The organism is Mucilaginibacter glaciei (assembly GCF_014773245.1).
In the GTDB taxonomy this organism is placed as follows: domain Bacteria; phylum Bacteroidota; class Bacteroidia; order Sphingobacteriales; family Sphingobacteriaceae; genus Mucilaginibacter; species Mucilaginibacter glaciei.
In genome coordinates this window covers 288,358-660,886 of the sequence record NZ_JACWMX010000002.1, presented here as the reverse complement: position 1 = coordinate 660,886, position 372,529 = coordinate 288,358, and the positions used below count along the sequence as shown (strand labels likewise).

The 372,529-nt window shown below is 43.3% G+C and carries 309 protein-coding genes, 2 tRNA genes and 1 riboswitch (1 of these 312 cut by a window edge); of the genes, 170 read left to right on the top strand and 141 right to left on the bottom strand.

The features are described from left to right. Positions 1–448 precede the first annotated feature (448 nt). The 4 genes from IDJ76_RS07570 to IDJ76_RS07555 all read left to right on the top strand — a co-directional run bounded on the left by IDJ76_RS07570 (position 449) and on the right by IDJ76_RS07555 (position 16,084). A complete protein-coding gene (locus tag IDJ76_RS07570; protein WP_191162342.1) occupies positions 449–13,552 on the top strand; it encodes an NHL domain-containing protein in 13,104 nt (4,367 codons plus the stop codon). Then, entirely contained in the window at positions 13,549–14,247 is a 699-nt protein-coding gene (locus IDJ76_RS07565; RefSeq protein WP_191162340.1) for a hypothetical protein, read from the top strand. The genes IDJ76_RS07570 and IDJ76_RS07565 overlap by 4 nt, the downstream gene beginning before the upstream one ends. A 463-nt stretch (positions 14,248–14,710) precedes the next feature. Further along, positions 14,711–14,923, top strand: a complete 213-nt coding sequence (locus tag IDJ76_RS07560) for a hypothetical protein (RefSeq protein WP_191162338.1) — start codon at positions 14,711–14,713, stop codon at positions 14,921–14,923. A 60-nt stretch (positions 14,924–14,983) separates the two neighbouring features. Beyond that, positions 14,984–16,084 (top strand): sensor histidine kinase, encoded by a 1,101-nt coding sequence (locus tag IDJ76_RS07555; RefSeq protein ID WP_191162336.1) that lies wholly within the window; start codon positions 14,984–14,986, stop codon positions 16,082–16,084. Positions 16,085–16,166: 82 nt separating this feature from the next. Here IDJ76_RS07555 and IDJ76_RS07550 read toward each other — a convergent pair whose 3' ends face one another. The 5 genes from IDJ76_RS07550 to IDJ76_RS07530 form a co-directional block, all read right to left on the bottom strand. After that, complete coding sequence (locus tag IDJ76_RS07550) at positions 16,167–16,526, bottom strand: response regulator (protein WP_191162334.1); 360 nt, start codon at positions 16,524–16,526, stop codon at positions 16,167–16,169. Position 16,527: 1 nt separating this feature from the next. Then, complete coding sequence (locus IDJ76_RS07545) at positions 16,528–18,060, bottom strand: PAS domain-containing sensor histidine kinase (protein ID WP_191162332.1); 1,533 nt, start codon at positions 18,058–18,060, stop codon at positions 16,528–16,530. A 529-nt stretch (positions 18,061–18,589) separates the two neighbouring features. After that, positions 18,590–19,519, bottom strand: a complete 930-nt coding sequence (locus IDJ76_RS07540) for an alpha/beta fold hydrolase (RefSeq protein WP_191162330.1) — start codon at positions 19,517–19,519, stop codon at positions 18,590–18,592. Between the two features lie 10 nt (positions 19,520–19,529). Beyond that, a complete protein-coding gene (locus IDJ76_RS07535; RefSeq protein WP_191162328.1) occupies positions 19,530–20,411 on the bottom strand; it encodes an NmrA family NAD(P)-binding protein in 882 nt (293 codons plus the stop codon). 75 nt (positions 20,412–20,486) lie between these two features. After that, positions 20,487–21,050, bottom strand: coding sequence for a Crp/Fnr family transcriptional regulator (locus IDJ76_RS07530; RefSeq protein ID WP_191162326.1), 564 nt, complete (start codon positions 21,048–21,050; stop codon positions 20,487–20,489). Positions 21,051–21,851: 801 nt separating this feature from the next. On the opposite strand from IDJ76_RS07530, the gene mnmH reads away from it, so the two are divergent. The 8 genes from mnmH to IDJ76_RS07490 all read left to right on the top strand — a co-directional run bounded on the left by mnmH (position 21,852) and on the right by IDJ76_RS07490 (position 28,279). Then, on the top strand, positions 21,852–22,886 hold the full coding sequence (gene mnmH / locus IDJ76_RS07525; protein ID WP_191162324.1) for a tRNA 2-selenouridine(34) synthase MnmH: 1,035 nt from the start codon (positions 21,852–21,854) through the stop codon (positions 22,884–22,886). After that, the gene (gene selD, locus IDJ76_RS07520; RefSeq protein WP_191162323.1) at positions 22,886–23,926 is read left to right on the top strand and encodes a selenide, water dikinase SelD; all 1,041 of its coding nucleotides are present in this window, start codon (positions 22,886–22,888) and stop codon (positions 23,924–23,926) included. The genes mnmH and selD overlap by 1 nt, the downstream gene beginning before the upstream one ends. Before the next feature lie 72 nt (positions 23,927–23,998). Further along, positions 23,999–24,475 carry a rhodanese-like domain-containing protein gene (locus IDJ76_RS07515; RefSeq protein WP_191162321.1) on the top strand — a complete coding sequence of 159 codons (477 nt, stop codon included), beginning with the start codon at positions 23,999–24,001 and terminating at the stop codon, positions 24,473–24,475. Between the two features lie 395 nt (positions 24,476–24,870). After that, entirely contained in the window at positions 24,871–25,614 is a 744-nt protein-coding gene (locus IDJ76_RS07510) for a DUF547 domain-containing protein (RefSeq protein ID WP_191162319.1), read from the top strand. After that, positions 25,607–25,942 (top strand): arsenosugar biosynthesis-associated peroxidase-like protein, encoded by a 336-nt coding sequence (locus IDJ76_RS07505; RefSeq protein ID WP_191162317.1) that lies wholly within the window; start codon positions 25,607–25,609, stop codon positions 25,940–25,942. Before IDJ76_RS07510 ends, IDJ76_RS07505 begins: the two co-directional genes overlap by 8 nt. Further along, on the top strand, positions 25,942–26,991 hold the full coding sequence (gene arsS / locus IDJ76_RS07500) for an arsenosugar biosynthesis radical SAM (seleno)protein ArsS (RefSeq protein ID WP_224746231.1): 1,050 nt from the start codon (positions 25,942–25,944) through the stop codon (positions 26,989–26,991). The genes IDJ76_RS07505 and arsS overlap by 1 nt, the downstream gene beginning before the upstream one ends. A gap of 11 nt (positions 26,992–27,002) precedes the next feature. Further along, a complete protein-coding gene (locus IDJ76_RS07495) occupies positions 27,003–27,665 on the top strand; it encodes an MIP/aquaporin family protein (RefSeq protein WP_191162315.1) in 663 nt (220 codons plus the stop codon). Beyond that, positions 27,662–28,279 (top strand): TIGR04282 family arsenosugar biosynthesis glycosyltransferase, encoded by a 618-nt coding sequence (locus IDJ76_RS07490; RefSeq protein WP_224746230.1) that lies wholly within the window; start codon positions 27,662–27,664, stop codon positions 28,277–28,279. The genes IDJ76_RS07495 and IDJ76_RS07490 overlap by 4 nt, the downstream gene beginning before the upstream one ends. Here IDJ76_RS07490 and IDJ76_RS07485 read toward each other — a convergent pair. Next, positions 28,276–28,968, bottom strand: a complete 693-nt coding sequence (locus tag IDJ76_RS07485; RefSeq protein WP_191162313.1) for a TIGR04283 family arsenosugar biosynthesis glycosyltransferase — start codon at positions 28,966–28,968, stop codon at positions 28,276–28,278. The two genes, IDJ76_RS07490 and IDJ76_RS07485, sit on opposite strands and share 4 nt — an antisense overlap. A gap of 72 nt (positions 28,969–29,040) precedes the next feature. Between IDJ76_RS07485 and IDJ76_RS07480 the strand changes: the two genes are divergently transcribed. Then, positions 29,041–29,517, top strand: a complete 477-nt coding sequence (locus tag IDJ76_RS07480) for a TlpA disulfide reductase family protein (RefSeq protein ID WP_191162311.1) — start codon at positions 29,041–29,043, stop codon at positions 29,515–29,517. Here the strand turns inward: IDJ76_RS07480 and IDJ76_RS07475 are convergent. Both IDJ76_RS07475 and arsM read right to left on the bottom strand, forming a co-directional pair. Further along, positions 29,501–30,490, bottom strand: a complete 990-nt coding sequence (locus IDJ76_RS07475) for an NAD-dependent epimerase/dehydratase family protein (protein WP_191162309.1) — start codon at positions 30,488–30,490, stop codon at positions 29,501–29,503. The two genes, IDJ76_RS07480 and IDJ76_RS07475, sit on opposite strands and share 17 nt — an antisense overlap. Before the next feature lie 12 nt (positions 30,491–30,502). After that, positions 30,503–31,474, bottom strand: coding sequence for an arsenosugar biosynthesis arsenite methyltransferase ArsM (gene arsM, locus IDJ76_RS07470; protein ID WP_191162307.1), 972 nt, complete (start codon positions 31,472–31,474; stop codon positions 30,503–30,505). Between the two features lie 245 nt (positions 31,475–31,719). Here arsM and IDJ76_RS07465 point away from each other — a divergent pair, with 245 nt between their 5' ends. Beyond that, positions 31,720–32,385, top strand: a complete 666-nt coding sequence (locus IDJ76_RS07465; protein ID WP_191162305.1) for a sterol desaturase family protein — start codon at positions 31,720–31,722, stop codon at positions 32,383–32,385. Positions 32,386–33,140: 755 nt separating this feature from the next. Here the strand turns inward: IDJ76_RS07465 and IDJ76_RS07460 are convergent. From IDJ76_RS07460 to IDJ76_RS07435, 6 genes are all read right to left on the bottom strand, one after another. Beyond that, the gene (locus tag IDJ76_RS07460; protein WP_191162303.1) at positions 33,141–33,761 is read right to left on the bottom strand and encodes a c-type cytochrome; all 621 of its coding nucleotides are present in this window, start codon (positions 33,759–33,761) and stop codon (positions 33,141–33,143) included. After that, positions 33,758–34,432 carry an SCO family protein gene (locus tag IDJ76_RS07455; protein ID WP_191162301.1) on the bottom strand — a complete coding sequence of 225 codons (675 nt, stop codon included), beginning with the start codon at positions 34,430–34,432 and terminating at the stop codon, positions 33,758–33,760. The genes IDJ76_RS07460 and IDJ76_RS07455 overlap by 4 nt, the downstream gene beginning before the upstream one ends. Positions 34,433–34,468: 36 nt before the next feature. Beyond that, entirely contained in the window at positions 34,469–36,142 is a 1,674-nt protein-coding gene (locus IDJ76_RS07450) for a cbb3-type cytochrome c oxidase subunit I (protein ID WP_191162299.1), read from the bottom strand. Next, on the bottom strand, positions 36,143–36,595 hold the full coding sequence (locus tag IDJ76_RS07445; RefSeq protein WP_191162297.1) for a cupredoxin domain-containing protein: 453 nt from the start codon (positions 36,593–36,595) through the stop codon (positions 36,143–36,145). Between the two features lie 9 nt (positions 36,596–36,604). Further along, positions 36,605–36,757: a hypothetical protein gene (locus tag IDJ76_RS07440; protein WP_191162295.1), complete on the bottom strand. Its 153-nt coding sequence runs from the start codon at positions 36,755–36,757 to the stop codon at positions 36,605–36,607. A gap of 673 nt (positions 36,758–37,430) precedes the next feature. Beyond that, the gene (locus tag IDJ76_RS07435; RefSeq protein WP_191162293.1) at positions 37,431–38,822 is read right to left on the bottom strand and encodes a DASH family cryptochrome; all 1,392 of its coding nucleotides are present in this window, start codon (positions 38,820–38,822) and stop codon (positions 37,431–37,433) included. Positions 38,823–39,122: 300 nt separating this feature from the next. Between IDJ76_RS07435 and IDJ76_RS07430 the strand changes: the two genes are divergently transcribed. After that, positions 39,123–39,701 (top strand): YdeI/OmpD-associated family protein, encoded by a 579-nt coding sequence (locus tag IDJ76_RS07430; protein WP_191162291.1) that lies wholly within the window; start codon positions 39,123–39,125, stop codon positions 39,699–39,701. A gap of 55 nt (positions 39,702–39,756) precedes the next feature. On the opposite strand, the gene IDJ76_RS07425 is transcribed toward IDJ76_RS07430, so the two are convergent. Beyond that, positions 39,757–41,871, bottom strand: a complete 2,115-nt coding sequence (locus IDJ76_RS07425; RefSeq protein ID WP_191162289.1) for a prolyl oligopeptidase family serine peptidase — start codon at positions 41,869–41,871, stop codon at positions 39,757–39,759. Positions 41,872–42,177: 306 nt separating this feature from the next. Here IDJ76_RS07425 and IDJ76_RS07420 point away from each other — a divergent pair, with 306 nt between their 5' ends. The 5 genes from IDJ76_RS07420 to IDJ76_RS07400 all read left to right on the top strand — a co-directional run bounded on the left by IDJ76_RS07420 (position 42,178) and on the right by IDJ76_RS07400 (position 50,774). Beyond that, on the top strand, positions 42,178–45,372 hold the full coding sequence (locus tag IDJ76_RS07420) for a TonB-dependent receptor (protein ID WP_191162287.1): 3,195 nt from the start codon (positions 42,178–42,180) through the stop codon (positions 45,370–45,372). Between the two features lie 18 nt (positions 45,373–45,390). Continuing rightward, positions 45,391–46,530, top strand: coding sequence for an alpha/beta hydrolase-fold protein (locus tag IDJ76_RS07415; protein WP_191162285.1), 1,140 nt, complete (start codon positions 45,391–45,393; stop codon positions 46,528–46,530). 8 nt (positions 46,531–46,538) lie between these two features. Then, on the top strand, positions 46,539–47,432 hold the full coding sequence (locus IDJ76_RS07410; protein ID WP_191162283.1) for a glycerophosphodiester phosphodiesterase family protein: 894 nt from the start codon (positions 46,539–46,541) through the stop codon (positions 47,430–47,432). Positions 47,433–47,500: 68 nt separating this feature from the next. Beyond that, on the top strand, positions 47,501–49,957 hold the full coding sequence (locus IDJ76_RS07405; RefSeq protein ID WP_191162281.1) for a bifunctional YncE family protein/alkaline phosphatase family protein: 2,457 nt from the start codon (positions 47,501–47,503) through the stop codon (positions 49,955–49,957). Between the two features lie 43 nt (positions 49,958–50,000). Continuing rightward, positions 50,001–50,774 (top strand): SDR family NAD(P)-dependent oxidoreductase, encoded by a 774-nt coding sequence (locus tag IDJ76_RS07400; RefSeq protein ID WP_191162279.1) that lies wholly within the window; start codon positions 50,001–50,003, stop codon positions 50,772–50,774. A gap of 51 nt (positions 50,775–50,825) precedes the next feature. On the opposite strand, the gene IDJ76_RS07395 is transcribed toward IDJ76_RS07400, so the two are convergent. The 11 genes from IDJ76_RS07395 to IDJ76_RS07345 form a co-directional block, all read right to left on the bottom strand. Then, positions 50,826–52,385 carry a hypothetical protein gene (locus tag IDJ76_RS07395; protein WP_224746229.1) on the bottom strand — a complete coding sequence of 520 codons (1,560 nt, stop codon included), beginning with the start codon at positions 52,383–52,385 and terminating at the stop codon, positions 50,826–50,828. A 27-nt stretch (positions 52,386–52,412) separates the two neighbouring features. Then, the gene (locus IDJ76_RS07390; protein WP_191162275.1) at positions 52,413–52,964 is read right to left on the bottom strand and encodes a WcaF family extracellular polysaccharide biosynthesis acetyltransferase; all 552 of its coding nucleotides are present in this window, start codon (positions 52,962–52,964) and stop codon (positions 52,413–52,415) included. Then, complete coding sequence (gene xrtY / locus IDJ76_RS07385; protein WP_191162273.1) at positions 52,951–53,538, bottom strand: exosortase Y; 588 nt, start codon at positions 53,536–53,538, stop codon at positions 52,951–52,953. The genes IDJ76_RS07390 and xrtY overlap by 14 nt, the downstream gene beginning before the upstream one ends. Beyond that, a complete protein-coding gene (locus IDJ76_RS07380; RefSeq protein ID WP_224746228.1) occupies positions 53,501–54,370 on the bottom strand; it encodes a glycosyltransferase family 2 protein in 870 nt (289 codons plus the stop codon). The genes xrtY and IDJ76_RS07380 overlap by 38 nt, the downstream gene beginning before the upstream one ends. Beyond that, positions 54,367–54,987: a class I SAM-dependent methyltransferase gene (locus IDJ76_RS07375; RefSeq protein WP_191162269.1), complete on the bottom strand. Its 621-nt coding sequence runs from the start codon at positions 54,985–54,987 to the stop codon at positions 54,367–54,369. The genes IDJ76_RS07380 and IDJ76_RS07375 overlap by 4 nt, the downstream gene beginning before the upstream one ends. Further along, positions 54,980–56,122, bottom strand: coding sequence for an XrtY-associated glycosyltransferase XYAG1 (locus tag IDJ76_RS07370; protein ID WP_191162267.1), 1,143 nt, complete (start codon positions 56,120–56,122; stop codon positions 54,980–54,982). The genes IDJ76_RS07375 and IDJ76_RS07370 overlap by 8 nt, the downstream gene beginning before the upstream one ends. Before the next feature lie 13 nt (positions 56,123–56,135). After that, on the bottom strand, positions 56,136–57,254 hold the full coding sequence (locus tag IDJ76_RS07365; protein ID WP_191162265.1) for a glycosyltransferase family 4 protein: 1,119 nt from the start codon (positions 57,252–57,254) through the stop codon (positions 56,136–56,138). After that, a complete protein-coding gene (gene asnB / locus IDJ76_RS07360; protein WP_191162263.1) occupies positions 57,247–59,031 on the bottom strand; it encodes an asparagine synthase (glutamine-hydrolyzing) in 1,785 nt (594 codons plus the stop codon). Before asnB ends, IDJ76_RS07365 begins: the two co-directional genes overlap by 8 nt. A gap of 95 nt (positions 59,032–59,126) precedes the next feature. Next, entirely contained in the window at positions 59,127–59,642 is a 516-nt protein-coding gene (locus tag IDJ76_RS07355) for a UpxY family transcription antiterminator (protein ID WP_191162261.1), read from the bottom strand. Between the two features lie 15 nt (positions 59,643–59,657). Next, positions 59,658–62,084: a GumC family protein gene (locus IDJ76_RS07350; protein ID WP_224746227.1), complete on the bottom strand. Its 2,427-nt coding sequence runs from the start codon at positions 62,082–62,084 to the stop codon at positions 59,658–59,660. After that, positions 62,084–62,953, bottom strand: a complete 870-nt coding sequence (locus IDJ76_RS07345) for a polysaccharide biosynthesis/export family protein (RefSeq protein WP_191162259.1) — start codon at positions 62,951–62,953, stop codon at positions 62,084–62,086. The genes IDJ76_RS07350 and IDJ76_RS07345 overlap by 1 nt, the downstream gene beginning before the upstream one ends. A gap of 1 nt (position 62,954) precedes the next feature. Between IDJ76_RS07345 and IDJ76_RS07340 the strand changes: the two genes are divergently transcribed. Both IDJ76_RS07340 and IDJ76_RS07335 read left to right on the top strand, forming a co-directional pair. Next, complete coding sequence (locus IDJ76_RS07340; protein WP_317173951.1) at positions 62,955–63,701, top strand: glycosyltransferase family 2 protein; 747 nt, start codon at positions 62,955–62,957, stop codon at positions 63,699–63,701. A gap of 112 nt (positions 63,702–63,813) precedes the next feature. After that, positions 63,814–64,866 (top strand): MraY family glycosyltransferase, encoded by a 1,053-nt coding sequence (locus IDJ76_RS07335; protein ID WP_224746226.1) that lies wholly within the window; start codon positions 63,814–63,816, stop codon positions 64,864–64,866. 34 nt (positions 64,867–64,900) lie between these two features. Here IDJ76_RS07335 and IDJ76_RS07330 read toward each other — a convergent pair whose 3' ends face one another. Continuing rightward, on the bottom strand, positions 64,901–66,106 hold the full coding sequence (locus IDJ76_RS07330; protein ID WP_191162255.1) for a glycosyltransferase family 87 protein: 1,206 nt from the start codon (positions 66,104–66,106) through the stop codon (positions 64,901–64,903). Positions 66,107–66,273: 167 nt separating this feature from the next. On the opposite strand from IDJ76_RS07330, the gene IDJ76_RS07325 reads away from it, so the two are divergent. From IDJ76_RS07325 to IDJ76_RS07295, 7 genes are all read left to right on the top strand, one after another. Beyond that, positions 66,274–66,984, top strand: a complete 711-nt coding sequence (locus IDJ76_RS07325; protein WP_191162253.1) for a basic secretory protein-like protein — start codon at positions 66,274–66,276, stop codon at positions 66,982–66,984. Between the two features lie 307 nt (positions 66,985–67,291). After that, positions 67,292–70,351: a SusC/RagA family TonB-linked outer membrane protein gene (locus IDJ76_RS07320; protein WP_224746225.1), complete on the top strand. Its 3,060-nt coding sequence runs from the start codon at positions 67,292–67,294 to the stop codon at positions 70,349–70,351. An 11-nt stretch (positions 70,352–70,362) separates the two neighbouring features. Next, positions 70,363–71,943 carry a SusD/RagB family nutrient-binding outer membrane lipoprotein gene (locus IDJ76_RS07315; RefSeq protein WP_191162251.1) on the top strand — a complete coding sequence of 527 codons (1,581 nt, stop codon included), beginning with the start codon at positions 70,363–70,365 and terminating at the stop codon, positions 71,941–71,943. A 16-nt stretch (positions 71,944–71,959) separates the two neighbouring features. After that, positions 71,960–72,877 (top strand): DUF4397 domain-containing protein, encoded by a 918-nt coding sequence (locus IDJ76_RS07310; RefSeq protein WP_191162249.1) that lies wholly within the window; start codon positions 71,960–71,962, stop codon positions 72,875–72,877. A gap of 152 nt (positions 72,878–73,029) precedes the next feature. Next, positions 73,030–73,656, top strand: a complete 627-nt coding sequence (locus IDJ76_RS07305; RefSeq protein ID WP_191162247.1) for a hypothetical protein — start codon at positions 73,030–73,032, stop codon at positions 73,654–73,656. Between the two features lie 96 nt (positions 73,657–73,752). Then, a complete protein-coding gene (locus tag IDJ76_RS07300; RefSeq protein WP_191162246.1) occupies positions 73,753–74,814 on the top strand; it encodes a sensor histidine kinase in 1,062 nt (353 codons plus the stop codon). A 201-nt stretch (positions 74,815–75,015) separates the two neighbouring features. Next, positions 75,016–75,882 (top strand): PfkB family carbohydrate kinase, encoded by an 867-nt coding sequence (locus IDJ76_RS07295; RefSeq protein WP_191162244.1) that lies wholly within the window; start codon positions 75,016–75,018, stop codon positions 75,880–75,882. A gap of 848 nt (positions 75,883–76,730) precedes the next feature. On the opposite strand, the gene IDJ76_RS07290 is transcribed toward IDJ76_RS07295, so the two are convergent. From IDJ76_RS07290 to IDJ76_RS07260, 7 genes are all read right to left on the bottom strand, one after another. Further along, positions 76,731–78,404, bottom strand: coding sequence for a tetratricopeptide repeat protein (locus IDJ76_RS07290; protein ID WP_191162242.1), 1,674 nt, complete (start codon positions 78,402–78,404; stop codon positions 76,731–76,733). Between the two features lie 248 nt (positions 78,405–78,652). Then, a complete protein-coding gene (locus IDJ76_RS07285; RefSeq protein WP_191162240.1) occupies positions 78,653–79,942 on the bottom strand; it encodes an MFS transporter in 1,290 nt (429 codons plus the stop codon). A gap of 127 nt (positions 79,943–80,069) precedes the next feature. Further along, positions 80,070–81,449, bottom strand: a complete 1,380-nt coding sequence (locus IDJ76_RS07280) for a M20/M25/M40 family metallo-hydrolase (protein WP_191162238.1) — start codon at positions 81,447–81,449, stop codon at positions 80,070–80,072. Between the two features lie 137 nt (positions 81,450–81,586). Continuing rightward, positions 81,587–83,695, bottom strand: coding sequence for an ATP-dependent DNA helicase RecG (recG, locus tag IDJ76_RS07275; protein WP_191162236.1), 2,109 nt, complete (start codon positions 83,693–83,695; stop codon positions 81,587–81,589). Positions 83,696–83,709: 14 nt separating this feature from the next. Then, positions 83,710–84,090 carry a RidA family protein gene (locus IDJ76_RS07270; RefSeq protein WP_191162234.1) on the bottom strand — a complete coding sequence of 127 codons (381 nt, stop codon included), beginning with the start codon at positions 84,088–84,090 and terminating at the stop codon, positions 83,710–83,712. Between the two features lie 29 nt (positions 84,091–84,119). Continuing rightward, positions 84,120–84,263, bottom strand: a complete 144-nt coding sequence (locus IDJ76_RS07265) for a DUF6728 family protein (protein ID WP_191162232.1) — start codon at positions 84,261–84,263, stop codon at positions 84,120–84,122. A gap of 70 nt (positions 84,264–84,333) precedes the next feature. Continuing rightward, the gene (locus IDJ76_RS07260) at positions 84,334–85,707 is read right to left on the bottom strand and encodes an OmpA family protein (RefSeq protein ID WP_191162230.1); all 1,374 of its coding nucleotides are present in this window, start codon (positions 85,705–85,707) and stop codon (positions 84,334–84,336) included. 148 nt (positions 85,708–85,855) lie between these two features. Here IDJ76_RS07260 and IDJ76_RS07255 point away from each other — a divergent pair, with 148 nt between their 5' ends. Further along, a complete protein-coding gene (locus IDJ76_RS07255; protein ID WP_191162228.1) occupies positions 85,856–87,145 on the top strand; it encodes an aminopeptidase P family protein in 1,290 nt (429 codons plus the stop codon). Between the two features lie 32 nt (positions 87,146–87,177). Here IDJ76_RS07255 and meaB read toward each other — a convergent pair whose 3' ends face one another. Further along, complete coding sequence (meaB, locus tag IDJ76_RS07250) at positions 87,178–88,071, bottom strand: methylmalonyl Co-A mutase-associated GTPase MeaB (RefSeq protein WP_191162226.1); 894 nt, start codon at positions 88,069–88,071, stop codon at positions 87,178–87,180. Between the two features lie 101 nt (positions 88,072–88,172). Here meaB and IDJ76_RS07245 point away from each other — a divergent pair, with 101 nt between their 5' ends. From IDJ76_RS07245 to IDJ76_RS07230, 4 genes are all read left to right on the top strand, one after another. Beyond that, entirely contained in the window at positions 88,173–89,159 is a 987-nt protein-coding gene (locus IDJ76_RS07245; RefSeq protein ID WP_191162224.1) for a glycosyltransferase family 9 protein, read from the top strand. After that, positions 89,156–90,217, top strand: coding sequence for a glycosyltransferase family 4 protein (locus IDJ76_RS07240; RefSeq protein ID WP_191162222.1), 1,062 nt, complete (start codon positions 89,156–89,158; stop codon positions 90,215–90,217). Before IDJ76_RS07245 ends, IDJ76_RS07240 begins: the two co-directional genes overlap by 4 nt. Positions 90,218–90,303: 86 nt before the next feature. Further along, positions 90,304–92,133: an ABC transporter ATP-binding protein gene (locus IDJ76_RS07235; RefSeq protein WP_191162221.1), complete on the top strand. Its 1,830-nt coding sequence runs from the start codon at positions 90,304–90,306 to the stop codon at positions 92,131–92,133. An 11-nt stretch (positions 92,134–92,144) separates the two neighbouring features. Beyond that, the gene (locus IDJ76_RS07230) at positions 92,145–92,951 is read left to right on the top strand and encodes a DUF5672 family protein (protein WP_191162219.1); all 807 of its coding nucleotides are present in this window, start codon (positions 92,145–92,147) and stop codon (positions 92,949–92,951) included. Here IDJ76_RS07230 and IDJ76_RS07225 read toward each other — a convergent pair. Continuing rightward, positions 92,948–93,844, bottom strand: coding sequence for a glycosyltransferase (locus tag IDJ76_RS07225; protein ID WP_191162217.1), 897 nt, complete (start codon positions 93,842–93,844; stop codon positions 92,948–92,950). The two genes, IDJ76_RS07230 and IDJ76_RS07225, sit on opposite strands and share 4 nt — an antisense overlap. Before the next feature lie 153 nt (positions 93,845–93,997). After that, positions 93,998–94,696 carry a porin family protein gene (locus IDJ76_RS07220; RefSeq protein WP_224746224.1) on the bottom strand — a complete coding sequence of 233 codons (699 nt, stop codon included), beginning with the start codon at positions 94,694–94,696 and terminating at the stop codon, positions 93,998–94,000. A gap of 129 nt (positions 94,697–94,825) precedes the next feature. Here IDJ76_RS07220 and IDJ76_RS07215 point away from each other — a divergent pair, with 129 nt between their 5' ends. Beyond that, the gene (locus IDJ76_RS07215) at positions 94,826–96,547 is read left to right on the top strand and encodes a glycoside hydrolase family 3 protein (RefSeq protein WP_191162215.1); all 1,722 of its coding nucleotides are present in this window, start codon (positions 94,826–94,828) and stop codon (positions 96,545–96,547) included. On the opposite strand, the gene IDJ76_RS07210 is transcribed toward IDJ76_RS07215, so the two are convergent. Continuing rightward, positions 96,548–98,134, bottom strand: a complete 1,587-nt coding sequence (locus IDJ76_RS07210; RefSeq protein WP_191162213.1) for a S41 family peptidase — start codon at positions 98,132–98,134, stop codon at positions 96,548–96,550. Between the two features lie 109 nt (positions 98,135–98,243). On the opposite strand from IDJ76_RS07210, the gene IDJ76_RS07205 reads away from it, so the two are divergent. The 8 genes from IDJ76_RS07205 to IDJ76_RS07170 all read left to right on the top strand — a co-directional run bounded on the left by IDJ76_RS07205 (position 98,244) and on the right by IDJ76_RS07170 (position 107,182). Further along, positions 98,244–99,053, top strand: a complete 810-nt coding sequence (locus IDJ76_RS07205) for an N-acetylmuramic acid 6-phosphate etherase (RefSeq protein ID WP_191162211.1) — start codon at positions 98,244–98,246, stop codon at positions 99,051–99,053. A 44-nt stretch (positions 99,054–99,097) separates the two neighbouring features. Next, the gene (locus tag IDJ76_RS07200) at positions 99,098–99,664 is read left to right on the top strand and encodes a hypothetical protein (protein WP_191162209.1); all 567 of its coding nucleotides are present in this window, start codon (positions 99,098–99,100) and stop codon (positions 99,662–99,664) included. 116 nt (positions 99,665–99,780) lie between these two features. Next, positions 99,781–100,521: a Bax inhibitor-1/YccA family protein gene (locus IDJ76_RS07195; RefSeq protein WP_191162208.1), complete on the top strand. Its 741-nt coding sequence runs from the start codon at positions 99,781–99,783 to the stop codon at positions 100,519–100,521. A gap of 117 nt (positions 100,522–100,638) precedes the next feature. Then, a riboswitch (SAM riboswitch) is annotated at positions 100,639–100,749 on the top strand. A gap of 142 nt (positions 100,750–100,891) precedes the next feature. Further along, entirely contained in the window at positions 100,892–104,578 is a 3,687-nt protein-coding gene (gene metH, locus IDJ76_RS07190) for a methionine synthase (RefSeq protein ID WP_191162206.1), read from the top strand. Positions 104,579–104,632: 54 nt separating this feature from the next. Then, entirely contained in the window at positions 104,633–104,995 is a 363-nt protein-coding gene (locus tag IDJ76_RS07185) for a four helix bundle protein (protein ID WP_191162204.1), read from the top strand. Positions 104,996–105,032: 37 nt separating this feature from the next. Continuing rightward, the gene (gene metF / locus IDJ76_RS07180; RefSeq protein WP_191162202.1) at positions 105,033–105,989 is read left to right on the top strand and encodes a methylenetetrahydrofolate reductase [NAD(P)H]; all 957 of its coding nucleotides are present in this window, start codon (positions 105,033–105,035) and stop codon (positions 105,987–105,989) included. 84 nt (positions 105,990–106,073) lie between these two features. Further along, entirely contained in the window at positions 106,074–106,847 is a 774-nt protein-coding gene (locus IDJ76_RS07175; protein ID WP_191162200.1) for a TylF/MycF/NovP-related O-methyltransferase, read from the top strand. 119 nt (positions 106,848–106,966) lie between these two features. Continuing rightward, complete coding sequence (locus tag IDJ76_RS07170; protein WP_224746223.1) at positions 106,967–107,182, top strand: methylenetetrahydrofolate reductase; 216 nt, start codon at positions 106,967–106,969, stop codon at positions 107,180–107,182. 11 nt (positions 107,183–107,193) lie between these two features. Here IDJ76_RS07170 and IDJ76_RS07165 read toward each other — a convergent pair whose 3' ends face one another. The 3 genes from IDJ76_RS07165 to amaB all read right to left on the bottom strand — a co-directional run bounded on the left by IDJ76_RS07165 (position 107,194) and on the right by amaB (position 112,876). Continuing rightward, positions 107,194–109,554 (bottom strand): hypothetical protein, encoded by a 2,361-nt coding sequence (locus IDJ76_RS07165; protein WP_191162196.1) that lies wholly within the window; start codon positions 109,552–109,554, stop codon positions 107,194–107,196. Positions 109,555–109,668: 114 nt separating this feature from the next. Then, entirely contained in the window at positions 109,669–111,306 is a 1,638-nt protein-coding gene (locus IDJ76_RS07160) for a S8 family serine peptidase (RefSeq protein ID WP_191162194.1), read from the bottom strand. 28 nt (positions 111,307–111,334) lie between these two features. Further along, on the bottom strand, positions 111,335–112,876 hold the full coding sequence (gene amaB / locus IDJ76_RS07155; protein ID WP_191162192.1) for an L-piperidine-6-carboxylate dehydrogenase: 1,542 nt from the start codon (positions 112,874–112,876) through the stop codon (positions 111,335–111,337). A 241-nt stretch (positions 112,877–113,117) separates the two neighbouring features. Here amaB and IDJ76_RS07150 point away from each other — a divergent pair, with 241 nt between their 5' ends. The 3 genes from IDJ76_RS07150 to IDJ76_RS07140 all read left to right on the top strand — a co-directional run bounded on the left by IDJ76_RS07150 (position 113,118) and on the right by IDJ76_RS07140 (position 115,965). Beyond that, on the top strand, positions 113,118–114,521 hold the full coding sequence (locus IDJ76_RS07150) for a tetratricopeptide repeat protein (protein ID WP_191162190.1): 1,404 nt from the start codon (positions 113,118–113,120) through the stop codon (positions 114,519–114,521). A gap of 198 nt (positions 114,522–114,719) precedes the next feature. Then, positions 114,720–115,481: a phosphosulfolactate synthase gene (locus IDJ76_RS07145; protein ID WP_191162188.1), complete on the top strand. Its 762-nt coding sequence runs from the start codon at positions 114,720–114,722 to the stop codon at positions 115,479–115,481. Between the two features lie 196 nt (positions 115,482–115,677). Continuing rightward, positions 115,678–115,965 (top strand): hypothetical protein, encoded by a 288-nt coding sequence (locus IDJ76_RS07140; RefSeq protein ID WP_191162187.1) that lies wholly within the window; start codon positions 115,678–115,680, stop codon positions 115,963–115,965. 64 nt (positions 115,966–116,029) lie between these two features. Here the strand turns inward: IDJ76_RS07140 and IDJ76_RS07135 are convergent, their stop codons facing one another. From IDJ76_RS07135 to IDJ76_RS07105, 7 genes are all read right to left on the bottom strand, one after another. Further along, positions 116,030–116,827, bottom strand: coding sequence for a carboxylesterase family protein (locus IDJ76_RS07135; RefSeq protein ID WP_224746222.1), 798 nt, complete (start codon positions 116,825–116,827; stop codon positions 116,030–116,032). Between the two features lie 61 nt (positions 116,828–116,888). Next, the gene (locus IDJ76_RS07130; protein ID WP_224746221.1) at positions 116,889–118,253 is read right to left on the bottom strand and encodes a glucoamylase family protein; all 1,365 of its coding nucleotides are present in this window, start codon (positions 118,251–118,253) and stop codon (positions 116,889–116,891) included. A gap of 91 nt (positions 118,254–118,344) precedes the next feature. After that, a complete protein-coding gene (locus tag IDJ76_RS07125) occupies positions 118,345–119,880 on the bottom strand; it encodes a RagB/SusD family nutrient uptake outer membrane protein (RefSeq protein ID WP_191162185.1) in 1,536 nt (511 codons plus the stop codon). A gap of 12 nt (positions 119,881–119,892) precedes the next feature. Continuing rightward, positions 119,893–122,889, bottom strand: coding sequence for a SusC/RagA family TonB-linked outer membrane protein (locus tag IDJ76_RS07120; RefSeq protein ID WP_191162183.1), 2,997 nt, complete (start codon positions 122,887–122,889; stop codon positions 119,893–119,895). 254 nt (positions 122,890–123,143) lie between these two features. Then, the gene (locus tag IDJ76_RS07115) at positions 123,144–126,032 is read right to left on the bottom strand and encodes a triple tyrosine motif-containing protein (RefSeq protein ID WP_191162181.1); all 2,889 of its coding nucleotides are present in this window, start codon (positions 126,030–126,032) and stop codon (positions 123,144–123,146) included. Positions 126,033–126,109: 77 nt separating this feature from the next. Beyond that, entirely contained in the window at positions 126,110–127,075 is a 966-nt protein-coding gene (trhO, locus tag IDJ76_RS07110) for an oxygen-dependent tRNA uridine(34) hydroxylase TrhO (RefSeq protein WP_191162179.1), read from the bottom strand. A 134-nt stretch (positions 127,076–127,209) separates the two neighbouring features. Then, entirely contained in the window at positions 127,210–129,693 is a 2,484-nt protein-coding gene (locus tag IDJ76_RS07105) for a DUF5686 family protein (RefSeq protein WP_191162177.1), read from the bottom strand. 129 nt (positions 129,694–129,822) lie between these two features. Here IDJ76_RS07105 and kbl point away from each other — a divergent pair, with 129 nt between their 5' ends. The 9 genes from kbl to IDJ76_RS07060 all read left to right on the top strand — a co-directional run bounded on the left by kbl (position 129,823) and on the right by IDJ76_RS07060 (position 139,650). Beyond that, on the top strand, positions 129,823–131,013 hold the full coding sequence (gene kbl, locus IDJ76_RS07100; RefSeq protein ID WP_191162175.1) for a glycine C-acetyltransferase: 1,191 nt from the start codon (positions 129,823–129,825) through the stop codon (positions 131,011–131,013). 45 nt (positions 131,014–131,058) lie between these two features. After that, on the top strand, positions 131,059–132,096 hold the full coding sequence (gene pheS / locus IDJ76_RS07095) for a phenylalanine--tRNA ligase subunit alpha (protein ID WP_191162173.1): 1,038 nt from the start codon (positions 131,059–131,061) through the stop codon (positions 132,094–132,096). Continuing rightward, positions 132,093–132,503, top strand: coding sequence for a Rieske (2Fe-2S) protein (locus IDJ76_RS07090; protein WP_191162172.1), 411 nt, complete (start codon positions 132,093–132,095; stop codon positions 132,501–132,503). The genes pheS and IDJ76_RS07090 overlap by 4 nt, the downstream gene beginning before the upstream one ends. A gap of 3 nt (positions 132,504–132,506) precedes the next feature. Then, a complete protein-coding gene (locus tag IDJ76_RS07085; protein WP_191162170.1) occupies positions 132,507–133,088 on the top strand; it encodes a TetR/AcrR family transcriptional regulator in 582 nt (193 codons plus the stop codon). Positions 133,089–133,156: 68 nt separating this feature from the next. Then, on the top strand, positions 133,157–133,768 hold the full coding sequence (locus IDJ76_RS07080) for a hypothetical protein (RefSeq protein ID WP_191162169.1): 612 nt from the start codon (positions 133,157–133,159) through the stop codon (positions 133,766–133,768). After that, on the top strand, positions 133,765–134,073 hold the full coding sequence (locus IDJ76_RS07075) for a winged helix-turn-helix domain-containing protein (protein ID WP_317173950.1): 309 nt from the start codon (positions 133,765–133,767) through the stop codon (positions 134,071–134,073). The genes IDJ76_RS07080 and IDJ76_RS07075 overlap by 4 nt, the downstream gene beginning before the upstream one ends. Positions 134,074–134,125: 52 nt before the next feature. Next, positions 134,126–135,457: a cell envelope integrity protein CreD gene (gene creD, locus IDJ76_RS07070; protein ID WP_191162166.1), complete on the top strand. Its 1,332-nt coding sequence runs from the start codon at positions 134,126–134,128 to the stop codon at positions 135,455–135,457. A gap of 849 nt (positions 135,458–136,306) precedes the next feature. After that, positions 136,307–137,731, top strand: a complete 1,425-nt coding sequence (gene rlmD / locus IDJ76_RS07065; RefSeq protein ID WP_191162164.1) for a 23S rRNA (uracil(1939)-C(5))-methyltransferase RlmD — start codon at positions 136,307–136,309, stop codon at positions 137,729–137,731. A gap of 89 nt (positions 137,732–137,820) precedes the next feature. Further along, positions 137,821–139,650: an ATP-binding protein gene (locus IDJ76_RS07060; RefSeq protein WP_191162162.1), complete on the top strand. Its 1,830-nt coding sequence runs from the start codon at positions 137,821–137,823 to the stop codon at positions 139,648–139,650. Here the strand turns inward: IDJ76_RS07060 and IDJ76_RS07055 are convergent, their stop codons facing one another. Next, a complete protein-coding gene (locus tag IDJ76_RS07055) occupies positions 139,651–140,619 on the bottom strand; it encodes an NAD-dependent epimerase/dehydratase family protein (protein WP_191162160.1) in 969 nt (322 codons plus the stop codon). A 150-nt stretch (positions 140,620–140,769) separates the two neighbouring features. Here IDJ76_RS07055 and IDJ76_RS07050 point away from each other — a divergent pair, with 150 nt between their 5' ends. The 3 genes from IDJ76_RS07050 (at position 140,770) to IDJ76_RS07040 (ending at position 144,418) form a co-directional block, all read left to right on the top strand. Further along, positions 140,770–141,951: a formimidoylglutamase gene (locus tag IDJ76_RS07050; protein ID WP_191162158.1), complete on the top strand. Its 1,182-nt coding sequence runs from the start codon at positions 140,770–140,772 to the stop codon at positions 141,949–141,951. 51 nt (positions 141,952–142,002) lie between these two features. Continuing rightward, positions 142,003–143,181, top strand: coding sequence for a TlpA disulfide reductase family protein (locus tag IDJ76_RS07045; protein ID WP_191162157.1), 1,179 nt, complete (start codon positions 142,003–142,005; stop codon positions 143,179–143,181). A gap of 106 nt (positions 143,182–143,287) precedes the next feature. Next, positions 143,288–144,418, top strand: coding sequence for a TlpA disulfide reductase family protein (locus IDJ76_RS07040; RefSeq protein ID WP_191162155.1), 1,131 nt, complete (start codon positions 143,288–143,290; stop codon positions 144,416–144,418). Positions 144,419–144,542: 124 nt separating this feature from the next. Here the strand turns inward: IDJ76_RS07040 and purD are convergent, their stop codons facing one another. Then, on the bottom strand, positions 144,543–145,817 hold the full coding sequence (gene purD, locus IDJ76_RS07035; protein WP_191162153.1) for a phosphoribosylamine--glycine ligase: 1,275 nt from the start codon (positions 145,815–145,817) through the stop codon (positions 144,543–144,545). 217 nt (positions 145,818–146,034) lie between these two features. Between purD and secA the strand changes: the two genes are divergently transcribed. The 4 genes from secA to IDJ76_RS07015 all read left to right on the top strand — a co-directional run bounded on the left by secA (position 146,035) and on the right by IDJ76_RS07015 (position 152,189). After that, complete coding sequence (gene secA, locus IDJ76_RS07030; RefSeq protein WP_191162151.1) at positions 146,035–149,343, top strand: preprotein translocase subunit SecA; 3,309 nt, start codon at positions 146,035–146,037, stop codon at positions 149,341–149,343. Between the two features lie 160 nt (positions 149,344–149,503). Next, positions 149,504–149,968 (top strand): SPOR domain-containing protein, encoded by a 465-nt coding sequence (locus IDJ76_RS07025; RefSeq protein ID WP_191162149.1) that lies wholly within the window; start codon positions 149,504–149,506, stop codon positions 149,966–149,968. Continuing rightward, a complete protein-coding gene (locus IDJ76_RS07020; protein ID WP_191162147.1) occupies positions 149,961–151,145 on the top strand; it encodes a M20 metallopeptidase family protein in 1,185 nt (394 codons plus the stop codon). Before IDJ76_RS07025 ends, IDJ76_RS07020 begins: the two co-directional genes overlap by 8 nt. 111 nt (positions 151,146–151,256) lie before the next feature. Further along, positions 151,257–152,189: a hypothetical protein gene (locus tag IDJ76_RS07015; protein WP_191162145.1), complete on the top strand. Its 933-nt coding sequence runs from the start codon at positions 151,257–151,259 to the stop codon at positions 152,187–152,189. A gap of 126 nt (positions 152,190–152,315) precedes the next feature. Here the strand turns inward: IDJ76_RS07015 and IDJ76_RS07010 are convergent, their stop codons facing one another. From IDJ76_RS07010 to IDJ76_RS06995, 4 genes are all read right to left on the bottom strand, one after another. Continuing rightward, complete coding sequence (locus IDJ76_RS07010; protein ID WP_191162143.1) at positions 152,316–152,783, bottom strand: SRPBCC family protein; 468 nt, start codon at positions 152,781–152,783, stop codon at positions 152,316–152,318. An 80-nt stretch (positions 152,784–152,863) separates the two neighbouring features. Then, positions 152,864–154,300, bottom strand: a complete 1,437-nt coding sequence (asnS, locus tag IDJ76_RS07005; RefSeq protein WP_191162141.1) for an asparagine--tRNA ligase — start codon at positions 154,298–154,300, stop codon at positions 152,864–152,866. 79 nt (positions 154,301–154,379) lie between these two features. Further along, positions 154,380–154,862: a DUF6252 family protein gene (locus IDJ76_RS07000; RefSeq protein WP_191162139.1), complete on the bottom strand. Its 483-nt coding sequence runs from the start codon at positions 154,860–154,862 to the stop codon at positions 154,380–154,382. 108 nt (positions 154,863–154,970) lie between these two features. After that, on the bottom strand, positions 154,971–155,453 hold the full coding sequence (locus tag IDJ76_RS06995) for a DUF6252 family protein (protein ID WP_191162137.1): 483 nt from the start codon (positions 155,451–155,453) through the stop codon (positions 154,971–154,973). Between the two features lie 139 nt (positions 155,454–155,592). Here IDJ76_RS06995 and IDJ76_RS06990 point away from each other — a divergent pair, with 139 nt between their 5' ends. Then, a complete protein-coding gene (locus tag IDJ76_RS06990; RefSeq protein ID WP_191162135.1) occupies positions 155,593–156,495 on the top strand; it encodes a DMT family transporter in 903 nt (300 codons plus the stop codon). Here IDJ76_RS06990 and IDJ76_RS06985 read toward each other — a convergent pair. Then, complete coding sequence (locus tag IDJ76_RS06985) at positions 156,492–157,064, bottom strand: dihydrofolate reductase family protein (RefSeq protein ID WP_191162133.1); 573 nt, start codon at positions 157,062–157,064, stop codon at positions 156,492–156,494. The genes IDJ76_RS06990 and IDJ76_RS06985 overlap by 4 nt on opposite strands. A 9-nt stretch (positions 157,065–157,073) precedes the next feature. Continuing rightward, positions 157,074–157,637, bottom strand: coding sequence for a dihydrofolate reductase family protein (locus IDJ76_RS06980; protein WP_191162131.1), 564 nt, complete (start codon positions 157,635–157,637; stop codon positions 157,074–157,076). A gap of 134 nt (positions 157,638–157,771) precedes the next feature. Between IDJ76_RS06980 and IDJ76_RS06975 the strand changes: the two genes are divergently transcribed. Beyond that, the gene (locus tag IDJ76_RS06975; protein WP_191162129.1) at positions 157,772–158,743 is read left to right on the top strand and encodes a GlxA family transcriptional regulator; all 972 of its coding nucleotides are present in this window, start codon (positions 157,772–157,774) and stop codon (positions 158,741–158,743) included. A 111-nt stretch (positions 158,744–158,854) separates the two neighbouring features. On the opposite strand, the gene IDJ76_RS06970 is transcribed toward IDJ76_RS06975, so the two are convergent. From IDJ76_RS06970 to pgi, 4 genes are all read right to left on the bottom strand, one after another. Beyond that, positions 158,855–159,928 carry a glutaminyl-peptide cyclotransferase gene (locus IDJ76_RS06970; RefSeq protein ID WP_191162127.1) on the bottom strand — a complete coding sequence of 358 codons (1,074 nt, stop codon included), beginning with the start codon at positions 159,926–159,928 and terminating at the stop codon, positions 158,855–158,857. A gap of 3 nt (positions 159,929–159,931) precedes the next feature. After that, the gene (locus IDJ76_RS06965; protein WP_191162125.1) at positions 159,932–160,300 is read right to left on the bottom strand and encodes a YraN family protein; all 369 of its coding nucleotides are present in this window, start codon (positions 160,298–160,300) and stop codon (positions 159,932–159,934) included. Continuing rightward, entirely contained in the window at positions 160,300–162,246 is a 1,947-nt protein-coding gene (gene dnaG / locus IDJ76_RS06960) for a DNA primase (RefSeq protein WP_191162123.1), read from the bottom strand. The genes IDJ76_RS06965 and dnaG overlap by 1 nt, the downstream gene beginning before the upstream one ends. A 200-nt stretch (positions 162,247–162,446) precedes the next feature. Further along, complete coding sequence (gene pgi / locus IDJ76_RS06955) at positions 162,447–164,093, bottom strand: glucose-6-phosphate isomerase (RefSeq protein WP_191162122.1); 1,647 nt, start codon at positions 164,091–164,093, stop codon at positions 162,447–162,449. A gap of 249 nt (positions 164,094–164,342) precedes the next feature. Between pgi and IDJ76_RS06950 the strand changes: the two genes are divergently transcribed. Continuing rightward, positions 164,343–164,780 carry a hypothetical protein gene (locus tag IDJ76_RS06950; protein ID WP_191162120.1) on the top strand — a complete coding sequence of 146 codons (438 nt, stop codon included), beginning with the start codon at positions 164,343–164,345 and terminating at the stop codon, positions 164,778–164,780. Positions 164,781–164,847: 67 nt separating this feature from the next. Here the strand turns inward: IDJ76_RS06950 and IDJ76_RS06945 are convergent, their stop codons facing one another. Then, a complete protein-coding gene (locus IDJ76_RS06945; RefSeq protein WP_191162118.1) occupies positions 164,848–165,432 on the bottom strand; it encodes a DUF6992 family protein in 585 nt (194 codons plus the stop codon). Positions 165,433–165,535: 103 nt separating this feature from the next. Here IDJ76_RS06945 and prfB point away from each other — a divergent pair. Both prfB and IDJ76_RS06935 read left to right on the top strand, forming a co-directional pair. Next, positions 165,536–166,628, top strand: a protein-coding gene (prfB, locus tag IDJ76_RS06940; RefSeq protein WP_191162116.1) for a peptide chain release factor 2 whose coding sequence is annotated in 2 segments (ribosomal slippage) — positions 165,536–165,595 and positions 165,597–166,628 — 1,092 coding nt in all. Because the reading frame shifts where the segments join, the coding sequence is not laid out codon by codon here. A 161-nt stretch (positions 166,629–166,789) separates the two neighbouring features. Next, a complete protein-coding gene (locus IDJ76_RS06935; protein WP_191162114.1) occupies positions 166,790–167,701 on the top strand; it encodes an alpha/beta hydrolase in 912 nt (303 codons plus the stop codon). Positions 167,702–167,719: 18 nt separating this feature from the next. On the opposite strand, the gene IDJ76_RS06930 is transcribed toward IDJ76_RS06935, so the two are convergent. Next, the gene (locus IDJ76_RS06930; RefSeq protein WP_191162112.1) at positions 167,720–168,583 is read right to left on the bottom strand and encodes a transglutaminase-like domain-containing protein; all 864 of its coding nucleotides are present in this window, start codon (positions 168,581–168,583) and stop codon (positions 167,720–167,722) included. Between the two features lie 45 nt (positions 168,584–168,628). On the opposite strand from IDJ76_RS06930, the gene IDJ76_RS06925 reads away from it, so the two are divergent. Next, positions 168,629–169,414, top strand: coding sequence for an O-methyltransferase (locus IDJ76_RS06925; protein WP_191162110.1), 786 nt, complete (start codon positions 168,629–168,631; stop codon positions 169,412–169,414). A 644-nt stretch (positions 169,415–170,058) separates the two neighbouring features. Here IDJ76_RS06925 and IDJ76_RS06920 read toward each other — a convergent pair. Further along, the gene (locus tag IDJ76_RS06920) at positions 170,059–171,195 is read right to left on the bottom strand and encodes a BamA/TamA family outer membrane protein (protein ID WP_191162108.1); all 1,137 of its coding nucleotides are present in this window, start codon (positions 171,193–171,195) and stop codon (positions 170,059–170,061) included. Positions 171,196–171,305: 110 nt separating this feature from the next. On the opposite strand from IDJ76_RS06920, the gene IDJ76_RS06915 reads away from it, so the two are divergent. The 22 genes from IDJ76_RS06915 (at position 171,306) to IDJ76_RS06810 (ending at position 194,530) form a co-directional block, all read left to right on the top strand. Then, positions 171,306–172,286 carry a deoxyhypusine synthase family protein gene (locus IDJ76_RS06915; RefSeq protein ID WP_191162105.1) on the top strand — a complete coding sequence of 327 codons (981 nt, stop codon included), beginning with the start codon at positions 171,306–171,308 and terminating at the stop codon, positions 172,284–172,286. A 252-nt stretch (positions 172,287–172,538) separates the two neighbouring features. Further along, positions 172,539–173,825 (top strand): cytochrome c3 family protein, encoded by a 1,287-nt coding sequence (locus IDJ76_RS06910; protein ID WP_191162103.1) that lies wholly within the window; start codon positions 172,539–172,541, stop codon positions 173,823–173,825. 41 nt (positions 173,826–173,866) lie between these two features. Then, on the top strand, positions 173,867–176,929 hold the full coding sequence (locus IDJ76_RS06905) for a TAT-variant-translocated molybdopterin oxidoreductase (protein WP_191162101.1): 3,063 nt from the start codon (positions 173,867–173,869) through the stop codon (positions 176,927–176,929). Positions 176,930–176,954: 25 nt separating this feature from the next. Then, entirely contained in the window at positions 176,955–178,421 is a 1,467-nt protein-coding gene (gene nrfD, locus IDJ76_RS06900; RefSeq protein WP_191162099.1) for an NrfD/PsrC family molybdoenzyme membrane anchor subunit, read from the top strand. Positions 178,422–178,423: 2 nt separating this feature from the next. Then, the gene (locus tag IDJ76_RS06895) at positions 178,424–178,960 is read left to right on the top strand and encodes a DUF3341 domain-containing protein (protein ID WP_191162097.1); all 537 of its coding nucleotides are present in this window, start codon (positions 178,424–178,426) and stop codon (positions 178,958–178,960) included. Further along, positions 178,944–179,528 carry a c-type cytochrome gene (locus IDJ76_RS06890; RefSeq protein WP_191162095.1) on the top strand — a complete coding sequence of 195 codons (585 nt, stop codon included), beginning with the start codon at positions 178,944–178,946 and terminating at the stop codon, positions 179,526–179,528. Before IDJ76_RS06895 ends, IDJ76_RS06890 begins: the two co-directional genes overlap by 17 nt. A gap of 11 nt (positions 179,529–179,539) precedes the next feature. Beyond that, positions 179,540–180,802, top strand: coding sequence for a quinol:cytochrome C oxidoreductase (locus IDJ76_RS06885; RefSeq protein WP_191162093.1), 1,263 nt, complete (start codon positions 179,540–179,542; stop codon positions 180,800–180,802). 47 nt (positions 180,803–180,849) lie between these two features. Further along, positions 180,850–182,043 (top strand): cytochrome c oxidase subunit II, encoded by a 1,194-nt coding sequence (locus tag IDJ76_RS06880; RefSeq protein ID WP_191162091.1) that lies wholly within the window; start codon positions 180,850–180,852, stop codon positions 182,041–182,043. Positions 182,044–182,062: 19 nt separating this feature from the next. After that, complete coding sequence (locus tag IDJ76_RS06875) at positions 182,063–183,949, top strand: cytochrome c oxidase subunit I (RefSeq protein WP_191162089.1); 1,887 nt, start codon at positions 182,063–182,065, stop codon at positions 183,947–183,949. A gap of 84 nt (positions 183,950–184,033) precedes the next feature. Next, the gene (locus tag IDJ76_RS06870; RefSeq protein WP_191162087.1) at positions 184,034–185,095 is read left to right on the top strand and encodes a COX15/CtaA family protein; all 1,062 of its coding nucleotides are present in this window, start codon (positions 184,034–184,036) and stop codon (positions 185,093–185,095) included. After that, complete coding sequence (gene cyoE, locus IDJ76_RS06865; protein WP_191162085.1) at positions 185,092–185,988, top strand: heme o synthase; 897 nt, start codon at positions 185,092–185,094, stop codon at positions 185,986–185,988. Before IDJ76_RS06870 ends, cyoE begins: the two co-directional genes overlap by 4 nt. Beyond that, positions 185,985–186,566 carry a cytochrome c oxidase subunit 3 gene (locus IDJ76_RS06860; RefSeq protein WP_317173948.1) on the top strand — a complete coding sequence of 194 codons (582 nt, stop codon included), beginning with the start codon at positions 185,985–185,987 and terminating at the stop codon, positions 186,564–186,566. Before cyoE ends, IDJ76_RS06860 begins: the two co-directional genes overlap by 4 nt. Before the next feature lie 7 nt (positions 186,567–186,573). Continuing rightward, the gene (locus IDJ76_RS06855; RefSeq protein WP_191162083.1) at positions 186,574–187,302 is read left to right on the top strand and encodes a cytochrome c oxidase subunit 3; all 729 of its coding nucleotides are present in this window, start codon (positions 186,574–186,576) and stop codon (positions 187,300–187,302) included. A gap of 17 nt (positions 187,303–187,319) precedes the next feature. Next, positions 187,320–187,661 (top strand): cytochrome C oxidase subunit IV family protein, encoded by a 342-nt coding sequence (locus IDJ76_RS06850; protein ID WP_191162081.1) that lies wholly within the window; start codon positions 187,320–187,322, stop codon positions 187,659–187,661. A gap of 41 nt (positions 187,662–187,702) precedes the next feature. After that, positions 187,703–188,359 (top strand): SCO family protein, encoded by a 657-nt coding sequence (locus IDJ76_RS06845; RefSeq protein ID WP_224746220.1) that lies wholly within the window; start codon positions 187,703–187,705, stop codon positions 188,357–188,359. 103 nt (positions 188,360–188,462) lie between these two features. Beyond that, complete coding sequence (locus IDJ76_RS06840) at positions 188,463–189,038, top strand: DUF420 domain-containing protein (protein ID WP_191162078.1); 576 nt, start codon at positions 188,463–188,465, stop codon at positions 189,036–189,038. Positions 189,039–189,051: 13 nt separating this feature from the next. Continuing rightward, positions 189,052–189,327, top strand: a complete 276-nt coding sequence (locus IDJ76_RS06835; RefSeq protein WP_191162076.1) for a hypothetical protein — start codon at positions 189,052–189,054, stop codon at positions 189,325–189,327. A 52-nt stretch (positions 189,328–189,379) separates the two neighbouring features. After that, entirely contained in the window at positions 189,380–190,042 is a 663-nt protein-coding gene (locus IDJ76_RS06830) for a DUF2461 domain-containing protein (RefSeq protein ID WP_191162074.1), read from the top strand. Between the two features lie 16 nt (positions 190,043–190,058). Beyond that, entirely contained in the window at positions 190,059–190,886 is an 828-nt protein-coding gene (locus IDJ76_RS06825) for an OmpA family protein (protein ID WP_191162072.1), read from the top strand. A gap of 293 nt (positions 190,887–191,179) precedes the next feature. Further along, complete coding sequence (locus IDJ76_RS06820; protein WP_191162070.1) at positions 191,180–192,847, top strand: UxaA family hydrolase; 1,668 nt, start codon at positions 191,180–191,182, stop codon at positions 192,845–192,847. 8 nt (positions 192,848–192,855) lie between these two features. Then, complete coding sequence (locus IDJ76_RS06815; RefSeq protein WP_191162068.1) at positions 192,856–193,713, top strand: fumarylacetoacetate hydrolase family protein; 858 nt, start codon at positions 192,856–192,858, stop codon at positions 193,711–193,713. Further along, positions 193,700–194,530, top strand: a complete 831-nt coding sequence (locus IDJ76_RS06810; protein WP_191162066.1) for an amidohydrolase family protein — start codon at positions 193,700–193,702, stop codon at positions 194,528–194,530. Before IDJ76_RS06815 ends, IDJ76_RS06810 begins: the two co-directional genes overlap by 14 nt. Here IDJ76_RS06810 and IDJ76_RS06805 read toward each other — a convergent pair. Then, a complete protein-coding gene (locus IDJ76_RS06805; RefSeq protein WP_191162064.1) occupies positions 194,508–195,872 on the bottom strand; it encodes an APC family permease in 1,365 nt (454 codons plus the stop codon). The genes IDJ76_RS06810 and IDJ76_RS06805 overlap by 23 nt on opposite strands. Positions 195,873–196,060: 188 nt before the next feature. After that, complete coding sequence (locus tag IDJ76_RS06800) at positions 196,061–196,945, bottom strand: glycosyltransferase family protein (RefSeq protein WP_191162062.1); 885 nt, start codon at positions 196,943–196,945, stop codon at positions 196,061–196,063. A gap of 95 nt (positions 196,946–197,040) precedes the next feature. Here IDJ76_RS06800 and IDJ76_RS06795 point away from each other — a divergent pair, with 95 nt between their 5' ends. Further along, on the top strand, positions 197,041–199,236 hold the full coding sequence (locus IDJ76_RS06795; protein WP_191162060.1) for an outer membrane protein assembly factor BamB family protein: 2,196 nt from the start codon (positions 197,041–197,043) through the stop codon (positions 199,234–199,236). A gap of 83 nt (positions 199,237–199,319) precedes the next feature. Here the strand turns inward: IDJ76_RS06795 and truA (IDJ76_RS06790) are convergent, their stop codons facing one another. From truA (IDJ76_RS06790) to IDJ76_RS06775, 4 genes are all read right to left on the bottom strand, one after another. Next, entirely contained in the window at positions 199,320–200,126 is an 807-nt protein-coding gene (gene truA / locus IDJ76_RS06790) for a tRNA pseudouridine(38-40) synthase TruA (RefSeq protein ID WP_191162058.1), read from the bottom strand. Positions 200,127–200,159: 33 nt separating this feature from the next. Beyond that, the gene (locus IDJ76_RS06785; protein ID WP_191162056.1) at positions 200,160–200,393 is read right to left on the bottom strand and encodes a hypothetical protein; all 234 of its coding nucleotides are present in this window, start codon (positions 200,391–200,393) and stop codon (positions 200,160–200,162) included. 98 nt (positions 200,394–200,491) lie between these two features. Continuing rightward, complete coding sequence (locus IDJ76_RS06780; RefSeq protein ID WP_191162054.1) at positions 200,492–200,875, bottom strand: DoxX family protein; 384 nt, start codon at positions 200,873–200,875, stop codon at positions 200,492–200,494. A 105-nt stretch (positions 200,876–200,980) separates the two neighbouring features. Continuing rightward, complete coding sequence (locus IDJ76_RS06775; protein ID WP_191162052.1) at positions 200,981–201,760, bottom strand: dienelactone hydrolase family protein; 780 nt, start codon at positions 201,758–201,760, stop codon at positions 200,981–200,983. A gap of 200 nt (positions 201,761–201,960) precedes the next feature. On the opposite strand from IDJ76_RS06775, the gene IDJ76_RS06770 reads away from it, so the two are divergent. From IDJ76_RS06770 to IDJ76_RS06750, 5 genes are all read left to right on the top strand, one after another. After that, complete coding sequence (locus IDJ76_RS06770; protein ID WP_191162050.1) at positions 201,961–202,965, top strand: ABC transporter ATP-binding protein; 1,005 nt, start codon at positions 201,961–201,963, stop codon at positions 202,963–202,965. After that, positions 202,958–204,316: an HlyD family secretion protein gene (locus IDJ76_RS06765; RefSeq protein WP_191162049.1), complete on the top strand. Its 1,359-nt coding sequence runs from the start codon at positions 202,958–202,960 to the stop codon at positions 204,314–204,316. The genes IDJ76_RS06770 and IDJ76_RS06765 overlap by 8 nt, the downstream gene beginning before the upstream one ends. A 24-nt stretch (positions 204,317–204,340) precedes the next feature. Next, the gene (locus IDJ76_RS06760) at positions 204,341–205,813 is read left to right on the top strand and encodes a TolC family protein (protein WP_191162047.1); all 1,473 of its coding nucleotides are present in this window, start codon (positions 204,341–204,343) and stop codon (positions 205,811–205,813) included. A gap of 365 nt (positions 205,814–206,178) precedes the next feature. Then, positions 206,179–207,474, top strand: a complete 1,296-nt coding sequence (locus IDJ76_RS06755) for a cation:proton antiporter (protein WP_191162045.1) — start codon at positions 206,179–206,181, stop codon at positions 207,472–207,474. A 6-nt stretch (positions 207,475–207,480) separates the two neighbouring features. Then, on the top strand, positions 207,481–208,227 hold the full coding sequence (locus IDJ76_RS06750) for an HAD-IIB family hydrolase (protein WP_191162043.1): 747 nt from the start codon (positions 207,481–207,483) through the stop codon (positions 208,225–208,227). 161 nt (positions 208,228–208,388) lie between these two features. On the opposite strand, the gene IDJ76_RS06745 is transcribed toward IDJ76_RS06750, so the two are convergent. Beyond that, positions 208,389–208,462 (bottom strand) — tRNA-Met (locus tag IDJ76_RS06745). A 113-nt stretch (positions 208,463–208,575) separates the two neighbouring features. On the opposite strand from IDJ76_RS06745, the gene IDJ76_RS06740 reads away from it, so the two are divergent. From IDJ76_RS06740 to IDJ76_RS06730, 3 genes are all read left to right on the top strand, one after another. Next, entirely contained in the window at positions 208,576–208,956 is a 381-nt protein-coding gene (locus IDJ76_RS06740; RefSeq protein WP_191162041.1) for an START-like domain-containing protein, read from the top strand. Positions 208,957–209,052: 96 nt separating this feature from the next. Then, the gene (locus tag IDJ76_RS06735; protein WP_191162039.1) at positions 209,053–210,477 is read left to right on the top strand and encodes an LptF/LptG family permease; all 1,425 of its coding nucleotides are present in this window, start codon (positions 209,053–209,055) and stop codon (positions 210,475–210,477) included. Positions 210,478–210,585: 108 nt separating this feature from the next. Beyond that, on the top strand, positions 210,586–211,791 hold the full coding sequence (locus tag IDJ76_RS06730) for a bifunctional 3,4-dihydroxy-2-butanone-4-phosphate synthase/GTP cyclohydrolase II (RefSeq protein ID WP_191162037.1): 1,206 nt from the start codon (positions 210,586–210,588) through the stop codon (positions 211,789–211,791). A gap of 9 nt (positions 211,792–211,800) precedes the next feature. Here IDJ76_RS06730 and IDJ76_RS21120 read toward each other — a convergent pair whose 3' ends face one another. Beyond that, positions 211,801–216,267, bottom strand: coding sequence for a translocation/assembly module TamB domain-containing protein (locus tag IDJ76_RS21120; RefSeq protein ID WP_191162035.1), 4,467 nt, complete (start codon positions 216,265–216,267; stop codon positions 211,801–211,803). A gap of 195 nt (positions 216,268–216,462) precedes the next feature. Between IDJ76_RS21120 and tsaD the strand changes: the two genes are divergently transcribed. Next, positions 216,463–217,464: a tRNA (adenosine(37)-N6)-threonylcarbamoyltransferase complex transferase subunit TsaD gene (tsaD, locus tag IDJ76_RS06720; protein ID WP_191162033.1), complete on the top strand. Its 1,002-nt coding sequence runs from the start codon at positions 216,463–216,465 to the stop codon at positions 217,462–217,464. A 69-nt stretch (positions 217,465–217,533) separates the two neighbouring features. After that, positions 217,534–217,704 carry a hypothetical protein gene (locus tag IDJ76_RS06715; RefSeq protein ID WP_191162031.1) on the top strand — a complete coding sequence of 57 codons (171 nt, stop codon included), beginning with the start codon at positions 217,534–217,536 and terminating at the stop codon, positions 217,702–217,704. A gap of 28 nt (positions 217,705–217,732) precedes the next feature. Here IDJ76_RS06715 and IDJ76_RS06710 read toward each other — a convergent pair whose 3' ends face one another. The 6 genes from IDJ76_RS06710 to IDJ76_RS06685 form a co-directional block, all read right to left on the bottom strand. After that, positions 217,733–218,716 carry an XcyI family restriction endonuclease gene (locus IDJ76_RS06710; RefSeq protein WP_224746219.1) on the bottom strand — a complete coding sequence of 328 codons (984 nt, stop codon included), beginning with the start codon at positions 218,714–218,716 and terminating at the stop codon, positions 217,733–217,735. Further along, positions 218,688–219,548, bottom strand: a complete 861-nt coding sequence (locus IDJ76_RS06705) for a DNA-methyltransferase (RefSeq protein ID WP_191162027.1) — start codon at positions 219,546–219,548, stop codon at positions 218,688–218,690. Before IDJ76_RS06705 ends, IDJ76_RS06710 begins: the two co-directional genes overlap by 29 nt. 117 nt (positions 219,549–219,665) lie before the next feature. Further along, entirely contained in the window at positions 219,666–220,673 is a 1,008-nt protein-coding gene (gene recA, locus IDJ76_RS06700) for a recombinase RecA (protein WP_191162025.1), read from the bottom strand. A 113-nt stretch (positions 220,674–220,786) separates the two neighbouring features. Then, on the bottom strand, positions 220,787–221,545 hold the full coding sequence (nth, locus tag IDJ76_RS06695) for an endonuclease III (RefSeq protein WP_191162022.1): 759 nt from the start codon (positions 221,543–221,545) through the stop codon (positions 220,787–220,789). 214 nt (positions 221,546–221,759) lie between these two features. Then, positions 221,760–221,957 (bottom strand): hypothetical protein, encoded by a 198-nt coding sequence (locus tag IDJ76_RS06690; RefSeq protein ID WP_191162021.1) that lies wholly within the window; start codon positions 221,955–221,957, stop codon positions 221,760–221,762. 276 nt (positions 221,958–222,233) lie between these two features. Next, positions 222,234–222,818, bottom strand: a complete 585-nt coding sequence (locus IDJ76_RS06685; protein WP_191162019.1) for an RNA polymerase sigma factor — start codon at positions 222,816–222,818, stop codon at positions 222,234–222,236. A gap of 420 nt (positions 222,819–223,238) precedes the next feature. Here IDJ76_RS06685 and uvrA point away from each other — a divergent pair, with 420 nt between their 5' ends. Continuing rightward, entirely contained in the window at positions 223,239–226,169 is a 2,931-nt protein-coding gene (gene uvrA / locus IDJ76_RS06675) for an excinuclease ABC subunit UvrA (protein ID WP_224746218.1), read from the top strand. A 240-nt stretch (positions 226,170–226,409) separates the two neighbouring features. Here the strand turns inward: uvrA and IDJ76_RS06670 are convergent, their stop codons facing one another. The 6 genes from IDJ76_RS06670 to IDJ76_RS06645 all read right to left on the bottom strand — a co-directional run bounded on the left by IDJ76_RS06670 (position 226,410) and on the right by IDJ76_RS06645 (position 231,662). Next, complete coding sequence (locus IDJ76_RS06670; protein WP_191162017.1) at positions 226,410–228,677, bottom strand: aconitate hydratase; 2,268 nt, start codon at positions 228,675–228,677, stop codon at positions 226,410–226,412. 146 nt (positions 228,678–228,823) lie between these two features. Next, entirely contained in the window at positions 228,824–229,216 is a 393-nt protein-coding gene (locus IDJ76_RS06665; protein WP_224746217.1) for a type II toxin-antitoxin system VapC family toxin, read from the bottom strand. Then, positions 229,213–229,419 carry a hypothetical protein gene (locus IDJ76_RS06660; RefSeq protein WP_191162014.1) on the bottom strand — a complete coding sequence of 69 codons (207 nt, stop codon included), beginning with the start codon at positions 229,417–229,419 and terminating at the stop codon, positions 229,213–229,215. The genes IDJ76_RS06665 and IDJ76_RS06660 overlap by 4 nt, the downstream gene beginning before the upstream one ends. A 50-nt stretch (positions 229,420–229,469) precedes the next feature. After that, positions 229,470–230,573 (bottom strand): PQQ-dependent sugar dehydrogenase, encoded by a 1,104-nt coding sequence (locus IDJ76_RS06655; RefSeq protein ID WP_191162012.1) that lies wholly within the window; start codon positions 230,571–230,573, stop codon positions 229,470–229,472. Positions 230,574–230,655: 82 nt separating this feature from the next. Next, entirely contained in the window at positions 230,656–230,859 is a 204-nt protein-coding gene (locus tag IDJ76_RS06650; RefSeq protein WP_191162010.1) for a hypothetical protein, read from the bottom strand. Positions 230,860–231,041: 182 nt separating this feature from the next. Next, positions 231,042–231,662, bottom strand: a complete 621-nt coding sequence (locus IDJ76_RS06645) for a polysaccharide deacetylase family protein (RefSeq protein WP_191162008.1) — start codon at positions 231,660–231,662, stop codon at positions 231,042–231,044. 91 nt (positions 231,663–231,753) lie between these two features. Between IDJ76_RS06645 and IDJ76_RS06640 the strand changes: the two genes are divergently transcribed. From IDJ76_RS06640 to IDJ76_RS06620, 5 genes are all read left to right on the top strand, one after another. Next, positions 231,754–233,196 carry a TolC family protein gene (locus tag IDJ76_RS06640; protein ID WP_191162006.1) on the top strand — a complete coding sequence of 481 codons (1,443 nt, stop codon included), beginning with the start codon at positions 231,754–231,756 and terminating at the stop codon, positions 233,194–233,196. Positions 233,197–233,223: 27 nt separating this feature from the next. Then, complete coding sequence (locus IDJ76_RS06635) at positions 233,224–234,567, top strand: efflux RND transporter periplasmic adaptor subunit (RefSeq protein ID WP_191162004.1); 1,344 nt, start codon at positions 233,224–233,226, stop codon at positions 234,565–234,567. Positions 234,568–234,712: 145 nt separating this feature from the next. Continuing rightward, entirely contained in the window at positions 234,713–235,720 is a 1,008-nt protein-coding gene (locus tag IDJ76_RS06630) for an NAD(P)H-dependent glycerol-3-phosphate dehydrogenase (protein WP_191162002.1), read from the top strand. A 30-nt stretch (positions 235,721–235,750) separates the two neighbouring features. Next, entirely contained in the window at positions 235,751–236,092 is a 342-nt protein-coding gene (locus IDJ76_RS06625) for a hypothetical protein (RefSeq protein WP_191162000.1), read from the top strand. 56 nt (positions 236,093–236,148) lie between these two features. Continuing rightward, positions 236,149–236,481, top strand: coding sequence for a hypothetical protein (locus tag IDJ76_RS06620; RefSeq protein ID WP_191161998.1), 333 nt, complete (start codon positions 236,149–236,151; stop codon positions 236,479–236,481). Between the two features lie 118 nt (positions 236,482–236,599). Here the strand turns inward: IDJ76_RS06620 and IDJ76_RS06615 are convergent, their stop codons facing one another. After that, entirely contained in the window at positions 236,600–238,465 is a 1,866-nt protein-coding gene (locus IDJ76_RS06615) for a DEAD/DEAH box helicase (protein ID WP_191161996.1), read from the bottom strand. A gap of 277 nt (positions 238,466–238,742) precedes the next feature. Here IDJ76_RS06615 and IDJ76_RS06610 point away from each other — a divergent pair, with 277 nt between their 5' ends. After that, positions 238,743–239,612 (top strand): alpha/beta fold hydrolase, encoded by an 870-nt coding sequence (locus tag IDJ76_RS06610; protein ID WP_191161994.1) that lies wholly within the window; start codon positions 238,743–238,745, stop codon positions 239,610–239,612. Here IDJ76_RS06610 and IDJ76_RS06605 read toward each other — a convergent pair. Next, positions 239,609–240,076, bottom strand: a complete 468-nt coding sequence (locus tag IDJ76_RS06605; RefSeq protein WP_191161992.1) for a DUF4293 domain-containing protein — start codon at positions 240,074–240,076, stop codon at positions 239,609–239,611. The two genes, IDJ76_RS06610 and IDJ76_RS06605, sit on opposite strands and share 4 nt — an antisense overlap. 110 nt (positions 240,077–240,186) lie before the next feature. Here IDJ76_RS06605 and truA (IDJ76_RS06600) point away from each other — a divergent pair, with 110 nt between their 5' ends. Both truA (IDJ76_RS06600) and IDJ76_RS06595 read left to right on the top strand, forming a co-directional pair. Beyond that, entirely contained in the window at positions 240,187–240,939 is a 753-nt protein-coding gene (gene truA / locus IDJ76_RS06600) for a tRNA pseudouridine(38-40) synthase TruA (protein ID WP_191161990.1), read from the top strand. 98 nt (positions 240,940–241,037) lie between these two features. Beyond that, positions 241,038–242,840: an ABC transporter ATP-binding protein gene (locus IDJ76_RS06595; protein ID WP_191161988.1), complete on the top strand. Its 1,803-nt coding sequence runs from the start codon at positions 241,038–241,040 to the stop codon at positions 242,838–242,840. Positions 242,841–242,846: 6 nt separating this feature from the next. Here the strand turns inward: IDJ76_RS06595 and IDJ76_RS06590 are convergent, their stop codons facing one another. After that, the gene (locus IDJ76_RS06590) at positions 242,847–243,098 is read right to left on the bottom strand and encodes a hypothetical protein (protein WP_191161986.1); all 252 of its coding nucleotides are present in this window, start codon (positions 243,096–243,098) and stop codon (positions 242,847–242,849) included. Positions 243,099–243,344: 246 nt separating this feature from the next. Here IDJ76_RS06590 and IDJ76_RS06585 point away from each other — a divergent pair, with 246 nt between their 5' ends. From IDJ76_RS06585 to IDJ76_RS06560, 6 genes are all read left to right on the top strand, one after another. Further along, positions 243,345–244,223 carry a cell division protein FtsX gene (locus IDJ76_RS06585; RefSeq protein WP_191161984.1) on the top strand — a complete coding sequence of 293 codons (879 nt, stop codon included), beginning with the start codon at positions 243,345–243,347 and terminating at the stop codon, positions 244,221–244,223. 74 nt (positions 244,224–244,297) lie between these two features. Continuing rightward, positions 244,298–244,552 carry a DUF3098 domain-containing protein gene (locus tag IDJ76_RS06580; protein ID WP_191161983.1) on the top strand — a complete coding sequence of 85 codons (255 nt, stop codon included), beginning with the start codon at positions 244,298–244,300 and terminating at the stop codon, positions 244,550–244,552. Next, the gene (locus IDJ76_RS06575) at positions 244,552–245,346 is read left to right on the top strand and encodes an undecaprenyl-diphosphate phosphatase (RefSeq protein ID WP_191161981.1); all 795 of its coding nucleotides are present in this window, start codon (positions 244,552–244,554) and stop codon (positions 245,344–245,346) included. Before IDJ76_RS06580 ends, IDJ76_RS06575 begins: the two co-directional genes overlap by 1 nt. 94 nt (positions 245,347–245,440) lie before the next feature. Continuing rightward, complete coding sequence (gene truB, locus IDJ76_RS06570; RefSeq protein ID WP_191161979.1) at positions 245,441–246,157, top strand: tRNA pseudouridine(55) synthase TruB; 717 nt, start codon at positions 245,441–245,443, stop codon at positions 246,155–246,157. A 69-nt stretch (positions 246,158–246,226) separates the two neighbouring features. Next, the gene (locus IDJ76_RS06565) at positions 246,227–247,177 is read left to right on the top strand and encodes a bifunctional riboflavin kinase/FAD synthetase (protein WP_191161977.1); all 951 of its coding nucleotides are present in this window, start codon (positions 246,227–246,229) and stop codon (positions 247,175–247,177) included. A 144-nt stretch (positions 247,178–247,321) separates the two neighbouring features. Next, positions 247,322–248,389 (top strand): DUF2157 domain-containing protein, encoded by a 1,068-nt coding sequence (locus IDJ76_RS06560; protein WP_191161975.1) that lies wholly within the window; start codon positions 247,322–247,324, stop codon positions 248,387–248,389. A gap of 28 nt (positions 248,390–248,417) precedes the next feature. Here the strand turns inward: IDJ76_RS06560 and IDJ76_RS06555 are convergent, their stop codons facing one another. Beyond that, a complete protein-coding gene (locus IDJ76_RS06555) occupies positions 248,418–250,973 on the bottom strand; it encodes a family 20 glycosylhydrolase (protein WP_224746216.1) in 2,556 nt (851 codons plus the stop codon). A 79-nt stretch (positions 250,974–251,052) separates the two neighbouring features. Then, on the bottom strand, positions 251,053–251,979 hold the full coding sequence (locus IDJ76_RS06550) for a cobalamin-binding protein (protein ID WP_191161973.1): 927 nt from the start codon (positions 251,977–251,979) through the stop codon (positions 251,053–251,055). Positions 251,980–252,120: 141 nt separating this feature from the next. Between IDJ76_RS06550 and IDJ76_RS06545 the strand changes: the two genes are divergently transcribed. Further along, complete coding sequence (locus IDJ76_RS06545; protein WP_191161971.1) at positions 252,121–252,747, top strand: LysE family translocator; 627 nt, start codon at positions 252,121–252,123, stop codon at positions 252,745–252,747. A 91-nt stretch (positions 252,748–252,838) separates the two neighbouring features. On the opposite strand, the gene IDJ76_RS06540 is transcribed toward IDJ76_RS06545, so the two are convergent. From IDJ76_RS06540 to IDJ76_RS06515, 6 genes are all read right to left on the bottom strand, one after another. Further along, entirely contained in the window at positions 252,839–255,511 is a 2,673-nt protein-coding gene (locus tag IDJ76_RS06540; RefSeq protein ID WP_191161969.1) for a TonB-dependent receptor, read from the bottom strand. Next, the gene (locus IDJ76_RS06535) at positions 255,508–256,473 is read right to left on the bottom strand and encodes a GLPGLI family protein (protein ID WP_191161967.1); all 966 of its coding nucleotides are present in this window, start codon (positions 256,471–256,473) and stop codon (positions 255,508–255,510) included. The genes IDJ76_RS06540 and IDJ76_RS06535 overlap by 4 nt, the downstream gene beginning before the upstream one ends. Before the next feature lie 123 nt (positions 256,474–256,596). After that, positions 256,597–257,241, bottom strand: a complete 645-nt coding sequence (locus IDJ76_RS06530; protein ID WP_191161965.1) for an RDD family protein — start codon at positions 257,239–257,241, stop codon at positions 256,597–256,599. A gap of 47 nt (positions 257,242–257,288) precedes the next feature. After that, positions 257,289–258,281: a LiaI-LiaF-like domain-containing protein gene (locus IDJ76_RS06525; protein WP_191161963.1), complete on the bottom strand. Its 993-nt coding sequence runs from the start codon at positions 258,279–258,281 to the stop codon at positions 257,289–257,291. Between the two features lie 46 nt (positions 258,282–258,327). Next, on the bottom strand, positions 258,328–258,945 hold the full coding sequence (locus IDJ76_RS06520; RefSeq protein ID WP_191161961.1) for a PspC domain-containing protein: 618 nt from the start codon (positions 258,943–258,945) through the stop codon (positions 258,328–258,330). Positions 258,946–258,973: 28 nt separating this feature from the next. Beyond that, on the bottom strand, positions 258,974–259,678 hold the full coding sequence (locus tag IDJ76_RS06515; RefSeq protein ID WP_191161959.1) for an SDR family oxidoreductase: 705 nt from the start codon (positions 259,676–259,678) through the stop codon (positions 258,974–258,976). 164 nt (positions 259,679–259,842) lie between these two features. Here IDJ76_RS06515 and IDJ76_RS06510 point away from each other — a divergent pair, with 164 nt between their 5' ends. The 5 genes from IDJ76_RS06510 (at position 259,843) to IDJ76_RS06490 (ending at position 264,582) form a co-directional block, all read left to right on the top strand. Then, positions 259,843–260,574, top strand: coding sequence for an MlaE family ABC transporter permease (locus IDJ76_RS06510; RefSeq protein ID WP_191161957.1), 732 nt, complete (start codon positions 259,843–259,845; stop codon positions 260,572–260,574). Beyond that, entirely contained in the window at positions 260,571–261,323 is a 753-nt protein-coding gene (locus tag IDJ76_RS06505; protein WP_191161955.1) for an ABC transporter ATP-binding protein, read from the top strand. Before IDJ76_RS06510 ends, IDJ76_RS06505 begins: the two co-directional genes overlap by 4 nt. 111 nt (positions 261,324–261,434) lie before the next feature. Further along, entirely contained in the window at positions 261,435–262,322 is an 888-nt protein-coding gene (locus tag IDJ76_RS06500) for a class I SAM-dependent methyltransferase (protein WP_191161953.1), read from the top strand. A gap of 98 nt (positions 262,323–262,420) precedes the next feature. Further along, positions 262,421–263,488 carry a hypothetical protein gene (locus tag IDJ76_RS06495; RefSeq protein ID WP_191161951.1) on the top strand — a complete coding sequence of 356 codons (1,068 nt, stop codon included), beginning with the start codon at positions 262,421–262,423 and terminating at the stop codon, positions 263,486–263,488. A gap of 131 nt (positions 263,489–263,619) precedes the next feature. Beyond that, entirely contained in the window at positions 263,620–264,582 is a 963-nt protein-coding gene (locus IDJ76_RS06490) for a Gfo/Idh/MocA family protein (protein ID WP_191161949.1), read from the top strand. A 353-nt stretch (positions 264,583–264,935) separates the two neighbouring features. Here the strand turns inward: IDJ76_RS06490 and lepB are convergent, their stop codons facing one another. Genes lepB through IDJ76_RS06465 form a run of 5 tightly spaced genes read right to left on the bottom strand, consistent with a single transcriptional unit; the run spans position 264,936 to position 269,319 of the window. After that, complete coding sequence (gene lepB, locus IDJ76_RS06485) at positions 264,936–266,072, bottom strand: signal peptidase I (RefSeq protein ID WP_191161947.1); 1,137 nt, start codon at positions 266,070–266,072, stop codon at positions 264,936–264,938. 23 nt (positions 266,073–266,095) lie between these two features. Next, a complete protein-coding gene (gene dapB / locus IDJ76_RS06480; RefSeq protein ID WP_191161945.1) occupies positions 266,096–266,845 on the bottom strand; it encodes a 4-hydroxy-tetrahydrodipicolinate reductase in 750 nt (249 codons plus the stop codon). Between the two features lie 22 nt (positions 266,846–266,867). Next, a complete protein-coding gene (locus IDJ76_RS06475) occupies positions 266,868–267,581 on the bottom strand; it encodes a DUF5683 domain-containing protein (RefSeq protein WP_191161943.1) in 714 nt (237 codons plus the stop codon). Position 267,582: 1 nt separating this feature from the next. Next, complete coding sequence (locus tag IDJ76_RS06470; RefSeq protein WP_191161941.1) at positions 267,583–268,509, bottom strand: ParB/RepB/Spo0J family partition protein; 927 nt, start codon at positions 268,507–268,509, stop codon at positions 267,583–267,585. A 6-nt stretch (positions 268,510–268,515) separates the two neighbouring features. Continuing rightward, a complete protein-coding gene (locus IDJ76_RS06465; protein WP_191161939.1) occupies positions 268,516–269,319 on the bottom strand; it encodes a ParA family protein in 804 nt (267 codons plus the stop codon). A gap of 271 nt (positions 269,320–269,590) precedes the next feature. Here IDJ76_RS06465 and IDJ76_RS06460 point away from each other — a divergent pair, with 271 nt between their 5' ends. Next, positions 269,591–270,112 carry an NADPH-dependent FMN reductase gene (locus IDJ76_RS06460; protein WP_191161937.1) on the top strand — a complete coding sequence of 174 codons (522 nt, stop codon included), beginning with the start codon at positions 269,591–269,593 and terminating at the stop codon, positions 270,110–270,112. A 4-nt stretch (positions 270,113–270,116) separates the two neighbouring features. Here the strand turns inward: IDJ76_RS06460 and IDJ76_RS06455 are convergent, their stop codons facing one another. Continuing rightward, positions 270,117–272,066, bottom strand: a complete 1,950-nt coding sequence (locus IDJ76_RS06455) for a gliding motility-associated C-terminal domain-containing protein (protein ID WP_191161935.1) — start codon at positions 272,064–272,066, stop codon at positions 270,117–270,119. A gap of 144 nt (positions 272,067–272,210) precedes the next feature. Here IDJ76_RS06455 and IDJ76_RS06450 point away from each other — a divergent pair, with 144 nt between their 5' ends. Continuing rightward, complete coding sequence (locus tag IDJ76_RS06450; RefSeq protein ID WP_191161933.1) at positions 272,211–273,524, top strand: PQQ-dependent sugar dehydrogenase; 1,314 nt, start codon at positions 272,211–272,213, stop codon at positions 273,522–273,524. Positions 273,525–273,597: 73 nt separating this feature from the next. Next, entirely contained in the window at positions 273,598–275,679 is a 2,082-nt protein-coding gene (locus tag IDJ76_RS06445) for a TonB-dependent receptor (RefSeq protein WP_191161931.1), read from the top strand. 16 nt (positions 275,680–275,695) lie between these two features. Here the strand turns inward: IDJ76_RS06445 and IDJ76_RS06440 are convergent, their stop codons facing one another. Beyond that, positions 275,696–277,033, bottom strand: coding sequence for a TldD/PmbA family protein (locus IDJ76_RS06440; protein ID WP_191161929.1), 1,338 nt, complete (start codon positions 277,031–277,033; stop codon positions 275,696–275,698). 4 nt (positions 277,034–277,037) lie between these two features. Beyond that, complete coding sequence (locus IDJ76_RS06435) at positions 277,038–278,672, bottom strand: TldD/PmbA family protein (RefSeq protein WP_191161928.1); 1,635 nt, start codon at positions 278,670–278,672, stop codon at positions 277,038–277,040. 114 nt (positions 278,673–278,786) lie between these two features. Between IDJ76_RS06435 and IDJ76_RS06430 the strand changes: the two genes are divergently transcribed. Further along, positions 278,787–280,223 (top strand): TlpA family protein disulfide reductase, encoded by a 1,437-nt coding sequence (locus IDJ76_RS06430; RefSeq protein ID WP_191161926.1) that lies wholly within the window; start codon positions 278,787–278,789, stop codon positions 280,221–280,223. Positions 280,224–280,280: 57 nt separating this feature from the next. Here IDJ76_RS06430 and IDJ76_RS06425 read toward each other — a convergent pair whose 3' ends face one another. Continuing rightward, entirely contained in the window at positions 280,281–280,910 is a 630-nt protein-coding gene (locus IDJ76_RS06425; RefSeq protein WP_191161924.1) for an RDD family protein, read from the bottom strand. A 39-nt stretch (positions 280,911–280,949) separates the two neighbouring features. Continuing rightward, positions 280,950–281,576, bottom strand: a complete 627-nt coding sequence (locus IDJ76_RS06420) for a DUF4159 domain-containing protein (RefSeq protein ID WP_191161922.1) — start codon at positions 281,574–281,576, stop codon at positions 280,950–280,952. Between the two features lie 214 nt (positions 281,577–281,790). Between IDJ76_RS06420 and IDJ76_RS06415 the strand changes: the two genes are divergently transcribed. The 9 genes from IDJ76_RS06415 (at position 281,791) to IDJ76_RS06375 (ending at position 293,381) form a co-directional block, all read left to right on the top strand. Then, complete coding sequence (locus IDJ76_RS06415) at positions 281,791–282,789, top strand: AAA family ATPase (protein ID WP_191161920.1); 999 nt, start codon at positions 281,791–281,793, stop codon at positions 282,787–282,789. A gap of 115 nt (positions 282,790–282,904) precedes the next feature. Next, the gene (locus tag IDJ76_RS06410; RefSeq protein ID WP_191161918.1) at positions 282,905–283,762 is read left to right on the top strand and encodes a DUF58 domain-containing protein; all 858 of its coding nucleotides are present in this window, start codon (positions 282,905–282,907) and stop codon (positions 283,760–283,762) included. Positions 283,763–283,818: 56 nt separating this feature from the next. Continuing rightward, complete coding sequence (locus tag IDJ76_RS06405) at positions 283,819–285,321, top strand: BatA domain-containing protein (RefSeq protein WP_191161916.1); 1,503 nt, start codon at positions 283,819–283,821, stop codon at positions 285,319–285,321. Next, positions 285,314–287,434, top strand: a complete 2,121-nt coding sequence (locus IDJ76_RS06400; protein ID WP_191161914.1) for a DUF4175 family protein — start codon at positions 285,314–285,316, stop codon at positions 287,432–287,434. Before IDJ76_RS06405 ends, IDJ76_RS06400 begins: the two co-directional genes overlap by 8 nt. A gap of 26 nt (positions 287,435–287,460) precedes the next feature. Then, on the top strand, positions 287,461–289,185 hold the full coding sequence (locus tag IDJ76_RS06395; RefSeq protein WP_191161912.1) for a hypothetical protein: 1,725 nt from the start codon (positions 287,461–287,463) through the stop codon (positions 289,183–289,185). Between the two features lie 87 nt (positions 289,186–289,272). Next, entirely contained in the window at positions 289,273–290,910 is a 1,638-nt protein-coding gene (locus IDJ76_RS06390; RefSeq protein WP_191161910.1) for a TldD/PmbA family protein, read from the top strand. A gap of 3 nt (positions 290,911–290,913) precedes the next feature. Beyond that, a complete protein-coding gene (locus IDJ76_RS06385; RefSeq protein WP_191161908.1) occupies positions 290,914–292,245 on the top strand; it encodes a TldD/PmbA family protein in 1,332 nt (443 codons plus the stop codon). A gap of 67 nt (positions 292,246–292,312) precedes the next feature. Next, on the top strand, positions 292,313–292,456 hold the full coding sequence (locus IDJ76_RS06380) for a DUF2683 family protein (RefSeq protein WP_191161906.1): 144 nt from the start codon (positions 292,313–292,315) through the stop codon (positions 292,454–292,456). Positions 292,457–292,526: 70 nt separating this feature from the next. Beyond that, positions 292,527–293,381, top strand: coding sequence for an NAD(P)-dependent oxidoreductase (locus tag IDJ76_RS06375; RefSeq protein ID WP_191161904.1), 855 nt, complete (start codon positions 292,527–292,529; stop codon positions 293,379–293,381). A gap of 2 nt (positions 293,382–293,383) precedes the next feature. On the opposite strand, the gene IDJ76_RS06370 is transcribed toward IDJ76_RS06375, so the two are convergent. Next, on the bottom strand, positions 293,384–294,067 hold the full coding sequence (locus IDJ76_RS06370; protein ID WP_191161902.1) for a hypothetical protein: 684 nt from the start codon (positions 294,065–294,067) through the stop codon (positions 293,384–293,386). Between the two features lie 240 nt (positions 294,068–294,307). Here IDJ76_RS06370 and ispG point away from each other — a divergent pair, with 240 nt between their 5' ends. Then, positions 294,308–296,353 (top strand): (E)-4-hydroxy-3-methylbut-2-enyl-diphosphate synthase, encoded by a 2,046-nt coding sequence (gene ispG / locus IDJ76_RS06365; RefSeq protein ID WP_191161900.1) that lies wholly within the window; start codon positions 294,308–294,310, stop codon positions 296,351–296,353. A 212-nt stretch (positions 296,354–296,565) separates the two neighbouring features. Then, positions 296,566–298,467, top strand: a complete 1,902-nt coding sequence (gene dnaK / locus IDJ76_RS06360; protein WP_191161898.1) for a molecular chaperone DnaK — start codon at positions 296,566–296,568, stop codon at positions 298,465–298,467. Between the two features lie 221 nt (positions 298,468–298,688). Here dnaK and IDJ76_RS06355 read toward each other — a convergent pair whose 3' ends face one another. After that, positions 298,689–299,048 (bottom strand): response regulator, encoded by a 360-nt coding sequence (locus IDJ76_RS06355; protein ID WP_191161896.1) that lies wholly within the window; start codon positions 299,046–299,048, stop codon positions 298,689–298,691. 204 nt (positions 299,049–299,252) lie between these two features. On the opposite strand from IDJ76_RS06355, the gene IDJ76_RS06350 reads away from it, so the two are divergent. Further along, positions 299,253–301,106, top strand: coding sequence for a PAS domain-containing sensor histidine kinase (locus IDJ76_RS06350; protein WP_191161894.1), 1,854 nt, complete (start codon positions 299,253–299,255; stop codon positions 301,104–301,106). Positions 301,107–301,185: 79 nt separating this feature from the next. On the opposite strand, the gene IDJ76_RS06345 is transcribed toward IDJ76_RS06350, so the two are convergent. From IDJ76_RS06345 to IDJ76_RS06335, 3 genes are all read right to left on the bottom strand, one after another. Further along, positions 301,186–301,506, bottom strand: a complete 321-nt coding sequence (locus tag IDJ76_RS06345; protein ID WP_191161892.1) for a glycine zipper domain-containing protein — start codon at positions 301,504–301,506, stop codon at positions 301,186–301,188. Positions 301,507–301,601: 95 nt separating this feature from the next. Continuing rightward, entirely contained in the window at positions 301,602–302,408 is an 807-nt protein-coding gene (locus IDJ76_RS06340) for an alpha/beta fold hydrolase (RefSeq protein ID WP_191161891.1), read from the bottom strand. 9 nt (positions 302,409–302,417) lie between these two features. Further along, on the bottom strand, positions 302,418–303,728 hold the full coding sequence (locus IDJ76_RS06335; RefSeq protein ID WP_191161889.1) for a gluconate:H+ symporter: 1,311 nt from the start codon (positions 303,726–303,728) through the stop codon (positions 302,418–302,420). Between the two features lie 110 nt (positions 303,729–303,838). Here IDJ76_RS06335 and IDJ76_RS06330 point away from each other — a divergent pair, with 110 nt between their 5' ends. From IDJ76_RS06330 to IDJ76_RS06320, 3 genes are all read left to right on the top strand, one after another. Further along, entirely contained in the window at positions 303,839–305,062 is a 1,224-nt protein-coding gene (locus tag IDJ76_RS06330; RefSeq protein ID WP_191161888.1) for a multidrug effflux MFS transporter, read from the top strand. A gap of 172 nt (positions 305,063–305,234) precedes the next feature. Then, the gene (locus IDJ76_RS06325; protein WP_191161884.1) at positions 305,235–307,436 is read left to right on the top strand and encodes an ATP-binding protein; all 2,202 of its coding nucleotides are present in this window, start codon (positions 305,235–305,237) and stop codon (positions 307,434–307,436) included. Between the two features lie 77 nt (positions 307,437–307,513). Beyond that, on the top strand, positions 307,514–309,049 hold the full coding sequence (locus tag IDJ76_RS06320) for an alpha-N-arabinofuranosidase (protein WP_191161881.1): 1,536 nt from the start codon (positions 307,514–307,516) through the stop codon (positions 309,047–309,049). Here IDJ76_RS06320 and IDJ76_RS06315 read toward each other — a convergent pair. The 3 genes from IDJ76_RS06315 to IDJ76_RS06305 all read right to left on the bottom strand — a co-directional run bounded on the left by IDJ76_RS06315 (position 309,046) and on the right by IDJ76_RS06305 (position 310,271). Continuing rightward, positions 309,046–309,213, bottom strand: a complete 168-nt coding sequence (locus IDJ76_RS06315) for a hypothetical protein (RefSeq protein WP_191161877.1) — start codon at positions 309,211–309,213, stop codon at positions 309,046–309,048. The two genes, IDJ76_RS06320 and IDJ76_RS06315, sit on opposite strands and share 4 nt — an antisense overlap. A gap of 90 nt (positions 309,214–309,303) precedes the next feature. Beyond that, positions 309,304–309,804: a hypothetical protein gene (locus tag IDJ76_RS06310; protein WP_191161874.1), complete on the bottom strand. Its 501-nt coding sequence runs from the start codon at positions 309,802–309,804 to the stop codon at positions 309,304–309,306. Continuing rightward, complete coding sequence (locus tag IDJ76_RS06305) at positions 309,804–310,271, bottom strand: RNA polymerase sigma factor (RefSeq protein WP_191161870.1); 468 nt, start codon at positions 310,269–310,271, stop codon at positions 309,804–309,806. The genes IDJ76_RS06310 and IDJ76_RS06305 overlap by 1 nt, the downstream gene beginning before the upstream one ends. Positions 310,272–310,488: 217 nt before the next feature. Between IDJ76_RS06305 and IDJ76_RS06300 the strand changes: the two genes are divergently transcribed. Further along, positions 310,489–311,205: a hypothetical protein gene (locus IDJ76_RS06300; RefSeq protein ID WP_191161867.1), complete on the top strand. Its 717-nt coding sequence runs from the start codon at positions 310,489–310,491 to the stop codon at positions 311,203–311,205. Here IDJ76_RS06300 and IDJ76_RS06295 read toward each other — a convergent pair. From IDJ76_RS06295 to IDJ76_RS06280, 4 genes are all read right to left on the bottom strand, one after another. Continuing rightward, on the bottom strand, positions 311,202–311,678 hold the full coding sequence (locus IDJ76_RS06295) for a DUF4126 family protein (protein ID WP_191161863.1): 477 nt from the start codon (positions 311,676–311,678) through the stop codon (positions 311,202–311,204). The genes IDJ76_RS06300 and IDJ76_RS06295 overlap by 4 nt on opposite strands. Before the next feature lie 289 nt (positions 311,679–311,967). Next, entirely contained in the window at positions 311,968–312,957 is a 990-nt protein-coding gene (locus tag IDJ76_RS06290) for an MlaD family protein (RefSeq protein ID WP_191161860.1), read from the bottom strand. Between the two features lie 17 nt (positions 312,958–312,974). Beyond that, positions 312,975–313,748 (bottom strand): ABC transporter ATP-binding protein, encoded by a 774-nt coding sequence (locus IDJ76_RS06285; RefSeq protein ID WP_191161849.1) that lies wholly within the window; start codon positions 313,746–313,748, stop codon positions 312,975–312,977. Between the two features lie 6 nt (positions 313,749–313,754). Then, the gene (locus tag IDJ76_RS06280) at positions 313,755–314,483 is read right to left on the bottom strand and encodes an MlaE family ABC transporter permease (protein WP_224746237.1); all 729 of its coding nucleotides are present in this window, start codon (positions 314,481–314,483) and stop codon (positions 313,755–313,757) included. Positions 314,484–314,867: 384 nt separating this feature from the next. Between IDJ76_RS06280 and IDJ76_RS06275 the strand changes: the two genes are divergently transcribed. Further along, the gene (locus IDJ76_RS06275; RefSeq protein ID WP_224746215.1) at positions 314,868–316,010 is read left to right on the top strand and encodes a glycoside hydrolase family 26 protein; all 1,143 of its coding nucleotides are present in this window, start codon (positions 314,868–314,870) and stop codon (positions 316,008–316,010) included. Between the two features lie 62 nt (positions 316,011–316,072). Then, positions 316,073–316,354, top strand: coding sequence for a hypothetical protein (locus tag IDJ76_RS06270; protein ID WP_191161843.1), 282 nt, complete (start codon positions 316,073–316,075; stop codon positions 316,352–316,354). Here IDJ76_RS06270 and IDJ76_RS06265 read toward each other — a convergent pair. Both IDJ76_RS06265 and IDJ76_RS06260 read right to left on the bottom strand, forming a co-directional pair. Continuing rightward, a complete protein-coding gene (locus IDJ76_RS06265) occupies positions 316,351–317,499 on the bottom strand; it encodes an MFS transporter (protein ID WP_224746214.1) in 1,149 nt (382 codons plus the stop codon). The genes IDJ76_RS06270 and IDJ76_RS06265 overlap by 4 nt on opposite strands. Positions 317,500–317,769: 270 nt before the next feature. Continuing rightward, on the bottom strand, positions 317,770–318,459 hold the full coding sequence (locus IDJ76_RS06260; RefSeq protein WP_191161840.1) for a DsbA family oxidoreductase: 690 nt from the start codon (positions 318,457–318,459) through the stop codon (positions 317,770–317,772). Positions 318,460–318,642: 183 nt separating this feature from the next. On the opposite strand from IDJ76_RS06260, the gene IDJ76_RS06255 reads away from it, so the two are divergent. Continuing rightward, a complete protein-coding gene (locus IDJ76_RS06255; protein ID WP_191161838.1) occupies positions 318,643–319,839 on the top strand; it encodes a DUF3179 domain-containing (seleno)protein in 1,197 nt (398 codons plus the stop codon). Here the strand turns inward: IDJ76_RS06255 and IDJ76_RS06250 are convergent, their stop codons facing one another. The 5 genes from IDJ76_RS06250 to IDJ76_RS06230 all read right to left on the bottom strand — a co-directional run bounded on the left by IDJ76_RS06250 (position 319,840) and on the right by IDJ76_RS06230 (position 324,816). Then, the gene (locus tag IDJ76_RS06250) at positions 319,840–320,049 is read right to left on the bottom strand and encodes a heavy metal-binding domain-containing protein (protein ID WP_191161836.1); all 210 of its coding nucleotides are present in this window, start codon (positions 320,047–320,049) and stop codon (positions 319,840–319,842) included. A 4-nt stretch (positions 320,050–320,053) separates the two neighbouring features. After that, positions 320,054–321,505 (bottom strand): PepSY-associated TM helix domain-containing protein, encoded by a 1,452-nt coding sequence (locus IDJ76_RS06245; protein ID WP_191161835.1) that lies wholly within the window; start codon positions 321,503–321,505, stop codon positions 320,054–320,056. A gap of 1 nt (position 321,506) precedes the next feature. Further along, positions 321,507–323,852, bottom strand: a complete 2,346-nt coding sequence (locus IDJ76_RS06240; protein WP_191161832.1) for a TonB-dependent receptor — start codon at positions 323,850–323,852, stop codon at positions 321,507–321,509. A 142-nt stretch (positions 323,853–323,994) separates the two neighbouring features. Continuing rightward, positions 323,995–324,363, bottom strand: a complete 369-nt coding sequence (locus tag IDJ76_RS06235) for a hypothetical protein (RefSeq protein WP_191161830.1) — start codon at positions 324,361–324,363, stop codon at positions 323,995–323,997. A 90-nt stretch (positions 324,364–324,453) separates the two neighbouring features. Then, complete coding sequence (locus tag IDJ76_RS06230; RefSeq protein ID WP_191161828.1) at positions 324,454–324,816, bottom strand: glycoside hydrolase; 363 nt, start codon at positions 324,814–324,816, stop codon at positions 324,454–324,456. Between the two features lie 164 nt (positions 324,817–324,980). On the opposite strand from IDJ76_RS06230, the gene IDJ76_RS06225 reads away from it, so the two are divergent. After that, positions 324,981–326,990: a glycoside hydrolase family 127 protein gene (locus IDJ76_RS06225; protein WP_191161826.1), complete on the top strand. Its 2,010-nt coding sequence runs from the start codon at positions 324,981–324,983 to the stop codon at positions 326,988–326,990. On the opposite strand, the gene IDJ76_RS06220 is transcribed toward IDJ76_RS06225, so the two are convergent. Beyond that, positions 326,987–327,901, bottom strand: coding sequence for a hypothetical protein (locus tag IDJ76_RS06220; RefSeq protein ID WP_191161824.1), 915 nt, complete (start codon positions 327,899–327,901; stop codon positions 326,987–326,989). The two genes, IDJ76_RS06225 and IDJ76_RS06220, sit on opposite strands and share 4 nt — an antisense overlap. A 170-nt stretch (positions 327,902–328,071) precedes the next feature. Beyond that, positions 328,072–329,103: a fatty acid desaturase gene (locus tag IDJ76_RS06215; RefSeq protein ID WP_191161822.1), complete on the bottom strand. Its 1,032-nt coding sequence runs from the start codon at positions 329,101–329,103 to the stop codon at positions 328,072–328,074. 184 nt (positions 329,104–329,287) lie between these two features. Between IDJ76_RS06215 and IDJ76_RS06210 the strand changes: the two genes are divergently transcribed. The 3 genes from IDJ76_RS06210 (at position 329,288) to IDJ76_RS06200 (ending at position 332,565) form a co-directional block, all read left to right on the top strand. Further along, the gene (locus IDJ76_RS06210; protein WP_191161819.1) at positions 329,288–329,701 is read left to right on the top strand and encodes an EamA family transporter; all 414 of its coding nucleotides are present in this window, start codon (positions 329,288–329,290) and stop codon (positions 329,699–329,701) included. A 114-nt stretch (positions 329,702–329,815) separates the two neighbouring features. Beyond that, complete coding sequence (locus tag IDJ76_RS06205; RefSeq protein WP_191161817.1) at positions 329,816–332,299, top strand: outer membrane beta-barrel family protein; 2,484 nt, start codon at positions 329,816–329,818, stop codon at positions 332,297–332,299. 71 nt (positions 332,300–332,370) lie between these two features. Then, positions 332,371–332,565, top strand: a complete 195-nt coding sequence (locus IDJ76_RS06200; protein ID WP_191161815.1) for a hypothetical protein — start codon at positions 332,371–332,373, stop codon at positions 332,563–332,565. A 47-nt stretch (positions 332,566–332,612) separates the two neighbouring features. Here IDJ76_RS06200 and IDJ76_RS06195 read toward each other — a convergent pair whose 3' ends face one another. Next, positions 332,613–334,265, bottom strand: a complete 1,653-nt coding sequence (locus IDJ76_RS06195) for an ArnT family glycosyltransferase (protein WP_191161813.1) — start codon at positions 334,263–334,265, stop codon at positions 332,613–332,615. A 302-nt stretch (positions 334,266–334,567) separates the two neighbouring features. Between IDJ76_RS06195 and IDJ76_RS06190 the strand changes: the two genes are divergently transcribed. From IDJ76_RS06190 to IDJ76_RS06175, 4 genes are all read left to right on the top strand, one after another. Then, positions 334,568–335,083 carry a DUF2911 domain-containing protein gene (locus IDJ76_RS06190; RefSeq protein WP_191161812.1) on the top strand — a complete coding sequence of 172 codons (516 nt, stop codon included), beginning with the start codon at positions 334,568–334,570 and terminating at the stop codon, positions 335,081–335,083. A 109-nt stretch (positions 335,084–335,192) separates the two neighbouring features. Beyond that, complete coding sequence (locus IDJ76_RS06185; protein WP_191161810.1) at positions 335,193–336,287, top strand: DUF3810 domain-containing protein; 1,095 nt, start codon at positions 335,193–335,195, stop codon at positions 336,285–336,287. 664 nt (positions 336,288–336,951) lie between these two features. Beyond that, complete coding sequence (locus IDJ76_RS06180; RefSeq protein WP_191161808.1) at positions 336,952–339,156, top strand: penicillin acylase family protein; 2,205 nt, start codon at positions 336,952–336,954, stop codon at positions 339,154–339,156. Positions 339,157–339,196: 40 nt separating this feature from the next. Continuing rightward, positions 339,197–339,682 (top strand): hypothetical protein, encoded by a 486-nt coding sequence (locus IDJ76_RS06175; protein ID WP_191161806.1) that lies wholly within the window; start codon positions 339,197–339,199, stop codon positions 339,680–339,682. 59 nt (positions 339,683–339,741) lie between these two features. On the opposite strand, the gene IDJ76_RS06170 is transcribed toward IDJ76_RS06175, so the two are convergent. Further along, positions 339,742–340,641 (bottom strand): MBL fold metallo-hydrolase, encoded by a 900-nt coding sequence (locus IDJ76_RS06170; RefSeq protein ID WP_191161805.1) that lies wholly within the window; start codon positions 340,639–340,641, stop codon positions 339,742–339,744. A 107-nt stretch (positions 340,642–340,748) separates the two neighbouring features. Then, positions 340,749–341,606, bottom strand: coding sequence for an alpha/beta hydrolase (locus tag IDJ76_RS06165; protein WP_191161804.1), 858 nt, complete (start codon positions 341,604–341,606; stop codon positions 340,749–340,751). A gap of 101 nt (positions 341,607–341,707) precedes the next feature. On the opposite strand from IDJ76_RS06165, the gene IDJ76_RS06160 reads away from it, so the two are divergent. Continuing rightward, positions 341,708–343,375: an ArnT family glycosyltransferase gene (locus IDJ76_RS06160; protein WP_191161803.1), complete on the top strand. Its 1,668-nt coding sequence runs from the start codon at positions 341,708–341,710 to the stop codon at positions 343,373–343,375. 3 nt (positions 343,376–343,378) lie between these two features. On the opposite strand, the gene IDJ76_RS06155 is transcribed toward IDJ76_RS06160, so the two are convergent. Both IDJ76_RS06155 and IDJ76_RS06150 read right to left on the bottom strand, forming a co-directional pair. Next, positions 343,379–345,940, bottom strand: a complete 2,562-nt coding sequence (locus IDJ76_RS06155) for a phosphocholine-specific phospholipase C (RefSeq protein WP_191161802.1) — start codon at positions 345,938–345,940, stop codon at positions 343,379–343,381. Positions 345,941–346,003: 63 nt separating this feature from the next. Continuing rightward, entirely contained in the window at positions 346,004–346,519 is a 516-nt protein-coding gene (locus tag IDJ76_RS06150) for a GNAT family N-acetyltransferase (protein ID WP_191161801.1), read from the bottom strand. A gap of 124 nt (positions 346,520–346,643) precedes the next feature. On the opposite strand from IDJ76_RS06150, the gene IDJ76_RS06145 reads away from it, so the two are divergent. Then, positions 346,644–346,973 (top strand): L-rhamnose mutarotase, encoded by a 330-nt coding sequence (locus IDJ76_RS06145; protein ID WP_191161800.1) that lies wholly within the window; start codon positions 346,644–346,646, stop codon positions 346,971–346,973. Between the two features lie 10 nt (positions 346,974–346,983). Next, entirely contained in the window at positions 346,984–348,291 is a 1,308-nt protein-coding gene (locus tag IDJ76_RS06140; protein WP_191161799.1) for an alpha-L-fucosidase, read from the top strand. Positions 348,292–348,342: 51 nt separating this feature from the next. Here the strand turns inward: IDJ76_RS06140 and IDJ76_RS06135 are convergent, their stop codons facing one another. The 3 genes from IDJ76_RS06135 to IDJ76_RS06125 form a co-directional block, all read right to left on the bottom strand. After that, the gene (locus tag IDJ76_RS06135; protein ID WP_191161798.1) at positions 348,343–348,864 is read right to left on the bottom strand and encodes a DinB family protein; all 522 of its coding nucleotides are present in this window, start codon (positions 348,862–348,864) and stop codon (positions 348,343–348,345) included. A 268-nt stretch (positions 348,865–349,132) separates the two neighbouring features. Further along, entirely contained in the window at positions 349,133–350,785 is a 1,653-nt protein-coding gene (locus IDJ76_RS06130) for a RagB/SusD family nutrient uptake outer membrane protein (protein ID WP_191161797.1), read from the bottom strand. Positions 350,786–350,802: 17 nt separating this feature from the next. Then, on the bottom strand, positions 350,803–353,994 hold the full coding sequence (locus IDJ76_RS06125; RefSeq protein ID WP_191161796.1) for a SusC/RagA family TonB-linked outer membrane protein: 3,192 nt from the start codon (positions 353,992–353,994) through the stop codon (positions 350,803–350,805). A 626-nt stretch (positions 353,995–354,620) separates the two neighbouring features. On the opposite strand from IDJ76_RS06125, the gene IDJ76_RS06120 reads away from it, so the two are divergent. Next, a complete protein-coding gene (locus IDJ76_RS06120; protein WP_191161793.1) occupies positions 354,621–355,793 on the top strand; it encodes an acyl-CoA dehydrogenase family protein in 1,173 nt (390 codons plus the stop codon). Positions 355,794–355,956: 163 nt separating this feature from the next. Here IDJ76_RS06120 and IDJ76_RS06115 read toward each other — a convergent pair whose 3' ends face one another. Next, positions 355,957–356,154, bottom strand: coding sequence for a hypothetical protein (locus IDJ76_RS06115; RefSeq protein ID WP_191161791.1), 198 nt, complete (start codon positions 356,152–356,154; stop codon positions 355,957–355,959). A gap of 90 nt (positions 356,155–356,244) precedes the next feature. Continuing rightward, positions 356,245–356,320: transfer RNA gene (locus IDJ76_RS06110), tRNA-Gly, on the bottom strand. 1,134 nt (positions 356,321–357,454) lie between these two features. On the opposite strand from IDJ76_RS06110, the gene rpsL reads away from it, so the two are divergent. From rpsL to IDJ76_RS06085, 5 genes are all read left to right on the top strand, one after another. Continuing rightward, positions 357,455–357,874 (top strand): 30S ribosomal protein S12, encoded by a 420-nt coding sequence (gene rpsL, locus IDJ76_RS06105; protein WP_191161789.1) that lies wholly within the window; start codon positions 357,455–357,457, stop codon positions 357,872–357,874. A gap of 19 nt (positions 357,875–357,893) precedes the next feature. After that, positions 357,894–358,361, top strand: a complete 468-nt coding sequence (gene rpsG, locus IDJ76_RS06100; protein WP_121245903.1) for a 30S ribosomal protein S7 — start codon at positions 357,894–357,896, stop codon at positions 358,359–358,361. Between the two features lie 103 nt (positions 358,362–358,464). After that, positions 358,465–360,576, top strand: coding sequence for an elongation factor G (fusA, locus tag IDJ76_RS06095; protein WP_191161787.1), 2,112 nt, complete (start codon positions 358,465–358,467; stop codon positions 360,574–360,576). Positions 360,577–360,689: 113 nt separating this feature from the next. Continuing rightward, a complete protein-coding gene (gene rpsJ / locus IDJ76_RS06090) occupies positions 360,690–360,995 on the top strand; it encodes a 30S ribosomal protein S10 (RefSeq protein ID WP_022830652.1) in 306 nt (101 codons plus the stop codon). Positions 360,996–361,298: 303 nt separating this feature from the next. Continuing rightward, positions 361,299–362,438, top strand: a complete 1,140-nt coding sequence (locus IDJ76_RS06085) for an acyltransferase family protein (protein ID WP_191161785.1) — start codon at positions 361,299–361,301, stop codon at positions 362,436–362,438. Positions 362,439–362,513: 75 nt separating this feature from the next. Here IDJ76_RS06085 and IDJ76_RS06080 read toward each other — a convergent pair whose 3' ends face one another. From IDJ76_RS06080 to IDJ76_RS06070, 3 genes are read right to left on the bottom strand one after another with little or no spacing between them, the layout of a single operon-like run. Further along, positions 362,514–362,969 carry a hypothetical protein gene (locus IDJ76_RS06080; RefSeq protein WP_191161783.1) on the bottom strand — a complete coding sequence of 152 codons (456 nt, stop codon included), beginning with the start codon at positions 362,967–362,969 and terminating at the stop codon, positions 362,514–362,516. A gap of 15 nt (positions 362,970–362,984) precedes the next feature. Further along, a complete protein-coding gene (locus IDJ76_RS06075) occupies positions 362,985–363,362 on the bottom strand; it encodes a hypothetical protein (protein WP_191161781.1) in 378 nt (125 codons plus the stop codon). 12 nt (positions 363,363–363,374) lie between these two features. Then, on the bottom strand, positions 363,375–364,148 hold the full coding sequence (locus IDJ76_RS06070; RefSeq protein ID WP_191161779.1) for a hypothetical protein: 774 nt from the start codon (positions 364,146–364,148) through the stop codon (positions 363,375–363,377). A gap of 204 nt (positions 364,149–364,352) precedes the next feature. On the opposite strand from IDJ76_RS06070, the gene IDJ76_RS06065 reads away from it, so the two are divergent. After that, positions 364,353–365,618, top strand: a complete 1,266-nt coding sequence (locus IDJ76_RS06065; RefSeq protein WP_317173947.1) for a prephenate dehydrogenase — start codon at positions 364,353–364,355, stop codon at positions 365,616–365,618. Between the two features lie 74 nt (positions 365,619–365,692). Here IDJ76_RS06065 and IDJ76_RS06060 read toward each other — a convergent pair whose 3' ends face one another. The 3 genes from IDJ76_RS06060 to IDJ76_RS06050 form a co-directional block, all read right to left on the bottom strand. Further along, positions 365,693–366,220 (bottom strand): hypothetical protein, encoded by a 528-nt coding sequence (locus IDJ76_RS06060; protein ID WP_191161777.1) that lies wholly within the window; start codon positions 366,218–366,220, stop codon positions 365,693–365,695. A gap of 558 nt (positions 366,221–366,778) precedes the next feature. Further along, a complete protein-coding gene (locus IDJ76_RS06055; protein WP_191161775.1) occupies positions 366,779–367,870 on the bottom strand; it encodes a serine hydrolase domain-containing protein in 1,092 nt (363 codons plus the stop codon). Between the two features lie 311 nt (positions 367,871–368,181). Next, positions 368,182–368,577: an acyl-CoA thioesterase gene (locus IDJ76_RS06050; protein WP_191161773.1), complete on the bottom strand. Its 396-nt coding sequence runs from the start codon at positions 368,575–368,577 to the stop codon at positions 368,182–368,184. Positions 368,578–368,991: 414 nt separating this feature from the next. Here IDJ76_RS06050 and rplC point away from each other — a divergent pair, with 414 nt between their 5' ends. The 7 genes in view from rplC to rpsC are tightly spaced (at most 7 nt apart) and all read left to right on the top strand, a layout consistent with a single transcriptional unit that may run on beyond the window. Then, positions 368,992–369,609 (top strand): 50S ribosomal protein L3, encoded by a 618-nt coding sequence (gene rplC / locus IDJ76_RS06045; RefSeq protein WP_191162371.1) that lies wholly within the window; start codon positions 368,992–368,994, stop codon positions 369,607–369,609. A 1-nt stretch (position 369,610) separates the two neighbouring features. Then, positions 369,611–370,243 carry a 50S ribosomal protein L4 gene (gene rplD, locus IDJ76_RS06040; protein WP_191161771.1) on the top strand — a complete coding sequence of 211 codons (633 nt, stop codon included), beginning with the start codon at positions 369,611–369,613 and terminating at the stop codon, positions 370,241–370,243. Positions 370,244–370,245: 2 nt separating this feature from the next. Next, positions 370,246–370,536 carry a 50S ribosomal protein L23 gene (gene rplW, locus IDJ76_RS06035; protein ID WP_191161769.1) on the top strand — a complete coding sequence of 97 codons (291 nt, stop codon included), beginning with the start codon at positions 370,246–370,248 and terminating at the stop codon, positions 370,534–370,536. A 7-nt stretch (positions 370,537–370,543) separates the two neighbouring features. After that, positions 370,544–371,371 (top strand): 50S ribosomal protein L2, encoded by an 828-nt coding sequence (gene rplB / locus IDJ76_RS06030; RefSeq protein WP_191161767.1) that lies wholly within the window; start codon positions 370,544–370,546, stop codon positions 371,369–371,371. A 2-nt stretch (positions 371,372–371,373) separates the two neighbouring features. Next, positions 371,374–371,640, top strand: a complete 267-nt coding sequence (gene rpsS, locus IDJ76_RS06025) for a 30S ribosomal protein S19 (RefSeq protein ID WP_067059750.1) — start codon at positions 371,374–371,376, stop codon at positions 371,638–371,640. Between the two features lie 3 nt (positions 371,641–371,643). After that, a complete protein-coding gene (gene rplV, locus IDJ76_RS06020; RefSeq protein ID WP_067059749.1) occupies positions 371,644–372,072 on the top strand; it encodes a 50S ribosomal protein L22 in 429 nt (142 codons plus the stop codon). A 6-nt stretch (positions 372,073–372,078) separates the two neighbouring features. Beyond that, positions 372,079–372,529 carry the 5' portion of a 30S ribosomal protein S3 gene (gene rpsC / locus IDJ76_RS06015; protein WP_191161765.1) on the top strand. 443 nt of this gene lie beyond the right edge of the window, so only the first 451 of its 894 coding nucleotides appear in the window; the start codon lies at positions 372,079–372,081; the stop codon falls past the right edge of the window.

The window sequence follows — 372,529 nt, the reverse complement described above, 5'->3', positions numbered from 1 at the left end:
TACCGTTTAAAATAAAGGGTGCCGACTAATTTTAAATCACCAGAAATATTTGATTTAACCTGCTAATCGCTTTAAATCTTTGATAAATTGGTTCGAGATTATTCCCCTACGGGCTACATTAAACCCTCCAGTAACATTGGAGGGTTTTTTTTTGCCTGATTTTCGGGCAGTTATTATAAATAGTTTTGATGCCGCCAAATATTCTTCGATTTGTCTAAACTTAAAAAGTGCTTTAATGCTTCCCCAATGCCTTTTTTGGAGTCTGATTACCCACGAACTTAATCAAAAAACTATATCTTCTATTTGATTTTTATGACTATGAATAGTTGGCGCACAATCGGTTAAAACCGAATTTCATTTAATTTGATTAATTGCTGTAAATAAATGTCATTTAAGGTTTTTTGTTTATATTGGTGCTACTTTCGCCTAAATTATCAAAACCTTATACATGATTAAACTTTTACTCAGTTTTTTTTCTTTAATAGTAATTAACACCTTCGTACAGGCGCAGGCTCCAAATATTAGCTACTCAACGCCGCAACCCTTCACCTATGGTATCGGAATACCACTATTGTCGCCGACTAATACTGGTGGTACTGTTCCGGGGAATGAATATGGTATTTCTACGTTAGTTGCAGGCGGCCGGTATGGTAATGACAATGGCGCGGGGGCTTCTGCCAGTTTCAATAATCCCTTCGGCATCGCAGTAGACAAATATGGGAACATATTTGTTGCCGACCAGGGCAATAATGTTATTCGGAAAATAACTCCAGGGGGTGTAGTATCTACATTTGCCGGTAGTGGTATTAATGGGTATACAGATGGCGAAGGGGTTAATGCAAGTTTTAGCGGGCCAATGGGGCTTGCTTTTGATGCGGAAGGGAACCTTTTTGTTGCAGACCGATATAATAACAGTATCAGGAAAATTACGCCCAACGGCATGGTAAGTAAATTTGCCGGTGGGGGTGATAATGGCAGAAAAGATGGCTTTGGCACCAACGCGTCTTTCGCATACCCCTGCGGTATTGCAATAGATGCCTCAGGAAATATTTTTGTTGCTGATCAGGTAAACAGTTTGATTCGCAAAATAACTCCAGCGGGTTTGGTTTCTACCTTTGCAGGTGTGGGTGACTGGGGGCGAAAAGATGGTACAGCAGAAACGGCCAGCTTTTATTATCCAACCGGTCTTACATTTGACCCCAGCGGTAATCTATATGTTGCTGATAACCTCAATAGCCTTGTTCGGAAAATTACGCCAGATGGAATAGTTAGTACGTATGCAGGTTCTTCAACAACTAATTACCTGGGTACTTCAACATCTGGCTATGCAGACGGATTGACTACCGACGCCTTATTTAACCAAACAACGGGCGTAGCATCCGATCCTGTAGGCAATATTTACGTAGCGGATCAACTTAACAATTATATAAGAAAAATTACACCTAATGGTATGGTTTCCACTATGCCATCGGGATCTACTCCCCAGTTATCGAGACCAAGTGCATTAGTGTTTTCAAAAGGAAAGTTATTCATATCAAACCCCGGTAACAACAGTATACTTTCACTCAACCTACAGGGTTATATTATAGATAAGCCACTTCCGGATGGTTTAATATTTACTGCCTCATCCGGTGCTATCGATGGTACGCCTAACGCATTGTTATCCCCTACAGATTATAGAGTTACGGCCATTAACGAAGCGGGTTTTTCCACTACTACAGTAAACTTAAGTGTAGTTGTTACCGTTTTACCACCCGTAATTTCTTCGTTTTCTCCTGCAGCATCAATTGCCGGTAATACAATTAGTGTAATCGGAACAAATTTTCTTGGTGCAACATCAGTAAATATAGGCGGGAAAGCTGCGCCAAACTTTACAGTTTTGTCTGATACACAAATCGCGATACAGATCCCTAATGGAGCGATAGATGGTGGTATAAGTGTTTCCAACCCATATGGTACGGCCACTTTAAGTGGCTTTAGTATTGTTAAACCACCTGGCATTAGTTATAGCAGCCCTAAAGTTTTCACTGCAGGTGAGGCCGCAACGCCTCTTAACGTTGTTCATAATGGCGGGGAGGTACCTGTAACACTTTATGGCAAAACAATAATCTTTGCCGGAAACGGTGTTGGTGGATATAAAAACGGTTTAGGTACGGCAGCATCCTTTGCCAACCCACACGCAATTATTAGCGATGGCTTTGGGAATTTTTATGTGTCGGATTATATAAACAACGTTATCAGAAAAATTACAGCAGACGGAATGGTAACAACGTATGCTGGTATACCCGATTACTATAGCGCCGAAATAGTTAATGGACCCGCAACCACGGCTAAATTTAGTAGCCCCCTGGGGCTTGCCATGGATGCAGCAAAAAATTTATATGTAGCTGATAACAGTAACTATGCTATAAGAAAGATTGATTTTACCGGGAAGGTAACAACTTTTGCAAAGCTTAATTTTGCTCCATATGATATTGCTGTTGATAACATCGGTAACGTTTTTGTATCAGATAGATATAAAAATGTTATAAGAAAGATATCCCCCGGAGGGATTACTAAAGTTTTTGCAGGGAGTGGTACACGGGGTAACACAGACGGCACCGGGACGGACGCTACCTTTAATGAACCTTCTGGCATTACTATTGACAACGCTGGGAATTTATATGTTGCAGAGCCAATTAACAGGCTTGTAAGAAAAATAACGTCGGCGGGTGTTGTAACTACACTGGCACAATTTACTGCAGAAGAAGCCCCAAACCTTAGTTTAATTACATCAGATAAAACAGGGAATGTAATCGCAGCAAACCAAAGTTACCCTACGGCTTGGATAATCACCCCTAATGGAGTAAAAAGCAAACTACTCTTTGAAAATTTGTTAGCGATTGCGATAACTGCTGACAACTATGGCGATTTATATATATCGGATTTAACAAGTAACAGTATTTATAAAAAATCTTTAACAGGTTATGCGATAACGCCTGAATTACCCAAAGGCTTAAACTTTGATAATAAAGGTACAATAAGTGGTACGCCTGAGGTTTTAAGTGCACAAACCGATTACAGTATCACGGCTACAAATATTGCAGGCAGTAGTACCACTGTGTTAAATTTAGGTACTCAATTACCGGCATTACCACCTACTATTGACGCTAATACGGCAACAGAAACGGCGTTTGGAAAAAAAATCGTTATTAAAGGAACAAATTTTTTGGGTGTTACTTCGGTTAAAATAGGTAATACAGCGCTAAGCTTCAGCATACTTTCGCCAACCACTATTGCCGCTCTTTCGTCGGCATCCACCGCCGGCGATTTAACCGTTACCAATCCATTTGGTACGGCCACGTTAAAAGGATTGGTTATAGTACAGCCCCCCTCAATTAGTTATGCAACCCCGCAAACGTTTATTGTTGGCGAACAAATTACTGACCTGGTTCCGGTAAATAACGGAAGCGCTATACCGAAAACACCTTTTGGGCTAACTACTACATTAGCAGGTAATAAAAATGTTTCTGGAAGTACTGATGGTGTTAATAACGCGGCATCATTTGCAGCTTTAAGAAACGGAACAATTGATGTTTTGGGCAATATATACGTTTCAGACAATAGTTCTATCCGCAAGATTACGTCGGCAGGGGTTGTTACCACCTTTGCCGGGAGTTCGAATATCGGTTCGCGGGACGGGCCGGCTGCAACTGCAACCTTTAATTATCTGATTGGATTAGCTACAGACCTTGCCGGCAATATATTTGTTGCAGATTATTATAATAACAAGATCCGTAAAATCACGCCCGATGGTGTTGTTAGCACCTATGCAAATCTTGGTAACGGGCAAAATTCTCCCGTTATCTATCCAACCGGCGTGGCCGTCGATTCGCACGGCGTTGTTTTCTTCAGCAGCCAAAATATAATTAAAAAAATCTCTGCAGAGGGAGTAGTAACTACATTTGCAGGCGGCACTTATGGCTCGGCAGATGGTACCGGCACCAGCGCAAGTTTTAACTATACCGCCGGGATGGCATTTGATGCGGTCGACAATTTATACGTTGCTGATCAAAATAATAACAAGATCAGAAAAATTACCCCAGATGGTGTGGTTACAACTTTTGCAGGGTCTGGTACGGCAGACAAGTTTGACGGGCTTGGTGTAAGCGCAGCTTTTCGATCGCCTGCCAGTGTTAGTGTTGATGGTTTTGGAAATGTATTCGTAGCTGATCAGGGCAATAACCTTATAAGAATGATCTCGCCCGGGGGTAATGTTAAAACGCTTGCAGGTGGCTATGACAGATCTGCAGATGGCGTTGGTAATTACGCAGGGTTTAACGGGCCAAGTGGTATCGTTGCTGATAACTCGGGCAATGTAATTGTTATGGACAGCGATAATAGGCTAATCCGTAAAGTATCTGCAACCGGTTATTGGACGTCATTAAATGTTGGATTGGCTTTTGATAGTGGAACAGGTGTTATAAGCGGGACAGCCTATGACCTTCATGACAGGCAAGATTACGTTGTAAAGGGCTACAACGCATTTGGTAGTAGCGAAACACAAATATCTGTCGAGGTCAAAATCCCCACGTCACCACCAATAGTAAGCTCTATTAACCCAACAACGGCTGGTGCTAACCAGGTTATAAACATCAGCGGGAAATATTTTACAGCCGCTTCTGCCGTAGAAATTGGTGGTTTGCCAGCTAAAGAGTTTAAGGTGACTTCGCCAACAACCATATCAGCAATAGTTAGCGCCGGCGCAACCGGTAGCGAAGTCAAGATTACCAATAATTATGGCATAGGTTTATTTTCTGGGTTTTCGTTTATTCCGCCACCAGCACTTGCATACAACGGTGCTAAAACCTATATAACCGGGATAGCAATTACCCCGTTAACTTTAACAAAAAATGGGGGCGATATACCGAATAACCTATTTGCGCAAACTACAACGCTGGCGAGTAATGTTGCCGGTACAAATAATTATGGTAGCCCGGGTGGTGTTGTGAAAGATGCTGCAGGAAATGTTTTTTTGGCTGACAGCTATAACAACCTGATAAAGAAAATAAATGCATCGGGCGTGGTTACAACCTTCGCAGGCAACGGTGTGTATGCAACTACTGACGGCACCGGTACAGCCGCCAGCTTTAGCGGTCCGCTTGCTCTTACAATTGATAATAATGATAATATTTATGTAGCAGAAGGCAATAGCTACATTAGAAAAATAACGCCTGCCGGCGTAGTGACGGTCTATGCTTACATTGGTGTTAATTTTAACATAAAAGGTATAGCTGTCGATGCGTCCGGCAATATTTACATTGCAGATTCAGAAAATTATAGAATATTAAAGTTAACGCCGCAGAAAAACGTATTCACAATAGCTGGCGACGGAGTTTTTGGACATACAGATGGCCCATCATATAAAGCCCGGTTTGCGCAAATGTCAGGCATTGCTGTTGATGGATTAGGCAATATCTATGTAACGGAAGCTTCAAACCGCATCAGGAAAATGGGGTTAGATAGCGTTGTTACAACGTTTGCCGGCACAGGTGATTTAGGGAAAGCGAACGGAGCGGGAAACACGGCAACCTTTAATAATCCAACGGGAATTACCGTTGATGCAAATGGAAATGTATATGTAGCTGATTATGGGAACAGGCTTATTCGCAAAATAACCCCGTTAGGTGTCGTAAGTACCTTAGCCGGTACAGGTTTAGGTGCAATAACAGATGCTATTGGTACTGCGGCAAGTTTTAAAACACCGTATGGTATTGTTGCAGACAAAGAGGGGAGCCTGCTTGTATCAGAAGAGAATAGCGGCATTATAAGAAAAATTGCCATCACTGGCTACAGTTTAAATAAAGCGTTGCCCGATGGGTTGACTTTACAGCCTAATGGCACAATTTCTGGTACGCCTCTTAGTTTATCACCAGCTACTGAATATGTTGTTACAGGGTATAGTTATAACGGTACAAGCACAGCTACAGTTAACATAAGCGTAAACCTGTCCGAACTTGGCCCAGTAATAACCTCATTTGCGCCCACTACAGCAAAATCAGGAACAACAGTTATAATTACCGGTACAAACTTTATAGGTACATCATCAGTTAAAATTGGCAGTCTTGCTACAGATAACTTTAGGGTTTTATCACCTACAGCTATCGCGGTTGTGGTTGGTTCAGATAATCTTTCCGGCGATATTAGCGTTACCACACCGTACGGAACCTCAAAGACAACTGGTTTATCAATCACTCAAAAGCCACTATTTAGTTACCCTGATGATCTTACTTTTAATAATGGTTCCGCAATAACACCTGTTGTGCCTGTAACCACCGGCAGTGCTATCCCGGCATATAATTACCAGGAAGTAAGTACGTTGGCGGCAACTCAAGTTTCTGATTCATACTACAGTGCGTTAAGCGGGCTAACAAAAGATGTTAATGGCAATATTTACGTTGTAAATTCTAATAGTCATAAAATCATAAAGATAAATGAGTTATTAGTTTCTAGCTTACTTGCTGGAAATGGCAGCTATGGATCGGCAGACGGTCAGGGTAGTTCGGCTTCTTTTAATAGCCCGTCAGATATTGCTACCGATATTCAAGGCAATATGTATGTTGTTGATGCCGGTAATAATGTGATCAGAAAAATTACACCTGGCGGCTTGGTAAGCACCTTTGCCGGCAATGGTGTTGCAGCAACATTAGACGGTGTGGGGCTGGCGTCGGCATTTAATCACCCCAAAAGTATCACGATTGACTTTGCAGGCAACATTTATGTGTCGGAGACAATTAATATTATCAGAAAAATAACACCGGGCGGGGTGGTTACAACCCTTGCGGGCCAACCTTTTGTTTATGGCAATGATAACGGCCCGGGTAGTTTTGCAAGCTTTACAGTTTTAAATGGCCTGACTACTGACCACGCAGGAAATATATTTGTTGCAGATGGTAATATGATAAGAAAGATAACGCCGGCTGGCGTAGTTTCAACTTATGCGGGTACGGTAGCACAGGGTCATGCTGATGGCAACGCTCTTACAGCAAGTTTTACAAGCCCAAGCCATTTAGCTATTGATGCCGATGATAATATTTATATAACCGAAGCATTTAAGATCCGGAAAGTTACTAAAGAAGGAATGGTATCTACAGTAGCCGGCTCTGCCGATTTAGGCTCAGTAAACGGGGTGGGCACCAAGGCTTCATTTGGCTTTGCCGGGGGTATAACTTTAGACAAAGAAGGCAATCTGCTGGTAACTGATGGTTCGGCTATCCGGAAAATTGTTGTTACAGGCTATTCAATTAATAAACCATTGCCTGATGGCCTGAATTTTAATAGCGCTACCGGTACAATATCCGGTTTGCCACTTAAAACAATATCATCAACGCCATTGGTTTATAATGTAACAGGGCGAAATGAAACAGGATCATACACCACACAACTAAGTTTTAAAATAAATGCTCCACAAGCACCTGTTATAAGTTACAGCAGTTCCCAAACTTTTACAGCTGGTACAAAAATAACGCCGTTGGTACCGGCAAGTACAGGTGGCGGTATCCCTGCATTGGGTTATGGCCAAACAACAACTTTTGCCGGAAATGGAAGTTATGCTCTCAAAGACGGCCTGGGAACAGCCGCATCTTTTGCTTCTCCGGCAGGGCTTACTATTGATAAAGAAGGTAGCTTGGTAGTAACCCAACAGGGCGACCCTGCTATCCGGAAGGTAAAACCTGATGGGACGGTTACGACAATTGCCGGAACTGGTGATTTCAATTACCAGGACGGCCCCGCTGCATCTGCTACCTTTAATGAGCCTATTTCGTCAGTTATCGATTCGAAGGGAAACATTTTCATAGCAGAAGCCGGAAGTGACTTGATCAGAAAAATAACTAACGGGGTAGTTTCTACGTTTGCAGGGGGAACAAATACACCAGGATTTACTAACGGCACGGGTACAGCTGCAAGATTTAATGCTCCGTTTGGAATTACTGTAGATGCCGCAGATAATTTATATGTTACAGACAGAGAAAATCACGTAATACGCAAGATAACATCGGATGGTGTAGTAAGCACATTTGCAGGTACAGGGCAACCCGGTTTTGTAAATGGGACCGGCACCGCTGCCAGTTTTAACCACCCCGATTTACTGATGACCGGAAAGGACGGGAATATTTATGTTGCAGATACCCGTAACCATGCTATCAGAAAAATTACACTTAGCGGCGTTGTCACTACTGTTACGGGTACAGGGGTAGCCGGGTTTGAAAATGGGACAAAGGCAGTAGCAACTTTCCATTCCCCAACCGATATCACACAGGATGCAGCGGGTAATTTTTACGTAGTTGATTTCGACAATAGCGCTATCAGAAAAATTGATATAAATGGCATAGTAACTACGCTGGCCGGTAACGGCAAAGCACTAACCGTTGACGGGGCTGGTATTTCAGCAGGCCTTAATACCCCTATAGCTATTGCTTATTCAGAAGCCGAATCTGTTTTGTATGTATCTGAGCGTACAACGAATAAGATACGAAAGATAGAACTTTATGGATACAGTATTGATAAGGCATTACCGGAAGGTTTGTACTTTGATGCCAAAACAGGCATTATTTCCGGTATACCAACAAAGTCGTCAGCCGAAACTACTTATACGGTCACCGCTAATAATGCCGGCGGCTTTTCATCATCGTCATTTAAAATTAAGATAGATGGGGTTGCACCTCCTCAGATATCTTATGCTGCCGATACGCGTTTTGTTGTAAATGCCTTGGCATCGCCTTTAATACTTGCTAACAATGGTGGTGCAGTACCAAAAGTCGGATATGGCAATAGTACTTTATTTGCAGGAGCAGCAGGCTTACCCGGTTCACTTGATGGTGATAAAAATGACAGTCAAACTTCAACAAGATTTAATGGCCCTCAAGGCATGGTATTTGACAAGGCAGGCAACCTGTATGTTGCAGACCAGTTAAATAATAAGATCCGCAAGATCTCTCCGGAAGGTATAGTAAGCACCTTTGCAGGCAGTGGTGTAGCAGGGCCAACTAACGGCAAAAGCACCGAGGCAAATTTTAATTCGCCAACCTCAATTGCAATTGACGGCACCGGGTACCTTTATGTTGCCGACAGGAACAACAGCGCCATCAGGGTAATCTCGCCTAAGGGCGAGGTGACTACCTATAATGGTATTTACATGGCACCTAACACACCAAATAACGCAAGGCCGTATCTTGGCCTACCATATGGTTTGGCTCTTGACGAAACTGTTAACCATTGCCTATATATTTCTGACCAGGCCAGTAATGTGATCAGAAAAATTGATATTAATGGCATTATATCAATTTTTGCCGGCAATGGGAATAACGGAAATGCAGATGGAGTTGCTGCAAATGCAAGTTTTAGTAACCCAACGGGTTTGGCAATAGATGCGGCGGGTAATTTATATGTAGCAGAAAGCTCAAATAACAAGATCAGAAAGATAACGCCGGGCGGTATTGTAAGTACTTACGCTGGTACAGGTGTTATTGGTGCAAAAAACGGCTCATCGGCCGAAGCTACTTTTAATCAGCCCTCCGGATTAACGGTAGATGGCTTAGGTAACTTATATGTAGCAGACCAAGGTAATAACCTTGTACGAAAAATCACTCCGGATGGTAAAGTAACTACTTTATTAGAAAGCTCTTTTATTGAAGAATCAAATAGCACATCCGTAATTACCCGGATTAAGCAACCGGCAGGTTTAACCATAGATGCTACAGGAATGTTATATGTGGCTGAATACGGCACTCATATTATCCGGACTGTAAATACACAAGGGTACAGCATTGATAAGCCTTTACCGCAGGGATTGGTATTTGACAATACAACCGGCGCGATAACAGGGGTACCCACCTCTGTAAGCGCCGGTACTGACTATGTTGTAACAGCTTATAACTATGTAGGAAGCAATAGTGCCAAGCTAAAAATTTCGGTAGACGATGGCTCAGCTCCAAGCATTAGCTATAACAGTCCCCAAAAACTCTATTTGAATAGCGCAATGAATCCACTTTTACCGGTAAATAGTGGTGGTGCAATCCCCGACGCTACTTACAAATCTGTATCTACATTAGCTGGTAATGGATTGTCTGGTGCGTCCGACGGTATTGGCGCGATGGCAACTTTTGACTCACCTATAGGTATAGTAAGCGACAAAAAAGGAAATGTTTACGTGGCGGATTCTAATAATGGCCGTATTCGAAAAGTAACAATTGATGGTACCGTAACTACATTAGCAGGTAGCGTTTTAGGATTTGCTGATGGTACCGCATTAAGTGCCAAATTTACGCCTTCAGGAATTGCGTTAGATGCAGCAGGTAATTTATATGTTGCAGATAAAGGTAACAACAGGATAAGAAAGATCACTCCTGCGGGATTAGTAACAACATTAGTTGGTAATGGTAACCCCTCATCACTGGATGGCTTTGGTATAACGGCTGGTTTACGATACCCGTCATCGGTTACTATAGATGCCGCAGGTAATTTGTTTGTAGTTGAGGCCGAGACCCTTAAAATAAGAAAAGTAACACCAGATGGCCGGGTAACAACGATAGTAAACTCCGGATTGCAAAATAGTAGTTACACATCTGGCAGTGTTTTCGAAACAATAGGGATCGTAACAGACAAGAGCGGGAATATTTACGTTACAAACCAGCGCGAAATAAAAAAGATTACTGCAGCCGGTATTATTTCAACATTTGCGGGCAGTAGCACATTAGGGCATGGCGATGGCTTGGGTACGGCGGCAACTTTTTATGCTCCATCTGGATTGGCGATCGATGCGGACGATAATATTTTTGTTAGCGACGTAAATTCTATCAGGATGATAACTCCCGACGGAAATGTAAAAACTATTGCCGGGAGCATGGATCTGGGCAAAAAAGATGGCTTAGCCACCGAAGCAAATTTTGCAAACCCATTCGGTTTATGTGTTGACAATGATGGCAATCTTATCATATCAGATACAAATAATGAGCTTATAAGAAAGATATTTAAAACAGGATACACTATCGCCCCCCAGTTACCTGATGGACTGCTAATGGATATTGCCACCGGAGCTATAACCGGCACACCAACAAAGCTCACCGCCGCTGCGGATTATACAGTTACAGGTACAAACGCGACCGGTAAAAGTATTACTAAAGTAAACATTGGAGTGTTTGAGGCTATAGCACCGATCTTAACCCTTAGTACTGTCCCAAAATTAACTTACGGTACTGCCGATGTTGAATTAGCCGCAACAAGCACGAATAAAAATATGCCGGTAACTTACAAAAGCGACAACACCAACATAGCAACAATTGTGAATGGAAAACTGCATGTTTTAGCAGCGGGATCGTTTAATTTAACCGTATCGCAAACTGCCGAGGGGAGTGGTTCACCTGCTTCAGATGTTAAACAGCAAATTGTGATATTGCCAAGAGCTATAACTATCACAGCAACCCCTAAAACTGCAGTATATGGAGATGCGGACCCAATATTGACATACACTATTAGTAATGGAAGCTTGGTCAATGCTGATGTTATAACAGGAGCCCTTGCGCGGGTTGTAGGAAATGCTGTTGGCAGTTATGCTATTAACCAGGAAACGTTAGCCGTCAACCCAAATTATCAGATAACTTACCTGCCGGCTAACCTGACTATTACACCACGTGCTGTTACTGTAACGGCCATTGCTAAAACAAAAACTTATGGTGATTCCGAGCCGGCATTAACTTATACCCTTTCATCTGGTACTTTGAAAGGAAATGACGCATTTACAGGCAACCTTTCAAGGGATGCGGGCGAAAGTGCGGGCAGCTACCCCATTAACAAAGGGTCGTTAGCTATTAACCCAAATTATCAGGTAACCTACGTACCGGCTAACCTGACTATTACTACACGGGCGGTTACCGTAACGGCAGATGCAAAAACGAAGGTTTACGGCGATGCCGATCCTAAGTTAAGTTATACGCTGTCGTCAGGTAATTTGATTGGTGCAGATGTGTTTACAGGTGCATTAACCCGAGCCACGGGCGAAAGTGCAGGCAGCTACAGCATTGCCAAGGGGACGTTAGCCGTCAATGCCAATTATCAGATAGATTATATATTGGCTAACCTGACCATAACACCAAGGGCAATTAGTGTAACGGCCGTTGCAAAAACAAAGGTTTACGGCGACACTGAGCCGGTATTGAGTTATAAAATTACAGAGGGTGCTTTAGTGGCCCCTGATAATTTCACAGGTAGTGTAACCAGGGCTCCGGGCGAAAACGTGGCTGCCTATGTTATTGAAAAAGGTACATTAAGCATAAATAGTAATTACATTTTAAATTATATAGCAGATAAGTTTACTATCACAACCCAAAAGCTTATTGTTACAGCCAATGATCAAACCCGTATCTATGGAGCTGCTAATAAACCATTGGCACTCGCTTACAGCGGCTTTGTAAACGGCGAAGATTCAAACAGTCTGACAACGTCGCCAACCCTTAGTACTGTGGCTACCGCAAAATCTGCAGCAGGCGTTTACGATATAATAGTAAATGGTGCCGTGGCAAAAAATTACACATTTGTTTATATCAACGGAAAGCTTAAAGTTGACAAAGCCGCGTTAACTATTACTGCTAATGATGCATACAGGGTATATGGACGAGAAAATCCGGTATTTACAACAGTCTACGCTGGTTTTGTAAATGGGGATAATATCGCCGCGCTATCCGTACCCGCCACCGTAACCACTACAGCAAACACGGTTACTAATGCAGGTGTTTACGAGTTAATACCGGCCGGCGCGGTTTCAGAGAACTATAACTTTGGCTATGTTAAAGGTAAACTTACTATTACTGTACCAGTAACCAATATAAAGATAGCCGCTGTAAGTGCAACCTGCAAAAGTCAAAGTGATGGATCCATAAACATTACAGCTGCGCAAAATATGAGTTATACAGCCACATTAGCTGGCAAAGCATATCCTTTTACAGATAAATTAACGATTGGAGGTTTGGCAGCGGGTTCCTATACTGCTTGCGTCACTGCCGCCGGCCTGCCGGATTATACTCAATGTTTTACTGTGGTAATAAGTGAGCCTGCAGACTTGTCTGTTTACTCCGTTGTAAATAAGCAGGTAAATACGTTAAGTTTAAAATTAGGCGGAAGCGAAACTTATACTATAATTTTGAACGGGAAAACCTACCAAACTAAAAATAGTTCTATTACCCTTCCGTTAAATGGCCGGATCAATAGGCTAATTGTTACCGGCGATAAGTTATGCCAGGGTTTGATTGAGCGGGACATCACGGGGGCCGATAATATGGTCCCTTATCCTAATCCGTTCCAGGATGTTGTATATGTTAATTTGGGTGAAACTGTTCAGTCGGCTTGTGTAGTAAAAATCGTAAATATGACGGATGGAAAAGTAAAGCTGCTGCAAAAATTTACTAATCAAAGTGGCATTATTCAGTTAGATGTAAGCAAACTTAACCTTGGTGTTTATGCTTTGCAGCTTACATTGGATAACAATAAAGAAGTGGTTTATAAGATCATTAAAAAATGAGAAAAATATTATACGTTTTAGTTTTTATAACTACACTGTTATCAGCGTGTACCGGGGGTGGAGAACCTACCCCCACGCCAAACCCTCTTCCAGAAAAGGCGGTGCTTTCCTTCCCGGAGCAGAACTCCTTGTGTACACAAGGTAAAGTATTATCGGCCACGCAAAGTTCATTGATTTTTAAATGGAATAGCGCTGCCAATACGGATAGTTATGAATTTAACTTAAAAAATCTGCTTACAGGAGTAATAGCTACAAGCACTGTAACCGCAAGCCAATTAGAAGTTAATTTGTTAGTAACTACTCCATACTCCTGGTGGGTTGTTTCTAAATCAACAAAGTCAACTATTGGTACGCAGAGCGATACGTGGAAATTTTACAATTCAGGACCCGGCATATTGTCGTACGCACCCTATCCTGCCGAAATCACTTATCCATCTATGATGCAAAATGTAGAAGCTGCCGACGGGTCAGTAACATTAAACTGGCTTGCCAGTGATGTTGACAACGACATAATAAGCTACGATGTTTATTTGGGCACTTTCGTAACACCTGGCTTATATAAAAGCGCTATAACCACTACAAATTTAACCGGCGTAGCGGTTTTGTCTGGCAATGTTTATTACTGGAAGGTTATAACTAAGGATAGTAAAGGTAACACTTCAGATTCTGGCCTGTTTCAATTTAAAGTGAATTGATACGCCGATTCAATTTGCAACGTTTTAATCTAAATCTGTTTGGATCAAGAACTGCCTCATTAATGATTTGTATTTGCTCACAAGCTTTTTTAATTGAGCGTGATTAATTTCAAAAAAAAGGCCTTTGGTATTTCTACAAAGTCCCCAAAAAGGTAGACATTGTTTGGGGGCACCAACGATATGGAGGACCTCCAAAATATCCTCATCATCGTCAATCACGAGTATTCTTTTAGATGTAGGGTTTTTTATAACACCGTGTCAAAGTCCGTTCCATTTTTGTTTTTAAGCAGCTGGTTTTGCCTATGAAATAGACTCTGATAACTACTGATGAATGATAGTGGCCTGAAAGCCGTGATGCTTGCCGATTCACCAAACCTTTCAATAAAATGACGTAGCCGAGGTCGCCGTTGAATCTGAAGGCAACTGGAAGACGGCTCGTTACCATCTTTTAAATATTAACAATATGAAAACCAACTTTCAAACTTCACTGCACATTAAAACGCCGTCTGGATTTGAAATTTACGGCAACTTTGATCTTGGGTCTGACCGTGAGCGAGCGATGGCTATTGTAGAACAGTTTAAACTTGTCAAGTTGCCTATTTACGTATCTTTTGAAGATTTACCTAACAATTTAATACCGTCCATTCGTTATCAAGATACGCTGCTTGATAAATAAGCTACCTGTCAATAAAATACAGTATTTTTACACGACGATGTATTGTATGATCTGATCAGAATGAGTGATATAGCCGAAAGTAAGTTTCCTGCAGATAATAGCTCTAACCAACCCTTTCTTGCTTTAAATATAGCAGATGTTGCCCTCGAATCAGCTCAAGTTGGCATTTGGATTATCGATAGGGTAACCAAAGATTTTTTACCTTCAAGCCGAACCAAAGAATTGTTTGGTTTCCTACCTGATGAAGATATGTCGTTTGCCGATAGTATTTCTCAAGTTGCAGATAAACATAAAGAAACGGTTATAAAAGCTTTTGAAAACGCTTTTAAAGGCAACCACAATTTATACTTAGAATTTCCTGTAATAGACCGTACTCAACATAAAAACAGGTGGTTAAGTGTAACCGGAGGGTTCAGTAATCAGGATGCCATTAGTAACTATTTTTCGGGAATTGTGATGGACATTACCGAACAAAAGCAAAATGATCTTCGGAGAAGTAAATTCATAGGTATGGTTAGCCATGAACTAAAAACTCCTCTTACGGCGTTAAAGGCCTATGTCCAGATGCTAAACAATTGGGCTAAAAAGCAGAAAGATAGTTTCACTATTGGGGCATTGTCAAAAGTAGATAAGCAGGTTCGGAAAATGCTTAATATGATCAATAGCCTGCTTAATTTATCGGGAGCAGAGGCCGGAAAAATACATTTAAATAAAACAGAATTCATTTTAGATCAACTGATTAACGAAGTGGTCGAAGAAACGTTGTTTATCACGTCTTCGCATAATATCGTGGTAGTTCCCTGTGATATGATTACAATCAACGCTGACCGTGATAAAATAGAACAAGTGCTTGTAAACCTGTTAAGTAATGCCGCTAAGTATTCAGATAAAGCCTCTCCAATCGAAATTGGATGCGCATTAAAGGGGGAAGCCGTGGAGATAAGCATCACAGATGATGGTCTTGGTATAGCACCCGAAGACATTGCAAAGTTATTCCTCCCTCACTACCGGGTAGAAAGCAAAGAGACAGAGAAAATAGCGGGTTTCGGAATAGGACTTTATTTATGCTCTGAGATCGTCCAAAAGCATGGCGGTAAAATCTGGGTTGAAAGTGAACTTGGAAAAGGCAGTACGTTTAAGTTTACAGTACCACTTAATTGAACTATACTGCTAATGAGTTAATTAACGATTAGATAAATGATGTACGATTATGTATGTTACAAGTAATCAGAGCTACCGGTGCCTAATGCATTAAATGTTTTTCGACAATGTCGAGTAATGCATCTATATCATAAGGCTTTTCCAGGAAGCCATCTGCACCTGAAGCGTAAGCTATTTCCTTAACGTCTTTACTGGCCGAAATGACAATAACCGGCAGATGTGTGATATTAGGGTTTTTTCTTACTTCTTTTATCACTTGGTCGCCTGACAGGTTTGGCATCCACAGATCAATCAGCAGCATGTCCGGCATTTCTTTTTCGATCAAGTTTTCTACCATAAGGCTATCAGTGACTGCTAAAACATGATGACCTGAATCTTCTAAAATTAGTTTGGTAATGTCCAGGATTTCCTGCTCATCGTCGCAGATTAATATTTTCGCCATATTATGAACGATTAACAGGAATAGTAAAACTAAATACAGAGCCTTTGCCTTCTGCGCTTTCAACCCATAAAGTACCTTTGTGTTCTTTTATGATCTCGTTACATACGTATAATCCGATCCCCACTCCCGGAAACTTCTCCGCGATTTGGTCGGCACGGTAAAATCTCTCAAAAATACGCTTATGATCCCTTTCGTGAATACCAACGCCGGTATCAGTTATGGAGACTTTTAAATAACCTGGCAATATGCTAATGTGCACTTTCACAGAGTTACCATCTGGTGAATACTTTATGGCATTGCCTAATAAATTCAACAAAACCTGTTCTAACCTGCCGTAGTCTGCAGTTATTTCTATTTGTGACGAACCACCAGTAACTATAATATTATGGGTTTGTGTCGTCGCCAGGATACCCTCGACAGCCTCATTTATTAAATGTGTAAAATTGAAGGTGGTAAAACTAAAGCCAACTTTTCCTGACTGTATCTTAGAAACATCAAGTAAGTCATAGATCAGCTTTTCCAGCCTTAAAATTGACTTGGAAGCGGTTGCGAAGCCTTCCGAATATTGGGTGTCATTATTTCGCTGCGCTTTCCTTTGTAATAGTTGCAGGTTGCCTTTAATACTTGTTAAAGGCGTTTTCATCTCGTGACTGGCAATACTGATGAAATCTTCTTTTCGCTGTTCTATTTCCCTTCGCTCTGTAATATCTTCGATAGCCAGTAATATCCTGTTCTGGTACTTTCCCTTTAAAGTAACTTGCCTTGCATTTAAGACTAATAGTTTCCTGCCAATTTTTGGAAATTCACTTTCAATTTCAAATCCTTCAAAAGGGTTGTTATGTGGTAAGACATTGATCAGAAGGTTTTTCAGTTCCGGTAGGTTCCATCTTCCGTCATTATGCTCGAACAGAACTTTACCTTTAATGTCATCTTGGGCTATCTTGAAGAAACGGCAGAAATGATCATTTACACTTAGTACCTGCATGTGCTCATTCAATACAACAAGGCTTTCCCTGATTGTTTCAATAATGCTTGATAAATAAGCTTCGCTGTACTGAAGATCCTGAGTGCGTTCTAATACGCGCTCTTCGAGATAGGATTTCTCTGCAGCAAGGGCTTTTTCAGCTTCTTTCCGCCGGGTGATGTCGTTTTGTATGCCGATGAAATTGGTAATGTTACCGTCCTGATCTTTGACAGGCGATATCATCAGTTCATTCCAAATCAACCGCCCGTCTTTTTTGTAATTTCTGATCTCTACCTGGCAATGTTCACCTTTTGCAATCGCTTCCCGCAGCAAATTCCGGGCTTCCTGGTCCCGGTCGCCGTCCTGTAAAAAGCGGCAATTATGCCCAATTATTTCTTTGTTAGTATAACCCGTAAGGTATTCAAATGCTTTGTTACAGTATATGATGGGTTCGTCAGGCTGGCTATTATCTGTAATTACTACCCCGTTACTGGATGCACTTACGGCTGCCGCGAATAACCTTATATCAGTTTGATCTACGTGCGGTAATTGTCTTAAAAAATCATCCATAAATGAATATTGTACAGAAAGAGCATTGGTTCTATTTCGGTAACAGTTTTTAAGGGTAATAGTTTGATGAATCGTCTTTCGCAAGCAATATCTTATTGAGAATGGAACAGGGTTTTTAACCGATTTTTAAAGTCTTTTATTATGGAAAACTCTTCTCAAATTTCACTGCAGATTCAAACGTGTAAGGATTTGACACTTAGGGCAGATTTGATCTCCTCTTTGACAATGAGCAGACCACGTAGAGCGTAAAACAGTTTAAAGGCAGAGATGATATAGCAGAAAACTCCATTCTCTATATGGATTTTACTGAAGTGAAAACGGCATCACTCTTCCGGTAAAGATACTGCATTGTACATCGGATTAACTATCACAACACATCCGCATCATTACCCGCGACATCTTTAAAAATTTGAGGCTCTTAAAAAATGACATTGTTACTGATTTTTTTTCTGTTTAGCAGCTTTAGTATGTTATTTAAATGCGGAATTTGCATTTTAAATAACATACAAGCATTTACGGGTATATCGCTTTATACAATTAAAAAAGACGAAACAATCTCAATAATTTTTTCAGGCTTTTCCTCATTCATATAGTGGCCGCTATCCAATAATCCTACTACCTCGCAATTTTTTGCTACGTAAGGCAAACCCATTTTCATATAGTTATAACTAACGTCGCTGCCAATACCTAAAACAGGCATCGTCAATGGTTGATACGTTTTGCCATCTTCGATGTCTTGAGTAAAAGTTTGATACCAGGCGTTTGATGCGCGGATGTTTTCAGGATTGTTATAAACTGATGCATAGATTTCCCGGTCAAAGGCAGGCATTTTTGTCTCGTCAATCATCACATATGCGAACAGCCAGTCCAATAAATGCTGAAACCTTCCTTCCAGTAATTTCTCGGGCAATTCTTTAACTTGATTAAAGCCCATCCACCATACATATTGCGCGTTTCCAGTCATTTTTTTATTAAATGTACCTAAAGGGGGGACTAAAGGCATTTGTAACATCCCTTCGCTTGGATGAGCGCCGTCCATTATCACCATTTTACCAATACATTCAGGATAATTGAAAGCCATGCTCATGGCTACCATGCCGCCTATATCATGTCCAAGCAAATGTATTTTCTCCAAGCCAAGCTGCTGAGTAAGTTCGTAAATGTCTTTCGCCATCGTTTTTTTGTCATAACCGGATTTCGGTTTGCCTGAAGTACCCATGCCGCGGATGTCTATTACGATAACCCGGTATTGCTGGGCAAGTGCCGGTGCGATGTTATGAAACGAATACCAGGTTTGCGGCCATCCTGGTAGGCAAATTAGCGGTTTGCCGGTACCACCTTCCACATAGTGCAACACCACATTGTTAACCGTTAGGTATTTATTCTCAAATCCCGGCCATTTTTTGATCAGTTCTTCGTCAGAATATTGTTCCGTCATTTTTTGTTCTTCGCTATTCATAATTTATCTATTAAATATTTACATCTACGGGCGACCAGCTCAAACCTGTATACCGGTCATTGTCTAACTCAGCATGATGAGCTAAAAACATACTATAGAGGTATTGCGCCTGCTGCCATTTTGGATAAAGTTCATTTTCTCCTTCAGGATAAGCCGCACGTTGCGTTTTAATGTAAGCTGAAAAGCCCGCCATTGATCCCATATCGCTCAACTGAAATTTTGCCCCTTTATAATGTTCACTTAAATCAACCAGATCATTGGGACTTACCCTAAAGCTGGCTATCCTTAAATATCTCGGTGCAAAGTGGTCTAGCGCTGTCATTGCCGTAAAGGCTGCTGTATCATCCATGGTAGTGAAATCAATTTTCCAGTCTGCCTTATCGTCGTAATAAGCGATAGTTTTTTCCTTTACATTAAACAGCGGTGTGTTATACCGCAGGACATCTGCAAAAGCGCCGTTGAATATTGAGGTTGCCTGAATGGAACTTTTATCAAGTATTTCCTGAAACTCTTTGCGCAGATCGAAATTTCGATTTTCACCCATTGGGATGCCTTTAAAATCTGTAGAAAAATCCGATGGTATAAAACGGGGTACACCAGCAGCGACCGCTGCATTTAGGATTTTGGTTTGCATATCCACAATCACATCGTGCAACCCTGCAAGGGCAGAAACGATACAAGAAACACCTTGACAGGCACCGATCAATTCCTTTTCATTGTGAGAGTCAACTATAAAAACGTCAATACCCATTTTTTCGAGGGTAAGTATTTTTTCCTGTTTACTTTCTTTACGAACGACTGCCCTAACCCGCACATTTTGTTTGGTTAACGCCCGGCATATTTTTTCACCTAGATGACCTGTAGCTCCTACTACTAATATTAACTTTTCCATTTGCATTTGTTTTGACTTATGCAAAGCTAACTACGGAGAAAAGTTCAAAAACTACCATTTGGTAGTTAATGAAGGTTACTTGATGTTTTTTCGGATGCGACTTAGGGCGTTGGGGGTAATGCCAAGATAGGAAGCGATCTGTTTGACCGGAACTCTTTTGATTAGTTCAGATTTCTTCATGAATTCCAAATAGCGCTCTTCTGCTGACAATGTTTGGAAACTGATGATCTGATCGATCATTCTGACAGCCATTGCCTCCCATGTAATTCGGCCAAACTCCTGCCAGGCAGGAAACTGCTTATACAGCTTTTCCATTTCGGGCATATCGATGTAGATCAACTCAGTATCTTCTATAGCTTCAATGTTAAACCTCGTCGGTTTTTGTGGGTTAAGGCTGGAAATCTCTGTAAAAAACTCGTCATGGAAAACCACCCAGGCTGTAAGCTGCTCGTCAAATTCGCCAAAAAAGAAACGGAGCGCACCAGAGTTGATGTAGAAATATTGATAAGCAATCTGACCTCTTTTTAAGATGAGTTGATTTTTTTTTACTTGTTTTGTTTTAAAACTTGCAAGAATGGTTTCAAGGTCTGAGTCTCTAATAGCAATTTTTGATCTTATGAAGTTAGAAAGATTTTTCATCAATTGGATGGCTAAATTTATGATCGCTGAATTAATACAAAAATGTCTTATTGTAAGTTAATCAATACAGTTTCATTATGATTTATTTAGAGGCTTTAAACAGTAAAATAGCTATCTTTTCAATCCGGAAATACACGTTACTTTATGAACGTTTAATTTTTCTAAAGCCCGTTCAAAGGCATCTCATTGTTTTAAATATAGTTTTTTATTTTTTAGCAGCCGATTAAGTCTCGTTTCAAAAAGTGAGCAAAATATCTTTATGACTATTAAAATCTCAGTTAGTTGAGTTTGAAAGCTTACAAAATTCCACATCGGAACATTAAATACGATCAAATAGGCCTAGTAAAACAGCAGCGAAGAGATGCAGCAAAGCAAATGGATAACCCGGATGGGCGGACATGGGCTAATGCAGCAGGGATAGCGGAGCCTTAGTAATATGATACAGCAGGTCAGCCCGGCCACTTCAACAACCGAAAAAAGATATTCCTGCTTTCCACAGCAGGAATACTTAATTCAAATTCCCTGACTATCGTAATATTTAAAATCATTGCATTAATGGCTGAATAATCTTCCTTTTGCTCCAGGCTTAAGCCGCCATTAAAGCCAGAGCATTAAACAGAACCTAGTATCAGTTTAGGGATAGTCGCTGTATCGATCCTTCTAAAAATACTTGGAATTTTCGCATATAGGGTAGGGGTTGTCGGGCGTAAAGGTTCAACGCTGGTAGTTGTTTTTAACGGGTTGCGTTTGTTGATTTATCTGAACGGGCGGAAGTAAATAGTAACGTATATTTACAGCCTAATGTTCAAACCGATAACGATCAATAATTTCCTACTGCTTAAAGACTCTGTTGCTTTAGTAGACGTACGGACACCTGCGGAATACGCACATGGCCATGTACCGGGCTCGTTTAATCTCCCTTTGTTCAGTAACGAAGAAAGGATTAAGGTTGGTACAACCTATAAGCAGGTTGGCCGGGAGGAAGCGATTTTGTTAGGGTTTGACCTTGCCGGCCCTAAATGGTCGGGCTTTATTAAGGATGCTTTGATCATCGCACCAAAAAAAAAAATTGGTGTTCATTGCTGGCGTGGGGGGATGCGCAGCGGGGCGATGGCATGGGCACTCGACCTTTACGGCTTTGAGGTTTATGTCATACAGGGTGGCTATAAAAAATACCGAGGCTGGGTGCATCAACAGTTTGATCGGCCTTACAATATTCAGATGCTTGGCGGAATGACCGGTTCTGGCAAAACGCGTATCTTACAGCAACTTCAAGTAATGGGTGAACAGGTCATTGATTTGGAATACCTGGCCCAGCACCAGGGTTCATCTTACGGCAGTATGAATAAAATGGTGCAGCCTACTCAGGAACAGTTTGAAAACAACCTCGCTGAACAGTTAAAAAATACACATCCGCAGAAAAAGGTATGGGTGGAAGATGAAAGCCTGACCATCGGCAAACGTTCCATACCTAACCCCTTTTGGCAACAGATGCGCGATGCCGCCATGATTGACATTAAGGTGGATTTGCAGCAAAGGGTTAACGCGCTCGCCGATGAATACGGTTCTTTAGATAAGGATTTCCTAATTGAATCTACGGAACGTATCCGCAAACGTCTCGGGCCGGAACAAACCAAATACGCGATAGAGGCCATCATGGAAGGCCGCATGAGGGATTTTGTAAAGATCGTATTGGTCTATTATGATAAAACCTACCGTACTGGTTTGAGTAAAAGGGATGTTTCCAAAGTGCTTTCGCTTGAACTTGATGATACAGATATAGCCACTCAGGCCAATAATATATTAAATTTTACAATCAACGCGGCAGCTAACTAATGGTTACGACATCAATAAAACTCACGCAATATTCTCACGGTGCAGGTTGTGGCTGTAAGATCAGCCCTGCCATTTTAGATAAGATACTGCATAGTCCCATTGTGACAACACCTGATGCGAGGCTTTTAGTCGGCAATGATAAACGAGATGACGCGGCTGTTTTAGACCTCGGTAACGGTACCGGGCTGATCTCTACTACGGATTTTTTTATGCCGATTGTTGATGATGCTTATGATTTTGGCCGTATCGCATCGGCCAATGCCATCAGCGATGTTTATGCGATGGGCGGGAAACCGGTTTTAGCCATTGCTATTTTAGGATGGCCGATTGATAAACTTCCACCTGAAGTAGCTCAAAAAGTTTTGCAAGGTTCTCGTGCCACTTGCGCGGAGGCCGGTATCACATTAGCAGGTGGCCATAGCATTGATTGCCCTGAGCCGGTCTTTGGCCTGGCGGTAAGTGGCATAGTTGATCTCCCAAACCTAAAACAAAATTCGACCGCAACTGCAGGGTGCCGTTTATACCTGACCAAAGCTTTGGGTGTAGGGATCTTATCTACCGCGCAAAAACGTGGCGTATTATTGGCCGAAGATGCCGCTATCGCTTTAAAGAGTATGACCACCCTGAACCAATTAGGGGAAGTTTTTGGAAAGATGGACTATGTGAAAGCCATGACCGATGTAACCGGATTTGGTTTACTGGGGCACTTATCTGAAATGTGTGAAGGCAGCGGCTTATCTGCAGTAATCGAGTTCGCTAAAGTGCCTGTTATACCCTCTCTGAAATACTATCTCGATCAAAATTGCTTTCCGGGTGGTACCCAGCGTAACTGGAATAGCTACGGACATAAGATTGGGCCGGTTACCGAGGAACAAAAATATATTTTAGCTGACCCGCAAACCAGCGGTGGTTTATTGGTAGCCGTGGCCGAAGAAAGCATACTTGAATTTGAAACGCAATTGGATAAATTGGGACATGACGCCCTTTCTATCGGCTTCTTAAAAAATGCAGGCGAAGGCCCTTTAGTTAGTGTATTTTAGTCTTCCTTTTGACTATCTTACCATAGATAAATTTCATATTACCTTATGAAGGTACTTTTAATTCTTTTTTATATGAAAAGCAAAATACGGTTAATCATTTGCAGCCTGCTGATTGCAGCGTTATGGTCTTGCAAAGTAGTGGCGCAAACATCCCCAGTTGCTGTGCCATCTGTACTGAATAATTATCCCTGGACGGATACTGAATTGATGGAACCTGCGGATTTGGCAGCCAGTCTAAAGGAAGCGCCGGCCAAATGGCCGGCCATATTAAATATTGGGGCGGTAGAAGATGTCAAAGGGGCAAAACATATTGGCGCGGTAGGTAAAGAGGAAAATATGAAAGCGCTAAAAAGCGCGGTCGCTGCGCTGAAAAAAAACACGGTGATCATTATTTATTGCGGTTGCTGCCCGTTTGCTAAATGCCCTAACATACGGCCCGCTTTCATGGAGTTGAAGAAGATGGGTTTTACCCACGTTAAATTGTTAAACCTTCCGGTAAACCTGCAAACCAATTGGGTAGCTAAAGGTTATCCTTTGGCAGGAAGCTGATCAGCAGTTGAGGAGGCTGGATCGCCAGCTTATCTTAATCAAACACTCTGTAAATCAATAAGGCTAGTATCTTTCTTTAACGCTTCAAAAGATTTTTTCAGGTTTTAAAGATGATAAGATGAACATTCAGTTTTTATCAAAATAGATAAACGCGGTAACAAATTTATGCAGTTTTTTCTTATTCAATAGGTGTATCACTTAGCGCTGACGGCAGTGACAAAGTATTGAGATAGTGATTCCAATTAGACCTTTCGAATTAATAAAACTTTAAAAACTTCTTCCAAATTAATTCTTATTTCCTTTTCATAAAGCCATAAGAAATTTTATTACGTAATTTATGTATGCTTTTGAAACGCTCCATCAGATCAGCTTGTACTTTGTTTTTTGTGTTGATAATGGCATTAGCCGATGCCCAGCATAAAACAATCAATGCTCCTGACTATATCAAATTATCGGAAAACTTTCTGTATGCCGCTAAAACAAGCGATAGTACGGCGTCCTTTATTGATACATTAAAGAATGCAGATCAAAACTTTTTAGCGGAACAGTTGAATACCGATCATAAAAAACTGGCATTTTGGTTAAACCTGTATAACGGTTTTACACAGGTGATATTAAAGAAAGATCCGGATCAGTACAAAACGCGCGGTTCCTTTTTTTCCAGTAAACAAATCCACGTTGCGGGGCAGGTATTAAGCCTTGACCTGATTGAGCACGGTATCTTACGGCATAGTAAGGTGAAATGGGCCGAGGGTTACTTAGGTAAGCTTTTTCCTTCGGCCTTCGAAAAGAAATTCCGTGTTGAAAAATTGGATTACCGTATTCATTTTGCCTTGAACTGCGGGGCAAAAAGCTGCCCGCCAATCGCTTTTTATGAGCCCGAACAATTGGATCAGCAGTTAAATGTGGCAGTTAAAACCTATCTAAAGGGTGAAGTAACTTTCGATAAAGTGCAAAATATAGTGGAAGTGCCGGCCTTGATGGGCTGGTTCCGCCATGATTTCGGAGGAAAAAACGGCATGTTGGAAATTCTAATAAAAAACAAGATCATCCCCGAAGGGACTAAACCAACTATCCATTTTAAAAATTACGACTGGAGTTTATATTTGAATAATTATAAATCTGAAAACAATGGCTGATCATTATTATAATGCCGAAGACCTCGGTAAGTTTGGCAACATCGGTGAATACCAAAAAGAAATGGCCGATAAGTTCTTTTCCTATTATGGCGAAGTATTTAAGGATGGCGCATTAACAGCGAAGGAGAAATCATTGATCGCTTTGGCTGTGGCACATGCAGTACAATGTCCTTATTGTATAGATGCTTACAGCAGCGACGCCTATGAAAAAGGCTTTAGCGAAGCACAGATGATGGAAGCGGTGCACGTAGCCTCTGCCATTAAAGGCGGCGCGGTATTGGTACATGGTGTACAGATGATGAACAAGGTGAAAGAAATTAGCATGTAATGATCAAATCCCTAAAAGTTCTGCAAAATCCTTTAGCTAACAGTTCCTATCAACTGGATATATTAGAGCATAACCCTACCCACAAACATGCATCGTTCAAAGAGAAAGTTGCGGGCATAGGTATGCTTCCACTATTGGCTGTTGGTGTAGAAATTTTTCAGGTAAACATGGGTAAAATGTGTAACCAGGTTTGCAAACATTGCCATGTAGATGCCGGGCCTGATCGTAAGGAGGTCATGACGCGGGATACCATGCAGCTTTGCCTGAACGTGTTAGCTAACTCTCCAATTAAAATAGTTGACCTGACGGGCGGCGCCCCTGAACTGAATCCTGACTTTAGGTGGTTTGTGGAACAGATCAAAGCTTTAGGGAAGCACATCATCGTGCGTTGTAACCTGACGATTATCTTAGCTAATAAGCGTTTCCATGATCTGCCGGAATTTTTTAAACTGCACCGGATAGAAGTAGTTTCCTCTTTACCAAGTTTCACGCAGGACAGGACGGATAAGCAACGCGGTGACGGCGTTTTTGAAGATTCCATTAAAGCACTCCAAATGCTGAATGCGGTTGGGTACGGGATAGCGGACACCGGGCTAACTCTAAACCTGGTTTATAATCCGGCAGGTGCCTTTTTACCGCCATCGCAGGATGCACTGGAAAAAGAGTATAGGTTTGAATTGATGAAAAAATATAACATCAGTTTCAATAAGCTTTTTGCAATTACCAATATGCCCATCAGCCGGTATCTTGATTATCTGTTGACGACCGGCAATTACGATAAGTATATGGAAAAACTGATCGGCGCATTTAACCCGGCCGCAGTTAAAAATGTGATGTGTCGCAATACGATCTCTGTAGGATGGGATGGTTACCTGTACGATTGTGATTTTAACCAAATGCTTGACTTGAAAGTTACCCCTGCAACTTCACAGCATTTAGCAGATTTTGATTTGAGTGCATTGCAAAACCGCGAGATCATTTTAAAACAACATTGCTACGGTTGTACAGCGGGCGCCGGATCCAGTTGCGGCGGTGCAGTTGCAGACTAAATATTGACCGAATGAAAAAATACCTGGCAGAGTTCATAGGTACCTATATTATGGTTTTTTGCGGCACAGGTGCGGTCGTTATAGATGAACAGGTACATACCGTTACCCATTTAGGTGTAGCGGTTACCTTCGGTTTGGTGGTGATGAGCATGATCTATGCATTAGGTAGTGTTTCAGGTGCGCATATGAACCCTGCCGTAAGTATCGCGTTTACCCTGGCCAAACGCTTTCCGGCAAAATGTCTCATCCCCTATATTATTAGTCAGCTTACAGGTGCAGCATTCGCCAGTTTAACCTTAAAATATCTTTTTCCTCAAAACACAGACTTGGGCTGGACAGTACCTTCGGGCTCAAATGCGCAGTCATTTATTTTGGAACTCATACTCACCTTTATTTTAATGCTGGTAATCATCAACGTAGCCACGGGTAGTAAAGAGCAGGGTATGTTTGCCGGGCTTGCCATAGGAGGTGTAGTTTTATTCGAGGCGCTTTTTGCAGGCCCTATTTGTGGGGCTTCTATGAACCCGGCGCGGTCTTTTGGCCCTGCGCTAATCACTGGCAATTTAAATGCCTTATGGATTTATATATTAGCGCCTGTTGCTGGAGCCGCACTCGCTGTACTATGCTGGAGCTATTTTTTCAAACAACCGCCCGAACTTAAAATAACAGCATGATTACCGATTTTAACAAGGAAATGAGGACAGCACTCATTATTTTTGTACGGCACCCTGAGTTAGGGAAAGTTAAAACCCGCCTGGCAAAAGTTATCGGTGATAACAAGGCTTTGTACGTTTACAATTTATTATTAGACCATACACGGCAAATCACTATTCCTTTAAACTGCCGGAAATTTATTTATTATACCGATCAGGTCATAGAACACGATATCTGGACTTTACCCGGCTATACCAAAAGGCAGCAATTTGGCGAGGACCTGGGCGCAAGGATGTCAAATGCATTCAAAGAATTATTTGACCAGGGTTTTGAACGGGTGATGATCATCGGCAGCGATTGTTATCAATTACAAACGGATATACTTGAAAAGGCTATAGCTGCTTTGACCGGGAATGACATAGTTATAGGACCCACATTTGACGGTGGGTATTATCTGTTAGGCGCAAATCGCTATGTGCCTGAGTTATTTACGGATAAAGCATGGAGTACCGATCAGGTAACAAACCAAACGATAGCAACCGTGAATCGGCTGGAATTAACGTACAACTTACTCCTAAAATTACACGATGTAGATGAAGCGGCGGATTTGAACTTAAACGGAATCCAAATTTAGCGGTAATTAAGCATCGCCTTATATTTCAAAGCCATGCTTTCCTGGCTTGCCCCTTTCAGATACATCCTAACAATGGTGTAGTTAGCCTTTTGAACAGTAAACCAGCCATTGGTATCGTATTTCCTGGCAGATATAAGTACAGGTTTATTGATGATCTTATATTTTCCTAGCTTCCTTGCCCGTGTGCAAAATTCAAACTCCTCCATGATCCTCATCGTCCCGTCAAAACCGCCGGTTTGTTGAAATAGATTTTTGGTAATGAAGAGTGTCTGATCGCCACCCATACCACTGAAGGTATCCAACCTGCTTAACACAGCGTTAAGTTTAAGCAACCAACTATTACTATCATAAGTAGAAAGATACCGGCCCATATCATACCCGGTTTCAACAGCATCTACAATATCCGTTATATAGGTTTGAGGAGGTAAAGTATCAGCATGAACAAAATAAAGCAAGTCCCCCTTAGCCAGTGAAGCGCCAAAATTCATTTGTGCTGCACGGCCTTTTTGAGGGCTAATAACGCCCTTTGCGCCGAAATTATTTGCCGCTAACAAAGTATGATCACTGCTGCCGCCATCTACAACTATGATCTCTGCTAAACTACCTTTACCAAAGCGCATTAGGTAATCCACCAGTTTGCCGATATGTTCAGCTTCATTAAAAACAGGAATGATAATGCTTATCTTCATCGTTTAATTCACGCATCTAATTGGTTAAAATGTACGTATATCAATCAGTGCCCGTTAAAGTTAATTAAAGTCATGACAAATAAAATCATATATACCATCGCTTTTTGCTTGTTGTTATCATTCAATTTACAAGCACAGCAAGTTAAACTCATTACAGTTTCACAAATGGAAAGCCGAATTAAACAAGGTAAAGACACTACTTACGTCATTAACTTTTGGGCCACCTGGTGCAAACCCTGTGTAAAGGAATTGCCTGAATTTGAAAGGTTCAAAATGGCAGTGAAAGGTAAACCTGTTAAAGTGATCCTGATCAGTACCGATCTGAAATCCAAGTTGGAAAGCGGTGTGCAGCCTTTCGTAAAATCTCATCGGTTAACCGGCGAAGTTTATTTACTGAACGAAGCGCCAAATTCCTATAATGAAAAGATAAGTGCCGATTGGTCAGGTGCACTGCCCGGAACACTCATCATGAAAAATGGTAAAAAGAAGTTTCACGAGGCGGCTTATACTTACGATGAATTAGTGGCGGCTGTTAAACAGGTTGATTAAGCCAATTTAGCGTTTTACTTACCCCTTCTCTTAAAGGAAGGATGGTATAACCTATCTCCTCTTCAGCCTTTTTGGAGCTGACGATCCAGTGTTTATTGTACTTCCTCACAAAAGGCGGGGTTATCGTGGGTTGTTTTCCAAATAAACGCGCCATCAATAACTGTATCCGGGATAGGAGCAGCATAACAGGCAGTGAGACATTATACATTTTTCTTTTTACACCGGTAAGTTCATCCACCAAGGTAAAAAACTCGTTGTAGGTGGCATTCACACCACCCAATAAATAACGTTCACCTGGTTTAGCTTTTTCCATAGCGGCTATCAACCCGTTTATCGTGTCGTCAATATAAACGTAGTTACCTATACTTTTTCCGTTACAGGGTTTGATCTTCCAATGCCCACTTATGTACATTTTCATCAAACGGGTAAATCCATTACTTTCAGTAAGTAACCCCGGTCCATAAACGCGGCTGGGGTTGACGATGATCCCACGGATACCTTTAGGAATATAAGCTTTTAGCAATTTTTCAGCCTCCACTTTGCTTTGCTCGTAAAGCGTTTCCAGTTTGGGGTTAGGGTTGGTCAATTCGCACACGGGTTTACCATCTACTGAATCTCCCACAACCCCCGCAGTAGATGTGAATAGGACGTTTGTAATACCCAATTGCAAACAGGCATCTAAAACGTTTTGAAGGCCTTTTACATTGATGATATGAAAGCTTTGGGGATCCCGATGCCACACCGAGGCCAATGCAGCCAGGTGGTAAACTTGCTCACAACCAGCCATAGAATTTAGCAGGGAATCGGGATCTAAAATATCTCCGGTAAATAAGAGGATATTGTGATGATCCAATAACGATTTACCTTTTTGTTGATTACGGACAAGCGCATGTATAGTATGCCCGTCACCCGCCAGCTGTAAGGCCAGTTTTTGCCCGATGTAACCGGTAACGCCCGTGATAAATATCTTCATCGGATGGATTAATTAGCAGCAGCCACCGCCGTCATAAAACCACGTGGAGTTTGATATAAAAATATCATCACGATTCAATGCTGCTAAGTTCCCGGCTGTTTTATCACAAACAGCTAAAGGCTGGTTAGGCATCAAAACATGGCCTTTTTTATCGTCAAAATATTCCTTTTCACCATAATAAATGGCGGCTTTACCTGTAAACACACAAGGCCCGTCAGCAGGCATAGGGTCTTTAATGGCACAAACTTCCACACTCTCAATATAAAGCAGTTCATCTGTAGGATATTGTCCGGGAGCCAAAATGCGGTATGGCCTTTTAGCCCTTATTTCTATTGTGCCAAAGCCTATGTCAGTTATACTTTTTATATAATCACTTAACGTCAATGAGCCCGTAAGGCATAAAGCACGTAACCTGTCGTCGTTACGTAATTCTTCGTTCATAGGCTGGTCGCAAACCGGATCAGACATCACTAATCTGCCACCTGGTTTTAATACCCGGTATATTTCGGTTAATGCTTGTTTGAGGTCACTCTCCTTAAAAATATTAAACAGGCAATTTTGCCCGGCTACGTCTATAGAATTATCCGCTACAGGTAACGCCAAAGCAGAACCCTTACGCAGATCAATAAATTCCTTTTTGAACCACGGATTTAACTTTTCCGCTTCCAATAGATTATCGGAACAGCTTTGCAGCATTTCGTCCACAATATCGACGCCTATAACACCCTGATTATGTCGGTTAAAATAGGAAAATTGCAAAAGCTCCATACCACCGCCTACACCAACATAAAGTATTGTTGGATCATTAGCGAGATCGTTGGCACTTACGATGGAGCCGCATCCATAATTCATTTCCTGCATGATATTAGGTATCTCCAAGCCAGGAAAGGCGTTCATAGGAGTTGTGGTACAGCAGAGGCCAACATCAGGTTTTAATGCGGCATTGCGATATACGTTGACCGTTTCATCAAGATAACTATCCATGGTTCGTTTAATTATAAAAGATATACGTTGTTTATTAGAGGGCGGCTTTTTAAATTATAAAATACAGTCCTATTTTTAAGCTAATAAAACCCTTTAATAGTATTTCATCGTAAATTTAAGAATTGAAGATATACCTTAAAAATGGATTTATGAAGTTTAAAATAATTCCATGAACCATTTGATTTTATGAGACAAAACATTTATTCTGCATGAATAGTACGTTCCAGGGTTTGGCGGTCGGGCTTTTGTTTTTACTCACTTATGTTGCGGAACATCTTTTCCCGCAACGCAAAGAGTTATTGAAAACCAATCATGATTTAAAAAACATCATGGTGGGCGTGGTTAATCTGGTGTTTTCCTTTGTAACCGGATATTATTTACAAAAACTGATGCAATACGCTTTGGTGAAGCATATTGGATTGATTCATTTTGCCAAAATCCCTAACTTGCTATCCGTAGTCCTACAAATCCTTTGTATTGATCTTTTCGTTTATTGGTGGCATCGAACCAATCACAAGTTACCCCTATTCTGGAGATTCCATAAATTCCATCACGAGGATGAAAGCATGAATACAACCACGGCAGTCCGATTTCATACCGTAGAGCTTTTTTTCGCCGTTATCGCTAAAGCAGTGTTTCTGACCTTTATGGGTATTACTGTTTCCGGGCTGATCGCCTACGGTATTTTGTTTTTTCCAGTAGTGTTGCTGGTTCACTCCAATATCAGGATAAATCAAAAAGCTGATTTTTTGTTAAGGAAAATAATCATCAGTCCGTTGATGCACCGGATACATCATTCAAAAGTTGTAGTTGAAACTAACTCTAATTATGGATCGGTCTTCCCATTTTGGGATCGTATTTTTAAAAGTTATCGAAAAAAACCAATTGGCATGATCAAGTTTGGGCTATAGTACCAACTTAGAATCATAAGATATCAGCTAAATTTGAACCATCAGAAATATTAAATTTAACCCACTAATCTCTTCAAATCTTTAAGAAAATGATTCGATATTATTCCCCTACGGGCTACCAATATTATCATATTACCCTTGTAAGTTATTTACTTACAAGGGTTTTGTTTTTACTCTCAGTGCTACTGTCAACTACAAACCTTATAAATCAGCATTTTTTGAAGTTTTTTGAGCTTAAAAGAATTTCTTAACTAACAATGTAATATACTCTTGGTTATCGTTAGTTTAAATATCCTCCTGAATTGCGGAGCAGCCAATTTACGAAATAGGCCGATCCCATTCAATAGCATTAAATCTATAATCGGGATCCAAAGTCTATGTAGCATTATTTCTAAATTACCATCATTAAAGTAGGGCTTAATAAGAGTTAATAGCTGAGTAAGAAGAAAATAGAATAGGGATAATAGCGGCATCCGTCGGCAGAAGATACAGCGGATCAGCCCAGCCCCTTCAGTATCACAGGAACAATTAAGAAGGTTTACTGTATATTCTCAAATTAAAAGCGCATGGAATTAAAGGCCATTCATTGCTCCGTCTTATGAACATAAAAACGTTTTAGGGATCTAATCAGGGGAATGGAGCGTTATCTCGGGATCAACATGCTAAAGGATAAAAATGATTTTGTGCGGCTTACTTAGTTTGTAATTAGTCCGTCACTTCAAAATTAAGCCTTTCCTGTAAAGGTTTTGATAGATTTAAGACAAATTGTCCCCAGTAATGGTCTTTTGCCCATGTTTCTCTTTCAGGTTAACAATTAAAGTTTTTGCTTTAATAACAGTAAACAACGTAAGCAGTGATAAAAAAATCAAAACAGCAATAAAAAACCAGGTACGATAGTCATTAGGTAAAATAGGTACATGTGTGCCCGGCAGGTCAATATACACCACTTGCCTTACAAAACCCGATTCACCCTTATACGGGTCATTATCTTCTGGAGCCATCGTTATGGGTAATTTCGCTATAGCATTATTACTTTCGCTCCTGATATAACTGATTATGTTTTTAATATCCTGATCACCCAGACTTGGATGGTCGGGCATTACCGTTTGGTTAAACTGGTTAAATAGCCTTAACGCCGAGGTATCCCCGCTTTTGATCACCGATTGTGAAGAATGAATAAATTTGATGAGCCAGGCTTCGCTATGCCGGTGAGACACATTGCGCAGGGCAGGGCCAACGATACGTGTTTGAACCGCATGACAGGAGGTGCAATTTTTCTGAAATAGCGCTTTTCCCTGTAAAGTATCAGGCTCTGCGGCGCTGGCGTTACAGCCAATCGGAAGCAGGATAATTACACTTAATAGGATCGTTTTCATAACGGTGTATTTGATTTGTTTTTGGGCATCAACTTTAACCGGCTTATATCCTTTATCAGACGGTTGATTTCATCGTTGTCCGTACCGGTGTAATAACCCCGGATATGTTTTTCACGGTCAATGAGCACAATTTTATCGCTATGTATAAAATCATTGTCCCCGCCATCACCATCTGTTGCCGTGATGAATAAGCCATTGCGGGCAAACAGATAAAGACCTGATTTGCTTCCGGTAGCCAATTGCCATTGCTGCAGGTTAATATTTTTCTTTTTCGCATAGCTTTTGAGTTTCGCAGGACTATCGTGATACGGGTCTACGGTTAACGAAACCAAGCGCACCTGATCGTCATTTGGAAAAGCCTCTTGAACGAACCTCATACCCGCCATCATTTTAGGACAAATGGATGGGCAGGAAGTGAAAAAGTAATTGACTACCCAAACTTTTCCGCTAACGAAATCACTCTTTACCAGGTTGCTGTCTGCGTTCAGAAATGCAAAATCCGGAACCGTGAAGTGTTTCGAATCAGGATCTTCTATGGATGTACCTTTTTTATAATAGGGTAACGCTTCAACGTTATTCTCGTACCATCGCATTAGGGTGAATGCCAGTAGTGGCACTGTAACTATCACCAAAAAGAACAAAACAATTGCTTTCCCTTTGATCGGTTTCATTGCCATTTATTTAATATCCGATTGAACATAGCTACCTTATTTCTGTAAGTTTTGGGGACTGTCCGGCTGGAATTTATTAGGCACCGCTTTTGAATACTTAAAGATACTTATGAGCGCCGGCACATAGGTGGTCATTACTAAAACGATCATTAAAATAAGCCATGGTTTCATGGTCAGTAATAGCGGTATGTCCTTTTCTTCATGCAACTCTTCCGATTCGGGCAAAATAAGCTGTGGTTCATTTACGCGTTTTCCCATCGCAGTGGCAAAGAATACGATAAAATAAAGTATAGCGGCAATACCCATTATGATACCTCCAACCAGCGTTGTGGTTGTTGTCGGCACGAAATGATGATTAAACAACGGGCTGTCCGGATTAGTGTAGGATAAACCAAGGTTTGTTCTCCGGGGCTCGCCCATCAAGCCTCCGGACATTAAACCATGAGATAAAAATGCGATACCCACCATCCAAACGTAGGGTACCATCACGGCGAAAGTTTTAAACTTGAGCGCCTTGCCTGATACCGTACTGTACATGTAAAGGCTCATGCCGAGGATCACCAGGATAACTGGTCCGGCGACGGTCATGTGGAAGTGTCCGGGTACCCAGTCGGTATTATGAACCAGTTGATTCAAAGTGTAAGAAGCATTAACAATACCTGATAACCCGCCAAAAATGAACAGGATCAAACCACAGATGAAATACCCGAAAAGATATCTATCAACCTCAAAATACGGTAATTTCCACATCCAGCTGAAAACACCTTTTGCACCTCTTTTCCTTGCGGCATATTCTAAAGACGCCGCCACGGTAAAAGCGGTCATAAAACTCGGGATCGATACCGCATAAGTTAAAAGGCTCGCCCACAATTTAGTACCGGGTGTAAATACCGGTTCGCTGAATTGATGGTGTACACCTACCGGCATCGATAGTATCAGGAATAATAAAAAAGCGAGCCGCCCTGCATTACCCGAGTAAAGTTTACCCCCTGCTACTTTAGGCAAGATCGTATAGTAAGCGACATAAGCCGGTAACAGCCAAAAGTAAACCAGCGGGTGCCCAAACATCCAGAACAGCATGCGGGTCAACGGAACATTGATACTGTCTGTCCAACCTAACGACCAGGGAGTTAATATTACCAGCGTTTCATAGGCTACAGGAAGTGTGGCGACAAGCCAAATTGAAAAATTAACAAAAGTGCCCAAAATGGCCAGGGGCATTCTCTTTCCGGGGTTTTCTTTTTTCCAGCTGTACCATATTTTGATCCATCCGAAAAAAGCTATCCAACTGCCGACGATCAGTAAAGCGGTACCAACATAAAAAAATGGAGAAGCTTTTAAAGGGGCGTAAAAAGTATATAGTGCCTGCGCCTTACCCGTCAGCATAGCCACTAGGTCCATCAGCGTACCAACCACCATTAGCAGCATAGAGATCTGATAAGTTAATTTAGGCGGTTCTCTCTTTAAATAATAGGAAACGGTTACATGTCCAAAAACCACGGCAAAAAATGTAGTGAGCACAATAGCATTTATCACGCCATGCATCGTTAGACCCTGGTAATAATTAATGCCGGCTACCGATGATTGGTGAATAATGCCTGCACGATAAATGGTTTGCATAACACCGTTATAACAGCCCAGTATAAAGAGCGTCATGGGCATTAGTAAGCCGGTAAGTATTACCGTCCGGTATGGTTTGCTAATGTTCATTTAATAATATTTTTTAGGAGTGATGGTGATTTTGCCCATCATGTACTGATGGCCGCTTCCGCAGTATTCATGACAAAGGATTCTATACACACCGGCTGTTTCAAAAGTGACAGTGGTTTTTGTTGTCGCACCGGGTACAGCCATGAGGTTAACGCCTTTTTTTACGATGTTAAAACCGTGCACAACATCATCCGAAGTGAGATAAAGGTCGATGGTGCTCCCTTCCGGAAATGTGAGGTCTTCAGGCGTAAAAGCCCACATTTTGGCTACCCCGTAAACTTCATACGTCGACCTGTCAAGTTTTTTTACATGCGGCACTTTAAAAGTGCCGGAATAAGTCACGCAGGCAGGCACATCAATGTTCCGGCTGAAATCATTATAAAGAATAGCAAAGAAAAAAGCAGATAGTAAAAGTCCTGCAAGCACAATTACCCTGATCTCATATTTATTCATATCGATAGCTTAAGAGTGCCTTTCTAATTGAAGGTTGTAAAGACTGAACCAGATCAGCGCGGTAAGTGCTAACAGTAAGGTAATAAAAACGATGGTGCCTATAGGCGCAAAATGTTCTTCTTCCGTTTTAGGGGGCCTTTCGACCGTGTTATCTGTTTTCATGTAAATATGAGTTAGCGCGTACTTGCTTGGCAAATCGGTGCCAGTCAAATCTATTCAATACGAGAAAGATAGCCGGTGACACACGTCATTAATAAATGTGATCTTCGTCATAGGCTGAATAGATGTCGGCCAAAAAAATCACTTAACTACCGGAGTACAAAAGGGGGTGAAAAACTGATATTCAATAAGTTGTGTTTGTTACACCATACCCGTTAAAAGTTACATAATCCACACTTTGACAAATGAGTTTTTGGTAGTGTGATCCAGCATAATGATTAATTATTGATGCCTATGTTTAAAAGGCTTCACTTGACATGCGGAAACATTGTGTTTGCTGCGCACACAAAGAGGAAAAACGAATAAAGTGATAGAAATAGAATCAGAACCTTCCTATGAAGCGATTTTACAATACCTTTCTTTATATTGAACAATACTTAGTTGATAAGGTTATCACATGTAGAGATATGGGTAGTTCCAAGCCTTCCTGAGAAATCATCTGTAAACCCACGTGAGCCTCCATTCCAACAAAGCGCTTTAATAATGAGTAGTTTTAGTGTTACCGTACGTTTTGGCTAAATAACGCCGTACTTACTATTTCAAGGGTTAAGGTCCCGTTGTCGACGTATTTACACCCATTGTGTTTGTTCTTGTTAAAATTATTTATATCTCCAGATTATGGCTTGATTTTTTTGATCAGATTAATAGCCCGGCTCCACTTGCTATGCACCTCTATTGGTTTGGGATAATCGGATAATTCGTATTCCCACGGAATCAAAACCTCGACATTATTATTAGACGAAAGCTCGGGAACCCATTGGCGTATAAAATCTTGTGCTTTGTATTTGTTGGATTGATGAACTGGATTTGTGTACCATATTTCGAAGGCCTGCATATGCCAGTTCATCCAATTTGAACTTACATCATAGTCTATCAATTTTGATTCGAAATAGGAGGCACCCCAGGTCCAGTCCAATTTAAGATCATGAACGAAATAGCTTGCACAGTTTACCCTTCCTCTGTTGCTCATAAATCCGGTTTGGTTTAATTGGCGCATATGTGCATCTATAAAAGGAACGCCGGTAGTTCCTAAGCACCATCGCTCAAACTTTACAGGATCATTCTCCCAAACAATTTTTTTGCTTTTATAACCCGCCGTATTAAAAATCTGGTTTCCAAAACGCATTCCTTTAAAAGTAAAATAGTCCCTCCATACCAATTCAAAAATTAGCCACCAGGTACTTTGATTCTTTTTAACGTTCTTTTCGTAAGCTTTGACCGTTTTATAAATCTCCCTTGGAGAAATACAACCCAATGCCAGGTATGGAGAGAATTTTGAACTGTAGTCCAGTCCGTCAGAGCGGTTTCTGCTCCACCTGTATCCTGTTAAAAGTTCGGATTTGAAGGTATAATATTCAAGCCTCTCTAAAGCCGCAGTTTCGCCGCCCAGTAAAAACGGAGTTGCGCGCTTATATTCTTCTTCATCAAATCCATATTCGGTGTAGGAGGGAAAGACATTGCTTTTAATTTTTTTTACCTGATTGATGCTTGCAGGTACTGCAAAAGTTTCACGTGGATCTGCTTCCTGTGCCGCAGGTATGCGGTAGGCTTTGCTTGTAAGTGGAATTTTGTCAATTTTAAATGGGATGTCGTCTTTGTGATAAAGTGTCTTGCCCCAAAAAAGGTGGAAACTGGTTTCAGGCAATGCAGCCATTACTTTCTCAGCCAGATCCAATTCGTAGCTGGCATACTGCTCTTCCGCATAAATGTCCGTGATGCCATATTTACTAACAAGTTCAGGTAATGTAACGAGCGCGGACTCTTCACTGATAACCAGATGACCACTTAACAATTCTAAACTACGTTGCAAGTCGATTACAGATTGCTCCAAAAACTTGAATCTGTTTATGTCCATCTTTCGAAAGCCAAGGTCCAGCATGTCAAAGTCTGTCCTTTCTAGGCAATAGCAACACACCAGTTCACTGCATTCCTCAAGCGCCCTCGTCAAGGTCTCGTTATCATGGAGCCTCAGATCATTTTTGAACCAGACTAAGCCGCGTTTAATCATAATAGTTTATAGCTTAATTATAAAATCATGTTCACTAACCAAAGGTATTAACCATGACAGCTTATAAGATAAACCGGCCGTTATTAAACATGTGTTAACTTTATACTTAACAAATGGTTTGTGAATAAGTTGGATGTCGTATTCTTGCTGTTTTGTGTTAAACACTATTCGCAAAGAGTTCGATATCTATCCCCTAGCCGATACGAAACGATCTACGAATGTTGAGCGGTTTTTTTATAATTACTTTTTAAAGAATTACGGCCATATGCGGTGCGCAAACCAATTAAGCTAAATATCAAAATGAATTCTAACGTTGGTTTTTATTTTAATAAAGCCAAAAAGTGGCAGCAAGAGATTGAGAAGTTAAGAGTGATTATGCTTGATTGTGACCTTACCGAAGAATTGAAATGGGGTGTACCTTGTTACACTTACCAGAAAAGCAACGTTGTTTTAATCCACGTGTTTAAAGAATACTGTGCCTTGCTATTTTTTAAAGGAGCCTTACTAAATGATGCCAATCGGCTATTGGTTCAGCAGACTGAAAATGTGCAAGCGGCAAGGCAACTGCGATTTACCAGTGTTGATGAGATAATAGAATTGGAGCCTACCATTAAAGCTTACGTATTTGAGGCTGTTGAAATAGAGAAAGCCGGGTTAAAGGTTGAGTTCAAAACGGCTGCCGAGTTTAAAGTTGCCGGAGAGTTTCAAAGTAAATTAGATGAAATGCCTGCTCTGAAAGCAGCTTTTGAGGCGCTTACACCTGGGCGGCAAAAGGGGTACCATCTTTATTTCATAGCCGCCAAGCAGGCCAAAACCCGCCAGGCGAGGGTCGAAAAGTTTATCCCTAAAATTCTTGAAGGAAAAGGGTTAGATGATTAGTTATAAAAACAAGTAAACAAACAGCTTGCAGGCCGTTTGTTTACTGTGCGTTTATTTAAAATTTAATGCCCATGTTCCAGAACATGAAAGCCCATTTATCGGCTTGCTCATTAATTACCTGAGCGGTAGATTTACCCGCACCGTGACCTGCTTTGGTCTCGATGCGGATCAATATTGGTGCTGCACCTTTTTGCATTTCCTGTAGGCGGGATCCAAATTTGAAGGAGTGTGCAGGCACTACGCGGTCGTCATGATCGGCAGTGGTAACCATTGTTGCCGGATAGTCTGCCGGTTTGATAGCATGGTATGGCGAATACTTGTACAGGTATTCAAACATTTCCTTTGAATCTTCGGCTGTACCATAATCATAAGCCCAGCCTGCGCCCGCTGTGAATTTATTGTAGCGTAGCATATCCATAACGCCAACTGCGGGGAAGGCTACTTTACAAAGATCGGGGCGTTGGGTAATTGTTGCGCCTATTAATAAGCCGCCGTTAGACCCACCTGACACCGCCAGGTAGTCTTTTGACGTGTATTTATTATCGATCAAATATTGGGCGGCAGCTATGAAATCGTCAAAAACATTTTGCTTTTTCATTTTGGTTCCTGCCAGGTGCCATTTTTCGCCGTATTCGCCACCTCCTCGTAAGTTTGGAACTGCGTAAATGCCGCCATGCTCCAGCAGGATAATGTTTGATGTGCTAAAACCCGGTGTCAGGTTTACGTTGAAACCACCATAAGCATATAAAAGCGTCGGGTTTTTACCGTTGAGTACCGTGCCTTTTTTGTAAGTGATGATCATCGGTACTTTCGTGCCATCTTTCGACGTATAGAACACCTGTTTCGATTCGTAAAGCTCGGGATTGAATTTTACCCCCGATTTTTTATAAACGGTTGATTTGCCTGTTGCAATATCATATTTAAAAATTGTGTTGGGGTATATGTATGAGGTAAAGCTGTAGTAGGTTTCTTTTTCATGTTGTTTAGCACCAAAACCACTTGCCGATCCAACCGATGGCAAAGCGATGTCGTGCTCAAATTTGCCATTCATATCATATTGTTTTACAAGCGATGTGGCGTCCTTTAGATATTCGGCAAATAATTTACCGCCCCCGGTTGAAATACTCAACACGTTTTTAGTCTCCGGTACAAGGTCTTTCCAGTTGGCCTGTTTGGGATTAGCGGCATCTACTGTAACTAAACGATAGTTTGGTGCGTTAAGGTTGGTAAAAATGTAAAGTTTACTACCAACATTATTAATAATGTTATGGTCGTTATTAAAGTTATCTACAATGTTAACTATAGGGCTGTTAGGCACGGTCATATCTTTAATGTATAATTCGTTACCGGTAGTTGATGTTGATGCGCTGATGATCAGATAGTGCTCATCCTCCGTTAGGCCCGCGCCAATATACCTGCGGGGCGTTGCTTCGCCACCAAATATCATTTTATCTTCGGTTTGCGGGGTGCTTAATTTGTGGTAATATAGCTTGTGATACTGTGTTAAACCGGCTAACTGGCTGCCTTCTTTCGGCTTATCGTAACTGCTATAATAAAAGCCATCATTTTTGTACCAGGCAACCCCACTAAATTTTACGTTCATTAAGGTGTCGCCAACAATGCTTTTATCGGCTGTTTTTAAAACGATAACCTTACGCCAGTCAGAACCGCCTTCAGAGATCTGGTAGGCTGCCAGGCTACCGTCTTTAGAAAAGGCGATCCCGGCTAAAGAGGTAGTGCCATCTTTGGAGAATTTTGTGGGGTCGAGAAAAACCTCGGGCATGCCTTCGCCAATTTGGCGGTATAAAACTGATTGGCTTTGCAAACCATCATTCTTGTAAAAATAAGTGTACTTACCCTCTTTAAAAGGTGCGCTGTATTTTTCGTAATTCCATAGTACTTCCAACCGTTTGCGGATATCCTCGCGGAAGGGGATCTGCCCTAAATAGTTTTGGGTAACATTGTTTTCGGCCGTCACCCAAGCTTTAGTATCATCAGACCGGTCATCTTCCAGCCATCTGTACGGATCGGGTACTGCGGTTCCAAAATAAGTATCTGTTACATCGCCTTTTTTAGTTTGCGGGTATGGTAGCGTCTTTATATTCATTTGTGCTTGTGTATGGCTGCTTATCGCCATAGCGATAGCTATTGGAAGTATGAGTTTTTTCATGAAAAGTACGATAAGAGTTTATGCTAAGATAAGCGGAAAAATATTGAAATGAAATTTAGGACAGATCGTTTCGAAACTCTTTTTCTAAACATGGCCTTAACAGCTTAATAACAAGGGTTTATGAGCAATAATCAATGTTTATTTAAACAAATAATTGTGTGATTGTTAAGTAATCACCAAAAAAATAGGGTGTTTGCCGATCAAATTATAACAATTCTATCCGAACGTTATTAATATGGTAATATGGCCTGATATTTTGGTTAACAGTTGAGGAGTACTTTCGTGCTAACGTTAAACCACACCCATATGTTAAAAAAATTACAAAATTTTGTCGCAATTGCGCTCCTCCTGACGCTTTGCTTTACCCGAACGGCAACCTTTGCACAAACCTCCCAGGCCGGCATTACTGGTACCGTAACCGACGAAAAAAAGGAAACAATCCCCGGTGCCACCGTACAAGTGCGTAACGAATCGACAGGCTTTACCACTAATACCGTAACCAACCCTAAAGGTGAATATGTATTTAAACAGTTACCTTTAGGTGGCCCTTACACCGTTACCATATCATTTGTAGGCTTCGGTACGCAAAAGCGTAGTGGTTATACATTAAACTTAAGTGATATATTAAAATTGGATGTTACAATGCAGTCTGCGACCAACGATTTGAAGGTTGTAGAGATTAACGCATCCAGCATGCAAAATAATATTCCCAATCTTGGCGCATCTACCTCAGTTAGCTCCCGCAACATTAGCAAACTGCCGGTTAACGGACGTAATTTTACGTCGCTTATCGATCTTTCTCCATTAAGCAGAGGAAGCAGTATTTCAGGCCAGTTAGGTACGTCTACCAACTATACCATTGATGGTATGACTGCTAAGAACGCAACATTTGGTGGTACAGCCGGTACAGGCGCTCCATACTCGATATCGATAGAGGCCGTGCGCGAGTTTAAGGTAGTAACCAACCAGTATGATGTTACTTACGGCCGCAGCGGTGGTGGTACTATCAATACTGCTACCAAATCGGGTACCAATACATTATCGGGTAGTGCATTTACGTTCGTAAGAGCAGATGAGTTGTCATCACCCTACGATACCCGCGGTAATAAACGTAACGTACCGTTCTCTACTTATCAATACGGTTTCTCCTTAGGCGGCCCGATAATTAAAGATAAACTGCATTTCTTTGTAGCTTATGACAATCAGCGCGATGCAAGGCCATTGCAAATTGCAGATATACAGGGCCCCGCAGATGAGACCCGTTACAACATCACCCAGGCTAACCTCAATGCCTTTCTGGATATTGGCCGTGCCAAATACGGCTTAGCCAGCACCCCGCAAACAGGTTCGTTCGACAAAAAGGAAAAAACAACAGCTTTATACGCCCGTTTAGATTTCCAGCTGAATAAAAACAACCTGTTAACGGTTAGTAATAACTACATCTACGATCTGAACAATCAAAACATTGGCGACAATACGGCTATTACCCTATATGAAACTTACGGTACAAGCCGTAATAAAAGTAACAGTACATTGGCTACATTGCGGTCGACCCTTTCGCCACGTTTAACCAACGAGTTGAAGGTGCAGCAATTGTCAGCATCGGTAGAGAGTATCCAGGGCAGCCAGCTACCTGCCGGTAACGCCACTATCCCGCGCGCTATAGTCGATAGGATCCAGTCGACTGTTGATGGTAAAAGCGTTTTTACCTCTATCCAGTTAGGCGGCCAGCGTTACGCCCCAGAATATTTCTTCAGTGATGTATCGCAGGTTACCAATAATCTGTACTACAATACCGATAAGATCAACTTCACCTTCGGTACCGACCTTATGTATACACACATGAACTCGCGTTACGGTAGTGAAGTTAACGGTCGTTTCTTTTACACCGGTATAGATGCCTTTAACAACCTGGCGCCTTACCGTTACGCCCGCGAAATTCCGTTGGTTGCAGATCCAAGCGTTAAACAAAACTTTATCAACACCGGCCTTTACGCGCAAATGCAAACCAAGCTGGCGCCTGGTTTAGATATGATGGCCGGCGTACGTGCTGATTATACTAATTATCTTGATAAGCCCACTTTTAACCAGACGGTATATAATGACCTGGGCTTACGTACAGATCATTCCTTAAATACCTTCCAGATCCAGCCACGCGTGCAGTTTACTTGGGATATCGGCGAACGCCAGAAAGATATTATCCGTTTAGGTGGTGGTATTTTTGGTTCGGACATTCTGAACTATACCATGATCAACAACATGATCTTTGATGGTACCAAGCTGGCTGCGGTAGATATTACCCGTTCGGCAACCGGCCCTAATTTGGTGCCAACTCCAAATTTCCCGGGTTACCGTGCCAACCCGTCAACTTCGCCGGGTGCCGAATTATTTAATGTTCCGGGTGTATCAAGGTTATCAACCATCAACTTGAACCGCGAAAATGTGCGCATCCCGGTAGTCTATAAAGCTAACTTCTCTTACAATCGTTTTATTACCGAGCGTTTAAGGTTAGGCGTAAGTGCCTACATGAGTTTAGCGCGCAACAACTACATGTACACCGATGCTAATATGGTCGATCAGCCTTATTTCCGTTTGGCGAACGAAGATAACCGCGGTGTGTATGTACCGGCAAGCAGTATCCCTACAGCTAATGGCGCGGCAGACTGGACAAAGGGCCGCAAAACGCTAAACGTTGGCCGTGTGCTTGCTTTGAACAGCGACGGCAAGGTTAACCAATACGCGTTTGTATTTGACGGAACATACAGATATTTTAAAGATGGCGAAATCTCTTTTAGTTATACTTATAACGATACCAAAGATAATACCTCTTACAACGGCAACGTAGCCAACACAGCTACGCTTTCATTACCTGTAAGAGATAATCCGCGCGATTTGAGCCAGGTAACTGCTTCAGATAATCAGTTCAGGAATAAAGTAGTAGTTTATGGTACACTGCCAACTTTCTACGGCTTTAGCTTAGGCTTCAGATACTCCGGTATCGGCGGCTCGCGCTATTCGCTAATTGTTGCAGGTAACGTTAACGGCGACTTTGTAGCATCAAATGACCTGGCTTATATATTTAATCCGGCAGACCCTACAGTGCCAGCTGCTATCCGTACAGGTATCCAGGCAATTTTAGATAACCCTAACGCCAGCCAAAGCCTTAAAGACTATGTGCGCAAAAGCATTGGCAAAGTTGCCGAGCGTAACGGCGGTGTTAACGGCTTTTACGGCCAGGTTGATATCCGTTTAGCTAAGCGAATCAGAACTTTCACCAAGAAACAATATATAGAATTCTCGGGCGATCTGTTCAACGTGGTTAACTTACTAAACAAAAACAAAGGCCTTACCAAAAACTTGGGTGCACAAAGCATTTACTCTATAGCCAGTTTTAACGCAGCCACATCTACTTACAATTATAACGTTAATCCTAATACGGGTGTAGTGGTACCGGGCGGTAACCCTTACCAGTTTCAATTAGGTTTACGTTACGGATTTTAATTTATTACTAAAAGAGATATGATCAGATCAATCATAACGATCATGCTGTGCCTTGCCCTTGACGGGGTTAAGGCACAGTCTGTTCAGGCCCCTGCGCCAAAAAATATCCATTCTCCGCAGGTAGCAACGGATGGTACGGTAACTTTCAGGTTCCTGGCACCAACCGCCCAAAAGGTAATGCTGATAATGGACGATGGCAAGCCCCGCCCAATGGTAAAAGACACAGGCGGGGTTTGGAATTTCAGTGCGAATTTTGCCCCTGATATTTACCGCTACACATTTTCAGTAGACGGCAACGTACTGCCCGATCCAAACAACCCCGATATTAAACCACTGTTTAAACGCGCGCTCGGCCAAAGCCTGGTGCAGGTACATGGCCCCGCTAATTTAAGCTGGGAGTTGAAAGATGTGCCGCATGGCGTATTAAGTCAGCATTTTTTTAAGTCGAAAATTGTGGGTGATGACCGGGATATGAGGGTATATACGCCACCGGGTTATGACCCTAAACGGAAAGAGCCTTATCCGGTATTTTACCTTTTCCATGGGTTGACGGATGAGACCAGCGCCTGGACTACTGCCGGCCGTGAGAATATCATTATGGATAACCTGATAGCCGAAGGCAAAGCCAAACCAATGATCATTATCAACACTTTAGGATACGGTGCGCCCGAAATGTTTGAACCCGGTACAGGCCAACGCACCCCCGCAGCTTATAAAAAGAATGAGGAGCTGTTTATGGCCGAAGTGTTTGAGGAGGCTATCCCGATGGTAGAAAAATTGTATAACGTGGGCAAAACAAAAGAATATCGCGCGGTTTGTGGTTTATCAATGGGTGGCGGCCAGTCGTTAGATGCGGGCTTAAATCATCCGGATGTGTTTGACTATGTAGGCTCGTTTAGCCCGGCGGTAATTTTGCTCGATCCGGATTATACCAAAGCCTTCCCCAAACTGGATGAAAGTTTAAACACGAAGCTGAAATTGGTTTGGATAGCTATAGGTAAAGATGATTACCTTACACCATCGGTACGTAAATATATCGACTGGCTGCACACCAAAAACATTAAATTTGAATATAAGGAAACTGAAGGCGTACATAGTTACCAGGTGTGGCGCAGGTATTTAACCGAATTTGCCCCTTTACTTTTTAAAAACAAATAACAATTAAAATGAGAAAGATCTTTTTGATAGCCTTGTGCTGTTTGGCCCTTACGGCATCGGCACAACAGAAAATTGATGTACAGGGCCATAGGGGTGGCCGGGCCTTAATGCCCGAGAATTCTATCCCGGCTATGATCCACGCGATTGACCTGGGCGTGAAGACACTGGAATTGGATTGTGTGATCTCTAAAGATGGCAAGGTAGTGGTATCGCACGATACCTACATGTCGGCAGATTTTATGCGTAAACCCGATGGTAGCGATATCACCAAGGCCGAAGAAAAGGCATTACTGCTTTACATTATGCCTTATGATAGCATTCGCAGATATGATGGCGGTACCAAACCGCACCCGCAATTCCCTGAGCAGAAGAAACTGAAAACTTATAAGCCGCTGCTATCTGAAATGATTGACAGCGTAGAGCGCTACATCAAACTAAAGCGTTTGAAACCGGTGTTCTACAACCTGGAGATCAAGAGTGCCCCGACAAGGGATGGTGTGGAACACCCCGACCCGCAGCAGTTTGTAAAACTGGTGATGGATGTGCTGAACGAGAAGAAAATAACCAAACGTGTTACCATTCAATCCTTTGATATACGGCCGTTACAGGTTTTACATAAAGATTACCCAAAACAGGTATTGTCTTACCTGATCGCTAATAAGGAGAGCTTTGAAAGCAATATGACGAAACTGGGGTTTACACCCCAGGTGATCAGCCCGTATTACACATTGATCGATCAGAACTTTGTAGACCAGGCGCACAATGCAAAGGTGCAGGTACTGCCCTGGACGGTTAACGACGAAGCATCAATGAAGAAGATGGAAGAGTTAAAAGTTGATGGGATGATCTCCGATTATCCGGATAAATTGGTGACTTTATTTGGCAACTATCAGAAGAAGTAAATCTTTGTTTATAATGTTATTGGCTAACTTTACGTCAATAAATTTACCCGTTATATCAACATCCTGATATGAATAATTTAAAAGAACTTTTTTTAGCGGCAACAGTGTTATGCCTAATATTTTCTCAAAAATATAGTTTTGCACAAGCACCCGGAAAAACCAAAACACCAGGGCAAATATTGTTGCCCAACGGCTGGACGTTAAGCCCAGCGGGTAATTCCATCCCACTTGGCGATCTGCCGCTAAATATGCAGTTGAGTGCTTCGGGTAAACTGTTGGCGGTAACCAATAACGGCCAAAGCACGCAGTCTGTACAATTAATAGACCCTAAGAACGAGCGGTTGTTAGATGAAAAAGAGTTGAAAAAATCGTGGTACGGTTTAGTATTTAGCCCTAACGAAAAAGACCTTTATGTATCGGGCGGTAACGATAATATTATCCTTGACTTTCATGTTCGCGACGGTAAACTCGGCACACCCGACACTATTAGGTTAGGTAAAGGATGGCCTGCCAATAAAATTTGCCCAACAGGTATGGCTATTAGTAAAGATAACGCTGTTTTGTATGCCGTTACCAAAGAGGATAGCAGCCTGTATGTAATAGATCCTGCGCAGCGCAGCATAAGCAAAAGAATACAGTTGCCGGGCATTGCCTACAGTTGCATCCTAACGCCCGATCAAAGCAAGCTATACATATCCATGTTTGGCGGCGATAGGGTGGTGGTGTATAACACGGTTTCGCAAAACATCACCGGGGAGATTTTAACGGGTAGCCACCCTAACGAACTATTGTTAAATAAAAAGGGTAGCATCCTTTTTGTAGCTAACGCCAACGACAATACGGTATCTGTTATCAATACATTAAGTGGAAAGGTGATCGAAACCATCGGCACAACGCTTTACCCAACAAAACTAACCGGATCAACCACCAATGGGCTGGCACTTAGCGCCAACGAAAAAACGCTTTATATAGCTAATGCCGACAATAATTGCCTGGCCGTATTTGATGTTTCAAAGCCGGGCAGCAGTTTAAGTCAGGGGTTTATCCCGGTAGGTTGGTACCCAACCAATGTAAAGGTTTTGGGGAGTAAGATTTTAGTGACCAACGGCAAAGGCAATACATCAATGGCCAACCCTAAAGGGCCGCAGCCAATCTCTAAGTTAGATAACAGCGGTGTACATACGGGCAGTTCTGCTAACGACAGGCTGCAATACATCGCGGGTTTGTTCAAGGGCTCTTTATCTTTTATAAACACGCCAACCCCAGAGCAATTAAAAGTTTATACTAAACAGGTTTACGCCAATACGCCGTTTACCAGTAAAAGGACAACAACAGCCGATGGCGAGGCCGGCAACCCTATCCCGCGTAAACAGGGCGAAAAATCGCCGATTAAGTATGTCTTTTACATCATCAAAGAGAACCGTACATATGACCAGGTGTTGGGCGATATGCCGCAGGGAAATGGCGATACATCATTAACCCTTTTTGGGCAAAAGGTAACGCCTAATCACCATGCTTTGGCAACAGATTTTGTATTACTTGATAACTTTTATGTAGATGCCGAAGTGAGTGCCGACGGGCATAACTGGAGTATGGCCGCCTACGCTACAGATGTGGTTGAAAAAACCTGGCCCACCAGCTATGGTAACCGCGGTGGTACAACCAATTATGAGGGCGGCAGGCCGGTAACCTATCCGCGCGACGGTTTTATATGGGATTATTGCAAACGGGCCGGGGTTACGTATCGGAGTTACGGGGAGTTTGGAGAGTACAGTAAGGCTAACATTAAATCGCTGCAGGGTCATATGGGGCCACATTCGCCGGGCTTTAACATGGATATTACTGATCAGGTAAGAGCTGATGCCTGGCAGGCCGATTTTGATTCGCTTTTAACAAAAAATGCAGTGCCACAATTTAATACGCTTCGGATCTCAAACGATCATACCAGCGGTCAGCGAAAGGGTAAGGTTGCACCAATGGCCGCTGTTGCAGATAACGACCTGGCAGTAGGCCGCATTATTGAACACCTGTCGCACAGCCCGATATGGAAGGAATCCGTCGTGTTCATTTTAGAAGATGACGCGCAAAACGGTCCCGACCATGTTGATGCGCACCGCTCCCCGGCGTTTGTGGTGGGCCCTTATGTGAAACGTAATGCGGTTATCCATAATATGTATTCCACATCTGGCTTTTTACGCACAATGGAGTTGATATTGGGGTTGCCGCCTATGAGCCAGTATGATGCTGCCGCAATGCCACTTTACGAATGCTTTACCAGCAAGCCTGATGTTACACCTTATAAATTAATACCTGCTAACATTGATATTAAACAGGTTAACGTAGCCGTAAACGAAAGCAGTAAACGGTCAGAAACATTTAATTTTGCTAAAGAGGATGCCGCTCCTGATCTGGAATTGAACCAGATCGTTTGGAAATCTGTAAAAGGCGAACACTCCGTGATGCCTGCACCCAAGCGCAGCGCATTTGTGATACTCGAGAAAAAGAAGAAAGACGACGATGATTAATTTTGGATAGTTTTAGCTATTATTGAAAAAATCTAAAAATAATATGTTTAGTTTAAAAGATAGGGTAACCATTGTAACCGGTGGCGGCAGCGGCATAGGCAGGGCTGTAGCTATATTGTTTGCCAAACAGGGGGCCCTAGTTTGCATCCTGGATATGGATGAGAAAGGCGGTAATGCTGTTGTTGCCGAAATTGAAGAAATGGGTAACCAGGCCGCTTTTTTTAAATGCAATGTAGCCAACCAGGCAATTGTTAAAATGGCCGTACGCGATGTACAGGATAGGTTTGGTAAAATTGATATCCTGATTAATAATGCCGGTATTGCCCATATTGGTAAAGCAGATAACACCAGCGAAGAAGACTTTGACAGGGTGATGGCTGTGAACGTAAAAGGTGTTTATAATTGCCTGCATGCCGTATTGCCAATCATGAAAGAGGCAGGCGGCGTCATTTGCAACCTGGCTTCAATTGCCTCTTCTGTTGGATTGTCAGACCGGTTTGCTTATTCAACTTCTAAGGGCGCCATTGTAGGTATGACCCTATCTGTAGCAAAAGATTATTTGACCGATGGCATAAGGTGTAACTGTATATCGCCGGCAAGGGTGCATACGCCTTTTGTAGATGGTTTCCTGGCAAAGAATTACCCGGGTAAAGAGCAGGAGATGTTCGAAAAGCTATCTAAAACACAACCTATTGGTCGTATGGGTAACCCTGAAGAAATTGCGGCTTTAATGCTGTATTTATGCTCGGATGAGGCGTCGTTTATCACTGGGAACGATTACCCGATAGATGGCGGCTTTATAACGCTGAATACCTAAAAAGCAAAAGCCAGGCTGAAAAACCTGGCTTTTGCTTTTTACGGAAAATAATTATCTATAGGTATTGGAAGAGTAAACCACATACTCGTCGCTTACCTCTTTAAGGGTAAACGCCTTATACCCAGGGAAGCACTTTAAAAATACTGATGCTCTCACCCCAATATATTTAGAGGGCAGCAAAATATACAGAGGCCCGGAATGGCCCTTATGTACATATTCATCAAAGTTGATGCTGATGTCCCCGTTTAAGGGTTGCAGCGTGATAAAACGGTTATGCATGATTTCCAAACCGAGATCGGGGCTGGTGAATACAAACAACGCATTTGAATGGGTTTGATCTAACCGTGTGATATAATCCAAAGCTTCTTTATCTATAAATTGCTGGGCTATGCCCGATGGCCCGTGAGGGTTCTCATGATGAAGCCGCTGGTAACCTTCGATATAAAAGCTTACACTGAAAAAGGCGATCAATAAGGCAACAGCGCCAAGTGTTATTTGATAAACCCTACCTGCGTGCCAAAAAAGGTGAACCAAACCCGGTGTTACGAGTAATCCTATCAGCCTAAAGTGCCTGGCTTCATAAGAGATAGCCATTTGCCTCAAATAAGCAACTCCAAAAAACACTACAGATACTGCATAAACTACAAGCAGCATCAACCGGTAATTTTGGTATGGAACTTTTGTTAAAATGTATCGTACCAGTATAACGCTTAAAATGGCCAATAGCAGCACGATGATAACCGCCCATTGGTGACTGAACAACACAGCATCGTTGTGATATATCAGCCCGTTAAAAAGGTCATCTGCCGAAAAACCCGAAAGTAATGGTGACGCCAGCGGAAAGCTGAATGTTTCCCATGCTAATTTTAAGCCACCTGATTCTGACGAGGGATTACTACCTTTTGATAAATAGAAGAGGTAAATACACGCAACCGATATAACCGCAGGTACACCCGGCCATAAACCTTTCAGCACCCAGCTCTTAACCGTTCTTTGTCCTTCGGACATGCGGATCCACATAAAAAGCAATCCGGCGGCATACATCCATATAAATGATGATTTGCATATGAAACCTAACCAGCCTGCCAATAAAACAAATATCGCCAGCTTAAGGCCCGGTTTGTCAAACGCCATACAGCCATATAAAAACCATCCAAAAAATGCGAATAGCAACACTTCGCCACCATTGTAAAAAATGTACGGGCTAAAAAACGCTTGTTGACAAATAATAAACAGTAAGCTTAAAGCACTGATCATGGGTGTAAAGCCTGCCTTTTTAAAGAAGGCGTATAACCCCAACAGCCCTGTTACGGTACACAAGGTGGTAACAACCGCCATAGCTTTCCCGGTATTTAAACCGAATACTATCTTAAAAAGATAGGGTAATAAATATTGCCCCGGCGACCACCAGGTTAAAAAATCGGCGGTGTTTTTACTGATATCAGCAGCATCTGGTTTCACCAGCATGTTAAAGCCGCCGCCAAACTCCATCGAGCGCATTACCTGGAACCCCCAGCTTGGGTCAGGAAACAGGGCAGCCGGCGTTATATATACGGCCACACCCAAAGCAATTGCTATCAATGATATAGCGGCAAGAAAAACTTTATGCAAATGTGTTAGTTTGGAGATCATAAATGATTAAAGTATTTCGCGGTCGCGGACTTTTACCGCGGGGTTACCCTGGTAAATGCTGTATGGCAACAGATTTTTGGTAGCAACCGAGCCTGCCGACAATACTGAATGCGTGGCTGCAATTACCCCCGCTGTAACGATGGCACCACAGCCTATCCAAACGCCATCTTCAATAATAATTGGCCCGGTAATCAAATCGAAAGTAACTTTTTTATAGTTGTGGTTGCCGGTTTGTAAAATTGCCGCCTGGGATATGCACACGTTGCTGCCTATAGTTACCGGCACCAGGTTATCTATCCACACAGCGTCGCCCAACCAGCTATTGTTGCCCACTTTTAACAGCCACGGGTATTTGATATTTACCCGGTGCCTGATAACTACCTTTCGCCCGATCGATGAGCCAAAGCTGCGTAAAATAGCAACCTTGATGCCACTAATCGGAAATAGGCTGTTTTTAAAAATCAGGGCGTTTATATAAAACCATAAGGCACGTTTAAGCTTACTGCCACCGGGGTTGTAAGGATAATTATTGTAAATACCCAGGTCAGTTTTTTGCATTCGCTTCCAATTTACTTTGATGTTGCGTGTAAAAATAAATGCTTACACCAACTAATAAGTAGGTAATGAGATTATAAATAGTGTGGTGATCTGATATGTACACCGTGGTATGCTTCCAATAAAGGGCCAGCAAGATATAGCGGGCGAGGTTGAGTACCTGTATGCTTATTAAACCTACACCGTAAAAATAGAGTTTGGGATTTAATTGGCCCGGATAGGCAATCACAAAGGCTGTAAAAAAGCTCATTACCCCAAAACCGAGGCAATCATACCCAACATTAATAATGTTATGACCAACCACCAGCATTTGCGTAATACTGGTTTTAGTTTGGTAGCCAAGCACGTTCAGGATGGCCGCACTGCTTTCAATCAGTATATACCTTAACCAGGCAATAAAGTTAAGATGCGTATCTAAAAAATGACTGTAGAATTTACCACCGGGTGCTGTTAAACTAAGGTAGAAGATGTAAAACCCATAAAATAAGCCAAACAGAAAAAGAAACGTAATTACAAAACGTATTGGCGATAACGGAGCGTTACTTTTGCCCATCCTCATTTTGTTTCCTGAGTTCATCAATTTTAATATCAACTACTAACCTAAACCAAAAGCCTTGCATAAAATGGAAAATGATACCGGTGCGGCCATCTAATATGCCGAGCCTGAAAATTATACGGTAGAGAAAGTATAGCGTCGGCCGCATATACCGCGGCAGGCGCCACCATAATTGTTTTAACCACGCCGTACGTTCATCGGGCGAACCCCAAAAGCGGGGCTTTACGGTTTGCTGCCTCAGATTTAAGATCCGTTCGGTTTCTTCAACTGCCAGCAGGTCGCTGTATCGGTTGTGCTTATCAATCCAAAAACTAATCTTATTTTCCTTTAAATTCTCTTCAATCAGGTGGCCTTCTTTCCATTTAATGGTGTTGCCGGGCACTACCATGCGGTGGTCCATATTCTCATTGATGTCAGAAAACCCAATGCCGTACCGAAACATTTTAAGCAGGTAAAAAGGATAGTACCCACCAAACCTGATCCACTTCCCTTTAAAGTAGTTTTTGCGGTTAAAATAAATGCCGTTGATATTTTCATACTGCTCGTGATCGGTAAAGTCTAATAACATTTGGTGCAGTTGTGGCGTGATTATCTGGTCGGCATCCAGGCATATCACCCACGGTGTAGTTATATTAAAAGTATTAAGTGCGTGATGCCATTGTTTGGGGTGGTTTATGAATGAGTTGTAACCAGTTATGGCCCCTTCTGATGCTGCGATGTTTAAGGTGTTATCTGTACTGCCCGAATCTAAAATAAATAGTGGGGCATTCAAACCCTTCATAGATTGCAAAAGCCGGGGCAGGTGCATTTCTTCGTTATAGGTAAGTATAATAAAGGAGTAGTGAGGGTTCAATTTAAACGGGCTTTGATTACCATCGACATCCATAGATAGGGAAGGCGCCCGCAGCCTTTAAAGGCTACAACCTTAAAGCCTGCCAGCGTTAAAACTTTGGTTAGCGTTGTAGCCGACCACATTTTAATATGCCCACCTAACCACAACGGGCTCATGTGCTCATCCCATTTGTTAAATAAGCTAAGTAGAAGGTTTTTTAAGTAGCCATGATAGGGTGTAGAAATGATGATCTCTCCTACATTGTTCAGGGCATTTTTACAAAAACTGATGAACTCCTCGGGATCATAGAGATGTTCAATCACCTCGGTAGATATTATGGTATCAAACTTAACCGCGCGTAATTCGTAGGGCAAGTTATCTATGCTTAAATCCTGTAAAAAAAATCTATCAGGATTAAGCCGGCGGGCAATTTCGATTCCTTTTTCAGATGCATCAGTGCCGTAAATGTTGTATCCCAACGATATTAAGTGATTAACCAAAAAGCCATTGCCACAGCCCAGATCTAAAATACAGGTGTTTTTATTTTTATCAAGCAAGCCTATAATTGCATCAAGCGTGTATTTGAAATTATGGGTCATTTGGCTGCTATGGTACCCGTAATCCTGATAATCACTCATTACTGATAATTTTTTGGTAAAGATTAAGGTATTGCTGCAGTAGGTTTTCGCCGGTAAAGTCCTTGCGTACTAATTCGGGTGCCACTTGGGCTATCCTGTCAAGATCTTTAAGGTGGTTGCCCCAAATATCGGCGATAGCTTCGCTTATAGCTTTTGGTGTACGCTCGCAAACCCAACCTAAATTAGTGCTTTGAATGTAATTTGCCAAGCCTACATTTTTGCTAACTAATACTGCGGTACCAACACTCAGGCTTTCTATCACTACATTACCAAAGTTTTCATCGTGCGACGGCAGGATCATCAGATCGTGCTCTTGCAACAGCATGAATTTATTATCACCGTAAAAACCTACCCACGTTATTTTGTCAGCAAGGTTATTGACAGTGGCCAACGATTTTAATTGATTGATATATGCGCTTTTTCCGTCGCCACCTATAGTTAAATGGTAGGGGATAGAAAGGGTTTTAAGCGCGGTTAGCAAAATGTCCAATCCCTTTTTTTCATCTATTCTTGAAAAGAAAAGCAATTTAAATGTTGATGACCTGCTTTTTGCCGGATAGGCGTTTTTACCTTGCAACTGAACAAAGTTGGGAATGGTGGCAATGCTTTTAAAAGTGCCGAGCTTTTTTACCGCGGTGTTCTCGTTAAAAGATGTCGCGTGGATGTTAGTGCGCTTTAGTAAACTTTTACCAATTAACCGATGAATGAGCGCTTTAACAGAAGTATTTTTTTTGCCGAAAGAGTAATTGCTCAGCATTCCCCTGGGTGATAAGACAACCGGTACTTTTTTTTGCAACGATATGAAGCAGGCCAGTAACGAAACCAAGTTCCACCAAGCGTGTATGTGAATAGCGTCAAACTCAGTGGCCCTTTTACGAAGTGCGTTTAATAATGAGGGCGAAAAATGAGTGTGATCTTTTGTGATCCGCTTAAAGTAGGTGACCTTTACCCCGTCAACAATTATCTGTAGGTTTGGTGTTACTGGTAACTCCTCCCTGCCGTTTGCAGTGGTTGTAAACACCTCTACCTGATTGCCGTTTAACTGTAGGTGTTCGCATAAGGAAGCTACCGACATAGTAGGTCCCCCGTATATAAAGGCAGGTTTATAAGCGGCAGTTACGTGCAGTATCTTCAAACTTTTTTAAGAATTACGATGTTAAGAGCTGTTCTAATTTGTCTATATAAGCATTTTCATTAAATTGCTTTAAACAATTACTTTGTAACGCTCTTCGCTTTTCAATAGTGAGGGGCTCTGATAACAACTTTTTAATACATGCTGCTAATTCATCGCTATCGTCGGCGTTTACAGCGGTGCCCAGCTCGCCGTTCAGTATGGCGTCTAAGCTACCGTCGGCATCGCCGCAAATTACGGGTAAACCGCAAGCTAAAGCTTCGATAAATACTATCCCAAACCCTTCTTTTTTACTCGGTAAAACAAACGCATCTGCAAGCAAAAAATGGTCAGCCAGTTCCCCTTCGTCTATAAAACCGGTTAAAGTCACATGATCTGCCAGGTTGAGTTCAGCTATCATCTTTTTTACCCTGATGCCTTCTTTGGTGTCATATTTCCCTGATAGAATGTACCGGATGTTTGGAAAATCGACTTTTAGCTTAGATAATGCAAGGAGTACGGTATCATGCCCTTTATATTGCTCTGTCGAAGCGAGCCTCGTTAATGTAAATAGAATAGGTTGGTCATTTTTTATAGAATATCTATCCTGTAAATAAACAGGTTTTAAAAATTCTTCTGGTAAGGCAATAAATGGATCAACGGCGTTATTGAGCACGTGGCATTTTGTTAACGGAACTTTATGCCAATTGTACATTTGTTGTTTGGTAAAACTGCTTACACAAACAATTTTATCGGCATAGCTCAGTATCAATTTTTTATACAGGCCAAGCGGCCGCCAAACTTCAATGCCATGTGCAAATAAAAGTATCTGGCACTTAGGGTTAAACCAACGGGTAAGCACCCCGATAACAGCAAGGTTAATGTGGGTTAATATTAAAATATCGGGTTTGTTTTTAAAAAAAACGGTTTTTAAAATAAACCTTATCACATGCTCATTATAGCCTTCAAATTTTTCTGAAGGCAGATACTGCGTCATTAGGTCGGCTTTGTCATCATAAAGTGAGGATAACTTAAAAGCCCAGCCCCTTTTTTTGCTTAATGTATCAAGGGCATGTGCAAGCGTGCGTACCATCTTTTGTATACCGCCGGTAGTATTAAATATTTGTAGCGACAACAAACTGATGTTTTTAGACATATTTTTGTATTTGGTACAACGCAAATGCCCTTGACCAGTGCACCTTACCTGCTTTAAACTTGTTTATCAGCTTTTGTGCAGCTGTACCTTTATATTGTGAACTGTCTCCTATACTATTATTGCCCCGCATCCAATCCTCTAACGGAAAGCTAAACCCCATTTTGGGCCTGTTCCATATAGTTTCCGGTAATAAAGAGTTAAAAGTGTCGATTAATATCTTTTTTGGCCGGGTGGAGTCAAACCTTATTTCGGGGGATATTTGTGCGGTAAAACTTTGGAAATCTTCATCTAAAAAAGGTACCCTCACTTCCAGACCATGGCTCATGCTCATTACATCGGTATCTCGTAAAAGCTGGTTTTGCATGTACAAATTTGTTTCGAACCAGGCTGCTTGTAATTTGTCATATGGCCCGAGTTGAGGGAAATTGTTCTCGCCAAAAAGCACATTATTCACCTCTTGCTCAGTCGTGTCTAACAGGTTTGCGATATCTACAGGCGTGTTCAGGCCCCTTATAAATAAATAATCCGCAGCGGGATGGGCGTATTTTAAGTACGTTAACCGCTTGTAAATAGTGGTGTTTAAAAAGCCAGCACTATCAAAAACGAAAGCCGGTAGTGCCCTTAAATATCGTAGGTAGCTAATTCTATTAAAAGAGGGGTAGCCCCCAAACAGCTCGTCGGCACCAATGCCGGATAGCACTGCTTTTAAGCCGGCGTCATGTGCGTATTTGCTAATAAACCAGCTATTTATACCATCGGTGGTAGGCATATCCATAGCAGACATTATTTGCGGAAAGCATTCTTCAAAATCGTGCTTTTTAACCAAATGGCTGTAGTTATCGCTTTCGGTTTTGTTTAATATAGCTAATTGATAAGATCTTTCGTCGTATTTTTTCTCATCGAAAAAGATAGATATGGTTTTTAAACGTTGTTGGGTTTGCGCATTAGCCAGCAAAGTTAGCAGGCTGGAATCAACACCTCCGCTTAAAAAAACGCCGATGGGCGCATCGGCAATAAGCTGCCTTTTTACTGCATTTTGCAAGTGGAAATGCAAGCCGTCATGCGCTTCGGTAATACTGGTAATTGTGTGTTTAGGCGTTTGTTGAATATAGCTTTTAATGAAGTAGCCCCCATCTTTATCCCAGCACATATAGCTACCTTTAGGCAGGCTAAATGTATCTTTTAATGTTGTATAAGGTTCGGGTATGTTGCCAAACGCCAGTAACCAAATGGGCCATCGCTTGTTTTTTGCAGTAGTCAAACCGGCTGCTTCGAAAGCTTTAATCTCTGATGCAAAGGCTAATTGCCCATCTCGTATAAAATAATATAAAGGTTTAATGCCATTGCTGTCACGCACCAGGTAAACAGCGTGATGAGCGCTATCGTACAATGCAAAGGCAAACATTCCGCGCAGCTTTTCGAAACAAGCTGTACCCCAATGTAAATAACCTTGAATAATAACTTCGGTATCGGTTTCAGAGTGAAATTTTGCACCAAGTGCAGTTAGTTCAGTCCTAAGCTCACGATAATTATATATTTCCCCGTTAAATGTTATCCAGGTTTTTTGGGCGACATCTGCCATGGGCTGGTGGCCATTTTTGCTTAAATCTATTATTGACAGTCTGCGATGTCCTAAAGCCATCCGGTCATTAACAAACTCTTGAACGCCTTCGTCGTCGGGCCCGCCGTGTTGCAGGGCATTGCACATGGCTTTTACCTGGCTTTTTATTTGATCGATATTTAGCTGGTTAGATACCAGTCCTGCTATCCTGCACATTGTCGTTTTTATACAGCTTCGCCTGCTAAGTCACAGTCGTAAAATGTAACCCCTTGATTGTTTGGTTTTAGTGCGAGTTCATATCCAGGCAATAACTAAAACCTGTTTATTAGTGATGCTGCAATACTTACTATGATTGAGCACCCTAAGTTGTCCAATCTTACTAATAATTGGGTTTTTGATTTGTAGGTTATCAATTCGCCGGTGAGGCTTTTTAACGGGCCTGCCTTTATTTCTATTTTTTCGCCGGGCTGCATATTTTCTTCGGTTACCTCAAGTTCTAATGAGCTGGCCATTAATAGCTTCAAGTCTTCTATTTGTTTGGACGGCATAGCAGTAACCCGCCCCGAAAAATAGATGAACCGCGCTATGCCCTTTGTCATTAATACCTGTGTTTTGGCATTTTCTTCTATTTTAACAAATATGTAAGATTTTATAAGCGGCTCTTCTACCCATTTCTTCCTGTCGCTCCATTGTTTTAGTGTACGTTGTAAAGGTAAATAAACCTCTATGCCTTTATCAATCAACGCCTCGTAAGCCTTTTTTTCTGCGCGGGAGTGGGTATAAACCGGATACCATTTAGTTTTATCTGTATCTGTATTTAATGCCATATCTGAAAGAAATCGTTATTTGAACCAACGTTTAAAATTCCACCACTTTTCCTTCTCCTCATCTGTATAATACCCTGAAGCCTCATAACCGCTGTAATCAGAATAATAGTAATAACTACTGCCATAATTGCTTCCTGTAAACTTAGTGGTATAATATCTGGAGTGTAAAATATCTTCGGCATAGGCATTTAATACGATAACGGTATTGTCAAGATTGTATTCATGAGCAATCCTTTGCGGTATGGTGGCTGCATTGAACTTTGATTTGCCGGAGCGGATCACAAAAATATTAATATCACTTAACCGAATAACGGGGATAGCGTCAGATACTAAGCCAATTGGAGCGGTATCTAACATAACGATATCGTACCTGGTGCACAATTCGTCAATCAAATCCTTCATTCTCTGGGTATGCAGTAATTCTGACGGATTGGGTGGCACCGGCCCCGACACAATAAAGTCAAAGTTAGTTTGGCTGGAGTTTAGTATCACATCGTCAAGCTCATTCTGATGTGACAAATAATTACTTAGCCCAATGTCATTAGGTACTTTAAAAGTACGGTGGAGTTTGGAACGCCTTAGATCGGCCGCTATAAGAATTACTTTTTTATCAATAAGTGATAAGGTACTGGCCAGGTTGTATGATACAAAAGACTTTCCTTCGCCTGCAACCTCAGACGTTACACAAATGATTTTCCGTTTTTTATCAGAGGCTAAAAAATTGAGGTTGGTTCTTACAGATCTAACTGATTCTGCAAAGATTGATTTGGGCTTACTAATTGCAAGGGCCTGTGCATTATCCTCGTCAATTAAGTTGGGGAATTTTCTTATCACACCTAATATTGGTACGGTAGTTAAACTTTCAATCGTTTCTTTATCATAGATATATGGGTTAAGTATACGTATCAATATAATTAACCCTAATCCGGTAACGAGCCCGAAAATAATTGCAGATCGTTGAATGTCGCGTTCATTTGGTGCTACGGGCCAATAGTTTGGCGATGCTTGTTCAATAATTGTTGCTCCAGGCAAAATGCCCGAGCGGCTGATTTGCGCCTCTAATTTTTTTTCTGATAAAAACGAATAAACTTTTTCATTGATATCAAAATCGCGTTTCAAGCTGATCAAGTCACGTTCGGCTCCTGGCAAAACTGAAATCTCCTGGTTTAGCAGTGCTAATTGTGAATTGATATAACTAATGCTTCGGCTTAAACTATTGCTATTGCCATTCAGTGCTATTAACGCGTTATTTTTTATTTGCAGTATAGCGCGGTTTATTTCTTGAATTTGTGTTGAATTACCCGTATAAGTTTTAGATAGCTCGGCCCTTTGGCTTAATAAAATATCCAGCTTTTCAACAGCGGCAGTTAAAGCCTGGTCTAAGGTCCCGCCGCCAATATTTAAGTTTAAGTTTACATTGTTTTTGTCTTTGTTTATTTGTTGTTTAAGATCTTCAATTGCTACCAATTGCAATTTTAGCAGTGACTGCTGCGATTCCAGATCTTTAGCTTTAGTCAAAACGCCGTCGGCTTTGCTACTCACTTCCATCAACTTGTTTTTTTGCTTAAACTGTTCTATAGATTTTTCGGCCCCTTTAACTTCAGTCGACAAGAATTTCAGCTGCCCGTCAATGAAATTTATCATTTGTGATGCTGATTGTGTTTTACGACTGCGATCATAAATCAGATATTCTTTCATTATAGCATTCAATGCATCGGCAGCAAATTGTGGGTTGGCATCAGTTAGCTGTAACGATAAAATATTTGAGTATTTGACAGTTTCGGCGGTTCGCAAGTTTGATTGCACGCGCCCCACAAGGTCTTCGGGAACATTGAACCTGAAAAGAAATACAGAGTTCTTATTTAGGTAACCAGGTTTTTTGATAACAAACGCCGTAGGGCCAATAGTTACAGGGTTGTTATAAATATAGTTTTTAGAAACCTCATTCCCGGCAATTTTGTACGTTAGGTTAAACGTTGATTTATTAACGGGTTTAAAAGTGATCAGATCGCGATAAAAGTTAACACTGTCAAATGTTAGTTTTTCTATCTCAAGTGGCCGCAAAGGGTAAAGTTCACTGGTTCTAACCCTTCCCTCAACATAAAAGCTAATTTGATAATCCAAGTCCCTCACTGCATTTAATATAACGGTACGGCTTTGAATTACTGATGTTTCACTTTGAATTTTTGATGTTCCTCTTTCACTGCCGGCGGTTATGATATTAGACAGATCGGCTATTTCTGATTTCTTTTCCTCCAATTTCATTATGCCCGAAGTAGCAAATGTTTTGGGAGTGTACCATAAATATAAGTTAGATGCAAGTATGAAAACAGCAAGCGAACCAACTATCCAATACCATCGGCTTATCAGTATCCGGGCTATTTTAAAATAATCTATCTCCTGAATAGGTAATTTCTTCTGGTTGTTATCTAATTCTTCCATTATAGCCTCGATAACGTTAATAGCACTAATGCGGTATTCACCAGCAGTAGCACAGGCTGAACCAACGTGGTAATGTTTTGCAAATTGTCGCTACGGATACCCCGTTTATTCTGAGAAACATAAATTACGTCGCCGTTTTGCAGGATTGCACGCGGATCTGATATCGAACTTAACTTACTCAAATCTATTTCGGTCACGGTTTTGTTAGCATCGCCCCTAATGATCTTTATACTTTTTTCGTTAGCAGATTGGGTGAGTCCACCGGCCTCTCCCAATAATTCAACAAGCGTAGTATTATCTTTAACCAGAGGATAATTGCCTTGCGATTTAACCTCGCCAAATAAGGTCACCTTCAAATTAATTACCTTTATCTCAAAAACAGGATTGACCAATACGTTCTTTTTATACTGATCTTCAATTAGTTTTGTTGCTTCAACCCTGGTAAGCCCCTCAACCCTTACGTGGCCAATTTCGGGCAAGGCAACGGTGCCGTCTTCTTCAACCTGAAAAATTTGCCCCTGCGCAGCGCTGCCGCCTGATATGTTACTATTAGGCGCCGGAGATTGATCAACAAGAGACTTTATGCTTTGCAGGTTGCGTATTTGTAATTGGTCCAGCGGATGAATACGATAGGGGCTGCCTGATATGGTTTGGGAGGTGTGGGCTGCCGTGCTATCGGGCTTTGTACCGCTAGCCTGAAAAAGTAGCTGGCTTTGCTTATAGGAGCATGAACTTGTTATGGCCAAAATGCTTATAATGCAAAGGGAATATAAAACACGCATATCTAAGGTTGCTGTTAAAGTATGCTGTAGATTATGCAGCAAAACCAAAATTACATATTTTGCCGCTAAAAAAATGTATTTTTCCACCGTGAGCGATTTAAAAATATCTGTGATTACCGTTTGTTACAATGCTAAAGCATCTATTGCGGCTTGTATACAATCTGTTATTGGGCAGGCTCATGCCAATATCGAGTACATTATAATAGATGGGGCATCCACCGACGGTACCCTGGAGGCCATAAAACCTTTTGAGCAGCATATTCACACCTTAAGGTCGGAGCCAGACTCCGGTATATATGATGCGATAAACAAAGGTATTGCTCTTGCTACCGGCGATATTATAGGTATTTTAAATGCCGACGACGTATTTGCATCGGCAGATATTCTAAAGAATATCGCTGAGGCTTTTGAGATTAACAGTAGAGTGGCTGTCTATGGCGACCTTGACTACGTAAATTTGAATGGCCAGGTAGTTCGCCGTTGGCGATCGGGCATTTACCGGCAGGGTATGTTTAATTGGGGCTGGATGCCGCCGCACCCTACATTTTATTGCAGGCGGGAGTTATACCAGCAGTTAGGTAACTACAGTTTGTTGTATGGTACCGCTGCAGATTATGAATTGATGTTAAGATACATCCATTTGCAGAAAGTGCCCGTATATTACCTGCAAAAAGTGATGATAAAAATGGCGATAGGTGGGGTAAGTAACAGTACTTACAAAAATCGCCTAAGCGCTTTACTATTTGACTTGGAGGCGATGAATAATAATAAGATATTTATTCCGCTATTGGCTATATTGTTTAAGCCGTTGCGCAAGATAAAACAGTTTCTATAGTATCGTGGGAATTGTTATATTTGCTTAAACAGCACCTATAACTGCCCCTACAATTATAATGATGCAGGATTATTTAAATACATATTATTTTATATACTATATATTTATAGTAATGTTTTCAGTTCTGATCACATTGCTTTCTATTCCGTCAATTTTACACGTTGCGCGTACCCGTCACCTTTACGATGATGTTGGCCATTTTCGTAAACAGCATGATCATGGTATTCCCCGTTTAGGCGGTGTGGCTATTTTTGTAAGTTTTACAATCACAATGCTATTGTTTAGCATGATTGATAAGACGCTGCCCATTAGTTACCTGTTAACGGCAACTATTATTTTGTTTATAATGGGTATGAAAGATGATCTTTCGGGAGTGCACTCCAGCACTAAATTTTTCATTCAATTTATTGTTGCCACCATTTTAGTTACACTGGGCAACATTCGTTTTACAAGTATGTATGGCGTATTAGGCGTATATGAATTAACTTATATCGCTAGTGCTATTCTGTCTATATTGTTTATAATGTTAATTATTAACGCGTTTAATTTAATCGATGGCATAGACGGGCTTGCGGGCACAACTTGTATTGTGGTGAACGGTACATTTACTGCGCTTTTTATTTACATGAAGCACTACGAGCTTGCAGCTATATCATTAAGTCTTATAGGTGCGGTATTGGGCTTTTTAAGGTACAACTTAACCCCCGCCAAGATATTTATGGGCGATGCCGGTTCTCTGCTTATTGGGCTTATATCGGCAATTATGGCCGTAAAATTTATTGAACTGAATAAGTTCAGCACGGTTCACGAGCCTGACATATACTCGGCACCTGCGTTAGCATTTGCTATACTTATAGGCCCAATCTTTGACACTTTAAGAGTATTCACGCTCCGTATTCTTAAAGGCGTTTCGCCTTTTACTGCAGATCGTAACCACGTACATCACCGTATGCTTAAACTGGGCTACACACACATGCAGGCTACAATTATTTTGGCTGTAGTTAATATGATATCCATAGGAGTTGCTCTGTCATTAGCGCATTTAGGTAACTTAAACGTCATCATTATCATCGTTGCATGTTCGCTCTTATTCAACTGGGCTGTTACCGTAGCCATCCGTACAAAAGAGCGCTCACAATTCGCTTTGCGTAATTTGTTCGTTTGATCTGCCTTTCGCCAATATACGATCAGAGTAATATTTATAAAGAAACCAACGCTGTATCCGCGCCTATTTTGTCATTTAATAAATCCTGTTCCTCTACCGTGAAATTACGGGTGAGTGATTCATAAATTATCCTTAACCAAATTAAAAAGCAAGGTAACGACTTTAATTTATAAGGCACCACGTAATCCATCCGCACAGAACGTGGGAAAAGATCTGACGGTGAAAAGCTGGTGAGAATAATAGCAAATACCAATAAAAAGATCTCGAATTTAGTAACAGGCCTGTTCAAATTCATAAACCAGATGGCTACCCCGGCAAATGCAATGATGTAGGTGGACGACTCGGCCGAACTGCTGAAGATAACCGCAAAGATCAATACCGACGACAGGATCAATAGCTGGTAGGATAATATTTTGTACGATTTAATGCGTAAATACGATAACCCGAAAAGCAAAAGAGCGGGGGCAATCACCTGGATGTTTTTTAAAGATTCGTAGCGTAAAACCTTTCTTATAAAACCCGATACACTAATCTCTTGTAAAAAGGACCCCTGATTTTCGTTGTTTTTGGCTACAAGGTCGTGGTACCAATCCCGGTAGGTTTGTATAATAAATGAAGGTGAGGATATGGCCATGGGCAGTAAAAACATTACTATCGACCAGAATATTAAACCTGTTATCAGCTTTAATTTATTATCAGAAAAAAAGAAGAATGCCAGGCCGACCACTCCGTAAAGTTTAATGAATGTGCCTAATACAATAAAAAGCGCTGCCCAAAAATCCTTCTTGCGGTTAATAAAGTTAAAGCTGAGAATAATGAGCCCGGCCATCATACCGTTGCTTTGCACGTTAGTTGATGTAGTCATCAGTTCATGAGCGCATATCAGAAGGATAATGGTCTTGCCGCCATCCCTAATCGGTAGCAGGCGTATAGCGGTAAACAGCACTGCTACATTAAATAGCACCCACATGATCACCCCTATGCTTGGCGGTAAAACGGCAAATGGCGCGATAATTATTGAAAATGCGGGGCCGTAATGGTTAAGATCGTTGTATACTTCGGGATAATAGTTGTAAAGGTTTTGCTGATGAATGGTGTGGATGAAGTTATACCTGAAAATAGTAAAATTGTTAAACGTTTGATGGGTAGCAACGCCTTTGACTACCACGAAAAGGCTTAGGCCAAAAAATAAAAAATATATAAAACGTTTTTTTTGTATAATACTGTATAAATGTTGCATCAATTAGGAGGAGTATTGTAACGGTAAAGTTACATTAATCTGTCGGGTTGGCAAATGCCTTCCTCATCTCTCTGTTAAAAATAATTGTACCATTGGTAACAAATCTATCTCATACTTGCAGTGAAAGATAATTTGCGGCACATTTGAAGCTTTATAACTAATAGTAAATGAAAAAAATAATCGTAATATTTTGCCTTTTTATCGCAGTTGGGGCAAGAGCGCAGGAGCGCGATTGGAAAACGGTAGGTAAATATATCTCAAGAGATTCGATTACTAAAAACGGCTATACTTTAATATTTGTAAACCTCGATACTACATTTGCTGCACAGGGTGCTTCCGTTAAAAAACGAATGGTTGACGCCTTTTTTAAAGTTTACCCCGAAGAGGCAATGGCATTTAATAAGAAGACACTTAAAAAAGTTGTTTTTATTATCGACCCGGAATATAAGGGTGTTGCTGCTACTGCAGATGGTACGGTGCGTTACAGCCCAAAATGGATGCTGAAACAGCCGCTTGATTTAGATGTAGTGACCCACGAAGTGATGCATATTGTGCAGGATTATGGCGATGGTGCCGGCCCGGGCTGGTTAACAGAAGGTATTGCCGATTACGTACGCTATGCATATGGTATTGATAATGCCACCGCCAAATGGAGCCTGCCTGCCTTAAAACCTACCCATCATTATGACAACGCTTACCGCATTACAGCCCGCTTTTTAGCCTGGATAGAAAAGGACATAAAAAAGGGAACCGTGCAAAAACTGGATAGCCGGTTACGCGCCCATACTTATACCTCCGATAGCTGGAAAAAACTTACCGGTAAAACTGTGGATGAGTTGTGGGAAGCATATGTAGCGGCCGAACCAAAGCAAGGTTGAAATTTTTATTTGAAATAGGCAATGCCGCATTAATTTATTTAATGCGGCATTTTTGTTTAAAGCAAATACGTGTTTGCACGTATATCTGAAATTTATACTTAACGCTTCTATATTGCGACTATTGCAAGATTTAATTGGGCAAACTGCACATTGTAACAAATTAGCATTGGTAAATTAAAAATTTGCCAATTAACCATACTTTGCTGTATATTACGTTTTATTTCATTTTTATTACACTAAAGCAATTTGTATGAAGAAAACTCTACTCTTATTTCTTCTTCTGGTTAATTGTTGTGCCATGCAGCTGATGGCACAAACTAAAACAATTACCGGAACAGTGATCTCCAGCGACGACAACCTGGCTCTTCCGGGTGTTACCGTAAAAGTAAAAGGAGGCACAGCAGCTGTAAGTACCGATGTTAAGGGTAAGTATTCCATTAACGCAACAGCTGGGCAAACGCTGGTATTTTCATTTATCGGTACCATTACCCAGGAGCGGTTGGTAGGTGCCGATGATGTTATTAACGTAACCCTGCAGTCTGACGTACGCAACCTGAAAGAGGCAGTGGTGACGGGATTCGGTGTTAAACAAAGCCGTCGCGACCTAACTTCATCCGTACAAACGGTAAAGGGATCAGATATCCAGGCTACCCGTCGCGAAAACTTTGTGACAGCCCTGCAGGGGCGTGTTGCAGGTGCAAATGTAACCAGCACCAGCGGTTTACCGGGTGCATCGGCATCTATCGTACTGCGTGGAATCACCTCAATTGGCGGCAGTAACCAGCCACTGTTTGTTATTGATGGTATCCGCGTACAAAATGAGCCATTAAGCCAAAGTGCCCTTGCATCAAATGGCGACAACCGTCGGTCGGACTTTACCAACCGTATAGCGGATTTAAACCCGGATGATATCGAAAGCCTGTCGGTACTAAAAGGTGCAGATGCGGCAGCCGTTTACGGGTCCGACGCTGCGGGCGGTGCCATTGTTATCACTACAAAAAAAGGTAAAAGCGGCTCGGGTGCGTTGAGTTACGATAATGCATTCAGTTATTCTAATGCCTACCGTTTCCCGCAAATTCAAAACGTATATGGTACAGGGACCAACGGTTTTAGTAATCCACTGGTACGTACGGCGTTTGGCCCCGCTTATGCGGCGGGTACCCAAACCTATAAAAACCTTCAGAATGTTTTTCAGCAGGGTTTTAGCCAGCAGCACAACCTGGCATTAGAGGGTGGTAACGAAACCGCAACCTACCGGGTCTCAACCCAGTACCGCCACACCAGCGGGATTTTACCGGTGGCTTACAATGATAAGTTCTCTTTAAGGTTATCTGGATCAGCAAAGCTTGCACCAAAGCTAACCAGCAGTGCCAGCTTTAACTATTTCAGTATCGATAACCGTAAATTGAATAAAGGTAACTCGGGTACCTACATCTCGGCACTAACCTGGCCAACAAATGATGACGTAAGAAATTACCTCAACCCGGATGGCAGCCGGAGGACTATCATCCCGGCAACAACGTCACTGGCAGATGCCAGCATTGATTTTGATAACCCTATTTGGAGCGCAGTAAATAACGTGAGCAGGGATAAAACCAACCGTGGCGCGGGTAACGTTGACCTATCTTACGACCCTGCCGAGTGGATCAATTTGAGGGGATTGTTTGGTATCGATTTTTATGATACCAATGGTAACAACTTTTTAAGTCAATACAGTTCATCTTATCAAAATTCGCCTGTAAATGGTTTTGCCGGTACCAGCGGTGTTGGTGCAAACGGTATTATCGATAACTATACCGATGTTAACCTGATCACCAACGGATCGTTGTTTGCGACCATTAAAAAGCAATTTGGCGATTTCAGGACAACACTTGCTGTAGGTGCCGAGATCTTCGAGAACCGCGACCAGGTAAATGGATATTACGGTCAGAATTTTTTGCAGCCTAATTTTAACAGTATTAATAATACTACGCCAACCTCACAGCGTGCAACCAGCAACCTGTTTGTAACCCGCCGTATTGGCCAGATAGTCCGTTTAGGGGTGGTTTGGAAAGAGCTATTTACCTTGAACGCTACCGGCAGGTATGATTACTCATCGCGCCTTGGCGGTACAAACGATTATGCTTATTTCTACCCATCGGTTGGCGGTGGTTTTAATTTTACCGAGTTGCCAGGCTTAAAGGATGGTAAAGTATTAACATTTGGTAAGATACGCTTCTCATACGCAGGGGTAGGTAAAGACCCTTACGCGCCATACAAGATCAACACCAGTTTGTTGCAACAAACTACCACAGGTGGTGGTTTTGCGGTTGATGTTACCGGTGCCAACCCTAACTTAAAACCTGAGAAGGATTACCAGATAGAATTAGGTACCGAGTTGCAATTTTTTAACGGCCGTATTGGTGCCGAGATCAACTTGTACAAATACCGCGCAACAGATCAGATCTTTGACCCTCGCTTAAGTTACGGCTCGGGATACATCCTGGCGCTGGTTAACGGAGGCGAGATCCAGAACAAAGGTATCGAGATCCAGTTGACAGGTTCGCCGGTTAAGAACAGCAATTTTAGCTGGAACACTACGGTAAACTTTACGCTTAACCGCAGCAAAGTAATTAACCTGGGCAGCCTGCCGGAGTATTATAACTCCGATACGTTTTTATACGCTAACGCGCGGGCCAGTATTTTCCCGGGCAGCAGTGTAAGTAGCATCGCATCTTTCTCATACGCGCGTAACAATGCCGGGCAGATACTGGTAGACCCAACATCCGGTTTGCCTATATCAAACTCAACGTTTGTAACAGTGGGCGATAGGCAACCAAAATTCACCATTGGCTTTATCAACAGCTTTAACTACAAAGGGCTTAACCTTTCATTTCTGTTAGATATCCGTAAAGGTGGTGATGTGTTTAACGGTAATGAGTTGTTTCTTACCCGGTACGGCTTAAGCGCACGTACCGTTAACCGCGAAAAACCGGTTGTAGTACCGGGTGTATTGAGGGATGGTAACGAAAATTCGGCAACGCCTACGGTAAATACCATACAGGTAACGCCATTTTATCAAAACACCTATTACACCAACACTATCGAGTCGGATTTTGTGGAGCATAATATTAACTGGATCCGTTTAAGGGACGTTACTTTAAGCTACAACTTGCCTGCATCATTATTGAAGAAGCAAAATGTGTTTAAGGCGGCCAGCGTATTTGCTACCGGTACAGATCTGTTCCTGATCACCAATTATACCGGTGCCGATCCGGATGTTAATGCTAATAATGCATCAACAAGGGGCTCGGGCTCGGGTGGTTTTGATTATGGTACTGTACCAACGCCGCGCACAATTTCTTTTGGTTTGAGAGTGAAATTATAAGGATATAAGAAATGAAAAAACTGATATACACCATAGCTGCATTGCTCACTATAGGCATTGCCAGCAGTTGTAAAAAATATATAGATATCAATACCAACCCCAACGTACCAACTTCGGCAGATGCCAGTACCTTATTGCCGCCTATACAGGCCGGTATGGCCCGTGGCGTTTGGTTTGATAGTCGTTACGTTGGCCAGTACTCGCAAACATGGGGTGCTGCAACAGCTAATAACGTTTGGGACCAGGAAGGCTATGCACCGGGTAGCGATGCTGCCGGCGAAATGTGGCGTACTGTTTATTTTAGCATTGGCCAGAATGCTGTGCTGATGCTGAATGATGCTTTAGCAACTAAAAAATACGACTATGCAGGTGTTACCTGGGCTATCCGCGCATGGGGATGGCAAAATGGCGGCGACCTGTACGATTATATGATCGTTAAACAAGCCTATGAAGTTGGCCGCCTGAGCTTTGACTACGATGACCCATCGTACGTTTACGACGAAGTGGTACGCAATTGCCAAACGGCGTTGAACTATCTTAACCTGGCTATCAAAACCGACGGTATTGCAGGGGTTTCTCCTACCCTGGCTAAAGGCGATTACATGTATTATGGAGACCGCTCCAAATGGATCAAATTCATTTATGGGATATTGGCGCAAAATGCTTTACATCGCAGCAATAAATCAACATTTAATGCTGATAATGTAAAAAAATATGTTGACAGCTCTTTTACAAGCAATGCAGATAATGCCAGCGTTGAAGCGGCAGGCACACAATCCGGCGATGCTAACTTCTGGGGGCCAACACGCGCCAACCTGCCTTCGTACCGCCAGTCGGATTTTATTGTGCGTTTGCTTGACGGAAGAATTTTTACTAATTCGTTAACCCCGAGTAACACGATTGACCCGCGTTTACCCTTGTTACTTGCTGTAAGTAAGGATGGCGTTTACCGGGGTGTTATACCGCCACTGGGCGACCCTAATTCAGCTGATGCCAATACGCTAATACCTCCAATGGCAGGTGCGCCAACGAATAATATTAATGCAATACCGTTAAAATACATTTTTAATGATAATTCGCGCGGTGTACTCATGACGTATTCAGAATTGCAGTTTATGAAGGCTGAAGCCATGTTTAAAAAGGGAGATAAGGCTGGTGCATTGACAGCCTATCAAAATGGAGTTAAACAAAGCTTAGAATTTGTAAGTAACCCGCCTATTGGTAAGGCTTTATCGGGTACCACTAAGTATATTTCCGACGCGGCCAGAGACGCCTACATGGCAGGCCCGTGTGTAAAACAAACAGCAGCAGCTTTGCAGTTGAGCGATATTATGCAGCAAAAATTCATTTCGTTATATGTTTGGGGTGCTTTTGAGGCCTGGGCCGATGAACGCCGTTACCAGTATGATCAGAACGTTTTCCAGGGCTTTACTAAACCAGCCAACTACTATCCGGATAACTCGGGCAAGCCGGTTTACATCATTAGGCCGCGCTATAATTCAGAGTACATATGGAACGTGCCTGCTTTAAAATTAATTGGTGCCCTTAACCCCGATTATCATACCAAACAACCTTGGTTTATTTTACCATAAGTTTAAAAACAGAAAGATGAAAAAGACAATATACATCGCTTTCGGCCTGCTTTTAGCTACTGTGGCGGGCTGTAAAAAGAATTCCATAAACCAGATAAGTGATATGGTATCCGGCGCGCAAATTAAATTTATACATGTTGCACCCGGTGTACCCGCTTTAAACGGCTTTGCAAATAATACCAAATTATCGCTAACGCAATCGGTATCAGTTACCGACAACGGAATTCCCATTTCTATCGCTACAGGTTATACCTATCTGGGGGTGTTCCCGGCAAGTAATTACTCGTCGGTAGCATCGGGCAGCACGGCTATCCGGGTAGACGCTGCAACTCCGATACCTGCCTTAAAAAGTGCGCAAATAGTAGCCCCGGCCGCTTCTTTGGGCTCTGTTACGCAGGCAACGGTTGATGGTGGCGCATATTCGGTATTTACTATCGGTTTGCCGGGCAGCACAACCGCCCCGTTAACTAACAAAGTGGTTGAGGATAAATTTCCTGCCGCGGCGAAGGGTAAAGCTTATATACGTTTTGCCAATATGGTTCCCAATGGTGGGGCTTACGATTTGGTTGGTACTTACACGCCAACAGGCGGTACGGCTGTTACAGCAACAATATCTACCGGTACGACCTATACCAACCTGACAGATTTTATTGCTGTGGATGTAAACGCGATAAGCACCACGGGTTACATCTTCCAAATGAAATTGGGTGGTACCGCTACTAATTTCGGTACGGCGTTAGGAACATCGACCACGCCTACACAGTTAACCCCTGGCAGGTACTACACGGTTATAGGCCGCGGCCTTGCAGCCGATTATCCTGTACCGGGTACCAGTATCATACTGCGGTCTACGGCGCGGCCAACCGTGCCTGCATCAACACTGCCCGAGATTTATTTTAACGCGGCAGGGCTAACCTTGTACACCAACAAATAAGCTTTACTGTTAATTATTCAAAAATCCCCGTGAACCATGTTCACGGGGATTTTTTTATTGCCTAAATTAGCCTTGTGAATAAGCCGCAGCAAGCCTTAGCTAACCTTTTAGCATTTTATACGTTATAAAGTCCATCATTTAATGAATAAGATATGAATTGCTTTGTAGTTATTTTTGGTGAGCGAATCAAAAAATTTTGGGATGAAAAACTTGGTCCCGACGATACCCGGTGGTTGTTGGATGATATTTTGTTATACGCCAATGCTAACGTTGCTACCTTCAAAGAAGAAATTGCCGAGATCCAGTATGATAAAAAACTACAGCCACTACCACTTATTTTTGAAGCGCTGGCAGCAGACACAGATAATTGGGGACACTTTTTTGTAAGCATGTTGGATGCAATACTTGACAGGGCCAAAAAATCTGACAAACCCCAGGAAATAGCCGACCACCTTATTGAGTTTGCTTTTATCGAGAACCAACCCAAACCTTTTGTGCAGCAGATTGCGGCACGGCTATACAAGGAATTGTATTCAGACAACGTGGTTACTAAGTGCGCGGCTATTTCAATGTTGCCAAACTATCTGCATAATCCTATTGTTAAAGATAAAAATTTAATCATCAGGGAATTGCAAACCAAGCTTATTAACCCCCATTGGCGCGTAAGGTATACCGCGTATATGATGTTAAAAAGGCTTAAACTGCTGCCTAATGGTTTTAAGCTACCAGTAGTAGATGCTGCCTTACGTATTTATTACGGCCGGCCGTATACCATGTAAGTGACATATTATTCGCTTTTTTGGGGAGCGACATTTTTGCAACCTATAGCTATCTTACGCCGTATAGCATATACAGAGATTGACATCTAATAAAAATTGGTAACATATAACCTGGACCGTTTTTTTGACCTGACACCCGACTTGTTTTGTATAGCCGGATATGATGGCTATTTCAAAAAGATAAACCCGGCCGTTTCAGAGTTGTTAGGTTACACCAATCAGGAATTGTTTGCTAAACCGATAAGCGAATTTATTTATTTTGAGGATAGGGATATAACAGCAAAACACCGCGATGATTTAAAAAAGGACATCCCTTTACTTAATTACGAAAATCGCTACGTCAAAAAGAACGGCGATATTGTATGGCTGTCATGGACATCTATGCCGGTAGAAGCTGAGCAAACAGTTTACGCTATAGCCAAAAACATTACCTACAAGAAAAAGATAGAGGACGACCGGAACAGATTAATTGAAAATCTTACCCGTATCAATAATGATCAAAAGCAGTTAAGTTACGTCACCTCGCATGATCTGCGGTCGCCGGTTAATAATTTGCTGTCGGTATTTAAAATGATGAACACCTCTAAAATTCAGGATACCGAAACCCTTGAGTTTATAGACGTATTACGAGCTGCTACTGAGAGTTTGAAAGACACACTCAATACTTATGTTGATGCTTTTAGCGCCAACGGTAGCTTGGAGGTTACGGTTGGTGAATTAACATTAGAGGCCTGCCTTAAAGTTGTACTGCATTCTTTAAATGCGCTGATCAAAGAATCTAACGCTACCATTAATTTTGAGTTTACGGCATTTAGCACCATTAATTTTAATAAAGCTTACCTGGAGAGTATCTTCTTAAATTTAATTACCAACTCCATTAAATATGCGCGGCTCAATGTTGCGCCGGTTATCAGTATCCAGACCAAAATAGTCAAAGGCATTCGCCAATTGGTATTTACAGATAACGGTGTAGGTTTTGATATGAAGAAAGTGAAAGGAAAGTTATTCGGCTTTAATCAAAAGTTTAACGATAGCCCGGATAGTAAGGGTATCGGTTTATATTTGGTTTACAATCATGTTACGAGCCTTGGGGGGCATATCGCATTGTACAGCATCCCAAACGAAGGGGCTACATTTACCATTTCGTTTAAAAACTGATAACAGGGGTATTCTCTTTATCCTAATTTAACCTTAAATCATCTTACCATTTAGCATATTTCTGTTTATAAGGCCTTTGAATGGCTTAACAGGCAACAGTTGGATGTATGCAATCACCTAATATTTTATCTGCTAACAATTAATTGACACACGGTTTATATTACATTTGCAATCCTTAAGTTTAAAAAACCATTTTTATTAATGTACGATATTTGTTGCGTTGGGCATATCACCTTAGATAAAGTAGTTACCTCCGGTTCGGTTAAGCACATGGCGGGTGGCACGGCATTTTACTTTAGTAATGCCATTAGCAATATGCCGGTAAAATATAAGCTGGTAACTGCCCTTGCGCAAAGCGAAATGCCCGAGGTGGCTAAACTGCAGCAGGCCGGTATTGATGTAAAGGCTTTGCCGAGTACACACTCGGTTTATTTTGAAAACATTTATGCCGAAAACCAGGATCATCGTACACAGCGCGTGTTACAAAAGGCAGATGCTTTTACCGTTGATGATTTAGCTGATGTAGAAGCCACGATATATCACTTGGGTGCCTTACTGGCCGACGACATGTCTACCGAATTGATCAAAGTACTTTTTAACAAGGGGAATGTTTCTGTAGACGCCCAGGGCTATCTGCGTGAAGTTGTGGATAATGATGTGCATGCCATTGACTGGGCCGATAAAAGGGAAGCACTAAAATACATCGATATTTTAAAGGTTAACGAGCACGAACTGGAAGTAATAACGGGTTACACCGATATACATGATGGTGCAAAAATATTAGCTGAATGGGGCGTGAAAGAAGTTGTGGCAACTATGGGTAGCCTGGGCTCGGTAATTTATGCCGATGATATTTTTTATGATATCCCCGCCTACAAGCCCAAAACAATTGTTGATGCTACCGGTTGCGGCGATACCTATATGGCGGGCTACCTTTATAAGCGGGCTACGGGGTTCGGTATCCAGGCATCGGGCGAGTTTGCCGCTGCGATGGCGGGCTTAAAAATAGAAACCTCTGGCCCGTTCACCGGTACCGAAGAGGAAGTACAATTGATGTTAAAAAGGTAATACCTATTCTTAATAACGAAGGTGTGATTTTTACTTGTTGGGAGCTTAAACAGCCTACAGCGGCCAGCAATGGGCTTTAGTTATCGAGATAATAACTACGTTTACAAGCTACTTCAAAGCTAAAAGTAACCCGGTATTACCGGGTTACTAAGCCATTATGTTAAAGGAGGGGAATTTAATTTTAAGTCGTGCAAGAACACCTTATTGTAGTAGTTTTGGCATCGAGTTGAATACACTAAGCAGACACTGAGCAATTTAATTTGTGTCGCTATCCATTTCGGATTAACTATTGTTATCAGCGTTGTTGGAATCTTCAAAAACGGATCCATACACATATGTTTTTTTATAGCAAAAGCTGCATTCATACCGTTTTATAGGTAACCAAAACAACGTAGCCTTTACTAACAGCGGCCGCTTGGCTCGGTTTCTTAGAAGTCCTTTATTGCAATGAGGGCATTTTTTTAGCTGTTTTTTGGGTTCCATAGTGGGGTATGTAACTATCGATTCTTTATTTTTTATTGCGCTTACCATTGATATGGTTTGGATTTAGGTACATTCATAATACCTTGTACATTTATTTTTTGAGTTACAAAAGCCGGCCTAAGTTTAAATGAATCAGAAACATTCCCTTCATTTAATTTACCGTTACGAAGTATCCCTTGGTTAACGAGTATAATAGCCTGTATTAGGGCATTGCAACAGTTGATGATTTTGGTAAGGCGGGCTTTCATAAAATTTTCGTTACAAATAGAATTAACCAAATATCAATGATAATTGAAATGTGACGAAAAAATAAGGGGTGACAAAAACGAGACAAATAAGGCTAAGTGATCTTTAGCGAAACTACTTTAAATAGCAGTTAAAACTTCGTCAATATCGGTATCCTGCTGCAAATCCATTTTTTTGCGCAGGCGCTGTTTAGCTTTTTTTACGCCATCTGTTGTAATGCCCAGCATACCGGCAATTTCCCGATTGTTAAGGCGTAATTTTAATAGCGCTAACAGCCTTACGTCTGTATTAGTAAGGTGTTCAAATTTATTGCGGAGGTTGTAAAGAAAGGTAGGATGGGCCTTGGTGAATAATTTTTTAAATTCTTGCCAATTTTCATCCGTCATGATATGGGCTTGCAGCATTTTTTCTAAAATAGAAGCTCCATCGGCATCGTCAGATTTTAGTTGCAGGCGGTCTACCTCCGTTTTAAATTCTTCTATCAGGATATTCTTTTGCATCAGGTTTTCGGTGAAACCATGGAGCGCCAGTTTCGCATTTCTGAGTTCATCGTCCAATCGCAATTTTTCTATCGCTAATAGTTCCTGGTCTCTGTTTGCCTTTAAGCGCTGCCGGTTGTATAGCAGCATACTAATAATGATTAGCAACGACAGAACGATAATGATCGTGTTCTGTTTGTAATTTTCAATTTCAGAATCGGTTTTTATTTTGTTTAATTCGGCGCGGTTCTTATCCATTTCCCAACTCAAACGCACGCGTTCAATAGCGGTCATATTATCGCGTTTGGCTACACTATCCCGAGCGTGCTCAAATTTGATTCGGTACACATTAGATTCGGCTGGGTTGCCGGTTCTTTCATTAAGTATCGACCGTAGTTCATAATAATCAACTCTTTGTATTAGAACGTTTTCGGGCGCTTTTGATAAAAGAATATTTGCAGTGTCTAAGCGGATAGCTGCCTGTTTGTAGTCGTGCGAGTCTATATCGATGCGGATCAGTCTAAGCAGTGCAATGGCCGAATTTTGGAACAACTCATACTTTTGCGAATTTTGATAGTCGGCCTTTATCAGGGGCAAAGCCTTAGCATAGTTATGTTGTAAAAAATAAACCGACCCAATGTTACCCTCGGCTATTGTTACCCAAACGCTGTCTTTACGTTCTTTTGCAATACGGAATGCCTGGTTAAAATATTGCATGGCAACAGAATAATGCCCGGCGTTACGATAGGTTAAGCCAATGGTATTAATAATATTGATACGGTTCCGCGCCAATGGGTCTTGATATAAAAGTGCGTTTTTAAGGTTATAACGGGCGTTATCAAAGTCGCCAAGCGAATAATAAAAATCGGCAGTTTCGGAAAACAAGCCGCCTATATTGGGTATATTGTTAAAACCGACTTTCCTGAACTCATCCTGCGACAATAGAAAATATCTGCACGCCTGTGTGTTTTGCTTGTAAACAAAATAGTAAATGGCCTTGCGATGCATATAGATGCCTATCTCTGCCTTTAATTTCTGATCCTTTGCATACTGGATAGCATCGTCAAATAGCTTGGTACTTAATTGATTATAACCTTTGTTTACGGAGTAATAATCGGAGCGCATGTCAAATACGGCGCACTGTAACTGCTTATCGTCAAGTGTGTTGGCGATAACCGACAGATCGTTAAGGCTTTGCATGGCATCCTCCTCTGTCATTTCGCGGCACGATTTTTTGTAGATGATCCGCGAAGGTTCAACCCGGTCACCTTTGGACAATGCTTTTATCTGCTCAAAAAGCGTTGGCTTATACACTTGTTTTATTACCGTTTTTGCCGTTGACGATACGACAAAAAAACAGAAAATGCTTAATAATATAGTATGCAAAAAATTGACCCTTAAGTGATTAGCAAAAGACACTGATGGAGCTTAATTAATAGTTATAAAAAAGGGGGCGGTAAATAAAATTTACCGACTAAATATACAAGATTTGTGTCGAAATGAGAAAAACGGGTGTTGTTCTATAGTCAAATATAGCAATGTGGAATACTCTTTGGGGGCGGTTATGCCTCTACCGGTGTTGGTGGCGGTTGAATTTCGCTCAACGATAAAGGGATAAGTTTCTTGGTTTTTAGGTAAGTAATGGTCACGATCATCAAGGTCATGCTCCCGCCGAAGATCACGGCTGGTACGGTGCCCAACAACCGGGCTGCTGTACCAGACTCAAAAGCACCTATTTCATTAGATGATCCAATGAACATAGAGTTTACAGCTGATACCCGTCCTCGCATATGATCTGGCGTCAGGAGTTGCATAATTGTCCCACGGATAATGACACTTATGCTGTCAAACGCCCCTTCGGTAAACAAGAAAAATAGAGACAGGTAAAAGCTTTTTGATAACCCGAAGCAGATAATAGACAACCCAAACCCCGTTACGGCAATCAGCAAGTTTCGCCAGGGTTTACCCATGGGCGAAAAACGGGCCATAGCCAACATGGTTAAAACTGCCCCCAATGAACTGGTGGCGCGCATAATACCCAACCCCTCGGCACCTACCTTAAGTATCTCGTTAGCAAACACCGGCAGTAATGCAACTGCCCCACCAAAGAATACCGAAAAGAGATCCAGGCTCATGGCACCTATCATCATTTTGTTATGAAATACGAAATGGATCCCCTCTGAAAGGCTTTTCCAGATGCTTTCTTTTGGGATGTAAACCGGGGGATAAGACCGAAGCAGGTAAATCAATAAAAGCGATACCGCCAGGAAAAAAAGGATCACTGCAAAAGTTACTGTAATACCAAAGAAACCGTAAATAAGGCCACCGGCTGCAGGGCCAATGATAGATGCTATCTGCCAGCTCGAACTACTCCAGGTACTGGCGTTAGGGTATATTTCTTTAGGGACGCTTTGGGTATAGATCACAAAGGTAGCGGGGCCGTAAAAAGCACGGGCTACCCCGTTAGCAAATATCATTACATAAATAATGGGTACTACCCAGCTTACATGGATGTAGTTGCCTGCGTTTTTCATAGTAACTAAAAACATCACAAACGAGGATATAAAAACGCCGATAAATATCAGCATTAGCATTTTACGCTTTTCAGATTTATCGGCTATGTAGCCGCCATAAAGGGCGATACCCACCGCAGGTATAGCTTCGCAAAGGCCTACCAAACCCAGCGCGAATGCACTTTTGGTAAGGTGGTAAATATAAAAGCCGATGATAACTGCCTGCATTTGATAGGCAAACGTAAAGCAAAAACGCATCCCCACGTAAGAGCGAAAGTCCTTGTATTTAAGAGCGGCGAATGAATCTATCCTGGTAGGTGTACTGTCTGTTTCAGGCACTTTTTATTGTTAATACATTTTTTGGCTAATAGTAACCCGTTACACTTAAAATAACGAGATCTCTAAAAATCTCTAATTTTCTCTATATTTCTACGAAAAACAACTAAATATCCGTAAAATATACTGATTATAACCCGTGTTGATCTATCAGATAAATTAACGCCGAAATAGCCCCGGCACCCAACTCCAGCTCTCGTTTGTTTACATTTTCAAAAACGTCATTCGGCGTATGGTGTATATCAAAGTAACGTTGCGAATCCGGACGGAAACCGATCAGCATTACTGATGGCACGGTCTCTTTCAACGGTCCAATATCGGTACCACCGCCACCGGCAACTAACCGGTCAGCTTCGTAGGGCTCAAACAGTTTTTTCCAGTTTTTATTAATGTCTTTTTGCATTGCCGGAGTTGCGTTGGCAAAGCTAAACCCTCGCGGGGTAAAGCCACCCTCATCGGTTTCTATGGCGGCGATGTGTTCCTCTTTATTGGCGGCGGCCAGTTCGGCGTATTTAATGCCGCCTTTATGGCCATTTTCTTCGTTCATGAAAAACACAGCCCTGACTGAGTTTTTTGGCCGATAGCCGGTAGCTTTAAAAATCCTGAGCACTTCTACAGATTGCATTACACCTGTTCCGTCGTCATGCGCGCCCTCGGCCAAGTCCCATGAATCGAGGTGGCCACCTACGGTAATGAATTTGTTTGGGTTTTTTGAACCCGTAATTTCACCCACAACGTTGTATGACTTGGCATCGGGCAGGTGCTGGCAATTTTGTTTAAAATAGAATTTGATCAGAGGCAGTTTGCGCATTTTAAGCATGGTGCTTAATTTATTGGCAGCTATAGTTGATATCGCGGCAGCCGGGATGTTTATTCCTTTCGGGTCGTAACCTGTTGCCCCGGTGTGCGGATAATCGTCAAGGGCTTCTGTCAGCGAGCGCACTATAACACCCGCCGCACCATATTTAGCGGCGGTGGCGGGGCCTGCAAAACGCTGATCGCCGGCGCCTCCATAGGCAGCACCCGTTTCAATAAAGCGCGGGTCGAAAGCGCGGTTAAAAAACACGATCTTGCCTTTTATCGCGGCCTCGCCCAAAGTCTCTAATTCTTTTAAACTTTGTACTTCTATCACGTTAGCGGTTATCCCAGCTTTTGGCGTCGCTACCGACATGCCCAGTGCAGCTATAGCAACCGGGATGCGTTTATTTCCATCTATAATATAACCTTGCTCTTTTGCGCCACGTACCCAGTGCGGTACCATCACTTCCTGCAGGTAAACTTTATCAAAACCGTAACCATCCATTAGTTTTTTGCTCCAATCAACAGATTTTTGGGCACCAGCCGATCCGCTTAAACGCGAACCAACGTTTTTACATAGGTAACGTAAGTTTTCGTAGCACTGGCCGTTAACCAGGGCTTCATCAAAAAACTTACGGATCATAAGCGAATCCTGGGCTTGTGAAGCGAAAGCAGTAATTAATAAAATACCGAGCAGTAATAATCTTTTCATATCGTGTGATTTGTTTGAGGCTATGTGAGGTAGCGTGTTGCGAAACCAGTAAGCGTTTAAGATAGGTAAGCCCGCAATGGGTTTTTTATCAAAGAGCGATGAACAAATATAATGTTTGAAGCCGAAAGATTGCGGTTTCAGGAGATTTTATCCCAGCTTAAACCTGCATTTTTTGTCTGGAAGGCCAGGTGAAGTATCTGATGTTCCGGCAGGGCGAGCTGTGGGTCTTTTTCAAAAATTTCAATTACCAGGTTGCGGGCTTGTTGTAGTATCTCCTGGTCAGTTGTAAGATCAGCCACTTTAAGATCAAGCACGCCACTTTGCTGTGTACCTTCAATATTGCCGGGGCCGCGTAGTTGCATATCAATCTCGGCAATTTCGAAACCGTTGTTAGTTTTAACCATGGTTTTTAAACGCGTGCGCCCGTCCTGGCTTAGCTTTTCGCTGCTCATTAAAATACAGAAAGATTGCTCTGCACCGCGGCCTACACGTCCACGTAACTGGTGCAGTTGCGATAACCCAAAGCGTTCAGCATTTTCAATAATCATTACCGATGCATTCGGCACATTAACGCCCACCTCAATCACGGTGGTTGCGACCATGATCTGGGTTTCGCCTTTAATGAAACGCTGCATTTCGAAATCCTTTTCGGCAGCTTTTAATTTACCGTGAACAATGCTAATACGGTAATTGGGCAGGGGAAACTCGCGCGACATGATCTCTGTTCCATCCTCCAGGTTCTTCAAATCAAGCTTTTCGCTCTCTTTGATCAGGGGATATACTACATAAACCTGCCTGCCTTTGGCTATTTCCTGTTTCATAAAACCAAACATGCGCAGGCGGTGTGCTTCGTAATAATGCAGGGTTTCTATCGGTTTGCGGCCGGCGGGTAACTGGTCAATTACCGATACGTCCAGATCGCCATAAAGGGTCATGGCCAGTGTGCGCGGTATGGGCGTGGCTGTCATAACCAAAATATGCGGCGGCACCACATTTTTGCGCCAAAGTTTGGCGCGTTGTTCTACACCAAAACGGTGTTGCTCGTCTATAACTACCAGGCCTAAGTTTTTGTATTGAACTTTATCTTCAATAAGCGCGTGGGTGCCTATTAAAATATTAAGGCTTCCGTCTTCCAGTTTTTCGTGGATCACTTTGCGGGCTTTGTTGGGCACAGACCCGGTAAGTAGCGCAACTTCAATAAAACTATCGCCAACCAAACCTTTTATAGTTTGATAATGTTGGTTGGCCAGGATTTCGGTAGGGGCCATGATACAAGTTTGGAAGCCGTTATCAATAGCTATTAACATGCTCATTAAAGCCACAACCGTTTTACCGCTGCCTACATCGCCCTGTAATAGGCGGTTCATTTGTACGCCGCGTTGTGTATCTAAACGGATTTCTTTTAACACACGCTTTTGCGCATCGGTCAATTCAAAAGGCAGTTTATGAGCGTAAAACTCGTTAAAGTAATGGCCCACCAGGTTAAAGATATTCCCCTTGAATTTATGGTTGCGATTTTGCTTACTCTTGAGCAATTTAAGCTGCAAAAAAAATAACTCTTCAAACTTTAAGCGGTATTGCGCCTCTTTGAGCTGATTAGCATCGTTGGGGAAATGAATATTGCGGTAGCTTTCTGCACGGGGGGCCAGCTTAAAACGGTTAAGGATGTAAGCGGGCAGGTTTTCATGAATATCCCTGGCATGCTGTTTTAACAAGCCAGATATCAGTTTAGATATCCCCTTACTATCTAAAGTAAATTGCTCTAATTTTTTGGTGCTGCTGTAGGCAGGCTGCAGGCTAAGGTTACCGTTCTGTTTAATGGCGTTTGGCAAATAGGCATCCATTTCGGGGTGGGCCATCTGGACTTTATTATTAAAAAAGCCGGGCTTGCCAAAAATTACGTACACCTTACCCGGTACAAGAATTTTCTCCACAAATTTTATCCCTTGAAACCATACCAGTTCAATAAACCCGGTATCATCTTTAGCCTGCGCTACCAAACGTCTGGTATGTTTTTCGCCTATGAGTTCTTTACTCATTAAGCGAACCAGCACTTGCACGTAGGGCATGTCCGGCTCTATATCACGGATCTTGTAAAACCGTGTACGATCTATGTGTTTGTAAGGGAAGTGTTTTAAAAGGTCTTCAAAGTGATAAATCCCCAGTTCTTTCTTCAGCACCTCGGCACGTGCAAGGCCTACACCTTTTAAGTACTCAATGGGTGTTTGAAACTGCTGGTTATTCAATTGGAGAGATACTATCAGGCTTTTAACGCAATAACAGAGATCTCGACATTTACATTTTTAGGCAGGGCAGATACCTGCACGGTTTCGCGCGCCGGGAAGTTGGCGGTAAAATAGGAACCGTAAACTTCGTTAACCTGTGCAAATGTTTGCATATCTGTTAAAAAGATGGTCGTTTTGATAATGTCGTCAAAATTTACACCAGCTTCAACTAAAATCGCCTTTAGGTTTTCCATAACCTGTATAGCTTCGTCAGTAATACCGGTTGTAACAACGTCGCCGGTTTCCGGGTTCATAGGGATTTGGCCGGATACAAAGAGTAAGCCACCAGCTGCTACTGCCTGGCTGTATGGGCCGATAGGTGCAGGGGAATTATTAGTGTTGATAATAGTTTTCATTTGCACAAGAAGAGTTTTGTTAAGGCAGATTATTTTTTTAGAACGAACCAGTAGATCAGCTTATAAATAATGCCTGCCAAAAACATGGTTATGGCAATAGCATTGATGATATGCATGACTTTAAGATTGAAGCTAGTAGGCCGGTTAGGGTCTTTTTTCCTGAAAAAATACATAATGCAAATTTAATAAAAAAAAGAAAGCCCCGGGTTATCCGGGGCTTTCAACAATATTAATTAGATAATATTATTTCTTTTTGAAAGATACGCGACGGTTAAGTACGCGACCTTCTTCAGTTGAGTTGTCAGCAATTGGATTAGTTTCACCGTAACCTTTTACTTTCAATTTGCTTGCAGCAACACCTGAGTTAACTAAGTAAGTTTTTACAGAGTTAGCGCGGTCACGTGATAATGACATGTTGTGAGCAGCAGTACCTTCAGATGAAGCGTAACCATCGATCTCAACAGTGCTACCAGATGAACGTAAGTCAGCTGAAGTTGCATCTAACACTGGGTAAGAAGAAGTTCTTAATACAGAGCTATCAAATTCAAACTGGATGTTTGAGTAAGCAGCGGCACCAGCCATAGTTACAGTTGAATCAGCTTTAGGGAATACGATAACGCAACCAGAACCGTCAACAACGCTACCAGCAGGAGTGTTAGGGCATTTGTCAAATTGATCAGAAACACCGTCACCATCAGAATCTTTCTTAAGATCAGTAACTGCGTTTTCAACGTTAGTTACACGGCCTTTTAAAGCTTCAACTTCTTGACGTAAAGCTGCATCGTATAATTCGTCATACATCATAGCAACCGGGTTAACCCAATCCAGGTTCGGTTTTGATTTTGAACCTAAAGTGAACTCTAAACCAGCGTAACCGTAAGAGTATTTGTCTTTAGTTGGATATTGGAAGTTAAAACCATCTAAGTTGTCACCATCAATAAAGTTCATGGTGTAACCTAAGTTTAATGCAGTTACATCAGATAATTTGAATTTAACACCAGCACCAACCGGGATAACCAATTCTTTAATGTAATGGTTGCTACCATCAGCATTTTTGAATTTGTTTAAAGTACCACCTGGGGTAGTAGCAATTGATGGGTTGTAAACAGCTAAACCAGCACCAGCGGTTAAGAAGAAGTTAACAGAGTTTTCGCGACGTAAGAAATCGATAGTAGCAACGTTAACAACACCACCTAAAGTAGCTTGCCATAAGTTAGTTTCGTAAGCAGCAACACCGCCACGTACACCACCAACAGCAGGAGCTTTGCTCATGTCGCCTTTTAAGTTAGCACCACGCACGTCTAATTGAAGACCGAATGAGTGAGCTAATTGAGACCTTAAAGAAACACCGTATCCGTAAGATACTTTGTAATTAGTAAAGTCGTTAGAACCGCCTAAAGCAACAACAGGCGATGTAACGCCACCATTGATACCGATGCTAAAGGTTTTGTACTGACCTCTGCCGCCAAATACCTTGGCAGTAGTAGCTTCAGAAGACATTTTCATTGTTGTGTCTGTAGTGGTAGTTGTTGTGGTAGTTTGAGCACTAACCATTCCTGCTACCATTAAAGAAGCAAATGATAATGCTGCTGATTTCTTTAATGTAGAATAATTCATAGTTTTAAGATTAAACGATTTAATTGTGATTTTTTACAAAATTAGTAATTATGTTTGAAACGAATACCAAACTCCGTTCCAATTTTTATAATATCTACTACAAATAATCAAATTAAATTGTTTTCATAAAAATAAATATTCTGTAATTATGAAATATCTACCTGTAAATGACGCATTATTTACATTTAATAGAAAAAATTTCGTTTCGCGATTAAAACCGAACTCTATAGCTATTTTTCATTCAAATGATGAATATCCCCGTAATGGCGATCAAAACTTCATTTTTAAGCAAAACCCTGACTTTTTTTACCTATCCGGTATCGACCAGGAGCAGAGTGTACTGGTTTTATACCCCGATTGTCCTAATCACCAATACAGAGAAGTACTCTTTTTAAGACAGACAAGCGAATTGATCGCTGTTTGGGAGGGTCATAAGTATACTAAAGACGAAGCACGGGCTGCATCGGGCATCCAAAGCATTTTCTGGTTAACAGAATACGATACAATTTTGCATACTATTATTAATTATGCAGACAATGTATACATTAATACCAATGAAAATGACCGTTATAGTCATACAGTACCCTATCGCGACATGCGCGAATATGAAAAACTGCGTCAAAGGTACCCGCTGCATAATTATCATCGATCGGCTTTAGTATTACGCGACCTGCGTGTTGTAAAATCAGACATCGAGATTGAACTGACCAGAAAAGCATGCGAAATTACCCGCGATGGCTTTATCCGTGTATTGAAATTTGTAAAGCCGGGTGTAGCCGAGTATGAAATTGAGGCCGAAGTAATTCATGAATTTATAAAGCAACGGGCAACCGGCCACGCTTACAACCCCATCATCGCATCTGGCAAGAACGCTAATGTATTACATTATGTAGAGAACAACCAGGTTTGTAACGATGGCGATGTGATACTTTTTGACTGGGCAGCCGAGTATGCGAACTACAATGCCGACATGAGCCGGTCTATTCCCGTTAACGGCCGTTACACAAATCGTCAGCGTGACGTGTACAATGCGGTGCTGCGCGTAATGAAAGCTTCTATACAAATGATAGTTGCCGGCACAGTGTGGAACGATTACCATGATGAGGTTGGTAAGATCATGACAGGCGAACTCATTGGCCTTGGCTTACTGGACAAACACGACGTGGCAAAACAGGATCCTAAAGCACCTTTATATAAAAAGTACTTCATGCACGGCACATCGCACCATTTGGGTTTAGATGTGCATGATTTTGCCAGCCGCTACAAACCGTTCGAGGTAGGTAATATTCTCACCTGCGAGCCCGGCATCTATATCCCTGAAGAGGGTTTAGGCATAAGGTTAGAGAATAACATCCTGATCACCAAAGATGGTAATGTAGACCTGATGTCAGATATTCCTATCGAAGCAGAGCACATCGAGGAGATAATGAATAGTTAGGGAATTCGGATTTCGAATGTTCAATTTCGAATTTATGAGGACGGTAATTCCGAAATCGAACGTTCGAAATCCGAAATAAATCTATACAGGTTAAACCCTTCAACTTTTAAAGCTTTGGCAAGATCTTGCTGAAGCTTTTTTTTGTTTACGCCCACCATCATTTTTTGCTGGATGATATTGTAGGCTTTTTGAGTAAGGAGTAATTCTTTGCGGCTGTTTTTTAATCCTGAATGCGACAGTATAAAGTTGGTCAGCTCATCTATTCCTTCGTTTTTAGAGGCTACGGTTTTAAATATGGGTAATTGCTCCTCTTTTTGGAGGATGATCTTTTTTAAATTATTGATAAAAAGATCTGCGCCATCGCGGTCGGCTTTGTTAATGATAAAGGCATCGGCAATTTCCATCAAGCCGGATTTAATGTTCTGTATCTCGTCGCCTGCTTCGGGCACCAGCATCACAAAAGTTATATCGGCCAGTCCGGCAATCTCAACCTCACTCTGGCCTACGCCTACGGTTTCGATAATTACATAATCGAAACCGGATGCCCGCAGTACATCGGCCATTTCGATTGTTTTGGCCGAAAGCCCACCTAATGAACCACGGGTAGCTATCGACCGGATAAAAACATCAGGATGGTTAAAGTGCGATGCCATCCTGATCCTATCGCCTAGCAACGACCCGAAATTAAACGGCGATGTAGGGTCGATAGCTAATATGGCTACCTTCTTATGTTGCTGTAAAAGATTATTGATAATGGCGTTCACCAGCGTACTCTTACCCGCACCCGGCGGGCCGGTTATACCTATAATAGGGACGTCGTTATTAAAAATAAGGCTTTTTAAAAGGGTGTCGGCACCTTTCAGGTTATTCTCCACAACAGTTAGTGCGCGTGCAACCTTCCTGAAATTAATTTCGCTGCCCGCCATTGTCTGTTTGTGTAAATTGCCGCCCTGCCATTGTATTACAAATGAATAAATTTATAATAACATAAGGTAATATAATCTTTATTATTGCAGTTTTAGCTCAAATGCCCGTAACCCCAAAGCCACAGCATATATTAATAAGCCGTACCGATGCCATTGGCGATGTAGTGCTTACCCTGCCCGTGGCTGCATATCTGAAAGAGCTGCTATCCGGTTGCAAGGTGTCATTCCTGGGGCGCAATTATACAGGGCCTGTTATTAACACGTGTACTGCTGTCGATGAATTTATTAGTTACGACAATATAAAGGCCATGCCCCGCCAAGATCAGTTAGCTTATATTAAATCAAAACAGTTTGATACTATTATCCATGTGTTCCCTAACAAACATATTGCCGGGTTGGCAAAAAAGGCGGGCATCCCTTTACGAGTGGGTACTACTAACCGGCTTTACCACTGGTTAACCTGTAACGAAACGGTTAAACTAAGCCGTAAAAATTCTGATCTGCATGAGGCACAATTGAACCTGGCCTTATTGAGGCCTTTCGGATATAAAGGCGGCGCTTCATTAAATGACCTTATACAGCATTATAAATTTAGCGATACTAACCATTTGCCTGAGAGATTTAAAGAATATTTGCCGGCGGATAGGTTTAACCTCATCATCCATCCAAAATCGCACGGCAGTGGGATGGAGTGGGGGCTTAATAATTTTGCTAAATTAATAGATCTTTTACCTGCCGATAAATTCAACGTCATCATAAGCGGGTCAAATAAAGAAAGAGAGTTGCTTTTCCCCTGGATAGCCACCCTGCCCGGGCACGTTATTGACCTGACAGGCCAAATGTCGTTAACCGAATTCATCTCCTTTATTTTTAATGCCGGCGGATTAATTGCTTCAGGTACCGGTCCGCTGCACATTGCAGCTGCCTCGGGCATCCATACATTGGGATTATTCCCGTCATTAAAGCCGATCCACGCGGGCAGGTGGGCGCCTTTGGGCGAGCAGGCGGAATTTTTAGAAAGCGGAACGGAAACAATAGATACAATTACAGTAGATAATGTGTTTAACACCATTGATACCTGGATATGAGTAAACCACGCGTTTTAGTGACATTTGACGCAATGCGTTACCCTAATACCGGGTTGTTCTCCTTCGGTAAAAGCTTTGGCAGGGCCTTGCTGCGCAACAATAATTGCCAGTTTGAGCTTGACTATTTTTTTTACTCCCCAGATACTATAGAATTTGACACTGAAGATGTTCATAAAACTTATCTACAAAAGCATAATAAGTTTTTCTTCTTCAATAAAAACAACGTAGCGCTTTTTCACTTTACAGATCAGATGTCGCGCTTGAAGCCTAAAAAGGTGTTTGGCCGAAAAAAGATCCTCACGATACACGATATTAATCAGGTACATGAGGTCACCAACCCGGATCAGCTGAGAATTTACCTGGATAAATTGGGAGAACGGATAGATAGCTGCGACCGCATAGTAACCATATCCCAATTCGCGGCTGCAGATGTGCTCAACTATTTCCCGAAAGTGGCTGATAAGCTAAGCGTTATATATAATGGTGCCGACAAGCCGCATTTGCCTAACGGCCACTTGCCTTCGTATATACCTGAAAGGGAATTTTTGTTTACCATAGGTATTGTGTCGGCAAAAAAGAATTTTCATGTTTTACCCGCATTATTGGCTGATAATGATTTGGAGCTTTTGATTGCCGGCATTAAAACACCTTACGAAAACCAGGTAATGGCCGAGGCTGCAAAATACGGCTGTACCGATAGGGTGAAGGTAATAGGGACTATAAGTGACGATGACCGTGCATGGTATTATCAAAATTGCCAAGCTTTTGTATTCCCTTCTATTGCAGAGGGTTTTGGTTTACCGGTAATAGAGGCTATGCACTTTGGTAAACCGGTCTTCTCATCTACGCGAACATCGTTGCCTGAAGTAGCAGGTAATGCAGCCTATTATTTTAAAACCTTTGATGGTGCCGATATGCAACGTGTTTTTAAAGAAGGGATGCAGCATTTTAATGCAAACAATGGTGCAGAAAGATCTGTTGCGCACGCCGCTAAATATAATTGGGATGATACCGCCCGGTTATATATGCAGCTTTACAGGGATGTTCTTCAAAAATAAAGTACAGGCGGGCTCGTTTAATATGCTTGCTTAGGCTTTACATGTAATTGGCTAATTACTATTAGCTTTGCACCTTAATAATTTAAATGAAGACTTATTTTAGGCTGTTATCTTTTGCTAAACCGATAGAAAAATTTGCCATCCCCTATATTTTATGCACTATTTTATACGTGGTGTTCAGCACCAGTGTGATTGTACTGATAGGCCCCTTATTGCAAACCTTGTTTGCTACCCATACCATTGATCAGGCCCTTATTGTTTTAAAAAAGCCTGATGCTGTTTTAGATGCTACAGGCTGGTTTAAATATTACCTGCAATACTTTCTTAAATATTATGACCAGTGGACAGCCTTAAAATTCGTGTGCGCGGTTATCGTTGTATCTGTCGTTATTGGCAACTTTTTTCGTTACCTGTCGCAGCGTATTATGGAAAACCTGCGCGTGCATACCTTACTTAAATTACGCAAGGCCGTGTTTGATAACGTGATGAATTTGCACCTGGGCTATTTTAATAATGAGCGTAAGGGCGATATCCTCACTAAAGTAGCTTCAGATGTACAGGTGGTACAATACTCAGTAACAAGTACGCTGCAAGTTGTATTTAAAGAACCGTTTCAACTTATTGCGTTTTTAGTGGCCCTATTTGTTTTTTCGGTAAAACTTACATTAATCTCCCTGTTGGTTATCCCAATATCAGGCTTTATTATTTCACGGATAGTTAAACGTTTAAAGTCGCAGGCCATAGCCGGGCAGGAGTCATACAGTAACATGATCAGCTACTTAGACGAGGCATTGTCCGGCATCCGTATCGTTAAGGCATTTAACGCAACCGAGTTTACAAAGGATCGTTTTAATGAAGAAAATGTCCGGTATTCAAACATATCTCGCGGAATAGCGCGCCGGCAGCAACTGGCATCGCCTGTTTCCGAAAGTTTATCAATCAGCATGGTGGCGGTTATTTTGTTGTATGGCGGGTATATGATCTTTAATAAAACTTCTACCCTATCCCCGGGCGACTTTGTGGCATATATAGCCTTATTTTCGCAACTGATGCGCCCTGCCAAAGCTATTACCGATTCGTTCAGTAACATCCATTCCGGTATTGCCGCAGGCGAGCGGGTGCTTTCGTTAATCGATGAAAAACCCATGGTAACTGATGCTCAAAATGCTATCGTACTAACTGGCTTTAATCACGCAATAACGTTAGATAATGTCACCTTTTCTTACGGAGATAAGGCCATTCTTTCAAATATAAATATTACGGTGCCCAAAGGTAAAACTGTAGCGTTAGTTGGTCCCTCTGGCGGCGGTAAGTCAACGTTAATGGATCTGATCCCTCGTTTTATGGACCCTCAAGCGGGCTCTATATCAGTAGACGGGCAGGATATCCGAAATGTGACCGCTTATTCACTGCGCAGTTTAATGGGTGTTGTTAACCAGGAATCAGTGTTATTTAATGATACCATTTATAACAACATTGCGTTTGGGAAAAAAAATGTCAAGCCGGAAGATGTTGAATCTGCGGCACGCATAGCCAATGCCCATAACTTTATTTTAGAAACAGATAAAGGTTACCAAACCAACGTAGGCGACCGCGGTACAAAACTTTCGGGCGGTCAAAGACAACGGATCTGTATTGCCAGGGCGGTTCTTGACAACCCGCCGATTATGCTGCTGGATGAGGCAACATCCGCATTAGATACCGAGTCTGAAAAATTGGTACAGAACGCGCTAAATAACCTGATGAAGAACCGCACATCCCTAATTATTGCCCATAGATTAAGCACTATACAAAGTGCTGATATAATTATTGTGCTGGAAAATGGCAAAGTGGCCGAACAAGGTTCGCACCAACAATTATTGGCTAATAACGGGCTATACCGTAAGCTGATTGATATGCAAACATTTAACGATTAAGGATGACGGTTATGGATAAAAAGCAAGTGGTTGTGATTATCCCTTTTTATAAAGGAAACTTGTCTGCATCTGAATTAGTAGCGTTGCAACAATGCGTTAATATGTTAAGTGATTTCCCGCTCATAGCGATCAAACCTCAAGAGTTAACATTGCCCAGAGAAGTCAGTCAGTTAGGGATAACTAAATCGGTTTCGTTTGACGATCACTTCTTTGCGAGTATCAGCGGTTATAATGCGCTCATGTTGTCAGATGTGTTTTATAAGACCTTTCTTGACTATGAGTTCATGCTGATTCATCAATTGGATGCCTTTATATTTAAAAACGAATTAAGTTATTGGTGCAATAAGGGGTTTGATTATATAGGAGCTCCCTGGCTCCGGGAGTTTCCATACATCGACTTTATTAAAGGAATCAAATCACAGATCCTGCAAAAAACGCATATACGTACAAACAAGCTAAAGGATGGCTTGCCTTCGCCTTTGCAATTTGAGAACCGGGTAGGCAATGGCGGGCTGTCACTGCGGCGTACAAAGAAATTTTACGATATAGCTTTAAATATGCAGCCGCGAATGCATGACTACCTCAATCGTACAGAACACCAATATAATGAAGATGCTTTTTGGAGTATTGAAGTGAATCGCAAAAACAAAGTTTTGAAAATCCCTTCGCTTAAAACAGGCCTTAAGTTTTCTATGGAGCTTTTTCCCGAACGAGCGTTTCAACTGAACCACAACGAGCTCCCTTTTGGCTGTCATGCCTGGGATAAGTATCCCGACTTTTGGCGGCCGGTGTTTAATGATTACGGTTATAATATTTAGTACAGTCCAGGCGATTTTTGCTTGCTATACTTTTTGAAAATGTAATAGTTCATTTTAAAAAATAGGGCAGGGTTTAGCTTGAAAAATCGGTTGTTTTTCCAAAGTACGTTATAAACCGTACTCATTGGAAACTTATAAGAAATCATTTTATCAATGAAATTTTTAAAAGTCACTTTTTCCTCGCGCAATACAACATCATGTGTTAGCTTTTTTTCGATTGAATAAGGCAGGATATGGTTCCACTTCGAGAAAAGCTTTAAATTTTCTACCATCCATGTGCGGTCAAAATGGCCTTCCGAGAAATGTTTGATCAGTATCTCGTAAGTTACAGCTACCTTGTATTTGCAACCTATACTTAGGGATATATCAATATCGTAGCAATGAAATCCTTTAAATGTATTTTCATCAAACTTAATTTCGGCTGCTATTTTTTTAGTAGTGCAAAGCCAAACGCCATCAACACAAGCTACGGTTTTAAGTTTATCATTACCGGGGTTTCTATTTAAATGGAAGTCTTTTTTTTGATCGTGTTTAAAGACTTGGATAATATTGCCGTAAACCGTGTTTTCTGTAAAGCCGCCCCATTTGGATGGGGTTAAGGGCCTGTAGCTGCTGCCTGCCACGCCAACCAGGCCCAGCGAAGGGTCTTTGAATAAGTTCAACAGTACGCTGCCCCAATTGTTGGTTTTAATAATAATATCCTCATGAACAAAACACAACACCTCATATTGTGCCTTTTCAGATGCTTCATTGTAAACCTGGCAAATACCTTTCTTACTTCCGCGGTTATCAATGGCAATTAGCTCGTAAGGTACACCGATAGTTGTGTTGATATTATAGGTAACTGCTTTTAACAGGGCCGGGTTTATCGAACATATAATTACCGAAATCATAATTAAATAAATAAGCAGATGTGAAAATTGTAACTATATATGTCAATAACGACAAATATAGGAATATATTACTCCATATTGCTCTATACGTAAAAAGCTGTAGCAACGCTACAGCTTTTTAGTAATTATCTAAATGTATATGCTTAAACTAACTTATAGGAATTTAAATCCGATACCCAACTGGAATACCTGGTTCCTGAAATCGGGCAGGTTGGAATTAAAATCGCCGTTGTTATGGCTCAGGTCAATTGCATAACGCGCCCTAAGTTCAACGTTACGGTTCAAGTCAATCCCGACACCAACTACCCCGGCAACATAACTTCTGTCGCCCTGGTTATTGTAATGATCTGCATAAACGGTGTTAAAACCATTATCAAACGTATTACGGGTTGATGTTAAGAACGTTAACTGCGGCCCGACAACAAAGTTAAAACCACGCGTTACCCTAAATTTAGCCAGTAAAGGAATATCAATGTAGTTTGTTTTTTGTTTAAAGGTACCATCCACAGTTTCGGCTTTGTAACCTTTTTGAGAAAACAAAACTTCGGGTGCAAATGATAATGGGTAAATTAGCGGGATCTCGAATGTTAAACCTACGTGCGCGCCGGTTATACCGCTTGTGCTAAAACGCGAGTCGTAAGCATCAACGGTGTTTGAAAAGTTGAAACCACCTGCTATACCAACTTTTGGTTGATAAAAATCATCGTACCCGCGGCGAATAGGTTGTTGTTGCACCGGTTGGCGCCTCATTACCCTGCGCGGGCCGCGTCGCGGTCCGTCATATACGCGCTGTGCGCTTACCGAGCCTGCTACCGTGAGCAGCGCTATAGCAAAAAAGAGAATTTTCTTCATTGTGTTTAAATTTTATAAAGCCATAGAGTACTTTTTTTGCCAAAGGTTTATTCTGGCCGGCATATTTTAAATACGCCGGTACAAAAACAATATTGCCTTAATATAGATTTAAGGTACATTTGAACCATTATGCAGCCTAAAAAGATCTTAACGTGTATCACTATAGTTACGCTCAGTTTTATAGCCCAAAGCACGTTTGCACAAAAAATAAGTCTTATAAAAGCATTGAATGAGCCCAACCACTGGGTAGATTCTGTTTTTAAGAAACTGAACCGCAGACAGCGTATAGCGCAGCTGTTTTTTATAAGGGCGCATACTAACCGCGGGCAAGCCTATGAAGATTCTGTTGGTAAAGTAATTAAAGATGAGCACGTAGGCGGCGTAGTGTTTTTTCAGGGCGGGCCGGTACGGCAGGCCAATCTTACTAACACCTATCAGAAATTATCACGCGTGCCGTTACTGGTGGCGCAGGATGGTGAGTGGGGATTGGGAATGCGCCTGGATTCAACCGTTTCGTACCCTTATCAAATGACCCTGGGTGCGATCCAGGATAATAACCTGATCTACAAAATGGGCCAGATGGTAGCCTATGATTTTAAGCGCTTAGGGGTTAATATCAACTTCGGGCCGGTGTTTGACGTGAATAATAACCCAAATAACCCGGTGATCAATTACCGTTCGTTTGGCGATAATAAATATAACGTAGCTAAAAAAGGGATCGCTTACTATACCGGAATGGAAAGCGGCGGACTAATTACCATTGCCAAGCACTTCCCCGGTCACGGCGATACCAACGTAGATTCGCACTTTGATCTACCGTTGTTGGCGTTTACCCGCGAGCGGCTTGATTCATTAGAGCAGTATCCTTTCCGCGAAGCAATTAGTGCGGGTATAGGCGGAGTAATGATAGCCCACATGAGTATCCCGGCGTTGGATACAACCAAAAATTTGCCGTCTACCTTGTCAAGGCCAATTGTTACCGGGATCTTGAAGGATTCTTTACGCTTTAAAGGGATTGTTGCTTCTGACGCAATGGAAATGAAGGGGGTTACTAAATACTTCCCTAACGGCGAAGCCGACCTGCGCGCATTTTTGGCAGGCAACGACCTGATAGAGCTATCTGAAAACTCAAAGAATGCCGAGAAACTAATCCGCAAGGCCGTGCGCCAGGGTAAGATCTCGAAAGAAGAATTTGAAGCGAAGGTTAAAAAGATGCTCGCCGCCAAATATTGGGCGGGTTTGAATAATTTTCAACCGATAGCAACAACAAATTTAACCGCCGATTTAAACCGCCCTGCCGCTGCCGAACTGGTACAGCAATTAAGCGATGCCGCGGTAACTATGATAAAAGGCGATAGCCGTGTATTGAGGCAAAACCCGCTTAAACGCACTGCTATTATCAGTATTGGTGTAGAAGGGCAAACTACTTTTCAGCGCGAGCTTTTTAAATGGTACCCTAACAGCCAGTTATTCCAGGTAAGTAAAAATGCCGCAGCTGCCGATCTCAACAATTTGCTTTCAACACTGAAGCAATACGATCAGGTGTTTATAGGAATTCATGATAGCCGATTGCGCCCTGCGAGTAAGCTGGATTACAGCAGCGATGTTAAAATGCTGATTGCCGACTTAGCGGCTAAACCGAATGCCGTGGTAAGCGTATTTGCCAACCCGTATGCCATTGCCGGTTTGCCCGGTATAGAAAAAAGCAGTGCGCTGTTAGCATGCTATCAAAAAGATGATAGTATGCAACGTGCTGCCGTGAAAGTGATAACCGGTCAGCAAAAACCTATTGGTAAATTGCCGGTTAGCATTAATACCTTCTTTACCACCGGGATGAGTGTAAGCTTGTAATTACTGCTTCAGCGCAGTTTTAAAAGTACTATCGCTCTCATTCAACACGTGGTAATAGGCATTATTGCCCCATTTAAAACGGGCTGCGTTTGCTTTAAGTAGTGTTTTGATCACATTGCGTGATGTATGCATTTCCTGCAAATTCATTTGTGCAACCGTGCGCGATGCATATAATATAAAATCGCCAAAGGTTTCATCACTGATGTTGTATTGTGTTAGGAATTCGTAATCGGTATTGAATTTTTTTAGTTGTGGCTGCAATTTATCTATCACATAGGCGGTAAATAATTGCGCGCCACTTAAGTCGCTTACCAACTGCGTGTTTTGAGTGGTGTCAGCCGGTACAAAAACATCGGGCATGATCCCGCCAAAGCTCAATACCTTGCGCCCTGTGGATGTATGAAATACCGAGCCTTTTAAAAAGGTGCTGTCGCTCAGGCTGTTTTTTTCGTTCAATAGTTCACCCTTACGTACGCGATCGGCCAGTTCATTACGGTAACTGGCAACGCCGTTTTTGTATGATTTCTGTATCGACCTGCCTGATGGGGTGTAATACCTTGCAACGGTTAAGTTAACCGCGGTGCCATCTCCAAACGGGAATTGCTGTTGCACTAAGCCCTTGCCAAACGAGCGACGGCCTACAATGGTAGCTCTGTCCAGATCTTGCAAGGCCCCGGCCAGTATTTCACTTGCCGATGCCGAGTACTCGTCCATAATTACAACCAGCCTACCTTTTTCATATAAGCCAGAATCGGTAGCGAAATAATCGGTACGGGGCTCATGTACACCCAACGTGTAAACAATCAGTTTGCCTTTGGGTAAAAACTCATCGGCCAGGGCAGTAGCGGTATTGAGATAGCCGCCGCCGTTTCCGCGCAAGTCAAGCACCAGTTTTTCCATTCCATCAACCTTCAACCGTTTTAGGGCATCTTGAAAATCAACATCAGTTTTGGTGGCAAATTTGGAGATCTTAACATAACCAATATTTTTACCCGCAATGTATGCTGCATCCACACTGCTAAGTTCAATCCGGCCACGTTTAAGCACATAATCTTTCACCGGGCCGTTGTTTTTTGATACACCCAAAATAATACGGGTATCTTTATCGCCCCTGAATAATTTAGCGACTCGTGCAATAGTAAGCTTAGTGCCCGAGAATGATTTGCCATCTACTTTTATCACCCGGTCACCGGTTTGCAGGCCAGCCTTAGCGGCGGGCCCGTCAGCGTTAACTTGCGTCACCACCAGCGTGTCGCGTAAAAGCTGGTACTCTAATCCTATCCCGTTAAAACCGCCGCCCAAACGTTCGTTTATAGAACGGGCCTGTTGCGCAGGTAAATAAACCGAGTGCGGATCGAGGTTTTGCAGCATATCGTTTACGGTAACGCCTTCAATGCTATCGGTATTAACTGAATCTACATATTTGTTGGTTACCAGGTAAAGTACCTTCGATAATTTATCGCTGCTGCCCGATAAATTGATGAGCGGGTGAGAGGAGAACTCGTTATTGCTTATTAACAACCCAATGGTTACCCCTATAAGTATTAAAATTAAAGTCCTGAAAATTATACCCGCCGTTTTTTTCATTGAGATGTGCCGTGCAAATTTAAACAATAGCGAGTATTACCTATAATTTATATCGCGTTCGTTGCTTTGATGTTTTTTATTCAATTTTGTTAAAAATTATTTGAATTAAATGGACAGAACCACCGAAAAAGATTCGAAATATACCGGCCTCGAGAATATGCCATTGAGTGAGTTGCTCCGAAATATTAATAATGAAGATAAAACCGTAGCAGGTGTGGTGGAGAAGGCCTTTGAGCAGATTGAAGACCTGGCTACCATTGTTACCGAAAAGATGCGGATTGGGGGCCGCTTATTTTATATAGGTGCAGGCACCAGCGGCAGGCTGGGTGTGGTTGATGCATCAGAATGCCCGCCAACCTTTGGTGTGCCGTTTGACAGGGTGGTGGGGATTATTGCAGGGGGTGACGGTGCTATCCGCAAAGCAGTTGAATTTGCCGAAGACGATACCCAACAAGCTTGGAAAGACCTGACGGCCTTTAATATTAATGAAACGGATGTAGTGGTGGGCATAGCAGCATCGGGTACAACGCCTTATGTGATAGGCGGCCTGCAAATGGCTAACGAACATAATATTGCCACCGGTTGTATTGTATGTAACAGTGGCAGCCCCGTTGCCGCCGAGGCGCAATACCCGGTAGAGGTTGTAACCGGCCCCGAATTTATTACCGGCAGCACGCGCATGAAGGCAGGCACGGCCCAAAAGCTTGTCTTAAATATGTTGAGCACAAGCGTTATGATACAATTGGGCCTTATAAAGGGTAATAAAATGGTGGATATGCAGTTAAGCAATGATAAGCTGATAGACCGCGGCACCCGTATGGTGATGGCCGAAACAAAGGTGGATTATAAAACTGCTGCCAAACTCTTAAAAGAGTATGGCAGTGTAAGGAACGCGGTAGAAGCTCATTCAAAAAGATAAGATTCAGTTTTGAATTTTATCTTTTGATTTTTGAATTTGAAACAATGCACGAGATAGAACCATATTATAGGTGGCGCGACGATTATATAGCCGCAGAGGACGAATATTCGCCTTTTTATGCCACGCTGTATAACGAGTTTGAGTACGATAAACAGATCTATAATTACCTGTTGCACCCACAGTGGGATTCATTCGGGTCGCAGACGCTGTACTTGAAAATCCTTTTTGTTGACTACGACAGGGGTTACAGCATCATTGAGTTCATTGGCGAATGGAATGATGCCATTAACAATGATATTATGCTGATGAAGCGCGAATTGTTTGAGCTAATGATAGATCAGGGTGTTAACAAATTCATCCTGATAGGCGAAAATGTTCTCAACTTCCACTTCTCTGATGATAGTTATTACGAAGAGTGGTTCCAGGAAGTGGAAGATGGCTGGATTGCGGGTATCAATTTCCAGGACCATGTGATCCGTGAATTTAAGAAAAGCAATATTGATTATTACATCAACTTCGGCGGGCAGCTGGATGAGTTGAACTGGCGCGCCTTAAAACCCGTGCAGGTTTTTAAAAAGGTGGAAGAGCAATTACAGAAGCGGCTGAACTAATTTGTACCGCATCGCAACAAAATCAACATTGCATTGTAACTTTTTCAGCTGTTATAACTTTTAGCACACTGATAACGTTTTTACTATATTCGTACTAAATAATTCTGAACTAAAAAATGGAAACTAAAACTACTACCGGCTACGTTTACGAAAACGTTAGCCATATTGAAAATGCCGATGCATCACGCAAATTTATAGCAAATGTTTTTTTGTGGATGTTTGTGGCACTTTGCCTGTCGGCGTTTTGCGCCTACATCTTTGCTTTTAACCGCGAGCTGTCGTCTGTACTGCGCGACCCCGAAACAGGCCGTAACAATATTTACGGAACAATCGTCATGTTCTCGCCGCTCATTATAGCGTTCGCGTTTAATAAAATTTATAACAGCGTTGGCTTTGTAGGCCTGGTGTTGGTATTCCTGCTGTTTGCAGCATTAATGGGCACCAGCTTAAGCTTTATCTTTTACGCTTATTCGCTTACTACCGTTTACACGGTGTTTATTACCACCGCAGTGGTATTTGGTGTAATGGCAGTTGGGGGCTATATTACCCATCAGGACCTTACCAAATTTGGGTCATTGTTGATCATGCTTTTAATCGGTATCATTATAGCCAGTTTTGTAAATATTTTGCTGTTACACAGCAGCGGCCTCGATCTGATTATCAGCTATGCTGGTGCAGCTATCTTTATCGGTTTAACCGCATACGATGTGCAGAAGTTGAAACGTATTGGCGCAGGTCTCGAGTATGGCGATGCATCAGGTAAAAAAATGGCAATTATGGGCGCATTAACCCTGTATCTTGATTTTGTGAACTTGTTTTTATTCTTGCTGCGTATTTTTGGCGGTAACAGGAGATAATAAAAAAACACCTTTTATTAAAGCTGCCTTGAACAAGGCGGCTTTTTTTGTTTTACCGGCTTTTGTAAGGATGTATCAAGCCCTTGCACTTTACAAACTAATTAATCATCTTTGTAACGCTTATAGAGAAAGACGGAGGGATTAGACCCTGCGATGTCTTAGCAACCTGTTACTTAACAAGGTGCTACATTCTACTTCGGTTGGTTAACGATCGCGGACAGATAAGTTAAAGTCAAAACTATACCCGACTTTTCAACGTAAGCTTTTTTTGTTGTGTGTTGCCAGGTTCCTGTGATCTGCCATTTACAATTTTGTAACCTGTAGCTGATCATTACCCGCCACACGCCACCGAAAATCGGCAACATATAAAATGGATATTAAACAAGAATTAGAGAAGCGGATACTGGTAATTGATGGTGCTATGGGTACCATGATACAGCGTTACGAGCTGACTGAGGAGGATTTCCGCGGTGAACGTTTTCGTGACCATGCATCTGACCTTAAAGGCAATAACGACCTGCTGAATATTACCCGCCCGGATGTGATTAAAGCCATCCACGCCGAGTATCTGGACGCAGGCGCGGATATTATAGAAACCAACACCTTTAGCACCCAGGTTATTTCGCTGGCTGATTATCACCTCGAAGAACTGGCTTACGAGCTAAGTTATGAAGGGGCGCGTTTGGCCAAAGAGGTAGCTACAGCATATACCCAACAGAACCCTGATAAGCCACGTTTTGTGGCAGGTGCAGTGGGCCCCACTAACCGTACCGCATCACTATCTCCGGATGTTAACGACCCGGGTTACCGCGCCGTTACTTTCGATGACCTTGCCGAAGCTTATTATACACAGGTAAGGGGTTTGGTTGATGGTGGATCGGACGTGTTACTGATCGAGACTATTTTTGATACTCTTAATGCCAAAGCGGCCTTGTTTGCTGTAAACCGTTATGCTAATGAAACGGGCATCCACCTGCCGATCATGATCTCGGGCACTATTACCGATGCTTCGGGCCGAACACTTTCCGGGCAAACGGTTGAGGCCTTCTGGAACTCTATCCGCCATGCTAACTTGCTTTCGGTAGGACTAAACTGTGCATTGGGTGCAAAAGAGATGCGGCCCCATTTAGAGGAATTATCTGAGAAAGCCGACGTTTATATATCTGCTTATCCAAACGCAGGGCTGCCTAACGAGTTTGGTGCTTATGACGAAACACCGCATGAAACTGCCCACCAGGTTGATGATTTTATCAAGGCAGGGCTGGTAAATATTGTAGGTGGTTGTTGTGGCACCACGCCGGATCATATTAAATGTATTGCCGATAAGGCAGCTAAACATAAACCGCGTAAAAAGCCGGTAATTGAACCCTATTTACGCCTGAGCGGATTAGAAGCCGTCACCCTGACACCCGAAACTAACTTCGCCAACATTGGCGAACGTACCAATATCACCGGGTCTCCCAAGTTTTCTAAACTCATCCTTGCCGAAGATTACGAAGCTGCCCTTGCCGTTGCCTTGCAGCAGGTTGAAGGTGGTGCGCAAATCATCGATATTAACATGGACGAAGGGATGATCGACTCGGAAGCGGTGATGGTAAAATTCCTGAACCTGGTAGCCAGCGAGCCCGATATTGCCAAGCTCCCCATCATGATCGATTCCAGTAAGTGGACGGTTATAGAGGCCGGACTAAAGTGTTTGCAGGGTAAAGGTATTGTAAACTCCATCTCGCTTAAAGAGGGTGAGGAAAAGTTTATCGAATACGCTCAAAAGATCTTAAGCTATGGTGCTGCCGCGGTAGTAATGGCCTTTGATGAGACCGGCCAGGCCGACTCGCTGGAACGCCGTAAAGAGATCTGCGAACGCAGCTACCGCATCCTGGTTGATAAGGTGGGCTTCCCGCCGCAGGATATTATTTTTGACCCCAACATCCTGACCGTTGCAACCGGTTTGGAAGAACACAATAACTACGCAGTAGATTTTATTGAAGCTACCCGCTGGATAAAGCAAAACCTGCCCTACGCTAAAGTAAGTGGTGGTGTGAGTAATATTTCCTTCTCTTTCAGGGGGAATAACACCGTGCGCGAAGCCATGCACTCGGCATTTTTATACCATGCTATTGGCGCCGGTTTAGATATGGGCATTGTAAACGCCGGGATGCTGGAAGTTTACGAAGAGATCCCCAAGAACCTGTTGGAACTGGTAGAGGACGTGCTGCTGAACCGCCGCGACGACGCTACCGAGCGATTGGTTGAATTTGCCGATACGATAAAAAGTAAAGGTAAAGAGATTGTACGGGATGAGGAATGGCGCAAGAACCCGGTAGAACAGCGTTTATCACATGCGCTGGTAAAGGGTATCATTGAGTACTTGGATGATGACGTAGAAGAGGCCCGCCAGAAATTTGCAAAGCCCTTAGAAGTGATTGAAGGCCCGCTGATGGATGGCATGAACGTAGTGGGAGACTTATTTGGTGCGGGTAAGATGTTCCTGCCGCAGGTGGTGAAATCGGCCCGTGTGATGAAAAAAGCAGTAGCTTATCTATTGCCGTTCATCGAACTGGAAAAACAACGTGTTATTGATGCCGGTGAAGATAGCAGCGGCAGCCGTGCCAATGCCGGTAAAATATTGATGGCCACCGTTAAGGGCGATGTACATGACATTGGCAAGAACATAGTAGGGGTAGTATTAGCATGTAACAACTTCGAGGTGATTGATCTTGGGGTGATGGTGCCTGCCCAACGGATTATTGAAGAAGCGAAAAAGCACGACGTAGATATCATCGGCTTAAGCGGATTGATCACCCCATCGTTAGATGAGATGGTGCATTTTGCCAAAGAAATGGAACGCCAGGAATTTACTATCCCGTTAATTATTGGCGGGGCCACAACATCACGTATTCATGCCGCGGTAAAGGTGGCGCCCAATTACTCGGGTGCTGCTATCCACGTGTTGGATGCATCGCGCAGTGTAACGGTTTGCAGCAGCCTGATGAACCGGGATGGCAGGGACGCCTATATCCAGGGAATAAAAGATGAATATGCTAAAGCGCGCGAGGCACACGCCAATAAAAAAAGCGATAAGAGTTTTGTAAGCATTGAAGAAGCACGCGGCCAAAAATGCGTGATAGATCTGGCTAAAGTGCCGGCTAAACCACACCTTACAGGCACTAAGGTATTTGTAGCTTACCCGTTAGAAGAGCTAGTTCCCTATATCGACTGGACGCCATTTTTCCATACCTGGGAACTGCGCGGCAGTTATCCCAAGATCTTTAATGACAAGTACGTTGGGGGGGAAGCTAAGAAGCTTTATGACGATGCACAGGTATTGTTAAAACGAATTGTAGATAATAAATTGCTTCGCGCAAATGGCGTGATAGGCTTTTGGCCGGCAAATGCCGTAGGTGACGATATTGAGGTTTACACCGACGATACCCGCCAGCACTTGCTTACCCGTATCCATACCTTGAGGCAGCAGTCGGAGAAGGTAAAAGGCGAACCTTATTATGCTTTATCGGATTTTATAGCGCCTAAAGAAAGTGGCGTGGCCGATTATTGGGGTGGGTTTGCCGTAACAACCGGTATTGGTTGCGATGAGTTGGTTGCAGAATTTGAAGCCGACCATGACGATTATAACAGTATTATGGCCAAAGCCCTTGCCGACCGATTGGCAGAAGCTTTTGCCGAAAAAATGCATGAACTGGTACGTAAAGAATACTGGGGCTACTCGACAGGTGAGGAGCTAAGTACGGATGAAATGATCAAAGAGGAATACCAGGGCATCCGCCCTGCACCGGGTTACCCCGCCTGCCCCGATCATACGGAAAAAACCACCTTGTTCGAGATTTTGAAGGCAGAAGATAACGCGCACATGGACCTCACAGAAAGCCTGGCCATGATGCCGGCTGCATCGGTAAGCGGGTTTTACTTCGCCCATCCGGACGCCCGTTATTTCGGCCTGAACAAGATCAGCAAAGATCAGATTGAAGATTATGCCGAAAGAAAAAACATGTCAATCGAAACAGTGGAACGCTGGCTTGGACCTAACTTGAATTATTAAAAGCAGTGCGGGGAGCGGGTGAATGGTGCGAAATTCCGGATATAATTAAAAAACATGACATTCGCTGATTTAGAGGCTTGGAAGGAAGCAAGGTTGTTAGTTAAAATGGTGTACAATTGCCTTGCACTATTTCCTAAAGAAGAAATTTACGGATTGCAGTCACAAATTAAGCGGAGCGTAATCTCAATACCATCTAATATAGCTGAAGGTTGCGGTCGTAGTCAGCCGAAAGATACCATGAGGTTTTTCTTTATCGCCCGCGGATCTGCTTATGAATTGGAAACACAGCTTTACTTATCTTTCGATTTGGAATTTATCGATGAAACTACGCTAAAGTTGTTATTGGATAAACTTACAAGAATTAGAATATTATTGGCAGGACTAATTAAATATCAAACATCACAAATTATAAACTAAACCGCTCCGCGCACCAAAATCCACGCACTAATAACCAATGAAGATCACCGAACATATTGCCAACGCTAACGGCAAAACCTTATTCTCCTTTGAACTTATCCCGCCTTTAAAGGGGCAGAGCATCCAGGGAATATATGATGCCATAGACCCGCTGATGGAGTTCAAACCGCCGTTTATCGATGTGACATCACTACGGGAAGACTACATATACAAAGAGCACGATAATGGTTTGTTAGAGAAGCTGAGTTACCGCAAACGCCCGGGAACCATCGCTATTTGTGCGGCTATCATGAACAAGTATCATGTAGACACAGTTCCGCATTTGCTATGTGGTGGTTTTACGAAGGATGAGACGGAGAATGGTTTGTTTGATCTGCAGTTTTTAGGGATCGAGAATGTGCTTGTCCTGCGTGGCGATGCCCGCAGGGGCGATGCTTCTTTTGTGCCTAACCCTAACGGGCATAATTATGCAACCGATCTGTTGCAGCAAGTAGTTAATATGAACAATGGCATTTACCTGCATGACCATAGCGAAGAAAACTTGAAAACCAATTTCTGTGCCGGTGTAGCCGGTTACCCTGAAAAGCATTTTGAAGCCCCTAACATGAAAACCGACTTTAAGTACTTAAAGCAAAAGGTTGATATGGGTGCAGGTTTTATTGTAACACAAATGTTTTTTGATAACCGGAAGTATTTTGACTTTGTAAACAATTGCCGCGCTAATGGTATCAATGTGCCGATCATCCCGGGATTAAAACCGCTGGCTAATTCTAAACAGTTGGTGGGCTTATCTAAAACTTTTCATATCGATATGCCCGAAGATCTCTGCGACGCTGTACATGGCTGTAAATCAGAAAAAGAGGTGAAAGATGTTGGTATAGAATGGACGATCAACCAGTGTAAAGAACTGATCAAGTTCGGCGTGCCGGTTTTACACTTCTACACCATGAGCAACGCCGGGCCTACAAAACGCATAGCTGAGGCGATATTTTAAGCGAGTGGAAATGTTTTTAATAGTACCTTAACCCTCAATATGCTGTCATCTCTTTTTAAATTGTTTGGTCTAAAGCACAATGTGATGAATAACCGCGTTGTTTCCTGGTTAATAAAAAACGAGCAGTTTAACGCGCACTTGGTTAACTATCAAAAAAGCAATGAGCTGCAAAAACAGTTTGTGCAGTACCTGCCCGATAGGTACACAGCCAACTATTCGCTCTATAATAAGCAAACCGGGTTTTTTGAGTATAACGATATAAAGAAATGGACGGCTGGTTTCTACGAAAACAACGTGGGCGATCTCTCGCGTTTCCTGGCGCTGAATCTGTGCATAGATCAATTGCTGGAAGAGTGCATTGTAGGCGATATAGCTGAGTTTGGCGTTTTTAAAGGAAACTCGGCCTTTTTACTGGCACGGTTTGCGCAGAGGATAAATACCAATTGTTACCTGTTTGATACTTTTGAAGGTTTCGACGAGCGGGATTTTAAAGAAAATAAAGAAACCCGTTTTGAGCAGGATTTTTCGGGCACCTCGTTAAGCAGCGTAAAAGAATTCGTTGGCGAAGAAAACGTGGTTTATGTAAAGGGCTTCTTCCCCGATTCGCTGGCGCAGATAAAAGAAGTGGAAGGGCTTGCTCTTGTTCATATTGATTGCGACCTTGGCGCCCCGTTTAAAGCCGCGCTGGATTATTTTTACCCGCGGCTACAAAAAGGCGGATTTTTAATTATGCACGATTATACCAGCCTTTTTTGGCCCGGCGCTAAAAAGGCTATCGACGAATATTTTAAAGATAAGCCTGAATTTTTGATCCCTATACCGGATAAGTCTGGCACCTGCATTATCAGGAAGGTTTAAACAGATAACTATACAGAAGTTCACTATATGCAAGAAGCCGCTTCTGTTGAGGAACGGCTTCTTGCATTATTTATTCCAGCGATAGGGGCAACTATATCCCCGCTCTTTCGCCTTTTAATTTGCTGGCGGCAACTAAAACTTTCCATATCGATATGCCCGAAGATCTGTGCGACGCTGTACATGCCTGCAAATCAGAAAAAGAAGAAAAAGATATTGGTATAGAATGGACAATAAATCAATGTAAAGAATTGATGAAGTTTGGCGTACCGGTGCTGCACTTTTATACCATGAGCAACGCCGGGCCCACCAAGAGGATTGCTGAAGCGATATTTTAACGCCCTATCTTTTAAAAGATCTTTTCTATATGCACTAACTTACCGTCAAAATTTATTCCCTCTATTATCAGTTTCATTTTTTTGGTAACGTCGTTGTTATAGAACTTAACGGTTTGCTCCGGGTGGTTTTTATTTAAAATGATATTTGGGTCCCAAAATAAAGTGGTACGCAAGTCGGGTTTTGAAAGCACCACACCGGTAGCGTAATCAGGCGAGAAGAATTCCTTAACAGGCGTATAGCCTGGCATGGTAAACATCTTATTGCTCTTTCCATCAAACATAAAACCCTTACCGCGTTTGGTATAAACTGATATTACTCCTCCCGGTGCGCCAAATGTACCACCCATCGACGGGTCGTAGATCTTTAAATAATCAAAATCAAACATGGCAATCTCCCTGATGTCTGAAACTTTTACCTGGAACCCATTCAGAAAAAAGTAAACCGGATCGTTACGCCATATGGCCGATGGTGATTGTGATAATGGGTCGCGGATGATCAAGCCCGGAACCTTGCCTTGCAGATATTGAAAAAACGAGGAGTAATTTAGAAACCTCGGATCGTCGCCAACCTTTATGTTGGTGGATATGCCATCTTTAAAAACACCGCTGGTATAGGTTTTCTCCAACTTTTTCTCGTCGGTAACCTTTGTAGATTTAATCTGTACTTCCTTTAACTCCCGTGTGTTCTTTAATTGGAACAGATAGTCCTGCAGGCGTGCCGGCAGAGTAGCGGGTGCGGTTATTTTTGAAACAGTATCGGGCGTGAGTTGTAAAAAGGGGTACGGGTAGGTTTTTACCAAACCATCCCTGAAGTTGATTTTCAAGTTATTAACGTTAAGCGATTTATTATCAAACTTGAAATATAGTTTTGCATCCCCGTAATATATTAGACCATCCCTAAAAAAATAACCCTCTTTGTTAATCAGCATAGGCAGCACCACCGTATTGGTATCGGTGAGCTGTAACACAGCCGAAGCATATACATCGGTTTTAAAAGATGGCCATTTACCGATATTTCCTTTTATACTTAAAAAAGCGTATGACGGGATCGTATCAGATTTGGCCGGGCCATTTTCCCAGTTAAATTTTCGCCAGCCGTGTGTCAGCATCACGAGGTCTAAATTGCCTGTGGCTATCTCTGTATTATTAGTGAAATAGTAATAGGGGTTGACAATCTTACCACGCAGATCGCCTGTTAAAAGTAAATGTGAAATAATATTATCCTTATCGGCGGAATGAGGATCAATCTCTGCATCAGTAATAGATAATGAAAGGTTAGATCGTATGGTATCGGTAATCGCAAGCCTGATTTCGTTCAAACCGCGTTTGTTTTTATTTAACGTGGCGAATGAATGGGCTACATCAAACGTATAATCGTGGTTATTTATGAAAGAGATACGCTCTGCTACCGGCTGCGTGTTTTTATTAAATACTGTAAAATATAAAATCCCTGTTGGAAGATCCTTTACGGGGATGGTACCACTAGCCATCGTTGTGGTTGATAGGTTTAGCTCTGCCTGGTAAAAAATAGTACCATTAGCGTGTACAACAAGCGTTAACACCTTGTCCGGCTCTTCAGTAGTGCCTGACCGAAATACATAAAACTTTTTACCTGTGCTGATATTGGCGATATGTATGCTAACACCTATTGGCTCGGCAAGTGGTAAAGGAGTTGTGTGCTCCTGCCCGGTCGCATCCTTCCAAACAGCCTTGTAGATTTGTTTAGGCTGGGGCGAGAGTGTGAAAAAGCCCATCCCATCGTGGGTGGTGGCAAATTCGGTAACAATTTTGTCGTCACTTTTAATTACGCCGTTTACATTAAAAGGTAAACCATCCGCATTGGTGGCCTTAAAAGCTACAAGGGCTGGCACATTATCAATCCAATTACCACCTTCGGGTAAAAAGCTGATAGTTTGGCCACTCTGAGTTTGTCCCGCCCGCTGTTTTAAATTAATAACCGGCAGCATTTTATTATAAATAAAGCTACTGTCAGATTTTAGCATGGCTTCGGTATAAGCGCGGCAATAAATTGTGTTTGCGGAGGTATCGGCCGGAAGTATGATATTGCCGGATGCGGTAGATTCAAATATTGGTGCAGTCAGGCGTTTTAGAAGTTTGCCTTGCTCATTTACTAACTCTAAATAAAAGTTTTTTCCTGCGTGCGATCTTTGCGAACCTGAAAAAAGATAAGCTTTGAACCAAACAGTATCGCCGGTTACATAGCTATTTTTATCATAGTGGATATAAATTTTTTCCTGCGGGTTTTGCTGTAAGAAGGTGGAAACCTTAGCGGCTACGGTTTGTGAAAGGCAAACTTTCGTGCATAGCAAATTTGCGATAAAGCAAATTAGGATTACAGGTAAACGGTTCATACAGGTTTAGGATTGGTGCGTTAAAATAAGAAATTTTTGATAATCCTGATGCTGTTTTACAAAAAAAGCCGACCTCATGAGGTCGGCTTTGCTGTTATTGCCTTTGGCAATTATTTATATCCGCTCGCCTTTTAATTTGCTGGCGGCAAGTAAAGCTTTATAGGCATTTACCACGCCACCCGTTTTAGATAGGGTAGTAAAATCAACTTTGGTTTGGGTGCCAGGTTTTAAAACCATAGTACCGGTTAGTGGCGTAGCCGATTCCAGTATGACTTGTTTTAACTGTTTAGCACTTAAAGTAGGGTAATACTCTAATACCAGCGCCGCTATGCCTGCAGTGATAGGTGAAGCAAAGCTGGTGCCATCAGCTGTATTAAATTCAGCGTCCATATCTATCGAAGTTACCTTTACACCGGGTGCAAAAACATCCACATTCTTTTTACCGTAGTTGCTGAAAGATCCCGCCAGGTTTTGGTCCTGCTTGTCTGCAGATGCACCTACGCTGATCACATTATCCGCATCCACGCCAGATCCATCCTCAAAAATATCGTTCGGGAATTCCGGCTTGGCATCTACATCCTGGTTGTCATTGCCAGAGGCCTGCACCAATAAAACATCTTTTGCAGCTGCATATTTAAAGGCCTCGTCTACCCATGCTTTATGCGGGGACAGCTTTTTGCCAAAACTCATATTGATCACTTTTGCGCCATTATCAACTGCGTAGTGGATGGCGTTGGCAATATCTTTATCATATTCATCGCCATTGGGTACTGCTTTAATACCCATCATGCGTACATTATCGGCTATGCCATCAATGCCATATTTATTGCCACGTGCCGCACCAATTAAACCTGTAGTGCCTGTTCCGTGAGATGCATCGGCAAATTTAAGGATGTTATTACCGTAAGGCTTGCCGTCGTTAACGTTAGGGTCATCTCCAACAATGCGTTTACGGGCGTCAAGGTCGGGGTTAACGTCGTTATTTAATTTTGCTAAATACTCGCTTAATTCTTTAATGATCTTAGCGTTATCATCGCTGCCACCCTGTTGCTGAAAAACAGATTGCCACACATATTTGCTGCGGTTAATAGTATCGTTGGTGGTTTTTATCTTATCCAGATCGGCCAGTTTAAATGAATCCTCTCCCTTAAGGTTTAATGCGCGTTTGATATACCCGCTGGTTACCATCATCGCATTCATGGCAGGCTGCAATTGCTGAATTTCGGCACTTGATTTGGTTACCGTAGCATCATGCGTTTCTTTCACCATCAGCCAGTAATCAAACTCCTTTTTATTACCGCCGATTGGTGCGGTAGCGGTAGCATATTTTTCTTTTAAGCGATTAAACTCCCGCACCTCTTCGGTAGTTTCGGTAAAATCACATTTGCCACCGGGGCCGCCTAAAAAGTCCCAGCCGTGTATATCATCAACATAGCCGTTTTTGTCATCATCTATGCCGTTACCGGGAATTTCTTTTGGGTTTGTCCAAAGCACCGGTTTTAGATCAGCCTGAGCGGTATCGATACCGCTATCAATAGTTGCTACGATAACTGTTTTGCTTTTTTTGCCCTTTACAAAAAGGTAGGCGTCATTTAAACTCACACCAAAATAACCATCTTTTTTAAGATCCATGGTGTGCCAGTTTTTAGGAAGATCGGTAGGTTTTGGCCCGCTTTGCGCAGCTGCGTTATAATTGATAAGCACCGCGCCGGTGAGAACGGCTGCGGTTATAAATTTGCAAATTTTGTACATGTGTTATAAAATGGATTGTCTAAAATAATTACAAGTCGAATTTGATGCCTTGTGCTAAAGGCAACGTTTTTGAATAGTTTATAGTATTGGTTTGGCGCCTCATGTAAACTTTCCAGGCGTCAGAACCGCTTTCACGGCCACCGCCGGTTTCCTTTTCGCCGCCGAATGCCCCGCCGATCTCTGCGCCGGATGTGCCTATGTTCACGTTGGCAATACCGCAATCAGAACCCCATGCAGCTAAAAATGTTTCTGCCTCGCGCAGGTTTTGGGTCATGATAGCGGACGACAAGCCCTGCGGGACACCATTTTGCAAATCGATAGCCTCTTCCAGCGTGCTGTATTTGATCAGGTAAAGTATCGGCGCAAAGGTTTCGTGCTGTACGATCTGGTAGTGGTTTTCTACTTCGGCAATGCAAGGTTTTACATAACAGCCGGATGCGTAGGCTTCACCCGTTAACTTGCCGCCTTGCACGGCAAAGCTGCCGCCTTCTGTTTTGATCTTTTCGATAGAATCCAGGTAAGCATTCACCGCATCGGTATCTATCAACGGGCCCATATGGTTGTTTTCATCCAACGGGTCGCCTATTTTAATTTGCCCGTAGGCGCTAATCAGTTTTTGTTTAAAGGCATCATAAACACTTTCGTGGATGATGAGCCGGCGGGTGCTGGTACAACGTTGCCCGGCTGTGCCTACCGCGCCGAACACCGCGCCAATGAGCGACATATCCAGGTCGGCATTTTCTGTAATGATAATTGAATTATTGCCACCTAATTCTAACAGGCTTTTTCCTAAACGCGCGCCAACTGCCGCGCTTACTGCCTTACCCATGCGGGTAGACCCCGTAGCAGATATCAACGGTACACAGGTATCGTTAGCCATTAATTCGCCAATTTGGCGGTTGCCAATAATCAGGCAGCTAACGCCCTCTTCAATATTGTTCTTTTTTAATACCTCTTGGGCTATATGCTGGCAGGCAATGGCGGTTAGCGGTGTTTTTTCTGATGGTTTCCAAATACAAACGTCGCCACAAACCCAAGCCAGCATGGCGTTCCAACTCCAAACCGCCACCGGGAAGTTAAAGGCAGATATCACTCCTACAATACCCAGCGGATGATATTGCTCATACATGCGATGCTCGGAGCGTTCGCTGTGCATGGTCAGCCCGTATAACTGGCGGCTTAACCCTACTGCAAAATCGCAGATGTCTATCATTTCCTGTACTTCGCCGTAACCTTCCTGCAGGCTTTTACCCATCTCGTAAGATACCAGGGTACCCAATTGAGTTTTATTCGCGCGTAGCGATTCTCCTATCTGTCGTACAATTTCGCCGCGCTTAGGGGCCGGGATGGTACGCCATGTTTTAAAGGCCTTTTGTGCGGTTTTTACAACAGCATCGTAATCGCTGGCTGATGCAAACTTTACACCTGCTATCTTTTTACCGTCCACCGGTGATATAATATCTTTTACGATGGTATCAGCACTACTACCCCAATTGCTGCCTGTGCTAAAGGCTTCGTTTGTGTCGTTAATATGTAAATGATCGAGAATATCTTTTATTGCTATGCTCATAATGGTTACTTTTGTCAAAGGTAAAAATCTTTAGGGCAATTAAAATCCAACTCACCCGCTGCCGGCTAAATCGCTTTTCATTTATTATCAGCCATTTGTATATACAGTTGTTGATAATGTTTGTATGTTGAAAACTTAATTGCTTTATAGATGCTTACTTATTGTAATTTGAACTCATAGATTAAACTTAATAGACAGTGGTCTGTCAAGGTATCATATGGTGTTCTGCAAATAAACTTGAATGGAAGAAGAATTTGAATTTGGTTTTACCGAAGATCCAAAGTTTTCGGTAGAACGGTACGAAGAGATGATACGTAATCATGATCAGTACTTTTTTGATGCACAGGCGTTTGAGAACATCATCGACTATTACATCGAAAAGAACGATCCCGCCAAGGCACTGCAAGTATCAGAATATGCCCGTAACCAGCACCCTTTTGCTGCCGTATTTTTAATAAAACAAGCCCAGCTGTTAGTAGTGACCAACCGCGCAAGCGAAGCTTTTGCCGCGCTGGACAAAGCCGCAATGTTAGAGGCCAGCGACGCGGATATCTACATCATCAGGGGGAACCTTTATGAGAGTATGGAGCGCAATACGGAAGCTTTAGAGAATTACGAAAAAGCATTGGGCCTTGCCGAAGAAACGGACGAGATTTTATTACATATTGCCTACGTTTACCAAAACATGGGCGACTATGATACAGCCATTACCTATCTGAAACTTTGCCTAAAACAAAACATGGAAAACCAGGATGCGCTTTATGAGCTGGCATTTTGCTATGACGTTTTGGACAATCAGCAGGAGAGTGTGCTATTTTATCAGGCATATATTGATAACGAACCTTACAGTTATGCCGCTTGGTATAATTTAGGTAATGCGTTTACTAAATTAAGCTTGTTCGAGAAAGCTATCGATGCTTACGATTATGCTATCCTGATAAAAGACAGCTTTGCATCTGCGTACTTTAATAAAGGTAACGCCCTGGTTAATTTAGAGAAATATGCCGAGGCGATAGAGGTTTACCGCGAAACCTTTGAATATGAACAGCCCAATGCCGATACCTATTGTGCTATTGGCGAGTGTTACGAAAAGCTGGAGCAGATGGATGAGGCGCGCTCCTTTTACAAAAAATCGGTTAAGATGGATCCTAAACTGGCAGATGCGTGGTTTGGGATTGGTGTAACCCTTGATTTTGAAGAACGCTATTTTGAAGCCCTGCACTTTTACAAAAAAGCACTCGACCTGGATATTGCCAATGCCGACTATTGGTTTGCCATTGCCGATGCGGAGTACAAATTAGGCCACATGCCCGAGTCTGAGAAAGCCTATGAGAAAGTGGTTGAACTAAACCCTTTGGATGTGGATGCCTGGTTAGATTACTCGTCGATATTGTACGAAGATAAGCGGCTGGTTGAAGCGATAAGCATCATGTCTGACGCGATCAAGAACAACCCCGATGCAGCAGAACTGTACTACCGTCTGGTAGCTTACCTCATTGCAAAGGGCGAATTCAACGAAGCAATAACCTACCTGGAGAAAGCGCTCGCTACAGACCCGGAGAAACATTTTATTCTGTTTGATTACCTGCCGCAGCTGCAGGATAATAAGGTGATCGTTGATATTATTAATAAGTATACGAAGTAGTTTCCGATGTGCAGATATGCAGATTTAAGATGTGCAGATGGGAGGATCATCTGCACATCTTTTTTTTAAAACGAGGCGGTTAATAATTATCCCGAACTAAACATCTGTATCTCGGCACATTTGGCTCTTGCATATCTGCACATCAAAGCCGACCTTTGCGCCGATAATACTTTTAGTTATAAGCTATAACCATCTACCATGAACTATCATATCAACGACCTGCCGGACCGTACAGCCAAGCCACGTAATAGTGGTTTAACTATGGTGATGGACAAAGGCCTCAGCCTGCGCCAGGCAGAGGATTTTATTGAAATGGGTGAGGGTTATACCGATGTAATTAAATTAGGTTGGGCTACCTCCTATGTTAGTCCGAACTTAGATGCCAAACTAAAACTTTACAAAGATGCAGGTTTGCCGGTGTATTTTGGTGGTACGTTGTTCGAGGCGATGATCGTTCGCGGGCAGTTTGATGACTATTGCCGCCTGTTAGATAAATACCAGATGGAATACGCCGAAGTATCTGATGGTTCCATCGATTTGGAACATGACGAAAAATGCGAATATATCCGCAAGTTAAGCAAGCAAATTACTGTCATATCAGAAGTAGGCTCTAAAGATGTGCAGAAGATCTTTGCTCCTTATAAATGGATCAACCTGATGAGGGCCGAATTAGAGGCCGGTTCATGGAAGGTAATTGCCGAAGCACGTGAAAGCGGTAACGTGGGTATCTACCGCGATTCGGGTGAGGTGCGCCAGGGTTTGGTTGACGAGATCCTGACCCAGATCCCGGAGGAGAAGATCATTTGGGAAGCACCACAAAAGGCTCAGCAGGTTTGGTTTATCAAGCTGATCGGTGCAAATGTAAGCCTGGGTAATATTGCGCCTGTTGACATTATCCCGCTCGAAACCCTTCGTTTAGGAATCCGCAGCGATACGTTCGAGCATTTTTTGAAGAAGTAGTGATCTATAAATATTGCAGCCTTGCTTAAGCTAAAATGCAAAAGTCATAGCTTTTTATGTCAACCCATGTTTTTTACAAATAATTGATTGTCAATTGTTTAATAGATTAATCTTTTGAAATATGTAAACCTTTGTAAACCCATTTTTCAAAACAACCCACCACCTTATGCGTTAATCTTTAAAAGGAGATAACACGATGAGCATTCCCGACAATAAATTCCCTACCCCAGAGCCTACCGGCGACCCGAAAATAGATAATGCCGGGCAGGATGTAATAACCAATAGCGAAGAGTCTGACAAAGTGGTAAACACCGATGGCGCAGCAGGTTCTGTTGCCGATATGGATTGCATACAGGAGACCTTAAGCGGCTCTGAACTATCATCTTCAGCAACAGCAGATAGTGCCGAGCCTGCAGAGCAGGAAGCTGCAAATGGCGACACCGCTACCGATGCCGACGTTGCAGGCGGCAACCCCGTGATTTAAAATAAGGACACCATATTAAAAGATCTTGTAACAAACAGGCCGCCGAGTAAGCGGCCTGTTTGTTTTATTTTTTATGTGCAAATAACCAGGGGAATAGCTGCGGCTCGGCAAAGGCATCATCCCAACTGTTATGGTCATCGTTAGGGTACACCGTGAATTTGGGGTCGGCTCCGGCAGCCTTAAGCGCTGCAACCATCACCTCCGAATGGGTGAAGGGTACTACACTGTCTTTAGCCCCGTGAAAGAACCACAGCGGGGTCTTCTTTGCATAAATATGGGCGTTATTAGTGTTATCGCCGCCACAAATGCTAAAGGCTGCGGCAAAGGTGTTGGGTTTTCGTCTTAGCATCTCTAAGGTACCCATGCCACCCATGGATAGCCCGCCAATGTAAACTTGCTTTCTATCTACATAGGGCTTATCTAAAAACTGGTTAACCAAGCCCATCAACGCACTCATGGCGCGGGTGGGTTCGCCGCCTTCCAAAAAATTAAACCTGCGTTTACCGCCGGCGGTGTCAATTTTAACATTGCTCCAATAACTGTCTTTAGGGCACTGCGGCAGTATGATGATAGCCGGGTAATTTTGGCGAATGGTGTCATTCAGGAAAAGTTTGGTGCCGTACTTTAATTGCGCTTCGTTATCGTTACCGCGTTCGCCTGCGCCGTGCAGCACAAACAGGATGGGGTATTTCTTTTTTGGGTCGAGATGCTTTGGGAACAGGATGCGATAGGGTAATGTATCTTTTTTGCTGATAAAGCTGCCCTTATCAAAAGTGCCGGATGTTTGTGCCTGGGTAAAAAAAGGGAATGCCAGGCAGATTATACCCAGCATTCCTATTATTAATATTTTTTTAAGCTTCATAATTGGTTATCAAGGTTGATGATTATTGATAACGCAATTTATGCTTTTTTATGACCCGCGGTTAATTTTTGCTTAACGCCGGACTTTGAAAATCTAACTTTTTTAACCCCCGCTGAATTTCGGGGCAACTCATAAACAAGTTCCATAATAAGCCCGAGCGGTAGTTCTCTATCATCACTATTTCCGGCCCCTGGTCAATGGCCAGGTATGATTTACCATACCAGTTCTTAGATTCGCTAAAGGCATCGGTAAAGCCGTATTCACCCCAGATCTTATCGCCCAAGTCGTAATAAAAATGGCGCAGGGCCTTCATAGAATACTCCGGCGTGTAAGGGAAGGCAGAGATAGCCGCAGTAGGGGTTATCACTCCCAGGTCGTTAGTTGGCGAGTGGGCGTTGTAACCTTCGTAATTATCGCTGGCGGTTAATCCCCAGCAATTTTCGCCGTATCCTTTAAATTTCTTCGGGTTGTCTATACAGTAAGCCCTATTAATAAGCGTGTGATTTTGGTTTTGCTCCCAGTAATCGGCATACTTATCTTTCAGACCTTTGGGGTTTAGCCCCATGAACGAGTATTGCGAAAAGAACAATGGCCCGCCAAAGTCGAAGCCTAATGGCAGTTTATAACCATAAAAGGTTTTGCCATTTTTAAAGAAGTCGCTTTGCGCCCATCCCCGGTCGTAAATATCGGCACTCACCGGTGACCGGTCAGATGATTCGGCTAGAATATAGGTAATCAAACACTCGTTAAACCCGCGGATAGGAAAATTCATGGCCCATCCATAATTAGGGCTCCAGTGCCAGTACAGGTTGTCGCGGCCCTCGCGGGTAAACCAGGCCCAATCCATTTCGCCCCACATCCATCCAATCATATCGCGGATACGGCGTTCTTTTGGGTCGTCGGCCTTAAAGTATTGGCGTGCGCATAAAAGCCCCTGGAAAAGGTAAGCGGTCTCTACAATATCGGCGCCGTCATCGCGGCGGCCAAAGCGGATGGTTTTACCGGTTTCTCCATTCATCCAGTGCGGGAATGCCCCATGGTATGCATCTGCACGGTAAAGGAACTCTACAATTTTAAGCATGCGGTTAACAGCCTTGTCATGGGGTATGAACTTGCGGTGGTCGGCGGCTATCAGCGCCATTACCCCAAAGCCCGTACCACCCGTGGTAACCACCTCATCACCGTAATCGAATGAGGTGTTGCTCCGTTCTCGGGCCATGCCGCTTACCGGGTGCCCAAAATCCCAAAAATAACGAAACGTTTGGCGTTGCACCACATCTAACAGGGCACTGTCGGTTAGGCCTTTGATAATGCCAACAGGCTTAATTCCGTCAGGGCCGACAGCCGTTTTACCGGTCTTTTTTTGGGCGATGCCGTATAAGCCGGTTAATAAAAGGAAAAGTGTCAGGAAGGTCTTTTTCATCATAAGTAAAGTATATAAGGGATATGAGCTAAATAAAAAGGGTTGCCCGCCCAATGGACGGACAACCCTAACTCAATCAATCAAATATTTATTTTTAGTACCCCGGGTTTTGCTTTAAACGGCCACCACTTAAATCAATCTGTGTTTGCGGGATAGGGAACAATGCGTTTTTTGAACTCCAAGTTTTGCCATGGGCGGTAAATGCTGCTGCAGCACGGCCCGGTTGTACCGCGTCCTGGCGAACAATGTCAAAGAAACGGTCATGCTCCTCCGCCATTTCTACACGGCGTTCATGCCATACTGCAGTAAGTGAAGGGGCAACTGACGCCAGTTTAGCACGGGTACGTACCAAATTAAGAGAAGTTGATGCCGCACCCACGTTACCGATTTGAATAGCAGCTTCGGCATTGATCAACAATACATCGGCGTAGCGCAAAATGCGTACCTGTTTAGGTAAGCGGTCTGTATTGCCACCACAATTGTCTTCGGCACTACGGCTATGGTAGGCTTTGTAACTGTAACGGTCGTTCTCTACCGAGTCGCGGCCTGGAATACGGAAACCATCAAATAAACGGGTGCCGTTTGGCTGGATAGTGATGATAGTACCTGCTTTACGCACGTCGTTAGCTTCATACTCGTTTACCAAACTTAGCGACGGGTTGTTAAAACCAAAGCCCAGATCTGACCAGCCAAATTTACCGCCGGCACGCGGGCCTTGTGATACCGTGTAGAGGTTGATACCCGCGCTGCAAGATTTGTTGATACCCGCCTGGATCTCGAATATCGACTCATTATTATTGTTGCCACCATCGCCGTTAACCGCCTTCTGGCGCCATATAAGCGAATAATCTTGCACTAATGAATATTTACCGCTGGTGATCACTGCATTAGATAAATCATAAGCTTTTTGGTAGTTTTTCATGTATAAATACACCTTTGCCTCCAACGCCTGTGCAGCTGTTTTGGTAGCACGGCCTACATCTGTTGCACCTTTATCCGGCAGGTTACCTACTGCAAAGTCAAGGTCGGTGATGATGAATTTATAAATATCATCGGCGGTTGCCCGGGTTTGATATTTATCGTCATTGGCTTCGGCTGGTAAAGGCACTTTATCCAACAAAGGCACACCACCGTAAAGGCGAACCAAATTAAAATAGAAATAAGCCCGCAAGAACCTTGCTTCACCAATTAAGGCGTTTTTGGTTGCTGCATCAAACTGTGCCGCATTTAGCTTATCTAAAGCCTGGTTAGCGCGTGCGATACCCTGGTAGTGGCCTGTCCAAACGTTGTTTACAATGCCATTTGTGGCAGATGTGGTCAGGTTATCCACCTGTAATGCATCACCATAATCCGTAGGCGAACTTCCTTTATCCGCATCGTCAGAAGCGATATCAGACAGTACCACAAATTGTAAGCTCGTTATATCCGGGTCAAAACCGCCTATGTAAAATACGTTATAGATCCCGGTTACCAGATTTTTAGCCTGAGTAGGGTCGTTAGCTATCTGGTCTTGCGTTATCTGCCCCTGGGGTGCTACTTCCAGGTAGTTTTTGCAGGCACTAAATGTGCTTGCCACAACTGCTGCGCATATAAAAAGCAGTTTTGAATGTTTTTGATATATCTTTTTCATAATACAATAGCGTTAAAATTGAACATTTACACCAAATGCAAAAGTGCGGGTTACCGGGTAGTTTGTCGCATCAATACCAGCCGATAATATGTCGGTATTAAACAACTCTGGCGATGAACCGCTGTAACGTTTTGCTGTAAATAAATTTTGCGAGGTTAAAAACATCCTGAACTTAGAGATACCCGCACGTTTTGAAATAGCGTTTGGTATAGTGTAACCAACTGTTAAGTTATTTAACCTTAAAAAAGCACCCGATTCAATAAAGTAGGTGGACGGTGGCGTGCTTTGCGTAATTAAATCGGGATCTGTTGACGATGGTTTTGCTGTGGTAAAACGTGCATCGGCATAGCCGGCCTCAATGTTGTCGTTAGCGCTACCCCTTGAATTCTTTTTACCGTTATAGATTTTGTTACCCCAGTTGCCATAAAAATCGGCACTGATGTCAAACGCATAATAATTAACACCTAAATTAAAACCACCAAAGTATTTTGGCTGATATGAACCTGCGAAGATCCTGTCGTTAGCGTCAATTTTACCATCTTTGTTTACATCCTCATATTTCAGCCCGCCCACATGGTTGGCCTCTAAACTGTTAGGAACCGCTGCTGCAACTTCTGCCGCGTTTTGGAATATGCCTGTTGAGTGCAATACGTAGTAGCTTGCAATTGGCTGGCCATTTTCTGTACGGGTAATGGTTTGGCCGTTTGCACCGCCACCATTTAACGCCTGCCCGCCGTTTAAGCCGGTAACCGTATTTTTATTGTAGCTGATATTAGCACCTATGTTGTAAGAAAAGTTAGGGCTGATGTTATCTCTCCATCTTAAAGCAAACTCCACACCTTTATTTTGATACGATGCGGCGTTGGTAATAAAGCGGTTGTCCGGATCACCCAGGATACCTGGCAAGGTTACATAAGTTAAGGCATTGCTTACCTTTTTATCGTAGTAGTCAAACTCACCGGTTAAGCGGTTGTTTAAAAAGCCGAAATCTAACCCTAAGTCTAATTGTTTAGTTGTTTCCCATCTCAGGTTGGTATTTTTGATATCCTGGATGATAGTACCGTTTGCCAGGGTGCCATTATTAAAATAGTAAGGCTGGTAAGGTAAACCGGTTACGATGAATAATGATGGGTCGATGTTATCATTACCCAATTCACCATAGCTGCCACGTAGTTTTAAATTATCAAATATGCCGCCCTTTACAAAGCTTTCTTCTGAAATTACCCAGCCTGCGCCAACTGTATAAAAAGTTGCATATTTTTCAGCAAATTTCGAGCTGCCGTCGCGGCGGATAGATCCGGTTAAAAGGTACTTGCCTGCATAATCATAGTTTACACGGCCAATGTATGATTGACGAGTAAATAACGACCCGTTGTTGCTGTTAGTAGCGTTCAGGTCGGGGTTGCCCAAATCCAGAAACCATTGATCCTGATTGGCAGGTACATCTATACGCGAGCCATTAATATAATTTGAACGGGCTTTTTCTGTAACCACACCTCCTAATACGGTGAAGTGGTGTTTATCGAAAGTCCTGTCAAACGTTACCGTGTTATCCCACTGGTATTGGTAAGAATTATCATTCTGCACAAACAATGAACTGTTAGTTTGGCGCTGGTTACCACCACCAACGGTGAAGGTGTTACCATCTGCATCAAACTGGTAACCATAGTTTTTTTGATTATTAAAACGCGCATCCAGGTTAAAGGCCGAGTGGAAGGTTAGCCATTTAACAGGATTATAGTCAACCGCCACATTGCCCTGCACCCGATTGTTTAATATAAAGTTATTGGTTTTATCTAACTGCAAAAGTGGGTTGCCTACGTTACTCCAGGCAGAAGTGTTACCATACTTGCCATTTAAAATAGACGGGATTATTGGTGCTGCGCGATAAACGTTACCATAAACAGCACCGATATCAACCGCACGTTCTGCGCCGCGGGTTAAGGATATCTGATCGCTGAATTTTAGCTTATCAGAAATCTTTACGTCATTATTGGCGCGTAACGAGAAACGTTGAAAGTTATTGGTTTTGATAACACCATCCTCATTGTAATAGTTACCGCTGATAAAGTAAGTGCTTTTATCGCCACCACCCGATACCGAAATATTATGATTGGTGTAAAAACCCTTACGGGAAACCGCATCTGCCCAGTTAGTTGTACCAGGGATAGTTAACGGCGATTTATCATCACTTGTTATTTTACCGGGGCTGGCTACGTTTAGATAGTCGACATACTGCTGCCTGTTAGCCAATTTGATCTGGCTGGCAATTTCGCGGAACCCTACGTTAGCATCATAGCTTACAACAGCCGGGCCGCTTTTACCTTTTTTGGTGGTAATAATAACCACACCATTTGCACCACGCACACCATAAATAGCGGCCGATGCATCTTTCAATACATCCAGGCTTACGATATCATTATTGTTGATGTTACGGATATCGTCGGTTAAAACCCCGTCGACCACGTAAAGCGGGTTGGCACCTGCCAAAACAGAACCTGTACCACGGATACGTAAAATAGGCGCCGAATTGGGCTGACCTGATGATAGTACCTGTACACCTGCTACCTTACCCTGTAAGGCCTGAGTAGGAGTTTGAACTGGTTGTTTGCTTAGCTGGTCGCCGTTTACGCTGGCTACCGCACCGGTAACATCACGCTTGCGCTGCGTGCCGTAACCTACAACAACAACCGTTTTAAGCTCGTTAGATTCGCCCTTTAGTAAGACGTTTAAAGTAGTTTGCCCGTTTACCGGCAGGGATTGGGCAGTGTACCCAATATAGCTGAATGTTAAGGTTGCGTTTGTAGGTACGGAAATTGAGTACGCGCCGTTTACATCAGTTTGAACACCGTTTGCAGTTCCTTTAATACCTACGCTAACACCTATAAGGCTTTCGCCGGTAGCAGCATCTGTAACTTTACCTTTCAAGGCAACGTTTTGCGCTATCGCATTGGTAGTAAAAAAGAATAGCAATAGCATCAACCCTGAGATAGTAGAATTTCTCTTCATAGTGGTTAAATGTTAATTACTTGGATTAATTGGTTTTGTAGGGTCGAAATTGAGTAGATAATACATTTTTTACAAATAATGCTACTCTACATTAATACATCAAACGCTCAACACTTTCTCAACAGCTTTTGTTTTAAATTTTAATTTATTGATTATTAGGCAATTGCTATTCAATAGTTTATCATTTACATACTACACTGCAATGTAAGAATCAGTCAAAGCTGAATAAGCGTTTGTGTGGTAATGATGTAGTATTATACCTCAATAAGAAACTCAACGAGGTTTTTGTCATGCGGAAGATCAAGCTTTTTGCGCAAGCGGTAGCGCCTTATCTCCACACCTCGTAGAGAAATATTAAGCAATGAGGCCATTTCCTTACTGCTCATATTCATACGCAGGTAGGCGCAAAGCTTCAGATCATTGGGCACAAGATCGGGGTGGCTGTGTTTAAGTTTCTTAAAAAAGTTCTCATGCGCTTCATTAAAGCTGCGTTCAAAAATATTCCAGTCGCGTTCATCACTCATTCCATCGTCAATAACATGATGGATTTTTTTTAGCTGATCTTCTGATATTTTTTTGCCTGCGCTATCCTTTAAATTGTTGATCTCGTCGCTCAACTTTTGCAGCAATTCGTTCTTATAAACGATATTCATAGCCGAGTTGGCAAGCTCGCGGCTCTTGCTCGCAAGGTCGGCCTGTAACTGTTCGTTTTTAATGGTAACGATGTGTTGTTGGCTCGTTATTGCCTCTTGCTTCAGAAAATCTTCTTTCTCGCGCTGTAATTTTTCGTGGATCTCTTTTTGGTGCCGGTTTAGTTTTAAACGGTAATAATAGCGAATTACGTAATATGCCAATACTATCAATAGTACGTAAAAGACGATAGCCGCTTTACCTGCATACCAGGGAGGTAATATCCTGAAGGAAAAAGTGGTTATTGCCGACACCATATCGTCATTAATCTTAGCGCGCACTTTGAATTGGTAGTTGCCCTGGTCGAGGTTGGTAAATTCCTTTTGGGCCTGCGCAGACCAATCTGACCAATGCCTGGAGTAACCTTCTAAATAATACTGGAATTTTATTTTAGCCTGTTTATAATACGGCAGGGTGTACGATATGCGTATATTGTTTTGATTGTAAGCTATTTGCAAAAATTGCGGTAAGTTACCGTTATCGGCTATCACATGTATTTTGTCTGTCACGTTTTCTATCTTGCGAATAAGCACCTGCGGTGTTTTCCCATTGTTTTGATGTGCCGCATCTTCGTCGTTCAGGATAACGAAGCCATCATCTACACTGATCAGGTAAAGCGAGTTGTTAATTAGGTTGATGTTCTCATAATGCTGCACCATCTGGCCGTTAAGGATGCTAAAGCGGTTTGAGTCGATTGATAGTTTGCCGGGTATTGAAAGATCAGCGAGTGAAACACGGCCATCGCTTATAAACCAATATTTTTTACCCACCGCCGGGATAAGCTTACCCGATGCGGCAAATGTGCCTAACTTGCTGTTAAGCTGTTTGTATTTTTCAAACCGGTCGGTAATATCGTCATAGATATAAAACCCGGCATTTGAAGAGAAAACTACACGGTTATCCAGGTTAAAAACGTTTACATTGTAGCTACCCGGCAGGCCTTGCCTACTATCGTAATATTTTACAGTTATTGCGCGTTGCCTGTCGGCACTTAAGGTAAGTTTGTAAATTCCTTTGTAGGCGTGGCTTACCCAAATTTGCCCCTTATTATCTTGTTCTACATATCTGGATGGTTCGCCGAAGCCCGCTATCTTATGGTCAAAGACCCAATTGCCCGCTGCGTCTTTTTTGTAAATGACCAAGCCAGTATAAGTACCCTGTATTAATTGGTGGTCGTTCAATTTCTTTATAGTCCAGCCCCCGTTTACGGCTGATATTTTGTTAATTGTACTTCCGTTTACCTGGTAGGTTCCGTCGTTATGGCCGCATAGCAAGTGGCCATCCTGCAGGGAAAGGTCCCAAACCTGCCCTTGCGAGCCGGGAATTAGCTTAAAATCAAAGGAGCTGAATGGCTTGCTGGCAGTCTGATTTATCCAATCGCTATAAAACAGTCCCTGGTTGGTGCCGATATAGATCTTGTTATTAAAAATTATACTGGAATATACCGTGCCAAACCTGCCCGATTTATCGAAGTAGAAATATAGGGGTGAATTAACTTCGATACGGTCGATGCCATTATCCAGGCCGGCCCAAAGGTTTTGTTCGGCATCTGTGTAAAGACTCAACACCGTATTGTTTTGCAAACCACTTGATTTATTGATGTGTTGCACTACGTTTCCGGCGGTATCAATAATTATTACCCAGTTAAGGATGGTACCATAGGCCATATATTTACCAGGTATCGCCGCTCCGTTATTAAGCTGGAAGGTTTTTAGGAAATCCGTTGCCTGGTTTAGCCAGGGCTTTATGCTGCGGCCATTGTAAACAAATAGTCCGTTTTTTGCTGTACCTATCAAATATTTATTCTTTTGAAAAGGCAGGATAGATAGTACGCCGCTGTTGCCCAAAATTTCGCTGCCCGGGATAGCGGCTAATTTATTGTTACGTAGCTCGAATAAGCCCGTATTTACCTGTTCGATAAAATAACGACTGCCACATTTAAGTAAGAACAAATAAGGTTTGGGCGCTTTGATGATAGTTATTTTGCCATTGGCGTAAATAAATATGGAGCCGAACGATTGGAAGATGACACGGCCGTTATCAACGTAAATTTTCCAAATCTCCTCATTCAGCAAAAATTTATCGGCAATGAGGTTGGTGAGGGAATGGTATTTTAAAAACCCCTGCGCATTGTTTTCCCAGTAGCCTAATTCGCCAAAGCCGCCCGCATATATCTTGCCCTTGCCATCTGCCGCTACTGATCTTACGATGAGCTTATTGGGCATCTGGTGCAGTTGCCAGTACTTACCGTCAAACGCGAGTAAACCCTCGGCATTGCCAAAATACATAATGCCATGCTCATCACGCGTTACAGCCCAGTTTTGATTACCCGATTGATATTGCGCCTTGGTGTAATTTTGTACATACGGCACGCCAATGCTCTTAATATCGGCAGCCTTTGCAGATATTAAAACCATTAATAAACAAGAAAAAAGAAGTACGAGTTTACGCATTTGGTTTAATTATACGAAAATACGGTTTGCAAGCTAATAAAAGCAAAAAGCTTATCTCTGCAGATAAGCCTTGGTATTTATTCAGCCGCTAACTGGAGCTTTTCGCCTTTTTTTGCGGTATTTACAGGTTGTGGTGCCTTTACATAATAGCCGGTACCATCATAGGCGCGCTTGCGCGGATGGGCCTGACAGACGTCGCTGCAGCAGCCTTCCAATTGCGCGCCACAATCATCGCACTGGGTAAAATGCTCATTGCATTCCGGGTTGGCACAATTGATCATTTTTGGTGTGGTTTTACCACAGTTACGGCAAGTTGAGATTATTACGGGATTAACGCTGTTTACATCAACTGATAATCGGTTATCAAAAACATAGCATTTGCCTTCAAAATCTTCGCCGCCCGCTTCTTTGCCATATTTAATGATACCACCGTGAAGTTGGTAAACATCGCTAAAACCTTCGTGTAGTAAAAGTGCTGAAGCCTTTTCGCATTTGATTCCGCCGGTGCAGTAGGTCAGGATCTTTTTGTCTTTATATTGGGCCAGCTCGTTGATCATTGCCGGGAAATCACGAAAATTCTCAATATCGAGGGTAACCGCGTTTTTAAATTTCCCTAATGAATGCTCATAGTTAGAGCGTACATCCAGTATTACTACATCATCCCGGTCTTTCATGGCCAAAAAATCTTTTGGCTCCAGGTGTTTGCCGGTTTTCAATTGCGGGTTAATCATGTTTGGATCGCGCAGGCCGGAATGTACTATCTCTGATTTATAGCGGCAGTGCATTTTAACAAATGATGGCTCGGCTACCTCATCTATCTTAAAATCTATACCTGCAAAACGCTCGTCGGAATGCAGGGTGTTCATATAGGTTTCGCAAGATTCGGCACTGCCAGATACGGTGCCGTTCAAACCCTCATCGGCCACAATGATGCGCCCGGTTAACCCTAACGATTTACAAAATTTTAAATGATCGGCAGCAAATTGCTCACCATCGGCTATTGTTGCGTAACAATAGTAAAGGAGTGTATTGTATTTTGTCATAACATCCATTGATACTGCTGCAAACAGTGTTAAATGAAGTGCAAAGATAATAATTAGTCCGAAAGTTGAAAAGACAGAAAGTCCGGAAGATGCATTTGACAAATCCTTCCAGACTCTCTGTCTCTATATTAGCCTTAGCGTATCCCGTAAAAGATCCGGAAACCTTGCAGATATTTTTTGTTGCCCGCATAGGATATACCATAATCTACCCTGAATATTAAACGTTGAAAACCTACGTAAAACTCCCGGTAATTAGGGTTGCCCTTAGTTGTAAGGTAGTTTGCCCCAATAATTTCTTCCAATTTAAGCTTACGTAAAAGGGCCACCTTACCCAGTAACGACCCGGCGAAATTATGCTGATAATGCGCTTCAAAGAACTCACCGCTGGTACTGTAAGTATAAAACGGAAGGAAGTGAAACGACCCAATGTAAGTAGGATCAAATGTAGTACCCTGGTTACCTAAATAATGGTAAAAGTCCATGAAGTAAAGCTTCTTATTGTTAAAGAAATCGCCGGTGGTCAATTTAAACGACGAAAAACCGGAGAAGCCCACCCTGATGTTAGATTGAGAGACATCTAACGATGCAAAATCGTAATCTACGTCAGATCCGAACGCTTTATCAATACCTTTACGGTAGTTTACCGTTAACGTGGGATATTTTGACGGCAGATTGAATTTGCCATTGCTGCGGGTGATATACTGCTGATCGAAAGTTAAAATGACGGATGTATTCAATGCCAATGCCTGGTGCTGCGGAAAAAGGAACGATCTGTCGCCCGGTGGGGTGCCATCTGGTGCCAAAGGGTTGTTAGATGTAAAGGCCTTATCTTTCACGTCTATCAATCTGCCCAATGCATTGTTATATAGTTGTGTACGGCTGGAGTAGCTTAAGCTACCGCTCCACAAAACGCCGTTGGCCAGTTCGCGTTGGTAGCCAAAACCTCCAAATTGCGACCGGTAATATTTTACATAGTTATTTTCATACAATATGGTACTCAGGGTATTAAAATATAATGACCGTGTGCCCACATTATTCAGATCGAGCACATCGCTACCAAAATTCACCCAAAACTTAGCATTATGGAAAGGGTCGTTCTTGTACTCGGTTAAAATATTGGCGCTAAACAACTTGTTAGAAAAACCATAACGTAGCGCCGGAGTAATACTTAATGAGTGTAAATCATCTATCGTTTTACTGTAGCGCACTTTTGCATTTATCCCGAAACCTTCAACTGTGTTATAATAAAAAGTTTGAAGGAACGGGAAAACATACAACGAGTCGCGATTGCTTCGGTTGCTTGCACTATATCCAAATATTAAATAGCTTAGGTAATTGATATTATTTTTAGTGTGCTGTAAGGTATCAAGGTAGGCGCTGGTTAAATGATTGGTTGCAATACTGTCCTTTTTGAAATAGTCGCGGGCCTCCTGGCGCGTTAGAGGTACCGGGCGGTTTAAGTCCCAATAGTTTTTTGTACGTAAGCTGGTGGCAGTATCAACCTTCAGCACTTCGCCGGTAAAATAGCCTTTAGGGAAATCGGGGTTTATTTTATAGTTGTTATAGATGCTGGAATAGAAGCCTCCAAATTTAAACCCTAACACAGTCCCTTTAAAGTTGAAGTGAACGGACCCCGGCATCCAAACGCTATCGGTAATAGGCAGGTACTGTTGCCTAACTTCCAGCGTATCAACTAAGTTTAAACTATTAGTTTGTTTGGTCAGCAATAGGTCGACCCCATAAATGCGCCAATCGCCTTCAACAATGTAAAGGAAACCGGTAAAGTACTGGCCGTAACTATGTTTAGGTATTACCTCTATTTTATCAATGGTGCGGCCGTTTTGCACTGAACTGCCTATTAGTTTATACTTATAAAAATTAAAGGCATCTGAAGCCAGCGGCGATACGAAACTGCGGGTACTTAAGCCATTAATAGTAAATACGTTTTTGTAAAAGTTTACCTGCAAATCTGAAGCTTTATTATAGCTAAAGGCTGTGTTGATACCGGTAATCCTGGAGGCTATAGTTACCTCCTTGATCTTATTATCAGACCCGCCATAATTAAAATTGGATAAAGCTTCTGACTGGTAAAGGATTCCACGGCCCATAGAATCCAGATCGAGCGCCTTTGTAACTGCCCTGCCAGCCAGTGCCTTCGGCGAACTGAGCAGTTTTTGCACGCCTTTGGTGTATACGGCGCAAGAGTAACCGTTTACTTCATGCAGGTGTTGTTGACGTAAGGCGACAACACGGCGGATAATGGTGTCGCCAGGGTCGCGGTTACGCTTCCACTCTTCAGATACCTGGCTAAAGCGAAACACCTCATCAGCCATTTGTATATCGTGCACCTCGTCATGGTCGGTAATTGTAATATTTTCGGCTTGTTCTTTATAACCGGCGTAGCGGTAAATAACTGTGTATTTGCCCGGGCTTAATTTAAACTGGTACTTACCATTTTCGTTGGCGGTAGTACCATAGGTTGAGTTGCGGATATATACAGACGCGAAACCAACAGGCATATTTTTTTGGCCGGTAATTATGCCGGATAGCAGATATTGCTGTGCAGACGCGCTAATGGCGAACAGCGCGAAGCAGATAAAAAGTAGGGATCTCTTCATACGGGGATTTTTACATGTAATACTTTTTATATCAAAATGTTTGTTTACGACCCTAATTTATTTAAAATGTTGCTGTAAGCTGTTCATTTGCGCTGTAATGTTTAATTTTGGGGCTTTAAATCTATTTATATGTATAAAACATTGCAACCTGTTTTACAGCAGGAACTTGCCGATATTGAAAACGCAGGGTTATATAAAAATGAAAGAATTATAACATCGGCGCAAGGTGCAGATATTACCGTGCAGGGCGGTAAGGAAGTAATTAACTTTTGCGCCAACAATTACCTGGGCCTATCCGGCAACAAAAAAGTAATTGAGGCTGCCAAAGCTGCCATGGATACGCATGGTTACGGCCTGTCGTCGGTAAGGTTCATTTGCGGTACGCAGGATATACATAAAGAACTTGAACAAAAAATAGCCGATTTTTTAGGAACGGAAGATACCATACTATACGCAGCGGCATTTGATGCTAACGGGGGCGTTTTTGAACCATTGTTTAATGATCAGGATGCAATCATATCTGATGAGTTGAACCATGCATCCATTATTGATGGTGTACGTTTATGTAAGGCCCAGCGCAAGCGGTATAAGCATGATGACATGGCCGACCTGGAAGAGCAATTAAAGGCCACGCAGGATTTGCGCCACCGCATCATTGTGACAGACGGAGCCTTTTCTATGGATGGCACGATTGCCCAGTTAGATAAAATTTGTGCCCTTGCTGAACAGTACAATGCTTTGGTAATGATAGACGAGAGCCATTGCAGTGGTTTTATGGGCAAAACCGGCCGCGGTACGCATGAGCATCATAATGTGATGGGTAAAATCGATATTATTACAGGTACTTTAGGTAAAGCCCTGGGTGGTGCATCGGGTGGTTTCACATCCGGCCGTAAGGAAATTATTGATATGTTACGCCAGCGTTCAAGGCCATACTTGTTCAGTAATACTTTGGCCCCGGCAATTACCGGTGCATCAATTGCGGTATTGGATATGCTCAGCGAAACCACAGATCTTCGCGATAAGTTGGAAACCAACACACAATTCTTCCGCGAAAAGATGACCGCCGCTGGTTTTGATATCAAGCCCGGCGTGCACCCAATAGTTCCGGTGATGTTGTATGAGGCAAAATTAGCGCAGGAATTTGCCGCTAAAATGCTTAACGAAGGCATTTACGTAATAGGCTTTTATTACCCGGTGGTGCCGCAGGGCAAAGCAAGGATCCGTGTACAGATCTCGGCCGCGCACGATAGGGAACATTTGGACAAAGCGATCGCTGCCTTTACCAAAGTAGGTAAGGAATTGGCTGTGATTAACTAAATGCACCTTTTATTTATTGTTGAATTTTTTGAAATATAGTAGTCGATGCAATCGAAAATAGATCAGTATACTGCCGAGATTAAAGCTTTCACAGCCGCCAAGGCTGATGAGTTAGAGGCATTCCGGATAAAATTTTTGGGAACCAAAGGTTTAATTAAAGACCTGTTTGAGGAATTTAAAACTGTTGGCCCCGAGGAGAAACGCACCTTTGGTAAAGTGCTAAATCAGTTTAAGCAATTTGCCGAAGCACGTTACGAGGAGATCAAGGAAAGCCTTACATCCGAAATTGTAGATCCGAAATCTGAAATCGACCTGACTTTGCCCGGCGATGGTTTTGAGGTAGGCTCGCGCCATCCCTTATCGTTAGTACGTAATGAGATCATCGATATTTTTAAACGCTTGGGCTTCGTTGTGGCCGAAGGGCCGGAGATTGAAGACGACTGGCATAACTTCTCGGCGCTCAACTTCCCGGAGGAGCACCCGGCCCGCGACATGCAGGACACTTTCTTTATCCGTAAAGGCGATCAGGAAAAGGGTGACATTGCTTTGCGTACGCATACCTCATCTGTACAGGTTAGGATGATGGAGCAGGGTAAGCCACCGTTCCGCGCAATTATGCCGGGCCGGGTATATCGTAACGAGGCTATATCTGCCCGTGCCCATTGTTTTTTCCATCAGGTAGAGGGTTTATATGTTGACGAAAATGTGTCATTCTCTGACCTGAAGCAAACCCTGTATCACTTTGTACAAGAGCTTTACGGCGAGGGTACACAGGTGCGTTTCCGCCCTTCGTACTTTCCGTTTACCGAGCCATCTGCCGAGATGGATATTTCTTGTACCATTTGTAAAGGTGCGGGCTGTAATATGTGTAAATACAGCGGCTGGGTAGAGATATTGGGTTGCGGTATGGTTGACCCTAACGTGTTGGAGAATTGCGGCATCGACAGCAAGAAATTTACCGGCTTCGCGTTTGGTATGGGTATGGAGCGTATCGCTAACTTAAAGTATGTGATCCGCGATCTGCGCTTATTCTCAGAGAATGATACTAAATTCCTTAAACAGTTCCAGAGCGAAATTATATGAGGTATGTGCTGATACTGGCTATAGTAAGCGTGCTGTTTTTCTCTTGCGGGAAAACCGGCGATGTGGTGCCTAACGTGGCCGTAAATCTGCGCATACCTATAACAGACCCGCGCATAGCTACTTTAAATGCACAGGGTGGTGCAGTGTTAATATCTGGTGCAGGTGTAGCAGGTATTATTTTATATCGTGGGGCTTACGGTTATGTTGCTTATGACCGCTGTAGCAGTTATCAACCCGAGAAACTGTGCGCCGTTACTTTAGACGATACCGGTTTTACCGTTACCGACCCTTGCAGCGGTTCAAAATTTTCGTTAACAGATGGCGGGCCGGTTAAAGCCCCGGCAACGCGTTCACTTAAAGCGTATACGGTGAATGCTACACAATTTGAGATAATTGTGTATAATTGATAAATGGAAGCCGATAAAATTAAAGATAGTATTAAACGGGCAGCACAGGAGCTTTTCCGTAAGTTCGGATACCATAAAACAAGTGTAAACGAAATTGCCAAGCGTGCCAAAATAGCCAAAGCTACAATTTACAAGTATTTTGAGAGTAAAGAGGCCGTTTTGCATGTGCTGCTGATGGACTATATCAAGCTAAGTGTAAATGACCTGGTGACGACCAATACGCCCGAGCTTGACGAGGAGACGCATCTGAGCAACCTGATCATGAAAACCTGTCGCTTATCTTACACCATCTGTAACGAATTTATTGGCTGGGATTTCATCCGCGAGAGTACCAATTCGCAGGAGTTTTTAAAGAACCTCTCTAACGAGTTGGAAGAACTGCTGATGCAATCATTTACCCAGTTACCTAATATACGCAAGCATGATACCTACCAGCAACGCCTTCGGTTTTTGATCAAGTGCAGCAAAAGCATTGTATTCAGCTTTGCATTTACATCCGTAAGCGATTCCGATGTGCGCAAGAATTTTGTATCTTTTCAAAAGGATATATTGCCTTACCTGGTGAAAGCAGCAGTTACTATTTAAGTTATTTTTCATTTTTATTTGGATAACCCAATTGTACTTTGTTACTTTGAATAACAAAGTACTTTTAAGTGGAAGAAAACGAAGTTCAGGACCAGCTGCAATCCATCCGGAGTATGATGGAGCGGTCATCAAAATTTATATCACTCAGTGGGCTATCGGGTGTGCTGGCTGGGGTGTATGCCCTTGTTGGAGTTGCACTTGCTTACTTTATACTTAATTATACGGCAAGGGCTGAGCTTTTAGGTGATTTTCCAAACAGCCCGGTGCCTGCTCTTTTATTTATTGCCTTAGCGGTATTAGTCCTATCATTGATTACAGGATTAATATTAACCTTACGCAAAGCCAAACAAAAAGGACAAAACCCATGGGGGCGAAGCAGTAGGCAACTTTTATATAATCTTGCTGTGCCACTGGTAACAGGCGGTCTACTATCACTTATATTGATCTCGAGAGGCTACTTTGGTATTGTGGCCCCGGCAACACTTATATTCTATGGCCTTGCATTGGTAAGCGCCAGCAACGTCACTTATAAAGACGTACAATATTTAGGAATTATAGAAATTGCATTAGGTTTGTTTGCCGCTTTACTGCCGGGTTATGGCTTGGTATTTTGGGCAATTGGTTTTGGCGTGCTGCACATTGTTTACGGCAGCATCATGTACTTTAAATACGACAAGTGAATATCCCTTTTGAAAAACTTGATAAGGCCTTTGAAAACCGCCTGCGATTGCAAATTATGAGTGTGCTGGTGGTTAACGACAGGTATGACTTTAATTCGCTGAAGGAACTACTGGATACTACCGACGGTAACCTGGCATCGCACCTCAAAGCTTTGGAAAAAGAAGAGTATATGCTGGTGCATAAATCGTTTTTGGGCCGCAAGCCTAACACCACTTACCAGGCTACTGACAAAGGCCGGCAAGCCTTTAAAACGCATTTAGATGCGCTGGAACAGATTATCAAAAATCAGAAATTAACTAAATAAATTTTTTTACCTATATACTTTGTAATTCAAAGTACTTTTAAATAAATTAATCATGATAGAACAAGTGCAAAAAACCGAAAAATGGTATCAAAACTCCATCTTATTTAAATTAGGCGTTATTACGCTGCTTATCCTTTTGCTGCTTATCCCGCAATCGTGGATCCAGGACCTGATCGTAGAACGGCAGGCCAATCAAACAGATAACATCAATATTGTTTCTAACAAATGGTCGGGTAGCCAGTTGGTGCAGGGTCCGATTTTGATGTTGCCTTACAAGCGGCAGGTGTCAAACGCCGGTTCGAAAGCACCGGTGCAAACGGTAATAGAATACTTGTATGTACTACCGCAAAATTTAAATATTGAGGCCGGATTAAATACGGAATTATATAAAAAAGGACTGGTAGATGTTACTGTATATAATACTAAGGTACTATTGAAAGGAAACTTTAGTCAGCCCGATTTGCAGAAGGCTAATCTTTTAACCGGTCAGGTAATGTATGATAAGGCCCGCTTAATATTTGGTATAACCGATTTAAAAGGCCTCAAAAATAACCCAGCCATAAATGTGCAAGGGCAGATTTACAACGCTGAACCACTAACAGAGCAAAGCCGTGTTTTTGAAAACGCTATGCAGATAAGTTTTGTATTGCCGCAAACAGGCAATATTAACTTTAATTACGTGCTGGATATTAAAGGGAGCAACGATCTTAACTTTTTGCATATCGGTAAAACTACTGATGTAGAACTTGCGGGTAACTGGAAAAGCCCGGAGTTCAACGGCCGCGATCTACCCGATAATCGCGTGGTAAACGAAAAGGGCTTCAAAGCTAAATGGCACCTTTTGTATTATAACCGGCCATTTCCGCAGCAATGGGCCAACAACGATACCACGCTAAGTGGAAAAAAGGCACATTTAAGTGCGCAGTTTGGCGTTAGGCTGCAGGTACCCGTAGGTGAGTACCGTAAGATTACCCGGACAGCTAAATACGCTACACTTATTATATTATTAACATTTGTGTCTCTTTTCCTTACCGAGCTTATCCGAAAGCAGCGCATCCATTTGTTTAACTACACGCTGATAGGAGCTGCTATGATTGTATATTATACATTGCTGCTTTCATTTGCAGAAAAGATTGGGTACAACTATGCTTACCTAATCTCATCTATCAGTACAATAGGTTTAATAAGCTTATTCACGGCATCGCTACTTAAAAACGTTAAGGCTGCGGTGTTATTCTCCATCATCTTAACAGTATTCTACACCTTTATATTTGTGATTATCCAATTAGAAGATTACGCGCTGATGGTTGGCAGTATCGCCTTGTTTGTAATTGTAGCTGCGCTGATGTATTTCTCCAGAAAGATCAATTGGGATAACCACTAAGTACTTTTTGATAGGCAGGCATTTGTGCATGCCTATTTTTTATCCATTATTTAAATCTATCTAACTGAATAAACATGACCAACTTTTTTAATATCATATCCTACAGTTTTAAGGTGTGGATAACCAGTGTACTCGTTGCACCGGCGTTATATATTTTTGTTTGTTCATTTCAACACAGGCGGTAATCATCAAACTTTAATGAATTTCTTTCACAACAAACAGAGATTTATGTAGTTCTTGTGTTGATAGGGGCCATTTTGTCTTTTTGTACATGGCTACTTTTCACAGGGGCAATGAAACTCATTACGTTAGTTGGCGCCCAGCTACCTCCAACTAAATTAATGGTATTATTCGCAGGCATGTTACTAAGCGTAGGAACATTTGCTGTTTTTCTACCATTCTCTTTTATAGTTCATAACGATTTTTTTGCGCTCATGCTCGCTAACTGTATTTGTATAGCATCTGGCGCTTGGTTTTATAAGCTTCATATTACGCGAGCACCAACTAATTGTTAAAAAATTAATTCACAATACCGTTTTGGTTTTCGGTATAAAATTACTATGTTAGCATAATAAAAAAATCTACCGCCATGAGTCAGGAATTGATCGATTTTTCGGAACTTATTGATGAGCAATTTGAAATGACCGACATTATTATCGAAGTTTACTTTGATAAATTGTTAAGCATCTTTTTATAATTGGCCATCATATTGCTTTAGTAACGGCTTCTGTTTCCTCACTGTGGGCTCCGACGGGTGGACGATTATGCTATTGCTTCATTTTTTCCCCCTGTTCTAAATCTCATTTCTCCACTTCCCAGTTCTTGCTTCTTTCTGTAACTTTGCGATTCATGAGCAGATCTCCTAAAAAACCAAAGTTCTTTGAGAACGTAACCGTAATTGATATAGCCGAAGAAGGCAAGGGCGTTGGCAAAGCCGACGATTTTGTGATCTTTATTGAAAAGGCCGTTCCCGGCGATGTTGCGGATATTGAAGTTTATAAAAGCAAAAAAAGCTTTGGCGAAGGTAAGATAACTAAACTCATCCAGCCGTCACAATACCGCACACAGGCTTTTTGTGAGCATTTTGGTGTTTGCGGTGGCTGTAAATGGCAGCACATGACCTACCCGGCGCAGCTGAAGTTTAAACAAAAGGCAGTGCACGATGCCTTAATGCGTATTGCCAAAATAGATGTGGAGCACATGGATGCCATTGTGCCATCGCCTGCCGATAGGTACTATCGTAATAAACTGGAGTACACTTTTTCTAATAAGCGCTGGCTGTATGATGGCGAAAGCCGCGACGATGAGCGTTTGGATATGGATGCGCTGGGTTTTCATATCCCCGGCCGTTTTGATAAGATCCTGAACATTAACCACTGCTATCTGCAGGCCGAACCATCCAATGATCTGCGAAACGGCATCAACCAATACGCTAAAGAGCAGGGCATCACCTATTACGATGTAAGGCAACATACCGGCGCGCTGCGCAATCTGATCATCCGTACCTCATCGACAGGAGAGATTATGGTGATAGTTGTCTTTGCCCATGCCGATCAGGAACAGGTAGATGATTTGATGGGTTATATTGATGTTCATTTCCCGCAGATCACCTCATTACTTTATATCCTCAATACAAAACTGAACGACACGATTTTTGACCAGGAAGTGATTGCCTGGAAAGGTCCCGAATACATCCATGAGGAAATGCCCGCGGCCAATGGTAAGGTGGTGCGTTTTAGGGTTGGGCCAAAATCGTTTTACCAAACCAATTCTATCCAGGCATTGCGCCTGTATGAAATAACCCGCGATTTTGCTGGATTTAAAGGCGACGAACTGGTTTACGATTTATATACAGGGGCAGGCACCATTGCCAACTTTATTGCAGGCCATGTACGCGAAGTAATAGGGGTAGAGTACGTACCATCGGCTATTGAAGATGCTAAGGTTAACTCGCAGATCAATAACATTACCAACACGAAGTTTTATGCAGGTGATATGAAAGATGTGCTGGTGGCAGATTTTGTTGCCCAGCATGGTAAGCCAGATGTGATCATTACCGACCCGCCCCGGGCAGGGATGCATGCTGATGTGGTTGCCCGCCTCATGGAAATAGAGGCCGAGAAGATTGTTTATGTAAGCTGTAACGCCGCCACCCAGGCCCGCGATTTATTGGTGCTAAAGGATAAATATGACACTGTTAAAATCCAACCGGTTGATATGTTCCCGCATACACAACACGTAGAAAATGTAGTGCTACTGACGCTCAGGCGATAACGTAAATAATTGTATTGGTTATTTGTGAATTCTTTTAGGTAATTTAGCTCTTATTAAAGCAGCCTACCTCTGCACATGATATTGCTACCATGAAAGGATCTATCCCTTTTTTGAATTTCTCGTTAAGAAAGGTTTTAGCCCAGGAGCCCGACTCATTAAAACGTGCGCGGATAAAGATCGTATTTACTACGCTGGCACTGCTCATCCTTAAAATAGTCATACTCGTACCGCTTGTATTTCATGATCTTAAAGACCACCAGTTATATCGCCTGCTTTTTGTATTTATATTATACATAGGGCTAACCAAGTATTTGCTTTATAAACCATCGCGGCTCACACTTATCTCTCATGCCATCATTTTAACCGGGGTCCTAGGCGTATGGTCTACGTTATTTGTGTTTGGGCAGCGGCTAAACCTGCTCACTATACAGTTTGTTTTTATGGTAATATTTGTTGGATATTACCTTATAGACAGGGGCTTCGCAGTTATTTATAGTTCGCTGTCCATAGTAGCAGTAATGCTTTATTTAGTGATGCGCAACAGGGTGGAGTGGCACCTCGATATTAGTTCGCAGGAGCTGCCGTCGCCTGGTTTCGAGGCCATTGTATTGATGAACTTCGCTACTATGGTGCTTATTCATTATCTTTTTTACCAGGCATTTAAAGAAAACGTTGAAGAGAAGGAAGCACTTAATAAGCAACTCGAGGCAATCGTTGCTGAAACAAGGGCCCTGGCCGATTCGCGCTCGGTGTTCCTTTCAACCATGTCGCATGAGTTGCGCACACCGTTAAATGCGGTAATAGGAATGACCAATTTGGTTAAAGACACCGCCTCGGAAGAACAGCTGGAGAATTTAGACATACTGGAATTTTCGGCGGTGAGTTTGTTAACCCTGGTCAACGATATTTTAGATTATAACAAGAGCGAGAATGATAAGATAGAACTGGAACTTATCCCTGTAAACTTAGCAGCCCTGCTTCATAAGGTTTGTTACGGTTTGCAGCAAAGAGCGGCCGAAAAGGGTTTCGGCTTGGTATTGTCTATCGACGAGCAATTAAAAGAGCAGTGGGTAATAACCGACCCTACCCGTTTAACGCAGATAATTTATAACCTGGCCGGTAATGCCATTAAGTTTACCGAGTATGGGCAGGTTACCGTTAATGCCGCCATAACTAATATCCATTCCGATCAATTATCGGTTGAATTCACAATTACTGATACCGGTATCGGGATCCCGGCAGACAGGCAGCAGGCGATATTTGACCCCTTTGTGCAGGCATCTGCCGATACCACGCGCCATTATGGCGGAACTGGCCTGGGGCTGGCGATTGTAAAGCGCCTGCTTGGTTTATTTAATACTACCGTGCAGCTAAAGAGCGAAGCGGGCAAGGGATCCGCATTTTCATTTAGTGTTGATTTTGAGTTGTATAAGGGCGATGCTAAACCCGTTCCTGCTCATCCTGCACTTGAAATTAGTTTAAAAGGTCTGCAAATATTGATAGCTGAAGACAACCCCATTAACGCCTTACTGTTGGTGAAGCTGTTAAGTAAATGGCATGTAAATACCGATGTGGCTAAGAATGGGCAAGAAGCAGTTGATAAATTTGCAAATGGCGTATTTGACGCTATACTGATGGACTTGCATATGCCAATTATGGACGGCTACCAGGCTACAGAAGTGATACGGGAGTTTACTGACCGGGAAAAGGCTGGTGTGCCTATAATTGCATTGACAGCGTCGGTGTCGCATAATATTTATGATAAGATAAAAGACGCCGGTATGAATGATTACCTGTCAAAACCTTTTCAATCAGCAGCTTTATATCAAAAACTGGAGGTGTTAAATACCGCAAAGATTGGTAAGATAACTTCCGAAGGCATCCAGTTAGATACCACGAGTGATTCGATGCCGGCTTAATTAATCCTTGATTGCAGCACAAATCTCTTGTATGGTTTCGCTTAACGGCCTGAATTCAAAACCGATATCCTTTTTAATTTCGCTATTATCAAAATTACGGGTAACAGAAGCTGCCCGGGCACTGGTTTTATCTAAAGCCGGATCTTTGCCCGTTAGCGCAGCCATCACCGCTGCCCCTCGCCAGGCCAGCTCCATCATCCAGGGTTTAGCCAGGGTAGCCGGTTCCTTTACGCCTAAACACCTCGCAATTTCTCCAAATATTTGCTGATAGCTTCGGTTTTCTGCATTGATTATATAGCGCTTAGCCGTAATGCTGCTTTCCATCAGGCCGATCATACATTTGGCCACATCCTGCACATCAACAAAGCCTATACTGCCCGGCGTGTAGAATTTGAGGCCCTTGCGTACCGTTTCAAAAATCTGGCCGCTGCCCGCTGTTCCGGCACTTACACCTATAATAATGGTGGGATTTACAATAACAGCATCCAGGCCTTCAGCAATGCCGCGCCATACCTCCATCTCACTTTCCAGTTTTGATATCGCGTAACCGTCGTGCTCATTAGTAGGGTCAAGATGATGTTTTTCGCTGATCAGTTCGCCGGGTTTTGCCTCGCCAACTGCCGCAACAGAACTGGTATGCACCATGCGGATCTTCCGGTTAACACATAAATCAACGAAATTCGCTGTCCCCATCACATTAGTACGGATCATCGGCTCTTTATCGGCCTGTTTTAAAGACACAAACGCCGCGCAATTGTAAACCTGCGTAACGCCATCCAGTGCTTGTTCCAACGCGAAGGCATCCATCAGGTCGGCGATTACCCATTCAATCTGGGCAGCATAAGGCAAAAGTAAAGGCGGAATGGTTGAGGTAATGCGCTTGCTGCAACGGATAGTATTGCCCCGTAGCACCAATTCTTTGGCTAATTCGGCCCCTAAAAAACCCGTTGCACCGGTTACTAAGATCATATGTGCAAATATGCGGAATATTTAGATGCGCAGAAGTGCGGATGTGCAGATAAGGAGACTGAAAAATGAAAAGTAACACAGTTTGCATATCCGTGCATTAAAACAAAATCTGCACATTTGCACATCTGCATATTTGCACATCAAAAAAACATGTCTTTAGCCGATTTTTTTACGCCCATAGATCTGAAGAAGATCACCCCTAAAAATGGATTTTTCACGAGTCAGTTGGGGGATAAGATTGATCATCACTCGGTTGCCTTCCCAGACTTGGAGCAGAAAATAGATATCGCGATTATTGGGGTGCTGGATGATCGTAACGCTGTCCAAAACCCCGGCTGTGCATTAGCGCCCGACTACGTGCGCGAGAAACTTTACCAATTAAATGAAGGGGCTTACGGCACAAAAATAGTCGACTTAGGTAATATAACCCGTGGCGAAACCGTAGTAGATACTTACTACGCGCTAAAAACGGTAGTGAACGAATTGGTGAAGAAGGACATTGTGCCGGTGATAATCGGCGGCGGCCAGGATTTGACCTACGCGCAATACCTGGGGTACGAAGAACTGGAACAAAAGATAGACCTGCTGGTAGTCGACTCGCAATTTGATCTGGAGGACGATGGTTTTGCCGAATCGATAGAAACGAATTCTACAGCCTATCTGAATAAGATTTTTCTGCATGAGCCTAATTATCTATTCAACTACAGCAATCTGGGCTACCAAACTTATTTTGCCAGCCAGGACAGTTTACGGGTGATGGAAAAGCTATACTTTGATGTGCATCGCCTGGGCGAACTGACGCAGAATATGTCGGTTGCAGAGCCTATCATTCGCAATGCCAACATGGTGAGTTTTGATATGGGGGCCATCCGCTCGTCAGACGCGGCGGGCAATGCTAACGCCACCCCCAACGGATTTTACGGTGAAGAAGCCTGCCAGATTTGTCGCTATGCCGGTTTTAGCGACAAATTAACTTCGATAGGCTTTTATGAATTTAACCCTGCTTATGATAATAACGGCCAAACAGCCATGCTGTTATCACAAATGATCTGGTATTTTATTGATGGCTTTTACAACCGCAAGCGCGATTTTCCGCTTAATCCAAAATCACAATACCTTATTTATAAAACCAGTTTGAAGCATGACGACCACGAAGTGGTGTTTGTAAAGAGCAAAAAAAGCGACCGCTGGTGGATGCAGGTACCTTACCCAACGGGCGGTTCTAAAAACGAGCGTTTCCATTTAGTGCCTTGCAGGCATGAAGATTATAAGACCGCAGCTTCCGGCGAAATGCCCGACCTTTGGTGGCGTACTTATCAAAAATTAAACTAAGTAGTAATTCATTAGCGCTTTGTGCGTTAATCACCTTTACATATTTCATAAATGAAGAAGATTTTTTTCTGCCTTATCGCCCTGTTGCCGGCATTGGCATTTGGCCAGGCAGCCCAGCCTTTTACCGTTAAGGCTAAAATTGGCAAACTTAACGCACCTGCAAAAGCTTATTTAGTGTACCGCTTAGGTGCCAATAACGTAACCGATTCGGCAGCAATTAAAGATGGCGAGTTTATCATGACCGGGCTGGCCATGAACCCGGTTAGCGCATCGTTATTTATAGATTATAAAGGTGTTGGTTTCCCGGCTTATATAGCTAAGAATTTCCCTGATGGAGGGCCGTCTAAGACAGCGGACCTTTTAAATTTTTATATTGAGAAAGGAACGATCAATATTACATCGCCGGATTCTGCAGCAAAGGCAGAGGTAAATGGTACGCCATCTAACGAAGACAATAAAAAATTAAAAGCGGGCCTAAAGACGATCATGGATAAGGCGCAAAGGCTAATGGCCGAAGCGCAATCGGCCAAGCCCGAGCAACAGCAGTCGGCAGCGTATCAAAATAGCATGCAGGCCAAGTTCAAAGTGATCCAGGCCGAACAAAAGGCTTTCCTTAAAACCTTCATCACGCAAAACCCAAACAGTTATTTGAGCTTACTGGCCTTAACCAGTGTGAGTGGGCCAGCCCCGGATGTGGCTGAGGTTGAACCGTTGTATGAGTCATTATCGGCCAGTCTGAAAGATACCGAACAGGCACGGCAGATAAAAGGTGCCATTGACGGCTTAAAGCTAACTGCAATTGGTGCTTTAGCCCCTGATTTTACGCAGAATGATGTAAATGGCCTGCCTGTGAAATTATCATCGTTTAAAGGCAAATACGTGCTGCTTGATTTTTGGGCGTCGTGGTGCGGCCCATGTCGACAGGAAAACCCGAACGTAGTACGTACTTATAACAAATACAAAAATAAAAACTTTACCATCCTCGGGGTATCATTAGACAGGGAGAGCGGCCGCTCGGCATGGTTGGCGGCTATTAAAAACGACGGCCTGACCTGGACCCAGGTGTCTGATTTGAAGTATTGGAATAACCTGGCTGCTACAGTGTATGGCGTTCAATCCATCCCGCAGAATTTTTTAATTGACCCTACCGGTAAAATTATTGCTAAGGGCCTGCGCGGAGATGATTTGGATAACAAGTTGGCCGAGCTGTTGGGTAAGTACACCAACTAAGCGAAGCCGCTTTGTCATATTTTAGATAGATATAGGTTTTTTACTCTTACATCTTTGATTTGAGGCGTAAATCCCTCATATTAGGGTTTTAATATATCACCCTTACATGAAAAAAATAGTATTAACGGCATTGGCAAGCTTACCGGCTTTGCTTTTTGCACAAACCGGAAAATTTACCGTTGAAGGTAAAGTAGCAAACCTTAACGCCCCGGCCAAAGTATATTTGCAATATCGTAAAGACGGTAAAACGCTTGTAGATTCTGCTGTATTAAACGGTGGCAAGTTCACTTTCACCGGCGATGCTGCTGCTATGCCTTTAAGTGGCTACCTTTTGGTGAACGCTAATGGTACCGGCATGAATAACAGTAAAGATTATCATCCTATATACCTGGAGCAGGGCACTATCAATGTTGCTACTGCCGATGTTATCAAGAATGCTAAAATAACAGGTACTAAAACTAACAAAGAGAACGAGGAATTTAATGCTTCGATGAAGCCGGTTAACGACGCTTATGCAGCGTTGGAGGCTAAACAAAAAGCCGCTACAGAAGCACAGCAAAAAGACCCCGCCTTTATTAAACAAGGTAAACTGGATGAGAAGGCTATTGATTTGCAGGAAAAGGAAGCGAACAGGAAATTCATTGCCGCCAATCCCGATTCATACATTAGCCTTAATGCATTGCAATCATATGCTTACAGTGCCGACTATGTGGAGATCGCGCCATTATTTGAAGGGTTATCTGCCAATATCAAAGCATCGACAGGTGGTAAAGCATTTGCCGAGATATTGCCGAAATTGAAAGCTGTAGCTATGGGTGCCATGGCGCCTGAATTTGCCGAGGCCGATACTGCCGGTAAAATGGTAAGCCTGTCTTCCTTCCGTGGTAAATATGTGCTGATAGATTTTTGGGCATCATGGTGCGGCCCTTGCCGTGCAGAAAATCCTAACGTAGTGATGGCATTTAATAAATATAAAGGGAAGAACTTCACCATCCTCGGTGTATCGTTAGATAGGCCTAATGCTAAAGAATCCTGGTTAAAAGCGATCAAAAAAGACGGTTTAGCCTGGACACAGGTTTCTGATCTACAATTCTGGAAAAGTAGAACAGCCGATACGTATGGCGTGCGCGCTATCCCGCAAAACTTTTTGCTTGATCCAAATGGCAAGATCATTGGAAAAAACCTGCGAGGTGAAGACCTGAACGAAAAATTAGCCGAAATATTTAGTAAGATCTAACTGTTCATTAGCCCGCTTGTTCATTAGGACATAAAAAACGCCATCCGGATTCCGGTTGGCGTTTTTTTATGGAAGTGATTAGTTGACTACCTTACCAATAAAAGTGAACTAATGAACCAATGAATTACAATAAATCGAACCCGATATCTTTCCTGAAATAAACGCCATCGTAATAAATACGGGCTGCATCGGCAGTGGCTTGCTGCAGCGCATCAAACATATTGTTTTGCAAACTGGTAATGGCCAAAACACGTCCGCCGGTTGCTTTTACCGTTTCGCCATCAAGAGTTGTACCTGCCTGGAAAACGTATGAGTCGCGTACATTTTCAATGCCGCTTATTTCTTTATCCTTCAAATATTCGCCGGGGTAGCCGCCTGCTACGCAGACCACGGTAGCCGCTGTGCGCTCTGATATGCATAGTTCCTTTTCGTCAAGGTTGCCTTCGGCTACACCTAAAAGCAAATCCACAAAATCCGATTCTATTCTCGGCATCACGCTTTCCGTTTCTGGGTCGCCCATGCGGCAGTTATATTCTATAGTATAGGGGTCGCCGTAGCAATTCATCAGGCCTATGAAAATAAACCCTTTGTAAGGAATGCCTTCCTGTTTCAAGCCTTCTACAGTAGGGATGATGATCTTTTCCTCAACCTTTTTCATAAATTCATCATCGGCAAACGGTACGGGCGATACCGAGCCCATTCCGCCGGTATTTAAACCGGTATCACCTTCGCCAATGCGTTTGTAATCCTTGGCCTCCGGTAAGATCTTATAGTGGGTACCGTCTGTCATTACAAAAACAGACAACTCTATTCCCTGTAAAAATTGCTCAACTACCACCATAGAGCTGGCATCGCCAAACTTCGCCTCGGTAAGCATTTCTGATAATTCCAGTTTGGCCTCTTCTAAGGTGAGGCATATTAATACACCTTTCCCTGCTGCAAGTCCGTCGGCTTTTAATACTACGGGCAGGCCTGCTGTAGCCAGGTAGTCAAAACCCTCCTGTAAGGTATCGCGTGTAAAAGTCTTTGATGCAGCGGTCGGGATGTTGTGGCGCTGCATAAATTGCTTACTAAAATCCTTGCTGCCTTCTAATTGTGCGGCCTCCTTTTGTGGGCCAATAACCGGGATGCTTTTCAGTTGTTCATCCGCCAGGAAAAAATCGTGGATGCCTTTTACTAAGGGTTCTTCGGGGCCAACCAATACCATCTTAATGTCGTTGGTTAAGGCAAAAGCTTTGATGCCTTCAAAGTCGGTTACTTTTAAGTCAAAGTTGGTGCCGTATTGGCCTGTACCGGCATTACCGGGGGCAATAAAAAGCTGGTTACACTTCACGCTTTGCGATATTTTCCAGGCGAAGGCGCTTTCCCTTCCGCCCGAACCAAGGATCAGGATGTTCATGGTGCGAATATAATGTTTGATGTGCAGATGTGCGAATATGCAGATGTGCAGATTAGAAAGGATAATTATTTATGTAGCAGCCAGATTAACGAATTAAACATCATTTGCACATCTGCACACCCGCATATTTGCACATTAATCCTATCTTTGCCTGCCAATATGACTTTAAAATTGCAGTGGCGCAATTGTTGAGTTCAGAGGGTTATATAAATATATTATGTTAGACTTTTTTAGTAAGCTTTTCGGAAGCAAATCAGAACGTGACGTTAAGGGCATTTTGCCATTAGTTGAAAATATAAAGGCTGCATTTGCCAAACTCGACCAGCTTAGTAATGATGAGTTGCGGGCTAAAACCATTAGTTTTAAGGAAACCATTGCTACCGGCCTGGAGGGTATCGATAGCGAGATACAAGCGATTAAAGACCGCACCGAGAACGAGTTGGATATGGATGTTGCCGAAAAGGTTGATCTGTACACCCAGTTAGATAAATTGGAGAAAGACCGTAATAAGGAGCTTGAAGAGATTTTAAAGAACATACTGCCCGAAGCCTTTGCCGTGGTTAAAGAAACCGCGCGCCGCTTTGCAGGTAACAAAACTATCGAAGTTACCGCTACACCGTTTGACCGTGAACTTGCCGCCAAAAAAGGCAATGTGGTTATCAAAGGCGACCAGGCAGTTCACCATACGACCTGGTTAGCAGCCGGTAACGAGGTTACCTGGAATATGGTGCATTATGATGTACAGCTAATTGGTGGTGCCGTATTACACCAGGGTAAAATATCTGAAATGGCAACGGGCGAGGGTAAAACATTGGTGGCTACGCTGCCTGCCTACCTTAATGCACTTGCAGGCCAGGGTGTACACATAGTAACCGTGAATGATTATCTGGCACGCCGCGATAGCGAGTGGATGGGCCCGTTGTATGAATTTCATGGCCTTTCTGTTGATTGTATTGACAGGCACGAGCCAAATTCTGAAGAACGTCGTGCTGCTTACTTAGCCGATATTACTTTTGGTACCAATAATGAGTTTGGTTTTGATTACCTGCGTGACAATATGACACGCAGCCCAGAAGAATTGGTGCAGCGCAAGTTACATTATGCGATGGTGGATGAGGTCGATTCGGTTTTGATCGATGACGCCCGTACGCCTTTAATTATATCAGGCCCGATACCGCGTGGCGACGAGCATGAGTTTTATGAGTTAAAACCACGCATTGAGCGCTTGGTTAACGCGCAAAAAACTTTTGCAAATTCGGCGTTAAACGAAGCGAAAAAGGCGATTAATGATGGCAAATCGGGAATTGACGAGGGCGGTTTAGCCCTTTTACGTGCCCACCGTGCCTTACCTAAAAACAAAGCACTGATTAAATTTTTGAGTGAAGGATCAAACCGTACCATACTGCAAAAAACAGAGAATTATTATATGCAGGATCAGGGCAAAGAGATGCCTAAGGTAGATTCTGAATTGTTCTTTATTATTGACGAAAAAAATAACCAGGTTGAACTATCTGAAAAAGGTATCGAGCTGATCACCTCATCCGGTGAGGATCCAGGTTTCTTTTTAATGCCAGATGTTGGTACGGAAATCTCTGAAATTGAAAAATCAACGCTATCCGCAGAAGATAAAATTGCCCGGAAAGATGAGTTAATGCGCGATTTCTCAATCAAGTCTGAGCGGATCCACTCGGTTAACCAATTGCTAAAGGCCTATACCTTGTTTGAAAAAGATACAGAGTATATTCTCGACGACGGAAAAGTGAAGATAGTTGATGAGCAAACCGGCCGTGTGTTAGATGGCCGCCGTTACTCTGATGGGTTACACCAGGCTATCGAGGCTAAAGAAAATGTAAAGGTAGAGGATGCTACGCAAACTTTTGCCACCATTACCCTGCAAAACTATTTCAGGATGTATCACAAGCTTTGTGGGATGACCGGTACAGCCGTCACCGAAGCAGGTGAGTTCTGGGAGATCTATAAACTGGATGTGGTAGAGATACCAACCAATACGAACATCAGCCGCGACGACAGGCAGGATTTGGTTTACCGTACTGTTCGCGAAAAATATAATGCCGTTGCAGAGGAGATCGTAAAACTAACACAGGCCGGCCGCCCGGTACTTGTGGGTACTACCTCGGTAGAGATATCGGAATTATTGAGCCGTATGCTAAAACTGCGCGGCATCAAACACAATGTACTGAATGCTAAAATGCACCAAAAGGAGGCAGACATTGTTGCCGAAGCAGGGCAGGCAGGCACCGTAACCATTGCCACCAACATGGCAGGCCGTGGTACGGATATAAAATTAGGAGCGGGGGTACAAGCATCGGGTGGTTTGGCCATTGTTGGTACCGAGCGCCACGAATCGCGCCGCGTAGACAGGCAGTTGCGTGGCCGTGCAGGCCGCCAGGGCGACCCGGGGTCATCACAGTTCTTTGTATCGTTAGAGGATAACCTGATGCGTTTATTCGGATCTGAGCGTATCAGTAACCTGATGGTACGTATGGGAATCGAAGAGGGTGAGGTTATTCAGCACTCTATGATCTCCAAATCTATCGAGCGTGCGCAGAAGAAGGTAGAAGAAAATAACTTCGGTATTCGTAAACGTTTGCTGGAGTATGATGATGTGATGAACTCACAGCGTACCGTTATCTACGCGAAACGTAAGAATGCCTTGTTTGGCGAGCGTTTGGATGTTGATTTGAGTAACACCATTTTTGATGTTATTGAAGATGTGGTTACCGAATACAAGGAAGCCAACAATTATGAAGGCTTAAGACTGGAGATGATCCGTTTATTCTCTGTAGACATCAGTACAGATGAGGCTGCCTTTGGCTCTACTAACATGAACGGTTTGGTTGACAAAACCTTTGCCGAAGTGATGGAGTTTTATAAACGCAAAGCCGAAGCAATTGCAGAGCAGGCTTACCCGGTATTAAAAGATGTATATGATACCCGCGGCCAGTATGTCGAGAACATTGTTGTTCCGTTTACTGATGGCGTGCATGGTATGCAGGTAGCCGTTCCGTTGAAAAAGGCGGTTGATAATCATGGTTTAGAGGTATTTAAATCTTTTGAGAAAAACGTAACCCTTTCCCTGATAGATGATGCCTGGAAAGAGCACCTGCGCGAGATGGACGAATTAAAGCAATCAGTACAGAATGCCGTTTATGAACAAAAAGACCCTTTATTGGTTTATAAGTTCGAGGCCTTTGAATTGTTCCGCTCGATGCTGGCTAACGTAAATAAAGAGTTGGTAAGCTTCCTTTTCCGAGGTGGTATCGCTGTACAACAGGAACCGGAAGAGGTGCGCGAGGCCAAACCGCAGCCTAAGCTGGATCTGAAGAACATGCGTACTTCAAAACCTGAATTGGTAAGCGAAGGTAATGGCATGCCGATGGAAGATACCCGTGAAATGCAAAAACCAACACCCGTAAAGGTGGAACAAAAAATAGGCAGGAACGACCCATGCCCTTGCGGTAGTGGTAAAAAATACAAAAGCTGCCACGGGCAGGGACAGAATTAAGGTACATCATCCAACCCTCCAGTTAAGGAGAGGGGTAAGAATAAAACCCACGCGTCATTGCGAGGTACGAAGCAATCTCAAAATTATGCATAGCCGATACGCCATGCGGGAGATTGCTTCGTATCTCGCAATGGCGTTTACTACAAAATTGAATACACAAATGAAAAAAGCAATATTTGATCAAAAAGCTAAACCGGCCCTGTTCAGATATTGCTTTTTTTGTCTTTTACTGTTTTCATCGACAATAACCTTTGGCCAAACCCGGGGCAACGTACAGGTAATACGCGAACCTTTGTTTGACACGCTGTTATCTAAACGTGCTATGCTTAATACCGGCCGCAACAGCAGCGGTTTGTATACGTCATCATACGGCTATAGAGTGCAAATTTATAGCGGCAGTAAGCGTACCGCCGCTTTTAATGCGCAGGCCAGGTTTAACAGCGAGTTCCCGGAGATGCGTACCTACATCATTTATCACGAGCCTAACTTTAAGGTACGTGCGGGCGATTTTCGCACCCGCATCGAGGCCGAGCGGATGAAGAACCAGCTTAACGGAACTTTTTCGGCCATGTTCATCATCTCAGAAAAAATAAATCCACCAAAAACGGTTATCAGTAATGATTAAAGAAAAGATCCAGCAGCTATCGGCAGATATTTTTAATGATGTTGTAGCAAACCGCAGGCACTTACATGCCAACCCCGAGCTTTCTTTTCATGAGGTAAACACCTCGGTTTTTGTGGCGCAAAAACTTACCGAACTGGGCATCGAATACCATAAAATGGCCGACACGGGTTTGGTGGCTCTGATAAAGGGCGATAAAACGTCTGACAAGGTAGTAGCGCTACGCGCAGATATGGACGCCTTGCCGATACTGGAAGCTAATGACGTACCTTACAAAAGCCAAAACGCGGGTGTAATGCATGCTTGCGGACACGATGCGCATACTTCTTCACTCTTGGGTACCGCTAAGATCTTAACCGAGCTAAAAAGTGAATTTGGCGGGACAATCAAACTGATCTTTCAACCGGCGGAAGAAAAACTGCCCGGTGGTGCCAGCCTGATGATAAAAGAGGGAGTCTTAGAAAACCCTAAACCTAATGCCGTATTGGGCCAGCATGTGATGCCATTGATAGAGGCGGGTAAGGTAGGTTTCCGCGCGGGTAAGTATATGGCGTCGACAGATGAATTATATGTTACCATAAAGGGTAAAGGCGGGCATGGTGCACAACCGCAGCAAAATGTGGACCCGGTGATTATCATGGCGCATATCTTAACTGCCTTACAACAGGTAGTAAGCCGCTTTGCCGACCCTAAGAGCCCATCGGTACTTTCATTCGGTAAAGTAATTGCCAATGGTGCTACTAATGTGATCCCAAATGAGGTTTACCTGGAAGGCACCTTCCGTACGATGGACGAGAAATGGCGCAACGAGGCCCATATCAAGATGAAAAAAATGGCCGAAGGCATTGCTGAAAGTATGGGCGGCAGCTGCGATTTTAATATTATGCATGGTTATCCTTTCCTGATCAATGAGGAGGTGTTGACCAATGCAACCCGCAGCCATGCGGAAGATTACCTGGGTAAAGAGAATGTACTCGACCTTGATATATGGATGGCGGCTGAAGATTTTGCTTACTACTCGCAAGTAGCTGATAGCTGTTTTTATCGCCTGGGTACCCGTAACGAGGCAAGGGGCATTACCTCATCGGTACATACGCCAACCTTTGATGTAGAAGAGGACGCCTTTAAAATAAGTACAGGACTGATGGCCTACCTGGCCATTAAACAGCTGGGGAATTAACGAATTAGGTGCCAGTGCGAAGACCGAAGCAATCGCAAACTCTAAAGGGCCGATCTGCAATGCGTGCGATTGTCACGCTGCGCTCGCAATGACACGATGTTATTATAACAAATGAAAAAAATACTTCTTGCTTTCGGTTTTCTCCTTTTCGCTTTCAGCTTAAAAGCCCAGCAGATTCAGCGCTATAACCCGGATACGATCCGTACGATAACGATAGACACGCCAGTGGCCAACATCAGGTCACACAAGTTAAACGCGCAGGATTTTATTGACGCCGTGGTGGCCGACACCAGCTTTTATAAAGCGTTTCAGAACATGAAGCGGTATACATTCACTGCCGAAAATCGCATTTTTACTTACGATAAAAAGAATAAGGTAAATGGTAAGGTTTATCGTAAACTCATCCACAGTAACGAAAAGGGTGCACATAAAATAACCTATGTGGCTAAACAAGATACAGGTACCGTTTATAAAAAGAACGGTAAATATCAGCTATATACAGTTGAGATGTTCGACTATATTTTCATGAATGCCTACAATTCTGATTTTGTGAAGGGCGATGCCCTGCCGGGCGATTCGAAGGGTAAGAATGAGAGTTATAAAGCCAAGCTCAAACAACTGATTTTTACCCCCGGCCGTAAAATAAGCGGCATCCCATTTCTAAGCAGCAAAACAGAGATCTTTGGCCCGGATATGCGGCAGTTTTACCGGTATGAGTTTGCCCGCGGTACGTATGTGGATAGCATCCCCGTATATCGTTTTAAGGTGATCAAAAAGCCAAGTACTGCTGACGGGGATGTGATGATTAAGGAACTGACCACTATTTTCGACGCGCGCACTTTTCAGATTCTGGGCCGCTATGTGGATATGAAGTACAGCAATATGCTGTTTGACTTTGATGTGCAGATGAATATCGAGCTCAATAATTTTAACGGCGAACTATTACCCATCAAGATCACCTACCAGGGCAACTGGGACATTCCCTTCCATAAAGAAGAACGGGCCAGTTTCCTGATCGTGCATAAGGACTACAAAAAGGAGTGAACAACGCGACAAATCGTGTAAACCCACCTTTTTCACAAAAAATTGATTATCAATATTTTAACTGATTTTTTATTGAAAATGTGTAAACCTTTGTAAACCCATTTTCAATTTTTAAAGATTGGTGGATTAGAAAAATGCGACAGCGTTTTGCTCCGCCACTTCTTTTATTACTGAATTGCGTTTTTCCAATAATCGGGTCATGTAATTTGTCAAGAATAGCCAATTAGCAGCTCTACCTAAAAACCCAAGCGGCGATTCAAAAACAAATACATCACTCATTATTGTGCGTCTACCATCCGATCGAAAATGATGCTCATGTCTAAAGCTTTTAAACGCACCCGCTACCATCTCGTCCGCAAAAAATCGGGGTTTATCAAAGTCAGTGATTTTGGAAGTAAGATTTTGCCATATGCCGAAATGCTTGGCCCGCCATGTTACGGTTTCACCCAGTTCAATTAAACCGCTTGTCCGACCGGCAATAGCCCGTTCGCCGGTATGTTTAGTTGACGCTATGTGCACATCAATGCTTCTGGCAATATCAAAGCACAGTTCAACAGAAGCATTGATGTAAGTTGTCAATATTATCGACGGCATCTCAAGTAGCTTTAAAAGACGCTTCTTGACTTGCTTAAAGTTTAAATCAGCGTAATCAAGAAATCATTTAAATCAGCGGTCTAAAATTCCGCGTTCTTCGGGAACCTCGGGAAAGGGATCACATCCCTGATGTTGCCCATACCGGTTACAAACAATACTAAACGCTCAAAGCCCAAACCAAAACCTGCATGCGGGCACGCGCCAAAGCGGCGGGTATCCAGGTACCACCAAAGTTCATCTTTAGGGATGCCTATCTCGTCCATACGCGTTTCCAGCTTATCTAAACGCTCTTCACGCTGCGAACCGCCAATGATCTCGCCAATACCCGGGAAAAGGATATCCATTGCGGCAACGGTTTTACCGTCGTCGTTTTGGCGCATGTAAAAAGATTTGATCTCTTTAGGGTAATCCGTTAAAATAACGGGTTTCTTAAAGTGTTTCTCTACCAGGTAACGCTCATGCTCCGATTGCAGGTCGGTACCCCAACCCTCGACAGGGTAGACAAACTTTTTCTTTTTGTTCGGTGTCGAATTTCTCAATATCTCTATCGCCTCTGTGTAGGTAAGGCGTTCAAATTCATTATCTAAACAAAACTGCAGTTTCTCTAACAGGCTCAGTTCAGCACGTTCGTTCTGTGGCTTCTGTTTTTCTTCTTCCTGCAAACGCTGGTTTAAAAATTCAAGGTCTTCTTTGTTTTTGTCCAGCGCATAGTTGATCACATATTTCAATAACTCCTCGGCCAGGTTAGCGTTGTCGTTCAGATCGTAAAAAGCCATTTCGGGCTCAATCATCCAAAACTCGGCTAAGTGGCGGGTAGTGTTAGAGTTTTCTGCACGGAAGGTTGGGCCGAACGTGTAAATATCGCTCAAAGCCATAGCGCCCAGTTCGCCCTCTAACTGGCCGGAAACAGTCAGGTTGGTTGATCGGCCAAAGAAATCCTGCTTATAATCTACCTCGCCTGTATCGGTGCGGGGGATCTTCTCAAAATCAAAGTTGGTCACGTGGAATGCTTCGCCAGCGCCTTCTGCATCAGATTGGGTGATGATTGGGGTGTGCAGGTAAACAAAGCCTTTCTCCTGGAAAAACTGGTGCACCGCGAACGACAGCGTATTACGCACACGGAATATGGCGCCGAATGTATTAGTACGGAAACGCAGGTGGGCGTTTTCGCGTAAAAACTCTAATGATTGTTTTTTTGGCTGCAACGGGAACTCATCGGGGTTGCAATCGCCCAATACTTCTATCTGGGTTGCAATAACCTCAACACTCTGGCCCTGGCCTAGTGACGGGGCTAAAGTACCGGTAATACTTACCGCGGCTCCAAAGGTAATCCGCTTAAGCAGGGCAGGGTCGGTGTTTTCAAAATCGACAACGATTTGTAGGTTGCTGTTTGTTGAGCCATCGTTTAAAGCAATAAAACGATTTTGGCGAAATGCACGCACCCATCCTTTTACTAAAATATCGCCGCTGGTGCGGCCGCTTTCTAATAATGCCTTAATTTTAATTCGCTGGCTCATATCAATAACATTTGAGCGGCAAAAATACAATTATTTGCCAAAACCTTTGAGCCGTAATAGATACTTTGATAAGTGGCTGTTAGTTCTTCAGATAAGTAGTAAACCTGCCCTTTAAAAAGCGGATAGTTTCCGGGGCACCAACATACCGGTTGGGCTCTTTTTTTAGCGCGACATAGTAAGTCCCGGTTATGGTCCCTTTGGCATTATTGTAGTCGGTAATTTCCAATGTGCTAACCGTGGAGTTATCTACGTTGTAGAAACTGGTTATAACATCCTGCCCTACAGTGGTAAAAAATAAAGCTTGGTTACCGGTTAAATTATATAAGCCTTTGCCGTTGAACTTTATCTGCATGATCAATCGTTCTTCGGTTTGAGCACCAACAATAGCAACAGAATCCCCTTTGAATTTAGAGGCGCTGACAGCGGCATCCCATTTTGCGCCATTTTTTTCGGCAGTTGTAAAGGGTTGATAAGGTGGTATACAGCAATTGGCATCATTTTTTTTACACGAAAAGCTAATTGCTGCGAACATTATTACAGCGGCTATTAGTAATTTTTTCATCAGATCCGGGTGTTTCTTAGCAATACGTGCAAAGCTTGATGAACGCTACTCATCGCATAAAATAATTAGCATAAGGCAGGTGAGCTACCGGCCTTATGCTTTAAAGAATTAACGTGGCAGTGCAATAACAAATTGTCCTTTGGTAAATTTAACGCTATCAGGGTAAACGCTTGACGTTACCGGGAAGGTGCGTTTCATATTGAGCGTGAATTTGCCCCCTATAATGCGGTTGGTTGAGTCGTATGCAGTGACTTCTACCGAACTGCCGGCAGCAACGCCTAAATTATAACGGCTAACAGTATCGCTGCCTATTACCTGGTAATATTTTGATTGGTTGCCCGATAATTGGTAAATGCCTTTGCCGTTAAACTTAAACCGCATGCGCACACCGGCCTGGTTGCTTACGCCAAAAATAGATATCGTGTCGGTGCCCACCTTAGCCGAGCCGGGCGCAGCTATAACGTTTGTTCCGTTTCTTTCCGCAACAAAATAGGGATCGTAGTAAACATCACAGCAATTATTGTTTTCTTTTAAACAGGCCGTAAGCAGCAAGGGTGCCGCTGCCAAAATAAGTAAGGTTAGTTTTTTCATAATAGTACTTTTTATACTTTACGAAAGGATTTTAACTAACGATACAACGATATCTAAAAAATATCGTAAAGATTAATCAGGACAGCGCTATTCCAACTTGGCTGATTGATCCTAAGCGGATAAAATGTAAGTTTGCCCTATGCCGTTAAACCCAAAGCTTAGCCTCGTGATCGGGATCCTTTGTATCTCGTTTTCGCCCATTTTTGTTAAGCTTGCGGGTACTTCACCCTTAGGGGCTGCATTTTACCGTGTGTTTGTGGCATGGATTTGCCTGCTGCCGTTTTGTATCATCAAAAATAAGTTGAGGATCAATCGGAGTCAACTGATTGTTGCTGTTATAGCCGGGATAGTGTTTGGCGTAGATATAGCGGTTTGGAACATGTCGTTACTCAAGATCAGCGCAACAGTATCAACCCTGATAGCGAACCTTGCACCGGTTTGGGTGGGGCTGATGAGTTATCTGATCCTTAAAAAGAAAAGCGGTAAATTATTCTGGATAGGTACCGGCGTAGCCCTGGCCGGGATGATGGTGCTGGTGGGGTATCAAAATATTTTGCATTTGCAGTTTAATGCCGGGATCTTGCTGGCGGTACTGGCAAGCTTTTTTTACGCCAGCTATATCATGATCACCAAGAACGCCATGGCCGGGATAGATGTATTTACCTTTATGTTTTACAGTATGCTAAGTGCTTCGGTTTTTATGCTGCTGGTAAGCCTTGCGTCCGGTAATGACATTATCCACTTTTCGATGCGGGTTTGGTGGTGTTTTACAGGCATGGGGTTGCTTTGCCAGTTAACGGGCTGGTTAACCATCAACCATTCTTTACGATACCTGGAAAGCACCAAAGTATCTATCGCGTTATTAAGCCAAACGGTATTTGCCGGGATACTGGCAGCGTTGCTGCTAACCGAGCGGCTGGAAGCTAATGAGATCATCGGCAGCGTAATCGTGCTTGCAGGAATAGCGGTCACGTTTTTGAAAAATCGCTCGGGAAGACCAATAAGAAGCATGAAGGTAAGATTAAACGAACCAAAGCCTTAAGTTAATTCGTAGCTCAGTATAACCACCCCATTACCAAATACCTTTACTTGCGCAGGTTTTAATCCTACACGTTTTTGTAACCCTTTAAATAATAGCCGCCCATTGTTCAATACCACAGGGTAAACCCATAACCGGTACTCATCTACTAAGTTACGCTGTATAAGGGCCATTACCAATTTACCGCTGCCGTAAACTAAAATGTCTTTACCGGGCAATTGCTTTAGCGCTTTAACCTCATGTGCCAATGTATTTACTGCCAGCCGGGAGTTGTGCCATCCGTTTAGCTGTATAAGCGATTTAGAGAACACCACCTTGTGATGACTGTTCATCATTTCGGCATAATCGATATCTGCCCGCGCGCCAAAATAAGCTGGTTTGCCATGCCAATAGGCCGCCATTCCCTGGTAAGTTATCCGTCCCAGTAACAAGGTGTCGGCGCTGCCTAACTGCTCGGCGGCATGGTGACTCATTTCGTCGTCCCAATACGGCATATGCCAGTCCATCTCGCCATGAGGTCCCGCCATCATGCCATTGAGGGTTACATTTATTGATACGATCAACCTGCGCATATCGTTTGTTTACCCGTTTGCCGGTGTGTAGCATAAAACGGTGATACCACAATCAAACGGCGAGGCCCTAACCAGTTTTAAGTTTAGTTTGCTATCCAGATCTGCAAAAATAGGTTTGCCCTTACCAATGATTACCGGGTTCACAAAAATATGATACTCATCTATCAGGTTATTTTTAATCATAGCCGATGCCAAACACGCGCCGCCATAAACTACAATGTCGCCACCGGGTTGGTCTTTAAGCTTCATAACCTCTTCAACAATGTTAGCAGCAAGCGTGGTATTTTCCCAGGGGCTATCTGTAAGCGTTTTGGTAAATACAACCTTAGGGTCGTTTACCATTTTGTGGGTAAAGGCATCGGCATCTGCTTCCTTTGAGCGTTCCTTCCAAACGGGGATAAAGCCTTCGGCCAGCACACGGCCTAATATAATAGTATCAACGGGCGCTGTTATTTCCTGCACGTAGGCCTTCAGTTTATCGTCCCAGTTCCAGGTCATCCAATCCATTTCGTTATTTGGGCCTGCTACAAAACCATCAAGGCTTACCTGCATTTGTAATTTTACTTTTCTCATCGGGCGTTATTTTTTATTGCTGATACAAATGTAAAATAGCCGCGCAACTCTTTAATGGTGCAAAAAGGATTAATAAGGGGTTGTTTACGACTTTATACTTGCCTAAATTTACTTAGCTAATTAACCCTCACCATATGAAGCATGTATCTATCCTGATCACCAACGATGCGGTTCTGGCCAGTATTGCCGATCCGCGTATTATGTTTACCGGCGTAAATGAATTTTTAGAAGCCGCAGGTAAGCCACCGCTTTTTAAAGTGCAATTGGTTGGATTGACTAAAGATATAAAGCTGCATGCCGGGCTATTCTCGGTACACACTGATGAGGTGATTGGTAATGTACCCCAAACAGATCTGATCATTGTGCCTGCGATGGGGGGTGAAATGACATCGGCAATTGAAAAGAACAAGGAATTTATCCCGTGGATTACCACACAGCATCACCAGGGTGCCGAAGTAGCGAGCCTTTGCGTGGGGGCATTCCTGTTAGCTGCCACCGGCTTACTAAATGGTAAGGAATGCTCCACCCACTGGCGCTTTGCCGAACAATTTCGAGATATGTTCCCCGAAGTTACACTGGTAGATGACCGGATAGTTACCGAGCAGCAGGGGTTATACAGCAGCGGCGGCGCAACATCTTACTGGAATTTGCTACTGTATCTGGTAGAGAAGTACGCCGGCAGGGATATGTCTATCATGGCAGCAAAAGTTTTCGCGCTGGAGATTGACAGGAAGAGCCAGTCGCCGTTTATTATGTTTAACGGGCAAAAAACCCATGAGGACGAACCGATCAAAAAAGCCCAGGAGTTTATAGAGGCCAATATTGCCGGGCGCATATCGGTTGAAGACCTGGCCTTTAAATATGCTATTGGCAAACGGCATTTTGAACGCCGCTTTAAAAAGGCCACTAATAATACCCCGGTAGAGTACATTCAGCGCGTGAAGATAGAGGCCGCTAAAAAGCAATTGGAAACCGGTCGAAGAAATGTTAATGAAGTGATGTATAATGTTGGCTACACCGATACCAAAGCCTTCCGCACGGTGTTTAAAAAGATTACCGGGCTATCACCGGTAGAGTATCGGAATAAGTATAACAAGGCTGCATAGATGTTTATAACGCTTAACTAAATTAAGCACTCGTCAAATACGAGCGCAAGTTGGCGTTGAATGATACAAGGTAAAATCCCTAAATCCTACAAATCCGCTTCATCACGGTTATTATTTCTTTACAAACTTTACCTGGTACATTTTTGGCCATTTTTTGCCGGTTACAAAAATGCGGCTGGTGGCTTTATCGTAAGCAATACCGTTAAGCACGTTGTTGTCGTTGTCAAAGCCTGCAGGGCGGGTATTTAGCGGGTAAATGTTAGCCATGTTGATGCGTTGCAACACCGAACCTGTCTTGGGGTTAATTACCACAATATCATCGGTTTCATAAACGTTTGCATAAATTAAACCGTTAATGTATTCCATTTCGTTCAGCTTGTTTATTGGCCCTTTATCATCATAAACATCAATAAAGCCTGTAGCATTAAACTTGTCTTTATCCAGGAACCAGATGCGGTTGGTGCTGTCATCCATATAAAGTTTAGTGCCGTCAAAGCAAAGGCCCCAGCCTTCAACACCTACGTTATTATTAAATTTGTTGATGATCTCGAAAGTTTTCTTGTCGTACACATAGCCAATCTTTTCTGTCCAGGTAAGCTGTACGATCTTGTCGCCTACAACGGACAGGCCTTCCGAAAAGATCTTTGGGTCGCCATCCCTTATTTTAAGCACCTTGCCGGTGTTCAGGTCAGCCTTCCGCAGGCTCGATCTGCCTTCTGGTGAAGCGGACACTCCACCGTCGCTTTCATATATTACCCCGTCGGCATATTGTAAGCCCTCGGTATAACTCGCCGTATCGTGCGGGAAGGTTTTTTCTACTGTATAGCTCAGTTCCTCAGGTGCTTTGGCAGAAAGCAATACTACGTTTGTTGTTACATCTGTACTTTTGCCACCCTGGTAAACCTTTGCGGTGATCACCCTTGCGCCTAAACCCAGGCTATCGGTTTTGATCTTTACCACTGATGAATCTTTTGCCGAACCTACGCGGGTAGAATCCAAGAGGTAAACTACCGAATCGGGTTTAATGTCGCCTGGCAGATTTACTTTGGCAGCGATCACATCTCCCGATTTATAGGAAGTCCCGGCATCCGGACTGATGGTGATATCGCCTGCAGTTTTATCGTTATTGGTACAGCCGTATGCTAAAGCGGCAATCAGGGCAAAAAAAGCTATGCGTTTATTCATGGTTTATAAGGCTGAAGGCCAAAAGGCATCTTCAATGTGTTTGAGTTTATAGTTACTATTACGGTCAAAAAGTACGGATATTATATCAAAGCGCACATCGCCCTGGTGGTTCATTACATAAATATATTCGTCGGCTGCCTGCACCAGTAGTTTTTGTTTGCGGGCATCAACAAAATCCTCGGGCTCACCAAAGCCGTTGCCGGTTCGGGCCTTTACTTCGGTAAAGATAATAACGCCTGCTTTGTAAGCGATCAGGTCGATTTCCGCCTTACCGAAAACCCAGTTCTCGTCCATGATCTCGTACCCGTTAGCTTCCAGGTGCGCTTTGGCTAATGCTTCGCCTTGCCGGCCCAGGTCGTTATGGGTTGCCATTATTTTAAAATAACCGAGCCTAAGTAATCAGAAATGGTTTTCTCTACCTTTTTCATGTGCATGTATTGGTTCAGCAGTATTTCCTGGTCGGCCTCGGCAGGGGTGGTTTGCAGTTCCTTTCGCAGGTTTTCCAATATCTTGCCTACCTTTTGCTTTTTAAGATGGAATATCGCTCCCAGGATAGTCGCCTTCATGTTGGCCTGCTCATCGGGCACCATTATCTTGTGCATCTCGTACCAGTTTTCGCTCAGGAAGTATTTGGTCGCCAGTAAAGTCACTACCAGGTCGACGATATTTTTATCTTTATAATGAATAAAGTGCTGCTCCTCGGGTAGCACGCCGTTCTCCACCTCGGCGCGATAGATTTCTATGAATTGCCTGCACGTTTCATCGGCAAATTCCACGTCACTCAATTCGGCAATCATAAAAGGGCCGATATAGGTATTGGCGATGCCATCCCAATCTATCATTTTGTTGCCATAAAGCAACAGCAGCCGAACGATCTCCTTCTCTTGTGACGACTCATCTTTGGTTACCGGTTGCGTTACCTGCGGTTCATCAAAAAATAACAGGTCTTCCGGCGATGGCTCTGCTGCCGATGGCCTGCGGCTATTTTGACTGCTTTGGTAATCTTTTTTGGCTTTCGCCTGGCGCATCTTGTTCAGCTCGGTAAGCAGGGCGCGTTCATCTATCTGTAAAATGTAGCTGCACTCTTTGATAAACACCGATGCCTTGATCGAGTCAGGGATCTTGGCAATACTTTCTACGATCTCCCTGATCACCTCCGACCGGCGGATAGGGTCTTTACCGGCTTCCTTTAACAGGATATCGGTTTTGAAAAGGATAAAATCTTTTTTGCTATCGTCTACATGTTTTTTGAAAGCCGCGGTGCCGAATTTCTGCACGTATGAATCAGGGTCGTGCCCATCCGGGAACAGTACCACTTTTACGTTGAGGCCTTCTTCCAGGATCAGGTCGAGCCCGCGGAGCGATGCCTTAATGCCCGCCGCATCGCCATCATAAAGGATGGTAATATTTTTTGTGAGCCGGCCTATCAGCCTCACCTGTTCGGACGTTAAAGAGGTACCCGACGATGCGACCACGTTTTCTATCCCCGCCTGGTGAACAGAGAGCACATCGGCATAACCCTCTACCAGGTAGCAGTTATCCTGCTCGCGAATGGCTTTCTTGGCAAAGTATAAGCCGTATAGTACGTTTGATTTATGGTAGATCTCCGACTCGGGCGAGTTGACATATTTGGGTACAGCTTTATCCGTTTTGAGCGTACGGCCGCCAAAGGCTATCACCCTGCCCGTAAAACTATGGATAGGGAACATGACCCGGCCGCGGTAGCGGTCATAAAGCGAGCCGTTATCGCGCTTAACAGATAAGCCGCTGGTTACTAAAAATTCTTCCTGGTAGCCTTGTTTTAAAGCCTCGCCGGTAAAGGCTTCCCATTGATCGGGCGAGTATCCCAACTCGAATTTTTTAATGGTATCAGCATTAAAGCCACGCTCTTTAAAATAACTCAGGCCGATGTTCTGCCCTTCGTCTGTAGTCAGCATGGTTTCATGGAAGTATTTGGCAGCATAGCTGCTTACAATCATCAAACTTTCCCGGCGTTGGTCTTCCTCTTTATGTTCAGACGATTCAACCGTTTCCTCTACCTCGATGCTGTATTTTTTAGCCAGCCATTTTAAGGCTTCGGGGTAGGTGAATTTTTCCAGTTCCATCAAAAAAGTGATGGCACTGCCGCCCTTGCCGGTCGAGAAATCTTTAAAGATCCCTTTAGCGGGCGATACCGTGAACGATGGGGTGCGCTCATTAGCAAAGGGGGATAAACCGATATAGTTAGCCCCCCTTTTTTTTAGCTGTACAAACTCGCCAATCACCTCCACAATATCTGTGGCTTCCATTATACGGTCGATGGTGGGCTTGGTGATCATGAGCTAAAATAAGTGCGGGTACAAAAGTAATCGTTATCGGCTAATCTTATTTAAATATATAAAATTATCGCGATGGTTGATATGGGCAGATGTAAAACCCATAACAGAAGAGGCGCGGCTACGCCTTTAATAGACTAAAATAAATGGGAATATATATCCGTTACGCGCCGGTTAACCAACGGGTAACGGATAATATAGCTTTACCGCCAGGCTTTATATTGATTGATCAACCCGTTGGTTGATGAATCGTGCGAGGTTACTTCTACGTCGTCTTTCAGCTCGGGGAGGATCTTGCCGGCCAGTTGTTTGCCCAGTTCAACACCCCATTGGTCAAAGCTGTAAATATTCCAGATAATGCCTTGTACAAATATCTTGTGTTCATACATGGCTATTAAACTGCCTAAAGAGTATGGGGTGATCTTTTTAATTAGGATAGAGTTAGTTGGGCGGTTACCTTCAAATACCTTAAATGGTACTATCTGGCCAATCTTTTCTTCAGATTTACCTGCTTTTTTCAGCTCGGCAATAACTTCCTCTTCGGTTTTGCCATTCATTAAAGCTTCCGTTTGGGCAAAAAAGTTAGAGAGCAGCATATTATGGTGCTCGCCCAGGGGGTTATGCGATTGTGCCGGTGCTATAAAATCGCAAGGGATCAATTTAGTACCCTGGTGTATCAATTGGTAAAATGCGTGCTGCCCATTGGTGCCGGGTTCGCCCCAGATAACCGGGCCGGTTTGGTAATCAACATGTTTGCCGTTACGGTCAACATGTTTACCGTTGCTTTCCATATCTCCCTGTTGGAAGTAGGCTGCAAAACGGTGCATATACTGGTCGTAAGGCAATATCGCCTGTGTTTCAGCCTCAAAAAAGTTATTATGCCAAATGCCAACCAATGCCAAAGCAACCGGGAGGTTTTCTTCTAATTCAGCCGTTTTAAAGTGGTTGTCCATAGCGTGGGCACCGCTCAATAGTTCCTCAAAATTATCAAAGCCAACACTCAGCGCTATAGAAAGGCCGATGGCGCTCCATAACGAGTAACGGCCGCCAACCCAATCCCAAAACTCAAACATGTTTTTAGTATCGATGCCGAACTTTTCGACCCCTTCGCTATTGGTAGACAAAGCCGCGAAATGTTTAGCCACGTCCTCATCTTTGCCACCTTTCTCGATAAACCAGTCGCGTGCACTATGGGCATTACCCATTGTTTCTTGCGTGGTAAAGGTTTTAGATGCGATCAGGAACAGTGTTGTTTCTGCATCAAGGTCTTTCAAGGTTTCGGCTATATGGGTACCATCCACATTAGATACAAAGTGCATGGTCAGGTGGTTCTTGTAAGCCTTTAATGCTTCGGTCACCATTACCGGGCCCAGGTCAGATCCGCCGATGCCGATATTAACCACATCGGTGATTGGTTTGCCGGTGTAACCCTTCCAACTGCCAGAGATAATGGCTTCGCTAAACTCTTTCATGTGCTGCAACACCGCGTTCACATCTGGCATCACATCTTTGCCGTCAACTAAAATTGGTGTGTTTGCACGGTTACGCAAAGCGATGTGCAGCACGGGCCTATCTTCTGTTACGTTTATGCGGTCGCCGCTAAACATCGCTTCAATTGCCTTATTTACACCACACTCGCACGCTAATTGTATCAAAAGTGCTATGGTCTCTTCATCTATGCGGTTTTTAGAATAATCCAGCAGGATATCTTCAAAATGTAAAGAGAATTTTTCAAAACGCTGACTGTCAGCCGCAAAAAGATCCTTCAGGTTTTTGGTCAGGATATCGAGGTAATGATCGGTTAAATATTTGTACGACTGGGTGCTGGTGAAATCGATATTTGGCAACATAGTTGATGGGTTTAATGTAAAAGTAGCAAGTTAATTTTTAGCGATAAATTAAATGTGAAATAATGACGACATAGTGTTGTTTTAACACCGCAGGATAGTGTTTGTTTTACACCAATCAGATTGTCATTTTACTAACAGATTTACTTTTATTTTTTTAATATTTAAACCAATAATCGATATATTTGTCGTGTTGGTAAATAACGCCAATTATATTATCAATTTCATAATCTACTTTTAACACATAAAATTATGTTTGAGAAACTTTTTTTGCTTGTAAAAAATAACGCCGGAGAGGCCGTAATGAATAACCCTGCAATTGCCGAAAAACATCGTGAAGCCGTACTGAACGATGCCTCAAGCTCGATAATTGAAGTGTTAAAAGGCCAGGTTGAAGGTGGTAAACTGCGCGACCTGGTAAAGTACTTCCAATTCACCGGTATTTTTGAAAACCCGCTCATCACCAGCGCGGTTAATAAATTCGCCAATAAGCTGAATAACTTTTATGGTATAGATTCGAAAGACGCCATGGAAGTATCTAAAAAACTGATCCCGCCTGTAATGCAGGAAATGATTAAACAATCAAAAGGCGAGCAAAATAAAGAATTTGCCTTAAGCGCCATTATATCGAAACTTAACGGCAACATCGGCGACATCAGCTTGTTATTGAATCAACTGAAAATAGCTTAGTTAAGTTAATAGAGTTACAAAAGTTTAAAAGGTTGTAAGGGTGTATTCCTTGCAACCTTCTTTGTTACTACAACTTTATGAGCATCCCCACGCTGCTACCATTAAAGGTTACCGGGTTTTTTGCAAGGAAATTCCGAAGTTTATTGCCATTGCTTTTGTGCGTGCCGTACATAATGCTATCAAACAAAAGTAAAAACGCACCCTGCATAATTACCGACGAGCCATAGCCTTTAAGCTTATCATCATCTTTTATATTGCCACGATGATTCACGTAAACACCTGTTGCAACATAAGCCACATCCAATACGCCGTTGATCAGGAAGATCCGCTCTATTTTCTTTTGGGCTGTTAAACTTTCGGCCGCCGATAATTTGTCGCCTTTAGTTTTTTGCGCGCCGGTATAGCCCAAAATAGCTGCGCCAACATTAACCGCACCCCATATCGTATTCATCTGGTAAAAGTATTTGGTTGAGCCATTGGTAGTTGCCCAGCCCGTTGCCCCAACGGCTACGTTAGCTATGCCCCAGCTTCCCAGTACCTTCATGCCGCTGGTAGTTGTGGTGTAACGTTTTTGATTGTAGTACTGCAAGCTATCTTGCGCGAAGGCCGTGCAGCAGCAAAATAGAAGTAGGAGGGTAAGTGCTTTTTTCATTAGTTATGTTTTTTTACAAGTTATTTAAAGATACGCATGAGGGCGTAATAAAGTTGTAGCCCTACTCAACTTTAACGTTATTTCAATTTTATATATTTGCCACATGACTAAAGAGAACATCCAGGATTTAAGGGACAGAGTAACGTCCCTGAGGAGGCATCTTTGACATCGATACGAAACTCGATGCGATGCAAAAGGAGCAGGAGATAACCATAGGCCCTAATTTTTGGGACCATCCTAAAGAAGCCGAGAAAGTATTAGCTTCTATCAAAACAAAAAAAGTATGGACCGATGCCTTCCAAAAGGTTGTATCGGTAGTGGAGGATACAGGCGTACTGATGGAATTTTTCCAGGCAGGCGATGCTACCGAAGCGGAAATGAACGACCACTACAAGCAGGCAATAACTGTTGTGGAGGAGTTGGAGTTTAAGAATATGCTGAGTGCGGAAGAAGACCAGTTTAACGCCGTATTACAAATAACAGCGGGAGCAGGTGGTACGGAAAGTTGCGACTGGGCCGGTATGCTGATGCGCATGTACATTATGTGGGCCGAAAAAAACGGGCACAAGGTATCTGAGCAGGATTACCAGGAAGGCGATGTTGCCGGGGTAAAAACTGTTACCCTGCAAATAGAGGGCGAGTTTGCCTACGGTTACCTCAAGGGCGAAAACGGGGTACACCGTTTGGTGCGGATTTCGCCGTTCGATTCCAATGCCAAACGCCATACCTCGTTTGCTTCGGTATATGTTTACCCGCTGGTAGATGATACGATTGATATTGAGGTGAAGGATGCCGATATTGAATTTGAGACCTTCCGTGCCGGTGGTGCCGGTGGCCAGAATGTCAACAAGGTAGAAACCGCTGTGCGTTTATATCACAAACCATCGGGCATTATCATCAAAAACCAGGAGTCGCGCTCGCAATTACAGAATAAGGAGAATGCGATCCGGTTACTAAAGTCGCAATTGTATGAAGCAGAAATGCGCAAGCGCGCCGAAGCCTCAAGTGCGGTGGAAGGTAATAAAAAGAAGATAGAGTGGGGTTCGCAGATCCGTAACTATGTGCTGCACCCCTATAAGCTGGTAAAAGATTTGCGTACAGATCATGAAACCTCGAACGCTGCCGCTGTTTTAGATGGCGACCTGGACGAGTTCCTGAAATCTTACCTGATGGAATTTGGCGGGCCGAAGAGTTAGGGTAAAACTTGTGTTGTATTTATTGCATTATCTCTCATAAAACAGATCGGTTTCTATCGAGATATTTAACAATAATTATAGATTTTAAAACGATGCTGCAAACCACGGCATCGTTTTTTTATTAGGGAAATTGTACCTTGCTCAACCAATTGCAACCTTTTATGAAATTTATTTTATATACCCTTATCTTGATACTTGCTACTTCACTAACTTTTGCTCAGGAGAAACCCTTGCTGTTATATCCTGGTGGTGTGCCTAATTCAAAACCTACGCCTGCTACGTATAAAGAGCAAACCAACAGCACATTTTGGATCACCAAAGTTACCATACCAACGCTCACGCCTTATTTACCCGCCAAAGAGAATGCTAACGGGGCAGCTGTAGTTATTTGCCCGGGCGGCGGTTACAGTGGTTTAGCATCCGAACATGAGGGGTTTACCGTTGCCAAAGCATTTAATAAAATAGGGGTGGCAGCATTTGTTTTAAAATACCGCTTGCCCAGTGATAGTATTATGATTGATAAAACGATCGGCCCGCTACAGGATGCACAGCGCGCCATACAAATGGTGCGGCAGGATGCCGCGAAATGGGGCATCAACCCAAACAAAATAGGCATTATGGGCTTTTCGGCAGGTGGGCACTTAGCCAGTACCGAGGGTACGCATTTTGATAAAGTACTGATCGATAATAAAGCAAATATCAGCGTTCGGCCCGATTTTATAGTGCTGCTGTACCCGGTAGTAACCATGGGCGAAAAAACGCACCAGGGATCTAAAGAAGCACTCTTAGGCAAAAATCCATCACAGCAAATGATCGACTTGTATTCTAACGAGAAGCAAGTAACCGCCAACACCCCGCCAACCTTTATCGTACATGCCGAAGATGACACGGTAGTACCTGTAGAGAATAGCCTGCAACTCTATCAATCGTTATTAAATGCAAAAGTAAAAACCGAGATGCACCTTTTTCCGGAAGGGGGGCACGGTTTCGGTATGAAGAACGCTACCACCAAAGCACTTTGGTTTGATTGGATGGCAGCCTGGATGGATGCTAATGGTTGGTTAATGAAATAGAGGCTGTTTTCGATCCCCTTAGTTAGTCCCTAAAATCAACAACAGTTCGTTCAGTTCATCAACCTTTTCTGACGACCCCAGGTGTTCATAAGCGCTTATCAGGTTGCGTAAAACACGTTTAATGATATCTGCATTGGCGCAGGGTTCGTAAAACTGCTTATCGTACTTTAAGTTCAATTGCTTCAAAAACATATCCACATCCCGACGGCCAAAAATGAGGCCTTTGTTAAAAGCATTGATGTAAAACAGGATGCCACCTTCAAGCTCGGTTTCGCGGCTCTCGTCAAGGTAAGCTAAAATAAAATGTTGCGGCAGGTTTACCCCATACACCGGGATATCCAGCTTTTGGCAAATAATAGAATAAATAATGGCCAGCGAGATTTGGTTGCCGCGTTTAGTGTCCAGTACCTGGCTTAGGTAACTGTTCTGCGGGTCGCGGTGGTTGGTGGTATTGCCGGTAAAACCATGTATGGCATAAAACACGTGGTTCATCAGCTTAATCTGTTCAACCGGGCTGGCCTCGTTCATCATCTGCAGCCACAGGTCGCGTTTAATGGCTTCAATCTGGTTAATTACCTTTTGCTCGTCCAGATCCGGGTATTGGTAGCGGTTTATGATCAGGATGCCTTGCAGCAAGTCGAACGCACCACTTTGGTACCACAGCTGCAAATCGTTTTTTACGGTATCAAACTGGATCTCGTGCACCAGGTTGGGAATGCGTTCCTGAAGTACACTGTCAAAGGCCTGTTCATAGGCCGATTCCAAATATTGTATGGCCTCTGTGCCGTAAGAAAGCAACTTTTTATGCACATGCTCGTATACCTCTGTGTCTGTATCGTCTAAAAGGCGGATGAGGGAGTGTACTTCTGAGGGATTTATCATATCACTACAGCTAAAATACTAAAGGTTTATATATTTTTGCGTTCAATGTCTAAATTAACGTTCACTAAGGATTTTCTGTTTCATAGGTTCACGTCAAAAAACCGTCATGGTTTACATTCACCATTTATTTACCGTTTGGTAGACGAAGTTATATACGATAATAAACATTCGGATATTTACGATAAGGTAGAAGCGCAACGCGACCACTTGCTGATTGACGACCGCTTTATCTCCGTTACCGACCTCGGGGCAGGATCGCATGTAAACAACAACAGGCAGAAAAAAATAAGCGACATTACCATTAACGCGCTTAAGCCGCCCAAACTGGCTAAGCTGCTTTACCGGCTGGCTAAGTTCGCCAATCCTAAAAGTATCGTAGAACTGGGTACCTGCCTGGGCATCACCACTGTATACCTGCAGCATGCCGCACCAAACGCCAAAGTTTACACTTTAGAAGGTTGCCCGCAAATTGCCGGTGTTGCTACAGATGTTTTCAAAAGATCGGGGCTAACCAATATAGACTTAGTAGTGGGTAATTTTGATGATACCCTTGGCGGCGTTTTAGACAAGCACCAAAAGCTGGACTTTGTTTACATTGACGGTAACCATCAGCGCGACGCCACCCTTAAATACTTTGAATGGTGCCTGCCTAAGGTACATGAAGATACCATGCTGATCTTCGATGATATTTACTGGAGCGATGGCATGAAGGAGGCCTGGGAACAGATCAAATCCCACCCGCAGGTAATTGCCACTGTCGACTTGTTTTGGATAGGGTTGGTTTTCTTTAAACCCGGCCAGGCTAAGGAAGATTTTAAGATCAAATTTTAGGATAGATGTGCAGAATTCGGATGTGCAAATATGCAGATGAAATGGCCTGTTTTGTTCACGTGAACACTTATGAACACCGTGAACAAGCATGAACATCTGATATTCAGCTTATTGAATATTAGGGTACTGACATGGTAGTGTCAGCGGATATTAGTAAAAAAATATTTAAAACCCGTATCTGCACATCTGAAATCTGCACACCCGCACCGTTACAATCCCTAAAAATCTCTAAAAAGCCCTTATGCTGGCGACTGTTAGAGCTAAACTTAGTTTCTCTTTTTAGGACCAATTAAGATAATCCCGATAAGTAAAGTTGGAAGCCAAAATAGAAAAGAATATCTCAATACTTCATTAACTATGGGATTTAACGCAGGGCCACTGTAGGAATAAAAAATTCCAACAATAATAACCATTATAACGCTCAGGGTAGTTAGGATCAAACCAGCAAGAGTAATTTTATTCATCGGGGATTATGTAAATTATAAATAGGAAAGGCCGTATGTAATTAAATAATTGCCTTTTTGACGCAATTTTTTTAGTTAAAAATTTCATCCTTCTTAAAAACTACATTTATAAATCCTCAAAAGTTTATATTTATGGCTATCTCCAGTAACGGTACTATTAACAATTAGTTATCGCTTATACTAAAAAGCTTCTCCCAACCCGATATACACGCCGCTTTGCCTGCTTTCGCCGGGGCGTTTTTCGCCAACGCCGTAGTCTACACGGATGCTGAGGCCTTTTTCGGTATCGAAGAAGTAACGGAGGCCACCGCCATAGTTGGGTTTAAACTCGCTGAGATCAAACTTTTTGTTGAACACCTGCCCGGCGCCTAAAAAGCCTACGATGCCTATGCGGTCGGCCAGGCGGTAGCGAAGTTCGGTTTGCCCGGCCAGCAGGTTGCGGTCGCGGAAACGGCCGTTGTAGTAGCCCCGCATCATTTCATCACTCCCCAGTGCAGGCAGCAAATAAAACGGCGACTGGCTACCGGTCAGGCTTTGTTCCTGTATATCAACGGCCAGTACAAAGCGTTTGCTCACCCTAAAGTACTGGGCATATTCGGCATTGAACAGGCCGCCACTATAACCATTGTTACTGTTTACGCCCTTCATCAGGTTAAGGTAACTCGTAAAATGGATGCCTTTGGTGGTGTAAGTATTGTTGTTGCGGCTGTCAAAAACCAGGCTGGGGCCAATGTATAAAAAGGTACCGCCGTGGCGGCCTTCAATGGTTGGGTCGGTCGCGAAAATGCCGGTGGTGTTCTGGTCGTCAAAGCGATAATCGTATCCACCGCCAACCAATCCTACATAAATGTTGTTACCCAGTTTCTTTTCGGCGGTGGCGGTGACGCGTACGCGTTTCTGGCCCAGCCGGTCGGCATCGGCCTTGCGGGTATTGTTGCCTACGCCGTAAAAATCAAACGGAAAATTAATGTATCCAACGCTGCCCGTGTAGTGGTATTTGTTTTGCGGCGCCCAGTAGCTGCTACTTAAGTTAATGCGGCTCTGGCCCTTGGTGGTGATGGTCCCATAAGCAAATATGTTTGATACCCGGGTGTTACGGCTAACGGTATCGGTGTAAAACGAGTACAGGGCCGATCCGCCAATTTCAAGCCCCGTTTCGGGCGCGGTGCTCAATACCGGCAGCAAAACAAAGCTGGCTTTTTTGGTGCTATCCTTACTAAAATACATATCGTATAAAAACTTCGGCAGTATTTTACGCTGTGCAAAGGTGGGCAGGGACAAGGCAGATATAAGGGCGAAGAGGCAAAGTTTTTTCATAAGACTATGGATCGTCAAAGGTATATTTTAAGTATTTGTTTACCGAATTTGGATTTTAAAATTCGGATGTGCGCAAAATCCCTACTTTTGCACCTCAATACAACAACACTATGAGCACAGAAAGAGGCCCTATATCTCAGTTCATTGAGAAAAATTACCTGCACTTTAACGCGGCAGCGCTACTGGATGCGGCAAAAGGTTATGAGACCCACCTTACAGAAGGCGGCAAAATGATGGTTACCCTTGCAGGTGCCATGAGCACTGCCGAACTGGGCATTTCGCTGGCCGAGATGATTCGCCAGGATAAGATAGATATCATATCATGTACCGGCGCCAATCTGGAAGAGGATATCATGAACCTGGTAGCGCACTCGCACTACAAACGCGTACCCAATTACCGCGACCTGAGCCCGCAAGAGGAGTGGGACCTGTTAGAGAACCACTATAACCGCGTTACCGATACCTGCATCCCCGAAGAGGAGGCCTTTCGCCGCCTGCAAAAGCATATCCACAAGATCTGGAAGGATGCCGAGGATAGCGGCGAGCGTTATTTCCCGCACGAGTACATGTACAAGATCTTACTAAGCGGCGAGCTGGAGCAATACTATGAGATAGACCCTAAAAACTCATGGATGTTAGCGGCTGCCGAAAAGAACCTGCCTATCGTAGTTCCGGGATGGGAAGATTCAACCATGGGTAACATCTTTGCATCATACGTGATCAAGGGCGAGCTAAAAGCATCGACCATGAAGAGCGGTATCGAGTATATGACCTGGCTGGCCGATTGGTACCCTAAAAATTCGGGTGGTAAGGGCGTGGGCTTTTTCCAGATAGGCGGCGGTATTGCCGGCGATTTCCCCATATGTGTGGTACCGATGCTTTATCAGGATATGGAAATGACCGAAATCCCTTTCTGGAGCTATTTCTGCCAGATCTCCGACTCTACCACTTCATACGGTTCGTACTCGGGTGCCGTGCCAAATGAAAAGATCACTTGGGGTAAACTGGATATCCACACGCCCAAATTCATTGTAGAGAGTGATGCTACCATTGTGGTGCCATTGATATTTGCCTGGATATTAAAACAATAATTCAATTTTAAAAGTATCTTATTATTAATTGATTTTAAGATACCGGATAGATTCTTAAAAAAAGCCCTTTATAGCTAAATAAAGGGCTTTTCGCAATAATTTAGAACGATTATAAATTAGATATTGCTGTCATTAAATTGTCAGTGATACTGTAATAAATTATACTTTTGTAGCTGTAAAAGTGGCAAAATCGTAACTCTACAGGTCAGTTTCACACACATATAATATAATTATTTAGCATAAATACCTTTTATGAGAAATATCTCATTAATTTTTAAACAGTTAACAAGATCGATTTTACTGGTGGCCGGTTTGGCTGTTTGTGGCTTAAATGCCCACGCGCAGGCAGATGCAGCTAAAGGTGAAGCGATATTCAAGGCTAAGTGTACAGCATGTCACAAAATAGATGTGCGGATGACAGGCCCCGCTTTAGGCCCGCAACTTGAACAGGAAACCGATGATGCCTATCTGACCAAATGGATCCAGAACAATCAGGCCCTGATCGCTGCGAAAAACCCTAAGGCGATCAAAATCTTTAACGAGTACAACCAGTCAAACATGACTGTGTTTAGCGAGTTGAGCGATGCTGATGTAGGTAACATTATTACGTACGTACGCGCCGACTACAAAAAAACACAGGCTGCGAAGGCTGCTGCCCCTGCGGGTGGAGCTGCCGGTGCTGCTGCAGAAAGTGGCCCACCAAGCAACATGGTAATCTTCGGTTTGATCGGTGTGATCGTAATCGCCTTCATCGTTATACTGGTTTTAAACAAAGTAATTGCAACGCTTGAGCGTTTATTACTGCGCAGCAAGGGTTTGCTGATCGAAGAAGAAGAAGTAACCGAAGGCGAAGAAAAGACGCCGGTTGATCGTTTAGCGGGTGTTAAAAAAGCGCTCAAAAACAAAAAACTGGTATTTTTTATCATCGTATGTGGTACGGTAGCCATGGGTAGCTGGAGCTGGGTTACCATGTGGAACACCAACGTGCACCAAGGTTACCAACCGGTACAGCCTATCAAATATTCGCATAAGCTGCACGCAGGTGTAATGAAAATGGAGTGCCAGTACTGCCACGCCGGTGCGTACAAATCAAAGATCGCTTCTATCCCTTCGTTAAATGTTTGTATGAATTGCCACAGATCGGTTAAAACCGAATCTCCGGAGATTCATAAAATTTACGATGCTTTGGGTTACGACCCGGCTACAGCCAAATATGATAGTACTAAGGCTAAGCCTATCCAATGGGTACGTATTCACAACCTGCCCGATCTGGCTTACTTTAACCACTCACAGCACGTAAAGGTGGGTAACATTAAATGCCAGACATGCCACGGCCAGGTACAAACCATGCAAGAGGTTTACCAGTACTCGCCACTGACAATGAAATGGTGTATACAGTGCCACAAACGTACCGAGGTTAACTTTAAAGGTAACGCTTACTACGACAATATGATACAGGTACACGAACGCCTTAAGAAAGGTGAGAAAGTTACCGCAGCATTATTAGGTGGTATTGAGTGTGCCAAGTGCCACTATTAATAGAATATTAGACAAAGTACATTACAGTTTATAGAACTTAAATGGATAGCAATAAAAAATACTGGAAAGGTTTAGAAGAGCTGAACAAAACGCCAGAATTTGTTGAGAAGAATAAACACGAATTTGCGGAGCCGATCCCTATTGAAGAGATTTTAAGCGGAGGTGGGTTGTCGTCAAAAACCCCTCGTCGTGATTTCTTGAAGGCATTGGGCTTTGGTGTGGGTGCAGTTACTTTAGCAGCTTGCCAAAAGGTACCGGTACACAAATCAATCCCTTACCTGATCAAGCCCGAAGAGGTAACAATTGGTGTAGCCAATTATTACTCGTCAACTTTTGAAGGTAGCGCCATATTGGTTAAAACCCGCGACGGCCGCCCTATTAAGGTAGAAGGTAACCCGAACGATCTTTTATCTAAAGGTGGTTTAAGTGCTTCAGCCCAGGCATCAGTGTTGGACCTGTATGACAACAGCCGTGTTAAAGACCCTAAGCAAAATGGATCTGATACGGGATGGGAGCAAATAGATCAATTTGTGAAAAGCCAGCTGGCATCAGTTGCTGCGGCAGGTAAAAAAATCCGCATCATCACATCAACCGTACACAGCCCGTCTACACAGGCCGTTATTGCTGATTTTATTACGAAATATCCTACTGCGAAACATACTAATTATGACGCAGTATCTTATACAGGTATCATACAGGCTAACCAAAACAGCTTTGGTAAAGCGGTATTGCCTCATTACAATTTTGACAAAGCCGACATTATTGTAAGCTTTGGTGCCGATTTCCTGGGTACGTGGATCTCTGGCGAGGAGTTTACCCGCCAGTACGTTTCTAACCGTAACAACAAATCGTTAGAGGCTAAGAAAATGTCGCGCCACATTCAGTTTGAAAGTGGAATGAGCCTGACAGGTACCAACGCCGATGTGCGTATGCCGATCAAACCATCTGAAGAAGGTGTGGCATTGGTTAACTTATACAACGCTATATCGGGCACAACCTTACCGGGTTCAAAAAAATTGGCTAATGCTAATACCGATAAGGCGATTGTTTTAGTAGCTAAGGAATTAGTTGCTGCCAAAGGCAAAGCTTTAGTGGTAGCAGGCTCAAATGATGTAGCCACACAGATATTGGTTAATGCTATCAACTCTTTGTTAGGTAGCTACGGTACTACTATCGATCTGGATAACCCGTCACGCCAATACGCCGGTAATGACGCTGAGCTGGTTGAGTTCATCAACGAGGCTAAACGCGGCGAGGTAGGTGCAGTATTCTTTATAGATGCTAACCCTGCTTATGACTACTACATGGCGAATGATGTTAAGGAAGCCCTTAAAAAAGTGAGCCTTAAAGTTACGTTTGCTGATCACGTGGATGAAACCGCTGCCTTGTGTAATATCGTAGCCCCTAACCATCATTATTTAGAATCATGGGGTGATGACAGTGCCATTGAAGGTTACTACACGGTGATGCAACCTACTATTAACCCGGTTTACAATACGCGCCAGGCCGAAACCAGTCTATTGATCTGGTCAGATAACGCGGTTAAAGATTATTATACTTACGTTAGAAATAACTGGAACACCAATTTATTAGCTAAAGGCGGTTTAACCGGCCAGGCTGGTTGGGAAACCTTGTTGCAAACAGGTTTTGTAAAAGTTGCCGACGTTGCAGCAGGTACTTATACCTTTAATAAAGATCTTAACGCTGTTGCGCAAACCGTACTGAACAACAGTGCTAAATTAGCTGATGGTGGCAAGGTAGAGCTTCAGATGTACCAATCGGTAGCGATGCGCGATGGTAAACGGGCAAACAACCCCTGGTTGCAGGAATTACCTGATCCGGTATCTAAAGTTACCTGGGATAACTTTGCAGCTATGGCCCCGGCCGACATCAAAAAGATGGGCTTAGACGAGTTTGAAGTAGTTATAGTTGAGGCGAACGGGCATAAATTATCGTTACCTGTATTATCACAACCAGGCCAGGCGCCGGGTACAGTTTCTGTGGCAGTGGGTTACGGCCGTACAGCAGCAGGCCTTGTTGGTAATAATGTTGGTAAAAATGCTTACCCTTTCCACAGTTTCCGCAACGGTACGTTCCAAACTACCGCTTCGGCAACAGTTAAAGCAACAGGCGATATTTTCCCGTTATCACAAACACAAACACACCACTCTTATGAAGGCCGTACGGTTATCCGCGAGGCGTCATTCAAGGAATATGTAAAAAACCCGTCGGTAAACAGCGGTAAAGAAGGCGAACACCAGACATTCAGTTTATGGGATGAATATGAACGCCCTGCCTACAACTGGAAAATGGCTATCGACCTGAATGCCTGTACAGGTTGCGGCGCTTGCGTTGTAGCATGTAGTGCAGAAAACAATATTCCTGTTGTTGGTAAGGAAGAGGTTGGCCGCCGCCGCGAAATGCACTGGATCCGTATTGACCGTTACTACAGCTTTAACCAAAATGGCGAAGCTAAGGTTGACGGCAGATCTGGCAAGGTAACGCAGGAAAAGGAAATTGATAAACTGGAGAACTTCGATAACGTATCTGTAGTACACCAGCCAATGCTTTGCCAGCACTGTGACCACGCACCTTGTGAAACAGTTTGCCCGGTATTAGCTACCGTACACTCGTCAGAAGGTTTAAACCAGATGGCTTATAACCGTTGTGTAGGAACTCGTTACTGTGCAAATAACTGCCCGTATAAAGTGCGCCGTTTCAACTGGTTTAACTACTGGAACGATTCACGCTTTGATAACTACCTGAACAACGAGCACACCCAATTAGTACTAAACCCTGACGTTACCACACGTTTCCGTGGTGTGATGGAAAAATGCTCGATGTGTGTTCAACGTATCCAGGCAGGTAAATTGAAGGCTAAAATTGAAAAACGCCCGCTTGCAGATGGCGAATTTAAGGTTGCGTGCCAGCAAACATGCTCTGCAAACGCTATCGTTTTTGGTAACGCCAACGATCCTAACTCTGAAATTTCAAAAGCTTTAAAGAGCGAAAGAACATATTACGTATTAGAAGAACTAAACGTACAGCCGGGTATTGGTTACCAGGTTAAGGTTAGGAATACATCATCTGAATTACAGGCTTAATTATTACAAAGAGATTTAAATATATATGGCATCTCACAGTGAATCAATAATCAGGGAACCGTTAATAACCGGCAAGGACATTACCTATGCCAAAATTACTAACGATGTGTTAAACCCTGTAGAAAACATGCCTAACAAAGCATGGTGGATCGGTTTTACCGTTGCCTCCCTGGGGTCTTTGTTATGGGTTGTATCTATCAGCTATACCTTTTGGTTCGGCTTGGGTGCATGGGGCTTAAATAAAACAGTAGGCTGGGCCTGGGATATCACCGGTTTCGTATGGTGGGTAGGTATCGGCCACGCCGGTACGCTTATCTCGGCGGTGTTACTGATCTTCCGTCAAAACTGGCGTAACTCCATTAACCGGTCGGCCGAGGCGATGACCATCTTCGCGGTAATTTGTGCCGCTACATACATCGTAGCGCACATGGGCCGCCCTTGGTTAGCTTATTTTACGTTACCGCTTCCAAACCAATATGCTTTATGGGTTAACTGGAACTCGGCATTGATGATGGACGTGTTTGCGATCTCTACCTATTTCTCGGTATCACTGGTATTCTGGTACACAGGTTTATTGCCTGATATTGCCTCTATCCGTGACCGTGCTACAGGTTTGCGTCGCCGTATTTATTCGGTATTATCTTTCGGATGGACCGGCTCGGTAAAAACCTGGCAGCGTTTCGAAACCGTATCATTGATATTAGCGGGTATATCTACACCACTGGTACTTTCGGTACACACCATTGTATCTTTTGACTTTGCTACATCGTTAGAGCCGGGATGGCATACTACCATCTTCCCTCCATACTTCGTTGCGGGTGCTATCTTCTCGGGTTTTGCCATGGTGCAAACACTGTTGCTGGTAACACGTAAAGTTTTGGGGTTAGAGAACTACATTACCATGTTCCACATTGAATCAATGAACAAGATCATCTTGTTAACAGGTTCTATTGTGGGTGTGGCTTACATAACCGAGTTCTTTATCGCTTGGTACTCTGGCGTTGAGTATGAGCAGTACGCTTTCATCAACAGGGCAACCGGCCCCTACTGGTGGGCTTACTGGAGTATGATGAGCTGTAACGTGATCTCTCCGCAGTTATTCTGGTCAAAGTATTTACGTACCAATATCAAGTTCTCGTGGTTCCTGTCGATCATTGTAAACATCGGTATGTGGTTTGAGCGTTTCGTAATTATCGTAACCTCTTTACACCGCGATTATATCCCTTCGAGCTGGGCCATGTTCTACCCAACCTGGGTTGATGTAAGTGTGTTCATCGGGTCGATTGGTTTGTTCTTCACCATGTTCCTGTTATTCATCAGGGTATTACCTGCAGTGGCTATGGCCGAGGTGAAACTGTTGCTGAAAACTTCAAGTGAGCAGGCTAAGAAGAAACTAATAGACAGCGGTACACTGAAGGAAGCTGAAGTGGAGTATTACAAAGAATCATTAGTTAAGTACGACAGCGTTGACATGGCTGATTACGAAAAATAGAAATGAGCAAGACAAAATTTATATTAGGCCTCTTTGACGATCCGGATGATATGATGCACGGGATCGAAAAACTACAGAAAAATAGCATCCCTATTTATGATGTATATAGCCCGATGCCTATTCACGGTATCGAGGATAAACTGGGCGTTAAAGAATCGAGATTGGGTTACGCTGCATTTTGCTTTGGCTGCTTGGGCGCCTGTGTAATTTTCAGTATCGTTTATTACACCCTTGTACATGATTGGCCGATGAACATTGGTGGTAAACCAAATTTCGCTATGCCCAACTTTGTACCGTTTACATTTGAGTGGACCATCCTGTTTACCGCGTTTGGTATGACATTTACCTTTTTTGCTGCAACGCACCTTTTTCCGGGCCGTGCCCCGCGTGTAATGGACCTGCGTGCAACAGATGATCGTTTTGTTATAGCCGTTGATGCTAAAGGAAACATCCCTCATGATGATATCACCAATTTGTTAAAAGAAGCAGGAGCTGTAGAAGTAAAGCATAACGACAGAAAATATGTTAGCTATGAATAAATTTAGAATATTGGGCACAACGGCAATCGCTATCGCTGCATCGGTTATTATAACCTCATGCAAAGATAAACGCAGCACCGGTTGGGAATACGCTCCCAATATGTACGAACATATCGCATACGAACCGGACCAGGCTAATGCCAACTTTAAAGATGGCAAAACCGCTCAGGTGCCACCGGCGGGTACTATACCTGTAGGCTTTAAACGTTTTGATTACCCTAACAATAAAGACGGGTACGAGAAAGCAAGTTTAGAAGTGAAGAACCTGCTGGCCAACAACCAAAAGAACTTTGCCGAGGGTAAAGCTTTATTTGTAACCTTTTGCTCGCCGTGCCATGGTATGACGGGCCAGGGTGATGGTTTAGTGGTGCAGCACGGCTATCCGCCGCCGCCATCTTATTCAAAGGGCCAGTCGTCTCGTGGTGGTGCGATGAAAGATCTTACAGACGGGAAAATTTACCATACTATAACTTATGGTGTTAACGCCATGGGCTCATACGCATCTCAGGTTGCGCCTGACGAGCGTTGGAAAATAGTTATGTATGTACACCATTTACAGAATTTATAAGATTATTTTTAATGAAGACTCATAATAATTTTGAAGAAAGATTTGAATTTGCAGGAACAGCCAAAACGCTTAGTTTGGTTGCCATTGTAATAGGTGTTGTTGCTATCGCTTTAGGATTTGTTTTCGGCGGCGAGCACGTACAGCGTACCTATAGCAACTTGCTGCTGATGTCATACTACTTTGTATGTGTTTGTATTGCGGGTGTATTTTTCTGCGCTTACCAATACGTGGCGCAGGCGGCATGGTCTGCCTCGTTTATCCGCATACCACAGGCCTTTGCAAAGGTTTTGCCTTATGCAAGTATTATATTATTGCTTGTTGTTACTGCAGGTTTATTGCAAACACACGAAGTGCTTGAAGAGAATGGAAAGAAGGAAATGGTGCCTTATCTTTACGCGCACTGGGCTGCGCATGGCATCACTACACCGGGTAGCGAAAACTACGATGCAACCATTGCAGGTAAATCAGCTTTCCTAAACATCCCTTTCTTTTACAGCTTTTTAGTGATTGTATTAGGCGCTTATAGCTACTTTGGCCGTGCGCTGGCAAACGCTTCTGAGAATGAAGATGAAATTGGCGGCATGAGCAACTACAACAAGAGCTTTAAGTTATCAGCTATATTTTTAACCATATTCGGGTTCACCTTCCCCATCTTCGCGTTCGGTACCATCATGTCTTTAGAGGCACACTGGTTCTCAACTATGTTTGGTTGGTACAACTTGGCGGCTATGCACGTAAGTGGTTTGGCTATTATCGCATTGACACTGATCCTACTGATGAAAAAGGGTTATTTCTCATGGGTTACAGAAAATCACCTGCATGATTTGGGTAAGCTCATCTTTGGCTTCTCTATCTTCTGGACATATGTTTGGTTTTCACAGTTCTTCTTAACCTGGTATGCCAACATGCCCGAGGAGTCGGTGTATTTCTACAAACGCTGGGAGCCTGAATATAAATGGTTGTTTTGGTTTAACATCGTTATCAACTTTGTTGCTCCATTGTTACTGTTAATGTCTCGCGATGCTAAACGATTGATCAACCGCATGATGTGGGTTTGTATCATATTGATAGCCGGCCACTGGTTAGATTATTACCTGATGATTATGCCGGGTACAGTTGAAAGCCACAGAGGTTTCGCTGTAGAAGAGATAGGCATATTTTTAGGCTTCGCCGGATTATTCACCTTTCTGATGTTAACGCAGCTTAGCAAGGTGAGTTCGCTGGTGCCAAAAAAACATCCGTTCCTGGACGAGAGCCTGCATCATCACATATAATAATTGTTAAATTTGCAACGGAATACAGCATTCAAATAACCAATAAAATGGGATTCAAATTTCTAATAAGTTCTAAAAAAATGCTTTCGGCTTTAGCGGTGTTTATGCTTTTGGGCACAAGCATGGCAATTGCGCAGGCAACTGCAGATGGCGGCGCAGCCGCGACCGATGCTGTTAAAGATAATGGCATGGCCACCGCCGGATATTATACGTTATTGTTTTTGATCGTATGTTTTGTGGTGGGAATAGTAGGTAAAATACTTAGGGTGTTTGACCTTACCCAACAAATACAGGGCAAAAAAGCAATCAACTGGAACAACGTAATGGGCGTGGTATGTATCATATTCCTGGTAGCCGGTATGTACGGCGCCTATTGGGAATATACCGTACAGGGCAGCATGATATTGCCGGCAGCGGCTTCATTGCACGGTGTTAAAATTGATACCATGTTCTGGACAACTACCGTGTTAACCACAATCGTATTTGTTATTACACAGGTGTTACTGTTCACGTTCTTATTCAAGTACCGCTACTCTGCCAAACGTCGCGGGCACTTTCTTCCTCATAATAATACTATAGAGAAAGTTTGGACCATCGCACCGGCTATCGTTTTGACTATACTGGTGATCTTTGGTTTCTTTACCTGGCAGGAAATAACTACATCTGTCGATGCTAAAGGCGAGCCTGCTTCTATCAATATTGATGTAACCGGCCACCAATTTGCTTGGGAGCTGCGTTATGAAGGTAAAGACGGTAAGTTAGGTAACACCAACTATAAACTGGTTAGTGGTATCAACAAATTGGGTATCAATTATAAAGACCCAAAGAGCTTTGATGATTTGCAGGCAGATACTATGGTTATACCAGTACGTAAATCAATCCGGTTGAATATCCACGCGCAGGACGTTATACATAGTGTTTATATGCCACACTTCCGTGTGCAGTTGAACGCTGTGCCGGGCTTGCCTACCTACTTTAAATTTACGCCTACAATAACCACCTCAGAGATGAGGACTAAACTGGATAACCCTACATTTGAGTACTTGCTTTATTGCAATAAAATTTGTGGCGGAGCCCACTATAACATGAAAAAGGTTGTGCGTGTGGTTTCGGAAGCCGAATATCAAGCGTGGTTAGCACAACAAAAACCTTACCTGACAGATAAATTAAAACAGGATCTGAAGTTTGCTGATCAAAAATCGGCAGTATCACAAAACAACAGGTTAGCGTTAAACAATTAATTCAAAAAGATTAGCGATTATGTCAACATTAGCAGTTCACGATCACGCGGTAGCACATCACGAGGGAGATCACGGACATCATAAAGCAACTTTCTTAAATACGTATGTATTTAGTATGGATCACAAGATGATCGCCAAGCAATTCCTGATAACAGGTATTAGCATGGCTGTTATCGCCATGATGTTATCTATCCTTTTCAGGATCCAGTTAGCTTATCCCGAAACATCATTCCCTTTAATGGAAACCTTATTGGGCCGTTTTGCGCCGGGTGGCCGTTTAGATTCTAACTTTTACCTTTCCCTTGTAACTATACACGGTACCATCATGGTATTCTTTGTATTGACGGCCGGTTTAAGCGGTACTTTCGCCAACTTATTAATCCCTTTGCAGATAGGTGCGCGTGATATGGCTTCGCCATTTATGAACATGCTATCTTACTGGTTCTTTTTAACGGCGAGTATCATCATGTTATCATCGTTTATGGTCGAGAAAGGCCCTGCAAGCGGTGGTTGGACAATCTACCCTCCGTTATCTGCATTACCTAAAGCGATGCCGGGTTCAGGAATGGGCATGACACTGTGGCTCATTAGTATGGTATTCTTTATCGCATCATCATTGATGGGGGGCATCAACTATGTGAGTACCGTATTAAATATGCGTACTAAAGGTATGGACCTTTGGAAAATGCCATTAACTATTTGGGCTTTGTTCCTTACAGCTGTATTAGGTGTATTGGCCTTCCCGGTATTGGTTGCAGGTGTGGTACTTTTAGTATTTGACCGTAGCTTTGGTACCAGTTTCTATTTATCAGACATTGTATTGAACGGAAGCCAGGTGCAGCCGTTTGAAGGTGGTAGCCCGATACTGTTCCAGCACTTATTCTGGTTCCTGGGCCACCCCGAGGTTTATATCGTAATAATGCCTGCGATGGGTATCTCGTCAGAGGTAATGTCGGTAAACTCGCGTAAACCTATCTTTGGTTACCACGCAATGGTTTACTCTTTGATCGGTATTACCGTATTATCGTTCATCGTATGGGGTCACCACATGTTTGTGACGGGTATGAATCCGTTTTTGGGTGGTGTGTTCATGATCACTACTTTGATCATCGCGGTACCATCGGCAGTAAAAACATTCAACTGGTTAGCTACCTTATGGCGCGGTAATATCCGTTTTACAGCGGCTATGTTGTTTGCTATCGGGATGGTATCCTTCTTTATCTCCGGTGGTTTAACAGGTATCTTCCTGGGTAACGCCGCTTTGGATATCAACTTACACGATACTTATTTTGTTGTTGCCCACTTCCACCTAGTGATGGGTTCGGCAGCTATATTTGGTATGTTGGCCGGTGTGTACCACTGGTTCCCTAAAATGTTTGGCCGTATGATGGATGAGCGTTTAGGTTTCCTGCACTTCTGGTTAACATTCATTGGTGCGTACCTGGTATTCTTCCCGATGCACTTTATGGGCTTAGATGGTGTGCCACGTCGCTACTACGCATTCACCGAGTTTGAATCGATGAAACAATGGTTATCGGTAAACGTATTTATCACATGGGCGGCAATCATGTCGGCTTTGGCACAGGTAGCTTTCTTGTTTAACTTTATTCACTCTATATTCTGGGGTAAAAAAGCAACACAAAACCCTTGGCAGGCAAACACCTTAGAGTGGACAACGCCTGTTGAACACCTACATGGTAACTGGCCTGGCGAGATCCCAACCGTTTACCGTTGGTCATATGACTACAGTAAGCCTGGTGCCGAAGAGGATTTTATACCGCAAACAGTTCCGTTTTCTCAAACGATGAGTTCAAACTTACCGCATGACTTTGAAGATAACCCAATTGGTTTAGAGGAGCACGCAAAATGGACAAGTACTCAAAAGCGTAACGAAGAAGTAAAATAATATTTTATATCGATCTGATCTTTTAGGGTACCTGGGCCGGATAAATATCCAAGGCAGGTACCCTAATTTTTTAGAAATAATTAGATGAGCATAAACGCATCCGGGAGCACGTTTCTAAAATTAAACCTCATAACCATCATCCTGCTATTTGTTTTGATACTGGCAGGGGGTGTGGTGCGCAGCACCGGATCAGGTATGGGCTGCCCCGACTGGCCTAAGTGTTTTGGCAGATATATCCCACCTACAAGTGCCGCCGAACTACCTGCTGACTACAAAAATAGCTATACCGAGAAGCGCTTGGCAAAAAACCAGAAGTTTTCTAAAATGCTGGATGCATTTGGGTATGACAAGCTGGCCACCCGCTTGCGTAACGACAGATCTATTTTAGTCCCCGAAGAATTTAACAGTGCCCGCACCTGGACGGAGTACATCAACCGTTTAATCGGCGCTATATCGGGTATATTCCTGCTGCTGGTGGCGATATACTCGTTCAAATACAGCAAAACAAACCTGAGTATTGTAATACTCAGTGTATTTAACCTTTTATTGGTAGGTTTTCAAGGATGGTTAGGCTCTATTGTGGTATCAACCAATTTAGTAGCCTGGATAGTTACGGTACATATGTTACTGGCGTTGGCCATATTGGCCATAAGTATAGCCACCTATCACATGGCCCGTACGACAGGGCGGTATAAAATACAGGTTAAGCCGGTGATAGCAGTTGTCACACTAATCGTTTTAGCCTTAAGCATACTGCAAATAACATTCGGTACCGAGGTGAGGGAAAAGATAGATGCCATATCGAGCCATTTGGAAGGAAGCTACCGCGATAGCTGGGTAAGCCGCGCCGGTGCTATATTTCATCAACACCGGGATATGGCGCTGGTTGTGTTAGCCTTAAACGTTGTATTGTATGCCTTGATCCGTAAAGGGTTTAGCAGGCATTCGTTACAGCAGCAAATCATGAGCTTTAGCTTTCTGATGATCATGCTGCAGATTGTGACTGGTATATTGCTTTCATATTGGGCGTTGCCGCCGTACGCGCAGGCCATTCATATTGTACTGGCCAGCCTTGTATTTGGTGCCCAGTTCTATTTATTGTTGAATTTGTTCACCACGGTTAATGTGCAGGAGGCCCGCAAATGAAATGGAGTGATTTTTCAAAGCTGATAAAATTGCGTTTAACCTTTTTGGTTACCTTCTCGGCATCTATATCTTTTATTATAGCGGTAAAGGCAAACGGCGGTAACACATGGGGCTCATTATATAGTACCGTTATGTGGATCAACTGGATTAAACTGGTTGTCGGTGGCTTTTTGGTAACAGCGGCGGCAAACTGCTTTAACGAAGTTATTGAGGTTGACCTGGACAGGTTGATGAAACGCACCATGGACAGGCCAATGCCCGCAGGCCGAATGACAACCGGGCAAGGCTTGGTGTTGGGTTTAGGGATGGGTATAGCAGGCACTTACCTGTTAGGCAGCTTAAACTTGCTTACCGGCCTGTTATCTGTACTATCGATACTGCTGTACGCGTTTATATATACGCCGTTAAAACGCCGGTCGCCAATTGCGGTGTTTGTAGGGGCTATCCCCGGTGCATTCCCGGCGTTGATAGGTTATGTAGCAGGGCAACCCCATGGACGTATCGACGAGATAGCGCTGATATTATTCGCCATACAATTCGTTTGGCAGTTTGTGCATTTCTGGGCAATTGCCTGGGTGCTTGATGATGATTACAAGCTGGCAGGCTTCCGCTTGCTGCCAACAGGCAAAAGGGATAAGACCAGTGCAGTAATTACTGTTCTGTTTGCTATTGTATTAGTACCGGTAAGCTTACTGCCAACTTTTTATGGTTACGGTGGTTACTATGTTGGCGGCGTATCATTAGCAATGAGCCTGCTGTTTTTATACCAGGCATTTAACCTGTTGCGTACGCTCGAAATTAAAGAGGCTCGCACGCTTATGTTTGGCTCCTTTTATTACCTGCCCATAGTGCAGTTGATGTTTTTATTTGATTTTGTAGAAAAAGTAAAATGATGGCGCAAGCACAACAAGACGATAAATTAAACCTGGCACCCAAAAAATTCAACATGTGGATCTTTATATTCACTTCGTTTATGTTTTTTGCGGCGCTAACCAGCGGCTTTATAGTATATAGCGGTGGCACGGGCCATGGCATAAATGCTAAAATGCCCAGTGCTTTTATGTATAGCACAGCGGCAATCCTATTAAGCAGTGTAACGATGTACCTGGCGTCTGCCGCAGCAAAGGGGCTGCAGTTTGCCAAACAGCGTATGTACCTTTGGTTGACTATTGCGTTGGCGGTGGTTTTCTTTGCCATACAGGTTTACGCCTGGTATGTATTGGTAACGCAAATGGGTATCTATTTTAGTAACCCAAATGCATCACAATCTTTTATATATGTATTCACCGGAATGCATTTAGTACACATTTTAGCCGGTATTGCTTTACTGGGCAACACGCTTTGGCGCAGTTACCGTAACACACCACAGGTTAAAAATTTGTTCAACATGCAGTTGTCCTCTATTTTTTGGCATTTTGTCGATATTATATGGATTTATCTGTATGTTTTTTTACTTTTGAACCAATATTAACAAACACATGAGTACACAGGTATCACAAATTGATGAAGTAAAATCGACGCCTTGGTCTGGAGGCAAATCTCCGTTTAATGTCGAGTACGGTAAAATGATGATGTGGTTTTTCCTTTTATCGGATGCCTTTACATTTTCGTCATTATTGATAGCCTACGGGTCGTTGCGTTTTAGCTCAAGCAGCTGGCCATCGGCTGATAAAGTTTTCCAGTCTGTACCGGGATTAGTAGATAGCGGCCAGCCACTTGTATTTGTGGGTATCATGACGTTTATTTTGATCTTGAGTTCGGTAACGATGGTGTTAGCTGTTGAAGCCGGCCATCGAATGGCACGTAAAGAAGTTATCACCTGGATGATACTGACCGTTATAGGCGGGTTTATGTTTTTAGGCTGCCAGGCGTTAGAGTGGTCGCACTTACACCACGAAGGTTTTTGGTGGGGGCACATCCCAACCGCAGAAGAATTAAAAACGGTATTTACGCTTAAAAATGGCGAGCTTCCGGTAGGTGCAGAAACATACGCGCAGCAATTTGCTAACTTATTCTTTACCATTACAGGTTTTCACGGATTCCACGTATTTAGCGGTGTTATCATTAATATCATTATTACCATCAACGTATTGCTGGGCACCTACGAAAAACGCGGAAGTTACCTGATGATTGAAAAAGTAGGCCTTTACTGGCACTTTGTTGATCTGGTATGGGTATTCGTATTTACTTTCTTTTATTTAGTTTAAAAATTTAAAGCTTATATATGTCATCAGAACCAACAGAAGTTCACCATGAAGAGCATGGTGAAGGAATGACCAAAAAAAGAATTGGTAAAATAGCTTTGATTCTTTCAGCTATTACAGCTGTAGAATTTTTTATAGCACTTATAATGGTGCCTAAAGGTATAATACCATTGCATGTTGCAAACCCCATTTATATAGTGTTAACACTGTTAAAAGCATTTTATATAGTTGCATTTTTTATGCACTTAAAATTCGAAAAAACAGGTTTAGCATTGGCCATCATCGTCCCAATATTGTTTATCATTGGTTTGATACTGGTACTTACAAATGAGAGCCACTACTGGGTAGACTTGCGCTTATAATGCCGAAAACAAGCATCCCGAAAAAAATAATAGTCCTGGTAATGATTTTAGCATTACCGGGATTTTTATATTATTTACTAACCGCAAAGGGTAAAAACAGGTATAAACCATTACCTTTTTACGGGCCTAAAGTGGTAGCTAAAACGGGGCATAAATTTCACGGCACTTATATCCCGGACACAATTTACCATAAGCTGGACGATTTTAAACTGACCGACCAAAACGGTAACACCGTATCATTTAAAAGCTACGATAAAAAGATCTTTGTGGCCAGTTTCTTTTATACGCACTGCCCGTCTGTTTGTGGTACGGTAAACAAGAATTTGAGTGCTTTGGCTGATGTGTACCGGAAGAATAAGATGGTGAATTTTTTGTCGTTCACGGTAGATCCTGATCGCGATACTGCGCCCGTTTTGAAAGCATACGCAAAAAGTTTAGATGCCAATAGTAAATGGCTATTCGCAACGGGTGATACAACCGTTATCTACAACCTGGCCCGCAAAGGCTTTTTGGTTGATGCCTTAAATGCAGGTAATGATAATTTTATTTTCAGCGATAAACTGATATTGATAGACGCAGAAAAGCGCATCCGCGGATATTACTCAGGTACATCAATGACAGATCTAACCCGCCTGAACGATGAGATAAAGGTGCTAATAGCCGAAGAACTGCGGAAAGTTGATAAAGCGCTTTACTAGCGTATAGAGTTGAGAAATAAGAGTCAAGAGGCAAGAGACCTTTTGATTGATAATAGTTATCGAGTCTTGATTCTTATGTCTTGACTCTCAAATCTTAAGAAGAATGACCGATAAATTTATATTCAGATTTGTAGCCGCCGTAACCGTTTTTGTAATTGTTGTGGTAATTGTGCTTAACCGCCACCTTATCCCCGGGCCTGCTACGCCCCCGGCGTTTACACCCTATCTGCCATTGCTTAACGCTGTGTTGAACGGCACTTGTAGCGTATTATTGCTGGTGTCGTTATACAACATTAAAAAAGGGAATATCACAGCGCATAAACGCATCAATATCCTTACGTTTTGTTTATCGTCCATTTTTCTGGTATCGTATATCCTTTTCCATTACCTGATGCGTAAGGATACGGTTTATGGCGATGTGAATGGCGATGGTCTGTTATCGACCGCTGAACGCGCGGATGCTGGTGGTTTACGTGCGCTTTACCTGGCTATCTTGATTCCGCATATTATCCTTGCCGCAGGTGTTTTGCCGCTCATTTTGTTAAGTTTTTACCGTGGTTTACAAATGCAGGTGGCAAAACATAAGAAACTGGTAAGATGGGCGTTTCCTATATGGTTATTTGTTACAGTATCCGGAGTTGTTGTATATTTGATGATCTCTCCTTACTATCATTTTTAGATCTATTCCCGACATGAAAAATTTAAAGTTTTTATACCTTTTTTTGGTTTTCGGTTTAATGTTATGCGCAGCGGCCCCTGCAAAAGCGCAGTGTGCCATGTGTAGTGCAACGGTAGAGACCAACGCTAAAAGCGGTGCAGGCACTACCAATGGGTTAAACAGCGGTATTATGTATCTTTTGGCTGCGCCTTATTTAGCAGTGGCTGTTGTCGGTTACATCTGGTATAAAAAATACCGCCGTAAAAACGTTAGCCTCGAAATGCGTAACGAGAAGCTGAACTTAAACTAAGCATCCATCCCGCTTTTATTCTTCTTTATTTTTTTATCTTTTCATTTAATTGATGATACAATCGCACACGCTTGATTTTTTAAAAGAGCTGGTTGAAAACAACAACCGCGACTGGTTCCAGGCCAATAAGGAAAAGTACGATCAGGCGCGCGAAAATATGATCGCATTCACTGCGGACATCATAGGTAAACTCCACAAGATCGACCCAACGGTAAGTGCCGACCTCGACGCAAAAAAATGTGTGATGCGCATTTACCGCGATATCCGGTTCAGCAAAAATAAGATCCCTTACAAAAACAACTTTGGTGTTAGTTTGCCTACCAATGGAAGCAAACTGGGTGGGGTAGAGTACTACCTGCATATCCAGCCGGGCAAATCATTCATTGCCGGTGGTTACTGGATGCCAGAAGCTGCGCACCTCAAAGCTATCCGCCAGGAAATTGATTATAATGCGAATGACCTGAAAAAGATCATAGACGCGCCACACTTTGTAAAACTGTTCGGCGAGTTCCGTAAACAGGATCAGCTCAAAACGGTTCCGCGCGATTACAGTGCAGAGAACGAAAATATCGATCTGTTGAAATTAAAAAGCTTTATAGTTTCGCATCCGCTAAAAGATAAAGAGTTGATGAGCGTTAGTGCGGCGGATCATATTGTTGAAGTATGTAGCCACCTTTATCCGCTTACAGTATTTCTGTGCAACGCTTTAGTATAAAACCCAACCTGCTATCATGAAAATCAAATACTACCTTTTCGCTATCATTCTCATAACAGCGCTGCATTCCTGCGTGGTTATGTCACCCAAAAAATACAAGGCATTAATTGCCGGTCGCGATTCGCTTGCCACCCGCTCGGCTAATTTAGAAACAGAGGCATCACAATTACGTAACGATACCGCCAAGCTTCACCAGGAAATTGCGCGCTTAAAAGGCAACTACGGGTCGCTCAACGAAAAATATAATGCCCTGAATACCGATCTGGACAAAAGTTCAAAAAAGGCAAACCAGTTAGCCGGCGATCTGCAACAGCGCGAAGCCCGTTTAAAAGAAGTAGAGGATATTTTGAAGAAACGCGACGCAGCTACCAACGCCCTGCGCGATAAGTTGTCTAAAGCACTCTTAGGCTTCCAGCAAAGCGGCCTTTCGGTTGACATTAAGAATGGAAAGGTATATGTTTCATTGACAGATAAGTTGCTATTCCCATCCGGCAGTATTGTTATTGACGATAAGGGTAAACAAGCCCTGAAGCAATTAGCAGTGGTATTGAATAAGGAGCAGGATATTAACATTGCCGTAGAAGGCCATACCGACGATAAAAAGATCAAGAACCTGGGCCAGATCAAGGATAATTGGGATTTGAGCGTGCTGCGCGCAACATCGGTATCGAGATATTTAACCGAAACCGAGAATGTTGACCCGCATAGGTTGACGGCTACGGGTAAGGGCGAGTTCCAACCGGTAGACCCTGCACAAACCCCTGAGGCCCTGGCCAAAAACCGCCGCATCGAGATTGTGTTGAGCCCCAAATTGGATGAGCTGTATAATTTGATCAGTAAGTAATTGCGCTTGGATTTACCATAGCGTACGCTGAGACTTGCAGCTCCCACATCCACAGAGTAATCTGAGACTAACTAATGTAATAAGCGTCTAAAGCTCCGTGTCCCTTTGTGTTTTTTCTTTATGTTCTCTATAGTATAATAAACTCCAAAGACAGATTCTAAGCCAAATAAATGTAAAACCGACATTTAAATATTTTTATACGGCTTTACAGTTAAAAAAACTTAGTAATTTCACATCTGTTTCTCAAATCCCCCTATATTAGTAACGTCCAATTAACACAAAACTCATCGGCCATGCCGCAAAATACCAAACATACCTATATCCAGATCCACCCGGCAGATAATGCTTTAGTTGCTTTAACCAACCTGTCTGCAGGCACCGTCATCAATTTTAACGGTGAAGAGTTTACATTGGTAACCCCCGTTGCCATGAAACATAAATTTACCGTTGGCCCGTTAAACATAGGCGACGAGATATTTATGTATGGCGTGTTAGTAGGTAAGGCTTGTGAATATATACCTAAAGGGGCAGCCATTACTACCGAGAATATCAAACATGCTGCCGATGGCTTTAAATTAGGCAGCCGCAAAACAGACTGGACAGTGCCCGAAATGGCATCGGCCTACAAGGACAGGACCTTTTTAGGTTACCACCGGGCAGACGGATCGGTAGGTACGGCTAACTATTGGCTGGTAATACCGTTGGTTTTTTGCGAGAACCGCAACATCAATGTTTTAAAAGATGCCTTATCGGCCAAGTTAGGCTTTGCCAAACCACGCGGTTACGAAAGCGAAGTGGATAGCCTGATAGAAATGTACCAGTCGGGCAAAACCGCGGCTGATATTTTGAACGCAGATCTGCAAACATCGCCCGAAGGGCAAGGCTCCAAAAAACTGTTCGAAAATATTGATGGTGTTAAATTCCTGACGCATGATATGGGTTGCGGCGGTATCAAAACCGATTCTGACGCACTTTGCGGCCTGCTGGCGGGTTATATTACCCACCCCAATGTTGCAGGTGCGACAGTGTTAAGCCTGGGCTGCCAGCATGCGCAGGCCGGGATTTTACAGGACGAGATCTTGAAGCGCGACCCTAACTTTAGCAAACCCCTGGTAATGCTGGAGCAGCAAAAAATGGGCACCGAAACTAAACTACTGCACGAAGCGCTTAAACAAACCTTTACCGGTTTAATAGAAGTGAACAAACAGGAAAGGAAACCTGCACCTATATCCAAACTCTGCATCGGGTTGGAGTGCGGCGGATCTGACGGTTTCTCGGGTATTTCCGCAAACCCTACGCTGGGATATATATCTGATATTTTGGTAAGTCTGGGTGGCAGCGTGATCCTGGCCGAGTTCCCTGAACTTTGCGGGGTAGAGCAAGAAATGAGTGACCGCTGCGCAACAGAAACGCAGGCCTTGAAATTTATGGACCTGATGCGTACCTACAACGCCAGGGCAGAAGCGGATGGATCAGGCTTTTACGCCAACCCTTCGCCCGGTAACATCAGGGATGGGTTGATCACGGATGCCATCAAATCTGCAGGGGCGGCAAAAAAAGGTGGTACATCGCCTGTAACAGCTGTTTTAGATTATCCGGAGAAAGTAACCCAACCCGGCTTAAATTTACTTTGCACGCCCGGTAGCGATGTGGAAAGTACGACGGCCGAGGTAGGCTCAGGTGCCAATATCGTTTTGTTTACTACCGGGCTGGGCACACCTACCGGTAACCCGATAACACCTGTAATTAAAGTGGCCACCAATACGGCGGTATTTAACAGGATGCCGGATATTTTGGATATCAATTGCGGTACCATCATAGAGGGCGAAGAAACCATTGCACAATCGGCAGCGCGGATGCTGGATTATGTGATTGATGTAGCAAGCGGCGTTAAACAACCCAAAGCTGTAATTTTAGGACAAGACGATTTTATCCCCTGGAAACGTGGGGTATCACTATAAAACATACTATGAAATTAATACGATACGGCGCAGCCGGTAAAGAAAAAACCGGGGTTATTATTAATGATATCAAATACGATACATCGGCGTTTGGCGAAGATTACAATGAGCAGTTTTTTGAGAACGATGGATTATCACGCTTAAAACAATTCCTTGCTGACAACGAGGGCAAGCTGAAGCAGGTTGCCGATGGCGAACGCTTGGGTAGCCCGGTGGCACGGCCATCAAAAATAGTTTGCATCGGCTTGAATTATAAAGACCACGCTGAGGAAACAGGCGCAGCATTACCGCCCGAGCCGATCATCTTCATGAAATCGACCACGGCACTGGTCGGCCCTAATGATGCGATCACGATCCCTAAGGATTCTGTAAAAACCGACTGGGAAGTGGAACTTGCCGTAGTAATTGGCAAAAAGGCCAGCTATGTAGAAGAGGCTGATGCGTTGGACTATGTAGCGGGTTATTGCCTGCATAACGATGTATCTGAACGCGAGTTCCAGATAGAGCGGGGTGGTACCTGGGATAAAGGCAAAGGCTGCGATACGTTTGCACCGGTAGGCCCGTTCCTGGCTACGCCCGATGAAATTGCCGATGTGCATAACCTGCGCCTTTGGTTAACGGTTAACGGGCAAAAAATGCAGGACGGCAGCACTTCCAACCTGATATTTAATATCCCTTATTTAATTGCCTATACCAGCCGGTTTATGACCTTATTACCGGGCGATATTATTTCGACAGGGACACCTGCGGGTGTAGGCCTGGGCTTTAAACCACCGGTATATTTAAAACCGGGCGATGTGGTTGAACTGGGCATAGATGGTTTGGGCACATCCCGCCAGGAACTGGAAGCCTATGTTAAAAATTGATAGTCACCAGCATTTTTGGTTGTATCACCCGGTAAAGGATGCCTGGATCACGGATGATTTAAAAGCTATCCAGCAAGATTTTTTGCCGGCCGACCTTTCGCCGATACTCGAGCAACATGGCATCGGCGGTTGCATAGCCGTGCAGGCCGATCAATCGGAAAAGGAAACGGAATTTTTAGTTGAATTAGCCAGGCAACACTCTTTTATAAAGGGGGTAGTGGGTTGGGTTGATTTGCAGTCAGAGGATATTGAAGAGCAGCTCGCGCGATACAATCGGCAACCGATCATCAAAGGGTTCCGCCATATTTTGCAGGGCGAGCCTGATGACAGGTTTATGCTGGGTGATCAATTTCAGCGTGGCATTTCGCTACTGCATAAATATAATTTCACTTACGATATCCTGATTAAACCGCAGCACTTGCCCTATGCAACAGAGTTGGCAGGGACGTTTCCCCAACAACGTTTTGTGGTAGACCATATGGCCAAACCATTGATCAAAGATCAGATATTGGACAATTGGGAGCAGGGCATCAAAGACTTAGCTGTACATCCCAACGTTTACTGTAAAGTATCGGGACTGGTTACCGAGGCAGATTGGCACAGGCATCAACCGGAAGATTTCAAACCATACCTGAATGTAGTGTTTGAGGCATTTGGTATCGAGAGGTTAATGTTCGGGTCAGATTGGCCGGTGTGTAATGTAGCGGGCGGCTATGATGCCGCCATAAATACGATAAGGGGTTATATAGGTCAGTTTGACAAAGCCGGGCAGGAAAAGTTTTGGGCAGGAAACGCTACAGCTTTTTACCGGCTGTAAGCGCAGTGGGGGCAAATGGCCACTCCTTATTCACTTTTGCCTTAATGAAATAGACGATAGTCCCCAAAACAATAGCACTCAAACCGCCTATAACCATATGGAACCCGGTAGAGATCAAGATGCCAAACCACATGATAATGGCCAGGTAAACAGGTAGCGGGAACAACGGCATTTTATAAGGGAATACCGTTTCTGTTCGCGCCTTTCTCAATAGCAGCAAACCCACTGCCTGCGATATAAACTGGATCAGGATGCGCATAGCCAGTATTGCGCTGATCACATCGCTTAGTTTAAACAGTAAACTAAATACAAAGGCAACCGCCCCTAAAAAAAGCAGGGAAATATGGGGGAAATTACCGGTTGGATGTAATCGGGCGAAGATCTTAAAAAAGGCACCATCTACAGCGGCGGCGTAGGGGATGCGGCTATAACCCAAAGTAGCCGAGAACACCGATGAGAAGGCAACTAATAATACCAAGCAGGTAATCACTTTTGCAGCGGTATCACCGGCCAGTTGTTGCATAAATTCGCTGATCACAAACTTACTGTCTTTAGCAACATGCCAGGGTATCACACTTACCACACTCACATTCATCAGCATATATAAGATAGCAATCCCGGCAATAGACAGGAACATACTGCGCGGGATATTACGCGATGGGTTGATGATCTCGCCGCCCAGGTGGCAAACGTTATAATATCCTAAATAGCTGTAAACGCTCTTCACACTGGCAAAACCAATGGCAGCAATAAAGGCATAATTAACAGTTAGCCCGTCGTTAATATGTTTAATAGGCGACAGGAAATTACCATGCGCTATCCCCCCGGCTATGATCCATAGCATGGTGAACAAAACGCCTACCCACATCACGATACTGATCTTGCCTATCGATTCTATTTTACGGTAAAGCAACAATACGATGCAGACCACTACCCCGCCGCTCATGATGCGGCTTTCCATAGGGGATAAGGGCAATAAATAGGAAAAGTAATAAGCAAAACCAATCGCAGCCGATGCAATAACCAGCGGCGCCTGGATCATGGTTTGCCACACAAACAAAAAGCTCATTAGCCGTCCCAGCCCGGTTTTGCCGTAGGTTTCTTTCAGGAAGTTATAAGAGCCGCCCGCCATCGGGAAGGCCGCACCTAACTCGCTCCAAACCATGGCATCGATAAATGACAGCAGTGCCCCGGCCAGCCAGGCGTATAGAAAGTAGGGGCCGTTCATCATCCCGATCACCATAGGGAGGGTTATGAATGGGCCAATGCCCACCATATCTGTCATGTTAATGGCGGTGGCATGTGCAAGGCCTAATCGACGTACAAGAGAAGTTTCGGCCATGTAAAAGTTTACCTATAGTTGGTGTGTTGTTGGATACAAAAATAACTTTAATGGGCTGTTAGCAAAGCTTGTCAGGTCAGCGGTTTGTAACAGTTTACAGAGGCGCGTTCCGTTTTTTCAAGTAAGCGTTCTGCTGGTGTTCCGTTTTTTAATTTTGTGTTCCGCAGTGTTCCGTTTAAAGCGGAACGCTATGATCGGGCTACAATTTTATAGTTTTTATACTCACCTATGCGCCAGCCGGTCCAGTCCTCAATTTTTTGAAGGGCCTTGCGCCTGAAATCCATACTTTTTTGCAACGGTTTCGTCCCGAAATCAATATTCCAGTTGGTGGCGTCTATCCGTTTTTGCATCACCGCAGGGTGTGTACCGGTAAATTTCACCAGCCGGTCGGCATTGCCATAGTCAAACTCGTAGGTTTCGGGAATGTGCTGCGCCACCCAAGCCTCGTCATGATAATACGAATTGAAATTCCTGATCTTATTGTTGAGGCTTTTAAGCGGTTTTGCCCAGCCGTAATGATAGATGTAAGCATCTATCAGCTTTACGTTAATCTTGCGGTCATCAAGCCGGAAACCCTGCGCATCCCGATAGGCTCGGATGCCTTTGATATTCTTTAAAAGCCTTATTTCGCGCCTGTACCACCGGCGCGAATCACCGTAATAATCATACGAGCCGTAAAAGTGCAGGTATTTAAACAACAGCCCCTCTATTTCTGAATTGGTAAGCGTAAGCTCCATTTCTTTACGGATGGTATCGTGGTACTTTTCGTGCACCAATTCATCGCCCTGGATGTAAAAACACCAATCGGCATCCGGCGATATGGCGGCGAAAGCCTTATCTGTTTCTACCGCGAACACCTTGCCACCTTCGCGTAACGACTCATCCCACACAGAATCAATGATCCTTATTTTGGGTGATGCGATAGCGGTGATCAACTCCCGTGTGCCGTCGTCAGAATTCCCTGCCATCACCACAAATTCATCGCAAAGCGGCAGGATAGAGGTAATGGCCTGCACCACCGGATAATCGTTTTTTACTGCATTCCTGATAAAGGTAAAGCCCGCCACTTTCATGCCCGCAAGATAATAAGAAATGTACTTAAAATAAGGCAATGGATCAGGCGCTACTGCCGCAAATAATCCCTATTTTGCTTTACCAATTCAAATTTATGAGATTGATAAGCCTTTTGGTGGCAGCTTTAGCCGTTTGTATTTTGTTTGATTCCTGTAAGCAAAGGGAAGCTAAAATCGAGTCCGGTTACAAAGGCTGGACAACTTATGCAGGCTCAAAGGACGGGGCGCGATACTCCACCAGCGAGGTGATTACTTTAGCAAATGTGGCTAACCTAAAACAGGCCTGGGTATATAGTTCTAACGATAAAGATACCGCCGGGCGCACCCAAAACCAGTGCAACCCAATTATGATTGATGGGATGCTGTATGGGTCTACCCCTAAACTGAAGTTGTTTTCATTAAATGCGGCCACCGGCAAACAGAACTGGCTGTTCGACCCTGCATCAGTAGATACCGTTGGGCGCAACCAGCCTATGGCTTATTACAAAGTGAACAGGGGCGTGGTTTACTGGCAGGATGCAGATGGCAACAATCGGCGCGTTTTTTATAACGTAGGCAGCAAAGTTTATTGCATAGATGTAGTAAACGGTAAGCCTGTAAGCAATTTTGGCGATGGCGGCTACCTGGATATGACCGAAAATGTGGGCCGCGAGATCCACTCCTTCGTTGCATCAACCACGCCGGGGATCATTTACAAGGACGTGCTGATAATGGGTGTGCGCGTTGCCGAAAGCGAGGACGCCGCACCGGCACCTATCCGCGCGTATGATGCGCTTACCGGGAAGTTGCTATGGAGTTTTAATACGATACCGCATCCCGGCGAAAAGGGTTATGAGACCTGGGAAAATAAAGACGCCTGGAAACACCTGGGCGGTGCGAATAACTGGGCGGGGATGTCATTAGATGAGCGGCGAGGTATTGTTTACATTCCTACCGGATCAATTGGCGGTGATTTTTATGGCGGCAACCGCAAGGGGCAAAACCTGTACGCTAACTCGCTGATCGCGTTGAATGCCGCGACGGGGAAGTACATCTGGCATTTTCAGTTTGTGCATCACGACCTTTGGGACCGCGACTTGCCCGCCAATCCTAACCTGGTAACCATTGTTCATAATGGCAAAATGGTAGATATAGTAGCGCAGATAACCAAACACGGCTATATTTTTATGTTCGACAGGGTAACGGGCGTGCCGATATTCCCTATCAATGAAAAGGGTGTGCCCACCAACGGACTGCCTGGTGAGCAGCCCTGGCCGACACAGCCTATACCTTCCCTGCCCAAACCCTTTGCCCGGCAAAAGTTCGCACCTGAAGATGTTACCGACCTATCACCCGAAACGAATAAAGATATGATGGAAAAATATCTCCGGGTAAAAAACAGGGTCATGTTCGCTCCGCCGAGTAAAGAAGGCGGGTGGATCTTCCCCGGCTTTGACGGTGGCGGCGAATGGGGCGGTGCAGCGGTAGATCAGCAAACTAAAATTATGTACATCAACAGCAGCGAACTGCCCTGGGCCCAGGTAATGATCGATGTACCTAAAACCAACAGTAACGACCATAGCCTGGCTGGCGCGGGCAGTGCGATTTACAACCAACGCTGTATTGCCTGCCACGGTGCCGACCTGAAAGGCAACGGCTTTACTATCCCGTCGCTGGTTAAATTGGAGAAAAAATATAACGAATTGCAAGTCAAAAGCATCATCGACAACGGGCGTAATATGATGCCATCGTTTAAGGCGCTGCCTGATGGTGAGAAAAAAGCACTGCTTACTTTCCTGCTTAAAATCCCCGAAAAGGAAGCGGTTGGCCCAACAGTACGGGTAGGTGCACAACCGGCAGAGAAACCGGATCAGGCAGGTTTGCTGCAAGCCCCTTATACCATGGCCGGTTACAACCGTTTTGTTGATAAAGATGGATACCCCGGCATTAAACCGCCCTGGGGGACGCTTAACGCCGTTGATCTGACATCGGGCAAGTTATTATGGAAGGTTCCCTTAGGCGAATTTGCAGCGCTGACTAAAAAAGGTATCCCCATTACAGGTACAGAAAATTATGGCGGCCCGCTGGTAACTAAGGGTGGGTTAGTGTTTATTGCTGCCACTAAGGACGAAAAGATCCGCGCATTTGATAAAAAAACAGGAAAAGTAGTTTGGGAAGCCAAGCTCCCTGCGGCCGGCTATGCCACACCTGCCTGCTACGAAATTGACGGCAGGCAATATATTGTTATAGCCTGCGGAGGTGGTAAAATAGGCAGCCCGTCAGGCGATAGTTATGTGGCGTTCTCGTTTTAAATAGGGTTTTTATAAGATGTAGATCTGATCTTACGATCAGGCCGCTTGGCTGTCACTTTGGTAGATTGTAACCGTGTTAGAAATTAAACAGCCTGCCAATCGGCCGCATTGCCTGCAAGTAGCTCACTGAACTTACTGCCCGCCGTAGTATCAAGATAGGGGTAAACCACCTTGCTTAAGTAAAGCCCTTGCGGGTAGGCGGGTTTGATGACCTGTGTTTTCTTAGGATGGACTAAGTGCGATTCAAACTCCTCAACGCTTAATTTGCCGGTGGCTATGTCAATAAGTTTACCGGTAATAATGCGCACCATTTTACCCAAAAAGCGATTGGCCGAAATATGGAACCTGATCCTGCCAGTTATTGCATCGGTGTAAATATTGGCTGCGGTAACGTTACATATCGTATGGGTATTACGATCGGGCATGGTGCAAAAAGCGTGATAGTCGTTGTACTTTAAAAGCAGCTGAGCGGCTCGTTGCATGGCGTTAAGATCCCAATTCTTGACTGGATACATCGCACTGAAACCACTTAAAAAAGGGTCCTTATCAGTATGAATAAAATAATCATAACTACGGGCAGTGGCATCAAACCGCGCGTGGGCGCCTGCGGCTACCGGTATAATGTCAAATACCGCAATGTCATCGGGCAGTACATTATTGAGGCGAAAAAGCAAGTCGAAATCCCAACTTTGCTCTATATCCGCCTGGAAGAAAAACTGGCTGGCATGTACCTGTGCATCCGTACGGCCACAGCCCACAATGTATACGGGACTTTTAAAGATTTTGCTTAGGGCACTCTCTAACACCTGCTGCACACTTAAACCATCCGGATGTTTTTGCCATCCGCTGTAGTTAGTGCCCAGGTAACCGATATGGAAAAAGTAACGCAATTAGGTTTGATTAATTTGAAGCAGCCTAAATACTTATTCGGCCTCCTGGTCTTCGTTTGTATTTGGAGCTTGTTTCATGTTAGCTTTAAGCATTACCCGTCCTTTTTTTGTGAGCGTACACGCCGGCGAGCGGTCTTTTTCGGCACCTTTAGCAACATCTATGAGGTTGTAGCCACGTAAGCTTTGCAAATCATCTTTGCTCATATTTATTGCCATACCTTTTTCGGCAATTACTTTAAGGGCGGCCACTACTTCGTCATGTTTCATCCGTCAAACTTTTATAAACGCGAAAATACCAAATAATTAGCAAAGCCTTGTTGCGTGTAGGCTTACTACTTAATCAAATATAAACATCGTGGCCAATATTAATGCGTACTCTTCAAAGCCCAGTAAACCAATACGGGTTGAAACAGCAGTCGCACAAATCTTTTCTTATCGGTATTTAAGCCAAAGGCACTTCGGCGCTGGGTATATTGGGATATATTACCGGGGAATATGGCTGCGAAAAATGTAGCGGCTACTTTCCCTATGGTTTTTTCATGCTTTTTTGGGGTGAGTACCAAAGTGGTGCCTAAGGCTATTTCGGCAAAGCCCGAGTACAATACGGTATCATCTTTCTTGAGCGGAACCCAATCCGGTACCTGTGCCTTAAAGTCTTTTCTGGCGAATGTTAAATGGCTTACGCCTGCAAATATCAAATTGGCCCCTAACAGGATGCGTGCTGCCTTTTTTATCTGTTCCTCTTTCATAAACGATACCTTGCAATTACTATTCCAATACCGGGGGGATGGCCGGTTGCCAAACAAAAAAGCCGCTCTTGTCCAGAGCGGCTTCTTACCAATATTATTAAGTTTTTATTTAGCAAAAACCTCTGCCAAAAACAGATTCATATATTCCCATGAGCGGCGTGCAGCTTTTTCATTGTATGCAGCACCTTTAGAATTGTCGTTACCGGCTTCAACCTGGGTAAAGGCGTGTACAGCGTTTGCAAAGTATACCATTTGCCAATCGGCTTTGCCTTCGCGCATTTCCTGCTGAAATTTTTTGATCTCTGCTTCCGACTCATAAGGGTCATCAGCGCCATGCAGTACCAGCACCTTTGTAGTGATGGGTATATTGGGGCGGGTTTCGGCCTTGCCCAAACCGCCATGGAAAGATACAACTCCTTTTACCGGCATGCCCGCGCGGGCAGCTTCAATGGCACCTGTGCCGCCAAAGCAATAACCAATAACGGCAATGCGTGCAGGATCTGCCCCTTGTTTAATCAATTCGGCAATTGCTGCCTTGATCCTTGATTGGTAAACCTCAAAATTTGTTTTATAATAGCCTGCCTTCTCGCCGGCTTCTTTCATGTCTTTAGGTGTCATTCCGGTTCCGTACACATCAGCTGCCAGGGCGTGGTAGCCAAGTGCTGCAAGTTTTGTGGCCGACGTTTTCTCGTGGGCCGTTAAACCCATCCATTGGTGAAGCACCACTACGCCGGGTGCCTTAGCCGCACCGCTCGTTTTTGCCTTTACAAAATAACCGGTAAGCTTAGTGGCCCCGTCGGTATAGTTTACGTTGGTTCCTTGCGCTAAAGCGATACCGGGCATGATCATTACGATCATGATTATCATTAATAGATTTTGTTTCATAGTTCGTTATTATGGGTTTGTTTTTTGTTACTGCAAAGTAGCAATGCTTTAATGTAAAAATACGACAAATGTTTGCTTTGATTATTTATTCCTTAATGATGATAAATAAATAATTTTCCTTTTTTTGGTGCTGTTTATATTTGTGCAACTTTTTTATTACAAACGCTAAACAAAATGCATTTTATTTTATTAAATAGGCGATGAAAAAGAAACACCTACCCGGAACGCTTACGCCGTGGCAAAGACTCGTGCGTATTTTACATAACGAACGTATCACTATCAATTACATCTTTATTTATGCTGTTCTCATCGGGCTCATCGGCCTGTCGTTACCCCTTGGTATAACAGCAGTTTTCAATTTGCTGTCTAACGGGGCTATGTATAGTTCAACCTATATCCTTATTGCAGTTATCCTGATCGGGATCATTGTAGGCGGCGTACTACTTATTGGCCAGCTCACTTTGGTAGAGGTGCTGGAGCAAAAAATATTTATCAAAGCATCTATAGAGTTTGCCTACAGGCTGCCACGGATAAAAAAGGAAGAGCTGGATGGAGAGAACCCGCCGGAGCTGGTTAACCGTTTTTTTGATGTGTTAACTATACAAAAAGGCCTAACCAAATTATTGGTTGATATATCGGCAGCCGGTGTCCAGATTTTTTTCAGTGCTATCCTGCTGTCCTTTTACCATCCCGTTTTTATAGGGTTCGGGCTTTTTACCATTTTAAGTATCGTAGCTGTTATTGCCATTTATTACAAACGTGGTGTTGATACCAGCATTGAAGAATCTGAATATAAATACCAGGTGGTTGCCTATCTGGAAAGTGTGGCCGCCAACCTGGATGAGTATCGCGGGCAGCCGGATAAACTCAACAGTGTTACACACCAAACAGATAAGATAACAGCCAAGTACATTGAAGCACGCAACGATCACTTTAGCATTTTGAAAAAGCTTTTCGCCAGTGCTATAGTACTCCGTACCATTTTGATGGGGGCGCTGTTATTATTAGGATCTTACTTTGTGGTTAACCGTCAAATGACATTCGGCCAGTTTGTTGCAGCCGAGGTAATCATTGTACAGATCAGCTACGCGGTAGAAAAATTAATGACCAATCTGAATACGGTATTTGATATGGTAACCGGCAGCGAAAAGCTTGCAGTGGTAACCGATTTGGAAATGGAGGAAGGAGAGTTAAGCCATGGTTAGTGAATCGAGTAAGTTTTTAGAGCGAAAGGTGGAAGAAGCCTCACCGTTATCCAGGGCGAAATTAATGCTGGAGAAAGGGCCAAAGCTTTTAGGTCGGATAATGATATTATTATTGATACTGTTTATCATTATATTGATGCTGCCCTGGCGGCAAACAATAGCAGGCCGTGGTACCGTAACCGCCTTACGGCCCGAAGACAGGGCCCAAACCGTGCAAAACCAGATTGGCGGCCGGATAGAAAAATGGGCCGTGCGCGAAGGGCAAGAGGTAAAAAAAGGAGATACGATATTGGTGCTATCAGAAACCAATCAGTCTTATTTCAATCCCGAACTGACCGACAGGCTGGATGAGCAACTGAATGCTAAACGAGGAAGTGAAGTAGCTGCAGAACAAAAAATTTTAGCGACGGATGCGCAGATAATTGCGCTGACCAACGGCCTTAGGATACAGCTTTCTGCCGCAGAGAATAAAGTAAAGCAGGCCCGCAACTATTTGCAAATAGACAGTGCCGACCTGGTAGCTGTCCGCAACTTTTACGAAACAAGCAAATCGCGCCTGGTGCGGTATGAATCAGGTTACAAAAATGGCTTGTTCTCATTAACAGACATAGAAACCCGCAGGCTGAAGTTGCAGGAAGACCGCGCTAAAGTAGTAGCACAGGAAAATAAGCTGAACAACGCCCGGCAGGAGCTTTTAAATTCAAGAATAGAGCTGGACAATATCCGGGCAAAATATCAGCAATCGTTAGCTTCGGCACAAGGCAGCCGTAGTTCTGCTGTATCTGATAAAGCGAAGGTGCGTGAGGAAATAGCCAAGTTGCGGAATGAGATGTCCAACGTAGACATCCGCCGCGGGTTATATGTTGTACGCGCGCCTCAAACCGGTTACGTTGTAAAAACATTAAAGGCAGGTATTGGAGAGAATATCAAAGAAGGCGAATCTGTTGCAACCCTTCAGCCTAAGTCACCGTTGGTAGCTGCCGAGATCTATGTAGATGCTATGGATGTGCCTTTGATATTGGATAGCAGCAACGTAAGGCTCCAGTTTGAGGGTTGGCCGTCTGTCCAGTTCTCCGGTTGGCCGTCGGTAGCGGTAGGTACGTTCGCTGGTAAGGTATCGGTAATTGACAGGGTGAGCACCGGCGATAAGTACAGGTTGCTCATACGCCAGGACCACCCGCTGCCCGAAAATGACGAGCCCTGGCCTAATCAGTTAAGGCAGGGGTCGGGCGTGTATGGTCGGGTTATTTTACGCTCGGTACCGGTTTGGTATGAAATATGGCGTAAGTTAAACGGTTTCCCGCCAAGCCTGGAGAAAGAGCCTGCTACAGCCGCCACAAATAAAAAGTAATTAAAATCAAACGTTTTTTAGATAATGTACACTAAAACTTACCGGCAATATCTTACCTGTTGTTTGATAATGGTAATGTTGTTGTGCTTTGTAGTTAGAGCTACAGCCCAGCAGATCAGGCAGACCGATGCCGACACAAAAAGGATATTTACGCTGAAAGACCTGGAAGAAAGGGTGCTGATGTACCATCCGATAGTGAAGCAGGCTGAGTTGCTTAGCCAGGAAGCAAGGGCTAAGGTTATGCAATCATTGGGTGGTTTTGATCCGGCGATAAAGGCATCTTTCGGCAGGAAAACTTTTGGCGGTACGGATTATTATAATCATTGGGATAGCGAACTTAAGGTTCCACTCTGGCTGGCGGGTGCTGATTTGAAAGTAGGCTATGACCGCAATGTGGGTATTTACAATAACCCCGAAACCCGTACAGCCTTGTCTGGATTATCGGGTATTGGCTTAAACATCCCGCTTGGGCAGGGGTTGATAATAGATGCACGCCGGAATACGTTGCGCCAGGCAAAAATAATGGTGAATTATGCCGAAGCTCAAAAAATAGCGCAGATAAATAAAATTTGGTTTACAGCGGTAAAGGATTATTGGAACTGGTACTACGCTTACCGGCAGTATGTCCTGATAAGAGATGGTGTAGACCTTGCTCAAACGCGTTTTGTTGCCTTGCGTAACCAGGTATTGATTGGCGATAAACCCCCAATCGATTCGGTAGAGGCTGCAATTACGATGCAGGACAGGCAAGTACAGTTACAATCTGCCGGTGTGGAATTGCAGAACGCGCGGCTGGTGATGTCAAACCACTTATGGAGTAAGGACGGAGAGCCACAGGAACTGCCCGAAACTGCCATGCCACAGGCTGATAATAAAGTTATGTTAACTGTAAACAGGGGGGCGTTAGATACCCTTGCCGGCTACGCAGCTGACAGGCACCCAGATTTACTTAAGCTGCGAAGCGAGGGTAGCCGATTAAACCTTGAACGTGCGTACCGTGCTGAATTGTTGAAACCAAAGTTAAATATCAACGGATCGTTCCTTTCCAACCGGCGCGATTTTGGGTCATATGTGCCAGACACCTATGATTTTAGGCCGGGCAATTACAAAGTGGGTATTGATTTTTCCTTTCCGCTTTTTTTGAGGGCCGAGCGTGGTAAGTTAAGAGAAGTTAAAATTCAACAATTGGAATTAGAATACGATGTAAAGCAAACCGGGCGTGAAATACAAACGGGTATCAGCTCATCTTACAACGAATTGAAGGCTTATGAAGCGAAAGTGTTATTGCAGACTAAAAGCGTTATCAACCAACAGGTATTAGTGAAGGGCGAATTGCAAAAATTCGAACTGGGCGAAAGTACTTTATTTTTGATCAATAGCAGGGAAACAAAACTGATAGACATGCAGATCAAAAAGGCCGAAATGATAGCGGGGATGCAAAAGTCGTTAGCTGATCTTTACTACAAGGCTGGTACGCGGGTTACGGCTGTTAATTAGTGAGTGAAAATACATAAGAAAAGCCGATTGTTAGGGGTGTCTGGTTGTAAAATTGCTCCCGTCTTGAAAATTCGAAATATCAGGTACATAACTTCAAACAAGCAGTTATCCGTTATCATATCATAAACGGCCAAAAGATTGGCGAGTGGATAGCTTGTTTAACATCGCTTTGCTCGCAGTACAAGCTTAACCCAATACAAAAAAACAATAGTGCGAGTGAATGCCCGTTTGGCGGCGACTGTATGCATAGCCCCAAAATTTAGTTTTCCTGCCTACTTTATATTGGTATCATTATAGGTTAATAGCCGCAAAGGAAATGTAATTTTACTCCAAGTTAGTGTTACTTCAAAAAATGCTTGTTGTTCATGAATACCCAGGAAATTATATCCATAACCATTGTATTAGCAGCGTTATTTGCATACATCAACCACCGCATTATTAAATGGCCGCCCACCATTGGCATCATGGCATTATCGCTTATCTGCTCTGTGATTTTGGTGGCTCTTGGTAATTCAAAGTCTTTGTTATCTGAAAAAGCCATCGAGTTAGCCAATTCGGTAGATTTTCAGGATGTGTTGATGAATTTTATGCTTAGTTTTTTGCTTTTTGCCGGGGCTATCCATATAGATGCAGGGAAATTGAAGGCCGAACGCTGGCCAGTTTTGCTCTTGGCTACTATTGGTATATTGGTTTCTACATGCCTGGTTGGGGGCATGACTTGGCTCTTATTTAAGTTTTTTGGCGTGCCCATACCATTTATTTATTGCCTGTTGTTCGGCTCGCTAATTTCTCCGACAGACCCAATTGCCGTTATGGGTATCCTAAAACAAGCAAATATCCCGGAATCTTTGGAGGTTAAGATTGCCGGAGAGTCGTTATTTAACGATGGTATAGCGGTAGTAATATTTATCAGCATAGCGCAGATAGCACGTTCGCCCGATGGGGCCTTTTCTATCGCAGCAATAGGTACGCTTTTTTTCCAGGAAGCTATTGGTGGCCTCGCATTTGGTGCAGCTCTTGGCTATGTAGGCTTTTTAGCCTTACGATCAATAAACGATTATAAGGTGGAGGTATTGATAACACTGGCTATAGTAATGGGGGGTTATACACTCGCGTCGCACCTGCATGTTTCCGGGCCATTAGCAATGGTTGTTGCGGGTATTATTACAGGGAATAAAGCAAGAGAAGGAGGCATGTCTGCCGAAACGCGTGATTACCTGGGTAAGTTTTGGCACTTGGTTGATGAGATACTTAATGCTGTGCTGTTTCTTTTCATAGGGCTGGAAATGCTCATCATCAAGATCAACACAACAGTAATGATTATAGGAGTGATCTCTATACTCATCGTAATACTGGCACGATGGATCTCTGTTATATTGCCGGTTTTACTATTGCGTTATAAGATCAAGTTTGAGAACAATGCCATAGCAATATTAACCTGGGGTGGTTTGCGGGGAGGTATTTCAGTCGCGCTGGCCCTCTCTTTAAGTACGGATATGCACCGTGACGAGCTTGTACTGATCACCTACATCATCGTTGTATTTTCGATACTCGTGCAGGGGTTAACTATTGGGAAACTTGTAAAAAAACTCCAGGGTAAAAACGCAGTAGTAAACCACAAATCATTGAGTAATTTGTTTGAAATAGATATGCCCTCATAAATTAAGATGAAAAAACTAATTGTATTCGATCTGGATGGAACACTTGCAGAAAGCAAAGCAGCAATTGATAAAGAAATGGGCCTGTTGTTTCATGATCTGTTGCGGGTTGCACACGTTGCCATCATCTCTGGCGGTGCCTGGCCGCAGTTCGAAAAACAGGTCATAGCTCACCTGCCCAAGGGCAGCGACTTATCTAAACTATCTATTTTACCAACCTGCGGTACCAAATTCTACACCTATAAGAACGGTGAGTGGCAAAAGCTTTATGCTGAAAACTTCACCGATGAACAAAAGCAAAAAATAGAAGATTCGTTAAAAACAGCCGTCGAAAAATCTGGTTTTAAGGCAGAAAAAATATGGGGCACGCAGATAGAAGACCGGGATAGCCAGATCACATTTTCTGCTCTTGGCCAAAAGGCCCCGCTTAAGCCCAAAAAGGCCTGGGATCCGGATTTTAAAAAGCGGAAAAAGATAAAGACATTATTAGAGAAAATGATCCCGGAGTTTGCGATTAACCTGGGTGGTGCTACCTCTATTGACATCACCAAACCGGGTATCGATAAAGCATACGGGATGCATAAACTGGAAGAAGTGCTGAAGATCAAAATAGAGCAAATGCTTTTTATAGGCGATGCGCTTTTTGAAGGTGGTAATGATTATCCGGCCAAAACAACAGGTGCAGATTGTATCCAGGTGCGCGACCCTGAGGACACCAAACTTATTATTGAGACGATTATTACCTGCCAGAAATAAGATTAGACCATTGCAATTAAAAAGGCCGGGAACCATGTTATAAAAGATTAGACGGGTAATATGTTTTAGATTGGTTTTTTAGAGTGAGGGTTGACACTGCGGATATAATGCAGCGTAAATAAAAAAAGCCATCAGTGGATGACTGATGACTTTCTTTTAAGTAGCGGGGAGCAGGATCGAACTGCCGACCTTAGGGTTATGAATCCTACGCTCTAACCATCTGAGCTACCCCGCCGGATATATTATTGATGGCACCTTAAAAAGGTTTGCAAATATAGCAGAAATTCGTTTTCTTTAGAAAAAATGTTAACATTTACACCCTAATGGCTTTTGAACGTCAAAACCTATATGTCCGAAAAGAAGAAATTTACTATTGAGTACGAAATAAAATCCTCACCCAGAATACTTTATACATTCCTTAACGAAGCTAATGGATTGGCGCAATGGTTTGCTGATGATGTGAATGTAAAGGACCAGATATACACTTTTACGTGGGATGGCGAAAAGCAGAATGCCAAATTGGTAGCCATAAAGGAGAATAAACTGGTACGTTTTAAGTGGATTGACGACGAGCCCCAGTGCTATTTTGAGATGGAAATTGTGCAGGACGAGCTGACTAACGATGTAGCCCTGAGCATTACCGATTTCGCGACGGAGGATACCATTGCCGAGCGCCGGCTGATATGGGATAACCAGGTAGATTACCTGATAAGCACCCTGGGCGCCTAAATATTAATTTCTGTATTTTTGTATCAGCTAATTGCTTAAACGGCTTACAATTATTTGCCTGCTGAACCGTTTGGTCCCTGTATACAAATTTCCCTGATGAAAAAAATACATCTTTTACTGCTCAAGTCATTTATAAGGCCTTTTATAGTCACCTTATTGATTGTGATGTTTGTGCTGCTGATGCTATTTCTTTTCAAATATATCGATGACCTGATAGGCAAAGGGTTTGAGTGGTACATTATTTTAGAATTGATGTTGTACAACTCGGCAACTAATCTGGCCATGGCCTTGCCATTATCTGTGTTGTTATCCTCAATCATGACCTATGGCAGCCTGGGCGAAAATTACGAGCTGGTGGCCATCAAATCGGCTGGGATCTCGCTGCGCCGGGCTATGTACCCTATGATGGTTGTAGTTTTTGTGATCAGCGTGGCCGCCTTTGTGTTTTCTGATTACATGCTGCCGGTAGCCAACCTCAAATATTATTCACTGCTTTACGATGCCCGCAAGCAAAAATCGGCCGATCTAATCCCCGAGAATATTTTCAGCAGCCGTTTCCCGGGTACCACTATCCGTGTAAAGCGTAAAGACCCGGACGGGCAAACCCTGCATGATATAATGATCTATCAGCGCGGCGCTATCGATATCAATCACATTGTAACCTTCGCTAAATCGGGTATGATGTATCGTACTAAAGACGATTTGTTTTTAATACTGAAATTAAAGGATGGCGTGCGTTACGAAGAAACCCCCGGCGATGTAAATTACGAGCAGCGCCGCCGGCTTACCCGTTTCCGCTTCAAGGAAACCGAGCAGCGGTTTGATTTGTCGGCATTTAAGATGACCCGTACGAATGAAAGCGAGTTCAGGCAGGCATCCATGATGATGAACCTGAAGCAATTGCAGCATTACATAGATTCGGCAAACAAAAATGTAGATAGTAACGCCAGTGTTAATTACAGGCTTATTGTACCCAGCATTAAGTATTTTACCATCCCCAAAATATCTAAAACTGTTAAAAAGCTTATTCCGGCAGATAGCGTGTTGCTGCATAGTGTAAACGAAAAGATAAATGCTTACAACAATGCCGCGAGTGAAGTAAGGCAGGTGCAGGATGCCTTAAAGCTCCGCATAGATAATTATAAAGAAACCACCAAAAGTGTGCGCAGGTATGTTATGGAGTACCAACGGAAATTTACACTTTCAGCAGGTTGTATCGTTTTATTTTTGATAGGGGCACCGCTCGGGGCAATTATCCGTAAAGGCGGTTTGGGCCTGCCGGTGGTGGTTTCTGTGATCTTCTTTTTGATCTATTATATCATCGGCACTATAGGCGAAAAATCGGCTAAAGAGGGCGACTTGTCGCCTATTATTGGCGCGTGGATAGGCATTGTGGTTTTATTCCCAATCGGCCTGTTTCTTTCTTATAAAGCTGCAACAGACTCCGCCTTATTTGATATGGAACTGTATAAACGATTCTTTAAACGCCTTAAGCTGCCTAAGCGTAATCCCACGGTGTAGTTTTACAAATTGCCGACCTTTATCAATTAATTATGCTTTACTTTTGCGCTATATTGGCAAATAGCTACATAACAGCAGTAATTGCCGGTGTCATAAATTTTTAAAGCAATGCTTAACACCATCCCGGAAGCAATTGAAGCTATAAAAGCAGGTAAAACCATTATTGTTGTTGACGATGAAGATCGTGAGAATGAGGGTGACTTTTTAACCGCTGCACGTAACGCCACGCCAGAAACCATCAATTTTATGGTTCGCCATGGCCGTGGTTTGGTTTGCACACCAATTACAAAAAGGCGCGCGCAAGAATTAGATCTGGAGCTGATGGTAAGCAAGAATACCACCTCGCATGAGACAAATTTTACGGTATCTATAGATCTGCTGGGAAACGGCTGTACTACCGGTATATCTGCAACAGACCGCTCTAAAACTACCCTTGCCTTAATTGACCCGGCTACTAAGCCAGAAGATTTGGGCCGCCCTGGCCATATATTCCCGTTAATTGGTAAAGATGGGGGCGTATTAAGACGGTCGGGCCACACCGAGGCTGCTATAGACCTATCGGTGTTAGCCGGTTTTGAACCTGCCGGGGTTATCTGCGAAATAATGAAGGAGGATGGCGATATGGCCCGCCTGCCTGAATTGTTGGTTATGGCCAAAGAATTTGACCTGAAAATCATATCTATTAAAGACCTTATCGCGTATCGTTTAGATACCGAATCGTTGGTTAAAAAGGAAGTATCAGTTAAAATGCCTACCGAGTGGGGCGATTTTGATATGATAGCATATACGCAGTTAGATACCGGCGAAAACCATTTAGCCCTTGTAAAAGGGGAGTGGGCACCCGGCGAGCCTGTTTTGGTGCGCGTACACAGCTCATGTGTAACCGGCGATATCTTTGGATCTTGCCGTTGCGATTGCGGGCCACAGTTGCACAAAGCAATGGAGATCATCAGTAAAGAAGGTAAAGGCGTTATTGTTTATATGAACCAGGAAGGCCGCGGTATTGGCCTGGTAAACAAGTTAAAGGCCTATCATCTGCAAGAAAACGGCCTGGATACTGTTGAAGCCAACGTTAAATTGGGTTTCCAGATAGACCAGCGTGATTATGGTATTGGCGCGCAAATTCTGCGCAGCCTGGGCATTTCAAAAATGCGCTTGTTAACTAATAACCCTAAAAAACGCGCCGGGCTTATCGGCTATGGTTTAGAGGTTGTCGAGAACATGCCGATAGAGATCGCATCTAACCCACATAACGAGGCTTACCTGCGTACTAAAAGGGATAAGATGGATCACGCTATTATGCGCGAGCATTAATTAAGTTAGTTAATTTTCCAGCTTTTCGTCTTCGGTATCATCGCCGCCTCCGCGTGTGCTGCCCCCCGATACTACTGGTGTATTTGTTGCCGGTGGGTTAGGCAATGGTTTTACAGGTGCTTTAGTGCGCCTGCCTTGCCTGAATATGTTGCGGATAAATTCGCTGAACGTATCAAAATCGCGCTGATACACCAAACCAATTCCATTTACATATTGTACACCCAGGTTATCGTTTATGGTATTAAGGGTGGTACTGTTTAACGCCCTATAAGAATATCTTGCGCGCAGGTTGCCATCCTTACGGATCAGGTATTGCACTTCTACATCCTTGGTAAGCGTCCTAAAATCTGTGGTAAGCAAGCTTTGGCTATTGTTGAAAATATCACTGGTGCCTGTGTTGGAATACACATTGCCGTTGAATAGTAATCTATCACCAAAAAAACGCAGGCCCAGACTGGCATCGTTAAAAGACCTGATGTTAATGTCGAAATTTTTAAGATTTGACTGCGAAATAAAGTTGTTAAGCTTATTAAAAGCAAATTCGCTTACTGCATCGCGCGCGGTTCCAAGTACCTGGTTAGTTAAATTGCTGCCCGTACCCGATGCAAAACTGCGCCGTACAATGATGCTTAAGGCTTGTTGGCTCCGGTTATTATTGTCAGACAAGTAAGTGGTAAGGTCATCTTTAATGGCAGGCTCCACCGGGAAATTAAAATTGAAATCAATGTTAGGTTGTAACAGCGATTTAGTGATCAGCAATTCGGCCTGTACCAATACTTGTTTGGGCCCAAACGGTGATTGCAGGCCCGCAGCAGTGTACAACGGCGCAATATTGGTGCGCACTTCATATAATGCCTTTAGGTTAATCTCTGCATTAGACGGGTTACCCGTCCAGCGGATGGTGCCGCCCTGGCTTACCGTAAAGTTTTTGCTTATAAAGTCTTTCGCAGTAAATTCAAACTTGCCCGATGTGATGGTAAAATCGCCGAACATTTCAAAATCGCCCAGGCTGTTAATATTTAGTTTTAGGTTCCTGGCCTGGCCACTGCCTTCCAATATACCGTAGTCGGTAGCTATTCGTACTACAGTTTTCTCATCAACTGTAAGGTCAAAATTAAGGGTAATGCCATTAAATGATTTTACTTTATCCACCACCTTCATCGTGGTATCATTATGGTTTACAAAACGTATAAAGTCGTAATCAACAGCGGTGATGGAGGTATTTAACGGGATATTAAAAATGGTCCCTTCCTGGGTACTCGCCTTAATATCTATCTTCATATTGTCTATAGGCCCGGTAAAGCTAAATTTACCTGTGCCATAAGCAACTCCGTAGTATATATGGTTATCTTTAAATGTGGTATTAAGCGCAAGTAGGTTATCAGCATCGAGTGAAATATTAAGCGTTGGGTTGGCCAGGTTATTCAAGTCTACCGTTCCGTTTGCCTCGCCCTTACCGCCCTTATAGTCCTTTAACACCATCTTATCAATTTTTATTACGCTGTTAGCCACGTTCAGCTTGTCGTTAACGGTATAAGCTGTTTTAAGGTAGTTAACCGTAAGGCCGGTGTTATTTAAAGAAAGATCGCCATTTAAGGCGGGGCTTGATGGGTTGCCGGTGAGTTTGAGATTGGCCGATAGCGTACCCTTTACGTTTGATACCAGGTTTTTGATAAATGGTTCAAATATAATGGCCTCGGTTTTATCCATCTTTACATCAAAGTCAAGGTTGTCACTTGTGCCCTTTTTGCCAATGGCGTATATGCCGGCAATATTCATGGTTTCTAAACCACGGTTGGTTATATTCAGGTTTACTTTTGCTGCTTCGCGTGCGTTATCAAGTGTCGATTTTATCTTAACATCACCTACCAGGGTTTTATTCATCATTAATGAATCGATCCCTAAGTTGGCGTCAACCCCCGGCGATTTGATGATCGAGGTGAGTTTTACCTCGCCATTTAACGCACCGTTTAATAACACGCCAGATGATTTGGTGAGCTGGTTTAAGGTAGCCATGCTGAATTTTTCGAAATTAATCTTCAGCTCGTCAGTTGGGTTATCAGATATAAAGCCGTTGATGCGTACTTTCTGTTTCCCGTTAGAAAGTTCGAAACCCGAAACCTGCGTTTTACCATCCAACAAACGGATGCGTACCTGATCTTGAATTTTCCACTTTTCGCGTTCCAGCACAACATCAGAGGGTAACAGTTTAAGTTTCGCCGTTGTATCGCGCCCAAATTCAACCAGGCCGTAAAGGTCTAACTGGTTTGCCGCGTCTTTATCAGATAATTTGATGTTAAAGTTGAGGCTGTCTTTTTTCAGGAAATTAGTTACGTTGATGTTTTTGATAAACAAGCTATCTGTAAGATCAACTTTGCTCAAGGATACGTTCAGTCCCAGGAAATCGTCATTAGTGCTTTCATCAATAATAAAATCATGAAACACTATCTTTCCCAGTTTAATGGTTTTAATATATCCGTTTAGCGTAGCCGTTTTATCTGTTGAGTTAAACTTGCCCACAAACGTACCCTGCTCCGGTATTTTCAGGTCGGGCATAAAAATGGCCGTCAGGGGGTCGAGGTTTTTGAGGGTAAGTGTAAAATCGAAGTTCTGCGGCTTAGGTTTTACGATATCCGTTTTTAACGAGGGGATATACTGTTTTGCTATAGTTTTATAATACGATGGTAACGTGCCCAGGTCAAAAGTACCTTTAATGCTTCCATCAGCCACGTCAGATTTTAAGGCGATGATCCTTTCGGCACCTTTACCACTTGCCATAACAGATAGGGTATCTACTACATAATCGTTTCGCGGGTCAATTATGCGGATCCCTGTAAGCAGGATGTTGCCGTCCAGGTTCTCCAGGCTATTACCCGAAAACCTGGTGCGGATATTAGTATTAAAGGTAATAGTGTCTTTTATAAGCTTTAACTTATTTAACCTTGCGGCATTAACTGTACCCGTAAAATCATAAACAGGTAAGGTAGGGTTCAGATTTACGCTGCCTGCAAAGTTCAGTTTAAGGTTTTTATCGTTCACATTAATTTTGCCCGTAACAACTTTGTTCACAAAGCTTCCGCTGGTTACCAAATTGGTATAGTTATATCCTTTAAAACCGATGTAGGCAATTTTTGCGTCGCCCTTTGCATTTAAGGTTTTTAGGTCATCACCGCGCCCGGTAACATTAGCGCTTAAGGTAGTGCGGCCAATGGTTTTATCACCTAGCAAAGTGCCCAGGTCAAAATTTGATGTTTGGACTTTGCCGCTGTAGCTAGGCACGCCTGCTTTGTTAATTTTTAAATTAATATCCGGGTCAAACCTGCCCAGATTAGTTTTAAATGTACCAAAAGCTACAAAATCGTTTTGCAGGCCGGTAAACCTTCCGTTAAAATTGATGTTGCCAAACTTGGCCACAATTGCCGGCACATGCTGATTGGCTTTGCCTGTAAAATGACTATATAAGTAATCAAGGTCTTTTTTATTCGTGGCTATCTGGTCGAACTTTAACTGCAGGAACGTATTCTCCCAATCGGGCAGGCCGGTTAAATGGAAATCACCCTTTATAAAGGTAGCTTGGGCAGCAGTTACGGTAAGATTTGTAGCCCGCAGGTTGTTTACCAATCCGCGAATACGGCCATCAACACCAAGCTCGAAGTTGATTTTACCCAATGATGGAGTGAAATAGGCTATATCCTTTGAGGATAAATGCGACTGCATAAAATCGCCATCCATCATTACCTTGTTTTCGACATCGCTAAAATCGCTGAATGATTTGAACTTCATCCGGAAGTAATTGCGAAGGCTGGAGTTCGGCGTAAGGATATTAAGGTTTTGCAGCAATACCTGGTTGGTATCAATGGTAGCATTTGCATTAAAGTTGCGCACAAAAAAACCGCTTTTCTCGTGCAGCGTAAGGCCGCCGATCCGTGCCTTAAACAAGTGATTTTTTAAATCCATGTTCCGCACTATGGTGCTGAAATGGTTTACATCTATGTCATCGAAATTAACCCCGCTTACTGCCTCATTACGAAGGCTATTTTTATATTTAAAATGAAAATTATTGACCGCTATTTTTTGGAACGTAAGTGTCCATGGCTGGCTTTTCTTTTTAGTGGTATCACCAGAGTTGAAGTAATTGAGAACAAAATCAAGATTGGTAGTGCTATCCTTTAATTTTTTAAGATAAAATGATCCGTTATCCAATTGGATGGATTCGAAATTGATCGTCTTTTTTTTGATGCTGTTGAATACAGAAAAGCCACTCAGCTCTACCGCGAGTTTGGGAGTGCTTAATAGCGTGTCCTGCTGCTTATCTAAAATATAAAGCCCCTCTAATACAACCGATGAAAACGGAACCACTTTAAGCCGCTTAACATCAACTTTGGTGTTAAGCTCTTTGGACAGATATGCCGTTGCTTTTTTTGCCGCCCAGGTTTGCACGGGCTCATACTGTATAAGCACTAAAACCACGCTCACCAGCAACAAAATTATCAGTACGACACCTAACGCTATTTTGAGTAGTTTTTTAATAACTTTGTAGTTAATTAAGAATTCAAAGGTAAAAATTCAAAAACGCACTAAGTGTTTTACTTTCTGAATTTATTTATAAATTTCACTCAAAAGCAAAGTCTTTTTTTTTTGACTTTAAACTTTTGACTTTTGACTTGAATAGTGCCTGTAATATTAGCTATCGAATCCTCATGTGATGAAACATCAGCCTCAGTTTGCGTTGATGGTGAAATATTGAGCAATGTTATTGCCAATCAAACCATTCACGAAGCATACGGCGGTGTTGTGCCCGAGCTTGCCTCAAGGGTTCATCAGCAAAACATTGTTCCGGCTGTACAACAAGCATTATTGAACGCAAAAGTAAGCAAAAATGATATTGATGCGGTAGCTTTTACACGCGGACCGGGACTTTTGGGCTCTTTATTGGTTGGCGTATCCTTTGCTAAGGCATTTGCGCTGGCCCGCAACCTGCCGCTAATAGATATAAACCATATGCAGGCGCATATTCTGGCGCATTTTATCGGCCCAAAAAAGCCGACGTTTCCGTTTATATGTCTTACCGTATCGGGCGGGCATACGCAAATTGTGTTGGTTAAAGATTATTTTGAGATGGAGGTGATAGGCCAAACGCTTGATGACGCTGCCGGCGAGGCGATGGACAAAACCAGCAAGATATTAGGCTTGCCTTACCCCGGCGGCCCGCTGATTGATAAAAACGCCCGCAACGGTAACCCCAACGCCTATAAGTTCCCCGAGCCGCAGATACCGGGTTTTGACTTTAGCTTTAGTGGTGTTAAAACTGCTATACTTTATTTTATAAGGGATAATGTTAGGGCTAACCCAAACTTTATAGCCGAAAATATAGCTGATATTTGCGCGTCGGTAGAGCATAGGATCGCTACTATATTGCTAAATAAATTAATGCGTGCGGCCGATGAGTATGGAATTAAGGATATTGCTTTGGCAGGAGGGGTATCAGCCAATACAGGGTTGCGAGAGGGATTGACCAAACTGGGTGCCGAAAAAGGTTGGAATGTTTTTATCCCTAAATTTGAATATTGTACGGATAACGCGGCTATGATTGCCATTGCCGGATACTATAAATTTTTAAAAGGCGAATTTGCCGGGCAGGAAATTACACCGTTGGCAAGGATGCCGATGTAATAATTATAATAAGCGAGTTAGTGATTAACTGCCCGATTTGTTTAAATCAACTATTCAATAAATCAATAGATGAATATCCCTTCACTTATATTTTGGACTGTCTTTGTATTGCCGCTGGTTGTGTTTTTGGTTTGGGTGATGCGCCAGGATAAACGTAAAGGCGTTACCGGCCTTATTGTTTTGGCTATAATGGTGGTAGGCTGTATTGCCTATATGTACTGGAAAACCGGCGGTAAATAAAAAAGCCATAGTTCGAAAATTGGTTTTGTTAAATATTTACACCGAGAATTGAGGATAATAACTCTTTGAATTTACTATATTCAGAGTTGTTTATTTCAGATATTTTATCTAAATGAAAGAAGTGACTGGTAGTAGGTGATTCTGATTTTAATAGCGAATAATCAATCTCGACACTAATGATTGTCATAAATTCGAAGTAGCCTCGTTGACGAGCCTTTTGATGGCTTTTTTCGGCCTCTCCTATCCTGTTATGAATATTAGAATAGTCTTTACCTCCTTTGATTTCAATTGAAATTAGCCCTCTGAAACCACTTGTTAATTTTTCTATTATTTCTATATCTGGATCAGCAGAGAATTTAATTTCAACAATTCTACCAGAGTTGTTTTTTATTTCAATACTGGCTGGTGTTGATGACAGTATATATTGTTTAACAAGATCCTTAATAAGGTTAAATGTTTTTTGGGTGGCAATCTGTCCATATTCATTATTCATTGATCCTCTTAGTTGCGGACCAACTGTTAACAGTTGAAGTTCTGCCAACGTAAAACGATTAAAATCTCCCAATTGAGATATTAAAGATTCGGCTGTGCTAATTAAGCTTATACAAAATCCTTCCAAATTAACTGATGCTATTCTTGAGATTTTCCCTTTCTCTTCCATCGACCTGAACGCACCGAACGGCCCTTTTGTGTAAAATTCTTTTTGAGAAAATCCTAATAACAATCGATAGTAACCGACAAGAAACGGATTGTTATACAATAAATGCGGGGTAGGAAAAATAATTTCTCCCCGTAAGGATAACGAAGCTAATTGTCGTAGTGAATTTTCATTAACGTACTTGTTAAGGTCAAAATCAATATCAGAAATTTTTATTGTTTTAACCGTCTTACTAAGTGCTTCATGAAAATACAGTTCCTTTATTGCTTTCAATCTATAGTGAAAGCCAGCCTGCAAATCTGCAGATAACACTGGGTACAAAACATTACTTGGCATCAATTCTTTTGTTTGCAATGTCAATATAATCTTGTTTAAGTTCTATTCCATGAAAATTTCGGTTTAATTTATTGCAAACTACACCAACAGTGCCCGCCCCAAAAAAGGGATCGATTACAAAATCGTTTTCTCTTGCAGAAGCTTTAATTATTGGTTTGATCAATTCTTCAGGAAAAGTAGCAAAATGGGCTTCTGGCAAAGGTTCCGTATTTACTTGCCAAACAGTTCTTTTATTTCGTGTTTTGCCTATCTCAGCCGCGGGCTCTTTTATACTTTCATAGTCGTAATAATAATCTTCTGACTTAGAGAATAAAAAAATGTATTCGTGGGACTGTGTAGGTCGATCTTTAACAGATTCCGGCTGGCAATTGGGTTTATACCAAATGATATCTGAACGTAAATACCAACCGTCAGCTTGCAAAGCAAATGCTAACTTCCAAGGAATGCCAATTAAATCTTTTGGCTTTAACCCAATTGGTGTCCGTGGCCTATAAGACATTTCACGAGCAGGGTTTTTTTTATCTTCAGATCGCCAAGATCTATTGCCACTCGTATAAGAATCGCCGACATTTAGCCATAGGGTGCCATCTGACTTTAATTTTGTTTTAAGAGTACCAAAAATTTTGACTAAGTTTTCTATATATTCAGTTAGGTTTTCCTCTGCTCCAATTTGCTCATTGTAGCCATAATCTCTCTTTCCCCAATAAGGAGGACTTGTGATGCACGATGAGTAAAAATTATTTGGTAGGTCTTTAACAACATCTCTCGTATCACCATGTAATATTTGGGATTTTAACCAACCTTTTGATTCTATTTTGTTGGAAATTATTAATTCTTCCGTGTCAAGCATCTATTTAATATTAACTAAGCAAATTTAAGTATGATTAAAGTATATCGCTAATGTTTAAAGCGATTGTACAAAAAAAGCCTTCTTAGAAGAAGGCTTTCAATATTTAATAACAGCAATCTATGCTTCGGCTAAAGCCTCACCGGTAACGGTTGCTTTGATCTTAGCTTCCAGTTCCTCCATTAATTCAGGGTTATCCAATATCAATTGTTTAACAGCATCGCGGCCTTGGCCCAGGCGGGTTTCGCCATAGCTGAACCATGAACCTGCCTTTTTGATGATGTTGTATTCTACACCCAGGTCAATGATCTCGCCTGCCTTAGAGATACCTTCGCCAAACATAATATCAAACTCGGCTATCCGGAACGGAGGTGCAACCTTGTTTTTCACTATCTTCACCTTAACACGGTTACCTGATACTTCGTCGGTATCTTTGATCTGTGAAATACGGCGTACATCTAAACGTACCGACGCATAGAATTTTAAAGCGTTACCACCGGTTGTAGTTTCCGGGTTACCGAACATCACACCAATTTTATCGCGCAACTGGTTAATGAAAATACAGCAGCAACCAGTTTTGCTGATAGTACCGGTTAGCTTACGTAATGCCTGCGACATTAAACGGGCGTGTAAACCCATTTTAGAATCGCCCATTTCGCCTTCTATCTCGGCCTTTGGCACCAACGCCGCAACAGAGTCAATAACTAATATATCAATAGCGCCTGAACGGATCAGGTTATCGGCAATTTCTAAAGCCTGCTCACCATTGTCTGGCTGAGAGATCAAAAGGTTCTCCACATCTACCCCTAATTTCTTGGCGTAAAAACGGTCAAACGCGTGCTCTGCATCGATAAAGGCAGCAATACCACCTTTCTTTTGTGACTCGGCAATGGCATGTATAGCCAGGGTAGTTTTACCAGAAGATTCCGGGCCGTAGATCTCAATCACCCTGCCTTTAGGCAAACCGCCAACACCTAACGCAATATCAAGGCCTAACGAACCTGTTGATATCACCTCAGTAGGCTCGATATTGGAATCGCCCAATTTCATAATAGTACCTTTTCCGTATGATTTTTCCAGCTTGTCAAGGGTAAGCTGCAATGCCTTTAATTTGTCTGTATTGCTCATCTGAAATTTTTGTGAAACAAATATAAGTAAGAGTTTTTATAAATACTAATATTTTTAGTATTTTATTTTAATAATTTAATGCGCATTGAAATTACCGAACAGGTAGTTATCAATCAAATATCTTTATCAACACTTCGTTTGGCCAATTCTTTACTAATGGCGTTTAGCGTTTTTTTCTTTTTGGCGTCTTTGGCCTTTTTAAGCTTAAGTGCCTCCGCTTTTTGCAGGGCGGTTTCTGTATTGTGCTGCGCGTAATATTTGCAAAACCAGGTAAGCGGGCAAATCTCGCATTTGGGGCTACGCGCCACGCAAATGTAGCGGCCATGCAGTATAAGCCAATGGTGCGCAATAGCTAAGGTATCCTCCGGCAAATTTTCCACCAATTGTCGTTCGCTTTGTAGCGGGTTGGTCGCCCTTGTTAAGCCGATGCGGTTGGATACCCGGAACACATGTGTATCTACCGCGATAGCCGGCGCGTCAAAAACAACAGATGCAATTACATTGGCGGTTTTACGGCCTACACCGGGTAGCTGCTGCAGTTCATTCAGATCTGACGGAACTTCGCTATTAAATTTTTCCATCAGCATCTTGCCCATGCCTGCAAGGTGTTTGGCTTTATTATTAGGATAGCTCACACTGCGGATGTAGGTGAAGATCTCGTCAGCATCAGAAGCCGCCAACGAGGGTGCATCCGGGAAGCGTTCAAAAAGGGCTGGGGTTATCTGGTTAATGCGCTTATCTGTACACTGCGCAGATAATATTACCGCCACCAATAATTGATAGGGGCTTTTGTAATGCAACTCGGTAACCGCATCGGGCTGGTTTTTTGAAAAGTAATCTACAAAATGGCGGTAACGGTCGGCTTTAAGCATCTTTTAGTTCATTGGTTCACTGGTTCATTTGATTATTGGTTTCGTCCTGTTTCAAGCAATAAGCAAATCAACGCGTAAAAGTATAAAATACCGGCAATGAACTAATGAGCAAATGAACTAATAAACCTTATAAAAATAGAAAGGCTCATAAATCAAACTGCCGGCTGTTGCCAAACTGTATGATCCATGAGCCAGTGCTGGGGTCAGCGTAATACTACTGAATGCTCCTGGAATAATCGAGGATGTGGTGGATGGTCTGCAGTTTTGGATTTTTCTTTAATAGATCCAAATCAGCGCGGATGGAATGATAAAAAATCACATCATCAGCTTCCAGATTTTCCTGTACCTCAGATTCTTTCACTTGAACTGTGTTAGTAACCGCATTTAAAGTTTTTGTAAAGGTTTCACCCATAAGCTACGTTTATTAATTTATAGTAAATAACGGAACTTTTTTGCGAATATTTTATGAAAATGAAAATTTAATGAAATTTTTTTCACGCCTCTTAACCTGCTGATTATGTTACCTTATTTATCCCGGATTTGTGCTTGTTTAACAGAAACCGGATTGATGACGGTAACAAAAATTTTCGTTAACTGAAATCAGTTTTCGACAGTAAAGGGCTATTCTAAACAAAAAAGCCATTGAGTAGTCAACGGCTTGTATTTAACAATAGTATGCAATGGCTATTTAATTTTTCAGGCTCAACTCTTTACCCTGCATCATTTTGCGCAGGTTGTTTAAGGCGTAGCGCATGCGGCCGAGGGCGGTGTTAATGCTTACGTCGGTAACATCGGCAATTTCTTTAAAGCTCATATCGCCAAAGTGGCGCATAATCAAAACCTCTTTTTGTTCTGACGGCAGCAACTGGATCAGGGCCTTTAAATCCTTATGGGTTTGCTCGCGCACCAATTTATCCTCAGCACTTTCATCATAATTACCCAACACTTCAAAAATATCAAAGTCGTCGCCATTGTTAACCATTGGTGCGCGTTTCTCGCGGCGGAAATGGTCAATCACCAGGTTATGGCCAATGCGGGTTACCCAAGGTAAAAACTTACCTTCCTCATTGTATTTACCTGCTTTAAGCGTATTAATAACTTTAATAAACGTATCCTGAAAAATATCCTCGGCCAAAGCTTCGTCTTTAACAAGCAGGTAAATAGAAGTATAAATTTTTGATTGGTATCGTCGTATTAACTCGACAAGCCCGGCCTCATCGCCGGCAATATAAAGATGGATTAGATCCTGATCACTTTTCAATTGAAAATCCATAGAAAACTACTAATAAACTAAATTAAATATTTTGTCGTTATTAAAAGTAGAGTTCTATCTATAGTGTTTCCTTTAGGGGGGTGAAAAATGTTACCCTCAAATATAATAATCTAAAAAATAAAAACAAATATTTTTTAACTGGGTATGCTGTATAGTTTGCAAAATAAAATTCCGTGTCAGGGTAGTGCAAACATTTTACTAATCACTTATAAACCAAGCTTAATAAATTAAACCTATTTGGATAACGCTAAATATTTTAGGATTTTTGCAATCCAAACGCCGTGTATAATTATAGCACAATAGTCCATAGCCATTTCAGTCGTTAGACTTAGGTTAATACCCTTGGTTTAAACCTAAATTAAATAAATTGGTTCTTACTATAGTTTATGGACTATCAGCTATGGGCAACAACAATATCCAATGATCAAAGAAGCAGAAAAAGATCCGCAGAAAAATATAATCATAAAGGGCGCAAGGGTACACAACCTTAAAAATCTGGATGTGGCCATTCCCAAAAACAAACTGGTCGTTATTACGGGTATGTCGGGGTCTGGTAAATCGTCCCTGGCTTTTGATACCCTGTATGCCGAAGGGCAGCGCAGATATGTAGAGAGCTTGTCATCCTACGCGCGTCAGTTTTTAGGTCGCATGAACAAGCCCGATGTAGATTATATCAAAGGTATTGCGCCCGCTATCGCTATCGAGCAAAAGGTAATTACAAGTAATCCGCGGTCAACCGTGGGTACTTCTACCGAGATCTATGACTATCTGAAGTTGCTGTTCTCACGGATAGGTAAAACTATCTCGCCAATAAGTGGTGGTCTAGTAAAAAAAGATTCGGTGACCGATGTGATCAATTTTATTACGGCTATGCCGGATGACAGCCAGGTAACTATACTATGCCCCCTACACCCGCATAACAATCGCAGCCTGAAAGAGGAGTTGGCGGTATTGCTGCAAAAGGGTTTTGTAAGGGTAGAGTATAATGGCAAACTATCGCGAATTGAAGAAATGCTGGAGGATGAAAGTATCAACACTAATTTGCTGACAGCCGACGAAGCTGCCGTAACCAAGCCAAAATCTAAAAGCAAAAAATCTAAAGCAGCAAGCGAAGACGAGGCCGAGAACGATGAAACTGCCCGCAATACATCGCTTACTACGCATAACCTGCCGGTACGAATTGTTATAGACCGGATAACAAAAAATGAAGAGGAGGAAACAATAAGCCGGTTAGGCGATAGTATCCAGACCGCATTTTTTGAAGGTAAAGGCGATTGCTACGTACGCTACCGTGAGCCGGAAGCTGCCGAAGAAAATGAGCGCTTTTTTTGCGATCGTTTTGAACTGGACGATATGCGCTTTGAGGAGCCGTCGCCCAACTTTTTTAGCTTTAACAACCCTTATGGTGCCTGCAAAAAATGCGAAGGTTATGGTAAGGTAATAGGTATTGATGAAGATTTGGTGATACCGGATAAAAGCAAAACCGTTTACGAAGGTGCCATTGCCCCATGGCGCGGAGAAAAAATGCGCGAATGGAATGATGTGCTGGTTAAAAGTTCTTTGAAGTTCGATTTTCCTATCCATCGCCAGTATAATCAACTGACCGAGGCGCAGCAGCGTTTGTTGTGGACAGGTAACCAATACTTCCGTGGTCTGAATGCTTTTTTCAAAGAAATGGAGGAGCAAACTTACAAGATCCAGTATCGGGTGTTGTTGTCGCGCTATCGTGGTAAAACCACCTGCCCGGAATGTAAGGGCAGCCGTTTACGTAAAGATGCTTCGTATGTAAAAATCGAGGGTATGTCTATCCAGGATGTGGTATTGATGCCTTTAGATAAAGCTTTTGACTTTTTCAGCAGTTTAAAACTTAACGAAATCGACCTTAAGGTGGGTAAGCGTTTATTGCTTGAAATTACCAACCGTTTAAATTTCTTAAATGACGTTGGCTTAAGTTACTTAACGCTTAACCGTTTATCAAATACCCTTTCTGGCGGCGAGTCGCAACGGATCAACCTGGCTACTTCTTTAGGTAGTAGTCTGGTAGGTTCCATATATGTTTTAGATGAGCCCAGCATTGGCCTTCACCCACGCGATACGCAGCGGTTAATTACGGTTTTACGTTCGTTACGTGATGTTGGTAATACCGTTTTGGTGGTTGAGCATGAGGAGGAGATCATGAAAGCGGCCGATTATATTATTGACATTGGCCCGGAAGCAGGTACGCATGGTGGTAATTTGATCTTTACCGGTACGTATGACCAAATCATTGTTGACGATGAAAGCCTTACAGGTAAATACCTGAGCGGCCGCGAAGAAATTGCGATCCCTAAAACACGCCGTAAATGGAGCGATTTTATTGAGATAAAAGGCGGCCGCGAAAATAACCTGCAAAATGTTGATGCTAAGTTCCCGTTAGGGGTGCTAACTGTGGTTACGGGTGTATCAGGCTCCGGTAAAACCAGTTTGGTAAAACGCATCCTGGCGCCTGCATTGCAAAAAACATTAGGCAATTATAACGGCGACCAAACCGGTGCTTATGATAGTATTGAAGGTGATTACGCAAAAATAGAGCAGGTAGAGATGGTTGACCAAAACCCAATTGGCCGGTCGTCACGCTCTAACCCTGTTACTTATGTAAAGGCTTGGGACGAGATCCGGAACCTTTACTCGGCATTGCCATCGGCAAAAGCCGCGGGTTTAAAACCATCGCAATTCTCCTTCAATGTGGAGGGTGGCCGATGTGATGTTTGCCAGGGTGAGGGTGAGGTGAAGATAGAAATGCAATTTATGGCTGATATCTTTTTAACCTGCGAAGCTTGTAACGGTAAACGCTTCAAACAACATATACTGGATATTACCTATAATGAAAAGAATGTTTCTGAAGTTTTAGAAATGACCATTGACGAGGGCCTGGAGTTTTTTGCCAAAGAAACCAAGATCATCAATAAAATTAAACCACTCGTTGATGTTGGTTTGGGTTATGTACAGCTGGGGCAATCGTCAAACACCTTGTCTGGTGGTGAGGCACAGCGGATTAAGCTGGCGTCTTTCCTGGTGAAAGGCAACAACACGCACAAAACGCTGTTCATTTTTGATGAACCGACCACCGGGTTACATTTTGCAGATATCAAAAAGTTGCTCAAATCTTTCGATGCTTTATTGGAGCACGGTAATACCATAATTGTAATAGAACACAATATGGATGTGATTAAATGTGCCGATTGGGTAATTGACATTGGCCCCGAAGGCGGCGATCGTGGAGGCAAAGTAGTTTTTGAAGGCCTGCCCGAAGACCTGATTAAAGTTAAAGACAGCTACACGGGGAAATATTTGGCGGATAGGTTTGTTTAAGAGATTAGTGATTGGAGATTGGATAGCGATGGGTTTAATACCAATCGCTATTTTTGCATTACAACGATTGTCATTTCGAACGAGCGATAGCGAGGAGAAATCTTCTGCGTAAGACATGTGTAAGCTTTGTTAAAGAAGAAGATTTCTCCTCGTACCTCGTTCGAATGACAAGAAGGAAACCTCACAAAAAAAAGCCTCCCCATTTGGGAAGGCTTTAACTTTTTATTTTCGACTTTTAACTTAGTTAGCCATTTGCCTGCGGATGATGTTTAATGCGCCGCCTGCTTTAAACCACTCAATTTGCTGAGCGTTATAAGTATGGTTAACCTGGAATGATTCTGTAGTACTATCAATGTGGTGTAACACTACGGTTAACTGCTGGCCAGGGGCAAAAGTAGTTAAGCCGGTAATGTCGATGATATCATCCTCCTGTATTTTATCATAGTCGTTGCTATAAGCAAAGGTGATACCCAACATACCTTGTTTCTTCAGGTTGGTTTCATGGATACGGGCAAATGATTTTACCAGTATGGCACGTACACCTAAGTGGCGTGGCTCCATTGCCGCATGCTCACGTGATGAACCTTCACCGTAGTTTTCGTCGCCCACCACGATAGATCCAATGCCATTGGCTTTGTAATCACGCTGTGTTGCCGGAACCGGGCCATATTCGCCGGTCAGTTCGTTTTTAACGCTGTCTGCAGTATTGTTAAAGTAGTTGATAGCGCCGATCAGCATATTGTTAGATATGTTGTCCAGGTGGCCGCGGAACTTTAACCACGGGCCTGCCATGGAGATATGATCGGTAGTACATTTACCTTTGGCTTTTATTAAAAGCTTCAGGCCGGTAATGTCGGTACCTTCCCATGCGGTAAATGGCTCTAACAATTGTAAACGTGCCGAGGTTGGGCTAACCAAAACCTGTACCTGGCTGCCATCTTCGGCAGGTGCCTGGTAACCGGCATCTTCAACTGCGTAACCTCTTATCGGCATTTCAATACCTTCCGGCTCATCAAATTTAACCTGTTCACCGGCTTTGTTGGTTAACGTATCTGTTAACGGGTTAAAGGTTAGGTCGCCCGCTATTACAAACGCCGTAACGATCTCAGGAGAAGCAACAAATGCATGCGTGTTAGGGTTACCGTCCTGGCGTTTTGCAAAATTACGGTTGAATGAAGTAATGATAGAGTTTTTGCGGGTAGGATCATCTGTATGACGCGCCCACTGACCGATACAAGGGCCGCAAGCGTTAGCCATTACCACGCCACCCATGTTTTCAAAGGTGCCTAAGTAACCATCTCGCTCTACCGTGTAACGTACCAGTTCCGAGCCCGGAGTGATGGTAAATTCAGCCTTTGTTTCTAAGTTTTTATCGATGGCCTGTTTGGCAATAGATGCAGAACGGGTAATATCCTCGTAAGATGAATTGGTACATGAACCAATCAAACCAACTTCTAAAGTGGTAGGCCAGTTGTTTTCGCGTAAAGCAGCAGCGAATTTAGAGATAGGCCATGCTAAATCCGGAGTGAATGGGCCGTTAACATGTGGCTCTAATTCAGATAGGTTGATCTCGATCACCTGGTCAAAATAAGCAGCCGGGTTAGCGTAAACCTCGTCATCGCCGGTTAAGTGTTCAGCAACCGCATCGGCCATATCAGCAACTTCGGTACGGCTTGTGCCCCTTAAATAAGCAGCTATCTTCTCGTCGTAACCAAATATGGAAGTGGTTGCGCCGATCTCGGCACCCATATTACAAATGGTACCTTTACCTGTTGCAGAAAGCGAACGTGCCCCTTCGCCAAAATATTCAACAATAGCGCCGGTACCACCTTTTACAGTAAGTATACCCGCTACTTTTAAGATAACGTCTTTAGCTGATGTCCAGCCCGATAATTTACCGGTTAATTTAACACCTATCAGTTTAGGGAATTTTAGTTCCCATGGCAAGCCTGCCATTACATCACACGCATCGGCACCACCAACACCAATAGCAACCATACCCAAACCACCTGCGTTAGGTGTGTGCGAGTCGGTTCCTATCATCATACCACCGGGGAATGCGTAGTTCTCTAAAACAACCTGGTGAATGATACCTGCACCGGCTTTCCAAAAACCGATACCGTATTTATCAGATACCGATGAAAGGAAATCATAAACCTCGCGGTTAATATCAACAGCAGTACTTAAATCGCTTACAGCACCAACTTTAGCCTGGATCAGGTGATCGCAATGTACGGTAGATGGTACAGCAACCTGCGGGCGGCCTGCCTGCATAAACTGCAATAACGCCATTTGGGCAGTTGCATCCTGCATGGCAACACGGTCTGGTGCAAAGTCAACGTAGTCTGCACCACGTTCAAAAGCACGTTTAGCATCGCCTTCGGTAAGGTGAGCGTATAATATTTTTTCAGTCAGGGTTAAATGTTTACCGGTCGCTGTACGGGCAGCATCCACACGGGTGCTGTAGCGATCATAAACCTTTTTGATCATGTCTAAATCAAAAGCCATATTGTTTGATTTTTTGGTTGTAGTAAAGAAATTGATACCCTTTAACAGGGTAGCCGCGAATTTACAAATTATAAACTTTATTCACAGTCAGCGTTTTGTACAATTGCTATTTGGATAGGTTCTAAATAAATTCAAACGGCGTCTCCTTAATCCGCGAAGGGGTTAAGGAGTTTGATCCCCGGTATCTTGCCAAAATCCGAAACGTTGCGTGTGATCAGTGTTTTGCCATAAACTAAGGCGGTAGCGGCAATTATAGCATCAGGCAATTTCAGTTTGAATTGTTTTCTGATCTCAATGGTTTTTTGTTTGACATCATTATCAAGTGGATATATGTAGCTACTCCACAAAAAAGTTTTGATGGTTATGATATCCTCTTCATTTGAAGATCGCCAACTTAAAAGTTCAATTTCTGTTATGACGGAAATGACAGCAGCATTTGTTTTTACTAACTCATCGATTTTTTGTTCAGCTAAAGCTGAAAACTGATGTTGCAAAAAGTATATCACCGTGTTGGTATCCCAAAGATATACTGATTTCATTCTTCCCGAAATTCAGCTAATTGCCGCTCTATCTCTTCTACGGATTGCTTTGTCATTTTACCTTTTAGGCTTTGTAATGATAAAACTCTTTCAGCGTCAGTTAGTAAATCCTCGCTATGCAATTTTATCAAATTTACAGCCTCTAAATCTCTTAAAAGATTTAAGGCCTTATCATGAAGTAAATCTACTGTTATCGTTATCATTCTGATTTTTATAATATCTAAAGTTACGATAAAACCTCAAAATAGTTATGCTACTTTACACTCACTTTTATGATCTTATCATTACTACCATTGCTGGTAATGATGTAAACATCGCCGATTGGCGAAATAGCCAAATCGCGCATGCGGCCGTAGGTATTTTTATAAAAGGTATTAATAACCTCCACTTTATCACCGGCGGTATTCAGCTTAAGCTGCAGCAATTCCTGGTCTTTCAATACAGCCAATAACAGCGAATTTTTCCATTGAGGGATTGAGTTATGGCTGTAAAAATCAATGCCAGAGGGGGCAATAGTAGGCGTCCATGCAAAAATAGGTTCGGCCACATTGTTGGCTGCGCAAAATGTTTGTTCGGTAGTAGTATTGCAAAATCCTTCTACGTTCGGCCAGCCAAAGTTGCGGTCTTTTTGAATGATGTTTACTTCGTCATCGGTTGTATTACCATGTTCCGAGCTGTAAAGCCTGTCGCCAACAAATACGAGGCCTTGCGGGTTGCGGTGCCCGTAACTCCAAAGCGTGCTGCCCGCTACCGGGTTATCGGCAGGGATGCTGCCATCTAAATTGATACGTTGAATTTTACCTGCCGAATTGGTTTTGTCCTGCGCTCGAGATGATACAGAAGCATCGCCGCTGGTAACAAACAGCTTCTTATCGGGCGATATGGCTAAACGGGTACCGTTGTGCGTAGTTGAAGCGGGGATGTTATCTAGTAACACCACAGGGTTTACAAGCGTAGTGCCATTGTATGTGAATTTGACGATCTTTTTAGTGTACACACCTGCCTTATTATAATTGTAAGCTACAAAAACTTCGGGAATGGTGCTAAAATCGGGGTGGAGCACCATCCCTAAAAGGCCACCCTCGCCTTGCGATACCACATCGCTGAGGGTGAATACCGGAGTTGCTACCCCTGTTGCAGGATCAACGCGACTGATCTTGCCACCGCGTTCGGTTATCCAGAGTTTATTGTCAGGCCCCCACAGTATTTCCCAGGGGAAGCTGAGATTTTGGGTTAATACGGCATCTGTTAAAGTAGCATCGGGTTGTGTACCGCTGCCTGTATCGTCCGAATTTTTTTTACAGGTGATAAATAATGCCACACAAAATATAGCGGCGAAAATTGTCCATTTTTTCATAAGCTAAGTATTGAGTAAGTGGGGGTTATATTTGTAACAATAAAGACCGCAAATTGTTGCAGGGGCGAAGTATCAACCGTTGTTAACCTATTTTCTTCTCCAGGTAAGGCAAAGCAGCATTAGGCAGCCCGATAGCTATTGCGCTTAAAAGTACACCTTTATAATCTACCCCGTAGGTAAACAGGCCAATAGCCACGAAGCAAGCAGGAATAACCGCAAAACAAACCACTGCTTTAATAATGAGCAACCCTTGTTTATTGCGAAGCAGCCATTTAAATACAGCCAAATAAATGAAGTGGATAAAAAAACTGCAAAATGTAGTGATCAGAAATACCGCGCCAAGATTGGTTAGACTTTGATGACTGGTTATGATTGGATAAAAAATGTAGACAAGCGCAGTACTAACAATGGAAATTAATAGTCGGGTAATGAGGTATCTGAAGATAGGGTGCATAATTGGATTTATAATTAACATAAACTTTTAAACTCGTACCCCCTCTTGCTCCAATGCTCCAACGCTTTAGGCAAGGCATATTGCATCCTGTCAAAAGCTTTCAGGCTATCGTGAAACAATACGATATCACCGGCACCTGTATTATTGATCACATTACTCAAACACTTTTCGGGGCTTAGGTTAATGTCGAAGTCGGCACTTAGTATGTTCCACATGATGATTTGCAGGTCGGGCCGGGCGTTTTTTAGGAGTTTCACTTGTTCCCTCTTGATCCGACCAAAAGGCGGGCGAAAGAGCGAAGTATCTAATAATTTGTCGGCCTCCAAAAAGTTTTCAAGGTATCTAATGCTATCGGTATCCCATCCTTTAAGGTGGTTGAAGGTATGGTTACCTATGGTGTGCCCGTCGGCTTTTACCTGCTCAAAAATGTCGGGATGCTTGTATACGTTATCGCCAATACAAAAGAAGGTGGCCTTGGCATTAAACCTTTTTAAAATATTTAACACAAAAGGTGTAACAATGGGTATAGGGCCGTCGTCAAAAGTCAAATAAATACAGCGGGTAGCCGGCCTTATGTCCCATATTAAATTAGGGTACAGCTTTTTAAGCAACCAGGGCGTTTTTACCAGATACATGTAAATTAGGAGTTAGAATGTTTCATTATCAACAAACAAATAAAGCTTTCAGAGTAATTAGCTTTTACTTAGAATTGTACACCAACTTATCATGAAACTAAAATTACCATTATCAAAAGTAACCATTGCCTGCTTTATATTATTTGCGATAGCTAATTTAAATGCAAAAGCGCAGGAACTAATTACCCTGCAAAAAGCTATCGACTATACGCTTGAGCGCAATCTGACTATTAAGCAGTCGCAGTTTAACGAGGCGATAACCGAAGAAACCCTAAAGCAATCTAAATACAACCTGTTACCTAACTTAACCGCCGGGCCGCAGGCCTCCTTAAATTTTGGCCGTAATATCGATCCATCCACCAACCAGTTTACCAACCAGCGTATTTTTGCATTAAGCGGTACGGCCAGTTCGCAGGTAACTCTTTTTCAGGGTGGGCAGCTCCGTAACCAAATCATCGCTAACCGCTTGCAGCTTGATGCCGACCGCGGTAGCACAGCTAAGGTTAAAAACGATTTGGTACTTAACGTCGTAACCACCTATTTAAGCGTACTAACCAACCAGGACCTGGTAGCTGCATCATTACAGCAAATTGACATTGCCAAGATCACTTTAGACAGGGCACAAAAAAACTTCGATGTGGGCAATCAAACCCTTGCCGATCTGTCTCAGGCTAAGGCACAGGGATCAACCGCCGATTTGAACTATACAACCGCACAAAACCAGTTAGAATTATCTATACTTACGCTCAAACAACTTATGGAGATGGCGCCTTCCGCCAATATAACGGTCGAGAAGCCCGACATTAGCCAGCTGCGCGATATCAGTACTATATTTGACGCAGAAGCAGTATTAAAAACAGCCCTGGCGGTTAACCCGGATATCAGCCTTGCCGAAGCACGTCAAAAAGTAGCCAAACAAAATATCAGCATCGCTAAAGGGAACTATTACCCAAGTGTTGTATTATTTGGGCAGGTGGGTACCAATTACTCTGATGCCCGCAGGCAGTTTGGTTTCCCTGTTGCAACCGGTAGGGTAGATACGGTAGGATTTGTACAAAACTCTGGTAACGCAGTGGTTGTACCTAATTTTACCACACCTGTATTACATTACCCTTTAGGCAGGCAACTAAGCGACAACTTTAACCAATCGGTAGGTATCACTTTACAGATCCCGATATTTAACCGGTTTTCTGCCCGTACATCTGTACGTAAGGCAAGAATAAATTATGAGAATGCGGTAGTGACAGAACAATTGGCCCGTAACAACCTGGGTAAAATAATTTACCAGGCTGTTTGGGATGTACGTGCTGCCGAGAAAAAGTATGTATCTACACAGCAAACATACCAGGCTAATAAAGATGCCTTTAACGTGATACAACAACGCTACAACGTAGGTTTGGTTAACTCGCTCGATTATAATACGTCGCTAACTAACCTGAACACCTCGCAGTTTAACCTAATCCAGGCACGCTACGAAGTGGTGTTCCGCAGTAAAATTATTGATTACTACTTAGGCAACCCTATTAAACTTTAATACACTAAATAAAATCCTGAAAATATTATGGGAAAGACTACTAAATATATTTTGATTGGCCTTGGCGCTTTGATCGTATTACTAATCATACTCAAAGTAGCAGGGGTAATTGGTAAGCCTAAAGTTACGCAGGTAGCTATTGAAAAGGCCGATAGCCGCGACATTAATGAAACCGTATCTGCCAGCGGCAAGATCAAACCACACGTTGAGGTAAAGATTAGCCCCGAAGTATCTGGCGAGGTGGTTGAATTGCCTATCAAAGAGGGTGATGTGGTGAAAAAAGGGCAGCTGCTTTGCCGTATCCGCCCGGATATCCTGAAATCAGGATACGATCGTGCAGTAGCGTCATACAACACGCAAAAAGCAAGCGTAGGTAATTCATCGCAAATGCTTAAGCAATCTGAGGCTACCTTCGCCAACCAGGCTTCTATCTACAAAAGGAGTAAAGAGCTTTACGATAAAAAAGTATTAACCACTGCCGAGTTTGAGCAGACAAAAGCAAATTACGAAGGCGCAAAGGCATCGTTAGAAGCATCAAAGCAAAACGTTGTAGGTTCTACCTACGGCCTGGCCCAATCGCAGGCTTCTGTTAAAGAAGCGCAGGATAATCTGGCTAAAACAACCATTTACGCACCGGTTGATGGTGTAGTATCAAAATTGTCAATTGAGCAGGGCGAACGTGTTTTGGGTACCCAGCAATTTGCGGGCACCGAGATCATGACCATATCCGACCTTACAAAAATGGATGTAAATGTTGACGTGAATGAGAACGACATTAACCGCATTGCAGTAGGCAACCCTGCTAAAATTGAGATAGATGCATTTTTAGGTAAGAAATTTGAGGGTGAAGTAATTGAAATAGGTAGTTCAGCTAATGTGGTAGGTACTAATGCCGACCAGGTAACCAACTTCACCGTTAAAGTGCGCATCACCGCGCAATCCTACATCGATTTGTTGAAAAAGAACGCTGCCAACCATTCACCGTTCCGCCCTGGATTAACTGCTACCGTTGATATCCAAACCAACCATGTAAAGGCATTATCGGTGCCAATACAGTCAGTTACTACCCGCGAGGAAAAGAAAAACACCGTTGATAAGCCAAAAGCTGATGATGACGCCAAGAAAAAAGTTTCAGACTCTGCACCGGCTAAAGAGTACGTATTTGTTTATTCGGCAGGTAAGGTAAAACAGGTTGCGGTAACTACCGGTATACAGGATGATACTTATATACAAATACTAAGCGGCCTTAAAGGGGGTGAAGAAGTTGTAGCTGCACCGTTTGCAGCAATCTCTAAAACCCTGAACGACGGCATGGTGGTGGAGAAGGTTGATAAATCGAAACTGTTCACCGGCGACGCGAAGAAGGATTAATTTATATAAAAAGAATAAGGATTGAAGGACGAAGCTCTTTCGTCCTTTTTCTTTTTATCCCTTTTCCTGATGCCTTTTAGCTTATAAATTCATTTATTTGCTGTGCCGTTAAAACCAATTAGGCGGCTGTATACTTACATGAGTAATGCTTAAGCAAATAAACAAAATAACCGTTGTTGGCGGTGGCAGTTGGGCTACAGCTAACGTTAAAATGCTGACCGACAATACAACCGAAAAAGAGATTTTTTGGTGGATGCGGAATGCAGAAGCGGTTGACCATATCCAAAATTTTGGGCACAACCCTAATTATTTAAGCTCGGTAGAGATAAAGGTGCCTGCCGCAAATATATCATCAGACCTGAAAGCGCTCGTTCAGAAATCAGACTGCATATTGCTTAACGTGCCTGCTGCGTTCTTAAAACAAGCGCTAAAGGACATTACCGCCGATGACCTGAAGGGCAAAAAGATCGTATCGGCCATCAAGGGTATAGTGCCTGACGAGAATCTGATCATTGGAGAGTTTCTGAATCAGCATTACCAGGTTTCGTTCGAAGATTTCCTGGTAATAAGCGGGCCATGCCATGCAGAGGAGGTAGCGTTAGAAAAGCTATCCTACCTAACCATAGCATCACAAGATGCCGCACTTGCTGCCGAGTTTGCCGGTATGCTGAATACCCGTTACATTAAAACTATCGTGTCTGACGATATTTATGGCACCGAGTACGGTGCCGTGCTGAAAAATGTTTACGCAATTGCCAGCGGCATTTGCCACGGCATTGGATATGGCGATAACTTTCAGTCGGTATTGATATCAAATGCTATCCGTGAGCTGGATAGGTTTGTAGCATCGGTACACCCCATTGACAGGGATATTATGGAATCTGCCTACCTGGGCGATCTGCTGGTTACTGCTTACTCGCAATTTAGCCGTAACCGTACATTTGGTAATATGATAGGGAAGGGTTACACGGTAACATCGGCTCAGTTAGAGATGAATATGGTTGCCGAGGGTTATTATGCAGTAAATTGCCTACACCAAGTAAATAAGCAGTATAAAGTTGAAATGCCCATTTGCGAAGCTGTATACGCTATTTTGTATAAAAAAACCGCACCCGCTACAGAAATGCGCAAACTGGCAGAGAAATTGAGTTAGATTATACAACAACTTAATTTAAATACTCCTATGAAACGTTTATTCAAATCAGCATTATTTGCTGCCAGTTTATTTGCCGCATCATCCACATTTGCTCAAACCCATAAGGACTCTACCTTAGGTGGGAAAATTAGCAATGGCGCCAAAAAAGGTTGGAAGGCTACCAAGAAAACAGCCGTAAAGGTTGGTAACGGAACTGCCGAGGTAGCTTCAAAAGGTGCCGCTGCGGTTGCAGACAAAAAGTTTGATGGTAAGGTTGCGCCTAATGGTGAAACCGTTTACATCGACAAAAATTCGGCTTACTACTATGTGAATGGTAAAGGCAAACATGTTTATGTGAAAAAGGCCACATTGGTCAACAAACCTATGTAATACTACACTTAAAAGCACCTGTACCTAACAGGTGCTTTTTTTATATACCTGCCACAATGAAAAACCTGACCATTATTAATTTATCTGCCTGTCTCTTTGTATTGGCTGCCGCCGCCTGTACAAGCAATAGCGGTAAGCAAACTAACCCTAAATTACCGGGCACCTGGAAATCAAAGGACGGCGTAACTGTATTAAAGATAACCGATAAGCAATTTACTTTAGAAGATGGTGCTGCACCCGTGGCCGAAGACTATTTTATAAAGGGCGATACCATCTTTACATCATTTGAAGGTAATCAGCCATATACCAAATTTGTAATTCAAAAGTTGGATGATCACAGTATGAAGCTGATGTTCCCCGATTCGGTAGCAATAGAATTTGTAAAATGAGTAAAAACAAAAACCTCCCGTATGATTAACAAACGAGAGGCTTTGTAAACAAAACTAAACTAAACTTATGCTTCGGTTAACTACTCCGAAGCTTCTTATGAAAACTAACTAACTAAAATTAGAATCTTCTGCGGCGTTCCGGGCGCTCTTCGCGGGGTTTGCCAGAAAAATCACGGAAACCACCACCACCGCTACCGGCGCTTTTGTTCCTGTCCCTGTTAAAACCACCTTCGCGTCTTTCGCCACCACCACTATTTCTGTCACGGTTGTAACCGCCACCGCTACCGCCTTCGCGCCTCTGGTAACCACCACCACCTTCACGTCTTTCGCTACCGCCACTGCGTGGGCTGCTGGTACCTTCGCCAGATATTTCGATCCTCACTTCGCGGCCTTTAAACTCAACGCCTTTAAAGTTGTTCACTACCTGGTCAACATCGCCGTTGCTTACTTCAAAGAATGAGTAAACACCTTTAACATCAATTTTACCAACGGTGCGGCCGCTTATTTTAGAGTTGTTGCAAATATAACCCAGTAAATCACCCCGGTTAAATTCGTCAACACTACCTAAATTGATAAACAGACGTGTATATTCTGATTTGCCACCGGCATCACGCATTCCGCGTTCGCCTCTTTCGCCATCGCGCATCCTGTCATCTGCAGGTGCATTCAGGTCGGGTGCATTTTGATAATAATCTAAAAAGCGGTTAAACTCTAACGATGCAAAACGTTTAATGATCTGCTCTTTGTCAAGATCTTTAAATTCATCCATGATACGCGGGATGTATTGTTCGATCTGTTCTTCGTTAACCGTTACGTTATGTACTTTGTGTAACAGTGAAAAAAGTTGTTTCTCACAAACATCAAACCCTGTAGGGATTTCAGCCTTGATGAACTTTTTACCAATGGTACGTTCTATCTGGCGAATTTTACCTAACTCTTTGCTGTTGATGATAGCGATAGATACCCCTGTTTTACCCGCACGGGCTGTACGGCCGCTACGGTGGGTGTAATTTTCTATTTCATCGGGTAAGCTGTAGTTAATAACGTGTGTTACATCATTAACATCAATACCACGTGCGGCAACATCAGTAGCAATTAATAATTGCAGGCTGCGCTCGCGGTAGCGTTTCATTACCTTATCGCGTTGTTGCTGTGAAAGGTCACCATGTAAAGAATCGGCATTGTAACCGTCTTTCATCAGTGATTCGGCAATTTCCTGCGTTTCAATTTTGGTACGGCAAAATACGATACCGAAGATAGACGGGTTGTTATCGACAATACGTTTAAATGCGGCGTATTTGTCACGGGCCCTAACAACGTAGTATTCGTGATCGATGTTAACGTTACCGGTATTTTTTTCACCCATGGTTAACTCAAAAGGGTTATCCATGTATTTTTTAGCGATCCTTCTTACTTCAGAAGGCATAGTGGCCGAAAATAGCCAGGTTTTTTTCTCGTCAGGAGTGGTTGATAAAATACTGTCAATGTCTTCCTGGAAGCCCATATTGAGCATCTCATCAGCCTCGTCCAATACTACAAACTTAACCTTTGAAAAGTCAATCGCTTTGCGGTTAATAATGTCCAGCATACGGCCGGGTGTAGCAACAACAATTTGCACACCACGCTTTATCTGGCGTAATTGGTCCTGAATACTTGCACCACCATAAACGGCAACAACGTGTACGTTGTTCATGTTTTTGGCGTAGTTTTTAATGTCGTTCGTGATCTGTAAACAAAGTTCACGTGTTGGGCATAAAACAAGCGCTTGTGGATGATTTTCTTCGAAATCAAGCAGTTCTAATAGCGGCAGTCCAAAGGCAGCTGTTTTACCGGTCCCTGTTTGGGCTAATCCGACAAAATCGTTGCTGCCTGTTAACAATACCGGAATTGACTGTTCCTGGATTGGTGTTGGATTTTCAAATCCTAACTCAGAGATGGCATTAACAATATCATGACGGATTCCCAGATTAATAAATGGGTTCATGAATTAAAATAACGTATTTGGCTACATCGCCAAATCGGCTGCAAAGGTAGCATTAATATCGGCAATAGCAAATGCCATTTTTCAAATTTATGATAATGGCAAATTTATGACTGTTTAAAACTGTAAAGGTCTTAAAATCAGCGCTTTTTTTAAATGGTTTTTTAGTTTGTTTATTGAATTGATAAAATCATATACGCACCGTAAATTCATTTTAACGTTAATTAACAATTAGGTTACCTGTAAACTTGCTATCTTTAAGGCACTTACAATCACTCACATGAAACACCTTAAAATTGTCTTGACTGCTTTTTTAATTTTAGCTGCCATTGGCCAAACATTCGCCCAGAAATCGCCAATGGACACCACCATGTATGGCCGTAATAAAGCAGTTGGTAAATATGTAAACCTACGAGGCTTTAATATGTACTACGAGGTTTACGGTAAAGGAGAGCCGATGCTGATCATCCACGGTAATGGCGGCTCCATCAATAACTTTGTTTACCAAATCCCCTACTTTGCCAAAAATTACCAGGTGATACTGGCCGATAGCCGCGCGCAGGGAAAATCTATCGATGGGAAAGACAGTATTAGTTATGAAATGATGAGCGATGACCTGAACGCTTTGATGGATCATCTGAAAATAAAAGACGCCAATGTAATAGGATGGAGTGACGGCGGGATAGAAGGGCTGCTGCTGGCCATTAACCATCCGGATAAGGTAAAGAAACTTGCAGTTACCGGTGCCAACCTTTGGCCGGACAGCACCGCCGTAGACCCATTTGTGTATAAAATGGTAATGAACCAAAACAGGATCGCTGCCGATACCATGAAAAAGATAAAGGCGCCTACTGCCGAGCAAAAGAACCAGGTAAAATTATTGCACCTGCTATCATTCGAGCCAAATATTAAATTGGAGGTATTAAAGAAAATAACTTGCCCTACGCTGGTTATTGGCGGCGACCATGATGTGATCCGCACGGAACATACGATGAAGATTGCTGAAGCGATCAATAAGTCATACTTGTGGATCTTGCCAAACTCGGGCCACTCTACCCCTGTTATTTATCATGATCTTTTTAACCAGGTGGTTAGCGATTTCTTTAAGAATCCTTACAGGAAGATTGATAAGTACGGCCGGTTTAATTAACGCAACCTATCTGCCGATTTCACTAATTTCTCGTCTCGTTGGATTGCCTTTACCGCAAAGATGATGAGTACGATGCTCAAGGACGTTAAAAACAGCCCTATCCCCATATTTTTGTACTCCAGAGTGATTTCGCCAACTACTTTTTTAACGGTTTGCGCCATCCAAAAGCTGTAGCCGAAAAGCACTAAGATCGCGCTGTAACAAAGCGCTATTTGCTGCTTGCGGTTTTTATATAAAAAGATAATGATAAGCGGCATCACGGCAACTACAACAGTTACAATCGCCAGTGCCATAAAATCCTGAAGTTGTTTATCCAAGCCGTTCACGTTTTCGTATACACCGGTTATGGATACGTTTACCAGTTTGCCATCTACATAAATATTATGTGCCAGCGGGAATGCAAATAGGCCGAAAAGTACTAATGACGCAAATAAAAGGTATATGGATTGTATTCTTTGTAGCATGGCAGTTTTAAGGATTTTTTCTTGCAAATGTAACAGTTATTCAATTATACAATTGTAAAGCGGTAACATTTTTAACCTTTATAACTTAAAACAAAACTTAACTTTGCGCCGTGGCAATTAATAAGCGGTATTTTATTGAACTAAGTTATGATGGCACTAACTATCATGGCTGGCAAGTGCAGCAAAATGCCGTGAGCGTTCAGGAGATACTAAACAAAGCACTATCAACCCTTTTACGGCAGCCTATTGAAACCACGGGTTGCGGGCGTACTGATACGGGCGTACACGCAAAAGAATATTTTGCGCATTTAGATGTAGAGCCCATAGGTGACCGACCCTATGAGATTGACAAACGTAGTTTTAATTCCTTGCTTCCTTACGATATCGCCATCAAGAATATCATCCCCGTTGATCCCGGTGCGCATGCCCGCTTCGATGCAACGTTGCGATCGTATGAGTACCATATCCATTTTGATAAAAATCCATTCTTAAATAATTATTCCTGGTTAACGCGCGATGTGCCAGACTTGGATCTGATGAACAAGGCGGCGGCTATAGTCATGGAATACACAGATTTTAGCTGTTTTAGCAAATCAAATACGCAGGTTAAAACCAATAATTGTAAAATTGCAAAAGCGTTTTGGCAACAAACCGAAAACGGCATTGTGTTCAAAATATCGGCCGACAGGTTTTTACGTAATATGGTTAGAGCTATTGTAGGTACGTTGATAATGGTAGGAAAGGGCGAAATACACCCCGAAAGTATACGTACAATTATAGCAAGTAAAAACCGCAGTAATGCCGGTATGAGTGTGCCGGCCTGCGGTTTATATTTAACAGAGGTTAAGTATCCGTATTTATAAAGATGTCGAATTTCGGATTTTCGATTTCGGATTTAAAACAGGTAAAATAGATAAAAGTAATTTCGAAATTGGACATTCGAAATTCGAAATAAAGAAGAATGGCAGAAGTTACAGGTAAAGCGGTCGATTGGAAATTGCTGGGTAGGGTAATGCACTACGTTAAGCCTTATAACGGCACCTTCGTTTTGGCAGGCTTTCTTACTGTTTTCCTGGCAGTTATTGCCCTGGCGCAGCCGATATTGATTCAACTCACGCTTGATAAATATATACTGGCTAACGATTATCACGGGCTGGTATTGATGATCGAATTGATGATCGGGCAACTAATCATTCAAACTATAGCGCAATATTATCAAACGTTTTTAACCAACTCTTTAGGGCAATCTGTTATAAAAGATCTGCGGATTGATATTTTTAACCACATTACCAGTCTGCGCTTAAAATATTTTGACCGCACGCCCATCGGGATGCTGATCACCCGCACGGTGTCGGATCTGGAAACCATTGCCGATATTTTCTCGGAAGGGCTAATTTCTATCATGGGTGATATGCTGCTGGTGATAGCCGTTATCGGTTACATGCTATGGCAGGACTGGAAACTGGCTTTGATCACTTTGATCCCGATGCCCTTCCTGTTTGCATCTACTTATGTTTTTAAGGAAGCCATCAAATCATCCTTTCAGGAAGTACGTACGCAAGTTGCACAGTTAAATACTTTTTTGGCAGAGCATATCAGCGGCATCAGCATTATCCAATACTTTGCCCGCGAAGATCAGGAAATGCGCAAGTTCCGGTCGGTAAATGAAAAGTACAGGGATGCTAATATCCGGTCTAACTGGTATTATTCTATCTTTTTCCCGGTGGTCGAGATCCTATTTGCCATCTGTATGGCCCTGTTGGTTTGGTACGGCTGTAAAAGGATCTTGAGCGACCAGCAAATGCACAGTATTTCGGCATCGCCGGGTGGCGTTACACCCGGGGTAATTACCGGTTTTATCGTATTGTTAAACATGCTTTTCCGCCCGATACGGCAACTGGCCGATAAATTTAATACCCTGCAAATGGGAATGGTGGGTGCCGACAGGATCTTTAAAGTTTTAGATACCAACGAAGTGGCCGTTGACGAAGGGGGCTTAACCCCGCCGGCGTTAAAAGGCGACATTGAATTTAATAAGGTTTGGTTTGCTTATAACGAAGAAAACTGGGTGCTGAAGGATATTAATTTCCACATTAAACCCGGCGAAACCCTGGCTTTGGTTGGCGCAACGGGTGCGGGTAAATCATCAACGATAAATATTCTGAACCGTTTTTATGATATTGGTAAAGGTGAGGTCAAGGTTGATGGTGTGGACATCCGCGAGTACAAAACAAGCTACCTTCGCTCCAAAATAGCAACGGTAATACAGGATGTGTTTTTATTTACCGATACCATTGCAAATAACATTAGCCTGAACAACCCGGATATTACCCGTGCAGAAATAATTAAAGCAGCCAAAGATGTTGGCGCGCATGATTTTATTGAACGTTTACCCGGTGGGTACGATTACAACGTAATGGAGCGCGGGGCTACGCTTTCGGCAGGGCAGGCGCAGTTGATATCGTTTATAAGGGCGCTGGTTTATAATCCCGCAATTCTGGTTTTAGATGAGGCAACATCATCGGTAGATACCGAAACTGAGCTATTGATCCAGCAGGCCATCAATAAACTCATGCAAGGCCGCACTGCAATTGTGATAGCGCACCGTTTATCAACCATACAAAACGCAGACAAAATCATCGTACTTGACCACGGTGAGATCAAAGAAAGCGGCACCCATCAGGAATTACTCCGGATAGAGAATGGCTATTACCGTAAATTATACGATCTGCAATTCAATTCCGCCGGGATAGCCAAGCCATAGGAGTAATTACTTAGACTCTAATCGGCGGTCGTCATCGTCAGATGCATCCGGCTGGTTTTCTTTAGGCGGATTTTTTACCGGGTTCACAGGCTGTTCGTCTTGCTCGTATTTTTTGGCAATATTTTCCTGCTCGGGTTCATCAGCGTGGTATTGGTTGTCCTCGCGTTTGGTAATGCTTTTATGTCCGTTATCTGCAGGCCTTTCGGTGGGTGTGTCAGATGGTGATGGTTTATCGTGGTCGTTTGCTGGAGTTATCATGTTTTGATAACAGGCAGCATGCAGATTAGTTTACACGATTAATTGATTTAAAGTCTACCACGAGCAAAATTCTATCAATCAATTAATTTCTGGATTGTGTCAATTCCTCAATAGCGTCAGACAGTTAATTATTGTTAATTATCCGCTGTAAACTTTTACCTTTAGGGCGCGTTTGTTAAATTCGCAAATTGTTAGTTAAGATATAGGGTTTCAAATCTCTAATCTCACACCACATATTTATTACGAATGGAAGAATTTGAAGCAAGCGAATCGTCAAAAAAGGTGAAAACGATATATATATCAACCGTTTTTGGTATAGCTATGGTTTTGTTAATGATAGGCCTGTTAGGTTTGATATTGGTACATGCCAATAACCTCTCACGTTATGTGAAAGAGAATATCGTGCTGAATATATTTATGGACGACGCTGCCCATGAAACTGATGTACTACAGTTACAAAAGCAACTGGATGCCAATATAATGGTGAAGCAAACCCAGTATGTAAGTAAAGAGTTAGCCGCCCGCAACCTGCAAAAGGACCTGGGTGAAGATTTTGTAAAGTTCCTTGGGTATAACCCACTTTCGCAATCATTAGATGTTTATTTAAAGGCCGATTACGCCAATAATGCGGGCATTGATAAATTTAAAGCCGACCTGCTAAAAAACCCACTGGTTAAAGAGGTTAAATATCAGCAATCACTGGTAGATCAGATGAACGCTAACCTTACCTCAATCAGCCTGATCATAGTTGCCTTTGCGGGGATCTTCGTGATCCTGTCTGTGGCGTTGATCAATAATACCATTAGGCTGGCTATTTATTCACAGCGTTTTCTGATCAAATCAATGCAATTGGTAGGGGCAACCAAAGGTTTTATCCGCAAACCGTTCTTGCTATATGGTATATGGCATGGATTGCTTGGCGGATTAATTGCAATTGTGATCCTTATCGGTACATTGTATTTGGCTAATAATCAAATTCCCGATTTGGTGATTTTACAAACGCGCACAGAATTTGCAATTGTTTTTTCAGGGGTTATAATCCTTGGCATATTTATATCAGCTTTTAGCACCTTTTTGGCGGTAAACAAGTTTTTACGTTTAAAAATATACGATTTATACAGATAGTCAGAGATTTTTATAACAATAACTATTCCTATAACTATCGGGACACAAATTCGGCAATTCAAAAATTAAAAGAAATGGCACAACAACCTGCTAAACCAGTAACTACAACAAAAACAACCCCAGTATCTACGCCGGTACAATTTATATTTGGTAAAGAAAATTACCGCTTGCTAATTGCCAGTATCGCTATTGTAGCGTTTGGCTTTGTATTAATGAGCGGCACAACAGATATTTATAGTACCACAAAAATTGTTATTGCACCCATTGTAGTGCTGGCAGGTTTTGGCTTAGGATTTTACGCTATCTTAAAAAAGCCATCAGCTAACTAATGAATATCATTCACGTTATCATTCTGGCCATCATTGAGGGTATAACAGAATTTTTGCCGGTATCATCAACCGGGCACATGATCATCGCATCATCCATAATGGGTATAGCGAGTGACGATTTTGTAAAACTATTTACCATTGCTATCCAGCTGGGAGCTATCCTATCGGTAGTGGTTTTATATTTTAAACGCTTTTTCCAAACGCTCGATTTTTATTTTAAGCTGGTAGTTGCCTTTATCCCTGCAGCTATATTCGGGTTGCTGTTCAGTAAAAAGATAGATGCTTTATTAGAGAGTGCCTTAACGGTAGGTATTACACTTTTTGTGGGTGGTATCATTTTATTATTTGTTGATAAATGGTTTAACCAGCCGGAGGTTAAGGAAGAAAAGGAAATCACTTATTTAACTGCATTAAAGATCGGTTTCTTTCAATGTTTGGCCATGATCCCGGGTACATCACGCTCGGCTGCTACAATTGTTGGTGGCATGAGCCAAAAACTTAGCCGTAAGGCAGCTGCCGAATTCTCCTTCTTTTTAGCGGTACCTACTATGTTTGCTGCAACTGCCAAAAAACTGTATGACTTTTACAAAGAAGGCCACGTTTTTACCGGCGAAGAAATTAAGCTTTTAGCTATCGGTAACGTTATTGCGTTTGTGGTTGCACTGTTGGCCATCAAAACCTTTATCACCTTTTTAGAGAAGCGCGGTTTTCAATTATTTGGCTGGTACCGAATTTTAGTGGGTGGTGTGATTATTATTTTAATCCTGTCAGGTCATAATCTGCAGGTAATCTAATATCGGGATTCAACTGATTTTAAGGATCGATAGATTTTATCTGAAAGCCACCTGTTAAATCCAAATATCCTACAAATCCCCTTAATCACGGTTCATGTTCAACTCCATTCAAGATTTTGCCGACGGCCAGCTTTTACTGGTTAATAAACCTTACGAGTGGACTAGCTTTGATGTGGTGGGCAAAATTCGCAATTCATTTAAGCCGCTAAAATTAAAGGTAGGCCACGCAGGCACGCTCGATCCATTGGCTACCGGGCTGCTCATCATCTGCACCGGTAAAATGACCAAGCAGATAGACACCTTCCAGGCCGAGGATAAAGAGTATACCGGTACAATGGTGTTAGGTGCCACAACACCAACCTACGACCTGGAGAGCGAGCCGGAAGCTCAATTTAGCACAGATAATATTTCTGACGAGCAGATCAGGGCAACGACCACACAATTTACAGGCGACATTCAGCAATACCCGCCCGCGCACTCTGCCATTAAAATAGATGGGGAGCGCCTGTACGAAAAGGCCCGCCGCGGCGAAGAAGTAGAGCTGCGCCTTCGCAACGTAACCATATCTGAGTTTGAAATTACCCGCATAACGCTACCCGAGGTAGATTTCCGGGTGGTGTGCAGCAAGGGAACTTATATCCGCTCTTTAGTGAACGATTTTGGTAAGGCCTTAAATAATGGCGCATACATGTCGGCTTTAAGACGTACCCGCAGCGGCAATTACCGGATTGAAGATGCGCATGAAGTTTTAGAACTTGTTGACACCATCCGTGCGCTTAAAGCAAAGGCGCTTGAAAACCCCGTCTTGTAAATTTTACACATCAATTAGCAAAACCATTCTGCATTCTGCGTTGTCCTTATACCTTTGTGTAATCTAAAGATGAAGATCTATAACAATATCGACGATTTTAAGGCTGTTGCAAATGCGGTGGTTACCATCGGTACTTTCGATGGTGTGCACATTGGCCACCGCAAGATTATCGCGCGGCTAAAGGAACTGGCAGCGGCATCAGGCGGCGAAACGGTTATCCTTACTTTTTTCCCGCACCCGCGGATGATATTGCACCCCGAAGATGAGGAGATCAAACTGATCACTACCATGGCCGAAAAGGCCCGGCTATTGGAGCAAATGGGGGTCGACCATCTGATCATCACGCCTTTTTCCCGTGATTTTTCCAACCAATCTGCCGAAGAATACATTCGCGATATCTTAGTTAACCAGATAGGCACCAAAAAAATAGTGATAGGATATGATCACCGTTTCGGTAAAGACCGACAGGGTGGCTTGGAGGATCTGCTGGCATTAGCGCCCGAATACGGTTACAAGGTGGTAGAGATAGCCGAGCAGGATATTAACGATGTAGCCATCAGCTCTACCCGCATCCGCAAGGCGTTGCTGGAGGGTGATATCGACATTGCTAACGAATGCCTGGGTTATCCGTTCTTTATTACAGGTAAAGTTATCCGCGGCGATCAAATAGGCCGTACGTTGGGTTACCCTACAGCTAACTTAGTGGTAGAAGAGCGTTATAAACTGATCCCGTCTGATGGGATCTTTGCTGTAAAGGTATTGGTTGAAGGCAAAGAGTATAAAGGGATGGCTTACATCGGTCACCGCCCTACTATTAACGGCATGACCCGTAATATAGAGGTTAACATTTTTGATTTTAATGCCGATATCTACAACAAAGAACTCCGCATGGAATTCCTGCACTATGTACGCGGGGATATTAAATTTGCTTCTTTGGACGAATTGGTTGTACAGTTAGGAAAAGATAAAGAAGATGTACAGGCCCTTTTAATAATGGACCGCCCGCAGTTTAACACTTAAGTGTTATTATAATTCCCTCACCACAGGAGTGCAAGTAGGGGTTAACTACCTGTACAATCGATACGCAGATCAATTTTTTCTAATCCGCATTTCCAAACTTTCATATAATTCAATAGATTTGAGTAAACCGCTATCAATTAACCAATGGCTAAATTAAACCTCGACAGGCAGGAAAGTGATTTTTTGAATAGCACCATTGCTCATTGGGAAAAGAACAATCTAATTGATGCCGGGCAGGCAAATAAATTACGCACTTCTTATGAGGTAAAAGGTTTCGACTGGATGCGCTTAGCCAAATATTCTTTTTGGGTGGCGTTGATATGCGGCGTAGTGGCCGTAGGCTCATTAATAGTTGACGATGCCGTTATTAAACTGCTGCAAAATCTTTACTATACACCTGATATTGTGATCAGCATTTTGTGCGGTGCAACAGCTGCCGGTATGTTTTATATAGGCCGTGTGCGCGAAAAGCGTTTCGCCGAACAGGTGTTCAGTAACGAAGCGATCATTTTTACCGGGGTGCTATTTACAGCTTGTTGCATTGCATACCTGGGCAAAACCTTCGATAACGGCTCTGGGCATTATTCCCTTTTATTCCTGGTGTCGGTATTTGTATATGGCTTTTTGGCTTGGCGCATGGGCTCCAGGATGATCTGGCTGTTTGCGCTGGTATCGTTAGGTAGCTGGTTTGGTACCGAAACAGGTTATCAAACCAAATGGGCTTTGTATTTCCTGGGTATGAACTATCCTTTGCGCTTTATATTGTTTGGATTAGTGCTGGTTGCGGCTTGCCACCTGTTAAAGAACAAAAAATGGTTCGCTAACTTTTGGGAATTGACCTACGTGGTAGGAATGCTGTACCTGTTTATGTCGCTTTGGCTATTCAGTATTTTTGGCAACTACGGTAGTTTAGATACCTGGTGGCAGATCAAACAGATCAGTATTTTTTACTGGGGAATTATCTCGGCGATAGTAGCAGGTGGTTTCTTGCTCTACGGATTGAAAAATAAAGATGTTGTTGCCAGGGAGTTCGGCATTACCTTCCTTATTATATTCCTGTACACCAAATACTTTGAATTTTTTTGGGACCATACCAACAAAACGGTGTTTTTCGCTATTCTGGCGGCCTCATTCTGGCTCATTGGCCGCAAAGCCGAAAAGATCTGGAACATTAATACAAAAGCACCCACACTAAAAGAAGGCGACGCATAGCTAAATTAAACGTCATTATTTTATCGAGTTAAACCCCTGACTTTTCATTCGGTTCACCGTCGGCAGTGTTGCCGCCACGGCCTTGTGCATCAAATGCCCTAAACTTAACTAAACCACCGTTTGCGCTAACGGGCTCCTTGTAAATTTTGCTGGTAGCAGTTGGTTCTGTGCCATCTGTGGTATACCGGATGATCATCCCCGGGAATTGAATATTGCTGATATATTTACCATCCTGCAAAATCACCCCTGGCTTAGGGATCCGGAAACTGTAGCCACCGTTGTAATAAGCTAATCTCGGCAACTCACGTTTGCCTAAAATATTCAGAAATTTACTCCAGTCCTGGTTGTATAACTGGCGGGCTTTGGCGGTATCACGCTCGGTGGTCCAAGAGGGATCTTTAGCCCATGCACGCTCGGCAAGGCCTATCAGCTTCGGGAAGATCATGTAATCCATCCGCTCGGGCGTTTTTACAGTTTCGCCCCATAACGCGCCTTGTAAACCAACAATGTTATCTTTACCGTAATCCGTTAAACGTTGTTTGCCGATGAATAGGCTCCGGTTTATCGGGCGGCCGTTCTTATCAACATCTGCATTTTTAAAGTAATCATAAGGGATAAAGGAAAAGAACTTGTCTATCCCTAAATAGGCGCCCCAGTAATAACCCGGTTCATCGAAAGATTTGTAATTGGCCATATCGAAATACAGGTTGGTAACGCAGGTAAGTACAACCTTGTAGCCACCATTTGCCAGTTTATAGGCCAAGTCTTCCTGCCCGTCGCCCAGCACGTTATTCCAAACATCAACCTGTAGGTTATCGTTTAAAAATTGCGGGTTAACCACGTAAGCCGGGTGCCCATCCAATGTAGTTTTGCGCAGGGCCATTTCTTCCCAGCCGGCCAGTTTAATGTTACGCTTTTTCAGGATGTCGTTTACGCGCCCGTAGAAATAATACCAGAGATCATTGGTCGATTTAATTTCTGGGTGCGATAATTTGAGGGTGGCAAAAGCAGGCGATTTTTCCCAAACGTGGGCAGGTACCTCGTCGCCGCCAAAATGGATGGCAGGCAATGGCGCGCCTGCTTCTTTGTACATGGTAGCCAACTCGTTCACTACCGTTTCCACATAAGTATAGGTTGATGGCAGGGAAACATCTATTACATTATCATTCCAGTACTGCACCGAACGGTATTCGGATTGGTCATTCAGATCGCGCAGTAGATAGCGGCTTGCACCTATCTTGTCGCCAACGGCTAACAGCCGGTTATAACGGGCATCCATCGCTTTAATGGAGGCGCGAGCATGGCCGGGGGTCTCTATCTCTGGCAATACGGTTATATGGCGCTCAGTGGCGTATTTTAAGATCTCTATGTAATCAGCCTTAGTATAAAAGCCTGTACCGGCAGCATTTGAAAACTCGGGGCCCGAGCCGTGGGATGCTGGCAGAAAGGCCTTACTATCCAGCGTGTGCGCACGTTTTGATCCTATTGCTGTAAGTTCCGGTAATGACTGGATCTCCAGCCGCCAGCCCTCGTCGTCGGTTAGGTGCAAGTGGAGGGTGTTCAGTTTATAAACCGCCATCAGGTTTATGAGCTTTAAAACCTGTTGTTTGCTTTGAAAGTTACGGGCTACATCCAGCATCACGGCGCGATAGGGGAAGCGTGGTTCGTCGGTAACATCCAAACAAGGCACGGCAATGCTGGCTTGAGGCTTCTCCCAATAATCGCCCGAGATAGCCGTTTTGAACGATTGGATGCCGTAAAACAACCCTGCCGGAGTTGACGCGCTGATGGTCATTGCTTCGGGTGTAATAAACAGCCGGTAGGCTTCGGGGCCTAAACCGCCTATTTTTTTAAAGATGATTTTTTTACCCGAAGCAGTGCTGGTAATCTTGCTGCCTAACAACTTTTCGATGCCGGTAATAAAGTAAGCCTTCTCTTTCTCAAATGATGGATCACTTATAATGTTAAGGGTATTGCTGATAGTAAAATTTCCGCTGTTCTCGGTATAATTTAATGGTGTGGGGATGATCTTTTGTAGTTGCTTTGCCGGGATATCCAGAATGGTTTTGTTTTGATTGTATAAAATTGCAGGGGTGATCAATCCATCATATTTAGGGCTGAATGGTTTTACCACAAAATCTGCAGGCAGGTAACCTTTGGTGGGCTCGGCGTCCCAAACCAAATAAGGGCCTTCAATGGCATCGGTAAAATTCACCACCGGCGATTCGCAAACGTATTCGATCCGGGCACTTTCGCCGGGTTTAATGGTGATAAATTTATTGGTAGGCGTAATACTGTATAAGTCGCCGTTGATAGGCTTGATGGTAGCAGTGCCGCTTGGGGCGTTAGGCAAAAAATTGCGTGATGAGTTAAAGTAGATCTTCCATCCCGCAGCCGGGAAAGCCGATTGATTGTTATTAGTGATGGTAATGGCCGTTAATGCCATTTGCTTATTTTGATAGTTATTATCAACAACCTCCCAGGTAATGGAAAGCTTCGCTGCATCAAAAACAGGTTTGGCAGCCACCACAACTGTTTGTGATAACATAATGAATGCAAACAGCGGTTTCAGGTAACGGCCCATAGCTATATTCAGGTTTGTGAGACGTAAATATAGGTAATTTTATATTTTAATATCTAAGCACTACTTTTTAAAATATTTTTTAAAGTGCAAATTTCACCCAACCTTCGCCCTCGTATCCAAATATAAATTGTTTGGGATGGATAATCTCGGCCAGGATCTCTACTGAGTCTACTATCCGTGGGCCGGGGCGGTTAAAATATTGGTTGCCGTCTGCAATATAGATTTGGTTGTTCTTTACCGCTTTCAGATCGTTAAAATCCTCTTGCTGCAGCAGGATGAAGATCTCGCGCATGGTGCGTTCAATAGAAAACCCGCATGGCATTAGCAGGATCACGTCGGGGTCCTGCGCCTTAATATCTGCCCAATCCACGTACGGAGAATGTTTACCGGCTTGTGCCAATATGGGTACGCCGCCTGCAATGGTTATCAGCTCGGGCACCCAGTTACCACTTATCATCATCGGTTCCAACCATTCAATACAGGCAACGGTGGGTTTTGTCTCTATAAACTTCAGCTTATGGCGGATGATGTCTACCCGCTCGGTCAAATCCTCTATCAACCTTTCACCTTCTTCCGTAACATCCAAAGTATCTGCCACGGTTTGGATATCGGTAAAAATATCTTGTAAACTATTAGGTTGCAATGAAATGATCTGAGCGGGCTTGTCTAAATAATGATCCAGAGCCTGCTCCACCTCGGGTAACGACACGGCGCACACTTCACACTGTGCCTGGGTAATTACCACATCTGGTGATAGTTGTTTGATCACTTCGCGCTTTACGGTGTAAACCGACAAAGCATCCGACAGGATCTCTTTAACCTTCACATCAATTTCCATGCTGCTCATGCCATCCGGAAAATTAGCTTCAGAACAAACGGGCAGGCTTTTCACACCTTCCGGATAATCGCACTCATGCGAGCGGCCTACCAGTTGATCTTGCAGGCCAAGCGCACAAACAATTTCGGTAGCGGCCGGGAGTAAGGATATGATTTTATTAGCAGACATAAATTCAGATGTGCAGATTTTTTGATGTGCAAATATGCGAATTAATGGAAATCTATTTTGCAAAGGCAGAGTGCCGCAAGCCTTATTAGCGTAAAAATGTGTCTTATTTATTTGCCCGGTAAAATATTATCTTTGGGCAAAATGATATTCCTAACCTTTTTCATCGGGATTATAGCCAACTTTATCGGCTACATACCACCCGGCAACATCAATTTAACGCTGGTTCAGATCACCATAAACCGGGGGATGAAGCAGGCCCTGCAGTTTATCATCGCGTTCAGCTGCGTTGAGTTTTTTTTTACCTACTTAGTAATGCAGGGTGCCAAGTGGCTTTCTGAAGAGGTTAAGCTGGACACTATTATCGACTGGGTAATGGTAGTGCTTTTCGGTACATTGGGCACTATCACCTGGATCAATCGTAATAAGCCACAACAAACCACTTATTCGCAGCATGCCAGTATTAAATATGGCATCTTACTGGGCTTCTTAAACCCTATGCAAATACCTTTCTGGATGGTGACGGGCACTTACCTCATCACGCACCAATGGATAGAAGACGGACGGTTGGCCCTGGTCATATTCAGTATCGGCTCGGCAGCAGGGGCATTTATCGCTCTGTTTTTGTATGCAAAGTTTGCCCAGTATTTACAGGATAAATTCGCCCTAAGTGCCAGGGTAATTAACATCAGTATTGCTTTACTGTTCTTCGCATTTGCGGCCTATCATATTTTCAAGCAGATCTACCTGGTGTTCTTTAAGCACCATTAGAAAATCATATCAGGTTCTTAATAATAAAACGACTAACCGGAAATTCCGGTAAGGTGTTTTGTCATGATAAGGTATAGGTAGGTGTAGGGAATTAAAGGGTAAACGTAAGCTTAGCCAGCATAAAGCGGCCGGGTATAGTGTACGAGCTTTGGGTAAATGTATTTGCAGATAGATACAACGCGCTGTAGGTTGTGGTATTGAACAGGTTTTGCGCGCTTAATTCAACATCGGCTTTTACCTTCTTTAATTTGTAGCGCACACTGGCATCAGCAAACATATATTTCAAATCGTTTGACTGTTGCTGATGGGTGTAATAATGATCGCCGGATAGGCTGAAGTAAAGGTTATCGGTCGCAATATAACTAACCGAACCCTGCTGGATCAGCCTTTCAAACTTACTCGATGTAGCCACTGCCGACGATTTGCTCACCGTTTGATCATACCCTGCGCGGTAGCTAAAATTCACCTTGCTGCTCACCTTGGTTTCGGCACCGATGTTGGCGGCTTTTGAAACCGTATTGTATGGCAAAACAATGTTGTTTTGGATCTGGTTCAACTTAGTGGTTTGTATAGAAAGGCCGCCACTAAATGTGGTGCGTATAGCGAATGCATATTTGCTGATGGTTGCAGTGCCCGACCAGGTATCGATGTTATTATCGTACGGTAGCACTATCCTTTGCTGGATATTATTGGTAATAATGCTCGACGCGATGTTATTAGCATTTTGATGGGTGTAAGCAGCGTTCACCCCGAAAAAGAACAGCGTGATAGCCTTTCGAAAGTTAAAGCCCAGATTGGCCGTTTGTGTTTTGCGTTCGGTAAGGTCGGCGTTGTTGGCGTACAGGCTGCGGTAGTTTTTAAGGATGAAGCCGTTGTACACATCCTGGATGCTACCGATATCGTTACGGAAATTATAACCCAGCGCGAAAAAGTTCTCGATACCGCTTTGGTACTTGATGCTTACCCGCGGGTTAAAGTATAGCCTGTCCAAGCTTTTGTTGAGGTTGTAGTTGCCATCGCTGTAACTGATGTTCATATAGCTTAAAGGCAGGCTGATACTCAGCTTCCAGATATTGCCGGGGATATCATAGCCTGCTTCGGCATAGACCTTTCTTTTAGACCAATCCAGGTTATTAACCGCGCTGTCTGATACCAGGTTGGTTGAATTATTTAATTGGGTTAAACTTAAATTTGACCGCAGCGTTTGCGATTGTAAACTGAAACCCGCCTTGTAACTTTGGGTGATATTGCTACCGGGGATCTTATAGCCCAGATAATTATTTGTAAACCAGGTAGGTACATCTACCGTTTGGGTAAGTTGCTTATAAGCAACATTATTGTTAAAGATATCAGGATTTAATCCGGGGTCGATAGTGCGGACCTCCGGTTCGATAGACCTGTTCACATAACTATAAAGCTCAATTATGTTGTTAGATTTAAAGGTGTTCATATAATTAAACTCATTAGAGAGATCCATGATATTGTCTTTAAACACCTGGTTAACCGGTGTACCGTTAGCTACCAACGCCGAGTAGCCCGTATTTTTGGTATAGTCGGCAATAAAATTATCCGTCAGGTAGTATTTATCCTTGTTGATGTTTAACCCCAACTGGGTGTGCAGATAATCGGGGCGACGGCGGTTGTTTTGTGCCTCTGCGTAGCGAATAGTATCATTTGGCAAATAAAACTCGCTGAACTTGGTATAAATCTGCTTTTGCGTATCGTGCAGGTACGAGAGGTTTGCCCGCAGTTGCACATCCTTTTTTACATTCACTAAATTATTTAGGTTAATGATGCCTGCCTGGTTAAAAAGATAACGGTTACGCGGCAAGTCAGGGTCGCCGGCTGTACCTAACGATAATACGGTGCCGGGTTTGTCGTAATCTAACCGGGCTAAATAACTGCTGTAATTGTGCGAGATAATATCGCCCGCCAGGTCATAATTAGTGTTATTTACCTTCAGATAATTGATGGCTTTGTACTTATCCTTAAAGGCCATAGCGTTTATATCGGCATAGTATTTATCCGGTAAGCCTGCACCTAAAGTTTCTTGCCCTACCAATTGTAATTTGGCATCTTTTTTCATAGTTAGGTTCAGGGCTACATCCTCGCTCACCACCTTATCCTTCAGCATTTTTATAGGCTGATGGTTCTCCATTACCTGTACCTTATCAACCACACCATTGGGGATAGAACTGGTAGCAATGTTGTACTTATCATCCAATAAATTATCTCCGCCGATGTACAGGTTAGAGATCCCTTTCCCGTTGTAACTAATCTTACCATCTTTATCTACAGTTATACCGGGCAGCTTTTTGATCACATCGCCTATCACCCTATCCTGCGGATTGCTAAAATCTGATACCTTATAATCCAACGTATCGCCATGGGCACGTAAACGGGGCTTGTTATCTTTAACCACTACCGTTTGAAGCTGGCTCACCGCGTGCGACATTTTAAAGTTATACGGCATAGTAAAGCTGCCAACCGGCTTAATGGCCTTTTTAAAACCTACGCAGCTTACCTCGACCTGCAGGTTATTTTTATCCGCATCTGTGGGGATGCTTAGCGTAAACGCACCTTTATCATTAGTGGTGGTATAGCCAATGATGAGGCTGCCACCGCCTTTAAGGTTTACACCGGCGTACGAGATGCCTTTGCCCAAACTATCCGTTACGGTGCCCCTTATGCTTTGCGAAAAGGCAAAGCCGTAGCACAGCATACAAAAAATGAATGCTCCGATAGGTTTATTTAGCCTGCTCATTTCTTTTCAGGTAGCTCTAAGGGATTGTTATTTACAGGGCCACTGGTGCCACTGTTCACGTTCACTACCATACGGTCGCCACTAAAAGCTGAACTACCGGTAATTGCACCGCCCCCCGGCCTCATATTTGCGCCGCCACCCATTGCTGCCATGAACGCCTGTGGATCTTTTTTCATAGCAGCCTGCAAATTAGCAAACTCTTTGTCGGTTGTTTTTACCGCATTGGTAGGTATGGCTATCAGGTTCGGGTCAATATCATCATCCATGCTACCAAAACGCACAACGGTTGTACCCGGCCCTTGCGGCGGGGCCGCTGCTACGACGGGTTTATCAGTTGCCACCACTTGCTCTATACCATCAAACTTAAACTCCACTTCTTTATTGGTATCGTAGGCTTCCACTATCAACCCCGGCAATCCGTTCAGTTTCCACGGGCCTGCGCGGAAAGGCAGATCGGGGCAAAACCAGGCGGTATAGTCGCGGCCTTTAAAATGGCCTGTGGCTTTCTGGCAATGCAGGGTGCCGAAACTGGCGGTATCTGTGCTTATCTTCCAGTTGATAACCGGTATTGGCTCAACGATCAGGTACGGGGTAATGAGCGTTTCCTTACGCATCAGCTTACCCTCTGCCGCAAACTGGTAAAACTCTGCACGGGTGGTTGGTTTGTTGCTTGTTACCTTGATATTCATGGGGCCGCCGTTTCCCTTCTGTTCGGCCATTTGCGTTTCTATTTGCTTGCGCATCAGCGCGTCCTGTAACTTTTTATCGTAACTTTTATAAACGCTTGCGGTTTGGCCTAGAAAGAGGACCATGTTTTCGGTATATGGTTTGTCTTTAGCGGTAGTATCGCGGATGTGGGTAAATTTATAATGTACTACAGCTTTTGCCATCTCGGGCTTTTGGGCTGTAGCAGCCAATGTTGATAAGCAAAGGCAAACGGATAAAATAAATAGGTTTTTCATTCTTGTGATCTATTAAAAATTAAGGTTTCTTTTTAACTATATCACAAATATAACTAATTGATTAGTTTTTATACGATTAATTCGTAGTTTTTAACAATTTTAACAAATACGCTATGGAAAGGATTAGAGCCTGTCTTTTATCACGAGCGTTTCTGCTATCATATCATGCAGGCACTGCTGTTTTTTGGTAAAAAAGCACATGAGGTAGCCTATACAAAGTGTAATTGTTGAAAGAATCTTGGCAAAGTTACGGGCGAAGGCTTTGGGTACATCTATCCGTTGGCCATAAATATCTGTTACTCGAACGTTGACGAGTTGTTTGCCGTAGGTAGCTTGTTTATCAGAGCTTTCCATAGTGATATGATAAACCATTTTGGCTACGGGGATCAGCGCAACCATGCCAACGGCAACTACGGTGCGGGTCGTCGGGTCAGTGATCAGGATCACGGCACCTATCGCTACAAAAACAAAACCGAAGGAAACGATAAGCCAATCGACCACCGATGCGATAGCCCGCTGGTCAAAGCTGCCAAAATACTGTAGGGGTAACGCCCGTTTGGCAAAACCGAAAAGCTCACGCAGTTCGGGGATTTCGTGTGCTTCTTTATAATCGTCCATCGCGGCAGTCTTTACAAAATCGCCTGATCTGAGTTTACGGCTGCGCAATTCTTCTATGCTAAAAGGGCCGGCGGGTTTACCGTCGACCACTAAGATGTACTGATCTTTTTTGGAAGTTGAATTATTAAAGCCGGAGGGTTGCATCGTCATCAAATTTATAAGATTAATACTACAAACCTCCGGCTTTTTAAAAGCTATTAGTAACGGGTCACCTTAAAGTCGGATACGCCGCCTTTCATGTGAATATACATTTTGTTTGGGGCGGTATTAAAATTAGCAGTTTGGTAAGTACCGTCGCCATTTTTAGTAAAGCCGTCATAATTAGTAGATGATAAGCCCGAATTTGATTCGATCCTGACAGCCGCATCCGTTGGCACCGCAATATGTACCTCAGACACACCTGTAGATACATCAACATTGGTGGTTGCCAATGGCTGGCCCATTTTGATATCAAACGATGCCGCGCCGCCACTGATCTTTAATTTGCGCACTTTGAATTTGCTCAGGTCGAAATCTAATTTAGTAGCGCCTGCCTCTACATTCATGTCCCATTCGGGGCGGGTATTGAGTTTGATGTCTGCCGAGTTGGTGTTATCGCTATCCCAGTTAAAGTTATTACCATTTTGCTTGCGCATGTGCAGGCCCAATACGGGTACGTTGCCTTCCGTGCTATGCTCAAATTGAAACTTATTATTAAACTCTTTAGTCACTGCACTAAATAACTGGCTGGTGCTGTCTTTCAAAGTATAAACCGTGCCGCCACCGCTTATGTTTAATATAGCTGATGTTGCTGTCGCTACGTATGGCTGGTTGTAGGTACTGCTGCCTTCTACTTTGATGATCCCTTTTTTAGCGTTGCTGCTATCTTCGTTATCGTCATCATTATCGCCGTCGGTATCGTGGTCGCTAAAGTTCCAGTTACCGTTGTGGTTGTTCCAGAAGTAGCGCTGGTTGTTTGGCACTAAAACTAACAAGGCAAAACCTCCAATAACCACTGTTATTTTAAGCACGGTTGCCCAAGCCGACCGGTTTTGGGCAAGTACCAGGTTTACACCGCCCATGATCAAAAATATAGGCCACAGGCGAAAGATATTACCCCAATGGAAATTGATAACGTTATAGTTATGCAGCAGGAATAAAGCGCCGATGCCTACTAATATAAGTCCCGGCATTATTTTTTCACTTTTCATTTTCGTGGTTTTTAATGTGATGAATATGTGATGCTGTTTGCACCAATTATAAGCTTGTAGGTTGATTATCGTCGTCTTTTTTTGCCTCTTCGGTGGCTTCTGACGCTGCATCAGTTTTGCTAAAATCTGCGGTTTTTGAGTTCCAATCATGTTTTTCCCAGTCGTGTTTCTTTTGCCCGGTAAAAATTAACACAGCACCAACTGCAACCAATACAACCGGCCAGGTTTTATCAAAATCGAAATCGGGGAACCAGTTAAACTCGTCCATTAAAAATATGGCACCCAATACAATCAGTACCACACCAAACATTAAACTAACATTTGATTTTTTAGCCGGTGTGGGCATAAACGGATGGGCTGCATTTGGGGGCGGCACGCTATAATCAACCTTGCCATTATTGTAGGTTTGGTTAAAATTAGGGTTAAAGTTGGTATAGTCTACCCCCGGGTTGAACGGCTGGTTCGGGCCGTTTAAGTTAAACGGACGTTTTGGCAATACTATCCATAAAATGATGTAAGGCACTAAGGTAATACCTTTTGCAATGCCACCGGCCACAAATATTAACCTGACTATGGATACATCCATATTGAAATAATCTGCCAGGCCTGCACAAACACCACCAATTACCTTGCGGTGTTCATCACGATAAAGTTTCTTTTCCATTTTATTTAGTTTTTAAGTGTTTGGGTTACTATAACTGGCCCGGTGCAGGTTTTATGATCATTTCATCAACGTTAGCTCCGGCGCTCATATTTAATATCGTTATGATGGCCGATGCTATATCTTCAGGGTTTACCATTTTGGTTTCATCAACCTGCTGGCCTTTCCATGAATCTGTTAATGTTGACCCCGGAATTATCGCTGTTACTTTAACACCGTGTTCCTGCATTTCGAGCCGCATTACCTTATTAAGACCTAAAAGTGCATATTTAGTTACACTATACACACCTGCTTCGGCTATGGGGTTTATAGCCGCCACAGAGCATATATTGAATATATGCCCTTTACCGACAGAAACCATGCTTTTACCGAAGAAACGGTACAGTTCATAGGCGGGCATCAGGTTAGTATCCACCTGTTTTTGGAAGGAATCATCGCTGTCGTTAAGTATAGTAGAGTATCTGTACATACCCACGTTATTCACAATAATCTCGACGAAACCCAGCTTTTTCTCGGTGAATTCGGCAAAATATTTTAGTTCTTCGCGCTTACTGCAGTCGGCCACGATGGCTGCCACAACTATTTGGGGATTGATTTCTTTCAGTTCGGCCTCAAAAGCCGATAATTCCTCACGGTTGCGCGAACAAATTGCCACGTTTATTCCTTGTTTAGCAAATGCGATGGTAATGGCACGGCCGATGCCTTTAGTTGCTCCGGTTATTAAGGCGTTTTTCATAGTTAGGTTATTTAATTGCAACAAGCCAAAACGATTAAGTGATTTTTACGTATTTAGTCTGGGTTGCTTTTCAACTGTTAAATATCTATTTAATTAATTCAATCATACCAGGCTGCAAAGCTTAAAATTAAAAAATGTATTTTTAACCGAATTTTATTATCACAATGTTTCAAAGTTTAGGAAGATATATACTGTTACTGCAATTAAGTTTCAGGAAGCCCGAAAAATTCAGTGTTTACTGGCGCGAGGTAATGGTAGAGATGGTGTCTGTGGGCATCGGTTCGTTAGGTATCATCAGCATCATATCACTGTTTATAGGTGCGGCAACAACTATACAGGTAGCTTTCCAGTTATCAAGCCCTTTGGTGCCCCGCAGTATTGCAGGTAGCATCTCCCGCGACTCCAACATCCTGGAGTTTAGTCCAACAATTTCATCGTTAGTATTGGCAGGCCGCGTTGGTTCCAGCTTTGCATCGCAAATTGGCACCATGCGGGTAACAGAGCAAATAGATGCCCTGGAAATAATGGGTGTTAATGCACCGGGATATTTGATATCGCCAAAAATTATTGCCGGTATTACTATGGTACCTATGCTGGTTATTATTTCTATTATGTTAGGCATCACAGGCGGTTACATTGCCTGCTTTGTAACCGGCGCTATATCTCCCGCAGATTATATCATGGGTGTTAATGATGGCTTTGACGGCTTAACCATCCGTGTTGCCTTAGTAAAGGCTACAGTGTTTGGATTCCTTATTGCTTCCATATGTTCTTACCAGGGTTTTTATACATCTGGTGGCGCGCTTGAAGTTGGCCAGAGTGCCACAAAAGGCGTAGTGTTTAGCTGTGTTTGGATCTTATTTGCTGACTTGATGATCACCAGTTTAATGCTATGATCGATATTAAAGACATTTATAAAACCTTTGGCGATAATGATGTGTTGAAGGGTATTAGCGCCACTTTCCAAACGGGTAAAAACAACCTGATCATAGGCGGTTCGGGTTCAGGTAAAACTACTTTGCTTAAGTGTATAGTAGGTTTGCACGACCCTACAAAAGGCGAAGTTTTTTTTGAGCAGGATAACTTTACCCAAATGGATTTTACCCAGCGGGTGCCCATCCGTACACAGATAGGGATGCTGTTCCAAAACTCGGCTCTTTTTGACTCGATGACAGTGGAGGAGAACATTATGTTCCCGCTTAACCTGTTTACCGATCAAACCAAGGCAGAAAAACTCGACCGCGCCAACTTTTGCCTGGAAAGGGTTAACCTGAAGGATAAAAATAAATTGTACCCTTCTGAATTATCTGGTGGTATGAAAAAGCGTGTAGGGATTGCCCGCGCCATATCTATGCAGCCCAAATATTTGTTTGTGGATGAACCTAACTCCGGGCTTGATCCAAAAACGTCTATCCTTATAGATGAACTGATAGCCGAGCTTACGGTAGAGTACAACATGACCACGGTTATCGTAACGCACGATATGAACTCTGTAATGGGGATTGGCGACCACATCATCTTTTTGCATCAGGGTAAAAAGAACTGGGAGGGATCAAACAAAGAGATAGCCCACACCGATAACCAGGAACTGAACGACTTTGTATTTGCCAGCAAGTTTATGCAGGCTGCTAAGGAGAAGTTGTAGTTTCAGTCGTAAAGTCTGATGTCCGAAAGTCCGAAGATGCTATTATCTTTGCGGATTAAAAATCTTCCGGACTTACTGACTTGCGCGGACTTTCGGACTAATTAAAAAACAATGATCCAACTCCTTACCCCAACCCACTGGAAAGATTACGAGCTGATAGACTGCGGCGACTTTGAAAAACTGGAGCGGTTTGGCAATACGATACTCATCCGCCCCGAGCCGCAAGCGGTTTGGAGCAAGGCCCTGCCGCAATCCGAATGGCAAAAGCTGCATCACATTAAATTTAAAGGCCGCAGTGCTACCGCAGGCGATTGGGTGAAGAAAGACCCAAAAACACCCGACCGCTGGCACGTGGAGTACAAAAACAATGATGTAACCATCAAATTCCGGCTTGGCCTAACTTCTTTTAAGCACTTGGGCATCTTTCCTGAGCAAGCTGTAAACTGGGATTATATCTCTGACAATGTCAAGAAATTCAAAACGCCTGCACCTAAAGTATTAAACCTTTTTGCCTATACAGGCGGTGCATCGTTAATAGCGAAAGCTGCCGGAGCTGATACTACCCACGTTGATTCTATTAAACAGGTGGTTACCTGGGCTAACGAGAACCAAGAATTATCAGGTATCAAAGATATAAGGTGGATGGTAGAGGATGCCTTAAAGTTTGTAAAGCGCGAAGTAAAGCGTGGCAAAACCTATAACGGCATTATACTGGATCCGCCCGCTTACGGCAATGGCCCCAACGGCGAAAAGTGGAAGCTGGAAGATAACATCAATGAAATGATGACCGATGTAATGCAGCTGCTTGATCCGGACGAGCATTTCCTGATCCTGAATACCTATTCGCTTGGTTTCTCTTCTGTAATTATCGAGAATTTGATCAAACAGGCCTATCCAAAAGTGCAAAACCTGGAGATTGGCGAGCTTTATCTGCAAGCTACCGCAGGCCCAAAATTGCCGCTGGGTGTATTTGGTAAGTTTTATAAAAATAAGTCTTGATAACTTTACCGGATTTCTATCTTTACAACAATTACTTTCAGCGCATATCAATAAGCTGATAAATTATATCTGCATACCAATAAATACCATCACATCCTATGAAATTTAAAAGCGTAATTTTTTCTGCCCTGTTTGTACTTTGCACGGTAGTATTATTAACTAACTGTACGGAAAGCGGCAGCAAAACATCAGCAGGTAAAAAAGGCGACAGCACCGCGACAGCTAAAGCAGCCGAAGATGCACCCGATACGCTGAGCGTAGCCAAATCAAGCTACCCGCCAACTAATAAGGCGGAATATGATTCCCTATTAAAATTCAACGCCCATGGCGATACCAGCGGCCGCTGGCCGGTAAAAAACCAGCCTTATCCATTGGGTGGCGCTATTTTACCATACAAACGTATTGTAGCTTTTTATGGTAACTTATACTCTAAAAAAATGGGTATTTTGGGCGAATTGCCGCCTAACGAGATGCTGGCTAAATTAAAAGGCGAAGTTAAGGCCTGGCAAAAGGCCGATCCTAAAACGCCTGTACAACCTGCACTGCATTACATAGCCGTAGTGGCACAAGGTGATGGCGGTAAAGATGGTAAGTTCCGTTACCGGATGCCCTTTAAACAAATTGACAGTGTATTGGTATTAGCTAAAAAAGCCCACGCGTTAGTATTTTTAGATGTACAGGTAGCATTAAGCAACATACAGGCGGAATTGCCTTTGTTTGAAAAATATCTGTTAATGCCACAAGTTCATTTTGGTATGGATCCGGAGTTTTCTATGAAAGATGGCAGCAAACCGGGTAAAAAAATAGGTACTTATGATGCGGCAGACATTAACTACGTAACCGGCTATTTAGCAAACCTGGTTAAGAAAAACGGCCTGCCGCCAAAGATCCTGATAGTTCACCGTTTTACTAAAAAGATGGTAACAAACTATAAAGATATTAAACTGCGCCCCGAAGTGCAGGTGGTAATGGATATGGACGGCTGGGGCGAACCCGACCTGAAAACGGGAACGTACCGCTACTTTATTGACAGGGAACCGGTACAGTTTACAGGCTTTAAATTATTCTACAAAAATGATATTAAAAAAGCGCCGCACCACATGCTAACGCCCGACGAAGTGCTTTCACGCTACAAACCACAGCCTATCTACATTCAATACCAGTAGTTGAGTGGTGAGTAGTAAGTATTGAATATAATATCAAGCCTTAAGTTGTTTCAACTTGAGGCTTTTTATTGTCTTTGTTTTTCGTCTTAGCAACAATGCTTTTTTAATTTTGACTTTTAAATTTTGAATTAATGATCAAATTCGGCATCATCGGTTGCGGGCGTATTGCCCATCGTTTTATGCAGGGCTTACCTGAGGTGCCGGGTGCTGTGCTGGCGGCATCATGGTCGCGCAGGGCCGAAACGGTAGATGCATTTATAAGCCAGTATGGTGGCAAGGCCTGCACAAGTGTAGATGAATTGCTTGCCGGTGATATTGACGCCGTATATATAGCTACATTGCCCGATAGCCACATGGAATACTGCATCAAGGCGTTACAGGCTGGCAAACATGTGCTTTGTGAAAAACCTGCTGCATTAAATCTGCAGCAACTGGATGAGGTATTAAAGCTTTCAAAAGCTACCGGCCTTCTCTTTATGGAAGGCATGAAGCCGCCCTTTTATCCTTTATACACCCAACTTAAAGAATATTTAAAGCACGACCCTATAGGCGAAGTGGGTTATGTGCGTGCCGGCTCGTCTGTGGCGGATGTTAGTAAAGATCACCCCAACTTTAGTTATGAACTTGCAGGCGGCAGCCTGATGGGTATCGGTATTTACGAAGCCTTTTTGGCAATTGACTGGCTGGGCGAAACTAAAGAAGTACAGGCTATGGGCCATTTTGGGCCTACGGGGGTAGATACGTTCGCCATATTTCAAACCAAACATGCCGGTGGATACGCGCAGGTTTATACCGGGTTCGATCTGCATGGCAAGGGCGATGCATTGATAGCCGGAACCCTTGGCCATATCACCATTCACAAAAACTGGTGGAACCCCGCCCGCGCTACTATTGATTACCTGGACGGACGATCCGTTGAGATCAGTAAGCCTTTTATAGCAGGTGGGTTAAATTATGAAACCGCTCACTTTTGCGACCTGATCCGTACCGGTGCTACCGAAAGTCCAATTGTTACCCACGCTCTGTCGCGTGGGATGATAGCGATGATCGATGAAACCCGCCGCCAAATTGGATTAAAGTTTATCGGAGAGTGATTGAAAAATCAAAAACCATGTTTTTGCGGGGAGCGATAGCGGCAAAGCAATCTGAGCATATCCGATTGTCCTATGAGATTGCCACGCTATCGCTCGCATACACGGTTCATTGCAGTCGCTCGGCTCCAGCCGAGTGACGACTATTTTTCGGCCTCTGGCGGACGAAACATTGAGCTGCGGCCGGAGGCCTTATAATAAACCTCACTCGGCTGGAGCCGAGCGAGTGCGGTGGAGTGCCATTAAGCGCCGTGTGCAGTCACTCGGCTGGAGCCGAGCGACTGCACCTGATGACATATTTGGAAAATAGCTCTTTAAAAACAAAGGCCTCATTCTTTCGAACAAGGCCTTTGTGGTTAATTTATCCCTCTGAATAACCTGCTCCAGCGGATGTGTCCAAAAAATGATCCGTTATCATCCCAACTCATCCAGATAAACAGGGCCTTCCCTACAATATGGTCTTCGGGTACAAAACCCCAGTATCTCGAATCTGCCGAATCGTGGCGGTTATCGCCCATCATCCAGTAGTAGTTCATTTTAAAAGTATAGCTATCGGCCTTTGCGCCGTTTATATAAACTTCGCTGCCTTTGATATCTACCTTATTGCCTTCGTAAATCTCTATAGCGCGGCCGTAAACTGGCATCGTAAGGCTATCTAATTTTACTGTCCAGCCCTTTTTAGGAATAATTATCGGACCGTAGTTGTCAACATTCCAGTTAAAGCTGCCGTTGTTGGGGGTCAACCTATATTTAGGGTATCCTGCCGGGAACACGGAATTAAAAGGATCTGCAATGCCTTTGGGCCTGATATTTTGTGTAATTGATTTTACGTTCGAGTACCCCTTTATTTTAGCAGCTGCATCCTTAGTCATGGTAGGGAACGGGATGTTTTCATAATTAGATACGTTCAGCTCTGCCAGTATTTTAGGGTTCATTTCCATACCCGTGGTGGTAATGGTATAGTCGGTTTGTTCGCCCGGCGGGTTTGGTGCGGCTTTGCCATTCACATATACCTGTGCATCAATTAGGCTCAAAGTGTCACCTGGCGCACCCTGGCAGCGTTTGATATAGTTTTCGCGTTTATCAACCGGTCGGTAGTAGGGCGAATCGGCTTCCATTGGATAGTTAAATACCACCACATCGCCTTTTTTTACTTCGCTTAAACCCGGTAAACGGTAATAAGGCAGCTTAACGCCATCCCAGTAAGCCTTGGTACCTAACAAGGGCATGGTATGGTGTGCAAACGGAAATGCAATGGGCGTCATCGGCGTACGAGCGCCGTAGTTAACCTTGCTCACAAACAAAAAATCGCCTACCAACAGGGAACGTTCCATTGATGGTGTAGGGATGGTATAGGCTTCGATAAACAAAGTACGGATCAACGTAGCAGCAACTACAGCAAAGATAATAGCATCCGTCCACTCGCGTGCAGGGCTCTTTTTCTTTTTATTTTTATCGTCGTTTTTGTTTTTATTCCAAAATTTCCAGTTCATTATTGATGTATTGGGGGAAAGTATTATTTATTAAAATCGAACATATCCTCTACCGAGTAAAAGCCTTTTTTACCCTGTATCCATTCGGCAGCCAGTACCGCGCCTAAGGCAAAACCATTACGGTTATGGGCGGTATGTTTAAATTCAATGGTGTCAACCTCGCTATCATAAATTACGGTATGGGTCCCGGGTACGTTTTCAATCCGCAGGGATTCTATCAGCAGTTGGTCGACCGGGATATTGGCATCGTCTGCAGCGTCGTCGGTAGTCAGTACATTTACCCAGCCTGCTTTAGCTTCCAGGTTATCTATAATGCCTTCGGCAATAGTAATGGCAGTGCCGCTTGGCGAATCGAGCTTTTGAGTATGATGGATCTCTTCTACCTGCACATCATAGTAGGGGTAGTTATTCATCAGTTTGGCCAGCATTTTATTAACGTGGAAAAAGATATTCACGCCAACGCTAAAATTGGTGGCATACAGCAAAGCTCCTTTGTGGTATGCGCACTGTTCTTTCATCTGTGCCGTTTCGTGATGCCAGCCGGTAGTGCCTACCACAACAGGCAGGCCCGCTTTAAAGCAAGCCTCGATATTCCCTAAAACGGTTGATGGTGTGCTGAACTCGATGGCTACATCGGCCTTTTGCAAGTTCTCCTGCGTCAGATCGTGCAGGTTTTCTTGTGATGTGGTTAATACAATTTCGTGTTTACGGTCAAGGGCAATCTTTTCGATTATTTTGCCCATTTTACCGTAACCTAATAATGCAATTTTCATTATGTGATTATTGGTGCCTTTACTATTTAAGCGTAAAGGTAATTTTTAAACCGGGAATATAAGCATTTGCAGAGCCTGCCATTGCATAAACCGGCTGGTTGATAAAGCTGGGCCCAATTTTCATAGCCAGGTCCGTATCTACCGAAAAGGAACTGATAAATTTAGCCTCTACATATGCCTCTACCGCCTGGATACCCCAAACCGCGATGACCCCCAGAATACTGATCTGGAAATTACGCTGATAAGTACTTACCCCTTCCTGAAAGTATTGTAACGATTGCCCCGAATAAATTGTGTATTCGTCTTTGTATTTGATGTACGATGCGTATTCTGCATCGGTGGCAATAGGTGTACGCCCCAGGTTTTTTATGCGGTAAAAGGCTAAAAACTTTTTGTATCCCTGCTGGCTGGTTACGATGTTGTAGCCCAATGCCCCTAAGCCCCCATATATAGCGGGGATTTTCCACCAAGCCCCTTTTTTGTTATACAATTGGCCCCATCCGGGGATGATGAGCGAGCGTTTTACCGCCAGGCTGGGTATGTGCGTAGTATCGGGATTATAGATCTTTTCCTTCCTAATTTTTGGATAAAACTTTTCAGGCGCTGCCTCTGTCGCTTTTTTTGGCGCGTTGATAACGGTATCAACCTTGCCCCTAATAACCGTATCACGGCTTTGGGCAAAGGCACCAAAGCTGCAAAATATTAACCATACAGCACCTAAAAGTTTTTGCGACATTTTACCAATCCAGCATTTCCAATATACGGCCCAGATCATCTTCAGACAAGAACGGTATTTCTATGGTTCCATTGCCTTGTGTATTAATTTTAAGCTTAACCCGGGTGCTGAACTTCCCGGCCAGGTCGTCCTGGATCTTTTGCATCTGGTAGGGCAGGGCTTCGGGCTGCTTACCTTCTTTTTTTGCTGGGGCGTGTGTAATATCCCTTACCATCTCTTCCGTCTTCCGTACCGAAAGGCCATTTTTGATGATCTGCTGGTGGATAAAGATCTGCGCGGTCGAATCTTCAACCGCCAGCAAAGCCTTAGCATGGCCCATGGTGATCTCGCCATCGCGCAAGGAAGCCTGGATGGTTGGCGGCAATTTTAACAAGCGCAGATAATTGGTAACGGTCGATCTGTTCTTGCTTACCCTGTCGCCCAATTCTTCCTGCTTCAGGCTCAGTTCCTCTATCATGCGCTGAAAACTCAGGGCTACCTCGATCGCATTTAGGTCTTCGCGCTGTATGTTCTCTATCAGTGCCATCTCCAGCATCTGCTGATCGTTAGCAGTGCGGATGTAAGCGGGAATCTGGGTTAGGCCTGCCAGTTTGCTGGCACGTAACCTGCGCTCGCCAGATATTAGCTGGTAGCTGTTCGTGTTAACGCGCCTTACGGTAATCGGCTGGATCAGTCCCTGCAATTTAATGGAGGCTGATAGATCAGCAAGGGCCTGCTCGTCAAATTCGGTACGGGGCTGATAGGGGTTAACAACAATCTCACTGATCCTGATCTCGTTTACCGAGCCCAGCGAATTGGTTTCCGTTACACCGTTATTACGATTAGCGTTATTATTGCTGTATGCGTTCTTATTATGATTTACGGTATCAGAATCATTTAACAGGGCGCTTAACCCTTTACCGAGTGCGTTTCTCTTTTCTGTACTCATCGTATGTTAAGCTGTTACTGTGGTAGCCAGTTCCTCGTCCTTCACCAAGCCATTCTTCCTCACAATTTCGCGGGCAAGGTTCAAATAATTTACGGCTCCTTTACAGTTTGCATCGTGCATGATAACGGATATTCCAAAGCTTGGCGCCTCGCTTAAGCGGGTGTTGCGCTGTATAATGGTATCAAAAACCATATCTTCAAAATGGGTTTTCACCTCATCAACAACTTGGTTTGAAAGGCGCAGGCGCACATCATACATGGTTAATAAAATACCCTCTATCTCCAGCGTGGTATTTAAACGGCTTTGTACAATTTTAATGGTATTTAAAAGCTTGCCCAAGCCCTCTAACGCAAAATATTCGCACTGTACCGGGATGATCACCGAATCTGCAGCGGTTAAGGCGTTGATGGTAATTAAGCCTAATGACGGCGAGCAGTCAATAATGATAAAATCATACTCATCTCTGATGCTTTCCAGCACCGCTTTCATTTTATACTCGCGGTTAGGCAGGTTGATCATTTCTATCTCGGCACCTACCAGGTCTATGTGGGCCGGCAGCAGGTCAAGGTTTGGTGTTTCTGTTTTCTGGATCGCATCATGCGGATTAATGTCGTTAATGATACACTCGTAGATGCTGTTTTTGATGTTACGCGGATCGAACCCGATGCCCGATGTGGAGTTGGCCTGCGGGTCGGCATCAACCAGCAGGGTTTTATATTCAAGTACGGCTAAACTTGCAGCCAGGTTGATGGATGATGTAGTTTTCCCGACGCCACCTTTTTGATTGGCCAAAGCAATAATTTTACTCATTCTATCTCTTCAAAAAATTTATAATTGCAAATTACAACAACGAAAAACAAACACGGAAATTTCTATGTTTGCAATGTTTATTAATCCGCGAATGTTTATTAATCCGCGGCTAAAGATACGGTTTTTAACAATTCCAAATTCCACAGTAAACGCCAACTTACAAACATAATTGGAGGAAATTAGTGATTTAGTGAATGACTGAATTAGTGATTAAAACGCTACAGCTTCCTGTCAATAACTGATTCGCTAACTCAATAATTCGCTAATTAACATGGTAACCATCATCGCAGCAACCAACAGGCCGGGCAGTTCAACCTTAAAACTGGCGCAGTATTATAAGAAAATCCTGGCGCAAAAGGGGCTGGAAACCAATCTGCTATCGTTGATGGAATTGCCCGATAATTTTTTGAAAACCGACCTGTACGGTAAGCGCAGCCCGGAGTTCAAAAAAATCCAGCAGCAGATAACCGATACCGAAAAATTCCTGTTTGTGATACCCGAGTATAACGGCAGTTTCCCTGGCGTGTTGAAGGTTTTTGTTGACGCTTGCAATTTCCCGGAGAGTTTTTACGATAAAAAAGCGGCGCTGGTGGGCTTATCTTCCGGTAAATATGGTAACATCCGCGGGGTAGACCATTTTACCGGTGTGTGCCATTATCTGCACCTAAACGTAATGCCGCTCAAAATTCATATCTCGGCTATTCGCAAAGAAATGGACGAAAACGGCAATCTTACCGCCGAGGATACCCTGCGATACACCGACGAACAGATGGAAAAGTTTATCAAGTATTAAAACCCTACCGCACCAAAAATACCCATCCCGAGCGTATGGGGGAATTATTCTTCAGGTCGATAGTATAGTAATATGTGCCGACAGGTAAGGCCTTGCCCTGGTATTGGCCATTCCATGCTTTGGCGTAACCAATGCTACGGTAAACCTGGCTGCCGTTACGCGTAAAAATTGTCAATACGCTTTCCGGATAGGTAAAAAGCTGGTCAATATTCCACAGGTCATTCACGCCATCGCCGTTTGGGGTAAAACTATTGGGAATAGTTATTTTTTTATAAACCCGCACCAACACATTATCGAATACTACCCCGCAGTTACTCTGCGATTCGGCATTCAGGGTGTAAATGGTATTCTCGGTAGGGCTAACCACCGGTTTAAGGGATAATGGGTTGTCCATATTTTCGGTAGGTGTCCAGTAATATTTAATATCATCGCCTGCTACTGTTCCCTGTAACGTAACGCTTTCGCCTTCCTGTATAAAAACATCTTTACCGGCATTTGCTGCAGGTAGTTTCAAGACGGTTACCGTAACAGATTTACTTTCGTCAATGCATCCGCCATTGTCAACCCGTACATTATAGGTAGTTGTTAGCGAGGGGCTCGCCATGGGGTTAGCTATGTCGTCGTGGTCTAACCCGGCACTTGGTGTCCACTTGTAAGTAACGCCCCCACCGGCTTGTAATTGGGTACTGCTCCCCGCACAAATGGCCACATCGCTGCTAATGGTTGGGTTAACTTTTGGTAATACGCTTACCGTTGTAGATGCGGTAGAAACGCAGCCCTTAGTGGTAACCGTTACCCTGTATACGCCGTTAAATGAGTTGTTGGCCGAGTAACTTACTGCCGGCGATTGCTCGGCAGATGTAAACCCGTTGGGTCCTGTCCATTGATAAGTATCCCCGCCAGTGGCTGTGAGGCGAAGTTCCTGCGCCTCGCAAACTATCGTTTGAGGTTTAATAACCACAACTGGAAACGCATTTACATTAACGGTTAAGGGCTGGGAGTAAATGCGGCAGGTAATAGCTGCCGATGGCCCGTTCAATACACCTATCCTGTATTGGTTTTTACCGGCTACCGCATTGGTTAAGGTAACGTTTAAAGTTGTGGTAGTTTGCCCTGCAACGTCTTTCCAGCCCGAGCCGTCATTCTTATTAACCTGCCATTGGTAGTAAGGGTCATTATACCCCACTTGCGATGCTTTTAAAATATAGGTACCGCTTTCGCCTTCGCAAAGGTCGCGGTCGGTGGTGGAGGTAATATCACCAAAACCAGCTAATATGGTTGGGCCGTAAGGCCTGAAAGTAATGTCGTCCAATATCAGATCATTGCCGTCCCCTCCTCGTGCATTGTTACGCATCTTTACTACAATATCCGCCCCGTTAGATGGTGTGGTGAACGAAGTGCCGTATTCCTCAAAGGTGGTAAAGTCGCCCTGCGGTATATCGCCGGTATTATAGGTTTTAAGCACGGTGCCATCAACTGTTTCGATAGAAAATGTAATGTTGGGGCGGATATGGTTGCGGGTGTCAGGCCGGTCGCGGATCACATTCATGATCCAGGCTGAGAACTGGTAATTAGTATTTGGGCAAAGCAGGCTGCCGCTGGCTTTCTGCACATAAAATATTGATGGGTCAAACGATGAATTGATGATCATCATATAACCGTTCGCGTCGCCGGTATGGTCACGCGAAACCGTCTGCCAGGTTCCGCCAAAGCAGCTTCCCAATCCGCTGGCTATGGTGTAATATCCATCGGTGGGGCAGGTTTCTGTAGTATACCTTACGTTGGTAACCGTAACGGGCAGGGCAGGCCCCGTAGTACCATAGGTAGCGCCGTGGCCAAAGGTTTCATTAATCACCGGGTCGCCCAAACTACCGCCCGCCAGTTGAGCGCGTGCCTGTATTGCAAACACGGTAAAAAATAGCAGTAAGAGGGCTTTTATATGGAAGGTTTGCATTACTTAACTGCTGTGGCAGCAGTATAATCCAAAAATATACTTTTTATACCATAGTTAAACTAATAGGCCAAAGAGTGATGTTGATTTTGAAAACAATTAAACCATATAGCAAGTTTAACAGGTTCAAACATCTATCAACAAAACATGAAAAATAAATTACTATATATAGGCCTGGTGGCACTGGCTGCATCAGCCTGTACGCAAAAAAAGGCCGACCAAGATAAACGGGCCGAAGTAAGCACCCCCGTAAAGCAGGAGGTTAAACTGCCAGCCCCTTATGAAACAAAATCTGTTAGTAATTATTGTAAGGTGATTGGCTGGCCTGCCGGTAAAACGCCGGTTGCGCCTGCCGGTTTTACAGTGAGCCTTTTTGCCGACAGCCTTAAAAACCCCCGCAATATTTATATCGCCCCTAATGGCGATATCCTGGTATCTGAAGCTAACACAGAAGCCAAAGGGTTTAAAAAAATAGGTGCTAAGATAATTGGTGTGGCCGCTTCGCAAAACCTGGGCAAAAGCGCTAACAGGATCAGCATATTCCGCGATACGAACGGTGATGGCAAACCCGATATGCAGGGCGTTTTCCTGAGTAATTTAAACCAGCCTTACGGTATGCTGATAATGGGTGATGCCTTTTACGTAGCCAATACCGATGGCCTGTGGAAATACCCCTATAAAACCGGCGATACGAAGATAACCCAGCCCGGTAAAATGATCCTGTCGTTACCAGCAGGCGGTTATAATAATCATTGGACACGTAACCTGCATGCTAATGCTGCCGGTAATAAGATCTATATTTCGGTAGGATCTGGCACTAACGTGGCCGACCAGGGTATGGAGGTTGAGAAACGCCGTGCTGATATCCTGGAGATAAACCCTGATGGCAGCGGAGAGCGCATTTACGCCAGCGGCTTGCGCAATCCTGCCGGTATTGATGTGCAGCCCGGTACAGGTGTGGTATACTCCGTTGTTAACGAGCGCGATGAACTTGGCGACGAATTAGTGCCCGATTACATGACCAGCGTAAAGGAAGGCGGCTTTTACGGCTGGCCCTGGGCTTACTTTGGCCAGCATGAAGACCCACGCCTGAAAGTAAAACGCCCGGATATGGTTAAGAAAACCATTACACCCGATCTTTCTCTTGGCCCGCACACAGCATCATTAGGGATTGCATTTTACACCGGCGATAAGTTCCCGGCCAAATACAAAAACGGTACATTCATTGGCCAGCATGGGTCATGGAACCGTTCAAAATTGTCAGGATATAAGGTGGGCTTCGTTCCGTTCACTAATAACAAACCCGGCAACGCTATGGAAGATTTCCTGACGGGTTTTGTTGCCGATGCAGCTAAAAATGAGGTTTACGGTCGCCCGGTGGGGGTAACTGTTGCTAAAGATGGTGCATTGCTGGTAGCTGATGATGCCAGTAATCGTATCTGGCGGGTGAGTGCCAAATAACCTCATTGTAATATTTTAATAAGAATAGCCCTTTGCCGTGTAAAGGGCTATTTTTGTTTATTCAAAGCGCTCTATGACCAAACTTTTCCTTTTCCTTATATTTTTCTTCGTAATTGCCGGCCCTACTTTTGCCCAACGTTCATCTGTTAAGGCAAAGGCTGACACTACTCGCTTAAATGCGGTTACCGTTAAAGGCTATTTATCTAACCAGCCTGTATTGCGTGTGCCCGCATCGGTAAGTGTGCTGGGTGCATCGCAGTTAAAAGTACAGCCCGATAATTCTTTTGTATCGGCATTAAACACTGTACCGGGTGTACGGGCCGAGGAGCGGTCGCCGGGCAGTTACCGCTTATCTATCAGGGGAAGTTTGCTGCGTTCGCCGTTTGGGGTAAGGGACGTCAAGGTTTATTTTGATGAGATCCCGCTCACCGACGCAGGCGGTAACACCTACCTTAACGCTATCGACATTGGCAATATCCGGCATATCGAAATTTTGAAAGGGCCGGATGGCAGCTTGTTCGGCGCCAACTCGGGCGGCGTAGTTTTACTGAACCAGGTTAGTGGTAAAGCAGATAGCACTTACCTCAATGCCGGCGTCAATGGCGGTTCATATGGACTATTACATGAAAAAGCTTCGGTACAGATAGGGAATAGTAAAAACAGGTTCAACTTCAATCAATCGTACCAAAAGTATGATGGTTACAGGCAAAATAGCAGCACACACCGTAACTATTTCCAGGCAAGTGATGCTTTACAGTATGGTAAGGGTAACGAGTTAAGGGCCGTAGCCCTATACTCTGATCTGTTTTATCAAACCCCCGGTGGCTTGAACCTGGCGCAAGTTACGGCTAATCCACAGTCGGCCAGATTGCCTACGGCTACATTGCCTGGAGCAATTCAGCAAAAGATAGCCATCAGCACTAAAATGTTTTTGGGTGGGCTGATCAATGAGGTACACATTACCGACCGCATCCGCAATGTGGCTACGGTTTTTGGCAGCCATGTGGATTTTGCAAACCCATTCATCACTAATTATGAGCAGCGCGTAGAGAATACCTACGGTTTCCGTACTTACTTTGAATTGGCGGCCATCCCGAAAGAAAACTTTGACTGGAAGCTGAATATTGGTGCCGAATTGCAACAGACTAACTCGCTAATCAGCAATTATGATAATAATGCGGGTGCTAAAGGCAAGGTGCAAAAGATAGATAAAATCAATACCAACCAGCATTTCATTTTTACCCGTTATGCGGCCGACATTTTTAAACGCCTGCATGCCGAAGCCGCAGTGAGCTTAAATTACTATCAATACAAATTCAGAAATGTTGCCCCGCTGAATGAGGGCAACTTCAAAGATCGCGACTATACGCCGCAACTGATGCCCCGGCTGGCGCTATCTTACCAGATAACTAATGATTTTATCTGGCGGGCATCGGTAAGCAGGGGGTACTCTACCCCCACCATTGCAGAGGTACGGCCGACAAACAATATCATCAATACCAGCCTGCAGGCACAAAACGGGTGGAACTATGAAACAGGTTTCCGCCTGCGTAATCAAGATGAAACCCTGCTGCTGGATGCATCGGTATTTTATTACCGGTTGAATAATTCGATCGTTCGCCGCTTAAACCCCGATGAGACGGAGTTTTATGTGAACGCCGGCGGGACTAATCAGCCCGGTTTTGAAATAGCTTTTACCGATTGGCTCATCCGCCAAAACAGCAGCAATTTTATAAGGGGCTTGCAGTTTAACACCGGGTTTACCCTTAGCCGTTTTAAATTCAGGGATTACCAGGTAGCGGGTGCCAATTATTCAAACAATGCACTTACGGGCGTACCCAAAGAAGTTTTGGTATCGTCTGTTCAGGTTAACTTCCCTAAAAACTTGTCGCTTTTTGTGCAGCACAATTATACATCATCGATACCCCTTAATGATGGCAATACCGTTTATGCCAACAAATACCACTTGTTACAGGCCAAAGCTTCGTGGCAGCACAGCTTTACCCGCAAAGCACGGTTAGAGTTATACGCAGGTGCAGATAATCTGCTCAATCAAAAGTATAGCCTGGGTAACGATTTAAATGCGGTAGGCAACCGGTATTACAACCCCGCGCCCCCGCGCAATTACTTTGTGGGGATGAATGTGGGGTTATAATACCGGGACTAGTTACTTATACCGCGTCTGACAGTGATGTAAACGTAAACTCCTTGATCCGCATAGGGGGGATCAGGGCGCTTTGGCCGCTTTCGCCGCTCACGGTACGTTCGGTTTTGCCAAGGGCATCCAGGTTGTTCAGCATAATTACCGGGCTCTCGTTAAAGCGCAGGTTCTTGATAGGGAATTTGATCTGGCCGTTCTCAATGTAAAATGTACCGTCGCGTGTCAAACCTGTAAAAAGCAAAGTTTGCGGATCAACCGGGCGGATGTACCATAAACGGGTAACCAGTATGCCTTTCTCCGTACCTTTGATCAGCTCTTCTAAAGTTTGCGTACCGCCTTCCATAATAATATTGGCGCCGCCGGGTACAGGTTTAACCCCTTTCTTTTGCGCCCAGTAGCGCGAATAGCTTAAATTCTTTACCACGCCTTTTTCTATCCAGGTGCGTTTTTCCTGTGGCTGGCCGTCACCGCCCCAGGTGCTGGCGGGCAAGTCGGGGTTTGATGGGTCGGTGTAGATATTTACGCGCTCATCAACCAGTTTATCGCCTAATTTGGTTTTACCGCCAGGCTTGCTTAAAAAGCTACGGCCTTCGTCGGCACTGCGGGCGTCCAGGCTTCCGTAAAGCTGCTCTAACAAAACAATGCCTGCTGCAGGTTCTAATATCACGGTGTACTTACCTGGTTCAATGGCTCTCGCGCTGCCGCTCCCTGTTGCCTTTTGGGCCGCTATTTTGGTGAAGGCCAGGGTATCCATTTTGGCAACATCGTTATAATCCTTTGTAGCGTAGCCCGATCCCTGGCTATCTGCCGTGCGCAGAGTGATAGAGAAGTTAATATCTGTAGAGGTATTGTAAGCAAACAACCCGTGCGAATTCATCATCGCGCTAAAATTATCGCTGTTTTGCAAAAAACCTGCTGCCGTAAGTTTGTTCTGTTTTGCAACATCCAAACTTTGCGCAACCATGGTGGTACGCTGCGCCGGTGTAATGGCAGCGGTTGCCGGTACATAGGTTTTAGGGGCAGGCGCGTAAGTTTGCGGGCCTAAAAACGGCATATATTCCGGGTTGTCGGGTGCCAATTTGGCAAGTTCTTCAGAGCGTTTTACGGCACTGGCAATAGCTTCGTCGGTGTACTCATTCAGCGTTACGATGCCCAGCTTTTTGCCAAAGGCCGACGATATGGCCATGCTGCTTGAACTTAACGAACCGCTGGTTGATACCGAGTTACGCGCGTACCTGATATTGGCCGAGTTGCCGCCGTTAATGCTTACTTCGCACTCATCGGCTTTTGAATAACTAAGCGCCTTTTTCAGGATCGCCTTGCATTCGTCTTCAGTTAAAATAGCCATATCGTTATATTTTTCTTGCTGTGTTAATTACGTTAACCCCTTTGAACAGGGCAGTTGATGACCCATGTGATACCGCGCTCGACTGTGTGGGCTGGCCCTTGCCGTCAAAGAACGATCCGCCTAAACGGTAATCGCTTCTATCGCAAACGGCGGCGCAGCTGTTCCAAAATTCCTGCGTGTTGGCCTGGTAAGCCACATCGTTGAGCATGCCGACGATCTTTCCGTTTTTGATCTCATAATAAAGCTGCCCGCTAAATTGGAAGTTATACCGCTGCTGATCTATCGAGAAGGAGCTATCACCAATAATATAAATGCCTTTCTCTACTTTGCTGATCATCTGCTCTACACTCAGCGGTGTTTTACCCGGTTGTAAGGATATGTTAGGCATGCGCTGGAATTGTACATCCTGCCAGCTTTGCGAGTAGCAGCAACCCTGCGATTCCTTTAAGCCGATGATGTGGGCCTGATCACGGATGGTTTGGTAGTTAACCAATACACCGTCCTTAATAATATCCCACTGTTTAGTGCCTACACCTTCGTCATCGTAACCTACGGCACCTAATGAGCCCGGCTGTAGTTTATCTGCCACTATATTCACATTCTTGCTTCCGAAATTAAACTTGCCGGTTTTCCACTTATCCAAAGTCAGGAAACTGGTCCCGGCAAAGTTAGCTTCGTAACCCAACACACGGTCCAGTTCGGTAGGGTGCCCAACAGATTCGTGGATGGTGAGCCAAAGATGGCTTGGGTCGAGCACCAGGTCGTATTTGCCGGGCTCAACGGTTTTGGCTTTAAGTTTTTGTGCCGCCTGTAAGGCTGCCGCTGCCGCATCTTCATGCATGTCATAGCGGTCGCGGTAAAGGGTGGTCTGGCTTTTAATTTTATCGCTGTCGCGGGGAATTAAATATTCATAACCCATGCCGCGCGGGGCGCTTAACGATTGGCGGGTTTCAAACTTACCGCTCTTTTCGTCCACCTTGGTTACCCCAAATATGGGCCATACGCGGTGGATGTCCTGATCGATATAAGAACCATCTGTCGAGGCAAAATATTTTTGCTCATTCACAAAAAACAGTACCGAGTTCACGTAGTTAGCGCCATTTTTAAAGGCGGCATCATTAACAGATAAAAGCAGATCGGTTTTATCCTTCATCGGCACCTCGAAGGCGTTCTTTTCGATAGGTGTTTTCCAGCTTACTTCGCCATAGCCCTTTTGCGGCGCAAGCTGTACCGGTTCGCTCTGGATGCGGGAGTTTTCTTTAGCTATGGCAACCGCCGTTTCGGCAGCGCGGGCAATGCTATCGTTATCCAGCTTATCGGTAGCGGCAAAGCCCCAGCAGCCATTGGCAATAACGCGGATGCCCATCCCATACGATTCGGTATCTACAATGTTTTCGATATTACGGTCGCGGGTGACCACAAACTGGTTCAGGTAGCGGCCAAGGCGGGCATCGGTATAGGTGGCGCCTTTGGCACGTGCCGCGTTCAGGGCCACATCGGCCATCCGTTTTTTAATGGCCACATCAACATCCCGCATGCGGGTGCCGGGCATAACAGGGGTGCCCATAGCGGTCATCCTGCTGAGCATGGAGGCACTAATGCCCATGCCGGTAAGGTATAGGAAATCTTTTCTTTTCAAGGTGGGTACTATTATTTGCCTAATATAGCGATCTCGAATAATAAATAATAATACCTGTTAAAACTTTGATAAATATCTGCTACATTGCATTACTAAATATTTAGTTTGAAAACTATGGCAGCTGATATCGCGACCGGCTATTTTAAAAAAGTGTATTTTGTAGCAACGCTATGCCTGCTTTGCTTTTTTGATGTAACCTTTGGAAACGTACGGATATCCGGCGAGTTTATGGATAAAAAAGGCGTTGAAAAAGTTTGGGCGACCGTACCTGTCGGCAGTTTTAATAATTACATATATGATGTTTACTACCCGGTAACCAATAATAAATTTGCGTTCGATATACCTGTAACCACAATGGTAACCTTGCAGATCAAGACAGGCTTTGGCCGCATCTTTTTATTTGTAGCCCCCGGCGATGATATCAAGATCAAGATCTACAACACTACAGATAAATCTAAGGCCCTTGTGTTTGAGGGAAGCAACGCAGCCGGGCAATATGCATACAACGTTTATAACAGCCAGCCATTAGCCACCCGTATGATGCAATCGGCGTTGTTTGCCGCCCTTGAAGAGAAAGATAAGTACCGCGGGCTTAAAAAGTTTGGCAGTTTTATAGGCAGGCAAACCAGCACCTTTGATGTATTGTATAAAGAAGGAAAAATCAATATACAGTTTTTATCCCTTGTTAAAACTGATATCCGGGCAGAGCAGGGCAATTTTTTAATTGGGCAGCTTACTTATCTGCAAAGCAAAATTACCGACAGCTCAAAAAAATTGCGTTATCAGGAATATAAAAATGCGCTGATGGAATTTGCCGGACCCAATAAATTAGAAAACGCCCGTTGTGGTTTTGGTGTGGGGTACTTAGCCGATTATTATTTTGATAAAGCAGGACGTATAAAGTTACCTAATGACAAAGATTGGGGCTCATACGGCGCTTATAAACTGGCACCAAAACCGATACAAGAGTATTTATTCGGCAATATGTTGATGTTTGCCAAACTGATTGGTTTAAGCGAGTTTGATTACAAAAAAACCTTACCTATTTATAAAAAGGAATTTCCTAATAGCCCTTACTTAGCCTTTTTAGACACGGTTAAGGGAGTAAACAGCCTTGTAAATGCCGCGGATGTAAAAATTGATACACTCACTAAATTCAAAAACTTTAACCAGTTAAAGCGATATTTTAGTGGGAAGGCCATATATGTAGACCTTTGGGCAACCTGGTGTATGCCGTGCCGGGGCGAGTTTCCGTCTTATGCACAGCTTAGGCCCCTGCTGAAAAAGAAGAAGGTTACACCCGTATTTATTTCTGTTGATGCGCCAAAAGCAAGGCAGGTTTGGAAAGATATCGTCAGGAAATCAAAACTGGAAGGTTATAATATGATGGTTGATAAAGTATTGATGGCCGACCTGGTTAAACAGCTTTATAAGAACGGCTTAATAGAAATACCGAGATACATCCTGGTAGATAAATATGGTAAGGTAATAAGTTTAGATGCACCCCGGCCAAGCAACCCCGATTTGAAAAAGATGCTGGCTAAACTGTAAGGGAAATGAAGTTGCTAATGAACGATACAGTTTATAATTAAATGCATGCTCCCTTATTCACGCCTCCTTCTGTATCACATAGGTGCGGGCAATCTGGTCATGCCAGCCCTGGCGATGGTTGTCCCACAGAATATTTAGATAGCCAATGCAAAGCACCATTGCCGAAAGAAATTTAGAAAGGTTGCGCAATACCGCCCTGCCAATGTTTAAGCCCATGCCCTCTGCATCAACCACGGTGAGCCGGCATATTTTTTTGCCGATACTGCCGCGCCATTTTGAAGCTTCGAACAGGCTATGGTAAATGGTAGTGACAATAAAAGATATACCGTTCAATTTTAAACGTGCCATCAGGGCATCGTCAGTAATGTTATCGGCCAGTTCGTTTTTATAAATGGTAATAAACAGGTCGGGAATTACGATGGCAAGTAAGATCAATACCAGGATATTATCTATCAGGTAGGCCGCAAAACGCCACCAAAAGGTTGCCAGGTTATCCTCGGTAGGGAAGTTGTGCCCCCTGGCCTCAAAATAGTCGTAAAAATCGGGCATGTCTGATGCTGCCTCCCAGGTATTACCGTTAGCTGCCACTACGCGGGTATTGGCATCCAGCCCCATTTCAATCAGTTCGTCGTAAGTAAAGGGCCCGGTTTTTACACCGTCTCGCAGAATGTAGTAGCTATCCGTCATCAATCAGTAAAGTAGTTGCAAAGATAACCCGAAAAGGGCTTAAGAGTTCATGGCATAAACAATTATGTTTATCCCGAATTTGGTATTATCCTCGGCCATGAAACGTTTATTGCGGAAATCGTAGTCCCACTCGCAGCCATAATCTTTACTGCTGTACAAAACGGCAATGCGGCCATTCACCTCAATGGCCTTCAGGTAGTCATGCACCAGGTCGTCGCCCCAGCCGTTCAATTCAAAGGATGTAGTGGGCGGGCCTTTCTCAAACTTAAAGAACGAGCTATATAGTTTATGGTTATTTGGGATCTTTTTCAATGCTGTTGGCCCGAATAGTGCTGCCATTTGCGCCTCGAACGATTTGGCAAACAGCCCATCGATATCGTGGTTGCAATCATCAACAAAAACAAAGCCGCCGTTTTGCACATAATTTTTAAAGTTGGCCTTTTCCTTAGCATCAAACTGCACCAGTTTGTGGCCGCTCAGGTACAAAAAAGGCGCAGTAAAAATGTCGTCGCTGCTTAGGGGGATCACCTTTTCATGCGGTTCGATAGGGATGGTGGTGTACTCTATCAATGAGTTAAGCAGGTTGGATGGCATGCGTTGATCGGTATCCCAATCGCCGCTGTGGTAGCTTAACCTTGTAAATGTGAATTTTGTAGCGTATGCCATTATCTAATAATCCCTAAAATTAGTACAAATATTTTGCCCATATCATTTTAACAACTGCGCAATTTGTAAAGTTTTAGATACTTTGTTAAGTATTTGATAAAAAAATAACAGAATTAATTAAAAGCGTAATATCTTGTGAAGGTAAAGCCTCACATTACCCTTCCTCTCCATTGAAGAGAATTTAGGTGAGGCTGATATTTAAACGAATAAAAAATTGGAACTTACCGAAAGCAAAATTAAAGGGCTGTTGGCCAAACTGCCACAGCTAAAAACCGAGATACAGAAGGTAATTGTAGGGCAAGACCATATCCTGGACGAGTTGCTGGTAGCTTTCCTGGCCGGCGGTCATTGCCTTTTGGAGGGTGTACCGGGTCTGGCTAAAACACTGATCGTTAAAACCATGTCGCAGGCCCTGCACCTGGCTTTCCGCCGCATCCAGTTTACGCCAGATCTGATGCCGACCGATATTGTGGGTACCGAGATATTGGAAGAAGACCATGTAACCGGCAAACGTTTTTTCAAATTTAACAAAGGCCCGTTGTTTGCTAACATTATTTTGGCCGATGAGATTAACCGTACGCCGCCAAAAACACAGTCGGCTTTGTTGGAGGCCATGCAGGAGTTTGAGGTTACCTATGGCGGGCAAACCTACCCGCTTGATAAGCCATTTTTTATCCTGGCAACTCAAAACCCTATCGAGCAGGCAGGCACCTATCCACTGCCCGAGGCACAGTTAGACCGGTTTTTACTGCTAATAAAAATAGGTTATCCCACCGAGCAGGAGGAATTTGCCATACTGAACCGTACTACCGGCGCAAAAAAAGAAGAAGTGAAGGCCGTGATAACAGCCGAAGAGATTATACAGGCGCAAGCACTGGTAAGGCAGGTGAGTATTAACGAAGATTTGACACGCTATGTAAGCAGCATTATCCGCGCTACGCGGCCCGATACCACCACCGTTAACTACACTAAAGAATGGGTGCGTTGGGGTGCAGGCCCGCGGGCAGGGCAGGCGCTGATCCTGACGGCCAAAGCACGTGCCTTGCTAAAAGGCCGTTACTCGGTTTTGATGGAAGATATCCACGCGATGGCCCCGGCAGTTTTAAGGCACCGTATACTGATGAACTTTAAGGCAGAGGCCGAAGGCATTACATCTGACAGGGTGACTGAAGAGCTGCTGAAAGTGATTGAGAGAAGGGGGAACCTTGATTAAAGGATTTAAAGATTATCACGATTGTTTTTTAAGAAATCAAGAAATCATCTAATTAAGTAAATCATGGTTCAGACAAAAAATCCAAAATCAAAAAGTGTTAGACCCTAAAGTATTAATGACCATTAAGGATTTGCCGTTACTGGCGAAAACGGTTATCGATGGCTTTATGAATGGGTTTAACAAGAGCACGGTTAAAGGCCCCGGACTGGAATTTAGCCAGTACCGCAGCTACCAGCCGGGCGATGACCTGCGCTGGCTGGACTGGCGCATGTTCGCCCGGAGCGACCGGTATTACATCCGGGAATCGGAAGTGGAAACGAGTATTTCCGTCAGGTTTTTGGTGGATGCCAGCGCATCTATGAACCACGATGATAACGGCGTTAAGAAAATCGAATACGCCAAATTTTTGGGCGCATCATTAGCGTACCTTGCTAATCTGCAGGGCGACTCGGTAGCTTTAAATATCTTTAAAGACGGCGGGTTATTTACGCTGCCCTCCAAGCCCGATCCGCAGCATTTACAACGCCTGCTGTATAACCTGGAAAAAGTTGACCCGAAAGGGACGTTTACCAAACCTGCGCATTATAAAGAACTATTTGCCGGGAATGGGCGCAAGGAGCTGCTGATATTTATAACGGATATGTATCAGGCAGATGGCGAGATCAGCAATCTGCTCAATACTTTATCAGCCTTGCGGCACGAGATCATTGTTTTTCACCTGATGGGGCAGAATGAACTGGATTTTGATTTTAAAGGTTTTACTACATTAGAAGACCTGGAAACCGGCGAGACGATCCAGGTAAATACCCAGCGCTCCAGGGATACTTATAACGATAAATTACAGGAACACTTGGCAGCCATTAAAAGCGACCTGCAAAGCAAACGCATCGCTTACAAAATGGTGAGCACCGCCCGCCCCCTGGATGAAGCCCTGCGCGAGTTTTTGGTACAACGTAAAAAAGGATTGGCATAATGAATACACGTACTACAAACTACTCGCTACACACCACACACCACTCACTGCGATAGATGCAATTCTTATCCCCCATATGGTTTTTCGCGCTGGCTGCCTTAAGCATCCCGGTGGTGATACACCTGTGGAACATCCGGCCGGGCAAAACCCTTAAAGTGGGCAGCATCGCGCTGATAACCGAAGCCTCTAAAACCAGCAGCCGCAGTTTTAAATTGCTGGATATACTGCTGCTCATCCTGCGCTGTTTGTTGCTGGCGGCACTCGGGTTATTTTTAGCGGCACCCGTTTGGAACCATATCAAACCCGCCGGAAAGATAAAGGGTTGGGTGTTGATCCCTCGCGAGAATTTCAAAGAGACGTATAAAACCTTTAAACCAAAGGTGGATTCGTTAAACAAGGCAGGATACGAGTTTCACTACTTTGACAGCGGTTTTGCGAAAGGGGAATTGGCAAAGATCTTGGCCGATACAACGCTGAAAGATACTTCATCCAACACAAATTACTGGAACTTAACCCGGCAGCTGAACAGTAAAGTATCATCTGGTTTGCCGATATTTATATTTACCCCTAATGGGATCCAGCACTTTACAGGCAGTAAACCAGCCAGCGGACTAAATCTGCATTGGCAAAGCTACACCGCTGCAGACTCAATGAGCAAATGGATCGCATCTGCTTCGTTTGCTGATAACGGTACAATGAAAGTAACTCAGGGTAACAGCAGCCCTACAGGCACTTTTTATACGGAGCAGTACATCCAAAATGATGGTAATGCAAATATTGAAGTAAACGTAACAAACGGGCAGCCGGTGGTTAGTTTAAAAGGAAGTAATGCGGCTATACCGGTGGATACCTCGACTTTACGCATAGCCATTTATACCGATAAATACGCCTTAGATGCCGGATATTTAAAAGCTGCCTTGCTGGCCGCAACTAATTTTACCGGGCGCAAGTCGCTGGTTGAACAGTACAGCAATCCGGGGCAGATCCCGGGCGGGCAAACCTGGTTGTTCTGGTTGTCGGATCAGCCGGTGGATAGGCGGCTGTCATCAAATGTCCGGAATGTTTTTAAATATGAGGGTGGCAAGATCGTATCAGTACATTCCTGGATAGATGCGGCAGAGGGGTTGATCAATCCTGGCAAGAAGATCGCACTTAACAAAATAGTATTATCTGAAAAAAGCGGTGAAAAGATCTGGAAAGACGGCTTTGGCGAGGCTGTTTTATCTGAAGTTAATCAGAGATATTTAAAGATTTTTAGATTTTATTCGCATTTTAATCCCGCCTGGGGGGATCTTGTTTGGAGTGACGAATTCCCCCAAATGATGCTAAAGCTGATCATTGGAAACGAATATGAGCTGCCTTCAAAGTATGATAAACGGGTACTTACCAATCAGCAGATCCAACCGGTCAAGGTGGATGGAATAACAAAGGAAATGACGCCCGCCAACCCCGCGGAGCAGGTAGACCTGTCTCACTATTTTTGGCTGCTTATCGTACTCTTATTTATTGCAGAACGCTTACTGTCACACAGAAATAAAACCTTGTCAATCAATGAGTAAACAGGGTGTAAATAGAATAGAAAGCCTGCGCAGGCGGTGGATAGCCTACCAGTTATCGGCAGATGTGGTGCTGGCATTGGGTATCGGGTTGCTTACCGGTGGTTTAGGCTTTTACCTGATGGCACTTCCGGTAATTTGGGGGCTGATTATATTTGCAGTAGCGCTTACGGTTTTAGTGTTCACACACAAGCCCTGGAATGTTCATAACAGCGATATTGCCGGTTATCTGAGCAAGGAATACCCTGATTTACAGGAAAGTACAGATTTATTACTGCAGCCTGCTGTTCATATGAACACGCTGCAACTACTGGCCCGCTCACAAGCCAAGGTGGCTTTGGATGGCCTGAAGGTTAGCCATGCATACTTTGCCAAACGCTTTAAATTTGCTGTTTTGCTGCTGCTAGGCGCGGTAGTTTTGGTATGGGTGGTAGGTAAAGTTATTCCGCATCACCATACAGGTGTTTTCTGGAGTGGCGACAAAGAGTCGGCCAAGGTAATTGGCCCGTCAGAAAAGGTATTGCCGCAGATAGATGGAGTGGAATTAATTGTTAATCCGCCTGCCTACACCGGCAAAGGCAAGCGCACTCAGGATAGGTTCAATCTAACGGCTGAAGAAGGGGCGGTAGTTCACTGGTCGATTAAAACCAACATCGTTATCAAAAAGGCCTACCTCATTTTCAATGATAAAGAGCGGATTGCCCTAAGGAATATGGGTGAAGGTACGGAATGGTCGGCGAGCCGGATGATCGATAAACCCGGATTTTACCAGGTGAGCATTGACGGTAAACTGTCTGACCTTTACCAGATGCAGGTAGTTAAAGATGGCCCCCCGGTTATCCACGTAAAAGTACCCAAGCAATACACCTACATTGATGCCGGCGAAGTGCAGCAGGTGAACATCAGCGCTGCATTAAACGATGATTATGGTATTGCTAATGCACTTATCATAGCCACGGTTGCCAAAGGCCGCGGAGAGGGGGTTAAATTTAAAGAGTATAAGTTGAACTTTAATACCACCTTTGGCGACCGCAAAGCGCAATATGATGTACAAAAACTCATCAGGCTGCCGGCCCTGAATATGGAGCCGGGCGATGAGTTATACTTTTACGTACAGGCGCAAGATACCCATCAGCAGCAAAGCCGAACGGATGTTTTCACCGTTGCCATACAGGATACGGCCGAGTTGTTAAGTATGGATGGCGTGCTCTCCGGCGCGAATTTAAAACCGGAGTTTTTTCGCAGCGAGCGACAGATTATTATCGACGCCGAAACATTGCTCAAAGAAAAAGACACCATCAGCGTTGAAAAATTTAACGCGCGCAGTAACGATCTGGGTGTAGATCAAAAACTATTGCGCCTGCGGTACGGCAAGTTCCTGGGCGAAGAGGATGAAACGGTAGAAGGCCCTAAAGGTGCGGATAACCTGGCGAGTCCGGAAGATTTTAGTAACGCTAGCAAGATCTTGAAAGAATATACCGACGACCACGATAAAGCTGACGATGCCCAGTTTTTTGAGCCGGCCGTTAAAGCACAGTTGAAAGCCACACTAACCGAAATGTGGAAAGCTGAATTACAATTGCGATTGTACAAGCCACAAGCCGCGCTGCCCTTTGCTTATAAAGCTTTAAGATTATTAAAGGATCTGCAGCAAAAGTCGCGCTCTTTTGTAGCTAAAACATCTTATAATTCACCGCCTTTAAAGCCTGAAAAGCGACTGAGCGGCGAACTGGACAAGATCATTCAACCCGCTAATAGGCAGGATATAAAAGCACCTGCAGATAATCAACTGGTGCTCAAAAACGCTGTTGGAGTATTAGAAATATTAAAGTTAAAACCGCTATTAGCCACAAATGATACCCGTACCCTGCAACTGGCTAACCAGCGTTTAAGCGAAATTGCGTCTATGCAGCCGGGTGCTTACCTCCCTGCTTTGGGTGCTATGCGCCGGATCTTATCGTTACAAAAAATAAGCCTGCAAGACGTTAACACTGTGGAACGGGCTATTCAAAAAACGTTGTCGGCGGTCAAAATCACGCCTAAGGCCGCTGAAAGCAGTACGGATATGGGCCTGTCAAAAAGCTATTATAAAAATCTTAAACAAGTTAACAATTAATGCAGGCCAACTGGATTTATATCGTCATGATCACCTGCATAATACTTGCGATTGGGCTTGTATTGCAGGAACTGCGGCGCGCCAATAAACACTGGCTGCTTTGGCGGGTGCTGGCTATAGTTGTTGCCTGTGTTGGTCTGGCTTGCATCGCCCTGCCACTAAGCTATCAAATCAGGGTTGCATTAAAAGATAAGCATAAAACGACATTGTTAACGGAAGGTTTTGATGTGGATAGCTTGGATAAAAATGCAAAACAAGTAACCTTTGACGAGGATATTAAAAAGGCATTTCCTCACGTACAGCTAATCACTCCCAAAGAGATAAATAAAACGGATCAACTGCATATTTACGGTTACGGTTTAACCGGATCCGATTTACAACAGTTGGCAGGGCGGTCAATCGTTTTTCATCAGGCTAATACCCCCGCAGGTACCACTAATCTCAGCTACACCAGCAGGTTAAAAACCGGCGATGTTTTAACGGTACAGGGCAGCTTCAATAATACGTCGAAACAAAAAGTAAAGCTGGTATTAAAAGCGTTAAACACCGGGTTAGATTCCGTTATTGTTGCTCCTAAGTCGGGCTCCACTTTTACGCTAACCACTTTACCTAAAACAAGCGGGCGGGTGGTTTATACTTTAACGTCAGATGGTGAAACCCAGGGTAGCTTACCTGTCGAAGTTAACCCGGTTAAAACTCTAAAGGTGCTTATGCTCTCGGCTTCGCCTGATTTTGAAAGCAAATTTTTAAAGAACTGGTTAAGCGGGAATGGTTATGCAGTAGCGTCGCGCGCTGCCATCAGCAAAGATAAGTTTACTACCGAATTTATTAATATCCCGCAGTTTCCGTTAGACAGGATATCGGCATCAACCTTAAATAAATTTGACGTATTAATAGGTGATTTATCTGTTTTAAGCAACTTAAGCGATGCGGAAAGTGCAGCCTTAAAGCAGGAGGTTACCGATAACGGACTTGGTGTAATTGTAAAAGCCGATAGTGCGGGGGGCAAATCTTCCTGGCTGCAAAGGGGCTTCCCGGTAGATAGGCCATCCGGCAAGGAACCTGCGCCAGCAACGCTGCTCATCAATGGCGCTAAGAGTTTAAACAAACTGGGTGCTGGTAATGCCTATATAAATTATCAGAACGGAACACAACCGCTGGTTACCGGTGCTCAAAACCATATTTTGGCGAACAGTGCATTATCCGGATCGGGCAAAATAGTTTTTACGACTTTAAATAATACTTTCAGTTGGATGCTGGCGGGGAATAAAGCTGACTATACCACGTTATGGTCGGCATTGATAACCAAAGCCGCCCGGAAAAGTAATGATTTGGCTGACGAGTCTTCAGCAGCAACACTCCCGGTGACAGGCCAACCTACTCAATTAACGGTGTTGGATAGTAAACGATTATCTGTTAACATCAATGGCGATAACATTGCGTCAATACAGCATTTAAACATTCCGTTTGAGTGGGATGTACTTTACCGCCCTACAGCTGTAGGCTGGCAATTTGTGCATCAAAATGGAAATACAAATTGGTTTTATGCTTATCCCCAAACGGATTGGCTGGCTATTCAGGCAGTAGCAAAGATATCGGCAACAAAGAATTATGAAATGTTGAACGAGAAAACCGATATTGTAACAAAACAGATACAGGAAACAGTGCGGATTAACGTCCCAAAAATTTATTTTTATATCCTGTTGCTTGCCGCCTGCACTTTCTTGTGGGCAGAGACCAAGATTTCATAAAAAGACACATTATCACGTGTCACCGCATATTAATTTTAACAATGCTTTCCCGGTCGGGGATCGCCCTAACAAATTGGAGGATAAACTTTGAGAAGAAGAGATTTTATTTTTTTAACCGGTATGGGCGCAGGCGCTTTGGTGCTGCCCGGTATGCCAGGTTTTGGAAAAACCATTGACCCGCAGGAGGCTTTAAATCCTGTTGACACGAAGTTCAAGAAAGAACTGTCTGACGTGGGATTGAATGCCGCGAAAGCTGCCGGTGCAAGTTACGCCGATGTGCGTATTGGCCGTTACCTTAACCAGTTTGTAATTACCCGCGAAAACCGCGTGTTGAACGTAGCCAATACCGAATCTTATGGTATCGGCGTACGAGTAATTGCCAATGGTTGCTGGGGCTTTGCTGCCACTAATGAGGTTACTAAAGATGGTATTGCCAAAGCCGCTAAACGAGCGGTAGCTGTTGCTAAGGCCAACGCCAAAATTGGCAGCCCGCCGGTACAACTGGCCCCGCAAAAAGGTTACGGTGAAGTAAGCTGGAAAACCCCTATCGAGAAGAATGCTTTTGAAGTGCCTATAAAAGAGAAAGTAGACTTACTTTTATCAGCAAATGCCGCAGCTATGGCAGGTGGTGCGAATTTTGTAAACTCTACATTGTTTGCCGTTAACGAGCAAAAATACTTTGCATCAACCGACGGTTCATATATCGATCAGGATGTGCACCGTTTGTTTCCCAATTTTACGGTTACCAAAATAGACCCTACGAAAGGCGCGTTCGAAACACGCCGGTCGTTAAGCTCGCCGGTGGGTATGGGTTATGAGTATCTGATCCCTTCAGCTTCAGAAACCGTACAGGGTGTTACCCCGCGCTATAAAAAACGTTATGATATTTTAGAGGATATTAAGTTTGCCACCAAGCAGGCGGGCGAAAAGCTCACCGCAAAATCTGTCGATCCGGGTAAGTACGATCTGGTGCTTGATCCAAGTCATCTTTGGTTAACTATCCATGAGTCGGTAGGCCACCCAACCGAGCTTGACCGTGTTTTAGGCTACGAGGCTAACTTTGCCGGTACCAGCTTCCTTACATTGGATAAATGGAAATCGGGCAACTTTAAGTTCGGTAGCGATAAAGTGAACGTTGTGGGCGATAAAACCCAGGTAGGTTCATTAGGTGCTGTAGGTTACGACGATGAAGGCGTGGGCACTAAAAAATGGGATATTATTAAAGATGGTGTGCTGGTGAATTACCAGGCCATCCGCGATCAGGCACACATCATCGGTTTAAAAGAATCGCAAGGGTGCTGCTACGCGCAAAACTGGCAGGATGTACAGTTCCAGCGTATGCCTAACGTATCCTTACAGCCGGGCAAAACTCCGCTAAGCGTTGACAATATGATTAAAAATGTAGAGAAAGGTATTTACATTATTGGCGACGGCTCATTCTCTATCGATCAGCAGCGTTACAACTTCCAGTTTGGCGGCCAGCTGTTTTACGAGATCAAAGACGGTAAAATTGCCGGGATGATGAATGATGTAGCTTACCAGGCTAACACGCAGGAGTTTTGGAACTCATGTAGCGCGGTTTGCGATGAAAACGATTACCGTTTAGGCGGATCGTTCAATGATGGTAAGGGCCAGCCAAGCCAGTCGAGCGCAGTATCTCACGGGTCGTCGACAGCGCTGTTCAAAGGAGTTAATGTAATCAACACAAAAAGAAAGATCGGATAATTTATGGCGATATATACAAAAGAACAAGCACAGGCTTTATTAAAGAAAGTGCTTAGCTATTCAAAAGCCGAAGAATGCGAAGTAAACCTAAACGGCAGCGAAGGCGGTAACGTGCGCTATGCGTTAAACAACGTCTCAACCGCAGGCGATATCAGCAACGTGGGCCTGGCGGTAACATCTGTTTACGGTAAAAAGGCGGGTACGGCTACTATTAATGAGTTTGACGATGCCGCTTTAGAGCGCGTAGTCCGCCGGTCGGAAGAGTTGGCGCAACTGGCACCGGCCAACCCCGAATATATGCCGATGTTAGGCCCCGGCGAGTTTAAGGAATCGATGACCTATAATGCCAATACTGCCGCCATGACGCCGGAGAGCCGTGCCGAAATGGTAGGTAAAAGTATTGCCATTACTAAAGATGCCAAGCTAAATGCAGCGGGTTTTCTTGAAAATTCAAGCGGTTTTAACGCCGTAATGAATTCTAAAGGCTTGTTTGCTTATAACAAAAGCAGCGATGTTACCTTTACCATTACCACCCGTAACGACGCGGGTACCGCATCGGGCTATGCAGCGCGTGGTTTTACAGATGTAAGCAAACTGGATACCGCTTCTGCCACAAGAGTAGCTGCCATGAAGGCAAACAGCTCGGTCGGCGCAAGGGCTATCGAGCCGGGTAAATACACCGTGATATTAGAACCGGTTGCGGCTACGTATATGCTGGAGAATATGTTTCGTTTTGATGCGCGCAGCGCGGAAGAAGGCCGGAGCTTTTTGAGCAAAAAAGGCGGCGGTACCCGCTTGGGCGAGCAGTTAGTTGATGCCAAAGTAAATATTTACTCAGATCCTTTTAATACCGACCTGCCCGGCTCGACCTGGGGTGGTGATGGTTTACCACGCGAAAAAACAATGTGGATAGAGAATGGCGTAGTAAAGAATTTGGCATACTCGAGGTATTGGGCCGATAAAAAAGGCGTAAAACCTGTACCTAACGGCAGCAACATCATCATGGATGGCGGTACCCAAACATTAGAGGAACTGATCAAAGGGACCGAAAAAGGGATCCTGGTATCGCGGTTATGGTATATCCGTATGGTAGACCCGCAATCGTTGCTGTTAACAGGCCTTACCCGAGATGGTACGTATTATATCGAGAATGGTAAGATCAAATTTCCTATCAAGAACTTCAGGTTTAACGAAAGCCCTGTAATTATGCTGAACAACCTGGAGGCCCTGGGCAAACAGGAACGCAGCATCAGCATAGAAAGCTACCGCAGTTACCTGATCCCGCCGATGAAAATTCGCGACTTTACGTTCAGCTCATTGTCTGACGCGGTGTAGGGGTAAATTAAAAGTAAAATTTTAAAGTCGCAGGATTACTCTTGCGACTTTTTTGTTAAACTTGGGCATGAAGAGACTTATTACATATCCGGATAATCAGGAGAAATTAGATGCTTTAAAAGTTTTTTTTAAAGCTTTCGGAATTTCTTTTGAAGAATTGAAAGACGAAGTAGAACTATCACCTTCAAAAGAAACCGAAGTTGAAAATTGATTAGTTTTTAAGATTATAAAAATAAGCGCTATTGCCAAAAGCAATAGCGCTTTCTATTTGTTTAAATAGCATGAGCACAACAAAAATTGGATGGATTGGCCTGGGTACAATGGGCATCCCGATGTCGCAGCAATTAATTAGCGCAGGTTACCCGGTAACGGTTTATAACCGCAGTAAGGATAAAGAAGCTACCTTGAAGAAGCAAGGTGCAGATACGGCAGCAACACCCGCAGCGTTGTTTCAACAAACGGATGTGATGATCATTATGGTGACTGACGATAATGCGATCAACGAAATATTCACAGGTAAAGAAGGACTGTTGAGTGCCGGAGTTAATGGGAAGATCATCATCAACATGAGTACCGTATCTCCGTCAATCAGTAAAGAAATGGCCGCTTTATGTAAAGAACAAGGGAACCGTTATTTAGATGCACCGGTATCGGGCAGCGTTAAGCAGGCCGAGACAGCGCAACTGGTTATTATGGCCGGTGGCGATGCTGCAATATTTGAACAGGTTAAGCCGGTATTGGATAAGATGAGCAAAATGGCAACGCATGTTGGTGATGTTGGCGCGGGCAATGTAGCTAAACTGGCCATCAACACTTTATTGAGTATCCATACGCAGGGATTAGCAGAAGCGGTGCTATTAGCCAAACAAAACGGAATTGAGGCTGCTACCTTGATGGAACTTCTGAACAATGGCGCACTGGCCAGCCCCTACATGAAAATTAAAGGCGACGCTATCCTGGCTGATAATTACAAGGCGGCTTTCTCACTTAAAAATATCGCTAAGGACCTGCGATTGTCTAAAGACATCGGTTTATCAACCCCAATTGGCGAAGCAGCTTTAAAAACATTCGGTGCTGCAGAGCACGAATTTGGTAATGACGATTTAATAGCGGTTAAAAAGTATTTGGATAAATAGGGCTATTTATCGCTCAATCTAACTAATTTATACAAAAGCCTGCCTCGAACCAGCAGGCCTGCTTTTGTATCTTTTTTCGACTCAAACAAATTGAGGTCGTTACCATCAATTTTGAAGATGTATGTCTTTTCATCTGAGCTAAAAATATTGAAGGTGATCTGATCCAGGTTGTTCAGGGTCTTATTATCAAAGCTGTTTTCGACCGTGTATTTCTTAAAATTAAAAAAGGCGGTAACTTCTCCGTTATTTTTAAATTTAACGGTAGAAAGTTTACCTAAGCTGTCTGTAAGGGTATAATTGCCAGCAAACAGATTTTTATTGATCAGATAAGCTATACCCTCTTGCAGGTTGGTGCCGCTTGATTGTTGCAGGGCTTTTACATAAGGCGTTATAACCCATTTGTTTTGATAGTATTGGTAAAGCAATAAGGAGGTATCCCGGTTTTTGGTTGAGTAACCCAATTCGTTTTCGCCAAAGGGCAAGCCGCTATTGCTCTTTCCGGGCTTGAATCTTAACACTACGCTGCCTGGGTTATGATTATCATAACTAACGCCAGCCACCAAACTATCGGCAGCTATTTGCGCTGTGTTAAAATGCATTGTGGTAATACCAATAACTTTATCTGATGCCAGTAAAGGCGACCTGGTGCTGATGATCTTGTCGATATAATCCTGCTTTACCCACACTCCTTGAAATATGGGTTTGAGTTCATTGATTTTGTGTTGGGTGGTATCGGTAGAAGATGTCTGATTTGCGAGGGGTTTACCAGATTTGTTTTTGCAGGCGGAAATTAAGGAAATGACAACAACCAAATACAAAGCATTCCTCAGCATAAAACCGTTATAAGAGTTTACCAGTTGCTAACATAAACAAATTCCAACCTTCAAACATCTTTCGTATTTTTGTAACTTATTAAATTCAACTGCATGAATGCTGATGCCATTAAGTTGCTGCCCGGCCAATACTGTAATTCTTTAACAGAATATTCGCGCTTTGTTACCCGCGAGGTGAATATTGGCGATATTCCCATGGGCGGCAGTAACCCCATCCGCATTCAAAGCATGACCACTACCGATACCATGGACACCATTGGCACGGTAGAGCAAACCATCCGCATGGTTGACGCAGGCTGCGAGTATGTACGCATCACTGCGCCCAGCATCAAAGAAGCAAACAACCTGGCCGAAATTAAAAAGCAACTGCGTCATCGCGGTTATAATGTGCCCCTGGTTGCCGATATCCACTTTACCCCTAATGCTGCCGAAGTAGCCGCACGTATTGTAGAGAAGGTACGTGTAAACCCCGGCAACTACGCCGATAAAAAGAAGTTTGATACTTTAGACTATACCGACCTGGAGTATCGTGGCGAACTGGAACGTATCTTCCAGAAGTTTACGCCGCTGGTGAATATCTGTAAAGAATATGGTACTGCTATGCGCATTGGTACCAACCATGGTTCACTGAGCGACCGTATTATGAGCCGTTATGGCGATACCCCGCAGGGAATGGTAGAGAGCGCTATGGAATTTATCCGCATGTGCGAAACTTTGGGCTATTACAGCTTGGTAGTATCTATGAAGAGCAGTAACCCACAGGTAATGGTACAAGCCTACCGCCTGTTGGTACAAACCATGGTTGCCGAAGGCATGAACTACCCGCTGCATTTGGGTGTTACCGAAGCCGGTGACGGCGAGGACGGTCGGATCAAATCTGCCGTGGGTATTGGTACACTACTGGAAGACGGCCTGGGCGATACCGTCCGCGTATCCCTGACAGAAGAGCCCGAAGCCGAAGCACCGGTAGCCATCGCGCTGGTAAAAAGATATACTACGAGGAGCAAGGTAGCTGTAGCGACGAGTGAAGTGGATGGAACGAAGAGCGAAGGAAGAAATTCCCCGCACCGCGCACCCCAATCGTCGCCTATAAATTTTCATTCCCAAGACCAACATTCCCCTTTCGAATATAAAAAACGTGAAACTTACGAGGCTAACGCTTTTATAGGCGGGCACATGGTGCCAAGGGTGGTAGTCGATCTTTCGCGGGCTAACCTAAAGGACCCTGCCGTGATGGGCGATGCCGGCTACCTTTATTCCCCACTTTTGGATAAGTATAATATGGCCGAGCAATCGGTAGATTTTGTTTACCTGGGCGATAGCCTGCCCTCTTTTGATCTGCCCGGTAACTTAAAGCAATTATATAACTATGCTACCTGGTTAAAGCTAACCCATAAAACCCTTTGCCACCCGGTATTTGGTTTGCAGGAATATATCGATGCGGAAAACAAGACATCGGCCCTGAATCTGGTACGCATTAAGCATGCCGACCTGGATACTGATGCTTTTGGATCCATCCCATTGGACAATACATTGGTTTTTGTGTTGGAGACCGATGAATTGCATGGCATGGCAGATCAGCGCGCCTTTTTCCTGAAATTACAGAATATGGAGCTGGAGGTACCGGTTATCATTAAACGTAATTACACTTTCGATACAGAAGACTTAGAACTGAAAACCCAGGACTTACAACTATTTGCCGGTACAGATCTTGGTGCTTTATTAGTTGATGGATTCGGCGACGGCATCTGGATAGATGCGCCGCAAGTTGCTACCAATATTATTACCTCAACCGCTTTTGGCATATTGCAGGCTACCCGCTCCCGTATTTCAAAAACAGAATACATATCCTGCCCAAGCTGCGGGCGCACGCTGTTCGATCTGATGGTAACCACCCAAATGATTCGCAGCCGTACAAGTCATTTGAAAGGGTTAAAGATCGGTATCATGGGCTGCATCGTGAACGGTCCCGGCGAAATGGCCGATGCAGATTATGGTTATGTTGGTTCAGGCACTGATAAGGTAACCCTTTACCGTGGACAACAGGCAGTTAAGAAAAACATCAGTTCTGCCAATGCTTTAGATGAACTGATCGGTATTATTAAAGGCGACGGTAACTGGATAGAACCAGCGGAGTAAATTCTACTTTCTTAATTGCACCTATACATCTTAAATATCTGCATCAACTCATCAATAAACTCCTGCCAACCTGTCACCACAGTGTAACCCACACTGACGGTATGTAATGTTCCTGCCATGTATCTGCTAATTTTTCTGCCAAACGCATATTGGCACAGGCATTGATAAATAGGCATGGTAAGCAAATATTAATAATAAAAATCAATCATAATATGTCTAAAATAATTGGAATTGACTTAGGAACAACCAACTCCTGCGTAGCTGTAATGGAAGGTAACGAGCCTGTAGTTATTGCTAACAGCGAGGGAAAACGTACTACGCCATCTGTTGTAGCTTTTGTTAACGACGGTGAACGTAAAGTAGGTGATCCTGCAAAACGCCAGTCGATCACTAACCCTACAAAAACTATTTATTCTATCAAACGCTTCATGGGTAACCAGTTTAACGAGGTTACTAAAGAGGCGGAGCGTGTGCCTTACAACGTAGTTAAAGGTGATAATAACACCCCGCGCGTTGAAATTGGCGACCGTAAATATACGCCGCAAGAAATTTCTGCAATGATCCTTCAAAAAATGAAGAAAACTGCTGAAGATTTCTTAGGCCATGAAGTTACCGAAGCGGTTATTACCGTACCGGCATATTTTAATGATGCGCAACGCCAGGCAACTAAAGAAGCCGGTGAAATTGCAGGTTTAAAAGTTCGCCGTATCATTAACGAGCCTACTGCTGCTGCCCTTGCATATGGTTTGGACAAAGCACACAAGGATATGAAAATTGCCGTGTTTGACTGTGGTGGTGGTACGCATGACGTCTCAGTACTGGAGTTAGGTGATGGCGTGTTTGAAGTTAAAGCTACTGATGGTGATACTCACTTAGGTGGCGACGACTTTGACCAGGTGATCATTGACTGGATGGCAGACGAATTTAAAAGCGACGAAGGTATTGACCTGCGTAAAGACCCAATGGCTTTACAACGCTTAAAAGAATCTGCAGAGAAGGCTAAGATCGAATTGTCAAGCTCAACCCAAACAGAGATCAACCTGCCGTACGTAACCGCTGTTGACGGTATGCCTAAGCACTTGGTTAAAACTTTAACCCGTGCAAAATTTGAGCAGTTAGCTGACAGCCTGATTAAACGTACTATCGAGCCTTGCCGTACCGCGTTGAAGAATGCAGGTTACAGCACTTCAGATATCGACGAAGTTATTTTAGTAGGTGGTTCTACCCGTATCCCTGCTATACAGGATGCCGTTCAAAAATTCTTCGGTAAGGCACCGTCAAAAGGTGTTAACCCTGACGAGGTTGTAGCTATTGGTGCCGCTATCCAGGGTGGTGTATTAACCGGCGAAGTTAAGGATGTATTATTGTTAGATGTTACCCCATTATCAATGGGTATCGAAACAATGGGTGGTGTGATGACCCGTTTGATCGAATCAAACACAACTATCCCTACCAAAAAATCTGAAACTTTCTCAACCGCGTCTGATAGCCAGCCGTCTGTAGAGATCCACATATTACAGGGCGAGCGCCCAATGGCGCAGGGTAACCGTACCTTAGGCCGTTTCCACTTAGACGGTATACCACCGGCTCCGCGTGGCGTGCCGCAGGTAGAAGTTACCTTTGATATTGATGCTAACGGTATCTTGCATGTATCTGCAAAAGATAAAGCAACCGGTAAAGAGCAAAAGATCCGTATTGAAGCTTCATCTGGCTTAACTGATGCCGAAATCAAGAAAATGAAGGATGAAGCTGAAGCTAACGCTGATGCCGATCAAAAAGCAAAAGAAGAAGTTGAAAAACTCAACGGTGCTGATGCCCTGATCTTCTCGACCGAAAAACAGTTGAAAGAATACGGTGACAAGATCCCCGCCGATAAAAAAGGCGCTATCGAGTCTGGTTTAGAGAAACTGAAAATTGCTTATGCATCTAAAGACCTTGCAGCTATTGAACCAGCACAAGAGGAGTTAAATACAGCATGGACAGCAGCGTCAGAAGATATGTATAAAGCATCTGCAGAAGGTGGCCAACCAAGCCCTGATGCAGGACAGGCTGGCGGCGCACCGGAAGGAAATGCCGATAACGTAACTGATGTTGACTTCGAAGAAGTAAAATAACAATCTCTAAAAGGATTAAATATAAAGCCGGTGCATTTATGCACCGGCTCTTTTTGTGCCTTGCCGTCATGCCGAATTTATTTTGGCATCCTACATGCAGGGCAAATAAGCAAATCTGAATCATCCATTGAGATCCCGAAATAAATTCGGGATGACGGGTTTAAAACAAAAGAGGCGATGCTGAACCAGCATCGCCTCTTTTGTTTTATTATGTGTTTCCTTTAGCTGATCAAATTATTCACTTTCTCAACCAGCTCGGTTAGATCGAAAGGTTTGTTAATAATGGCATCGCATCCATAAGCTAAAATATCAGCATCGCGATTAATATAAGCCGAAAATATAATAACGGGAGTATTGCTGTATTTAGGATGGGTTTTTATTTTACGGCAAAGTTCGCCGCCATTGGTGCCCGCCACTCTGAAATCTAAAATAACCAGGTCGGGGTTAAATTCTTCAACCAAGGGCATCACCTCAATGCTTTCACCGGTACTCTTAACCTCAAAGTTTTCATAAGTGAGGGTTTCGTGCACAATGTCCAATATATCCTGGTTGTCATCCAGTACTAAAATACGCTTTACCATAAAAGATATTAAATAAACTACAAAATGCCTTGAAAGGTATTAAAGTGTGTAAATAAATTTACGCTGAACTCAACAATGATATTAGGTAGGGCTTATACTCCGTTTAGGGAGTACTGTGACGTTCAAAAGTACCATAAATATATTATATTATAAATTAAATGTTTGCTTGTAATTATTTGTATAATTACTCCTACAAAACTGTTGATGCAAAACCCTAATGCTGCACCCGGCTTAAATGAACAGAGCTTTCATAATTTGATGGCGCAGGCTCCTGTTGCCATTAGTGTGCTTAGGGGGAGTGATATGGTGATCGAATCGGCTAACAAAATGATGTTAGAGGTTTGGGGCAAGCCTGCCGCCGTTATAGGGAAACCGCTCATACAAGGCCTGCCCGAATTGAAAGGCCAGCCATTTTTTGACCTGCTACAGAATGTATATACAACGGGGAATCCCTATTATGGTTACGAGTCAAAGATCCTACTGATCCGCAATGGAATAGGTGAGCGGTGCTACTTTAACTTTGTATACCAGGCAATTGTAGAGGCTAATGGCGCTATCAGTGGCATAATGGTAATTGCCACCGAAGTTACAGGCCAGGTGATTGCACGCAGGCAAATGGAAGATGCTGAAGAGCGCCTGCGTTTAGCTGCCGATGCTACGGGATTGGGCACGTGGGACCTTGACCTGCAAAACGGTGGTATTATCCATGCACCAAGATTAGCAGAGATATTTGGCCGTAATAGTAAAATAAAGCTAAGGCATACTGAACTGCGGGATATTGTCCATCCGGCAGATTTGCATATTGTTACAAAGGCCTTCGACAAGGCATTGGCCACCAGCGTTTATTTTTATGAGGCCCGCGTAATTTGGCCCGATGGCACCGTGCATTGGATACGAACGAATGGAAAGGTATATTTCGATGATAGTAAAACGCCCCTGCGTATGCTGGGAACGGTTACCGACATTACCGAACAAAGGCGGATACTGGATAGCCTTAAGAAAAGCGAGGAAAGCTTTAGGCTGGCTACCGACGCTGCCGAACTGGGTACGTTTGATATGGACCTCCAAACCATGCATTCGGTATGGAACGCAAGGCATAGAGCGCTGTTTGGTGTGTTTGACAGCGCGATGACCGATTATAACCAAATCTTTGCAAAGTCCGTACACCCCGATGATCATAAGATAATTGATAAGGCCTTTAACAGAGCTTGCAACAAAAAGTTGAGTAACGGCGACTATGATGCTTATTACCGTACCATCGGTATAGAGGATAAAAAGTTAAGGTGGATACGGGCTAAAGGTAAAATACTTTTTAACGATCAGAATGAACCTGTTCGGCTGATTGGTGCTATAGTGGATATAACCGAAACCAAGCAAAATGAGTTACGGAAGAATGATTTTGTTGCGATGGCCAGCCATGAGCTAAAAACGCCGCTAACCTCACTTAAAGCGTATATACAATTGCTGCTGGTGAATGCTAAACGCAGTGGCGATAGCTTTGTGGTGAACGCGTTAGAAAAATCTGAAAGCCAGGTTAATAAAATGACCAACCTTATTTACGGTTTCCTGGATCTGGCTAAGCTTGAATCGGCCAAGTTAACGCTGAAAGCAGAAGTATTTGACCTTGCAGCCTTGGTGGAGGAGGTTGTGAGCGACGCCCGGCCGATATCTCAGGGGCATTGTATTTTATTTGATAACACAGCTGCACTTTCAATTACTGCCGACCGTGAAAAAATAGGGCAAGTGATAAGCAATTTTATAAATAACGCGGTTAAATATTCACCAAAAAATACGGACGTTATAGTTACCCTTATTTCTGATAAAAATATAGTTAAAGTTGAAGTGACAGATAATGGTATTGGCATCAAAGAGTCAGACCAACAGAATATTTTTCAGCGCTTTTACCGGGTCGAGGATGAGAGCACCAAAGGCTTCTCGGGTTTTGGGATAGGGTTGTATCTTTCGGCAGAGATAATAGCCCTGCATCAGGGTAAAATAGGGGTGGTAAGCAAAGGTGGCGGCGGGTCAACTTTTTACTTTACACTGCCTGTGAGATAAAATGGGTAGCACAGACCGCTTGAAATAGCAAGAAAAAAAAGCCGCGGTTAAACAACCACGGCTCTTTGTATATTATTATTTAGTACGGATATGCTCTGCCAGGATGCGCTCTTTTCCAGTTTGCACGGCGTTGTAAGTAAGCAGCACGTTTTCTTTTTTCTTCGCGTTTGCGAGCCTCGTTGCCTATCACATAACCGCCACCGGCACCAATAGCACCGCCAATTAAGGCACCACCAACATTTTTGCCAATTAAGCCACCAACTACGGCGCCACCGGCACCGCCAATAATAGCACCTTTACCTTGTTTACTAATTCCTTTACTTTCCTGGGCGTGGGCGTCAATGTTAACTGTAGTAGTCAACGCCATTAATAGGCCGCCAAATATGATTAACTTTTTCATTTGTGATGTATCTAAATATAAACTCGCTACAACAAATAGCAAGCCGTAAATTATATACCATCATAGAGTGCTAAAAAGGCCTATGGTTTAACGGGTTACTTTAAAAATGTAGTAACAGCTGTAGCAAACTGTATACTATTCTCTGCATTGTTATGGTCGCCGGGTACGGTTTGCATGATGGAACGCGGAATCATTTTTTGCAAAACAGATACATCGCCATTGGTCGTATCTTCCGTTCCGTCAATTAATAACACGGGAATTTTAACTTTAGCCAATTCTTTAGGGCTGGTGCTGGGCTGATATTTTTGCTGATAGGCCAGGGCCAGTTTATCAAAAGGGTTTTTATTGATCCAAACCATCATGTCGTCCACGTCGTGCATGGTAGTATCACCCATGAGCGCTTTATACGCGTGGATGCGCCTCGGCCATTCGGGGTTGGTATAATCGGCACCCATGCCGCCTATTACCGCTTTTTTAACGCGTTTATCCAATACCATTAACCTTGATGTAATGATCGACCCGCGCGAGTACCCAGCAGCGTAATAGTGTTTAATTCCCAGGCTGCTAACCAAGCTCATGATGTCTTTGGCTTCAGCGTCATTGGCGTAGGCGTTGTCCGTATGTGGTTTATCAGATTTGCCGTTGCCACGCTGATCCATTATAATTACTTTATAACCTTGTTTAAGCAATTCGTCATAAAGCTTACCCCGTTTCCAACCCTGGCTGGTACCCGTAAAACCATGGATTAAAACAACCGGGTAACCGTCGCCTTTTACTTCATAATAGATCCTGGTATTATCGAATGAGGTGAAGTATGCCCCCTCTTCTTTTGTTTGGGCAGAAACAGGTGAAATACCAAAAATCACCAGGCATAAAAGCGTAAAGATTACCAGTTTTTTCATAAAAAAAATTTATATAAACACGTTCAGCAACAACACACCACCCAACCCTACAAAAGCAACAATGGTTTCCATCAGGCTCCATGACAGAATGGTGTCTTTTATGGTCAGGTTAAAATATTCTTTATAGAGCCAAAAGCCCGAGTCGTTTACGTGCGAGAAGGCTAAACTGCCTGCACCTATAGATAATACCATCAGGTTTGGGTTGATGCCTGGATCTTTGATAACCATTGCCGATACGATACCCGCTGCCGTTAAACCGGCTACCGTTGCCGAGCCCAGACTTATCCTGATAATTGCCGCTATCAGCCAGCCCAGAAACAAAGGCTGCAAGTTGAAGGATTGCAGGCCTGAAGCGATCTCATTGCTGATGCCGCTATCCGTCAGCACCTGTTTAAACGCGCCCGAGCCACCTATGATGAGTAGGATAAGGGAAATATCTTTAATAGCATCGCCATAAATAATACTTAAATGGCCCATGCTTTTATGCTGTTTAACACCCAGGGTATAAGTACCGATAATCAGCGCGATAAGCATTACGATAGATGGATCACCAATAAAGGCGATTACTTTATGAAGGTCATCCTTCGCATTGCCGATGAACGGAAATGCCGCGGTAATACCCAATAAAAGCACTGGTAGCAAAGCTGTAAAAAAGCTGTTGAAAGCACCCGGTAGCTTATCAGCAGGTAACTCTTCGGCACGGAAGGTAGCAAGCGGTGCCGATGGGATCTTTTTAAGGAATTGTGCAAACACCGGCCCGGCTATTATAACTGCCGGTATCGCTATGATCAATCCATACAGAAGCGTTAACCCCATATTGGCATGAAATATCACCACCAGTGCCGATGGTGACGGGTGAGGAGGTAAAAAACCGTGGGTAACAGATAGTGCCGAAAGCATGGGTAGCCCGATGTAGACCGCAGGAAGTTTGTATTTATAGGTAACCGAGAATATTAAAGGCACCATCAGCACAAAGCCTATCCCGTAAAATAGTGGGATACCAATAATAAATGCGGCTGCCACCAATGCCAGTTGGATATATTTTATCCCAAAGGCGTTTACCAACACATCGGCAATTTTTTGCGCGGCACCGCTGCTGGCAACCAGCTTGCCCAACATGGCACCAAGGCAAATGATAACGGCCAGTGAACCCAGCGTATCGCCAAGGCCCTTTTGTATCGACCCACTTATTTTACCTAATGGAATCCCGAGGCATAAACCCGCAGCGATAGATACGATCAGGAATGCCAGGAAGGGGTTAACTTTGGCCCAGCTTACCAATAGTATAAGCAGTATGATGCAAAAAATGATAACCAGCATGAGATTTAAAATTCGGCGGTTTATAAATAGGTGCGCCTAATGTAATAACATAATTTTACAATACCTTTTCTTTTAAGATAATCTAAAGCGCGTTCTTTGCAGCAAATCTTATGACAAAGCAGCGTTACTTTTTCCTCATCCTAATACTGGGCTCGCTTACCGCGTTGGCTCCTTTTTCTATCGATATGTATTTGCCCGGTTTCCCAGCAATTGCCAGATCCCTGCATACCACTACCGAGAAAGTGGCCCTATCCTTATCAACATTCTTTATTGGTATTTCTGCAGGGCAATTATTATACGGACCCCTGCTTGATAAATTTGGCCGTAAAAAGCCGCTGTATTTTGGTTTAACCGTTTATATCATCGCCTCTGTAGGCTGCTATTTTTCGGCTAATATCGAGCAATTGATCGGCCTGCGTTTTATACAGGCGGTAGGCAGCTGCGCGGCAAGTGTAGCTGCTATGGCCATGGTGCGCGATATGTTCCCGCTAAAAGATAACGCCAAGGTATTTGCCCTGCTCATATTGGTGTTAGGCGCATCGCCCATGATAGCACCAACCGCAGGCGGCTATATTACTGATGCATTTGGCTGGCATGCCATTTTTATCGTACTCACTATTATGGGTATCCTGATATTTTTTGCCGTAGCATTTGGATTAAACGATCAGTATAAACCCGACGCAGGTATATCCCTTAAACCGGGGCCAATTATTACCAGTTTTGCGGCGGTAATAAAAAACCCGCAGTTTTACACTTATGCCGTTTGCGGGGGCATTGGTTTTTCGTGCTTGTTTGTTTATGTATCAGCATCGCCGCTGGTATTTATGGAGGTTTTTAAAGTAAGTTCAAAAGCCTACGGGTGGATCTTCGCCGGGCTTTCTGTGGGGTTTATCGGTGCCAGCCAAGTTAACAGCCTGTTGGTTAAGCACTTTAAAAGCGAGAGGATCGTAATGGTAGCGGTACCGGCGATGGTTATTATTTCGGCCCTGTTTTTAATGGGTGCGTGGCAAAACGTTTTGGGCCTGGCGGGTAGCCTGGTTATGATATTTGGCGTGCTGAGTTGCGTGGGCATCTTATCGCCCAACACATCGGCATTGGCCCTGGCGCCTTTTGAAAAGAATGCGGGTACCGCTTCAGCTTTATTGGGTGCCTTTCAAATGTGTATCGGGTCGGCTGTGTCTGTCGGCGTGAGTTTATTCCCCGGGCAAAGTGCTGTGCCTATGGCGGCTATCATGCTGGTTTCCGCAGGGCTGTCGCTGGTTGTGCTGTTTTTAGGCAAAGGTAACATCAAACAAAAAACAACTTCAAAACAGGGTCAAATGGTGGCACATTAATTTACGATAACGGCCGTTTTTAAAGTTTAAACACGCGAATCGCAATAATCAAAAACTCACAACCAACGGGAATAGTGCAGTTCTTTGGCATTTACATTGTAAATATCCTTGCAAATACAAAGCTATACAACTGATAATCTTATTAGTGTGGGCGCTTTAGCCTTGTTTGCAAATGATATCTGGAGTTAAGAAAATCCCCATTTTACGTTACGGCCTTATCGTATCACTTGTTGTGGTATTATTCGGTAGTGCTTTTTACCTTTACCTGCACTACAACAAAGCAGAAAAGGTGCGCAGTAATTTTCAGAAAATGATCAGCGCAAGGGAAAATTCTTCCCTTATCGATAGCTGTATAGTTGAATTATATAGCGCGGATAACAGCAGCAGGATGTATGCCCTTACTGCCGACAAAAAATATTTCAATAAATTTTCAACGCAATTAAATAATATCCACAGCATTATTGGTACCATTAACGCGAATAACAGGGCAGTAGCGAGCGGTACCAAAGATGACACCGAACTGGGAAACCTGGTAAGCGAAAAGACCTTGAAAACAGATGTTTATCTTAAACTGATGTATTTAACAGACAGTTTAATGCGATCGGCCAATAAACTTAACGGTGTTTTAAGGGATGCGAACAACAACTTCGTAAAACAACCTGTTGTAAAGCGGATCAAAACACAGGTGCATATCGATACTATTAATGCGGTAGTAAAAAACATCCAGCCTGTACCACCTCGGAAGAAATTTTTCGGTCGGTTATTTTCGGCTTTCAACAAAAAGAAAGACGAGCAACAGGCCGCCATTAAAAACCCCATATTGGTACAGCGCACTACCGATACTACCATTACTACCATGCGCGCTACACCGAAGGTGGCCCAGATCTATAATAATTACTACAGCAAAATTTACGATGCGAATAACAAGCTTCGTAAGAACGAGCGCGAAATGCTGGAGATAAACAATCGTTTGATAGACCAGATCATCGGCAGCTTAAAAAAGTACAAGGTAGCCGAGCAGCAATATATAGCCAACAGTAAACAGGAGATAAACAGTAACCTGGCTACAGTGATGTATGAGTTCAGGAAGCTATCTGGACTGATGTTTTTATTGCTTAGCGTAGTGGTAGGGGTGATATTTTATAACATCTGGAAGATCTTTCGTAATGAAAAAGAGATGGTGGTTTATACGGAAATGACAGAGAATTACGCGCTATCAAAAAGCCGCTTTATGGCGAGTATGAGCCATGAGATCCGTACGCCGCTTAACTCGATTATCGGTTTCTCTGAACAACTTACGCAAAGCAACCTCACCGAAACACAGGCCGAGCAAACCAACGCCATCCGCAGCTCATCAAAAATGTTATTGGAGGTAGTTAACGAGATACTGGATTTCTCGAAATACGAAACCGGGAAAATGACCTTTGAGCAAGAACCGTTTAGACCTTACGATGCTATCGATGAGATAGCGAACAGTATGCAGGTACAAGCTGGTAAAAAGAACATCGAACTGATAACCGATCTTAAATTGGATAAGGACCTTTGTTTTAAGGGTGATTACTTCCGGCTGAAACAGGTGATCATGAACCTTACCGGTAATGCCATAAAATTTACTAACGTGGGCAGCGTAACCATCAATGCATTTGTAACCGATATGGCCGATGGAAAGGGCGTTTTAAACGTGCAGGTAAAAGATACCGGGCTGGGGATTGATAAAGAGCATCTGCCGCTCATCTTCGATGAGTTTTCGCAGGTAGCATCGGCACAAAAGGCCGCTAATTATGGTGGTACGGGACTGGGACTCACTATTTGTAAAAAGATAGTTGAGCTGCAGGGCGGTACCATAAAGGTAACCAGTAAAATTGGAAAGGGATCGGTATTTAGCTTTAAACTACCGATGGAGTTAGGTGCAATGGCAGCGTGTAAACCGAAGGTTGTGGCAGAAGTAGACCCGTATGCCGAAGTAGCCGGCAAACACATTCTGATAGCAGAGGATAATAAACTTAATGTATTGCTGGTAAGTACCATATTAAAAAAATGGAAGATTACCTTCGATATTGCCTACAACGGCCGGGAAGCCTTGCAGCTATTTGAAGATAATAAATACGACATTATACTTACCGATATTGAAATGCCCGAAATGGGGGGCATTGAATTTACTCAAATGATAAGGGCCATTGATAACGAAAGAAACGCTACAATTCCAATATTGGCGTTAACAGCTAATGTATTGAAGGAAGACAGGGACAGGTACCTGGCTGTGGGCATGACAGGCGTTGTGCTTAAACCATTCAGCGAAAAAAACCTCATTGACGGGATTGCTACAGCCCTTGCCGGAAAAATAAATACCGGCACACCCGTAAACATCTCGTAAAACATTTAATTTTAAATGGATTTGCAGTTATAAATAAACTAACTACATTTATAATTGTATATTTTACATTTATTATTATGAGAAGATATCTAACCTTATTGCTGTTGGGTTGTAGTTTATGCGCTTTAGCGCAAAGTGACGCCAGTTTAACACTTACTGCAACAGACAGAACGATTAGCAAACACATATACGGGCAATTTGCAGAACACCTTGGCCGTGGCATTTATGATGGCTTTTGGGTAGATAAGAATTTGCCGGTAGCCAAGCAAGACCGTATAAGGTTGGATATTGTAGCGGCATTGAGGCAGATAAAGATCCCTAATCTGCGCTGGCCGGGCGGCTGTTTTGCCGATGAGTACCACTGGCGCGATGGTATAGGCCCGAGGGCGCAAAGGCCGCGAATGGTTAACACCAACTGGGGCGGCGTGACCGAAGACAACAGTTTTGGTACGCATGAGTTTTTAGAGCTGAGTAAGCTGTTAGGTTGCGAGCCGTATATAGCAGGCAATGTGGGCAGCGGAACGGTAGAGGAAATGTCTAAATGGGTGGAGTACCTTAACTCTAACAGTAGCAGTACCGTTGTGCAAATGCGTAAACAAAATGGCCATCCCGAACCCTACAAGGTTACTTACTGGGGTGTTGGTAACGAGAGCTGGGGCTGCGGTGGTAATATGACCCCGGAGTTTTATGCAGACCAATTCAAACGATATGCCTCGTTCGCTAAGGATTATCCCGGCACACCTTTAAAGAAAATAGCCAGCGGCCCTAATGCTGATGATTATAACTGGACAGAGGTTTGTATGAAGAATATCCCAACCTCAATGATGTGGGGGCTATCTATGCATTATTACACTTTACCTACGGGCAACTGGGGTAAAAAGGGATCGGCAACTGCCTTTACCGAGCAGGAATATTTTAACACCATGGTAAACTGCCTGAAGATGGAAGAGCTGGTGAGTAAGCATTCGGCAATTATGGATAAATACGATCCGAAGAAAAAAGTGGCCCTGGTGGTTGATGAATGGGGGGTATGGACAGATCCGGAACCGGGTACCAACCCCGGCTTCTTGTTCCAGCAAAATAGCCTGCGCGACGCGCTGATAGCCGCAACCACCCTCAATATATTTAATAACCACAGCGACCGGGTAAAGATGGCTGCCCTTGCCCAAACCGTAAATGTATTGCAGGCATTGATCTTAACCGATAAAGAAAAAATGCTGTTGACACCTACTTATCATATTTTTGATATGTACAAAGTGCATCAGGATGCCAAATACCTGGATATTAAGTTGAAATCGCCTGATTACGAGGTGGGTGGCAAAAGCATACCTGCTGTAAATGTTTCTGCATCGCAGGATGCCGCAGGTAAGGTGCACATCTCTTTAGTTAACCTTAACCTAACCAAGGCTGTAACCATCAGTACCGTATTAAAGGATATCAAATGGATCGCGGTAAAAGGCCAGGTGTTAACGTCCGCTAATATTACCGACGTAAACACTTTTCAGCAACCTAACAAATTGCAGTTACGTGCTTTTACGAATGCTAAAAAAGAAGGCGATAAATTGGTAGCCACCATCCCGGCAAAATCGGTAGTTACGCTGGAGTTAAATTAAAACTTTCGAGGCGGCTTGGTTGATTTAGCTATCCGTTCTTCCGCCTTTTTTACCTCGTCCTTTTCGCTCAAGGGCATTTCGGTATTCAGATAATTATCGCGCCCGGTGTAAGATTTTGCATCGGGCGTGCTTTGTTTTGAAGATTTTTTTGGGGAGGCTGTCATAATAATCAGTCTATGATTATACAACTTTTGGGCAAACAAATAGTTTACGCTGATTTAATTATTCGAAAATTTTTAATGGGGTAGAGCGGCTTATTTTTTTAATTGCCTAAGCTCGGTTTTCAGATCGTTTATCTGTAGTTGGGCTTGTCTGTTTTCCAGATAAAAATAAATAGCAAATCCTAAAAATATCTTGCCTAACACAAACACTGCGGCAAAAACCCATTTCCACACTTTGTTTATCTTCATCGTATTCGATTCAGATTCTACTTCTATATAGTGGGGGCCGTTGTTTTGATTGCCGGTAGTAAAGTTATGGTCATCTTTATCTGTCTGGTACTGCTCCGGGTTATCAACCGGGCGAACGATCAGCTCGTCGATAGTTTCAGAGATCTTGCCCCAGGTACGCACGGGAGGTATAACGGCCATTTGCTGCGCAATATGCTCCATATCTACTTCCAGTTGCTGCAGTGCGAAGTTAACCTCGGGGTAAGTTGCCTTCATGTATAGCAATTCCTTAACCTCCTGGTCGGACGCGGAACCCATTACATAGGCTTCTAAAGCGCCGCTATCTATGTATTGTTGCTGTATCATTATTTATTACTCCTGATTACGGTGAATGCTTCTCTTAACAATTGCTTGATCGTAGCTTCGGGTTTATTTAACTCGGCAGCCATTTTGGTAATGGTTTTCCCGTGATAGTGCATCCCGCAAAAAACCACTTGCTGCTCCGGTGCCATCAAATTTACAAATTTATTGTCGTTTACAATTGGTGTAACATCTGCGCATTCATCAACAGTCGCTACAAAGCTGGCCAGTTTTTTACGCGCCATTGACTGTAAATAAATAAAGGTGTTTTTGCCGGGTGCGGTAATATCACGTATATCTGCAGCTTGTAGTTGGCTAAAAATGTCAATCAGATATTGTTCTGCTTCCGCGCTGCTTTTTACCACTTCAGAGATATAGCCAAGCAACATGCCACCAAACCTGTTAAAAAGATCTTGTTTGGTTGAAAGGTTTGCCTGCAATGAAGTGTCAGCATTTACTAACTGTGGTTTCAAGGGTCAGTTTTTTGTTAAATCAGTTATTCAAAAGTACTTATAAAAATTTATTTTAACACAAATGGTTGTGAAATAATAAATCACCTAAGTTAATTAATTTTCCTTGTCGCTTAGTTAAAGTTCTCGGGTGATATTTAACCCTGAAATGAAATGTTAATTTTGGTTAAATACCGGGGCTGGTTTGACGCTTAAAGGTATCTTTTTTTAAATTTAAACCATGCTTAGGTGGATAATATTTTTAGGGATTTTTTTATGTGTCGATAGTGTTTTTGGTCAGAGCAAATTAAAAGGCCGTGTCTTTGAAAATAAAACAAGAATAGGGTTGGCCGATGTATGGGTAACCAACCTAAACACTAAGCAGTTTATTGTTACCGATAATAACGGTCGCTTTAATATTCCCGCAAAAGCCGGTGACATACTTTCATTTAAAGGCTTTGCCTACAAAAATGACACCTCGTTGGTAATCAATATGGCTGAGAAGGAAGTTTTTTTAGAGCCTAAGATGAACGAACTGGCGCAGGTAAATATTATAGCCACCACCGCGCCTAAAATGAATACCTATTATGACCCATTATATCATGGGCAGTCTGTTATTGTACAACGCGACAAGAAAACAGGTTGGCCGATAGGCGGCATCATTATCAGAATGTGGTACTGGAAAAAAGACGAGCACAAAAAGGCCCGGTTAGAGCAGCAGGAACATACCTATGAAATGATGGACCGCATAACGGCCGTTTTTACTCCGCAAATAATAGGTAAATACATACCTTTAAAAGATGAAGAGTTGGCTGATTTTATTGAAATGTATACGCCCAACGTTAAAGTATTTTCGGCCAAAAGCTTCCAATTGGTGACTTACCTTAACGATTGTTATAAACTATACCAGAGCCTCCCGCCGGATAAACGGCAGCCGGAGCGGCTGATCATCAATTAAGCTTTCAAAATGGAGATGCCCGTACCCAACGCAACGGCGTCTTCTACCGCCCCGCTAAAGGGCTCTTTTAAAAATGGTAGCTTATCAGCATACTTGCGGGCATAAAAAGAAGCGTAAGTGGCGGCTAAAGCAGAAACCCCGCCTAATATCATCCCCTCAAATACGCTTTTGCGGTTAGCCTTGAAAATGGTAGCACCAACAAAAGCGCCGGATGCTACCCGAGCTAATAGTTGCGGTAGTATGATCCGGTCGGGCCCGTTAGGGATCTTGTCGCCGGCTATTTCTGCAACCGATAGTAATTTGGTTACTATGGCGGTAACTGGTAGCTGGATAAAACGCAGTGATGAACGCGACAAGGCAGGGTCAGGGTGATTGCTTAAGTAATGACTGGCCACGGCAGGTGCCATAGTCGCCCTCATGCCCGCCACCGCGCCTAAACCTATCGTCTGTAAAAATATACTGCTGTTTTTCATAATAGTATCTGTTATAATGTGAATATAACAGGCAGTCAGGATGATGGTTTTGATTAATTGGATGAGCGTAATAATTATTCACCCTTCAATATTTATTGAAAGCTTGTAATAGCTGATCACTTACTATAAGTGTTTAGGGTGTTCCGCCTGGTGTTCCGGTAAGTGTTCCGTTTTTTAGGATTTTGTTCCGCTGCGTTCCGTTTTTAGCGGAACGCAATTTGTCTTTCACAACAAAAAAAGCGATGAGCCTTAACCCGTCGCTTTTCATATCGTTCAAAACGAAATTATTTTACATCTTGCCTTTTAAACTATCCTGCCTGGCTTTTTCCCTTTTCTTAAAAAAGCCTTTTAGTAAAAAGTTATGTTGTACGGCTTCCAGGTCATCATTGAGCTTAACAGAACTTTGCTGTAAAGTGTTAATGGTGTTTTGCACCTTAACGGCACTTTTAGGATCGTTTAATAAAACACCCAGCACATTGTCTGTACTGTTCAATTTGTTGCTTGCCTTGTTCAGGTTGTCAGTAAGTATCGTAGCGTTGTTTGCCGCCTCTTTCAATTTAGTAACTGATTCCTGGATACGGGCATAGGCCACGGTATCTGTCAATAGCTTATCGGCAAGGCCACCTTTGGTATTCATTTTACCGGTAAACTGATTTAACTGCGCTGCCATAAGCGATGCCGTTTGCGTAGTTGCCTGCAGGTTACGCATGGCCGACTTTAATTGCATAGCCATATTACTATCGGCCAGTAAAGCACCTACAGTACCCTTACCTGCCAGTATTTGTTTACTCAGCGTCTTAAAATCTGTGGTGATGGCCAGCAGGTTTTGATTGTTTTGTTGCAAAGTTTTCAGTACATCATCTGTCGACATTACTTTTTCGGCACGCAAAACGTCACCATCCTGTACAATGGGAGCGCTGGGGCTGCCACCATCAATCACGATGATCTTATTACCAATTAAACCGTCGCTGCTAATGCGTACGCCAGCGTTGCTGTGAATATATTGCTGCGAGGCCGCTTCTATGCTCATTACCACATCCACCTGAGAGTTGCCGGTAAAGTGGATGCTTTTAATAACGCCCACCTTTACGCCAGAGAACCAAACGTTGTTCCCTTTTTTCAGGCCCGCCACATCGCTGAAAACGGAACTGATGTGTATACTTTTAACAAAGCTTTTGTTTTGCCCGCCCAGTGTAAGTACGCCTATCACGAACACTACTACGCCAAGCAGCACAAATATGCCTACTGTTATTGATTTTTTATTGTCTGATGCATCCATTATATAGGGTACTAATATTATTCTGTAAAGTTGTAATCGTAAAAAGGTTTCACCCGCTTGTCATCGGTATCAAAAACCTCGTTAAAGGTGCCCACCCGTTGAAATTGCCCGTCAAGCAACATAGCTATCCGATCGCCTGTTTGTTTGGCGCAGGTTAAATCGTGGGTGATGATGATGGATGATGTTTTGTAATTAGCCTGCACCTCATTGATCAGGTCATTGATCTCAATACAGGTTATCGGGTCAAGGCCTGCGGTAGGCTCATCATACATCATTATCTCCGGGTTCAGTATCAGCGTACGGGCAATACCTATCCGTTTACGCTGCCCACCCGATAGTTCGGAAGGCATTTGGTTAATAGTTTGCGAAAGGCCAACGGCATCTAACACACTCTCCACATTCTTATCTATCTCGGCCCGTGTAATCCCTTTGCGGTTACGCACGAGAGGAAATTCCAGGTTTTTACGTACCGTCATACTGTCATACAAGGCACTGTTCTGGAATGAAAAACCTATGCGGATACGAAGTTCCTGTAATTCTTTTTCGGAAATGGCAGTGACATCGTTGCCTAAAACTTCAATGCTGCCCTGATCTGGCATTAACAGGCCCGATATCAGTTTGATCAGCACGGATTTACCCGTGCCCGAGCGGCCAAGCACTACCAGGTTCTCTCCCTGGTAAAGATCAAGGTCAATCCCCCGCAGTACGTCATAATCGCCGAAGGATTTCTCCAAACCGCGAATCTTGACCACCGTATTGTTAATGTCTATTTGCGCCTTTTGCTTATCCATAATATATTATCGGAACCAACCGGCTATTTGTACAATTAAAACCTCTTCAATAAACACCAAAAACATGGCCGTAACCACTGCGCCGTTGGCTGCCTTACCAACGCCTTCGGTACCTTTGGTTGAGTTATAACCCTGGTAGCAGCCCACGATACCTATAGTAAAGCCAAATACAACCGCTTTTGATAAAGATGCCCAAAAATCTACAAAGGTTAAGGGTTCAAAAGCCTGCTCCATAAAGGTGGTAAAGCTGGTTCCTTCATTTTGGCTTACGTTTAAATAACCCCCTAACAAGGCGATGAGCGCGGTGTAGGTTGCCAATAAAGGTATAGCGATGGTAGTAGCGATAACCCGCGTACAAACTAAAAATTTAAATGGTTTGGTGCCCGATACTTCCATGGCGTCTATCTGCTCGGTAACCCGCATCGACCCTAATTCGGCCCCGATGCTTGATCCCACCTTACCTGCGGCAATAAGGGCGGTAACCAATGGTGCAAGTGCTTTCATGATAGCAATTGATACCAGCGACGGGAGCCAGGATTCGGCCCCGAAATTGGTTAACGACGGGCGACTTTGCTTGGTGAATATAACCCCCACAATAAAGCCAGTTAATGATATAAGGGTGAACGAGCGTACGCCCACTTCATAGCACTGTTTTACCACTTCTTTAAACTCGTAAGGCGGTAAAAAAACTTCCTTGAAAAAGCGGAGTACAAAAGAGTAAACCCTGTCCAGCATGATAAAAAATTCGGAGACATTGTCCTTTATTTTTTGATAACGGGAGGGGATTGTTGATCGGATGCTTTTTATAGTAGCCATTAATAGGGGCAAAGGTATAAATAACTAGAAATTACTTTTAAGTATCACTACAATTTGTAGCACAAGTTGTTTGTAATAACGCAATTATTACAAACGGCAGACGGTTTGACCTATTTGGATATATAGTCAGTTTTGCGCCGACTGCAAAGGTGATATAAAATTATGGTGTGTGCAATATTGCACGCTTGCCGAGTACAATAAACTATAAGTGTCAGATATGGGTAGTAGCGTAAAACAATTAGACACACAAGTTATTTAAATTGTTGAAGGGAAACCTGCAATATGATATCTTTAAACCGCCCAATGAACATGATTTTACGCCAATCAATAGCCCTTTTTTTTATGATGAGCAGCATTGTTGCAAAAGCGCAATTGTTTGATCCCTGCGACAAGCAAGCCACGCCCGAAAGCCGCCAGCTATACTATAGTATGCAGCGCCTTACAGATGCAGGAGTAATGTTTGGCCATCATGACGATACCGCCTACGGCATTGGCTGGTGCTTTGAACCCGGTATGAGTGATGTAAAAACCATAACCGGCAGCTACCCCGCTGTGTATGGGTGGGACCTGGCAAAAATTGAGCATGATAGTACCCGCGATATTAATAACATCCCATTTGCTTTACAAAGAAAGCTGGTACGCCAGGCGTATGACCGCGGCGGCGTAAATACTTTTTGCTGGCATATGGATAACCCCGCCAACGGCAAAACCGCCTGGGATACTACCCAGCGCACCGTGATGACCCTTTTGCCGGGTGGGAATAATTATAGCCGCTACGTTGAATATTTGGACAAGGCTGCAAAGTATATAGGGAGCATGAAAGGGCCCGGAGGTGAAGCCATCCCGATTTTATTTCGCCCTTTTCATGAGCTGACAGGTAGCTGGTTTTGGTGGTGTGCAAACACGAGCACGCCAGAGGAATTTAAAGAATTATGGAGATTTACCATCGATTACCTGCGGAATAAAAAGAACCTGCACAACCTGCTGATCGTGTTTTCTGTGGCCGATTTTAACAGCGAGGCGGATTTTATGGCCCGCTATCCCGGTAACGAATACACTGATTATATCGGCTTTGATAATTATTGTTATAACGTCAAGGATTATCGGTTCAATTTAGAGAACCGGCTAAAAATACTTGACGCTGTTGCCATTAAGAATCATAAACTGGCCTGCCTGCCCGAGACCGGTTATGAAAAAATACCGCAGGCAGACTGGTGGACGAATGTTTTATTACCCCTCATCAGTAAACATAAATTATCGTACGTAATGGCCTGGCGGAATGCACATATGGGGCATTTTTATACACCATATATAGGGCAGGCAAGCGAGGCCGACTTCCGCAAATTTTCGCGCAGCCCTAACATGATGTTTCAGAACCGGGTTACACCTTTGGGTCTTTATGGCAAGTATGTGTTCTCGACCGGCCCGCATTACCAGGAGTTTTGACAGCAGCTTTTGAAACTTAATCCATAGTCGCCTGTTCTATTCCTTTACCAAATTGAACTTATATGAACGCATATCAGCAAAAATGGGTGAATGTTTTAACCGCAGCTAATATAAAGGATTGGCAAATAGCTCCCCGCGGTAACGATATAGCCATAGAAATGCCCAACGTAACCGATCTGAAACTGATTAGGGATAACCTGCCGCAAACTTTAGCTGCTATTTCTTTAGATATTAACCTGCCGCATGAACGGGTGAAGTTCCTATTTCATAACGGCTACGAAAAATTTGAATATATATTGAACCCGGATGCTGCTGATTTAAACGAGGAAGGTAAAGGCCGTTAGATCTTAGCCTTGGTAGCAAACACGGTAACGCAGATGCCCATTGCGGCTATCAACGTAAATGATGCCCGTAGTGATGCCAGGCCCGCTATGAACCCTATAATAGGGGGGCCTACTAAAAAGCCCATAAAACCAATGGTTGATACAGCCGCTAATGCCACACCCGCCGACATGGTTTTTGATTTGCCGGCGGCACTGTAAACTAACGGCACTACCGACGATACCCCGAAGCCAACCAATAAAAAGCCGGCCATAGCGGTGTAGATGTAAGGGAACACCACTGCTAAGATCAGGCCGGTGGCCGTTAACATGCCACTTAATTGTAAAGTCCGTTTTAACCCGAAGCGGTGGGCAAACCAGTCGGCAATAAACCTGCCGCCGGCCATGGTAAGCATAAAGGCTGTATAGCCGGCACCCATCCAGGCGCCTTGCGCAAATACCACTTTCTTAAAATAGATCACGCTCCAGTCAAACATGGCACCCTCGCATATCATCGAGCAAAAGGCAATGATCCCTAATTTAATGAGGGAATTATCGGGCAGTACAAACACCGGGCCGCTGCTGGTAACCTTATCATTTTTTAGATAACCTGATGTTACCGCTACCGCGATAATGATGAGCGCAAATATGATTGAAAAGTGGTGAAGGGGAATGATTTGCTTACCGATCATAAACGTGCCTATCCCTGCCCCGGCAAACCCGGCCAAACTCCATAATCCGTGAAAGGATGCGAGGATTGGTTTCTGATAAAGTTCTTCTGCGGCTACTGCCTGTGTATTTACAGATATGTTTACTGCGTTGCTCGAAAACCCGAAAAAAGCGAGGCAGATAATGAGTTGAAAGGTATTTTGGGCTAGCCCGAGCGTTACCAGGCAGCAGGCATATACAATGAGCGCAGCGATCAATAATTTCCGGCTGCCAATTTTGGTGATGATCCAACCCGAGAATGGTAATGACGCCATTAAGCCAACCGGGGTGGCAAATAGTACACCACCCAAAGCGGCATCGCTTAAACCAAGGTCCTGCTGTATGGTAGCAATACGCGATGCCCAGCTGGCAAAGCACAGGCCGGTCATAAAAAACATCACACCAACGGCAATCCGTAAGGTGCGTTTAGTAAAGTTGTAAGTGGGTAATGTTGCTTCCAAATGGTTGTGCTTAGTGTTATTTTTACACTAAGTTTTACAAAGATAGGGTATTAATTACAAATTTGATAATTGCTGGCGGTTTGCAGCAGGTTTAACATATTGTAATTACCAGTTAAACAGCGTTAGCCGGACAAATCGGCGCGTACATACGCTATATAAATAGCGTGATTTTCATGTAAACCCACTTAATATGTAAATAATTGATTATCAAAATATTAATAAGTATTTCGCTGAAATATGTAAACTTTTGTAAACCTTTTTTGTAGAAAATTAGCAGTCGCCGTCAGGCCCGCAAACGGGGCCTTCAACTATTTCCAGCTGTGGGCGAAACTCACTGTAAGCCTTCTCCAGAGTTTCGGTAAAAACGGGCACTGCCTGCGCGCCGGATACGGCGTACTTCCCACTCATCACAAAGAAAGGAACACCACGGATGCCCAGGTATGAAGCCTCGGCAATGTCATGCTTCACCTCGTCGGCAAAGGCATTGGTAGCCAGGGTTTGTTTGATCTCGCCCGCATCCAAACCGAGTTCTGCACCTAATTGAGCAAGGGTATCAACATCGTCCATATTCTTGCCATCAGTAAAATACGCCTTAAATAATTGCTCTTCTGCCTCAACACCTAAACCGTGCTTTTTGGCAAAATGGGTAAAGCGGTGTGCGTTAAAACTGTTGGCAACAACGGCCCTATCCATATTGTAATGTAAGCCAACTTCGGCTGCCATTTCAGTTACATGGTTGTTCATTTGCTTTGCATATTCCAATGTCCAGCCTTTGGCATCGGCTAAATATTGGTTAATGTTAACTGATGGATCGGTTACCATATCCGGGTTAAGCTGAAAGCTTTTCCATTCTATCTCCACCTCATCCTTATGGGCAAACTGCTGTAAAGCGTCTTCGAACCTGCGCTTGCCTATGTAACAGAAAGGGCACATCACATCAGACCATATCTCAACTTTCATAAGCTTTAAATTTTTATAAAAGTAAGTCTATTGCCTTGTTTGAGCGTAAGCCTAAAGTCAAAAAAAACGATAACATAAAGCGCAATAAATTGAGCCAAGCAAACCACTTTTAATATTGGTAATGTTTTATAAATTAGTGAAAATTATAATCCAGCCTTAGCAATTAGGCGTACTTACATATTCATGATCAATAATACCAGGCCCTATATATTTTGGATCGGCATCCTATTGCTGTTAATGCCGGGTTTGATACATGCTTACCTGCTAATGCCTTTCCCCGGCAGCCAGGATATCAACGCCATTACCCTTTGCTATTACCTGGAGAAGATCATCCTGCCTTTACGCATACTGGGTGCAGCGCTGATGCTTTGGTATTTTGTGGCCTACTTCCGAAGAAACACACTAACAGCCAGGATTGTCAAATTGGTGGTTATGCTCATCTGCCTGGGTAGTTATTATTATACCGACTATACTTACAAGGCCGAGATCATGTTCAAAGAAACCCAAAAGGTAAACTTTGCCAACGCGATTAAAAGCCGGGTGCCGCATAGCTACCTGGTGATAGGGGTGGTCCACAACGGGGTAGCTAAGGCCTATCCGATCATCTATTTAGGCTATCATCATAAAATGCAGGACAATATTGGCAATAAAGCCATTATGGTAACTTATTGCACCATGTGCCGTACAGGCCGGGTTTATGATCCTGTCATCAACGGGGTAAAGCAAAGCTTCAGATTGGTGGGCGCGAGGCATTACAATGCTATAATTGAGGATGTAGGCACCAAAACATGGTGGTATCAAAGCACGGGCTATGCAGCTGTGGGGCCCATGAAGGGAGCTCACCTGGCAGAGATCCCTTATGAACAACTAACCCTTGGCGGCTGGCTGGAAAAATACCCCGGGTCGCTCATATTACAGCCAGACAACTTGTTTACGAACGATTACCTAGACCTGAATAACTACGATCGCCTGCAGGCGATTGACAGGGATAGTATCGAAAACAAAGATACGCTATACAAAAAAAGCTGGATGATCGGCGTAATAATAAGCGGCCAGCCAAAAGCTTACGACTGGCGCGCTATGGTTAAGAAGCGGGTCCTGAATGATAAGATAAACAACACCAACCTTATTGTCGGTATGCAAAAGGACAGCATGAATTATCACGTTTACAATGCTACCCTAAACGGCAGGCAAATGCACTTTAGCCTTACACCTGCCGATATGCTGACCGATGCCGAAACCTCATCGATTTGGGACTGGAGCGGCAACTGCGTTGCCGGCAGCCAAAAAGGCCAAAAGCTGGGCAAGATCCAGGCCTATCAGGAATATTGGCGCTCCTGGAAGCAGTTCCACCCTAATACGCTGTTCTGGAAAGATTAATTATTTCCCGGTCATGTCCCGTTCTACCAGGTCCATGCCGCATTTAGAGCAGGTGCCGGGCTTATCGCTTGTTATTTCGGGGTGCATTGTGCAATAGTATTTCCCCTTGGGTTTAGCGGTTTCTTTAGTAGCAGTTTTGCTGCTGTTGTTGCAGGCACTTACCCCAAAGGTAAGTGCTGCAAATGCGAAGAGGATTATTGATCTTTTCATCTGATTATTTGTTTTTAATAAAGGCTGCAAATCCAAATAGTGATACCACCAGCACACCCAGGGCGGCCAGCATACTTATAATATCACGAATGTTTTTACCCGCCCAGCTCATACCGAAGTATTTGTGCAAAAATATAAAGGAAAAGCCTTCTGCAAGGTCAATACCAGCAACTTTTGTGGCCAGTTTGGATGAGGTAGTTTCGATATACCAATTTTCACCATCCGGGTAAACCACTTTTTGCACAGGCAGGCGTTTATTGATAAAGCCATACTCGTTATCAAACTGGCGGATCTGCGTAACAGGCGGCTCATTTATCAATTTTGGTTCTTCGGATCTATTTTGCTGTGATCGGTAAAAATAACTTAAATAATAGGCAAATTCTTTGTCCCCGTCTTTTAATTCCCGGCCGGTTGCCGCGTCAAAATATAAAATGTCTTTTTTAACGGTACTTACCTGGAAATATGTTTTTTCGAAACACTTTACCAATGAAATCTTTGAGATAGCGCTATCTGGAACAGGCAGGTTTAAATTGCCTGCAATTAAATCTTTCCTGTCAATGAGTTGCTCGTAATTCTTTTCATCAGGGTCGATATTATGCAGCTTTACCAGCAGGTGAAATGCCCCGCTAATGATAAAGGTAAATAACACAAACGAAACGATAAGCCCGAGTTGCCGGTGAAAGCGGTGAACAAAGCGTTTATCGTCCTTGCCCGCTACCATTCGATTTTGCTGTGCCGTTTTGAATTTCTTCCAAAAGAAACCATAAACAATCAACCCGCTTAGCAATGAAGGCAACATACAACCAACAACGATCAGCAGCGCCACGATGCGGAATTGCTCGCCGCCAATGGCTGCCAAGAACGCCCAGGTATGAAACTGCTCAAATAACCACAGCATAGCCTTACGGGTGTTGTTATTAAAGGTACCTATGCGGCTGTGGCTGGTTTCGATATAAACGTCCATTCCGTCCGGGCGGTTAAAGGCTACCTTCCAAACGGGCAGCAAGTGGTTGATCGGCTGGTATTGCGCATCGAACGTTTTTTGCAGGGTGATGCATTTGATAGACGAAATGGAATCCTGTGTAAAATACCGCGCCAGGTAGGTAGCGTAAAGCTGGTCGCCATTGGTTAGCAGGCTGGCATCTTTAGCCGAATAATACCTGGCGACGCTGTCCTTCCCTAATACCTGGTAGTAAGTTTGCCTGTTAAAGTTAACGATATTGAAATTTCTAAACTCGGTAATGGCATTCTTATCCAGCACTTGCTGTAAGGATAGCGCGGGTTTCATTTTGCTTTGCGTGAGGGGTTTGAAAACCTCCATTGCGATAGTGGGCCTGAACCAATTAGACATGAACGGGTGCGAAAGCCCGCTCAGCGTCCAGAAGATGACAGGGATAAGTGCTGTTAAGCCCAATATCCTATGCCATTTATAAAAGTTTTGTTTTGCTGTTGCCATTTTAGTTTTTTGAAAAAGAGTAACTAATACCCAATGTGTAAATACGCGGCGGGGCGGCGTTGTAGGTATCGCCGTACTGGTTGCTGGTAACCGTGGTGGCGTAAAGCTTATTGGTTAAGTTGATCACGTTAAACCATACGCCCAGCCCTTTAGCCGCGCTGCTTTTTACATCATACCCTAAACGCAGGTTGTAAATATCATAACCCGCATAAGTTTTTGTATTTGCGGGATTGGTGAAATATTTATTGATGTGCTGCCACTCACCCGCTATGCGGAAACCATTTAGATAGGATGGTTTGTAGGTCAGCTCCGAATTCGCTATCCAGGCCGGGGCGTTGTTCATGCGGTTGCCGTTGTAAACGGTTACTGTACTTGCCCCTGTTGCAGAATTGGTGCCCACTTCGCTGTAATCTACATAGGTGTGCCGGGCGTTGGTGCCGCTAAACCTAAAACTTAAGTCATGGATAGGCGCGTAAGCAACGGAGTACTCAATTCCCTTGTGGCGGGTAGCCCCCGCGTTTTGGTTTTGGGTAGTATTGTCGGGCAGTAACTGGTTAATGATCTCGTTTCGGCCTTCCAAATCATACAGGGTAACCTCTACATACATCTTTTTATCAAGTGCCGTAAACCAGCCACCCGCTTCATAATTATTAAAGGTAGCCTGCTTTAGTGGCGTTAACTGGCGGGCGCTGTACAAGTCGCCGGTTTCCGGTGGTTGGAAACCTACGCTGTAATTGGCGTAAAAACCTTTGTTATTACCAAAGTTATAAGTAAGCCCCAGTTTGGGCGCTACGATGTTAAAATCGTTAGTTTCCTGCTGTTTATATTTTGTGCTACCGGCAGCTATGCCATTCGTAAAGTTGTAGCGGATCCTGTCATAACGTAAACCCATCACAATCCGTAGTGGTTCAACCGGGTTAATTTCATATTGGGTGTAAGCTGCGGTGTTAAATAGCTTGATCTTATAATTATCTATATATCTGCCTGTGCTGGTATAACCTGTATAGAAGTTATTCGCTACATCTTTTTGGATGTTGAGGTATTTGGCGTAGTAAGAACTTGGGCTGTTATCCGCATAAACCCCAACGATCAATCGAGAATGCAGGAAATCCAGATCCTGACGGTGTTGGGCCAGCAAACCTAAACTATGAAAGCTCTGATCGTTCTGCTGCCCGTTCGAACTCAAGTAATTACCTGCGGCGTCCCTAACATCAGATATAAAATAGCTGGGTAGCTGCTCGGTTGAGTTCTTACGATAAAACAGTGTCAAAAAAGTATTGCTTTGCGCGTTCCAGGCATGCTCCAACTTGGTATTAGCGCGAAACGCATTCACCTTACGGTAAGTAAAGCGCTGATTAGCCCCGTAACTGCGGCTGTAAAAGCGGGCACTATCTAAACTTCCCGGCGTTTGGGTGTTTAAGTAATTATAAGCAACCGATGTGGTTAAACGGGTGGCGTTATCAAAATCATAAGTGGTTTTAAAATTACCGGAGCGTTTATCAAAATCGCTGTAATCCTGCCAGCTGTGTTTTTGGTGGGTAATGTAACCACCTGCATATAAGCCGAATTTACCGGTGCTGAAACCACCGTCTGCATCAATGCGCCGGTAATGGTAGTTGTCGCCCTGTACAGATACATTGCCTGCATATCCGGCAGGCGGGCCCTGGGTAATAAAGTTGATGGCCCCGCCGATGGCGTTACTGCCGTAAAGCGATGATGCCGGGCCTTTGATCACTTCTATATCCCTAACCCCGCTCATGTTGATCTCGTAAAGGGAATTGTGATTAAAGATCCCCGTCGGGCGGATGGGAAGGCCATCTTCCATATATAAATATAAGGCATTGTAAGTGATGGGCTGGCGGATGGCCATGGTATGCTGCTCGTTCCCCAGATCAACCATATAAACACCGGTTGTTTTGTTTAGCAGCTGGTAAAGTGCTGTGGCTTTGGTGTCATGGATCTGGGTGGCGTTGATCTTGCTGATGGCAATGGGTGCATCCTGCCGGGCCTGGCGCTCCCTGCTGGCCGAGATCACTACCTGCTGCAAATCGACGGTTGAGGGTTCAAGTGCGACTTCGATATGCGAAACTCCTGATAATATAAAGATTTTATCAGCATAACCGATCATTTTAAAGCGCAGGGATTTGATACCGGCGGGCTGTATGCTGAATTTACCTTTGCTGTTCGTAGTGGAAAGGTTAATATTATCGTCGGCATTGCCAACCATCGCACCGGCAATAGCCTCATGTGTGCGGGCGTCTGTTACAGTGCCTGTGATAGTAGTTTGACCGTAAACTGCTACCGAAAGGATAGAAAATAGTGTATATAGAATTATAAATGGTCTCATAGATCATATTAAGTTTACCCGCGGCCGTGTGGGCCGCAAGCATAGATAGAAACAGCCCGTTGCAAAATAGCAAGGCAAATACGGCGGCTTTAGGCCATCGTTTTTAAGCTGTCATAAATAATTAAAGAAAGGGGAAATTGATCTAAGCGAGCCGGGGCGGCTGGAATACAGTACGGGGCTGCTGGGGCAGTTTGATGCGGTAATTAGGCACTGCCGTTACCGATAATAAGACAGAGTGAAACTTGATTACAACCGGGCGGCTGTAAAATGCTTCCTGAAAAAGGTTTTTCTGCGCCTGCCTGCTTTCGCTGTTTTGTTTGTCTTCGGCTTGCTTTATCTTTTTCATAAAATAGCACTTGCCGTTACAATGCATCCAGGGCTTATCGCGGTTTTCGCAAAGCTTGGTAGCAATATAATTTTTATTCAATTCAAAACCTGCGTAAACAAATAAGCGCGAAAAGTTCGCCGATAAAAGCGAAACGATTAATAAATATGCGATTATACGTTGCATGCGCCGCAAAGGTAAGGCATGGCGGTTTAGCTAACAACCCTAAAACAAAAAACCCCGCCATTAAGGCAGGGTTTAAAATATCAGCGTATATTAATTTGCTTTCTTTAATAATTTGCTATGCAGTTTATCATCGCCAACTGTAACATCCATCGCAATAGAGTCGGCATATATTTTACCGCTGTGCGGGATGTCCATACCTTGCACGTTTACGCTAAATGTAATTACATCGCCCGCAATTTTACCGCTTTCTATAGCAACCTCGCCTTGCGGTGATGTAGCCATCCCCGTAACTTTATCACCGTCTTGTTTAAAAGTGTAGCTCAACGGGATGGTGTTACCGTCGGTCATTTTAAGGTTGCCGGTCCAGGTGCCTGCAATATTTAAAAATGCAGCTGCCATGCATATCGCCACGCAACATACTAAAAACGCTGTAGTAAGGAGTTTTCTTTTCATATCAGATTTTTTTTAATTGATTTAAAAGTAAGACTTTTATTAAAACAAATGATCAACATTACGTTAAATTAATAGCAAGTTGATTAGCCCTATTTTTTATCAGTTATAAAAAATATGTCAATGTGACGGTTATTAATGCTTTTTGATTAGATTTACGCTTGGTTATGAAAAAAATCTCACTTTTATTACTGGCTGTTTGCACCGTATCATACGCTTCAGCACAAAAACAGGATTACCCGATCCAACCGGTAGCGTTTACCAATGTGAAATTGACCGACCATTTCTGGACATCGCGCATCGAAACCAACCGCAAGGTTACCATTCCCGCATCATTTGCACGTTGTGAAAGTACGGGGCGGGTGAAAAACTTTCAGATGGCGGCAGAGCGAAAGGGCAAATTCTGCACCACATACCCCTTTGACGATACCGATATTTATAAAACCATAGAAGGGGCATCTTATTCACTGGCACTGCATCCCGATAAAAAGCTGGATCATTATGTTGATTCGATGATCACGATTGTAGGAAAGGCACAGGAGGGCGATGGTTACCTTTACACCGCGCGAACCATAGATCCATTGCATGTTGGCGACTGGCTGGGTACAGAGCGTTGGGTAAAAGAACAGGAAAACAGCCATGAGCTATATTGTGCCGGGCATATGTACGAGGGTGCGGTCGCGCATTATATGGCAACGGGGAAGAGGAATTTTTTAGATATAGCTATCCGCAATGCCGATTTGCTGGTGCGGGTATTTGGCCCGGGTAAAAGGCATGTAGCACCCGGCCATGAAATTGTTGAAATGGGTTTGGTAAGGTTATACCGTGTTACCGGGAAAACTGAATACCTTAATCTGGCTAAGTTTTTTATAGACGAACGCGGTCACAAAGAATATAATAAGAAAAGCAAAAACGTTTTTGAAAACGGCGTTTACTGGCAGGACGATAAACCGGTGATAAACCAGGACGAGGCCGAAGGCCATGCCGTAAGGGCAATGTACCTATACTCGGGCATGGCGGATGTTGCTGCACTAACCGGCGATAAGCAATACCTGGCTGCCATTGATAAGATCTGGGATAATATGGTAGGCAAAAAAATGTATGTGCAAGGCAGCATTGGTGCCGTTGGCGATGGTGAACGCTTTGGTGCAAACTACGAACTACCCAATGCCACCGCTTACAATGAAACCTGCGCGGCCATAGGCAACGTTTTTTGGAACCAGCGGATGTTTTTATTGCACGGCGATAGTAAGTATATCGATGTTTTAGAGAAAACTTTATACAATGGGTTGATATCTGGTGTAGGACTTGACGGTAAATCGTTTTTTTATACCAATGCCATGCAGATACGGGATGGCTTTAATCACCCTGATATTGAGCGCGAACGTGCGGGGTGGTTCACTTGCTCGTGCTGCCCAACTAACGTAGCCCGCTTAATGCCATCTATCCCCGGTTACATTTACGCGCAAAATGGTAAGGATGTATTTATTAACCTGTTTATTAGCGGCACCGGCGATATGAAAGTTGATAATAAGGATCTAAAAATAACCCAGCAAAATAATTACCCATGGGATGGCGGTTTGGCTTTTACAATCAACCCTGCATCAGCTGTAGATATGAACTTAAAGATCAGAATACCGGGCTGGGCGCAAAACCAGGCTGTGCCGTCTGATTTGTACATTTATCAGCAAAACATGTCACAAAAGGTCATTGTTAAACTGAATGGCAAAGCTATTGATTATAAGATGGAACATGGATACGCCGTGATCAGCAAAAAGTGGAAAAAGGGGGACAAGGTAGAGATTAACCTGCCGATGGATGTGCAACGCGTAATTGCCAATACCAACCTGCCCGATGATGCCGGAAAAGTTGCCCTGCAGCGCGGCCCAGTTATGTACTGCGCCGAATGGAAAGATAATGATGGTAAAGCTTCAAATATTATTGTACCGCAAAATGCTGTATTTACTACTAACTATCAGCCGGAATTATTAAACGGTGTAATGGTTTTAAAAGCAGATGTAAAAGCTGTGGCTGTTACCGCGGATGGCCAGAATGTATCAACACAAAATAAAACACTTACTGCTATCCCTTATTACGGATGGGCAAATCGGGGTAAAGGCGAAATGACGGTGTGGTTCCCGCAGCAGGTAAAGTACGTTGAATTGTTAGCGAATTAATAAACTTTACGGCCGGGTGCAGGATAATAATAAATTGGGGAGTACACGCCCTCGCTGGTGGTATAATAGCCCCTGCCATCCGGCGTGAAACCAATGGCTTCGCCCTGCTTTTCTTGCTTGTAAGTGGGCTCTAAGGGTGCGCGCTGTAAAGTTTCCCAAATGTGCTCGCCGGGTTTACGCTCCCAGTAATATATTTTTTCATAGCTTTTTAAAAGTATTTCGTCGCCTTTTTTAGAAATGTCGCCCGCAGTTATCCATTTAAAGGGCTTTATACCCTTAAAAAATAAGCGGCCATGAAAACTTAGGGTAACGGTATCTTTTGCCTTAAAATTCAGCGGGGTTGTATACACTTCAACAGAGTCGTATCGTTTAGTCACTATATAAAGCAGCTTTTCAACCGGGTCAACCATCATCGCTTCGGCATCACGGGCTCCAAAAGGGTATTTCAAATACAGCGAAGCTTGAGTGGCATGCGCTATACTGTCTTTATCCCAACTATTCTGTTCCTCAACACGGTTAATAGTTACATAATTGCGGTTCGCCGCATTATCTCCTATATCGCCAAGGTAAACGTAGCTTTTACCTTTTACAGGCCCTGGCCCAACGGCAATGTCTTCGCAGTCGTACACACCATTAGTCGTCGCATCGGCTTTATAATAAATAGTTGATCTTAACTTGCCATCGGCAGTAATAGCGAAAAAACGACTCGTATCGCCGCTATCGTTATGCACGTAGTAAACATCTTGGTTAACACCTGATGCTGATATGCCCGAGATCTCGTCCATCGCTTTATCCTGCAGGCGGCCTTCGGGTAATTGTTTGTTGTCGATAAGGCGATGCTTGGCGTAGGCACCACAAAATATCAGTACAACAAGGGGTATGAAAATATTTAACTTTTTGCGGGTTCTCATATCTGTAAGCTAATAATAACAGCCTTGTACTTGTTATAGTATAATGCGCAGTTATTAATTGCTGATTGCTAACAAAAGTACCACAATTGTGCCAAATTGTATTGTGGCCCAAAACACAACAGCCCCAAAGCTTTGTAAACCTTGGAGCTGTTGTATATAATTTATACTGCTTATGCCGATACCGGCGTTTTTTCAACTGCAGGTGCGAAACTCATTTCAGCATCGGGTTTCGATACATCGGTCAAAGTAACCTTACCGCGCTCGCGGCGCAGTATTCGGTTAAATAAAGAAATTTCCCTGTCAAATAAAAATTGGAAGAACAACTTGGTCCATGATGTATGATAATACAATGTTTCGTAATATTCTGGCGCTGTTTTTTTGATCTCGGGCAATTTATTCCACGGGATGGAAGGGAAATCGTGATGCTCATTATGGAAACCCACATTAAACGCCACCGCGTTAAAGTTACCGTAGTAGCTGTATGTTTCCTGCTCCACACTGTGGGTTAGGTAATGCTCCTGTATCCAACGGGCACCAAGTGGGTGCAAACCAACCGAGAATGAGAAGCTTAACAGTAAAAATGCAATAGCACCCCAACCCATAAAATACCATATAGCAACAGTAAACACAACCTGTATCATAAAGTTGGTCACGATCCAACCATCAAACGGATGGATCTCTCTTAAACGGGATAAACGGAATAATTGGAAAACCGGGAAGAACAACAACCAAAGCGCTTTACCGAAAAACGAATTGCTGATCAGTTTTGCTTCCCAACGGTTTGGCAAGTCGGCATCCAGCTCATGCACACCCTGAAAAGAGTGGTGCTTGATGTGGTATTTTTCGAAAGAAATAGCGCTTGGCAATATTTGCGGCAAATTGGCAAACATAGAAGCAAAGCGGTTAGCATTACGGTTTTTAAATAATAATTGGTGCGTGCACTCATGGATCATTACAAACAATGCATGATCTGCAAAGGCGCCTAACAAGTAAGCAGCGCCTGCAATTACCCACCATGCCTGGTCTTTAACTAAAAAGGCCATACCCACCTGGAAAACAACCAAGCCTATAATAGCCCAGATAGTTTTTGGATTTTTGCCTATCAGCTGGCGCAATTGCGGGAACTGTTTTAAAATCTTTTTTGTGCGGATGCGGTGCGGTTCTGACTCCGAAGAGTAAACAAAATCAGTTTTCTTAGTCATATAGTTTGTTAAACGGTACTTCAGGTAATAACGTCTAAGATAAATACTTTTATTAGATTTTTTGATGAAATTTTTGAAATTGGTAATTTTTATTTCTTTTCGGTTAATAAATTTCTGGCTGATTTAATACTTCAGAATTAACACAGATTTGGTTTTTAAAATAGATTTAAATAATTGATATAATATGTGGTGGATCTATGCTTTACTCTCGGCGGTGTTTGCCGCCTTGACCGCAATTTTTGCAAAAATAGGAATCAAAGGTGTCGATACCGACCTGGCAACCGGCATACGCACGGTGGTCATATTGATGCTTGCCTGGATCATCGTTTTCTATAAAGGGAGCAATCATTCTATTGGCAGCTTGACAAAACAAAACTGGACATTTCTTATCCTCTCCGGCTGCGCCACAGGCCTATCGTGGATCTTTTATTTTAAGGCTCTACAATTAGGTAAGGTATCGCAGGTGGCGCCAGTTGATAAATTGAGCGTTGCGATAGCCATCGTGTTATCGGTAGTATTTCTTGGTGAGCCGCTTACATTAAAGTCGGCATCGGGCGCGGCGTTGATTATCGCGGGGACTTTAGTGCTTATATTTTAATGGTAAATTAAGATATTGTTAATATTGTAACAATTCCGTGTTGCGAGCTAAAAATCAGATTTAATCCAAAGTTTCTTGAGATTTTTGCAATTCAGATAAAATTGTAATTAATCTATGCGTTTTTTTTTAACCCTCTTTTTGCTTCTCTTTATATCGTCACAAATAAATGTTTATGCCCAGGCAGGTAGTGGTAAAGGTAAAATTACTGGTAAAGTTACCGATGCCAATACTAAATTGCCGGTGGATTATGCCACCGTATCGCTTTTTAAGCAAGGCAGTGCAAGCCCTTTTAACGGTATTAGTACCGATGCTAAGGGGAACTTCGCCGTGGATAATTTGCCTGCAGGCGACTATAAACTAACGGTTGATTTTTTAGGATATACCCGCACCACGCTTGACCATGTAATTGTGGGGGCAGGGGGTGCCGTTTCACTGGGTGAGCTTTTATTAAAGCCGGTGCAAAACCAGCTGAGTACCGTTGTGGTAACAGCCAAAGCGCCAATTATCGAAAATAAGATCGATAAAATGGTGTACAATGCGGCTAATGATTTAACCGCGCAGGGTGGTGTAGCATTGGATGTATTGAAAAAGGTGCCGCAGGTATCAGTAGATATTGATGGTAACGTGGAGTTGCAGGGCAACGCCAACATCCGTTTTCTGATCAACGGTAAGCCATCCAGCATATTTGGGGCAAGCCTGGCCGATGCGCTGCAATCTATTCCGGCCAGCCAGATTAAGAGTATTGAAGTAGTAACCAGCCCCGGCGCTAAATACGATGCCGCAGGTACGGGAGGTATCATCAACATTATATTAAAAGATAGTAAAGTATCGGGTATTAACGGTAGCATAAACGGTGCCCTGGGGACTCGTTTAGAAAACGGATCGGTTAACTTGAGCGCCCGTAAAGGAAATTTTGGCGCAAACGCGTTTTTTAGTGGTAACGCACAGCTAAAAACTACCGGCAGGAATTCAAATAGCCGGTCATCTTACGACGCAACCACAGGCGACTCGACCCGGTTATTACAAAGCGGCGAAAATACCAGCCAGCGTAGCAGCTACCAAACAGGCTTAAGTTTAAACTGGAGTATCACCCCTAAAGATGAACTGACGGGTACCTTTGGTTTTAACCATTTTGGTAACCATAATTATGGATTAACCAGTCAGCAGGAAACGCAGACATCGGCTGCTGGGGCTCAGCTTTCGCAGTTGTTAAGCAACAGGATCTCCGATAGCCGCTTCAGTGCCAACTCGCAGGATTTTAGCTTGGGTTACAAAAAAACCTTCGCTAAAGAAGGGCAGGAATTGGATATATTGTATAACACCAGTTATAGCAAAAACACAGTTAACTATTCGCAAAGGCAAGATTACCTGACCGGCAGCTACCCGGCAACAGGGTCGATAGGTAGTAACCCCGGTAACGACAGGCAAACCAATATATCTGTAGATTACAGCCACCCGTTCAGCAAAAACTTTACCTTAGAAGGTGGTGCAAAAGCGGTGTTAGAAGATCTGAAGAATACCGTTAATACAGATAGTTTGTTAAACAATGGCAGCTATGTAAACAATGCCGATCAAACGTATGGTTTCAACTACAAGCGTAATATTTATGCAGTTTATCTATCTGCATCGGCATCGTTATTTAAAAACTGGTTAGATGTGAAGGCAGGCGTACGTAATGAGTATACGAACACTACGGCCAACTTCCCTGGTGTAAATATCCCCGGCTATAATACTATGGCACCATCGGCAACCTTGTCTCACAAATTGTCGGGTTCGCAAAGCATCAAACTGAGCTATAATTACCGTATAGAACGCCCGGATTATGGCGAGGTAAACCCATTCTATAACATCAGCGATCCGCATAATATCAGTACAGGTAACCCTAACCTGAAACCAGAGGTAAGTCACGGTTTAGAATTGGGCTACAATAAATCTTTTGACGGCGGTGCAAATATCTATACCGGTGCGTTCTATCGCCACAACATTGATGATATCCAGTCGTTCACTACTCAATACGAGATACTGAACATTAACGGCCGCGACTATACCAACGTGTTGCTTACACAACGCGCCAACATAGGCACGCAAACAACAGTTGGGGCCAATATTTTCGGATCGGTACCCGTTACAGAAAAGTTGAACCTGCGCACCAATATGTTTTTAGCCAGCCGTACCAATACCAATCCGGGTTTTGCCTCGGTAACGGGTGTAGGGTATCGTGTTAACCTAAATGCCACTTACCAGTTTGGTAATAACCTTGCTGCAGAAGGTTTTGTTAATTACAATTCGTCGCAAAAAAACCTGCAGGGCACCAGGCCGCATTTCTTGTTTTACAACTTTGCGGTACGTAAACAGTTCCTGAACAAAAAGGCAAGCTTTGGCTTGGTTGCGGCAAATCCGTTTAATAAATATGTTAACCAGCAGCAAACTACATTTGGCAACGGGTTTAACCAGGTTAGCCTGCGCCAGGTGCCTGTACAAAGTTTTGGCATAACCTTTAGTTACAAGTTTGGTAAGCTTGAATTTGAGAAAGACAAAAAAGATAAAGACAAAGGCGACGACACTAACGGCTCTTCGCCGGATGCTGGCGGCAGATAATTTGTTTTTTAGTTTGTTTAAAAACAAATTAAGCACAACTCACATTGTATTGTTATAAAGCACTATCAATTATGAATACTGCTGCCAAACATTACAAATTCATAAACAGTAAAACTGGTTATGTAATATTTTACCATTCATTAAAGGCGGATTTATCTCCCGAAGAGCTAAAGGCCGAACTTGAAAAAGTACGCGCACATGTTGCTATACAAAACAGTATTTATCAGGAAACCGTTTATTGGGAACAGATAACGGATGATGTATAGCATAATGCTACTTTTTTAGAAAAGCAAAGGGCAATAAGAACACGTAATCATCTAGTGATCAGATAAACCCGGTCGAGTGTTTTTGACCGGGTTTCTTTATTGATAAAGGCGGGTAAAATATTTTCCTGCGGATAGTTACTAAATGCTTTTACTACTGTAAAACTCACGCCAGTTTTTACAAGGTAATCAACAGAAAGCTGGCTTAAAAAGAAAAGCGATTTTTTGCCTGCGGGATAGTTTTTAAAAAGATCTAACCTTACAAAGTTAACCTGGCGGCTGCAATAAAACTGGAACACGTTGTTGGCAGGGTTTACCGAGTATAATTGCTGGTTGTTGTTTTGAGCAAGGTTGGCAAATTTTGCTGCGGTTATTTGCCCGTTGTATGAGGCCAATATTTTAAAGAACGTAGTATTAATATAAAAATTAGCAAACAGTACCGCGCAGCAACTCAGCAGGAATACCCGCTGTTTTACAGCAGGCACTTTGATAATGATAGCGATAGCCAAGCTGCCGAACAAAAAGCAATCGACAATAAACCATAAAGAATTATCCGGTTTCAAATAAAGGTGGACACCTATAGCAATAATGGGTAATAATATGACACCGATCCATTGAACAATGCCCCAATAAATATTTGCTGCCTTTAATAATTGCTTATAAAAATATGGCGCCGTGATAATAGCGAAAAGTGGGAAGATGGCATTAGTGTAAAATGGTAATTGAAAACGTGATAAAGAGAACAAAAGCAGTAAAAGCAATCCGCCGCTTAAAGTGTAGTATTCATTGAGTCTTACTTTCTGTCTAATATTTTTAACGCTTTTGTACAAAGCATAATAAAAGAAAAGACACCACGGTGCAAACGCCCATAGCAGCGTGTGCACAAAGAAAAACACATCGCCCGATTTTTGCTGACGGATGGGACCGCTGTTGATGAAGCGGCCAAACTGGCTGTCCCACAAAAACCATTTTATACCCGATACACCATTACGGCCAAACACGGTCTTCTCGGGGTGCAAGTCAAACTGAATATATAGAGCATAAAGCTCGGGCAGGCAAAACAAAAAAGTAAGCAGGAAAAGTGCCCACCATTTAACCTTAAACAAGTTCATAAACTCGCCTTGTAAAATCAACTGTCCAAGCAGCGAACCGTAAATGACTACTATAACAAATATGCCTTTTGTCATGATGGCGCAGGCAGTAAGCAGGGCTGCAAGCAGCAGGTCGGTTAGGCTATATCTGTCATACAACTTTGCTATATGATAAATACTACCAATTACCAGGCCCATCAGGTAAGGCTCGGCCCTAACATCAACGTTAGATATCAACACATGCTGCGCGGTCATTACAATCAATACGGCTGTAAAAGCAATTTCTTTTGTGTAATACCTGCGGGTAAACAGATAAGTGTAAAGCAGGCTGAGTAAAAAGAAAAGTAATGCCGGTAACCGGTACGCCCAAACGCTAACGCCGAATATTTTGAAACTCACAAAAGCCGCCCAAAACGGGAAGTGCGGTTTATCCAACCAGTCGACATTGTAGCTATACAATTGCCATAGGTCTTTTTTGTAAACCATTGCTTTGGCAATAGATGCATACAGCCCGGGGTCGTCAGAAAAAAAATCATTATTAATACCAATAAAATTTACCACTAAAGCCAGCACAAAAAGTATCAGGTAAAAGGGCTTGTTATTATTGTTCATTAATGATGGTTTGATGCAAATATAAATTAATACGGCTAAAACAATTCCCAAAGAAACCTGCTACGGGCAATGGCAAGTTTGATAACAATTGTTTATTGTTTTGGGTCGTGGCTAACGTATGTGATTTTGTCATATAGTACACTCATTAGCTGTGGGTTGTGTGAATTTGATGTTGCTTACATTGTTTTGGAGTGATATTATTGCGGCTTAATATCTGGTATAAAAGTTATTTATATCATATTTGTGATAATTTAATTATCTACAACCAGTTATATTAATAAAACACTCAATTTATCTTTTTTATGAAAAAAGCATTTCAATTTAAAGCCGCGACATTATTAGTGTTCGCCCTGATCTTTTCAACAACGGTATTTGCACAAAAAAAACCAATGGAAAGTCCGCGCGACAGCGTTAGTGCGACGGTTGCAGGTTCAAAAATCAGTATCAACTACGGTAGTCCTTCGGTAAAAGGCCGCAAGGTATTTGGCGAATTAGAAAAATATGGTAGTGTATGGCGTACAGGTGCAAACGAAGCAACCGTATTTACTACCAGCAAAGACATTAAGGTTGAAGGTAAATTATTACCTGCAGGTACCTACGGTTTCTTCGCTATCCCTACAGCGACTACTTGGACAATCATTTTTAACAAGGAGCCTAAACAATGGGGTGCATTTAAGTATGACGAGAGCAAAGATGCTTTACGTGTAACAGTTAAGCCTGTTGCAACCACCATGAACGAGCGTTTGGTTTACAAGATCAACAAAAAAGGTTTTAGCCTAAATTGGGATAAACTATCTGTACCTGTATCAATTAAATAATTTAAAACGTAAAGTAATTTACAAGCCTCCCGATTTTTTCGGGGGGCTTTTTTATGCCACAAAGCTCAGTAGAAGTTCAACTTTATAAACGTTATATTTACCGTGTAACATGCAGCACCTACATCGTAAAAGGCCGCTTTTAAACCGCGGGTTAACTATTATAATATTATTTATAGTGATTTACCTGCTTACGCTGTTTGCCGGCTATCCAAACGCCGTAGAGCGTTATTATTCTGAAGGCCTTTACCCGGTAGTTTGCTACTTGTTGCACCCGGTACTCAACCTGTTGCCCTTTAGTTTTGGCGATGTGCTGTACACGGCAATTGTGCTCTACCTGCTTTATGCCATCTTCACGGCATTCAGGCTACTTTTTAAGAAACGATTTGTGCAATTAGGTAAATTGTTATTAGGTATTTTTATAGGTGTACAGGCAGGTATTGTGCTGTTTTATTTGCTTTGGGGGATGAATTATTTCAGGCCGTCGGCAGCCGAACGGTTAAACCTTAGGGATAGCACCTTTACCACTGCCGATTTGCAGGCCGTTACCACTATATTGATAGACAGCGCCAACCATTGCCGCGCCCGCCTTGCACCGGCAGATTTGCTGCAGAGTAACGATACTATTTACCAAAAAGCACGAAAAGCAGTTAACGTGTTGGCTAACACTTCTGTCGGTTTTAAAACCTACAGCCCCGGTATCAAGCCATCAATACTCACGCCGTTTATGAATTACCTGGGTACATCGGGCTATTACAACCCCTTTACTACAGAAGCGCAAATGAATTACCAGATGCCGGTATTTAACCGCCCCTTTGTTGCCTGCCATGAAATGTCGCACCAGATGGGGTACGGGCCCGAGGATGAGGCTAATTTCGTAGGGTTTCTTGCCGCAACCGCTTCTGAAGATAAATTGTTGCGCTACTCTGGTTATTATTTAGCGGTGGAGGAATTTATGCACACCTTAAGGCGCGTTGATACCGTTGCACACAAGCAGTTAAAACTACGTATCTCGCCCGGTGTTAAAAATGATTTTAAGGCCGAGCGGATGTATTGGCTATCCTACCAAAATAAGATCAATACGATTAGCAGTATATTTTATGACAATTTTTTAAAGGCAAATAACCAGCCTGAAGGTTTAGAGACCTATAACCGTATGGTATCGTTAGTGATGGCGATATATAAGAAAAATGGTTTAGTAAGATAAAACATCAAGCAGTTGCCAAAACCCAGGTAAATAAAAAGCGTTCCGTATCTCACCCCGGAACGCTCTTACAATATCATCTCTCAAATGATATTGATCAACTAAATCTCAGATAACATATTTCTTTACCCAAGCTCTTTTATAGTATAAGCTCTTTCAGCTCGCTATAGTATTTTTAATTAGCTTGTGGCACATAAAGCTCATTGCAAAAAATGGCCCAAACTTCATAAATACATTTAATGTTGTGTCAAAGTTACACATTGGATGGTTGGTGTCGCAATTTGTTACAAATAGTAACATTAAAATGACTGATAATACGTCAATAGTGTTAAAATAGCGTTTTCGTCAAAACGAGATTCGCTTTATATTTTACTGAAATTCCATTTTAATAACAGCAAATCCGTTGATAACGACGGAATTATTGTTGATTTTTATTATTAATAATCAAATAGTTATACTTTATAAATGTTAAATTGACATTTTTGTATGAAAAACAAGCCAAATCAATTATCGCTATTGAGCTATATGCTATACAGCATGCTTAGTGTATGTTTAAAGGTGTAGTAAATGATGGCTGTTATCAGTGCTGCAAAAAAATATATATTAAACAGCTTATTTATTAAATTGGTAACATCACAAACTGATGTGATTTTTCAAAATATTTAAAATGATATCACGTGTTCCAGGCATCAGGTATATTCTAAACGCCCTGCTCATTTTTGTCCCGACGCTGCTATCTGCACAAAAATTTAGCGCGGCAGAAGTGCAACGCTTTAAGCAGCAGGCAGCAGCGGTTACCATTATCAGGGACGATTACGGCGTGCCGCATATTTACGGTAAAATGGATGCCAGCGTAGTTTTTGGGTTGATGTACACCCAGTGCGAAGATAATTTTAAAGGCATCGAACGGAATTATCTTTACCAGTTGGGCCGGCAAAGTGAAGCTGACGGGGAAAGTAAATTATTTGACGATGTACAACTACAATTAATAGCCGACAGCGCAGGTGCCATAGCCGATTACAACAAAAGCCCGCTATATTTTAAAAAGTTAATGGATGCCTTTGCCGATGGCTTAAATTATTATCTGTATAAACACCCCGAAGTAAAACCGCTTGTTTTTACACGCTTTAAACCCTGGTATGCGCTAATGTTTACCGACGGCAGCGTTGCCGCAACCGAAACCGGCGATATTGCAACCAGAGAAACCGCTGCGTTTTACAATGGCGAAACCGAAAAGCTGGGTTCGGTATATCAACCACGCAATATTAAAATGTATAACGAGCGGGAGAATGGCTCCAATGGGTTTGCCATCGCTCCGGAGAAATCAGCATCCGGGCACGCCATGCTTTATATTAACCCCCATGTTCCTTTCTATTTCCGCAGTGAAGTTGGGTTGAAGAGCGACGAAGGTCTTCAGGCTTACGGCGCGGTTACCTGGGGGCAATTTTTTATTTACCAGGGCTTTAATTCGCATTGCGGCTGGATGCACACCAGCAGCTATGCTGATGTTGGCGATGTGTATCTGGAGAAGATGACTAAAAAGGATGGGAAATGGTTTTATGAATACGATGGTAAGTTGAAACCGGTAGTTACCCGGCCCTTAAAACTTAATATTAAACAAGGCGATCAAACATTAACCCGCAATATTACCGGATATTATACACACCACGGGCCGGTTTTAGCCGCGCGCGACGGAAAATGGCTGGCTTTAAAACATAATAACCGCTCTTATAATGCCTTGCTCGAATCGTGGCTCATAACCAAGGCTAATACCTTTGATCAGTATAAGAAGGCGATGGGCCTGCTCTCCAACACCAGCAACAATACTGTATATGCCGACGGTCAGGGGAATATCGCTTTCTGGTACGGTAACTTTATGCCCAGGCGCGACCCGAACATTAACTGGGCTTTACCCGTAGATGGTTCCACACCGGTAACTGAGTGGAAAGGCGTACACCCGCTTAACGAGATCGTACATATTTACAACCCCGCCACCGGCTGGATCCAGAATTGTAATTCAACACCCTACACCGCATCGGGCACAGCCAGCCCGCCAATAGGTAAATACCCGCTTTATATGGCACCTGATAATGAAAATTACCGCGGATTACTGGCTGCCCGGTTATTGAAAAATGCGGGTAAGCTTTCTTTAGATGGCTTGATAGCAAAAGGGTATGACCATTACCTCAGCCTTTTTGATGACGTGCTGCCGCCATTGTTTGCCGCATATAAAAATGCCCCCGATAGTTTAAGGGCTCAATTGGCTGAGCCGATAAAAATGCTGCAGCTATGGGGTAAAAGATCGACAGCAAATTCGATAGCTACCACCCTTGCTGTAGAGTATGCAACGGCAATAATGCGGGTATTGCCTGCCCCAAAAGCGGGCGAAAATACTTACCAGGTTAAGCGCGTGCGCCAGCTATTACAAACTATGCCGGGTAATAAGATGCTGGAATTACTTTCGGAATCAGTAAAAAGCCTGCAAACACGCTATGGAACCTGGAAAATGCCTTGGGGCGACATCAACCGCTACCAACGCCCGGCCGATGGCATAACGTTTGATGATGATAAACCGAGTTTGCCGGTGGGTACAACGTCATCAAACTTTGGGCAGTTGCCATCGTTTGTGAGCCGCACCATGAACACGCAAAAGCGTTACGGTTTCTCTGGTAATAGTTTTTTAGCTGCCATTGAGTTTGGGCCTAAGGTTAAGGCTAAATCTATTGTAACGGGTGGGTCGTCATTTAATCCGGGCTCCAGGCACTTTACAGATCAGGCGCAGGGATATCTGGACGGCAAGTTTAAAGAGGTGCTTTTTTATAAAGAAGATGTGCTTAAACATGCTGAAAAGACGTATCACCCCGGGCAATAGTAAAAACTCAAAAAGAATTATATTTGCACCAATAAAATAAATGAAAAGACTTGTACTCGTATTATTACTGTTTTGTTTTGCTGCAAGTACTTACGCGCAAAGCATTTCGTTTTTTGATCTCACCAACTTAACCAACCTGAGCGATGGCCAAGCTCATACTTACTTAACGTTAGGCAAGGTTTTTAAACACCAATATCAGGAGGTTGTCAACGGTAAAAAGATAGAGCATTTCCGTTCTATCAATCCCAAAGAAAAAGAGCAAACCGTTACTATTGGTGTAAATACTGTTTTGCAAAACCAAACTGTGTTGCGCTCCATCACTTATACAACGCTTGATCCGCAGCATGTGGTGAACATGATTAGTCAGGCCAAGCGTTCAAAAATGACACTCAAATTCCAAGGGGTTAATCAGGACAATAATATCTTTATATTTGATAATGAATTTTACCGCATAGAGATGTTTATCAGCACGTCTGACAATAGAGGCATGGTTAAGATCAACCAAAAAGAATTTGTAGGGTATTGATCTGACTGTAAATATTAAACGCCCCGAAGCTTTAGCCAGGGGCGTTGAGTATAGTATAATCACGCACCTGTCAACTCATCATAAGCTGCGCCGAGGATGCGTTCAATGCCGCCGCCATTCCATTCAGTAACGCCGGGAATAGATTTTGTAGCCAAGATATCCGCCTTGCTTTTACCGGCTTTTATACCGCTATCAACATAGGCAACCAGTTTTTCCATAAAATCTTTCATCAGTTTAAGGTCCTCGGTGTTACCGGTTACCTTTACCGGGTCGAATGCATGGCCGTAAACAAAGATAGTATTCTTGTCAAACTGTTTCAGCGCAGCTTCTAAAGCCAGCGGCCAGTGTTTACATGATGCACCCGCGCTGCGGTCAATATAGGGGTAAAGCCGGTTAAATACCTGGTCGCCGCAATGTACAATATTGGCATGCTCAAAGTGGATAAAGCTATCGCCGTTGGTATGGCCTGCGCCAAAATAATGCGCGGTAATGCGCTCGTCGCCAACTTTAATTTTCCATTTATCGGTAAAGGTGGTATCCGGGTAAAGTTGCTTATCTTCAGATTTTTGCTTTGCTGCGGCTGCCTTTTGGTTGGTGAGCGAATTAGCGTGCGCCGCTACATTTTTTACCAACCCCTTAAAGGCAATGTTACCGCTGGTATGATCACCGTGGTGGTGGGTATTGATAAGCCATTGAAAAGGTTGGCTGCTTTGTTTTTGTAATTCGGCTATAAGGTGTGGGGCGGTATTTGGGAACTCGGCATCAACCACAACTATGCCTTCTTTATTAACCATATAGGCAATAGTGCCACCCTGTTCTGTAAAGATGCCAACATTATTACGTAAGGGCGTTATTTTGTATGCAGGGTCTGCCAGCATGGCGGCAAAGCTACGTTTACCAAAAAGGGCCAATGATCCGGCAGATAATGCCGTAGTTGTTAAAAATTTTCTGCGTTCCATTAAATTGAGGGCTGATTTTATGATGAATAATAATTTATAATTAGCAGAGTTATTTGACAAACCCTTACAAGCAACATCGAGTCTTTAATAATTTATATTTCCCCTAATCAATATTGATGAAATACCTGCGATACAAACTCCAGTACATTGGGTAACGAGCCGCGCCAATAGGTCCAGTTGTGTGCGCCGTCGCGTACGCGGTACTCATGAGGGATCTCTTTTTTGCGCATCAGGTTATGCACTAGGCCGTTCCCTTCATACAAAAAATCATCATCGCCTACATCCATCAACCAACGCACCGCTTTCTTTTGTGCATCGGGCATGGCGTTCATTAGAGGCAGTACACTGTATTTGTTATAAAAGTTAATTACGGTGCTATCGGGCAGGTTGGGATTATTTTTATTGATGGCAACTTTGGCATCATCTAACGTCAAATAACCTGTAGCTGCACTTAGCGGGCAGGCCGAAGAAAACATTTCAGGATGGTGCAGCGCATATACAAAACTGCCGCCGCCGCCCATACTCAGGCCGGCAATGGCACGGAAACGCTTTTCGCTTTTTATGCGGTACTTCTTTTCTACAAAGGGCACCAGTTCGTTAAAAAAGAAGTCCTCGTAATTCCAATCACCCTTAATATCGTTAAAATAACCCCGCCTACCGGTGTTGGCATCGGGCATAATGATGATCATCGGTGTGGCGATACCATCTTTGATCGCTTTATCAGTAATGCTCAACACTTCGCCAAATTGCACCCAGCCGGTTTGGTCGTCGCCTGCGCCGTGCAGCAGGTATAATACCGGATAGCTGCGGCCGCTTGTTTCATAATCGGGCGGCAGGTAAACGGCGTACTTGCGTTCGCTTTTTAAAACCTTACTGTTGAGCGTCAGGTTATCATACACCTTGCCGGTTTGGGCAAGCAGCGCAAACGGGCATAGCAGCAGTAATGCGGATAAATATTTTTTCATAAACGGTATAATTTGGTTTGAGGCAACTGGGGTTTGTTGCACCGTTAAATTTAGTGAAAATATATGGATGTTTTGAAATCTGATTACCTTTACCGGCGCACATGAATACCCCTGTACCCAACACCAAAATCAAATGGCTTTACTATTTTATAGGGGTGGCCGTATTGGTTAATTTTACGGGTTTGTTTACACCCATAATGGGGGTTGATGGTACGCTTTACGCCAGTATAGCCAAAACAATGGTGCAGCGTAACGACTATATACAACTGTTTGCTTACGATACCGATTGGCTGGATAAGCCGCATTTTCCATTCTGGGTTACGGCTTTTTCTTTCAAACTATTTGGCTTTACAACTTGGGCGTACAAACTGCCGGGTATTTTGTTTATGATGATGGGGGCAGGGTACACCTGTCTTTTTGCCAAAAAGCTTTATAATAAAGAGGTAGGCTTATGGGCTGTACTGATATTACTGACGGCGCAGCACATTATCCTGTCTAACAACGATGTGCGGGCCGAGCCTTATTTAACCGGGCTGATCATCGCCGCGGTGTATCATTTTTACGTGGCTTACACCCGTAACAGCTTTTTACAGTTGGTATGCGCCTGCCTGTTTACCGCCTGCGCCATCATGACTAAGGGGATGTTCGCGCTCATCCCTATAGGTGGCGCCATTGCCGGGCACCTGGCTATCACCAGGCAGTGGAAACAGTTGTTTAGCCTGCGCTGGCTGCTTGCCGGTGTGCTGATACTGATATTTATCCTGCCCGAGATCTACTGCCTTTACCGCCAGTTTGATGCCCACCCGCAGAAGGTGGTATTCGAGAGGACAAATGTTTCGGGTATCAAATTCTTTTTTTGGGACAGCCAGTTTGGGCGTTTCTTCAATACCGGCCCCATCAAAGGCCACGGCGACCCATCCTTTTTTGTACATACTACGCTTTGGGCCTTCTTGCCCTGGTCGCTGGTGCTGTTTGCGGCCGTCTATCACTTTATTAAAACAGGGATTAAAAATGTGCAGGGCCGCGAGTGGTTTTGCATCAGCGGAGCACTGCTAACCTTTTTATTGTTCTCGGCATCTAAATTTCAACTGCCTCATTATTTAAATATCGTATTCCCGTTTTTTGCAATCATTACCGCGCAATACCTGTACGGACTGCAGTCGGCCAAAACGTTAACTATTCTACGGGTGATGCAAATTGTAGTGATAACGCTAATGCTGGTGATAATTGGGCTGCTGCATTACTATTTCCGCCCCGATGAATTTAGCTGGCAAATTGGGCTGACTTTGCTGATATGGCTAGGCATCCTTTTGCTGCTGCCTCGAAGGTTTGCAGATCTGGATTTCAGGCAAACGGGGTTCCGTACTATTATTATATCTGTAGTAGTTAACCTGTACCTTAACCTGGCCTTTTATCCATCGTTGATCAAATATCAGGCAGGGAGCCAGGCGGCAATGTGGGTTAATATACATAATCCCGGCAGGTTACCGGTTTATCAGAATTTTGCCATCGGCTCGCACCCGATGGATTTTTATATCGACCCATCGGTTACTAATATTTACCCCGATGGTAGAACAACCCTTCCAACTACACCATTCATTTTTTATGGTGATAGGGCCTCCGCTGCCAACCTTGCTGCAAAAGGCAGGCAGGTACAAATACTGTCCAATTTCGCGCACTATCCTATCACCAGGTTAAAGGGAGCATTCCTGAACAGGGCAACCCGCGCATCTACACTGGATACCATGCAGGTAGTTTTGGTGAAATAAACGCTATACCACCCCACCCATCAACGGGTCCGAATAACTTGTCGCGCCGGTTTCCACACGGCCTGCATATCTTTTTTCAAAGTTTGGATAACCGTTTACCCGTATGCTGAAATCATACCAGCCGTGGTTCTTCAGCAAATCTAACTTGATAGTTTGCGGGGCAAAACTTTCACCTTGAATAGTCATCTGACGCTTGCCGCTTTTGTAAGCGTTGTCGATCACCTCAACCTTTAAGGGCTGATTATTCATTGGGATATTAAAGGTGACATCGATGTTACCGGTTGCCTTTGTAGCAGCAGTTTGATAAGTGACAAATACATTAAGGAGCGGATCTTCGGCGTTGCCTTTAAATTCGCGGTAAAAGCCATTAGGCCCGTAAGTACGCAGGTGATAATTGCCACTATCAAACTCATTTAAAGGCCAGGAATCTTCCAAACTATCACCGGCGGTAAGGGCGTAATTCCAGCTGCGGGCGGCTTCCATTTGTTGCGGGTCGGCCACATGAGCATATTTTCCAGGCGCATAAACCGTAAGCGGCGACCCGGCCGATTGTTTGCCAAATAGCGCATCGCCCACTTTAAAGTTGATCCCGAACGACTTTTTATCGGCACTTAACTGGCCATCGGCATAAAGCTCGTATGGTAAGGCATTAGCCGGCTTTATACCGGGCTCCTGTTTAGCCATGTAGGGCGATGAGGCAGGTGCTTTTTTGATCAGCACAATATCATCCGCTGTTAGTTTCTTATAATCGGTGGGTAGTTTTTTAAACTGTGCTTTGTGGATGCCCTCGGCAGATGTATCGCGGTCAAGAAAAGTGAGCGGCGTTAGCTTCTCACCATTATACGGGCGAAATACCGAAGTTAAATCGCCGCAAACGGTGCGCCGCCAGTCGCTGATATTGGTTTCTTTGATGGCCTTTCCCGTTTTATGGGTAATAAACTTCTCCAAAAATTGCAGGCTGGATGTATGATCGAAAACCTCAGAATTTACATATCCGCCTCGGCTCCAGGGCGAGGCAATAACCATAGGCACCCTGAAACCTAAACCAATGGCACTCTCCCGGTCATAATTATTAGGGAAACCCTTGCGGTCCTTTTCTTGGGCAAGCGTAACAAATTCGGCACGTGTATCAATACCGTCAGATACCTTGCCGGTACCTTGTTTATGGGAATGGGGCGCAACAAATGGCGGCACGTGGTCAAAGTACCCGTCGTTTTCGTCATAGGTGAGTATGAATATCGTTTTCTTCCATACTTCGGGGTTTTTGGTGAGGATATCCAACACTTCAGACAGGTACCAGGCGCCATACCAGGGAGCGCCGGGGTGGTCAGAAAAATTCTCCGGCGCGGTAATCCATGATACGGTGGGTAGTTTGCCTTTTTTTACATCATCCCTAAACTGGTGAAGTACATCACCTTTAGGTATCTGCATCTCCCGTTCAGTACCGTTATCATTATATTTAAATGTAGTAAGCTCGTGGTAATGCGGGTCGTTATTATTTGTCGCAAAAGCCTTTCGGTGCAGGCTTTTTTCTTTATCACTAAGCTTATCAAAGGCACCTGGTTCTAAGATCGCGTTGTTTTTATGTATCTCATCCAGTTCGTAATTGAGCTGCTTCAATTCTTTTTTTAATTTTTTGCCTGCTGCGTCTTCGGCGGGCAGGGCATCTATTTTAGCTTGTAGGTCGATGATCTGTTGAGGCAGTGTGGCCAGTCGTTTTTTAACATGGGCAATATGTTGGGGGTGAAGCCTTACATTAAATTGTTTAAAAAACTCCAGGTTGTTATCGGTAAAGTTAGATAGCCAGGAATCTTGCTCGCCCTCAAAGCCAACGCCTACCGAGATCTCGTTCTGATAGCATTTCCATGATACGCCGTGTTCTTCCAGCCTTTCGGGGAAGGTGGGCCAATCCAGCGTTCCAAAATCGGCATCCTCATTCCAAACGTTGGCCCTTGAATTTTCGTCCTGCTCTTTCCTGATGGTACCGCTCCATAAGTAGTGACGGTTAGGCGTGGTACCAGTTAATGAAGAGCAAAAGTGCTGGTCGCAAACGGTAAAGGCGTCTGCCAGGGCATAGTTAAACGGCAAATCCTCCCGCTTATGGTAACCCAGCGTAAGCGGCATCTCCTTATAAGCCTTGTTGCCCGATTGTTTTTCTACCAGCCATTTATCAAACTTACCATCGTTCCGGGCGTTTACCTGGTTGCTCCAGCTATGCGGCAGCGAACTCATCCAGGTGGCCTTAGTATTATTGATATCGAGGTGAAAAGGCGCATAAGTATCGCCATTGGCGTTGCTTTGCAGCCAAACCGGATTGTTGTTGGGCAGATCAATTGCGCGCGGATCATTAAAGCCGCGCACGCCCTTTAACGAGCCAAAGCAATGGTCGAACGAGCGGTTTTCCTGCATCAGTATCACTACATGTTCGGCATCCATCCATGTACTGCCGGGTGCCGGGTTTATGGTCATAGCTTTAGTGATAGAGGCCGGTAAAATACTGCTTAAGCCAGCCGCGCCGGTTAACAGCGCCGCTTTTTTCAGGAAATCTCTGCGTGAGTTTAACATTTGGTAAAAATATCTATTGGCCGTTAACTTTAAATTGCAACCGTGTAAATGTTCTGTTAATATTTAAAGCTGCAGGGTGTACAAGAGCAGGTCGACAGCTGCCACAGGCGGGCCAATTGTACCACTTGCTGTAAACCCCAACCTTGTTAGCAAACGCTGCGACCGCGGATTAATTTCGACCGTAGTGGCATAAAGTTGTTTAAGTCTGTAGGTGTCGCGCACATACTTTATGGCGGCGAGGCAGCTTTCATAAGCAAAACCCTTGCCCTCAAAGCCAGGTAAAAAGGCAAAGCCCAGATCGGGGCCGGCCAAATAATCTCGCTTAAAGAGACCACACATGCCAATGGGGTCGCCGGTGCTTTTTAAAGATACCATCCAGCCGCCGTAACCATTTGTTTGATAGCTCACCAGCGGGCCTGTGTTGATATAATTAAGGGCATCGGCTAAGGTATTAATAGAGCGATCACCGATAAATTTCTTCCAGCCTGCGCTGTTGAGCAATTCAAAAATAAAAGCACCATCGCTCACATCAAAACAATGCATGGCCAGGTTTTCTGATTCAAATAATGGCTCGGTCATGATGCAAGTAAGCGAAATTCCTTTAGAAATTAAAGCCACCGGGCTATTGTTTTTACCCCGAACTTTTCTTTATTTGTAAAACCAATTTGTCCTGATAATCCTATAAACAAGTTAATATCCTATTATGATCAGATACTGTTTAACGCTCGACCTTAAAGATGATGCCGCGTTGATTGCTGAATACGAAGCGCATCACCAGGCTGTCTGGCCGGAAATTTTAGCCAGCATCACCGGGTCGGGGATCATCGGCATGACCATTTACCGGCATGATGTGCGCCTGTTCATGATCATGGAAACGATGGACGATTTTAGCTTTGAGATCAAAGCCGAAAAGGATGCCGCCAACCCGAAAGTGCAGGAGTGGGAAGAATTGATGTGGAAGTATCAGCAATCTGTTAAGGGAGCCCTGGCCGGCGAGAAATGGATATTGATGACCAAGATATTTGAATTATAAACCTATCGATATGAAAAACAGATTATTCACCATTTGCCTGGGATTGCTGTTGGCCACCGGCGTCAACAATGTGCGGGCCCAAGTTAGCTACACACCAACTGTTGGCAATATGGCTACCCGGCGCAATTTTCAGGATATGAAATTCGGGCTATTTATTCATTGGGGCATTTACGGTATTTTGGGCGATGGCGAATGGGTAATGCACGAAAAGAAGATCCCTTATGACAGCTATAAACGCCTGGCCACATTTTTTAACCCGCAGGAGTTCAATGCTAAAGAATGGGTAGCTTTTGCTAAAAAGGCCGGGATGAAGTACATTACCATAACTTCGCGCCATCACGATGGCTTTAGTATGTTCGGTACTAAAATGTCGCCTTATAACATTGTGGATGCTACCCCATACCATAAAGATCCCTTGATGGAATTGGCCAAAGAATGCGAGAAGGAAGGCATTGAACTGCATTTTTACTACTCGCTACTGGATTGGGGCCGCGCCGACTATGCCTTTGGCAGCCCGATTGTTGACGGCAAGCCCGTTAACGGCGACTGGGACAGCTACATTAAATTTATGAAAGACCAGCTTACAGAACTGATCACTAAGTACCCGGGGGTTAAGGGCATCTGGTTTGACGGCGACTGGGAGCGCAAAGAGGTAAACTGGCACTACAACGAGATCTACGGGTTGATCCATAAATTGAACCCATCAATCATGGTGGGTAATAACCACCACCTGGCACCTAAGGACGGCGAAGATTTTCAGATGTTTGAGAAAGATTTGCCGGGTAACAATACCACCGGCTTTAGCGCTGACTCTAAGATTGGCACATTGCCTTTAGAGACCTGCGAAACGATCAATAACAGCTGGGGTTTCAATATTAACGACAGACATTTTAAAACTTCTAAACAGATCATTCACTACCTGGTGAATGCGGCAGGGCGTAACGCCAATTTCCTGCTCAACATCGGGCCGATGCCTAACGGTAAAATCCAGTCGGAGTTTACAGATACGCTGGCCATTGTAGGTGCCTGGGTTAAAAAGAATGGCGAGGCCATTTACGGTACCCGCGGCAGTACGGTACCTCCGCAGGATTGGGGTGTGATGACTGTTAAGGGCAATAACCAATATGTGCATATTACTACTGTACCACAGGTTCCCTATATTTTTATCCCTCAGCTTAAACAGACGGTTACTAAAGCTATCGTGCTGGGCACCGGTGCATCCGTTAAATTTAAACAGCAGCCAGAAGGTGTGTTTATTTACACCGCAGGCCTGCCTATTGATGCCAATGATACTATCGTGAAGCTAACGGCAAATTAGGAAATAAAAGCTTTGACAATTTTATAAAAGTTGTTAAAGCTGATGCTCACCTTACACGGCTTCTACTTCTATTACTTCAAACTGCTCATTGGCACTTGGGCCGTAGCTGCTGGGGATGAGTATATCCAGCAGGTGCAGGTACACGCCAAGTTGCGCCCTGTGATGGATGATCTGCGATAGTGCCATACGGATCGTCTCGCCTTTTGTATTTTTGCTGTATATCTGATCGCCACTACGCAAGATCCAGCTTTCAATTAATTTATGTTCATTATTGGCTACCAGCTGCGTGCGACCATCAATTAATGATCTTTCGAAAAGGGCCATCAGCTCTTCCGTGTTATTAATGATGGTAGGGGCCCATGCGTTGTTCTCAAAATCCAGTTCGTCGGTATTGAGCGCCATAGTGATCCAGGTAGGCAATTCGGCAATGTGCGTTGCCAGTCTGCGGATATCCATACTCTTTGCATATGGTGCCCAGTCGTATTTATCGTCAGGAACCATAGCTAACATTTTGCAGGTGGTTTCTGCTTCCTCGTTCAGTTGTTTCAGGTAGAATTCAATTAGTGATACCATGATGTTGTTGTTTTGGTTTGTAAGTCAAAGAAACAACCGGATAATGACAGCCCTATGTCAGTCAGCAGGAATATTTAAAAATCTTTAATTCTCTTAATATTTCTAATTAAAACCGTCAAAATCTTATTATTTTGATAAGCTTCTGTTTCCTTATCAAACGACCAGCAAAAATCAGCGGATAGACGCTACATAGAAAAGGCCGCGCAATTTGCATGCACGGCCTTTGTAGAGGTATTAATTTTAACTGATATAAAGAACGAACAAATATCTATGGCTTAGGATTTTTTACAGGGGAACTTGTTGCAGACGCCGGGTTGTAAGCCAACTCATTATCCGGAACATCCCAGTAATCTAAAAAGTTATAGTTTATGGTGGCGTTGGTGCTCACCACATTACTATTGCTAATAACCACTGCTTTTGTACGCCCGCCACCTGCGGTAACATCGTTGATAACACCCCAGCGGCGTGCATCGTAAAACGATAAACCTCTAAAGGCTAAACCAATGCGGCGTTCTTTACGCAACTCTTCTTTCACCACAGTAGCATCGGTGGTGGTGCCGGTTACGGCAGTAAGGCCTGCACCCTCGGTAGTACGTACCTTATCAATACTTGCCAGTGCCAGCGGTAAATTATTCAGATAGATGTTAGCTTCGGCCTTCATTAGTTCGTTCTCTTCAAAACTTCCTGCTAAAAATAGTTCATAACCACCGGTTGTGCGGTTGGTAAACTGGATAACCCCTGCAGGGAAAGCATTTGCAGTAACACCTGCATCAACTAATGTATAACGGGTGTTGAACGAGTTGCCCCTATCTGCATTACCTAACCAGGTAACGGTTTGTTTAACGTTAGCCAGGCGTTTATCGCCGGCTTTAAAATCCTGCACAAAGCGTTCGCTTAGTTTGTAGGTATTACCACCTGCAGCAGTAGCCGTAGTTTTTGCCGCTACAGACCCGCTTAAGGCATCTAACAGGTCATTGGTAGCGTTTGATCGCAGGGTGAAAACCTTATCGCCCTGTTGTATACCGGCTGTAGCTAAAGTTAAAATGCTGGTCCACTGGGCTTGCGTCATGGTAGCAACGGGGGTGTTTACCAAAAGGTTGCGCGCTTTAAGGGTGTTGATATTGCGTTTCCAGGCATCGATAGTTAATACGCCGCCATTACCAACCTGTGTGAAATCAGGGATCAATTTTGTTAAAAGCGCAGTGTATTCGCCAGCGTTGGTTACCGATGATAATGCAGCGGCAGCTTTATCTAAATTGGCGTTCGACTCGGCAATGATAGCTTCTTTAGTTACATAATTGCCATTGGTAGCACCTGTAGTATTGTTAATTAAACCAGCGTAGTAAATAGAACCTATGCGGGCATAGGCAAAACCTTTCCACCAATAAGCCCACGCAGTAAGGGTTGCTTTTTTCGAAGCAACATCACCGGATAGGGTCGCTTTAGGTATCAAATCTAATATGTTATTGCAAACATTGTTTAGTTGATACATATATGCCCACTCGTAATAAGTAGTGTTTTGGCCCTGGTTTGAATTTTGATTGATGGCCCGCAGCAAATCGTGCTGTTTAGCTGGCGAACTTGGGTTATTCACCTTGTTGCCGTTATCTAAAATTACGTAGTCAGGGCAACCAATCTGGTTGATGTATCCATTCGCGGCTTCTGCTCCAATTACATCACCCATCATTTCGTGAAAGCCAACCGCGCCCGAGTAAAACAGGCCGTAAATACCATCACCGTATTTTAGCGTGCGGAAACCATCTTCGTAAACGCCGCCCTGTGCAAATGATACAATGCCCGATTCGCTGGTAGCATTATCTACCGTGGGCGAGTTGGGGTTTTTTACATCAAGCTCTTTTTTGCATGATGCTATTGCTGCGGTAAAGAAGGCAGCCGTTATATATATTTTTAATCTATTCATGATTTTATTGTTATAAATTATAAACCAATGTTTAAGCCAACCTGATAGGTCCTGGTGTTAGGGATCGTATTATGGTCAACCCCTCTGTCGAAAGATGAATTACCCGTACCAGAGCTAACCTCCGGATCGTAACCCGTGTATTTGGTTATAGTTACCAGGTTGCGGCCGCTTAGTACTAACTGCAGTTTTTTAACAGATTTACTGTGGAATACCGAATGCAGATTAAGCGCAAACGATACGTTTCTTAAACGGGCAAAAGATGCATCCTCGTAAAAGTAGTTTTTAGTACCGTTACGCGATACCTGGGCATAAACACCGCGGTAAAAGGCCGTATAAGCGCCGGTTTCGCCGTTGATAGTGATCGGCTTATCGTAATCACCGCTAATACCATCGCGGTACATCCACTCTTTGGTTTGATTATAAACGTGGCTGCCGTAAACCCAATCAACCTGGAAAGAAAGGTTAAATATGTTGCTATAAGAGAAGTTGTTTATAAACGACATGTTGAACTTAGGGTTAGGATCGCCAAAGCTGTATTGTGATGATGTGACAAACGGTTGTTTGGTTGTATTATTTACTACCCAGCCGTTACTGGCAACAGAATATTGTGCCTGTTGCGCGGTTGGTATAAATGGTGTGCCATCCGGGGCGGTTTCGGTAACCGAGTGCAGCATTTTGTAACCGTAAAGCTGGCCGATTTTTTCGCCCGCCTTTAAGATGTAATTAGAGCTACCCGCGGCTGAGGTGATAACAACCGGCTGTCCGATAACCGACGAGATGATAGAGGTAGAGTGACCAAAGTTGGCTGTAAAGTTCCAGTTAAACTTTGGGCTTTTATAACCCGAAAAGTTGATGGAAGCCTGTATACCGTTTGATGCTAACCCAAATGAGTTTTGCAGAATGGTACCTAAGCCGGTTGATGGGGCCGCATCAACACCGTAAATGGCGTTTTCTGTTTTGCGATTCCAGTAACTGGCAGATATGGTGAAATCTTTAAACCAGTTGCCATTTTTCATACCGTTAATGGCGATATCCATACCAATTTCCTTTTCCTTCGATACTTCAACACCCAGATCGGGGTTTGGCTGGTTAGGCGACAAGAAGAATGCGCTTGACCCGCCCACGTTTTTGGTGTTAAGTGTTACGTAACGCTGAAAGGCGCCTGGCTGGATACCCGCCTCGCCATAAGCAGCGCGGAATTTAACTTCTGGTATGATCTCGCCAATCCCCTTGTCTTTCCAGAAACTGAATGACGATAACCTGAAGTATGCATCGGCCCTTGGGAAGGTGAACGGCTTTGACCCCCTGCCGAATGCAGATGAGTAATCGCTTCTGAAACCACCCGAGATACCTCCGTATTCGCCATAATCAAATTTTTGGTTAACCAGGTAACCATAGGTTATAAAGGGTTCCACATAATCATAAACTGTTTTAAATACCAAATAATTGGTTGAGTTAAAGGGTGTATATGACGGTGCATCTGCGCCGTAGGTGATAAAGTCTTTATAAACGTTTTTGCGATAATCGTAAGTTAATTGTGTCGACGTTTTTAAAGGGATATTTAAATGGAAATCATTTAAAAAATCGGTACGGAAATAGGCTGTACCTACAAAGTTCTGGAAGGTTGTCGTTCCATAATCATTTGTAGTTTCGCCGGTTTGGCCAATGGTTGCTGCCGAGTAGTAGTTAGTTAAATAACTATCGGTAAAGCCGGCGTTAGCGTTATTATCCTGGGGTTTAACAGTGTAAATGTTATGGTTGGTGTTGTAGTTAAGGCCGTACTTGGCATCCAGTTCAACAAACCTTGGGAAAGCGTAGTTTAAATTGAAGTTTTGAAGCAGGTCTATCTTAGCGGTACGGCTGTTGGTGTACTGGGTGTTGTAATTTGGGTTGTAACCATTTACACCAACGGCATCACCAAAATAGGCACCGTAGTTACCTTGCGGGTCTACATAATTATAATTGGCAAAAGGGCGCGAGTTATTTAACGAGTATAAAATGCCGCGGCCGGTTTGATCGAGCAGGTTGTTCTGCGTGTAGATCAACTGCGTATTGGTACGGAATTTTAAACCTTTGAATAACTGGATGCCGATGTTAGCCGACAAATTAGAACGTTTATAATCGCCATTGTTTTTAAAAACAGTATTTTGATAACTGTTAGATGCCGATATATTGTAGTCTATCTTTTCGGTACCGCCGTAAATATTAAGGGAGTTGTTTAGGGTTGCCGCCTTACTAAAAAACTCTTTGTAATGATCGTAATAAGTTAAGTTAGTGTACGGCTTGTTATTTAGGTTGGTTGGGTCGAGGCTGTTCCATGTAACATTCTCCGGGTAATAGCTCAATGCCGGGTCGAATTTTAAAGGAGTGCCCGTTGCCGAACCCAGCACATTTCCCTGTGCATCGGTAACCAAACTTAAAAACCGGGCTTTGTGCACATCGCCTTTGTTGATCAGCTCATTTGAAGCCGCGCTTGATGATATATCGATGTGCATGGAACCGGCCTTGCCTTTTTTGGTGAATAACTGGATAACACCATTTGCACCCTGGGCACCATATATGGTACCACCGGCTGCACCCTGTACAATCTCTACACGGTCAATGTTGCTCAGGTCGATAGAGTTCAGGTCGGTAGCGGCTAACTGCACCCCATCAATCAATATCAATGGTTTTGTACCGCCCTGTATGCTATTGATACCGCGCAGCACAATGTTAACCTGCTGGCCCGGGTTACCGTTAACGCTGGAAATTTGCGCGCCGGGAATTTTACCTACCAGGGCCTGATCAATAGAGGCTGTTGGTGCAGCAGGTAACTGCGACGCAGATACAGATTCGACCGAGATGCCCAGCTTGGTTTTACTTGTTGCCACACCAGAACCGGTAACAACAACTTCGCTCAGTAATTTTGAGTTGGTTATAATCATTACAGCCAGGTTTTCGCCGGGGGTAAAGGGCACCTCCTTGGTCACATAGCCAATAAATGAGAATACCAAGGTGCCGGGGCCTGACACGGGCAACGTGAATTTACCTGCAACTGAGGTTTGGGCGCCTATTCTTGAACCTTTCACCACAACGCTTACCCCTGGTACGGGTAAGCCGTCTTCTTTAGCGGTAACAATACCGGTTACGGTTTGTGCCTGGGCATAAGTATATTGGCAGCATAAGGCCAATAATATCCCAAGTAAATTTTTGAGGAAACTTTTTTTCATAAATCATTAGTTTTAGTTAGGGTATTAAACAGATGCAATATATATTGTAACATTTACATTACAAATCGCCTGTCAAGTTTTACACTATTATCAAAAACTAAGACTTTATGGTATTAAATATTTCTATTAATTCATTAATTATTCTTTTTTAATAAGAATATCATATAAAATTTAACATTTATTTAACATAATATTTATCAAAATGAATTTTTAGGAATGTTTAAATGTCGTTAAAAGTCATTTTTACTAAAAAGTCAATGATATGATGCAACTAAAAGTATTATTATTCGTCTTGCGATCTTTTTATTTGATTAAAGTATTTATTATTTAGTATTATTTTGAATATAAATTGAAAAAAATGAGATTTTGTTAAAAATGGTGATTTTAGACATGGTTAGTTATATTTAACAGAATAATGCGCTTAAGGCGCAGCAGGATATTGCATAATAAAAAAAATAAAAATATTTTAAATGCTATGCATGCATAGTAAATTAGTCAGGCGTGGCCTAAAGCATCTTTATATACCAAATACCGTTTGGTTATAGTTTAAACGGGCATTCTACGGTAAACGATTGCAATTTTTAATCGTTAATTTTGCTGCAACCAATTATAAATTTACTTTTAAAATGGATCATTTATTAACAGATAGCCCCGCAGGTTATGATTTTTCTTTAACAGAAAATCAGCAAATGATAGGCCGCATGGCCAAAGACTTTGCCGAAAAGCACATCCGACCAAACGTGATGAAGTGGGACGAGGAGCAGTACTTCCCGATAGACTTGTTTAAGCAATTAGGCGAAACCGGTATGATGGGTGTAATGGTGCCCGAAGAGTACGGCGGGTCGGGCTTTGGCTATGCGGAATATGTAACTGTTATCGTAGAGATAGCAAAAGTGTGTGGATCGATAGGCTTATCGGTAGCGGCACATAATTCTTTATGTACCGGTCATATTTTGGCTTTTGCAAATAGTGAGCAAAAACAAAGTTGGTTACCTAAACTGGCTACTGCCGAATGGATTGGTGCCTGGGGGTTAACCGAAGCCAATACCGGCAGCGATGCCATGGGGATGAATACCACGGCCGTTTTAGATGGCGACCACTATATTGTTAACGGATCAAAAAACTGGATCACCCATGGTAAAAGTGGTGATGTTGCCGTAGTAATGGTACGCACCGGCGAGAAGGGTGACTCCAAAGGGATCTCTGCCATTGTGATAGAGCGTGGTACACCCGGCTTCACGGCTGGTAAAAAGGAGAACAAACTGGGCATGCGGGCTTCAGAAACTACAGAGTTGATATTTGATAATTGCCGTGTGCCGAAAGAAAATCTATTAGGCGCCGAAGGCGAGGGTTTTAAACAAGCTATGAAGGTATTAGACGGCGGCCGCATTTCAATCGCGGCATTATCTTTAGGTATTGCCAAAGGGGCTTTTGAAGCGGCGGTTGCTTACTCAAAAGAGCGCCACCAGTTTGGCCAGCCCATCAGCAGTTTTCAGGGGATCTCTTTTAAACTGGCCGATATGGCAACCGAGATAGAGGCCGCCGAGTTGCTGATCATGCAGGCCGCAGATCTGAAAAATCGACACCTGCCGGTAACCAAGCAATCTGCTATGGCTAAATATTTTGCATCGGAAGTGGCCGTGCGGTGTGCCAACGAGGCCCTACAGATATTTGGCGGGTATGGTTATACGAAAGATTTCCCTGTAGAAAAATTTTATCGTGATGCCAAATTATGCACTATTGGCGAGGGTACGTCAGAGATCCAGAAGATCGTAATCGCGAGGGAAGTACTCAGATAAACCACGATGCTTACCATCAAGGTAATTGCCGTATAGATTATTAAGAGCACTTATCATAATGCAGTTTTATCGCATTGGCTAAGTGCTTTTTATTTAAAACTGACTTTCAACTATTGCGTAACCTTCACCGGGATAGGTGCCACGTAGTAAAACGCCCCGCGGTCTACGCTTTAATACTCACATCCATCGTCTCGTTCATTTTATTGATGTTCACGTTAATGCTCCCATCCGGGTTTAAGGGCAGGGTAACGTATTTTTTAGTATCGGCCATGGCAGGGGTGATGCTGCTTTTTACCAGGTTAAGGGTTAGCGCTACTGCGATGATGGTTAGGATCACTTTGGTGTAAAAATCTGTTTTCATGAGTTATTGGTTTGTAGGTTGAAGATAGCAATAACCGGCAATTAAAAATCAGCGGAAATAATAAAGCCCTTCAGGGTTGCTGAAGGGCTTTGGAGCGAAAGACGAGATTCGAACTCGCGACCCCGACCTTGGCAAGGTCGTGCTCTACCAACTGAGCTACTTTCGCGTTGGGGTGGCAAAAGTATAATTTTTGCCCGAATGATGGAAATTATTTTGAAAAAGTACCCGTTTCGGTGTTCACGTTCACCGCATGAACACCGTGAACATATATGAATACTTGATAATCAGTTATTTGCATATTTGATAATGCTAAATTACTGACACACCTTTGCCACCAATAATTAAAATTAAGTTTTAACGGTTTTTTGTGAAATGCAAATCAAAACCGCTTGTCATCTCGAACTAGCGATAGCGAGGAGAGATCATCTTCGATATGCTTAGTTCGTCACCTTGTTTAATCTAAGAGGATTTCTCCTCGTACCTCGTTTCGAAATGACAGCATCAATAAAATTCCCGGCGCCTAAACCCGATTGCAGCGGATACCGGCGTTGTGGCTAAGGCCCGTGCAGTATTAGCGGAAAGCGGGGCTGGCTGGAGATAGGAGCGATGCACTTGTTTTAAAATGATTCCGTAAACGTTGATTATTGCTTAGTAATTGGGTTATCAAATAATTGTACTGATTATACTATCGATAATCTGTTTCTCTATTCCCATGTCACCTGCTCGGCAGTTGTAAGAAATAAAAAATACGCTTTCTTCATTTTTTAACAACCAATATCTCCAATATATGTTATTTTTATTAATAGTTTCAAAAAACGCGCATTCAGCGTTATTGCTGATAACGGCATCTTTATGTTCTTCTTCTAATAGACTTATGCCCTTGTTGGTGTTGTCACCAACAAGCCGCCTGCAAATCAATCTCCAGCATGGTGTTTAAGGAAGCCAAACTCATCAATTCCCATTTCATAAAACCTGGCAGATGAATATTTATAATCTTTCGGAAACTTGTTGGTGACAACACAAACAACGGCGCAAGCAATGAAAATCAAAGTCGCTTGTCATTTCGAACGAGCGATAGCGAGGAGAGATCTTCTACGTAATGCTATGTTCGCCAACTTTTATATCTAAGAGGATTTCTCGTCGTACCTCGTTCAAAATGACAGCGGGGCTTGTAGGCTCCCTCCACCTAATCAATCCATTACAAAAAAGATTTTTATACAAGCCCTTGAAAATCAAAAAATAGTAGCTACCTTTGCAGTCCTTAAAATAAGGATAAAACAGTTAATACAAAAAAGGAAAAATGCCTACTATTCAGCAATTAGTTAGAAAAGGTAGAGTAGCTATGGTCGACAAGAGTAAGTCGCCAGCGTTGGACAGCTGTCCACAGCGAAGAGGCGTGTGCACCCGTGTGTACACCACTACCCCTAAAAAACCAAACTCAGCAATGCGTAAAGTTGCACGTGTGCGCCTTACAAATGGTAAAGAAGTTAACGCCTACATCCCTGGTGAAGGCCACAACTTACAGGAACACTCTATTGTACTGATCCGTGGTGGTCGTGTTAAAGATTTACCTGGTGTACGTTATCACATCATCCGTGGTGCGTTAGATACATCTGGTGTTGCGGGCCGTAACCAACGCCGCTCTAAATACGGAACTAAACGCCCTAAACCAGGACAGGCAGCTGCCCCGGCAAAAGGTGCACCAAAGAAAAAGAAATAATTAACGGAGGATAGTAATAATGAGAAAATCAAAACCAAAAAAAAGAATCCTTCTTCCTGATCCAAAATTTAACGAAGTTTTGGTAACCAGGTTTGTTAATAACATGATGTTTGACGGTAAAAAATCTACCGCATATACTATATTTTACAACGCAATTGACATTGTTGAAAAGAAAACCAGCGAAAACGGTTTAGATAGCTGGAAAAAAGCTTTAAACAATGTAATGCCGGCTGTTGAAGTAAAGAGCCGCCGTGTTGGTGGTGCTAACTTCCAGGTACCTACAGAGGTTCGCCCTGAACGTAAGGTGGCCCTGGGTATGAAATGGCTGATCAGCTATGCCCGTCGTCGTGGTGAAAAAACCATGATGGAGAAATTAGCCGGCGAGATCATATCTGCTGCTAAAGGTGAAGGTGCTGCTGTGAAGAAGAAAGAAGATACGCACAAAATGGCTGAGGCTAACAAGGCGTTCTCTCACTTCCGTTTCTAAACAAAAAGGATTACACCGATTTAATATTGAATTACACCGATTTTGTTATGATTGCATTATCGGTGTAATCATTTAACATCGGCTAAATCAAAAAACAAATAACATGTCAAGAGATCTTAGATATACAAGAAACATAGGTATTGCCGCTCACATTGATGCCGGTAAAACTACTACTACCGAGCGTATCCTTTATTACTCGGGCGTAAGTCACAAAATTGGCGAAGTGCACGAAGGTGCTGCAACAATGGACTGGATGGCGCAAGAGCAGGAGCGTGGTATTACCATTACATCTGCTGCTACAACAGTAGACTGGAACTACAGAGGACAAAAATACCATATCAACATTATTGATACGCCGGGCCACGTGGATTTTACCGTTGAGGTAAACCGCAGCTTACGTGTGTTAGATGGTTTAGTGTTTTTATTTAGTGCGGTTGATGGTGTTGAGCCACAATCTGAAACTAACTGGAGGCTTGCCAACAACTACAACGTTGCCCGTATAGGTTTTGTTAACAAAATGGACCGTAGCGGTGCCGACTTTTTAAATGTTGTAAAACAGGTAAAAAGCATGTTAGGCAGCAACGCTGTACCTTTACAGTTACCTATCGGTGCTGAAGAGAAATTTACAGGTGTGGTTGATTTAATTAACTGGAGAGGTATTGTTTGGAATGAGCATGATAAAGGTATGACCTTTACTGAAGTGCCTATCCCTGAGGATATGATCGAAGAAGCAACCGAGTGGAGAGAGAAATTGCTTGAATCGGTAGCTGATTACGATGAAACGTTAATGGAGAAATTCTTTGACGCGCCAGAGTCAATCACCGAACGCGAAATTTTAGATGCATTGCGTAAAGCAGTGTTAGATGCTAAGATCGTACCGATGGTATGTGGTTCATCTTTCAAAAACAAAGGTGTACAAACCATGCTTGATTATGTGATGGAGTTACTTCCTTCACCTATGGATGTTGAAGGTATCATCGGTCACCACCCTGATACTAACGAAGAGATCTTACGTAAACCATCAGAAAAAGAGCCATTTGCAGCATTAGCGTTTAAAATCGCAACGGATCCTTTCGTAGGCCGTTTGTGTTTTATCCGCGTATACTCTGGTAACTTAGAGGCTGGTTCATATGTACACAACATGCGTTCTGATAACAAAGAGCGTATCAGCCGTATCTTCCAGATGCACGCTAACAAGCAAAACCCTATCCCTAATGTAGGTGCAGGTGATATTGCTGCGGTAGTAGGCTTTAAAGATATCAAAACAGGTGATACACTTTGTGATGAGAAACACCCTATCATCCTGGAATCAATGAACTTCCCAGAGCCGGTTATCGGTTTAGCTATCGAGCCTAAAACTCAGGCAGACGTTGATAAATTAGGTATGGCTTTAGGTAAATTAGCTGAAGAGGATCCAACCTTCCACGTAAAATCTGACGAAGAAACCGGCCAAACTGTAATATCAGGTATGGGAGAGCTTCACCTGGATATCATCATGGACCGTCTTAAACGCGAGTTTAAGGTTGAGGTTAACCAGGGTGCGCCACAAGTAGCTTATAAAGAGTCTATCACAGGTACTATCCAACACCGCGAAACATACAAGAAACAAACCGGTGGCCGTGGTAAATTTGCCGATATCCAGGTGATATTATCACCTAACGACGAAGGTAAAGAAGGTTTACAATTTGTTAACGAAATTAGCGGTGGTTCTATCCCCCGTGAGTTTATCCCATCTGTTGAAAAAGGCTTTGCCGCTTCAATGGTGAATGGTGTGTTGGCAGGTTACCCTTTAACCAGCTTAAAAGTACGTTTGATTGATGGTTCATTCCACGCGGTCGATTCAGATGCTTTATCGTTCGAATTAGCTGCTAAGATGGCTTACCGCGAGGCATTGCCACGTTGTAAACCGGTATTGTTAGAGCCGATCATGAAGATTGAGATCTTAACCCCTGAAGAAAACATGGGTGATGTTATCGGTGATATGAACCGTCGTCGTGGCCAGCTTTTAGGTATGGATTCACGTGCAGGTGCACAGGTAATTAAAGCTACTGTACCACTTTCAGAAATGTTTGGTTATGTAACCCAGTTACGTACTATCACATCTGGCCGTGCTACTTCAACCATGGAGTTTGATCACTATGCTGAAGCACCACGTAATGTACAGGAAGAAGTAGTTGCTAAAGCAAAAGGCAAAAGAGCTGCTGCAAACGCATAATTAGAGATGAGTTGATTGGTGATTAGAGATTTTTACCAATCAGCTTTTATAAAATAAACAACCGACAGACCCTAATAAATAGCTCTTAGGATCGGTCATTAACAACAAACAAAATGAGCCAAAGAATCAGGATCAAATTAAAATCGTACGATTACAACTTGGTAGATAAATCTGCCGAGAAGATCGTAAAGACAGTAAAACCTACGGGTGCTGTAGTTAGCGGACCACTTCCGTTACCAACCGAAAAGAAAATTTTCACTGTTTTACGTTCACCACACGTTAACAAAAAAGCACGTGAGCAATTCCAGTTATGCTCTTACAAGCGTTTATTGGATATCTACAGCTCAAACTCTAAGACTGTAGATGCGCTGATGAAGCTTGAATTGCCAAGCGGTGTTGAAGTAGAGATCAAAGTGTAACTATACCGGAAGATCTATACAAAAAGCCATTCTTGAAAAAGAGTGGCTTTTTTGTTTGGAAGGGATTGAGCACAGTGAAGCTGGTTATGAAGCGGCGACTACACTTCGTTAACTGGGTTTAAGCAGTCGCTCGGCTCCTGCCGAGTGACCACTATCAGGCGGCATCTTGCCGCCGTGATGTGGCTGGAGGCCTTATAATATAAGTCACTCGGCTCTTGCCGAGTGACTTCAAAAAAGCAACATTTTTTAGTTTAATGCCTATCTTTAGAAACGTATTGAGCCGCCCCTAAAGAGAAACAAACATTGAACTTTTTAACAACTACCTACCAAAAGCTCCTTGCCGATATTAAAACACCATCACCAGCATTACTGGGCGGCCACTATCCGGCCTTGGATGGGTTGCGTGGCGTGGCAATACTTTTTGTATTGTTAGCGCATGTTGGTTTAAACAGATATTTATGGCATATGGGCTTTTATCTGCAGAGCGCAACAGGGGTGCACATCTTTTTCGTGATTAGCGGCTTTTTAATTACTACTTTGCTTTTAAAAGAGAAACTGGCCAGCGGCGGTGTTTCTTTAAGAAGATTTTATATGCGGCGCGCACTGCGGATATTACCGGTGGCCTACTTGTTTTTGGTGGTTTTAATTATACTTAATCAGGTGTATCAATTAAAGATAGCCCCGGCCGATTTTATTGCTTCCTTCCTTTTTTACAAAAACTTGCCCATGCCCAACGAGCCCTATACGGCGCACTTTTGGTCATTAGCGGTCGAGCAACAATTTTATCTCACCTTTCCGGCTGTACTGGCATTCAACACCAACCGGTATTTGGTTTTATCGATGAGTATTGTGGTAATAGTCCCTGCGGTATGCATACTTAGTTACCTGGGGCTATCTGCTTTAAATGATAACAGCTATGGCTTGCTGCTGTCTAAATTATGTATGTATGCATTTTGGAAAGGTCCTGTTATTATTTTAATAGGTTCGGTGATGGCATTGTTGGTATTCAAAGGGATTGTTAGCCCCGAAAAAATAAGGGGCGGTTTTTTTTTGAGTTTTATATTATTACTGTCGGCCATTGCCATTCAATATCCCCGTTTTTTGCTTTACAGCAAGTACACGTCCGAGTTCCTGTCGGCAATAATGATAGCGATGGTGATCACCTTTACCATTAACCGTAAGGATTTTTTATCATTAATCCTAAGCAGTAAGTTATTAAGGCGGATAGGGGTACTCTCTTACAGCATATACATTTGGCAGGAGCTTTTTATCGGCTTGGTTGCGTGGCAGCCCTGGCTGGTTACCTTTAGGGCCTTGCCTATATGGACGTTAATGATGGTGAAACTATTAGCGATTATTATTATAGCAATAGCCTCCTATAGGTTTGAGTCGTTATTTTTGAGGCTCAAAAGCAGGTATCGCTTCACTCGGGCCATTGAGTAAGTAAAACCCACTTGTTGCGGTGTTTTATTGCGGAACGGAGGTCTTACAATATAGGTGACTCGGTAATTAGCAATCCTAAACCAAAGATCCAAAATGCTCATGCCCGTCTAAAAAATCGAGCCATACGCCTTCCAGTTCATCAAACAAATGCGGCCTGATAGAAATGCCCGATGCTTGTGGTGCCCAGGTTTGCTCGGCCAGGTTACCGGTCTTTAAGATGTCGAAGGTGAGGATGCGCTCTCTGGCAGGGTTCAGCAAAACATCCAGCGCGATATCGATGCGGTGATAGATCCGCCCCTTGCGGGATGCCAGGTAAGGTTCAGATTTGACATATCCGGAAGCAAAGATGCCCCGTGGCTCCATCCCCAAGCGTATGATATAGGCCCTGTCGCCGGTTTGGATGGTTTTATGGCTGGCTACGCTCCAGTTATCCACCAGTTCGCCGGTAGTTTTCAATTTTTGGATATCGTTATCAATGTTGTCCCAGGCAAACTTGGTTGGGTTCCATCCAAACAGATAGGCTTTTGTCATACGTAATATACAACGTTAGTCTATTTTTGTTACTTCGGCAGTTGATGGCGCCTTTCCGAAACTTGAAGTGGTTGTCTGTGTGTAAGTATTCACCCCAGGGTATGAAATGTGTATGGTACTTTGCGCGTTTTTGGGCGTGTTTGGGAAGCGGGTGAAGTAATCTTCATTTGGCTTAAGCGTGTAGGTGCAGTCATCTACCCAGGTTACGGTGAAAGATACGGATGCTTTCGGATCGATATAATCCTCGCGCTGGTAATTACCCATTCGCCTGATAATAACGCTCGAGCCATTATAACTGCTTCTGAAAACGCCATTTTTAAACTTAAGGCAGCTTTGTGCATTAGCTGCAACACAACCTCCCACAATCAAAAGCGTAATAAACAAAAATTTCATCAAGCAGATCAATTAGCCGTTCCCCAATAGGTCATCCAGTTTATTGCGTTCGGTTTGCAATTCGCGGGCAAGTTTCTTTTCCTTTTCGTTGGCTTTTGCCTTGTAGGTTTTGTATTCTTCTTCCAGTTCCTCGTAAAGTTTAATGCGGTACTTAGCCTCACGGCTGTGGCTGCCCGAGCGGGCAATAACAATAGCTGCAATAACGCCAAACACTATTACCAAACCCCACATAATCAAGTTATAGGTTGATTTTTTGATGGGCATACCTAACAGGCTCACCTCATCAACTTTAGCTTGCGATTGGGCCAGCGTTTGGTCCTTAGTGCTAACAGAGGTTTTCAGCGTGTCTATCGTTTTGGTTTGAATAGCGAGCGTGGAATTAGCTTCTTTAAGCTGGCGGCGTGTTACGTTTAGCGTATCCGAGTAGTTTTTAAACAGCGCGGCAACCAATGGCTGTTGGTAGTTGTAAACTTTGGTAAGCAGGTAGGCATATTGGCCCCGCAGAGTTTTATCAACCGGCGCAGCAACAGGTGGGGTTACTTCATTTAATTTTGCCGGGGTAACTTGTGCGGTACCTGCAGGTGTTACGGCGCCCGGCGTTTGCGCTGCCGCACCTGCCGGTTTTTTATAATAATACTTTTTGGTGTAGGGGTTATAAACGGCCGCTTTACTGGTAGCAGCTGCAGTCTTTGCTTTTTTTGTAGTATCCTGTGCGTAACCGGGGTTCGTGTTAGCTAAAACGATCAGGGCTAAAACAAGGGCCGGTATTTTAAAAAGCTTCATCATAATAAAGAGGTGTACGGGGGTATAGAAATCTGCTATGAGTTCATTAATATTTAAACGTACCAATTTTATTTAAAGTTTATAAATAAATGTGGTTTTAAATGTGAAAGCGCAACGGTTTCTTTATATAGCAGGGCTTAGTGTATAATGTTAACCACATATAATAGTATGTAATTAACAAAAGCATATATCTTAGGCTTTTTATTTATGAGCATGCAAATAGGTTTTATAGGGTTAGGGGATATGGGGCGCTTATACGCCAAAACGTTTGCTAAAGCAGGTTATACCGTTTGCGGGTGCGACTTGCCCGCCAACCGCGAGCGCCTGGAGCAGGAGCTTGACCCCTTTGGTATTAAACTGATGGACGAAGGTAAAGATGTATCCCGCGTTAGCGACCTGATTATTTATTCAGTAGAGGCTGATAAACTGGAGATGGTAGTGGCCGAGTGTGGCGCATCAACCAAATACGGTGCTATTGTGGCAGGGCAAACTTCTGTTAAGCACCCCGAAATTGCCATTTTTGAAAAGTACCTGCCTGCCGATGCGCAAATCATTACTTTTCACGCTATGCACGGCCCGGGCTTTGAGCCGAAGGGGCAAAAGTTGATCTTGATCCCACACCGAAATGAGAAGGATGCTTACCAACGCATGTTTGATTTGTTTACCTCGATAGAGACGGATATTGTGGAGATTGCCGATTACCACGAACATGATAAGATCGTGGCCGATACCCAGGCTGTAACCCACGTGGGTTTCGAGAGTATGGGTACCGCCTGGAAGGCCGCCGGGTTTTTCCCCTGGGAAAATGCCTCTTACGCCGGTGGTATCGATAATGTTAAGATCCTGACCACGCTACGCATTTTTAGTTACAAGGCCCATGTGTATGCCGGGCTGGCCATATTAAACCCTTATGCCCGGCAGCATGTAAAGCAATATGCCAACTCCGAGTCGGCCTTATTTAAGCTGATGATCAAAGAAGAGGAGCAGGCCTTTAGGGAGCGCATCTACAAGGCCCGCGACTTTGTTTTTCATGAAAGCCGAAAGCCTATTATGTTTAACGATGCCATAATGCGCGAGTTTTCATTAGCAAAGAATGCCGGGCACCAAAAGCCAAACTCGCACTTGAGTATATTGAGCATGGTAGATGCCTGGTACCACCTGGCTGTAAACCCGTACGATAACCTGATCTGCCAGACACCACCGTTCCGGTTGCGTTTGGGGATTGCCGAATACCTGTTCAAGAACGAGGAATTGTTAGAAGAATCTATCCAGACAGCCCTTTACGATAAAACCATCCGCGGTGATGATCTGGAGTTCCACTCGGCAGTACGCGAATGGAGTGCCATCATCGGTTATGGCGATATGGAAGGCTATAAAAAGCACTTTAACGAAGTGCAGGCTTTTTTTCAGGGCAGGTTAGAAGAGGGCAACAAGCAAAGTGCCGAGCTGATTAGAAGGCTGATGATGGGGTAAGTAAGGATTGAAATTTAATTGTAAATGAAAGCCTATGTAAAAAACACAGGCTTTCATTAGTAATTCCTAAAAAATTAATGGCCTGCAATCAAAGCAAATTGCTTTTTAAACATTTCCGCATTTTTCGGTTTTATGTCGCAATCAAAGTTTCCTGAAGTAGTTTCAACTCTTAAAAACGTCAGGTCTGACGAAGTTAACTTGGCAATATCATTAGCAGTTAACGTATATAAACCATAAGCGCTTCCTGCCACAGCCAGGTCACTGCCCGAAATATGGTAATCATTAGCTGCGCAAGTAAGTGGAATCGTTGAATTATCTGCCAATTTAAAATAAGCTTTGCTTCCCGTAAGCATTGATGGGAAATTTGATTTATTTACTACCTGCAGGTTAATAATGAGATCCTTTGAACCTTTAGCTGCTCTTAAAAAACAAAGAGCAACTTCGCCCTGGCCGGTTAGATAATTGCCATGCATAAAGAGTTTTTCTCTCGAAGTAGTCCAGGTAGTGTCTCCGGTAAGTTTGTCAATAGTTGGCTTCTGCAGTTTTTGCGCCGACGCAATAAAAGGAAGGAATAAAACGATGATAAGTATTAATTTTTTCATGTAATTTAATTTGAAACTAAAGTAATAAAAAAAGGCTAAGGATTAATTACTAAATGATTACTACAGCTCTTGATACCTTCCTTAAATAGCGCTCGTTTAAACATTGTTCGTGACTGGCTTAGCTGTCTAAGTTGAAATTATTTCCTCTTTATTTTCAATAGGCGTAAATTAAGCAGCTTTTCTTATTGTTTTTTTGCTGAAACAATATCTGTTCACCTTGTTTTACCTGTAAAGTGTAACCGTCGTTATCGCTTACCTTAAAAAAGCGACATTTGTTATTAGGCGACGATGATAAAAAGAAGTCACTATCACTTGTAAAATACATTTTCTCGAACCTGCTTTCACCCTTTGTTGTCAATTGCAGGCCTCCGTTTTTTCTTCTTATTTTGATATTTAAGACTGGGCTATCACTTTTAAAATCTCCGGCGTAATTATTGGCAAGGCTATCAGAGAGCACTATGAGCTTTCTAATTTCAGGTTTATAAAAGTCTTTCCAATTGTAAGTTGAAGCTACGCTATTAACAATCTCATCTAAAATCAGGCTGTTATTTGAGTTCGTCAATATAACCACTCCTTTTCCGGTAGTAAAGCTTCCATAATAGATGCTCTGATAGCCAATGTTGTTCCACTATGAAAGAAATATTTTTCTCCGCCTACTTCTTTAACATTAACCCCAAGTGCGGCATTAGATACTGCTAAGACAGGTTTTAGCATTACTTCGGCCATCGCCTTGTTTAGTAAACTTTTTTTTCCGGCAAGCGAGCTTTGTACCGACAAGATAAATTGTGCATAGTCGGTAGGTGTTGTCCATAATCCATCTGGTGCCTGTTCCGGATAAACGTTATAACCGCCCGGTATCGGTTTTTTTTCATTGTTATATGCTATAGCGTGATCTTTATATCTCGCGGGGAGGGGTTGTTCAAAAGTGCTATTTTGCATTTTTAACGGTTTTAACACTTGTTGCATCAATAGCGCTGCATAATCAGCAGATATATTGTCATTCAGAATTTTTTTGGTTATTAGTGTACCACCGCCCGAGTAAAGCCACTTTGTATTGGGTGCAATAACCGGTTTTACAGCTTCACTATTTGCCGGTGCCATGCCATCTAACATCTGGTCGGTATTAGGAAGCGTACTATTGTGGGGGTATCCTATAAAACCGCTTGTGCCAAGACCTGCCGTATGGCTTAGTAAATTTGACAACGTTATATCTTTACCTTTTGAAAATCCGTTGTCAGGAAATTTCCAAGTTTTAAGATACTGGCGAATATCCATAGTTAAAGATAGCTTTCCATCCTGTACAAGTTTAATAATACAAATTGCGTTCACCGACTTGCTTATCGAAGCAGCTTGATACATGGTGTTTATAGTAGCGGGTATTTTTAATGAATCATTTGAATAACCATACGCTTTAGCCCATACTACTTTGCCGTTATCTATAACGGCGATAGATACAGATGGAATATTATGGTAACTCATACGCTCCAATATATTATATTTCTTAACCACACTATCGGCAAATACAAAACTTGCGGGCAATTGTAAACTGTTTTCAAATTGAGCCTGTTGAAAGTCTTTTTTTGACTGCGCCTGCAACCAATTCAAGGAGAGTATTTGTATCCCAATTAGTATAGAAAGTTTCTTTATCATGATCTGAATTTGTTCCTAAAGGTTCAGCATTAATAAAATTGATGGTCTGTAAAATATATCACAAAGTACATGCCTTGACATAAAATATTGATAGTAAGGTATTTGCTGAGATACAAGTGACTAAACTGTTCGAAAACAGACGGTGTTTGTTCAAAAATGAACGATAAATTGAGAAAGCTTCAATGAACCAATCAATTTGCGCCTATTTCAAACGAATTCGGTTATGGTCTTTGTGATTTTATCGCGGTGTGGAGAAAACGTTAGGCCTTGCGAAGCCTGTTTTAGCAACGAGCGCAATGTATTAATAACATCTAATCATTTTCCCTCAACCGTTCATCCGTGTAATGGATAGCCGTTTTGTTATGCGCTATAGGTTTGCCATATTCATCAAGGCTTACAAACACGATCTTGTCAACTGTTACAATAACGCGCTGTGTGATCTTATTACGTACCTGGCAGGTTAAGCTGATAGAGGTATGGCCGAAACCGGTGGCTTTGATGCCCAGCTCAATAATATCGCCTTGCTTGGCCGAGCTTACAAAGTTGATCTCGGACATATATTTGGTTACGCAGCCGTTGGTTCCTAACTGAATAATGGCGTAAATAGCAGCCTCCTCATCAATCCAGCTTAATATACGGCCGCCAAACAGGGTGCCATGTGCGTTGAGGTCTTCGGGTTTAACCCATTTGCGGGTATAAAAATTCATGGGGCAAATTAACAAAAAACTTGCTAATCAATTGCGTTAGGGATAGCAGCGGATACCGGCCTTGTGGCTAAGGCTTGTGTAGTATAAGTGGATAGCCCGGGCAAAGGCAACGCCCAAAAGAAACTCTTTCGTACGTAAAGGCGCCAAGCCGCCAGGGAGGTATTTGCGGCTTGCGCAATAATCTACTTAAAACTGTAATAATCGGGGTGATATTTTCTGTTGAACGATTTAGGCGACACCCATCAATCGCACTCTTAATCAACTAATTTAGGTTATTGAATATTTATTTAAAAATAACTTGTTAAGTATTTGACAATTAATACAAAATTCCTATCTTTGCCGTCCCTTAAGGGGGAAATAATATGCCTTGAACGAAGCCCTACTGCTTCGATGGGCACAAATAAAATAAAGAAAATGTCAGGAATAATTGGTAAAAAAGTAGGAATGACCAGCATTTTCGATGAGACAGGGAAAAACATTCCTTGTACAGTAATCGAAGCTGGCCCTTGCGTGGTAACTCAGATCCGCTCTGTTGATACAGACGGTTACGCTGCTGTTCAGTTAGCGTATGGCGAGAAGAAGGAAAAAAACACCTCTGGTCCGTTAAAAGGCCATTTCCAAAAAGCCGGTACTACCCCAAAACGTAAACTTGTTGAATTTAAAACATTCGAAGACGAAAAAGCTCTTGGTGACACGGTCACTGTCGAGATTTTTGCCGCAGGTGATTACGTAGATGTGGTTGGTACTTCAAAAGGTAAAGGATTTCAGGGTGTTGTAAAACGTCACGGTTTTGGTGGTGTGGGTATGCAAACTCACGGTCAGCACAATCGTTTACGTGCACCAGGTTCACTGGGTGCGTCTTCATGGCCTTCACGTGTATTTAAAGGTATGCGTATGGCAGGTCAAATGGGTAATGTTCGTGTTAAAGTACAAAATCTTCAGATTGTCAAAGTATTTACTGAGCAAAACTTAATTGTTGTTAAAGGTTCTATTCCCGGAGCTAAGGGTTCATTCGTAATAGTGGATAAATAAGATGGAAATCAACGTATTAAATCTATCAGGTAAAGAAACAGGTGCCAAGGTGCAGCTGCCTGAGTCCGTATTCGGTGTAGAGCCAAACGATCATGCTATTTACTTAGATGTAAAGCAGTTCTTAGCTAACCAGCGCCAGGGTACGCACAAATCAAAACAACGTAATGAAATTGCAGGTAGTACCCGCAAATTACATAAACAAAAAGGTACAGGCGGCGCCCGTGCAGGTAGCATCAAATCGCCATTGTTTAATGGTGGTGGCCGTGTATTTGGCCCGCAACCGCGCGACTATAGCTTTAAGCTGAACAAAAAGCTTAAATCATTAGCACGTGCATCTGCCTTATCATACAAAGCACAGGATAACAACATCCTGGTTCTTGAAGACTTCAACTTTGACGCCATCAAAACCAAGACTTATATCCAGATGGAAGCTGACCTGAATGTTACTAACGATAAAACGTTATTAGTATTAGCAGGTGTAGAAAACAACAATGTGTATTTATCAAGCCGTAACCTGAAAAAAACCAAGGTGATCTCTGTTGAGCAGCTTAACACTTATGATGTGTTAAACGCAGGCAAACTGATCCTTACTACAGGTGCTGTTAAAACTTTGGAGGAAGCATTAGCTAAGTAATTATGGAAATTTTAAAGAAACCCTTACTTACTGAAAAGGTAACTCAATTAACTGAGAAGCTTAACCGTTATGCTTTCAAAGTTGATCACAGAGCCAACAAAATTCAGATCAAAGGCGCTATTGAGGCTATGTACGGTGTTAACATCACAGCTGTTAATACTATGAAATACATGGGCAAGCTTAAAAGCCGCAACACAAAAGCAGGTGCAGTTACAGGCCGCGCCGCAGCTTATAAAAAGGCCATCGTTACGCTTAAGGATGGTGAAACAATAGATTTTTACAGCAATATATAATTAAGACATGGCAGTAAAGAGATTTAAACCGGTTACCCCGGGTACACGTTTCAGGATTGATGTAATCAATTCTGATATTACAACAAACGTTCCTGAAAAATCGTTGGTTGTATCAGCCAACACCAGATCAGGTGGTCGTAATCATAGCGGTAAAATGACAATGCGCTACTTAGGTGGTGGTCACAAACAGGCGTATAGGTTAATTGATTTTAAACGTAATAAATTTGACATCCCTGCAAAGGTTGCAACTATTGAGTATGATCCAAACAGATCTGCACGTATAGCCCTGTTACACTTTGTTGATGGTGAAAAACGATATATGATCGCTCCGGAAGGCTTAACCGTTGGTACAATGGTTGTGTCTGGCGAAGGTGCTGCACCAGAGGTTGGTAATACCATGCCTTTGAAAAACATCCCGTTAGGTTCTATCATTCACAACATTGAGTTAAACCCTGGCCAGGGTGGTGTTATTGCCCGCAGCGCCGGTACTTATGCTCAGCTATCTGCACGTGATGGTAAATATGCCATCATCAAATTGCCATCGGGCGAAACACGTATGATACTGTCAACTTGTTTGGCAACTATCGGTACCGTTTCAAACGGCGAGAAAGCGAACGCAGTGTTAGGTAAAGCTGGCCGTAACCGGTGGTTAGGCCGTCGCCCAAGGGTACGTGGTGTTGCCATGAACCCGGTAGATCACCCTATGGGTGGTGGTGAGGGTAGATCATCAGGTGGTCATCCACGTTCACGTAAAGGTTTGTTAGCTAAGGGCTTTAAAACTCGTGACAAGAAAAAAGGGTCAGATCGTTATATCATTGAAAGAAGGAAGAAATAATAATGGCACGTTCAATTAAAAAAGGACCTTACATAGATCATAACCTGGAAAGAAAAGTTCTGACCTTGAATGATGCAAGTAAAAAATCAGTTGTTAAAACATGGTCGCGCCGTAGCATGATCTCTCCTGATTTCGTTGGTCATACATTCGCAGTACACAACGGTAATAAATTTATCCCTGTGTACGTAACAGAAAACATGGTTGGTCACAAGTTGGGAGAATTTGCACCAACCCGCACATTCCGCGGTCACGCAGAAAAGAAAAAATAAGGCATGGAAGCAACAACTAAAATCAAAAAGTCTGTATTAATCAGGCAACAAAAAGAAGCAGCTAAACTCGTAGTGGGTGGCTCTTCAGTTGCTAAACTACAGAACTGTCCAACTTCACCCCGCAAAATGCGTTTGGTGGTTGACCTGATCCGCGGTGAAAACGTTGAGAAAGCGTTATACATCTTAAAGTTCACTAATAAAGAAGCGGCAATACGTGTAGAGAAACTTTTGTTATCAGCCATCAAAAACTGGGAAGCAAAAAATGAAGGCAAACGTGTTGAAGATAGCGCCCTGTTTGTTAAAGAAGTATCAGTTGGTGGCGGCCGTCAGTTAAAAAGACTGCGCCCTGCACCGCAAGGTAGAGGTTTCCGTATCCGCAAACGTTCTAACCATGTAACTTTGATTGTGGATAGTAAAAACGATAACAACTAATTTGAAATGGGACAAAAAGCACATCCAATAGGTAACAGGTTAGGGATCATCCGTGGTTGGGATTCTAATTGGTTCGGTGGAAATCACTATGCCGACAAATTAGTTGAAGACGAAAAGATCCGCAAGTATTTATCAGCACGTATCAACAAAGGTGGTGTATCTAAAGTAGTTATAGAACGTACTTTAAAACGCATCACTGTAACCATTCACACTGCCCGCCCGGGTATTGTAATTGGTAAAGGTGGCGCCGAGGTTGATAAGATCAAGGAAGAGTTAAAAAAATTAACAAAAAAAGATGTTCAGATCAACATCTTCGAGATAAAACGCCCTGAGCTTGATGCCCAGTTAGTTGCCGAAGGTATTGCTAAACAATTGGAAGCACGTATCTCTTTCCGTCGTGCCATGAAAACCACAATTGCTTCGACCATGAGAATGGGTGCTGAAGGAATTAAGGTGA

What these genes read in the sequence shown, in the direction of transcription:
- arsM (WP_191162307.1), bottom strand. Translation starts at nt 31,474, where the DNA reads ATGGATAGTTATCTTGATGAAACGGTCAACGTATATCGCAATGCCGCA.
- IDJ76_RS07090 (WP_191162172.1), top strand. Translation starts at nt 132,093, where the DNA reads ATGAGGTATGTGCTGATACTGGCTATAGTAAGCGTGCTGTTTTTCTCT.
- IDJ76_RS07310 (WP_191162249.1), top strand. Translation starts at nt 71,960, where the DNA reads ATGAAAAAGACAATATACATCGCTTTCGGCCTGCTTTTAGCTACTGTG.
- IDJ76_RS06445 (WP_191161931.1), top strand. Translation starts at nt 273,598, where the DNA reads ATGACCAAACTTTTCCTTTTCCTTATATTTTTCTTCGTAATTGCCGGC.
- amaB (WP_191162192.1), bottom strand. Translation starts at nt 112,876, where the DNA reads ATGAGCATAGCAATAAAAGATATTCTCGATCATTTACATATTAACGAC.
- IDJ76_RS07280 (WP_191162238.1), bottom strand. Translation starts at nt 81,449, where the DNA reads ATGAAAAGATTATTACTGCTCGGTATTTTATTAATTACTGCTTTCGCT.
- IDJ76_RS06195 (WP_191161813.1), bottom strand. Translation starts at nt 334,265, where the DNA reads ATGAACAATAATAACAAGCCCTTTTACCTGATACTTTTTGTGCTGGCT.
- fusA (WP_191161787.1), top strand. Translation starts at nt 358,465, where the DNA reads ATGTCAAGAGATCTTAGATATACAAGAAACATAGGTATTGCCGCTCAC.
- IDJ76_RS06625 (WP_191162000.1), top strand. Translation starts at nt 235,751, where the DNA reads ATGAAACGTTTATTCAAATCAGCATTATTTGCTGCCAGTTTATTTGCC.
- IDJ76_RS06220 (WP_191161824.1), bottom strand. Translation starts at nt 327,901, where the DNA reads ATGAGAACCCGCAAAAAGTTAAATATTTTCATACCCCTTGTTGTACTG.
- IDJ76_RS06405 (WP_191161916.1), top strand. Translation starts at nt 283,819, where the DNA reads ATGCAATTCTTATCCCCCATATGGTTTTTCGCGCTGGCTGCCTTAAGC.
- IDJ76_RS07460 (WP_191162303.1), bottom strand. Translation starts at nt 33,761, where the DNA reads ATGAAAACGATCCTATTAAGTGTAATTATCCTGCTTCCGATTGGCTGT.
- IDJ76_RS07435 (WP_191162293.1), bottom strand. Translation starts at nt 38,822, where the DNA reads ATGATTAAACGCGGCTTAGTCTGGTTCAAAAATGATCTGAGGCTCCAT.
- IDJ76_RS06895 (WP_191162097.1), top strand. Translation starts at nt 178,424, where the DNA reads ATGAGCAAGACAAAATTTATATTAGGCCTCTTTGACGATCCGGATGAT.
- IDJ76_RS06230 (WP_191161828.1), bottom strand. Translation starts at nt 324,816, where the DNA reads ATGAAAAGAAAACTCCTTACTACAGCGTTTTTAGTATGTTGCGTGGCG.
- IDJ76_RS07420 (WP_191162287.1), top strand. Translation starts at nt 42,178, where the DNA reads ATGTTAAAAAAATTACAAAATTTTGTCGCAATTGCGCTCCTCCTGACG.
- IDJ76_RS07215 (WP_191162215.1), top strand. Translation starts at nt 94,826, where the DNA reads ATGCAGCCTAAAAAGATCTTAACGTGTATCACTATAGTTACGCTCAGT.
- IDJ76_RS06550 (WP_191161973.1), bottom strand. Translation starts at nt 251,979, where the DNA reads ATGTCTGCTAATAAAATCATATCCTTACTCCCGGCCGCTACCGAAATT.
- IDJ76_RS07530 (WP_191162326.1), bottom strand. Translation starts at nt 21,050, where the DNA reads ATGAAAAATCTTTCTAACTTCATAAGATCAAAAATTGCTATTAGAGAC.
- IDJ76_RS06050 (WP_191161773.1), bottom strand. Translation starts at nt 368,577, where the DNA reads ATGAATTTTTATACCCGCAAATGGGTTAAACCCGAAGACCTCAACGCA.
- IDJ76_RS07205 (WP_191162211.1), top strand. Translation starts at nt 98,244, where the DNA reads ATGGACAGAACCACCGAAAAAGATTCGAAATATACCGGCCTCGAGAAT.
- IDJ76_RS06055 (WP_191161775.1), bottom strand. Translation starts at nt 367,870, where the DNA reads ATGATAAAGAAACTTTCTATACTAATTGGGATACAAATACTCTCCTTG.
- metF (WP_191162202.1), top strand. Translation starts at nt 105,033, where the DNA reads ATGAAGATCACCGAACATATTGCCAACGCTAACGGCAAAACCTTATTC.
- IDJ76_RS07260 (WP_191162230.1), bottom strand. Translation starts at nt 85,707, where the DNA reads ATGAATTATTCTACATTAAAGAAATCAGCAGCATTATCATTTGCTTCT.
- IDJ76_RS06655 (WP_191162012.1), bottom strand. Translation starts at nt 230,573, where the DNA reads ATGAAAAAATGGACAATTTTCGCCGCTATATTTTGTGTGGCATTATTT.
- IDJ76_RS07455 (WP_191162301.1), bottom strand. Translation starts at nt 34,432, where the DNA reads ATGAAACCGATCAAAGGGAAAGCAATTGTTTTGTTCTTTTTGGTGATA.
- IDJ76_RS06165 (WP_191161804.1), bottom strand. Translation starts at nt 341,606, where the DNA reads ATGAAAAAATATTTATCCGCATTACTGCTGCTATGCCCGTTTGCGCTG.
- IDJ76_RS06740 (WP_191162041.1), top strand. Translation starts at nt 208,576, where the DNA reads ATGTCCGAAAAGAAGAAATTTACTATTGAGTACGAAATAAAATCCTCA.
- IDJ76_RS07415 (WP_191162285.1), top strand. Translation starts at nt 45,391, where the DNA reads ATGATCAGATCAATCATAACGATCATGCTGTGCCTTGCCCTTGACGGG.
- IDJ76_RS06685 (WP_191162019.1), bottom strand. Translation starts at nt 222,818, where the DNA reads ATGGATTTTCAATTGAAAAGTGATCAGGATCTAATCCATCTTTATATT.
- IDJ76_RS06065 (WP_317173947.1), top strand. Translation starts at nt 364,353, where the DNA reads ATGAGCATGCAAATAGGTTTTATAGGGTTAGGGGATATGGGGCGCTTA.
- IDJ76_RS06400 (WP_191161914.1), top strand. Translation starts at nt 285,314, where the DNA reads ATGAGTAAACAGGGTGTAAATAGAATAGAAAGCCTGCGCAGGCGGTGG.
- IDJ76_RS06545 (WP_191161971.1), top strand. Translation starts at nt 252,121, where the DNA reads ATGATATTCCTAACCTTTTTCATCGGGATTATAGCCAACTTTATCGGC.
- IDJ76_RS06170 (WP_191161805.1), bottom strand. Translation starts at nt 340,641, where the DNA reads ATGGAACGCAGAAAATTTTTAACAACTACGGCATTATCTGCCGGATCA.
- IDJ76_RS07245 (WP_191162224.1), top strand. Translation starts at nt 88,173, where the DNA reads ATGCCCGTAACCCCAAAGCCACAGCATATATTAATAAGCCGTACCGAT.
- IDJ76_RS07365 (WP_191162265.1), bottom strand. Translation starts at nt 57,254, where the DNA reads ATGTCTAAAAACATCAGTTTGTTGTCGCTACAAATATTTAATACTACC.
- meaB (WP_191162226.1), bottom strand. Translation starts at nt 88,071, where the DNA reads ATGGCGGGCAGCGAAATTAATTTCAGGAAGGTTGCACGCGCACTAACT.
- IDJ76_RS06380 (WP_191161906.1), top strand. Translation starts at nt 292,313, where the DNA reads ATGAAGAGACTTATTACATATCCGGATAATCAGGAGAAATTAGATGCT.
- IDJ76_RS06315 (WP_191161877.1), bottom strand. Translation starts at nt 309,213, where the DNA reads ATGACAGCCTCCCCAAAAAAATCTTCAAAACAAAGCACGCCCGATGCA.
- IDJ76_RS06320 (WP_191161881.1), top strand. Translation starts at nt 307,514, where the DNA reads ATGAGAAGATATCTAACCTTATTGCTGTTGGGTTGTAGTTTATGCGCT.
- IDJ76_RS07025 (WP_191162149.1), top strand. Translation starts at nt 149,504, where the DNA reads ATGAAAAAAGCAATATTTGATCAAAAAGCTAAACCGGCCCTGTTCAGA.
- IDJ76_RS06145 (WP_191161800.1), top strand. Translation starts at nt 346,644, where the DNA reads ATGATCAGATACTGTTTAACGCTCGACCTTAAAGATGATGCCGCGTTG.
- IDJ76_RS06785 (WP_191162056.1), bottom strand. Translation starts at nt 200,393, where the DNA reads ATGAAACATGACGAAGTAGTGGCCGCCCTTAAAGTAATTGCCGAAAAA.
- IDJ76_RS07490 (WP_224746230.1), top strand. Translation starts at nt 27,662, where the DNA reads ATGATTACCGATTTTAACAAGGAAATGAGGACAGCACTCATTATTTTT.
- IDJ76_RS06735 (WP_191162039.1), top strand. Translation starts at nt 209,053, where the DNA reads ATGAAAAAAATACATCTTTTACTGCTCAAGTCATTTATAAGGCCTTTT.
- IDJ76_RS06715 (WP_191162031.1), top strand. Translation starts at nt 217,534, where the DNA reads ATGAATATCCCTTCACTTATATTTTGGACTGTCTTTGTATTGCCGCTG.
- IDJ76_RS06905 (WP_191162101.1), top strand. Translation starts at nt 173,867, where the DNA reads ATGGATAGCAATAAAAAATACTGGAAAGGTTTAGAAGAGCTGAACAAA.
- arsS (WP_224746231.1), top strand. Translation starts at nt 25,942, where the DNA reads ATGATCAAATCCCTAAAAGTTCTGCAAAATCCTTTAGCTAACAGTTCC.
- rplD (WP_191161771.1), top strand. Translation starts at nt 369,611, where the DNA reads ATGGAAATCAACGTATTAAATCTATCAGGTAAAGAAACAGGTGCCAAG.
- IDJ76_RS07295 (WP_191162244.1), top strand. Translation starts at nt 75,016, where the DNA reads ATGTACGATATTTGTTGCGTTGGGCATATCACCTTAGATAAAGTAGTT.
- IDJ76_RS06500 (WP_191161953.1), top strand. Translation starts at nt 261,435, where the DNA reads ATGATCCAACTCCTTACCCCAACCCACTGGAAAGATTACGAGCTGATA.
- IDJ76_RS07565 (WP_191162340.1), top strand. Translation starts at nt 13,549, where the DNA reads ATGAGAAAAATATTATACGTTTTAGTTTTTATAACTACACTGTTATCA.
- IDJ76_RS07200 (WP_191162209.1), top strand. Translation starts at nt 99,098, where the DNA reads ATGCACGAGATAGAACCATATTATAGGTGGCGCGACGATTATATAGCC.
- IDJ76_RS06915 (WP_191162105.1), top strand. Translation starts at nt 171,306, where the DNA reads ATGAGCACAGAAAGAGGCCCTATATCTCAGTTCATTGAGAAAAATTAC.
- cyoE (WP_191162085.1), top strand. Translation starts at nt 185,092, where the DNA reads ATGAAATGGAGTGATTTTTCAAAGCTGATAAAATTGCGTTTAACCTTT.
- IDJ76_RS07105 (WP_191162177.1), bottom strand. Translation starts at nt 129,693, where the DNA reads ATGAAGAGATCCCTACTTTTTATCTGCTTCGCGCTGTTCGCCATTAGC.
- IDJ76_RS06510 (WP_191161957.1), top strand. Translation starts at nt 259,843, where the DNA reads ATGTTTCAAAGTTTAGGAAGATATATACTGTTACTGCAATTAAGTTTC.
- xrtY (WP_191162273.1), bottom strand. Translation starts at nt 53,538, where the DNA reads ATGAACTCAGGAAACAAAATGAGGATGGGCAAAAGTAACGCTCCGTTA.
- IDJ76_RS07325 (WP_191162253.1), top strand. Translation starts at nt 66,274, where the DNA reads ATGAAAAAAATAATCGTAATATTTTGCCTTTTTATCGCAGTTGGGGCA.
- IDJ76_RS06945 (WP_191162118.1), bottom strand. Translation starts at nt 165,432, where the DNA reads ATGAAAAAAGCACTTACCCTCCTACTTCTATTTTGCTGCTGCACGGCC.
- IDJ76_RS06525 (WP_191161963.1), bottom strand. Translation starts at nt 258,281, where the DNA reads ATGAAAAGTGAAAAAATAATGCCGGGACTTATATTAGTAGGCATCGGC.
- IDJ76_RS06560 (WP_191161975.1), top strand. Translation starts at nt 247,322, where the DNA reads ATGGCTAAATTAAACCTCGACAGGCAGGAAAGTGATTTTTTGAATAGC.
- IDJ76_RS06660 (WP_191162014.1), bottom strand. Translation starts at nt 229,419, where the DNA reads ATGATAACGATAACAGTAGATTTACTTCATGATAAGGCCTTAAATCTT.
- IDJ76_RS06985 (WP_191162133.1), bottom strand. Translation starts at nt 157,064, where the DNA reads ATGCGCAGGTTGATCGTATCAATAAATGTAACCCTCAATGGCATGATG.
- IDJ76_RS06870 (WP_191162087.1), top strand. Translation starts at nt 184,034, where the DNA reads ATGAGCATAAACGCATCCGGGAGCACGTTTCTAAAATTAAACCTCATA.
- IDJ76_RS07550 (WP_191162334.1), bottom strand. Translation starts at nt 16,526, where the DNA reads ATGGCGAAAATATTAATCTGCGACGATGAGCAGGAAATCCTGGACATT.
- IDJ76_RS07390 (WP_191162275.1), bottom strand. Translation starts at nt 52,964, where the DNA reads ATGCAAAAAACTGACCTGGGTATTTACAATAATTATCCTTACAACCCC.
- IDJ76_RS07410 (WP_191162283.1), top strand. Translation starts at nt 46,539, where the DNA reads ATGAGAAAGATCTTTTTGATAGCCTTGTGCTGTTTGGCCCTTACGGCA.
- IDJ76_RS06530 (WP_191161965.1), bottom strand. Translation starts at nt 257,241, where the DNA reads ATGACGATGCAACCCTCCGGCTTTAATAATTCAACTTCCAAAAAAGAT.
- nrfD (WP_191162099.1), top strand. Translation starts at nt 176,955, where the DNA reads ATGGCATCTCACAGTGAATCAATAATCAGGGAACCGTTAATAACCGGC.
- IDJ76_RS06755 (WP_191162045.1), top strand. Translation starts at nt 206,179, where the DNA reads ATGAATACCCAGGAAATTATATCCATAACCATTGTATTAGCAGCGTTA.
- IDJ76_RS06150 (WP_191161801.1), bottom strand. Translation starts at nt 346,519, where the DNA reads ATGACCGAGCCATTATTTGAATCAGAAAACCTGGCCATGCATTGTTTT.
- IDJ76_RS07150 (WP_191162190.1), top strand. Translation starts at nt 113,118, where the DNA reads ATGGAAGAAGAATTTGAATTTGGTTTTACCGAAGATCCAAAGTTTTCG.
- IDJ76_RS06930 (WP_191162112.1), bottom strand. Translation starts at nt 168,583, where the DNA reads ATGATAAATCCCTCAGAAGTACACTCCCTCATCCGCCTTTTAGACGAT.
- IDJ76_RS06275 (WP_224746215.1), top strand. Translation starts at nt 314,868, where the DNA reads ATGAACATGATTTTACGCCAATCAATAGCCCTTTTTTTTATGATGAGC.
- IDJ76_RS06460 (WP_191161937.1), top strand. Translation starts at nt 269,591, where the DNA reads ATGGTAACCATCATCGCAGCAACCAACAGGCCGGGCAGTTCAACCTTA.
- rpsL (WP_191161789.1), top strand. Translation starts at nt 357,455, where the DNA reads ATGCCTACTATTCAGCAATTAGTTAGAAAAGGTAGAGTAGCTATGGTC.
- IDJ76_RS06515 (WP_191161959.1), bottom strand. Translation starts at nt 259,678, where the DNA reads ATGAAAAACGCCTTAATAACCGGAGCAACTAAAGGCATCGGCCGTGCC.
- IDJ76_RS07220 (WP_224746224.1), bottom strand. Translation starts at nt 94,696, where the DNA reads ATGAAGAAAATTCTCTTTTTTGCTATAGCGCTGCTCACGGTAGCAGGC.
- IDJ76_RS06610 (WP_191161994.1), top strand. Translation starts at nt 238,743, where the DNA reads ATGAAACACCTTAAAATTGTCTTGACTGCTTTTTTAATTTTAGCTGCC.
- IDJ76_RS07235 (WP_191162221.1), top strand. Translation starts at nt 90,304, where the DNA reads ATGAAGACTTATTTTAGGCTGTTATCTTTTGCTAAACCGATAGAAAAA.
- IDJ76_RS06185 (WP_191161810.1), top strand. Translation starts at nt 335,193, where the DNA reads ATGCAGCACCTACATCGTAAAAGGCCGCTTTTAAACCGCGGGTTAACT.
- IDJ76_RS06130 (WP_191161797.1), bottom strand. Translation starts at nt 350,785, where the DNA reads ATGAATAGATTAAAAATATATATAACGGCTGCCTTCTTTACCGCAGCA.
- IDJ76_RS07450 (WP_191162299.1), bottom strand. Translation starts at nt 36,142, where the DNA reads ATGAACATTAGCAAACCATACCGGACGGTAATACTTACCGGCTTACTA.
- IDJ76_RS06140 (WP_191161799.1), top strand. Translation starts at nt 346,984, where the DNA reads ATGAAAAACAGATTATTCACCATTTGCCTGGGATTGCTGTTGGCCACC.
- IDJ76_RS06615 (WP_191161996.1), bottom strand. Translation starts at nt 238,465, where the DNA reads ATGAACCCATTTATTAATCTGGGAATCCGTCATGATATTGTTAATGCC.
- IDJ76_RS07210 (WP_191162213.1), bottom strand. Translation starts at nt 98,134, where the DNA reads ATGAAAAAAACGGCGGGTATAATTTTCAGGACTTTAATTTTAATACTT.
- kbl (WP_191162175.1), top strand. Translation starts at nt 129,823, where the DNA reads ATGTATAAAACATTGCAACCTGTTTTACAGCAGGAACTTGCCGATATT.
- IDJ76_RS07185 (WP_191162204.1), top strand. Translation starts at nt 104,633, where the DNA reads ATGACATTCGCTGATTTAGAGGCTTGGAAGGAAGCAAGGTTGTTAGTT.
- IDJ76_RS06120 (WP_191161793.1), top strand. Translation starts at nt 354,621, where the DNA reads ATGGATCATTTATTAACAGATAGCCCCGCAGGTTATGATTTTTCTTTA.
- IDJ76_RS07495 (WP_191162315.1), top strand. Translation starts at nt 27,003, where the DNA reads ATGAAAAAATACCTGGCAGAGTTCATAGGTACCTATATTATGGTTTTT.
- IDJ76_RS07010 (WP_191162143.1), bottom strand. Translation starts at nt 152,783, where the DNA reads ATGCCGTCGATAATATTGACAACTTACATCAATGCTTCTGTTGAACTG.
- dnaG (WP_191162123.1), bottom strand. Translation starts at nt 162,246, where the DNA reads ATGATCACCAAGCCCACCATCGACCGTATAATGGAAGCCACAGATATT.
- IDJ76_RS07175 (WP_191162200.1), top strand. Translation starts at nt 106,074, where the DNA reads ATGAATAACCGCGTTGTTTCCTGGTTAATAAAAAACGAGCAGTTTAAC.
- IDJ76_RS07440 (WP_191162295.1), bottom strand. Translation starts at nt 36,757, where the DNA reads ATGAAAACAGATAACACGGTCGAAAGGCCCCCTAAAACGGAAGAAGAA.
- IDJ76_RS06180 (WP_191161808.1), top strand. Translation starts at nt 336,952, where the DNA reads ATGATATCACGTGTTCCAGGCATCAGGTATATTCTAAACGCCCTGCTC.
- IDJ76_RS06235 (WP_191161830.1), bottom strand. Translation starts at nt 324,363, where the DNA reads ATGCAACGTATAATCGCATATTTATTAATCGTTTCGCTTTTATCGGCG.
- IDJ76_RS06590 (WP_191161986.1), bottom strand. Translation starts at nt 243,098, where the DNA reads ATGATAACTCCAGCAAACGACCACGATAAACCATCACCATCTGACACA.
- IDJ76_RS07050 (WP_191162158.1), top strand. Translation starts at nt 140,770, where the DNA reads ATGTCTTTAGCCGATTTTTTTACGCCCATAGATCTGAAGAAGATCACC.
- trhO (WP_191162179.1), bottom strand. Translation starts at nt 127,075, where the DNA reads ATGACAAAATACAATACACTCCTTTACTATTGTTACGCAACAATAGCC.
- IDJ76_RS06815 (WP_191162068.1), top strand. Translation starts at nt 192,856, where the DNA reads ATGAAATTAATACGATACGGCGCAGCCGGTAAAGAAAAAACCGGGGTT.
- IDJ76_RS07570 (WP_191162342.1), top strand. Translation starts at nt 449, where the DNA reads ATGATTAAACTTTTACTCAGTTTTTTTTCTTTAATAGTAATTAACACC.
- IDJ76_RS07060 (WP_191162162.1), top strand. Translation starts at nt 137,821, where the DNA reads ATGAAAGGATCTATCCCTTTTTTGAATTTCTCGTTAAGAAAGGTTTTA.
- asnS (WP_191162141.1), bottom strand. Translation starts at nt 154,300, where the DNA reads ATGAGCCAGCGAATTAAAATTAAGGCATTATTAGAAAGCGGCCGCACC.
- IDJ76_RS06665 (WP_224746217.1), bottom strand. Translation starts at nt 229,216, where the DNA reads ATGAAATCAGTATATCTTTGGGATACCAACACGGTGATATACTTTTTG.
- IDJ76_RS06640 (WP_191162006.1), top strand. Translation starts at nt 231,754, where the DNA reads ATGAAACTAAAATTACCATTATCAAAAGTAACCATTGCCTGCTTTATA.
- metH (WP_191162206.1), top strand. Translation starts at nt 100,892, where the DNA reads ATGGATATTAAACAAGAATTAGAGAAGCGGATACTGGTAATTGATGGT.
- IDJ76_RS07430 (WP_191162291.1), top strand. Translation starts at nt 39,123, where the DNA reads ATGAATTCTAACGTTGGTTTTTATTTTAATAAAGCCAAAAAGTGGCAG.
- IDJ76_RS07555 (WP_191162336.1), top strand. Translation starts at nt 14,984, where the DNA reads ATGAGTGATATAGCCGAAAGTAAGTTTCCTGCAGATAATAGCTCTAAC.
- IDJ76_RS06345 (WP_191161892.1), bottom strand. Translation starts at nt 301,506, where the DNA reads ATGAAAAAGTTAATCATATTTGGCGGCCTATTAATGGCGTTGACTACT.
- IDJ76_RS06565 (WP_191161977.1), top strand. Translation starts at nt 246,227, where the DNA reads ATGAAGATCTATAACAATATCGACGATTTTAAGGCTGTTGCAAATGCG.
- IDJ76_RS06690 (WP_191162021.1), bottom strand. Translation starts at nt 221,957, where the DNA reads ATGGGTGAAACCTTTACAAAAACTTTAAATGCGGTTACTAACACAGTT.
- IDJ76_RS07015 (WP_191162145.1), top strand. Translation starts at nt 151,257, where the DNA reads ATGAAAAAAATACTTCTTGCTTTCGGTTTTCTCCTTTTCGCTTTCAGC.
- ispG (WP_191161900.1), top strand. Translation starts at nt 294,308, where the DNA reads ATGAATGCTGATGCCATTAAGTTGCTGCCCGGCCAATACTGTAATTCT.
- IDJ76_RS07160 (WP_191162194.1), bottom strand. Translation starts at nt 111,306, where the DNA reads ATGTACAAAATTTGCAAATTTATAACCGCAGCCGTTCTCACCGGCGCG.
- IDJ76_RS06795 (WP_191162060.1), top strand. Translation starts at nt 197,041, where the DNA reads ATGAGATTGATAAGCCTTTTGGTGGCAGCTTTAGCCGTTTGTATTTTG.
- IDJ76_RS07040 (WP_191162155.1), top strand. Translation starts at nt 143,288, where the DNA reads ATGAAAAAAATAGTATTAACGGCATTGGCAAGCTTACCGGCTTTGCTT.
- IDJ76_RS07240 (WP_191162222.1), top strand. Translation starts at nt 89,156, where the DNA reads ATGAGTAAACCACGCGTTTTAGTGACATTTGACGCAATGCGTTACCCT.
- IDJ76_RS06330 (WP_191161888.1), top strand. Translation starts at nt 303,839, where the DNA reads ATGACAAAGCAGCGTTACTTTTTCCTCATCCTAATACTGGGCTCGCTT.
- IDJ76_RS07515 (WP_191162321.1), top strand. Translation starts at nt 23,999, where the DNA reads ATGAAAAGCAAAATACGGTTAATCATTTGCAGCCTGCTGATTGCAGCG.
- IDJ76_RS06595 (WP_191161988.1), top strand. Translation starts at nt 241,038, where the DNA reads ATGGCAGAAGTTACAGGTAAAGCGGTCGATTGGAAATTGCTGGGTAGG.
- IDJ76_RS06825 (WP_191162072.1), top strand. Translation starts at nt 190,059, where the DNA reads ATGAAAATCAAATACTACCTTTTCGCTATCATTCTCATAACAGCGCTG.
- IDJ76_RS06585 (WP_191161984.1), top strand. Translation starts at nt 243,345, where the DNA reads ATGGAAGAATTTGAAGCAAGCGAATCGTCAAAAAAGGTGAAAACGATA.
- secA (WP_191162151.1), top strand. Translation starts at nt 146,035, where the DNA reads ATGTTAGACTTTTTTAGTAAGCTTTTCGGAAGCAAATCAGAACGTGAC.
- IDJ76_RS06605 (WP_191161992.1), bottom strand. Translation starts at nt 240,076, where the DNA reads ATGCTACAAAGAATACAATCCATATACCTTTTATTTGCGTCATTAGTA.
- truB (WP_191161979.1), top strand. Translation starts at nt 245,441, where the DNA reads ATGTTCAACTCCATTCAAGATTTTGCCGACGGCCAGCTTTTACTGGTT.
- IDJ76_RS06075 (WP_191161781.1), bottom strand. Translation starts at nt 363,362, where the DNA reads ATGAAATTTTTGTTTATTACGCTTTTGATTGTGGGAGGTTGTGTTGCA.
- IDJ76_RS07230 (WP_191162219.1), top strand. Translation starts at nt 92,145, where the DNA reads ATGGATAAAAAGCAAGTGGTTGTGATTATCCCTTTTTATAAAGGAAAC.
- IDJ76_RS07545 (WP_191162332.1), bottom strand. Translation starts at nt 18,060, where the DNA reads ATGGATGATTTTTTAAGACAATTACCGCACGTAGATCAAACTGATATA.
- IDJ76_RS07195 (WP_191162208.1), top strand. Translation starts at nt 99,781, where the DNA reads ATGGAAACTAAAACTACTACCGGCTACGTTTACGAAAACGTTAGCCAT.
- IDJ76_RS06080 (WP_191161783.1), bottom strand. Translation starts at nt 362,969, where the DNA reads ATGACAAAAGCCTATCTGTTTGGATGGAACCCAACCAAGTTTGCCTGG.
- IDJ76_RS06875 (WP_191162089.1), top strand. Translation starts at nt 182,063, where the DNA reads ATGTCAACATTAGCAGTTCACGATCACGCGGTAGCACATCACGAGGGA.
- IDJ76_RS06350 (WP_191161894.1), top strand. Translation starts at nt 299,253, where the DNA reads ATGCAAAACCCTAATGCTGCACCCGGCTTAAATGAACAGAGCTTTCAT.
- dapB (WP_191161945.1), bottom strand. Translation starts at nt 266,845, where the DNA reads ATGAAAATTGCATTATTAGGTTACGGTAAAATGGGCAAAATAATCGAA.
- creD (WP_191162166.1), top strand. Translation starts at nt 134,126, where the DNA reads ATGATAGAACAAGTGCAAAAAACCGAAAAATGGTATCAAAACTCCATC.
- IDJ76_RS06340 (WP_191161891.1), bottom strand. Translation starts at nt 302,408, where the DNA reads ATGAAAAAACTGGTAATCTTTACGCTTTTATGCCTGGTGATTTTTGGT.
- IDJ76_RS06845 (WP_224746220.1), top strand. Translation starts at nt 187,703, where the DNA reads ATGATTTTAGCATTACCGGGATTTTTATATTATTTACTAACCGCAAAG.
- IDJ76_RS06200 (WP_191161815.1), top strand. Translation starts at nt 332,371, where the DNA reads ATGAATACTGCTGCCAAACATTACAAATTCATAAACAGTAAAACTGGT.
- IDJ76_RS06965 (WP_191162125.1), bottom strand. Translation starts at nt 160,300, where the DNA reads ATGGCAACCCATAACGACCTGGGCCGGCAAGGCGAAGCATTAGCCAAA.
- IDJ76_RS06430 (WP_191161926.1), top strand. Translation starts at nt 278,787, where the DNA reads ATGGCAGCTGATATCGCGACCGGCTATTTTAAAAAAGTGTATTTTGTA.
- IDJ76_RS06250 (WP_191161836.1), bottom strand. Translation starts at nt 320,049, where the DNA reads ATGAAAAGATCAATAATCCTCTTCGCATTTGCAGCACTTACCTTTGGG.
- pgi (WP_191162122.1), bottom strand. Translation starts at nt 164,093, where the DNA reads ATGTTGCCAAATATCGATTTCACCAGCACCCAGTCGTACAAATATTTA.
- IDJ76_RS06135 (WP_191161798.1), bottom strand. Translation starts at nt 348,864, where the DNA reads ATGGTATCACTAATTGAATTCTACCTGAAACAACTGAACGAGGAAGCA.
- IDJ76_RS07425 (WP_191162289.1), bottom strand. Translation starts at nt 41,871, where the DNA reads ATGAAAAAACTCATACTTCCAATAGCTATCGCTATGGCGATAAGCAGC.
- lepB (WP_191161947.1), bottom strand. Translation starts at nt 266,072, where the DNA reads ATGAACTGGAAATTTTGGAATAAAAACAAAAACGACGATAAAAATAAA.
- nth (WP_191162022.1), bottom strand. Translation starts at nt 221,545, where the DNA reads ATGCTTAAAGCCGACCGTTACCGCCATTTTGTAGATTACTTTTCAAAA.
- IDJ76_RS06860 (WP_317173948.1), top strand. Translation starts at nt 185,985, where the DNA reads ATGATGGCGCAAGCACAACAAGACGATAAATTAAACCTGGCACCCAAA.
- IDJ76_RS06395 (WP_191161912.1), top strand. Translation starts at nt 287,461, where the DNA reads ATGATCACCTGCATAATACTTGCGATTGGGCTTGTATTGCAGGAACTG.
- IDJ76_RS07165 (WP_191162196.1), bottom strand. Translation starts at nt 109,554, where the DNA reads ATGAACCGTTTACCTGTAATCCTAATTTGCTTTATCGCAAATTTGCTA.
- IDJ76_RS06420 (WP_191161922.1), bottom strand. Translation starts at nt 281,576, where the DNA reads ATGGCATACGCTACAAAATTCACATTTACAAGGTTAAGCTACCACAGC.
- IDJ76_RS06300 (WP_191161867.1), top strand. Translation starts at nt 310,489, where the DNA reads ATGCTTAGGTGGATAATATTTTTAGGGATTTTTTTATGTGTCGATAGT.
- IDJ76_RS07445 (WP_191162297.1), bottom strand. Translation starts at nt 36,595, where the DNA reads ATGAATAAATATGAGATCAGGGTAATTGTGCTTGCAGGACTTTTACTA.
- IDJ76_RS07475 (WP_191162309.1), bottom strand. Translation starts at nt 30,490, where the DNA reads ATGAAGATATTTATCACGGGCGTTACCGGTTACATCGGGCAAAAACTG.
- uvrA (WP_224746218.1), top strand. Translation starts at nt 223,239, where the DNA reads ATGATCAAAGAAGCAGAAAAAGATCCGCAGAAAAATATAATCATAAAG.
- IDJ76_RS06215 (WP_191161822.1), bottom strand. Translation starts at nt 329,103, where the DNA reads ATGACTAAGAAAACTGATTTTGTTTACTCTTCGGAGTCAGAACCGCAC.
- rpsS (WP_067059750.1), top strand. Translation starts at nt 371,374, where the DNA reads ATGGCACGTTCAATTAAAAAAGGACCTTACATAGATCATAACCTGGAA.
- IDJ76_RS06325 (WP_191161884.1), top strand. Translation starts at nt 305,235, where the DNA reads ATGATATCTGGAGTTAAGAAAATCCCCATTTTACGTTACGGCCTTATC.
- IDJ76_RS06635 (WP_191162004.1), top strand. Translation starts at nt 233,224, where the DNA reads ATGGGAAAGACTACTAAATATATTTTGATTGGCCTTGGCGCTTTGATC.
- IDJ76_RS07505 (WP_191162317.1), top strand. Translation starts at nt 25,607, where the DNA reads ATGGCTGATCATTATTATAATGCCGAAGACCTCGGTAAGTTTGGCAAC.
- IDJ76_RS07535 (WP_191162328.1), bottom strand. Translation starts at nt 20,411, where the DNA reads ATGGAAAAGTTAATATTAGTAGTAGGAGCTACAGGTCATCTAGGTGAA.
- IDJ76_RS07510 (WP_191162319.1), top strand. Translation starts at nt 24,871, where the DNA reads ATGGCATTAGCCGATGCCCAGCATAAAACAATCAATGCTCCTGACTAT.
- IDJ76_RS07225 (WP_191162217.1), bottom strand. Translation starts at nt 93,844, where the DNA reads ATGATTTCGGTAATTATATGTTCGATAAACCCGGCCCTGTTAAAAGCA.
- IDJ76_RS06470 (WP_191161941.1), bottom strand. Translation starts at nt 268,509, where the DNA reads ATGAGTACAGAAAAGAGAAACGCACTCGGTAAAGGGTTAAGCGCCCTG.
- IDJ76_RS06175 (WP_191161806.1), top strand. Translation starts at nt 339,197, where the DNA reads ATGAAAAGACTTGTACTCGTATTATTACTGTTTTGTTTTGCTGCAAGT.
- rlmD (WP_191162164.1), top strand. Translation starts at nt 136,307, where the DNA reads ATGAGCAGATCTCCTAAAAAACCAAAGTTCTTTGAGAACGTAACCGTA.
- IDJ76_RS06535 (WP_191161967.1), bottom strand. Translation starts at nt 256,473, where the DNA reads ATGAAAAACCTATTTATTTTATCCGTTTGCCTTTGCTTATCAACATTG.
- IDJ76_RS07355 (WP_191162261.1), bottom strand. Translation starts at nt 59,642, where the DNA reads ATGGCATTAAATACAGATACAGATAAAACTAAATGGTATCCGGTTTAT.
- IDJ76_RS06450 (WP_191161933.1), top strand. Translation starts at nt 272,211, where the DNA reads ATGAAAAATAAATTACTATATATAGGCCTGGTGGCACTGGCTGCATCA.
- IDJ76_RS06830 (WP_191162074.1), top strand. Translation starts at nt 189,380, where the DNA reads ATGATACAATCGCACACGCTTGATTTTTTAAAAGAGCTGGTTGAAAAC.
- IDJ76_RS06630 (WP_191162002.1), top strand. Translation starts at nt 234,713, where the DNA reads ATGCTTAAGCAAATAAACAAAATAACCGTTGTTGGCGGTGGCAGTTGG.
- IDJ76_RS06290 (WP_191161860.1), bottom strand. Translation starts at nt 312,957, where the DNA reads ATGGATGCATCAGACAATAAAAAATCAATAACAGTAGGCATATTTGTG.
- IDJ76_RS06255 (WP_191161838.1), top strand. Translation starts at nt 318,643, where the DNA reads ATGATCAATAATACCAGGCCCTATATATTTTGGATCGGCATCCTATTG.
- IDJ76_RS06205 (WP_191161817.1), top strand. Translation starts at nt 329,816, where the DNA reads ATGCGTTTTTTTTTAACCCTCTTTTTGCTTCTCTTTATATCGTCACAA.
- IDJ76_RS06820 (WP_191162070.1), top strand. Translation starts at nt 191,180, where the DNA reads ATGCCGCAAAATACCAAACATACCTATATCCAGATCCACCCGGCAGAT.
- IDJ76_RS06935 (WP_191162114.1), top strand. Translation starts at nt 166,790, where the DNA reads ATGAAATTTATTTTATATACCCTTATCTTGATACTTGCTACTTCACTA.
- IDJ76_RS06125 (WP_191161796.1), bottom strand. Translation starts at nt 353,994, where the DNA reads ATGAAAAAAAGTTTCCTCAAAAATTTACTTGGGATATTATTGGCCTTA.
- IDJ76_RS06425 (WP_191161924.1), bottom strand. Translation starts at nt 280,910, where the DNA reads ATGACGGATAGCTACTACATTCTGCGAGACGGTGTAAAAACCGGGCCC.
- IDJ76_RS06280 (WP_224746237.1), bottom strand. Translation starts at nt 314,483, where the DNA reads ATGCTGGACAGGGTTTACTCTTTTGTACTCCGCTTTTTCAAGGAAGTT.
- IDJ76_RS07115 (WP_191162181.1), bottom strand. Translation starts at nt 126,032, where the DNA reads ATGCGTAAACTCGTACTTCTTTTTTCTTGTTTATTAATGGTTTTAATA.
- IDJ76_RS07320 (WP_224746225.1), top strand. Translation starts at nt 67,292, where the DNA reads ATGGCACAAACTAAAACAATTACCGGAACAGTGATCTCCAGCGACGAC.
- IDJ76_RS06885 (WP_191162093.1), top strand. Translation starts at nt 179,540, where the DNA reads ATGAAGACTCATAATAATTTTGAAGAAAGATTTGAATTTGCAGGAACA.
- IDJ76_RS06540 (WP_191161969.1), bottom strand. Translation starts at nt 255,511, where the DNA reads ATGAGCAGGCTAAATAAACCTATCGGAGCATTCATTTTTTGTATGCTG.
- IDJ76_RS06990 (WP_191162135.1), top strand. Translation starts at nt 155,593, where the DNA reads ATGCCGTTAAACCCAAAGCTTAGCCTCGTGATCGGGATCCTTTGTATC.
- IDJ76_RS06670 (WP_191162017.1), bottom strand. Translation starts at nt 228,677, where the DNA reads ATGGCTTTTGATTTAGACATGATCAAAAAGGTTTATGATCGCTACAGC.
- pheS (WP_191162173.1), top strand. Translation starts at nt 131,059, where the DNA reads ATGCAATCGAAAATAGATCAGTATACTGCCGAGATTAAAGCTTTCACA.
- selD (WP_191162323.1), top strand. Translation starts at nt 22,886, where the DNA reads ATGGTTACGACATCAATAAAACTCACGCAATATTCTCACGGTGCAGGT.
- IDJ76_RS06645 (WP_191162008.1), bottom strand. Translation starts at nt 231,662, where the DNA reads ATGTATCTGGTAAAAACGCCCTGGTTGCTTAAAAAGCTGTACCCTAAT.
- IDJ76_RS06260 (WP_191161840.1), bottom strand. Translation starts at nt 318,459, where the DNA reads ATGAAAGTTGAGATATGGTCTGATGTGATGTGCCCTTTCTGTTACATA.
- IDJ76_RS06375 (WP_191161904.1), top strand. Translation starts at nt 292,527, where the DNA reads ATGAGCACAACAAAAATTGGATGGATTGGCCTGGGTACAATGGGCATC.
- IDJ76_RS06780 (WP_191162054.1), bottom strand. Translation starts at nt 200,875, where the DNA reads ATGAAAGAGGAACAGATAAAAAAGGCAGCACGCATCCTGTTAGGGGCC.
- IDJ76_RS07480 (WP_191162311.1), top strand. Translation starts at nt 29,041, where the DNA reads ATGACAAATAAAATCATATATACCATCGCTTTTTGCTTGTTGTTATCA.
- IDJ76_RS06155 (WP_191161802.1), bottom strand. Translation starts at nt 345,940, where the DNA reads ATGTTAAACTCACGCAGAGATTTCCTGAAAAAAGCGGCGCTGTTAACC.
- purD (WP_191162153.1), bottom strand. Translation starts at nt 145,817, where the DNA reads ATGAACATCCTGATCCTTGGTTCGGGCGGAAGGGAAAGCGCCTTCGCC.
- IDJ76_RS06505 (WP_191161955.1), top strand. Translation starts at nt 260,571, where the DNA reads ATGATCGATATTAAAGACATTTATAAAACCTTTGGCGATAATGATGTG.
- IDJ76_RS06805 (WP_191162064.1), bottom strand. Translation starts at nt 195,872, where the DNA reads ATGGCCGAAACTTCTCTTGTACGTCGATTAGGCCTTGCACATGCCACC.
- rpsJ (WP_022830652.1), top strand. Translation starts at nt 360,690, where the DNA reads ATGAGCCAAAGAATCAGGATCAAATTAAAATCGTACGATTACAACTTG.
- rpsG (WP_121245903.1), top strand. Translation starts at nt 357,894, where the DNA reads ATGAGAAAATCAAAACCAAAAAAAAGAATCCTTCTTCCTGATCCAAAA.
- IDJ76_RS06115 (WP_191161791.1), bottom strand. Translation starts at nt 356,154, where the DNA reads ATGAAAACAGATTTTTACACCAAAGTGATCCTAACCATCATCGCAGTA.
- rplV (WP_067059749.1), top strand. Translation starts at nt 371,644, where the DNA reads ATGGAAGCAACAACTAAAATCAAAAAGTCTGTATTAATCAGGCAACAA.
- IDJ76_RS06855 (WP_191162083.1), top strand. Translation starts at nt 186,574, where the DNA reads ATGAGTACACAGGTATCACAAATTGATGAAGTAAAATCGACGCCTTGG.
- IDJ76_RS06705 (WP_191162027.1), bottom strand. Translation starts at nt 219,548, where the DNA reads ATGCTTGACACGGAAGAATTAATAATTTCCAACAAAATAGAATCAAAA.
- IDJ76_RS06880 (WP_191162091.1), top strand. Translation starts at nt 180,850, where the DNA reads ATGGGATTCAAATTTCTAATAAGTTCTAAAAAAATGCTTTCGGCTTTA.
- IDJ76_RS07405 (WP_191162281.1), top strand. Translation starts at nt 47,501, where the DNA reads ATGAATAATTTAAAAGAACTTTTTTTAGCGGCAACAGTGTTATGCCTA.
- IDJ76_RS06270 (WP_191161843.1), top strand. Translation starts at nt 316,073, where the DNA reads ATGAACGCATATCAGCAAAAATGGGTGAATGTTTTAACCGCAGCTAAT.
- IDJ76_RS07315 (WP_191162251.1), top strand. Translation starts at nt 70,363, where the DNA reads ATGAAAAAACTGATATACACCATAGCTGCATTGCTCACTATAGGCATT.
- IDJ76_RS06800 (WP_191162062.1), bottom strand. Translation starts at nt 196,945, where the DNA reads ATGAAAGTGGCGGGCTTTACCTTTATCAGGAATGCAGTAAAAAACGAT.
- IDJ76_RS06555 (WP_224746216.1), bottom strand. Translation starts at nt 250,973, where the DNA reads ATGGGCCGTTACCTGAAACCGCTGTTTGCATTCATTATGTTATCACAA.
- IDJ76_RS06245 (WP_191161835.1), bottom strand. Translation starts at nt 321,505, where the DNA reads ATGGCAACAGCAAAACAAAACTTTTATAAATGGCATAGGATATTGGGC.
- IDJ76_RS06910 (WP_191162103.1), top strand. Translation starts at nt 172,539, where the DNA reads ATGAGAAATATCTCATTAATTTTTAAACAGTTAACAAGATCGATTTTA.
- IDJ76_RS06190 (WP_191161812.1), top strand. Translation starts at nt 334,568, where the DNA reads ATGAAAAAAGCATTTCAATTTAAAGCCGCGACATTATTAGTGTTCGCC.
- IDJ76_RS07055 (WP_191162160.1), bottom strand. Translation starts at nt 140,619, where the DNA reads ATGATCTTAGTAACCGGTGCAACGGGTTTTTTAGGGGCCGAATTAGCC.
- IDJ76_RS06970 (WP_191162127.1), bottom strand. Translation starts at nt 159,928, where the DNA reads ATGAATAAACGCATAGCTTTTTTTGCCCTGATTGCCGCTTTAGCATAC.
- IDJ76_RS06410 (WP_191161918.1), top strand. Translation starts at nt 282,905, where the DNA reads ATGACCATTAAGGATTTGCCGTTACTGGCGAAAACGGTTATCGATGGC.
- IDJ76_RS06730 (WP_191162037.1), top strand. Translation starts at nt 210,586, where the DNA reads ATGCTTAACACCATCCCGGAAGCAATTGAAGCTATAAAAGCAGGTAAA.
- IDJ76_RS06490 (WP_191161949.1), top strand. Translation starts at nt 263,620, where the DNA reads ATGATCAAATTCGGCATCATCGGTTGCGGGCGTATTGCCCATCGTTTT.
- IDJ76_RS06980 (WP_191162131.1), bottom strand. Translation starts at nt 157,637, where the DNA reads ATGAGAAAAGTAAAATTACAAATGCAGGTAAGCCTTGATGGTTTTGTA.
- IDJ76_RS06950 (WP_191162120.1), top strand. Translation starts at nt 164,343, where the DNA reads ATGTTTGAGAAACTTTTTTTGCTTGTAAAAAATAACGCCGGAGAGGCC.
- IDJ76_RS06210 (WP_191161819.1), top strand. Translation starts at nt 329,288, where the DNA reads ATGTGGTGGATCTATGCTTTACTCTCGGCGGTGTTTGCCGCCTTGACC.
- IDJ76_RS06285 (WP_191161849.1), bottom strand. Translation starts at nt 313,748, where the DNA reads ATGGATAAGCAAAAGGCGCAAATAGACATTAACAATACGGTGGTCAAG.
- IDJ76_RS07540 (WP_191162330.1), bottom strand. Translation starts at nt 19,519, where the DNA reads ATGAATAGCGAAGAACAAAAAATGACGGAACAATATTCTGACGAAGAA.
- IDJ76_RS06070 (WP_191161779.1), bottom strand. Translation starts at nt 364,148, where the DNA reads ATGATGAAGCTTTTTAAAATACCGGCCCTTGTTTTAGCCCTGATCGTT.
- IDJ76_RS06580 (WP_191161983.1), top strand. Translation starts at nt 244,298, where the DNA reads ATGGCACAACAACCTGCTAAACCAGTAACTACAACAAAAACAACCCCA.
- rplW (WP_191161769.1), top strand. Translation starts at nt 370,246, where the DNA reads ATGGAAATTTTAAAGAAACCCTTACTTACTGAAAAGGTAACTCAATTA.
- recA (WP_191162025.1), bottom strand. Translation starts at nt 220,673, where the DNA reads ATGAGCAATACAGACAAATTAAAGGCATTGCAGCTTACCCTTGACAAG.
- IDJ76_RS06475 (WP_191161943.1), bottom strand. Translation starts at nt 267,581, where the DNA reads ATGTCGCAAAAACTTTTAGGTGCTGTATGGTTAATATTTTGCAGCTTT.
- IDJ76_RS07375 (WP_191162269.1), bottom strand. Translation starts at nt 54,987, where the DNA reads ATGAGTGATTATCAGGATTACGGGTACCATAGCAGCCAAATGACCCAT.
- IDJ76_RS06995 (WP_191162137.1), bottom strand. Translation starts at nt 155,453, where the DNA reads ATGAAAAAACTAACCTTACTTATTTTGGCAGCGGCACCCTTGCTGCTT.
- IDJ76_RS07270 (WP_191162234.1), bottom strand. Translation starts at nt 84,090, where the DNA reads ATGAAAACTATTATCAACACTAATAATTCCCCTGCACCTATCGGCCCA.
- IDJ76_RS06975 (WP_191162129.1), top strand. Translation starts at nt 157,772, where the DNA reads ATGAAGCATGTATCTATCCTGATCACCAACGATGCGGTTCTGGCCAGT.
- IDJ76_RS06920 (WP_191162108.1), bottom strand. Translation starts at nt 171,195, where the DNA reads ATGAAAAAACTTTGCCTCTTCGCCCTTATATCTGCCTTGTCCCTGCCC.
- IDJ76_RS07130 (WP_224746221.1), bottom strand. Translation starts at nt 118,253, where the DNA reads ATGATGAAAAAGACCTTCCTGACACTTTTCCTTTTATTAACCGGCTTA.
- IDJ76_RS07400 (WP_191162279.1), top strand. Translation starts at nt 50,001, where the DNA reads ATGTTTAGTTTAAAAGATAGGGTAACCATTGTAACCGGTGGCGGCAGC.
- IDJ76_RS07020 (WP_191162147.1), top strand. Translation starts at nt 149,961, where the DNA reads ATGATTAAAGAAAAGATCCAGCAGCTATCGGCAGATATTTTTAATGAT.
- IDJ76_RS07350 (WP_224746227.1), bottom strand. Translation starts at nt 62,084, where the DNA reads ATGGAAGAATTAGATAACAACCAGAAGAAATTACCTATTCAGGAGATA.
- IDJ76_RS07140 (WP_191162187.1), top strand. Translation starts at nt 115,678, where the DNA reads ATGAGCATTCCCGACAATAAATTCCCTACCCCAGAGCCTACCGGCGAC.
- IDJ76_RS07560 (WP_191162338.1), top strand. Translation starts at nt 14,711, where the DNA reads ATGAAAACCAACTTTCAAACTTCACTGCACATTAAAACGCCGTCTGGA.
- IDJ76_RS06890 (WP_191162095.1), top strand. Translation starts at nt 178,944, where the DNA reads ATGTTAGCTATGAATAAATTTAGAATATTGGGCACAACGGCAATCGCT.
- IDJ76_RS06385 (WP_191161908.1), top strand. Translation starts at nt 290,914, where the DNA reads ATGGCGATATATACAAAAGAACAAGCACAGGCTTTATTAAAGAAAGTG.
- rplC (WP_191162371.1), top strand. Translation starts at nt 368,992, where the DNA reads ATGTCAGGAATAATTGGTAAAAAAGTAGGAATGACCAGCATTTTCGAT.
- IDJ76_RS06620 (WP_191161998.1), top strand. Translation starts at nt 236,149, where the DNA reads ATGAAAAACCTGACCATTATTAATTTATCTGCCTGTCTCTTTGTATTG.
- IDJ76_RS07265 (WP_191162232.1), bottom strand. Translation starts at nt 84,263, where the DNA reads ATGTATTTTTTCAGGAAAAAAGACCCTAACCGGCCTACTAGCTTCAAT.
- IDJ76_RS06160 (WP_191161803.1), top strand. Translation starts at nt 341,708, where the DNA reads ATGAATACCCCTGTACCCAACACCAAAATCAAATGGCTTTACTATTTT.
- IDJ76_RS06310 (WP_191161874.1), bottom strand. Translation starts at nt 309,804, where the DNA reads ATGATACAGCAACAATACATAGATAGCGGCGCTTTAGAAGCCTATGTA.
- IDJ76_RS06760 (WP_191162047.1), top strand. Translation starts at nt 204,341, where the DNA reads ATGTACACTAAAACTTACCGGCAATATCTTACCTGTTGTTTGATAATG.
- IDJ76_RS07000 (WP_191162139.1), bottom strand. Translation starts at nt 154,862, where the DNA reads ATGAAAAAATTACTAATAGCCGCTGTAATAATGTTCGCAGCAATTAGC.
- IDJ76_RS07305 (WP_191162247.1), top strand. Translation starts at nt 73,030, where the DNA reads ATGAATTGCTTTGTAGTTATTTTTGGTGAGCGAATCAAAAAATTTTGG.
- IDJ76_RS06575 (WP_191161981.1), top strand. Translation starts at nt 244,552, where the DNA reads ATGAATATCATTCACGTTATCATTCTGGCCATCATTGAGGGTATAACA.
- IDJ76_RS06520 (WP_191161961.1), bottom strand. Translation starts at nt 258,945, where the DNA reads ATGGAAAAGAAACTTTATCGTGATGAACACCGCAAGGTAATTGGTGGT.
- IDJ76_RS07045 (WP_191162157.1), top strand. Translation starts at nt 142,003, where the DNA reads ATGAAGAAGATTTTTTTCTGCCTTATCGCCCTGTTGCCGGCATTGGCA.
- IDJ76_RS06495 (WP_191161951.1), top strand. Translation starts at nt 262,421, where the DNA reads ATGAAATTTAAAAGCGTAATTTTTTCTGCCCTGTTTGTACTTTGCACG.
- IDJ76_RS06770 (WP_191162050.1), top strand. Translation starts at nt 201,961, where the DNA reads ATGAAAAAGAAACACCTACCCGGAACGCTTACGCCGTGGCAAAGACTC.
- IDJ76_RS06775 (WP_191162052.1), bottom strand. Translation starts at nt 201,760, where the DNA reads ATGAAACAAAATCTATTAATGATAATCATGATCGTAATGATCATGCCC.
- IDJ76_RS06355 (WP_191161896.1), bottom strand. Translation starts at nt 299,048, where the DNA reads ATGGTAAAGCGTATTTTAGTACTGGATGACAACCAGGATATATTGGAC.
- IDJ76_RS06465 (WP_191161939.1), bottom strand. Translation starts at nt 269,319, where the DNA reads ATGAGTAAAATTATTGCTTTGGCCAATCAAAAAGGTGGCGTCGGGAAA.
- IDJ76_RS06225 (WP_191161826.1), top strand. Translation starts at nt 324,981, where the DNA reads ATGAAAAAAATCTCACTTTTATTACTGGCTGTTTGCACCGTATCATAC.
- IDJ76_RS06440 (WP_191161929.1), bottom strand. Translation starts at nt 277,033, where the DNA reads ATGGCTATTTTAACTGAAGACGAATGCAAGGCGATCCTGAAAAAGGCG.
- IDJ76_RS06750 (WP_191162043.1), top strand. Translation starts at nt 207,481, where the DNA reads ATGAAAAAACTAATTGTATTCGATCTGGATGGAACACTTGCAGAAAGC.
- mnmH (WP_191162324.1), top strand. Translation starts at nt 21,852, where the DNA reads ATGTTCAAACCGATAACGATCAATAATTTCCTACTGCTTAAAGACTCT.
- IDJ76_RS07135 (WP_224746222.1), bottom strand. Translation starts at nt 116,827, where the DNA reads ATGAAGCTTAAAAAAATATTAATAATAGGAATGCTGGGTATAATCTGC.
- IDJ76_RS07330 (WP_191162255.1), bottom strand. Translation starts at nt 66,106, where the DNA reads ATGCAACATTTATACAGTATTATACAAAAAAAACGTTTTATATATTTT.
- IDJ76_RS06840 (WP_191162078.1), top strand. Translation starts at nt 188,463, where the DNA reads ATGACCGATAAATTTATATTCAGATTTGTAGCCGCCGTAACCGTTTTT.
- IDJ76_RS06240 (WP_191161832.1), bottom strand. Translation starts at nt 323,852, where the DNA reads ATGAGACCATTTATAATTCTATATACACTATTTTCTATCCTTTCGGTA.
- IDJ76_RS06835 (WP_191162076.1), top strand. Translation starts at nt 189,052, where the DNA reads ATGAAAAATTTAAAGTTTTTATACCTTTTTTTGGTTTTCGGTTTAATG.
- IDJ76_RS07255 (WP_191162228.1), top strand. Translation starts at nt 85,856, where the DNA reads ATGAAATATCTACCTGTAAATGACGCATTATTTACATTTAATAGAAAA.
- IDJ76_RS06765 (WP_191162049.1), top strand. Translation starts at nt 202,958, where the DNA reads ATGGTTAGTGAATCGAGTAAGTTTTTAGAGCGAAAGGTGGAAGAAGCC.
- IDJ76_RS07120 (WP_191162183.1), bottom strand. Translation starts at nt 122,889, where the DNA reads ATGAAGAGAAATTCTACTATCTCAGGGTTGATGCTATTGCTATTCTTT.
- IDJ76_RS06335 (WP_191161889.1), bottom strand. Translation starts at nt 303,728, where the DNA reads ATGCTGGTTATCATTTTTTGCATCATACTGCTTATACTATTGGTAAGC.
- IDJ76_RS06295 (WP_191161863.1), bottom strand. Translation starts at nt 311,678, where the DNA reads ATGAAAAACAGCAGTATATTTTTACAGACGATAGGTTTAGGCGCGGTG.
- IDJ76_RS07085 (WP_191162170.1), top strand. Translation starts at nt 132,507, where the DNA reads ATGGAAGCCGATAAAATTAAAGATAGTATTAAACGGGCAGCACAGGAG.
- IDJ76_RS06810 (WP_191162066.1), top strand. Translation starts at nt 193,700, where the DNA reads ATGTTAAAAATTGATAGTCACCAGCATTTTTGGTTGTATCACCCGGTA.
- IDJ76_RS07145 (WP_191162188.1), top strand. Translation starts at nt 114,720, where the DNA reads ATGAACTATCATATCAACGACCTGCCGGACCGTACAGCCAAGCCACGT.
- IDJ76_RS06850 (WP_191162081.1), top strand. Translation starts at nt 187,320, where the DNA reads ATGTCATCAGAACCAACAGAAGTTCACCATGAAGAGCATGGTGAAGGA.
- asnB (WP_191162263.1), bottom strand. Translation starts at nt 59,031, where the DNA reads ATGTGCAGGATAGCAGGACTGGTATCTAACCAGCTAAATATCGATCAA.
- IDJ76_RS07125 (WP_191162185.1), bottom strand. Translation starts at nt 119,880, where the DNA reads ATGAAAAAGATATATCAAAAACATTCAAAACTGCTTTTTATATGCGCA.
- IDJ76_RS06455 (WP_191161935.1), bottom strand. Translation starts at nt 272,066, where the DNA reads ATGCAAACCTTCCATATAAAAGCCCTCTTACTGCTATTTTTTACCGTG.
- IDJ76_RS06060 (WP_191161777.1), bottom strand. Translation starts at nt 366,220, where the DNA reads ATGAAAAAATTAATACTTATCATCGTTTTATTCCTTCCTTTTATTGCG.
- IDJ76_RS07335 (WP_224746226.1), top strand. Translation starts at nt 63,814, where the DNA reads ATGTTTTCAGTTCTGATCACATTGCTTTCTATTCCGTCAATTTTACAC.
- dnaK (WP_191161898.1), top strand. Translation starts at nt 296,566, where the DNA reads ATGTCTAAAATAATTGGAATTGACTTAGGAACAACCAACTCCTGCGTA.
- rplB (WP_191161767.1), top strand. Translation starts at nt 370,544, where the DNA reads ATGGCAGTAAAGAGATTTAAACCGGTTACCCCGGGTACACGTTTCAGG.
- IDJ76_RS06925 (WP_191162110.1), top strand. Translation starts at nt 168,629, where the DNA reads ATGTCTAAATTAACGTTCACTAAGGATTTTCTGTTTCATAGGTTCACG.
- IDJ76_RS07485 (WP_191162313.1), bottom strand. Translation starts at nt 28,968, where the DNA reads ATGAAGATAAGCATTATCATTCCTGTTTTTAATGAAGCTGAACATATC.